This window comes from Thalassospiraceae bacterium LMO-SO8 (genome assembly GCA_031655335.1).
Lineage (GTDB): Bacteria > Pseudomonadota > Alphaproteobacteria > Rhodospirillales > Casp-alpha2 > UBA1479.
Genome location: CP134226.1, coordinates 3,025,344 through 3,481,519 on the forward strand (window position 1 = coordinate 3,025,344; position 456,176 = coordinate 3,481,519).

451 protein-coding genes, 7 tRNA genes and 1 pseudogene (2 of these 459 cut by a window edge) are annotated in these 456,176 nt (G+C 64.7%); 268 read left to right on the plus strand and 191 right to left on the minus strand.

Annotated features, from left to right (window positions below; all coding sequences use genetic code 11):
• Positions 1-1,650, minus strand: the 5' portion of a protein-coding gene (locus RJ527_14485) for a thiamine pyrophosphate-binding protein (GenBank protein ID WND75232.1). Its footprint begins 27 nt before the window's first position; 1,650 of the gene's 1,677 nt are visible here — the first part of the coding sequence; the start codon lies at positions 1,648-1,650; its stop codon lies off the left edge, out of view.
• 136 nt (positions 1,651-1,786) lie between these two features.
• Between RJ527_14485 and RJ527_14490 the strand changes: the two genes are divergently transcribed.
• Both RJ527_14490 and RJ527_14495 read left to right on the plus strand, forming a co-directional pair.
• Positions 1,787-2,395, plus strand: coding sequence for a UbiX family flavin prenyltransferase (locus RJ527_14490; GenBank protein WND75233.1), 609 nt, complete (start codon positions 1,787-1,789; stop codon positions 2,393-2,395).
• Positions 2,392-3,189: a hypothetical protein gene (locus RJ527_14495; protein WND75234.1), complete on the plus strand. Its 798-nt coding sequence runs from the start codon at positions 2,392-2,394 to the stop codon at positions 3,187-3,189. The genes RJ527_14490 and RJ527_14495 overlap by 4 nt, the downstream gene beginning before the upstream one ends.
• 10 nt (positions 3,190-3,199) lie before the next feature.
• Here RJ527_14495 and RJ527_14500 read toward each other — a convergent pair whose 3' ends face one another.
• Positions 3,200-4,099, minus strand: coding sequence for a histone deacetylase (locus tag RJ527_14500; GenBank protein WND75235.1), 900 nt, complete (start codon positions 4,097-4,099; stop codon positions 3,200-3,202).
• 130 nt (positions 4,100-4,229) lie between these two features.
• On the opposite strand from RJ527_14500, the gene RJ527_14505 reads away from it, so the two are divergent.
• The 6 genes from RJ527_14505 (at position 4,230) to RJ527_14530 (ending at position 9,443) form a co-directional block, all read left to right on the plus strand.
• Entirely contained in the window at positions 4,230-5,504 is a 1,275-nt protein-coding gene (locus RJ527_14505) for an MFS transporter (GenBank protein WND75236.1), read from the plus strand.
• A gap of 58 nt (positions 5,505-5,562) precedes the next feature.
• Positions 5,563-7,254, plus strand: coding sequence for a Na/Pi symporter (locus tag RJ527_14510; GenBank protein WND75237.1), 1,692 nt, complete (start codon positions 5,563-5,565; stop codon positions 7,252-7,254).
• Positions 7,251-7,910, plus strand: a complete 660-nt coding sequence (locus RJ527_14515) for a Crp/Fnr family transcriptional regulator (GenBank protein ID WND75238.1) — start codon at positions 7,251-7,253, stop codon at positions 7,908-7,910. The genes RJ527_14510 and RJ527_14515 overlap by 4 nt, the downstream gene beginning before the upstream one ends.
• 137 nt (positions 7,911-8,047) lie before the next feature.
• A complete protein-coding gene (locus RJ527_14520; GenBank protein ID WND75239.1) occupies positions 8,048-8,257 on the plus strand; it encodes a DUF2892 domain-containing protein in 210 nt (69 codons plus the stop codon).
• Positions 8,258-8,294: 37 nt separating this feature from the next.
• Entirely contained in the window at positions 8,295-8,855 is a 561-nt protein-coding gene (locus tag RJ527_14525) for a YeeE/YedE thiosulfate transporter family protein (protein WND75240.1), read from the plus strand.
• Between the two features lie 3 nt (positions 8,856-8,858).
• Entirely contained in the window at positions 8,859-9,443 is a 585-nt protein-coding gene (locus RJ527_14530) for a YeeE/YedE thiosulfate transporter family protein (protein WND75241.1), read from the plus strand.
• 31 nt (positions 9,444-9,474) lie between these two features.
• Here the strand turns inward: RJ527_14530 and RJ527_14535 are convergent, their stop codons facing one another.
• The 3 genes from RJ527_14535 to RJ527_14545 form a co-directional block, all read right to left on the minus strand.
• The gene (locus tag RJ527_14535; protein WND75242.1) at positions 9,475-9,903 is read right to left on the minus strand and encodes a peptidylprolyl isomerase; all 429 of its coding nucleotides are present in this window, start codon (positions 9,901-9,903) and stop codon (positions 9,475-9,477) included.
• 208 nt (positions 9,904-10,111) lie between these two features.
• Positions 10,112-10,816 carry a formyltransferase family protein gene (locus RJ527_14540; protein WND75243.1) on the minus strand — a complete coding sequence of 235 codons (705 nt, stop codon included), beginning with the start codon at positions 10,814-10,816 and terminating at the stop codon, positions 10,112-10,114.
• A gap of 20 nt (positions 10,817-10,836) precedes the next feature.
• Complete coding sequence (locus tag RJ527_14545) at positions 10,837-11,493, minus strand: MBL fold metallo-hydrolase (protein ID WND75244.1); 657 nt, start codon at positions 11,491-11,493, stop codon at positions 10,837-10,839.
• Positions 11,494-11,651: 158 nt separating this feature from the next.
• Here RJ527_14545 and RJ527_14550 point away from each other — a divergent pair, with 158 nt between their 5' ends.
• Positions 11,652-12,059: a hypothetical protein gene (locus tag RJ527_14550; protein ID WND75245.1), complete on the plus strand. Its 408-nt coding sequence runs from the start codon at positions 11,652-11,654 to the stop codon at positions 12,057-12,059.
• A gap of 156 nt (positions 12,060-12,215) precedes the next feature.
• The gene (locus RJ527_14555; protein ID WND75246.1) at positions 12,216-12,587 is read left to right on the plus strand and encodes a hypothetical protein; all 372 of its coding nucleotides are present in this window, start codon (positions 12,216-12,218) and stop codon (positions 12,585-12,587) included.
• A gap of 12 nt (positions 12,588-12,599) precedes the next feature.
• Here RJ527_14555 and rimO read toward each other — a convergent pair whose 3' ends face one another.
• Positions 12,600-13,925, minus strand: coding sequence for a 30S ribosomal protein S12 methylthiotransferase RimO (gene rimO, locus RJ527_14560; GenBank protein WND78069.1), 1,326 nt, complete (start codon positions 13,923-13,925; stop codon positions 12,600-12,602).
• Between the two features lie 119 nt (positions 13,926-14,044).
• Positions 14,045-15,427, minus strand: a complete 1,383-nt coding sequence (locus RJ527_14565) for a hypothetical protein (protein ID WND75247.1) — start codon at positions 15,425-15,427, stop codon at positions 14,045-14,047.
• A gap of 310 nt (positions 15,428-15,737) precedes the next feature.
• On the opposite strand from RJ527_14565, the gene hemA reads away from it, so the two are divergent.
• From hemA to RJ527_14620, 11 genes are all read left to right on the plus strand, one after another.
• Positions 15,738-16,952 carry a 5-aminolevulinate synthase gene (hemA, locus tag RJ527_14570; protein ID WND75248.1) on the plus strand — a complete coding sequence of 405 codons (1,215 nt, stop codon included), beginning with the start codon at positions 15,738-15,740 and terminating at the stop codon, positions 16,950-16,952.
• Positions 16,953-16,966: 14 nt separating this feature from the next.
• On the plus strand, positions 16,967-17,740 hold the full coding sequence (locus RJ527_14575; protein WND75249.1) for a creatininase family protein: 774 nt from the start codon (positions 16,967-16,969) through the stop codon (positions 17,738-17,740).
• An 18-nt stretch (positions 17,741-17,758) separates the two neighbouring features.
• The gene (locus RJ527_14580) at positions 17,759-18,532 is read left to right on the plus strand and encodes a metallophosphoesterase (GenBank protein WND75250.1); all 774 of its coding nucleotides are present in this window, start codon (positions 17,759-17,761) and stop codon (positions 18,530-18,532) included.
• Positions 18,533-18,562: 30 nt separating this feature from the next.
• On the plus strand, positions 18,563-19,051 hold the full coding sequence (locus RJ527_14585) for a DM13 domain-containing protein (GenBank protein WND75251.1): 489 nt from the start codon (positions 18,563-18,565) through the stop codon (positions 19,049-19,051).
• Between the two features lie 103 nt (positions 19,052-19,154).
• On the plus strand, positions 19,155-19,583 hold the full coding sequence (locus RJ527_14590) for a hypothetical protein (protein WND75252.1): 429 nt from the start codon (positions 19,155-19,157) through the stop codon (positions 19,581-19,583).
• Between the two features lie 186 nt (positions 19,584-19,769).
• Positions 19,770-20,927 (plus strand): acyl-CoA dehydrogenase, encoded by a 1,158-nt coding sequence (locus tag RJ527_14595; GenBank protein WND75253.1) that lies wholly within the window; start codon positions 19,770-19,772, stop codon positions 20,925-20,927.
• Position 20,928: 1 nt separating this feature from the next.
• Positions 20,929-23,004, plus strand: a complete 2,076-nt coding sequence (locus RJ527_14600; GenBank protein WND75254.1) for an acetate--CoA ligase family protein — start codon at positions 20,929-20,931, stop codon at positions 23,002-23,004.
• Positions 23,005-23,165: 161 nt separating this feature from the next.
• Positions 23,166-23,486 (plus strand): RidA family protein, encoded by a 321-nt coding sequence (locus RJ527_14605; protein ID WND78070.1) that lies wholly within the window; start codon positions 23,166-23,168, stop codon positions 23,484-23,486.
• A gap of 33 nt (positions 23,487-23,519) precedes the next feature.
• Positions 23,520-24,785, plus strand: a complete 1,266-nt coding sequence (locus RJ527_14610) for an alkaline phosphatase family protein (protein ID WND75255.1) — start codon at positions 23,520-23,522, stop codon at positions 24,783-24,785.
• 24 nt (positions 24,786-24,809) lie between these two features.
• Positions 24,810-25,697 (plus strand): ABC transporter substrate-binding protein, encoded by an 888-nt coding sequence (locus tag RJ527_14615; GenBank protein ID WND75256.1) that lies wholly within the window; start codon positions 24,810-24,812, stop codon positions 25,695-25,697.
• 22 nt (positions 25,698-25,719) lie between these two features.
• Positions 25,720-26,961, plus strand: coding sequence for an MFS transporter (locus tag RJ527_14620; GenBank protein WND75257.1), 1,242 nt, complete (start codon positions 25,720-25,722; stop codon positions 26,959-26,961).
• Between the two features lie 7 nt (positions 26,962-26,968).
• On the opposite strand, the gene RJ527_14625 is transcribed toward RJ527_14620, so the two are convergent.
• Together RJ527_14625 and RJ527_14630 are read right to left on the minus strand one after the other, a co-directional pair.
• Positions 26,969-27,415: a host attachment protein gene (locus tag RJ527_14625; protein WND75258.1), complete on the minus strand. Its 447-nt coding sequence runs from the start codon at positions 27,413-27,415 to the stop codon at positions 26,969-26,971.
• Between the two features lie 127 nt (positions 27,416-27,542).
• On the minus strand, positions 27,543-27,839 hold the full coding sequence (locus tag RJ527_14630) for a putative quinol monooxygenase (GenBank protein ID WND75259.1): 297 nt from the start codon (positions 27,837-27,839) through the stop codon (positions 27,543-27,545).
• Positions 27,840-27,983: 144 nt separating this feature from the next.
• Between RJ527_14630 and rraA the strand changes: the two genes are divergently transcribed.
• Positions 27,984-28,472 carry a ribonuclease E activity regulator RraA gene (gene rraA, locus RJ527_14635; GenBank protein ID WND75260.1) on the plus strand — a complete coding sequence of 163 codons (489 nt, stop codon included), beginning with the start codon at positions 27,984-27,986 and terminating at the stop codon, positions 28,470-28,472.
• A complete protein-coding gene (locus RJ527_14640; GenBank protein ID WND75261.1) occupies positions 28,465-29,571 on the plus strand; it encodes an alpha-hydroxy acid oxidase in 1,107 nt (368 codons plus the stop codon). The genes rraA and RJ527_14640 overlap by 8 nt, the downstream gene beginning before the upstream one ends.
• An 87-nt stretch (positions 29,572-29,658) precedes the next feature.
• On the opposite strand, the gene RJ527_14645 is transcribed toward RJ527_14640, so the two are convergent.
• Together RJ527_14645 and RJ527_14650 are read right to left on the minus strand one after the other, a co-directional pair.
• On the minus strand, positions 29,659-30,543 hold the full coding sequence (locus tag RJ527_14645; protein WND75262.1) for an NAD(P)-dependent oxidoreductase: 885 nt from the start codon (positions 30,541-30,543) through the stop codon (positions 29,659-29,661).
• 3 nt (positions 30,544-30,546) lie between these two features.
• A complete protein-coding gene (locus RJ527_14650) occupies positions 30,547-30,969 on the minus strand; it encodes a carboxymuconolactone decarboxylase family protein (GenBank protein WND75263.1) in 423 nt (140 codons plus the stop codon).
• A gap of 336 nt (positions 30,970-31,305) precedes the next feature.
• Here RJ527_14650 and RJ527_14655 point away from each other — a divergent pair, with 336 nt between their 5' ends.
• From RJ527_14655 to RJ527_14690, 8 genes are all read left to right on the plus strand, one after another.
• A complete protein-coding gene (locus RJ527_14655) occupies positions 31,306-32,220 on the plus strand; it encodes an ABC transporter ATP-binding protein (GenBank protein WND75264.1) in 915 nt (304 codons plus the stop codon).
• Positions 32,217-33,254, plus strand: coding sequence for an ATP-binding cassette domain-containing protein (locus RJ527_14660; GenBank protein WND75265.1), 1,038 nt, complete (start codon positions 32,217-32,219; stop codon positions 33,252-33,254). Before RJ527_14655 ends, RJ527_14660 begins: the two co-directional genes overlap by 4 nt.
• 82 nt (positions 33,255-33,336) lie before the next feature.
• Positions 33,337-34,953: an ABC transporter substrate-binding protein gene (locus RJ527_14665; protein ID WND75266.1), complete on the plus strand. Its 1,617-nt coding sequence runs from the start codon at positions 33,337-33,339 to the stop codon at positions 34,951-34,953.
• A gap of 86 nt (positions 34,954-35,039) precedes the next feature.
• Complete coding sequence (locus tag RJ527_14670) at positions 35,040-36,011, plus strand: ABC transporter permease (protein ID WND75267.1); 972 nt, start codon at positions 35,040-35,042, stop codon at positions 36,009-36,011.
• A 12-nt stretch (positions 36,012-36,023) separates the two neighbouring features.
• Positions 36,024-36,923: an ABC transporter permease gene (locus tag RJ527_14675; GenBank protein ID WND75268.1), complete on the plus strand. Its 900-nt coding sequence runs from the start codon at positions 36,024-36,026 to the stop codon at positions 36,921-36,923.
• Positions 36,924-37,006: 83 nt separating this feature from the next.
• Complete coding sequence (locus RJ527_14680) at positions 37,007-38,542, plus strand: M81 family metallopeptidase (protein WND75269.1); 1,536 nt, start codon at positions 37,007-37,009, stop codon at positions 38,540-38,542.
• 52 nt (positions 38,543-38,594) lie between these two features.
• The gene (locus RJ527_14685) at positions 38,595-38,774 is read left to right on the plus strand and encodes a hypothetical protein (protein WND75270.1); all 180 of its coding nucleotides are present in this window, start codon (positions 38,595-38,597) and stop codon (positions 38,772-38,774) included.
• Between the two features lie 94 nt (positions 38,775-38,868).
• Positions 38,869-39,738, plus strand: a complete 870-nt coding sequence (locus tag RJ527_14690) for a CoA ester lyase (protein ID WND75271.1) — start codon at positions 38,869-38,871, stop codon at positions 39,736-39,738.
• Positions 39,739-39,762: 24 nt separating this feature from the next.
• On the opposite strand, the gene RJ527_14695 is transcribed toward RJ527_14690, so the two are convergent.
• The 5 genes from RJ527_14695 to RJ527_14715 form a co-directional block, all read right to left on the minus strand.
• Positions 39,763-40,518, minus strand: a complete 756-nt coding sequence (locus tag RJ527_14695; protein WND75272.1) for an SDR family oxidoreductase — start codon at positions 40,516-40,518, stop codon at positions 39,763-39,765.
• A 134-nt stretch (positions 40,519-40,652) separates the two neighbouring features.
• Positions 40,653-41,330 carry an RraA family protein gene (locus RJ527_14700; protein WND75273.1) on the minus strand — a complete coding sequence of 226 codons (678 nt, stop codon included), beginning with the start codon at positions 41,328-41,330 and terminating at the stop codon, positions 40,653-40,655.
• 38 nt (positions 41,331-41,368) lie between these two features.
• The gene (locus RJ527_14705) at positions 41,369-42,382 is read right to left on the minus strand and encodes an amidohydrolase family protein (protein ID WND75274.1); all 1,014 of its coding nucleotides are present in this window, start codon (positions 42,380-42,382) and stop codon (positions 41,369-41,371) included.
• A gap of 52 nt (positions 42,383-42,434) precedes the next feature.
• Entirely contained in the window at positions 42,435-43,250 is an 816-nt protein-coding gene (locus RJ527_14710; GenBank protein WND75275.1) for an enoyl-CoA hydratase-related protein, read from the minus strand.
• 27 nt (positions 43,251-43,277) lie between these two features.
• Entirely contained in the window at positions 43,278-43,739 is a 462-nt protein-coding gene (locus RJ527_14715; GenBank protein WND75276.1) for a GNAT family N-acetyltransferase, read from the minus strand.
• Between the two features lie 96 nt (positions 43,740-43,835).
• Here RJ527_14715 and RJ527_14720 point away from each other — a divergent pair, with 96 nt between their 5' ends.
• Together RJ527_14720 and RJ527_14725 are read left to right on the plus strand one after the other, a co-directional pair.
• Positions 43,836-44,552, plus strand: a complete 717-nt coding sequence (locus RJ527_14720) for a haloacid dehalogenase type II (GenBank protein WND75277.1) — start codon at positions 43,836-43,838, stop codon at positions 44,550-44,552.
• A 98-nt stretch (positions 44,553-44,650) separates the two neighbouring features.
• Positions 44,651-44,782: pseudogene (locus RJ527_14725) on the plus strand (DUF1328 family protein).
• A 113-nt stretch (positions 44,783-44,895) separates the two neighbouring features.
• Here RJ527_14725 and prpB read toward each other — a convergent pair.
• Positions 44,896-45,807 carry a methylisocitrate lyase gene (prpB, locus tag RJ527_14730; protein ID WND75278.1) on the minus strand — a complete coding sequence of 304 codons (912 nt, stop codon included), beginning with the start codon at positions 45,805-45,807 and terminating at the stop codon, positions 44,896-44,898.
• Between the two features lie 201 nt (positions 45,808-46,008).
• Here prpB and RJ527_14735 point away from each other — a divergent pair, with 201 nt between their 5' ends.
• Entirely contained in the window at positions 46,009-47,040 is a 1,032-nt protein-coding gene (locus RJ527_14735; GenBank protein WND75279.1) for a TauD/TfdA family dioxygenase, read from the plus strand.
• Between the two features lie 38 nt (positions 47,041-47,078).
• Here RJ527_14735 and RJ527_14740 read toward each other — a convergent pair whose 3' ends face one another.
• Positions 47,079-48,023, minus strand: a complete 945-nt coding sequence (locus RJ527_14740) for a diguanylate cyclase (GenBank protein WND75280.1) — start codon at positions 48,021-48,023, stop codon at positions 47,079-47,081.
• 223 nt (positions 48,024-48,246) lie between these two features.
• On the opposite strand from RJ527_14740, the gene RJ527_14745 reads away from it, so the two are divergent.
• From RJ527_14745 to RJ527_14775, 7 genes are all read left to right on the plus strand, one after another.
• Positions 48,247-49,209 carry a D-2-hydroxyacid dehydrogenase family protein gene (locus tag RJ527_14745; GenBank protein ID WND75281.1) on the plus strand — a complete coding sequence of 321 codons (963 nt, stop codon included), beginning with the start codon at positions 48,247-48,249 and terminating at the stop codon, positions 49,207-49,209.
• 24 nt (positions 49,210-49,233) lie between these two features.
• Positions 49,234-50,013 (plus strand): enoyl-CoA hydratase-related protein, encoded by a 780-nt coding sequence (locus RJ527_14750; GenBank protein ID WND75282.1) that lies wholly within the window; start codon positions 49,234-49,236, stop codon positions 50,011-50,013.
• A gap of 249 nt (positions 50,014-50,262) precedes the next feature.
• Positions 50,263-51,585, plus strand: a complete 1,323-nt coding sequence (locus RJ527_14755) for an ammonium transporter (GenBank protein ID WND75283.1) — start codon at positions 50,263-50,265, stop codon at positions 51,583-51,585.
• Between the two features lie 81 nt (positions 51,586-51,666).
• Positions 51,667-52,005, plus strand: coding sequence for a P-II family nitrogen regulator (locus tag RJ527_14760; GenBank protein ID WND75284.1), 339 nt, complete (start codon positions 51,667-51,669; stop codon positions 52,003-52,005).
• A gap of 47 nt (positions 52,006-52,052) precedes the next feature.
• Entirely contained in the window at positions 52,053-52,856 is an 804-nt protein-coding gene (locus RJ527_14765; GenBank protein WND75285.1) for a TIM barrel protein, read from the plus strand.
• 209 nt (positions 52,857-53,065) lie between these two features.
• Positions 53,066-54,577 (plus strand): hypothetical protein, encoded by a 1,512-nt coding sequence (locus tag RJ527_14770; protein ID WND75286.1) that lies wholly within the window; start codon positions 53,066-53,068, stop codon positions 54,575-54,577.
• A gap of 17 nt (positions 54,578-54,594) precedes the next feature.
• Positions 54,595-55,092, plus strand: coding sequence for a hypothetical protein (locus tag RJ527_14775; protein WND75287.1), 498 nt, complete (start codon positions 54,595-54,597; stop codon positions 55,090-55,092).
• A 10-nt stretch (positions 55,093-55,102) separates the two neighbouring features.
• On the opposite strand, the gene RJ527_14780 is transcribed toward RJ527_14775, so the two are convergent.
• Positions 55,103-55,999: a LysR family transcriptional regulator gene (locus RJ527_14780; GenBank protein ID WND75288.1), complete on the minus strand. Its 897-nt coding sequence runs from the start codon at positions 55,997-55,999 to the stop codon at positions 55,103-55,105.
• Between the two features lie 138 nt (positions 56,000-56,137).
• Here RJ527_14780 and RJ527_14785 point away from each other — a divergent pair, with 138 nt between their 5' ends.
• Genes RJ527_14785 through RJ527_14830 form a run of 10 tightly spaced genes read left to right on the plus strand, consistent with a single transcriptional unit; the run spans position 56,138 to position 67,093 of the window.
• Entirely contained in the window at positions 56,138-57,523 is a 1,386-nt protein-coding gene (locus RJ527_14785; protein ID WND75289.1) for an MmgE/PrpD family protein, read from the plus strand.
• Between the two features lie 3 nt (positions 57,524-57,526).
• A complete protein-coding gene (locus RJ527_14790) occupies positions 57,527-58,045 on the plus strand; it encodes a MaoC family dehydratase (protein WND75290.1) in 519 nt (172 codons plus the stop codon).
• 15 nt (positions 58,046-58,060) lie between these two features.
• Complete coding sequence (locus RJ527_14795; GenBank protein ID WND75291.1) at positions 58,061-59,230, plus strand: acyl-CoA dehydrogenase family protein; 1,170 nt, start codon at positions 58,061-58,063, stop codon at positions 59,228-59,230.
• Positions 59,227-60,414, plus strand: a complete 1,188-nt coding sequence (locus RJ527_14800; protein WND75292.1) for a CoA transferase — start codon at positions 59,227-59,229, stop codon at positions 60,412-60,414. Before RJ527_14795 ends, RJ527_14800 begins: the two co-directional genes overlap by 4 nt.
• A 53-nt stretch (positions 60,415-60,467) precedes the next feature.
• A complete protein-coding gene (locus RJ527_14805; protein ID WND75293.1) occupies positions 60,468-61,730 on the plus strand; it encodes an aconitase/3-isopropylmalate dehydratase large subunit family protein in 1,263 nt (420 codons plus the stop codon).
• Positions 61,731-61,747: 17 nt separating this feature from the next.
• Entirely contained in the window at positions 61,748-62,245 is a 498-nt protein-coding gene (locus RJ527_14810) for a 3-isopropylmalate dehydratase (protein ID WND75294.1), read from the plus strand.
• A 6-nt stretch (positions 62,246-62,251) separates the two neighbouring features.
• Positions 62,252-63,862 (plus strand): rhodanese-like domain-containing protein, encoded by a 1,611-nt coding sequence (locus tag RJ527_14815; protein ID WND75295.1) that lies wholly within the window; start codon positions 62,252-62,254, stop codon positions 63,860-63,862.
• Positions 63,863-63,900: 38 nt separating this feature from the next.
• Positions 63,901-64,965, plus strand: a complete 1,065-nt coding sequence (locus RJ527_14820) for an isocitrate/isopropylmalate dehydrogenase family protein (GenBank protein ID WND75296.1) — start codon at positions 63,901-63,903, stop codon at positions 64,963-64,965.
• Positions 64,966-64,974: 9 nt separating this feature from the next.
• Positions 64,975-66,033, plus strand: coding sequence for a 2-dehydropantoate 2-reductase (locus RJ527_14825; GenBank protein WND75297.1), 1,059 nt, complete (start codon positions 64,975-64,977; stop codon positions 66,031-66,033).
• A 4-nt stretch (positions 66,034-66,037) separates the two neighbouring features.
• A complete protein-coding gene (locus tag RJ527_14830) occupies positions 66,038-67,093 on the plus strand; it encodes an Ldh family oxidoreductase (protein WND75298.1) in 1,056 nt (351 codons plus the stop codon).
• Here RJ527_14830 and RJ527_14835 read toward each other — a convergent pair.
• Genes RJ527_14835 through RJ527_14855 form a run of 5 tightly spaced genes read right to left on the minus strand, consistent with a single transcriptional unit; the run spans position 67,090 to position 71,405 of the window.
• The gene (locus RJ527_14835; GenBank protein ID WND75299.1) at positions 67,090-67,341 is read right to left on the minus strand and encodes a hypothetical protein; all 252 of its coding nucleotides are present in this window, start codon (positions 67,339-67,341) and stop codon (positions 67,090-67,092) included. The two genes, RJ527_14830 and RJ527_14835, sit on opposite strands and share 4 nt — an antisense overlap.
• Positions 67,342-67,347: 6 nt before the next feature.
• Positions 67,348-68,229, minus strand: coding sequence for a DUF1932 domain-containing protein (locus RJ527_14840; GenBank protein ID WND75300.1), 882 nt, complete (start codon positions 68,227-68,229; stop codon positions 67,348-67,350).
• Between the two features lies 1 nt (position 68,230).
• The gene (locus tag RJ527_14845) at positions 68,231-69,625 is read right to left on the minus strand and encodes an MmgE/PrpD family protein (protein ID WND75301.1); all 1,395 of its coding nucleotides are present in this window, start codon (positions 69,623-69,625) and stop codon (positions 68,231-68,233) included.
• 33 nt (positions 69,626-69,658) lie between these two features.
• Positions 69,659-70,576 carry a 2-dehydropantoate 2-reductase gene (locus RJ527_14850; protein WND75302.1) on the minus strand — a complete coding sequence of 306 codons (918 nt, stop codon included), beginning with the start codon at positions 70,574-70,576 and terminating at the stop codon, positions 69,659-69,661.
• 19 nt (positions 70,577-70,595) lie between these two features.
• The gene (locus RJ527_14855) at positions 70,596-71,405 is read right to left on the minus strand and encodes an enoyl-CoA hydratase (GenBank protein ID WND75303.1); all 810 of its coding nucleotides are present in this window, start codon (positions 71,403-71,405) and stop codon (positions 70,596-70,598) included.
• A 178-nt stretch (positions 71,406-71,583) separates the two neighbouring features.
• Between RJ527_14855 and RJ527_14860 the strand changes: the two genes are divergently transcribed.
• Positions 71,584-72,813 carry an MFS transporter gene (locus tag RJ527_14860; GenBank protein ID WND75304.1) on the plus strand — a complete coding sequence of 410 codons (1,230 nt, stop codon included), beginning with the start codon at positions 71,584-71,586 and terminating at the stop codon, positions 72,811-72,813.
• Positions 72,814-72,946: 133 nt separating this feature from the next.
• Here the strand turns inward: RJ527_14860 and RJ527_14865 are convergent, their stop codons facing one another.
• Positions 72,947-73,510 (minus strand): helix-turn-helix domain-containing protein, encoded by a 564-nt coding sequence (locus RJ527_14865; protein WND75305.1) that lies wholly within the window; start codon positions 73,508-73,510, stop codon positions 72,947-72,949.
• A 246-nt stretch (positions 73,511-73,756) separates the two neighbouring features.
• Here RJ527_14865 and RJ527_14870 point away from each other — a divergent pair, with 246 nt between their 5' ends.
• From RJ527_14870 to RJ527_14880, 3 genes are read left to right on the plus strand one after another with little or no spacing between them, the layout of a single operon-like run.
• Positions 73,757-74,767, plus strand: coding sequence for an alpha/beta hydrolase (locus RJ527_14870; protein ID WND75306.1), 1,011 nt, complete (start codon positions 73,757-73,759; stop codon positions 74,765-74,767).
• A 59-nt stretch (positions 74,768-74,826) separates the two neighbouring features.
• The gene (locus RJ527_14875; protein WND75307.1) at positions 74,827-75,450 is read left to right on the plus strand and encodes a pyridoxamine 5'-phosphate oxidase family protein; all 624 of its coding nucleotides are present in this window, start codon (positions 74,827-74,829) and stop codon (positions 75,448-75,450) included.
• Between the two features lie 29 nt (positions 75,451-75,479).
• The gene (locus tag RJ527_14880; protein WND75308.1) at positions 75,480-75,953 is read left to right on the plus strand and encodes a nuclear transport factor 2 family protein; all 474 of its coding nucleotides are present in this window, start codon (positions 75,480-75,482) and stop codon (positions 75,951-75,953) included.
• Here RJ527_14880 and RJ527_14885 read toward each other — a convergent pair.
• Genes RJ527_14885 through RJ527_14895 form a run of 3 tightly spaced genes read right to left on the minus strand, consistent with a single transcriptional unit; the run spans position 75,933 to position 78,118 of the window.
• On the minus strand, positions 75,933-76,589 hold the full coding sequence (locus tag RJ527_14885; protein WND75309.1) for a DsbA family protein: 657 nt from the start codon (positions 76,587-76,589) through the stop codon (positions 75,933-75,935). The two genes, RJ527_14880 and RJ527_14885, sit on opposite strands and share 21 nt — an antisense overlap.
• Positions 76,586-77,476, minus strand: coding sequence for an alpha/beta hydrolase (locus RJ527_14890; protein WND75310.1), 891 nt, complete (start codon positions 77,474-77,476; stop codon positions 76,586-76,588). The genes RJ527_14885 and RJ527_14890 overlap by 4 nt, the downstream gene beginning before the upstream one ends.
• Positions 77,477-77,497: 21 nt before the next feature.
• Positions 77,498-78,118, minus strand: a complete 621-nt coding sequence (locus tag RJ527_14895; GenBank protein ID WND75311.1) for a glutathione S-transferase family protein — start codon at positions 78,116-78,118, stop codon at positions 77,498-77,500.
• Between the two features lie 42 nt (positions 78,119-78,160).
• Between RJ527_14895 and RJ527_14900 the strand changes: the two genes are divergently transcribed.
• Together RJ527_14900 and RJ527_14905 are read left to right on the plus strand one after the other, a co-directional pair.
• A complete protein-coding gene (locus tag RJ527_14900; GenBank protein ID WND75312.1) occupies positions 78,161-79,393 on the plus strand; it encodes an MFS transporter in 1,233 nt (410 codons plus the stop codon).
• Positions 79,394-79,503: 110 nt separating this feature from the next.
• Positions 79,504-80,964, plus strand: a complete 1,461-nt coding sequence (locus RJ527_14905) for a sigma-54 dependent transcriptional regulator (GenBank protein ID WND75313.1) — start codon at positions 79,504-79,506, stop codon at positions 80,962-80,964.
• Between the two features lie 32 nt (positions 80,965-80,996).
• Here RJ527_14905 and RJ527_14910 read toward each other — a convergent pair whose 3' ends face one another.
• From RJ527_14910 to RJ527_14920, 3 genes are all read right to left on the minus strand, one after another.
• On the minus strand, positions 80,997-81,359 hold the full coding sequence (locus RJ527_14910; GenBank protein ID WND75314.1) for an Hpt domain-containing protein: 363 nt from the start codon (positions 81,357-81,359) through the stop codon (positions 80,997-80,999).
• Positions 81,356-81,895 carry a response regulator gene (locus tag RJ527_14915; protein WND75315.1) on the minus strand — a complete coding sequence of 180 codons (540 nt, stop codon included), beginning with the start codon at positions 81,893-81,895 and terminating at the stop codon, positions 81,356-81,358. Before RJ527_14915 ends, RJ527_14910 begins: the two co-directional genes overlap by 4 nt.
• Before the next feature lie 118 nt (positions 81,896-82,013).
• Positions 82,014-83,834, minus strand: a complete 1,821-nt coding sequence (locus RJ527_14920; GenBank protein WND75316.1) for a gamma-glutamyltransferase family protein — start codon at positions 83,832-83,834, stop codon at positions 82,014-82,016.
• Positions 83,835-84,093: 259 nt separating this feature from the next.
• Between RJ527_14920 and RJ527_14925 the strand changes: the two genes are divergently transcribed.
• The 9 genes from RJ527_14925 (at position 84,094) to RJ527_14965 (ending at position 92,539) form a co-directional block, all read left to right on the plus strand.
• Entirely contained in the window at positions 84,094-85,071 is a 978-nt protein-coding gene (locus RJ527_14925) for a tripartite tricarboxylate transporter substrate binding protein (protein ID WND75317.1), read from the plus strand.
• An 89-nt stretch (positions 85,072-85,160) separates the two neighbouring features.
• A complete protein-coding gene (locus tag RJ527_14930) occupies positions 85,161-85,655 on the plus strand; it encodes a tripartite tricarboxylate transporter TctB family protein (protein WND75318.1) in 495 nt (164 codons plus the stop codon).
• A gap of 12 nt (positions 85,656-85,667) precedes the next feature.
• Positions 85,668-87,347 (plus strand): tripartite tricarboxylate transporter permease, encoded by a 1,680-nt coding sequence (locus RJ527_14935; protein WND75319.1) that lies wholly within the window; start codon positions 85,668-85,670, stop codon positions 87,345-87,347.
• A gap of 107 nt (positions 87,348-87,454) precedes the next feature.
• The gene (locus RJ527_14940) at positions 87,455-87,976 is read left to right on the plus strand and encodes a thiamine pyrophosphate-binding protein (GenBank protein WND75320.1); all 522 of its coding nucleotides are present in this window, start codon (positions 87,455-87,457) and stop codon (positions 87,974-87,976) included.
• A gap of 15 nt (positions 87,977-87,991) precedes the next feature.
• Positions 87,992-88,600: a thiamine pyrophosphate-dependent enzyme gene (locus RJ527_14945; protein WND75321.1), complete on the plus strand. Its 609-nt coding sequence runs from the start codon at positions 87,992-87,994 to the stop codon at positions 88,598-88,600.
• Between the two features lie 40 nt (positions 88,601-88,640).
• On the plus strand, positions 88,641-89,057 hold the full coding sequence (locus tag RJ527_14950) for a nuclear transport factor 2 family protein (GenBank protein WND75322.1): 417 nt from the start codon (positions 88,641-88,643) through the stop codon (positions 89,055-89,057).
• A 142-nt stretch (positions 89,058-89,199) separates the two neighbouring features.
• Complete coding sequence (locus RJ527_14955) at positions 89,200-90,228, plus strand: HAMP domain-containing sensor histidine kinase (GenBank protein WND75323.1); 1,029 nt, start codon at positions 89,200-89,202, stop codon at positions 90,226-90,228.
• An 84-nt stretch (positions 90,229-90,312) separates the two neighbouring features.
• Complete coding sequence (locus RJ527_14960; protein ID WND75324.1) at positions 90,313-91,794, plus strand: aldehyde dehydrogenase; 1,482 nt, start codon at positions 90,313-90,315, stop codon at positions 91,792-91,794.
• Between the two features lie 10 nt (positions 91,795-91,804).
• The gene (locus tag RJ527_14965) at positions 91,805-92,539 is read left to right on the plus strand and encodes an SDR family oxidoreductase (protein ID WND75325.1); all 735 of its coding nucleotides are present in this window, start codon (positions 91,805-91,807) and stop codon (positions 92,537-92,539) included.
• Between the two features lie 10 nt (positions 92,540-92,549).
• Here RJ527_14965 and RJ527_14970 read toward each other — a convergent pair whose 3' ends face one another.
• Positions 92,550-93,131, minus strand: a complete 582-nt coding sequence (locus RJ527_14970) for a hemerythrin domain-containing protein (GenBank protein WND75326.1) — start codon at positions 93,129-93,131, stop codon at positions 92,550-92,552.
• Between the two features lie 804 nt (positions 93,132-93,935).
• On the opposite strand from RJ527_14970, the gene RJ527_14975 reads away from it, so the two are divergent.
• Both RJ527_14975 and RJ527_14980 read left to right on the plus strand, forming a co-directional pair.
• Positions 93,936-94,499: a hypothetical protein gene (locus RJ527_14975; GenBank protein ID WND75327.1), complete on the plus strand. Its 564-nt coding sequence runs from the start codon at positions 93,936-93,938 to the stop codon at positions 94,497-94,499.
• A gap of 45 nt (positions 94,500-94,544) precedes the next feature.
• Complete coding sequence (locus RJ527_14980; GenBank protein WND75328.1) at positions 94,545-96,185, plus strand: glycosyl hydrolase family 17 protein; 1,641 nt, start codon at positions 94,545-94,547, stop codon at positions 96,183-96,185.
• Here RJ527_14980 and RJ527_14985 read toward each other — a convergent pair.
• Together RJ527_14985 and RJ527_14990 are read right to left on the minus strand one after the other, a co-directional pair.
• Positions 96,138-96,548, minus strand: a complete 411-nt coding sequence (locus tag RJ527_14985) for a hypothetical protein (protein WND75329.1) — start codon at positions 96,546-96,548, stop codon at positions 96,138-96,140. The genes RJ527_14980 and RJ527_14985 overlap by 48 nt on opposite strands.
• A gap of 52 nt (positions 96,549-96,600) precedes the next feature.
• A complete protein-coding gene (locus tag RJ527_14990; protein WND75330.1) occupies positions 96,601-97,344 on the minus strand; it encodes a GntR family transcriptional regulator in 744 nt (247 codons plus the stop codon).
• Positions 97,345-97,614: 270 nt separating this feature from the next.
• Here RJ527_14990 and comD point away from each other — a divergent pair, with 270 nt between their 5' ends.
• The 4 genes from comD (at position 97,615) to RJ527_15010 (ending at position 100,816) form a co-directional block, all read left to right on the plus strand.
• Entirely contained in the window at positions 97,615-98,112 is a 498-nt protein-coding gene (comD, locus tag RJ527_14995) for a sulfopyruvate decarboxylase subunit alpha (protein WND75331.1), read from the plus strand.
• On the plus strand, positions 98,109-98,678 hold the full coding sequence (comE, locus tag RJ527_15000; protein ID WND75332.1) for a sulfopyruvate decarboxylase subunit beta: 570 nt from the start codon (positions 98,109-98,111) through the stop codon (positions 98,676-98,678). Before comD ends, comE begins: the two co-directional genes overlap by 4 nt.
• A gap of 157 nt (positions 98,679-98,835) precedes the next feature.
• Positions 98,836-99,768, plus strand: coding sequence for a hydroxyacid dehydrogenase (locus RJ527_15005; protein ID WND75333.1), 933 nt, complete (start codon positions 98,836-98,838; stop codon positions 99,766-99,768).
• 4 nt (positions 99,769-99,772) lie between these two features.
• Positions 99,773-100,816 (plus strand): Ldh family oxidoreductase, encoded by a 1,044-nt coding sequence (locus RJ527_15010; GenBank protein WND75334.1) that lies wholly within the window; start codon positions 99,773-99,775, stop codon positions 100,814-100,816.
• A 79-nt stretch (positions 100,817-100,895) separates the two neighbouring features.
• On the opposite strand, the gene RJ527_15015 is transcribed toward RJ527_15010, so the two are convergent.
• Together RJ527_15015 and RJ527_15020 are read right to left on the minus strand one after the other, a co-directional pair.
• Positions 100,896-101,495 carry a hypothetical protein gene (locus RJ527_15015; GenBank protein WND75335.1) on the minus strand — a complete coding sequence of 200 codons (600 nt, stop codon included), beginning with the start codon at positions 101,493-101,495 and terminating at the stop codon, positions 100,896-100,898.
• A gap of 49 nt (positions 101,496-101,544) precedes the next feature.
• Positions 101,545-102,972 carry an FAD-binding oxidoreductase gene (locus RJ527_15020; protein ID WND75336.1) on the minus strand — a complete coding sequence of 476 codons (1,428 nt, stop codon included), beginning with the start codon at positions 102,970-102,972 and terminating at the stop codon, positions 101,545-101,547.
• 90 nt (positions 102,973-103,062) lie between these two features.
• Between RJ527_15020 and RJ527_15025 the strand changes: the two genes are divergently transcribed.
• Complete coding sequence (locus tag RJ527_15025) at positions 103,063-104,367, plus strand: FAD-binding oxidoreductase (GenBank protein WND75337.1); 1,305 nt, start codon at positions 103,063-103,065, stop codon at positions 104,365-104,367.
• A 19-nt stretch (positions 104,368-104,386) separates the two neighbouring features.
• Here RJ527_15025 and RJ527_15030 read toward each other — a convergent pair whose 3' ends face one another.
• Positions 104,387-104,935 (minus strand): HD domain-containing protein, encoded by a 549-nt coding sequence (locus RJ527_15030; protein WND75338.1) that lies wholly within the window; start codon positions 104,933-104,935, stop codon positions 104,387-104,389.
• Between the two features lie 182 nt (positions 104,936-105,117).
• Here RJ527_15030 and RJ527_15035 point away from each other — a divergent pair, with 182 nt between their 5' ends.
• From RJ527_15035 to RJ527_15065, 7 genes are all read left to right on the plus strand, one after another.
• Complete coding sequence (locus RJ527_15035; protein ID WND75339.1) at positions 105,118-105,744, plus strand: ABC transporter substrate-binding protein; 627 nt, start codon at positions 105,118-105,120, stop codon at positions 105,742-105,744.
• A 40-nt stretch (positions 105,745-105,784) separates the two neighbouring features.
• Positions 105,785-106,672 carry a squalene synthase HpnC gene (hpnC, locus tag RJ527_15040; GenBank protein ID WND75340.1) on the plus strand — a complete coding sequence of 296 codons (888 nt, stop codon included), beginning with the start codon at positions 105,785-105,787 and terminating at the stop codon, positions 106,670-106,672.
• 10 nt (positions 106,673-106,682) lie between these two features.
• Complete coding sequence (locus RJ527_15045; protein WND75341.1) at positions 106,683-107,867, plus strand: glycosyltransferase; 1,185 nt, start codon at positions 106,683-106,685, stop codon at positions 107,865-107,867.
• Positions 107,868-107,939: 72 nt separating this feature from the next.
• Positions 107,940-108,797, plus strand: coding sequence for a presqualene diphosphate synthase HpnD (hpnD, locus tag RJ527_15050; GenBank protein ID WND75342.1), 858 nt, complete (start codon positions 107,940-107,942; stop codon positions 108,795-108,797).
• An 8-nt stretch (positions 108,798-108,805) separates the two neighbouring features.
• The gene (gene hpnE / locus RJ527_15055; GenBank protein ID WND75343.1) at positions 108,806-110,086 is read left to right on the plus strand and encodes a hydroxysqualene dehydroxylase HpnE; all 1,281 of its coding nucleotides are present in this window, start codon (positions 108,806-108,808) and stop codon (positions 110,084-110,086) included.
• A gap of 32 nt (positions 110,087-110,118) precedes the next feature.
• A complete protein-coding gene (shc, locus tag RJ527_15060; GenBank protein WND75344.1) occupies positions 110,119-112,185 on the plus strand; it encodes a squalene--hopene cyclase in 2,067 nt (688 codons plus the stop codon).
• Positions 112,186-112,198: 13 nt separating this feature from the next.
• The gene (locus RJ527_15065; protein WND78071.1) at positions 112,199-112,885 is read left to right on the plus strand and encodes a hypothetical protein; all 687 of its coding nucleotides are present in this window, start codon (positions 112,199-112,201) and stop codon (positions 112,883-112,885) included.
• Positions 112,886-112,900: 15 nt separating this feature from the next.
• Here the strand turns inward: RJ527_15065 and hpnH are convergent, their stop codons facing one another.
• Complete coding sequence (hpnH, locus tag RJ527_15070) at positions 112,901-114,043, minus strand: adenosyl-hopene transferase HpnH (GenBank protein ID WND75345.1); 1,143 nt, start codon at positions 114,041-114,043, stop codon at positions 112,901-112,903.
• A gap of 16 nt (positions 114,044-114,059) precedes the next feature.
• Positions 114,060-115,019, minus strand: a complete 960-nt coding sequence (gene ispH, locus RJ527_15075; protein WND75346.1) for a 4-hydroxy-3-methylbut-2-enyl diphosphate reductase — start codon at positions 115,017-115,019, stop codon at positions 114,060-114,062.
• 170 nt (positions 115,020-115,189) lie between these two features.
• Here ispH and RJ527_15080 point away from each other — a divergent pair, with 170 nt between their 5' ends.
• Both RJ527_15080 and RJ527_15085 read left to right on the plus strand, forming a co-directional pair.
• Positions 115,190-116,191 carry an NAD-dependent epimerase/dehydratase family protein gene (locus tag RJ527_15080; GenBank protein ID WND75347.1) on the plus strand — a complete coding sequence of 334 codons (1,002 nt, stop codon included), beginning with the start codon at positions 115,190-115,192 and terminating at the stop codon, positions 116,189-116,191.
• Positions 116,192-116,319: 128 nt separating this feature from the next.
• The gene (locus RJ527_15085) at positions 116,320-117,102 is read left to right on the plus strand and encodes a phosphocholine cytidylyltransferase family protein (GenBank protein ID WND75348.1); all 783 of its coding nucleotides are present in this window, start codon (positions 116,320-116,322) and stop codon (positions 117,100-117,102) included.
• A gap of 6 nt (positions 117,103-117,108) precedes the next feature.
• Here RJ527_15085 and RJ527_15090 read toward each other — a convergent pair whose 3' ends face one another.
• Complete coding sequence (locus tag RJ527_15090) at positions 117,109-117,867, minus strand: phytanoyl-CoA dioxygenase family protein (GenBank protein ID WND75349.1); 759 nt, start codon at positions 117,865-117,867, stop codon at positions 117,109-117,111.
• A 153-nt stretch (positions 117,868-118,020) separates the two neighbouring features.
• Here RJ527_15090 and RJ527_15095 point away from each other — a divergent pair, with 153 nt between their 5' ends.
• The 3 genes from RJ527_15095 to RJ527_15105 are packed head-to-tail and all read left to right on the plus strand — an operon-like array spanning position 118,021 to position 122,311.
• Entirely contained in the window at positions 118,021-118,632 is a 612-nt protein-coding gene (locus RJ527_15095; GenBank protein ID WND75350.1) for a CDP-alcohol phosphatidyltransferase family protein, read from the plus strand.
• Positions 118,629-121,247 carry an MMPL family transporter gene (locus RJ527_15100; GenBank protein WND75351.1) on the plus strand — a complete coding sequence of 873 codons (2,619 nt, stop codon included), beginning with the start codon at positions 118,629-118,631 and terminating at the stop codon, positions 121,245-121,247. The genes RJ527_15095 and RJ527_15100 overlap by 4 nt, the downstream gene beginning before the upstream one ends.
• A complete protein-coding gene (locus tag RJ527_15105) occupies positions 121,244-122,311 on the plus strand; it encodes a flippase-like domain-containing protein (protein WND75352.1) in 1,068 nt (355 codons plus the stop codon). The genes RJ527_15100 and RJ527_15105 overlap by 4 nt, the downstream gene beginning before the upstream one ends.
• Before the next feature lie 2 nt (positions 122,312-122,313).
• Here RJ527_15105 and RJ527_15110 read toward each other — a convergent pair whose 3' ends face one another.
• Together RJ527_15110 and RJ527_15115 are read right to left on the minus strand one after the other, a co-directional pair.
• Positions 122,314-122,955 carry an ABC transporter substrate-binding protein gene (locus tag RJ527_15110; GenBank protein ID WND75353.1) on the minus strand — a complete coding sequence of 214 codons (642 nt, stop codon included), beginning with the start codon at positions 122,953-122,955 and terminating at the stop codon, positions 122,314-122,316.
• Between the two features lie 61 nt (positions 122,956-123,016).
• Complete coding sequence (locus RJ527_15115) at positions 123,017-123,661, minus strand: ABC transporter substrate-binding protein (protein WND75354.1); 645 nt, start codon at positions 123,659-123,661, stop codon at positions 123,017-123,019.
• A gap of 318 nt (positions 123,662-123,979) precedes the next feature.
• Between RJ527_15115 and RJ527_15120 the strand changes: the two genes are divergently transcribed.
• From RJ527_15120 to RJ527_15135, 4 genes are all read left to right on the plus strand, one after another.
• Positions 123,980-124,804, plus strand: a complete 825-nt coding sequence (locus tag RJ527_15120) for a VacJ family lipoprotein (protein ID WND75355.1) — start codon at positions 123,980-123,982, stop codon at positions 124,802-124,804.
• 419 nt (positions 124,805-125,223) lie between these two features.
• Positions 125,224-126,108, plus strand: coding sequence for an RNA polymerase sigma factor RpoH (gene rpoH / locus RJ527_15125; GenBank protein ID WND75356.1), 885 nt, complete (start codon positions 125,224-125,226; stop codon positions 126,106-126,108).
• Positions 126,109-126,253: 145 nt separating this feature from the next.
• Positions 126,254-127,018 carry an SAM-dependent chlorinase/fluorinase gene (locus tag RJ527_15130; GenBank protein WND75357.1) on the plus strand — a complete coding sequence of 255 codons (765 nt, stop codon included), beginning with the start codon at positions 126,254-126,256 and terminating at the stop codon, positions 127,016-127,018.
• 135 nt (positions 127,019-127,153) lie between these two features.
• A complete protein-coding gene (locus RJ527_15135) occupies positions 127,154-127,984 on the plus strand; it encodes an MBL fold metallo-hydrolase (protein WND75358.1) in 831 nt (276 codons plus the stop codon).
• A gap of 95 nt (positions 127,985-128,079) precedes the next feature.
• On the opposite strand, the gene RJ527_15140 is transcribed toward RJ527_15135, so the two are convergent.
• From RJ527_15140 to RJ527_15155, 4 genes are all read right to left on the minus strand, one after another.
• Complete coding sequence (locus tag RJ527_15140; protein ID WND75359.1) at positions 128,080-128,955, minus strand: OmpA family protein; 876 nt, start codon at positions 128,953-128,955, stop codon at positions 128,080-128,082.
• A 51-nt stretch (positions 128,956-129,006) separates the two neighbouring features.
• A complete protein-coding gene (locus tag RJ527_15145; GenBank protein WND75360.1) occupies positions 129,007-129,801 on the minus strand; it encodes a MotA/TolQ/ExbB proton channel family protein in 795 nt (264 codons plus the stop codon).
• A gap of 186 nt (positions 129,802-129,987) precedes the next feature.
• Complete coding sequence (locus RJ527_15150) at positions 129,988-131,304, minus strand: HlyD family type I secretion periplasmic adaptor subunit (GenBank protein WND75361.1); 1,317 nt, start codon at positions 131,302-131,304, stop codon at positions 129,988-129,990.
• Positions 131,305-131,350: 46 nt separating this feature from the next.
• Entirely contained in the window at positions 131,351-133,726 is a 2,376-nt protein-coding gene (locus RJ527_15155) for an ATP-binding cassette domain-containing protein (protein ID WND75362.1), read from the minus strand.
• 312 nt (positions 133,727-134,038) lie between these two features.
• Between RJ527_15155 and RJ527_15160 the strand changes: the two genes are divergently transcribed.
• Positions 134,039-136,408 (plus strand): adenylate/guanylate cyclase domain-containing protein, encoded by a 2,370-nt coding sequence (locus tag RJ527_15160; protein WND75363.1) that lies wholly within the window; start codon positions 134,039-134,041, stop codon positions 136,406-136,408.
• Here RJ527_15160 and RJ527_15165 read toward each other — a convergent pair whose 3' ends face one another.
• The 3 genes from RJ527_15165 to RJ527_15175 all read right to left on the minus strand — a co-directional run bounded on the left by RJ527_15165 (position 136,409) and on the right by RJ527_15175 (position 142,133).
• Positions 136,409-139,090, minus strand: coding sequence for a bifunctional acetate--CoA ligase family protein/GNAT family N-acetyltransferase (locus RJ527_15165; protein ID WND75364.1), 2,682 nt, complete (start codon positions 139,088-139,090; stop codon positions 136,409-136,411).
• A 101-nt stretch (positions 139,091-139,191) separates the two neighbouring features.
• Complete coding sequence (locus tag RJ527_15170; protein ID WND75365.1) at positions 139,192-141,561, minus strand: GAF domain-containing protein; 2,370 nt, start codon at positions 141,559-141,561, stop codon at positions 139,192-139,194.
• A complete protein-coding gene (locus RJ527_15175; GenBank protein WND75366.1) occupies positions 141,558-142,133 on the minus strand; it encodes a HAMP domain-containing protein in 576 nt (191 codons plus the stop codon). The genes RJ527_15170 and RJ527_15175 overlap by 4 nt, the downstream gene beginning before the upstream one ends.
• A gap of 165 nt (positions 142,134-142,298) precedes the next feature.
• Between RJ527_15175 and RJ527_15180 the strand changes: the two genes are divergently transcribed.
• Positions 142,299-143,570, plus strand: coding sequence for a DNA polymerase IV (locus RJ527_15180; GenBank protein ID WND75367.1), 1,272 nt, complete (start codon positions 142,299-142,301; stop codon positions 143,568-143,570).
• 13 nt (positions 143,571-143,583) lie between these two features.
• Here RJ527_15180 and RJ527_15185 read toward each other — a convergent pair whose 3' ends face one another.
• Positions 143,584-144,243: a hypothetical protein gene (locus tag RJ527_15185; GenBank protein ID WND75368.1), complete on the minus strand. Its 660-nt coding sequence runs from the start codon at positions 144,241-144,243 to the stop codon at positions 143,584-143,586.
• A gap of 182 nt (positions 144,244-144,425) precedes the next feature.
• Here RJ527_15185 and RJ527_15190 point away from each other — a divergent pair, with 182 nt between their 5' ends.
• Positions 144,426-145,334, plus strand: a complete 909-nt coding sequence (locus tag RJ527_15190) for a 3-keto-5-aminohexanoate cleavage protein (GenBank protein ID WND75369.1) — start codon at positions 144,426-144,428, stop codon at positions 145,332-145,334.
• 52 nt (positions 145,335-145,386) lie between these two features.
• Here RJ527_15190 and RJ527_15195 read toward each other — a convergent pair.
• Positions 145,387-145,462, minus strand: a tRNA-Asn gene (locus RJ527_15195).
• A 7-nt stretch (positions 145,463-145,469) separates the two neighbouring features.
• Positions 145,470-145,543 (minus strand) — tRNA-Cys (locus RJ527_15200).
• Between the two features lie 290 nt (positions 145,544-145,833).
• Here RJ527_15200 and RJ527_15205 point away from each other — a divergent pair.
• The 7 genes from RJ527_15205 to RJ527_15235 all read left to right on the plus strand — a co-directional run bounded on the left by RJ527_15205 (position 145,834) and on the right by RJ527_15235 (position 154,682).
• Positions 145,834-146,490 carry a protein-L-isoaspartate O-methyltransferase gene (locus RJ527_15205; protein WND75370.1) on the plus strand — a complete coding sequence of 219 codons (657 nt, stop codon included), beginning with the start codon at positions 145,834-145,836 and terminating at the stop codon, positions 146,488-146,490.
• Positions 146,491-146,649: 159 nt separating this feature from the next.
• Positions 146,650-148,065, plus strand: a complete 1,416-nt coding sequence (locus tag RJ527_15210; protein ID WND75371.1) for a TolC family outer membrane protein — start codon at positions 146,650-146,652, stop codon at positions 148,063-148,065.
• Between the two features lie 198 nt (positions 148,066-148,263).
• A complete protein-coding gene (locus tag RJ527_15215) occupies positions 148,264-148,908 on the plus strand; it encodes a DUF2497 domain-containing protein (protein WND75372.1) in 645 nt (214 codons plus the stop codon).
• A 130-nt stretch (positions 148,909-149,038) separates the two neighbouring features.
• Positions 149,039-151,708 (plus strand): valine--tRNA ligase, encoded by a 2,670-nt coding sequence (locus RJ527_15220; protein WND75373.1) that lies wholly within the window; start codon positions 149,039-149,041, stop codon positions 151,706-151,708.
• A gap of 386 nt (positions 151,709-152,094) precedes the next feature.
• The gene (locus RJ527_15225; GenBank protein ID WND75374.1) at positions 152,095-152,961 is read left to right on the plus strand and encodes a mechanosensitive ion channel; all 867 of its coding nucleotides are present in this window, start codon (positions 152,095-152,097) and stop codon (positions 152,959-152,961) included.
• A 77-nt stretch (positions 152,962-153,038) separates the two neighbouring features.
• On the plus strand, positions 153,039-153,614 hold the full coding sequence (locus RJ527_15230; protein ID WND75375.1) for a hypothetical protein: 576 nt from the start codon (positions 153,039-153,041) through the stop codon (positions 153,612-153,614).
• A 165-nt stretch (positions 153,615-153,779) separates the two neighbouring features.
• Entirely contained in the window at positions 153,780-154,682 is a 903-nt protein-coding gene (locus RJ527_15235) for a hypothetical protein (GenBank protein WND75376.1), read from the plus strand.
• A gap of 68 nt (positions 154,683-154,750) precedes the next feature.
• Here the strand turns inward: RJ527_15235 and RJ527_15240 are convergent, their stop codons facing one another.
• The 4 genes from RJ527_15240 to RJ527_15255 form a co-directional block, all read right to left on the minus strand.
• Positions 154,751-155,995 carry an aminotransferase class V-fold PLP-dependent enzyme gene (locus tag RJ527_15240; GenBank protein ID WND75377.1) on the minus strand — a complete coding sequence of 415 codons (1,245 nt, stop codon included), beginning with the start codon at positions 155,993-155,995 and terminating at the stop codon, positions 154,751-154,753.
• Positions 155,996-156,008: 13 nt separating this feature from the next.
• A complete protein-coding gene (locus RJ527_15245) occupies positions 156,009-156,314 on the minus strand; it encodes a PilZ domain-containing protein (protein WND75378.1) in 306 nt (101 codons plus the stop codon).
• 60 nt (positions 156,315-156,374) lie between these two features.
• Positions 156,375-158,096 (minus strand): dihydroxy-acid dehydratase, encoded by a 1,722-nt coding sequence (ilvD, locus tag RJ527_15250; protein ID WND75379.1) that lies wholly within the window; start codon positions 158,094-158,096, stop codon positions 156,375-156,377.
• A 119-nt stretch (positions 158,097-158,215) separates the two neighbouring features.
• Positions 158,216-159,241 (minus strand): methionine synthase, encoded by a 1,026-nt coding sequence (locus tag RJ527_15255; protein WND75380.1) that lies wholly within the window; start codon positions 159,239-159,241, stop codon positions 158,216-158,218.
• Positions 159,242-159,413: 172 nt separating this feature from the next.
• Between RJ527_15255 and RJ527_15260 the strand changes: the two genes are divergently transcribed.
• Complete coding sequence (locus tag RJ527_15260; protein ID WND75381.1) at positions 159,414-160,538, plus strand: zinc-dependent alcohol dehydrogenase family protein; 1,125 nt, start codon at positions 159,414-159,416, stop codon at positions 160,536-160,538.
• A gap of 14 nt (positions 160,539-160,552) precedes the next feature.
• Positions 160,553-161,974 carry a homoserine dehydrogenase gene (locus tag RJ527_15265; GenBank protein ID WND75382.1) on the plus strand — a complete coding sequence of 474 codons (1,422 nt, stop codon included), beginning with the start codon at positions 160,553-160,555 and terminating at the stop codon, positions 161,972-161,974.
• On the opposite strand, the gene RJ527_15270 is transcribed toward RJ527_15265, so the two are convergent.
• Entirely contained in the window at positions 161,923-162,477 is a 555-nt protein-coding gene (locus RJ527_15270; GenBank protein WND75383.1) for a PAS domain-containing protein, read from the minus strand. The genes RJ527_15265 and RJ527_15270 overlap by 52 nt on opposite strands.
• Positions 162,478-162,671: 194 nt before the next feature.
• Here RJ527_15270 and RJ527_15275 point away from each other — a divergent pair, with 194 nt between their 5' ends.
• Positions 162,672-163,166, plus strand: a complete 495-nt coding sequence (locus RJ527_15275; GenBank protein ID WND75384.1) for a hypothetical protein — start codon at positions 162,672-162,674, stop codon at positions 163,164-163,166.
• On the opposite strand, the gene RJ527_15280 is transcribed toward RJ527_15275, so the two are convergent.
• Entirely contained in the window at positions 163,163-163,681 is a 519-nt protein-coding gene (locus RJ527_15280) for a PAS domain-containing protein (protein ID WND75385.1), read from the minus strand. The genes RJ527_15275 and RJ527_15280 overlap by 4 nt on opposite strands.
• A gap of 176 nt (positions 163,682-163,857) precedes the next feature.
• Between RJ527_15280 and RJ527_15285 the strand changes: the two genes are divergently transcribed.
• The 3 genes from RJ527_15285 (at position 163,858) to htpX (ending at position 166,123) form a co-directional block, all read left to right on the plus strand.
• Positions 163,858-164,709 (plus strand): TauD/TfdA family dioxygenase, encoded by an 852-nt coding sequence (locus RJ527_15285; GenBank protein WND75386.1) that lies wholly within the window; start codon positions 163,858-163,860, stop codon positions 164,707-164,709.
• A complete protein-coding gene (locus tag RJ527_15290; protein WND75387.1) occupies positions 164,706-165,086 on the plus strand; it encodes a gamma-glutamylcyclotransferase in 381 nt (126 codons plus the stop codon). Before RJ527_15285 ends, RJ527_15290 begins: the two co-directional genes overlap by 4 nt.
• Positions 165,087-165,205: 119 nt before the next feature.
• Positions 165,206-166,123, plus strand: a complete 918-nt coding sequence (htpX, locus tag RJ527_15295) for a protease HtpX (protein ID WND75388.1) — start codon at positions 165,206-165,208, stop codon at positions 166,121-166,123.
• A 17-nt stretch (positions 166,124-166,140) separates the two neighbouring features.
• Here htpX and RJ527_15300 read toward each other — a convergent pair whose 3' ends face one another.
• On the minus strand, positions 166,141-166,428 hold the full coding sequence (locus RJ527_15300; protein WND75389.1) for a YciI family protein: 288 nt from the start codon (positions 166,426-166,428) through the stop codon (positions 166,141-166,143).
• Between the two features lie 83 nt (positions 166,429-166,511).
• Here RJ527_15300 and RJ527_15305 point away from each other — a divergent pair, with 83 nt between their 5' ends.
• Complete coding sequence (locus tag RJ527_15305; protein WND75390.1) at positions 166,512-167,234, plus strand: WYL domain-containing protein; 723 nt, start codon at positions 166,512-166,514, stop codon at positions 167,232-167,234.
• Between the two features lie 57 nt (positions 167,235-167,291).
• Here the strand turns inward: RJ527_15305 and RJ527_15310 are convergent, their stop codons facing one another.
• Entirely contained in the window at positions 167,292-168,128 is an 837-nt protein-coding gene (locus RJ527_15310) for a metal-dependent hydrolase (protein ID WND75391.1), read from the minus strand.
• Positions 168,129-168,275: 147 nt separating this feature from the next.
• Here RJ527_15310 and RJ527_15315 point away from each other — a divergent pair, with 147 nt between their 5' ends.
• The gene (locus RJ527_15315; protein ID WND75392.1) at positions 168,276-168,875 is read left to right on the plus strand and encodes a DNA-3-methyladenine glycosylase I; all 600 of its coding nucleotides are present in this window, start codon (positions 168,276-168,278) and stop codon (positions 168,873-168,875) included.
• A gap of 4 nt (positions 168,876-168,879) precedes the next feature.
• Here the strand turns inward: RJ527_15315 and RJ527_15320 are convergent, their stop codons facing one another.
• The 5 genes from RJ527_15320 to RJ527_15340 all read right to left on the minus strand — a co-directional run bounded on the left by RJ527_15320 (position 168,880) and on the right by RJ527_15340 (position 172,545).
• Positions 168,880-169,287 carry a GFA family protein gene (locus RJ527_15320; protein ID WND75393.1) on the minus strand — a complete coding sequence of 136 codons (408 nt, stop codon included), beginning with the start codon at positions 169,285-169,287 and terminating at the stop codon, positions 168,880-168,882.
• Positions 169,288-169,423: 136 nt separating this feature from the next.
• Complete coding sequence (locus tag RJ527_15325; protein ID WND75394.1) at positions 169,424-170,713, minus strand: NCS2 family permease; 1,290 nt, start codon at positions 170,711-170,713, stop codon at positions 169,424-169,426.
• 27 nt (positions 170,714-170,740) lie between these two features.
• Positions 170,741-171,541, minus strand: a complete 801-nt coding sequence (gene xth, locus RJ527_15330; GenBank protein WND75395.1) for an exodeoxyribonuclease III — start codon at positions 171,539-171,541, stop codon at positions 170,741-170,743.
• 94 nt (positions 171,542-171,635) lie between these two features.
• Positions 171,636-171,992 (minus strand): iron-sulfur cluster insertion protein ErpA, encoded by a 357-nt coding sequence (erpA, locus tag RJ527_15335; protein ID WND75396.1) that lies wholly within the window; start codon positions 171,990-171,992, stop codon positions 171,636-171,638.
• A 94-nt stretch (positions 171,993-172,086) separates the two neighbouring features.
• On the minus strand, positions 172,087-172,545 hold the full coding sequence (locus tag RJ527_15340) for a heme-binding protein (protein WND75397.1): 459 nt from the start codon (positions 172,543-172,545) through the stop codon (positions 172,087-172,089).
• Positions 172,546-172,587: 42 nt separating this feature from the next.
• Between RJ527_15340 and RJ527_15345 the strand changes: the two genes are divergently transcribed.
• The 13 genes from RJ527_15345 to RJ527_15405 all read left to right on the plus strand — a co-directional run bounded on the left by RJ527_15345 (position 172,588) and on the right by RJ527_15405 (position 183,993).
• Positions 172,588-173,826 carry a deoxyguanosinetriphosphate triphosphohydrolase gene (locus RJ527_15345; GenBank protein WND75398.1) on the plus strand — a complete coding sequence of 413 codons (1,239 nt, stop codon included), beginning with the start codon at positions 172,588-172,590 and terminating at the stop codon, positions 173,824-173,826.
• A 44-nt stretch (positions 173,827-173,870) separates the two neighbouring features.
• Entirely contained in the window at positions 173,871-174,893 is a 1,023-nt protein-coding gene (locus tag RJ527_15350; GenBank protein ID WND75399.1) for an SPOR domain-containing protein, read from the plus strand.
• The gene (gene nagZ / locus RJ527_15355) at positions 174,890-175,885 is read left to right on the plus strand and encodes a beta-N-acetylhexosaminidase (GenBank protein ID WND75400.1); all 996 of its coding nucleotides are present in this window, start codon (positions 174,890-174,892) and stop codon (positions 175,883-175,885) included. The genes RJ527_15350 and nagZ overlap by 4 nt, the downstream gene beginning before the upstream one ends.
• Entirely contained in the window at positions 175,882-176,583 is a 702-nt protein-coding gene (locus RJ527_15360) for a site-2 protease family protein (protein WND75401.1), read from the plus strand. Before nagZ ends, RJ527_15360 begins: the two co-directional genes overlap by 4 nt.
• Before the next feature lie 50 nt (positions 176,584-176,633).
• Entirely contained in the window at positions 176,634-177,485 is an 852-nt protein-coding gene (locus RJ527_15365; GenBank protein WND75402.1) for a ScpA family protein, read from the plus strand.
• 3 nt (positions 177,486-177,488) lie between these two features.
• Positions 177,489-178,187 carry an SMC-Scp complex subunit ScpB gene (scpB, locus tag RJ527_15370; GenBank protein WND75403.1) on the plus strand — a complete coding sequence of 233 codons (699 nt, stop codon included), beginning with the start codon at positions 177,489-177,491 and terminating at the stop codon, positions 178,185-178,187.
• Between the two features lie 197 nt (positions 178,188-178,384).
• Positions 178,385-178,630 (plus strand): twin-arginine translocase TatA/TatE family subunit, encoded by a 246-nt coding sequence (locus RJ527_15375; GenBank protein WND75404.1) that lies wholly within the window; start codon positions 178,385-178,387, stop codon positions 178,628-178,630.
• Between the two features lie 77 nt (positions 178,631-178,707).
• On the plus strand, positions 178,708-179,157 hold the full coding sequence (gene tatB / locus RJ527_15380) for a Sec-independent protein translocase protein TatB (protein WND75405.1): 450 nt from the start codon (positions 178,708-178,710) through the stop codon (positions 179,155-179,157).
• An 8-nt stretch (positions 179,158-179,165) separates the two neighbouring features.
• Entirely contained in the window at positions 179,166-180,056 is an 891-nt protein-coding gene (gene tatC, locus RJ527_15385; protein ID WND75406.1) for a twin-arginine translocase subunit TatC, read from the plus strand.
• Positions 180,057-180,201: 145 nt separating this feature from the next.
• On the plus strand, positions 180,202-181,476 hold the full coding sequence (gene serS, locus RJ527_15390; GenBank protein ID WND75407.1) for a serine--tRNA ligase: 1,275 nt from the start codon (positions 180,202-180,204) through the stop codon (positions 181,474-181,476).
• On the plus strand, positions 181,473-182,255 hold the full coding sequence (gene surE, locus RJ527_15395) for a 5'/3'-nucleotidase SurE (GenBank protein ID WND75408.1): 783 nt from the start codon (positions 181,473-181,475) through the stop codon (positions 182,253-182,255). The genes serS and surE overlap by 4 nt, the downstream gene beginning before the upstream one ends.
• Positions 182,252-182,926, plus strand: coding sequence for a protein-L-isoaspartate(D-aspartate) O-methyltransferase (locus tag RJ527_15400; GenBank protein ID WND75409.1), 675 nt, complete (start codon positions 182,252-182,254; stop codon positions 182,924-182,926). Before surE ends, RJ527_15400 begins: the two co-directional genes overlap by 4 nt.
• A 20-nt stretch (positions 182,927-182,946) precedes the next feature.
• The gene (locus RJ527_15405) at positions 182,947-183,993 is read left to right on the plus strand and encodes a LysM peptidoglycan-binding domain-containing M23 family metallopeptidase (GenBank protein WND75410.1); all 1,047 of its coding nucleotides are present in this window, start codon (positions 182,947-182,949) and stop codon (positions 183,991-183,993) included.
• A gap of 2 nt (positions 183,994-183,995) precedes the next feature.
• Here the strand turns inward: RJ527_15405 and RJ527_15410 are convergent, their stop codons facing one another.
• Positions 183,996-184,187, minus strand: a complete 192-nt coding sequence (locus RJ527_15410; GenBank protein WND75411.1) for a hypothetical protein — start codon at positions 184,185-184,187, stop codon at positions 183,996-183,998.
• A gap of 125 nt (positions 184,188-184,312) precedes the next feature.
• Positions 184,313-185,170: an ATP-binding protein gene (locus tag RJ527_15415; GenBank protein ID WND75412.1), complete on the minus strand. Its 858-nt coding sequence runs from the start codon at positions 185,168-185,170 to the stop codon at positions 184,313-184,315.
• A gap of 210 nt (positions 185,171-185,380) precedes the next feature.
• Here RJ527_15415 and yajC point away from each other — a divergent pair, with 210 nt between their 5' ends.
• The 5 genes from yajC (at position 185,381) to RJ527_15440 (ending at position 189,650) form a co-directional block, all read left to right on the plus strand.
• Positions 185,381-185,812: a preprotein translocase subunit YajC gene (yajC, locus tag RJ527_15420; protein ID WND75413.1), complete on the plus strand. Its 432-nt coding sequence runs from the start codon at positions 185,381-185,383 to the stop codon at positions 185,810-185,812.
• Between the two features lie 57 nt (positions 185,813-185,869).
• On the plus strand, positions 185,870-187,453 hold the full coding sequence (secD, locus tag RJ527_15425) for a protein translocase subunit SecD (GenBank protein WND75414.1): 1,584 nt from the start codon (positions 185,870-185,872) through the stop codon (positions 187,451-187,453).
• A 21-nt stretch (positions 187,454-187,474) separates the two neighbouring features.
• Positions 187,475-188,410, plus strand: coding sequence for a protein translocase subunit SecF (gene secF, locus RJ527_15430; protein ID WND75415.1), 936 nt, complete (start codon positions 187,475-187,477; stop codon positions 188,408-188,410).
• 15 nt (positions 188,411-188,425) lie between these two features.
• Complete coding sequence (locus tag RJ527_15435; protein ID WND75416.1) at positions 188,426-188,824, plus strand: Mth938-like domain-containing protein; 399 nt, start codon at positions 188,426-188,428, stop codon at positions 188,822-188,824.
• A gap of 217 nt (positions 188,825-189,041) precedes the next feature.
• On the plus strand, positions 189,042-189,650 hold the full coding sequence (locus tag RJ527_15440; GenBank protein ID WND75417.1) for a hypothetical protein: 609 nt from the start codon (positions 189,042-189,044) through the stop codon (positions 189,648-189,650).
• Between the two features lie 145 nt (positions 189,651-189,795).
• Here RJ527_15440 and RJ527_15445 read toward each other — a convergent pair whose 3' ends face one another.
• Entirely contained in the window at positions 189,796-190,182 is a 387-nt protein-coding gene (locus RJ527_15445) for a hypothetical protein (protein WND75418.1), read from the minus strand.
• 135 nt (positions 190,183-190,317) lie between these two features.
• Positions 190,318-190,923, minus strand: coding sequence for a urate hydroxylase PuuD (locus tag RJ527_15450; protein WND75419.1), 606 nt, complete (start codon positions 190,921-190,923; stop codon positions 190,318-190,320).
• A 226-nt stretch (positions 190,924-191,149) separates the two neighbouring features.
• On the opposite strand from RJ527_15450, the gene RJ527_15455 reads away from it, so the two are divergent.
• Both RJ527_15455 and RJ527_15460 read left to right on the plus strand, forming a co-directional pair.
• Positions 191,150-192,031 carry a phytoene/squalene synthase family protein gene (locus RJ527_15455; GenBank protein WND75420.1) on the plus strand — a complete coding sequence of 294 codons (882 nt, stop codon included), beginning with the start codon at positions 191,150-191,152 and terminating at the stop codon, positions 192,029-192,031.
• A gap of 28 nt (positions 192,032-192,059) precedes the next feature.
• Positions 192,060-193,583 carry a tetratricopeptide repeat protein gene (locus tag RJ527_15460; GenBank protein ID WND75421.1) on the plus strand — a complete coding sequence of 508 codons (1,524 nt, stop codon included), beginning with the start codon at positions 192,060-192,062 and terminating at the stop codon, positions 193,581-193,583.
• Here RJ527_15460 and trmFO read toward each other — a convergent pair.
• Positions 193,555-194,934: a methylenetetrahydrofolate--tRNA-(uracil(54)-C(5))-methyltransferase (FADH(2)-oxidizing) TrmFO gene (gene trmFO, locus RJ527_15465; protein ID WND75422.1), complete on the minus strand. Its 1,380-nt coding sequence runs from the start codon at positions 194,932-194,934 to the stop codon at positions 193,555-193,557. The genes RJ527_15460 and trmFO overlap by 29 nt on opposite strands.
• Positions 194,935-195,094: 160 nt before the next feature.
• On the opposite strand from trmFO, the gene RJ527_15470 reads away from it, so the two are divergent.
• The 7 genes from RJ527_15470 (at position 195,095) to RJ527_15500 (ending at position 201,826) form a co-directional block, all read left to right on the plus strand.
• Positions 195,095-196,480: a pentapeptide repeat-containing protein gene (locus tag RJ527_15470; protein ID WND75423.1), complete on the plus strand. Its 1,386-nt coding sequence runs from the start codon at positions 195,095-195,097 to the stop codon at positions 196,478-196,480.
• Between the two features lie 33 nt (positions 196,481-196,513).
• A complete protein-coding gene (locus tag RJ527_15475) occupies positions 196,514-196,957 on the plus strand; it encodes a rhodanese-like domain-containing protein (protein WND75424.1) in 444 nt (147 codons plus the stop codon).
• Between the two features lie 88 nt (positions 196,958-197,045).
• On the plus strand, positions 197,046-197,870 hold the full coding sequence (locus RJ527_15480; protein WND75425.1) for a CoA-transferase: 825 nt from the start codon (positions 197,046-197,048) through the stop codon (positions 197,868-197,870).
• Positions 197,867-198,616, plus strand: a complete 750-nt coding sequence (locus RJ527_15485) for a CoA-transferase (GenBank protein ID WND75426.1) — start codon at positions 197,867-197,869, stop codon at positions 198,614-198,616. Before RJ527_15480 ends, RJ527_15485 begins: the two co-directional genes overlap by 4 nt.
• Before the next feature lie 234 nt (positions 198,617-198,850).
• Entirely contained in the window at positions 198,851-199,153 is a 303-nt protein-coding gene (locus tag RJ527_15490) for a hypothetical protein (GenBank protein ID WND75427.1), read from the plus strand.
• Between the two features lie 308 nt (positions 199,154-199,461).
• Complete coding sequence (locus RJ527_15495; GenBank protein ID WND75428.1) at positions 199,462-200,622, plus strand: acyl-CoA dehydrogenase family protein; 1,161 nt, start codon at positions 199,462-199,464, stop codon at positions 200,620-200,622.
• 13 nt (positions 200,623-200,635) lie between these two features.
• The gene (locus tag RJ527_15500) at positions 200,636-201,826 is read left to right on the plus strand and encodes a CoA transferase (protein WND75429.1); all 1,191 of its coding nucleotides are present in this window, start codon (positions 200,636-200,638) and stop codon (positions 201,824-201,826) included.
• 4 nt (positions 201,827-201,830) lie between these two features.
• Here RJ527_15500 and RJ527_15505 read toward each other — a convergent pair whose 3' ends face one another.
• Both RJ527_15505 and RJ527_15510 read right to left on the minus strand, forming a co-directional pair.
• The gene (locus RJ527_15505) at positions 201,831-202,376 is read right to left on the minus strand and encodes a hypothetical protein (GenBank protein ID WND75430.1); all 546 of its coding nucleotides are present in this window, start codon (positions 202,374-202,376) and stop codon (positions 201,831-201,833) included.
• Positions 202,377-202,409: 33 nt separating this feature from the next.
• A complete protein-coding gene (locus tag RJ527_15510) occupies positions 202,410-203,168 on the minus strand; it encodes a DUF1223 domain-containing protein (protein ID WND75431.1) in 759 nt (252 codons plus the stop codon).
• Positions 203,169-203,285: 117 nt separating this feature from the next.
• Between RJ527_15510 and RJ527_15515 the strand changes: the two genes are divergently transcribed.
• A complete protein-coding gene (locus RJ527_15515) occupies positions 203,286-203,627 on the plus strand; it encodes a hypothetical protein (GenBank protein ID WND75432.1) in 342 nt (113 codons plus the stop codon).
• A 126-nt stretch (positions 203,628-203,753) separates the two neighbouring features.
• A complete protein-coding gene (locus tag RJ527_15520; protein ID WND75433.1) occupies positions 203,754-204,446 on the plus strand; it encodes a CDP-alcohol phosphatidyltransferase family protein in 693 nt (230 codons plus the stop codon).
• Positions 204,447-204,458: 12 nt separating this feature from the next.
• Here RJ527_15520 and RJ527_15525 read toward each other — a convergent pair whose 3' ends face one another.
• Entirely contained in the window at positions 204,459-205,256 is a 798-nt protein-coding gene (locus tag RJ527_15525; GenBank protein WND75434.1) for a GntR family transcriptional regulator, read from the minus strand.
• Positions 205,257-205,451: 195 nt separating this feature from the next.
• Here RJ527_15525 and dctP point away from each other — a divergent pair, with 195 nt between their 5' ends.
• The 5 genes from dctP to RJ527_15550 all read left to right on the plus strand — a co-directional run bounded on the left by dctP (position 205,452) and on the right by RJ527_15550 (position 209,977).
• Entirely contained in the window at positions 205,452-206,450 is a 999-nt protein-coding gene (gene dctP / locus RJ527_15530) for a TRAP transporter substrate-binding protein DctP (GenBank protein ID WND75435.1), read from the plus strand.
• Between the two features lie 88 nt (positions 206,451-206,538).
• Entirely contained in the window at positions 206,539-207,030 is a 492-nt protein-coding gene (locus tag RJ527_15535; protein ID WND75436.1) for a TRAP transporter small permease, read from the plus strand.
• Positions 207,031-207,033: 3 nt separating this feature from the next.
• Positions 207,034-208,329, plus strand: a complete 1,296-nt coding sequence (locus RJ527_15540) for a TRAP transporter large permease (GenBank protein ID WND75437.1) — start codon at positions 207,034-207,036, stop codon at positions 208,327-208,329.
• A gap of 11 nt (positions 208,330-208,340) precedes the next feature.
• The gene (locus RJ527_15545; protein WND75438.1) at positions 208,341-209,567 is read left to right on the plus strand and encodes an aconitase X catalytic domain-containing protein; all 1,227 of its coding nucleotides are present in this window, start codon (positions 208,341-208,343) and stop codon (positions 209,565-209,567) included.
• A complete protein-coding gene (locus RJ527_15550; protein ID WND75439.1) occupies positions 209,564-209,977 on the plus strand; it encodes a DUF126 domain-containing protein in 414 nt (137 codons plus the stop codon). Before RJ527_15545 ends, RJ527_15550 begins: the two co-directional genes overlap by 4 nt.
• A 58-nt stretch (positions 209,978-210,035) precedes the next feature.
• Here RJ527_15550 and uvrA read toward each other — a convergent pair whose 3' ends face one another.
• Positions 210,036-212,948, minus strand: a complete 2,913-nt coding sequence (gene uvrA, locus RJ527_15555) for an excinuclease ABC subunit UvrA (GenBank protein WND75440.1) — start codon at positions 212,946-212,948, stop codon at positions 210,036-210,038.
• Positions 212,949-213,500: 552 nt separating this feature from the next.
• On the opposite strand from uvrA, the gene RJ527_15560 reads away from it, so the two are divergent.
• From RJ527_15560 to RJ527_15585, 6 genes are all read left to right on the plus strand, one after another.
• A complete protein-coding gene (locus tag RJ527_15560; protein WND75441.1) occupies positions 213,501-213,746 on the plus strand; it encodes a hypothetical protein in 246 nt (81 codons plus the stop codon).
• A gap of 88 nt (positions 213,747-213,834) precedes the next feature.
• Complete coding sequence (gene ssb, locus RJ527_15565) at positions 213,835-214,335, plus strand: single-stranded DNA-binding protein (protein ID WND75442.1); 501 nt, start codon at positions 213,835-213,837, stop codon at positions 214,333-214,335.
• Between the two features lie 73 nt (positions 214,336-214,408).
• Entirely contained in the window at positions 214,409-216,376 is a 1,968-nt protein-coding gene (locus tag RJ527_15570) for an ATP-binding protein (GenBank protein WND75443.1), read from the plus strand.
• A 239-nt stretch (positions 216,377-216,615) separates the two neighbouring features.
• On the plus strand, positions 216,616-219,396 hold the full coding sequence (gene gyrA, locus RJ527_15575; GenBank protein ID WND78072.1) for a DNA gyrase subunit A: 2,781 nt from the start codon (positions 216,616-216,618) through the stop codon (positions 219,394-219,396).
• Entirely contained in the window at positions 219,396-219,914 is a 519-nt protein-coding gene (coaD, locus tag RJ527_15580) for a pantetheine-phosphate adenylyltransferase (GenBank protein ID WND75444.1), read from the plus strand. The genes gyrA and coaD overlap by 1 nt, the downstream gene beginning before the upstream one ends.
• A gap of 133 nt (positions 219,915-220,047) precedes the next feature.
• Positions 220,048-220,123 (plus strand) — tRNA-Lys (locus tag RJ527_15585).
• Between the two features lie 247 nt (positions 220,124-220,370).
• On the opposite strand, the gene nirK is transcribed toward RJ527_15585, so the two are convergent.
• From nirK to RJ527_15600, 3 genes are all read right to left on the minus strand, one after another.
• Positions 220,371-221,387 (minus strand): copper-containing nitrite reductase, encoded by a 1,017-nt coding sequence (nirK, locus tag RJ527_15590; GenBank protein WND75445.1) that lies wholly within the window; start codon positions 221,385-221,387, stop codon positions 220,371-220,373.
• 230 nt (positions 221,388-221,617) lie between these two features.
• Positions 221,618-223,912: a nitric-oxide reductase large subunit gene (locus RJ527_15595; GenBank protein WND75446.1), complete on the minus strand. Its 2,295-nt coding sequence runs from the start codon at positions 223,910-223,912 to the stop codon at positions 221,618-221,620.
• Between the two features lie 113 nt (positions 223,913-224,025).
• The gene (locus RJ527_15600; protein ID WND75447.1) at positions 224,026-224,658 is read right to left on the minus strand and encodes an NnrU family protein; all 633 of its coding nucleotides are present in this window, start codon (positions 224,656-224,658) and stop codon (positions 224,026-224,028) included.
• 181 nt (positions 224,659-224,839) lie between these two features.
• Between RJ527_15600 and RJ527_15605 the strand changes: the two genes are divergently transcribed.
• The 10 genes from RJ527_15605 (at position 224,840) to RJ527_15650 (ending at position 234,123) form a co-directional block, all read left to right on the plus strand.
• Positions 224,840-225,487, plus strand: a complete 648-nt coding sequence (locus tag RJ527_15605) for a Crp/Fnr family transcriptional regulator (GenBank protein WND75448.1) — start codon at positions 224,840-224,842, stop codon at positions 225,485-225,487.
• A 120-nt stretch (positions 225,488-225,607) separates the two neighbouring features.
• A complete protein-coding gene (locus RJ527_15610) occupies positions 225,608-225,847 on the plus strand; it encodes a DUF1858 domain-containing protein (protein ID WND75449.1) in 240 nt (79 codons plus the stop codon).
• Positions 225,844-227,040, plus strand: a complete 1,197-nt coding sequence (locus RJ527_15615; protein ID WND75450.1) for an NnrS family protein — start codon at positions 225,844-225,846, stop codon at positions 227,038-227,040. The genes RJ527_15610 and RJ527_15615 overlap by 4 nt, the downstream gene beginning before the upstream one ends.
• A gap of 245 nt (positions 227,041-227,285) precedes the next feature.
• On the plus strand, positions 227,286-228,143 hold the full coding sequence (locus RJ527_15620; protein ID WND75451.1) for a branched-chain amino acid ABC transporter permease: 858 nt from the start codon (positions 227,286-227,288) through the stop codon (positions 228,141-228,143).
• On the plus strand, positions 228,140-229,153 hold the full coding sequence (locus RJ527_15625) for a branched-chain amino acid ABC transporter permease (protein WND75452.1): 1,014 nt from the start codon (positions 228,140-228,142) through the stop codon (positions 229,151-229,153). Before RJ527_15620 ends, RJ527_15625 begins: the two co-directional genes overlap by 4 nt.
• A complete protein-coding gene (locus RJ527_15630) occupies positions 229,150-229,902 on the plus strand; it encodes an ABC transporter ATP-binding protein (GenBank protein ID WND75453.1) in 753 nt (250 codons plus the stop codon). The genes RJ527_15625 and RJ527_15630 overlap by 4 nt, the downstream gene beginning before the upstream one ends.
• The gene (locus RJ527_15635; GenBank protein WND75454.1) at positions 229,895-230,593 is read left to right on the plus strand and encodes an ABC transporter ATP-binding protein; all 699 of its coding nucleotides are present in this window, start codon (positions 229,895-229,897) and stop codon (positions 230,591-230,593) included. Before RJ527_15630 ends, RJ527_15635 begins: the two co-directional genes overlap by 8 nt.
• A 61-nt stretch (positions 230,594-230,654) precedes the next feature.
• Entirely contained in the window at positions 230,655-231,968 is a 1,314-nt protein-coding gene (locus RJ527_15640) for an ABC transporter substrate-binding protein (protein ID WND75455.1), read from the plus strand.
• Positions 231,969-232,082: 114 nt separating this feature from the next.
• Positions 232,083-233,129: a carbon-nitrogen hydrolase family protein gene (locus RJ527_15645; protein ID WND75456.1), complete on the plus strand. Its 1,047-nt coding sequence runs from the start codon at positions 232,083-232,085 to the stop codon at positions 233,127-233,129.
• A gap of 31 nt (positions 233,130-233,160) precedes the next feature.
• The gene (locus tag RJ527_15650) at positions 233,161-234,123 is read left to right on the plus strand and encodes a LysR family transcriptional regulator (GenBank protein ID WND75457.1); all 963 of its coding nucleotides are present in this window, start codon (positions 233,161-233,163) and stop codon (positions 234,121-234,123) included.
• Here RJ527_15650 and RJ527_15655 read toward each other — a convergent pair.
• From RJ527_15655 to RJ527_15680, 6 genes are all read right to left on the minus strand, one after another.
• Positions 234,120-234,548, minus strand: a complete 429-nt coding sequence (locus tag RJ527_15655) for a WbuC family cupin fold metalloprotein (GenBank protein ID WND75458.1) — start codon at positions 234,546-234,548, stop codon at positions 234,120-234,122. The genes RJ527_15650 and RJ527_15655 overlap by 4 nt on opposite strands.
• A gap of 73 nt (positions 234,549-234,621) precedes the next feature.
• Complete coding sequence (locus tag RJ527_15660; GenBank protein WND75459.1) at positions 234,622-234,996, minus strand: hypothetical protein; 375 nt, start codon at positions 234,994-234,996, stop codon at positions 234,622-234,624.
• Complete coding sequence (locus RJ527_15665; GenBank protein WND75460.1) at positions 234,993-236,369, minus strand: acyclic terpene utilization AtuA family protein; 1,377 nt, start codon at positions 236,367-236,369, stop codon at positions 234,993-234,995. The genes RJ527_15660 and RJ527_15665 overlap by 4 nt, the downstream gene beginning before the upstream one ends.
• A 25-nt stretch (positions 236,370-236,394) precedes the next feature.
• A complete protein-coding gene (locus tag RJ527_15670) occupies positions 236,395-237,375 on the minus strand; it encodes a hydroxyacid dehydrogenase (protein WND75461.1) in 981 nt (326 codons plus the stop codon).
• Between the two features lie 45 nt (positions 237,376-237,420).
• Positions 237,421-238,320: a phytanoyl-CoA dioxygenase family protein gene (locus RJ527_15675; GenBank protein ID WND75462.1), complete on the minus strand. Its 900-nt coding sequence runs from the start codon at positions 238,318-238,320 to the stop codon at positions 237,421-237,423.
• Positions 238,321-238,365: 45 nt separating this feature from the next.
• Positions 238,366-238,986 (minus strand): GntR family transcriptional regulator, encoded by a 621-nt coding sequence (locus tag RJ527_15680; protein WND75463.1) that lies wholly within the window; start codon positions 238,984-238,986, stop codon positions 238,366-238,368.
• Between the two features lie 247 nt (positions 238,987-239,233).
• Between RJ527_15680 and RJ527_15685 the strand changes: the two genes are divergently transcribed.
• The 7 genes from RJ527_15685 to RJ527_15715 all read left to right on the plus strand — a co-directional run bounded on the left by RJ527_15685 (position 239,234) and on the right by RJ527_15715 (position 246,113).
• Positions 239,234-240,265 (plus strand): TRAP transporter substrate-binding protein, encoded by a 1,032-nt coding sequence (locus RJ527_15685; protein WND75464.1) that lies wholly within the window; start codon positions 239,234-239,236, stop codon positions 240,263-240,265.
• Between the two features lie 88 nt (positions 240,266-240,353).
• On the plus strand, positions 240,354-242,387 hold the full coding sequence (locus RJ527_15690) for a TRAP transporter large permease subunit (GenBank protein ID WND75465.1): 2,034 nt from the start codon (positions 240,354-240,356) through the stop codon (positions 242,385-242,387).
• 13 nt (positions 242,388-242,400) lie between these two features.
• Positions 242,401-242,562 carry a hypothetical protein gene (locus tag RJ527_15695; GenBank protein ID WND75466.1) on the plus strand — a complete coding sequence of 54 codons (162 nt, stop codon included), beginning with the start codon at positions 242,401-242,403 and terminating at the stop codon, positions 242,560-242,562.
• Positions 242,563-242,580: 18 nt separating this feature from the next.
• A complete protein-coding gene (araD, locus tag RJ527_15700; GenBank protein ID WND75467.1) occupies positions 242,581-244,317 on the plus strand; it encodes an L-arabinonate dehydratase in 1,737 nt (578 codons plus the stop codon).
• A gap of 12 nt (positions 244,318-244,329) precedes the next feature.
• Positions 244,330-245,052 carry a ribonuclease activity regulator RraA gene (locus RJ527_15705; protein ID WND75468.1) on the plus strand — a complete coding sequence of 241 codons (723 nt, stop codon included), beginning with the start codon at positions 244,330-244,332 and terminating at the stop codon, positions 245,050-245,052.
• 85 nt (positions 245,053-245,137) lie between these two features.
• On the plus strand, positions 245,138-245,395 hold the full coding sequence (locus RJ527_15710) for a hypothetical protein (protein WND75469.1): 258 nt from the start codon (positions 245,138-245,140) through the stop codon (positions 245,393-245,395).
• A gap of 25 nt (positions 245,396-245,420) precedes the next feature.
• Positions 245,421-246,113, plus strand: coding sequence for a TIGR02281 family clan AA aspartic protease (locus RJ527_15715; GenBank protein ID WND75470.1), 693 nt, complete (start codon positions 245,421-245,423; stop codon positions 246,111-246,113).
• On the opposite strand, the gene RJ527_15720 is transcribed toward RJ527_15715, so the two are convergent.
• From RJ527_15720 to RJ527_15730, 3 genes are all read right to left on the minus strand, one after another.
• A complete protein-coding gene (locus RJ527_15720; protein ID WND75471.1) occupies positions 246,103-246,609 on the minus strand; it encodes an isoprenylcysteine carboxylmethyltransferase family protein in 507 nt (168 codons plus the stop codon). The genes RJ527_15715 and RJ527_15720 overlap by 11 nt on opposite strands.
• Positions 246,610-246,615: 6 nt before the next feature.
• On the minus strand, positions 246,616-247,689 hold the full coding sequence (locus RJ527_15725; protein WND75472.1) for a 3-oxoacyl-[acyl-carrier-protein] synthase III C-terminal domain-containing protein: 1,074 nt from the start codon (positions 247,687-247,689) through the stop codon (positions 246,616-246,618).
• Between the two features lie 71 nt (positions 247,690-247,760).
• Positions 247,761-248,327, minus strand: coding sequence for a hypothetical protein (locus RJ527_15730; GenBank protein WND75473.1), 567 nt, complete (start codon positions 248,325-248,327; stop codon positions 247,761-247,763).
• A gap of 142 nt (positions 248,328-248,469) precedes the next feature.
• Between RJ527_15730 and RJ527_15735 the strand changes: the two genes are divergently transcribed.
• Positions 248,470-248,922 carry a hypothetical protein gene (locus RJ527_15735; protein WND75474.1) on the plus strand — a complete coding sequence of 151 codons (453 nt, stop codon included), beginning with the start codon at positions 248,470-248,472 and terminating at the stop codon, positions 248,920-248,922.
• Positions 248,923-248,935: 13 nt separating this feature from the next.
• On the opposite strand, the gene RJ527_15740 is transcribed toward RJ527_15735, so the two are convergent.
• The 4 genes from RJ527_15740 to RJ527_15755 all read right to left on the minus strand — a co-directional run bounded on the left by RJ527_15740 (position 248,936) and on the right by RJ527_15755 (position 250,853).
• A complete protein-coding gene (locus RJ527_15740; GenBank protein ID WND75475.1) occupies positions 248,936-249,139 on the minus strand; it encodes a hypothetical protein in 204 nt (67 codons plus the stop codon).
• 57 nt (positions 249,140-249,196) lie between these two features.
• Positions 249,197-249,487, minus strand: coding sequence for a flagellar motor switch protein FliN (fliN, locus tag RJ527_15745; GenBank protein ID WND75476.1), 291 nt, complete (start codon positions 249,485-249,487; stop codon positions 249,197-249,199).
• Between the two features lie 183 nt (positions 249,488-249,670).
• Positions 249,671-250,243, minus strand: a complete 573-nt coding sequence (locus tag RJ527_15750) for a gamma-glutamylcyclotransferase (GenBank protein WND75477.1) — start codon at positions 250,241-250,243, stop codon at positions 249,671-249,673.
• Positions 250,236-250,853 (minus strand): 2-hydroxychromene-2-carboxylate isomerase, encoded by a 618-nt coding sequence (locus RJ527_15755; GenBank protein ID WND75478.1) that lies wholly within the window; start codon positions 250,851-250,853, stop codon positions 250,236-250,238. The genes RJ527_15750 and RJ527_15755 overlap by 8 nt, the downstream gene beginning before the upstream one ends.
• Positions 250,854-251,139: 286 nt before the next feature.
• Here RJ527_15755 and RJ527_15760 point away from each other — a divergent pair, with 286 nt between their 5' ends.
• Positions 251,140-251,373 carry a hypothetical protein gene (locus RJ527_15760; GenBank protein ID WND75479.1) on the plus strand — a complete coding sequence of 78 codons (234 nt, stop codon included), beginning with the start codon at positions 251,140-251,142 and terminating at the stop codon, positions 251,371-251,373.
• 55 nt (positions 251,374-251,428) lie between these two features.
• Here the strand turns inward: RJ527_15760 and RJ527_15765 are convergent, their stop codons facing one another.
• Positions 251,429-253,072: an acyl-CoA synthetase gene (locus RJ527_15765; protein WND75480.1), complete on the minus strand. Its 1,644-nt coding sequence runs from the start codon at positions 253,070-253,072 to the stop codon at positions 251,429-251,431.
• Positions 253,073-253,136: 64 nt separating this feature from the next.
• A complete protein-coding gene (locus RJ527_15770) occupies positions 253,137-254,228 on the minus strand; it encodes a hypothetical protein (protein WND75481.1) in 1,092 nt (363 codons plus the stop codon).
• A gap of 182 nt (positions 254,229-254,410) precedes the next feature.
• Here RJ527_15770 and RJ527_15775 point away from each other — a divergent pair, with 182 nt between their 5' ends.
• From RJ527_15775 to RJ527_15805, 7 genes are all read left to right on the plus strand, one after another.
• Positions 254,411-256,465, plus strand: a complete 2,055-nt coding sequence (locus tag RJ527_15775) for a molybdopterin oxidoreductase family protein (protein ID WND75482.1) — start codon at positions 254,411-254,413, stop codon at positions 256,463-256,465.
• Positions 256,462-257,265, plus strand: coding sequence for a division plane positioning ATPase MipZ (locus RJ527_15780; GenBank protein ID WND75483.1), 804 nt, complete (start codon positions 256,462-256,464; stop codon positions 257,263-257,265). Before RJ527_15775 ends, RJ527_15780 begins: the two co-directional genes overlap by 4 nt.
• Before the next feature lie 71 nt (positions 257,266-257,336).
• Positions 257,337-258,065 (plus strand): VWA domain-containing protein, encoded by a 729-nt coding sequence (locus RJ527_15785; GenBank protein WND75484.1) that lies wholly within the window; start codon positions 257,337-257,339, stop codon positions 258,063-258,065.
• 5 nt (positions 258,066-258,070) lie between these two features.
• Positions 258,071-258,802, plus strand: coding sequence for a hypothetical protein (locus RJ527_15790; GenBank protein ID WND75485.1), 732 nt, complete (start codon positions 258,071-258,073; stop codon positions 258,800-258,802).
• A gap of 212 nt (positions 258,803-259,014) precedes the next feature.
• Positions 259,015-259,884, plus strand: a complete 870-nt coding sequence (gene galU / locus RJ527_15795) for a UTP--glucose-1-phosphate uridylyltransferase GalU (protein WND75486.1) — start codon at positions 259,015-259,017, stop codon at positions 259,882-259,884.
• A gap of 13 nt (positions 259,885-259,897) precedes the next feature.
• Positions 259,898-261,220 carry a UDP-glucose/GDP-mannose dehydrogenase family protein gene (locus tag RJ527_15800; GenBank protein WND75487.1) on the plus strand — a complete coding sequence of 441 codons (1,323 nt, stop codon included), beginning with the start codon at positions 259,898-259,900 and terminating at the stop codon, positions 261,218-261,220.
• A gap of 40 nt (positions 261,221-261,260) precedes the next feature.
• Complete coding sequence (locus RJ527_15805) at positions 261,261-262,646, plus strand: phosphomannomutase/phosphoglucomutase (protein ID WND75488.1); 1,386 nt, start codon at positions 261,261-261,263, stop codon at positions 262,644-262,646.
• 306 nt (positions 262,647-262,952) lie between these two features.
• Here the strand turns inward: RJ527_15805 and RJ527_15810 are convergent, their stop codons facing one another.
• Positions 262,953-264,194 (minus strand): D-alanyl-D-alanine carboxypeptidase, encoded by a 1,242-nt coding sequence (locus RJ527_15810; protein WND75489.1) that lies wholly within the window; start codon positions 264,192-264,194, stop codon positions 262,953-262,955.
• A gap of 455 nt (positions 264,195-264,649) precedes the next feature.
• Between RJ527_15810 and RJ527_15815 the strand changes: the two genes are divergently transcribed.
• The 4 genes from RJ527_15815 to RJ527_15830 all read left to right on the plus strand — a co-directional run bounded on the left by RJ527_15815 (position 264,650) and on the right by RJ527_15830 (position 269,471).
• Positions 264,650-265,249 carry a phasin family protein gene (locus RJ527_15815; GenBank protein WND75490.1) on the plus strand — a complete coding sequence of 200 codons (600 nt, stop codon included), beginning with the start codon at positions 264,650-264,652 and terminating at the stop codon, positions 265,247-265,249.
• A gap of 373 nt (positions 265,250-265,622) precedes the next feature.
• Positions 265,623-265,991, plus strand: a complete 369-nt coding sequence (gene clpS, locus RJ527_15820) for an ATP-dependent Clp protease adapter ClpS (protein WND75491.1) — start codon at positions 265,623-265,625, stop codon at positions 265,989-265,991.
• On the plus strand, positions 265,992-268,304 hold the full coding sequence (gene clpA, locus RJ527_15825; GenBank protein ID WND75492.1) for an ATP-dependent Clp protease ATP-binding subunit ClpA: 2,313 nt from the start codon (positions 265,992-265,994) through the stop codon (positions 268,302-268,304).
• 27 nt (positions 268,305-268,331) lie between these two features.
• On the plus strand, positions 268,332-269,471 hold the full coding sequence (locus tag RJ527_15830; protein WND75493.1) for a CoA transferase: 1,140 nt from the start codon (positions 268,332-268,334) through the stop codon (positions 269,469-269,471).
• On the opposite strand, the gene RJ527_15835 is transcribed toward RJ527_15830, so the two are convergent.
• The gene (locus RJ527_15835; protein WND75494.1) at positions 269,468-270,103 is read right to left on the minus strand and encodes a hypothetical protein; all 636 of its coding nucleotides are present in this window, start codon (positions 270,101-270,103) and stop codon (positions 269,468-269,470) included. The genes RJ527_15830 and RJ527_15835 overlap by 4 nt on opposite strands.
• Before the next feature lie 92 nt (positions 270,104-270,195).
• Entirely contained in the window at positions 270,196-271,365 is a 1,170-nt protein-coding gene (locus RJ527_15840; protein ID WND75495.1) for a GNAT family N-acetyltransferase, read from the minus strand.
• Between the two features lie 303 nt (positions 271,366-271,668).
• Here RJ527_15840 and RJ527_15845 point away from each other — a divergent pair, with 303 nt between their 5' ends.
• Both RJ527_15845 and RJ527_15850 read left to right on the plus strand, forming a co-directional pair.
• The gene (locus RJ527_15845; protein ID WND75496.1) at positions 271,669-272,739 is read left to right on the plus strand and encodes a hypothetical protein; all 1,071 of its coding nucleotides are present in this window, start codon (positions 271,669-271,671) and stop codon (positions 272,737-272,739) included.
• Between the two features lie 70 nt (positions 272,740-272,809).
• Positions 272,810-273,448, plus strand: a complete 639-nt coding sequence (locus RJ527_15850) for a YiiX/YebB-like N1pC/P60 family cysteine hydrolase (protein WND75497.1) — start codon at positions 272,810-272,812, stop codon at positions 273,446-273,448.
• Here RJ527_15850 and RJ527_15855 read toward each other — a convergent pair.
• The gene (locus RJ527_15855; GenBank protein ID WND75498.1) at positions 273,435-274,346 is read right to left on the minus strand and encodes a cobalamin-binding protein; all 912 of its coding nucleotides are present in this window, start codon (positions 274,344-274,346) and stop codon (positions 273,435-273,437) included. The two genes, RJ527_15850 and RJ527_15855, sit on opposite strands and share 14 nt — an antisense overlap.
• A 153-nt stretch (positions 274,347-274,499) precedes the next feature.
• Between RJ527_15855 and RJ527_15860 the strand changes: the two genes are divergently transcribed.
• Complete coding sequence (locus RJ527_15860; protein WND75499.1) at positions 274,500-275,246, plus strand: hypothetical protein; 747 nt, start codon at positions 274,500-274,502, stop codon at positions 275,244-275,246.
• 14 nt (positions 275,247-275,260) lie between these two features.
• Here RJ527_15860 and RJ527_15865 read toward each other — a convergent pair whose 3' ends face one another.
• From RJ527_15865 to RJ527_15875, 3 genes are all read right to left on the minus strand, one after another.
• Positions 275,261-275,728 carry a RidA family protein gene (locus tag RJ527_15865; protein WND75500.1) on the minus strand — a complete coding sequence of 156 codons (468 nt, stop codon included), beginning with the start codon at positions 275,726-275,728 and terminating at the stop codon, positions 275,261-275,263.
• 80 nt (positions 275,729-275,808) lie between these two features.
• Complete coding sequence (locus RJ527_15870; GenBank protein WND75501.1) at positions 275,809-277,047, minus strand: response regulator; 1,239 nt, start codon at positions 277,045-277,047, stop codon at positions 275,809-275,811.
• A 364-nt stretch (positions 277,048-277,411) separates the two neighbouring features.
• Positions 277,412-281,131 (minus strand): vitamin B12-dependent ribonucleotide reductase, encoded by a 3,720-nt coding sequence (locus RJ527_15875; GenBank protein ID WND75502.1) that lies wholly within the window; start codon positions 281,129-281,131, stop codon positions 277,412-277,414.
• Positions 281,132-281,530: 399 nt separating this feature from the next.
• Between RJ527_15875 and RJ527_15880 the strand changes: the two genes are divergently transcribed.
• The 5 genes from RJ527_15880 to RJ527_15900 all read left to right on the plus strand — a co-directional run bounded on the left by RJ527_15880 (position 281,531) and on the right by RJ527_15900 (position 283,608).
• Entirely contained in the window at positions 281,531-281,887 is a 357-nt protein-coding gene (locus tag RJ527_15880; GenBank protein ID WND75503.1) for an NADH:ubiquinone oxidoreductase subunit NDUFA12, read from the plus strand.
• Between the two features lie 45 nt (positions 281,888-281,932).
• A complete protein-coding gene (locus tag RJ527_15885; GenBank protein WND75504.1) occupies positions 281,933-282,430 on the plus strand; it encodes an MlaD family protein in 498 nt (165 codons plus the stop codon).
• 18 nt (positions 282,431-282,448) lie between these two features.
• A complete protein-coding gene (locus RJ527_15890) occupies positions 282,449-282,898 on the plus strand; it encodes an outer membrane lipid asymmetry maintenance protein MlaD (GenBank protein WND75505.1) in 450 nt (149 codons plus the stop codon).
• Positions 282,899-282,904: 6 nt separating this feature from the next.
• Positions 282,905-283,285: a DUF2155 domain-containing protein gene (locus RJ527_15895; protein ID WND75506.1), complete on the plus strand. Its 381-nt coding sequence runs from the start codon at positions 282,905-282,907 to the stop codon at positions 283,283-283,285.
• 170 nt (positions 283,286-283,455) lie between these two features.
• Positions 283,456-283,608, plus strand: a complete 153-nt coding sequence (locus RJ527_15900; GenBank protein ID WND75507.1) for a hypothetical protein — start codon at positions 283,456-283,458, stop codon at positions 283,606-283,608.
• Between the two features lie 31 nt (positions 283,609-283,639).
• Here RJ527_15900 and RJ527_15905 read toward each other — a convergent pair whose 3' ends face one another.
• From RJ527_15905 to aroQ, 6 genes are all read right to left on the minus strand, one after another.
• Positions 283,640-284,062, minus strand: a complete 423-nt coding sequence (locus tag RJ527_15905; GenBank protein WND75508.1) for a BLUF domain-containing protein — start codon at positions 284,060-284,062, stop codon at positions 283,640-283,642.
• Positions 284,063-284,162: 100 nt separating this feature from the next.
• The gene (locus tag RJ527_15910) at positions 284,163-285,371 is read right to left on the minus strand and encodes a cation:proton antiporter (GenBank protein WND75509.1); all 1,209 of its coding nucleotides are present in this window, start codon (positions 285,369-285,371) and stop codon (positions 284,163-284,165) included.
• Positions 285,372-285,408: 37 nt separating this feature from the next.
• Entirely contained in the window at positions 285,409-286,080 is a 672-nt protein-coding gene (aat, locus tag RJ527_15915) for a leucyl/phenylalanyl-tRNA--protein transferase (protein WND75510.1), read from the minus strand.
• 21 nt (positions 286,081-286,101) lie between these two features.
• Positions 286,102-287,454, minus strand: a complete 1,353-nt coding sequence (gene accC / locus RJ527_15920; protein WND75511.1) for an acetyl-CoA carboxylase biotin carboxylase subunit — start codon at positions 287,452-287,454, stop codon at positions 286,102-286,104.
• A 10-nt stretch (positions 287,455-287,464) separates the two neighbouring features.
• Entirely contained in the window at positions 287,465-287,905 is a 441-nt protein-coding gene (locus RJ527_15925) for an acetyl-CoA carboxylase biotin carboxyl carrier protein subunit (protein ID WND75512.1), read from the minus strand.
• Between the two features lie 6 nt (positions 287,906-287,911).
• Complete coding sequence (gene aroQ / locus RJ527_15930) at positions 287,912-288,358, minus strand: type II 3-dehydroquinate dehydratase (protein WND75513.1); 447 nt, start codon at positions 288,356-288,358, stop codon at positions 287,912-287,914.
• A 216-nt stretch (positions 288,359-288,574) separates the two neighbouring features.
• Between aroQ and thiS the strand changes: the two genes are divergently transcribed.
• A complete protein-coding gene (thiS, locus tag RJ527_15935; protein WND75514.1) occupies positions 288,575-289,570 on the plus strand; it encodes a sulfur carrier protein ThiS in 996 nt (331 codons plus the stop codon).
• Between the two features lie 107 nt (positions 289,571-289,677).
• Here thiS and RJ527_15940 read toward each other — a convergent pair whose 3' ends face one another.
• The 3 genes from RJ527_15940 to RJ527_15950 all read right to left on the minus strand — a co-directional run bounded on the left by RJ527_15940 (position 289,678) and on the right by RJ527_15950 (position 292,340).
• A complete protein-coding gene (locus RJ527_15940; protein ID WND75515.1) occupies positions 289,678-289,863 on the minus strand; it encodes a hypothetical protein in 186 nt (61 codons plus the stop codon).
• Positions 289,864-289,979: 116 nt separating this feature from the next.
• Complete coding sequence (locus tag RJ527_15945; GenBank protein ID WND75516.1) at positions 289,980-290,645, minus strand: transglutaminase-like cysteine peptidase; 666 nt, start codon at positions 290,643-290,645, stop codon at positions 289,980-289,982.
• 195 nt (positions 290,646-290,840) lie between these two features.
• Complete coding sequence (locus RJ527_15950; GenBank protein WND75517.1) at positions 290,841-292,340, minus strand: DEAD/DEAH box helicase; 1,500 nt, start codon at positions 292,338-292,340, stop codon at positions 290,841-290,843.
• A 199-nt stretch (positions 292,341-292,539) separates the two neighbouring features.
• Between RJ527_15950 and RJ527_15955 the strand changes: the two genes are divergently transcribed.
• Genes RJ527_15955 through meaB form a run of 4 tightly spaced genes read left to right on the plus strand, consistent with a single transcriptional unit; the run spans position 292,540 to position 295,445 of the window.
• Complete coding sequence (locus RJ527_15955) at positions 292,540-293,241, plus strand: alpha/beta fold hydrolase (GenBank protein WND75518.1); 702 nt, start codon at positions 292,540-292,542, stop codon at positions 293,239-293,241.
• Positions 293,242-293,251: 10 nt separating this feature from the next.
• Positions 293,252-293,800: a hydrolase gene (locus RJ527_15960; GenBank protein WND75519.1), complete on the plus strand. Its 549-nt coding sequence runs from the start codon at positions 293,252-293,254 to the stop codon at positions 293,798-293,800.
• A gap of 40 nt (positions 293,801-293,840) precedes the next feature.
• The gene (locus RJ527_15965; GenBank protein WND75520.1) at positions 293,841-294,428 is read left to right on the plus strand and encodes a gamma carbonic anhydrase family protein; all 588 of its coding nucleotides are present in this window, start codon (positions 293,841-293,843) and stop codon (positions 294,426-294,428) included.
• Between the two features lie 9 nt (positions 294,429-294,437).
• Entirely contained in the window at positions 294,438-295,445 is a 1,008-nt protein-coding gene (gene meaB, locus RJ527_15970; protein WND75521.1) for a methylmalonyl Co-A mutase-associated GTPase MeaB, read from the plus strand.
• 11 nt (positions 295,446-295,456) lie between these two features.
• Here meaB and RJ527_15975 read toward each other — a convergent pair whose 3' ends face one another.
• Positions 295,457-296,179 (minus strand): sulfite exporter TauE/SafE family protein, encoded by a 723-nt coding sequence (locus RJ527_15975; protein WND75522.1) that lies wholly within the window; start codon positions 296,177-296,179, stop codon positions 295,457-295,459.
• Between the two features lie 18 nt (positions 296,180-296,197).
• Entirely contained in the window at positions 296,198-296,875 is a 678-nt protein-coding gene (locus tag RJ527_15980) for a pyridoxamine 5'-phosphate oxidase family protein (GenBank protein ID WND75523.1), read from the minus strand.
• Between the two features lie 116 nt (positions 296,876-296,991).
• On the opposite strand from RJ527_15980, the gene RJ527_15985 reads away from it, so the two are divergent.
• Positions 296,992-298,533 carry a PLP-dependent aminotransferase family protein gene (locus tag RJ527_15985; GenBank protein ID WND75524.1) on the plus strand — a complete coding sequence of 514 codons (1,542 nt, stop codon included), beginning with the start codon at positions 296,992-296,994 and terminating at the stop codon, positions 298,531-298,533.
• On the opposite strand, the gene phaC is transcribed toward RJ527_15985, so the two are convergent.
• Positions 298,509-300,320: a class I poly(R)-hydroxyalkanoic acid synthase gene (gene phaC, locus RJ527_15990; protein ID WND75525.1), complete on the minus strand. Its 1,812-nt coding sequence runs from the start codon at positions 300,318-300,320 to the stop codon at positions 298,509-298,511. The two genes, RJ527_15985 and phaC, sit on opposite strands and share 25 nt — an antisense overlap.
• A 263-nt stretch (positions 300,321-300,583) precedes the next feature.
• On the opposite strand from phaC, the gene RJ527_15995 reads away from it, so the two are divergent.
• The 8 genes from RJ527_15995 (at position 300,584) to RJ527_16030 (ending at position 309,193) form a co-directional block, all read left to right on the plus strand.
• Positions 300,584-301,768: an OmpA family protein gene (locus RJ527_15995; protein ID WND75526.1), complete on the plus strand. Its 1,185-nt coding sequence runs from the start codon at positions 300,584-300,586 to the stop codon at positions 301,766-301,768.
• A 117-nt stretch (positions 301,769-301,885) separates the two neighbouring features.
• Positions 301,886-303,115, plus strand: a complete 1,230-nt coding sequence (locus RJ527_16000) for an LL-diaminopimelate aminotransferase (protein WND75527.1) — start codon at positions 301,886-301,888, stop codon at positions 303,113-303,115.
• A complete protein-coding gene (locus tag RJ527_16005; GenBank protein WND75528.1) occupies positions 303,112-304,404 on the plus strand; it encodes a homoserine dehydrogenase in 1,293 nt (430 codons plus the stop codon). Before RJ527_16000 ends, RJ527_16005 begins: the two co-directional genes overlap by 4 nt.
• A 30-nt stretch (positions 304,405-304,434) precedes the next feature.
• Positions 304,435-305,412: a class II fructose-bisphosphatase gene (gene glpX / locus RJ527_16010; protein WND75529.1), complete on the plus strand. Its 978-nt coding sequence runs from the start codon at positions 304,435-304,437 to the stop codon at positions 305,410-305,412.
• Complete coding sequence (recJ, locus tag RJ527_16015; protein WND75530.1) at positions 305,384-307,243, plus strand: single-stranded-DNA-specific exonuclease RecJ; 1,860 nt, start codon at positions 305,384-305,386, stop codon at positions 307,241-307,243. Before glpX ends, recJ begins: the two co-directional genes overlap by 29 nt.
• Positions 307,244-307,319: 76 nt before the next feature.
• Positions 307,320-307,397: transfer RNA gene (locus RJ527_16020), tRNA-Glu, on the plus strand.
• Between the two features lie 112 nt (positions 307,398-307,509).
• Positions 307,510-308,031, plus strand: a complete 522-nt coding sequence (locus tag RJ527_16025) for a hypothetical protein (protein ID WND75531.1) — start codon at positions 307,510-307,512, stop codon at positions 308,029-308,031.
• A gap of 106 nt (positions 308,032-308,137) precedes the next feature.
• Entirely contained in the window at positions 308,138-309,193 is a 1,056-nt protein-coding gene (locus RJ527_16030; protein WND75532.1) for a class 1 fructose-bisphosphatase, read from the plus strand.
• Between the two features lie 167 nt (positions 309,194-309,360).
• Here RJ527_16030 and RJ527_16035 read toward each other — a convergent pair whose 3' ends face one another.
• Entirely contained in the window at positions 309,361-309,747 is a 387-nt protein-coding gene (locus tag RJ527_16035) for a hypothetical protein (protein ID WND75533.1), read from the minus strand.
• A 181-nt stretch (positions 309,748-309,928) separates the two neighbouring features.
• Here RJ527_16035 and RJ527_16040 point away from each other — a divergent pair, with 181 nt between their 5' ends.
• Positions 309,929-310,861 carry an exopolyphosphatase gene (locus tag RJ527_16040; GenBank protein WND75534.1) on the plus strand — a complete coding sequence of 311 codons (933 nt, stop codon included), beginning with the start codon at positions 309,929-309,931 and terminating at the stop codon, positions 310,859-310,861.
• Between the two features lie 44 nt (positions 310,862-310,905).
• Positions 310,906-311,310 carry a VOC family protein gene (locus RJ527_16045; protein WND75535.1) on the plus strand — a complete coding sequence of 135 codons (405 nt, stop codon included), beginning with the start codon at positions 310,906-310,908 and terminating at the stop codon, positions 311,308-311,310.
• A 6-nt stretch (positions 311,311-311,316) separates the two neighbouring features.
• Here RJ527_16045 and RJ527_16050 read toward each other — a convergent pair whose 3' ends face one another.
• From RJ527_16050 to RJ527_16060, 3 genes are read right to left on the minus strand one after another with little or no spacing between them, the layout of a single operon-like run.
• Positions 311,317-312,627: an O-acetylhomoserine aminocarboxypropyltransferase gene (locus RJ527_16050; protein WND75536.1), complete on the minus strand. Its 1,311-nt coding sequence runs from the start codon at positions 312,625-312,627 to the stop codon at positions 311,317-311,319.
• A gap of 4 nt (positions 312,628-312,631) precedes the next feature.
• Positions 312,632-313,147: a CoA-binding protein gene (locus RJ527_16055; protein ID WND75537.1), complete on the minus strand. Its 516-nt coding sequence runs from the start codon at positions 313,145-313,147 to the stop codon at positions 312,632-312,634.
• The gene (locus RJ527_16060; protein ID WND75538.1) at positions 313,144-313,977 is read right to left on the minus strand and encodes an enoyl-CoA hydratase; all 834 of its coding nucleotides are present in this window, start codon (positions 313,975-313,977) and stop codon (positions 313,144-313,146) included. Before RJ527_16060 ends, RJ527_16055 begins: the two co-directional genes overlap by 4 nt.
• 143 nt (positions 313,978-314,120) lie before the next feature.
• Here RJ527_16060 and RJ527_16065 point away from each other — a divergent pair, with 143 nt between their 5' ends.
• The 3 genes from RJ527_16065 to rpsI all read left to right on the plus strand — a co-directional run bounded on the left by RJ527_16065 (position 314,121) and on the right by rpsI (position 315,658).
• On the plus strand, positions 314,121-314,540 hold the full coding sequence (locus RJ527_16065) for a PaaI family thioesterase (protein ID WND75539.1): 420 nt from the start codon (positions 314,121-314,123) through the stop codon (positions 314,538-314,540).
• Between the two features lie 167 nt (positions 314,541-314,707).
• Entirely contained in the window at positions 314,708-315,172 is a 465-nt protein-coding gene (rplM, locus tag RJ527_16070; GenBank protein WND75540.1) for a 50S ribosomal protein L13, read from the plus strand.
• A gap of 3 nt (positions 315,173-315,175) precedes the next feature.
• Positions 315,176-315,658, plus strand: coding sequence for a 30S ribosomal protein S9 (gene rpsI / locus RJ527_16075; GenBank protein ID WND75541.1), 483 nt, complete (start codon positions 315,176-315,178; stop codon positions 315,656-315,658).
• 153 nt (positions 315,659-315,811) lie between these two features.
• Here the strand turns inward: rpsI and RJ527_16080 are convergent, their stop codons facing one another.
• Complete coding sequence (locus tag RJ527_16080; protein WND75542.1) at positions 315,812-316,078, minus strand: DUF3764 family protein; 267 nt, start codon at positions 316,076-316,078, stop codon at positions 315,812-315,814.
• Positions 316,079-316,239: 161 nt separating this feature from the next.
• On the opposite strand from RJ527_16080, the gene RJ527_16085 reads away from it, so the two are divergent.
• Complete coding sequence (locus RJ527_16085) at positions 316,240-316,818, plus strand: thioredoxin family protein (protein ID WND75543.1); 579 nt, start codon at positions 316,240-316,242, stop codon at positions 316,816-316,818.
• Between the two features lie 6 nt (positions 316,819-316,824).
• On the opposite strand, the gene RJ527_16090 is transcribed toward RJ527_16085, so the two are convergent.
• The gene (locus tag RJ527_16090) at positions 316,825-317,850 is read right to left on the minus strand and encodes an alpha/beta fold hydrolase (protein WND75544.1); all 1,026 of its coding nucleotides are present in this window, start codon (positions 317,848-317,850) and stop codon (positions 316,825-316,827) included.
• Positions 317,851-318,020: 170 nt separating this feature from the next.
• On the opposite strand from RJ527_16090, the gene argC reads away from it, so the two are divergent.
• Both argC and RJ527_16100 read left to right on the plus strand, forming a co-directional pair.
• Positions 318,021-318,992 (plus strand): N-acetyl-gamma-glutamyl-phosphate reductase, encoded by a 972-nt coding sequence (gene argC / locus RJ527_16095; GenBank protein WND75545.1) that lies wholly within the window; start codon positions 318,021-318,023, stop codon positions 318,990-318,992.
• An 11-nt stretch (positions 318,993-319,003) separates the two neighbouring features.
• Positions 319,004-319,579, plus strand: coding sequence for a class I SAM-dependent methyltransferase (locus RJ527_16100; GenBank protein ID WND75546.1), 576 nt, complete (start codon positions 319,004-319,006; stop codon positions 319,577-319,579).
• 15 nt (positions 319,580-319,594) lie between these two features.
• On the opposite strand, the gene parE is transcribed toward RJ527_16100, so the two are convergent.
• Positions 319,595-321,664, minus strand: a complete 2,070-nt coding sequence (gene parE, locus RJ527_16105; GenBank protein ID WND75547.1) for a DNA topoisomerase IV subunit B — start codon at positions 321,662-321,664, stop codon at positions 319,595-319,597.
• A 178-nt stretch (positions 321,665-321,842) separates the two neighbouring features.
• On the opposite strand from parE, the gene RJ527_16110 reads away from it, so the two are divergent.
• Positions 321,843-322,262, plus strand: a complete 420-nt coding sequence (locus RJ527_16110) for an acyl-CoA thioesterase (protein ID WND75548.1) — start codon at positions 321,843-321,845, stop codon at positions 322,260-322,262.
• 28 nt (positions 322,263-322,290) lie between these two features.
• Here the strand turns inward: RJ527_16110 and RJ527_16115 are convergent, their stop codons facing one another.
• Positions 322,291-322,539 carry a hypothetical protein gene (locus RJ527_16115; GenBank protein ID WND75549.1) on the minus strand — a complete coding sequence of 83 codons (249 nt, stop codon included), beginning with the start codon at positions 322,537-322,539 and terminating at the stop codon, positions 322,291-322,293.
• On the opposite strand from RJ527_16115, the gene RJ527_16120 reads away from it, so the two are divergent.
• Complete coding sequence (locus tag RJ527_16120) at positions 322,538-322,924, plus strand: hypothetical protein (GenBank protein WND75550.1); 387 nt, start codon at positions 322,538-322,540, stop codon at positions 322,922-322,924. The two genes, RJ527_16115 and RJ527_16120, sit on opposite strands and share 2 nt — an antisense overlap.
• Positions 322,925-323,015: 91 nt before the next feature.
• On the opposite strand, the gene RJ527_16125 is transcribed toward RJ527_16120, so the two are convergent.
• The gene (locus tag RJ527_16125) at positions 323,016-324,368 is read right to left on the minus strand and encodes a methyl-accepting chemotaxis protein (protein ID WND75551.1); all 1,353 of its coding nucleotides are present in this window, start codon (positions 324,366-324,368) and stop codon (positions 323,016-323,018) included.
• A gap of 542 nt (positions 324,369-324,910) precedes the next feature.
• Between RJ527_16125 and RJ527_16130 the strand changes: the two genes are divergently transcribed.
• Positions 324,911-325,468, plus strand: a complete 558-nt coding sequence (locus tag RJ527_16130; protein WND75552.1) for a DUF1134 domain-containing protein — start codon at positions 324,911-324,913, stop codon at positions 325,466-325,468.
• 19 nt (positions 325,469-325,487) lie between these two features.
• Here RJ527_16130 and RJ527_16135 read toward each other — a convergent pair whose 3' ends face one another.
• Positions 325,488-327,215 (minus strand): monovalent cation:proton antiporter-2 (CPA2) family protein, encoded by a 1,728-nt coding sequence (locus tag RJ527_16135; protein WND75553.1) that lies wholly within the window; start codon positions 327,213-327,215, stop codon positions 325,488-325,490.
• Positions 327,216-327,332: 117 nt separating this feature from the next.
• Positions 327,333-329,126, minus strand: a complete 1,794-nt coding sequence (locus RJ527_16140) for a potassium/proton antiporter (protein WND75554.1) — start codon at positions 329,124-329,126, stop codon at positions 327,333-327,335.
• Positions 329,127-329,357: 231 nt separating this feature from the next.
• Here RJ527_16140 and RJ527_16145 point away from each other — a divergent pair, with 231 nt between their 5' ends.
• The gene (locus tag RJ527_16145) at positions 329,358-330,347 is read left to right on the plus strand and encodes an aldo/keto reductase (GenBank protein ID WND75555.1); all 990 of its coding nucleotides are present in this window, start codon (positions 329,358-329,360) and stop codon (positions 330,345-330,347) included.
• 37 nt (positions 330,348-330,384) lie between these two features.
• Complete coding sequence (locus RJ527_16150; protein ID WND75556.1) at positions 330,385-331,230, plus strand: ATP-binding cassette domain-containing protein; 846 nt, start codon at positions 330,385-330,387, stop codon at positions 331,228-331,230.
• Positions 331,231-331,404: 174 nt separating this feature from the next.
• Here RJ527_16150 and glnA read toward each other — a convergent pair whose 3' ends face one another.
• From glnA to RJ527_16165, 3 genes are all read right to left on the minus strand, one after another.
• A complete protein-coding gene (glnA, locus tag RJ527_16155) occupies positions 331,405-332,826 on the minus strand; it encodes a type I glutamate--ammonia ligase (protein ID WND75557.1) in 1,422 nt (473 codons plus the stop codon).
• Positions 332,827-332,930: 104 nt separating this feature from the next.
• A complete protein-coding gene (locus RJ527_16160) occupies positions 332,931-333,269 on the minus strand; it encodes a P-II family nitrogen regulator (protein ID WND75558.1) in 339 nt (112 codons plus the stop codon).
• Between the two features lie 277 nt (positions 333,270-333,546).
• Positions 333,547-334,716 (minus strand): pyridoxal phosphate-dependent aminotransferase, encoded by a 1,170-nt coding sequence (locus tag RJ527_16165; GenBank protein ID WND75559.1) that lies wholly within the window; start codon positions 334,714-334,716, stop codon positions 333,547-333,549.
• A 99-nt stretch (positions 334,717-334,815) separates the two neighbouring features.
• Here RJ527_16165 and RJ527_16170 point away from each other — a divergent pair, with 99 nt between their 5' ends.
• Together RJ527_16170 and RJ527_16175 are read left to right on the plus strand one after the other, a co-directional pair.
• Positions 334,816-335,163: a cupin domain-containing protein gene (locus tag RJ527_16170; protein ID WND75560.1), complete on the plus strand. Its 348-nt coding sequence runs from the start codon at positions 334,816-334,818 to the stop codon at positions 335,161-335,163.
• 90 nt (positions 335,164-335,253) lie between these two features.
• Positions 335,254-335,330, plus strand: a tRNA-His gene (locus tag RJ527_16175).
• A gap of 90 nt (positions 335,331-335,420) precedes the next feature.
• Here the strand turns inward: RJ527_16175 and RJ527_16180 are convergent.
• Positions 335,421-335,732: a type II toxin-antitoxin system RelE/ParE family toxin gene (locus tag RJ527_16180; GenBank protein WND75561.1), complete on the minus strand. Its 312-nt coding sequence runs from the start codon at positions 335,730-335,732 to the stop codon at positions 335,421-335,423.
• Positions 335,722-335,967 carry a type II toxin-antitoxin system ParD family antitoxin gene (locus RJ527_16185; protein ID WND75562.1) on the minus strand — a complete coding sequence of 82 codons (246 nt, stop codon included), beginning with the start codon at positions 335,965-335,967 and terminating at the stop codon, positions 335,722-335,724. Before RJ527_16185 ends, RJ527_16180 begins: the two co-directional genes overlap by 11 nt.
• 230 nt (positions 335,968-336,197) lie before the next feature.
• On the opposite strand from RJ527_16185, the gene RJ527_16190 reads away from it, so the two are divergent.
• The 4 genes from RJ527_16190 to RJ527_16205 all read left to right on the plus strand — a co-directional run bounded on the left by RJ527_16190 (position 336,198) and on the right by RJ527_16205 (position 339,213).
• Positions 336,198-337,022 (plus strand): fumarylacetoacetate hydrolase family protein, encoded by an 825-nt coding sequence (locus tag RJ527_16190; GenBank protein WND75563.1) that lies wholly within the window; start codon positions 336,198-336,200, stop codon positions 337,020-337,022.
• A 45-nt stretch (positions 337,023-337,067) separates the two neighbouring features.
• Positions 337,068-337,988, plus strand: a complete 921-nt coding sequence (locus RJ527_16195) for an NAD(P)-dependent oxidoreductase (GenBank protein WND75564.1) — start codon at positions 337,068-337,070, stop codon at positions 337,986-337,988.
• 72 nt (positions 337,989-338,060) lie between these two features.
• Positions 338,061-338,591, plus strand: a complete 531-nt coding sequence (locus RJ527_16200; protein ID WND75565.1) for a PAS domain-containing protein — start codon at positions 338,061-338,063, stop codon at positions 338,589-338,591.
• A 91-nt stretch (positions 338,592-338,682) separates the two neighbouring features.
• Entirely contained in the window at positions 338,683-339,213 is a 531-nt protein-coding gene (locus RJ527_16205) for a PAS domain-containing protein (protein WND75566.1), read from the plus strand.
• On the opposite strand, the gene RJ527_16210 is transcribed toward RJ527_16205, so the two are convergent.
• The 3 genes from RJ527_16210 to RJ527_16220 form a co-directional block, all read right to left on the minus strand.
• Complete coding sequence (locus RJ527_16210) at positions 339,210-342,380, minus strand: multidrug efflux RND transporter permease subunit (GenBank protein WND75567.1); 3,171 nt, start codon at positions 342,378-342,380, stop codon at positions 339,210-339,212. The two genes, RJ527_16205 and RJ527_16210, sit on opposite strands and share 4 nt — an antisense overlap.
• Before the next feature lie 6 nt (positions 342,381-342,386).
• The gene (locus RJ527_16215) at positions 342,387-343,562 is read right to left on the minus strand and encodes an efflux RND transporter periplasmic adaptor subunit (GenBank protein WND75568.1); all 1,176 of its coding nucleotides are present in this window, start codon (positions 343,560-343,562) and stop codon (positions 342,387-342,389) included.
• Positions 343,563-343,772: 210 nt separating this feature from the next.
• Complete coding sequence (locus RJ527_16220) at positions 343,773-344,096, minus strand: BolA/IbaG family iron-sulfur metabolism protein (GenBank protein ID WND75569.1); 324 nt, start codon at positions 344,094-344,096, stop codon at positions 343,773-343,775.
• Positions 344,097-344,383: 287 nt separating this feature from the next.
• Between RJ527_16220 and tkt the strand changes: the two genes are divergently transcribed.
• The 3 genes from tkt to rpe are packed head-to-tail and all read left to right on the plus strand — an operon-like array spanning position 344,384 to position 348,058.
• Entirely contained in the window at positions 344,384-346,336 is a 1,953-nt protein-coding gene (gene tkt / locus RJ527_16225; GenBank protein WND78073.1) for a transketolase, read from the plus strand.
• Positions 346,337-346,362: 26 nt separating this feature from the next.
• Positions 346,363-347,388 carry a class I fructose-bisphosphate aldolase gene (locus RJ527_16230; protein ID WND75570.1) on the plus strand — a complete coding sequence of 342 codons (1,026 nt, stop codon included), beginning with the start codon at positions 346,363-346,365 and terminating at the stop codon, positions 347,386-347,388.
• A 13-nt stretch (positions 347,389-347,401) separates the two neighbouring features.
• Positions 347,402-348,058 (plus strand): ribulose-phosphate 3-epimerase, encoded by a 657-nt coding sequence (gene rpe / locus RJ527_16235; protein ID WND75571.1) that lies wholly within the window; start codon positions 347,402-347,404, stop codon positions 348,056-348,058.
• On the opposite strand, the gene RJ527_16240 is transcribed toward rpe, so the two are convergent.
• Positions 348,059-348,826 (minus strand): aldolase, encoded by a 768-nt coding sequence (locus RJ527_16240; protein ID WND75572.1) that lies wholly within the window; start codon positions 348,824-348,826, stop codon positions 348,059-348,061. It abuts the gene before it with no gap.
• Between the two features lie 194 nt (positions 348,827-349,020).
• Between RJ527_16240 and RJ527_16245 the strand changes: the two genes are divergently transcribed.
• Together RJ527_16245 and maiA are read left to right on the plus strand one after the other, a co-directional pair.
• A complete protein-coding gene (locus tag RJ527_16245) occupies positions 349,021-349,761 on the plus strand; it encodes an FCD domain-containing protein (protein ID WND75573.1) in 741 nt (246 codons plus the stop codon).
• Between the two features lie 12 nt (positions 349,762-349,773).
• Positions 349,774-350,427: a maleylacetoacetate isomerase gene (gene maiA / locus RJ527_16250; GenBank protein ID WND75574.1), complete on the plus strand. Its 654-nt coding sequence runs from the start codon at positions 349,774-349,776 to the stop codon at positions 350,425-350,427.
• Here maiA and RJ527_16255 read toward each other — a convergent pair whose 3' ends face one another.
• From RJ527_16255 to RJ527_16275, 5 genes are all read right to left on the minus strand, one after another.
• A complete protein-coding gene (locus RJ527_16255; protein ID WND75575.1) occupies positions 350,428-350,658 on the minus strand; it encodes a hypothetical protein in 231 nt (76 codons plus the stop codon).
• Positions 350,659-350,778: 120 nt separating this feature from the next.
• The gene (locus RJ527_16260; protein WND75576.1) at positions 350,779-351,285 is read right to left on the minus strand and encodes a universal stress protein; all 507 of its coding nucleotides are present in this window, start codon (positions 351,283-351,285) and stop codon (positions 350,779-350,781) included.
• A gap of 4 nt (positions 351,286-351,289) precedes the next feature.
• Positions 351,290-352,036 (minus strand): TIGR02186 family protein, encoded by a 747-nt coding sequence (locus RJ527_16265; protein WND75577.1) that lies wholly within the window; start codon positions 352,034-352,036, stop codon positions 351,290-351,292.
• Positions 352,037-352,038: 2 nt separating this feature from the next.
• Positions 352,039-352,950, minus strand: a complete 912-nt coding sequence (locus tag RJ527_16270; protein ID WND75578.1) for a sulfite exporter TauE/SafE family protein — start codon at positions 352,948-352,950, stop codon at positions 352,039-352,041.
• Between the two features lie 194 nt (positions 352,951-353,144).
• A complete protein-coding gene (locus RJ527_16275; GenBank protein WND75579.1) occupies positions 353,145-354,059 on the minus strand; it encodes a sulfite exporter TauE/SafE family protein in 915 nt (304 codons plus the stop codon).
• Between the two features lie 227 nt (positions 354,060-354,286).
• Between RJ527_16275 and RJ527_16280 the strand changes: the two genes are divergently transcribed.
• Both RJ527_16280 and RJ527_16285 read left to right on the plus strand, forming a co-directional pair.
• A complete protein-coding gene (locus RJ527_16280; protein WND75580.1) occupies positions 354,287-354,508 on the plus strand; it encodes a sulfurtransferase TusA family protein in 222 nt (73 codons plus the stop codon).
• 58 nt (positions 354,509-354,566) lie between these two features.
• Positions 354,567-356,348 carry an AsmA-like C-terminal region-containing protein gene (locus tag RJ527_16285; protein WND75581.1) on the plus strand — a complete coding sequence of 594 codons (1,782 nt, stop codon included), beginning with the start codon at positions 354,567-354,569 and terminating at the stop codon, positions 356,346-356,348.
• A 22-nt stretch (positions 356,349-356,370) separates the two neighbouring features.
• Here the strand turns inward: RJ527_16285 and fliG are convergent, their stop codons facing one another.
• Positions 356,371-357,390, minus strand: a complete 1,020-nt coding sequence (gene fliG / locus RJ527_16290; GenBank protein WND75582.1) for a flagellar motor switch protein FliG — start codon at positions 357,388-357,390, stop codon at positions 356,371-356,373.
• A 186-nt stretch (positions 357,391-357,576) separates the two neighbouring features.
• Between fliG and RJ527_16295 the strand changes: the two genes are divergently transcribed.
• The 5 genes from RJ527_16295 (at position 357,577) to RJ527_16315 (ending at position 365,292) form a co-directional block, all read left to right on the plus strand.
• Complete coding sequence (locus tag RJ527_16295; GenBank protein WND75583.1) at positions 357,577-358,872, plus strand: hypothetical protein; 1,296 nt, start codon at positions 357,577-357,579, stop codon at positions 358,870-358,872.
• A gap of 54 nt (positions 358,873-358,926) precedes the next feature.
• Positions 358,927-359,748 (plus strand): DUF2927 domain-containing protein, encoded by an 822-nt coding sequence (locus RJ527_16300; protein WND75584.1) that lies wholly within the window; start codon positions 358,927-358,929, stop codon positions 359,746-359,748.
• 117 nt (positions 359,749-359,865) lie between these two features.
• Entirely contained in the window at positions 359,866-361,509 is a 1,644-nt protein-coding gene (locus RJ527_16305) for an ATP-binding cassette domain-containing protein (GenBank protein WND75585.1), read from the plus strand.
• A gap of 4 nt (positions 361,510-361,513) precedes the next feature.
• Positions 361,514-363,940, plus strand: coding sequence for an ATP-binding cassette domain-containing protein (locus tag RJ527_16310; protein WND75586.1), 2,427 nt, complete (start codon positions 361,514-361,516; stop codon positions 363,938-363,940).
• Positions 363,937-365,292 carry an HlyD family type I secretion periplasmic adaptor subunit gene (locus RJ527_16315; protein WND75587.1) on the plus strand — a complete coding sequence of 452 codons (1,356 nt, stop codon included), beginning with the start codon at positions 363,937-363,939 and terminating at the stop codon, positions 365,290-365,292. The genes RJ527_16310 and RJ527_16315 overlap by 4 nt, the downstream gene beginning before the upstream one ends.
• A 13-nt stretch (positions 365,293-365,305) precedes the next feature.
• Here RJ527_16315 and RJ527_16320 read toward each other — a convergent pair whose 3' ends face one another.
• Positions 365,306-365,752, minus strand: a complete 447-nt coding sequence (locus RJ527_16320; GenBank protein ID WND75588.1) for an NUDIX hydrolase — start codon at positions 365,750-365,752, stop codon at positions 365,306-365,308.
• 162 nt (positions 365,753-365,914) lie between these two features.
• Here RJ527_16320 and RJ527_16325 point away from each other — a divergent pair, with 162 nt between their 5' ends.
• From RJ527_16325 to RJ527_16335, 3 genes are read left to right on the plus strand one after another with little or no spacing between them, the layout of a single operon-like run.
• A complete protein-coding gene (locus RJ527_16325) occupies positions 365,915-366,259 on the plus strand; it encodes a cyclic nucleotide-binding domain-containing protein (protein WND75589.1) in 345 nt (114 codons plus the stop codon).
• A 31-nt stretch (positions 366,260-366,290) separates the two neighbouring features.
• Positions 366,291-367,181, plus strand: coding sequence for an alpha/beta hydrolase (locus tag RJ527_16330; GenBank protein ID WND75590.1), 891 nt, complete (start codon positions 366,291-366,293; stop codon positions 367,179-367,181).
• Between the two features lie 54 nt (positions 367,182-367,235).
• Entirely contained in the window at positions 367,236-368,105 is an 870-nt protein-coding gene (locus RJ527_16335; protein WND75591.1) for a DUF502 domain-containing protein, read from the plus strand.
• A 9-nt stretch (positions 368,106-368,114) separates the two neighbouring features.
• Here the strand turns inward: RJ527_16335 and recG are convergent, their stop codons facing one another.
• The gene (gene recG, locus RJ527_16340; GenBank protein WND75592.1) at positions 368,115-370,199 is read right to left on the minus strand and encodes an ATP-dependent DNA helicase RecG; all 2,085 of its coding nucleotides are present in this window, start codon (positions 370,197-370,199) and stop codon (positions 368,115-368,117) included.
• A gap of 95 nt (positions 370,200-370,294) precedes the next feature.
• Between recG and RJ527_16345 the strand changes: the two genes are divergently transcribed.
• Together RJ527_16345 and mfd are read left to right on the plus strand one after the other, a co-directional pair.
• Complete coding sequence (locus RJ527_16345; protein ID WND75593.1) at positions 370,295-370,549, plus strand: succinate dehydrogenase assembly factor 2; 255 nt, start codon at positions 370,295-370,297, stop codon at positions 370,547-370,549.
• 21 nt (positions 370,550-370,570) lie between these two features.
• Positions 370,571-374,050 (plus strand): transcription-repair coupling factor, encoded by a 3,480-nt coding sequence (gene mfd / locus RJ527_16350; protein WND75594.1) that lies wholly within the window; start codon positions 370,571-370,573, stop codon positions 374,048-374,050.
• A gap of 21 nt (positions 374,051-374,071) precedes the next feature.
• Here mfd and RJ527_16355 read toward each other — a convergent pair whose 3' ends face one another.
• From RJ527_16355 to RJ527_16370, 4 genes are all read right to left on the minus strand, one after another.
• On the minus strand, positions 374,072-374,662 hold the full coding sequence (locus RJ527_16355) for a hypothetical protein (protein WND75595.1): 591 nt from the start codon (positions 374,660-374,662) through the stop codon (positions 374,072-374,074).
• 20 nt (positions 374,663-374,682) lie between these two features.
• A complete protein-coding gene (locus RJ527_16360) occupies positions 374,683-375,315 on the minus strand; it encodes a DsbA family oxidoreductase (protein WND75596.1) in 633 nt (210 codons plus the stop codon).
• A gap of 114 nt (positions 375,316-375,429) precedes the next feature.
• Positions 375,430-375,576 carry a hypothetical protein gene (locus RJ527_16365; protein WND75597.1) on the minus strand — a complete coding sequence of 49 codons (147 nt, stop codon included), beginning with the start codon at positions 375,574-375,576 and terminating at the stop codon, positions 375,430-375,432.
• Positions 375,577-375,814: 238 nt separating this feature from the next.
• Positions 375,815-377,104, minus strand: a complete 1,290-nt coding sequence (locus tag RJ527_16370) for an MFS transporter (GenBank protein ID WND75598.1) — start codon at positions 377,102-377,104, stop codon at positions 375,815-375,817.
• 212 nt (positions 377,105-377,316) lie between these two features.
• On the opposite strand from RJ527_16370, the gene RJ527_16375 reads away from it, so the two are divergent.
• A complete protein-coding gene (locus tag RJ527_16375; GenBank protein ID WND75599.1) occupies positions 377,317-377,499 on the plus strand; it encodes a hypothetical protein in 183 nt (60 codons plus the stop codon).
• Positions 377,500-377,519: 20 nt separating this feature from the next.
• On the opposite strand, the gene RJ527_16380 is transcribed toward RJ527_16375, so the two are convergent.
• The 4 genes from RJ527_16380 to RJ527_16395 form a co-directional block, all read right to left on the minus strand.
• Entirely contained in the window at positions 377,520-380,192 is a 2,673-nt protein-coding gene (locus RJ527_16380; protein WND75600.1) for a sensor histidine kinase, read from the minus strand.
• Positions 380,192-380,434 carry a hypothetical protein gene (locus RJ527_16385; protein WND75601.1) on the minus strand — a complete coding sequence of 81 codons (243 nt, stop codon included), beginning with the start codon at positions 380,432-380,434 and terminating at the stop codon, positions 380,192-380,194. Before RJ527_16385 ends, RJ527_16380 begins: the two co-directional genes overlap by 1 nt.
• Before the next feature lie 75 nt (positions 380,435-380,509).
• A complete protein-coding gene (locus RJ527_16390) occupies positions 380,510-380,887 on the minus strand; it encodes a response regulator (GenBank protein WND75602.1) in 378 nt (125 codons plus the stop codon).
• 104 nt (positions 380,888-380,991) lie between these two features.
• The gene (locus tag RJ527_16395; GenBank protein WND75603.1) at positions 380,992-382,386 is read right to left on the minus strand and encodes a short-chain fatty acyl-CoA regulator family protein; all 1,395 of its coding nucleotides are present in this window, start codon (positions 382,384-382,386) and stop codon (positions 380,992-380,994) included.
• A gap of 243 nt (positions 382,387-382,629) precedes the next feature.
• Here RJ527_16395 and RJ527_16400 point away from each other — a divergent pair, with 243 nt between their 5' ends.
• From RJ527_16400 to RJ527_16430, 7 genes are all read left to right on the plus strand, one after another.
• Positions 382,630-383,970 (plus strand): substrate-binding protein, encoded by a 1,341-nt coding sequence (locus tag RJ527_16400; protein ID WND75604.1) that lies wholly within the window; start codon positions 382,630-382,632, stop codon positions 383,968-383,970.
• 84 nt (positions 383,971-384,054) lie between these two features.
• On the plus strand, positions 384,055-385,083 hold the full coding sequence (locus RJ527_16405; GenBank protein WND75605.1) for a branched-chain amino acid ABC transporter permease: 1,029 nt from the start codon (positions 384,055-384,057) through the stop codon (positions 385,081-385,083).
• 3 nt (positions 385,084-385,086) lie between these two features.
• Complete coding sequence (locus RJ527_16410; GenBank protein ID WND75606.1) at positions 385,087-386,238, plus strand: branched-chain amino acid ABC transporter permease; 1,152 nt, start codon at positions 385,087-385,089, stop codon at positions 386,236-386,238.
• A gap of 13 nt (positions 386,239-386,251) precedes the next feature.
• Complete coding sequence (locus tag RJ527_16415; GenBank protein WND75607.1) at positions 386,252-387,007, plus strand: ABC transporter ATP-binding protein; 756 nt, start codon at positions 386,252-386,254, stop codon at positions 387,005-387,007.
• A 26-nt stretch (positions 387,008-387,033) separates the two neighbouring features.
• Positions 387,034-387,837, plus strand: a complete 804-nt coding sequence (locus RJ527_16420) for an ABC transporter ATP-binding protein (protein ID WND75608.1) — start codon at positions 387,034-387,036, stop codon at positions 387,835-387,837.
• A gap of 176 nt (positions 387,838-388,013) precedes the next feature.
• The gene (locus tag RJ527_16425) at positions 388,014-390,497 is read left to right on the plus strand and encodes a HAMP domain-containing methyl-accepting chemotaxis protein (protein ID WND75609.1); all 2,484 of its coding nucleotides are present in this window, start codon (positions 388,014-388,016) and stop codon (positions 390,495-390,497) included.
• Between the two features lie 119 nt (positions 390,498-390,616).
• Entirely contained in the window at positions 390,617-390,883 is a 267-nt protein-coding gene (locus RJ527_16430) for a hypothetical protein (protein ID WND75610.1), read from the plus strand.
• 82 nt (positions 390,884-390,965) lie between these two features.
• Here the strand turns inward: RJ527_16430 and RJ527_16435 are convergent.
• A tRNA-Ser gene (locus tag RJ527_16435) sits at positions 390,966-391,055 on the minus strand.
• A 125-nt stretch (positions 391,056-391,180) separates the two neighbouring features.
• On the opposite strand from RJ527_16435, the gene RJ527_16440 reads away from it, so the two are divergent.
• The 12 genes from RJ527_16440 to RJ527_16495 all read left to right on the plus strand — a co-directional run bounded on the left by RJ527_16440 (position 391,181) and on the right by RJ527_16495 (position 402,787).
• Positions 391,181-391,558: a hypothetical protein gene (locus RJ527_16440; GenBank protein ID WND75611.1), complete on the plus strand. Its 378-nt coding sequence runs from the start codon at positions 391,181-391,183 to the stop codon at positions 391,556-391,558.
• Between the two features lie 37 nt (positions 391,559-391,595).
• Positions 391,596-391,910 carry a hypothetical protein gene (locus RJ527_16445; GenBank protein ID WND75612.1) on the plus strand — a complete coding sequence of 105 codons (315 nt, stop codon included), beginning with the start codon at positions 391,596-391,598 and terminating at the stop codon, positions 391,908-391,910.
• 175 nt (positions 391,911-392,085) lie between these two features.
• Entirely contained in the window at positions 392,086-392,877 is a 792-nt protein-coding gene (locus RJ527_16450; GenBank protein WND75613.1) for a YdcF family protein, read from the plus strand.
• A gap of 121 nt (positions 392,878-392,998) precedes the next feature.
• Entirely contained in the window at positions 392,999-394,237 is a 1,239-nt protein-coding gene (locus tag RJ527_16455) for a lytic murein transglycosylase (GenBank protein ID WND75614.1), read from the plus strand.
• 97 nt (positions 394,238-394,334) lie between these two features.
• Positions 394,335-395,321, plus strand: a complete 987-nt coding sequence (locus tag RJ527_16460; protein WND75615.1) for a septal ring lytic transglycosylase RlpA family protein — start codon at positions 394,335-394,337, stop codon at positions 395,319-395,321.
• 113 nt (positions 395,322-395,434) lie between these two features.
• Entirely contained in the window at positions 395,435-396,625 is a 1,191-nt protein-coding gene (locus tag RJ527_16465; GenBank protein WND75616.1) for a D-alanyl-D-alanine carboxypeptidase family protein, read from the plus strand.
• An 81-nt stretch (positions 396,626-396,706) separates the two neighbouring features.
• Positions 396,707-397,357, plus strand: coding sequence for a dTMP kinase (gene tmk / locus RJ527_16470; GenBank protein WND75617.1), 651 nt, complete (start codon positions 396,707-396,709; stop codon positions 397,355-397,357).
• The gene (locus RJ527_16475) at positions 397,354-398,505 is read left to right on the plus strand and encodes a DNA polymerase III subunit delta' (GenBank protein ID WND75618.1); all 1,152 of its coding nucleotides are present in this window, start codon (positions 397,354-397,356) and stop codon (positions 398,503-398,505) included. The genes tmk and RJ527_16475 overlap by 4 nt, the downstream gene beginning before the upstream one ends.
• Before the next feature lie 46 nt (positions 398,506-398,551).
• Complete coding sequence (gene metG, locus RJ527_16480) at positions 398,552-400,108, plus strand: methionine--tRNA ligase (protein WND75619.1); 1,557 nt, start codon at positions 398,552-398,554, stop codon at positions 400,106-400,108.
• A 4-nt stretch (positions 400,109-400,112) separates the two neighbouring features.
• Complete coding sequence (locus RJ527_16485) at positions 400,113-400,931, plus strand: TatD family hydrolase (GenBank protein WND75620.1); 819 nt, start codon at positions 400,113-400,115, stop codon at positions 400,929-400,931.
• A 9-nt stretch (positions 400,932-400,940) separates the two neighbouring features.
• Positions 400,941-401,723: an MBL fold metallo-hydrolase gene (locus tag RJ527_16490; protein ID WND75621.1), complete on the plus strand. Its 783-nt coding sequence runs from the start codon at positions 400,941-400,943 to the stop codon at positions 401,721-401,723.
• A gap of 293 nt (positions 401,724-402,016) precedes the next feature.
• A complete protein-coding gene (locus tag RJ527_16495; protein WND75622.1) occupies positions 402,017-402,787 on the plus strand; it encodes an EAL domain-containing protein in 771 nt (256 codons plus the stop codon).
• 17 nt (positions 402,788-402,804) lie between these two features.
• On the opposite strand, the gene RJ527_16500 is transcribed toward RJ527_16495, so the two are convergent.
• Positions 402,805-403,905, minus strand: a complete 1,101-nt coding sequence (locus tag RJ527_16500; protein ID WND75623.1) for a TauD/TfdA family dioxygenase — start codon at positions 403,903-403,905, stop codon at positions 402,805-402,807.
• 92 nt (positions 403,906-403,997) lie between these two features.
• Here RJ527_16500 and RJ527_16505 point away from each other — a divergent pair, with 92 nt between their 5' ends.
• The gene (locus RJ527_16505) at positions 403,998-404,963 is read left to right on the plus strand and encodes a LysR family transcriptional regulator (GenBank protein ID WND75624.1); all 966 of its coding nucleotides are present in this window, start codon (positions 403,998-404,000) and stop codon (positions 404,961-404,963) included.
• A gap of 5 nt (positions 404,964-404,968) precedes the next feature.
• Here the strand turns inward: RJ527_16505 and RJ527_16510 are convergent, their stop codons facing one another.
• Positions 404,969-405,355, minus strand: a complete 387-nt coding sequence (locus RJ527_16510; GenBank protein WND75625.1) for a VOC family protein — start codon at positions 405,353-405,355, stop codon at positions 404,969-404,971.
• A 129-nt stretch (positions 405,356-405,484) separates the two neighbouring features.
• On the opposite strand from RJ527_16510, the gene RJ527_16515 reads away from it, so the two are divergent.
• The 3 genes from RJ527_16515 (at position 405,485) to RJ527_16525 (ending at position 408,293) form a co-directional block, all read left to right on the plus strand.
• A complete protein-coding gene (locus RJ527_16515) occupies positions 405,485-406,750 on the plus strand; it encodes an aminotransferase class III-fold pyridoxal phosphate-dependent enzyme (protein WND75626.1) in 1,266 nt (421 codons plus the stop codon).
• A 70-nt stretch (positions 406,751-406,820) separates the two neighbouring features.
• Complete coding sequence (mazG, locus tag RJ527_16520) at positions 406,821-407,597, plus strand: nucleoside triphosphate pyrophosphohydrolase (protein WND78074.1); 777 nt, start codon at positions 406,821-406,823, stop codon at positions 407,595-407,597.
• Positions 407,598-407,675: 78 nt separating this feature from the next.
• Positions 407,676-408,293 carry a hypothetical protein gene (locus tag RJ527_16525; GenBank protein ID WND75627.1) on the plus strand — a complete coding sequence of 206 codons (618 nt, stop codon included), beginning with the start codon at positions 407,676-407,678 and terminating at the stop codon, positions 408,291-408,293.
• A 3-nt stretch (positions 408,294-408,296) separates the two neighbouring features.
• Here RJ527_16525 and RJ527_16530 read toward each other — a convergent pair whose 3' ends face one another.
• The 14 genes from RJ527_16530 to ccsA all read right to left on the minus strand — a co-directional run bounded on the left by RJ527_16530 (position 408,297) and on the right by ccsA (position 422,872).
• Positions 408,297-408,665 carry an MmcQ/YjbR family DNA-binding protein gene (locus RJ527_16530; protein ID WND75628.1) on the minus strand — a complete coding sequence of 123 codons (369 nt, stop codon included), beginning with the start codon at positions 408,663-408,665 and terminating at the stop codon, positions 408,297-408,299.
• Between the two features lie 27 nt (positions 408,666-408,692).
• Positions 408,693-409,562, minus strand: coding sequence for an NAD(P)-dependent oxidoreductase (locus RJ527_16535; protein WND75629.1), 870 nt, complete (start codon positions 409,560-409,562; stop codon positions 408,693-408,695).
• Positions 409,563-409,647: 85 nt separating this feature from the next.
• Positions 409,648-410,469 carry an inositol monophosphatase gene (locus RJ527_16540; GenBank protein ID WND75630.1) on the minus strand — a complete coding sequence of 274 codons (822 nt, stop codon included), beginning with the start codon at positions 410,467-410,469 and terminating at the stop codon, positions 409,648-409,650.
• A gap of 35 nt (positions 410,470-410,504) precedes the next feature.
• Positions 410,505-410,774 carry a hypothetical protein gene (locus tag RJ527_16545; GenBank protein WND75631.1) on the minus strand — a complete coding sequence of 90 codons (270 nt, stop codon included), beginning with the start codon at positions 410,772-410,774 and terminating at the stop codon, positions 410,505-410,507.
• A gap of 114 nt (positions 410,775-410,888) precedes the next feature.
• Positions 410,889-412,160: a GTPase HflX gene (hflX, locus tag RJ527_16550; GenBank protein ID WND78075.1), complete on the minus strand. Its 1,272-nt coding sequence runs from the start codon at positions 412,158-412,160 to the stop codon at positions 410,889-410,891.
• Positions 412,161-412,237: 77 nt separating this feature from the next.
• Positions 412,238-412,492 carry an RNA chaperone Hfq gene (gene hfq, locus RJ527_16555; GenBank protein ID WND75632.1) on the minus strand — a complete coding sequence of 85 codons (255 nt, stop codon included), beginning with the start codon at positions 412,490-412,492 and terminating at the stop codon, positions 412,238-412,240.
• Between the two features lie 140 nt (positions 412,493-412,632).
• Entirely contained in the window at positions 412,633-413,307 is a 675-nt protein-coding gene (locus RJ527_16560; protein ID WND75633.1) for an HAD family hydrolase, read from the minus strand.
• Between the two features lie 3 nt (positions 413,308-413,310).
• Complete coding sequence (trkA, locus tag RJ527_16565) at positions 413,311-414,687, minus strand: Trk system potassium transporter TrkA (GenBank protein WND75634.1); 1,377 nt, start codon at positions 414,685-414,687, stop codon at positions 413,311-413,313.
• 55 nt (positions 414,688-414,742) lie between these two features.
• Entirely contained in the window at positions 414,743-416,125 is a 1,383-nt protein-coding gene (locus RJ527_16570) for a sigma-54 dependent transcriptional regulator (GenBank protein WND75635.1), read from the minus strand.
• A gap of 7 nt (positions 416,126-416,132) precedes the next feature.
• Positions 416,133-418,430: a PAS domain-containing sensor histidine kinase gene (locus RJ527_16575; protein WND75636.1), complete on the minus strand. Its 2,298-nt coding sequence runs from the start codon at positions 418,428-418,430 to the stop codon at positions 416,133-416,135.
• Positions 418,427-419,860, minus strand: coding sequence for a nitrogen regulation protein NR(I) (gene ntrC, locus RJ527_16580; protein ID WND75637.1), 1,434 nt, complete (start codon positions 419,858-419,860; stop codon positions 418,427-418,429). Before ntrC ends, RJ527_16575 begins: the two co-directional genes overlap by 4 nt.
• Positions 419,857-420,987, minus strand: a complete 1,131-nt coding sequence (locus tag RJ527_16585) for an ATP-binding protein (protein ID WND78076.1) — start codon at positions 420,985-420,987, stop codon at positions 419,857-419,859. Before RJ527_16585 ends, ntrC begins: the two co-directional genes overlap by 4 nt.
• Entirely contained in the window at positions 420,987-421,973 is a 987-nt protein-coding gene (dusB, locus tag RJ527_16590) for a tRNA dihydrouridine synthase DusB (protein WND75638.1), read from the minus strand. The genes RJ527_16585 and dusB overlap by 1 nt, the downstream gene beginning before the upstream one ends.
• Before the next feature lie 83 nt (positions 421,974-422,056).
• Positions 422,057-422,872 (minus strand): cytochrome c biogenesis protein CcsA, encoded by an 816-nt coding sequence (gene ccsA, locus RJ527_16595; GenBank protein ID WND75639.1) that lies wholly within the window; start codon positions 422,870-422,872, stop codon positions 422,057-422,059.
• A gap of 181 nt (positions 422,873-423,053) precedes the next feature.
• Between ccsA and RJ527_16600 the strand changes: the two genes are divergently transcribed.
• Both RJ527_16600 and RJ527_16605 read left to right on the plus strand, forming a co-directional pair.
• Positions 423,054-424,226 (plus strand): bifunctional 2-C-methyl-D-erythritol 4-phosphate cytidylyltransferase/2-C-methyl-D-erythritol 2,4-cyclodiphosphate synthase, encoded by a 1,173-nt coding sequence (locus RJ527_16600; protein ID WND75640.1) that lies wholly within the window; start codon positions 423,054-423,056, stop codon positions 424,224-424,226.
• A 113-nt stretch (positions 424,227-424,339) separates the two neighbouring features.
• Positions 424,340-425,272: a response regulator gene (locus RJ527_16605; protein WND75641.1), complete on the plus strand. Its 933-nt coding sequence runs from the start codon at positions 424,340-424,342 to the stop codon at positions 425,270-425,272.
• Positions 425,273-425,293: 21 nt separating this feature from the next.
• On the opposite strand, the gene cutA is transcribed toward RJ527_16605, so the two are convergent.
• Positions 425,294-425,611: a divalent-cation tolerance protein CutA gene (cutA, locus tag RJ527_16610; GenBank protein WND75642.1), complete on the minus strand. Its 318-nt coding sequence runs from the start codon at positions 425,609-425,611 to the stop codon at positions 425,294-425,296.
• Between the two features lie 106 nt (positions 425,612-425,717).
• On the opposite strand from cutA, the gene RJ527_16615 reads away from it, so the two are divergent.
• Positions 425,718-426,008, plus strand: coding sequence for a hypothetical protein (locus tag RJ527_16615; GenBank protein WND75643.1), 291 nt, complete (start codon positions 425,718-425,720; stop codon positions 426,006-426,008).
• A gap of 303 nt (positions 426,009-426,311) precedes the next feature.
• Positions 426,312-426,677 carry a (2Fe-2S) ferredoxin domain-containing protein gene (locus RJ527_16620; protein WND75644.1) on the plus strand — a complete coding sequence of 122 codons (366 nt, stop codon included), beginning with the start codon at positions 426,312-426,314 and terminating at the stop codon, positions 426,675-426,677.
• Positions 426,678-426,937: 260 nt separating this feature from the next.
• Here the strand turns inward: RJ527_16620 and RJ527_16625 are convergent.
• From RJ527_16625 to RJ527_16660, 8 genes are all read right to left on the minus strand, one after another.
• A tRNA-Pro gene (locus RJ527_16625) sits at positions 426,938-427,014 on the minus strand.
• Between the two features lie 166 nt (positions 427,015-427,180).
• On the minus strand, positions 427,181-427,579 hold the full coding sequence (locus RJ527_16630) for a MerR family transcriptional regulator (protein WND75645.1): 399 nt from the start codon (positions 427,577-427,579) through the stop codon (positions 427,181-427,183).
• A gap of 13 nt (positions 427,580-427,592) precedes the next feature.
• Positions 427,593-427,898: an integration host factor subunit alpha gene (locus RJ527_16635; protein ID WND75646.1), complete on the minus strand. Its 306-nt coding sequence runs from the start codon at positions 427,896-427,898 to the stop codon at positions 427,593-427,595.
• Between the two features lie 107 nt (positions 427,899-428,005).
• Positions 428,006-429,013: a beta-ketoacyl-ACP synthase III gene (locus RJ527_16640; GenBank protein ID WND75647.1), complete on the minus strand. Its 1,008-nt coding sequence runs from the start codon at positions 429,011-429,013 to the stop codon at positions 428,006-428,008.
• Positions 429,010-430,128 carry a phosphate acyltransferase PlsX gene (gene plsX / locus RJ527_16645; GenBank protein ID WND75648.1) on the minus strand — a complete coding sequence of 373 codons (1,119 nt, stop codon included), beginning with the start codon at positions 430,126-430,128 and terminating at the stop codon, positions 429,010-429,012. The genes RJ527_16640 and plsX overlap by 4 nt, the downstream gene beginning before the upstream one ends.
• A 50-nt stretch (positions 430,129-430,178) precedes the next feature.
• Positions 430,179-430,364 carry a 50S ribosomal protein L32 gene (rpmF, locus tag RJ527_16650; protein WND75649.1) on the minus strand — a complete coding sequence of 62 codons (186 nt, stop codon included), beginning with the start codon at positions 430,362-430,364 and terminating at the stop codon, positions 430,179-430,181.
• A 105-nt stretch (positions 430,365-430,469) separates the two neighbouring features.
• The gene (locus RJ527_16655; protein ID WND75650.1) at positions 430,470-431,012 is read right to left on the minus strand and encodes a DUF177 domain-containing protein; all 543 of its coding nucleotides are present in this window, start codon (positions 431,010-431,012) and stop codon (positions 430,470-430,472) included.
• Positions 431,009-431,563, minus strand: coding sequence for a ubiquinol-cytochrome C chaperone family protein (locus RJ527_16660; protein WND75651.1), 555 nt, complete (start codon positions 431,561-431,563; stop codon positions 431,009-431,011). The genes RJ527_16655 and RJ527_16660 overlap by 4 nt, the downstream gene beginning before the upstream one ends.
• 146 nt (positions 431,564-431,709) lie before the next feature.
• On the opposite strand from RJ527_16660, the gene bamE reads away from it, so the two are divergent.
• Positions 431,710-432,231, plus strand: a complete 522-nt coding sequence (gene bamE / locus RJ527_16665) for an outer membrane protein assembly factor BamE (GenBank protein ID WND75652.1) — start codon at positions 431,710-431,712, stop codon at positions 432,229-432,231.
• A 117-nt stretch (positions 432,232-432,348) separates the two neighbouring features.
• Here bamE and RJ527_16670 read toward each other — a convergent pair whose 3' ends face one another.
• The 13 genes from RJ527_16670 to RJ527_16730 all read right to left on the minus strand — a co-directional run bounded on the left by RJ527_16670 (position 432,349) and on the right by RJ527_16730 (position 446,243).
• Positions 432,349-434,439 (minus strand): sodium-translocating pyrophosphatase, encoded by a 2,091-nt coding sequence (locus RJ527_16670; protein ID WND75653.1) that lies wholly within the window; start codon positions 434,437-434,439, stop codon positions 432,349-432,351.
• Positions 434,440-434,668: 229 nt separating this feature from the next.
• Positions 434,669-435,127 carry a hypothetical protein gene (locus RJ527_16675; GenBank protein WND75654.1) on the minus strand — a complete coding sequence of 153 codons (459 nt, stop codon included), beginning with the start codon at positions 435,125-435,127 and terminating at the stop codon, positions 434,669-434,671.
• Between the two features lie 106 nt (positions 435,128-435,233).
• Positions 435,234-436,232, minus strand: coding sequence for a thiamine-phosphate kinase (thiL, locus tag RJ527_16680; protein ID WND75655.1), 999 nt, complete (start codon positions 436,230-436,232; stop codon positions 435,234-435,236).
• A gap of 55 nt (positions 436,233-436,287) precedes the next feature.
• Positions 436,288-436,773, minus strand: a complete 486-nt coding sequence (gene nusB, locus RJ527_16685) for a transcription antitermination factor NusB (GenBank protein WND75656.1) — start codon at positions 436,771-436,773, stop codon at positions 436,288-436,290.
• An 8-nt stretch (positions 436,774-436,781) separates the two neighbouring features.
• Positions 436,782-437,231 carry a 6,7-dimethyl-8-ribityllumazine synthase gene (gene ribH, locus RJ527_16690; protein WND75657.1) on the minus strand — a complete coding sequence of 150 codons (450 nt, stop codon included), beginning with the start codon at positions 437,229-437,231 and terminating at the stop codon, positions 436,782-436,784.
• On the minus strand, positions 437,228-438,364 hold the full coding sequence (gene ribB / locus RJ527_16695; GenBank protein ID WND75658.1) for a 3,4-dihydroxy-2-butanone-4-phosphate synthase: 1,137 nt from the start codon (positions 438,362-438,364) through the stop codon (positions 437,228-437,230). The genes ribH and ribB overlap by 4 nt, the downstream gene beginning before the upstream one ends.
• Complete coding sequence (locus RJ527_16700) at positions 438,361-438,960, minus strand: riboflavin synthase (protein ID WND75659.1); 600 nt, start codon at positions 438,958-438,960, stop codon at positions 438,361-438,363. The genes ribB and RJ527_16700 overlap by 4 nt, the downstream gene beginning before the upstream one ends.
• 9 nt (positions 438,961-438,969) lie before the next feature.
• Entirely contained in the window at positions 438,970-440,130 is a 1,161-nt protein-coding gene (ribD, locus tag RJ527_16705; protein WND75660.1) for a bifunctional diaminohydroxyphosphoribosylaminopyrimidine deaminase/5-amino-6-(5-phosphoribosylamino)uracil reductase RibD, read from the minus strand.
• Entirely contained in the window at positions 440,114-440,572 is a 459-nt protein-coding gene (gene nrdR, locus RJ527_16710) for a transcriptional regulator NrdR (protein WND75661.1), read from the minus strand. The genes ribD and nrdR overlap by 17 nt, the downstream gene beginning before the upstream one ends.
• A 64-nt stretch (positions 440,573-440,636) precedes the next feature.
• Positions 440,637-441,950, minus strand: coding sequence for a serine hydroxymethyltransferase (gene glyA / locus RJ527_16715; GenBank protein ID WND75662.1), 1,314 nt, complete (start codon positions 441,948-441,950; stop codon positions 440,637-440,639).
• A gap of 88 nt (positions 441,951-442,038) precedes the next feature.
• Positions 442,039-442,482: a ribose 5-phosphate isomerase B gene (rpiB, locus tag RJ527_16720; GenBank protein ID WND75663.1), complete on the minus strand. Its 444-nt coding sequence runs from the start codon at positions 442,480-442,482 to the stop codon at positions 442,039-442,041.
• Positions 442,483-442,668: 186 nt separating this feature from the next.
• Entirely contained in the window at positions 442,669-442,914 is a 246-nt protein-coding gene (locus tag RJ527_16725; GenBank protein ID WND75664.1) for a hypothetical protein, read from the minus strand.
• A 50-nt stretch (positions 442,915-442,964) separates the two neighbouring features.
• Positions 442,965-446,243, minus strand: coding sequence for a methylmalonyl-CoA mutase family protein (locus RJ527_16730; protein ID WND75665.1), 3,279 nt, complete (start codon positions 446,241-446,243; stop codon positions 442,965-442,967).
• A 228-nt stretch (positions 446,244-446,471) separates the two neighbouring features.
• Between RJ527_16730 and hemB the strand changes: the two genes are divergently transcribed.
• Positions 446,472-447,434 (plus strand): porphobilinogen synthase, encoded by a 963-nt coding sequence (hemB, locus tag RJ527_16735; GenBank protein WND78077.1) that lies wholly within the window; start codon positions 446,472-446,474, stop codon positions 447,432-447,434.
• Between the two features lie 14 nt (positions 447,435-447,448).
• Here the strand turns inward: hemB and RJ527_16740 are convergent, their stop codons facing one another.
• The 3 genes from RJ527_16740 to RJ527_16750 all read right to left on the minus strand — a co-directional run bounded on the left by RJ527_16740 (position 447,449) and on the right by RJ527_16750 (position 450,193).
• Positions 447,449-447,964: a chemotaxis protein CheW gene (locus RJ527_16740; protein WND75666.1), complete on the minus strand. Its 516-nt coding sequence runs from the start codon at positions 447,962-447,964 to the stop codon at positions 447,449-447,451.
• Positions 447,965-448,103: 139 nt separating this feature from the next.
• A complete protein-coding gene (locus RJ527_16745; protein WND75667.1) occupies positions 448,104-448,946 on the minus strand; it encodes an alpha/beta hydrolase in 843 nt (280 codons plus the stop codon).
• A 29-nt stretch (positions 448,947-448,975) separates the two neighbouring features.
• Positions 448,976-450,193 carry a CaiB/BaiF CoA-transferase family protein gene (locus RJ527_16750; protein WND75668.1) on the minus strand — a complete coding sequence of 406 codons (1,218 nt, stop codon included), beginning with the start codon at positions 450,191-450,193 and terminating at the stop codon, positions 448,976-448,978.
• Between the two features lie 136 nt (positions 450,194-450,329).
• Here RJ527_16750 and RJ527_16755 point away from each other — a divergent pair, with 136 nt between their 5' ends.
• Positions 450,330-452,699 carry a penicillin acylase family protein gene (locus tag RJ527_16755; protein WND75669.1) on the plus strand — a complete coding sequence of 790 codons (2,370 nt, stop codon included), beginning with the start codon at positions 450,330-450,332 and terminating at the stop codon, positions 452,697-452,699.
• Positions 452,700-452,747: 48 nt separating this feature from the next.
• Complete coding sequence (locus RJ527_16760) at positions 452,748-453,965, plus strand: threonine ammonia-lyase (GenBank protein ID WND75670.1); 1,218 nt, start codon at positions 452,748-452,750, stop codon at positions 453,963-453,965.
• An 18-nt stretch (positions 453,966-453,983) separates the two neighbouring features.
• On the opposite strand, the gene RJ527_16765 is transcribed toward RJ527_16760, so the two are convergent.
• Positions 453,984-454,763 carry a class I SAM-dependent methyltransferase gene (locus RJ527_16765; protein ID WND75671.1) on the minus strand — a complete coding sequence of 260 codons (780 nt, stop codon included), beginning with the start codon at positions 454,761-454,763 and terminating at the stop codon, positions 453,984-453,986.
• Positions 454,750-455,235 carry a flavin reductase family protein gene (locus RJ527_16770; GenBank protein ID WND75672.1) on the minus strand — a complete coding sequence of 162 codons (486 nt, stop codon included), beginning with the start codon at positions 455,233-455,235 and terminating at the stop codon, positions 454,750-454,752. Before RJ527_16770 ends, RJ527_16765 begins: the two co-directional genes overlap by 14 nt.
• A gap of 275 nt (positions 455,236-455,510) precedes the next feature.
• Between RJ527_16770 and motA the strand changes: the two genes are divergently transcribed.
• A protein-coding gene (motA, locus tag RJ527_16775; protein ID WND75673.1) for a flagellar motor stator protein MotA crosses the window boundary here: on the plus strand, positions 455,511-456,176 show its 5' portion. It continues 195 nt past the right edge of the window; 666 of the gene's 861 nt are visible here — the first part of the coding sequence; its start codon is at positions 455,511-455,513; the stop codon falls past the right edge of the window.

The window sequence follows — 456,176 nt, forward strand, 5'->3', positions numbered from 1 at the left end:
CAGCAGGTTCGGGCCCGGGTTGGCGATGGCCTCGGTCAGGGCCGGGCGCACGCGGGCCGGGTCGGTGATGCGTTCCGCCGTCAGGCCCATGCCCTGCGCCACGGCGACGAAATCGATGGGCGGGTCGACGAAGTCCATGGCGATGTAGTTTTCCGATCCGTGGAAGGATTTCAGGCGCTGCTTGATGATGCGGTAGCCGCCGTTGTTGGCGATCACGTAGGTCAGCGGCAGCTTCATGGCGGCCGCCGTCCACAGGGCCTGGATCGAATACATGGCGCTGCCGTCGCCGATCACGGCGACCACGGGGCGGTCGGGCTGGGCGATCTGCACGCCGACGGCGGCGGGCAGGCCCCAGCCGATGCCGCCGGACGCCAGGCCATGATAGGCGAAGCGGTCGCGGAACGGAAACAGTTGATCCAGCAGCCGGGCCGAGGTCAGGCCCTCGTTCACGATGATGGCGTTGTCGGGCAGGACGTCGGTGATCATCTTGGCCATGTGGCGGGGGTCGATGGGCGTGGGCCCGTCGCCGTCCGACAGTTCCGTGATCAGGCGCGCGCGCCGGGCCGACCAGTTGGTCGCGGCAAGGGCGTCGATGGACGCCTTGGCGCGGGCCGCCTGGGCATCGCCGCCGACCTTGGCCAGCATGGCGGCCAGCGCGGGCAGGGTGGTCTTCAGGTCGCCCAGGGCCGCGATCTCGACCGGATAGTTCTTGGCGATGTCCCATTCGTCGAGGCCGATCTGCACGATCTTCATGCCGTCGGGCAGCGGGTCGATGGGGCTGTAGACCGACATGGTCAGGGGATCGGCGCCGAGGGCGATCATCAGGTCATAGGGCTCTAGCGCCGCGCGGGCCTGTTTCTGGACGCGCTCCAGGGCGCCCATGAAGCAGGGATGTTCATTGAGGAACTGGGCGCCGTAGGGCGCAGAGGACTGAAACACGGGAGCGCCCAGGGCCGTCGCGAACGCGCCGCCTTCTGCCAGCGCGTCGCTCTTGACCATTTCGTCGCCGACCACGACCACCGGGTTTTCCGCCGCCAGGATGCGCTTGGCGAGGGCTTCCAGAACGTCGTCCGACGGGCGCACGCGGGTATCGATGCGGGTCGCCGCGCCCAGGTCCAGGCCCGCCTCGTCGTTCAGGATGTCGCCCGGCAGGGACAGGAACACGGGCCCCATCGGCGGGGTCATGGCGACCTTGGCGGCGCGGTGGATGATGCGGGGAAGGTCTTCCAGGCGCGTCACCTCGACCGCCCATTTCACCAGCGGCCGCGCCATGGAGACCAGATCGCCGTACAGCACGGGCTCGGTGAGGCCATGGCCCTGTTCCTGCTGCCCGGCGGTCAGAATCATCGGCGTGTTGGTGAATTTCGCGTTGTAGAGGGAGCCCATGGCGTTGCCCAGGCCCGGCGCGACATGGACGTTGCAGGCGACCAGCTTGCCGGACGCGCGGGAATAGCCGTCGGCCATGGCGACGACGAGCGCCTCCTGCAAGCCCAGGACATAGGTCAGGTCCGGATGCTCGGCCAACGCATGCATGATCGGCAGTTCCGTGGTGCCCGGATTGCCGAACATGTGGCTGACGCCTTCCTGCTTCAACAGTTCGAGAAAGGCCGAGCGGCCCCAGATCTTGTTGGCGCTGGTGGTGTTGGTCATGGTGGTCTCTGCCTCGGCTGGGGGGTGAAACTGTATACAATCCGGTCTGCGCACAAAGTAACGCGCCGGGCCCGGCGGTCAATCGGGATTTGCGCAAACGATGGACAAATGCGGCGGCGAACCCCAAATTGCCCTCATGTCGAATGACCGAAAACGCATCCTTATCGCCATCACCGGCGCCTCGGGCGCCGTCTATGGCCGGCGCCTGCTGGAAATGCTGGTGGAAACGCCGGATGTCGAAAGCCATCTGGTGATCTCCAAGGCCGGGCGACTGACCATTTCCGCCGAGCTTGACCGCGACGCGGCCGAGGTCGAGGCCCTGGCCGATGTCGTGCATCTGGCGGGCAACGTGGGGGCTCCCGTGTCCTCGGGCTCGTTCCGCCTCGACGCCATGATCGTCGCCCCCTGTTCCGTGAAGACGGCGTCCAACATCGCCTACGGCAATACGGGCGACCTGATCACCCGCGCCGCCGACGTGATGCTGAAGGAACGGCGGACATTGGTGCTGGCCGTGCGCGAAACGCCGCTGCACGCCGGGCACCTGGAAACCCTGACCAAGCTGGCGACCCTGGGCGCGGTCATCTTCCCGCCCGTGCCGGCGTTCTATCAGAAACCGCAGGCGATCAGCGATCTGGTCGATCAGACCTGCATGCGCCTGTTGGATCAGGCAGGAGTGCATCTGGACACGGCCCCCCGCTGGGGCGAGGCCGGGGGCATCGCGGCGATCGGCGGCGACAAGCCGTGACGACACTTTCAGAAGGACGGACGACCTTGCGGATACTCTTGGCGTTTTTCGCGTTCACGGCCTGCCTGCATTTCGGCACGCCGCGGGCGGCGGCCTATGACCTGGGCGACTTCGACTGGTGCTTCAACACCATGCCCAAGGTCTACGACCGGGCGTTCGAGGCCTGCGTCGACGCCAACTGCACGCGCATCAGCAACAAGAAGGTGTCCCAGAAGCGGGGTTGTTACCAGACCTGCAAGGGCGAGGCCGTGGAGGCCTGCCTGACCCAGCGGGCCCAGGGACCGGCATCCAAGACGGTGACGCGCGCCCAGCCGGCGCAGGCACCCGTCAAACTGATGGGGCAGGATCCAGCACCCGCGACGCCCGCCGCCCGCTCGACAGCCGCCGCGCCCAAAAGCGCCCCGGTGCCGGCGGCCCCGGAAAAAACCGAACGGGAAGGGTTCCTGTCCCGCTTGTTTGGCGGCTTCGGCGGCGCGCCGGACCAGCCGGCCACCCCGCAGGCCGCCGCCGCTCCCGGCGCGGCGTCCGCGCCGGCGCCGGAAGCCCCGGCCAAGCGCGAGGGCTTCTTCACGCGGATCGCCAACGGCCTCAGCGAGGGTATCACGGACGGCTTCGACGGGGACTACAACTGGTGCCGCGACCATTCGGGCGGCCACTTCCAGGAGCTTCTCCAGGACTGCACGCGGGGCTGTCTCGCGGGGCCGTCCGCCAGTTCCAGCAAGCGCCAGGGCTGCATCCAGTCCTGCCGGTCGAGCTCCGTCCGCGCCTGCATCGCCAAGCGGGACGGGAAGTAGGCCGTCCCCTTTAGAACCGATAGACGTCTTTTGCCACGGCATAGGTGTTGGCGTAGGCGTGTACCGACAATTCTATGGGGTTGGCATAGCCGCCGCCGAGGCCTAGAGCAACGGGGATTCCCCGGCTTCGGCATTCCGTGAGCACCAGGCGGTCGCGTTTGGCCAATCCGTTCAGGGTCAGGGCGAGGCGGCCCAATCGGTCCTCGGCCAAGGGATCGACCCCGGCCTGATAGAGCACCAGGTCCGGGCGGAAGTCGAACACGGCGGGCAGGTGCTCAGCCAGGGCCTTGAGGTAGGCCGCGTCCTCTGTGCCGTCCGGCAGGTCGACGTCCAGGTCCGAGGCGACCCGATGGTGCGGGAAGTTCTTTTCTCCCTGCATGGAAAACACGAAGACGTCCGGATGGCCGGTCAGGATGGCGGCGTTGCCGTCGCCCTGGTGGACGTCCAGGTCGATGATGGCAACGCGCCGGGCCCAGCCTTCGGCCAGGACCTTCAGCGCGGCGATCGCGAAATCGTTGAAAATGCAGTATCCCGCGCCGAAATCCCGATGGGCGTGATGGGTGCCGCCGGCAAGCTGGCCTGACAGGCCGAATTCCAGCGCCGCTTCCGCCGCCGCCACGGCACCGCCCATGGTTGCCGTCACCCGGTCGACCAGATTGCGGCTCCACGGCAGGCCGATGCGGCGCTGGGCCTGGGCGTCCAGGCGGCCGTCGCGCACCGCCGTTATGTAATCGGCGTCATGGGCGCGGGCGATGTCGTCCGCCTCGGCCATGGGCGAGGGGAGGATGCTGTCCGTCGCCAGGATGCCCTCGCGCACCAGGTGTTCGCGCAGCAGGATGTACTTCCGCCCCGGAAAGCTGTGGCCGTCGGGAAGGGGAATGACAAAACGGTCGGAGGTGAAAAAGCGCATGGCGGTGGAGTCTAGCCGCCGGCGTCATGGCGAGAAACCGCTTTGACGCGGTGACGGAGACATTCTACCAGTTACAATTCCAACTCGGCCGGACCTCCGGCAATCCGACGCAAAGACCAAGGACCACGTGATGTCGGCGACCCGGCTTATCTTTGCCGTCTTCATGGCGCAGCTTCTGGCGCAGATCGGCGCCTATACGGTGCCGGCGCTGCTGCCCATCTTCATCGCCGAATGGAACCTGACCAATACGGAGGCCGGATGGCTGACCGGCATGTGGGCTGCGTCCTATGTCTGCGCCGTGCCGATCCTGGTCAGCCTGACCGACCGCATTGATCCCAAGCGCCTCTATCTGGTCTGCGTCACCCTGACGACCCTGACCCATCTGGGTTACGCTTTTCTGGCTGACGGGTTCTGGTCGGCGCTGTTTCTGCGCGCCCTCGCCGGCATGGCCTGGGCCGGCTGCTACATGCCTGGGCTCAAGGTGTTGTCCGACCGGCTGGAGGGCAAGGCCCAGACCCGCGGCGTGTCCTGGCATGCCGCGGGTGTCGGGTTCAGCGGGGCCCTGTCGTTTCTGTTCGCGGGCACCATCGTCAGCTTCGCCCCCTGGCCCTGGGTGTTCGGCGGGGCCGGCATCTGCACCATGGGCGCGTTTCTGATCATGGCTTTCGCCGTGCCCGGCCAGCCCGCGAAACCGGCCGCCGTCCCGGGCGCGCCGGTGCTTGACCGCCCGGCCTTGTTCGATTTCCGCCCGGTGCTGCGCAACCGTTCGGCGCTCGCCTATGCCATCGGCTACGGCGCCCATTGCTGGGAATTGTTCACCCTGCGTTCCTGGGGGGTGACCTTCCTGACCTTCACGGCGGCGGCCTGGGGCGGCGGCGAGGGGTTGCTCGCGCCGACCTCCATCGCCTTCGCCATGGGCGTGCTCGGCACCTGGTCGAGCGTCGGCGGCAACGAGATGTGCATTCGCCTCGGCCGCCAACGGGTGGTCCTGGCCGTGATGGCGGTGGCGATGATCTTCGCGCTGGGCATCGGCTGGGCGGCGGCGGTGGGCTACGGCCTCGCGGTCGCGCTCTGCCTTATGTACAACGTCGCGGTCTATGCGGACTCCTCGGCGCTCACGGCCGGCACTTCCGGCAGCGCCGAGCCGGGCCGCCGGGGGGCGACGCTCGCCGTGCATTCGACGATCGGCTACATCGGCGGCTTTCTTGGGCCGTTGGTGTTCGGCATCGTGCTCGACCTCGCGGGCGGGGCCGGTGTCACGGGCTGGGTTCTGGCGTTCGGACATCTGGCGATCATCATGCCCTTGGGCATCGCCGCCTTCCTGTACCTGCGGCCCTACGACCTGCCCGGCGACCGACCGGTGAACGGACTGAGGACGGACAAGGACACGGCGAACCCGGCTTGATGTCCGGCCGAAGGGCGCTATCCTCGAAACTCCTTCAATGTTGATCGTGTGCGGGTCCATGAATCTGGTTCTCATCGGCGGTGCCATCGGGGGTATCGGCCTTTTCCTGCTCGGCATGCGCCTGATGACCGACGGCCTGAAACTCGCCGCGGGCGGCATGTTGCGCGACGTGCTGACGCGCTGGACGCGGACCCGGGCGCGCGCCCTTTGGTCGGGCGTGCTGATCACCGGCATCGTGCAATCCTCAAGCGCCGTCACCGTGGCTTCCATCGGCTTCGTCAACGCGGGCGTGCTGACCCTGGGGCAGGCCATGTGGGTGATCTTCGGGTCCAACGTCGGCACCACCATGACCGGCTGGGTCGTCGCCCTGGTTGGGTTCGACATCAAGATCGAGGCCTTCGCCCTGCCGTTGCTCGGCATCGGCATGCTGCTGTCCCTGACCGGGGGCTCGACCCGGCGCGGCGCCTTTGGCGACGCGCTGGCCGGGTTCGGCGTGTTCTTCCTGGGCATTTCGACCCTGAAGGCGACCTTTGCCGGCCTGGGACAGGCCGTCGACCTGGGCGCCTTCGTGAGCGGCGGCATCCTCAACGACGTCATGTTCGTGGCGATCGGGATCGTCATGACGACCCTCGTCCAGTCGTCCAGCGCCGTGATCGCCATCGCTCTGACGGCGGCGGCCGGCGGGATCCTGACGGTGGAGGCGGGGGCGTCGCTGGTCATCGGCGCCAATGTCGGCACGACCACCACGGCGGCCCTGGCGGTGCTGGGGGCCACATCCAACGCCAAGCGCGTGGCCGTCAGCCATGTCGTGTTTAACGTCCTGACGGGGGCCGTGGCGCTGTTGTTGCTGCCGGTGCTGTTGTTGATCGTCGAGGCGACGGAAAAGACCCTGACGGCCGGTGCGGGCTCGACGGCGGCCTTGGCCCTGTTCCATACCGTTTTCAATGTGCTGGGTGTCGTGCTGATGTGGCCTTTGGCGTCGCGTCTGGAAGCCTGGCTGGCGGCTCGCTTCGTCACGGCCGAGGAAGACGAGGCCCGGCCCCGTCACCTGGACAACACGGGGCTTGAGCTTCCGATGTTGGCGCTGGACGCCATCGTGCTGGAACTGAGGCGCGTCGCGGCGGTTGCGTTCGTGATCGCGCGGGCGGCATTGCTTGACCCCACGGCGTCGGCAGACCGCCTGTGGCGGCGGCGCGGGATCATCGACGGCCTGAACGACGCCATCGTCACCTATGTGCAGAAGCTGAGCGCCGCCAAGAACGCCCAGGCCGTGGCCGAAGCGCTGCCGCATCCGATCCGCGCCCTGATGCATCTGTCCGGCATCGCCGACATGGGCTTGGCGGTGGCCGGCCGCCGGGCCGAGATCGCCGGCCTGCCCGAGGACGTGAAAAGCCAGATCATCGGTTATGCCACCCTCGTCGCGGCGCAGATCGATGCCGCCGAACGCCTTTTTGTCGATGGATCGGGCTCGTCTCCGTCCGAAGATGGGACACTTCCGGTCTATAATCGCCTGAAGAGCACGTTTCTCACCGCCGCATCACGCGGCGATCTGAGCGCCGGTCAAGCGGAGATCGCCTTGGACACCCTGCACGACTTCAAGGAAATGGCCCATCTGATCGACCGGGCCTGCAAGCGCATCGCCGCCATTCGGCGGGCCGCCGCGGGCGGCATTGAAAGTGAAGCCGCGCCGCCCGCCGAGCCACCCGAACCGCCCGCGCCACCCGTTTTGTCGGCGGGGCAGGGCGCATGACCGCCGCATCCCATTGGATTGACCGTGCGCCGGGGCTGGACGATCTGGATCCGGAAACGCGCCGACAGCTCGAGGCGGTCCGCCCGATCACCATCCCCAAGGGACAGGTGCTGTTCCGGCCCGGTGACGAGGTGACCTGTTTCGGGGTGCTGATCGGCGGCCGGGTCGATGTCTATCTGACCGGCGCGACGGGGCGTGAAATTCTGCTGTACAGCATCACGCCCGGTGAATCCTGCGTGCAGAGCACCCTGGGCCTGCTGGGCGAGAACGACTATTCCGCCGAAGCGGTCGCCGAGACGGATGTCGAGGCGGTGATGATCCCCAAATCCCTGTTCCTTGGTCTGCTGGGAAGGTCGGAAGCCTTTCGCACCTTCGTCTTTCAATCCTTCGCCAAACGCCTGCAATCGGTCATGCAGGTCCTGGAACGGGTTGCGTTCATCCGGATCGAGGAACGCCTGGCCGCGGCTTTGCTGGAGCGTGCCGATCACGACGGCGTGGTCCGCACGACCCATCAGGAACTGGCGACGGCAATCGGCTCCGTGCGCGAGGTGGTGTCGCGGCGTCTCGAGGCGCTGGCCAGAAAGGGGTTCGTGTCGCTGGACCGGGGCACGATCCGGGTTGCCGACCGCGCGGGGTTGGCGGCGCTGATTTCCTGACCACGACCGCATGCTCCAGCCTTTGTGACCATGTCACCGACGAATTCCCTGCGTTCTGATTGACTAGGGTCAATGCGGCGCTCCGGGTGGGGCGTAGGCTTGATTTCATGCCATTCGAACGAGAAGGAGTTCCGTTCATGTTCAAGAAAAATGTCGGCGGCATCGACCGTCTGTTGCGGGTCGTCGTGGGTGTTGCCCTTTTGGCCTTGTTCTTCCTGTTCCCGGAAGAACCCTGGCGCATGTGGACGCTGATCGGCGTCGTGCCCTTGGCGACGGGGTTGTTCTCGACCTGTCCGGCCTATTCCCTGTTCGGGATATCGACCTGTCCCGTGACGAAGGCCCAATAAGGCCAAGGCCTTTTCCCGATAAATGGAGGACGGCGGGATGATTCTATCCTGGAAAACCGGCGGCATTCTGTTGGGTGCCGTGTTCTTCGCCGCGGTCTTGCTGGTCAAGCCGGTCGGCGTATCGACCCAGTTCGTGATCTTCGACGGCATCTTGTGGGATGCCGTCGACGACAGCGCGGTGGTGACGTCCAAGGATGCCAAAAGCGGTTACGCCAGCCCCAACGCCTATTTGAACAAGTCGGGCGGCAAGTACGCCAAGAACGTGGCCAATCCCTGGAACTACAGCTTTGTGTTCGTGCTCGCCCTGATGGGTGGGGCGGCGGTGTCGGCCTTGCTGCGGGGCGGTGTGTCCCGCGAGGAACGCGCCGCACCGGCCGTGTGGCGCGCTAACTTCGGCGACGTGGCGTGGAAACGGCAGATCGCGGCCTTCGCCGCCGGGTTCATCGTGCTTTACGGCGCGCGGCTGGCCGGCGGGTGCACCTCCGGTCATATGATGAGCGGCATGATGCAGACCGCCATGTCGGCCTACATCTTCACGGCCGGTGTGTTCCTGGCCGCCGTGCCGGCGGCGATCCTGATCTACCGCAAGGAGGGTTGAGCCATGACCACCCTGATTCTCGCCATCGTCATCGGCGGCGCCTTCGGCTTCGTGCTGGACCGTATCGGCGCGACCAACCCGAATGTCATCATCGGCATGCTGCGGCTGTCCAACCTGCACCTGGCGAAGACCATCTTTCTCGCCATCGGCGCGGCCTCGGTCCTGCTTTACGCAGGGCTGATGCTGGGGATCGTCGATCCCGGACATCTCGACGTCAAGGATGCCTATTGGGGCGTGTTCATCGGCGGTCTGCTGCTGGGGCTCGGCTTCGCCCTGTCCGGGTACTGCCCGGGCACCGGTCTTGCCGCCGCCGCCACGGGGCGCTGGGACGGCGTCGTGTTCGTGCTTGGCGGGCTGGTCGGCGCGGCCGCCTACATGGCGACCTACGCCTGGGTCAAATCGACCGGCGCGCTGGACCATGTGCTGGGCGGCAAGGCGACCCTGGGGCCGCTTTCCGGCACCAGTTACCCGGCCATGCTGGACGGTATATCCGGCGAATGGGTCGGTCTTGCCCTTGGCGTCGCCTTCATCGCCGTCGCGGCCCTGCTGCCTGGGCGCCTGCGCGCCGGCCCGCCACGGGCGGACTGACGCGGGGGCTCCCGAAGGCGGCAGATCTGGATTAGGCGAATTCGACCAGGGTCAGTTCGAACGTCAGCGCCTTGCCTGCCAGAGGGTGGTTGGCGTCCAGCGTCACGTCCTCGTCGTTGAATTCGAGGACGACCAGATGCATCGGATTGCCCGTCTCGTTTGTCGCTTCCAGGACGGCGCCGACTTCCAGGGGGATTTCCGCCGGAATGGTCCCGCGCGCCACGGTTTGGACCAGGTCCGGGTTGTGGTCGCCGAAGGCGTCGTCGGGTTCCAGGGTGACTTTTTTCGTATCGCCTTCGGCCATGCCGGCCAGGGCGGCCTCGACCCCCGGGAGGATCTGGCCGCCGCCCAGGGTGACTTCCATGGGGGCGCGGTCTTTCGAGGTGTCGAAGGTCGTGCCGTCATCCAGGGTTCCCGTGTAGTGGACACGCAGGGTATCCCCGGTCGCTGCCTGCTTCATCTGTTCGCTTCCTTTCGTTGTCATCGGCTTCAACAGAACGTCACCAAGCAACGAGACTTCGAGACGACGGTGGACAAGCCACGCGTACTCAGAGCGGACCGATTGAAGAATCCCCCCAAGGGTACAAGCGGAGGCCCGGGAGGGAAACCCTTAACCCGGAAAAAGGCTCAACAATTGAATGGGATACCGGCAGGGTTGAGGGGAAAGGTCAGGATTCAACGGGCCGGCCGCCCTTGACCACGGGGCCGGTCCGGGCCGGCGGGGCCAGGGAGAATCGGCGCCCGAAGGTTTCGAAATAAAGCGCATGGTTGGGGCCTTCGCCGACCGCCCGCAGGCGGCGGCGGAACTCGGCCTCGTCGATATCGCCGGGTAGGTGGCAGAGGGCGTCGAAATCCTTCCTCGACCAGGCCGGTCCCGACCATTGGGCATCGAGATGGGGCAGAGGGCCGTCGATCATCAGAAGGTCCGGGGCCATGCGCGTGAGCAATCCGGTGACCAGGTCGCGGGCCAGGGTTTCCAGCGCCAGGCGGTCCATGGCGGGCGTGATGACGGCGTCGTCGACGGCGACGATGGGGCCGGCGTCGATCTTCATGGTCAGTTCATGCAGGGTCGCCCCGAAGCGGTCCAGCCCGTCATATAGCGCGAACACGGAAGGATAGATGCCGCGCACCCAGGGCGGACCGGGGTGGACGTTGTAGGCCGGGCCGGTCAGGCGGCCCAGAACCGTCTCGGGCACGATCACGTCCGTGCAGAAGGCGATCAGGCGCAGATCATCGGCGGGGGCCGCCGTCGCCTGCTCCAATTCGTCGCGGGTGCTGACGCCCTGAACCCGCGCATCCGGGGCCGCGTCCCAGAAAATCCGGGTCAGGCCCGGCAGTTCGTCGGCGTCGGCCAGCAGCAGGATATGTTTCATTGCCGCAGGCCCGTCCGATATCAGCCGGTGTTCCGCGCGAACAGGCGGTCGGCGACGTAAGGATTGCTTTCCCGCTCGTGCCCGAAGGTCGACAGCGGCCCGTGGCCGGGCACGAAGGTGACGTCGTCGCCAAGCGGGAACAGATTCTCGCGGATGGACTTGATCAGGGTGTCGAAATCGCCGCGCGGAAAGTCGGAACGCCCGATGGAACCCTGGAACAGCACGTCCCCGACAAAGGCGACGCGCTCGCCCGCATGAAAGAACACGACATGGCCCGGCGTGTGCCCCGGGCAATGCAGCACGTCGAAGGTCTGATCGCCGACGGTGCAGGTGTCGCCCTGGTGCAGCCAGCGGTCGGGCGTGAAGGCCCGCAAATCGCCGAACCCGTATTCCCGGCCCTGGGTCGGCAATTGGTCGATCCAGAACTTGTCTTCCGGGTGCGGGCCTTCGATGGGCAGACCGAATTCATCGGCCAGATCGGCGACGGCGCCCGCATGGTCGAGATGGCCATGGGTGACCAGAATCTTCTCCAGTGTCACGCCTGCTTCGTCCACAGCGGCCTTCAGGCGATCGATCTCGCCGCCCGGATCGACAAAGGCCGCCTTCAGGGTAGTTTCGCACCACACCAGGGAACAGTTCTGCTGCAACGGGGTGACGGGAATGACGGCGGCTCTCATGTTAACCCATTCAAATAATTAAATTAATTTAACCAAGTGAGGCCGGTCACAGCACCAAGGCCGAAAGCCGGATAAAATTCAGACCGGTGAATCATGCATATGTCGGCGAAGACCCTACAACAACCACGGGCGGCCTGCATATTGAAAGGGTGAGAAACATGAGCGGCATGACGGCCTATTTGGGCATTATCCTGGGCGCCGCCGGTATCGTATTCGGGGTCATCGCGTTGATGGTTTCCGCGGAAATGTCGCGCAGGGTGACGACGTTGATCGACGCCCGGTTCGAACAGTCCGAGCTGGAACTTCTCAAGAGTCTCGACAAGCAGGACCACGAACTGAAACGCCAGCGCCGCGTCCTGGGGGACGCCCTGAGCGAGATGGAGGAGCGGTTCAAGGCCACGTCTGCGGGTGCGGACGAGCTGCGCCAACGTCTGAACGCCTTCAGCAACGCCCTCGACGATGTGCGCAACGTGCGCCGGGTCATCCCGACGGACGAGGAGCGCGGATTTACGGCGAAAGTGAAGCCTAAAGAAAGTTTTGTTTCAGCATCGCCTTTCGCGGACTAATATGTGTAGACGCTAATCCGGTGCCTTGTCCCGGCATGGGGTTGCGTGAATGCATCCCCGGCTCCTGAAAGGCCGGGTTTGGGGCCAGAATGGCCGTAACGATCTATCCCGCCGTTACTAAATCAGGCGTGGAAGATAAATGTTCGGGGTGATGGAATGGGTGAAGCCTCGTCTTTCGCCGATTTGGCGACGATAGCTGCCGGGATCGCGGTCATTATCGGCGTCGTCGCCTTGCTGACCTCGGCCGAGGTGGCCAAGCGCCTTCAGGCCCTGGTCAATCAGAAACTCGCGGATAACGAAGTCAAACTGGCCGTGGCCTTGCAGCAGCAGGACCAGCGGATGACGACCCTGCGCCAGATCATGTCGCAGAACGCCGAAGACCAGGAAACGGCGATCCGCACCATGCGCCAGGATATCAAGGAACTTAAGGAATGCGTCGGCCTGATGCGTGAAATCCTGGATCGCATGGACACCCGCAATACCCACGATCCCAACGCCCCGCGTCACCGCCGGGCGTCGAACGGGTAGTCCGCGGCGGGGTCAGCCCCGGGACGTCACGTCGCCGGTCAGGTCATATTCGTCGGCGCCCGTGATCCGGACCCGGACCATGTCGCCCGGACGCAGGTTTTTCCCGCCGGATACACGCACGGCGCCGTCGATTTCCGGCGCATCCGCATAACAGCGCCCGACGGCCGGGCCACCCGCGTCGCCGGCCTCGTCGATCAGCACGTCCAGGTCGCGGCCGACCAGCCGCGCAAGTCGCCTGGCGCTGATGTCCTGCTGGACCTCCATCAGGCGTTCCCAGCGGTCCTGTTTTTCGTCCTCGTCCAGATGATCGCCGAGCGCCTGCGCCCGGGCCCCCGCGACGTTCTCGTATTTGAAGCAGCCGACGCGGTCGAGTTCGGCCTCCTGCAGCCAGTCGAGCAGGAAGTCGAAATCGTCCTCGGTCTCGCCGGGGAAGCCGACGATGAAGGTCGAGCGCAGAACCAGATCCGGGCAGTCGCGGCGCCAACCCTTGATCCGCTCCAGCGTGCGTTCCTGATGGGCGGGACGTCGCATGGCCTTAAGCACGTTCGGGCTGGCATGCTGAAACGGGATGTCCAGATAGGGCAGGATCTTGCCCTCGGCCATCATGGGGATGACCTCGTCGACGTGCGGATAGGGATAGACGTAGTGAAGCCGGGTCCAAAGACCCAGTTCCGACAGGCCCTTGCAGAGATCGAGAAAGCGGGTGCGGTATTCCTTTCCGCGCCATTCCTCGCGGGGAAACTTGGCGTCGATGCCGTAGGCGCTGGTGTCCTGGGAGATCACCAGGATCTCCTTGACCCCGGCCTCGGCCAAACCTTCGGCTTCCTTCAGCACGTCACCGATGGGACGGCTGGCGAGCGGGCCGCGCAGGCTGGGGATGATGCAGAAGGTGCACTTGTTGTTGCAGCCCTCGGAAATCTTCAGATAGGCGTAATGGCGCGGCGTCAGCTTGATGCCCTGGGGCGGCAGCAGGTCCACGTAAGGGTCATGGGTCGGCGGCAGCGCCTGGTGGACGGCGGTCATCACCGATTCATACTGATGCGGGCCGGTCACGGCGAGCACGCCCGGATGGATTTCGCGGATCAGGTTCTCGTGCACGCCGAGGCAGCCGGTGACCACGACCTTGCCGTTTTCCGCCATGGCCTCGCCGATGGCTTCCAGGGATTCGTCGCGGGCCGTTTCCAGGAAGGCGCAGGTATTGACGATGACCAGATCGGCGCCGTCGTAGCTGTCGACCAGGTCGTAGCCTTCGGCGCGCAGGCGCGTCATGATGCGTTCGGAATCGACCAGCGCCTTGGGACAACCGAGGCTGACCAGGCCGACCTTGGGGGCGGCCATTGCGGGCGCTTTCCGGCGCGGTTTGGCGGCGGATTTGCCCACGGCTTTCGAGGGGGAGGTGCTCATGGCGCCTCTATTATCCCAAAACGCGTGTCCTGTCTGGAAATTTTAAAGGGGGATCAGGTCGCCGCCCGCCGCCGGCCCGCGACCGCCAGCGACAGGGCGAAGGCCCCGCAGCCCCCGGCCAGGACCGCGCCGCAGATCACCAGCAGCTTGGCGTATTTGTGGCCGAGCCCGAACAGGGGCTCGATCAGCGCCACGTGGCCGCCGGCTTCCAGCATGTAAAGCGCCCCCCCGGCGATCGCCAGCGCGAAGGCGAAACCGTAGGCCCAGGCCTGGATGCGCAGGCCGCCCATGACGTTGAACAGCACCACGGGGGCCAGGAACATGGACGCCGTGCCCGACACGGCGACGGCGGCGAACAGGTCCTTGTTGCCGAGGAACAGGAATCCCAGCCCGCCCAGCAGAAACCCGGCCATGGCCAGCCGCCCGTTGCGCAGGGACGGCGCCATCACCCGCATGTCGGCGGCGACCAGCTTGGACGCGCTGGCGAAGGTTGAATCGAGGGTCGAAACCGCCGAGACCACCAGCGCCAGGTTGAACACCAGCATGGCCGGTTCGCCCAACAGCCGGGTCAGGGCGGCGACCATGGCCTCGCCCTCGCCCTTGTTGAGGCCCGCGTAGACCCCGATGACGCCGAAGATCAGGATACCGAGGATCGAAATCCAGGCCGCATGCAGGAAGCTTCTGCGCGTCGTCGCCCGGTCGGCCAGGAAACCGCGGTCCATCATCACCGGATCGTGGAGGGGATAGCTCCAGATCTGCAGCAGGGCGACCGCCAGCAGGACCCAGCCGGGCCCGCCCGCGTCGGGGCTGGAGCCGATCACCGCCGCCATGTCGAATTCGGGCCGGGTCACGGTCAGGGCCAGCAAAACCGCCAGCCCGAGGTAGAGCAGGGCCGTCTGCATCACGTCCGTGCGCAGCGCCGCGCGCAGGCCGCCCATCATGGAATAGCCCAGGGTCAGCACGGCGATGCCGACGATGGCGAGCGTGTAGCCGGTGGTCCCCGCCGCGCCGAAGATGATGCCGATGACCAAAAGGTTGGCGAACACCTCGCTCAACAGCCGCACGCCGACCACCAGGTTGTAGGTCCAGCGGCCCATGGTTCCGTAATGATCGGCGAGGAAGTCCTGCACGCTGCCCGCCCCGTGGCGGAAGCGGATGCGGTCGACGATCACGCCGCCGGTCAGAAAGCTCAGGTAATAGGCCGCATAGGCCAGGGCGCCCGCGATGCCATAGTAGAACCCCAGGATCGCCGCGTTCATCAGCGAGCGCGCGAAAATCCAGGTCGTGACCTGGGACAGGGTCAGGGTCAGCAGGCCCGGCGCGCCGCCGTCGTCATTGGCGCCGCGGAAGAAGCCCTCGGCGGTGCGCACCTTGGGCGACAGCAGGAAACTGGCGACGGCGACCGCGGCGATGGCGGCAATCAGATAGGACGTCATGGGGGAAGGGCTCCGGCGGGTCTAACAAGCCCCCACCTTTAGCCGAGGGACAAGCGCCGGAAAACGCACGTTTTCTTGATCGGCTTGTGAATGTGCGGCGGCCCGGGGCCTGCCGCTGGGGGCGAATAGGGCCCGTGTTTGAAAAAAAACCTGCGTGATCGGGAATTCCCTTTGCCGATCCTGCGTCTTACAATATTGACATCGGTCAAGGACGGTTGCCCCGCATCCGCCTAAAAATGCGCGAATTCGGGGACATTCCGGGCGGGATTGCAATCGCCCGCCGGGAAGGCGGTGCGCAGGAGAACACGCGATGAACTATGAAAAGGTATTCCAGGACGCCGTCGACAAGGTGAAGGGTGAGGGCCGCTACCGCGTGTTCGCCCATCTGGAGCGGCATTCCGGGAACTTCCCCCACGCGACCCGCCATCATCCCGACGGTTCGACCTCGGACGTCGTCGTCTGGTGTTCCAACGACTATCTCGGCCAGGCCCAGAACAAGGACGTGCTGGCCGCTCTTGCCGAAGCAGGGGCACGCATGGGCGTCGGCTCCGGCGGCACCCGCAACATCGCGGGCACGACCTACCTGCACGCCGAGCTGGAAAAGGAACTGGCCGACCTGCACGGCAAGGAGGCGGCTCTGCTGTTCACCTCCGGCTACGTGTCCAACGACGCCGCCATTTCGACCATCGCGCAGCTGATGCCCGACTGCATCATCCTGTCGGACGAACTGAACCACGCGTCGATGATCGCCGGCATCCGCCATTCGGGCTGCGCCAAGAAGATCTACCGCCACAACGACATGGCGCATCTGGAAGAAATTCTGCAAACCCTGCCCAAGGCCGCGCCCAAGCTGATCGCCTTCGAAAGCGTCTATTCCATGGACGGCGACATCGCCCCCATGAAGGAAATTTGCGACCTCGCCGACAAATACGGCGCCATGACCTATCTGGACGAGGTCCATGCCGTGGGCCTGTATGGCGAAAACGGCGGCGGCATTTCCGAACGCGAGGGCGTCGCCGACCGCATCACGGTGATCGAAGGCACCCTGGCCAAGGCCTTCGGTCTGATGGGCGGCTATATCGCCGGTTCCGAAGCTATGGTCGACGCCGTGCGCTGCGCCGCCCCCGGCTTCATCTTCACCACCACCCTGCCGCCGCCCTTGGTGGCCGGGGCCATCACCTCGATCCGCCATGTGCGGGCGACCAACGACCTGCGCGTGCGCCATCAGGAACGGGCCCAGCGCCTGAAGGACCTATTGGTCGAGGCCGGCCTGCCGGTCATGCCGTCGGTTACCCATATCGTGCCGCTGATGGTCGGCGACGCCCTGCGCTGCAAGCAGGCGACGGACATGTTGCTGGACGACTACGGCGTCTATATCCAGCCCATCAACTATCCGACCGTGCCGGTGGGGACGGAGCGCCTGCGCATCACGCCATCGCCGTTCCACGACGACAAGGTGATGGACGACCTGGTCGCGGCGCTGAAGGACGTGTGGATGCGCCTGCAACTTCAGAACGCCGCGTAAGAGCGGGCCGGATCATGCGCCTGCAACTCGCCACTTGGCCCGAGGTCGAAACCTATCTCGGCGCTTCCAAGGGTGTGATCATCCCCGTCGGCTCGACGGAACAGCACGGCCCCACGGGCTTCATCGGCACGGACGCGCTGTGCCCGGAAATCCTCGCCTTCGGCCTGTCGGAACGGCGCGCCGCCGAAGGCCGCGAGGTGATGGTGGCGCCCACGCTGTCGATCGGTATGGCGCAGCACCACCTGGGCTTCGCGGGCTCGGTCACGCTGCGGCCCTCGACCATGATCGCCATGGTCCAGGACATCGTGAACTCGCTGGCCAAGCACGGGTTCGAACGGTTCTTTTTCCTCAACGGCCACGGCGGCAACATCGCGACCCTGAACGCCGCGTTCTCGGAAATCTATGCCGAACACAGCCTGGGCCGGGCCGGCGACAACCGCCCGCCCGTGCGCTGCACCCTGGTCAACTGGTTCGACTGCGACAGCGTCATGAAGATCTCGGCCGAAACCTTCGGCGACGACGACGGCGCGCATGCGACCTGCGGCGAGGTCAGCCTGACCTATTACGGGTTCCAGAAGGACGCCGCCCGCGTGCAGGGTGCTTCGATGACCCCCGGCCGCGCCGGCGACGGCCCGATCTTCGACTGCGACGATTACCGCCGCCGCTTCCCCGACGGGCGCATCGGCTCGGACCCCAGGAAGGCGACCATCGAGGCGGGGGAAATCCTGTACAACGCGGCGATCGAGGAAATCGGCGAACGCTACGACGCCTTCGTCGCCGCGGGCTGAGGCCTCCCGGTCCGCGCCATGAAGGACCGCACGCGTATCCTCCACCTGACGGACCTGCACCTGCGCCACGCCCTGGCGGGCACGGCGAAGCGGCCGGAACGCCTGTCCCGCGAGATGCCCGCCGTGCTCGGCCGCCTCGCCGGGCGGATCGACGCCCTGGGCGCCGATGTCGTGGTGGTCTCGGGTGACCTGCTGGATATCCCGGACGAATACATCGACGGCACGAACACGGACCCGGACGGGCGGGCGGAAACGGCGGCGGCCTCGGTCGCCGATTACCGCCTGTTCCGCGACCTGCTGGAAAACCTCGGGCGGCCCTTCGTCGCCGTTCCGGGCAACCACGACGTGCCGGAATTGTTCGACACCGCCTTCGCCGACCAGACCCCGCTGCGCGACGTGGCGGGCCTGCGCTTCGTCTGCTTCCGCGATGACCTGAACGGCGACCGGGCGCCGATACGCGATGCCGGGGGCCGGGCGCTGTTCGAACGCGCCATCGCCGACGGCCCGCCGCAGATCCACGTGCAGCATTACATGATCGACCCGCCGACCTTCGCCCGGTGGCGCTACCACTACACGGACGCCGATTGGTACCGGGATCGCATCAACGCCTCGGGCTGCGTGCGCGCGGTGCTGTCCGGCCATTTCCACCCGGGCAGCCATGTCGTGTCGGACACGGGCGTGCATTATTCCGTGCCGCCGGCCTTCTGCTCGGCGCCGCATCCCTTCCGCCTGGTCGATGTCGGCCCGTCGGGAGTGCTTGGCATCGAGGACCGCAGCGTGGACAATGGCTGATCCGCACCGGCGAAGGAGAGGAGCCGCGCCATGAAAAAAGCCTTCATCATCTTCATGACCGGCGGGTTTTTGGGCCTGTTCGCCGGGACCGCCCTCGGCATCTTCGCCTATCCCTACATCTTCCTGGCCGACATCGTGGCCCAGGAAGCCGCCCCCGCCGACGCCGCCGCCAATCCCGTCGCCACCGGCAACTTCATCCACGCCAATCCGTCAGACCCCATCCACTATGGCCGGGGCGGGGTCACGGTCTACGACCGCGCCGTGCGGCTGGAACCGGATTTCGAGGTCGGCCCCGGGCCCAAGTACCACGTCTACCTGGTGCCCCTCGACGCCGTGACGCCGGACACGGAGGTCGACAAGACCATGTTCGTGGACTTAGGGAGGCTCCGCGCCTTCAAGGGCAGCCAGAACTTCAACATCCCCGACGGCCTGGACCTGAAGTCTTACGGCCATGTGGTGATCTGGTGCGAGAAGTTCGGGGTTTTGATTTCGCCGGCGAAGTTGAGTTTTAAGGGGTGATGTTTGGGCGGGATGTCCGGTTTGACCCAAGGCGCTGATTGGTTGGTCGAGGTTGGCTTCCTCACGAGAGCAGCCAGTAGTGGGAAGACCTCCGGCAATTTTAATGCAAAAACTGTCTCTCGACATATATTATGGGCGCATGTCCGAATACAAAGCTATATACCGTGACAAGGTTCATCAGTACGAAGACGCTCTCAACCGCTTCTTGAGTTTGATGAACGCGGGTGGTGCGGCAACTGTTCTAGCATTCATCGGCACGAGCAATGTAGACACGCCAGCTGTAGCGATACCGCTGGTGTTTTTCGTTGGTGGGCTGATTTTAGCGGGTTGGTCGCTATATTATGGAATGCGTTTGAACATCGAGAATATTCAGAACGATGTGCTTCCCAGCAGGGAGACCGAGCGAGAAATCGACAAATATGTCTCGTTGCATGGTGGGGCAATGGGAAAATCATTTGCATTTTTCGTCTTAGGCTCTGTCTCTGGCACATTGATGGTGGCCATCTTTTTGTTCACTAAAGCCAGTTCCTAAGTTGTTAGCGCGAATTCTGGGAACAGTCCCCTGTTTCAGGTTTGCCTCCGAGAGAGCTACGCCAATTCTGGCTATGATCGGACATTGTTTTTGACCTGAGGAATTGCGCCGCTGTCTCGGGGAATTGTGCCGTCGGTGTTAAACCTACGCTTCCAATCCTGAAACCAGAATTGTATACAATCCGCCATGAATTTCGAACTCACCGAAGAACAGCGTCTGTTCCAGGACGCGGTCGGCGCCTTTGCCCGGGATCATCTGGCCGAGGGCGCCCTTGAACGCGCGCATGCGGGGGAATACCCGCGTGACGTCGCCAAGCTCATGGCCGAAAACGGCCTGTTGGGCATCACCATCGCGGAAGAGGACGGCGGCCAGGGCGGCAGCTTGATGGACGCGGTCATCGCCATTCAGGAAGTGGCCATGCACTGCCCGCGCTCCGCCGACGTGATCCAGGCGGGCAGCTTCGGCGCGATCCGGGTGCTGGCGGCCTACGGCACGCCGGACCAGAAGGAACGCTATCTGAAGCCGCTGCTGGCGGGGGAAACCCTGATCGCCGTCGGCATGACAGAGCCCGACGCCGGGTCCGCCGTGACCGACCTGCGCACCACGGCGACGCCGGACGGCGAGGGGCTTCGCATCAACGGCCAGAAATGCTTCACCAGCCATTCGCCGGAGGCCGACGTGTTTCTGGTCTACGTGCGTTTCGGGCCGGGCGTGGGCGGCATCGGATCGGTGCTGATCCCGCGCGACGCGCCGGGCCTGGAATTCGGCAAGCCGACGCCGTTCCTGGGCGGCGACGATTGGGCGCCCCTGTTCTTCACCGACCTTTACGTGCCGCCGGAAAACATCCTGCTGCGCGAAGGCGGGTTCAAGAAACAGATCGCGGGCTTCAACGTGGAGCGCATCGGCAACACGGCGCGCTCGCTCGCCCTCGGGCGGCTCGCCTTCGAGACGGCGCGGGAGCATGCCCTGACGCGCAAGCAGTTCGACCGGCCCTTGGCCGAGTTCCAGGGCCTGCAATGGAAGTTCGCGGAAATGCAGATCAAGCTCGACGCCGGGCAATTGCTGCTCTACCGCGCGGCGGTGAACGCCGACAACGGCTTCCCCTCGGCCCAGGAAACGGCCATCGCCAAGGCCTTCTGCAACGAGGCCGGGCATTGGGTGTCGTCGGAGGCGCTTCAAGTCATGGGCGGCATGGGATACAGCCAGGACAGCATCGTCGAATACTGCTTCCGCCGCACGCGGGGCTGGATGATCGCCGGCGGCTCCATCGAGATCCTCAAGAACCGCATCGCCGAAGGGGTGTTCGACACCCGCTTCTCGCAGCGCCCGCCCCGGGCCAAATAACATGGCCGATCACGCAACCCTGGTCCGGGCATTGTTCACGCCGCGCGCCGTGGCCCTGATCGGCGCCTCGGCGGACCCGACCAAGAATTCCGGCCGCCCGCAGCGGTTCCTGAAAGCCCACGGTTTCACCGGCGACGTCTATCCCATCAATCCGGGCCGCGACGAGGTTCAGGGCGTGCCCGCGTTCAAGTCCGTGGCTGACGTCCCGGGCCCGGTCGACCATGCCTTCGTCATGGTTCCGGCCAAGCATGTCGAGGACGCCATCCGCGATTGCGGCGCCAAGGGCGTGCCGGTCGCGACGATCTATTCCGACGGCTTCGCCGAAACCGGCGACGACGGCCGCAGGATGCAGGAACGCCTGGTCGCCACGGCGCGCAAGGCGGGCGTGCGGCTGATCGGCCCCAATTCCATGGGCGTCATTCATCCGGCGTCCGCGCTGACCCTGTCGGTCAACGCCGTCTTGGAAATGGAAGGGATCAAGCCGGGCGGTCTGTCCCTCATTTCCCAGAGCGGCACCATCCTGGGCACGCTGTTGTCGCGCGGTGCCGCGCGCGGCATCGGCTTCGCCCGCATGATCGGCGTCGGCAACGAAAGCGATCTGGGCGTGGGCGAACTGGTCGACCTGCTGGTCGACGATCCGAAAACCAAGGCCATCCTTCTGTTCATTGAGGCCGTGCGTGACGGCGCGGTCCTCGCCGCCGCCGCGCGCCGCGCGTTTGCAGCCGGCAAGCCGGTGATCGCCTACAAGCTTGGCCGCTCCGACGCGGGGCGCGAACTGGCGCTCAGCCACTCGGGCGCCATCGCCGGCCCGGCCAAGGCGGCGGACGCCTATTTCAAGGCCCACGCCATCGCCCGGGTCGAAATGCTCGAAGGCCTGTTGGAGGCGCCGCCCCTGTTCCTGGGCCACCCGCCCGCCAAGGGCAAGCGCGTCGCCGTCGTGACCACCACGGGCGGCGGGGCGGCCTCGGTCGCCGACCGTCTGGGCCTGCTGGGGGCGACCCTGGTGCCGGCACCCGACAGCGTGCGCGAAGCGCTGCGCGCCCACGGCCTGGAAATCGGACGCGGGCCGCTGGTCGACCTGACCATGGCGGGCACGCGGGAAGGGGTTTACGGCGCGGCCCTCGAACAGCTTCTGGCGGCGGACGAGATCGACGCCGTGGTCGCGGTCGTCGGCTCCTCGGGCCAGTTCAAGCCGGAATTGGCCGTGGCCCCCATCGTCGAACATGCGGCGGGGGCGTCCAAACCCGTCGCCGCCTTCATCGCGCCCCAGGCGGACAAGTCGCTGGCCCTGTTGCAGGACGCCGGGATCGCCAATTTCCGCACGCCCGAAGCCTGCGCCGACGCGGTCATGGCGTTCCTCAACCGCGCGGCCCCGCGCCCGTTGCCCGAGGTCGATGCCTACGCCAAGGAAAAGGCCGACGCCCTGGCGGCGCGCGCCCCATCAGCCCTGTTGAACGAGCGCGAGGCGTCCCTGGTGTTCGAGGCCCTGGGCCTGCCCATCGCGCCCGCCCAGGTGATCAAGTCGCCGGGCGAACCCATCGCCGTGCCGTTCCCGGTCGCGGTCAAGGTCCTGGCCCGTGACATTCAGCACAAGACCGAACGCGGCCTGGTGCGCCTCGGCATCGACACGCCCGAGGGCGTGTGGGACGCGGCGGAACAGCTTTTGAAAGCCGCCCCCGAGGCCGAGGGCATTCTGGTGCAGTCCATGGCCCAGGGCGTGATGGGCGAGGTCATCGCCGGATACCGCCTGGACCAGGAAGCCGGGCCCATCGTGCTGGTCGGCCCCGGCGGCGTGATGGCCGAGGTCTATGACGATGCCGCCGTGCGCACCGCACCCGTGGACGAGGCCGAGGCCATGGCCATGATCCGAGAGGTCAAGGGCCTGGCGCCGATCCGGGGATTTCGCGGCAAGCCGGCGGGCGATTTGAAGGCCCTGGCCAAGGCCGTGGCGGCGCTGTCCAACCTGGCGGTTCTCGACACGCCGGTGTTGGAGGCCGAGATCAATCCGCTGATGATCCGGGGTGAGGGGCAGGGCGTCGTCGCCGTCGACGCGCTGCTGCGGCTCAAGCCCCGCTAAGTCTGCCTTTAGCTAAGCTTGCTTTGAACGGTAACGGGATCGGCGTATCCTTGGCGGCATAACAACGCCGAACACGGCCGATTGGGACAGCATGTGCAGGGAGGCACCACCCCATGACACTTCAACAGAATCAAATTGAACGCCGCCACGCCAGTGCGCGCATGAGCCAGATCGCGGCCACCGCCGACACGGTCTATCTGGCGGGGCAGGTCGCCACGGGGGCGGCCCGGGGGGCCAGCGTCGCCGAGCAGACCCGCGAAATCCTGGGCAACATCGATGCCTATCTGGCCGAAATGGGCACCAATAAATCGCGGATATTGCAGGCGCAGATCTGGCTCAGCGACATGGCCTGTTTCGCCGAAATGAACGAGGTATGGGACGCCTGGGTCGATCCCAAGGCGACGCCCGTGCGGGCCTGCGTGCAGGCGGCCCTGGCCTCGCCCGACTGGAAGGTCGAGATCATGGTGACGGCGGCGCGCTGACGAATACGGACCAAGCAGGAAAGACACACCCACATGACCACAACAAAACGCGCGGTTGTCGTGATCTGCGACGGCCTGCGGGCCGACATGATCACCCCCGACTGGACCCCCAACCTGTGGCGGCTGAAGGAACGGTTCCGCAGCTTCGCCAATCACCGCAGCGTCTTTCCCTCGACCACGCGGACCAACGCGGCGTCCCTCGCCACCGGCTGCTATCCGGCCCGTCACGGCCTGGAAGGCAACGCCATGGCCCTGGAAGAGGACGGCCGGTTCGAGGTCTTGAGCGTCGGCCCCCCCGGGTTCCGCGACCGTCTGGAAAAGGCGCGGGGGCGGACCCTGACCATGCCGACCCTGGCCGAACGGGTGACCGGCGCCGGCGGCCGGGCGGTGGTCTATTCCAACGTGTCGCCGGGGGCGGCCATGTTCCACGACCCGGACGGCCACGGTTACATTTATCATCGTTCGTTCTCGCAAGGCCCCGGCCGCGCGGTGCTGGATCCGTTGGGGATCGAGCATACGGCGGCCGGCGACACGGTCCTGACCGACCGTTTCCTCGACGAGGTACTGGTCCCCGGCGGGCCGGAATACGCCCTGATCTGGCAGTGCGAACCGGACCATACCCAGCACGCGGTGAAACTGGGATCGCCCGAACATCTGGCGGTCATCGCCGCCGCCGACGCCAATGCCGGACGCATCGCCGACCGCATCGAGGAGATGGATCCGACGGGGGAAAACATCCTGCTTCTGGTGGGCTCCGACCACGGTCACGAGACGACGACCGAGATCGTCGACCTGGACGAGGTGCTGGTCGCGGCGGGCCTGAAGGACGGACCGGACAGCCGCGAGGTCGCCATCGCCCCTCAGGGTACCTCCGTGACGATCTATCTGGCGCCCGAGGCCATGGACCGGGAAGGGGCCATCGTCAATTTCCTGATGGGCCATCCGGCGGTCGGCGGCGTCGTCCACGGCGCGGATCTGGCGAAGCTGGGCATGCCCGTGGGCGAGGGCGTGCCGCGCATCGCCGTGACCGGCAATACGACCGACGCGGCGAACGAATTCGGGGTCAAGGGCGGCTCCGTCGCCTTCCAGGGCACGCTGAAGATTTCCAACAACCAGGGCTGCGGCCAGCACGGCGGCCTGGGTGCCTATGAACAAAGCCCCTTCGCCATGGCGCGGGGGCCGCTCTATGCAGGCGGCACGGAAAGCGGCGATCCGACCAGCACGGTCGATCTGGCGCCGACGATCCTGCGCCATCTGGGTTTGGACCACGCCGACATGGACGGCGCGCCGCTGCCCTGATCACCCAGCAAAAGGAACGCCCAGATGACCAAGATCAACATCCAGTTCTCGCGCTTTTCGGCGTTCTACACGCCGCTGATCGCGACCATGGCCGGGGGCTTCCTGACGGACGAGGGGTTGGAATACGACTGGTCCAAGGCGGCGAACAACGACGCGGCGTTGCAGAATTTGGCCGACGGCACGGTCGACGTCGCCCAGTCGGCGGTCGGTGTCAGTCTGATCCAACTGGCCCGGGGCGACCGGCCGGCGGCCCGCCATTTCGCCCAGATCAATGAACTGGACGGCTTCTTCATCGCCGGCCGCCACGCCGATCCCGAATTCCAATGGGCGCGGCTTGAGGGCGCGGACGTGCTGGTCGATCACGGGCTGCAACCCATGGCCATGTTCAAATATGCCTGCATGAAGGCGGGCATCGATTTCGACAAGCTGAACGTCATCGACGCGGGCGGCGGGGCCGACATGGAAAAGGCCTTCCGCGCCGGCACAGGCGCCTACGTTCACTTGCAGGGACCGGCGCCGCAGAACATGGAATACGACGGCGCGGGCTATGTGGTGGCCGAGGTCGGCCGGCCCATCGGGCCTTGTGCGTTCTCGTCCCTTGCGGCCATGCCGGAATGGCTGGCGACGGACGCGGCCAAGGCCTTCACACGCGCCTACACAAAGACGCGGGCCTGGATCAACCAGGTTTCGGCCGACGAGATCGCCGGCAAGGTCGCGGAATTCTTCCCCGAAACCCATGCCTCGGTCCTGGCCGAATGCATCGCCGCCTATCAGGGGCTCGGCAACTGGGCGCCACGGGTCGAGATCACGGAGCCTTCCCTTGCCGTGGCCCAGGACGTTTTCGTCCAGGCAGGACACATCAAGGAGCCTTATCCTTACGACCTGCTTTGCACCCGTCCCCCCGCCGTCTGACCCTGGGAATTCCCGCCCGCCCATGCCCGACACCACAGACCTGACCGGCGCGCCGCCGCCGCCGCCGCCCGATACGAGCGGCAAGAACCCCTGGAAGACGCGCCTGCCCATTCTGGTCGGCGCGCATGCGGTGGGCACGTCCAACAGCGTCGCGATCCTGTCCATGGCGCCGGTGATCTCGGCCGCCTTCGGGTTGTCGGCGACTCAGTTCGGGATTTTCGTGTCCTGCTATTACGGGGGACAGGCGGTCTGGTCCGTGCCGGCGGGCGGCGTCACCGACCGCCTGGGCGTGGGCTGGGCCCTCGTCATCGGCCACGCGATCATGGCGCTGGCGGCGGTCCTCATCAGCCAGGCGGCAACCTTCGACGTCTGCATGATCGCCGCCGCCTTCATGGGGGTCGGTTATTCGATGCTGAACCCCTCGACCGCGAAGGGCGTGTTCGAATGGTTTCCAGCCCATCGCCGGGGCGCGGCCATGGGCATCAAGCAGGTCGGCGTGCCGATCGGCGGGCTGGTCGGCGCCGCCTGCGGGTTTCTCGCCGCGACGACGGACTGGCAGGTTTTGATGCTGGGCGTGGCCGGGATCATCGCCGCGAACGGCCTGGCCTGCCTGACCCTGGTGCCGGTGTCGACCCGGGGCGCCGGGGCCGGCAAGAACATCGCCGCCGTGGTCAAGGACGGGCGGGTCAACGCCTTCGCCATCGGCGGCGGCGTCATCAACATGGGGCAGACCAATTTCTTCGGCTTTCTGACCCTGTTCCTGGCGGAAGCCGCGCGCATGGGACAGCAGACGGTGTCCACGGCCATGGCCGTGGCCCAGGCGTCGAGCGCCGTCGGCCGCATGGGTTGGGGCGCCGTTTCCGACAAGGCCTTCGGCGGCCGGCGCATCGTCACCATGATGGTGATCTGCACGGCGGCCATCGGGTTCCTGGCGATGATGCCCCTGGTGACGGAATCCTGGGGCATGGTGATGGGGTTCGGTCTCGCACTCTGCCTGGGCCTGACCATCGCATCCTTCGCGCCGGTGGCGCAGGCGATCCAGGTGGAAATGGTCGATCCGCACCTGGCCGGTTCCGCCGTCGGCTACAACATGCTGTGGACGCACGGCTGCGCGACCCTGGCCCCGGCGGTGTTCGGCTATGCCGTCGACCACTTCGGGGGGTTCACCAGCGGCTGGCTGGTCACGGCGGGCTGCGTCGCCGCCGGCACCGTGGTGATCTATATTCTGGTGAAGACCGGGCCGCGGCGGCGCAAGTACGCTTGATCGCGCATCATACGGCCAGCACGTCCCCGAGACGGTCGGCCAAATCCGCCTGCGACGCTTTCGTCAGATCCTCGTTGATTTCCGCGATGACCTTGGCGCGCACGTTGTCCGGCAGGGCCGTGCGCAATTCGCCCAGCGCCCGTGGCGGCGCGACCACGATCAGGCGGCTGAACGCCTTGGCGTGCGACGCGTCCGCGATCGCGTTGGCGACATTCTGCATGAATTGCCGGCCAGCCTCACGGTGAGGGTCGCTGCGCGCGCCGACGGATCGTTGGCTGCCGCCGGTCCCCGGCTTGCGGCCGGGGCGGTCGGTCATGATGTCGTGGCTGCGGTCGAGATGGGTGTCAAAAACGAAACCGTCGGCGGCGCGAATGCCGCGCCCCGGCCCGTCGTGGGCATAGGCGCGCGCCTGTTGATGGTCGGCGACGACGATCCAGGTAACGGTCTTTTTCATAAGTGTCCGGCCTCCCGCCTCATAGCTCGCGGACGTCACCGTCCGCGCAATGCATGAGAAATCTAGCCGGACAAAAGCAAGGCGGCATTGATCCGGGTCAACCGCAGCGCCCCCGCGCAGGAGCGTTCTAGATGTGGACGGTCGTCATTTCGATGTGGCGGTCGGCGATCAGGTCGGCGCCGGCGTCGCGGAATTTCAGGTAATGGGGTTCCTGGCGGTGGGAATCCAGCGCCGCCTCGTTGGTGTAGACTTCATAGAAGAAGAAGGTGTCCGGGTCGTCCTTGGCGGTCATGACGCGGAATTCGTGGCAGTTGGGTTCGTCCCGCATGGCGGCGACGGCGTTCTCCATGATGATCGGCATGAAGTCCTTGCCCTTGCCGGGTTTGCATTTGATGGTGACGATGATGGCGAATTTCGAGGCCATGTCGGGGGATCCTCCCTTGGGATGTCGGTTGAGAATTTCGTTGGGCGCCGCCCATTAGTGGGTGACAGATTGTGTACAATTTCCCAATATGCGCGCCATAACACAAGCAACAAGAACATCATTCCACCCGGAGGACTCCCAAACATGAGCGACAAGCCGCTTTATACGGCGGACCTGTGCGACGACCACCCGGACGTCCGCGTCTGTCAGTTGACGTTCATCGATTTCGCCAAGCGCAGCCATTTTCACGGCCAAATCACGACCTTTTCCACCTTCGAGGACAACAAGGGCATCCGCGAAATTCTGGCCGAGGGCGGCAAGGGCCGGGTGCTGGTGGTCGACGGCCGGGCGTCCCGCCGCCGCGCGCTGACCGGCGGCAACATCGCCGCCGAGGCGGAGCAGTACGGCTGGGAAGGTCTCGTCTACAACGGCTGTATCCGCGACCAGCACGAGTTCGTCGACCTGGACCTGGGGGTCAAGGCCATCGCCGCGACGCCCATGCGTCCGCGCGTCGACGGCATCGGCCTGCGCGACGTGGACCTGAATTTCGGCGGCATCGTGATCCGCCCCGGAGAATATCTGTACGCCGACAAGGACGGCGTCATCGTGTCGGAGAAGAAACTGCATGACTGACCAATCGAAAGAACTGCCGGACGCCGTCATCGAAAAATTCCAGGTGATGCATGAATTCGCCAAGGCAGCGAAAAAGAACCTGAACAAGAACATCTTCGACTACGTGTTCGGCGGGGCCGAGACCGAAACCACGGTCAAGCGCAACCGCATGGCCATCGAAACCTACGCCCTGCGCCCGCGCGTGATGCGCGACGTGTCGAAAATGGACGCGGGCAAGGACGTGTTCGGCATGCGGCTCAAGCTGCCGGTGTGCCTGGCGCCCATCGGGTCGTTGCAGCAGATCGCGGCCGGCGGCGGCGCCACGGCGGCCAAGGCCGCGGGACGGTTCGGCTGCGCGCATATGCTGTCGAGCGTATGCGAGCCCGGCATGGACGAGGTCGCCAAGGCGGCGCCGGATGCCTGCCGCGTGTTTCAGCTGTATGTGCGCGGCGACCACGACTGGGTCGACGACAAGGTCCGCCAGGCCCAGGACCTGGGCTACAAGGCCTTCGCCGTGACCATCGACCTGGACGCCTATTCGCGGCGTGAGCGCGACCTGTCCAAACGCTTCGTCACCGCCGGTCGTCAAGCCGCCGTGGGCGAAACCCATCAGGCCAAGTTCGACTGGTCCGACGTCGACCGCATCAAGAAGATCTGCAAGATCCCGTTCATCCTGAAGGGCATCGCCACGGCCGAGGATTCCAGGCTGGCGGTCGAACACGGTGTCGACGTGGTCTATGTGTCCAACCACGGCGGGCGGCAACTCGATCACGGGCGCGGCTCGCTCGACGTGCTGCCGGAGTGTGTGGACGCCGTGGCCGGCAAGGCCAAGGTCTGGGTCGACGGCGGCTTCACGCGCGGCACGGACGTGGTCAAGGCAATGGCCTTGGGGGCGGACATGGTCGGCCTCGGCCGCTTGCAGGCCCTGGCGCTGGCCGCCGGCGGCGAGGACGCCCTGGTGCGCATGCTGGACATCCTGGAACGCGAGGTGCAGATCGCCCTCATGCTGTCCGGGGTCACCGGCTGGGACGAACTGGGGCCTGAGTACGTGCACAAGGAATACCCGGCCTATCCGCCGCACCAGTTCTCGGCCTTCCCGCTGCTGGACGAGGGGTACTGACGGTCCCTGCGGAAATGACCTGAAACGACAAAAGGCCGGCCCCGAAGGGCCGGCCTTTCTGCTTTTGCCGTGAAGTCGGGAAGGGCGTCAGCCGATCTTCTTCTCGCCGCCGTCGCGGATGTACTTGTAGACGACGGTGAAGTCGGAGCCCGGCATGTCCTTCTCGCAGCCGTCGAAAATTTTCGAGACCAGCGTGGCGATGGCGTTGGGCGTGCCGGCCTTGTCCGAGTTTTCCCGGAACAGACGGACGTCCTTGGCCAGCAGCTTGGTGAAGAAGCCGGCGTTGAAGTTCTCCGTCATGATCTGATTGGGGAACTTGTCGAGGCTGGCCGTGTTCATGCCCGTGGACACGTTGACCACGTCGAGAATCGCCTTCATCTCGACCCCCTGGGACAGGCCGAACAGGACCGCTTCGGTGGTCGCCGTCGTCGCCGTGGCCGACAGAAAGTTGTTGAGCATCTTCACGACCTGGCCCTGGCCGGGCTTCTCGCCGACATGGAAGGGGTTCTTGGCGAAGGCCTTGAACACATCCAAATGGGCGTCGAACACGTCCTTCGGGCCCGAGCCCATGATCGCGATGGTGCCGGCGATCGCACCCTTGCGGCCGCCCGACACGGGCGCGTCGATATAGGTGATCTCGGCGTCGGTGAAGATCTTGTCGATGTCCTGGGCGGCGGCCAAGCCGATGGTCGACAGGTCGATCACGACCGAGGTCTTGCGGTCGTTGACCTGGACGATTTCCTTGGCGACCGACGTGCAGATGGGGCCGTCGGGCAGGGACAGGAATACCGTGTCCGCGTTGGCCAGAACGCCGGCCAGGCTGTCATGGGCGACGGCCTTTTCATGGGCCCGGTCCTTGGTGCCGGCGGCGTCGTAGACGTGGACCGGCAGGCCGGCCTTGGCGATGTTGTCGGCCATGGGGCCGCCCATTTGGCCCAGGCCGATGAAACCGTAGGTGCGTTGTTCAGCCATGCGTCAATCCTCCAGGTCGGTTTTGACGTCGATCTTGGAGATGTCGATGCCCTGTTCGTTGAACACCTCGCGGGCCAGGCGGAAGGCCTCGATGCCGGCGGGAATGCCGCAATAGACGGCGACCTGGGTGCAGATTTCACGAAGATCGGCAACGCTCAGGCCGTTGGTGATGGCGCCCCGGAAATGCAGCTTGAATTCATGCGGGCGGTTCAGGGCGGCCAGCATGCCGAGGTTGAGAATCGAGCGGTCGCGCTTGGACAGGATTCCTCGGCCCCAGCTGCCGCCCCAGCAGTATTCGGTCACGAATTCCTGGAAGCCGCGATTGAAATCATCGGCGCCGCCCATGGATTTATCCACATAGGCATCGCCCAGCACCTCGCGCCGGTATTTCATGCCCATGTCATGCATTTTCGTTGAATTGGCCATTTTGGATGGTCTCCCTCGGGTGTTGAAAGTGTCACTTTGTATACATTCCTGATGAGGGGGCATATACCAGAACGGTTGCGGGGCAAGGCAAATTTTTTGGTTCGGTCAAAAAACAGCCTTGGGAAATCTTCGTGTGAAAAGCCAAAATTGAGTTGTGAACCCGTTGACAACGGCATGGGGGGCTTCTAGGTTTCCCCCCTAACCCAGGGAGAAAAATAAGAAACTCCCGCATCAAAAACAGTGGGAAGGAAACATTCTGTGGGGGCACTCCTCGAGATTGATAATCTCCAGACGCATTTCTTTACGTCTGGGGGAACCGTTAAAGCTGTTGACGGCGTGTCATACGACGTCAACGCCGGTGAAACCGTCGCCGTTGTGGGTGAGTCCGGTTCGGGCAAGTCCGTTACCGCGCTCAGCATTCTGCGTTTGATCCCGAAGCCGCCCGGCGAAATCGTCGGTGGTGAAATCCGTTTCCAAGGTAAGAACCTGGCGTTCTGCACCGAGGACGAGATTCGGGAAATCCGCGGCCGCGACATTTCCATGATCTTCCAAGAGCCGATGACGTCGCTGAACCCGGTTCTGTCGATCGGCTTGCAGTTGACCGAGCCCATGATGGCGCATTTGAAGATGTCCGAGGCGGAAGCCAAGGAACGCGCGGTCAAGCTTCTGGAACTGGTCGGCATCAACGAACCGCGCCGTCGTATCGAGCAGTATCCGCACCATCTGTCGGGCGGCATGCGTCAACGCGTCATGATCGCCATGTCGCTGGCGTGTGAGCCGAAGTTGATCATCGCCGATGAGCCGACGACGGCTCTCGACGTGACCATTCAGGCGCAGATTCTGGAACTGATGAAGAACCTGACCCGCGAAATGAACGTGGCGATGATCATCATCACCCATAACCTGGGTGTGGTTGCGCGCTATGCGGACCGGGTCAACGTCATGTATGCGGGGCGCATCGTCGAAACGGGCAATGCGTCGGACATCTATCATCGCCCGCGTCATCCCTACACCCTTGCGCTGCTCAAGTCCGTGCCGCGCATGGACCGTCCGCGCCAGGCCAAGCTTGATCCCGTCGATGGGCAGCCGCCGGATCTCACCCGCCTGGACGGCGGTTGTTCGTTCCGGCCGCGCTGCAAGTTCGCCATCGACAAGTGCAAGGAATCGTACCCGCCGCTTGAGGAAATGGGTGACAAGCACTTCAGCGCATGTTTCCGGTCTAAAGAAAGTTTGGCGGAGATCGAACTATGAATGAAGCCCAGACACAGGCCGGCGCGGATTACGGCTCTCAGTTCCGCGGTCAGGTTTCCGATGAGGTCCTGATTACGGTGAAGAACCTGAAGATGCACTTCCCGATCACGGAAGGCATCATCGTTCCGCGCAAGGTGGCCGACGTGAAGGCGGTCGACGGCGTCGACTTCTACATCCGCAAGGGCGAGACCCTGGGTCTCGTCGGTGAATCCGGCTGCGGCAAGACGACCACGGGGCGTTGCATTCTGCGTCTCGAGGATCCGACGGCCGGCGAAATCATCTACGACGGCAAGGATATCTGTCAGCTCAACAACAAAGACCTGATCGACGTCCGTAAGAAGATCCAGGTGATTTTCCAGGATCCGTACAGTTCGTTGAACCCGCGCATGAAGATCGGCGAGATCATCGGCGAGCCGCTGAAGGTTCACGGCATCATTCCCGATGAGGCCAAGCGCCGCGAGCGCATCGGCTATCTTCTGGGACGTTGCGGCCTGCATCCGGATTTCGCCGACCGTTATCCCCACGAAATGTCGGGCGGTCAGCGTCAGCGCGTGGGCATCGCCCGTGCGCTTGCGATGGAGCCGGAATTCATCATCTGCGACGAAGCCGTTTCGGCGCTCGACGTGTCGATTCAGGCGCAGGTGATCAACCTTTTGGAAGAGCTGCGCGACGAGTTCAAGCTGACCTATCTGTTCATCAGCCATGACCTCTCCGTTGTTCGTCACATCTGCCACCGGGTCGCTGTCATGTACCTGGGCCATATGGTGGAACTGGCCGACTGCGACGAACTGTTCGACCATCCCCTGCATCCCTATTCGCAGGCGCTACTGGCTGCGGTGCCGATCCCCGATCCGGACCTGGAAAAGACCCGCGCGCACACGATCATCAAGGGAGAAATCCCCAGCCCGATTAACCCTCCGTCGGGCTGCGTTTTTCACCCCCGCTGTCCTTTAGCTGTGGACTCGTGTAGCCAAAATATTCCAGACTTCAGAGAAGTGCGACCTGGCCATTGGGTGGCCTGCACGGAGGTGTGATCTCCCCCTTTTCAGGGAGGACACAAAAGAGTGGGGAGTGATCGAACATTCCTCGAACCATAAATGGGTAAGGAGACTTCACATGAGTAAATACGCACGTTTCGCGTTGGCGCTCGCGGTGGGCACTGGGCTCGCCATGGGTGCGACCGGACCGGCAAAGGCAGAGACGCCTAAGAAGGGGGGGACCCTCTCTTACATCGTCGCTGCCGAAGCACCGTCCTACGATCTGCACAAGGAATCGACCTTCGCGGCGGTTCACCCGATCCGGCCGTTCTACAGCCTGCTGATTCGGGTCAACCCGGAAAACCCGCAGTCGCCGACGGACTTCCAGTGCGACATTTGTGTCGGCGAAGTGCCGAAGCCGACCGATGGCGGCAAAACCTACACCTTCAAGATCAAGAAGGGCGTCAAGTTCCACGACGGTCAGGTCATGACCGCCCACGACGTGGTTGCCACCTACAATAAGATCGCCTTCCCGCCGGAAGGTGTCGCGTCGGTGCGCAAGGCCTTCTTCAAGATGCTCGACAGCGTTACCGCGCCGGACGATGAAACCGTCGTCTTCAAGCTGAAATTCGCGACCGGCTCGTTCTTGCCGGTTCTGGCCAACCCCATGAGCCCGATCTATTCCGCCAAGGACCTCAAGGAACACGGCTACGACTGGCATGAAAAGAACGTGAACGGCACCGGCGCCTTCAAGTTCAAGGAAGCCGTCGCGGGTTCGCACGTCGATGGCGTGCGGTTCGACGATTTCCACATGAAGGGCAAGCCCTACCTGGATGGGTTCCGGGCGCTGATCTCGCGCAAAATGGCCATCCGCGTTCAGGCCATCCGTGGCGACCGTGCGGCCATCGAATTCCGTGGTTTCCCGCCGAAACAGCGCGACGATCTGGTCGCGGCGCTGGGCAAGGACATCACGGTCCAGGAAAGCGACTGGAACTGCGTGCTTCTTTACACGCCGAACCATGGTCGTCCGATCATGCAGGACCCGCGCGTCCGTCAGGCTCTGACCCTCGCCGTTGATCGGTGGGGCGGCTCCCAGCACCTGAGCCGTATCGCCATCGTCAAGACCGTCGGCGGCATCGGCTTCCCGGGGCACCCCCTGTCGGCCACCAAGGCTGAACTGGTTCCCCTGAACGGCTACGGCACGGACCTGAAGGCCGCTCGTGAAAAGGCCAAGAAGCTGCTTGCCGAAGCCGGCAAGTCGGACCTCAAGTTCGAGCTGATGAACCGCGGCACCGACCAGCCGTACAAGATCGTCGGCACCTGGCTGATCGGCCAGTGGCGTCAGATCGGTCTGGAAGTGACCCAGCGGGTCGAGCCGACCAAGACCTTCTACAATGAACTCCGCAACACGAAGAACTTCGACGTGTCGCTGGACTTCAACTGTCAGTCGGTCGTTAACCCGCTTGTCGACGTTTCCAAGTTCATCGGGTCTGCCGGCAACAACTACGCCAACATGAAGGGCCAGGACCAGCAGCTCGAAGAAGTCTACGAGCAGATGCTGCAGGCGCCGGAAGAAGCCAAACAGCGTGAGCTGATGCGCGTCATGGAAAAGCGGGCTCTGTCCGACCAGGCGCACATGGGTGTCACCCTGTGGTGGTACAAGATCAACCCGCACCGTTCCTATGTGAAGGGCTGGAAGATCGCGCCGTCGCACTACCTGAACCAGAGCCTCGATCAGGTCTGGCTCGACAAGTAGAGTTGCGCCTGACGCAGCCTTAACAAAAACCGGGGATCGCCCGCCGCCGGATCGGCGGCGGGCGATCAACCCCGATAGAGGAAGACATGGGTAAGTATATCCTTAAGCGTCTGATCGCGATGATTCCGACCCTGCTCGGGGCCGCGGTTCTGGTTTTCTTTTTGCTGCGCTTGGCGCCCGGCGACATCTGTGAGGTGCGCCTGCTTGGCACCGGCGCCACGGTGGCCCAGGAGCAGATCGACATCTGCCGCGAAGGCCTGGGGCTGGACAAACCGCAGATCGTTCAGTTCTTCGATTTCGTCTGGGGCTATTTCATCTTTGATCTTGGCACCTCCATGTGGACGGGCCAGCCGGTTACCCATGAAATCGCCATCCGCTTCGAATTGTCCCTGCAGTTGGCTGTCATGGCGACCATCGTCGCCACGATTATCGCCATTCCGCTGGGCATCATCTCGGCCGTGAAGCAGAACACGCTCATCGATTACTTCGTGCGCGGATTTGCCATCGCCGGTATCGCCATTCCCTCATTCTGGCTCGGCCTGATGATTATTCTCGGGCTTCTTGTGTTCAGCCAGGCCTGGTTCGGCGAACCTTGGATGCCTCCAATCATGTTCAAGTCGATCTGGGAAGACCCTGCACACAATCTGTCCCAGTTGATGTGGCCCGCCGTTGCGACCGGCTACCGTTATTCCGCCGTCGCCGCCCGCATGACGCGTTCAGCCATGCTTGAGGTTCTGCGCGAGGACTACGTCCGCACCGCACGGGCCAAAGGGATGGTGGAAAAGATCGTCATCAACCGCCACGCGCTGAAAAACGCGTTGTTGCCGGTGGTTACCATTCTGGCGCTCGAGTTCGCGTTCCTGATGGGCGGGTTGGTCGTGACCGAACAGGTGTTCAACCTGAACGGTCTGGGCAACCTGATGGTCGACGGCGTCGAACACCATGACTTCACGATGACCCAGAACCTGGTGATGCTCGTCGTCATCGTGTTCGTCATCACCAACCTTATTACCGACTTGGCCTATGCGTGGCTCGACCCGCGCATTCGCTACTCGTGACGGGATATAACGATGGTTACCGTTTCTGAAATACAAACCGAAGCCCAGTTCGAGGAAGTCGCGCCGAAAAAGCCGTGGTCGCAGGTGATGCTTGAACTGTGCCGCAAGCAACCCCTCGGCGTGTTCGGTCTGGCGATTGTCTTCGTGATGATCGCTGCTGCGATCCTGGCCGAAGTCGTCGCGCCGAATGATCCCCTCCAGGAACATTTCGACGCCATGCTGGCGGCGCCGAGCGCCGAATACCTGCTCGGCACGGATGAATTCGGCCGCGACATCCTGACCCGGCTCATCTACGGGTCGCGTACGGCTCTTCTGGTCGGCTTTGTTTGCGCCATCGTGGGTGCGACGGGCGGGCTTGTCCTTGGGGTTGCCAGTGCCTATTTCGGCGGCCTGTTCGATCTGATCCTTCAGCGTATTCTGGACGTGTTCATGGCGTTCCCGCTGATCATTCTGGCCCTGGCGGTCGTCGCCACTCTCGGGCCGGGGATCGAGAACGTGATGATCGCGATCATCCTGCCATTCGTGCCGCAATGCGCGCGCGTGGTGCGGTCCAATGCCTTGGCCATCCGCGAAATTCCCTATGTGGATGCGGCCCGTGCGCTGGGCTTCAGTGATGCTCGTATCATCCTGCGGCACATGGTGCCGAACGTCATGGCGCCCTACCTGATCATGCTGACCACGTTCCTCGGTCAGGCGATCTTGCTGGAAGCCTCCCTGTCGTTCCTGGGGCTGGGCGTGCAGGATCCGACCCCGGCTTGGGGCCTGATGCTCAGCAACGCGTCCGAGTTCTTCGAGGGTGCGCCCTGGGTTGCCGTCTATCCCGGTATCGCGATTTCCCTCAGCGTGTTCGGATTCAACCTGTTCGGGGATTCCGTACGCGATGTTCTGGACCCGAAAATGCGTTCGCGCTAAGGGGTAGGAACGTACCTACGTTAACGGAAAGGGCGGCTTCGGCCGCCCTTTCCATTGGGGCCGCCGCATAAGGACCACAGACCATGACCAAACGTATCGCCATCCTCGGTTTCCTTCTTGAAAGCAACGCCTTTGCTCCGGTGACCACGCGAGCCGATTACGAACGGCGTTGCCTGATTGCCGGCGCGGATATCCTGGCCGAGTTGGCGGCCCCCAATCCGCGCCTGCCCTTGGAGGTCAATGCCTTCTGCCAACAGATGGAGAAACTGCATCCCGACGCCTGGGAAATGGTGCCGATCCTGGTCGGCGACGCTGAGCCGGGCGGCCCGGTGGAGAGGGGGTTCTTTGACTGGTTCGTTGCCGAGGTCGAGACACGTCTGAAGGCGGCAGGTCCCCTCGACGGGGTTTATATCGTCAGCCACGGTGCCATGCGGGCGGAACATGAAACCGACCCGGACGGGCTGCTGTATGGCCGCGTGCGGAACATCGTCGGGCCGGAAGTGCCGGTGATTGCGACCCTCGACCTGCACACCAACGTGTCCCAGGCCATGGCCGACCATGCGGACGTGCTGATCGCCTATCTGACCAACCCGCACGTCGACCAGCGTGAGCGCGCGGCGGAGGCCGCCCGGACCATGGATGAAATGTTCCAGGGCATGCGCCCGCAGACCGCCTTCGTGAAGGTGCCGATCGCCGCCCCCTCGGTGGTGTTGTTGACGGCGACCGGCCCCTATGCCGACATCATCAACGCCGGGCAGGAAGCCCAGGCTAAATCGAACGGCGCGATCCTCAACGTTTCCGTCGCCGCCGGGTTCATCTATTCGGACAGCCCCAAATGCGGCATGTCGGTGATCGTCACGGCGCGGAACGATATCGCGCCCGCGCGCAAACTCGCGGGCGACCTCGCGCGCCGGCTTTGGGCCGATCATGAACGTTATCAAAAATCCCTGACACCGCTGGCGGATGCCGTGGCCATGGCGGTGGCGAACGGCCGGGACGCCAAACGGCCGGCCCAAATTCTGGCCGATGTCGCCGACAACCCCGGCGGCGGCGGCACGGGCAGCACGATCTACCTGCTGAAGGGCCTGGTCGAGGCCGGGGCCGAAGGCGTGGTCATGGGGGTCGTCATCGACGGGGGGGTGGCGGCCGACGCCCACGCGGCGGGCGAGGGGGCGGAGATCACGGCCCGCTTCAACCGGGCGCCCCGGACGGATTTCGAACAGGCCTTTGAAGTCAAAGCCAAGGTCCTGAAACTGACCGACGGCGCCTTCGTCGGGCGCCGCGGTATCCTGCGCGGCCGGTCCCTTTCCGTAGGTCCGGCGGCCTTGCTGGAGATCGGCGGCATCCGTGTCGCCGTGGCCACGCACCGCAAGCAATGCGCCGACCCTGCCATGCTGGAAATGTTCGGTGTCGACATCGCCCAAGTGCGCACGGTCATCGTCAAATCACGTGGCCATTTCCGCGCCGGGTTCGACGAATTCTTTCCGCCGGAAAACGTCTACGAGGTCGATTGCCCGGGCCTGACGTCGCCCGTGTTCACCAATTTCACCTGGGGGCAACTGTGCCGTCCGGTGTTTCCGCTCGACCAGGACACCACCTGGACGCCACCGGCGTGGTGACAGAATCGCCCCGGAAGCGTATCATCCCCGGGCAATCCGCAAGGAGGGTGCCATGTCCCGTTTCGCTGCTTTGTTGTTGAGCCTGCTGCTGGTGACAGCGCCGCTGTCCGCCCTGGCCGGCGACGACGACGCTTCGGCGTCGGGCACGGCGGCGGACATTCAGGGCTACATTTCCGCCATCACCGGGGTTTCGACCAGAACCCCCACAGTTGTTACGAAGCTGACGACATAAAACAAGATCAGCCGGACTTGGCCGACAGGCCGCAATCCTGACCGGCGGCCTCTCCTCCATCCTTTTCCATCCACCACCACGGAACATCTCACTCATGGCCGTTCACCGTACCTACTTGTTTGCTCCCGGCAACCACGCACGCCGGGCCGAAAAGGCGTTCACCCTCGATTGCGACGCCGTCATTCTGGATCTGGAAGACGCCGTCGCCGTCGCCGAGAAACCGGCGACCCGTGCCCTGGTCGTCGAGACGCTGAAACAGAACCCCGGAAAGCGTGGATACGTGCGGGTCAACGCCTGGGATACGGAATTCTGCTTTAACGACATCCTGGCCGTGACCGGGCCTTGGCTGACGGGACTGATCCTGCCCAAGGTCGAGGACGCTGCCCAGGTTATCGCCGTCGATTGGATTTTGGCGAACATCGAACGGGACAAGGGCATGGAGGTCGGCGCCATCGACCTGCTGCCGATTATCGAGACCGGAAAGGGCGTCGCCAACGTGCGCGCCATCGCGGCGGCGGCGACCCGCGTGCGCCGACTCAGCTTCGGCGCGGGCGATTACACCAAGGATATGTCCATGCGCTGGACCCTGGCGGAAACGGAAATCGACCACGCCCGGGCCGAAATCGCCCTGGCCTCCCGTGCCGAGGGGTTGGAGTCGCCCGTCGATTCCGTATGGATCCATATCAAGGATACGGACGGCTTGGTCCGTTCGGCGGAAAAAGTCCGCGACATGGGCTACCAGGGCAAGCTCTGCATCCATCCGGACCAGATCGGCCCCGTGAACGGCGTATTCACGCCGACCCCGGATCAGGTCTCTTTCGCCGAGAAGGTCGTCGCCGCCTTCGAGGAAGCCGAGGCACGGGGGCTCGCTTCCATCCAGATGGACGGCTACTTCATCGATTATCCCATCGTCGATCAGGCCCGGCGCACGCTGGACCAGTGGCGGGACATCCAGAACCGCTGAACGTCCCGCCGCTGTCCTTGGGCGTCAGCTGCCGTAGAACAAGCCGCCGTTGACGTGAATGGTCTGTCCGGTGATGTAGGCCGCGTCGGGCTGGCACAGGAAGCGCACGGTCGCCGCCATTTCCTTCACATCGCCCTGACGGCCCATGGGGATGTTCATGGCATTGCGCGGATTACCGGCCCCGGCCGAGGCCGGGCGCACGGTTTCCGTCGCCCCCGGCGACACACAGTTGGCCGTGATGCCCTGGGTCGCGAATTCCGAGGCGATGCCGTGGGTGAAGCCGACGATGGCCGACTTGCCGGTCAGGTTGTGGATGCGGTTGGGCATGCCGATGTACCAGCTGACGCCGCCCAGGGTGATGACCCGGCCCCATCCGGCTTTCACCATGTGCGGGATCGCCGCCTGACAAAGGTGAAAGGCGCTGTCGATGGTGGTGTCGACGACGCGGCGGAAATCCGCGTGATCCATTTCCAGAAACGCCTTCTGGCCGCGGGTCGAGGCGTTGACGACCATGATGTCGACCCCGCCGAAGGCGTCGACGCCGGCCTGCACCAGGGCGTCGGCGCCGGCCTTGGTCGCCACGTCGGCCAGCTTGGCGACGGCCTTGCCGCCCATGGCCTCGATTTCCTTGACCACCGCGTCGGCGGCGGCCTGATCCTGGACGCCGTTGACGACGATGTTGGCGCCGTCGGCGGCAAGCGCCAGGGCCGTGGCCTTGCCGATGTTGCGTGACGATCCGGTGATGACGGCGGTCTTTCCCGCCAGTGTTCCCTTGGACATTCTTGAAGTCTCTCCCTAAAGGTCGGGTTGCGTTGCGGGAAGGCGCAGGCGCCCTCCATTGCCGGCCATCTTAATGGCGGGCGTCAGGGTTTGTCTCGCAACGAAGAACGGTTCGGGCGGGATATGGCCGGGGTTCAGTCGACGAATTCGCAGCCCTTGTCTTTGAGGGCCTTGTCGACCCAGTTGCGGTCGATGGTGCCGTCGGCGATGGCGGCCATCTGCTTGTCCTCGGCGGCCTTCTTCTGCCGCGAGGCGGCGAGAACCGTCTCGGCCTCTTCCTTGGGCACGCAGAGCACGCCGTCGCAATCGCCCAGGATCAGGTCGCCCGGATTGATCCGCATGCCGTAAAGGCTGATGGGAAAGCCGATTTCGCCGGGGCCGTCCTTGTAGGGGCCGCGGTGGGACACGCCGACCGCGAAGACCGGCAGGTTGTGGTCCAGGAAGGCGTCCCGGTCGCGCACGGCGCCGTTGAGAACCAGGCCCGCGACGCCGCGCTTGATCGCCTGCATCAGCATCATTTCGCCGAACAGGGAATTGGTCAGGTCACCGCCGCCGTCGACCACGATGACGTCGCCGGGGGCTGCGGTGTCGATCGCCTTGTGCAGCATCAGGTTGTCGCCCGGCCGGGTCAGCACCGTGAAGGCGGGGCCGGCCAGCACGCCGTCCTTGTGCATGGGGCGCAACGCATTGCCGCCCGCGAACATGCGCGACATGCAGTCGCCGACGTTGGCGACGGGCAGGGGTTTGAAGGCATCGACCAGGTCGGGCGAAATGCGCTCCCAGGTCTTCTTGATGCGGAATCCGACGGTCATGGATATCTCTCCGTATGGTTTCTTGTTCGGCGGGCGGGTCAGGCGGTCGGCAGCTTGAGCCGCGAGAACACCTTGAGCGCGTTCTTATAGAACACTTTTTCCTTTTCCTCCGCCGTGAGGTTGGCGGTCGCGTCGATGTAGCGGCGCGTGTCGTCGAACCATTCGCCGGTGTCCGGGTCCTTGCAGCGCACGGCGCCGTGCAGTTCGGATGCGAACAGGATGTTGTCCACGGGCACGACCTCGGCCATCAGGTTGATGCCCGGCTGGTGATAGACGCAGGTGTCGAAGTACAGGTTCTCGCCCATCATGTCCTTGGGCTCGGGCCGGTTCATGCCCATGGCGATGCCCCGGTACCGGCCCCAGTGATAGGGCACGGCGCCCCCGCCGTGGGGGATGATCAACTTCAGGCCCGGGAACCGTTCGAACAGGTCCGATTGCAGAAGCTGCATGAAGGCGGCCGTGTCGGCGTTGATGTAGTGGGCGCCCGTGAAGTGGAAGTTGGGGTTGCACGATTGGCTGACGTGGATCATCGCCGGAACCTGAAGTTCCTCCAGCTTGGCGTACAGCTCGAACCACCAGGGATCGGTCAGGGGCGGATCCGTCCAATGGCCGCCCGACGGGTCCGGGTTCAGGTTGACGCCGATGAAGCCCATGTCATTGACGAGGCGTTCCAGTTCCGGGATCGAATTGGACGGCGAACATCCCGGCGATTGCGGCAACTGGCCCACGGGGGCGAAGTTGTTGGGGAACATGTCGCAGATGCGCTTGATCTGATCGTTGCAGATGCGCGACCACTGCATGCTCATTTGCTCGTTGCCGATGTGGTGGCCCATGCCGCCGGCGCGGGGGGAGAAGATCGTCAGGTCCGTGCCGCGTTCCTGTTGCAGGCGCAGCTGCGTGTTGGCCACGCTATCGCGCAGCTCGTCGTCGGAAATGACGGGCTCCTTGGCGCTCATCTTCGACAGGTCGCCCTTGGCGTCGATCTGTTCCTTGCGCCAGGCTTCGTGCTGGGCGGGGGCGGTGGTGTAGTGGCCGTGGCAATCGATAATCATGTGACGTTTCCAGTTATGCGTAGTGTTGCGATGGATGGGCGCGGCCGGATGGCTACTTGCCGGTAAAGCCCGGCTTGCGCTTTTCCGTGAAGGCGGTGACACCTTCGTAGAAGTCGGTGGTCCGCGTGTTGCGGATGAAGGCGGCTTTTTCCGCGTCGAGCTGGTCGTGCAGGCTGCTGTGGAACGAGGCGTTGAGCAGCGCCTTGGCCTCCGCGTTGGCGTGACCGGCGGCGCGGGCCAGCCGGGCGGCGAGCTTGTCCGTCTCGCCTTCCAGATCGGCCGCCGGAACGATCCGGTTGACCATGCCCCAGTCGAGCGCGTCCTGGGCCGTGAACCGGTCGCCCAGCAGCGCGATCTCCATGGCCTTCTTCAAGCCCACGGTGCGCGGCAGGGCGTAGGTCGAGCCACCGTCGGGGCTGGTCCCGATGTGGCAGTAGGCCAGGGTGAAGAACGCGTCGTCGGCGACAAGCGCCAGGTCGCAGGCCAGCATCAGGCTGACCCCCGCACCCGCGGCCGCCCCCCGGACCGAGGCGATGATCGGCTGCCGCATGGCGCGCATGTTTTCGATGGTCGCATGGACGCGCGACAGGCGGGCGTCGAACTGTTCGGCCGTCTTGTCGCGGTCAGGCTCCTCGTCCAGCATGGTCTTGAAGGCCTTCACGTCGCCCCCGGCCATGAAGTGGTCGCCTTGGCCTCGCATGATCACGACGCGCACGTCCTTGCTTTCGCGCAACTGGTCGGTGATCTCTTTCAAGGCCTTCATCACGTCGATGGTGATGGCGTTCAGGGCCTGTGGCCGGTTGAAGGTGACGCGGCAGACGCCGTCCCGGACGTCGACAAGGACGGTTTCATTCGGCGAGGTGATCATGGGGCTTCTCCCGGAGTTTCTGATTGTCTAAAGCTCGTGTCGGTATACGACAAAGCCGGATTTGGTTGCGACCTTGTCATACAGCTTCATGGCGGTCGTATTGGTTTCGTGGGTCTGCCAGTAGACGCGGGGCGCCCCGGCGGCGCGGGCGCGCTCATACACGGCTTCGATCAAGGCCCGGCCGACGCCCTTGCCGCGCAGATCACTGTCCGTGAACAGGTCCTGCAAGTAGCAGGCCGGCCCGCGCATGACCGTGTTGCGATGGTAGAGGTAGTGGACCAGACCGACCAGCCTGCCGTCGTGCTCGGCGACCAGACAGTGCATGGGCTCGTAGGCGTCGAAGAAGCGGTCCCACGTCAGGCGGGTGATCTCGTCGGGCACGGCGGTCGGACCCTTGCGTTCATAAAACGCGTTGTAGCCGTCCCAAAGACGGGACCAGGCGTCGAAATCTTCCCGCGTCGGTGCGCGGACGGTGACGTCTTGGGGCATGATTGGAATCCAAAGCGGCTTGCGGTTGCGGGGCGTCTGTGGCGAGATTAACCGAACCGTTGCCCGCCACAAACCCAGGAAAACGAGGAAACCGCCATGGCCGCCCCCGACGTGAAGGTGATCTTTTTCGATGTCTTCGGCACGGTCGTCGATTGGCGCACCAGCCTGCTGCGCCTGCTGGCCGATTACGGCAAGCGCGAGGGGATCGACGCTGACTGGCCGGGCTTCCTCGCCGCCTGGAAGGCTGGATACCGTCCGGCCATGGATGCGGTGATCTCGGGGGAACGGCCCTATTTCAATCTCGATGAGATGTATCTGGAGCGCATGAACCAGGTGATCGGCGATTTCGGCCTGGACGGGCTCACGGAGGCGCAGAAACGGGACATTCTGCATCTGTGGCTGAAGATCGACCCCTGGCCCGACGCGGTCGAGGGCCTGACCCGTCTGGCCAAAAAATACACCCTGGTGACCTTGTCCAACGGGTCCTTCGCCTGGCTGACGGCCATCGCCAAGCACGGCGGCCTGCCGTTCGACGCGATTCTGACGGCGGAAAATGCCCAGGTCTATAAGCCGCACCCGCGCGCTTATCTGACGGCCATCGAACTGATGGGCATGAAGGCGACGCCGGAGAACTGCATGCTGACGGCCTGTCACAACTATGACCTTGAGGCCGCGCGCGGCCACGGCATGAAAACGGCCTTCCTGCCCAGGAAGGAATACGGCCCCGACCAGGAGGCCGATCAGACGGCGGAAAGCGACTGGGAGATCGTCGCCAAGGATCTGATCGGCGTTGCCGAGGCGATGGGCTGTTAGACGTCTTCGGCGTGGCGAACTGCGACGTGGGGGGCTTTTCGCAGGGGAATCCTGGGGCGAAACAAGGATAAAAAAGGCCGCGCGACACCGCTGGAGCGTACGGTTTCGGCGGGATCGCCGCCGCCGCGGTCGATATCGCGCGACTGCTTTTCTTCGTCTTCATCGTGCTGTTCGTGCTGGCGTTGATCGCGCACGTGATCTCGGGGCGCGGCAGGCCGCCGGTTCCCTGACGCGGATAAGGCAATGACGGGAAGGCATCGTTAAACCGCCTGCAACGCTGTCGCGTTGCGGGCGGTCAGGGATGAAAAAAACTTAAAGGACGGCGGGCCGCCCGCGCGTCCGGTTACTTGCCGTATTCGGGCACAACCGTCCGCGCGACCGAGGCGTCCAGCGCCTCGTAATCGTAATAGGCGAGGGTGTCGTACTGTTCGGCGCGGCTCATCACCTTGTCCATGAAGCCTTCGGTGCCGTCGTGATCGCGCATATGGCCGTACAGGTCCTGGAACAGCTTGGCGGCGGCGCGGATCGAGGTCGCCGGCCAGATCACGATGTCGAAGCCCATGTCCTCGAACTGCTGACCCGTGAAGAACGGCGTGCGGCCGTATTCGGTCATGTTGGCCATTTTCTTGCCCGGAACCTTCTTGGCGAATTCCACATGATCCTCGGCCGACGGCAGGCCGTCGGGGAAAGTCACGTCGGCACCGGCCTCGCGGTACAGGTTGGCGCGCTTGATGGCGGCGTCTAGGCCTTCGACCCCGGCGGCGTCGGTGCGCGCGATGATGACCAGATGCGACGACGCGGCCTTGGCGGCGGCGATCTTGGCGGCGGCTTCCTCGGGTTCGACCAGGCGCTTGTCGTTCAGGTGACCGCATTTCTTGGGCAGCAGTTGGTCCTCGATATGCACGGCGCCGGCGCCGGACAGTTCCAGTTCCTTGACCACGCGCATGGCGTTCAGCACACCGCCGTAGCCCGTGTCGCCGTCGACGATCAGCGGCAGGTCCGTGGTGCGCGACACGCTGCGCACGACGTTGCACATTTCGTCCAGGGTCATGATGCCCAGGTCGGGAAGGCCGAGGGACGCCGTGACGGCGCCGCCCGAGATATAAAGTGTTTCAAACCCCGCCTGCTTGGCGATCATGCCGGCGAAGGCGTTATGCGCGCCGGGCACGCGCAGAATTTCGTCGCGATCCAAAAGTTCGCGCAGCCGTTCGCCCGCGGGCCGTTTGTCGCGTCCGTTGCCTTCAAGCCAAGTCATGGGGATGTCCTCCGAGATATGTGGTCCGTGAGCGCAAACTGTATACAATTTCGCACTGTCATTGGAGCCCAATTAACGGTTATTTTGCCGCTGACGCAACGGTGCATGTCGGTTCGATCATCGAATTTCCATGATCCCGGCCAGCACCGATCCCGCCGCGAACTTGACCGGCCCGCCCTTAGATACGAAATAAGAACGACCATGACCGAAACGCCCCTGATCCCTGTGACCGAAAAATCCGCCTGGACCGCCGCCGAACTTGCGGCCGATGCGGGTTGGACCCGCCGCCTGAACGCCGAGGAACTCGCCGCCTTGGAGCAAGTGACGGCCGACCTTGCGGCCAAGGGCCGGGGGGCGCTTCAGTTCGGGCGCGAGGATATCGATGCTCCGGTGCTGACCGCGCTGGCCGATTGGGCGGTCGAGGAATTGGAACACGGGCGCGGTTGCGTGCTGCTCAAGGGGTTGGACGTCGCGCGCTACGACCGCCCCCGGATCGAGGCCATGTACTGGGCACTCACGGTTCTGATGGGCGTGCCCATGCACCACAACCCGGACGGCGACGTGATCGGCGAGGTCACGGACAAGGGGTTGGATTACAACGACCCCCTGATCCGCGGCTACAAGACGCGGCAGAAGCTGTACTTCCATTGCGACGGCCTGGACCTGGTCAGCCTGCTTTGCCTACAGCCCTCGATGTCCGGGGGGGAAAGCCAGATCGCGTCAAGCATGGCGGTCTACAATGAAATCCTGGCGACCCGTCCGGAATACCTGCCGGTGCTGTACGAAGGCTTTCATTTCAATCTGCGCGGCGAAGGCGAAGCCGGTGAAACCCATCCCGTGACCCGCAACAAGGTCCCGGTCTACAGCTGGTGCGACGGACGGCTGAGCTGCCGTTACTTGCGCAAGGCGATCATCGAAGGCCAGAACTTCATCGGCGAACCGATTTCCGACCTTGCCCGCGATGCACTCGACTACATTCAAGATCTCTGTGTCAGCGATCGGTTCCGCTACGACATGACGTTCGAGACGGGCGACATTCAGATCCTCAACAATTACGTGACCCTGCATTCCCGCGCCGCGTTCGAGGATTGGCCCGACGGCACGCGCAAACGAAACCTGCTGCGCATCTGGTTCAACATGCGGGATGGGCGCAAGCTCGATCCCCGGTTCGCCGAGCGTTACAACATGGGCCCCCGCATGCCCATGCGTCTGAGAGACGAGCGCGCCGCCTGACCGTTTCCTCAATCGTGAAAACCGAGGGGGAGGGCGGATCAGCCCTTCTTGGCTGCGGCCTTGCGTTTGGCCGTCGGTATCGGCGACGCCTTGGTCGCCCGGTTCCGCCCGGCATGTTTGGAATGATAGAGCGCGGCGTCGGCGCGGCCCAGCGTGCCTTCGATGGTCTGATCGGCATCTTCCGCTTCCGCGACCCCGATGGAAACGGTGACGTCGATGGGGCCGTCGATGGTGTCGAACGGCGCGTCGGCGATGACCGCGCGCAGGCGTTCGGCCACGGTCATGGCGGCCTCGGCATCGGCGCCGGGCAGCAGGATGGCGAATTCCTCGCCGCCCAGGCGGCCGAGGGTGTCGAACGGACGGCGGCCCTGCTGCCAGCGCCGGACGGCTTCCTTCAGCACGTCGTCGCCGGCCTGATGGCCGTGCGTGTCATTGACTTTCTTGAAGTGATCAAGGTCCAGGAGCGCGACCGAAAACGGCACCCGGTGGCGGCGAAGGCGATGGACTTCAAGCTCCGCCCGCTCCATGAAATGGCGGCGGTTGCTGGCGCCGGTCAGGTCGTCGGTGGTCGCAAGGGACAGCAGTTCCTGTTCGCGCAGAACGTCGGCCGTCACGTCGCGCTGGATCGCGGCGGTATGGGTGACCTCTCCGTCGCTGCCGAACAGCGGCATGATGTTGACGTCGACCCAATAAGTCGTGCCGTCCTTGGCGTATTGCAGCAGGCGGGTGCGCATGTGGCGGCCGTGCTTGATGGCGTCGGCAATCTTCGCCCGGGTTTCCGGGGCCGTGTCGGGACCATCCATGAATCCCGGCGCCTTGCCCATGGCTTCCTTTTCCGAATAGCCGGACAGGCGGCAGAAGGCTGCGTTCACGTAAACGATCTTCGGCTTTGCCGATCTGCTATTGGCGGCCTTGGCGACGATGACCGCATCGTTTGCCTTGGCGACGATGTCGGAAAAGGAAAATCCAGTGTCGTTCCGCATGGGTGTTTCTCGGACTTGACCTTAAAGGTCTGATTTTTGGTCATTTAGCGCCGCTGCCGGGCGCAATATGTGCATCAAACGTAACATAATTGCCAGAGCTTATGTGAACCTGACGTAGGACCATGTGATTTTAAAGACTTGCCGCCCGGCCCCCGCTCGGGCCATATCCTGGCCCTAACGAATCCGGCATGGCCGGACACCAAGAAACGAAGGGAAACGGAACATGACCCGCATCGCCATCCTGGATGACTACCAGAACGTGGCCCTGGAGCTTGCCGATTGGGACAGCCTGGGCCCGGACGTGGAGGTCACGTCCTTCAATGAATTCCTACAGACCGATGAAGACCGCGTGGCCAAGGCCCTGGCCGATTTCGACGTCGTGGTCGGCATGCGCGAGCGCACCCGCTTTCCGGCGTCGCAGCTGGAAAAGCTGCCGGACCTGAAGATGATGGTGACCACGGGCATGCGCAACCTGGCCTGGGACATGAAAAAGGCGCGGGCCATGGGCATCACCGTGTGCGGCACGGCGATCCTGCCCTATCCGGCGTTCGAACAGACCTGGGCCCTGATCTTCGCCGTGACCAAGGAAATCCCCAAGGAAGACCGCTGCATGAAGGCCGGCGGCTGGCAGGAGAGCTTTCCCGTCGGCCTGCGCGGCAAGACGCTGGGCGTCATCGGCCTGGGCAAGCTGGGCGCGCAGTCGGCCGCGCTCGGCAACGCACTCGGCATGAAGGTCGTCGCCTGGTCGGAAAACCTGACGGACGAACGCGCCGCCGAATGCAATGCGACGCGCGTTTCCAAGGAAGACCTGTTCAAGCAATCCGACGTGGTGACCATCCATGTCCTGTTGTCGGAACGGACCACGGGTCTGGTCGGCGCGGCGGAACTGGCGCTGATGAAGCCCTCGGCCTACATCGTCAACACCTCACGCGGGCCGATCATCGACGAGGCGGCGCTGATCGCCGCCCTCAAGGCCAATGCGATCAAGGGGGCCGGAATCGACGTTTATGATGTCGAGCCGCTGCCCGCCGACCACGAACTGCGCAAGCTCGACAACACCGTGCTGACCGGCCACACAGGCTATGTGATCCGGGAAAATTACGAAGTGATGTATCCGGAAGCCGTCGAATGCATCAAAGCCTGGATGGCCGGTTCGCCGGTCCGGGTTCTCAACGCCGAAGACTAAAAGACTAAAGAAGAAGACCACGCCATGAACGACGACATCATCCGCCTGGAACGCAAGGGCGCCATCGCGACCCTGATCATCAACAATCCGGACAAGCGAAACGCGATGAACCTGGCCGCCTGGCGGCGGTTGGGCGAGGTCACGGCGGAACTCGAAGCGGACGACGACCTGCGCTGCGTGCTGGTCACCGGCATGGGCGATCATTTCGCCGCCGGGGCGGATATCTCCGAATTCCCGGAAACGCGCATGAGCGCCGATCAGGCTGAAACCTACGGCAAGATCGTCGCCGATGCGCTGCATGCATTCTCAAACCTGAAGCACCCGACCATAGCGGTGATCCGAGGGGCCTGTACCGGCGGCGGGTTCGAGATCGCCTGTTGCTGCGACATGCGTCTGGCCGCCGAGGGGGCGCGCTTCGGCATTCCCATCAACCGTCTGGGCCATGCCTTCGCCTATCCGGAAATGGCGGCGGCGCTGGCCGTCGTGCCGGCGGCGGTTATCATGGAACTGCTGCTGGAAGGCCGGATTCTGGAGACGGACGAGGCCTATGCCAAGGGCCTGCTGACGCGGGTCGTGCCGGCGGACCAACTGGACGACGAGGCGGAAACCGTTGCCTGGCGCGTCGCCCAGGGGGCACCCTTGGCCGCACGCGGATCGAAAAAGATCCTGCGCCGCCTGCTGCGGCCCGCGCAGATCAGCCCGGAAGAGCTGAAGTCAAGCTATGTGCTGTGCGATTCCGAGGACTACAAGGAAGGCGTGCGGGCTTTCCTGGCCAAGGAGAAACCGGCTTTCAAGGCCCGCTGACCCGCGTTCCGCGGAAAGCCGCACCGCTTCTGAATTGCCTGCATGCGGGGGAGGCGCCCAAGGCCGGAATTAGGCCTTGCATCGCCAAAGACGTCGGGCATTATCGGGGCCACCAAGGTTTTAAGAACGAGAGGCCGGGGACCGGCGCGAGGAGGGATCAACCCGCCCCGTCAGGTCCGTCACACCGGCCCGGTTAGGCGCGTAAAAAATTGCATCGAAGCAAACCCTAACCCAACGATGGGGAGTGTCATGTCCAAGTTCTTGCACCGGCAGGCCGCGCCGGTATTCGCGCTCGTGGCCGTTCTTCTGACAATTTTCACGCCTGACGCGGCTTTTGCCGCCGATCAGCTCAATTCCGGCGACACGGCCTGGATCATCACGGCGACCGCCCTGGTTCTGTTCATGACCCTGCCGGGGCTGGCGTTGTTCTATGGCGGGCTGGTGCGGTCGCGCAACGTGCTGAGCGTGCTCATGCACTGCGTCGCCATCGCCTGTTTGATGAGCGTGCTGTGGCTGATCATCGGCTACAGCCTGTCGTTCACGGACGGCGCCGGGGCCAACCAGTTGGTCGGTGGGTTGTCCCGCATGTTCCTGGCCGGCGTCGGCACGGAGGCCTTGTCCGGCACCATCCCCGAGAACGTGTTCTTCGCGTTCCAGATGACCTTCGCGATCATCACCCCGGCGCTCATGGTCGGCGCCTATGTGGAACGAATCAAGTTCTCCGCCGTGTTGATCCTGTCCGCCCTGTGGCTGATCGTCGTCTATGCGCCGGTGACCCATTGGGTGTGGGGCGGCGGCTGGCTCGCCCAGATGGGCGTCATGGATTTCGCGGGCGGTCTGGTGGTGCATGCCACGGCGGGGATCTCGTCGCTGGTCATTGTCAAGGCGCTGGGTGCCAGGCACGGATTCCCGAACGAGGTGTCGCCGCCGCACAACCCGGGCATGGTCGCCATGGGTGCGTGCATGCTGTGGGTCGGCTGGTTCGGCTTCAACGGCGGTTCGGCGTTGGCGGCCAACGGGGCGGCCGGGATGGCGTTGACCGTCACCCATATCGCCGCCGCCACGGCGTCGCTGGTGTGGATGCTGATCGAATGGAAAAAGTACGGTAAGCCGTCCCTGGTCGGCCTTGTCACCGGCACCATCGCCGGGCTCGCCACCATCACCCCGGCCTCGGGCTTCGTCGGTCCCATCGGGGCGCTGATCATCGGCGTCGCGGCGGGGCTGGTCTGCTTCAAGATGGTGCAGATCGTGAAGACGGCCTGGAAACTGGACGACTCGCTCGACGTGTTCGCCGTCCACGGCGTCGGCGGCTCGCTCGGCACCATCCTGGTCGCGTTCCTCTGCGCGCCCATGTTCGGCGGCCTCGGCCTGCCCGAAGGCAAGACCATGGTCGACGCGCTCGGCGTGCAGGCGTTGGGCTTGGCCGCCACCGTGGCATGGTCGGCGGTTGCGACCTTCATTCTGGTCAAGATCACGGCCGGGCTGACCGGCGGAATCCGCGTGCGTGAGGACGATGAACTGGAAGGCCTGGACATCACCAACCACGGTGAGACCGCGTACAGGCTCGACTGACGTGCTATAAAGGGCGGAGCAGCGGTGCTCCGCCCGCAAGCCGGGAACAACGGCAAACGCTAAGACATTAGGAGAGGCAACATGAAGTTCGTCATGGCGGTGATCAAACCGCACAAGCTGGACGCCGTCCGCGAGGCGCTGGGCGCCGCCGGCGTCGAAGGGATGACCGTATCGGAAGTGAAGGGATACGGCCGCCAGCGCGGGCAGACGGAAATCTACCGTGGCGCGGAATATCAGGTCCACTTCCTGCCCAAGGTAAAGATCGAAATCGCCGTCGCCGACGACAAGGCGGCCGAGGTGGTCGAGGCCATCAAGGGGGCCGCCAACACCGGCAAGATCGGCGACGGCAAGGTCTTCGTCTACGACCTGGAAAGCGCCGTGCGCATCCGCACCGGCGAACAGGACAACGACGCGCTCTAGAATCTGAAACCGGCGCGCCCGGGCGCGTCCAGGCCGGGGAGGGCCCTATGCCCCGTTTCGCCGCCAACATCGGTTGGATGGCCCAGGAAGTACCCATGCTGGAGCGTTTCCAACTGGTCCGCGACCTGGGCTTCACCGCCGTCGAATGCCCGCTGCTCTACGGCCACGACGCGAATGCGTTATCGGATGCCTGCAAGACCGCGGGGATCGAGTTCCTGATGTTCAATTCACCCCCCGGCAAACACGACGGCGAATACGGCATTGCCGGGCTGACGGGGCGCAAGGGCGAATTCCAGGACACCATCGGCAAGGCCGTCGGCTACGCCAAGGCGCTGGGCACGACCTATCTGCATATCTTGGCGGGATGGCAATCGGGCGATTGGGACCGGCGCGCCGGCTTCGATGTGTTCATCGACAACCTGAAATGGGCCTGCCCGGTGCTGGCGGACGCCGGGCTGACGGCGCTGATCGAGCCGATCAACACGGTCGCGCGTCCGGGGTACCTGGTGCAGACGACCAAGGAAGCCCAGCACGTCGTCGACAGCGTCAAGGCGGCCGGATCGGCCAACATCGGCATCCAGTACGATTTCCACAACGCCCAGATCATGGAAGGCGACCTGGCGCGCACCTTCGAGGCGCACCTGCCGTCCATCCTGCATGTGCAGATCGCGGGAAACCCGGGCCGCACCCCGCCGGACGAAGGCGAAATCAATTATCCCTTCGTGTTCGATCTGTGCGACCGCCTGGGCTTCACAGGCTGGCTCGGCTGCGAATACGCGCCCCACGACAAGACCAAGCCGGGCGCGACCAAGGCGTCGCTCAAATGGGCCAGGGCGTTCGGCCTAGGTTAATGTGACCTGCCGACTTGGGGACGGCAAGTCGCCTCGTCTATCAGCACCGCTTCCGTATCAAGATGATGGGCTCTAGCGCCTGTCTGATAAGCGTTTCAATCAAAATTATATTTGTTTATCATAATATAAACAGGGAGTGTTTTGAGTGCCGCCGTTGAGACGCATGCCTGGAGAACAGGGTGGGCGTTCGGGGCGGGATTGGGGGATGAGTGAACGATTTCGAGGCGCCGCCCGGTGATGTGATTGCCACCGAGTTCTCTATCTTCATTTGCTTTCGCGAAGCGGATGAAAAGCTGGCTAAGGAGTTCAAGAAGCAGATCGAGCGGGCAAGCGGCCGCCGGATCAGCGTTCATATCTTCACCGACAAGGCCAATCCGGAATACATGCGGTGGATTCACGACGAGGTCCGGTCGTCTGATCTGCTGATCCTTCTACATACGGATCCGGCCCAGAACCTGACCGCCATTGGCTACGAAATCGGGTTGTTCAGGGGGTCACGTGATTATGGCGCCAGCAAGGTAATCTGGTTCCGCAGTGAAGGCGTGACCGAAAGTCCTTTCATGCTTTCCGGTATCGAACCGAAAGTAATGAACAAGAACACCGTTTCTGAATTCCTGCGCAAGCTGCTCTATCAGTCCCAATATCATCATGTGAACTATATGCCGGGTGAGGACGATCCAGCCGGTCTGTGCAACCTCATCACCGACGATATCGTGCAGTTCATACCAACGATTATTGAGCCGGAATTCTACCAATTGCGGCTTATCATCTCACCGATCGAAATCAGCAATGTCCAGAGCTATGAAGACCAGATGCAGGTAGTCCGTCCCGTGGGTGGCGGGAAGGAGGAATTGGTCCTGAATTTTGAGCCGGCCCAGGTCCATGTGTCGGAAACCTTGCTGCCCATGTTGGGTATTCAGGGGAGATACAGGCTCACATGGCGTCATTTCATCGAGCAACTTGAAACGCGCGAAAACCTGAAGACCCTGCCTCTTGATATCATGAACATCGCCCAGGATGACAAGTTGGTTGGAACGTACACCCGGGTTCTAACGCCCCTGAAACTCAACAATAAGAACTTCTGGCCTGTGATTTCGCGGATCGATAGGCGCAACGGCATCCCGGTGGGGTTCTATCTCATCTTCATCGAAGACCCGACGGCGATTTCCCGGACGGATATATTCCAATTCAACAACGCGCAGTTCGATAAGCTTTTGAACATCGTGATGATGTTGAATTATTCGCGTCGGTTCCGCTGGTCAATCGTTGAGCCGGCAATGAACCGGATTTGGAGTGCGCTGTCCCGGGTCGATCTTACCGATGCGTATGGGAAGGCAAAAAGCCTACAAAACGAACTTGATCACATGGAACTTTGCGCAAAGTTGGACAAGCTGGATGTCGCGCTCAACGCGCTGGCCAGTTTTGAGTTCGAAAGTGAGCAGGAGCGAGAAGAGATGCTCGGCATGTGGCCTGAGTACTTTAATTCGCGGCAATCTCTCAACGAGGCAATCGACGCACAGAACTACGAACGGGTTCTCGAAATTCTGGATCGCTTCATCGCAAATTCTCGAAAATTCCTGACGGTCGCAAGTCGCGAGTACGCCAAGACAGTCAATGCGACGCAGACGATGGACGAAAACGCTCCCGACTGGCGCAAGGAACTCGCGGTCATGGTTGCGCGCGCCAGCGAAAAGCAGAATGCCCAGGCAGATGACACGTAGACAGTAAGGCTGGCAAGTTGGAAAACAACGAACTCGACGATATTGAACGGAGGCTGTGGAACGACGCGGGCGCACCGCAGCCGACCGACAAATCGCAAATCGTAGAAATCTACAAGGTCTGTCACGAAGGGGCCTGGCGGATCAGCGACCGCCGCAGCGGCGCAAACACGTTTTTCTTGGCATTCCATACCGCTGTCTTGGGCGCATTGGGGGCGCTTTACAAAGAAATCGGCGACCAGTTTGTTCTGATCGCGTTCTTTTCTCTCGCAGTATCCATGTGCGCCGTTTGGTATGTCTTGCTCGGCTATTATCGGTCGCTGAACTCAGCGAAATATAAGGTGATTGGCGCCATCGAACGGCGTTTGGTTGCTTCGCCTTTCTGGCGTGCCGAGTGGGATGCTCTGGACTACGGAAAGAATCCGAAAATCTACAGGTCCCTTGCCTGGGTGGAATCCGGAGTGCCAATCGCCTTTGCCGTTGTTTACGTCGCGCTTGCCATTAAAGCGGTCTGCTGACGGTCCGGCCTTAAGGCTTCGCTTTTCCTCCGGCGATCAAGTTGACGAGTTCCCGTGCCCCCGGCGCCAGGGTCTGGCCGCGCAGGGTGATGATGCCGATGCGCCGGGTCAGCTGCGGGTGCTTGATGCGGGCGGCCCAGTAGGCGCCGTCCTTGGCGAGCGGCACGGCGGTTTCCGGCAAAATCGCGACGCCCAGGCCCTGTTCCGCCATGGAAATCAGGGTCTGGTGGTGCAGCATCTCGAAATGCGGCGTCAAGGTCATGCCGACGGACTGAAACGCGCTTTCGACCTGGATGCGGGTGCGCGACGGCAAGGGCAGGGCCAGGATCGTTTCATCCGCGAGGGCGGTCAGGGGAATGTCTTTTTTCCCCGCCAAAGGATGGTCCGCCGTGACGACGGCACAGTAGCCGTCGGCCAGGAATTGGCGGAATTCGAATTCCCGGGGCACCTTTTCCACGGGCCCGATGGCGAAGTCGGCGTCGCCCCGGCGCAGGATGTCCAGCATGTCCGTGGCGTAGGCTTCGCGCACATGGACCGTGATGTTGGGATTGCGGCCTTGGAACCTGGCGAGGATGGCGGGCAGGCGTGTCGCGGCGAAACTGGGAGCCGAGGTCAGCAGCACGCGGCCCCGGCCCATGGCGGCCTCGTCATGGAAGATGCGGACGATGTCTTCCAGCCCTTCGAGGACGCGGCCCGCACGGCGATACAGGTTTTCTCCGGCCTCCGTCATGCGCACCGTCCGCGTCGTGCGGTGGAACAGGGGCACGCCCAGATGGGATTCCAGCAGCTTGATATGGGCGGTCACGGCCGATTGGCTCAGGTTGAGGCGTTCCGACGCCCGGCGAAAGCCGTTCTGCTCCGCCACGGCGACGAAAATCTCCAATTGTTTCAGGGTCATGGGCAGCATGACGATTGATCTCTTATCCAGATTAATAATGCATATATTGCTATTAGCCCTATCACAAATCTTGTGGTGTAGTCGCCCTTCGAAATGGAATCCGCGCCGGCAACTGGCGCGGTGAAAACGCATGGAGGAAACCGGACGATGACGGGCATTACCCGCCAATTGGCTGAATTCGCAGCCGGCCTGACCTATGACAAGCTGCCGGCCGGGATCGCGGCCCGCACCAAGCTTCTGATCCTCGACGTCGCCGGCATCATGGTCCGCGCGCGCCACGATGCGGAAAGCACGGCCAGTTTGGTCAGCGCGGTCGAACGCCTGGGCCAGGTCGCGGGCAATTGTTCGGTGCTCGGCGACGGGCGCGGCTACACCCCCATGGCGGCGGCGCTGGTCAACGGCTCGCTCGCCCATTCCCTCGATTTCGACGATACCCATGCGGAAGCCTCGCTGCATTCCTCCGCACCCATCGTGCCGGCGGTGCTGGCGGCGGCGGAAATGACCGATGCGTCCGGCAAGGACGTCATCACCGCCTGCGTCGTCGGCTATGAAATTCAGATCCGCTTGGCCAAGGCCCTGGTGCCGACAGCCCATTACGACCGCGGCTATCACCCCACGGCGACCACCGGCGTCATGGCGGCGGCGGCGGCGGCGGGCAAGATTTTGGGCCTCGACGCCGACGGCATCGAAAGTGCGCTCGGCATCGCCCTCTCTCAGGCGGCGGGCTCCATGCAATTCCTCGCCGACGGCGCCTGGACCAAGCGGTCCCACGTCGGGCAGGCGGCGCAGAACGGCCTGACCTGCGCGACCATGGCGGCGGAGGGCTTCAAGGGCCCGAAGGAAGCGATCGAAGGCAAATGGGGCTTCCTGCATTCCCTGTCGCCCAAGGCCGACCTGGACAAGGCGGCGGCGGGCCTGGGCGAGTATTGGGAAACCATGGCGCTGGGCGTGAAACCCTATCCCAGCTGCCGTTATACCCATGCGGCGATGGACGCCATCCGCCAGCTGGCCGGGGAATACGGGATCACGGCGGACGACGTGGACAGCGCCACCATCGGCGTGCCGGAAACGGGCTGGAAGATCGTCGGCAATTCGGACGCGGAAAAGCAGAACCCGAAATCCATCGTCGACGGCCAGTTCTCCATGCCGTTCTGCGCCGCCGTGGTGCTGCGCACGGGCAACATGGTGTGGGACGACTACAAGACTCATCTGTCCGACGCCGACACCCTGGCCCTGGCGAAACGTATCAGTACCGTGGTCGATCCGGACGCCGAGGCGGCCTTCCCCGACAACATGGCGGGCAAGGCGACGATCCGCATGAAGTCCGGCGAGGTCCATGAGCGTTTCGTCGAAATCCCCAAGGGCGAGCCCGCCAACTTCATGAACCAGGCGGAATTCCGCGCCAAGTTCGACGGCCTTTGCGCGCCCTATCTATCGGAAGCCGGGATGGAAAAATTCGCGGGTGCGTTGCTGTCGCTCGAAGAGGCGAACAGCCTGCGCTCGGTCCTCGCCCTTAGCCACGGAGAAAACTAGTCAATGGTTGCCGAAGCAAAACAGGTCGGACCCAACCGATACCGCGAGGCCTATGGCCGCTATCTTGAGGACTTCAAGATCGGCGACGTCTACGAACACCGCCCCGGGCGCAGCATCACGGAAAGCGACAACACCTGGTTCACCCTCTTGACCATGAACCAGCACCCGCTGCACTTCGACAAGGAATACGCGGCGAAAAGCGAGTTCGGCCGGCCGCTGGTCAATTCCTGCCTGACCCTGTCGATCGTCGCGGGGATGAGCGTGTCCGACGTCAGCCAGAAAGCCATCGGCAACTTGGGCTGGACCGACATCAAGATGCCGGCTCCGGTATTCGTCGGCGACACGCTTTATGCGGAAAGCGAGGTCCTGGCGATCCGCGAAAGCAAGTCGCGCCCGACCCAGGGGATCGTCACCATCCGCACCACGGCGACCAAGCAGGACGGCAAGGTCGTCATGAGCTTCGAGCGCACCATGCTGATCCCCAAACGTGGCCATGCGGTCGACGACAAAGCGAACTACTAGTAGGAAATGAGGAATATGGCCCCCGACGCGGCGACCCCCCAGGATTTGAGCGAGGAAGAACGCCTTATCCTCGACTCCGTCGACAAGTTCATCGAACAGGACGTGCGGCCTTACGCCCACAAGCTGGAGGCGGCGGACGAATACCCCCGCGAGATCGCCGACAAGCTGGCCGAACTTGGCCTGATGGGGGCGACCATCGGCGAGGAATACGGCGGCCTGGGCCTGTCGGCTTCGACCTATTCCAAGATCGTCGAGAAGGTGGCGTCGTGCTGGATGTCCGTGTCGGGCATCTTCAATTCGCACCTGATCGCCGCGGCGGCGGTCGAACGTTTCGGCACCGAGGACCAGAAGCGTTACTGGCTACCCAAGATGGCGTCGGGCGAAATGCGGGGCGGCATCGCGCTGACCGAGCCCGACTGCGGCACGGACCTTCAGGCCGTGCGCACGACGGCGAAGAAGGACGGCAATGAATACGTCCTCAACGGCAACAAGATGTGGATCACCAACTGCGTCGAAGGGAACTTCCTGGCCGTTCTCGCCAAGACCGACCCCGAGACCGAGCCCAGGCACAAGGGCATGAGCCTGATCCTGGTCGAGAAGGACGCGGGCTATAAAACCTCCAAGCTGCACAAACTCGGCTACAAGGGCATCGACACGGGCGAGGTCGTGTTCGACAACACCCGCGTGCCGCTGACCAACCTGATCGGCCCGGACGAGGGCCGGGGCTTGCAGCAGATTTTGGGCGGGCTGGAGTTGGGCCGCATCAACGTCGCCGCGCGCGGCGTCGGCGTTGCCCGGGCGGCGTTGAACGACGCCGTCGCCTATGCCCTGGACCGCAAGACCTTCGGCAAGCCCATCGCCGAACACCAGTCGATCCAGATCAAATTGGCCGACATGGCGACCCGGGTCGAGGCCGCGCGCCTGCTGGTCGACAGCGCCGCCCGCGCCTACGACAAGGGACAGCGCTGCGACATGGAGGCCGGCATGGCCAAGCTGTTCGCGACCGAGGCGGCCCTGGAAAACGCCATCGAGGCCATGCGTATCCACGGCGCCTACGGCTATTCCAAGGAATACAACGTGGAACGTTATTTCCGCGACGCGCCCTTGCTGTGCATCGGTGAAGGCACCAACGAGCTGCAGCGCATCATCATCGCCCGGCAGCTGACGGAACGGGCCCAGGGATGAGCGGCCTGCCGCTCGATGGGGTGCGCATCCTCGCCGTCGAACAATACGGCGCCGGTCCCTTCGGTACCCAGTTCCTGGCCGACCAGGGGGCCGAGGTCATCAAGATTGAAGCCCCGGGAGAGGGCGATTACGCCCGTGCCCTGGGACCGCATTATTTCGAGAACGGCGAAAGCCAGTTCTGGCATTCCTTCAACCGCAACAAGAAAAGCCTGACTCTCGACCTGAAGCAGCCCGAGGGCATGGCCGTGTTCCTGGATCTGGTGAAGACCGCCGACGCCGTGGCCAGCAATTCGCGCGGCGACGTGGCCGAACGGCTGGGCATCACCTACGCGCACCTGAAAGACGCCAATCCCAGGATCGTCTGCGCGCACCTGTCGGCCTATGGCCGCACGGGGTCGCGCGCCGCCTGGCCTGGGTTCGATTTCCTGATGCAGGCCGAGGCGGGGCATTTCTCCGTCACCGGCGAGCCGGGCAGCCCGCCGACCCGCATGGGCCTGTCCGTGGTCGATCTGGCGACGGGCCTGGCGCTCGCCTTTGCCGTCTCGTCCGGGATTGTCAGCGCGCGCGCCACGGGCAAGGGCCAGGACCTGGATACGTCGCTGTTCCACATGGCGCATATGCTGAACGTCTATACCGCCACCTGGTATCTGAATTCGGGCCATGTCCAGGGCCGCACGGCGCGCTCGGGCCATGCGTCGCTGGTGCCTTGTCAGTTGTACCGGACGCAGGACGGCTGGATTTACATCATGTGCAACAAGGAGAAATTCTGGCCGGCCCTGTGCAAGGCCATCGGCGAGCCCGATTGGGCCAAGGACGAACGTTTCCGCAGTTTCAAGGAACGCCTCGCCAACCGGGAACTGGTGCAGGAACTTCTGGATGAGCGGCTCAGCGAGCGCACGACCGAGGAATGGCTCGAGGCGTTTTCCGGCGCCGTGCCGTCGTCGCCGGTCTATGACCTGGCGCAGGCGCTGGACAACCCCTTCGTCGCCGAACAGGGCATCATCCAGGAACTGGAACTTGAGGGGCACGGCCCGATCCGCATGATCGATACGCCCGTGCGCTCGGCAACTCCGACGCCGGCCCGACCGGCCTCACCGCTGGGGGAGGACACGGAAAAAATCCTCTCCGATCTGGGATACGATAAGAATCGTCTCGCCCAACTGCGCAAAGCGGGGGTAATCTAGAGGCAGAAGGGGGGCATTTCTTTTAATAATAATGCCATTGGGAGGATGCCACCTTGGGCCAAACGATAAGTGAAAAGATCCTCGCCCGCGCCTCGGGCAAGGAAACGGTGAAGCCTGGCGATATTGTGACCTGCAATGTCGACTTGGCCATGGTCCATGATTCGTCGGGGCCGCGCACGTCCGGGAAAAAGCTGGATGAGCTGGGCGTGCCCGTCTGGGACATGGACAAGCTGGTCGTCATTTCCGACCACTACGTCAATCTGGATACGCCTGAAAGTAAGAACGTCCAGGACATCTGCGACGCCTGGTGCGAAAGCCACAAGGTCAAGCACTTCATCCGCAACCAGGGCATCTGCCACATCGTTCTGCCGCAGGAAGGCTATGTCCGCCCGGGCATGTTCTGCGTCGGTGCCGACAGCCATTCGACCACGGCCGGCGCCTTCGGCGCCTTCATGGTCGGCGTCGGGGCGACGGAAATCACCGGCGTCATGGCCACGGGCGACATCTGGGTCCGTGTGCCGGAAAACGTGCGCATGGAGGTGACCGGCAAGCTGGCCCCCGGCGTCGCCGCCAAGGACGTGATCCTGAAAATCTGCGGCGACCACGGCATCATGGGTTTCGGTTATCAGGTGGTGGAATTCTGCGGCGACGGGGTCGCCAGCATGTCCGCCCAGGACCGCATGACCCTGACCAACATGGCGGCCGAGATCGGTGCCAAGACGGGCATCATCGCCCCCGACGCCAAGACCATGGAACTGCTCACCGCCTGGGGTGTCAGCGGCGTGAACGCGGATGACTGGCAGTCCGACGCCGACGCCGTCTATGCCAAGCGCATCACCGTCGACGGCAACGCCCTGGCGCCGCAGGTCGCGGCACCGTCCAGCCCGGAAAACGCCGACGACGTCGGCAACTACAAGAACGTGAAGCTGGATCAGGCCTATCTGGGCGCCTGCACGGGCGCCAAGCTGGAAGACCTGCGCATGGCCGCTCAGGTTCTGAAGGGCAAGAAGGTCGCGGCGGGCACGCGGTTCCTGGTCGCGCCTTCGACCATCAAGATGCGTGAACTGGCCGCCGCCGAAGGCGTCATGAAAATCCTCGAAGATGCGGGTGCGATCATCCTGCCGTCGGGCTGCGGCGGTTGCATCGGGCTGGGCGACGCGCGGCTGGCCGAGGATGCCGTGGGCATTTCCTCGACCAACCGCAACTTCGTCGGCCGGGCCGGTCCCAAGTCGTCGAAGCTCTACCTGGCGTCGCCCTATACGGTGGCGGCCTCGGCCGTCGCCGGGCAGATCGCCGATCCCCGCGACATGCTCTGACCGAAGGGACCGACAAAATGATACAGCAAGGTAAGGCCTGGAAATTCGGGGCCAATATCGACACGGATCTGCTGGCGCCGATTTCGGCCCTGACCAGCGCGAAGCCGGAAGAGGGATATGTGCAGTGCCTGCAGGACCTCGATCCGACCTTCGCGTCCAACTGCAAGGAAGGCGACATCTTCGTCGCCGACGAAAATCTGGGCATCGGATCAAGCCGCGAATGGGCGCCGCAATACATGCGGTCCTGCGGCATTCGCGTCATCCTGGCGAAATCCTTCGCCCGCATTTTCTATCGCAACTGTTTCAACCTGGCGGTGCCCGCCCTGGTCTGTGCCGAAACGCACAAGATCGCGACGGACGATCAGTTGGAGGTCGACATGGAAAAGGGCGAGGTCCGTAACCTGACCAAGGGCGAAACCTACAAATGCGACACGGTGCCCGCGCACCTGATGCAGATCGTCGCCGACGGCGGCCTGATGCCGCACCTGAAAAAGAAATTCAAGAAAGCGAGTTAAGTGAACATGACGGAAGCTACTCCCCTGGAAGCCGAAGACGTTCGCGACCGGATTTTGTCCGGCGAGGAAGTCGCCATTTTGGACCTGCGCGAATGGGGCGTGTTCGGCGACGGCCACATGCTGTTCGCCGTCAACTGTCCGCTCAGCCATCTGGAAACCCGCATCGACGATTTCGTGCCCAGGAAGGACACACCCGTCGTGCTGTGCTCCGAAGGCAAGGCCGACGCCCATCTGGTCAAGTTGGGGGCGGAACGCCTGATCGCCTGGGGCTACACGGATGTGAGCATCCTGGCCGGCGGGCTCGACGCCTGGGATCAGGCCGGGTTCGAGGTGTTTTCCGGCGTCAACGTGCCGTCCAAGGCGTTCGGCGAATTCGTCGAACATACCTATGACACGCCGCGCATCCCGCCCGAGGAAGTGAAGGCCATGATGGATCGGGGCGAGAACATGGTGGTTCTCGATTCCCGTCCCATGTCCGAATACCACAAGATGAACATCCCCATGGGCGTCGACTGTCCGGGGGCGGAGTTGGCCTATCGGGTTCACGATTTGGCGCCCGATCCCAATACCACCGTGGTGGTCAACTGCGCCGGGCGCACGCGCTCGATCATCGGTGCGCAATCGCTGATCAACGCAGGCATTCCCAACAAGGTCGTGGCCCTGGAAAACGGCACCATGGGCTGGCACCTGGCGGGTTTTCAGCTGGAATACGGCAATGACCGGAAGTTTCCCGAGCAGCTTTCCGAGGAAGCCCAGGCCAAGGCCAAGGCCGTGCGCGAGCGGGTCGCCAAGCGGTTCGGCGTGCCGACCTGCGACCATGACCAACTTGCCGCCTGGCGGGCCGAGGGCGGGCGCACGACCTATGTGCTTGATGTGCGCAATCCGGAGGAATTCACGGCCGGGCATCTGGAAGGCAGCCGCCACGCGCCGGGCGGGCAACTGGTGCAGGCCTGGGACCGCTACGTCGCCGTCCTGGGGGCCCGCATCGTGCTGGTCGATGACGACGGCGTGCGCGCGACCATGACGGCCAGCTGGCTGGTCCAGATGGGCTGGCCCGAGGTTTACGTGCTGGAAAACGCCCTGGACGGGCAGCCCTTGGTGCGCGGCGCGCATAAGCCGAAGATCTACGGCCTCGACGTTGCCGCCGCCGAAACGGTCACGGTGGAAGGGCTGGAACGCATGATCGCCGACAAGGTCTGCGTCGTCATCGATCTGGCCGACAGCCTGACCTATCGCGACGGCCATATCCCGGGGGCGTGGTTCGCCGTACGCGCACGGATGAAGGACAGCATCAAGAAGATCCCCGATGCCCGCTATACCGTCCTGACCTCGCCCGACGGCGTGCTGGCGCAACTGACCGCATCCGAACTGCGCGCCATGGGACGGCACGTCGCCGTGCTGGTCGACGGCACGGAGGCCTGGAAGGCGGCACGCAAGGAGATGCAGACCGGCTTCACCAACATGGCCGACGAAACCAACGACGTATGGTACCGCCCCTATGACATGGACGATGCCCAGGAGGGCGCCATGAAGCAGTACCTGAGCTGGGAAATCAATCTGGTCAACCAGCTGGAACGCGACGGCACGACCCGGTTTCGCAAATTTCCCCAGGCGTGAAACGTCGGGCATAAAAAAACACGAAGGAAACACCACGCATGAAATTCATCGTTCTGGAAAACGACGGCATCGGGCCGGAGATCATGGCCGCGACCCTGCCGGTGTTGCAGAAACTCGACGACCGTTTCGGCCTCAACATCGAACTGGTGCCCATGGTCTCGGGCATGCGCGCGCTCAAGGCCGAGGGCAAGACCATTCCCCAGGCCGTCTATGACGCCTGCGACGCCGCCGACGGCGTGATCCTGGGGCCGGTGTCGTCCTTCGAATACCCGTCCGAGGCCGAGGGCGGCGTCAACCCGTCCAAGTCCTTCCGCAAGGTGTTCGACCTGTTCGCCAACATCCGCCCGGCGCGCACCCGGCCGGGCGTGCCGTCCGTCATCAAGCAGATGGATCTGGTCATCGTGCGCGAGAACACCGAAGGCCTCTACGCCGACCGCAACATGTTCATGGGATCGGGCGAATTCATGCCGACCGAGGACGTGGCCCTTTCCGTGCGCAAGATCACCCGCCAGGGCTGTGAGCGCATCGCGCGCCAAGCCTTCGAAATGGCCATGGAACGGCGCAAGAAGGTGACCGCCGTGCACAAGGCCAACGTGCTGCGCATGACCGACGGCCTGTTCCTCAAGACCGTCATGGACGTGGCCAAGGACTATCCTAGCGTCGAGGTGGAGGAGCTGATCATCGACGCCGCCACGGCCCATCTGGTCAAGCGGCCGCAGGATTTCGACGTCATCGTCACCACGAATGCATTTGGGGATATCCTGTCGGACCTGTGCTCCGAACTGTCGGGCAGCCTGGGCCTCGCCGGGTCCATCAACGCCGGCAAGGGCCATGTCTTCGCCCAGGCGCAGCACGGTTCGGCCCCCGACATCGCCGGCAAGGGCATCGCCAATCCGACGGCGCTGATGCTGTCCACGGCCATGCTGCTGGAAGAACTGGGACGGCGGACCTCGCGCAACGATCTGGCGCAGGCCTCGGCCTCCATGTTCAAGGCCGTGGAACTGGCGCTCGGCGATCCCGCCAGCCATACGCCCGACCTGGGCGGCAAGAACTCCACCGAAGGCTTCGGCAAGGCCGTTCTCGCCGCCCTCGACAAGGAATAGGGGGCGGCCATGGCGGGGACGGAACGCATCGCGGTCTACGGGGCGGGTGCTGTCGGCGCCTACGTGGGAGGCTACATGACCCGGGATGGGCGGGACGTCACGCTCATCGATCCCTGGGCCGAGCATGTCGCGCTTATGCGCGACCCGGGGCTGAAGCTGTCGGGCCTGACGGAGCCTGAAAATTTCACGGTCGTCTGCAATGCCGTGCTCGACCGCGACCTGCCGCCGCCGGGAAAGATCGGCCCGTTCGACGTGATCTTCATCTGCGTGAAGTCCTTCGACACGGAAGCCGCCGCCAAACGCATGCTGCCCTATCTGGCGGACGGCGGCTTTATGGTGTCCCTGCAGAACGGCATCAACGAAGGCACCATCGCCGGTGTCGTCGGCGCGGAACGGACCGTCGGCTGCATCGCGTCCTCGATCTCCGTCTCCATGTGGGAGCCGGGGGCCGTGCGCCGCAACGTGAAGCTGGGCGGCAAGGAACACGTCGTGTTCCGCGCGGGTGAACTGGACGGCAGCGTCACGCCCAGGGTCGAGCGGATCGCCGAAATCCTGTCCAGCGTCGACAGTTCCAAGGTGACGACGACACTGATGGGCGAACGCTGGTCCAAGCTGATCGTCAACTGCATGCGCAATCCGATTTCCGCCGCCTCGGGCATGGCGTCGAACGCCTGCGATACGGACGATCATATCCGACGGCTCGGCATCCGCATCGGCGCGGAAGCGGTCGAGGTGGCGATGGCCGAGGGCCATCCGCTCGAAAAGCTCCTGGGTATGACGCCGGAACAGGTGCTGGCCGCCGGCAAAGGTGATGCGGACGCCATGGCGGCCTGCGACAAATCGCTGCTCGACGGGCGGGCCAAGCGGTCGGACCAACAACGTCCCTCCATGGCCCAGGACATGGTCAAGGGGCGGCCGACGGAGATTGATTTCCTCAACGGCTTCGTCGCGCTGAAGGCCAAGGCCCACGGCATCGCCGTGCCCGCCAACGAAGGCATCGTCGCGGCCATCAAACGCATCGAGGCGGGTGAGATCGAGCCCAGCCCCGACGCCCTGGCCGGGATTTGATGTCATGACGGCGCGTTACGCTGCCCAGGACCTGACCGCCGCCGCGCGGGCGCTGTTCGAAAAGGCGGGGGCGTCGGCTCCCGTGGCCCAGGCCATGGCCGATATCCTGGTCGAGGCCGACCTGCTGGGCTACTCCACCCACGGCCTGCAATTCGTGCCCGCCTACCTGGCGGCGATGGAGGGCGGCAAGACCACGACAGGGGGCGAGCCGGAAATCGTCATCGACAACGGATCCGCCCTGGTGCTCGACGGCAAGGGTCTGCCGGGGCAGTGGGTGATGATCCGCGCCCTCGATCTGGCGGTCGCCCGCGCCAAGGACAGCCCCATGGTCGGCATGGCGATCCGCAACACGGCGAACATTTCCTGCCTCGCGACCTATGCCCGGCGGGCGGCGCTCAAGGGCTATTTCGCCATCGTCGCGGCCTCGGCCCCGACCACCCGGGCGGTCGCTCCCTTCGGTGGGGCGTCGCCGGTGATCGGCACCAATCCCTTCGCCGTCGGCATGCCGGGCCGGGATCATCCGATCCTGATCGACACCAGCGCCGCCGCCGTGACCAACCGTGCGATCGAGCGCGCCCAGCGCCTGGGCGAAAAGCTGCCGTTCCCGGCCCTGGTCGGCGCCGACGGCAACGTTAGCGACGATCCAGCGGTCCTCAAGACCGATCCGCCGGGGGCGATCCGGCCCGCCGGCGGCGACGAGGCCGGGCACAAGGGGTTTGCCCTGGGGCTGCTGGTCGAGGCCCTGACCTCGGGCCTGGCCGGGCTTGGCCGGGCATCGGACAAGCCGCCCGCAGGCAACGCGGTCTATCTGCAACTGATCGACCCCAGGGGGTTCGCGGGGGCCGATGCTTTCACGCAAGAAACCGGCGTGCTCGCCGATCTGTGCCGTGCCGCCGTGCCGTGTGATCCGGCCAGGCCGGTACGGGTGCCCGGTGACCGGGCCGCCGCGACGTTCGCGGAACAGAGCGCCAAGGGCGTCGCCCTGCATCCCGAGATCATGGACCGCATGCGGCCCTTGCTGGAGACATACGGAATTCCCGTGCCGGCCCCGGTCGCCTAGGGCGCGGGGGAAGGCCGCCACCGGATGAACAGCGCCGCGACGGCCCCCGCGAAGGCGCTGAGGAGCAGCCAGACCGCCTGGAAGTCGGGGATCAGAAGTGACGCCAGATAGCTGACGATGATGGCGCCGGCCGAACAGGTGATGACGTTGCGCAACAGGGCGCGGGTTCCGTTCTTGGTGTATATCGCGGCAAGCCAGGCCACCACGTTGCCGATGCTGATCACGATCATCAGGCTGATGGGGTCCATGCGGGACTAGGGGCCGGTGGACCCGCGCCGCTTCTGCAACTCGGCGAAGACCTCGCGGTAATCCTCCGGCGCGTCATCGCCGTAGTCTTCCTTGAACCCGAACTCGGACAGCCATTTCAGGCGCTTGGCCCCGGCGTCGCACATGAAGGGCTCGTAGCCGATGGCGCGCAGGGTGTCGGCGACCTCTTCCAGTTCATGGCCCCGGCGAGCCCCGTGGATCGCCGTGCGGCCGATCAGGAAATGCGCCAGGTCGTCGAAATTCTTGCCGGCGTAGCTGCGGTTCATCGATGCAAAGACCTCGTCGGCCACGCCGTAGGTTTCGGCGCCCAGCACGCATTCCTGCAACAGGGCTTCCATGCCCTTGACCAGGACGGATCGGAACATCTTGGTCGCGGCCGCGCGGCCGTATTCCGTGCCGAATTCACGCATGTTGACGCCGTAGGGCGCGAAGGCTTCGATCACGTCCTGTGCGGCGGCACCGACCAGCAGCATGGGCACCTTCTCGTTCTTGCCCGGCACGCCGTCCATGACCGCGACCTCGACGAAGCGCGCTCCCGTCGGATTGACGACCTCGGCGATGGCCTGCTTGACCATGGGCGAGGTCGAATTCAGGTCCATGTAGATCTGCCCTGCTGTCAAGGTGCGGGCGGCTTCCTGGGCGACTTCCAAGGCTTCCGTCGCCGTCACGGTCGACAGGATGATGTCCGACGCGGCGACAAGGTCGGCGATGCTGGCGGCCATGGTCACGCCATCGACCGCCGGACGTTCGCGGATGTCGCGGGCAGTGATGGGCGCCGGCAGGCCGGCGGCCAGCAGACCCTTGGCGATCAGGGGGCCGGCCTCGCCGAAGCCGATGAAGCCCAGGCGCGGCGTGTTGGCCCGTGCCATGCTATTGCGCGGCCTGGGCGGGGGCGGCGACCAGGTCGCGGGCGTTGCCCATGTCGTCGATCGACCAGATGGCCGCGAGCAGGCTTTCGGCGCCGTCCGGCCCCAGCACGGCGCCGGCCAGATCGCGGTATTTGTCCTCAAGCTCCATATCGCTCAGCGGTGCGTCCGGATCGCCCTTGCGGGTCGGCGCGTAATGGCTGACGACGCGGCCGTCGGTGGTTTCGATCTCGACCTTGGCGGAGCGCAGGGCGGGGAAATTGCCCTGGCATTCCGGGTCCGTGGTCAGGGTGATGCGGGTCATCAGGTCGCGGACCGCCGTGTCTTGCAAGCGCTCCGGCGTGAAGGCCGCCATGCGCACGCTGCCCCACAAAAGCGCGGCGGCGCAGCAGTAGACCAGGGAGAATTTCGCCTCGAACGCCGTCTGCGGGTTGGTGTTGCCGCAAATTTCCTCGGCCTTCTGGTAACTGCCGACGCGGATTTCCTTCACGTCGGCGGGTTTCAGGCCGTGCTCGCGGGCCAGCAGCAGCACACTGTCGACCGCCGCATGAACATGGCCGCAGGCGGAATGGTTCTTCGTCGTGGTCTGTTTGATCAGGTAGTCCTGTCCCAGGGTCGATGCGGCCTGGGCCCAATCCGGCTGAGTCTCGTTCATGCCGTTCAGGCACATGGCGTTGCCGAAACCGCGCGGGCCTTCCAGGATGTCGGGGGCACCCGTGACGCCCTGTTCGGCGGCAAGCGCCACCGTGACGCCCCGTTCCGCCGCATGGGATCCGTGCAGGGGCTTGGCCATGGCGTCGGCGCGGAAGGCCTGTTGCAGACCCGCCGCCAGGGTCCCGGCATTGGCCAGGGCATGCAGGGTCTGTTCCGCCGAAAGGCCCAGGATGTTGGCGGCGGCGGCGGCGGCCCCGAAGGTGCCGATGGTGCCGGTGGTGTGCCAGAACTCGTAATGGGCCGGGTTGGCGGCGGCGCCCAGGCGGTTGGACACCTCGTAGCCCGCGACGATGCCGGTCAGCAGCCGGGCGCCGCTGACGCCCCGTGCCTGGGCGATGGCGAGCGCCGCCGAGATCACCGGCACGCCCGGGTGGTAGAGGGCGTTGCGGTAGATGTCGTCGAATTCAACGGTGTGGGACGCGGCACCATTGATGAAGGCCGCCGTGCGGGCGTCCGTCGTGTCGCCGGAGGGATAGAGCCTGGCCCCGCCGCGCCCGATGCAGTCCTTGAACGCCGCCGTCAGCAGGGTCGCCGGTTCGATCACCGTGCCGGGCAGGGCGGCGGCGAACCAATCCAGCAGGCAGCGCTTGGCGGCGTGCAGGGCGTCCGCCGGCAGATCGTCCGGGGACAGGCCGGCGGCGTATTTCGCGAACGGCCAGAGGGCCGAATTTTCAAGGGTGGACATGGCGGTTCTCCTCCCAGAGTTCGTTGGTCGTGTTCAGGCACCGTCGGCGTAGAAGGTCAGGGCGCCCAGCACGGCGGCATGGACCGGCGTCGGGATGCCGTGCTTGCGGCCGAGGCGGACCACTTCGCCGCTCAGCCAGGGCAACTCGAGCCGCCGCCCGGCTTCCAGGTCGTGGAACATGGAGGCCTTCATGACGGCGGGCAGGCCGTCGAGGAAGCCGATGGTCTTGGCTTCCGTGCCCTCGGGCAGGGGCACGCCCTCGGCGCGGCCGACGGCGGCGGTTTCATGGATCGCCGCCTCGAACAGGGCGCGGGAGTCCGGGTTTTCCCGGATCGGGCCCGCCGGCTGGCGGCACAGGGACGTCAGGCCGCTCAGGCAGGACAGGAAGATGAACTTCTCCCAGATCGCGCGATTGATGTCGGGCGATACGGCATGGTCGAAGCCGCCGTCCTCGAACGCGGCCTTGAGCGCCTCGATGCGCGGGGTGACCGTGCCGTCGCGCTCGCCGATGGTCAGGCGTGCCATGGTGCCGGTGTGCTTGATCAGGCCCGGCTCACCGATGACCGCGGCGATATGGGCGACGCCGCCGGCAACATGCGCCGCACCCAGGCGTTCGCTCAGAACGCCGATGCTGCGCACCCCGTTCTGGAACGGCACGACCAGGGTGTCGGGACCCAGAAGCGGCTTGCACTGGTCGGCGCTGGCCTCCGTATCCCACAATTTGACGGCGAACATCACTGTGTCGACCGGGCCGATCTCGGCCGGATCGTCTGTGACGGAAACGTCCTTCAGGTGGATATCGCCCTTGTCGCTGGTGACCCGCAGGCCGCCCTCGCGGATGGCTTTCAGATGGGCGCCGCGCGCCAGGAAGTGGACGTCGTGACCGGCGGCCGCCAAGCGGGCGCCGAAGTATCCGCCGACACCGCCGGCGGCCATGATGGCTATGCGCATAATCTTGTCTGAACCTAACTTACTTGCCGGTGAACTGGGGCTTGCGCTTTTCCATGAAGGCGGTGCGGCCTTCCTTGTAGTCGGCGGAATCGAAGCAGTCCTTGACCACCTTGGCGCAGAGGTCGAGATCGCGCAGGCCGTCGTCCTTCAGGCTTTCGGCGACGACCACCTTCACCGCCTTGATGGTCAGCGGCGCGTTCTCGACGATGCGCCGGGTGTAGTCGGCGACGTAGGCGTCCAGTTCCGCCTTGGGCACGATCCGGTTGACGAAGCCGATCTCCTTCATCTCCGCCGCCGTGAACTTGCGGGCGGTGTAGAAGATTTCCTTGGCGTAGGACGGGCCGATCAGATCGACGAAGGGCTTCAGGCCGTCCACGCGGTAGCCCAGGCCCAGCTTGGCCGCCGGCACGGCGAAGATGGCGCCTTCCTCGGCGATGCGGATGTCGCAGCAGGTGGCCAGGCCGACGCCGCCGCCGACGCAGGGGCCTTCGATCTTGGCGATGGTCGGCTTGGGGAATTCGCGCAGGCGCTCCGACGCCTTTTCCGTGGCGGCGTTGTAGATCTTCACGCCTTCCTCGGACGACCGGTTCTTGGCGAACTGGGAAATATCGGCCCCGGCGCAGAAGGCGCCGCCGCCCTCGCCGGACACCACGACCACGCGCACGTTGTCGTCGGCCAGGAAGTCATCCAGCACGGCCGGCAGGTCGCGCCACATTTCGAAGGTCATGGCGTTCTTCTTGGCCTGATTGTCGAACCGGATGTAGCCGACTCCGTCCTTTTTCTCGACGACCAACTGATCCGTGACGCCGTCCATCGTAAATCCGTCCATGGGTGGTTCCTCTGAGTCCTCTTTGTTTTCATTGGCGGGCCAGGCAGCCGATCTTTGCGGGCCATGGTCCAGCTTGTTAAAGCGCGAGGCGACAGGGTAAATTGAGCCGCCTTTGTATACAATCACTAACCGCCGCCGGCCTCCGGATTCAATGCGGTTTCATCAGGGAGGACGGGCAATGGGTGCTGCGATCGAAAGACTGACCGGAATCCCCCTGCGCCAGCAATGGCCGGCCTGGATGATCGGCCTGGGCCACGGCGGAACCCATTGGATTATCGCGGTTTATTACCTGATGGTGCCCTGGCTGCGCCAGGACCTGGGCATCAGCTATACCGAAGCCGGGCTGATCCTGACCTCGTTCCACCTGTTCAGCTTCATCGCCAATTTCGGCTCAGGCGCGGCGGTCGACCTGGTCGGCCGGCGCGTGTTCTTGCAGGTTATCGCACTCGTCATCGGCGCCATGGCGCTGGCCGCCATGAAATGGGCCGGCGGGTTCTGGTCCGTGTTCGTGTTGCTGGCCTTCATCGGGGCGACCAACAACCTGTGGCATCCGCCGGCGATCTCGTATTTGTCCTCGGCCTATCCGGACAAGAAGGGCTATGCCTTGTCCCTGCATGCGTTGGGGGCCAGCGTCGGCGACGCCATTGCCCCCTTGGCGGCCGGGTTTCTTCTGGTCTGGCTCGGCTGGCGCGACGCCTCGACCGTCGCCTCGATCCCCGTGTTCGTCATCGCCCTTTTGCTGCTGCTGACCCTCAACGCCCGCGACAAGGCGACCAACGACGCGCCGGGCAAGGAAAAGATGACCGGCAAGGATTATCTGGCCGGCGTGCGTTTGTTATTGAAAAACCGCTGGGTGGTCGCGCTCTGCGTCATGTCCGGGTTCCGCACGGTGACGCTCATGGGGCTGTTGATGTTCCTGCCGCTCTACCTCGCGGACGAAATGCATCTGGCGCCGACGGCGGTGGGGGCGACCCTCATGGCGATGCAGATCGGCGGCCTGATCGCGACGCCCTTGGCCGGTATCTGGTCCGACCGCTCGGGCCGGCGGCCCGTGGTCATGGCGGGCTTCACGGGCACGACCATCGTGTTGGCGATCATCACCCTGTTGGACAACCAGATGATGCTGATCGTCGGCGTGTCGATCCTGGGCTTCTCGCTGTATGCCGCGCGCCCGGTGATGCACAGCTGGATGATGGACATCACGCCGCCGCATCTGTCGGGCAGTTCCATGAGCTTGTTGTTCGGCACCCAGTCGGCGTTCAACTTCGCGCTGCCGCCGCTGTGCGGCCTGATCGCCGATACCTGGGGCCTGACCGCCGTGTTCTACCTGCTGGCGGGGACGATCCTGATCGCCAACCTGATGGTTCTGGCGATCCCCAATTCAGAGCCCAACGCGATCAAGGACTGAGCGGCCACCGGGCCTAGTCGGCGATGGCGGCGGGGGCGTCGAGAACCAGCGCGGTCAACTCGTCATAGGTCGAATAGACGGCCCGGAAGCCGTGCCCGCGCCGCCGGGGCATCTGTTCGTTGCCCGGGACGCGTTATAATCCTGCGTCGCGGATCAGCGCCTCGGCCGCCGCCTTGGCCTTGCGCGCCGCATCCTTGCGGCCGGCCACGTGGGCCATGACGATGGCCCCTTCGGACAAGAGGACAAGTCCGTCGGCCAGGGCCTCCGGATCGGCGGCTCCGGCCTTGGACGCCAGATTGCGGAAATAATCCACGAGCAGGTTCTTGTGTTCGCGGGCCGCGCGGTGAATGGGGTCATCCGGATCGGCGTATTCGGCGGCGGCATTGATGAACATGCAGCCGGTGAAATCGTCCGAGGCGAACCATTCGTCCAAGGCATCGAAGGTGGCGAGCATCCGGCCTTTGGCGTCGGGGGCGGCGCGTTCGGTCAGGCGCATGAACCAGTTGCGGAACCGTTCGTCGCGCCGGTGCAGGACCGCCAGGATCAACTCGTCCTTCGACTTGAAATGGTTGTAGAGGGTCATGCGCGCGACCCCCGCTTCGGCGATCACCCGGTCGATGCCCACGGCGTGATAGCCGTCGCGGGCGAACAGGCGCAGCGCCGTATCGATCAGGTGGTCGCGTTTCGCCGATGCCATGCCTATCTCGATCAAGTAGAACGAATTGTCTAATTATATGTACTGAGGTTGTGATTTTCTTGCAAGATTTCGTTGGAAAACGGCCACAGGGCATTTCCAGAATTTATAATAATCACATTATATCAATGGATTGAATGGGGTTTGGGGAAGAGATCAAGAAGGGCGATTTGGATTATTGACAATATAGACTGATCTATCTATTAATGTGGCCAACAGATAATCACCCAAGGCATGCAGGAGGTTTTCATGCCCATCACCCAGAATTCCCTGTTCTTGTTCATCGTTGCCGTGGCGGCGGGATTCGTGCTCGCCCTTGGCGTCGTCGCGGCGGCGGCTGCGGCCGACAGGCCCTTCGTCCTTCAAGGCGTCGGGCAGGAAAGCGCCCGCGGTTCGTTGCCTGAGGTCGTGCACAAGAGGGCAGATGTCGGCGGACTTGAAATCTTCTACCGGGAGGCCGGGCCCAAGTCCGCGCCGACCGTGCTGCTGCTGCACGGGTTCCCGTCGTCGTCGTCCATGTTCCGCAATCTCATTCCGGCCCTTGCCGACCGCTACCATGTGGTGGCGCCGGACTATCCCGGGTTCGGTCAGTCGGCCATGCCCGCCGCCGATGCCTTCGACTATTCCTTCGACAATCTCGCCCGCGTGGTCGAGGCGTTCACGGAAAAACTCGGCCTCACGGCCTATAGTCTCTACGTGATGGATTACGGCGCGCCCGTCGGATACCGCCTGGCGGTCAAGCACCCGAAGCGCGTCCAAGGCCTGATCATCCAGAACGGCAACGCCTATGAAGAGGGGCTGGAGGCGTTCTGGGATCCGCTGCGCGCCTATTGGCGGGACCGTAACGAAACCACCGCAGGCCCTGTCGCCGCGTTCCTGAAATTGGAGGCGACCAAGTGGCAATACACCCAGGGGACCCGCAACCCGCAAGCCATCAGTCCCGATGCCTGGACCGTCGATCAGTACTACCTCGACCGGCCGGGCAATAAGGATATTCAGATGCAGTTGTTCTATGACTATGGCTCCAACCCGCCCAAGTATCCGGAATGGCAGGCCTATTTCCGCCGCCATCAGCCGCCGGCCCTGATCGTGTGGGGCAAGAACGATCCGATCTTTCCGGCGTCCGGCGCCCATCCCTACAAGCGCGACCTGAAGAACGTGGATTTCCATCTGTTGGACACGGGTCACTTCGCCCTGGAAGAAGACGGCGATAAGATCGCCCGCCTGATCCGGCGGTTCCTCGACACCAACGTCAACTGAGAACCCGGGCCGGCGGGGCATGTGTTCCCGCCGGTCCTGCGCCCTTTTCGGAGGCCAAGATGAACAAGCCCACCAGCGACGTCGCCTTCACCGATACGGTGAAGGCCATCCAGGAACGCAAGGGATCGCGCAAGGGATACGCGCGGATGGAGGACAAGGGCGGCTGGAGCGACCGGGTCACGGATGACTTGGCGGCCTTCATCGCGGCCCGCGATTCCTTTTATCTGGCGACCGCCAATGCGGACGGTCAGCCCTATATCCAGCACCGCGGCGGCAAGCCGGGATTCCTCAAGGTGCTGGACGGCAAAACTCTCGCCTTCGCCGACTTTGCCGGCAACCGGCAGTACGTCACCCAGGGCAATCTGGAGGACAACCCCAAGGCATTTATCTTCCTGATGGATTACGCCAACCGCCGACGGGTCAAGATCTGGGGCTCCGCGCGCGTGGTCGAGGACGATGCAGCGCTGATCCAGAACCTGACCGATGCCGATTATACGGACGGCACGCCGGAACGGGCGGTGGTGTTCGAAATCGCGGCGTGGGACGTCAACTGTCCGCAGCACATCATGCCGCGCTTCACCGAAGCGGACATCGCCCGCGCCGTGCAGCCGCTGCACGACCGCATCCGGGAACTCGAATCCCAGTTGGCCGTCGCCGGCCTGCCCACGAACGCCTCGTCCTGACACAACACCTGAAAAAAGGAAGTCCGATCATGTCCGATACCCGCCCGCCCGTGCCGCCATTCACCCGCGAGACGGCCGCCCAAAAGGCCCGCATGGCCGAGGATGCCTGGAACACGCGCGATCCCATCAGGGTTTCCCTGGCCTATACGCCGGACAGCCGCTGGCGTAACCGCTCCGATTTCTTCGAGGGGCGCGAGGCGATTGTCGAATTTCTGACCCGCAAGTGGGAAAGGGAGCTGGACTATAAACTCATCAAGGAACTTTGGGCCTTCGACGGCAACCGCATTGCCGTGCGCTTTCAGTACGAGTACCACGATGCCGCCGGCAACTGGTTCCGCGCCTACGGCAATGAGAACTGGGAATTCGACGAAAACGGTCTGATGTCCTGGCGCCAGGCCTCGATCAACGATGTCGCCATCAAGGAAGCCGAGCGCAAATTCACCTGGGAGGGCGACGGCCCCCGTCCGGTGGACTTTCCCGGATTAACCGAGCTTGGCCTTTAGCCCCTTTTGCTTCATGCGCCACAACAGGATGTCCATGCGGTCCTGGCCGTAGAAGGTTTCGTTGTCGAATACCATGCAGGGCACGCCCCAATGGTCGGCGGCGTCGAAGGCGGCCTGGTTGCCGGCGATGACGGCCTCAAGCCCGTCACGGTCCTCCGTTTCCTCGCGCAGGATTTCGGCGGCGTCCAGGCCGGCCTTGGTCAGCGCGGCGGTATAATGGCCGTCGCTGTTCCAATTGTCGGTCAGGCCGTCCCACACGATCCGCATCATGGCATCGGTGAAGGCGAAGCACTTGCCGCGTTTCTGCGCGGCGGCGCCGACGCGGGTCAGCTTGCCGATGTGCGGCTGTTCGGGGGCGATGATGTAGTTCTCGTTGTCCATGACGATGGGGTCGGGCACGGGCTTGCGCACGGGCATGCCCAGATATTCGCCGACGCGGTGGTAATCCGGGGTGTGATAGGTGCGGTACTTGCGGTTCACCTTGGCGAAGAAATCCGGATTACGCACGGCCATGGGATAGACCGGGCGGATTTCCACGGTCAGATCGTAAGTTTCCTGCCAATCGCGGAAACGGTCCAGGGTCAGGTAGCAATAGGGGCTGCGGTAGGACCAGAAGACGTCGACGGAATGTGTCATGATGCGTCTCCCAGCCCCATTTGGCGGACCATGGCGCGGCACAGGTCGCTGTCCGGTCCCGCGTAATGATTCATGATCGTGAAGTGGTTGGCGCCGGGCACTTCGAGCAGCTCGACCTCCGCCGTCTTGCCCGCCCAGGCGGCGGCCAGGGCCTGCGACTGGCGCAGAAATTCCGCCGTCTCCGCGCCGCCGACGGCGATCAGGGTCGATCCGCCGCCAAGAGGCGGCAGGTGTTCCGGTGAATACCGGCGCACGTCGTCTTCGCCGAGGTGCAACGTGTCGTCGATGTAGCAATGGCGCATGGGCGTCAGGTCGAAGATGCCCGACAACGCCGCGGCACCCTTGATAGCGTTCGCCGGCAGGCCCCATTCGGTCCAGTCGGTGGCCTGTAGCATGGCCGCGATGTGCCCGCCCGCCGAATGGCCCGACACGAACAGCCGGTCACGGTCGCCGTTGAAGCTGTCCGCGTTGTTCCAGGCCCAGGCCACGGCGGCCCGGCATTGGCGCAGCAGTTCCGTCATGTCGACGGATGGGATCAGCGCGTATTCGGCCGAGATGACGACGGCGCCGGCCTCGACCTGGCCCTGCACGACGAAGCGGGAGTCTTCCTTGTCGCGGCTCATCCAGAACCCGCCGTGGAAGAACAGGCGGATGGGGTGGGGGCCGTCGCCGTGGGCGGTCCTGTCCGGCAGGAAGATGTCGAGTTTCTCGCGCGCATGGTCGCCATAGGCGACGTCGAGCTTGCAGTCGAAATCCTGGGTCACCTTGACACAGGCCGGGGCCCAGCCCGCGTAGATTTCCGCATGGTTGGGCACGCGTTCACGGTTGTTGTACTGGAAATCCAGATCGGCCCGGGTCATCCCCAGGTAAAGGGTCTTCTCAGTCATGGTATCGGAAAGGCCTTGTTCTTATTCGAAGGGAAGCATTACGTTTTTCTTGTAGGCCGGACGCACATTGAGGCGGTCCCACCAGGCTTTCAAGTTCGGCAAGTCCGGGCCTTCGGGCACCAATGTGTGCCAGCGGTAGGCGGAACAGCCACAGGGGATGTCGCCCATGTTCAGGGTGTCGCCGGTGAGAAACGGCCGGTCGGCCAGATGTTTGTCGAGCACGGACCACAACTGCCCGGCCTTTTCCTTGGCCTCGGCCAGGGCTTTTTCGTTTTTGGTTTCCGCGGTCGCCCGGATCATCTGGAAATAGATCACGGTCATCGGCGGGTGCATCACGGTCAGGTACCAGTCCATCCATTGATGGGCCTGGCCGCGCACCTTCATGTCGGCCGGCAGCCAGGGATCGCCGCCGTAGGCCTCCAGGATGTAGCGCATGATGGCCTGGCTTTCCCAGATCACGTAGTCGCCGTCCTCAAGCACGGGGATCAGGCCCATGGGGTTTTTGGCAAGGTAGGCCGGGTCCTGGTTGCCACCGTATTTTCCGCCGACATCGACGCGTTCGGCCTCCAAGCCAAGCTCGTCTATCAGCCACATGACTTTTTGTACGTTGACGGATGTGGCGCGTCCCAGCACTCTGAGCATTCTGGATCCTCCCTTGGTCTAAATCCGAAAGCACGGTAACACATGAGCGAAAATACTGTCGCGGGCGAAAGCATGCCGCCGGGCAAACGACTCGTGTGGGGGCTTGCATCGACCTGGGCGGTGCAGGTCGTGGGCACGGCGGCGGTGTTCGGCGTGCCCGTGTTGGCCCCGGTGATCGCGCCGGAAATGGGTGTCGATCCTACGTTGGTCGGGGTCTATGTCGCCATCGCCTATCTGACGGGGCAGGTCACGGGACTGATGTCCGGGGGCTTCATGGACCGTTACGGCGCGCTGCGCATGTCACAGGTCAGCTGCCTGTTCGCGGCCCTGGGAATCCTCATGCTGTATCCCGCGCAGGTCTGGCTGGCGCCCGTGGCGGCGCTTCTGATGGGGACGTGCTACGGCCCCCTGAACCCGACCAGCTCGAAAATCCTGCGTGGCCTGGGCGCGGACAACAGGCAGCCCCTGATCTTTTCAGTCAAGCAGACGGGGGTGCCCGTGGCGGGGGTCATCGTCGGCATGTCCCTGCCGGCGTTGACAGTTCTGTTCGGCTGGCGCTGGGCCTTTGCCGTGTTCGCCGTGGCCGCGATTTTGGTGGCGCTTGCGATCCAACCCGTGCGCGAGACCTTCGACCACGACCGGCGGCGCGACGGCGGCCGACCGAATATCAAGATCTGGGGGCCGCTGAAACTGGTGCTCGGCGATCCGGCCCTGCGCGCCCTGTCCCTGGTCGGCTTCGCCCTTGCGGGGTCGCAGATCAGCCTGGGATCGTTCTACGTCCTGTTTCTGATCCATAGCCTGAACTGGTCCCTGATCGACGCCGGGTTTTTCTACGCCCTGGTGCAGGCCGGCGGCATCGGCGGGCGCCTGGCCTGGGGCTACGTGGCCAAGCAGGTGTTCTCGCCGACGGCCGTTCTGGTCGGTGTCAGCATTCTGGTCTGCGGCCTGTTCGCCGTGACCGCATTCATTTCACCCGCCTGGCCGACCTGGACCATCGGCGCCCTGTCCTTGGCGTTGGGACTTTGCAGTTACGGTTGGAACGGGGTCTGGCTATCGGAGGTTGCGGACATCGCGCCCCGCGCCAACGTGGGGGACGCGACCGGCGGCGCCCAGTTCATCATGTTCGGTGGGGTGACGGTGATGCCGCCGATCTTCGGAGTCCTGATCGACGGAACCGGCAGTTATGTGGCGCCTTTCGTGGTGTCGGGCGCGTTTGTCGCCGCCGTGGCGCTCTACATGGTGTTGGCGCTGCGCGCTAAACCGGCAACCAATTAATTGTTTATTGTATAGCAATGGGTTACCGGTGGCGACCTATGGCATCGGTGCCATTATTGGTCCTATAATCGGAACGCGAACAGTCAGTCACCGATAAGGATTCCGTTCCAATGGCCAGTTCCAAGACACAACGCCTGCTTCTGGTCGAGGACGACCCGCCGCTGGCGCGGGTCTATCAGGAATACCTGAAATCGGAACCCTACGAGGTCATCCATGCCGAGACCGGCAAGGGGGCATTGAAGGCGTTGGCCGATGGTACGTTCGACGCGCTGGTCCTGGATGTCCAACTGCCCGACATGAACGGCCTGGAAATCCTTAAGAAACTTGCCCAGGAAAATGCCCGCATGGCGGTGGTGGTCATTACCGCCCATGGCTCGATCAACATGGCCGTGGATGCCATGCGCGAGGGGGCGGCGGATTTTCTCATGAAGCCGTTCAACGCCGAGCGTCTGATCTTCACCCTGCGCAATGCGCTGGAGCGTCAGGAACTGAAGGGCATCGTCCAAACCCTGAAGCAGGACTTCAACCGGGAAACCTATTGCGGGTTCGTCGGCAAGTCATTGCCGATGCAGGCGGTCTACCGCATCGTCGATGCGGCGGCGCCGTCGAAGGCCACCGTGTTCATCACCGGGGAATCAGGCACCGGCAAGGAAGTTTGCGCCGAGGCCGTGCACGGCCAAAGCCCACGCGCGAACAAACCGTTCATCGCCTTGAACTGCGGCGCCATTCCCCAGGAACTGATGGAAAGCGAGATTTTCGGTCATGTGAAGGGGGCCTTCACCGGGGCCCATGCCAACCGGGATGGGGCGGCGACCCTGGCCGACGGTGGCACGCTGTTCCTTGACGAAGTGTGCGAGATGGACCTGTCGCTACAGGTCAAGCTGCTGCGCTTCATCCAGACCGGCCGGTTCCAGAAGGTCGGTAATTCGACCGTGGAAAAGGTCGATGTCCGCTTCGTCTGCGCCACCAACAAGGATCCTTGGGAAGAGGTCGAAAAGGGCAATTTCCGCGAAGATCTGTATTTTCGCCTCCATGTCATTCCCATCCACCTGCCGCCGCTGCGTGATCGGGGCGACGATATTCTGGATATCGCGGGCAAATTCCTGACCGAGTTCGCGGCGGAGGAAGGCAAGGGGTTCCAGGTCTTCGATGACGAGACCGCGGCAGTTCTCGCCGGGTTTTCCTGGCCCGGCAACGTGCGTCAACTTCAGAACGTGATTCGCAACGTCGTCGTGCTGCACGACGGCGAGACTGTCGGGGTCGACATGTTGCCGCCGCCACTGGGGAGAGGGACAGGGCAAACCAGGCCCGTCGCACAGGCCAAATCCGCGCCGGCACCGTCGAAACCGACCGACGCCCAACCGGCAAGCAAGGGGGCTGAGCAAGGGGATATCGCTATCCGGCCCTTGTGGCAGGTTGAACAGGAATTGATAAATGCGGCGATCAGCCAATGCGACGGCAACGTGTCGCGGGCGGCGGCGCTGTTGGAGTTGAGCCCATCGACGGTATACCGGCGCCTGCGCGAGGCGGAGGAAAAAGCCGAAGGCGGAGGATTTGACGCCGCGGAATAGATAGACCCATGGGCGGGAGGCTGTCGGGGCTGTTAGCGGGAGACATCCTTCACATAGGCCGCAAGGTCCGACTTTGCCGTATCCAGGGCGCGGGACAATTGTGGCACCAGCCGCTCGGCCGCGGTGGGGTCGCCGTTCTTGCCGGCAACTTCCAATTCAGCACAGAGCCTGCGAACCTCGCCTGCGCCGAACGTCGCGGAGCTGCTTTTCAAGGCATGGGCTTCGGCGGCGATGCCGGCAAGATCGCCCGCCGCCATGTGGGCGGCGATCTGGGAAATTCGGTTGTCGGCGGACTTGACGAAAACCTGGATCAGTTCCGGGACCAGGTCGCGGCTTGTATCGGCTTCAAGCGCCGCAAGGATTTGGCGGTCGATCGGCGTTGAGGCGTTCGTCATGATTCGCAACCCCGGCTCTCGATACGGCGTGACAGGGTCCCCAGGATAACACGGAACAGATTGTCTCGGCGGACGGGCTTTTCCATGCACACATCAAATCCGGCATTGCGCATTTCGACAAGCCGTTTCGGCGATACGTCACTGGTGATCGCGACCAACGGCAGGTCGGAATTGGCGTTGGGCAGGGCGCGGATCGCCCGCGCGGTTTGCAACCCGTCCATTTCCGGCATGTTGATGTCGAGCAGGAACAGGTCCACATGTTTGTGGGTGACGACGTCGAGCGCCATGCGGCCGTTTTCCACGGCCGTCACTGTAATACCCGATTTTTCAAGGAGACTGCCCAGAACCATACGGTTGGCCGCGTCGTCGTCGGCCAGAACGACATGCCATTCCAGAATGCCGCCCCAGTCGCCGGCCAGGCGACCGTCGATCCAGCGGCGTAAATTGTCGAAATCGGCGTCATTCTGCACGCGACCGCTGAGCGGCAAGGCGTCCATATCCTTGTAAAGGGCCGTAAAATGTTGGCTTTCTGGCATGAAAATTCACTTTATTCCCGCACGTTCAGTGACGGGAAGAAGGTACGCAACATCCATGCCAGATCGTATGGAGCGCGGTTCCCCCAGGCCGCATGCGCGGCCCGGGGGGAATTCGTGGTCAGCGCCCGGCGGCGTAACCCTGCATGAAGCGCGGATTGGCGGCGGCCTTCAACAGGCCGTCTTCCTTGCAGGCGGCGGTCATGCGGCCGATGCACCAGTCGTCATCGACCTCCAGGTTGTGGCCGCGGCGCACCAGTTCCTTCTGGGTCTCGGCCGGGAAGCGGCCTTCGATGACAAGGTGGCCCGGCACCCAATGGCGCGGATAGAACGACGACGGGAAATGCTTGGTGTGGAACGCGGGCGCGTCGATGGCTTCCTGCATGTTCAGGCCGTAGTGCACCTTGCGCACGAAATAGCCGAGGGCCCATTGATCCTGGGAATCGCCGCCCGGTGTGCCGAAAGGCATCCAGGCCTTGCCGTCGCGCAGCGCGAAGCCGGGGCTGAGCGTCGTCCGCGGCCGCATCTTGGGCTGTAGGCGGTCCTGCTTCGTGTCGTCGAGCCAGTACATCTGGCCCCGGTTGGTCAGGCAGAAGCCCAGGCCCGGAATGGCCGGGTTGCTTTGCAGCCAGCCGCCGGACGGCGTCGCCGAAATCATGTTGCCGTCCTTGTCGATGATGTCGAAGTGGCAGGTGTCGCCGGCGGTGTGGCCGTCGTGGGCGACCTCCATGTCGTCGAAGCGGGCCACGGTCGGCTCGCCGATGCCCAGCGCGCTGGGCTGCGCCATCTCGTCCGCCGTGGGCATGCGCAGGATCGGGTCCGCGCCGAAGCCGGGCACGTTGCCGGGCAGCAGTTCCAGCGACGCCTTGTCGGTGATCAGTTTGCGCCGTTCGTCGTTGTAGGCGTCGGACAGCAGCACATCCATGGGAATGTCGATGAAGTCGGGATCGCCGTAGAACCGTTCGCGGTCGGCGAAGGCGAGCTTGGCGCATTCCGTGACCACGTGGACGAAATCCGGTCCGGTGAAGGGCATGGACGACAGGTCGAAGCCCTTGAGCAGCGCCAGCTGCTGCAACAGCGCCGGTCCCTGGCCCCAGGGGCCGGTCTTGCACACCGTGTAGTTCAGGTAATCGTAGGTCAGCGGATCTTCGATGGTGGCCTTCCAGCCGGCTAGATCATCGCCCGTCAACAGCCCCGCATGGCGTTCGCCCGTGGTGTCCATGACCGGCGTGCGCATGTAGGTGTCGATGGCCTCGGCGACGAAGCCCTTGTACCAGACGTCATGGGCGGCGTTGATTTCCGCCTCGCGGCCGCCGCCGGCGGACTCGGCCTCCTTCAGCACCCGGCGGTACATGTCGGCCATGACCTCGTTCTTGAACAGGGTGCCGGCCTGCGGCACCTGGCCGTTCTTCAGCCAGATGTCGCGCGAGGTGTGCCATTCGTCCTCGAACATCGGCTTGATGGTCGCGATGGTGTTGCAGATGTTGGGCACCAGGGCATAGCCGTTCGATGCGAAGTTGATCGCGGGCTCCAGCACCTCGCGCAGGCGCATGGTGCCGAAATCGCGGAGCAGGGTGGTCCAGGCGCTGAATGCCCCCGGCACCACGGCGGACAGGTGGCCCGTGCCCGGCATGATCTTGTGGCCCATGGCACGGTATTTCTCGATCGTCGCGGCGGCGGCGGAAACGCCCTGGCCGCAGATCACCTTCACCTTCTCGTCGTTGGCCGTGTAGGTGATGATCGGAACATCACCGCCCGGGCCGTTCAGGTGCGGTTCCACCACCTGTAGGGCGAACCCGGTCGCCACACCGGCGTCGAAGGCGTTGCCGCCCTTTTCCAGGATCGCCATGCCGACGGCGGTCGCCAGCCAATGGGTGGAGGTGACGACGCCGAAGGTACCGAGGATTTCGGGCCGGGTCGTGAAGGGCTGTGTCGCGGGCATGGTGGTTGGACCTTTGCGGATAGAGATGGTTTATACGGGCGGGCGGGCCAATCGTGGCCCGACGCGGGTTCCATTTCCTATCCCCATTCGGGGGGGTGCCGCAACAACAAGCCCGCGATGTGGCCTGTGTAACTTTCCGTTCACATTTTCCGTGATCCCTCAGGTTGGCGCTGGAAACCCACCAGACCATCCGCTAGGCTCCCTGCTTTGCAGCGCAGCATTGAGGGTGCGCATGTCAATCCACCAGGGAGTCGAGAACATGAAGAAGACCATGATCGGGGCCGTAGCGGCCACCGTTGCTCTTAGCTTTGGGCTGATCAACACGGGTTCGGCTCAGGCCGCGCCGAAGTTTTCCTGTGACACGGCGAAACTTATCGTGCCGTGGAAGCCGGGTGGCGGCACGGCCATCATCTTCAACATTTTTGAAAAGACCATCAACGACATGGGCGTGACTCCGCGCCTACAGGTCGTGACCGTGCCGGGACAGGGCGGCAACAAGGGTGCGAAGGAAGCGGCGAAGGCCAAACCGGACGGCTGCACCCTGTTCGCCGTGCATCAAAGCGCCATCACCAGCTTCCTCAACGGTCGTATTCCCTTCCACTTCAACGAGTTCGAGACTGTCGCGCAGCTGACCTCGACGCCGGAAATCGTCGCGGCCACCAAGGACACGCCGTGGAAGACCTTCGCCGACATGCAGAAGGACGTGCTGGCCAATCCGGAAACGGTCACCGTCGGCGCCACCTTCGGGTCGACCAGTCAGTTCATCTGGCTGCTGCTGGAAGAAAAGACCGGCATGAAGTTCAAATACGTGCCGTTCGAAGGCACCAAGGAGCGCAACACGGCGCTGTTGACCGGGGCCATCAAGCTGGGCACCAGCAACGTCGCCTCGGGTAGCAAGTACATCCAAGGCGGCGACATGAAGGCGCTGGCCATCGCCTCCGTGGCGCGCGCCAAGCAGCTGCCGGACCTGCCGACGCTGAAGGAAGTCGGCGTCGACATGGAATTCGCGTTGAAGCGCGGCGTTCTGGCGCCCAAGGGCACGCCGAAGGACATGGTCGATTTCTGGGCCGGCGTGTTCAAGAAAGCCGCCGAAAACCCCGACCTTCTGAAGCAGATGGAAGCCAAGGGCACGGACGTCGATTGGGTCGGGCCGGAAGGTTACGACAAATGGGCGAAGCAGACCTTCGAAGACTTCAAGAAGGTCGCCATCAAGATCGGCATGTACAAGGGCAAGTAAGCCCATACCGGGTTTGGGGCGGCGGCCGGATGGGCCGCCGCCCCAACCAATATCTGACTGTTAAAAACTGAAGTTTTTCGGGGGCATCCATGGATCGCCTGAACCGCGACGTCTACGTCGCCGTTGTCTTGTTGCTGTTCTGCGGCGTCATGTTCTGGGCCAGCATGGACATTCGCGAACCCGACTACGGCATGCTGCCGCCGTCGGCTTGGCCGCGGGTGATCCTGGGCGTGCTGTCCTTGCTGAGCGTCGTTTATCTGGTGCAGTCCCTGCGCCGCGGCGCGGATGGGCCGGATGCCCATGCGGGCGAGCCGGATACGATTTCCGGCTGGCTGTCCTACTGGCGCAACCCCATCGCTTGCTTTGTGTTGTTCGCCTGCTATCTGGCCGCCATTCCGTGGTTCGGCATGCTGATTTCGGGCGTCGCCTTCGTGTTCGCCTTGCTGACCGTCCTGGGCGGGGCCGAACCCCGGAAACTGGCGCTTCACGCGGGGATCTCCTTGGTGACCGTCGGCGGCATGTGGAGCCTGTTCACCTACGCCCTGCGCGTCCTGTTGCCGCGCGGCGAATGGACCGGGTTCTAGGAGCGCGCCGCCATGATCCTTGAGAACATCGCCCTGGCCTTCGCCGCCGTCTTTCACGTCAAGACCCTGGCGCTCATGCTGCTTGGCGTCGCCGGCGGCCTGATCGCCGGCGCCATCCCCGGTTTCACCATCGCCATGGCCGTGGTGTTGACCCTGCCGTTCACTTTTTCCATGCCGCCCGAACAGGGGCTGGCGACCATGGTCAGCGTCCTGGTCGGCGGGCTGTCGGGTGGGCTGATGGCCGGCATCCTGACCGGCATTCCCGGCACGCCGTCCTCGGTCGCCACCACCTTCGACGGGTTTCCCATGGCGCGCGGCGGCAAACCGGGATTGGCGCTGGGCCTCGGCGTGTGGTCGTCGTTCTTCGGCGGAATCATCTCGGCCATCCTGCTGGTCACCCTGGCGCCGCAGCTGGCCCGCGTGGGGCTGGAATTCCTGCCCTGGGACTATTTCATGCTGGTCATGTTCGCGCTGACGATCACGGCGAGCCTGGCCGGCCGCGACCTGGTCAAGGGCCTGATCGCGGGGGCGCTGGGCCTTTTGGTCCGCACCATCGGCGAGGACGAGGCGGCGGGCATTCCGCGTTTCGATTTCGGATCCGAAGTCCTGTTGCAGGGCTTCGACTTCATCGCCGTGCTGATCGGGCTGTTCGCCTTTTCGCAGCTTCTCAACGACGTGCGCGATCCGGCGTCGGCGCGCAAGTCGTTGGCCGACAAGGGGACGCTACAGGCGCGCATCGAGCATCTGGCGGCGATCAAGCTGATCGCCAAGAACTGGTTCATCATCGTCCGCTCGTCGTTGATCGGCGTGTTCACGGGCATTCTGCCGGGGGCGGGCGGATCGGTCGCCAACATCCTGGCCTATGACCAGGCGAAAAAATCCTCCAAGACGCCCGAAAAGTTCGGCAAAGGCACGCCCGAGGGCATCATGGCGCCGGAAAGTTCCAACAACGCGGTCGAAGGTGGTGCCCTCATCACCATGATGGCGCTGGGCATTCCCGGCGACGTGACGACGGCGGTGATGCTGGGCGCTCTCCTGATCCACGACGTGGTGCCGAGCCCGACCTTCATCGCGGAAAAGCCGGTTCTGGCCTATTCCATCTTCATCGCTTTTTTCCTTGCGACCTTCATGATGGTGGCCTTGCAATCGGGCATGCTCAGGGTCTTCGTGCTGGTCACCCGCGTGCGCATGTACGTTCTGGCCGGGGTGATCCTGGGGTTCTGCGGCATCGGCGTGTTCGCCATCAACAACGTCGATTTGGATCTCTGGACCCTGCTGTGGTTCGGCATCCTGGGCTTTCTGATGCGCCATTTCGGCTTCCCGCTGGCGCCGATGATCCTGGGCGTGGTGCTCGGTAACATCGCCGAATTGAACTTGGCCCGCGCCATGGCGATCGACACGGACCTGAGCCACTTCGTGACCCGGCCGTGGTCCCTGTTCTTCCTGATCATCGCCCTGTTCTCGGCGGCCTTCCCCTGGTTCCAGTCGTCGCGCGGCAAGAAGATGTGGACCCTGTTCTACATGCCGGCGGCCTGTTTCGCCGTGTCCGTGCCGCTGTTCATGATGGGCGGCCTGCCGCGCCCGTTGATCGCCTGCGCGGTCATCGCGCTGGGGGTTTGGACGCTCTACAAGCGGTGGAAGCGCGGCTGGAAAATGGCGGCCTATGACGGACCCGAGATCAAGGAAGGCTAAGTCCCGCGATAGGTTTCCTCAATACCGCGGCCAGATAAATTCAATTGGCCTGCGCCGGTATCGTTTCTAAAGTCGTCAAAACCCAACGGACGGAACAGCCAAGAACCATGACAGAAAATTACGCCTGGGCGCCGGATATCTATGACGTCCTCAAGGATCTGGACGTGCGCCAGGTCGCCTACGTCCCCGACGCGGGCCATGCCCGGCTTCTGAAAATGTGCGAGGCCGACAACGCCATGCGCTGCATCCCCCTGACGACCGAGGAAGAGGGTATATCGCTTTCCGCAGGCGCCTGGCTGGGTGGCGAGCGGGCGGTGATGCTGCTGCAGTCCTCGGGCGTGGGCAACTGCATCAACATGATTTCGCTGGCCAATACCTGCCGCTTCCCGCTGTTGATGCTGGTCACCATGCGGGCCCAGTGGCGCGAGTTCAATCCCTGGCAGAAACCCATGGGCGAGGGCACGCGCCCGGCCCTGGAGGCCATGGGCGTGAAGGTCACGCAGGTGGATGACCCCGACCAGGTCGGCGAGACCGTGCGCTCGGCGGGTGAACAGGCCTACGGCTGGCCGGACATGGCGGCGGTGCTTCTGCATCAGAAGCTCATGCCCGTGAAGACCTTCGGCAAGTAGGGCAGGGAAACGAACATGGACAAGCAACGCGCCGACAACTACGAACTGCACCGCCGCGAGGTCGCCAAGACCCTGCTGAAGGACCGTACCGACGATTTCCTGGTCGTCACCGGCCTGGGCTCCCCCAACTGGGACGCCACCAATGCCGGCGATCATCCGCTGACCTTCCCCTTGTGGGGGGCGATGGGTGGGGCCGCGACCATGGGTCTGGGCCTGGCGACCGCGCAGCCCAAGAAACGCGTCATGGTGATGACCGGCGACGGCGAAATGCTGATGGCCATGGGCAGTTTTGCCACCATCGCCGCCCAGGGGGTGGAGAACCTTGCCATCGTCGTGTTCGACAACGAACGTTACGGCGAAACGGGCATGCAGGCGACCCATACGGCCGGTCCGGTGGACCTGGTCGCCGTGGCCAAGGCCTGCGGCTTTCCCGTGTCCATTCAGGTCAAGACCGAGGCCGAGTTGCAGGCCGCCCTGCCGGCCATCAAGGAAACCAAGGGCCCGGTGTTCGTCGACATCAAGGTCAAGGCCGAACCGCTGCCCTTCATCCTGCCGACCAAGGACGGGGTGCATCTAAAGAACCGGTTCCGGGAAAAGTTGTTGGGGCCGGACAGCCTGCTCTAGGATACCGCCCAACGATCAATTGTCTTAGGGAGTGGAAGCCATGAGCGGCGACGATCTGGCGGGCGTGACGGCCTGCATCCGGGCTTATCTTGACGGGCTCTACAAGGGTGATTTGGACCTTCTGTTCAAGAAGGCGTTTCACCCCGACGCCATGATGAACGCGGCCGACGTGGGCGGCCAGCGCATGCACCTGACCATGCCCGAGTTCGCGGAGGTCGTGAAAGGCCGGGGTGCCCCCGAAGCCGCCGGCTTCCCGCGCAAGGAGCGCATCGTCTCCATCGATTTCGCCGGGCCGGACACGGCCAACGTGAAGGTCGAGGTTCTGGTCGGCACGCGCGACTTCACGGACCTGCTGGCCTGCATCCGCATCGACGGCGAATGGAAGATCATCGCCAAGACCTATTGCCTGACCCGCGAATATGCTTCCAAGGAAGACGTGGAAGCCGCCCTGTCCTAATCCCCAGGCTTAGCCATGAGTCTAGGTTCGTTTGGCATGCATCTTGCTTTTCCCGCCGGCATTGTAACGCCGTCACACTTGGTCCGCGGATTTCTTCGCGGGACAGCCGGTAGCCGTGCCAAAAAAGGGAATTGGCTTCGCCATGATGCCGCCACCGTTTCTCAGTTTCCGAAGCCTTGCACTCGGCGCCTTGTTGGTTGCCCTCGCGACCCAAGCGGTGTTTTCGCACTTTGATTTGATGGAGCGGTGGCTCCTGTTCACCGCTGCGAATGGATACATGGCGCTGAACGAACTGCCGTTCATCTTTGCGACCATGACCGTCTATATCGCCGTCGTCATGCATTTGCATGTCCGCTACAAGCGGGGGCTGAACAATCAGTTGCGCGACGAAATCAAGCAGCGTCGCCTTGCCGAGGAAGAATTGCAGAAGGCGCTGGCGGCCCGCGATGGCTTCTTCGCCGCCATGAGCCATGACCTGCGCACGCCGGTGAACAGCATCATGGGATTTTCGGACATGATGCGGTCCCAGATTTTCGGCGACCTGGGTAACAACAAGTACATGGAGTACGTCAGCGACATCCACCGCGCCGCCTCGTTGTTGGATGTCGTCATCGCCCAAATTCTCGACATTTCACAGGCGGCCTACGACGACGTGCTCGTGATCCGGGACGAACCCATTAACGTGGTGGACGAAATCAACTACAGCCATAAACTGATTTCCGGCTGGAATGGAAAACACAAGGAGATCGAACTAGCCGTTTCCACCGACCAGGACGTCATCGTGTTCGACCGGACCCTGTTTCGCCGCTACATGATCAACCTGCTGAACAACGCCGCGAAGCATGCCGGGGCCGACGCCAATATCGGCGTGCTGATCAATCGGGGCGCCGACGGTGGGATTGAAATTACCATCTATGACGACGGGCGGGGTATCGCCTCGAGCTACCTGCATGAGATCCTCAAAGCCTTCAATCGTGGCGATAAGAAACGCGACCCCTTTACGGAGGGTGCCGGGCTGGGCCTGTGGATTGTCAGAAGAATCGCCGATGCACATGATTGCCGTCTGTCCATTGCCTCCGCGGAATTCCAGGGGTTTAGCGTCACGCTCTCCGTCCCCGCCTATCGCCTGCCTGCCAATGGCAGCAGCCAATACGTCGCCATAGTGGCTTGACCGCCGGAAGCCTTTGGCTCTTTCGCCGCGCGCTGCCGCCCTGATAGGATCGCCTCCAACACGATCAATATGGAGGAGACGGCCATGGGGAACCTCAAACGTTATCAAATGACCATCAACGGGCAGAAAGCCGATCCGGCTTCCGGCGAATGGTTCGAAAGCGCCAATCCCTACACGGGCAAGGCCTGGGCGGAAATCCCGCGCGGCAACGCCGAAGACATCGACCGCGCCGTCAAGGCGGCCAAGGCGGCCGCCCCCGTGTGGCGCAAGACGACGCCGACCCAGCGCGGACATCTGATGCGCCGGCTGGCCGACCTGATGGCGGCGCGGGCCGATGACCTGGCCGCCACGGAAGTCCGGGACAACGGCAAGCTGATCGCCGAAATGGGGCTGCAAACCAAGTATGCGCCTCAGTGGTATCATTACTTCGGCGGCCTGGCCGACAAGATCGAAGGCGCCGTCATCCCCATCGACAAGCCGGACACCTTCAACTTCACGCGCAAGGAGCCGCTTGGCGTCGTCGGCATGATTACGCCGTGGAACTCGCCGCTCATGCTCACGGCCTGGAAATTGGCGCCGGCGCTGGCCGCCGGGAATACCGCCGTGATCAAGCCGTCGGAATTCACGTCGGCGTCGGCCCTGGAATTCGTCGAGCTGTTCAAGGAAGCCGGCTTCCCGGACGGCGTGGTGAACGTCGTCACCGGCTACGGCAAGGAAGCCGGCGAGGCGCTGATCACCCATCCGGACGTCGCCAAGATCGCCTTCACCGGCGGCTCGGCCACGGGCAGGCACGTCTATTCCACGGCGGCGCAGTCGTTCAAGAAGGTGTCGCTGGAGCTGGGCGGCAAATCGCCCAACATCGTGTTCGACGACTGCAACGTGGAGAACGCGGTGAAGGGCGTGATCTCGGGCATCTTCGCCGCCACGGGTCAGACCTGCATCGCGGGCTCGCGCCTGCTGGTGCAGAAATCCATCCATGACGAATTCGTCGAAAAGCTGGTGGCCCTCGCCAAGACCGCCAAGATGGGCGACCCCATGAACCCGGACACCCAGGTCGGCCCAGTCACCACCCCACCCCAGTATGAAAAGATCCTGGGTTACATGGACATCGCCAAGGGCGAGGGCGCCGAGGCCGTATTGGGCGGCGGCAAGGCGACGCGGCCCGAATGCGGCGACGGCTGGTTCGTTGAGCCGACCATCTTCACCGGCGTGAACAATCAGATGCGCATCGCCCAGGAAGAAGTGTTCGGCCCCGTGCTCTCGGTCATTCCCTTCGAGGACGAGGAAGAGGCGCTGGCCATCGGCAACGACGTTGTCTACGGGCTGGCGGCCGGGGTGTGGACGGAAAGCATCCGCCGCGCCTTCATCATGTCCCAGGAATTGCAGGCCGGAACCGTGTGGGTGAACACCTACCGCGCGGTCAGCTACATGTCGCCGTTCGGCGGCTACAAGCAGTCGGGCCTGGGCCGGGAAAGCGGGCAGGCGGCCATCGAGGAATACCTGCAAACCAAGTCCGTGTGGATTTCCATGGCGACCGAAGTGCCCAATCCGTTTGTGATGAGGTGATCCCGGTAACATGAGCAAGACCGTCCTCATCACCGGCGGCAGCCGCGGCATCGGCGAGGCCATGGTGCGGCTGTTCGCCGAACGCGGCTGGACGGTCGTCTTCACCTTCGTGTCCAACGCCCAGGCGGCCCACAAGGTCGCGACGGAAGCGGGGGCGCGGGCGATCCGCTGCGATTCCGGAAACGAGGACGACATTCTCGCCTTGTTCGAAACGCTCGACGGCGAGGGCATCGTGCTGGACGCGCTGATCAACAATGCGGGCGTGTCCGGGCCGCGCCGCCGCGCGGTCGAGGTCACGCGGGAGACCCTGGAAGAGGTCACCCGGATCAACTTCATCGGCCCCGTGCTGTTCTGCCGCGAGGCGGTCAAGCGCATGTCGACCGCCACGGGCGGGAAGGGCGGGGTGATCGTCAACCTGTCGTCGACCGCGACCAAGAAGGGCGGGGCCGGGCAGTGGGCGGATTACGCGGCGCTCAAGGGCGCCATCGACGTGTTCACCAACGGTCTGGCCCGCGAAGTGGCGGCGGAAGGCATTCGCGTCAACGCCGTCGCCCCTGGCTATGTGTTGACGGACATGGCGGTGGACGGCGGCATCGCGGCCAACTTCGAAACCGCCCTGAAATCGGACATCCCCATGGGCCGCATCGGCGAAGTGCGGGAAGTGGCCGAAGGGGCCTATTGGCTGTGCACGGACGCCGCCGGCTATGTCACCGGAACCGTCCTGAACGTCGCCGGCGGGCGCTAACGGGCGGCTATTACGGACGGGCGAAGGCGGTCACGTCCTGGGGTTTTCCCCATTTCAGGATTTCCTGGTGCAGGCGATCGTATTTCTCCTGTTCCTCGCCGTCGCCGAACAGGGGGTCGTCGGGCGTGGTAACGGCATCCCGGATATCCTGCCAGTCCGCATCCGTCAGGGCGCGCAGGGCCGACGGGAAAAACACCACTTCCTCCATCTGCATGTGACGGCGTTGGAAGCTCAAATAGTCGCCCGCGACGTCGACGAACCAGTCGCGGGGCAGTTCCGCATCCTGCATGACGTTGTACAAGGCCGCGGCAAAACGGCGCGTCAGGGCGCCCAGTTTTTCGTGTTCCTTGTCCAGTTCGCCGACGTTCGCCGCGGCGTCGGGATCGCGCAGACGCAGTTTCGCCAGCACAAGGTCTTCGACCGGATGATGGTAGAGGTCCGGGTAGTTCTGGGTGTAGTCCAGGATATTGCTGACAAGCTCGTAGTCGGGCAGGTCGCCGGCATCAAAAGTGCGCACTTCGCGGGCAATCAGGTCCATCAACCGGGCAAGCTTCTTGTGGTCGTCACGCAGCTTCCAGATCACGTCGGACATATGCATCCCTCCACTTCGCTGATCGGGCAGCTTAACGGTGGCGTGAACAGGATGCGTTGATATGGGTCAAACGCATGGGGCGCTGTGGATAACTTTGGGGATAGATGTTGATTTATCGCCCTTTTGCCGGGCACGGCATGTCGAGCCGGAACCGTGTCCCAGGGCATGGCGGAAGGCGGCGATTGCGCGGTCATCGGTGTGAAAGGGCGGGGGCGTGGGATGGGGCAGCCGATCCATTGACCGGCCTCGCGGCATCGATTGTCCCGGGGCGGCCGCGGGAAAAACGGCCGATCAGCCAAGGGGTGGTGAAATCGCGCGGAATAGAATACCCGCAAACGCCTTGCTGAGCGCGCCTTTCGCATGATGAAAAGGGAGGGTCCGCGCGCCGCCGCCGCGATCCGGCATGGTTGATTTCGCATGCCGGTGAAATTCATCGGCGCGTTCACGGGAACACAGGGGACGGGGGGCAGGGAGTTTACATTCCTTCACAGGCCGGTCCGGATTCCGGCTCGGGAAAGGGCGGAATTCGGCGAGCGGCCGGTGCGCGGATGAAAAAGGGCGAATAATGGCAATCGGCGGCAAATGTGGATATCTCGCGCCGCCGGGGCCGCGGGATTCCGGCTGGCGGACCGGGGTGCGCACGTCGTGCGCCCTTGGAATCCGGCGGGTTCGCGCCATCGGCGGGATGGAATTCGTCAATCAGGCTTGCCCCGACGGGGGCGGGATGATAGCTGAAATGTACACAATATCGGCGGAGAATCGTCCGCCAGAGGAACGTCCCTTAATCGCCCAGGAGCCCCCGCCATGTTCGACCGCGACCGTTTCACCCAGGATTGTCTCGACGCCATCCGCGAGACCGACAGCCACATCGCGGTGAAGGAACTGATCGAGCGCGCGTGCAGCGACCCGGCGGACCTGCTGCGCGGCCTGGGCGAGCCGACCAAGGCCGGGCCGGACAAGATTTACGTGTCCGACGAGTTGACGATCCTCAACCTCGTGTGGGGACCTTACATGACCCTGCTGCCGCACAATCACAACATGTGGGCGGTGATCGGCCTGTACACCGGGGCCGAGGACAACGTGTTTTGGAAGAAGGTCGAGGGTGAGCCCGGCCATAGCCGCATCGAGGCCGCCGGCGCCAAGGCCATGCGCCCCGGCGACGTGGCGCCGCTGGGTAAGGACATCGTTCATTCCGTGACCAATCCGGTCGACAAACTGACCGGCGCGTTGCACGTCTACGGCGGTAACTTCTTCGAGGAACCGCGCAGCGAGTGGGAAGCCGAAAGCCTGACCGAGCGGCCCTACGACGTGGCCCGCAACATGGGCCTGTTCGAAACCTACAATCAAAAGCTCCAGGCGGCGGAATAGCGGCCCGGTCGGTGCCCTCATGACCCGCCGGACGGCGTGACGGCCATGCGGTGGTTCCTGATATCCCTGGGCGTGTTCGCCGCCGTCGCCTCGGCGGTGACGGCGCTGTGGGCCTGGCTGGGGCGCCCGGTCGATATGGTGGATGCGCCGGGCGGGCGTTTCCAATGCCTGTCCTACGCGCCGACGACCGCCGACGGCCATCCCCTGATGGGGCCGGATTACGACCTGCCGCCGGGCCTGATCGAACGCGACCTGGAAGCCCTTTCGAAGCTGACCGGATGCGTGCGGACCTATTCCTCCTACGGGGTGCAGGCCGGGGTGCTGCCCGCCGCCGCCAAGCTGGGCATGAAGGTGCTGCTGGGCATCTGGATCGGCGCCGAGGACAAGCAGAACCAAATCGAGATCGCGGCCGCCTTGCGGGTCGCCGCGCGCCACCCCGAGGCCGTGCGCGCCATCGTCGTCGGCAACGAGGTCCTGTTGCGCCGCGAGATGACGGGCAAGCGTCTGGCCGGGATCATCCGCAGCGTGAAGGCGCGCACCATGTTGCCCGTGGCCTATGCGGACGTGTTCGATTTCTGGGAACGTCATCCGGCCGTCGCCGAGGCGGTGGACCTGATGCTGATCCATGTCCTGCCCTATTGGGACGACCCGGCGCCACGATCCGTACGCGCGGCCCAGGACGGGGTGCGGGCGACGGTCGCCCATGCGCGGGCCGTGTTCCCCCATGCCCGGATCGAGATCGGCGAAACCGGCTGGCCCAGCGCCGGACGCACGCGCGGGGCCGGGGTGCCCAGCCGCGTCAATCAGGCGCGGTTCCTGCGCGAGTTCGCGGCCCAGGCGCAGACCCTGGGCGTTCCCTACAACGTGGTCGAGGCCGTGGACCAGCCGTGGAAGCGCGCACCCGAAGGCACCGTGGGCGGCTTTTGGGGCGTGTTCGACGCCGATCGCGCGGCCAAGTTTCCCTTGGCCGGGCCGGTCCGCGAATGGCCGGACTGGCCCCTGGCCGCCGGTTTCTCGGCGGCGCTCTGTCTGCTGTTCCTGACCGGCTTGTTCGTGGCCGGGCAACGGCTTCGGCCTGCCGCCATCCTGGGCGTGGGCCTTGCGGGCGGCGCCACGGGAACTTGCCTGTGGATGCTGGCGGCCCAGGTCGAGGCCGCGGCCATCGGGACGCTGGGTTGGCTTGGCGGCATTTATCTTTTGCTGCTGGCGGCGGGGGGCGGTGTGCTGCTGGCGGCGCTGCTTGCCCGCCTGCCGGTCCTGGACGGGCTGCGGTCCGCACCCCTGGGTGAGGTGCTGGAGGGGCTGGCCGGGTGCCGCCTGTCCCAGGATCAGGCGCTTGGCCTGATCCGCTGGGCGGTGCTGTTGCCGGCGGGCGTCCTGGCCCTCGCCCTGGCGGCCGACGGCCGTCACCGGGATTTCGTGCCCTTGGCCTTCGTCCTGCCGGGACTGGCCCTGGCGCTGCTGGCCTGGCGGGCGCGAGGGATGCAAGCGGCCCGGCCCGAAGAGGCCTGGATCGCCCTGCTGCTGGCCGTCGCCGGCCCGCTCGCCGTCGATGCGCCGGGCAATCTGGAGGCTTTGGCCTGGGCGGGAACCTGCCTGCTGCTCGCCCTGCCGGGGCTGCCCGGGGTGGCGGGCGAGCTACGGTTTCTCGGCCGGGCCTTGGCGGCGCAGGGCCAGGGAAATTAGGGCCAGCACCACGGCCGCCGAGGCCGTGGTCGCGTTGTAGAGAACCAGTCCGGCACCGCCGAGGGCCAGCGCGACGTGTGCGGCCGTGGCATGACGGCGGGGGTCGGGAAGAAAACTCAGGAGGGCGCAGGCCAGCGCCGCCAAACCGATGGCGTTCCAGCCGACGGCGGACATCAGGCCCCGGCGCAGCATGCACCACCAGGGGCCGGCCTGCTCACAAGCGGCGCCCATCTGTTCCGGTTCGATGAAGCCGTAGCGGAGGCCCAGGCCGAACAGCGCCGCGGCCCCGGCCAGGGCCAGCCCGCCCAGGGGACGGGCGGCCTTGAACGGCGCCGAAAGGATTGCGGAAATGTGGCCTGTCATGGCGCGATAGGGGCGGATTTGCGGGCGGCTGTCAATGCGGCGGACCAGCCCGCTACAGCAAATCGCTGAAGTACGCCAAGTGCGTGGTGTCACATCGGCTGATGCGCAGTTCCACCGGCGTGCCGTCGAGGGTCTGCGCGATGCGCTCGATGCGCAGCAGGGGCGCGCCCCGGTCCAGGCCCAGGTGGGTCACGTCGTCGGGTCCGGCGGCCTCGGCGGTGATTTTCTCGACCGCGCGATGGACGATCACGGCGAAGCGGTCCTGGTAAAGCTGATAGAGCGTGTTGGGCACCTGCGCCTTGTTGAGGTCGCCCAAATCCGGGAACAGGTCGTCGGGCAGGATGATGACCTCCAGGATCGCGCGCCGCGCCATCAGGTCGCGCACGCGCTTGATCTCGACCACCCGCGCCTGCGGCGAGAGGCTGAGCGCCAGGGCCTCGGCCTGGGTCCCGCGCCGCCGCGTCACCGACAGCACGCGCGAGGTCGGCAGGCGGCGCTCACCATCCGCCGCGACCAGATGGAAGAAGTGGAAGCGGTCGCGTTCCGGGCCGTGGGCATGGACGAAGGTGCCGCGCCCCTGATGGCGGATCACCAGATTCTCCCGCGCCATTTCGTCGAGCGCGCGGCGCACCGTGCCCTGGGCGACGCCGAAGCGGGCGGCGAGTTTCTGTTCCGACGGCAGGGGGTCGGTCACCGGATAGCGGCCCTGGGCGATCTCGCGCAAGAGCGCTTCGCGCACCTGCCGGTACAGCGGTCCATCGCCGGAACGGGGCCGGTCCCCCCAGGTTTCAGGCATGGGCGGTCCCTTCGCCGAAAAAACGCCAAGTCTTCTATAAGAGTTATAAGACTTGCTTGACGGCGGCAAGAGCCAAGGACTATTGCGGGTACGGGCCACTGAACAAGGGAACGTCAATCCCGGCCCGCATGCGACGTTTGAGGAAACCCAGGGCGCACCCTGAACCCATATCGTTCGGCGCAAGGCCGTTCCCCCGATCCCGCAGCAGTCTCGTAGGTGCGGCGGCAGGGGCCGGAATTTTGCGCGGAACCTGGACCCGGAGGACAAGTCTTGTCGATTCATAAACAGATCGTCACGGACATGGTGAACAACAACATCGAGTTCATCACCACTGTTCCGTGCAAGCAGCTCGGCGGCGTGATCGAGGAAGCCGAAAATCACCCCAGCATCATGCACGTGCCGTGCAACAAGGAAGACGAAGGCATGGGCCTGTGTGCCGGCGCCTTCATGGGCGGCAAGCGGTCGGCCATCATCATGCAGAACACGGCGCTGGGCGTGACGCTCAATTCGCTGGCGACGCTGATCCAGTTCTATCACATCCCGCTGCCCATGCTGATCAGCTACCGCGGCGAGCTGGGCGAGCCGGTGGCCTGTCAGGTCGAAATGGCCCTGCACACCAAGGCCCTGCTGGCGCAGATGCTGATCCCGACCTACCACTTCCACAAGCGGGAAGACGCGGGCGAGCTCGACAAGATTCTCAAGTACACCTTCATGTGCAACAAGCCGGTGGCCATTCTGACCGACGCCACCTTCTGGAAAGGGGAATGACCATGATCCGCTCCGAAGTCTTGAAAAGCCTGATCCCGGTCATTTCCGATCAGTTCGTGGTCTGCAACATCGGCCTGCCCAGCCAGGAACTCCACCTGCTGGACGATCAGCCGACCAACTTCTACATGCTCGGCACCATGGGCCTGTCGTCGTCCATCGGCCTCGGTCTCGCCCTGGCGCAGAAGCAGACGATCATCGCGATCGACGGCGACGGCTCGGTCCTGACCAACCTGGGCACCCTGCCGACCATCGGCAACAACGTGGCCGACAACTTCATCCTCCTGATCATCGACAACGGCAGCTACGGCTCGACCGGCGACCAGCCGACCTATGCCGGCAAGAAGACGTCGCTGACCAAGGTCGCCCAGGCCTGCGGCTGCGACAACGTGATCGAGTGCAAGGCCGAAGACACGGCTCAGGTCATGAAGGACGCCATCGCGTCGAAGAAGCAGACGGTCATCGTCTGCAAGTGCGAGTCGGGCAACATCCCGGTTCCCAACATCACCATGGACCAGGTCGTCATCCGCGACCGCTTCATGAAGGCGCTTGCGGCGGCCAACGCCTAAAAGCACCTCGTACGATGTCCTCCCGGCCAGGGGCGGGACGCGCCGGCAACCACCGCCGCGCGCCCGCCCTTGGCGGGTCCTTCGGGGGCGGTTAAGGTCTCCCGGCTTTTTCTTGGGCGGCCGCCCGGCCGCCGCAGCCCCTGGAGTAATTTGCCAAATGGCCGACATCCTCATCACCGAATTCATGGACGAAACCCAGGTCGCGCGTCTGGCCGAAAGCTACGACGTGTCCTATCAGCCGGACCTCGTCGCCGAGCAGGACAAGATCCCGGCCCTGATGAAGGGCGTGCGCGGCCTGATCGTGCGCAACGCGACCCAGGTGCGGGGGGCGGTGCTGGACGCGGCCGACAAGCTGGAATGCGTCGGACGCCTGGGTGTCGGGCTCGACAACATCGACATGGACGCCTGCGCCGCCCGTGGCGTGAAGGTGTTTCCCGCCATCGGCGCCAATTCCGATTCCGTGGCCGAACTGGCCATGGGCGCGATCTACGTCATGTTCCGCCGCTCCTACCTGGCGACGCCCGACGTCATCGCCGGCAAGTGGCCGCGCATCGAACTGATGGGCCGCGAGGTTCAGGGCAAGACGCTCGGCATCATCGGCATGGGCTGGACCGGGCAGGCGCTGGCCTGGCGGGCGCGCGGCAACGGCATGCTGCGCGTCGCTTACGACCCCTGGGTCAAGAAGGACGATCCGCGCTGGGCCGACTGCAAGGTGGAGCGGGCGGAAACGCTCGACGAGCTGCTGCCGCAGTGCGACGCGATTTCCATCCACGTGCCGCTGACCGACGACACGCGCAACCTGTTCAACGCCCAGACCATCGCCAAGATGAAGGACCGCGCGTTGCTGCTGAACCTGTCGCGGGGCGGCATCGTCGACGAGCAGGCGATGGTCGACGCGCTCAAATCCGGCAAGCTGTGGGGCGCCTTCACCGACGTGTTCGTCGAGGAGCCGCTCAAGTCCCCCAACATCTTCGAAGGCGTGCCCAACCTGTACTGCACGCCCCATGTCGGCCCGCGCACGGAAGAGGGCGAGGGCAAGGTGTCCACCGTCACCGCCGACGCGGTGCTCAACTGTCTGAACGGGAATTAACACGATGGCGATCAAGACCCTGGACGAACTCGAACAGCTGGCCTTCAAGGTCTTCCTGAATTCGAACGTTTCGGAAAACAACGCGGCCCATGTGGTGCGCGCCCTGGTTCAGGCCGAAGCCGACGGCGTGCCGTCGCACGGCCTGTCGCGGGTACCCAGCTATGCCGACCAGGCCAAGTCGGGCAAGGTCAACGGCCATGCCATCGCCCGCCTGGAACAGACGGCGACGGCGGCGCTGCGCGTCGACGCCAACGGCGGCTATGCCTATCCGGCCATTCATCTGGGCCTCGGCCGCGCCATCACCCTGGCCCAGGAAGCGGGCATCGTCGGCCTCGCCATCGGCAATTCCCACCACGGCGGCGTCGGCGGCCACCCGGTCGAAGCCGCCGCCCGCAAGGGCCTGATCGCCATGGGCTTTCTCAACGCGCCCGCGGCCATCGCCCCCTGGAACGGCACCCGCGCCCTTTACGGCACCAACCCCATCGCCTTCGCCTGCCCGCGACGCAACGCCGACGGCACGGATTGGGGCGACCCGATCCTGGTCGACCTGGCGCTCAGCAAGGTCGCGCGCGGCAAGATCATGATGGCCGCCAACAAGGGCGAGCCGATCCCCGAGGGCTGGTCCACGGACAAGCACGGCAAGCCGACGACGGACGCCAAGGAAGCGCTGGACGGCGGCCTGATGATCCCCATGGGCGACGCCAAGGGGGCGGCCCTGGTGCTGATGGTGGAAATCCTGGCCGCGACCCTCACGGGCTCCAACCACGGCTTCGAGGCCTCCAGCTTCTTCGCCGCCGACGGCGAGCCGCCCAAGGTCGGCCAGTTCTTCATCCTGATCGACCCGTCCGCCTTCGCCCACGAGGACGAGGAAACCGCCGGCAACCGCTTCATTGAACGCATCGGCACCCTGGTCCAGGCCATCACCGAGCAAGACGGCGCCTGGCTGCCCGGCGTCGACCGCTGGGCCAACCGCGCCAAGGCCAACGCCGAGGGCGTGAACGTGCCGGATAATCTGTTGGAAGATTTGGAGAAGCGGGCGGCGGGATAACTCTAAGCGTTACGCTGAAGGGGCATCTATTTTTTTGAGATGAGATAAAATTAAGAGCGTGCCCATCTTAAACTAGACTTCACCCGAAGCTAATGTTGTCCCAACCGACGTCAAACGGTTTTAGTTTTACTGCGATCACGAGCCGTGAATCATTGTCACCGGCCTCAGCAGAGGATGGTTCTAAAAGTGTGTCAGTTTCGACTGATACATGAGAAATAAGATTGTCATCAGTCAGCAGGCAAAAGAATGGAATTTCGTCGTCACCAGGGGTTTCGAATCCACCTAACTCGCTTGAATTTCCAGGCATTCGAAGCGCATCGAAAATTGTTTTGAGACGATTGTCGATGTCGCCAGACCTTACCGCCTCTCCAGGGAAGCCGCGCCTGAGGAAAAGAATTTCCAAGCTACAGATTAACGATAAATCCGGCGTGACTAACGGAACAAAGTTGTAGTTCTCTAATTTGTATTTTTGAGAGAGATGATCGACCAGTTTTACCTCAGGCTGTACTCGTCCGAGGCGGCGGTGTGATAAGTAAGCGGTGCTGAGGTACGGATGAACTTGCCAATAGTGCCGAAGTTGTCGATGGAAAATTTTACGAATTTCGTGTTTGTGTGAGGCGCGAGTATTGCTTCGAGAAGCGCCGAGGAGATGACCTTCGTAGGTAAGGCGGAATTCCATAAATCTCTCCTCGAGGTAAGCTCGAATTACATTAAGCTTTAGCAGCCTATCAAGGCACCACCTTCCCCGGATTCATGATGCCCTTGGGGTCGAGCGCCTGTTTGATCGAGCGCAGCAGGTGTTTCTCCACGTCCGTCTTGTAGCGCTCCATCTCGTGCACTTTCAGAAGCCCGATGCCGTGTTCGGCGGAGAACGAGCCGCCGAGGCTGTCGGCGATGTCGTGGACGCCGGGGGGCACCTCGTTGCGCAGGCGTTCGGCGTCTTCCGGGGTCGTGTCCTTGGGCATCACCAGGTTGTAGTGCAGGTTGCCGTCACCCATGTGGCCGAAGGCCATGATGGTGACGCCGGGGATGACCTTTTCCGCGTGCGGGTCGGCCTTGGCGAGGAACTCGGGAATCTTGGAGACGGGCACGGAAATGTCGTGCTTGGCGGAGGGCCCGCAGTGCTTCAAGGCCTCGGGAATGCTTTCCCGGATGTTCCACAGGCGCGCCGCCTGCTCGCCCGATTCCGCCAGCACGGCGTCGATGATCTCGCCCGCCTCGAACGCCTCGCCGAGCGCCGCCTCCGCCAGGTCGCGGATCACGCCCTTCTGCCCCGACGCCATTTCGATCAGCGCGTGGTGTTCATAGCGTTCCGTGAACGGGTCCTGGCTGCCCGGGATGTGTTCGAACACGGCGTCCATGGGGGCGCGGCAGATGTATTCGAAGCTGGTCACCTGATCGCCCGTCGCGGCCTTGAGGCGCGTCAGCAGGGACGACAGATGGGCCGGCGTTTCCGCCGCGACCATGGCGGTCGTCGTCTCGGCGGGGCGGGGGAACAGCTTGAGCACGGCGGCGGTGATGATGCCGAGGGTGCCTTCGGCGCCCATGAAGATGTGCTTCAGGTCATAGCCCGTGTTGTTCTTGCGCAGGCCGCGCAGCCCGTTCCACACGCGGCCGTCGGATGTGACGACCTCCAGCCCCAGCACCAGGTCCCGGGCGTTGCCGTAGCGCAGCACCTGGATGCCGCCGGCGTTGGTCGAGAGGTTGCCGCCGATCTGGCAGGTTCCTTCGGCGGCCAGCGACAGGGGGAACAGGAGGCCCGCGTTCTCGGCCTTGTCCTGGATCTCCTTCAGGATGCAGCCGGCCTCGACCGTCATGGTCGCGTTCACGGGATCGATCTCGCGCACGGCGTTCATGCGGCCCATGTTGATGAGCACGCCGCCCTGGGCGACGGCGCCGCCGCACAGGCCCGTGTTGCCGCCCTGGGGCGTGATGGTCACGCCGTGTTCGGCGCAGATGGCGACGATCCTGGAGACCTCTTCCGTATTGGCCGGGCGCAGCACCAGCGGGCTTTCGCCGTGGTAGTAATTGCGCTCCTCCGCCAGATAGGGGGCCATGTCGGCCTCGGTCTCGTACCAGCCCTTGTCGCCCACGGCGGCTTTCAGCGCCTGGCGCGCGGTTTCGGGAAGGGGGGGCATATGGGCGCCGTCGGCCATGATTTTGTTCCTTGAAGGCGATGGTCACTGGGGATGTTTCCGGTCATATTTGCCACGATGGCCGCCCAACGACAAGCCGGAGCCCCGCCCATGACCGCGACAATTTCTCAACCCAAGCCCGAGAATTCCAAAAGCGTCCCGCAAGGCGGCACGCCGGGGGAAACCACCGTCTGCGTCATCGGCGCCGGCATCGTCGGGGTCAACTGCGCGCTGGCGGCGGTGAAGGAGGGCTTCAAGGTCACCCTGATCGACCGGATCGAGCCGGGCGAGGCGTGCTCCTTCGGCAACGCCGGCATCCTGGCCGAATGGTCCTTCGTGCCGACCTTCGGGCCGGAGGTGCTGCGCAATGTGCCGGGCTATCTGATCGACCCCAAGGGACCGCTGACCATCCGCTGGACGCGCCTGCCGCATATCCTGCCCTGGCTGTTGCGCATGCTGCGCTTCGCCAGCGTCTCGCACCAACGCCGCGCCGCCGACGCCCTGCGCCATCTGACCATCGGCTGTTCCGAATCCTATGCCGCGATGGCGGCGGAGGCGGGGGCGCCCGAACTGGTGCGCCGCGACCCGGTGTTGCAGGTCTACGACGTTGAGGCGGATTTCAAGAAGGCGGACGCCGACCTTGCCTTCCGCGCGACCTACGGCATCAAGTATCAGGCGCTGGACCGCAAGGAACTGACCGATCTGGAGCCGGCGCTCGGCCCCGATTTCAAATGGGCCCATGCGCTGCTCGGCGGCGGCACCACGACCAATCCAGGCCGCCTGACCAAGGTCCTGGCCGAGACCTTCGTGAAGCGCGGCGGCACGCTCACGCGGGGCGAGGTGCGGGGGCTTGCGCGGAAAGCCGACGGCGGGTTCCGTATCGAGACGTCGGACGGCGTGATGGAGGCGGACCGCATCGTGCTGGCCGCGGGCGCCTTTTCCCACAAGCTGGCGGCCCTGTTGGGCGAGAAAATCCCGCTCGGGACCGAACGCGGCTACCACGCCATCCTGGCCGACCCGGGGGTGCAGGTGAACCACGCCGTCGGCTGGAAGGCCCGGGCGTTCTATGCCTCGCCCATGGAGATGGGCCTGCGCCTGGCCGGCACGGTCGAGCTGGCGGGGCTGGAGCCGCCGCCCGATTACGCCCGGGTGAAGGTCATGACCGATCTGGTGCCCAAGCTGCTGCCGGGCGTGAAGACGGAGGTGTCGACCCAGTGGATGGGCTTCCGTCCGACCCTGCCGGACAGCCTGCCGGTGCTGGGGCCGTCGTCCACGGCGCCGGGGCTGTTCCATGCCTTCGGCCATCAGCACGTGGGCCTGACCTGCGGCCCGGCGACGGGGCGCGTCATCGCGCGGCTGCTGAAGGGCGAGGCGCCGAACGTCGATCTGACGCCGTTCCGGGCGGATCGGTTCTAAAAACTCAGGAAGTTCGGATTTACGCCGCCAGCGCACTTTCCAGATAGGGGCGGAAGTGGTCGATGTCCGGCGTGTCCAGGCCGGCGATCTTGGCCCGGTCGTCCCATTCACGGACCTTCACCGCGTCCTCGTAATGGGGCAGGGCTTCGAAGGCCTTGACCTCGTCGGCGGTCATGGGACCGCCCTGTAGTTCCAGGGATTTGACCGAGGCCGGCGACAGGGTCTCGAAATAGCCCGGCTGTGTGGCGCAGAGATAGCGCTTGGCCTCGACATGCAGGCCCACGGCCTGGGCCACGCGGGCGTTGAAGTGACGGTCGGCCCAGCCGCGGGCGATGTCCTCGTGCTTGTCGTCGATGCCGCGGTCGGCGGCCCCCTGGCCGTGTTTCTGCATCATATGACCGATGTCGTGCAGGAAGGCGGCGGCGACCAGATCTCCGTCACCCGATTCCCGTTCCGCCAGCCAGGCGCATTGCAGGGCGTGTTCAAGCTGCGACACCACCTCGGTGTACGGACGGCGGCCCAAATCAAGATAAATTTCAAGGGCTTCGGCGAGGGGATTTTTCGTCATGGTCGGGTTCCTGTATACTGAATCAGGTCCACCGGACGGGGCCTGGGCGATGCTGTCCTGGGAATCTATCAATTTTATCATATTGGTCTGATGACTATCAGATGAACTTTTATTGAGCCATGTGGTACTTGAACTCCCTGCGTGGCCCGGTGTATGCAACGCGCCTGAAGGAGACGGTTCCAATGCTAAGGCGTCATATATTCACTGTTTTCCTGGTCGCCGCCCTGATGGCGTTTGCGCCGCGGGCCGTGTGCGCCGAAGTGACGACGGAAGATGTCAAAACCTTCGTCAACACCATGGCTTCGTCGGCGATCAACTCCCTGACCGGGAAGGACATCGCCCGCGACGTGCGCAAGGAACGCTTCCGCGCGCTGGTGAACGATTTCTTCGCCGTGAAATCCATCGGCAAATGGGTGCTGGGCCGCCATTGGCGCCGCGCCACCCCGGAACAGCGCGAGGAATACCTGACCCTGTTCGAGAACATGCTGCTGGAACGCTATGTCGACGGGTTCAAGGACTACTCCGGCGAATCCCTGGAAATCAGCCGCGCCGAAAAGCGCCAGGAAAACGATTTCATCGTCCATACCATGCTGAAACGCCCCGGCGGCCAGCCGGTCGAGGTCAGCTGGCGCGTCGGCGTGGGCGAACGCGACGGCCAGCATATCTTCAAGATCGTCGACATCATCGTGAACGGCCTGTCCATGGCCCTGACCCAGCAGAAGGAATTCAATTCCGTGATCTCGAATAACGGAAATTCCGTCGACAGCCTGCTGGAGAAAATGCGGGAAATGGCCAAACCCGCCGGCTGATCCCGGCGTCAGCTGATCCGAGTGAAGGTATTTTCCGGTCATGGGGCAGCCCGCCGATTCTCCTGAACCGACGCCGGGCTCTGGCGTGGAAACGCCGTCGGGCAAAGACGCTGCTTACGAAAATTTTCCCGTCGGCTCGTTCCTGCTGCCGGCCCGTCTGCGCCCGCATGTGGCGCGGTTCTACCGCTTCGCCCGCGCCATCGATGACATCGCCGACAACACCGCCTTGGACGCGGACACCAAGGTCCGCCGTCTGGCCGGGTTCGAGGCGGCGCTTTTGGGCCAGCATCCGGACGATCCCGAATTCGCCACCGCCCATGCCATGCGCGACAGTTTGGCGGAAACCGACATCACGCCGCGCCATTGCCAAGACCTGATCGACGTGTTCAAGCAGGACGCGGTCAAGGGCCGCTATCAGGATTGGGACGATCTGATGCATTACTGCATCCGTTCAGCCGCCCCCGTGGGCCGCTATCTGATCGACCTGCATGGCGGGGCGTCTCTGGGGTATGGCCCGTCGGACGCGCTGTGCAACGCGTTGCAGGTCATCAACCATTTGCAGGATTGTCAGGACGACTACCGCAGTCTGGACCGGGTCTACCTGCCGGGCGACTGGCTGGCCGCGGAAGGGGCGGTGGTCGAAGACCTGGACCGCCCGGCCTGTACCCCGGCCCTGCGCCGCGTGATCGACCGCTGCCTGGACGCGACCGAGATTCTGTTGGACGAAGCCCGTCCCATATCCTCCGGCATGCACAGCCGCCGGCTCGGCATGGAGGCCGCCGCCATCTGGGAAATCGCCCGCCGGCTCACGGACTTGCTGCGCCGCAGAGATCCGTTGGCCGGGCGGGTGGCGCTGACCAAGGGCGGCTATGCCTGGTGCTGTGCCAAGGGTGCTTTGGCCGCCCTGGTCGGCCTGCACGGGCGATGAGACCGGAACGATGACGGCGGCGGCCCTGCTGGCGTTCGCCGTCTGGGCGGGGATTCTGTTCTGCCGCGGACGGTTCTGGTTCGCCGACCAGCACCTGAGCCCCGCCGCCAAGACACCACCCAAGGGCGGCTGGCCCGATATCGCCGCCGTTATTCCCGCCCGCGACGAGGCCGACAGCATCGCCCGCACCGTGGCCTCCTTGTTCGCCCAGGATTATCCCGGGCGGATCGACGTCGTGGTGGTCGACGACAATTCGACGGACGGCACGGGGACGCTGGCCTGGGACGCCGCCCATGCGGCGGGGGTGGCGGACCGTTTCCATTTGGTCACCGGCCGGCCCCTGGCGGAAGGCTGGTCCGGCAAGCTTTGGGCGGTTCATCAGGGGCTCGAGGCGGCGCGGACGGCGGCGCCCGGGGCCCGCTATGTCCTGTTGACCGACGCCGACATTTCCCATGACCCGGCCAATCTGCGCCGTCTGGTCGAAAAGGCGGAGATGGAGAACCGGGATCTGGTCTCCCTCATGGTGCGGCTTAATTGCGAGACGCCGTGGGAACGTCTGCTGATCCCGGCCTTCGTGTTCTTCTTCCAGAAACTGTTTCCCTTTCCCTGGGTCAACGACCCGGTCAAGCGCACGGCGGCGGCGGCGGGCGGCTGCATGCTGGTGCGGCGGACCGCCCTGGATACGGCTGGCGGGATCGGCGCGATCAAGGACCGGCTGATCGACGATTGCGCCTTGGCGGCGCTGTTGAAGGCCAGGGGGTCGATCTGGCTGGGCCTCAGCCGCGAGACGGTGAGCCTGCGCCGCTATGACGGGCTGGGGGAACTGTGGCGCATGGTCGCGCGCACGGCGTATGAGCAGCTCGGCCATTCGCCCCTGATGCTGCTGGGCACCGTTGCCGGGATGGTCCTGCTGTATCTGGTGCCGCCGGTGGCGGCGCTGTGGGGCCTGGTTGCCGGGGATTGGCCGATGCTGGCCGCCGGGGCGGCGGGATGGCTTGCCATGGCCGTCGCCTATTTCCCGACTCTGCGTCTGTACGGGCGCCCGCCCTGGGCGGCCCTGGGGCTGCCCGTGGCCGGGCTGCTCTACACCGTGATGACCGTCGATTCCGCCCGCCGTCACGGCCAGGGGCGGGGTGGCGGGTGGAAGGGGCGAACCTATGCCGGCGGGGTGGGTGCGCCGGATCCCCGGGGCTGACGGCCGCCCCGTCATTGGGGGCTGGCCTTGGCTGCACCCCCCAGTGTATCCATTGCACCCATGGACAATCTGGTGACCCTTTCCGAAGCCGAAGTCGGCCGCGCCCGTGAACACGTGGAACGGATCGTGCGCGCCTCGGGCACGACCTTCTATTGGGCCATGCGGCTCCTGCCCGGTGAAAAGCGGCGCGCCATGTTCGCGGTCTATGCCTTCTGCCGCATCGTCGATGACATCGCCGACGACCCCAATCCGCTCGACGTGAAAAAGCGCGAACTGGCCCGCTGGCGGGACGAAATCCGCGCCCTGTATTCGGGGCGGCCCAAGGATCCGGTCGCCGTGGCCCTGGCCGAACCGATTGCCCATTTCGGTCTGGCCGAGGCCGACTTTCAGGCCGTCATCGACGGCATGGAAACGGATGCGTCGGAAACGCTCCGCCTCGCCACCCGCGACGACCTGTTGCGGTACTGCGACCGGGTCGCCTGCGCCGTGGGGCGGCTGAGCTGCCGCATCTTCGGCCTGGGGGCTGAGATCGGAGACCGGCTGGCGGGCGCGCTCGGCCTCGCCCTGCAACTGACCAACATCCTGCGCGATCTGGAAGAGGACGCGGCGCGGGACCGACTGTATCTGCCCGATGATCTGCTGGCTGACCATGGCGTTGCCGCCCGCGATCCACAAGGCGTCCTGGCCGACGCCAATCTGACTGCCGCCGTCGCCGAGATCGGCGCCCTGGCCGAGGAAAAGTTCGCCGAGGCCCGGGCCCTGCTCGGCCAGTGCGAGGCCGACCGGGTCAAACCCGCGACCATGATGATGGAAGCATACGGGCGCATCTTCCGCCGCATGCGGGCGCGCGGCTGGCACCGGGTGCTGGAGCCGGCGGGGCTGACCAAGGCGGAAAAGCTTTGGGTCGCCTTCCGCTACGGCCTGCTGTAGCCCGGCGCATGGCGACCGGACGTATCCATGTGATCGGCGCCGGGGTGGCGGGGCTTGCCGCCGCCGTGCGCCTGGCCCAGGGCGGCCGCAAGGTCGTCCTGTATGACAGTGCCGGGCACGCCGGCGGACGCTGCCGATCCTATTTCGACGCCCATCTGGAGCGCCGCATCGACAACGGCAATCACCTGATGTTGTCCGGCAACTGGGCGATCCGTGATTACCTGCAAACAGTGGGCTCGGCGGACAGCCTGACGGGACCTGAGGACGCGTCCTTTCCCTTTCGCGATCTCAGGACCGGCGAGACCTGGACGATCACGCCCGACGCGGGCCGGGTGCCCTGGTCCATCCTGTTCGGCGCAGGCCGGGTGCCGGGGACCTGTCTGAGCGAATACCTGCGGGTCCGGCATCTGGCTTGTGCGGGGGCGGAGGACACGGTCACGGACTGTCTGGCCGGACCGGGCACGTTGTTCGAGAAATTCTGGGAGCCGCTCGCCGTCGGCGTTCTCAACACGCCCGCCGATACGGCGTCGGCGCGCCTGTTGTGGCCGGTTGTGAAGGAAACCTTCGGACGCGGCCGCGCCGCCTGCCGGCCGCTGATGGCGCGGGCGGGGCTGAGCGAAAGCTTCGTCGACCCGGCGCTCGACTATCTGGCCGGGCAGGGGGCGGAGGTTTGCTTCAACAATCGCCTGCGCGCCCTGGACCTTGACGATGGGCAGGTCCGCGCCCTCGATTTCGCCGGCGCCACGAAGGTTCTCGATCCCGGGGATCAGGTCGTCCTGGCCGTGCCCGCCTGGGCGGCGGCGGATCTGCTGCCGGGCCTGAACGGACCGCAAGCCAGCCATGCCATCGTCAACGCCCATTTCCGGCTGACACGGCCGGTACCGGCGGCCCCCCCCTTGGTCGGGCTGGTCGGCGGCACGGCGCAATGGGTGTTTCTCAGGGACGACGTCGCCTCGGTCACGGTCAGCGCCGCCGACGCCCTGGCGGCGGAGGCCAATGAAGAGATCGCAATGCGCCTTTGGCCCGAGGTGCGGGCGGCCCTGGGATTGACCGCCAAGGAACAGGTGGAAAGCCCTCTGCCGCCCTGGCGCATCGTCAAGGAAAAGCGGGCGACCATCAGCCAGACCCCGGCCGAGGACCGCCGCCGTCCCTTGCCGCGGACGGCCTGGCGCAATCTGGTCCTGGCCGGCGACTGGACGGCCACGGGCTTGCCGGCGACCATCGAAGGCTCCATCCGCTCCGGTTACCGGGCGGCGGATCTGGTTGTCACATCCATGTCATCTTCTTGATTTCAAGGACCCTTTCTGTAAGAAGGGGCCGGATGACCGCAGGCATTGAATTTTGCGCCTGCGAAGAGTACATGTGGGCGATTAATTGCCTGATAACAAAAGATTCAAGCGGTGACGTGATGGATATCTCCGTGCAGCCAGAGGACGATACGCCGAATTCCGGTTCCGGCGAGACGATCCGTGACGGCCGCGCCCATGCGGACCTGGACGCCACCATCGACGAAGCCCGCGCCTGGCTGGCCGGCCAACAGGCCAAGGACGGCAGTTGGGCGTTCGAGTTGGAAGCGGACGCGACGATCCCCGCAGAATACGTGCTTCTCAACCATTACCTGGGCGAACCCCGCGACGCCATCGAAGCCAAGATGGGAAACTATCTGCGCCGCATTCAGGGCAAACACGGTGGCTGGCCGCTGTTCCATGACGGTGACTTCGACATGAGCGCCACGGTCAAGGCGTACTATGCCCTGAAACTGATCGGCGACGACCCGGACGCACCCCACATGGCCAAGGCGCGGGCGGCGGTGTTGGCGCGTGGCGGGGCGACGCGCTCGAACGTGTTCACGCGCATCGCATTGGCTCTGTTCGAACAGGTGCCCTGGCGCGCGGCGCCGGTGATCCGCCCGGAAGCCATGCTGCTGCCGTCCTGGTCGCCGTTCCATATCGACAAGGTCGCCTATTGGTCGCGCACGGTGATGATCCCCCTGTTCGTGCTGGCGGCGACCCGGCCCAAGGCGCGCAATCCGCGCGGCGTCGGCATCCGCGAGCTGTTCCTCGAAGACCCCTTCAAGCAGACCCATTTTCTGCACAATCCCACGGGCCATGTCCTGGGCAACGTGTTCCTGGCCATCGACAAGGCGGCGCGGCTGGTTCAGCCGATGATCCCCGGGTGGCTGGAAAAGAAGGCCATCACCAAGTGCATGGACTTCGTGAAGACGCGCCTGAACGGCGAGGACGGCCTGGGCGGTATCTTTCCCGCCATGGCCAACGCGGTCATGGCCTATGACGTGCTGGGCTATCCCCGTGACCATCCCGATTACCTGACGGCCCGCGGCGCCATCGAGAAGCTGGTCGTGGAGCGCGACGACGAGGCCTATTGCCAGCCCTGCCTGTCGCCCGTGTGGGATACCGGCCTGGCGCTGCACGCCATGCAGGAAAGCGGCATGGAAAAGGGCGATATGGTGCTCGACAAGGCCGCCGAATGGCTGGTCGACCGCCAGATCACGGACGTCAAGGGCGACTGGGCCAAAAAACGCCCGAACCTGCGTCCCGGCGGCTGGGCCTTCCAGTACTGGAACGACCATTACCCCGACGTGGACGACACGGCGGTCGTCGTCATGGCCCTGCACCGCGCCGATCCGGTCCGCTACAAGGACGCCATCGACCGCGGCGTCGAATGGATCATCGGCATGCAGAGCGAGAGCGGCGGCTGGGGCGCCTTCGACGCCGAGAACGAAGCCTATCACCTGAACCACATTCCCTTCGCCGACCATGGGGCGCTGCTCGACCCGCCGACGTCCGACGTCAGCGCGCGCTGTCTGGGCACCCTGGCGCAGCTCGGCTACGGTGCGGACGATGCCGTTGTCGCCCGCGCGATCCAGTTCCTGAAGGATGAACAGGAAGAGGACGGTTCCTGGTTCGGGCGCTGGGGCACCAATTACATCTACGGCACCTGGTCGGTGCTGAGCGCCCTCAACGCCGTGGGCGAGGATATGTCCCAACCCTATGTCCGGCGCGCCGTCGATTGGCTGAAAAGTCGCCAGATGGCCGACGGCGGCTGGGGCGAGGACTGCGCGACCTATTGGGCAGAGCGCAAAGGCCTGGCCAAGGAAAGCACGCCGTCGCAGACGGCCTGGGCCCTGATGGGCCTGATGGCTGCGGGCGAACTGGAAAGCACCGAGGTCGAAAGCGGGGTCGACTATCTGTTGAACCATCCGCGCGAAGGCGGCAAATGGCAGGAAACGATGTTCAACGCCGTCGGCTTTCCCAAGGTGTTCTACATCACTTATCACGGCTACAGCGCCTATTTCCCGCTGTGGACCCTGTCCCGCTACCGCAACCTGAAGCGCAGCAACACCAAACGCCCCGCCTACGGCATCTGACCGGCCCGGCGTGATGGCCCGCATCGGCATCATCACCGGGGTTTTGCGCGAGGTGGCCTGCCTGTCCGACATTTCCGGTGACGACGACCTGGACGTGCGCGCGTCCGGCGCCGATCCCCGGCGCGCGGGCGAACTGGCGGACGAAATGTTCGCTCAGGGCGTGGTCGCCATGCTCAGCTTCGGTTTGTGCGGCGGCCTGGACCCGGCCCTCAAGGCCGGGGATTTGATCCTGCCGACCCATGTCATCGCCGCCCAAAGCAAGAGCCTGACCTGCGATCCTGATTGGACCGGCCGGCTGGAAGACGCCCTGGGCGACATGGTGGCGCGCAAGGGAACCACTCTGGCCCATTCGCCGACCATCGTCGCCGGGCCCCGGCGCAAATCCGTGCTGCGGGCGACGACCGAGGCCGACGCGGTCGATATGGAAAGCTATGCCGTGGGCCGGGCGGCGCGCAAGGCGGGGCGGCCCTTCGCCATTATCCGCGCGGTGTCCGATACGGCGGACACGCGGCTGCCGGAATGGACGGACGAAATCGTCTCGGCCACGGGCGGCACGGACGGGGTGCGCCTGTTGAAGAACCTGGCGGCCCATCCGGGTGATATCGGGAAACTGCTGGCGTTGGGGCGCGGCAGCACGCGGGCGCTGAAGGTGCTGCGCCGCGTGGCCGGGCGGCTGGGGCCCGGCCTTGCCTTTGGCTGATTAGGTGGCGGCTGATTAGGCGGCCTTTTCGCCCTCGGCCGCTTCCTTTTCCGCCATCTTCTGCGACAGCGTCTTGACCAGGCCTTCGAACACGAATTCGGCCGGGCGCTGGTTGTCCAGGTTGATTTCCGGGGCCATCTCGCCCTCCGTGTTGACGCCCTTCAGGAACACCCGAAGCGCCTTCAGCGGGTGCGACACGGTGTCGGTGACGGCGGTCGGCTCATAGCCGCAATGGACCATGCAGTCGGCGCATTTTTCGTAGTTGCCGGTGCCGTACTTGTCCCATTCGACGCTGTCCATCAACTCCTGGAACGTATCGGCGTAGCCTTCGTTCAGCAGATAGCAGGGCTTTTGCCAGCCGAAGATGTTGCGTGTCGGGTTGCCCCAGGGCGTGCACTTGTAGGACTGGTTGCCGGCCAGGAAGTCGAGGAACAGGGTCGACTGGCTGAACCGCCATTTCTTCGCCCCTTCGTGCTTGAACACGTCGCGGAACAGCTGCTTGGTCTTCTTGCGCGACAGGAAGTGTTCCTGGTCTGGCGCGCGCTCGTAGGCATAGCCCGGCGACACGGTAATGCCCTCCACACCCAGGTCATGGGTGCAGAAATCGAAGAATTCGGCGGCTTCGGTGGCCGACATCTGGTCGAACAGGGTGCAGTTGACGTTGACCCGGAAGCCCATGGCCTTGGCCTTGCGGATGGCCGAGACGGCGCGCTTGAAGGTACCCGGCTGGGCCACGGCCTTGTCGTGGTGGGCTTCCATGCCGTCCAGGTGGACCGAGAAGGTCAGGTAGGGCGTGGGCGTGAACTTGCTGAGGTTCTTTTCCAGAAGCAGGGCGTTGGTGCACAGATAGACGAACTTCTTGCGCGCGACGATGCCCTCGACGATCTGCACGATCTCCTTGTGGATCAGCGGCTCGCCGCCGGGGATCGAGACGATGGGGGCACCGCAGTCGTCGACCGCCTTCAGGCATTCCTCGACCGACAGGCGCTTGTTCAGGATGTCGTCTTCATAGTCGATCTTGCCGCAGCCGGGGCAGGCCAGGTTGCAGCGGAACAAGGGTTCCAGCATCAGGACGAGGGGGTATTTCTCCACCCCGCGCAGCTTCTTGCCCATGATATAGGCGCCGACGCGGACTTGCTGGATGACGGGGACTGCCATGTAACTCTCCGGTATCTCAGGCCCCAGCGTGGGGACCTGTGCCGTCGTTCAATTCGCGCGGCAGTTTGAAGACGATGTTTTCCTGCACGCCCTTCAGCTCTTCGACCTGGGTGTCGCCGAATTCGCCGAGGCGGCGGATCAGTTCCTGCACCAGTTCCTCGGGCGCCGAGGCGCCGGCGGTGATGCCGACCGTCGCCACGCCGTCGAGCCACTTGGGGTCGAGCATGCTGGCGTCGTCGATCAGATAGGCGGGTACGCCGATCTCGCCGCCGATTTCACGCAGGCGGTTGGAGTTCGACGAATTCTTGGCTCCGACCACGAGCAGCAGATCGACCCGGGTGCACAGGTCGCGCACCGCCTGCTGGCGGTTCTGGGTGGCGTAGCAGATGTCCTTCACGTCCGGGCCGACGATGGCCGGGAAGCGATTTTTCAGGGCGTTGATGGTGTCGCGGGTTTCATCGACGCTGAGGGTCGTCTGCGTCACGTAAGACAGCGCCTTCGGGTCCTTGACCCGGAGATGAGCAACGTCTTCGGGGGTCTGCACCAGGTGAACGCCGCCGGGAATGCGACCCTGGGTGCCTTCGACCTCGGGATGGCCGGCGTGGCCGATCAGGATGACCTCGCGGCCCTTCTGCGCGTGGTTCTGGCCTTCCTTGTGGACCTTGGAGACCAGCGGGCAGGTCGCGTCGATCACGGGCAGACCGCGGTCGTTGGCTTCGATCTCGACCTTTTCGGCGACGCCGTGGGCGGAAAAGATGGTGACGGCGCCGTCGGGTACGTCGGACACTTCCTCGACGAACACCGCACCCTTGGCGCGCAGCGATTCGACGACGTGCTTGTTGTGCACGATCTCGTGGCGGACGTAGACGGGCGGTCCGTGGATTTCCAGGGCCCGTTCGACGATTTCGATGGCGCGCTCCACTCCGGCGCAGAAACCGCGCGGGCTGGCGAGCAGGATCTTCAGGTTCTTGGTCATCGCGATCACTTAATCCTCAGGAGGGCCCTTGTAAACCTTGGGATATTGCAGTGCAAACAGGCATTTTAAGCAACATGGTGCCGCACACTCCCATTGTTAAGGGGCAGCGGGCGGAATGTCAGCCATTTACCACTGGAAATCGTGACTTTTATGAGGCCTAAATCCCCGCCATGACAAAAGGCTCCGCCAATCTGGTCACGGGCGCCAGCGGTTTCGTCGGCGCCGCCGTGGTGCGCAGGCTGCTCGACGCGGGCGAGGCCGTGCGCGTGCTCATGCGACCCGGCAGCGACCGCCGCAACATCGACGGCCTGGACGTCGAGGTGGTGGAGGGCGACCTGCTGGCGCCGGAAACCCTGGGCCCTGCGGTCAAGGGATGCCGGGCGCTTTATCACGTCGCCGCCGATTACCGCATCTGGACCCGCGACCCCGCGGCCATGTTCCGCGCCAATGTGGACGGGTCGGCGGCCATCGTGCGTGCCGCCGCCGAGGCCGGGGCGGAACGCATCGTCTATACATCGTCCGTCGCCGTGCTGGGCATTCCGCCGGGCGGTGTCGGCGACGAGGACACGCCGGTCACCTACGCCGACATGATCGGCCCTTACAAGCAGTCCAAGTTCCGGGCCGAGGAACGTATCCGCGAGTTGACGGCAAAGGAAGGCTGGCCCGTGGTCATCGTCAACCCGTCGACCCCGATCGGCCCCCGCGACGTGAAACCGACGCCGACCGGGCGCATCGTGGTCGACGCGGCGAACGGCAAGATGCCGGTTTATGTCGATACGGGCCTGAACGTCGCCCATGTCGACGACGTGGCGGCGGGTCATTTGCTGGCTTTCGCCAAGGGACGCATCGGCGAGCGTTATGTGCTGGGCGGCGAGAACATGGGCCTCGGCGACATCCTGGGCGTGATCGCCGAGCTGACCGGCGGGCGGCCGCCCCTGTTCCGGGTGCCGACGGGCCTGATCATGCCGATCGCCCATGTCTCCGAAGCCTGGTGCCGCCTGACCGGCGGAACCGAGCCGATGGTCGCCCCGGATTCGGTGCGCATGGCGAAAAAGAAGATGTTCTTCCGCTGGGACAAGGCGGCCCGGGAACTGGGCTACGCACCCCGCCCGGCGCGGGACGCCCTGGCCGACGCCGTCGCCTGGTTTCGCGCCAACGGCTATATTGCTTAACGCACGAAGCGGGGGGATTGTTGCCATGCGCCCAGCGCATGTTTCTCCGCGATTTCACGATATTGACAACAACCCGTCATATGCGCACCTATTGCGCAACGAAACGGTAACCGGGAAGTTACGAGCAAATGAAAGCAGTCATGCTTGCCGCCGGCGTGGGCCGGCGGCTTTTCGGCGACGGTAACGACGATCCCCCCAAGGCGCTTCTGCAATTCGGTGACCGGACCCTCCTGGCCCGGCATATCGAGGTTCTGACGCAGCTTGGCGTCGAGGAATTGATCGTCGTCGTCGGCCACAAGAAGGAGATGATCGAGGACGAGCTGGCCCGCGTAGCGCCCAAGGGCTTCGCGCGCACCCTGTTCAATCCCCGGTTCAAGGAAAGCCCGATCCTGTCCCTGGCGCGGGCGGGAGAAATTCTGCGCTCGGGCGAGCGCATCCTGTTCATGGACGCCGACGTCTATTACCACGACGACCTGCTGAAGGCCCTGATCGGCAGCCGCCATGAGACCTGCATCATCCTGGATCAGGACTTCGTGCCTGGCGCCGAGCCCGTGAAGACCTGCGTGCGCGACGGCGTCCTGGTCGATTTCGGCAAGAAGGTGTTCGAACCCCACGACACCGTCGGCGAATGGCCCGGCTTCCTGACCATGGCGCCGGACATCGCGCATCGGGTCGCCGACCGCGCCGACGAACTGTCCCAGGGCGACATGCCGGGCTTCGTCTACGAAGACGCGTTCTGCGACGTCATGAAGGCGTCGGAGCCGGGCACCTTCGGCTTCGAGGACGTGACGGGCATTCCGTGGATCGAGATCGATTTTCCCGAAGACCGGGAACGCGCGGCAACGGAAATCCGCGCCAAGATCGCGGCCTACAAGCCGATGGGCGAGCGCGTCGGCGACGCCGCCGAATAATCCAGGCTAGACTCGGAACACGTATTGCTTCGCCGGGTCGCGGTCGATGTCCGGCGGGTAGTTCTTGTGCTTGTCCGCGTAGTAGCGGTCCATGAAATCGCCCGCTGACGCCCGGTTGTAGGTGGCGTAGTAGATGCGGCGGATTTTGTCGCTCAGGTTGGCTTCCGACGCATGGGGCGCGAACGAATCGAAGAACACCACGTCGCCCGGATTGGTCGGCACGGGCTGAAAGTCCATATCGGCCATGTCGGCGTCGGACATCGGTTCCCACGACGCGAACATGCCCTTCTTGTGATGGCCGCGAACCATCTTCAGGCAGCCGTTTTCTTCCGTCGCCGCGTCGATGGATACCAGGGCCGAGATGAAGAAATCCGCATAAGCGTCCCAACCGGCCTGGGAATCCTGGTGCGGCTTGAAGCCGTCGCCGCCCGGCATCTTGAAATTGATCTTTTCCTTGAACAGGGCCGCGTTCTCGCCCAGCAGCTGGCCGACCGGGCCGCGCAGGGCCTCGGCCAGGGCGCCGAACCCGTCGTGGAAGGGGGAAATGCGCTCGATCCGGCTGACCAGATTTTCGGCCGCGTTCTTCTGGCTTTTCTCGTGGAACACCCAATGACGGCCGGAAACCTCGGGCAGGGCCAGGACTTCGTCGGTCCAGGCGCCGATGCGGGTCATTTCCTCGGCGGAAAAGCCGCCGCGCAGAACCAAATAACCGTCGTCGGCGAATTGTTGGATCTGGGTGTCGGTGAGAATGGGTGTATTCAGCATGATTTCTTCAACGGCGGTGCCGATGCCGGTTGCCTTTTGCCGCAATTTTCATGATGTTCCGGGCTATCCTTATCGCCCCATGTAGACCCGCCCGCAGCCGGAGGCAAGACCATTAGTCACAATACCTGGATCCACAAGGTTGCGCGCCTGGCCGTGACCAAACCCCTGATGGGAACCAAGGTCACGCCGAGCCAGGTGACCGTCGTGCGCCTGGCCACGGGCATCGCCGCCGCCGCCGCCTTTGCCCTCGGCCCGTCCCCCTGGCTGAACCTGCCGTGGTGGGAGATCGGTGCTGGGTTGTTCATCCTGTCCATGGTGCTCGACCGGGGCGACGGCGATTATGCCCGTCTGTCGGGTCAGACCAGCGCCGCCGGTCACAAGTTCGACCTGATCGCCGATACCGTATGCAACGCCGTGATCTTCGTCGGCCTGGGCATCGGGCTGCGGGGTGGCGAATGGGGGATGATGGCAATCCCCATGGGCGTCCTCGCGGGGGCGTCGGTGACCTTCATCCTGTGGATGGTCATGCGCATGGAAAGCCTGGCCGGCGCGCGCAGCGCCGAACTTGGCTCGTTCATGGGATTCGATCCCGACGACGCCATCCTGGCCGTGCCGGTCCTGGTGTTCCTGGGTTATCAGGAACCGCTGCTGGTCGCCGCGACCATCGGGGCGCCGGGCTTCGCCCTGCTGTTCGCCGTGCAATGGGGGATCAAGTACCGGGCCCGCCGCCGCGCCCTGGCCGAGGGCGGAAAGCAGGAGGGATGACGGAAGCGGCCGCGTTTCCGGGAAATCTGTTCCGGGCCTGGGTCGGCCTGGCCCGGCGCGGCGCCTGGGCGGTCGTGCTGCTGTCCATCGTCGGGGCGGGGCTGACGCTCACCTATCTTCAACACAACCTGGCGATCCATACGGACACCACGGACATGCTGTCCGCCGACCTGCCGTTCCGCAAGAACAACCGGGAGGCCGGCCGCCTGTTCCCGCAGTTGAGCGACAACATCCTGCTGGTCCTGGACGGCGCCGTGCCGGAACGGGTCGAGCGCGCGGCGCGGCAATTGACCGGCAGGCTCAAGGCGCGGCCGGAAACCTTCGGCGCCCTGTTCGACCCCGAAGGCGATCCTTTCCTGCAACAGAACGGCCTGCTGTTCCTCGACGTGAAGGAGTTGGAAGACCTGACCGGCAGGCTCGCCGAGGCGCAGCCCTTCCTCGCCAGCCTGTGGGGCGACGCCAGTCTGGCGACCCTGTTCGACCTGCTGCGTCAGGGCATCGAACAGCAGCTTGACGGCAAGGCGCCGCCCGTGGCCCTGGCCCGGGTGCTCGACCTGCTGGCCGAGGTCGGTGAAAAGCGCGCCAAGGGCGAAGACGCGATTCTGTCTTGGCAACGGCTGCTGGCCGGGGAAGAAGACACGGCCGCGCGGCGGTTCATCGTACTCAAACCGCCATTGGATTTCGCCTCGCTGCAGCCGGCAGGCAAGCCGATCGCCGCGTTGAAGGATTTGCGCCGGGAATTGCAGTTGGACGGGACGGGGCCCGTGCGCCTGCGCATCTCCGGCTCCGCCGCCTTGCAGCAGGATGAATTGAAAAGTGTCGAGCAGGGCATGGGCCTGGCCGGGATTCTGTCGTTTACCTTGGTCCTGGTGCTGCTGGTCCTCGGCCTGCGGTCCCTGCGCATGGTCATTGCCGTCCTGGCGACCCTGATCCTGGGCCTGATCTGGACCGCCGGATTCGCGATCTGGGCGCTCGGCGCCCTCAACCTGATCTCCGTCGCCTTCGCCGTGCTGTTCATCGGACTCAGCGTCGATTTCGGCATTCACTTCGCGTTGCGCTATCGGGAACACCGCGCCCGGGGGCATGACAATGGGGCGGCGTTGGAGGCCACGGCGGCGGCGGGCGGCGGCGGGCTGACGCTGTGTGCCGTCGCGGCGGCCATCGCCTTTTATTCCTTTCTGCCGACGGATTACGTGGGCCTTGCCGAACTGGGCCTGATCGCGGGATCGGGCATGTTCATCGCGCTGGCGGCCAACCTGACCGTTCTGCCTGCTCTGTTGACCTTGATGCCCACCGCGGCGGGCCGCCGTGACGGTCATGCGGGATGGTCCGACCGGGCGCGCCGCGCCCTGCAAGGTCATCCCCGCCGGGTGCTGATCGGTGCCGGAGCGGTGGCGGTTATCGGCCTGGCCGCCGCGCCGCAGGCGCGGTTCGACTTCGATCCCCTGAACTTGCAGGACCGAAATCTGGAATCGGTCGCCGTCGTCCATGAACTGGCGGCGGGGAAGGGGGCGTCGACCTATAGCGCCACGGTCCTGGCCCCTGACGTCGACGCGGCGCGAGAACTTGCTGACAACCTGACGGCCCTGCCCGAGGTCAAGGGCGTCGCGTCGGTCCTGAGCTTCGTGCCGGGAAACCAGGAGGAGAAAGCCGAGATCGTCCGCGATCTTGCCTTGTTCATGCTGCCGTCGCTGGCACCCGGTGGCGGCACGGGTGACGGAGACCCGGCGCGCCGCCGCACCGCCGCCGAAAATCTGGGGGCGGCCTTGGCAAACCTGGACGCCACCAACGCGGGGCCGGACCTTGCCCACGCGGCCGGACGGCTGGCGACGCTGTTGAAGGGGCTCGACGAGGCGGGCCTGGCGGAGCTGGAGCAGGGCCTGCTGGCCGTGTTTCCCGACGCGGTCGAACGCCTGCGGGGCAGTTTGAGCCCTGAACCGTTCACATTGGCCGATCTGCCCGCCGGCATTCGTGCCCGCTATGTCGCCCCGGACGGGCAGGCGCGGCTTGAGGTCATTCCCGCCGACGACCTGCGCGACCCCGAAGCGGTCGAACGTTTCGTCGCGGCGCTGCGCAAGGTCGCCCCGGATGCATCAGGGGCGCCCGTCACGATCTATGAGGCCGGGCGGGCGGTGCTCGCCGCTTTTGTTCAGGCGGGGACGATCGCGGTGGCGGCGATCCTGATCCTGCTCGGCCTGCTGCTGCGCCGGGCAAGCGACGTCGCCTTCGTGTTCGCCCCCCTGGGGCTGGCCGCCGTCCTGACGGTGCTGTGTTCCGTCGCCTTTCAGGTGCCCTTCAATTTCGCCAACATCATCGTTTTGCCGCTGTTGTTCGGGCTTGGCGTCGCCAGCGGCATTCATCTGGTCCTGCGTGACCGCCAGGAACGTTCTGGCGGTGATGCGGCGGCGGGCGATGCGTTCGAAACCTCGACCCCCCGGGCGGTGCTGTTCAGCGCGCTGACCACCATCGGTTCGTTCGGGTCCATCGCGCTGTCCGGTCATCCCGGCACGGCCAGCATGGGCGTGCTGTTGACCATCGCCATCACCCTGACCCTGGTCTGTACCTTGGTTCTGCTGCCGGCATTGCTCGCGGTTCGTGGCCGGGGGCGGACATGACCGCCGGTGATCGGCCCATGACGCGGGTTCTGACCTGGCTCTATATCGGACTGGGTGTGGCGTTGTTGGCCTGGGTGGTTGCCGAGGTCGATTTCAAAGCCGCCCTGGCCAGCATTCTCGGCATGGGCTGGCAGGGGTTGGCGGCGGCCTTCGCGATCTATCTCGCGGCCTTTTATATCGACAGCCTGTCCTGGCATCTGGCCATCCTGCGCCTGCCCTTGACGCTCCGCTGGTCCTATATCGTGTGGCGTATCCGCATGGTCGGCGAGGCCTTCAACACCGTGCTGCCTGCGGGCGGGTTCGGCGGCGAGCCGATCAAGGCGGTGCTTCTGAAGCGCCATCACGCGGTCAGTTACCGCGAGGGCATCGCCTCGATCATCTTGGCGCGCACGGTGAACCTGATCGGCTTGGTCGTCTTCATGCTGATCGGTCTGATCCTGCTGGCCGGGCACGAGGCCGGCGGGCGATATGGCGCCTTCGCGCTCGGCGGGTTCCTGTTCCTGACCTTCGGAATCGGGGTTCTGTTCGCGGTCCAGAAATTCCGCGCGGCGTCGTGGACGGGAACGCGCCTGGGCCGCACGCGCCTGGGTGCCCGTATCGAGGCCGCGCTCGAGCATATCAACGACGTTGAGGACCGGCTGCACCATTTCTATGCGGAGCGGCCCTGGCGCTTCGTGCCGGCTGTGCTGCTCGCGCTCATCAACTGGGTGATCGGGGCGGCGGAAACCTATGCGATTCTCTATTTTCTGGGATATCCGGTGACGCCGGGCGAAGCCCTCATCATCGAATCCGTGAACCAGATGGTGCGCGCCGCGACCTTCTTCGTGCCCGCCAACCTGGGCACCCAGGACAGTGCGTTGATCATCCTGGCCGGGGCCGTCACGGGGTCGCCCGAGGCCGGCGTGGCCTTGGCGGCGGTCAAGCGCATCCGTGAAATCGTCTTCGTGGTTTGGGGATTTGCGCTGGGGTCGATCTATTCCCTGCGCGGTCTGCTGAAATCGGCCGAACGCGGCAACGGGGACGGGGGCGGCGAAGGTGAAGGTAACGGCCTGCCGTCAGGCTGAGCCTATCCGCCGAGCAGAACCTGGGTCTTCTCCCGCAAGGCGTCGGTCAAGGCGGGCAGGCCGTTCTTCACGATGCTTTTGAATTCGGAAATATGTTTGGCGAGCTGGCTGATCGATGTCGTTCCGCGGCGCACCAGGACGTCATAGACACCCCATCGCCCGTCCTTGAAGACCATCAGGTAGGTCAGCGTGACCGGCTCCTTGCCGGTCAATTCCGTCTCCACCAGAACGGTGCCTTTCTGCGGGCCCGGTTTTTGCCCGTGATCGATGAAGGCCTGGCCGGACCAGCCGTCGAACTGATTGGCGTAGGTGCCGATGGTCCAGCGGCGAAAGACGTCGAGCAGGGCCGTCTGTTCCGCCGGCGTGGCGTTCTTCCAGGGCCGCCGTCCGGCCGATTGACGCGCGGTCAGATCAAGATGGAAGGCCTTGTCCACGGCCGGCGCCAGGGTCTCGAAGCGGCCTTTCACGCCGAGTGCGTCCGCGCGCTTCATGACGTCGAGCAGGGTGGCATGGAAAGTGGTGACGACCTCGCCGGCCTGGGTGGTCCGTGGCGCCTGAGCGACAGCGGGAATGGCGCCCGCGATCAGCAACAGGATCGCGATGATGAGGGAGGCGACGGGCATGGACGTTGAATGATTGCGCATAGGCGAACACTTAAGCCGGGTTTCGCGGCCATGCCAGGGGCGGTTCCCGGGCGATGGAATTTTACTTGCCGGCCTTGGCCGTGCGGCCCGACGCGAGAATCTCGTCCGCCTTGGCGTTCAGCAGGTTGGTCAGGCCGGTAATTCCGCTGTCTTCAAGGGTTCGGCGGTATTCGTCGCGGCGTTTGATGAGCTGCGAAATGGTGCCGTCCAGAAGGACATCGATGATTCGCCATTTTTCGCCGAACTTGCGCAGGCGATAGGTCACTTTTACGTTCGAATCCGACTGCCGTTCCAATTCCGTTTCAACCAGGACGGACCCGTCCTTGATGGACCGTGTGCCGACCGTCTTGAAGGTTTCGCCGCCGTATCCGGAAAACAGCACGGCAAGCTCGCCGGCGCTCAAGCGCCGCGCCGCGTCGTTCAATTTTCGGCGTGCGTCCTGGTCGGCCTTGGCCCAATGCGCGCCGGATACGAAGCTGACCATCAGAGGCATGTGGAAATAGCGGTCGAGATGCTCGAGGAATTTCGTGTAACGTCCTGAAACACCAAGGTTATCGCTGTCTTTCATGACGGCGAGAAGATCTCTGTGGAATGCGTCCACCACGGTCTCAGGCATGTCGGCGCGGACGGTCGAAGGTGCCACGGCAAAGGTGATGAACACCCATGCCAGAGCGAGCTTGAGAGCTTGTCGGCGAAGTGGGATCATGATTACGAGTGCCTCCCTTGTGCGCCAGGATATGCATTTTTCCACGCGGTTCAAGCGCCCTGGCATAGGGCCTGGGTGCACGCCGACATCACGATTTAGTTAGCGGTCAACGGTAAATAAATTACTTTGAATCGGTTGCGGGGGGTGGCAACTTCACTTATTACTTCACGGCAACGGATGACGCGCCTGGGCACGTCGCATTGCCAAGCAGATTCAACCGGCTGCCAAAGGGTGGTCGTGACGAGGAAATGGGGCTGGGTTTTGATCGGTAAGTTTCGGAACTTCGCGGTCGGCGCGTTTTTTGCGGCTAGCTTGTCCTTGGGGTCGGCCCAGGCGGACGATCAAGCTCGGGTTCTGTCGTTCCAGGGCGAATTGGTCGCGCAGGCGGATGTCCAACTGTCCCAGGCGGACGATACGGGCAACGATCCCCTGGAAAGCATGAACCGGGCCATCTTCTCCTTCAACGAAGGGGTGCAGGAAGGCCTTCTGCGACCGATCGCCAATACCTACAATTCGACGGTTCCGGCGACCGGCCGGCAGGCGCTCAAGAACATGTTCGACAACCTGTCGTCGCCGATCACGTTCGTCAACGATGTGCTGCAGTTCGAATTCGAACGCGCGTTGGTGACCTTCATGCGCACGTTCCTCAACACCACCGTCGGCATGGCCGGCATGGTCGATATGGCGTCCGAGATGGGCTTCCAGAAACATAGTGAGGATTTCGGTCAGACCCTGGGCGTTTGGGGCGTGGGCGAAGGCTTCTATGTCGTGCTGCCGATCCTCGGCCCGTCCAATCCGCGCGATGCGATTGGGCGCCTGTTGATCGACGGCTATTTCGATCCGCTGGGCTACTATCTGGACAATATCGACGCGGACGAGATCAGCTTGGCCCTCGATGTCGTCGACGGTCTTCTGGAATACGCCGATGTGGTCGAGGAACTGGACCAGATCAAGAAGACCTCGGTCGATTACTATGCGGCGATCCGCTCGCTCTATCGTCAGAAGCGCAATGCGGAAATCTCCAATGGTCAGAACCTGGACCTGCCGCCGATCCCCGATCTCGCGCCGGAAATCCGCAGCGAATTGCCTGCTGGTGGCGGGCTGGATACCTCGTTCGCGAAACTGAGCCAGACCGTTCAGTAACGGGCCATTGCCCGGGGATCTTCCCCAAAACCTTGAAATTTCAGACGAGTCTCGTTATAGTAACGGGGTTGGTGCCCATATGGGGCCAGCCGTGAATTGCCCGGCTTAACGGCGGGCGGAGTGGGCGTTGCGGTCGATAGGCCGTTACGTCCGAAGACGCCATATTGCTTCATAAGGAGGATAAGGCATGAACGCTTACCTGCGCTTTGACCGCACGAATTCATCCTTCCCTGTGTCTGACTTTGTATCTGGATATGCGTCCGCTTCGGCGGGACGCAGTGCTTGCCGCGCGCCGTTCGGTGTCGGGAAATGCCTTTGGCATGCCCCCGACCTGCCATAGAGCCGCCGTATTCGAAATCTAGAACTCAAATCATGTCCTTAGGCGGTTCCACGCCGCCCCAACAGGGGAAGAAGAGAAAATGACAACGATGACAGTACCTGCCGTTCCGACCGAAGGAGGCCTGAGCCAGTATTTCCGCGAGATATGGAAGTTCCCCCTTCTGGAGAAGGAAGAGGAACAAAGGCTGGCGCTGCGCTGGACCGAGCATGGCGACGTTGATGCCGCCCATATGCTGGTCACTTCGCACCTGCGTCTGGTCGCCAAGATCGCCATGGGATATCGGGGCTACGGCCTGCCGGTCGCGGACCTGATTTCCGAAGGCAACATCGGCCTGATGAAGGCCGTGAAGAAGTTTGAACCGGAGCGCGGTTTCCGCCTGTCCACCTACGCCATGTGGTGGATCAAGGCGGCGATCACCGAATACATCTTGAAGTCCTGGTCTTTGGTCAAGATGGGCACCGTCGCCTCTCAGAAGAAGTTGTTCTTCAGCCTGCGCGGTCTGAAGGGCCGACTGAAGATCATGGATTCGGGTGAATTGAACCCGGAAGACGCCCGGCGCATTTCCGAGGAAGTCGGCGTATCGACCGACGACATCGCCTACATGAACCGGCGGCTCGCGGCCCGCGACATGTCCCTGAACGCCCCGGTGACCCAGGAAGAAGGCGCCGTCGAATTCCAGGATACCCTGGTTGACGACCGCCCCAGCCCGGAAGCCATGTTCGGCGACACGGAGGAAGACAACTTCCGCCGCACCCTGGTTCAGGAAGCCATGGCGGCCTTGCCCAAGCGCGAGCGTGAGATTTTCGTCGAGCGCCGCCTGACGGACGAGCCCGCGACCCTCGAGGATTTGGGGGGGCAGTACGGCATCAGCCGGGAACGGGTGCGTCAGCTCGAAAACCGGGCCTTCGAAAAGGTCCAGAAGCACGTCGCCCGGGCCCTTGCCGATACGGTCGGCGCCGTATAGACGCATCGGCCCGTTTTGGCGCGTCCCCAACCCCGGACACCCATCGCGCACCCGGCGCCGCGGAAAGCGGCGCCGGGTGATTGCGTTTGGGGGATCTGCTAGGCTCCGAACAGCTTGTCCGAATGCGTTTGAGGGCCCCCGTGCCATGCTTGTCCTGTTCACCGATTTCGGCTTTCAAGGTCCCTATGTGGGGCAGATGAAGGCGGTTCTGCACGCGGGCGCGCCGGGGGTCCCGGTGATCGATCTGATGCACGATGCGCCGCCTTTCGATCCGCGGTCTTCCGCCTATCTGTTGGCGGCGTTGGCGGGCGAACTTGCCCCCGGCGCCGTGGTCCTGGGCATCGTCGATCCGGGGGTGGGAACGGACCGCCGCGCGCTTGCCGTGGAAGTGGACGGGCGCTGGTTCATAGGGCCTGACAACGGCCTTTTCGCATTGACGGTCCGGCGGGCGGCGGTGGCGCGGGCATGGGAAATTACCTGGCGCCCGGACAGGCTTTCAGCCAGCTTTCACGGTCGCGACCTGTTTGCGCCGGTGGCGGCGGCGATCGCCGCAGGCGGGACGTTCGTCGGTACCTTCCCGGGGCGGGAAATCGCCGTTCAGGAGGTCGACCGGAACGACTGGCCGGATGAATTAGAGCGAATTGTATATATCGACGGATTCGGCAACGCGATTTCCGGCATGCGCGCAGAAAACCTCTCGCCAAACCACCGGATTCTAGTTCACAATGTTGAAATCAAAGGCGAAAAGACCTTCGCCTCGGTTCCGCCGGACAGCTTGTTCTGGTACGCGAATTCGAGTGGTCTGGTCGAAATCGCCTGTAACCGAGGGCGGGCGGATCGGCGCTTGGGATTGTCGGTCGGAACGGGGGTTCGTGTCGTTGGAAATCAATCTGTGACAGTAGTTACTTGATGGCCTATACAGGGAACTAACTGTACTGCAAAGGTGCAGATAAAGCCGTGTGCCATTGAGGGCCTGTCCGCAAGGGAGTTTAGCCGCTGCGTTCGTTCACGCGCGTGAACAGACAGCGAAAGTCTGCATGAGATCATGGCCATCCGTCTGAAATTTTGGGGAGTTAGAGGAAGCATTGCCTGCGCCACGCCGCAGCACATGAAGTATGGCGGCAACACCAGTTGCATCGAGGTCGAGGCGGGTGACTATCGGTTCGTCATGGACGCGGGCACCGGCATCCGGTCTTACGGCAACGCTTTCCTTCAGTCCGGCGCGAAATGCTCCCACTTGCTGCTGACCCACACCCATTGGGATCATATCAACGGGTTCCCGTTCTTTGTGCCTGCCTATAATCCCGAGTACGCCATCCATATCATGGCCGGCCATCTGAAAAGCCGCGGCGACGAGGGCATTCAGGACATCCTGTCGACCCAGATGCATAACCCCATGTTTCCGGTGCCGCTTGAGGCCATGCAGGCCAAGCTGCGGTTCGAGGACTTCGATGCGGGCGACAGCTTTTCCCTGCCGTCGGACATCACGGTGAAGACGGCGCCCCTGAATCACCCCAACGGCGCCACCGGATACCGGATCGAACACGAGGGGGCGGCGATCTGCTATGTCACCGATACGGAACACACGCCGGGCAAGCTGGATGAAAACATCCTGGGCCTGATCGAGGGCGCCGATCTGGTGATCTATGACAGCACCTACACCGAGGAAGAGTTTCCCGCCAAGGTCGGCTGGGGTCATTCGACCTGGAACGAGGGCATGCGTCTGTGCCGGGCGGCCAACGTCAAGCGCATGGCGATCTTCCACCATGATCCGGAACACGACGACGCCTTCATGGATAAATTGGCGATCGAGGCCGAGGCGGCCTGGGAAGGCAACTTCGTCAGCCGCGAAGGCATGGAACTGATCATCGAGTGATCCGGCCCGCGGCCGCCGCGTAAGCGCCGCGTTCTAATTTTATGAATTGAGATTGGGGCGTTCGCGCCGGCCTGTACCGGCCCGCTGGCGAAGGCCTATTGCTGCGCGGGGGCCGGTTGGCCCTCGACGGCGGCGGGCGGGACATCCTGGGGCGTCTGGGCTTCCTGGGGCGTTTGACCTTCCTGCGGGGCCTGGCCTTCCTGCGGCGGCTGTCCTTCGCCCTGCTGTTCCTTGGCGCGCTTCTCCGCCTCGGCCTTGGCGCGAATAACGGCAAGGTGCTGGTACCAGACCTCGCGCTCCTTGAGGGACATGGCGGTCACGCGGATCGACGTGCGCCGGTTGGTCATCTGGTTTTCCGGGATCGGCACGCCTTCCTCGGTGCGGTTCGGAACCTTCGGCTTCTGGTCGGCGAAACCAGTGGCGCTCATTTTCAAAGGATCGACAAACTGCCGGTCCGCGAAGAACCGCACCACCGTCGCGGCGCGCGACGTCGACAACTCCCAGTTCGAGGGAAAGCGTTCCGTCGAAATGGGCTCGTCGTCCGTATGGCCCTCGATCTGAACGTTGTAGGTGGCGTAACGCGGCGCGCTGATCGTCTGGGCGATCTTTTCCAGGTAGGGAATGGCTTCCTCGCGCAACTCCGCCGAGCCGGGCTTGTAGAAGGCGCCGGACGACAGTTCGATGACCACACCCTTGGAGTCCTTGGACACCTGCACCGCGCGGTCTGCCTGCATCTGGAACACGACGTCCTCCAGATCGATCTTCAGCTTTTCCGTGGGCGAGGCATCGTCGTCGGACGACCCGATCTTTTCCTTGATCGCGGCGGCCGCTTCCTCGAAGGCGGGAATGTCGAATTCGGCGAAGGTCAACATCATCACGAAAAAGCACATCAGCAGCGTGATGGCGTCGGCATAGGTGACCAGCCAGTCTTCTTTCTCTTCTTGCGGGGATGGTTTGATCGGGACTCCCATGGCGTCAGCCTGCGCCGGCGGGCAATGGCACGAAAACCCGCCGTGGCATGGCTACCTCTTCATCTTGTCGATATTGAAGTGGATGGCCGGGTCAAGGAAGCTGTTCATGCGGTCCGCGATGTAGCGGGGGTTCTTCTTGTCGGCCAGAAGCGACAGTCCCTCGGCGATCAGGTAGTTGCGGAAGCGCACGATTTCCTCGCGCTGCTGGATTTTGGTCGCAGCCGGAATGAAGATCATGCGGGCGAACATGACGCCGTAGAGGGTCGTCAAAAGCGCGACCGCGAGGCCGGCGCCCAGCTGCGTCGGATCACCGCCCAGGTTGTCGAGCATGATAATCAGGCCGACCAGGGTCCCGATCATGCCGAACGCCGGGGCGGCGCCACCCATGCTGCGCAGGATGTCGACCTGCACGGTGTTGCGCCCGAAGGTCGATTCGATGGCGTTGGTCAGGATTTCGCGGACTTCCTCGCCGGTGTAACCGGAAATCACCATGTCGACGCCGAATTTCAGGAACTTGTCGCCGCGCACCGCTTTCTTGGCTTCGGCCTCAAGCGCCGGCGGACCGCTTTTCTGAACCGTGTAGGCCCAGCGGATGATTCGCCCGACTTCGGACTTCAGCACGTTGCGCCCGACCTTGGGCGAAAACAGGATGCGCCAGATCAGGCGCAGCGACAGCATGACGTAGCGCGGTTCGTAGGAAATGAATGTTGCCGACAGGGTGCCGCCGACAACCATCAGAAGGCTCGAAAGGCTGAGAAAAATCAGGAAGTTGTCGGTGCTCATCATGACTGAGCCGATGAACAGACCGAACGCGGCCAGCAACCCGACAAGTGTGGTAAACGACATGTCTTCCCCGGACCCCTACCAACGCGTGACGCACCTCACCAACAACGGGTCGGACGGCACACGGTGAACTCCCCTAGTAACCATCGTTTATAATAGATTGGCATAAAATAACAAATGGTTAGCGTTTCCCCCATTGCCCGGGGCCGGCAAACGGGGCGCGTCGCGGGGCTGGGGGCAGGACCGGCGTCAGCGCTCGCGGAAGGCCTCGTCCTTGAGCTTGAGGACGGGTTTGATGAGATAATCCATGACCGATTTGCGGCCCGTGTGGATGTCGACCGTGGCTTCCATGCCCGGCGTGATCGGCAGCAGATCCTTGGTCTTGCCCAGGTAGGTCTTGTCGGTCTGGACCACGACGCGGAAGTAAGGCGCGCCGTTTTCATCCGTGGAGGCGTCGGGGGCGACGGCGATCACCCGGCCGTCCAGGCCGCCGTAGCGCACGAAGTCATAGGTGGAAATCTTGACCACGGCGGGCTGGCCTTCGACGATGAAGCCGCGTTCCGTGGGATTTAGGCGGGCCTCGACGACCAGTTTGTCGCCCGTGGGCACGATCTCCATGATCGGCTCGCCGGGTTTGACCACGCCGCCGACCGTGTTGACCACCATCTTCTGCACGATCCCGTTGATCGGACTTTTGATCGCCGACCGGGCCCCTTGCTTCTCAGCCTCGGAAATCAGTTCCTGGATGCGGGCGATCGACTGTTCGACCTTGTTCAGTTCCTCGCGCGCTTCACGGCGGAACCCTTCCTCCGATTCCGACACGCGCTTCCTGGCCTCCTCGACCGCCGCCTGGGCGCGGGGGATGGCCGGAACCAGGCCCTTCAACTGGCCGTCCAGGTCTTCGACCTCGGCCTCCAGCTTCAGGTGTTCGATGCGCGCCGTCAGGCCTTCGGCCAGCAGCGACGCCGACATCGCCAGGCGTTCGCGGGCGAGGGAGTAGTTGCGCTCCGTCGCCTTCTTCTTGGCCTGCATTTCCTTGACGTCCAATTCGCGCTGCTTGATCTGTTCCTTCAGCACGCTGATCGACGCCTTCAGTTCGCGCTGGCGGGCGTCATGGGCCTGGCGCTGGGCTTCGACCAGGGCGGGCTGCCGGGTTTCCAAGGTGCGCGGGAATTTGAGCTTGCGGCCCTCGGCCTCGGCCTCCAGGCGCGCGCGCGCCGCCAGTTCGCTGTCGAGCCGGACCTGAAGTTCCTCGCGGTTGGTGCCGCCCGATGCCAGGTCGAGCAGCAGAAGATCCTGATCGACCGACACCGTGTCCCCTTCGGAGACGTAGATTTCCTGGACGATGCCGCCTTCCAGATGCTGGACGACCTTGGTCTTGCCCAGCGGCACGACCTTGCCCAAGGCGACGGAAACCTCGTCCAGCTTGGCGAAGTTGGCCCAGGTCAGCACCGCCGTGATCAGAATCATGATCGGCCAGGCGGCGACCCGAAGGGACGGCATCGGCCGTTTGACCAGCAGCTCGTCCAACGGAGAGGCAATGGGTGGGTTCGCTTGGTGTTGCATGTCTCGGCTCCAGCGCCGGGCGCGGTCATCCGGGAAGTTTCCCGGCCTACCGCGGGCCGCGCTCGTGCTCCATGGCTTTCAGTATATCAGCGTAGGGGTCGTTACTTGAAGCGCTAGATGCCTTTGCCGCCGGTTTGGCCGGTGCCGGGGCAGGGGCTGGCGCGGGTGCTTGAGCGTGCGGTTTGGCCATCGCCGGTTGGGCCTGCGCGGGGGCGGTTGGGCGGGACGCGGCTTGAGGGGCTGCCTGAGACGGCGCGGGTTTCGCCGTCGGTTGGGCGGGGGCGGGACGTGGGGCCGGGGCGGGTGCCGCCGGTGCCGGGCGTTGCGCCGCCTGGGGCGCCGGTGCCGGTCTTGCGGGGGCAGGCTGCGGTGCGGGCTTTGGCGCAGGCGACGGTGCCATGGCGGGGGCCGGACGCTTGGGCGGCACGGGGTCGACGCGTCCGCCGGGGGCGGGCGGTTTGCCGCCCTGGGCGGCCTGACGGGCGGCATTGGCCAGGGCGGCGGCCATGTCGGGCATGGGCGGCTTCGCGGCCGGTGCGCCCGCGGGTTTGGCGGGGGCGGGCTTGGCGGGAGCGGGCGTTGCGGCACCGGCGGGCGTCTTGGCGGCGGGGGCTGCCGGCGCCGTACTTGGCGCGGCGGGTTTGGCCGGGGCGGCGGCGGGGGCCTTGCCGGCATCGGGTTTCGGCGCGTCGCTCTTCACGGCGTCTTCGGGTGGACGTTCCATGGGCTGCTGGCCGAACAGACGCGGCAGGATTTCCGCCGACGGCCCGGCCAGCGCCACGCGGCCCTGGTCGAGGGCGACCAGATCGTCGCAGGCGGCCAGCAGGATCGGGCTGTGGGTCACCAGGATGACGGAGCGGGTCTTGGAAATCTCGCGCAAGGTATCCCGCAGGGCCTGTTCCGCCTGACGGTCCAGGCTGGCCGAGGGTTCGTCCATCATCAATACGGATGGATCGCCGAGAAGGGCCCGGGCGATGGCGATGCGCTGGCGCTGACCGCCCGACAGGCGCGAGCCGGCTTCGCCGATGTCGGTGGCGTAACCGTCGGGCATGTCGATGATGAAGTGATGGACGCCGGCGTGGGTCGCCGCCTTGATGACCTGTTCGTCCGAGGCGTCGGCATGGCGGTGGGCGATGTTGTCGCGGATGGTGCCGGCGAACAGCACGCATTCCTGCGGCACGTAGCCCATCCAGTCAGCCAGTTCATGGCGCGTGAACTGGGCGATGTCGGCGCCGTCCAGCAGCACGCGGCCGCTGGTCGGCCGGTACAGGCCTTGCAACACCTTCAACAGCGTCGTCTTGCCGGATCCGTTGCGCCCGACCAGGGCGTGAATGCCGCCCGCGGGCAGGCTGACGGTGACGTTGTTGAGGATCGGCTTGGTGCCTTCGACGTAGTTGAAGACGACGTTCTCCGTGCGCAGTTCGCCCTTGGGGGCTTCCAGTTCGATCTCGGACTCCGCGCGTTCGCTGATTGTCTCGAAAGTCTGGCCCAAGCGGTCGGCGGACTGTTTAAACGAATTGAAGGTGCGCCACTGGTTGACCAGCTGGTTGAGCGGCCCGAGCAGCCGGCCCGACAGCATGTTGGCCGCGATCAGCGAGCCCATGGTCATTTCCTGGTTGACGATGGCAAGTGCCCCCACGGTCGTCATCAGCAGCGTCGTGCACATGGTCAGCGAGCCGCCCAGGTTCGAATAGAAATCGGTCTTGGCGCCGCGCACGGCCGACTTTTCGATGTTGTCGGCGTGGCTCTGTTCCCAATGGGGGCGCATGGCCTGGTCGAGGGCAAGAGCCTTGATGGTGGTCCGCCCCTGGATCATTTCGGCGATCAACTGGTCGCGCGAGATGGAGGACTGGCGTTCTTCCTGGTTGGCGGAGGCCATGACATTGCCCGACTTCCAGGCGACGAACATGAACAGCGGCAGGATGACCAGCAGCACCGGCGCCACGGGCGGCGCGATGACGATGATCAGGACAAGGAACATGAGGACGAAGGGCAGGTCGGTGATCAGCACGGCCGAGCCGCCGGACAGCGTATTGCGCACCGTGTCGACGTCGCGGAACAGGCCTTGCCAGTGGCCGGCGGGCTTGGATTCCAGTTCCGACAGCGGCAGCGACATCAGCTTGTCGAACAACTGGCGGCCGACCAGCACGTCGACGCGCAGCGCCACGGTCTGCATGACGCGCGAGCGCGCCAGCTTCAGCACTAGGTCGAAGATGATCACGGCGATCATGCCGATGACCAGCCCCCACAGGGTCGAGATGCCCTTGTGGAACACCACGCGGTCGAATACCTGCATGGAAAACACAGGCGTCGCCAGGGCCACCAGATTGATGAAGGCCGACATCAGCACGACCTCGCGAAAGGTCGGCATGAGCGATTTGACGAAGGGCTTCAGCCACGCCGTATTGTTGGGTTCCGCCATGGAATTCCCGCTGCTCCTAATATCCCAGCGTCAGGTTAATGTATGATGGTAAACACGGGATGAACAGGGGATGCGCGTAGGACGCCGCCCGAACGGCCCGGTTTCATGGCGTTTCGGCGCTCTGAATTTCCGCATATGCGGGCTTTCGGGCTGGCGGCATGGGCGCGAACCTGTGATAATGTGGCGGTAACTCCCACATTGCAGGTGGATTGCCGGGCAAAACCGAGTACCGGCGCCGCCAGGGGACGGGAGTGGTCTGCCCCGGAATCGTCCAGGACGAAACCGGGAGGGCCAAGACAGGGGAGCTCAGAATTGCCTGACGAAGGCCGCGCGGACGTTATCCCGCCGACGGTGCCGAAAGGACCGAAGACGCCCGGCATGGCGATGCGCGCGTTGCGCGCCGTCGGACGTGGGTTCTATCGGTTCTTCCGCGGCGCCGTGCGGCTGGAACGCATCGTCGGCTACGTTCTGCTGTTCGGGTTCATTGCGCTTTACATCGCCGACCCCAAACCCGTTCAGTTCATGCGCCTCAAGGGCTTCGACTTTTTTCAGCAGATGAAGCCGCGCGAAATTCCGCCGCCCGAACGCAAACCCGTCACCATCATCGATCTCGACGAAAAAAGCCTGGGCGAGGTCGGTCAATGGCCGTGGCCGCGCAATATCCTGGCGCAACTGGTCGAAAACCTGATGAAGATGGGCGCCGTGGTGGTGGCCTTCGACATTGTCTTCGCCGAACCCGACAGAATGAATCCGTCCGCCATCGCGGATGCGCTGAAGGGCCTGGACGAGGATACCAAGAACAAGATCCGCCAGTTCAAATCCAACGACGAGATTTTCGCTGAAACCATCAAGCGGTCGCGCGTCGTGCTGGGCCAGTCGACGGTGGAAAACGAGCTTGAGGGCGTCAGGCTGCCGCCGGTGAAGAAATCCATCGCCATCCGCAAATACGGGCCCAACGTGCCCGACCCCCTGGACCTGCTGCCCAGCTTCCCCGCCCTGGTGCGCAACGTGCCGATCATCGAGCAGGCGGCCGCCGGGCGGTTCGGCGGGCACGGCATCTTCTCGATCATTCCCGAACAGGACGGCATCATCCGCCGCATTCCGTCGCTGTTCGTTCAGGGCAAGGACATGTTCCCGGCCCTCAGCGTCGAAATGCTGCGCCTCGCCACGGGGCGGCCGACGATCCTGGTCAAGGTCGATCAGGCGGGCATCAAATCGCTGGGCATCGCCAAGGGCCTGGAAATTCCCACGGACCAGAACGGCCGGATGTGGCCCTACTTCTCCAAGTCGGACAAGGCCAAGTACGTGTCGGCCGTGGATGTGCTGAACGGCACCGCCGACCCGGCGATGATCAAGGGCAAGCTGACCATCCTCGGCACCAGCGCCATCGGCCTCAAGGATATTCGATCCATCCCGACGGAAAGCAACATCCCGGGGGTCGAGGTCCATGTGCAGATCATCGAAACCGTGCTCAACAAGGCCTATCTGACCCGCCCCAACTTCGCCCGGGGCGTGGAATTGTCGGTCATCCTGTTCGGCGGATTGGCGATGATCGTCCTGGTGCCCTGGGTGGGTGCCCTCTGGACCTTCATGGTGTTCGGCGTGACCACGGCCGGCGTCGGGTTCGGAAGCTGGCATGCCTTCGCCGAATACCGGATGCTGATCGACGCGGTCTTCACCCTGGTCGCCATCTTTCTTCTGTATTCCACGCTGACCTATCTCAACTACGTCCGTGAAGAGGCATCGAAGAAACAGGTGCGCGGGGCCTTCGCCCACTATCTGTCGCCGGACATGGTCGAACGTCTGGCGGAAAACCCGGACAGCCTGAAGCTGGGCGGCGAAATGCGCGACATGACGCTGCTGTTCTGCGACGTGCGCGGCTTTACGACGATTTCCGAACAGTTCGATCCTGTCGGCCTGACGTCGCTCATCAACAAGCTTTTGACGCCGCTGACCAACGCGATCCTCAAGCGCAAGGGCACCATCGACAAGTACATGGGCGACTGCATCATGGCGTTCTGGAACGCGCCTTTGGACAACCCCAACCATGCCATGGACGGCTGTCGTTCGGCCCTGGCCATGCTGGCGGAAATGGAGCCGCTCAACACCAAGCTGGAACAGGAAGCCAAGGAAGAGGGCCGCAAGCACGTGCCGCTCAAGGTCGGTCTCGGCCTCAACTCGGGCCCCGCGGTCGTCGGCAACATGGGATCGGACATGCGGTTCGACTATTCCGTGCTGGGCGACACGGTGAACCTTGCCGCGCGCCTGGAAGGACAGTCCAAGTCCTATGGCATGAACGTGGTTCTCGGCCCCAACACCTACGAGGCGGTGAAGGACGAATTGGCCTGCATCGACCTGGATTTCATCCAGGTCAAAGGTAAACTGACAGGGGTCATGATCTACGGATTGCTGGGCGACGAGACCGTGGCCCAGAAGCCCGAGTTCCAGGAACTCCGCAAACTGATCTTCGACGCCCAGGAAGCCTACCGCGCCCAGAAATGGGACGAGGCGGAAGCCATGTTCAAGACCATCCGCGAGCGCGGCAACGACGCCAACAAGTGCTGGGATTTGGAAGCCAACCTGGACGTGCTGTGCGACGTCTACGAGGAACGCATCGCGGAATACCGGGTCAACCCGCCGCCGGCCGACTGGGACGGCGTGTTCGTGGCGACCAGCAAGTAATCAGCCCAGATCCAGCGTCGTCTCCATCACCGGCTCGTCGTCCAGCCTGTGGACCCGGAACCCCAGGTTGCGCACCATGTCCAGCATCGGGTGATTTTCCGCCATGACCTGGCCGGTCATGGTCTTCGTGCCGCGCGCCCGGCAATAGCCGATCATCTTTTCCAACAGCTTGTATCCCAGGCCCTGCCCCTTGAGGTCCGAGCGCACGATGATCGCGAATTCGCAGGTGTCGTTGTCGGGATCGGTCACCGTGCGTACGACGCCGAGGGTTTCATGGCCGGCGCCACCGGCTTTGGGGGCCGAGGCGATGAAGGCCATTTCGCGGTCGTAGTCGATCTGCGTCAGGCGGGCGATTTCCGAATGGGGAAATTCACGGACCAGGCCGAAGAAGCGGAAGCGGATGTCCTCGGGTGTCAGCCGGTCGAGGAATTCACGGTGTTCCGGTTCGTCCTCGGGTCGGATCGGGCGCAGCAGCACCTCGAGGCCGTTGTGCAACGTGAACGGTTCTTCCAGCTCGGCCGGGTAGGGGCGGATCGCCAGGCCCCGTGACCGATCGCCCGCGGGGCTGGCGACGCGGATGCGGGCGTCCAGGGCCAGCACGCCGTTCTCGTCGGCAAGCAGCGGGTTGATATCCAGTTCGAGGATTTCAGGGATATCGACGACCATCTGCGAGATCTGGACCAGAGTCAGGCAGAGGGCGTCCATGTTCACGGGCGGACGGTCGCGGTAGCCTTGCAGCAGGCGCCAGATGCGGGTTCTGCTCACCAGATCGCGGGCCAGATGCATGTTGAGCGGCGGCAGCGTCACCGCCCGGTCGGCGATCACCTCGACCGCCGTGCCGCCCTCGCCGAACAGGATGACAGGCCCGAAGATCGCATCGCAGGTGACGCCGACGATCAGTTCGTGGGCCTTCGCGCGATCGGCCATGCGCTGCACGGTGAAGCCTTCGAGGCGGGCGTCGGGAAACTTATCGCCGATGATCTTCAGCATGCGTTCCGCCGAGGCGGCGACGGCTTCGGCCGTGTCGAGGAACAGGTCGACGCCGCCGACGTCCGACTTGTGACTGATGTCCGGCGACAGGATCTTCAAGGCCACGGGAAAGCCCATGGCCTGGGCCTTGGCGGCGGCCTCCGCGGGTGTGGCGACGATATGGGTTTCCACCGTCGGAATGCCGTAGGCCGCGAGCATCGATTTGGCTTCCGGTTCGCTCATCATGGCGTCGCCACCCGCGAGGTGCCCCTCGATCATCACCCGTGCGACGGCCGTTGCGGGGTTGAACTGTGCGGGCAGGGACATCGGCGTTTCCGTCAACATCTCCTGGTTTCGCTTGTAGGTGATCAGGTGCATGAAGGCGCCGACGGCTTCGCCCGGGGTGTCATAGGTCGGCACCCCCGCATCGCGCAGCATCTTGCGCGCCGGTGCGACCGCCTGCTCGCCGACCCAATTGGCCAATATGGGCGCCTTGGTCTCGCGCGCGACATCGATGACCGCCTGTGCCGCCGCCGTGCTGGACGCCGTCGCCGTCGGCGCGTGCATGACCAGGACGGCGTCGGCTTCCTTGGCCGCAAGCACGGTCCGCATGGCGGCGGCGTAGCGTTCCGGCGGCGCGTCGCCGATGATGTCGGCGGGGTTTCCGTGCGACCAGGATGCCGGTAGCACCTTGTCCAGGGCGGTCAGGGTGGCGTCGGAAAACGTGGCCAGCCGCCCGCCCGACTGGATCAGCCGGTCGACCGCCATGACCCCGATACCGCCGCCGTTGGTCACGATGGCGAGCCGGTCGCCGGGAAATTTCGGCGCCCGGGCCAGGGTTTCGACGGCGGCGAAGATTTCCTCGATGGTGTCGACGCGCAGCATGCCGGCGCGGCGGAAGGCGGCGTCGTAGACCGCGTCGGTCCCGGCCAGCGCGCCGGTATGGGAACGGGCGGCCTGCGCGCCGGCGTCGCTGCGCCCGGCCTTGATGACCAGAATGGGCTTGTTGCGCGATGCCGCGCGGCCGGCCGACATGAAGGCCCGCCGTTCGTGGATCGATTCCACATACAGCAGGATCGCCCGCGTGCCCGGGTCGCTGCCCAGATAGTCGAGCACGTCGCCGAAATCCGTATCCAGCGCGTCACCCATGGAGATGAAATGAGAAAAGCCGATACCGCGCGCCCGCGCCCAATCCAGCACGGCGGTGCACATGGCGCCCGACTGGCTGGCGAAGGCGATATTGCCGGGCAGGGCCGGCAGGTGGGCGAAGCTGGCGTTGAGTCCGATCCCCGGCACCAGCAGGCCGAGACAGTTGGGACCCAAGAGCCGCATGCCGTACCCGCGCGCGATGGCCAGAACCTCGGCCTGGGCCGAGGCCCCGCCGTCGGACGCCGCGGCGGCAAGGCCCGCCGTCAGTACGATGGCGGCGCGGGTGCCGCGCCGGCCCAGGTCGTCGATGATTTTCGCTACCGTGGCGGGCGGCGTGCAGATAATGGCCATGTCCGGCGTTTCGGGAAGATCGGCGACATCGTCATAGGTCAGCACCCCGGCGACGGCCCGATAGTGCGGATTGACCGGCATGATGGGGCCGGAAAAGCCCCCTTCGAGGAGGTTGTGCATGACCAGATTGCCGACCGATCCCTTGCGGTCCGACGCGCCGATCACGGCGACCGAAGTGGGGCGGAACAGCTTGTTGAGGTTTCTGACGGTCATGGGGGCGCCTAACTATTCGCGGCTCAGGTTAGCCCGTTAATGTTTCAGAGCCATCACAAATTTTGCAGTGCAGCATGCACGGGGTGGCGGGTGTGGCCGGTTTATTTCGAGGTCATGACCCAGACGCCGTTCCAATCCTTGGGCGGTTCCGCCTTCAGCATTTCGCAGCGCCCGATATAGGTTTCCGCCAGCTTGTCGTTGGGGTTGAGGGCGATGGCTTCCTTGAAGGCCTTGGTGGCCTTGTCCCAATCGCCCTTGTCGTAATGGCTGCGCCCGGATTTGAAGTGGTTCACCGCTTCCATCAGGTTGGGGAAGGTTTCGTCCGTGTGGAAGTCGAGGACTTCGTAAACGCCGACCGGCTCGGTCTTGCCCTTGACGATCACCTTGTCGATGTCGCGAATGCGGTAGGTGCCCTTGAGCTTGCGGTAGGTGAATTCCGAGATCAGCAGCCGGGCCGAATACTGCTTGCAGGCACTTTCCAGACGCGCGGCCAGGTTCACGCCGTCGCCGATCATGGTGAAGTCCATGCGCTTGGGCGACCCGATGTTGCCCGACACGATGTTGCCGGTGTTCAGGCCGATGCCCATGTCGATGGGCATGTCGCCCTTCTTCACGCGGGTCACGTTCCATTCGTCCAGTTCGCGGAGCATGGAGATGGCGGCGCGCAGCGCGCGGTCCTCGCAGTCCTCGAGCGGCAGCGGCACGCCGAACCCGGCCATGATCGCGTCGCCGATGAACTTGTCGAGCATGCCGTTCTCGCGCGAGATGCAGTCCACCATGATGGTGAAGTATTCGTTCAGCATCTGCACCGTGCCCTGGGGACCCAGGCTTTCCGTCAGGGTCGTGAAGCTGCGCACGTCCGAGAACAGGATGGTGGCTTCCAGGCTCTTGCCGCCCAGGATGTCCTCGCCGCCCTTCATCAATTGGTCGGCCAGACCCGGATCCATGTAGCGCGACATGGTCGACTTCATGCGTTTTTCCGAGGAAATGTCCTCAAGCATCAACATGGAGCCGAGCTTCTTGCCTTCCTCCGTCGTCAGCGGCAGGAAGTGCACGTTGACGGACTTGGTTTCGGCACCCTGCTTGAGTTCCTGGTCCATGGTGATGTCCGGCTCCTGGGTTTCCTCCAGAAGCTCCAGGCGCTCGTTGATCCAGGGGTTCTCGATGGCGAAGAATTCCTGCGCCTCCTTGCCGATGATGTCGTCTTCGTCCTCGCAGTGCAGGATGCGCAGGCCGGCGGCGTTGCAGGTCACGACCTTGCCGTCCTCGTCGATGGTGACCACGCCGTTCGACATGCTTTCCAGCATGCTTTCGTTGTAGTTCTTCATGTTCTGGACGTCTTCGAACAGCTTGGCGTTTTCGAGCGCGATGGAAACCTGCGCCGTGAACGCCTTCAGCCGCGTTTCGTCCTCTTCCGTGAACGGCCCGCCGCGCTTGTTCAAAACCTGGGTCACGCCGATCATCTTGCCCGCCTTGTTGACCACGGGCACGCAGAGGATGGAGCGCGTGAAATACCCGGTCTTCTTGTCGAAGGCCGGGTTGAAGCGCAGGTCCGCGTAGGCGTAGGGGATGTTGATGGTGTCGCCGGAGCAAAACACGGCGCCGGCGATCCCCAGATGGTTGGGCAGGCGGATTTCGCCCAGGGAATCGCCCATCGCCACGCGTGAAAACAGTTCGTTGGTCTTTTCGTCGTTGAGGAACAGGGTCGAGCGATCTGCCGACAGCATGCGGGTCGCTTCGGACATCACGCGCGACAGCAGCGAGCCGAGTTCCAGGTTCGACGTCACGTCCGACACCATGTCCAGGAACTTCATTTCCTGTTCCCGGCTTTTCTTCATGCTCTCGACGAACTGCGTGCTCTGCAACGCGACGGCGGCCTGGGTGGTGATGGCTTCGAGCAGAGCCAGGTCGTCCTCGTTGAAGGGCTGGCCGCCCTTCTTGTTCAGGCATTGGACGACGCCGATGATTTCGTCCTTCACCGTCTTCACCGGGGCGGCGCAGATGGTATTGGTCTTGAACCCGGTCTGTTCGTCCACGGAGCGGTTGAAGCGTTTGTCCGTATAGGCGTCGTCGATGGTCTCGCCGATGCCGGACGTGAACACGGCGCCGGCGATCCCGGTGTTGTTGAGGATGCGGATTTCGCGCTGGAAATTGCCCTGGGCGACACGGGAATACAGTTCGCCCGTGGCCGGATCGTTGAGGAACAGGGTGCCGCGTTCGGCATCCAATTCATAGACGATGACCTCGACCAGGGTTTCCAGAACCTCGTCCAGGGATTCGATGCCGGCGACCCGGCGCGACACGTTCAGCAGCATCTCCGCCTGTTTCAGGCGGCGGTCGGCCTCGTGCAGCTTGCGGTGGATTTCCTCGTCCGTGACCGGCGGCTTGGCGGCGCTTGCGGTCGGGCGGGCAGGGGCGCCGCCCGCAATGTCGCGCTCGATGGTGCCGGGTGAGGGAAGGTTGCTGCTCATTGCCGCGCTTCGGACCCCCGCTGGGACTTGACCTCAAGGGTACGCCGCAGGGTGACGATGGCCTGTTGCAGTTCACCGACCTCGTCCCGGCGGGTCCGGTTCAGTTCCTGCACCGTCTCCTGATGCCGGAAGTTCAGGTCTTCCATTTCCTGCCGCAGACGGGCGGCCGTCGCCTTCAGTTGCTGGATTTCGTCGCGCCCGGCGGAAACGGCCTCGTTCAGCTCCCTCTCTTTTTCCAGCTTGAGCGTCTCCATCTCGTCGCGCAGCGCCTGAATGGTGTTTTTCAACTGAGTGATCTCGTCGTTGCCGGCGGCGCGTTCTTCTTGAACTTCCTTCTGGCGGGCGAAGTTCAATTGTTCCATTTCCTCGCGGAGCGCCGCGGCCGTGTCCTTGAGTTGCTTGATTTCGTCGATGCCCTCGGCACGCGCTTCCTGCTCGACGCGCTGCATGTCGAAGACCTTGTTTTCAAGTTCCTCGCGGAGCGCGGCGACGGTTTCTTTCAGTTGCCGAATCTCAAGCTGTGCGTCCCGCAGGTCATTCGACTCTGTGGCGGGTGAGACCGGATCACTCATCCTCGAACACCTTTCCGCCTGTGGCGGTACTTTTGAGCATCTTCCGACCGCCATCTTAGCATGCGGATGGAACATCGTCGTGACTGCTCGTAACATAGTCGCGCCCTTCAGGGGCGGGCGTCAAGATTGCTTGTCGTTCAATTGCTTATGCCGGGATGCCGCCGGATGATGACTGCCGTGTGCCGGGATTGCGCGACCCTGTGGGAGGCCCCGCCGGGGGCTTCGGCCGGACGCTGTCCGCAATGCGGCGGGCGGCGGGTTTTCTGCCATCCCGAACTGGCGTCCCTGACCTTGGCCCATATCGATTGCGACGCGTTCTACGCCAGCGTGGAGAAGCGCGACAATCCGGCCATCGCCGGACGCCCGGTGATTGTCGGCGGCGGGCGGCGGGGGGTGGTCGCGGCCTGCTGCTATATCGCGCGAATCTCGGGCGTGCGCTCGGCCATGCCCATGTTCCAGGCGCTCAAGCGCTGCCCCAAGGCCGTGGTCATCCGCCCGGACATGGAAAAGTACCGGCGCGCCGGCCATCAGATCCGCGCCATGATGGAGGATCTGACGCCATTGGTGGAGCCGATCAGCATCGACGAGGCCTTTCTCGACCTTGCCGGGACCCAGGCCTTGCACAAGGGGCCGCCGGCGGTGACCCTGGTGCGCCTGGTCAAACGGATCGAGGACGAGGTCGGCGTCACGGCCTCCGTTGGCCTCAGCTACAACAAGTTCCTGGCCAAGGTCGCGTCGGATCTGGACAAGCCGCGGGGATTCGCCGCCATCGGCCGCGCCGACGCGGCGGATTTCCTGAGGGACAGGCCCGTGGGCTTGATCTGGGGGGTGGGCGGCAGCCTGCGCGGGCGCCTGGAAAAGAACGGCGTGACGCGCATCGGCGACCTGCTGCGCTTTGACGAACGGGACTTGACGGCGCGCTACGGCGCCATGGGCAGCCGGCTTTACAATTTCGCGCGGGGCCAGGACGACCGCCGCGTGACCCCGGGCGGCGACGCCAAAAGCGTCTCGGCGGAAACCACCTTCGACGAAGACATCGGCGATCTGGAAAGTCTCAAGGCCGTGTTGTGGCGGCTTTCAGAAAAGGTCTCGTCCCGCCTGAAAGGCAAGGGAATCGAAGGTGGCACGGTTGTTCTCAAGCTGAAGACCGACAAGTTCCGGCAGCTGACGCGCTCGCGCCGGCTGGACCGCCCGACCCAGTTGGCCGAGGCCATCTACCGCGCGGCCCTGCCATTGCTGGAGAAAGAGACCGACGGAACGCGGTTCCGCCTGATCGGGACGGGGGTGCAGAACATCGCCCCCTTGGGGGCCGGTGCGCCGGAAACGGGCGATCTTCTGGCCGGGACGGGCGATCGCCCGCGCAAGGTCGAGGAAGCCATGGACCGGGTGCGCGGCAAATTCGGGGTGAATGCGATCAAGAAAGGCCGCTCTCTCTGATCTTGCCGTTCCGTCACCAGCCGTCGCAGCGGGCCTGAGTCGCGCGGTAGCTGTCGACGGTGTCCAGGCGGGCGTCGGCGGTGGCCATGTCCTGCTGCATGCGCTCGATCAGGGGCGTCAGGCGGTCGCGCAGCAGATTGACGAAATACCGGGCGCCCGTGCTCATGGAGCCGGCAACCTGCGGTGCGGCGGCGGCCGCTTCGCCGGCCAGGCGGGCGCGGATGTCGGGCAGGTAGCGGGCCAGGGTGTCCTGAAAATTGCGCACGTGCTGGTTTTCGTGTTCCAGGATCACGTCGTACTGGCAGCTGCCGGGACGGTAGCGGCGGTCGACATAGACGTCGATGCGGTCGTAACCGATGGTCAGTTCCGCATCCTTCAGCCCGACGCAGAACCCCTTGGCCAAGCGCTGGCCCTGGACCTGGACGCGGAATTCCCATTTCAAATCCCGGCCCATCAGCCCGACCGGATGCCAGTCGGCCTGGGCCGCGGCCCCACCCGCGCGGCGGCGCTTGGCCTCCAGCTGTTTACCGGAAAAACCGTTGGAAAACCGGATGCTGCCGCGCTTTTCAGTCAGCCGGGTGGTCGTCTCGACCCCGGGCAGGCGGCAGTCCGCGGCCCGTGCGGGAGTCCCCGGCACGGTTCCCAGAAGCATCAGGGTAAGGGGCAGAAGCACCAGACAGGGCCGCAAGCGGCGTATCCTCCGAACAATGCGGCGCCGACCGGCACCGCCCTGTCTGAGATAATACCGCAAGACGTGCCCGTCCAGGTTTCCGGGCCGGGTGAATTGACGCGGCCCTCGTCCCGGATTACCAACAACCCCAAGGGGGGCCTGATACCGTAGGGAACATCGAGGCCATGACGTTTCAATCCACCGTGCCGGGCTTCGGCAAGAAGGTGATCATCGAGGTTCGCGTCAACGAATACATGGCGCGCGACGTCAATCCGAACGTGCCGTTCACGCCCGATGAGATCGCCGAGGCGGCGGCCGCCTGCCGCGCGGCGGGGGCGTCGATCTGCCACTATCATGCGCGCAACGCCGACGGATCGCCCAACCACGACCCCGACGCCTATTTCGAGACGATCCGCAAAATCCGCGCGGCCAGCGACATCATGATCCATCCGACCCTGGGCCAGGTGACGCTGAAGTCCTCGGACGAGGCCCGTTTGCAGCACATCGTCAGGGCATCGCAGGATCCGGCCCTGAAGCCCGATTTCGCGCCCATCGACATCGGTTCCACCAACGTCGACGTCTATGACCGGGCGGCCAAGCGCATGAAGACGGACGAACTGGCCTATGTGAACACGCCCAAGACCTGCGCCTATTTCGCCGAGCGCATGCGCGAAATCGGGGTCAAGCCGGTCATCGTGTCCTGGACCGTGCCGTTCACCCGCATGTTCGAGGCGTTTTCGGAAATGGGCCTGGTCGATCAGCCGGCCTATCTGCTGTTCGCGTTGTCGGATTCTGGCTATCTCGGGGGCCATCCGGGCACCATCAAGGGCCTAATGGCGCATCTCGAATTCCTGCCCCAGGGTGCCCGGTTCGAATGGTCGGTCAACAACAAGGTCGGCAATCTGTTCGGCCCGGCGGCGCTGGCGCTGGAAATGGGCGGGCATGTGGCGATCGGCCTGGGCGACTATCCCTATCCGGAACTGGGCACGCCGACCAACGCCGATCTGGTCAAGCGCGTCGCGCAAATGGCCGAGGCATTCGGCCGCGAACCCGCCACCCCGGCCGAGACGCGGGCGATGCTGGGCATGGCTTGAGCGGCAGCAAATGAAAAGGGCCAGTCCTGGTCTCAGGACTGGCCCTCTTAATTGGCTCCGGCGGCAAGACTCGAACTTGCGACAAGTCGGTTAACAGCCGACTGCTCTACCAACTGAGCTACGCCGGATCAGGCGTGGAGGCGCGGACCGGAATCGAACCGGTGTACACGGCTTTGCAGGCCGCTGCGTAGCCACTCCGCCACCGCGCCCCAGATGGCACCAAAGTGCCGGGGCTTAATCCCCCAGGAAACAACCCCGTTGCGGAGGTCCCTTCCAAGGGCCAGGCTGACCGGCTTCGGCCCACAGAGGGCGGGACATTACATACTGACCCTCCGGTGGTCAAGCAACTGTTCCGGCGAATTTTCAGGCACCGGAAATGGCCTGGAAAAGGGCGCCGCAACGCGCGCCGCCATTGTGTTCGCCGACGGCTGGGACTATACAGAATTCAGCCAAATCGGGCCCCCGTCGGCCCGTTCCAACGCGAAGGAGAACCGGCGACATGGATTTCGCAGCCGCGCGCCGTAACATGATCGATTGTCAGGTCCTGCCCAACCGGGTCACGGACGAGCGTGTCATTGCCGCCATGGCGGACATGCCGCGCGAGGCCTTCGTGCCCGAAGCCAAGCGGTCCATCGCCTATGTCGATGAGGCCCTTGCCGTGGGCGGCGGGCGTTATCTGATGGAGCCCATGATCACCGCGCGTCTGTTGCAGACCGCGCGCATCGGCGCCGACGACGTGGTGTTGTGCATCGGCTGCGGCACCGGCTATTCGGCGGCCTTGCTGTCCAAGCTGGCGAACACGGTGGTGGTCGTCGAAAGCGACAAGGCGATGGCCAAGCAGGCCCAGGAAACCCTGGCGGGACTTGGCATTGACACGGTCGCGGTGATCGACGGCAAGATGGCCAACGGCTATCCCAAGCAAGCACCTTACGACGTCATCTTCTTCGACGGCGCCGTGCCCAGTGTGCCGGAAAAGATCGAAAAGCAGCTGGCCGAAGGCGGCCGCCTCGTGGCGGTCTGCTCGAAGCGCGGCTCCGCCGTCGGCAGCGCCGTTCTGGCGGCGCGGTTCGGCGGCCATATCTCTCACCGCGATCTGTTCGACGCGGGAACGCCGGACCTCCCCGGGTTCGAGCTGGAGGAAGCCTTCACCTTCTGACGCGGCCGAATCCGATGCGGATTGGCGCCATGAGGCGGTCGAGGGCTGTATATGCAAGTTTTTGAATTATCTGTATTTTTGCACGTATTTAGTTGAAATCTGGACGCGGCGAATGCAGGTAGTATGGTAACCCGAGACAACCACAGGCGAGTAACGGCCTTGATCACGCGAATTCTTTCCCCTTTTCAATACGTTCCTGGAATTTCCCGCGCCACTGTCGGTGCTGCGGCCCTTGCTGGCGCGCTTGCTTTCGCGCCGCCGCCGGCCCAGGCGCAGACCCTGGCCGAGGCGCTGATTGCCGCCTATTCCAATAACCCGACCCTGGCGGCACGCCGGGCGCGCCTGCGCGCCACGGACGAACAGGTGCCCCAGGCGCTGTCCAATTGGCGGCCGTCGGTCGCCATTACCGGCGACGCCGGGTACGAGCGCAACCGCTCCACCCTGCGCACCACGAACCGCACGCAGAACCGCAACCCTGCAACCGTCGGCCTGTCGATCACCCAGCCGCTGTACCGCGGCGGGCGCACGCTGGCGGCGACGGAAGGGGCGGAAAACGCCGTCCGCGCCGAGCGCGCGCGCCTGATCGACACGGAACAGGACATTCTGCTGGCCGCCGCGACGGCCTATCTGAACGTGTTCCGTGACGAGGCCGTGCTGGCGCTCAACATCAACAACGAAAAGGTCCTCAAGCGTCAGCTTGAGGCGACCAAGGACCGCTTCGAGGTCGGCGAAATCACGCGCACCGACGTGCACCAGGCCGAAGCCCGCCTGGCTGGCGCCACGGCCGACCGTATCCGGGCCGAGGCAAACCTGGAAAACTCGCGCGCCACCTACGAAAACGTGGTCGGCCTGCCGGCGCCGAAAAATCTTGAGCTTCCGGGCGATCCCGGGGGGCTGCCAAAGGACCGGCACGACGCCATCAAGATGGCGGCGACCACCAACCCCAACGTCATCGCGGCCGAATTCGACCGCAAGGCGGGCATGAACACGGTGCGCGAGGTCAAGGGTGAACTGCTGCCCGAGGTCGATGTCACCGCCAGCGCGGATCGTTCCTATGAAACGGCGGGCGAAACGGGACGTATCGATTCGGCCGAGGTTCGGGTCAACCTGACCATTCCGATCTATCAGCAGGGCAGCGTCTATTCGCGCCTGCGTGAGGCCAAACAGGACCTTGCCGAGCTGACCCGGAACATCGATCAGGCCCGCCGCGACGCCATCGAGGACGCGACCAGCGCCTGGGAGAACCTGCAGACGGCGCGCGCCCGCGTGGTGTCGTTCAGCGCCCAGATCGAAGCCAACGTGGTCGCCCTGGACGGGGTCGAGCGTGAGGCCGCCGTGGGGTCGCGCACGGTTCTGGACGTTTTGGACGCGGAACAGGAATTGTTGGATTCCCGCGTCGGTCATACGGAGGCCCAGCGTGACGAACGGGTCGCCGCGTTCGAACTGTCGGCCGCCATTGGCCGGATGACCGCCACGGATCTGAAATTGGCCGTCGATGTTTACGATCCGCGCATGCATTACGACGAAGTGCGCGGCAAGTGGGTCGGCGGATCGAGCAGCGAAGAAGGCAAGTAGGGCGGTTTTCGCCCCTTGCCGTCGCTGATGACGGTGGCGCCCATGACGGCGCCCGACAATTAATTCCTGTGATATACCAAATATTAACGATCAACGTGGGTTAATGGCTGGTGTATCTTGGGAAAAGTGGCGTGACTCGGGCCTGCGTGGGAGTGGGGAGCCGGGGACCGCGACAAGAATTGATGGGCATGCGGGATTATGAGCGAAGAAGCCGAAGCCGCTGAAGGCGGCGAACCTTCGATGGAAGACATCCTTTCTTCCATCCGCAAGATTTTGGCGGAGGAAGAGGATGAAGAGGGAGGCGATGCGCCGGCCGAGCAGGCTGCCGCGCCGGAGCCCGAGCCCGAACCGGCGCCTGCGCCGGCGCCCGAGCCGGAACCCGAGCCGGAACCCGACATCGAAATGACCGACATGGACGAGCCGGAGCCCGAACCGGAGCCGATGCCCGAACCGGAAGACCTGTTCGAGCCGGAACCGGAACCCGTGGCCGCCGCCGCGCCGCCGCCCCCTCCGCCGCCGCCGCCCATGCCGGAGCCGGAACCGATGGCGGACATCATGGAATTGACGCCCGACATGGTCGCCCCCGACGCCATCATGTCGCGGCCGACCTCGCTGCACGGCTCGGACGTTCTGGCCGAATTGGCCAAGGCGATCCTCGACCGCCGTGACCTGCCGGTGATGTCGTCGGGCGATGCGTCGCTGGAAGGCATCGTGCGCGAGATGCTGAAACCGATCCTGCGCGAGTGGCTGGACCGCAATCTGCCGTATCTGATCGAGCGCCTGGTGAAGAAGGAAATCGACACCATGGTCAACCGCGCCGAAGGGCTCGACAACTGGGGCTGATCCCGTAAGGGAAGGCGCCTGAAAAAGAATCGAAATGATGACCCCGGGGGCTTTGTTCCCCGGGGTTTTTCGTTGTATACCCGCCCATCCCCATCCACTGACTTAACGCCCTCCCGAGGACCCTGCTTCCATGGCCGAACTGGAAAAAACCTACCACCCCGACGCGGTGGAAACCCGCCGCTACCAGGAATGGGAACAGAGCGGCGCCTTCGCGCCCGGCCAGGGACAGGTCGAGGGTGGCAACGGCCAGCCCTATACCATCGTCATCCCGCCGCCCAACGTGACCGGCAGCCTGCACATGGGGCATGCGCTGAACAACACGTTGCAGGACATCCTGATCCGCTACCGCCGCATGAAGGGCGATGCGGCCCTGTGGCAGCCGGGCACGGATCACGCGGGCATCGCCACGCAGATGGTGGTCGAACGGATGCTCGAGGCCGAGGGTGTGAAGCGCACGGATCTGGGCCGCGACAAGTTCGTCGAGCGGGTGTGGGACTGGAAGGCGGAATCCGGCGGCACCATCACCAAGCAGCTGCGCCGGCTGGGGGCCTCCTGCGACTGGTCGCGCGAACGCTTCACCATGGACGAGGGCCTGTCCAAGGCCGTGGTCAAGGTGTTCGTGGAACTGCACAAGCAGGGCCTGATCTACCGCGACAAGAGGCTGGTCAACTGGGATCCCAAACTGCATACGGCGATCTCGGACCTTGAGGTCGAACAGCGCGAGACCAAGGGCAAGATGTGGTACTTCAAGTATCCCATCGAAGGTCAGGATGGAAAGTTCATCACCGTCGGCACGACCCGCCCGGAAACCATGCTGGGCGACACCGGTGTCGCCGTGCATCCCGACGACGAACGCTATACGGACCTGGTCGGCAAGAACGTGGTGCTGCCGATCACCGGCCGTCTGATCCCCATCGTCGCCGACCATTACGCCGATCCGGAAAAGGGATCGGGCGCGGTGAAGATCACCCCGGGCCACGATTTCAACGACTTCGAGGTCGGCAAGCGGGCCGGGCTCGACATCATCAACATCCTCGACGCCAACGCCCATCTGAACGAAAACGTGCCCGCAAAATACCAGGGCATGGAGCGGTTCAAGGCGCGCGACGCCGTGCTGGCGGAGATGGAGGGCCTGGGCCTGCTGGAGCGGGTCGAGGACAACGACATGACCGTGCCCCACGGCGACCGGTCCGGCGTGGTGGTCGAGCCCTGGCTCATGGATCAGTGGTTCGTCGACGCCAAGACGCTCGCCAAGCCGGCCATTGAGGCGGTGGAGAGCGGCAAGACCCAGTTCGTGCCCAAGACCTGGGAAAACACCTATTTCGAATGGATGCGCAACATCCAGCCCTGGTGCGTGTCGCGCCAGCTGTGGTGGGGGCATCAGATCCCGGCCTGGTTCGGCCCCGACGGCGCCGTGTTCGTGGAAATGAGCGAGGAGGCCGCCCAGGCCGCCGCCGACGCCCATTACGGCAAGGCGGTCGAGCTGACCCGCGACCCGGACGTGCTGGACACCTGGTTCTCCTCGGCCCTGTGGCCGTTCTCGACCCTGGGCTGGCCCGACGAGACGCCGGAACTGGCGCGCCATTATCCCACGGACGTGCTGGTCACCGGCTTCGACATCATCTTCTTCTGGGTCGCCCGCATGATGATGATGGGCATCCACTTCATGGGCGAGGTGCCGTTCCACACGGTCTACATCCACGCCCTGGTGCGGGATGAGAAGGGCCAGAAGATGTCCAAGTCCAAGGGCAACGTCATCGACCCCCTGGATTTGATCGAGAAGTTCGGCGCCGACGCGCTGCGCTTCACCCTGACCGCCTTCGCCGCCCAGGGCCGCGACGTGAAGATGTCGGAAAGCCGGGTCGAGGGCTACCGCAACTTCTGCACCAAGATCTGGAACGCGGCCCGGTTCTGCGACATGAACGAATGCCGCGTCGATCCTGATTTTAATCCGAATTCAGTTAACTCGACCCTGAACCGCTGGATCGTCGGCAAGGTGTCCGAGGCCGAGACGGCCATGACCATGGCGCTCGACGCCTACCGCTTCAACGACGCGGCGGGGGCCCTCTATTCCTTCACCTGGAACACCTTCTGCGATTGGTACCTGGAATTCGCCAAGCCCGTGTTCATGGGATCGGACGAAACCGCCAAGGCGGAAACCCGGGCGACCACGGCCTGGGTGCTGGATCAGATCATCACCCTGCTGCATCCCATCGTGCCGTTCATCACGGAAGAGCTGTGGCAGACCCGGGCCGAACGCGCGCAGCCGCTGATCACCACGCCCTGGCCCGTGTACGACCCGGCCCTGGTCGATGCCGCCGTCAACGCGGAAATGGACTGGGTGGTGCGCCTGATTTCGCAGATCCGCGCCGTGCGTTCGGAAATGAACGTGCCGCCCAAGGCGAAAATCCCCATGCTGCTGAAGGACGGCGACGCGGCCGCCCAGGCGGCGCTGGCCACGCACCGCGACCTGATCCTGCGTCTTGCCGGCCTGTCCGACGCGGGCGTGCTGACGGGCGAGGTTCCCAAGGGCGCGGTGCAGGACGTGCTTGACGGCGCCATGGTGATCCTGCCGATCGCCGACGCCATCGACCTGGAGGCGGAAAAGGCGCGGCTTCTGAAGGAAATTTCCAAGCAGGACGCGGAAATCGACCGTTTCGAGAAGAAGCTGGGCAACGCCAAGTTCGTCGCCAACGCCCCGGCCGAGGTGGTCGAGACCGAACGCGAGAAGCTCGGCGAGGCCCAGGCGACCCGCGGGCGCCTGGACGAGGCCCTCAAGCGTCTGGCGACGGTGGGCTGATTTCCCGTTTCGCCGGCGGCATTGATCCTATTCTCCTAATATGCGTCCGGAATAGGAACTTTCAGGGGCTGGTGTGACTGGGGCAGGGGGCGTTAGCCTTCCTTGTAGGCAGATCAAGGAGGTTACAAAGTTGGAACCACCGATGCAGTCCCCCGACATATCGACCCAAACCCCATTTACCCGGTGATCATCGGGTGGGATCGGGTGCGACGCCGATCCCGAAAACGCAAAAGGAAAGCCCCGCCCTAAAACGGCGGGGCTTTTACATGGGTGGATGTCCGGCCTGTTCGCCGTCCGACACAGCCTCTTGTGAGCACGCGCCCGCGCCGACATAATCGGGTTCGATTCCGGGGGGATGGGGCGCAACGCAAGGATAGAGGCCGACCATGGACAAAGCAGAACAACAGATCGCCAACGCCCAGAAAACCATCGAGGCGATCATCCAAACCGCGATCGACGTCGGTACGGAATACGGGATGAGCGTCATCGGCGCATTGGTGATCCTGGTCCTCGGCTGGTGGCTTGCCGGCTGGGCCAAGCGGGCGGTGACCCGGGCGCTCGCCAAGGTCAAATCGATCGACGACACGCTGACGCCGTTCCTGTCGTCCATCGTTTCCTACGTCATCAAGGCTTTCGTTCTGGTCGCGGTCCTCAACCAGTTCGGGGTTCAGACGACCTCCATCATCGCCGTCCTGGGCGCCGCCGGCCTGGCTATCGGCTTGGCCCTGCAAGGCACTTTGCAGAACGTCGCCGCCGGGGTCATGCTGCTGGTCCTGCGCCCGTTCAAGGCGGGCGACTTCATCGACGCCGGCGGCCAGGCGGGCACGGTGGTCGAGGTCAGCCTGTTCACCACGGAATTGCGGACGGTGGACGGCATCTTCAAGTCCCTGCCCAATTCCTCGATCTGGGGGGCGGCGATCACCAACTTCTCGCGCAACCCGACGCGCCGCATCGACCTTGTCGCATCCATCTCCTACGGCGACGACCTGCCCAAGGCCATGGAGGTTTTGAAGGGCATGCTCGACGCCGATCCGCGCATCCTCAAGGACCCGGCGCCCGAGGTCATGACCTGGGACATGGCGGCCAGCTCCATCGACATCAACCTGCGGGCCTGGGTCAACATCGGCGATTACTGGCCGACCCTGTTCGACCTGCGCAAGACCGTGAAACTGGGCCTCGAAGAAGCCGGCTTCACCATTCCGTTCCCGCAGCAGGACGTCTACATGCACCAGGTCGGCAAGGCGGCGGAATAGCAGGGCCCCCGGGCGGCCCTGCGGCCGCTAACGGGGCATTAACCGCTCGTGCATAGATTGATGGTCGGAGACGTGTGATGACCGACTTTCAAGCGCCCGAACTGCCCCTCAATCCGACGCCGGAACAGCGCGCGGAATACATCATGATGCGCCTGGAGCAATTCATCCGCGAAGGCCGCAGCGTGGGCGAGGGCATGTCGTTCAAGCAATGGCAGGCCATGGCCAAGACGGAAATCGCCGTCGCCGTCGCCGCCGCCCAGAACGAGGTGCAGAAGGACGACCCGGTGACCCGCCGGCTCCTGTTCATGACGGCGGCCTGCCTCACCACCATCGGCTTCTGGGGCACGGCCGTCAGCCTGCACAAGACGGCGTACCTCGTGGGGGCCTTGGTCTGCGCCGGGGCGGGCATTCTGTTGCTGATCTGCGCCGGCGAATGGCGGTTCCGCAAATGGCGGCGCAAGAAGGACGCCCAACTCCGCATCGAACGCCTCGCCAACATCGAGGCCCTCAACAAACGCATCAAGGGCCTGGAGCGCGCGCTCGAGAAAGAGGAAAAGATGCTGGAGAAGAAGCTGAAGAAGGTGCGGGGGGAGGTCGACGTGCTGCACGCCGCGCAGATGAAGTCGCCGCCGATGCCGAGCGGAGCGAACTAGCGCGCCAGGTCCCAGCCAAACGGTTTTTGGTGCCGTGCAAGCGAGGTCGGGCGGGCAGTCGTGAGGCGTGGATTCTCTTCGCTTTTAAGAATTAAAGAGCAGCACAAGAGGACATTTTACATTTTATCTAATAATTGAAATCTTATATAAAAAATATCATTATAAGTGCCGATCAATCCTAATCTTCTAAAATTAAGTATGAGCGGAGATGGCGTTATGCCGTTTGATGCTGAAATTTTCAGGATCTTGGTCGCGTCTCCCGGTGACGTAGGCGAAGAAAGAAACGTAATTCCTGAAGTAATAAACGAATGGAATGCGGTCTATGCGTATTCTAACAAGAAAGCACTTATGCCCATTAAATGGGAAACCCATTCGTCGCCTATTTTAGGAGATCGTCCACAAGGTATAATAAATGATCAGGTTGTGAAAGATTGCGATCTTCTGGTTGGTTTATTTTGGACAAGAATAGGAACGCAAACAGGTGTGTCGATTAGTGGTACTGCTGAGGAAATAGAGCAATTTATAGATTCTAATAAACCAGTTATGCTTTATTTTTCGCAAACACCTATTGATCCAGATAAAATAGAACTTGAACAATTTACTCAGTTAAAAAAATTCAAGGAAACAATGCGATTGAAAGGCCTGACAGAATCTTATTCTGGAATACCTGATTTTCGGCAAAAATTTACCCGCCAGTTGAGTATTAATTTAGGTAACTTATTTAATTATTCCTCAACAGAACGTGCATCTGTAAAGAGAAAATCAAAAAATATCCCTAAAAATAATAAACCAATCATATTTCCAGGGGCTGAACTAAGCCATATTACAAACGAAGAGGCAAAGGAGTACTTAATAAGGGCGATTAACACAACTGCAAAAGAAGATGGTAGGGCTAATCTTTCTTCGTTTGCTCATTATTTGCATACATATACGCCGATTAATTACAGGGCTTTGGGCTTTGAAAAACTCAAAGAATATTTAGATTCAACGAATTTATTTGAGTTCGAGTCAATAAGTCCCACTCATGTATTAATAAAGTTAGCGCCAAAGGCAATGGGAAAACTGTAGTATTTTTTGATTTAATTTAAATGTGAAAGCGGGTTAATTTATCAGTTAATTATGTATTTTAATCAGAGCTAAACTCCACGCAGAGCCCCCACCAACCGCTCCACCTCATCCACCGTATTGTAATGCGCCATGGACGTGCGGACGACGCCGTCCGTGGTGTCGGTGACGCCGACGGCTTCCAGCAGCCTCGGCGCGTAGAAGTCGCCGTTCCAGCAGGCGATCTGTTGCGCCGTCAGGGCCGCGACCACGTCCGCTGATGATTTCCCTTCGACCGTGAACGAGAAGGTCGGCGCGCGGAGGGGGGCGTCGGCGGTGGGGCGGCCGAGCAGGCGGAGGCCGGGGATGTTCAGGGCGGCGTCGAGGAAGTGTTCGGCGAGCGTCTGTTCGTGCGCCGCGACGAGGCCGAACACCTGTTTCACGCGGGCGTGCAGCGTGTTGGCGGGGGCGTCGAAATGATGGGCCGCGAGGGCTTCGAAGTAATCGGCGATGCCGGCCAGCGCCGCGATGGTCTCGTGATTGGGGCCGGCGGGGTTCAGCTTGTGCTGGATGTCGTCCTCGGCGAAGAACAGGTGGCCCTGGCCGCGCGCTTCCAACAATCGGTCGCGCTTGCCGTAGAGCATGCCGATGTGGGGGCCCATGATCTTGTAGAAGCTGTAGAGGTAGAAATCGACGTCCCAGGCCTTCACGTCCACGGTCCGGTGGGGGGCGTAGGCGACGGCGTCGACGCAGACCATCGCACCCGCCGCATGGACCTGCCGGGTGATCGCCGCAACGTCATTGATGTCGCCGGTGATGTTGGAAACATGGGGGAAGGCGACCAGCCGGGTGCGGTCCGTGAGCAGGCCGTCCAGTAGATCGACGCGCAGTTCGCCCGTCGCCGCGTCCACGGGCCAGTCCTTCACGACGATGCCGAATTCGGCGAGGCGCCGCCAGGGCGAGGAATTGGCTTCGTGGTTCAGGACCGCGACGATCACCTCGTCCCCCGCCTTCCACAGCGGCCGCAGCGCCTGCGCCAGGACGTAGACGTTCATCGAGGTCGAGGGGCCGATCACCACCTCGTCCGGCGCGGCCCCGATCATCTCCGCCATGCGGGCGTGGCCGTCGGCCATGCGCTGCGCCGCCAGTTGCGATTTGGGATAGGGGGCGAGGGGCTGGACCTGGCTTTCGCTCATATAGGCGGTCATGCGCGCGATCACGGCGTTGGGCACGTAGGAGCCGCCCGCGTTCTCGAAGAACGCCCAGCCGTCACGCCAGCAGGCGTCCGGGAACTGGGCGCGGGAGAACGCGACGTCGAACGCGGGGGAGGAAGTCACCGATGCGGCCCGGTCACGCCTGCATGGCGAGGGACATGACCAGTTCGGCCAGAACCTCGGGATCGGCTTCGAACTTCAATCCCAACCGCCCCTTGCGGCACCAGGCGACGGTCGCCGAGACGTCGCCGAAGGCCCCCAGGTCGAGGGTCAGGTGGCGGCCCTTGGACAGGTCCAGGGAGGCGACGATCTGCGCCCCGCCGGGGGAGATATCCTCGATCAGGCATTTGGTGGACGCGCCGCCGACGGTCACGCGGGCCTGAAAGCCCGAGGACTTTCGATCGTACTCGCGCCGGTTCAGGGCGAAGGCGTCTTCGGCCATGGCCGTTGTCCCGTCTGTGTCACACCCGGGCCGAACCCTGACCCCGTCTGAGCGCGGGGCCTAGATGTCGGCGAACACGTGGGTTTCCGCCTTGGCGCCCGGATGAGTGACGGCGCCGTCGCAGGCGGGGCCCACCAGTTGAGCATACTTCCAAAGCACCCCCGACTGATAGTCGTGTTTGCGCGGCGTCCAGGCCTTGCGGCGGGCGTCCAGTTCGGCCTCGCTCAGGTCCACGTCGAGCGTGCCCTTTTCGGCGTCGATCTTGATCACGTCGCCGTCCTTGAGCAGCCCGATGGGGCCGCCCACGGCGGCTTCGGGGCCGACATGGCCGATGCAGAAACCGCGCGTCGCGCCGGAGAACCGGCCGTCGGTGATCAGCGCCACCTTTTCGCCCAGGCCCTGGCCGTAGATCGCCGAGGTGGTCGACAGCATTTCGCGCATGCCGGGGCCGCCCTTGGGTCCTTCGTAGCGGATAACGACGACCTCGCCTTCCTTGACCTGCTGCTTGAGCACGGCCTGGAGCGCGTCTTCCTCGCAATCGAAGCAGCGGGCCGTGCCCGTGAACTGCAGGCTGTGCAGGCCGGCGACCTTGACGATGGCGCCATCGGGGGCGAGCGAGCCCTTGAGGCCCACGACCCCGCCCGTCGGCGTGATCGGGTTGGACACCGGATAGATCACGTCCTGGTCCGTCGGGAACACCACGTCCTTCAGGTTCTCGGCGATGGTCTTGCCGGTCACGGTCATGCAGTCGCCGTGCAGGTAGCCGCCGTCCAAGAGCGCCTTCATCAGCACCGGCACGCCGCCGATGTCGAACATGTCCTTGGCCACGTACTTGCCGCCCGGCTTCAGGTCGGCGATGTAGGGCGTGGTCTTGAAGATCTCGCAGACGTCTTCTAACGAGAAATCGATGCCGCATTCATGGGCCATGGCCGGCAGGTGCAGCCCGGCGTTGGTCGATCCGCCCGACGCCGCGACGATGCGGGCCGCGTTCTCGAACGACTTGCGGGTCACGATGTCGCGCGGGCGCAGGTTCTTTTCGATCAGGTCCATGACCGCCTTGCCGGATGCCACGGCGTATTCGTCGCGGGTCTCATACGGCGCGGGTGCCCCGGCGGAGCCGGGCAGGGCCAGGCCGATGGCTTCCGACACGCAGGCCATGGTGTTGGCCGTGAACTGGCCGCCGCAGGACCCGGCGGACGGACAGGCCACGCATTCCAGTTCGTGCAGGTCTTCGTCCGACATTTCGCCCGAGGCGTTGGTGCCCACGGCTTCGAACACGTCGATCACGGTCACGTCCTTGCCCTTGAACTTGCCGGGCAGGATGGAGCCGCCGTACATGAACACGCTGGGCACGTTGAGCCGCAGCATGACCATCATCATGCCGGGCAGGGACTTGTCGCAGCCGGCGAGGCAGACCATGGCGTCATAGCAATGGCCGCGCATGGTCAGCTCGACCGAGTCGGCGATCACGTCGCGCGACGCCAGGGACGACTTCATGCCCTGGTGGCCCATGGCGATGCCGTCGGTCACGGTGATGGTGGTGAACTCGCGGGGCGTGCCCGATGCTTCCTTGACGCCGGTCTTCACGGCCTGGGCCTGGCGGCTCAGCGCGATGTTGCAGGGCGCTGCCTCGTTCCAGCAGGTCGCGACGCCGACGAAGGGCTGGTTGATCTCTTCCTCGGTCATGCCCATGGCGTAGTAGTAGGACCGATGCGGCGCGCTGGCCGGGCCCTGAGTTGTATAGCGCGACGGCAGTTTGGACTTGTCGAACGTTTTGGCCATGGGGCTCTCCCTGGAACGGCTTGGATACTTGAATTCGGGACCGTTGGTTTAATGCCGTAAGGCCCCGCAAGGCAAGGGCGCTTGCGGGAAAAGGTGCTGTGCCGCCGTAATGTGACGGTTTAGACGGCGCCCAGTTCCTTGCGCACGATGGCGGCCCCGGCGGCAAGCGCCTTCAGCTTGCCCTCGGCCACGTGCCGGGGGAAGGGGGCGAGGCCGCAGTTGGTGCAGGGATAGATGCGCTCCGCATCGACATAGCGCATGGCCGAGCGGATGACCTCGGCGACCTGTTCCGGCGTCTCCACATTGTAGTTGGCGACGTCGATGGAGCCGACCATCACTTCCTTGTCCTTGAGCAGGCTCATCAGCGAATGGGGCACGTGGGATCCGGCGCATTCCAGCGACACCTGGTCGACCACGCTGCCGTTCAGGGCCGGGAAGGTTTCCTCGTACTGGCGCCATTCGCTGCCCAGGGTTTCCTTCCACTGGTTGTTGGCGTCAATGCCGTAGCCGTAGCAGATATGCACGGCCTTCTTCACGGTAATGCCCTGGAACGCCCGGTTCAGGCAGGCGATGCCCCATTCCTTCACGTCGTCCAGGAACACGTTGAAGGCGGGCTCGTCGAACTGGATGACGTCGACGCCGAGCGCCTGTAGCTCCAGCGCTTCCTCGTTGAGGATTTCCGCGAAGGCCCAGGCCATGTCGGCGCGCTTGCCGTAGACCTCGTCGGCGATGGTGTCGCAGATGGTCATGGGCCCCGGCATGGTGATCTTCAGGCCGCCCTTGGTGTGTTCGCGGCAGAAGGCGGTGGATTTGGAATGCGCGCTTTCACGGCGCTTGACCTTGGCCGTGACCGTGGGCACGTCGGCGTCATAGCGGTTGTCGCGGATGCCCATGGTGGTCATCTTGGCCCAGTCGATGCCGTCGACGTATTCGAGGAAGCCGTGCACGAAATGCTTTCGGAACTGCTCGCCGTCGGAAACGATGTCGATGCCCACGTCTTCCTGGGTCTTGATCCACACCAGGGCGGCGTCGCACTGGCCCTGCCACAATTCCTCGCCCTCCAGCTTCCAGGGCGCCCAGAGTTTTTCCGGCTCGGCCAGCCAGCTGGGTTTGGGCAAACTTCCGGCGACGGTGGTTTTCAGCATGGATCGACTCCCAAGGATGTATTTGTTTTGAATTGCCCTCGTTATACCCGGTTTGGCGGCGCGCCGCATCCGTGACTTGGCCGCCCCGTCTTGCCGTGGCGGGGCGGCGGGGATAAGGTTCCGGGCTCAAGAAACGTGACGATCAACCTGTCCCCCGGGAGCCCATCCAGCCATGAAAACCAAAGCCGCCGTCGTTTACGAATTGGGTGCCAAGCGCCCCTACGCCACCTCCCTGCCCATGAAGATCGAGGAAGTGGACCTGGACCCGCCGCAGGCGAACGAGGTTCTGGTCAAGGTCGCGGCGGCCGGCGTGTGTCATTCGGATCTGTCCGTGGTCGCGGGCGTGCGCGAACGGCCGCTGCCCATGGTGCTGGGCCACGAGGCTTCCGGCGTGGTGCAGGAACTGGGGCCGGGCGTCGAGGGCCTGGAAGTGGGCGACCATGTGGTGTTCGCCTTTCTGCCGTCCTGCGGCCAGTGCCTGCCGTGCAAGGAAGGCCGCCCGTCGATCTGCGAAAAGGGCGCGGCGTCCAACGGGGCCGGCACCCTCATGGGCGGCGGCATGCGCCTGCATAAGGACGGCCAGAAGCTGTATCACCAGGCGGGGGTGTCCTGTTTCTCGGAATACGTGGTGGCGCACCGCTCGTCCGTGGTGAAGATCGACAAGGACCTGCCGCTCGACATCGCCTGCACGTTTTCCTGCGCCGTCATCACCGGCGTCGGCGCGGTCCTGAACACGGCCAAGGTGCCGGCGGGGGCCTCGGTCGGCGTGGTCGGCCTGGGCGGCACGGGTCTGGCCGCCGTCATGGGGGCCAAGATGGCGGGGGCGCGGCACATCGTCGGCATCGACGCGCTCGACGACAAGCTGGAATGGGGCAAGAAGCTCGGCTGCGACGCGGTGTTCAACGCGCTGGATAACGACGTGGTCGAAAAGGTCCGGGACGCCACGGGCGGCGGGCTGGAATACATGTTCGAATGCGTCGGCCGGGTCGAGGCCATGGACCTGGCCTACAAGGTCACCAAGCGCGGCGGCACGACGACGTCGAGCGGCCTGTCCCATCCCGCCACCAACATGACCGTGCAGCACGTCAACCTGGTGACCGAGGAACGCACCATCAAGGGCTCATACCTGGGCAGCTGCATTCCCGAGCGCGACATCCCGCACTACATCGAAATGTACAAGCGCGGCGCCCTGCCCGTGGACAAGCTGATCTGCGAGAAGATCCCGCTGGAAGACATCAACGCGGCCTTCGACCATCTGGCCGAGGGGCATACGGTGCGTCAGGTCATCGTGTTCTGACCGCGGCCGGATAAATGGTCGACTTCAACGAGATCTACAAGGACACGGGCGCTGCCGTGCGGGTCGGGCTGGTCGGCGCCGGGGAATTCGGCGCGAGCCTGATCACCCAGTCCCTCGGTCATCCTGCCATCGACGTGCCGGCGGTGGCCGATATCGACCCGGACCGGGCGGTCAACGTGCTGCTGCGCTGCGGCGTGGCCGGGGACGGCATCGAGATCTGCCGCGACGCGGCCTCCGCGCGGGACGTCATGACGGCGGGCAGGGTCGCCGTGGTGCCGGACGGCCTTCTGCTGGTCGATACCGACATCGATGTCGTGGTCGAGGCGACGGGCGCGCCCGAAGCCGCCGCCGCCGTGTCCGAGGCGGCGATCCTTTCCGGCAAGCACCTGGTTCTGGCGTCCAAGGAAATGGCGTCCGTCTGCGGCCCCTGGCTGGCCAAGCTGGCTGCGGACAAGGGTGTCGTCTACACCTTGCCCGACGGCGATCAGCCGAGCCTGTTGATCGGCCTGATCTCGCGGGCCGAGCTGCTGGGCCTTGAGGTCGTGATGGCGGGCAAGGCGAGCGAATACGACGTCGTCTGGCACCGCGCCAAGGCGGAACTGAGCTACCACGGCAAGGTTTTCAAGGTGCCCGATTTCGCCGATAGCTGGCATCTGGACGGCGCCGACATTCCCGAGGTGTTGGCCGACCGGGCGGCGCCCCTGGGGGTGACGGCGCTCAAATCCGTGCCGGACCTGTGCGAAATGATGCTGGTGTGCAACGCCACGGGCCTGCGCCCGGATTTCGACGCCTTCCACGCGCCGCTGGCGCGCACGGTCGAACTGCCCGATGTGTTCCGCCCCGAAACCGAGGGCGGAATCCTGTTGGACCCGGAGGGTGGCGTGGTCGACATCGTCAACTGCCTGCGCCGGTTCGACGAACTGAGCCTGGCCGGCGGCGTGTTCGTGATCGTGCGTTGCACGGACCGTGAGACCTGGGGCGTCATCAAGGCCAAGGGCATCCCGGTCAGCGCCTGCGGCAACTACGGGCTGCTGCACAATCCGGTGCACCTGTTGGGGATCGAGGCGGCGGCCTCGATCATCGCCGCCGCGAAGGGCGGCATGCCGACCAGTGGGCGCGCACCCCAGCCGTCATTCGACCTGGTCGGCCGCGCGACCCGTGCGTTCAAGGCGGGCGAGGTTCTGGACATGGGCGGCCATCACCATACCATCGCCGGCTTGGAGCCCTTGGTGCGTCCCGCGCAGGCCGCCATACCCGGTGGGCCGCTGCCCTACTACATGGCGGCGAATAATCGGTTGGCGATGGACGTGCGGCCCGGGGAAATCCTGACCGTCGAGATGGTGGAGGCCCCTCAGGGCTCCGCGCTTTGGCGGCTTCGCGGGAATCAGGATGCGGCGTTCCCGACCTCACCGGGCAACGGCGCCGGATCGGGCTGAGCGCTCAGAAAATCGGAGCGGTACACGTACATCGACAACACATGCGCCCTGGCGCCGTCATCGTCCGCGAGCGGCAGGTCGATCGCCTCATAGGTCGCCGGATTGGGGCGAGCATAGGCGGTCACGCCCCAGCGTCGCACAGGCATGTCGCTTGTCAGGGCAAGGCGCTGGGAATCAAGCATGGCGTCGCGCGCGTGGTGTGGGAAGTATTCCGATATCCGCTGACCCGTGCCGTCGAAACCCAGCCAGGTTCGCAATTCGCTGCCCCAGAAACGATTGACGAAATCGCGGCCTCCGTCGATGGCGTCGCGCACGATGATCTTCGGCGCCTGACGCACGATGGCCGGCAGGCCAACGTCGATCAACCGGGGACAGTTGGAACCGTCGCACAGGCTTTGCCAATACTCCAGCAGCCAACGAAGCTCCCAGGCGTCAAAGGATTGCGTCTGTTCGAAAAAGAACGTTGCGCTTCGCGGTGCGCGGTTGTTGCGCGATATCGACATAGAAGAGCCTCCCGCCTGGGCTCTCCCCACCCCAAGAATTTGATTTTAGACCTAATGATGCACGCAGGACAACCCATTGGGTTCTGGCCCCGCCGGTCAACGCGATGGGGTCGACTTTCGGCCTAATTGCCAAAAGGTCGACTTTCAGACTTTAATCGGCCAGGGGTGGTAGATGAGTCTCAGAAGGATCAAACGTGCGCATCGACGTCACGGCCGTGCCGGCCGAAACAGTGGACCTGCCGGTCGGACTGCGGGAAGTGTTGGGGTATTGGGACCGGCTGCGGGGCGATAGCTGGGCCCCTGCCTGGGCGGATTTCCGATTGCTCGACCTGCCGTCGTCGACGATCCCTTTCGTGATCGTTCTCGATGTGGTGCCGGACCCCCTCGATTTCGTCTACCGATTCTGGGGAACCGGTAATACGACGTATATCGGTTACGACTGCACGGGGATGTCGGTCCGGCAGAACAAGCTGTTCAGCGCCAAGGTGTTCGGTGAATGCCAGCAGCTTGTCGAGAAGGGCCGGCCCATCGTGTGGTTTTCCAAGGTTGTGCGGGACGACGGTCTGTACCGTGAATATATCCGCCTGCGGGTTCCGCTTTCGGACGACGGGGAAACGGTCACCCATATCGTCTCGGCGGTCCGGATCGAGGAAAAGCTAGACGAAATCTTCACGCCCGTATCCGGCTAGACGGGCGGTTCCGGCGATTTCTCATTGATCATCCGATACAGGCTCATGGAAATAATATGGGCGCGTTCCCCCGCATCGTTTGCCAGGGGCAGGGTGATGGTTTCGAACGCGACATAACTGCGTTCCGGGTAGACGCTGACGCCCCAGCGGCGGATCGGCATGTCGCCGGTCAAGGCCAAGCGGTGGGATTCCAGAATGCGGTCCCGGCCGGCCGCGGGGAAATACTCGCTCAGCAGCTTGCCCGTCGCGTCAAGCCGCAGCCATTCCGTGACGGCCGTGCCCCAATACCGGACCCGGAAATCGCGGCCGCCGTCGACGGCGTCCTTCACGACGATGTTGGGCGCGTACTTGTACATGGACGGCAGGTCGATGTCGCGCCAGCGCGGGCAGTCCCGGTCGCCCCGTTTGTCCAGCCAATGGTCAAGCAACCATCGCAGAGCGGGCGTCGTAAAATCCCAAGTTTGTTCGGCGAACGGCCCTTCGACCGTGTCCAAATGCGGACCGTGACTCACCATCGGCATCTCTCCCCAATGCCATCCCCAAGGCATTTCCCGGGACAGGTTAGTGGATTATCTGGGACGCCGCCATGCGATCCGCACACATAGGTATGACTATTTGGTCGACTTTCCGGTCCTGGAACCGGCGGCCTTCGTGATGATATAGTTCGGGAAAACACGCCGGAGGCTCATTCATGACAATCAAGATCGACCCCCTGGACGCCCCGATGGGCGCCGTGATCCACGGTTTGGATTCACGAAAGCCTCTGACCGACGATGATTTCCGCGCGGTGGAGCAGGCCATGCTCGACCATATCGCCATCGTCATCCCGGATTTGGAGGAAAACGTGCCCTGGCTGCGCGATTTCGGCAGCCGCTTCGGCCCCCTGGTGCCGCATATCCTGAACCAGTACCACCACCCGGACGGCTTCGAGGTGTCGATCATCGCCAAGAACATGGACAGCCCGGAAAGCCGCACCACGGCCAAGCCGGCCGGGGCGTTCTGGCATTCGGACCTGTCCTACGAGGTTAATCCGTCGGACGCCATTTTCCTCTATTCCACGCATCTGCCGTCCAAAGGCGGCGACACCATGGTCGCCAACATGCGGGCCGCCTACGCGACCCTGCCGGACAGGACCAAGGCGCGGCTCGACGGCCTGACCTGCACCCACCGCTGGGGCTGGAATACCCTGGGGGCCACGCCGACGCTCACGCCGGAACAGCAGGCGGCCCATCCCGACGTGATCCATCCCGTGGTCCGCCCGCACCCCAAGACCGGGGTGCCGATCCTCTACGTCAATCCGGGCTATTCCATGCGCATCAACGAACTGGAACAGAATGAGAGCGACGACCTGCTGGCCGAACTGTTCGAGCACGCGCTGAAGCCCGAATTCCAGTACCGCCACACATGGACCCTGAACAGCCTGGTCGGCATCGACAACCGATCCTCCATGCATTGCGCGGTCGATGACTACACCGAACCCCGGCGCATGCTGCGCATGATCGTCGGCTGCACCGACGGGCGGAAGGGACGGGTCGCCGCATGACGAAGGTTCTGTTCGTCAACGGCACCCTGATGCGCGGGCTGGCCTTGAACGGCAACCTCGAGGGCGCGGCCTTCCTGGGCGAAGCCCGGACCGTGCCCGAATACCGGATTCATTCCATCGGCGACGTCCATCCCGGCATGTACAGGGTGGCGGCGGGCGGAATTTCCGTCCCCGGCGAGATTTATGAAATGAGCGACGAGATTTGGGCCAGGGTCGAAGCCGGGGAGCCGCCGGGGCTGTACTGCGGGCCGGTGGAACTGGATGACGGCCGGGTTTTGGACGGAATCCTCTATCCCCGCGAGATGGCGGAAGGCAAACACAAGGACATTTCCGAATTCGGCGGTTGGCGGGAATACGCGGCGACGCTGGCGGACTGAACCCGTTCGACGGATTTCGGCGGCAGCCTACTTGCGGTGGGCTTTCGCCGGCATAGATATTTCCCAGGATACGGGCGTTCCCAGGGGGGAACGCCTTTTCTTGGGCTAAGGACATATCGATGCTGCGGATTCTTCTGTTTCTCGGCACCAACCTGGCGATCGTCGCACTGATCAGCCTGACTTTCCGCCTGCTCGGGCTGGATGGCTTGTTGCAGGCCAATGGCGTCGACCTGAACATCAACGCCTTGATCGTCTATTCCGCCGTCATCGGCTTTTCCGGCGCGCTGATCTCTCTGTTCCTGTCCAAGACCATGGCCAAGGCGGGAATGGGCGTGAAGGTCATTCAGCACGCCGCCAACCCGACGGAACAATGGCTGGTCGATACGGTCGCCCGGCAGGCCAAACAGGCCGGCATCGGCATGCCCGAGGTCGGCATCTTCGACCATGGCTCGCCCAACGCCTTCGCCACGGGCTGGAACAAGAACGACGCCCTGGTCGCCGTGTCCACGGGTCTTCTCAACACCATGGACAGGAAAGAGGTCGAGGCTGTGCTGGGCCACGAGGTTTCCCACGTCGCCAACGGCGACATGGTGACCCTGACCTTGATCCAGGGCGTGGTGAACACCTTCGTCATCTTCCTCTCGCGTGTCGTCGGCTATCTGGTCGACCGCCTGGTGTTCAAAGTCGAACGCGGCCACGGCCCGGCGTTCTGGATCGTCTCGATGATCGCCCAGTTCGTGTTCGGCATCGCCGCCATGATGATCGTCATGTGGTTCTCGCGCTGGCGTGAATTCCGCGCCGACAAGGGCGGGGCGGAGCTTGCCGGCCGGCGCAACATGATCGATGCGCTCAAACGCTTGCAGGCGGCCCATGACGCGCCCGACATGCCCGACGAGATGAAGGCCTTCGCGATCAGCGCCGGGCGCATGCAGGCGGCGTTTTCCAGCCATCCGCCGCTCGCCGACCGCATCCGGGCGCTGGAAGCCATGGAGGGCGCCGACGCCCAGCCGCCGCGCCCCCGGCGGCCCTGGCGCTGACGCGGGCCCGCCGCCGTTCATGTCGCGAGGAACTCAAGCCGTGGGTCGGTGATGTTGGGAGTGATCTCCAGAATCTCGGCCGCCACCACTTTTTCCGCCACGAACGGGTCGTCATCGACCCGCCGACGCATCTCGTCGGGCGTGCAGCCCTGGGCCAGGATTGCGCCGCCGGCGTTGGGCTGAAGACTGCCGACCATCAGGAAGACGCCGTCGTCGACGCCTTGTCTGATCCAGGCCTTGTGGGCGTCCATGAGCTCTTGAGCGCGCGCCTTGTTCTCTGAAAATCTGAGCAGGATGATGAACATCAAGTCGCCTCCTTATCCATTGGCGGCGGCACGCTAGCCAGGATAGGTGCCAAAATTTGTCACTAAATATGCTATCCTGAGGCATGACCGTTCGCAGCCGCCAGGACGCGCTGGTCCGCCACCTTCGCCGCAGCGGCCACGCCACCGTCGATGATCTTGCCCGTGCCGTGGGCGCGTCGCGGCGAACTGTGCTGCGGGACATCGCGGCTCTGCGCGATCAGGGCTTCGTCATTCATTCCGAGGCGGGCCGGGGCGGGGGGCTGTTGCTCGATCCCTCGTCCGTGCAGCTGACGGCCCGGCTTACGGCCGACGAGGTGTTCGCGCTGCTGGTCAATGTCGCCGTCATGCGGGCGTCGGGCACGCTGCCGTTCGGCGGGCTTGCCGACGCGGGGCTCGCCAAGATCGAACGCGCCTTGCCGCCGGACCGGGTCCGGGACCTGCGCGACATTCTCGCCCGCCTTTATATCGGCCCGCCGGCCTGGCCCCGGCTTCGGGACTCGTTGGGGCCGGTCGAGCCCGGTCTGCTGCCCGAGTTCGAACGGGCGTTCATCGACCTCAACCGCCTGCGCTTCGACTACGTCGACCGCCACGGGACGTCGTCCCGGCGCGAGATCGAACCCCAGGCGCTGCTGGTCCGCCCGCCCGTGTGGTACGTGGTCGGCTTCGATCCCGCCCGCGACGGTTTCCGCAACTTTCGAATGGACCGGATCCGCAATGCGGAACGCGACGGCGGCACCCGGTTCCGCCGCCGCGCCCTGCGGCTTGAAGACAACGTCTGTCTGGTGGCCGAGGCACCGCATCCCTGAAACGACGAAGGGCGGCCCGACCGGCCGCCCCCCGCGTGTTCGGTATCCTGAACCGGCTTATTTGCCGAATTTCATTTCGTCGCCCGGCTGCATGATCACGACGTCGGTCTTGCCACCCATGTCGGCCAGCAGCTTCTTCAACTCGTCCGGCGTGCCCTTGAGGGGCGGGAAGGTGCCGTAGTGCATGGGCATCGCGGTCGCGGGCTTGAGGAATTTGGTGAGCGCATAGGCCGCGTGGCGGGGGTCCATGGTGAACCAGCCGCCGATGCAGATCAGCACCAGGTCCGGCTTGTATAGGTCCTGGATCAGCTCCATGTCCTTGAACACACCGGAATCGCCCGTGTGATAGATGGTGTAGCCGTCCTCCAGCTTGATCACGTAGCCGGCGGGCTCGCCGCCCGGATAGATCATTTCCTTGCCGTCGGCGCCCTTGTTGACGATCTCCGACGAATGTTCGGCATGGGTCATGGTCACCGTGATATCCGGGCCGATGGGATTGATCGGGCCCGACTTGTTGAAGCGGACCAGTTGCTTGCCGTCGACCATGCCGAGAATGCGCAGCGTATGGCCCATGTCGGCGTTCACGCCGACCTTGGCGCCGGTCATCTTGGCCAGTTCGGCCGTGTCGCCCAGGTGGTCGCCGTGGCCGTGGGTGACCAGGATCAGGTCGACCTTGCCGACTTTCCCCAAGTCCTTGTCGGCGGCCGGGGTCTTCGGGTTCTTGGTGATGAAGGGATCGATCACGATCACCTTGCCGCCCGGCGTCTTGATGCGGAAGGCGGCTTGTCCGTACCATTTGACCTCGGCGGCCTGGGCGTCCTTGGCCGGGGCCGCGGCCCAGGCGAACCCGGCGACCAGCGCGCCGATCACGGTCGTCGTCAGTAAGCGTCTCATGTCTGAACGTTCTCCCAAAAGGGCAGGGGATATCCCCGCGTGAGGCAGAGCCTGCCATAGAACCCGAACGCCGCAAAGGCCCGCGCATGAGGCTTGACGAATATGGAACAAAATGCGAACAAGTAACGCGAAACGGAGGAGGCATTCATGACGGTAACGGGTGAAGACGGGCGCAAGCGCTGCCGCTGGGTCGGCCAGGGCAAGGATTTCTATGAGGCCTATCACGACGCCGAATGGGGCGTGCCCGTGCACGACGACCGCCACCATTTCGAGATGCTGAACCTGGAGGGCGCGCAGGCTGGTTTGAGTTGGGAAACCATCTTAAAGAAGCGCGACAACTATAAGAAATTGTTCGCTGATTTCGATCCCGTTAAATGCGCCAAGCTGACCGACGCCAGGCTGGAAAAGATCCTCACCGACCCCGGCATCATCCGCAACCGGCTGAAGGTTTACGGCGTGCGCAAGAACGCCCTGGCGTTCCTCGAGGTGCAAAAGGAATTCGGCTCCTTCGACGCCTACGTCTGGGCCTTCGTCGGCGGCAAGCCGATCGACGGCCGGCGCAAGGCCATGGGCGACGTGCCGGGCAAGACGGAGATCTCGGACGCCCTATCGAAGGACCTGAAAAAGCGCGGCTTCACCTTCGTCGGCTCCACCATCGTCTACGCCTATATGCAGGCATCCGGGCTGGTGAACGACCATGTGGCGGACTGCTTCCGCTACAAGCCGTGCAGGGCGCTGGCGAAGTAGGCGATCAGCCGTCGTGGCGGTGGCTGCCGGGCAAGACCGGCAGGGCCGGGTCGAGCGGACTCCAGGCCAGCTTGTCGTTGCCCCAGATGTGATCATAGGGCGCGACCCGCTCCGGGCTGTCGAGGGAGGCGGCCGTGATGTCGATGTCCACATCCTCGTCCGCGTGCTGGTAACTGAGGCTGGTGCCGCAGTCGGGACAGAACCCGCGCTTGACCTTGGGCGTCGAGACGAAGAAGGCCGGCGGCTCCGTGGTCCATTGGAAGCCGCCCGTGGGCACGGTGACCCAGGTCACCAGCGTGCCGCCCGAGGCCCGGCGGCAGCTTTCGCACAGGCAGTGGGTGGCGGTCACCGGCTTGGTGATCCGGTAGCGGTGTCGGCCGCACAGGCAGCCGCCCTCAAGGGGCTCGGTCATGATGGCTCCTTTCCCGATATGCCGGGCAAAGGCTAGCGATCGCGGCAGGGCCGAAACAAACGGGAAATTCTCATCGGTCGATAAGCTGGCCTTGGCTTTGCCCGCCAACCCGTCAAACCGGCGCGTGGTCCAGGGCCTAACCGACCGCGAACTTGATCACGAAGATGCCTGCGAGCACCACCATGGCGGGACCGGCTTCCCTGGGCCGCCCGCTCAGGATCTTGATCGCCACATAAGCGATGAAGCCGAGACCGATCCCGGTGGAGATGGAGAAGGTCAGCGGCATGGCGAGGACGGTGACGACCGCCGGGATGAAATCGGTGAGGTCCGTCCAATCGATGTCGGCCAGGGCCTGGCACATGACGCAGGCGATGAAGAACACGGCCGAAGCGGTGGCGAAGGCCGGGATGCTGCCGGCCAGCGGCGCGAAGAACAGGGCCAGGAGGAAGAACACGGCGACGAAAACTGCCGTCAGTCCGGTCCGCCCGCCGGCCCGGATGCCCGCCAGGCTTTCGATGTAGGACGTGGTGGTCGAGGTGCCCAGGGCCGCGCCCACCATGGTGGCGCTCGCATCCGCCACCAGCGCCTTTCTCAGGCGCGGCATCTGTCCGTTCTCGTCAAGCAATCCCGCGCGCTGACAGACGCCGATCAGGGACCCCGTGGTGTCAAACAGGTCAAGCAGCAGGAAGGTGAACACGATGGTCACAAGCCCCAGTTCGAGCGCGCCGGGGATGTCGAGGGCGAACAGGGTCGGCCGCAGGCTGGGCGGCGGCGCGAAGACCCCCGTGGGCGCCGTCAGGCCGAGGGCCATCCCGAGCCCCGTCACCACCAGGATGCCGATGACGAGAGCGCCCGGAACCTTCCGGTAGTCCAGCGCGACGATGACGAGAAACCCGAGGCAGGCGAGCAGCGTTTCCGGCCGGGTCAGATCGCCGACCGTGACCAAAGTGGCTTTGTGCGCGACGACGACGCCGGCGCTTTCCAGGGCGACGGTGCCGAGCAGCAGGCCGATCCCCGCCGAGATCGCCATCTTCTGCGATTTGGGGATCGCCCCGATCAACCAGGCGCGCAACGGCGACAGGCTGATGATCAGGAACAGCAGGCCCGATACGAACACGGCGCCGAGGGCGACCTGCCACGTGTGGCCCAGGGTAAGGACCACAGTGAAGGCGAAGTAGGCATTGAGACCCATGCCCGGCGCGAGCGCGATCGGGTAGTTGGCATAAAGCCCCATGATCAGGGAGCCGACGGCGGCGGCCAGACAGGTCGCGACGAAGACCGCGTCGCGGTCCATGCCGGCGGCCGACAGAATCTGCGGATTGACGAAGATGATGTAGACCATGGCGAGGAAGGTGGTTGCACCCGCCAGGGCCTCCCGGCGCAAGTTGGTCTGGTGATGAGAAAGCTTGAAGATCGCGTCGAGCATGTTTTCCGTCGCTATCCGGTCCGGCGCTCAATCCGCCAGCTCGACCCACACCGGCGTGTGGTCCGACGCCTTTTCCTTGCCGCGCGGCGTCTTGTCGATGGCGCAGGCAAGCAGCCGGTCGGCGGCTTGCGGCGACAGCAATAGGTGGTCGATGCGCAGGCCGTTGTCCTTCGCCCAGGCGCCGGCCTGATAGTCCCAATAGCTGTACTGGTGGACGCCCGGATTGAGGGCCGTGAAGGCCTCGGTCAGACCCAGGTTCAACAGGGTGCGGAACCGTGCCCGGCTTTCCGGGCGGCACAGCGCGTCGTCGGCGAATTTCACCGGATCGTAGACGTCGGCGTCGGTCGGGCAGATGTTGTAGTCGCCGCCCAGCACGACCGCGTCCTCGGTCTTCAGCAGGTCCTTGGCATGGGCGATCAGGCGGTCCATCCAGCCGAGCTTGTAGGTGAATTTTTCGTGGTCGCCGCCGTTCTCGTCCCGCGTCGGGTTGCCGTTGGGCAGGTAGATGGAGGCGACGCGGACCGGGCGCTTCCCGGCCTCGATCACGGCCTCGATATAGCGCGCCTGTTCGTCACTGTCGTCGCCGGGCAGCGCCGTCAGCACCACGTCCATGGGATGCTTGGACAGGATCGCGACGCCGTTGTAGGTCTTCTGTCCCGAGATCGCGACGTTGTAGCCGAGCTCTTCGATCTCCAGCCTCGGAAAGCCGTCTTCCTGGCACTTCAGTTCCTGCAACAGGGCGACGTCCGGTTGAAACTCGGCCAGCCATTCCTGCACCCGGGGCAGGCGGGCCTTCACCGAATTGACGTTCCAAGTAGCTATTTTCATGGCCAGGTTGCGATCTTCACGGTTCAGGCTCTCCCAACAGAAAAAGGCCCGCGAATTTGCGGGCCTCTCTCGTAACACAAAACGCCTGGGGCGGTTAAACCCCGAATGACGAGCCGCAGCCGCAGGTCACGTTGGCGTTGGGGTTGGCCATCTGGAAGTAGGAGCCGATGAGGTCTTCCTTGAAATCCAGTTCCGAGCCCTTGAGCAGGTCGAGCGAGGTCTCATCGACCACCACCTTGACGCCGTTCTTCTCAAAGATCAGATCGTCGTCGTTGACCGTTTCGTCCAACTCGAAGCCGTAGGAAAAGCCGGAACAGCCGCCCGCCGAAACCGCGATGCGCAGCATCAGGTTGGGGTTGCCGTCCATGTCCTTCAACTGGCCGATGCGCTTGGCGGCGCTGTCGGAGATCAGGATGCGTTCCTCGGGTGCCAATTGCGTGCCGTCCGGCATGGCGAAAATCCTTAAATGCGTGGGTGTGTACGGGTTGCCCTGAATCTAGGCGTTCCGGCCTGAAATTTCAATGATCGGGCGCGGGGGGCCGGCGTTACTTTTTCCGGGGCCGTGCCGGGGCCTTCTTCGCCGTCCGGGCTTTCAGGAAATGGTCGATCCCGGCCTGGGCCACGTCCATGTCCTGTTCGGGAGCACCCCCGGAAATGCCGATGCCGCCGACCACGTCGCCGCCGGCCGTCACGGGCCTGCCGCCGCCGACCAGGGAGAACCGCCCGCCGAGTGCCTGTTGGATGCCGAAGGTCAATTGGCCGGGCAGGGCGGCGGCGTTGTATTCGTGGGTCGCCTTGCGCGACACGGCCGCCGTGGTCGCTTTTTCAACGGCCAGGGTGGTGCTGAGTATCTTGCCGCCGTCCATGCGCTCGAACGCGATCAGGTGGCCCGATTCGTCCACAATGGCGATCACCATGGGCACCTTGATCGCGTTGGCGCGTTTCGTGGCGCCCCGGATCAGCAGGCGTGCGTCCTCCAGGGACAATCTTTTGATTTCAAGCATGTCGGCCTCCACCTCTCCCGGTTATAATCGGGCCGTTCAGCCATGCAACGACTTTCGCCCCGGCCACGGCAGGAGGAAACCATCGACACCCACTGGCGATCCCTCGATTCCGCCTTTCCCCTGGCGGCCTATGCCTGCCGGTCGGAAGCCTCGCGCGGGCGCCTGCACCCGGAGGGCGAAAGTGCGACCCGGGGGGCCTTTCAGCGCGACCGCGACCGCATCATCCATTCCGTTGCCTTCCGCCGGCTGGCCTACAAGACCCAGGTTTTCGTCAACCACGAGGGCGATTTCTTCCGTACGCGGCTGACCCATTCGCTCGAGGTCTCGCAGATCGCGCGCTCCATCTGCCGGTTCCTGCACCTGAACGAGGATCTGGGCGAGGCCCTGGCCCTGGCCCACGACCTGGGCCATCCGCCCTTCGGCCATGCCGGGGAAGACGCCCTGAAAGAGGTCATGGCGCCCTACGGCGGGTTCGACCACAACGCCCAGTCTCTGCATGTGGTGACCAAGCTGGAGGAACGCTATCCCGGCTGGGACGGCCTGAACCTGACCTGGGAAACCCTGGAAGGCGTGGTCAAGCACAACGGCCCCCTGATCAATGCGGGTAACCGGCCGCTGCCCCGCGCCATCGCCGAATACCAGAACCTACAGGATCTGGAACTGCACACTTACGCCGGGGCCGAGGCCCAGGTCGCCGCCATCGCCGACGACATCGCCTACAACAACCACGACATCGACGACGGCCTGCGCGCCGGGCTGTTCACCATCGACGACCTGAAGGATGTGCCCCTGGTCGGGCGCATCTTCCATGATGTGCGCCGCGACATGCCCGATTTGGACGAATCGCACCTGATTCACGAAGCCGTGCGCCGCATGATCGGGGACATGGTCTCCGACGTGATCGCGGAAACCCGCCGCCGCCTGGACGACGGCAAGCCCGACAGCCCCGACGCCGTGCGCGCCCTGGGCCGTCCCGTGGCCGGGTTTTCCGACGACATGCGCGAATGGGACGCGGCGCTGAAGAAGTTCTTGTTCGACAACATGTACCGGCACTACAAGCTGAACCGCATGACCAGCAAGGCGCGCCGCGTCGTCAAGGACCTGTTCTGCCTGCTGATCCGCGAGCCCGAATGCCTGCCGACGGAATGGCGGGCCAAGGCCGAGGGTCCGGAAACCCAGGCGACGGCGCAGCATCTGTGCGATTTCATCGCCGGCATGACCGACCGCTACGCCGGCGAGGAACACCGCCGCCTGTTTGACCTGCACGCGCGGACGTCGTAGACGGGCCGTGCCGAGAAAAGACTGAGTTTCGAGGGATCGACATCATGGCCCGCCGGCCCACCAGCGATATCCGCGTCTCCGCCTCCGACGCGCTTGAGTTCGAACCGGAGCCCCGGCGTCGGCGGGGCATCCCGACCACGGTCTGGCTGTTGCTGGTGCTGATCCTGGTCACGGCGGCGGGGTTGGGCGGTTTCCTGTTCGGCGACCGCCTGGCGGGGTTGAGCGGCGAGGAAAGTGGCCAGGTGCCGGTGGTCCATGCCGCCGAGGGCGCCATCAAGGTGCGGCCGGACAACCCGGGCGGCCAGGACATTCCGTTCCGCGATTACGACATCAACAAGCGCATGCAGGGCGAGGCGCCGACGGGCCGGGTGGAAAACCTGCTGCCGCCGCCGGAACAGCCCAGGGAATTACCGCGGGCCCAGGCGTCGACGGCGTCGACGGCGCCGGCCCAGGTGCCGCCGGTGCCCGCCGCCACGGCGGGCGCGCAGCTGGCGCCGCCCACGGAACAATCGAATGCCGAGGCCCTGTTACCGTCGGCCCCGGCCCCGGCACCCAAACCGGCGGCGCCGACGTCCATGCCGGCCCGCGAGGTCGCGCCGCCGCCGCCTGCGACGGTGGCCAAGGCGCCGACGCCGCAACCGGCCCCGCCGCCGCCCGTTCCGGCGTCTCCCGCAGCGTCTTCCACGGGGGGACCCATTGCCCTAGTCCCGAAATCCGCGACGGCGGCTCCCGCCGCCGCGCAGCCGACTCCGGTCGCCAAGGTTGCGCCGCCCCCTCCGAGCGCACCGGCCGCGACGGAAACGGCGGCACTCAGCGGTTGGCAGGTACAGCTTGCCGCGTCCCGCGCCGCCACGGCGGCCAAGGCCGAGGGCGAGCGCCTGAAACAGAAGCATTCGGACGTGCTCGGCAAGCTGGCGGTCAATATCGTCCGCGCCGACCTGGGCGCCAAGGGCGTATTCTACCGTATCCGCCTGGGCCCGGCCCGGGACAAGGACGAAGCCCGCGCCGTCTGCGCCCAGCTTGCCAAGCGGGGGCAGGGGTGCCTGGTGATCGCCCCCGGCAAATGACCGGACAGATGACCGGGCGCAAGGGGCCGCCCCGGGCCGCGGTTTTCGGCTGCGAAGGCCCGGCTCTGTCGGACGCGGAGAAGCGGTTCTTCGAGGACGCCAATCCCCTCGGCTTCATCCTGTTCGCGCGCAACATCGAGACCCCGGATCAGGTCCGCGCGCTGGTGCGTGATCTGCGCGCCACCGTCGGCGACGCCGCCGCCCCGGTGCTGATCGACCAGGAAGGCGGGCGGGTGCAGCGCCTTAGGCCGCCGCACTGGCCGGACCGGCCGCCCGCGTCCCAGTTCGCGGCGGCCTACCGGGAAAACCCGGACCGGGCGTCGGCGGACCTTGCGGCGAACGCCCGGGCCATCGCCCGCGACCTGGCCGGCCTGGGCATCACCGTCGATTGCTGGCCGGTGCTTGACCTGCCGCAGCCGGGGGCCGATCCGATCATCGGCGACCGGGCGCTGGGGGCGGACACCGCCGCCATCGCGGCGCTGGGTGGGGTCATCATCGATGCCCTGCACGCGGGCGGCGTGACGCCGGTCATCAAACACATTCCCGGTCATGGCCGCGCCACGGTCGACAGCCACAAGGCCCTGCCCGTGGTCGCGACGGACCTCGCCACCCTGCGTGACACGGACTTCGCGCCGTTTCGGGCGCTGAACGCGGCCCCTTGGGCGATGACGGCCCATGTCGTCTATACGGCCGTCGATCCCGGCACCTGCGCGACGTTCTCGCCCAAGGTGGTGGATCGGGTGATCCGCGGCGACATCGGCTTCGACGGCCTGCTGATTTCCGACGACCTGTCCATGCATGCCCTCACGGGGGCCTTCGCCGAACGGACGCGGCGCGCGCTTGCGGCGGGCTGCGACGTGGTCCTGCATTGCAACGGCGTGATGGCCGAGATGGCGCCCGTGGCCGAAGCCGCCCATATCATGACCGACAAGGCCCTGGCCCGTGCGGCCCGGGCGGAAACTCAGCGCCGTGCGACGGAGACAACTGCATGATGACCGATATCGATGTCGCGGGGCTGCTCTATACGGCCTCCGTCTGGGTCCTGCCCGTGTTGCTGGCCGTGACCTTTCATGAAGCTTCGCACGGCTTCGTCGCCAATATGCTGGGCGACGCCACGGCGAAGAACCTGGGCCGCGTGACCTTCAACCCGCTGAAGCATATCGACCTCTTCGGCACCATCCTGCTGCCGGCCCTGTTGCTGCTGGGCTCCGGCGGGCGATTCATGTTCGGCTATGCCAAGCCCGTACCCGTGAATTTTTCCCGCCTCAACCGGCCGCGCCGCGACATGGTCTTCGTCGCCGCCGCCGGGCCGGGGGCCAACCTGATCCTGGCGGTATTGTCCGCCGTGGCCTTGACCAGCGTCGCCGCCCTGCCGCCGGAACTGAGCGAATGGATGGGGCGCAATCTGGTCAATTCCGTATGGATCAACCTGATTTTGGCCGTGTTCAACATGCTGCCCATACCGCCCCTGGACGGCGGACGCGTGGCTGTCGGCCTGTTGCCCGATTTCCTGGCGATTCCGCTTGCCCGGTTGGAACGGGTGGGATTCCTGATTATCCTGGGGGCCGTGTTTCTGTTGCCCCTGATCGGCGATCAGATCGGCATGGATTTGAACGTGTTCTGGTGGCTGGTGGGGGTTCCCGCGTCGGCCCTGATGAATTTCCTGTTCGCGGGCCTCGGACTCGCCTAAAACCCGGGCGACCGGGCCGGAAACGCAGGGCCGGAAATGCAAGGAATGGCATGAGCGACGATTTCGATACCCCGGAGACGCCGACGGTGCACCGCGAGGTCATCTTCGTGGTCGATCTCGACGGCTATGAAGGGCCGCTCGACGTTCTGCTGTCCCTGGCCCGCGACCATAAGCTCGACATCACCCAGATTTCGATCCTGGCCCTGGCCGATCAGTACCTGAAGTTCATCGCCGCCGCCCAGCAGACCAACCTGGAGATCGCCGCCGACTATCTGGTCATGGCGGCCTGGCTGGCCTACCTGAAATCGCGTTTGCTGCTGCCCGACCTGGGCGGCGAGGACGAACCCACGGGTGAGGAGATGGCCGCCGCTTTGGCCTTCCAGATGCAGCGCCTGGAAGCCATGCAGAACGCCGGCCTGCTGCTGACCGAGCGATCGCAACTGCGCCGCGACTTCTTCGCCCGGGGCGCGCCGGAAAAGCATCCGGTGGAGACGGAACAAATCCTCGACGTGAACCTGTACGAGCTGTTGCAGGCCTATGCCCGCCAGCGCCGGCGGGGTGCGGGCGGCGACCGGACGTTGCACATCGAACCGTTCGAGGTTTATACGGTCGAGGACGCGCTCAAGCGCCTGCGCCATCTGCTCGGCCGGACCCCCGACTGGCAGTCCCTGTGGACCTACCTGCCCGAGGAACTGCGGGGCGGGCTGTTCGGGAAGTCGGCGGTGGCGTCCACCTTCGCCGCCAGTTTGGAACTCGCCAAGGAAGGCAAAGTGAACATTCGCCAATCCGATATTTTCGGCCCGATTTACCTGCGGGCCCGCACTGACGGCGGCAACAACACCGATTCCGCCACCGGTCCCCGCGTGGTCGCGGGCAGCGATGCCGACGGCGGGGAGCAATAGACCATGAGCGACGTCAACCGCGATCACCTGCGCCTGCTGGAAGCCGTGCTGTTCGCCTCGGCCGAACCGCTGACGGAACGGGTGCTGTCCAACCGCCTGCCCGAGGACGCGGACCTGAAGGCCCTGTTGGCCGAACTACAGGACCAATACGCCGGGCGCGGCGTCAACCTGATCCGCGCTGGCGGGTCCTGGGCGTTCCGCACGGCGGAGGATCTGGCGGCGCAGATGACGAAGCACATCGAGGTCACGCGCAAGCTGTCGCGCGCAGCCATCGAAACCCTTGCCATCGTTGCCTATCACCAACCCATCACCCGGGCCGAGATCGAGGAAATCCGTGGTGTGTCCTTGAGCAAGGGCACCATGGACATCCTGCTTGAGGAAGGCTGGATCAGGCCCCGCGGTCGCAAGGACGGGCCGGGCCGGCCGCTGACCTGGGGCACCACGGACGGCTTCCTCGATCACTTCGGGCTGGAAACGCTGCGTGACCTGCCGGGCGTCAAGGAACTGAAGGCCATGGGGCTTCTGGAATCCGGGCCGGCGCTCAACGTCTACCGTTCCCATGGCGAGTTGACGGACGGCGGCGGCGTCGATACGGAAGACGATAACGAGGGCGATGCCCCGCCGCCCGGCGGCGCCGACATTACCGAAGACGACCGCATCGACACCCTCGATCCCGATGACGGTCTGACGCCCGCGGGGTAGGGGATAGGCGGCGGGCCGGGCGAAGATTTCCGCCTGCCGGACTTATTCGCGAAAGCGGGCCGAAAAGCCTTGCATGACTGGTCGATTCCCTTACATCTATCCCCGTCAGGGGGGCTGACCGGGGGCATTGCGGCACTACTTCGTATCTGCCATCATCCGGCTTCCCACATCGTAAAAACCACAAGAGAAAGCAGAAAATGGGTACATTCAGCATCTGGCATTGGCTGGTTGTCCTGGTCGTTGTCCTCGTTCTTTTCGGCGGCGGCGGCAAAATCTCGCGGCTCATGGGGGATTTCGGTAAAGGTCTGAAATCGTTCAAGAAAAGCATGAAAGAGGACGACGAGGCCACGGACGGAACGGCCGAACGCAAGGCGATCGACGGCGAACCGGCCGACAAGCCGTCGCAGACGGCCGCGACGGAGAAAGACAAGGCCGCCGGCTAACCAACGCGGGCAGCGTGTCCTTTTGAATTTGGACCCGCCCGCTCATTCATAAAGGCCAAACGGAGTACCGCGCCGCCATGTTCGATATCGGCTGGCAGGAACTGTTCATTGTCGCCATCCTGGCGATCGTCGTGATCGGTCCAAAGGATCTGCCGCGCGCCGTGCGCACGGTGATGCGCGCGATCCGCAAACTGCGGTCCATGGCCGGGGAGTTCCAGGCGGGCCTGGACGAGGTCGCGCGCGAGGCCGAACTGGACGACATCCGCCGCGAGGCCAACAAGATCGCCCATTACGACGTGACCCGCGAGATCAAGGAAAACCTTGACCCGGACGGCGAGATCGAAAAGGCTGCCGATCTTGACGGCGCCGTCCGCGACACCATGACCGAGGCCAAGACAACCTCGGCCGAGGCGACACAGCCCGCCGTGGACGCACCCGTGACGGCCACCACCCCACCGCCGCCGAGCGAGCCGGTCACCACCGCTGAGCCGGCGGCAGGACCCGCCGCCGACACGGCCAAGACCTAGGCGCCCCGATGGCCGACACAGCCCACGACAACTTCGATCCGGATGGGATCGGCGCCGACGAGAGCAAGATGCCGCTGCTTGAGCATCTGCTGGAACTGCGCACGCGCCTGATCTACTGCTTCGCGGCGCTGATCGTGCTGTTCTTCATCGCCTATGGGTTTTCCGAACATATCTACGCCTTCCTGGTTCATCCGCTCGCCGACGTCATGCACGATGCGGGCGGCCAGCGGCGGTTGATCTACACGGCCCTGCACGAAGCCTTCTTCACCTACCTGAAGGTCTCGTTCTTCGCCGCCCTGTTCGTGGGGTTTCCCTTCATCGCCATGCAGTTCTGGGGCTTTGTCGCGCCGGGCCTGTACAAGCACGAAAAGCGCACCCTGGCGCCGTTCCTGGTGGCGACGCCGATCCTGTTCTTCATGGGCGGGGCTCTGGTCTACTATTTCATCTTCCCCATGGCCTGGAAGTTCTTCCTGGGCTTCGAATCGGCGGGCATCGACGGCTCCCTGCCGATCCAACTGGAAGCCAAGGTCGATCAGTACCTGTCCCTGGTCATGCAGTTGATCTTCGCCTTCGGCATTTGTTTCGAACTGCCCGTGGTGATCACGCTTCTGGCGCGCATCGGCATCGTCAATTCCAAGGGCCTGCGGGCCAAGCGCAAGTACGCCATCGTCATCGCCTTCGTCGCGGCGGCGATCCTGACACCGCCCGACGTCATCAGTCAGATCGGTCTGGCCGTGCCGACCATCATGCTCTACGAAATCTCCATCTGGTGCGCGCGCCTGGTCGAAAAGAAACGGGGCGACGAGCCGGACGTCGAGGACGACGACCTGGACGACGCGGATGACGACGCCGAGGATCAGGACCAGACCGCCAAGACGGCCCCCGAGCCCGGTCCGTAGCCCTTCGGCTTTCCCCGCGCATAAACGCCCCGCCGCCCCTGGACGGGGCCGGTTCGCCCGCCTATAAGTGCGCGAAAGGATCCCGGCGCCGCGGCCCCGCAAGCCCGTGCCGCCGCCCCGCCAACGACACCCCGAAGAGACCGCGATGTTCGACATCAAATGGATCCGTGAAAACCCCGACGCCTTCGACGCGGGGCTCGCGCGCAGAGGCCTTCCGCCCGCCGCCGAGGGGTTGATCGCGCTCGACAAAAAGCGCCGTACCGCCGAAACCCGGGCCCAGGAAATCCAGACCGAACGCAACGCCCTGTCCAAGCAGATCGGCATCGCCAAGTCGAAGGGCGAGGACGCCACGGAGATTCTGGCCAAGGTGTCGCAGTCCAAGGACGCGCAGGCCGCCGCCGAGGCCGAGGCCAAGGAGGCGGAACAGGTGTTGGATGACGCCCTGTCCGGCATCCCCAATCTGCCGGCGGCCGACGTGCCCGACGGCGCCGACGAAACCGCCAACGTGGAAATCCGCAAGTGGGGCGTGCCCGGGACCTTCGACTTCATGCCGAGGGACCATGTCGACCTGGGCGAGGGCCTTGGGTTCATGGATTTCGAGAACGCGGCCAAACTGTCCGGCTCGCGCTTCGTCGTGTTGTCCGGCCCCCTGGCGCGGCTGGAACGCGCCATCGCCAATTTCATGCTCGACCTGCACGTCGGCGAGCACGGCCTGACCGAGGTGGCACCCCCGACCCTGGTTAACGACGCCGCCATGTACGGCACGGGCCAGTTGCCCAAGTTCGCCGAGGACCTGTTCCATACGGACAACGGCTATTGGCTGATCCCGACGGCCGAGGTGCCCCTGACCAACCTGATGGCGGGCGAGATCGTCGACGACGACCGGCTGCCCTTCCGCTATGCGGCGCTGACCGACTGCTACCGCTCCGAAGCCGGGGCCGCCGGCAAGGACACTCGCGGCATGATCCGCCAGCACCAGTTCAAGAAGGTCGAGATGGTGACCATCTCGGCCCCCGAATCCTCCGACGCCGAGCTGGAACGCATGACCGGCTGCGCCGAGGCGGTGTTGCAGAAGCTGGGCCTGCCTTACCGCGTCGTGGTGCTGTCCACGGGCGACATGGGGTTCGGGGCGCGCAAGACCTACGACATCGAAATCTGGCTGCCGGGGCAGGGGGCATACCGGGAAATCTCCAGTTGCTCCAACTGCGGCGATTTCCAGGCCCGGCGCATGAAGGCGCGCTGCCGTGTGAAGGGCGAGAAGGGGACGCGCTTCGTGCACACCCTGAACGGCTCCGGCGTCGCCGTCGGCCGCGCCCTGATCGGCGTGCTGGAAAACTATCAGCAGGCGGACGGATCAATCACCGTGCCGGATGTCCTGCGGCCCTACATGGGCGGGCTCGAGGTCATCGGAAAAGCATGACCCGCCGCCACATCGATCTGAGCCAGGCCCGGGTGCTCATATCCAACGACGACGGCGTCCATGCGCCGGGCATCAAGGTTCTGGAAACCGCCGTGCGCGCCGTGGCCCGCGAGGTCTGGGTCGTCGCCCCAGAAACGGAACAATCGGCGACCAGCCATTCCCTGACCCTGCGCCGCCCGTTGCGCATCCGCAACGTGTCCGACGGGCGCTTCGCCGTGGACGGCACGCCGACGGACAGCGTGCTTCTGGGGGTGAACAGGGTCATGAAGGACCTGCGCCCCGATATCGTCATGTCCGGGGTCAACCGGGGCGGCAACCTGGGCGAGGACGTGCATTATTCGGGCACCGTCGCGGCGGCCATGGAAGGGGCGCTCTTGGGCATACCCTCCGTCGCCTTTTCCCAGGAATACGACGACAACCGCAACGTGATCTGGGAAACCTCGGAATTCTGGATGCCGAAGATTCTGGAACGTCTCGTTGGTTACGACTTCGATCCGGCGATCCTGCTGAACGTGAACATTCCCGACTGCCCGCCCGGCGACGTCATTGGCATGGAGGTCACGCGCCAGGGCCGGCGCAAGATCGGCGGCGAAATCCAGCAGGGCCGCGACCCCCGGGGTGACGCCTATTACTGGGTCGGCGTGCAGCGCGACGAGGAAAAGTTCCAGGAGGGCACGGACCTGGACGCCTGCCGGCGCAAGGTGATTTCCATCACGCCCCTGAGCCTCGACCTGACGGCGGGGCGGGAGCTTGACCGCCTGCGCGAGGTGTTCCCGTGAACCGGCTCCGCCCCGCGCTGGAAGAGGCCTTGGCGGCGGAGCGCGAGGAACTGCTGGAAAGCCTGCGTCGCCTGGGCGTCGCCGACGAACGGGTGCTGGAAGCCATCGGCAGGGTGCCGCGCGAACAGTTCGTGACCGAGGCCTTTCAGGACCGGGCCTACCGCAACCTGGCCCTGCCCATCGGCCATCAGCAAACCATCAGCCAGCCCTGGGTGGTGGCGCGCATGACCGAGGCGTTGGAGGTCACGGACCGCACCAAGGTGCTGGAGATCGGCACCGGCTGCGGCTACCAGTCGGTGGTGCTGTCGCTGCTGTGCCGCCGGCTTTACACCATCGAGCGCCACAAGGGCCTCAAGGACGAGGCCGAACGGCGGTTCCGCCACTTCGGCCTGACCAACATCACCACGCATCTGGGCGACGGCTCGCTCGGCTGGCCCGAACAGGCGCCGTTCGAACGGATCATCGTCACCGCCGCCGCCGAGGACATTCCGCCCGTGCTGCTATCGCAACTGGCCGAGGGCGGGATCATGATCGTGCCGGTCGGCAGCCAGTCCGGCGACGGCGAACAGCGCCTGTACCGGGTCGACAAGGGCCCGCTCGGCCTGGAGATCGAGGACATGGGCGAGGTCCGCTTCGTGCCCCTGGTGGCGGGCGTCGCCGCACCGGCGTAACAGCGGGCATGAGGACACAAATGGCCGGGAATTGGCGCGGTATCGGACGGGCGGGGACGGCGGCGGTGCTGCTGTGGATGCTGGCCGCCTGCGGCGCCGCCGAATGGCCGCCGCGCGGTGAGGCGGTGGGGGCGGTCCCGCGTGCGCAAACCCAGGTTCAAGCCCCCGTGCGCGCCGTCGAAGGCGTGGAGGCCCGGCGCCGCGACGGCGGGGACCTGACCTTCGTCGGCGCTTCGGCCGTGCGGGTCGGCCCGGGCGATACGCTTTATGCCATTTCACGCCGCCATCGGGTCGGCCTGCGCCCCCTGATCGAAGCCAACGGCCTGGAGCCGCCCTTCATTCTGCACGTCAACCAGCGCCTGGTCCTGCCGCGCGGGCGTCAGCACACCGTTTCCGCCGGGGAAACGGTCTATGCCATCGCCCAGAAGTACGATGTGGAGCCCAACGAACTGGCGCGCATCAACGGCATCCGCCCACCCTACACGATCCGCGTGGGCGAGGACCTGTTGATCCCGACCGGCACTCTGCAATCGGTCAAGGCACCGCGTCGTCCGGAGCCGGATCCGGCGGCCGCTCAGGCGGCTGCCCCGTCATCCACCCAGGTGACGCCGCCGCTCCGGCCCAAGGCGTCGGCGGCCGTGGCGAACCGCGTCCTACCGGGTCCGCCCAAGCGCAGCGGCAGCGGGTTTTACTGGCCCGTCTCCGGGGGGCGGGTGATTTCGCGCTTCGGGGTCAAGCAAAGCGGCCTGCGCAATGACGGCATCAACATCAAGGCGCCCCGGGGCACGCCCGTGGTGGCCACGGAAAACGGCGTCGTCGCCTATGTCGGGAACGAACTGCGCGGGTTCGGCAATCTGGTCCTGATCAAGCACGACGGCGGCTGGATTTCGGCCTATGCCCATACGGACCAGCTGGCCGTGACCAAGGGCGACCGCGTCCGCCGGGGCCAGAAAATCGCGACCGTGGGCGACAGCGGCGGGGTCGGCGAGCCGCAACTGCATTTCGAGTTGCGCAAGAACAAGCGCGCGGTCAATCCGCAGCAGTTCCTGTCGTCGAAGCCGACCTGATTTCAGGATTCGATCTTGCGCTTGGCCTGGGCGAGAAGCTCGCGCGCCATGGCTTCCTGGCCTTTTTCGGCGGCCAGCCAGGCCTGCTCGATCATATGCTTGATGGACGGCGGCAGGTCCACCACATCGTGGGCCATCTGTTTCAGGTCCGCGATGCTGGTACGCCAGTCGCCGTCATCTGACGATGCCGCCATAACACGTATTCCCCGTTCCCTAGCAACCACTTAGCATAGCACAAACGGTGTGCTCGGCCAGTTCCCGCATTCATTGAATACGACAAGGTGGTTGCAAGAATGTCACGGAGGCGGTGACGCCGCGGCTATTCCAGGTTCTTGCCCAGGCGTCCGGCCAAATTCTGGATGTACTGCCAAGCCACGCGGCCCGAGCGCGAGCCCCGGGTGACCGACCATTCGTTGGCTTCGCGGCGCAGGTCGATGTCGGGGCCGTCCAGGCCGTAGCGCCTGGCATAACCTTCGACGATCTGGAAATAGGTCTGCTGATCCAGGTTGTGGAAGCCGAGCCATAGACCGAAGCGGTCCGACAGCGACACCTTTTCCTCGACCGCCTCGCCGGGATTGATGGCGGTGGAGCGTTCGTTTTCGATCATGTCGCGCGAGATCAGGTGGCGGCGGTTTGACGTGGCGTAGAACAGCACGTTCTCGGGCCGTCCCTCGATGCCGCCGTCGAGCACGGCCTTGAGCGATTTGTAGGACGTGTCCTCGGTATCGAAGCTGAGGTCGTCGCAGAACACCAGGCAGCGCCGCCCGCCGGCGCGCAGCACGGACAGCAGGGCAGGCAGGGAGGGGATGTCCTCGCGGTGGATTTCCACCAGCACCAGGGACCCGGGCTGCTCGGCGTTGATTTCCGCGTGCAGGGCCTTGACCAGAGAGCTTTTCCCCGTGCCGCGGGCCCCCCACAGCAGGGCGTTGTTGGCGGGCAGGCCCTTGGCGAAGCGCTGGGTGTTGTTCATCAGCTGTTCGACTTGCATGTCGATGCCGCGCAACAGGCCCATTTCGACCCGGTTGACCTTGGGCACGGGCTCCAGCCAGGAAGTGTCGGCGTGCCAGACGAAAGCGTCGGCGACGGACATGTCGTTTTCGGGGACGGGCGGCGGGGCGAGACGGTCCAGCGCATCGGCGATGCGGTCGAGGACCTTGTACATATCGATATCGGTCATGGCGGCGGAAATTAGGCCGGAGAGCGCAAGGCGTCAATCGTCTGCGTGCCATCTATGGCGCGGGGGCGGCGCCGGGCAAAAATTCGCCGGTTTGCGTTTGCATCGCGCGGTCTTGCGGTTATAGTCCCGCGCACCCAAATAAAACGATCGGTTTCCGGGTATTTAAGAACCGCCCCCGACGGTAAATGCGGGGGGAATGAGGAGATAAACATGTTGATTTCGCCCGCGTATGCCCAGGCCGCCGGTGGCGGTGGTGGTGGCGGCATTGAGGCGTTCCTGCCCCTGATCCTGATCTTCGTGATCTTTTACTTCCTGCTGATTCGTCCGCAGCAGAAGAAGATGAAGGAACATAAGCTCATGCTCGAAGCAGTCCGGCGCGGCGACAAGGTCGTCACGGGCGGCGGCATCGTGGGCACGGTGACCAAGGTCAACGAAGGCGACGAGGTGGTCGTCGAGATCGCCGAGGGCATCAAGGTCAAGGTGCGCAAGAGCACCCTGGCCTCGGTCGAAAGCAAGTCCGAGCCTCAGGCCGATTCCGGCAAGACCGCCGACAAAGGCGACGCCGCCAACGACGAAGGCGCCGCCAAGAAGAAGCCGGGCGGTCTGCGCGGCCTGCTGGGCGGCGGCAAGAAGGACGGCTGATCCCTTGCCCCTGTCCTTCGTTTCGTCCCCTTTCTGACACGTCCGGTTTAAGCACCCATGGTCTATTTCCCCAAGTGGAAGGTTGCGTTGGTCCTGGTGGTCTGCCTGCTGGGCGTGGCCTATTCCTTGCCCAACTTCCTGCCCAAATCGATGACCGAATCGCTGCCCGGCGGGTTGCCGAGCCAGCAGGTCAACCTGGGCCTGGACCTACAGGGCGGCTCGCACCTGCTGCTTGAGGTCGAGGTCGACGAGGTCGTCAAGCAGTACCTGGAAGGCATCGCCGAAAGTGCCCGCGCCGAGTTGCGCACCGCGCGCATCCGCGCCCGCGCCCTGGGCGTCGACGGCAATACGGTGGTCGTCACCATCGCCAAGGCGGATGAGGTCGAGAAGGCCCGCAACCTTCTGAAGCCGATCGAGCCGGGGGCCCAGGTCAGCGTCGACGGAGACAGAATCACCATCACGCCCCTGGAACAGACCTTGTTGGAGCGGCGCTCGTCCGCCTTGCAGCAGTCCGTGGAAATCCTGCGCCGCCGTATCGACGAGACGGGCACGCGCGAGCCGACCATTCAGCGCCAGGGCGATAACCGGGTGCTGGTCCAGGTGCCGGGCCTGAAAGACCCGGAACGCCTGAAGGCGATCATCGGCAAGACGGCCAAGCTGACGTTCCAGTTGGTCGACATGGAAAATTCCGTGGCCGAGGCTCGCGAGCGCGGCCGCGTGCCGCCGGGCAGCGTGCTGCTGGAGGCGACCGAGGAAGACCGCGCCGTCGGCCGCCAGGACGCCTATCTGGTCAAACGCCGGGTGCTGGTGTCGGGCGAGGACTTGGTCGACGCCCATCAGAGCTTCGAACAGCGTACCAACCAGCCGGTCGTCGGCTTCCGCCTCAACGCGCGCGGGGCCAAGAAGTTCGGCGACGTGACGACCAAGAACGTGGGCCGCCCCTTCGCCATCGTGTTGGACAACAAGGTCATCAGCGCGCCGGTGATCCGCGAACCGATCATCACCGGCAGCGGCCAGATTTCCGGCTCGTTCACCGTGCAGTCGGCGCAGGATCTTGCCCTTCTGTTGCGCGCGGGCGCCCTGCCGGCGCCGATTTCGATCCTTGAGGAACGCACCGTCGGCGCCAGCCTGGGCGCGGACAGCATCGCCGCCGGGGAAACCGCCTGTATCGTCGGCCTGATCGCGGTGATCGTGTTCATGGTCATCGCCTACGGCAAGTTCGGGGTGATGGCCAACGTGGCGCTGATCTTCAACCTGTTGCTGATTTTGGCGGTGCTGTCGGTGATCCAGGCGACGCTGACGCTGCCCGGGATCGCCGGGATCGTGCTGACCGTCGGCATGGCGGTCGACGCCAACGTGCTGATATTCGAACGCATCCGCGAGGAAGTCCGCGCCGGGCGCACACCGATCAGCGCCATCGACGCCGGCTACAGCCGGGCGCTGACCACCATCATCGATGCCAACGTAACCACGCTGATCGCCGCCGTGCTGCTGTATGCCTTCGGATCCGGGCCGGTGCGGGGGTTTGCCGTGACGCTCGCCGTCGGCATCGCGACCTCCATGTTCACCGCGATCATGGTCACCCGCCTGATGGTCGTCGTCTGGCTGCGCCGCACGCGGCCGCAGGAATTACCGGTCTAGGCGCCGGGTAGGATAAAGATCATGCGTCTGCTCAAACTTGTCCCCGACGACATCAACATTTCCTTCATGTCGTTCCGCAAGGTGTTCCTGACGATGTCGGCCCTGGCCGTCGTGGCGTCGCTGGCCTTGGTGTTCGTCAAGGGCATGTCGTTCGGCATCGATTTCCAGGGCGGCATCCTGATCGAGGTGCGCATGCCGCAGGCCGCCAATCTGAGCCAGATGCGCGGACAATTGGGTGCGCTCGGTCTGGGCGAGGTCAGCCTGCAGGAATTCGGCAACCCCGCCGACGTGTTGATCCGCATCGGCGCGCAGGACGGCGACGCGACGGCGCAACAGGCCGCCGTGGCCGCCGTGAAAGACGCGCTTGGGGCCGGTGTCGATTACCGCCGCGTGGAATTCGTTGGGCCCAAGGTTTCGTCGGAACTGCTGATTGACGGCGTTCTGGCCGTGGTCGCGGCGATCGTCGCCATGCTGATCTACATCTGGCTGCGCTTTGAATGGCAGTTCGGCCTGGGCGCCGTCATGGCGTTGACCCATGACGTGTTCCTGACTCTCGGCATGTTTTCCCTGCTGGGTCTTGAATTCAACCTGTCAACGGTGGCCGCCGTGCTGACCATCGCCGGGTATTCCATCAACGACACGGTGGTCGTGTTCGACCGCATCCGCGAGGACCTGCGCAAGTACAAGACCAAGCCGGTGCCGGATCTTTTGAACGACTCGATCAACGCGACCCTGTCCCGCACCTTGATGACGTCCCTGACCACCCTGGTGGCGCTGCTGGCGTTGTTCTTCCTGGGCGGGGAGGTGATCCGCGATTTCTCCTTCGCGATGATTTTCGGTATCATGGTCGGTACCTATTCGTCGATCTGTGTCGCTTCGCCGCTGCTGCTCTATACCAACGTGGCCGCCCGCGCCCGCGGCACCGGCGACGCCAAGGAGGCGGCGGAAACGCCGTAAGCGAAGACCAGCGCAATGCCCGGACTTGACGTCACGCCCCTGGTTCCCGCCGGCCGGAAGATCATCCAGGCCTACGGGGACGGGCGGTTCCGCGTCGCCGGCGAGGCCTTCGAGACCTCGATCCTGATCTGGCCCGACCGCTGCGTGGCCTGGGCCGCCAGTACCGTCGCCGACCTGGACGCCGACGCCCTGCATCTGGCCATGACCGGACCGGGGGCGTCCGAGCCCCATGCGGAAATTCTCATCATCGGCTGCGGCGCGGCGTTTGTGGCGCCGCCCAAGGGCCTGCGTCAGGATCTGCGCGCGCGCGGCATCGCCGTGGAATGGATGGATACGGGGGCGGCCTGCCGTACCTTCAACGTCCTTCTGGGCGAGGACCGCCGCGCCGCGGCGGCCATTTTGGCCGTCGACTGACACGCATCGGGACGGCTTTTCTTTATATCCCGGTTTCTGTATACTAACGGCCTTCCAGAAGGATATTCCGACTCCCAGAATGGGAAAACGATCCAGAAGGACCGCTCCTTTACGGAGCCGTGCAAAGAAAATGACAGACGTAACCAAAGTGGGGGGGGTGACCTCCCAGCTCGTAAACCGTCCTGTTCCTCCCTCGAAAAGCACCGATAAACCGGCTGTGACCGGCGGCGATACCAAAGCCGGCGAAGCCAAGGGTGCGCCCGCGACCTTCAACCTGCCCAGCGCGATTTCCGGTGGGCAGACAAAGGAGGTTTCGGCGGCGGAGGCGCTCAAGACGGTGTTCGCCAGCCTGAGCAAGGCATTCTCCGAGGCCGAGGACAATCCTCCGGCCTCCGGCGCCGCGCTCGAAGCCCTGCTGTCCGACTTCAAGGTCGCGGCTCCCTTCCTTGACCGCGTGTTGGCGGCCCGCAAGAGCGAGCTGACCGCCGCCGGTGATACGGAAGGTCTGAAGACCCTGGATGCGACCCTGGCCGAGGCAGAGGCATCGCTTGCCGATGCCCGTACCCAGCTTGAGGGCGTGGCGGACGAGGTGCCGGACGAAGAGGTGGTCGAAGATCCCGCGGTGACGGCGGCGTTGAACGCAATTCTCGGCGAGGGGCGGGATATCCCCGCGTTTTCCGCCGACGAACTGCGCGAAGGCCGCAAGGAATTCATCGCCCTGGTGTTCGACGACATCGCCGATTCCATCGGTCGTCACCGCACGGCGGGCGTGCAGACGGCGTCCTATACGCTGGGCGCCTTCGGCGGCACCAATCTGACAACCTAAACGGCGGCCTTTGCTGTTTGGCTTTCGCGGTCCGTGCCGGAGGCACGGCCCGATTTCGCGCGCCTATCGTCCGTCAGCTTCTGCATCGTGCCGGTTGGATAATGAATCGGGCCACCCTTCTCGCGCGGAAGGGCAGGAGAACGCTTCAAGGATCGCCAATCCAGGCCCAAGCCTGCTGGACCGAGCGGAACAGACGATACTCCGCGTTCGGGGCGCTTTGATAATGCTCAACGTAATACTCAAGCAGATCGAGGATCTTTTGGTTCTGCGCGACCATCGCCATCTTGCGGAATCCGTCCTGATTGCTTGGCACGTCCGCATCCCGTTCGCCGACTGAATCGGCCATTTCCCGGGTCATCGACCAGATACAGTCAGCATCCATGTCGGAAAAATCGCACAGGGCGTATTCGAATTTGTCGTGGTTGGGCAGGGCTCTGATGGTGACCCGTGATTCAAAAAAGTCGGAAGGTGGGACAAAGCCGAAATAGCGGACGAAGATACCCCTGTCGTATTCCTTGAATTCAAACGGCATGGTGCGGCTCGATCCTGCTCAATAGGCTCATGCAATATTATGCATGCATGCATTGGCAGCCACCAAGAAAATGACTTGAAACGAAAAACGGGGCGCCTTTGGGGCGCCCCGTTCTTGTCGGAAATTCGGCTTCTGTTAGAACACGTTCTGCGCCGACACCATGGCATAGAGCATGGGGATCGAGAGCAGCGTGTTGGTGCGCGAGAACAGCATGGCCGTGCGCGCGGCGGCCGCCTTGGCTTCCGGCGTCGCCTCGACGATGCCCAGAGCCTTTTTCTGGTTCGGCCAGATCACGAACCACACGTTGAACCACATGATGATGCCGAACCACATGCCGATGCCGATGGCGGTCGACTTGGCGACGCCGCTTTGCAGGCCCAGGGTCATGGCATCGACCAGATAGCCGTTCATGCCGGCCAAGATCAGGCCGGTGACGATGGTCGCCATGGCGCCCCAGCGGAACCAGAACAGGGCGGCCGGCGCGATGACCTTGCCGATGGCCGGTTTCTGTTCGTCCGGAATTTTGCCCATGTTCGGAATCTGGACGAAGTTGAAATACCACAGAAGGCCGATCCACATCACGCCGGACAGCACATGCAGCCAGCGGACCAGGAAGGCGGCCCAGGCGTGTCCGCCGGGCTGTCCTTCGCCGGTGATGCCGGCGACGGCGAGAACCATGAGAATGGTGAGAATGAAACCGGCGATCACCGTGTTTCGTAAGTTTGACAGGATTGCGGCCATTGCCCGATCCCTCCTTCGACTTGTTTGTCTATTAACCCCAAAAACCCGGCGGTCGGGCTGAAAGCCCCAATAAACCCGCCCGCATGTCTCGGAATATAAGGCCTGACAGGGCTGCATCAACGATATTCCTCGTCCTCAATTCCGATTAGAGGCATATATCAAGGCACACCGCGCCTTGCGCGGCCCATCCTACAACGCCCGGAAACGGGGGAAATTCACGTCCATCATGGCAAATAACGCCGAATCATCGACCCGGATTCCGACGCCGGAGGCCCTGGCGCCGGTCATGGCGGACCTGCGCCGCGACGACCGCGACCGCTATTTGACGGCTCTTTTGGCGCCGCCGGAAGCCCGCGAAGGCCTGATCGCGCTCTACGGTTTCAACCTGGAAATCGCCCGTGTGCGGGAAACCGTGTCGGAGGAGTTGATCGGCCGCATGCGCCTGCAATGGTGGCGCGACCGCCTGGACGACATTTACGCGGGCACACCGCCCAAACATCCCGTGGCCGAGCCGCTGGCTTGGGCCGTCGCCCGGTTCGCCGTGCCTCGGAAGGTGTTGGAGGACCTGATCGCCGCCCGTGAGGATGATCTTGCGGGCGTGCCGCCGGAAAGCCTCGCGGCCCTTGAGGACCATGCCCGGCGCACGGCCGCCCCCGTGGTCTCGCTCGCCCTGCGCGTGTTGGGGCAGGACAGCGGCCCCGCCGCCGCTGCCGCGGCGGACGTCGCCATGGCTCAGGCCCTGATCGGCATTCTGCGCGCCGTGCCCTTTCACCTGCGGGCCGGGATGGTGCGTCTGCCGGGCGACATGTGCCGCGCGGCGGGGCTGGATTTGGACCGTCTGCGTGACCGTGGGCCCACAGGGCAGGAAGCGGCGCTTGCCTCGGTCGTGGCCCGCATCGCGGCACGGGCCGGGGAGGCGCTGACGTCCGCGCGCCGTCATCGGGTGCCGCGCCGGGCCCTGCCGGCGCTGTTGCCGGCACGCCTGGCGGCCCGCGACCTGAAGCGCCTGACGCAGGCCGGGTTCGACCCGTTCGCGGGGTCGGTCATGCGGGTGGATGGATTGCGTCCCCTGGTCCTGCTGATGGCTCGTCTCGGCGGGAAATTCTAGGGCGCGGCATCAAGGCCGGGGCAGTGGCATGAACGACGACAGCCAGGCGGAAGAAGTTCGGCGGGTTCTGGAGCGCGCGCAGTTCTATCTGGAGTGCGGCCTGACGGCGGACGCGGTCCGCCATCTTGAGGACGCGCTGGCCCTGGCCCCCGGCGACGCGTCCGTTCGGGCCGCTCTCGCCCGTATCCGCCCGCAGCCGGCCAAACCGGGCCGGGTGTTCGACATCAAATCGCCCCCTCCGCCCGGTGCCGCCGCCGACGATCTGTCCGCTGCCTATGCCGCGGCCTATCGCGCCCGGAACTGGGCCGGGGCGGCCGATGCGGCGCGGACCCTGACCCAGGCCAGGCCGGACGATGCCCGGGCCTGGAACTCCCTGGCGGTGGTGGCACGCAGGCTCGGCAATTTTGAGATGGCCCTTGATGCTCACGATCGGGCCGTCGCCTTGAGCTCGGCGGCGCCTGGGGCGGCTCTGGCCCGCGCCAAGACTCTGTGGGAAGCCGGACGCTTGGCAGAGGCCGACGCCGCCTACGGGGCGCAACTGTCGAAGTTGGACGAGGGCGGGGCACAGTATGCCGACACCAGAATGTCCCAAGGCATGATCCGCATGACCCTGGACGGTCCTGCCGCCGGGATCGAGGATTACGAGTGGCGCTGGCGCAGCGGGCAGATCGCGCTGCCCGAGGTGGGGCAACCTTATTGGGACGGCACGCCCCAGCCGGACAAGCGGATCCTGTTGTATGGCGAGCAGGGGTTCGGCGATGCCATCCAGTTCGCGCGCTATGTGCCGCTGATCGCGGCGCGCTGTGCCCGCGTGGTCATGCCCTGCAAGCCGGAGATCCGACGCCTGATGGAAACCCTTCCCGGCGCGCCCGAGGTCTGCGGCGAGAAGATTTCCCGGGACTCGTTCGACCTGTACGTTCCGGCCATGTCCGCGATGCGGTTGCTGGGGGCGGACCTGGATGCCTTGCCCCGCGACGTGCCCTACCTGCGCGCGGCGGAGGACGACATCGCGCGCCTGCGCCCGCGGATCGAGGGCGGCGGAAGATTGCGCGTCGGTATTGCCTGGACCGGCAGCCCGACCAACGGCGGTGACTGGAAACGCGCCATCGATCCGGCCCTGTTCGAGGTGTTGGCCCGGGTGCCGGGCGTGACCCTCTACAGCTTGCAGAAGGCCCGGGACGATACACCGGAACCCTTCCGCCGATTGCCGGAAGGAACGGTCGATCTCGCCTCGATGCTGAACGACTTCGCCGACACGGCGGCGGCCATCGCCTGTCTCGATCTGGTGGTTTCGGCCGATACCTCCGTCGCCCATCTGGCGGGGGCGCTGGCGAAGCCGGTCTGGGTGATGCTGCCCAAGGTACCTGACTGGCGCTGGATGCTGGGCCGCGACGATAGCCCCTGGTACCCGACCATGCGGCTTTACCGTCAGGACGCCTTCGGCGATTGGCCGGGCGTCATGGCGCGGGTGGCGTCGAATTTGGCGGGATTTGAGCCGAAAGCGCGGAAAAAGACCCGAGGGCTTACTCGGCTGCTGCCCTGGCGCCGGTGATCCAGGCGTCCAGGTCGGCGAGCGCCCGTTCGGACAGCTTGATCTTGCGGTCGCGGCCGCGTGGGCGTTGCTTTTTCGGCAGATCGTCGGTGTCCAGCGGCGGGAACAGGCCGAAATTGGCGTTCATCGGCTGGAAGGTATCGGCCTCGGCGCCGACGGTGATGTGGTTCAACAGCGCGCCGATGGAGGTCGTGGCCGGAGGCAGGGCGGGGGCCGCGCCCCGGTGGTCGGCGGCGGCAAAGCGCCCGGCCAACAGGCCGATGCCGGCGCTTTCCACGTAACCCTCGCAACCCGTGATCTGCCCGGCGAAGCGCAGGCGCGGCTGCGTCTTCAGGCGGAGCGCCGGATCCAGCAGCCGGGGTGAGTTGATGAAGGTGTTGCGGTGAATGCCGCCCAAACGCGCGAACTCGGCGTTTTCCAGCCCTGGGATGGTGCGGAACACGCGGATCTGCTCGCCGTAAGTCAGCTTGGTCTGGAACCCGACCATGTTGTAAAGCGTGCCCAGTGCGTTGTCCTGGCGCAGTTGGACCACGGCGGCTAGGCGGGTGTCGGGGGCGTTCGGGTTGGTCAGGCCGACGGGTTTCATGGGCCCGAAGGACAGGGTCTTGGGCCCCCGTTCGGCCATCACCTCGATGGGCAGGCAGCCCTCGAAATAGGGCGTGTCCTTTTCCCAGTCCTTGAACTGGTGTTTGTCGGCGGCCAGCAGGGCCTCGATGAAGGCGTCGTACTGGTCGTGGGTCATTGGCAGGTTGATGTAGTCCTTGCCGTCGCCCTTATCGTAGCGGCTCTGGAACCAGGCGATGTCGAAGTCGATCGACTCCTTGTGCACGATGGGCGCGATGGCGTCGAAGAAGGCCAACTGGTCCTGGCCCGTCAGGTCGCAGATCGCCTGCGACAACCCGGGCGAGGTGAGGGGGCCGGTGGCGATGATGACGCTCGACCAGTCCTCGGGCGGCAGGCCGTCGATCTCGCCGCGCTCGATCGTGACCAGGGGTTCGGCCTCGAGGGCGGCGGTCACGGCGGCGGCGAAACCGTCGCGGTCGACGGCCAGGGCCGCCCCCGCCGGCACGCGGTGGCGGTCCGCCATCTCGATGATCAGCGAGCCCAGCCGCCGCATTTCCTCGTGCAACAGGCCGACGGCGTTGGTCTCGTGATCGTCGGAGCGGAACGAGTTGGAACAGACCAGTTCGGCCAGGTCCTGGGTCTTGTGGGCGTCCGTCGCGCGCGTGGGGCGCATTTCGTGCAGGACCACGGGTACGCCGGCGCGGGCAAGCTGCCAGGCGGCTTCCGAGCCGGCCAGACCGCCGCCGATCACATGGACCGGAGCACCATTTTCAGGGGATGTCGTCATGGCCCCTAGATAGACGTAAAAGGCGGTAGGAGCAATCTTGGCGATGTGCCAATGTTACCGGCCATGACGGGCGTTTACCCTTCGTTTATCATGGATTTTCTATAGTTCCCGCGCCGGGGAGGCACGGGCCGCCGCGCCGGACCAAGGGAGTAGGATACCTATGTCGTTGCAGAAGACGCGGGATTTCGGCGACCACACGTGGAAGAAGCTGTCGCAGCAGGAACTCGACGTGATTCTCGACAAGCACATGCTGTTCGCCAACGGCCGGACCGGCGGCGAGCGGGCGACGCTGTCCATGCACGATCTCAGCTATCTCGATCTGTCACGGCGCAACCTGGCGCGCATTGAATGCGCGGGCACCCTGTTCTGCCATTGCGACCTGTCGGATACCAATTTGGAAGGTGCGGTTCTGTTCGCCGCCGACATGCGCTTCACCAACCTGAAACGCACGGTGTTGGACAAGGCGGATATCCGGGGTGCCTGCCTCGCCGGATCGAACCTTGAGGGGGCGTCGCTGGTCGATGCCGACATGCGCGACGGCATCCTGTTGAAACCGCAGAAGGGCGGCGGCGACCTGATCCAGGTCGTCCACGAGGACGCCACCGGCGGCTTGGAAAAGGCCAACCTGCGTGGCGCCAACATGACCGGGGCCAAGGTTTCCGATTCCATGATCGTGCAGACCGACATGACGGACTGCATCCTGCGCCATGCCAAATTCATCCGCACCAACCTGTCACTGTCGAACCTGACCGGCTGCGATCTGGAGGGCGCCGATTTCACCGATGCCAACTTGTCCGGCGCGATCTTCCATGGTGCTGTGTTCAACAACACCAACCTGTCCAACGCGGATCTGTCGGGGGCCGATCTTGTCGGTGCGATTTTCGACAACATGGATCTGACCAAGGTCAATCTCGACGTCGCTTATCTGGCCAAGCGGATCGAGGACATGGACGTCAGCCTGCAGGAAGCGATCCTGATGCATGCGCGCTGGGTCGATTCCAACGGCTCTGAGGGCCAGCGGGCGGTGTTTTCCAAAACCGATCTGACGGACAAGGACTTGTCCGGGGTCAATCTGGCGGCGTCCGATTTTTCCTTCGCGATTTTGCAGCGCACCGATTTCTCGCGGTCCGAACTGTTGATGGCCGACCTGTCCTTCGCCGATCTGCGCAAGGCCAATCTGGCACGCTCGGACCTGCGCGGCGCGAAGCTGAGCCGCGCCAACCTGGCGGAGGCCAACATGGTTGGCGCGCTGTTGGGGGAAATCGTCATTTCGACCAAGGCCCAGGGCGGAAAGGTCCGCGCCAATCTGGACCACGCGATCCTGCGCGACGCCCAGATGAACGGCGTCGATCTGCGCAACGCGGATCTGGAATCGGCCGACCTGCGCGGCGCCGACCTGCGCGACGCCGATCTGCGCGGCGCCAGCCTGCTCGATGCGGATCTGACCAATGCCGACCTACGCGGCGCCAATCTGTCCGGCGCCGACAAGCGGGGGGCGGTGGGCCTGCCCAACGGCATGGCCCGCGATGACGACGTTATCGATTGATCCGTCCGCCGCAAGCCCGTAGGAATCACCCCCATGGACTTTTCAAACATCCAGGTCGACGAACGCACGATGATGAGCCTGGTGCTCATCGTCATCGCCTTTTATGTCGGCCGTCAGTTGCCGCGTTGGATGGCGGGCGTGCCCTATGTGAAACCGGATGAGGCCAAGACGCAGCTTGACCAGGACCCGGACACCCTGGTCGTCGACGTGCGCTCCCCCAGCCAGTTCACCGGCAAGGACGGGCACATCAAGGACGCCCTGAACCTGCCGCTGATCGACCTCATGGGCCGCATCAAGCAGATCAAGGCCGATCTCGCCGACTACGCCGATACGCCGGTGCTGGTGGTGTGCAAGACCGACCAGTTGTCGGCCCGCGCGGCCCGCATCCTGCGCAAGAACGGCCTGACCAAGGTGGCGGTGCTGGCCGGCGGTCTCAAGGCCTGGAAAAAGGCGGGACAGCCGGTGACGGGTATTTGACCGCAGGGCGTTTGAAATAGCGGACAATTGACCGCGCCCAAGGCCCTGTGACACCCTATACGTCCTTCATCCACGACGGACGACCGCCATGACCATCCACGACGTTGAAGCCCTTGCCGAACAGGTGCCCGACGGGGCGTTGTTGGCCCTGCCGCCCGATTACAGTTTCGTGCCCATGGCGCTGATCCGGGCGCTGATCCGACGTGGCGTCAAGGACCTGCATGTGCTTGCCGTGCCGATTTCGGGCATGGCGGCGGACCTGTTGATCGGCGCCGGCTGCGTGCGCCTGATGGAAGCGGCGGCGGTCAGCCTGGGCGAGGCGGGCCTGGCGCCCAGCTTTACCCGCGCCGTGCAGGACGGCAGCCTGAAAATGCGGGACAGCACCTGCCCGGCCATCCACACGGCCTTGCAGGCCTCGGAAAAGGGGGTGCCGTTCATGCCCTTGGGCGGGATCATCGGCTCCGACATCGTCAAGTACCGGGACGACTGGAAGGTGGTCGACGACCCCATGGGCGCGGGCAATGGCAAGATTTTGCTGCTGCCGGCGATCAAGCCCGACGTGGCGCTGGTTCATGCGCCGCTGGCCGACAAACACGGTAACGTCTGGGTCGGCAAGCGCCACGAACTGTTCACCATCGCCCATGCGGCGAAGACGACGCTGGCGACCTATGAGGAAATTCACGACGGCGACCTGACCGCCGATCCCGTGCTGGCGGCGGGCACCATCCCCGCCATGTACATCGGCGCCACGGCCCAAGCCAAGGAAGGGGCCAAGCCCCTGGGGCTTACGGGCTGCTATCCCATCGATATGGATCATATCCGCGCCTATGCCAAGGAGGCGCGCAGCCAGGAAGGCTTCGACGCCTACCTGAAGCGCGAGGTTCTGGGCGGTCAAGCGGAGGCGGCGTCGTGAGCGAAGCCTATTCCTCCGAAGAATTCCTGATTTCCGTCGTCACCCGCCTGCTGCCGGAACGCGGCAACGGCGCCATCGGGGCGGCGTCGCCCATTCCCGGTGCGGCGGCCCTGTTGCAGCGGGAGTTGACCGGCGGCGCCTTCCGCGTGTCGCTGATCCACGGCATCACCAACAACCCGTTCACGGACGGCGGGCGCGAACTGTTCGACGCGGCCGGGCAGGGGCGCATCGACGTGTTCTTCCTGGGCGGCGTGCAGATCGACGGCCAAGCCAACCTGAATCTGGTTGGCACCGGCGCTTATCCGTCGCTCGACCGCCGGTTCCCGGGCTCGTTCGGGTCGGCCTACATATATTTCACCGTGCCGCGCGTCATCCTGTTCCGTCCGGAACACACGCGCCGGGTGTTCGTCGACAAGGTCGATTTCATCAGCGCCCCCGGCGTCAGCCCGCCCGACGTGCACCGCCCCGGCGGCCCACACGCCCTGGTCACGGAACTTTGCGTCATGTCGTTCGACCGGGGGCTGGGGCGGTTCCGTCTGGAAAGCGTTCATCCGGGGCACAGTGTCGAGGAAGTGCGCGACAACACGGGCTTCGATTTCGACGTGCCCGACAACGTGCCGACCACGCCGGAACCGGAGCCCGAACGGCTGGATATCCTGCGCACCAAGATCGGCCGCGAGGTCGCCGGGACCTACCCGGATTTCGCCGAAAGAGTGTTGGGCTACCGCGCGAAGGCGTCCGCCTGAGGGCGTGCCCAAGGGCGGCGGCCGATGCTCTTTCAGTCCTGATTCCGGGCGCTTCTGGTGAAGCGGAACCTTTCCGTGTCCCTTTGTCAGCGCGGGCTTCGCCCTATTAACCCTGTACTTTCAATGGGTAATGGGGGAGGAGTGGCCGAGTTCTCTATAGTATTTATTTTTGCCTTTTTCTGTGCCATATTTTAAGCGCTGACAGAACGTCGCAATTCAGAGCGGAGAAACGCTATGATTGATCAAGCTTCAAATCTCGCGTCATTTCCTTTGACGCTTGTGAAGCAGGTTACTCAAAGTACCGAGAACCTGCTTCAACAAACTCGACAAGAGGTCGAGGAAGCTGTCGAGAGTGGTTTCCGTTCTGAGGAACGGCAATCACTCGAAGAATCGACCTCTCCTTCGGCGGCCACTCAGCCGTCTCAGGACAGCAACTCCTCTGGTGAAGACCGCGGAAAAGACCCCGCGAACACGCCTACCGACGTCGGCAGCAATGCCGGCGGCGCCAGGGGCAATGTCGTCAACGATGTTGCCTGACACTCTTGCTCCCCCACGGTTTGGGGGGGGTGGCAAATCCCCGTCCCTCGGGGCGGTCTTGTCTCAACCCTTGGAGACGTTCTGAAGGCACGGCTGAGCTCCTCCGGGATATCCCGGAGGGGCTCTTTCGTTTTCAGCCCCCCCGTATTCACCCGACGTTTCGGGGGCAGGGATGTTCGTGTCCGATGTTTCATCGAATGAAATGAAGTTTCATTTACTTCCGGCCCGGCGCTGTGCACTTTGCCGTGCCCATTCGGTCCGGCCATGTGACGCGACCCCTGGGCCAACCGGCAAAGGAGATATGGACCGTGGATTTTCGACTGACCGACGATCAGCGCCAGCTACAGGAAGCCGCCCGCGCCTTTGCCCAGGGCGAAATGCGCGAGGTCGCCCGTACCCTTGAACAGGAAGACAAGGCGCTGCCTGCCGAATGGATCAAGCGCTACGCGGAAATGGGCTTTCTCGGCGTCAACGTGTCGGAAGACCTGGGTGGTCTCGGGCTTGGCAATCTGGAAGCCCTGATCGTGCTGGAGGAATTCGCCAAGGTCTCGCCCGCGGTCGCTTTTCCCATCTTTGAAAGTTCCGTCGGTCCGGTGCGCGCGGTGGAGCACTTCGCCGACGCCGGTCTCGCCAAACGCATCGTGCCCAAGGTCTGCGCCGGCGAGATGGTCGTCGCCGTCGCCATGTCCGAACCCGAGGCCGGATCGGCCCTGACCGACCTGAAGACCCGGGCGGTCATCAAGGACGGCAAGATCGTCCTCAACGGCCAGAAGCGATGGTGCTCGGGCGGCAGTCACGCCGACGCCTATGTCGTCTATTGCAAGCTGTCCGACGACCCGGGCGCCAAGGGCATCGGGGCGGTGCTGGTCGAGGACGGCACCCCGGGCCTGAGCTTCGGCGCGCGCGAACGGCTGATGGGCTTCCGCGGCGTGCCGTCGGCCGACATCTTCTTCGACAACGTGGAAGTCCCCGCCGAAAACCTGATCGTCCCGGCGGGCGGGTTCAAGAAACTGATGGAGGCCTTCGACCTGGAACGCTGCGGCAATTCGACCATGTGCCTGGGCATCGCCCAGTCGGCGCTGGACGAAGCCCTCGCCTATGTGCAGGAGCGCAAGCAGTTCGGCAAGCCGCTGGTCGAGTTCCAGGCGGTGCAGATGAAGCTGGCGGAAATGGCCCTGCGCTGCGAGGCGTCGCGCCTGCTGATCTGGCGGGCGGCGCAGAACGCCGCTGACGGTCTGCCGTCGATCCTGGATTCTTCCCTGGCCAAATGCTTCGCCAACGAAATGGTGCGCGACGTCACGGGGGCGGCCATGCAGGTCATGGGTGCCTACGGCTATTCCAAGGAGTTCGACATGGAACGGCGCATGCGCGACGGCTGGGGCTGGGGCATCGCCGGCGGCGCCATCGACATCCAGAAGGTCAACATCGCCGCCGCCCTGGTCGGCCGCCGTTTCGACCAGCGGCGCTAGGGAGGACACGACAATGCCCGGCCCCCTCGACGGTATCCGTGTTCTCGATTTCTCGCGCGTTCTGGCGGGGCCCTGGTGCGCCATGATCCTGGGTGACCTGGGGGCCGAGGTCATCAAGGTGGAAAGCCCCGAAGGCGACGACGTGCGCCATTTCGGCCCGCCGTTCGAGGCCGGCGAAAGCGCCTATTTCCAGGTCACCAACCGCAACAAGCAGAGCATCGTCATAGATCTGAAGACGGACGAGGGCAGGGCCATCGCCCGCGACCTGGCGCTGAAAAGCGACATCGTCGTCGAGAACCTGCGGCGCGGCGCCATGGAGAAATACGGCCTGGGCTACGAGCAACTGAAAGCCGACAATCCGGGGCTGATCTATTGCTCCGTATCCGGCTACGGGCGCACGGGCCCGGCGGCGGAACGCGCCGGATACGACTTCCTGATCCAGGCGGAAAGCGGCCTGATGTCCCTGATCGGCGGTGCCGACCAGCCGCCGATGAAGGTCGGCGCGGCGGTGACCGACATGGTCGCGGGCCAGGACGCGGTCGCGGGCGTGCTCGCCGCCCTGTTCCACCGCGAACGCAGCGGCAAGGGCCAGCACGTGGACATCGCGTTGCTAGACAGCGCCGTGGCGCTGTTGGCCAACCAGGGGGCGGCCTATCTGATGACCGGCGAACGGCCCCAGCGCCTGGGCAACGATCATCCGTCGGTCTGCCCCTACCGGCCGTTCGACACGGCGGACCATCCGCTGGCCCTGGCGATCGGCGCCGACCGCCAGTTCCGCAAGCTGGCGGCGGCCCTGGGGCATCCCGACATGGCCGACGATCCGCGCTTCGCCACCAACCGGGCGCGGGCCGAAAACCGTGTCGCCTTGTACGAGATCATGGAGGCCGCGTTCCGCACCAAGGGCCGCGACGAATGGCTGGTTGATCTGCATGCTGCGGGCCTGCCCGCCGGCGCCATCCGCACGGTCGACGAGGTGCTGGAAGCGCCGGAAGTTCATGCCCGCGACATGGTGGTCGAGGTCGAGCACGCGACGATCGGCCGCGAGCGCATCATCGGCTCGCCGCTGAAACTGTCGGAAACGCCGATCAGCGTGCGCTCCGCCCCGCCGACCCTGGGTCAGCAGACGGCGGAAGTTCTCAAACAGGTTCTGGGCTGGAATGTGGCCGACGCCGACGACTATGCGGCCAAGGTGAAACTGGCCTGAGCCTTTAGCGGCTTCGCTTCAGACAGTCGTGGAACGCCCGGCGCGCGGCGCGGGCTGCCCCTTCGCGGCCGCCGTCGGACAGGCGTTGTTCTTCGCGCAGCAGGCGCAGGCAGTCGATCTGATCGGGCCGGGTGTCGGCGGGTTCGGTCTCTGCCTTTACGCCGTCGGCGCCGTCCCGCGAGCGCACGGCGCCGCCATAGGTCTCCCGCCCCGTCGCGTTGCGGTAGAACAGTTCGTCCGGATGAACCCAGAAACCATGGGGCGTGGGGCACCAGGTGTCAGTGATCGCGCCGCCGGGGCCCGTCGTGCTGACCTGGCGGCAGCCCTCCGCGTCGGCGGCGCTCACCAGGGTGGCTGCGCCCGTGGTGCCGTCGGGACTGCGCCAGGGGCGGGGCGTGCCGACGTCACCCGCCGCCAGCACGGCCTGGATCGCCGCCTGCCGGGCCTGCATGTCCTGAAAGGTCAGGCTGGCGCCCGGCGGGGCGGCGCAGGCGGTAAGCAGAATGGCGGCGAGGGCCGCCGGAGCGATACGGTGAAGATATCCGGTCATGGGCCGACATATAGGCACGTGGCGGCCGCGTTTCTAGGACGACGGCCCTTTGGGGCATAGAGCGGCGCCCAGGATCGGGCCGTGGTTAGGGGTCTGAACCAGGACCGCGCAGCCCATGCCGTCACCGCCGGCCGCATCGGCGGGCAGGTCGAGGGCGACCCGGTCCCCGCGCCAACTGCCGAGTTTGCGCATTTCGCGCACGATATGGCGGCTGACCAGCACCTTGCCGTGGTTTTCGCCCTTCTGGACCACCGTTTCGGCACGGTCCAGAAAACGGACGAGAATGATGTCGGCCATACCGGCGGCGCCTTCGGAAATCGATGCCTGCAACCGGCCGCCTCGGGCCGCGACGGCGACGGCGAGTTTGCCCACGGTCTTGGCCGCCCGGGTCATGTTGTCGGTGACCCGACCGCGGTGCGATCCCACGGCCTCAAGCCGGCCGTCGATGATCATCTGCGGAGTGTAGACGCCTGACTGGCCGCGAATGGCGACGTTGTAGAGGCGTTGGCGCTGCGTGTATTCCGGCGCCGAGAACGGATCCTTCCATTGGCCGTGCCACATGTAATTCAGGCTGTCCCAGTAATCGACGTGGAATTCCAGGGCGACCACGTCCGCGCGGTCGGCCAGTTCGCCCAGGAACGCCTCCGCCGGCGGGCAGGAATAACAGCCCTGCGAGGTGAACAACTCGACGACCACGGGCTTTTTGTCCTGGGCCTGGGCCGGGGGGGAGAAAGGGGCGGCGGTGACGAACGTCACAGCGGCGGCCAGGGCAGTGAACATAAGATGTTTCATGGATACGTTTCCAATTGTCGACTGGGCCGATTGTCTGACCGGCCCGGTTGTCTGACGGGATGATTGGGGAACGTGAATCCGGTGTCAATTTAACCCCGATCGGCGTATGCTCAAATCATGGTGAGCCAAGTTCACAATTCCGCCGCGGCGCTGCCGCGTCCGACCACGCTCGGTGAAAAGCTGATGCGTGAGGCGCGTCAGGCGTTGGAAAATCCGGGGCAGTCCCTGGGGGGACGCACGGTCGAGGATCGCATTGATTTTTCGACCACGGATATCGGTGGCGGTCACAAAGCCGTGAACCTTGCTCGCGGCGGCCAGTTGGCCGACGAATTGCGCAACGCCAAGCCGGAAGACCTGGCCGAGAAACTGGACAGCGGTCTGGCCGAAGGATTCCATGCCGGCAACCTGTTCCGTAACGTGTTCCGCAGCCTGTTCGCCGCCTTCCGCGCCCGTTTCTGATTTTCCGTTCATGTGGTTGAAAGGGGGCCTGCCATTCGGCGGGCTTGACCTTTCTCTCTGCCTTTGGCACGAGAGAGCACGCGCGGCCTGGGATTCCGGCGCCGATGCTGTGACACGGGACATACCATGATATCCACGGAACATGATCCGGCGCCGTCGCGCGCCCGCGCGATGATGACGCAACTGCCCCTGATCCGCATGCTGTCGCGGGCGACGACGCCCCGCCTGGCGGCGCTCGGCATGACGCCCAATCAGGCGACGAGCCTGGGTCTGGCCTCCGGCCTGACCGCCGCCACCTGTTTCGCGCTCGGCTCGCCCGTCGTGCAGGTTTTGGGGGCGGGAATGTTCTTCCTCTATTACCTGTTCGATTACTGCGACGGCGAACTGGCCCGGCTGCGTGGCATGGGGTCGCGGTTCGGCGCCGCCTTCGACGACTTCACCGACTGGGTTGTCCACGCCGCCTTCTTTCTGGCCGTCGGTTATCACACGATGGCGGAGGCGGGAGACGTGTTGTGGATGTGGCTGGGAGGCGCGGCCGCCCTTGGCGGCACGATCAGCGCGGCCTTGCCGTTGGTGCTCGGCGGCGTGCCCGAGGGCGAGACCCAGGTGGCCCGCCTGTCCGATCTGGGGGGCGAGGCGGGATGGCGCGATGTTGCCGTGTTCGCCTTTCGCGGATTGGCGCGCGCGGATTTCTGGCTGATCGTGGCGGGATTGGCGCTCGGCGGCTGGCTGTGGGTTCTGCTGCCCGCCGCCGCCATCGGCGCCCAGGTGTTCTGGCTGCTCTACCTCAGCAAGTCGGCACGGCGCATTCTGACCTGACGCGCCGCCCATTTATTGGGCGTAGGTGCGGTGCGGTGTGCCAAGGTCGAGGGTCAGGTCCGTCGGCGGGATGAAATAGTCCTGGTAGTACATCGCCTCGCCATCCATCGAATATCCCACGACGTTCAGCACGGATGCCCGCTCTCCTTCCGGCCAACGGCACTTCAAGGAAATGCCCGCGGGCGGGTCCTCGAACCGCATCAACTGCCGGCCCCGTTGCACGGCGAGGTGCTGTCCCCTGGCCATCATGTCCTTCAGGTTGATCCCGTTCAGATCGGCCAGGGGGGTGTCGACCAGTTCCGGAAAGCGGTCGGCCAGGGCATAGAACAGGTTGTACACGTCGAATTGGTCCGCGATCACCATCACGCGTTCGATCCGCACGATCTTTTCCGTCGTCTGCCCCAGGTCGGTGGACCAGGGGCCATGGTCGGCGGTAACGTCCCGGTGCAGCACGCGGGTGGCGACGGGCATGAAACTGCCGGGCGCCCCCTCGGGGTTCAGGAACCGCATGTGCCAGGGTTCATGGATCGGGCGGCTGAGGTCCGAGACGACGCTGCCGCTGCCCCGCCGCCGCTGGATCACCCCGGCATAGGCGAGGTTGCGCAGCGCTCGCTGCACGGTCCCCAGGCTGCAAGGTGTGGTTTGCACCAGCTCCGCTTCCGTCGGCAGCCGCGCGCCCGCCGTCCAGAAACCGTCCATGATCGATTCCGTGAACGCGCGGGACAGCTTTTCGTGTTTCGGCAGGTCCGTTTCATCCGACCAGTAGCGTTTGACGAAATCCTCGGTCTTGCGCGTTGAAAAGCCAGCCATCCGTTCCCCCTTCAGCTGTCGCAGCGAATCACATGACCATCTTCCCCAGCCTGCGCCGGCGGGACAAGGCGGCATTGACATGGTAAATTACTATGATGTAATTACTATATTCTTATTTTTCGGCACGACCCGCAGATACCTGCCGTTGCCGACGCAAAGGAGGGCCAACGAGCCCTCGAGATTGGGAGGATTACCATGTTCAAGAAAATTGCCGGTGTCGCCGCGGCGGCACTGATCGTTCTGTCTGGCACATCGACCGGCTCGGATGCCGCGGAACGCCTGTCCCTGTCGTCCTGGGGCAGCCCCAAGCACTATCAGGTGGCGCAGTTCGTGCCGAACTTCCAGAAGCTGTTGAAGGAGAAATCCGGCGGCGACATTCGCCTGAAGACCTTCGCCGGCGGCGAGATGGTGAAGCAGCAGTTCGTGGCCACCGCCGTGCCCCAGGGCACCGTCGACATTTCCCTGACGACCCTCGACAACTGGTCCGGCCGCGTGCCCGACGTGGGCATTCTCACGACGCCGCTGTGGGACAAGTCCATGGCCTGGACCCGCGACAATCTGAAGCCCGGCAATCCGATTTTCGATTATTTTGACGCGCAGCTTCGCAAGGAAGGGGCCCTGATCATCGCCATGTTCGATATCGGCCCGCCCGTCGTCAGCACCAACTTCAAGATCGAAGGCCCGGACTCGTTCAAGGACATGCCGATCCGCGCCTATTCGAAGGGCTCGGCGCAGGTTTTGCAGGCGTTGGGCGCCGCGCCGACGATCATGGGCGTGGGTGACGTCTATTCCGGTCTGCAACGCGGCACGGTCAAGGGCGCCATGGGCGGCCTGGGCGGTGCGGTCGGCCTGAAGCATTTCGAGGTCACGTCCAACATGTTCGTGCCGAACGGCGTGATGGGCACGCTCATCCATGCCTATGTCATGAACAAGGAAAAGTTCGAGAAGATGTCGCCGGCCAATCAGAAGGCGGTCATGGAAGCCGCCGGGGAAGCCCGCGACCACATGCAGCAGTTCGCCATCGACAAGCTGGCGAGCCTGCTGGACACCGTGCGCAAGAACGGCAACGAAGTGACGGCGGTGGAGCCGGGCAGCGACCTTTGGAACAAGTTCGCCAAGCGTCTGGAGCCGTTGACGGCCTCCGCGAAAGAGCAATACTCCAAGGAAGTGCAGGACCTGCTCGCCAAGAACTGATGCTTTCAGGGACGGGCCGCGCCGTGCGGCCCGTCTCTCGCATCTTCTGTCCGTTTCCCATGACCGCTCCAAAGGAGAGGCCCGCGCGATGATCGGATTGATCCGAACAATCGGTCGAGGCATGACCGCCGTCTCGATCACCCTGATGATCCTGCTGTGTGTTCCGATCACCTATGAGGCCATTGCGCGGTTTTTCAACGCGCCGACGATCTGGGTTTTCGAGACGACGCTCTATGCCTTCATTTTTCTCGGCTTTTGCGGCAATGCCCTGGCCGTGCAGTCCGGATCGCACTTCCGGGTCGTCATGCTGCGGGAAATGTTTCCGTCCAAACGCCGGATGTTCGACCTGATCGCGCAGTTGTCGACGCTGGCCTTCGGTTTCCTGATCATCGCGACGGGCAGTTACTTCGTCTGGTATTCCGCCTCCAACGCCATCGTCTCCGCGACCTTGCTGGAGGTGCCGTTGTGGATCCCGCAGCTGGCGGTGCCGCTCGGCGGGATCGGGCTCGTCCTGCAAACGTTTGTCCAGATGGTCACCGGTGAGACGCCGGTCGGCGACGCCCATGTGGTCGGGGAATAACCGATGCTGATGGATTTCATCTACGACCACGTCGGCTTCATCGCGATCTTCCTGCTGTTCTTCCTGATGGTGCTGTCGGTGCCGGTCTTCGTGTCCATGGGACTGGCGGCCTTCGCGGCGGCGCTGATGGTGGAGGAACCGTTCCTCGCCTTCAGGAACTTCATCAACATCGCCTGGCAGGGGGCGTCGATCTTCGAACTGATCGCCCTGCCGTTGTTCATCTTTACCGGCACGATCATGCAGCGGACCGACGCCGGGCGGGACCTGTTCGAGGTCACCAAGGCCTGGACGGGATCGATCCCCAACTCTCTGGGCGTGGCGACCATCGCCGCCTGCGGGATCTTCGCCGCCATTTCCGGATCGTCCGTGGCGACGGCGGCGACCGTGGGCCTGGTGGCGATTCCGCTGCTGCTCGAGGAAGGCTACGGCGAGCGCCGGGCCGGCGGCTTCGTGGCCGGCGGCGGCACCCTCGGCATCATCATTCCGCCCTCCATTCCCCTGATCCTGTATGGCGTGATCACGGAAACCTCGATCGGTCAGCTGTTCATCGGCGGCGTGGTGCCGGGCATCATCATGATGAGCCTGTTCACCTTCTACGTCATCCTGTCGCGGCCCCGGGTCATGGTCACCCATTCGATCAGCCTGGAGGAACGCCTGGCGATCACCCGGCGGTCCCTGGGCGTGGTGCTGCTGCCGGTCGTCATCATCGTCGCGATCTATACGGGCGTGTTCACCCCGACCGAGGTCGGCGCCCTGTCGGTGCTCTATGTCTGCGCGCTGGGATTCGCACAGAAGAAGCTCAGCTTCGCCGACCTGAAGGCCGCCGCCGTCGTCGCGACGGGGGCCACCACGATGCTGTTCATGCTGATCGTGTTCGGCCAGTACTTCGCGCACTTCCTGACCTTCGAACAGGTGCCGCAGGCCATCGCCGCCGCGATCATCGAAAACGCCAGCGGCATCTGGGCCGTCACGCTGATGATCCTGGCCTATATCGTTCTCGGGATGTTTCTCGAAAGCGCGGCCATGCTGCTGATCTCGATCCCGATCTTCTTCCCTGTCGCCGAACAGTTGGGGATGGATCCGATCGTGTTCGGGATTTTCGCCGCGATCTCCATGGAGATCGCGCAGATATCGCCGCCGATCGGCGTCAATCTGTTCACCATCCACGGCATTTCCAAGATCGATCTGTGGAAGCTCGCGCGCGGCGCGCTGCCGTTCCTGCTGATCCAGATCGGCATGCTCTACCTCGTATACCTGGTGCCGGAAATCGTTCTCTGGCTACCGAATTCGATGAAATAGGAGACCCAGCCTTGAAGTTGACGGATGAAGAAAAGGCCATGCTGGCCGGCGAAATGGGTGCTGCGAAGCAGTGGGCCCTTGACCATCAGGTCAAGGTCGGCGGCATGTTCGACGCGGCCGACCTGGTGCCGGTCAGTCAGGCCCACATGATGGCGGACCCGGAATCCCTGGGCGAAGCCGGCGGCGATTTCCTGGAGGACATGGTGGCCAAGGGGGCGCGGGTCGCGATCCCGATGATCACCGACCCCCGCGGCGTTGACCTCAACCACTACCGGCCCCTGGGCCAGTCCGAGGAAATGGCCACGCTGGAACGGCGCATGATCGCCGCCTGTGAAAAGATGGGCATCCTCATGACCAACACCTGCGTCAACTATCAGACGATCATGCCGCCGGTGCTGGGCGATCATGTCGCCTTCGGCGACACGGGCGTGGTGATCTATTCCAACAGCATCTGCGGCGCGCGTTCCAACTTCGAGGGCGGGCCCTCGGCCCTGGCGGCCGGGCTGACGGGGCGCACGCCGCGCTACGGCCTGCATCTGGACGGGAACCGCCAGGCGACCCGCCGCTTCGTGGTCCGCGAACAGCCCAAGGAACTGACCGATTGGGGCGTGCTTGGCGCCCTGGTCGGCAAGCTGGCGGGGTCCTACTGGGCCGTGCCGGTAATCGAGGGGCTGGAGGTCGTGCCGACCTCGGACGAGGCCAAGCACATGGGCGCCGCCATGGCGAGTTTCGGCTCGACCCCGCTGTTCCATATGGCCGGCATCACGCCGGAAGCACAGACCCTGGCCGACGTCGGCGGCGACAAGCTGCCGGCCGAAGAGATCACCAAGGCGGATCTGGATGCGCTGCGCGCCGGGTTCGGCGGCAAGGGCGACAAGATCGACGTGGTCGTGTTCGCCGCACCGCAATTGTCGATCGTCGAGATGCAGGACCTGGCGACGCTCTGCGCCGGAAAGACATTCAAGTCGGCGGTGATCGTCTGCACCTCGCCGCAGGTCTATCCTGACGCGACCCGCATGGGGCTGATCGACACTATCGAAAGCACCGGCGCCAAGGTTCTTGAAGGCACCTGTTTTTATAACCAGTACGCCCGCGAGATCGGCGAGGCCAACGGTTGGACGCGGCTGCTCAGCAACTCCGCCAAGATCGTCAACATCATCAGCGGCTACGGCTACACCCCGGCGCTGGCGAGCATGGAAAAATGCGTCGCGTCGGCCGTTGCAGGAGAAATCGTATGACCAAGGAACTGAAGTGCCACAAGGGCATCGGCGACAAGGTGCAGGGCATCGCCCTGGTGGCCGACGACAACTTCTCGGCCCGCTATGACCTGGACCGCAAGAAGGGCGTGTTTTCCCGTCCGGCGCACAAGCTGTGCGGCGAGTCCTATCACGACAAGATCCTGGTGCTGAACACGTCGAAGGGCGGCGTGGCCTCGGCCTGGATGCTGCATGAAATGAAGTCGCGGAACATCTGCCCCAAGGCGATCCTGTTCAACACGGCCAACACCATCCTGGCCCAGGGCGCGGCGCTGGCCAACCTGACCATGTGCGACCGCTTCGCCGACGGCGACGTGACCACGTTGATCAAGACCGGGGACGAGGTCGTCGTCGATCCGGAAAACGGTCTGGTGACGGTGCTGAACGGCTAGACAAGCGTTCCAGGCAATAGACCGGGCCTGATGCGCCTTCCTGAAACGGGGAAGGCCGTCAGGCCCGTTTCTTTTCCGGGCGCTTGTTCAGATAGGGGGCCAGGTACTGGCCGGTGTAGCTGCCCTTGGTGCGCGCCACGTCCTCGGGCGTGCCCTGGGCGACCAGCTTGCCGCCCTTGGTGCCGCCCTCGGGGCCCAGGTCGATGACCCAGTCGGCGGTCTTGATGACTTCCAGATTGTGTTCGATCACCACCACCGTGTTGCCCTGGTCGACCAGGGCTTGAAGGACTTCCAGCAGCTTTCGGACATCATCGAAGTGCAGGCCCGTGGTCGGCTCGTCCAGGATGTAGAAGGTCTTGCCCGTGGCGCGGCGCGCCAGTTCCTTGGCCAGTTTCACGCGCTGGGCCTCGCCGCCCGACAGCGTCGTCGCCTGCTGGCCCAGGTGGATGTAGCCGAGCCCCACGCGCTTCAGGGTTTCCATCTTGTCGCGGATCGCCGGCACGGCCTTGAAGAACTCGGCCGCTTCCTCGACGGTCATGTCCAGGACCTCGGCGATGGATTTGCCGCGGAACTTGATATCCAGGGTTTCCCGGTTGTAGCGCTGACCCTTGCAGACGTCGCAGGTCACGTAGACGTCGGGCAGGAAGTGCATTTCGATCTTGATCAGGCCGTCGCCCTGGCAGGCCTCGCAGCGCCCGCCCTTGACGTTGAAGGAAAACCGCCCGGCCTTGTAGCCGCGGGTCTTGGCGTCGGGCAGGTTGGCGAACCAGTCGCGGATCGGCGTGAAGGCGCCGGTGTAGGTCGCCGGGTTGGAGCGCGGCGTGCGGCCGATGGGCGACTGGTCGATGTCGACGACCTTGTCGATGAACTCCAGCCCCTCAAGCGCGTCATGCTCGCCCGGATGCTCGCGCGCCCCGTTCAGGCGCCGGGCCAGGGCCTTGTACAGCGTTTCGATGACCAGGGTCGATTTGCCGCCGCCGGACACGCCGGTGATACAGGTCATGGTACCGAGCGGGAAATCCACGTCCAGGTTGGCCAGGTTGTTGGCCCTTGCCCCCCGCAGCTTCAGGGCCTGGCCCTTCTTGCCGGGACGGCGCTGGGCGGGCAGGGGGATCTGCTCGATCCCGGTCAGATACTTGCCGGTCAGGCTGTCCGGCGATTTCATGATGTCCTCGGCGGTGCCCGTGGCGACCACATGGCCGCCGTGCACGCCGGCGCGGGGGCCCATGTCGATGATCCAGTCGGCGGCGCGGATGGCGTCCTCGTCGTGTTCGACGACGATCACGGTGTTGCCCAGGTCGCGCAGGCGGAACAGGGTCGCCAGCAGGCGTTCGTTGTCGCGCTGATGCAGGCCGATGGAGGGCTCGTCCAGCACGTAGAGCACGCCGGTCAGGCCGGATCCGATCTGCGACGCCAGCCGGATGCGCTGGCTCTCGCCGCCGGACAGCGTGCCCGAGGCGCGCGACAGGCTCAGGTATTCCAGCCCCACGTTCATGAGGAAGCCCAGGCGGTCGTTGATTTCGCGCAGGATGCGCCGGGCGATCTCCTTGTGCTGGCCCTTCAGCTTTTTCTCCAGCCCGGCGAACCAGGCGTGGGCATCGGCGATGGACTGGTCGGCGACCTCCGAGATGTTGAGGCCGTCGATCTTGACCGCCAGTGCCTCGGGTTTGAGGCGCAGACCGCCGCAGTCGGAACAGGTGGTCACGGTCTGGAAGCGCGACAACTCGTCGCGCACCCAGCTTGAATCGGTTTCGCGCCAGCGCCGCTCCATGTTGGGGATCACGCCTTCGAAGGGCTTGGTGATGTCGTAGGACCGTTTGCCGTCGTGATAGTGCATGGTCACGTCGGTGGTGCCGGAGCCGAACAGGATGACTTCCTTGATCTTGGCGGGCAGCTTGTCCCAGGGCGTCGACAGGTCGAAGTCGAATTGGGCGCTCAGGCTTTTCAGGGTCTGGTCGTAATACTTGGACGACGAATTGGCCCAGGGGGCGACGGCGCCGCTGGCCAGGGTGCGTTTTTCGTCGGGGATCACCAGTTCCGGGTCGAAGAACATTTCCGTGCCCAGGCCGTCGCAGGCGGGGCAGGCGCCGAACGGGTTGTTGAAGGAAAACAGCCGGGGTTCGATTTCGTCGATGGTGAAGCCCGACACGGGGCAGGCGAACCGCGCCGAGAACACCGTGCGTCCGGCCGGTACATGGTCCTGAATGCCACCCTTGCGGGCCCCCTTCGCGGTTTTCGGGGCCGCGTCCTTGGCCGCATCGGCATCGTCGGCATAGGCGATGCCGTCGGCCAGTTCCAACGCCGTTTCCAGGCTGTCGGCGAGGCGCGCCTCAAGCCCGTCGCCGACGACGACGCGGTCGACCACGACCTCGATGTCGTGCTTGAACTTCTTGTCCAGGTCCGGTGCTTCGTCGATGTCGTACAGTTCGCCGTCGATGCGGATGCGCTGGAACCCCTTCTGCGCGAAGGCCGCGATTTCCTTTTTGTATTCACCCTTGCGGCCGCGCACGACCGGGGCCAGCAGGTACAGCCGCGTGCCCGGCGTCATGGCCATGATGCGGTCGACCATTTCCGAGACGGTCTGACTTTCGATCGGCAGGCCCGTGGCCGGCGAATGGGGCACCCCGACCCGCGCGAACAACAGGCGCATGTAGTCGTAGATTTCCGTGACCGTGCCGACGGTGGAGCGGGGATTGCGCGAGGTCGTCTTCTGCTCGATGGAAATGGCAGGGCTGAGCCCGTCGATATGATCGACGTCCGGTTTCTGCATCAGCTCCAGGAACTGGCGGGCATAGGCGGACAGGCTTTCGACATAGCGGCGCTGGCCCTCGGCATAGATGGTGTCGAAGGCGAGGGAGGATTTTCCCGATCCAGACAACCCCGTAATGACGGTGAGGCTGTTGCGCGGCATTTCCACGTCGACGTTGCGGAGATTGTGCTCCCGGGCGCCGCGGACAGTGATTTTTTCCATGAGAGTTCCGAATGCCATCCGTCAGGAAGATGGTCAGAGGGGGCTGTTTTCACAAGCGCTCAGTCATATAGGGGCCCGCGTTCGACGTAAAGCAAGACTCTCGTGAGAATAATTTCACTAAAATAATTAGTGAAATTTCACAAAAAAATTCATCTTAAACATAAACTTGAACGTTTTTGAGTGAACTAATATGCGAACAGGAATAAAATGTGGCGGTCAAGCAAGGAGGCGCCTCCCTTGAAACCGGCAGCGCTGCCACGATCGAATGGAGGCACACATGACACAGGACGACAAATCGGCCCTTAAGTGGACCGTCGGGTTCGTGGCCCTGGTCCTTATCCTTGGTTACGGCGCATATGCGGCTGGCTGGCTGACCCAGTAATCGCGTAGACGCCATCTGAATCACACCAACGGAACTTGCGCCGGCCCCTTTGGGTCGGCGTTTTTTTTCCGCCGTCCAAGGGGGGCGGGCCGAAGGCCATGGGCGTTTGCAAATCCGCTCCGGTGATTTAAAAGGGCCGGATTGAAACGCCCGGCCGAGGACCCCGCCACATGCCCAGCGATAGCGACGCGCAATTCGACAAGGCGGACATGATTCTGTCCAACGCCTTGCAGGAGTTCATCAGCGCCGGCGTCAGCCAGGAAGTCTATGGCATGGCGATGCTGGAGATCGGTATCCTGGCCCTGGTCAAACTCGACGAGAGCGAGGAACGGATCGCGGCCCTGGTCGCCGACTTCATCGCCCGGGCGCGCCAGGGTGGGCCGCAGGCACCGGCGCCCCGGGCAACAGACACCTAGCCGCGGCCGGACGATTCCGGCTAAAGTCCGCTATCCTCCCAGGGGGGGGCGGAGCAACCACCACGACACAGCAAGAACGAGGATTCCGATGGCAGGAAGCGTCAACAAAGTCATTTTGGTCGGCAATCTTGGCCGCGACCCCGAAGTCCGGTTTTCCCAGTCCGGCCAGAAGATCGTCAACATGTCCATCGCCACCTCGGAAACCTGGAAAGACAAGCAATCCGGGGATCGCAAGGAAAAGACGGAATGGCATCGTGTCGTGGTCTTCGACGAGCGGCTTGCCGACGTCTGCGAGCGGTACCTGAAGAAGGGATCCAAGGTCTATCTGGAAGGCACGTTGCAGACCCGCAAATGGACGGGAAACGATGGGGTCGAGAAATACACGACCGAGGTTGTCCTGCCCCGCTTCAATGGCGTCATGACCATGCTCGACGGCCGCGGTGAAGGCGGCGGCGGTGGTGGTGGCGGCTATGGCGGGTCCGACGACAGTGGATCAAGCTGGGACGGCCCGGGCAACGACAGTTCGGGCGCGAGCAGTGGCGGCGGCGGTGGCGGCCGGTCCGACCTGGACGACGAAATTCCGTTCTGACGGCCGCCAGACAGGCCGCGAGAGATAACAGATGCCGTTGGGGGGCGGCCGAAGGAATCAGGCGAGGCGTTGAATGACGACCCAAGGGAGCACGACGGTTCCCCCGCGCCAGGGTGTACGTCTGCGTTTCGTTTTAGCGGTCGTGTTGATCGTTGTCGGCTCGGTACCGTCCGTCATCTTGGCGTCCTGGCTGCATGCCCGTGCCATCGACATCCAGGTTGCCGATGTGTCGCAGCGTTCCTTGCTGCTGGCCAAGACCCTGGCCCGTTTCATCGCAGGCGACCTGATCGAGTTTCAGCACGCTTTGGACGGCCTGACGACGCAATACCCCCTGTCCGGTCTGCCCAAGGCGCTGATCGACAGCGCCGATCATCGGGGGATATCGGCGATTTGCCTGTTGAGCGGCGCGCGCCAGCCCCAGGACGCCATCGTGATTTCCGGCACGGCCTCTTGTTTGCCGCGGGACGAAAACCGCATGTGGCGCGATATCCGGGAGCGGTTGCCGGCATCGGGCGGCGGCATCGTGTTTTCCCAGGTTCTGCTGGACAGCGACGGCCAACCCGCGGTGTTCGCCGTCAATTTCCGCGCCGGTTTGCCGCTTGCCGCGGCGCGCATGTCGCTTGATCGATTGCGCGAGTTGCGGCGTTCCATCGTGTTCGGCGAAAAGGGGCACGCGGCCATTGTCGACCACCTAGGGAACATCGTGTCTCATCCGCGCCCCGATTGGGAAGCCGCGATCAAAAACATCGCGGCCATCGACCCGGTGGCGCGCATGATAAAGGGGGAATCCGGTGTCTCCCGGTTCCATTCGCCCGCCGCCAACCTGAAGATGGTCGCCGGGTACGCCTCCGTGCCGGTCGCCGGTTGGGGGGTCATGGTGCCCCAGCCCGAACAGGAACTGTCGTTCCACGCCGAAGACATCCAGAAAAGCACCCAGATCGCCCTGATCGTCGGGGTGCTGGTGGCCGGTGGGCTTGCTTGGTGGCTGGCCGGCTGGCTGACCGCCCCCATCGCCCGGATCGAGGCGGCGTCGCGCCGTCTCGCGGCGGGCGAGCCGCCGGGTTCCGTTGACGCGAAAGGATTCCTGGTTCCGGCCGAAGTCGCCTCCTTGGCGTCCAACTTCACGGTCATGGCCGAGCGCATGCAGATTCGCGACCGGGAGCGCGAACGCATCGTTGACGACGTGCGCCGGCTGAAAGACGAACTGGAGCAGCGGGTCGCCGACCGCACGCTTGAACTGACCATGGAAATCAACGAACGCGACCGCGCGGAAAAGGAGCTTCTGCGCTCCAAGGCCGAGGTCGAATACGCCAACCGCGCCAAGACCGAGTTCCTGGCCCATATGAGCCACGAACTACGTACGCCGCTCAACGCGATCCTGGGCTTCGCCGAGGTCGTGCGCGACACCGACCCGGCCCTGGCGAAACCCGAGCAGACCCGCCAGTACGTGCAATATATCTATGATTCCGGCAGCCATCTGCTGACCCTGATCAACGACCTGTTGGACATCTCGCGGATCGAGGTCGGCGCGATGGCCCTTGAGATGCAGCCGGTCGATCTGCGCGAGGCCGTCGAAAGTTGCGTCACCATTGTTTCCGAGCGGGCGTCCAAGGCCGGGCTGAAGCTGGTTTCGGACCTGCCGGATGCCCCGGGCACCATCGAGGCCGATCCCACCCGTCTGCGCCAAATTCTGCTGAACCTCATGATCAACGCGGTCAAGTTCACGCCCAAGGGCGGCACGGTCAGCCTTCAGCTGCGCCGGATAACCGATGGGGCGGCGGAGTTCGTCGTCAGCGATACGGGCATCGGCATCGCGCCTGAGGACATGTCGCGGATCATGGAACCGTTCAGTCAGGCGCGGCACAGCCATGTGTCGAAAAGCGAAGGAACGGGCCTGGGCCTGCCGTTGGCCAAGGCCTTTGCCGAGTTGCACGGCGGCAGCTTGAGGGTCGAAAGCCGCCTCGGTAAGGGGACCACGGTGCGGGTCATTATCCCGGCTGCGCCTCCGCCTCAGGAAGCTGTTGCTAATATATTGAATTAAAAAAGAAAATTAATCAGAAAATCGGGTGATTTGAGGGCCTGATCGAGTTGTTCCGGCAAGGCCGATCTGCTAGAATTGCCGCTGCATTACCAGGAACCGGATGTGCCGGCCGTTGCGGCCTGTAATTATCTGAAAAATCAGGAAAAATCTCTTTGACAGCCCCCGACGATCTGCCGCCAGACGGCGCTGAGCCGCTGCCGCCCGATTCGGACGTAAGTCTTATCTCCATCGAAGACGAAATGCGTTCGTCCTACCTCGATTACGCCATGAGCGTGATCGTCAGCCGGGCGCTGCCGGACGTGCGCGACGGCCTGAAGCCGGTGCAGCGGCGCATCCTGTTTTCCATGAAGGAAAACGGCTACGAGGCGGGCAAGCCCTACCGCAAATCCGCGCGTATCGTCGGGGACGTCATGGGTAAGTATCACCCCCATGGCGATCAGGCGATCTACGACGCCATGGTGCGTTTGGCGCAGAACTTTTCCATGCGGCTGCCGCTGGTCGACGGGCAGGGAAACTACGGCTCCATGGACGGCGACCGTGCCGCCGCCATGCGGTATACGGAGGCGCGCCTGGCGCGCTCCGCCCATGCCTTGTTGGAGGATATCGACCGGGAAACGGTGGATTTTCAGCCCAACTACGACGAATCCTCGCGCGAGCCGGTGGTTCTGCCGGCGGGGTTCCCGAACCTTCTGGTCAACGGGGCGGCGGGCATCGCCGTCGGCATGGCGACCAACATTCCGCCCCACAATCTGGGCGAGGTGATTTCCGCCTGCTGCGCCTATATCGATAATCCCGACATCACCATCGACGAGTTGATCGCCAACCACGTGCAGGGCCCGGATTTCCCCACGGGGGCCCAGATTCTCGGCAAGCAGGGCATAATTTCGGCCTACCACACGGGGCGCGGGTCCGTGGTCGTGCGCGGCAAGACCTCGATCGAGGAAATCCGCAAGGACCGCTTCGCGATCATCGTCCATGAAGTTCCCTATCAGGTGAACAAGGCGCGCATGATCGAGATCATGGCCGACGCCGTGCGCGACAAGAAGATCGAGGGCATTTCCGACCTGCGTGACGAGTCCGACCGCGACGGCGTGCGCGTGGTCGTCGAGATCAAGCGCGACGCCGAGCCCGAGGTCGTGCTGGCCCAGTTATACCGCTTCACGCCGCTACAGACATCGTTCGGCGTCAACATGCTGGCCCTGGATCAGGGGCGGCCGAAGATGATGAACCTGAAGGACATCATCGTCGCCTTCGTCGCCTTCCGTGAAGAAGTCATCCGCCGGCGCACCATCTATGAACTGGCCAAGGCGCGGGAACGCGCCCACGTGTTGGTGGGATTGGCCGTCGCCGTGGTCAACATCGACGAAGTCATCGCCCTGATCCGCGCCGCGAAGGATCCGCAGGCGGCGCGCGAGCAGTTGATGTCCCGCGACTGGCCGGCCGACGAGATCGAACCCATGATCCGCCTGTTGGACGAGCCCGGCCGCGCCGTGGTCGACGGCGTCTACAAGCTGTCGGAGGAACAGGCCCGGGCGATCCTGGAACTGCGCCTGCACCGCCTGACCGGGCTGGAGCGGGACAAGATCGGCGGCGACCTGAAGGAACTGGGCGCGCAGATCAGCCATTACCTGGAGTTGCTCGCCTCGCGCGAAATGCTGTTCAAGCTGTTGCGCGACGAACTGGTGGAAATGAGCGAGAAGTTCGCCGATCCGCGCCGCACGTCCCTGGAAGACGACGAGTTCGAACACGACCTCGAGGATCTGATCCAGCGCGAGGATATGGTCGTCACCGTGACCAACGCGGGATATGTGAAGCGCGTGCCGCTGTCGACCTACCGCGCGCAGCGCCGCGGCGGCAAGGGGCGGTCGGGCATGGCGACCCGCGACGAGGATTTCGTCAGCCAGGTGTTCGTCGCCAATACGCATACCCCCATGCTGTTCTTCTCCTCCGCCGGCATGGTCTACAAAATGAAGGTCTACCGTCTGCCCGTCGGCACGCCGCAGGCGCGCGGCAAGGCGTTCATCAACCTGCTGCCGCTGAAAGAGGGCGAGACGATCTCCACCGTCATGCCGTTGCCAGAGGATGAAAGCACCTGGGGCGATCTGTTCGTCATGTTCGCCACGGCGTCCGGCTATGTGCGCCGGAATGCCTTGTCCGATTTCACGGATGTGCGCGCCAACGGCAAGATCGCCATGAAGTTCGAGGGCGATTACGCGGACGACAAACTGGTCCGCGTGCGCGTCTGTACGGAAGACGACGACATTCTGCTGTCGGCCGCCGGCGGCAAGTGCATTCGGTTCCCCGTTCCCGACGTGCGGGTGTTTTCCGGCCGTTCGTCCCATGGCGTGCGCGGCATGCGCCTGCCCAAGGGGGACGAGCTGATCGCGCTTTCCGTGGTCCGCCATGTGAAGGTCGAAACGGACGACCGCGACGCCTACTTGCAGGCCCGCAACGCGGCCCGGCGTCTGAAGTCGGGCGATTATTCCGAACGCCCCGAGGACAAGGCGCGCGACGAGGAACTGGCGGCCCGCCTGGAGGAACCCAAATTCCAGGAAATGCAGGAAAATGACCAGTTCATCCTGACCCTGACCGAAGACGGTTACGGCAAGCGCACGTCCGCCTATGAATACCGGATTTCCGGACGCGGCGGGCAGGGCGTCGGCAACATCAACGTGGAACGCGCGGGCAAGCCCGACGCCCGCGTGGTCGCGGCCTTCGGCGTGTTGGAGGAAGACCAGCTTGTCATGGTGTCCAACGGCGGTCAGATCATCCGCGTGCCCGTGGACGGCATTTCCATCTATTCGCGGTCATCGCGCGGCGTGCGGGTGTTCAACACGGCGGAGGGCGAACACGTCGTCTCCGTATCGCGCCTGCGCGACGTGCAGGACGACGGCGAGGACGAGGACGACATGGAAGACGGCGAGGGCGAAACCGCCGAAGCGTCAGGCGCCGCGCCGGAAGAGGCAGCAGCCGACACCCCGGATGATTCTCCCGACGCCCCGGAAGAGGAGCAGCCCTGATGCCCGGCCATCGCGGCGTTTACCCCGGCACCTTCGACCCGGTGACCAAGGGGCATATGGACATCATCACGCGGGGGGCCCGGGTGGTCGACGAACTGGTCGTCGCCGTGGCCGTCAACGCGGGCAAGGGGCCCCTGTTCACGCTCGAGGAACGGGTCGCCATGCTGGAGGCCGAGATCGCGGCCCTCGACGGCGGAATCGCCGCGCGGGTCGAGGTCAAACCCTTCGACAATCTGCTCATGGAATTCGTCGGCGAGGTCGGCGCGTCTCTTATTGTTCGCGGACTGCGCGCCGTGTCCGACTTCGAATACGAATTCCAGATGGCGGGCATGAATGCGCGCCTCAATCCCAAGGTGGAAACCGTGTTCCTCATGGCGTCCGAACGCCATCAGTTCATCTCGTCCCGTTTCGTCAAGGAAATCGGCTCCCTCGGCGGCGATGTCGGCCATTTCGTCTCGCCGGCGGTGAAGGAACAGTTGATGGTGCGCTTCGCCGAGCGCAAGAACGCCGCCGACTGACGCCCGGCCCCCCCCGGCGCCGTGCGAAAACCTGGAAAAAAGCGGTATACAGCGTTGACCTAGGGGCCTTTGGCCCGTAATTTCCCGCCTGCCTTGCCGGGCACCGTCCGGCGAAGGCCCCGAACACCGATATGCGCGCTTAGCTCAGTTGGTAGAGCAACTGACTTTTAATCAGTAGGTCGCAGGTTCGATCCCTGCAGCGCGTACCATTTCGGAACCCCTGGAAGCGCTGATTTCCAGGGGTTTTCCTTGCCCGGCGTCGCGCAGGGCCGTCTTGCCGCCAACGTGACCGGCCGCGCGCTCCTTTATGGCGGCAATCACGCCGGGACCACGCATGCTAACGCCCGGGGATGAATCCTTGTGCGCGCTGGCCGTTCCACGGTTCGCCGGACAGGGAAGCCCCGAACGGCGGTGCCGTCCGGGGCTCTGAGTTTTGGGGTAGGGTAGGCTGGGGAATCAGCGGTTCGCGGCCAGTTCGTCCTTCTTCGGCGCCTTGAACACCTCGGGGTTCTCGGGGCCGTCTACCTTGATGTGTCCGGCCAGGCCTTTTTCGAGGCGGCTCAGGGCATGGTCGACGACCACGTAGGTGCCCGGCACCTCGAACTTGATGTCGGCGATGGTGGCGCCGCCGGGGGCGACGGTCACCGTCTGCACGTCTTTGGTGGTCCGCTTGACGCCGCCCAGGTCGTAGACCGTGTCGAAGATCTCGCCGATCACGTGGAAGCTGGACGTCTTGTTGGGGCCGCCGACACCGAAGTAGATGCGCGCGGTCTCGCCGACCTTGGCGGTCAGGGGCTTGTCCTTGGTCAGACCGCCGACCTTGCCGTTGAACACATAGTGGGTCGGCAGTTCGTCGATCAGGCGGTCATAGTCCTCGGTCAACTCGCCCTTGGTTCCGATCGGCTCGGTGGTGTAGAGCTCGCCCTGCATGACGTAGAATTCCTTGTCGACCTTCGGCAGGCCGCCTTCGGGCTCGACCAAGATCATCCCGTACATCCCATTGGCGATATGCTGGGCGACCGTCGGCGTCGCGCAGTGATAGACATAAAGCCCCGGCTTCATCGCCTTGAAGGTGAAGGACTTGGACTCGCCGGGGGCGGCGATGGTCGCCTTGGCGCCGCCGCCGGGACCGGTAACCGCGTGGAAATCCACGTTGTGCCCGACCCAGCTGTCGCCGGCGTTCTTCATGGTGACCTCGACCGTGTCGCCGACGCGCACCCGGATCATCGGGCCCGGCACTTGGTTGTTGAAGGTCCAGAAGCGGTAGGTGCTGCCGTCGTTCAGTTCGGCGACGCGCTCGATGGTCTCAAGCGCGACCTTCACGGTCGTGGGCTTGCTGCGGGTGATGGGGGCGGGAACTTCCGCCGGATTGCGGACGATGCTTTCGGCGGCGGCGGCGGTTGTCACGCTGCCCAGGCCGATAACGGCGGCCAGGGCCAATGCGCTTGTCGTGGCTTTCAGGAATGGTTTCATCGCAAGCTACTCCTTCTTGCTTGACGTCTAGCCGATGGCGGCTCGCTTACCGGGGCGTCGTCGCTGACCCCTGGACAATGCCCCAACACGGGACAGGGGTTTTTGCGTTGCAACAAATTCACGGAATTTAGTTCTGAAGGCGGCCCATCGCATTGAAGGGTATAAAAAAGGAACCGGCCCCGCCCCGCCATGCGGCGGGGACAGGGCCGGCTCCCCCAGGTTGCGCCCGGTTATTCGGCCGGCTGGGCGGTGACGGCCGGTGTTTCGGCGGCGGGAGCGCGCTTGCGCCGAGACCGCAGGACAAGGCCGGCCGCGAACACCGCCAGGACGGCCGCACCGGCGCTGAACACGATGTCGCCCGGCACCCGCAGCCACACCAGGGTGTGAACCAGATCGCTCTGCATCACCTCGGCCGACCGCGCGTACCACAGGCCTTTCGAGACGCTGGCCCAGGCTTGCACGATGCCGACCGGGAACAGGCTCATGACCACCATCATGGCGAGCCCGCCGTTGAGCAGCCAGAACGCCCAGGCGAGCGGCCGGTCCGACCAGGCTTGACGGGGGAACAGACCGCGCAGGCAGAACAGCATCAGTCCGATGCCGAGCAGTCCGTAGACCCCGAACAGAGCGGCATGGCCGTGGGTTGCCGTCAGATTGAGGCCCTGCACGTAGTAGAGCGAGATCGGCGGGTTGATGAGGAAGCCGAACAGGCCGGCGCCCACCAGATTCCAGAACGCGACCGCGACGAAGAACAGGATCGGCCATTTATAGGTCTCGACCCAAGGCGCGCGCTTGGTCAGGCGGTAGGTCTCGAAGGCCTCGTGACCGACCAGGGCAAGCGGCACAACCTCCAGCGCCGAGAACACGGCCCCCACGGCGATCACACCCGTGGTCGTGCCCGAGAAGTAGAGGTGGTGTAAGGTGCCCAACACGCCGCCTGTCAAGAAGATCACGGTGGCGAACAGAACGGCATGGTTGGCCGTGCGGGCGCGGACGAGGCCCAGCTTCACCGTCAGCAATGCGACGGCCGCCGTGGCGAAGACCTCGAAGAAGCCCTCGACCCACAGGTGAACCACCCACCAGCGCCAGTACTCGATCATCGATAGGTGCGTGTGCTTGCCCCAGGTCAGGCCGGCCCCGTAGAACAGGCCGATGGCGATCGTGGACAGGAACAGGATGACGATCAGCGGTTGCTGGTCGCCGGGTTTACGCAGTGCCGGCCACAGGGCCCGGCCCATCAACGCCAGCCACAGCATCAGCCCGGCGAACAGGGCGATCTGCCACACGCGGCCCAGGTCGACGTATTCCCAGCCCTGGTGGCCGATCCAGAAGTTGGTGTCCAGGTCGAACATCTGCTGCACGCCCAGCCATTCGCCGGCCATGGAGCCGACCACGACCAGGACGAGCGCGCCGTAGAGCAGGTCGACGCCGAGCTTCTGGAACTTCGGCTCGTGCCCGCTCAGCGCCGGGGCGAGGTAGAGCCCCGTGGCCAGCCAGGCCGTGGCGATCCAGAACACGGCCAACTGCGTGTGCCAGGTACGGGTCACCGCATAGGGCAGGACGTCAGAAAGCGGAATGCCGTAGAAGTCATGACCTTCGACCGCGTAGTGGGCGGTCACGGCGCCCAGGAAAATCTGCGCGCCGAACAGGGCAATGACCGTCCAGAAGTATTTGGCGGTCGCCTTCATGGAAGGCGTCGGGGCAAGGCCGCCGAGCGGATCCTCGGCCGGCGCCCGCGGCGCTGGTTCCTCCTTGCGCGCCGAATGCCACCAACTCAGCGCGCCGATGCCGGCGATCAGGAGTACTATGCTGGCGATCGACCACACCACGTTGTCCGTCGACGGCGCGTTTCCGACCAGTTCCTCATGGGGCCAGTTGGCGGTGTAGGTGATGTCTTGGCCGGGACGTTCCGTGGTCGTCGCCCAGGCGGCCCATTGGAAGAACGCCGCCAGCTTTTCGCGCCGCCCCTGATCGGGGATGGCGTTGTTGGCGATGGCATAGTCCTCGCGCAGGCTGGCGAGTTCGGCGCCGTTGCCGAACAGGGCGACATAATGCCCGGCGACGCGGGCGATGGCTTCGGCCCGGTCATCCGACACCGTGATGGTGCCGCTCGCAGGGTCGTAGGTGTTCAAGCGCATTTCGGTCTTCAGGCGATCCTTGAGCACTGCCTGCTGGCCCGGGGTCAGGTCTTCGAAGCGCGCTGCCCGATACACGCGTTCGGCCCAGACCTGGAGCAGGGTGACGGCTTCCCGGTGCAGCCAGTCCGCCGACCAGTCGGGCGCCAGATAGGCGCCGTGACCCCAGATCGAGCCGACCTGCTGGCCGCCCATGGATTGGTAGACCTGGCGGCCGGTCTGAATGTCGTCCTTGGTGAAAAGGACGTCACCGGCGGCGGATACGACGGCCGCCGGAATCGGCGGCGCCTCGCGGTGGATCTCCCGGCCCAGGAACCCCAGGGTCCCGAAGGACGCGATGAGGATCAGGCCGAGGGCCAGCCACAGCCGTTTCAATGATGTCGTTTGCATGGTGCGCAACCTCCTTGATCTATGCCTCGGTGGATTTCCACGGGGCCGGCAAGACATAGCGTAGGCGGGAGGGGGCGAACTTGCGCTGGCACAAATTCGACGTGGGAGGGATTTCAGCGAACGATGCCGGCCAGCGGGTCCAGGCCGATGACGATGGGATGCAGGACCAACAACAAAAGCCACAGGCCGATGGCGAGAAGGGCCGGCAACGGGCGCAAGTCGCGTAAGACGACGGGCGTACGTCCCGACAGCATGCCCAGGCCGGGCAGGATGCCGACAACCCGGCGCGCCGGCGGCGCGGTCTTCCAGTTCTTGACCATGGCCGCCAGGGCAATGGCGGCGAAGGTGCCGAACAGCATAACCGCGCGGGCGTCGCCGACGTTCAGAAGGTGCAGGACCGCCCAGACGAGCAGACCGAGAGAGCCCGGCGTCGCCGTGATCCTGTAGATGCCCGTGGGAGAGGCGTTCGGCCGTTCAAGAAGCCGTGCGACAATCAGCCACAGCGCCAAGGGCATCGCGAAAACGGCGACCCAACGGCCCCAGATCGGCGGCACCCACAGCCAGGGGCCATCCGCCGCGCCATAGGCGACGACCAGCCAGGCGACGATCGCCAGGGAAACGAGGCTATGCGCCGCGCGAAAGCCGCCGAGGCCCAGGCGGCGGATCAAAAGGGGACGGACGCCGGGTGCGGAGGGAACCCAGTGGGTCAGGGCCAGCAGGGCCAGGGCTGTGGCGAGTTCGATCATTAGGGGGCCGATCTTAACAGATCGCGGGCCGGTCCATTTGCGCCGGCGCAAGTTGCATTGCCCGCCGGGAATAGCTCCCCGCGCGCCGACTTGGTAGTATGGTCCGCAGCATCGACGAAAGGATGGCGATTTGGACCTGGATGCACGGAAAACGATTCTCCAGCGCGCGGCGTTTTTCGCCATGGCCGACGACCCGGCGTTGACCGCGGCGGCGGAGGCGGCCAGGGAGTTACCGCTCAAGATCAACGAAAGCCTGTTCCTGCAAGGGGAGGAGGCGAGTTACAGCTACCTCCTTGCCTGGGGCCGCGTGCGGTTGGATCAGACGACTCCCGATGGACGCAACGTGGTTATCCGTTTTCTCGGCCCGGGCGACTTGGTCGGCACCGTCGCCGTCCTGCGCAGGAAGCCCTATCCGGCCACGCCGGTGGCGGTCGAGGACGGTATGGCCTTGTTCTGGAGCGCCACCGCCAAGGCCAAGCTGATCGCCGAACATCCTGTTCTGGCGAGCAACGCCATCGATCTGATCGGCGGACGGCTGGAAGAACTGCAGGAACGTTTGAGGGAACTGGCGACCCAGCGGGTTGAGCGCCGCATCGCCGCGACTCTGCTGCGCATGGTGCGGCAGGCGGGGCGACGGGTCGAGGATGGCGTCGAAATTCCGTTCATCCTGTCGCGCAACGAAATCGCGGAAATGAACGCAACGACCCTGCATACGGTGAGCCGCACCCTGGCCGCCTGGGAACAGGAGGGAATTCTCAGCGGCAAGCGGTCGTCGCATCTGGTCATCACCCAGCCGCACCGGCTGGTTCAGATCGCCGAGCATGAATAACCGGCGCCCGGCGCTGCCACCGGAAGAGTAATTTTGCCGCTATTTGCGCCGGCGCAATGATCGCGGAATTGCACGGCCTATTCTGAGCACGGGCATTACCGCAATGACCGGAGAACCACGATGCAATCCGCTGAACTTGGGAAAATGATCGTCAACGACTTGCTGACCCGCTGGCCGAGGGCCACGCGTGCCTTCAACCGCCTGAAGATGGCCTGCCCAGGCTGCGTCATGGCGCCGTTCGAAACCGTGAATGAGGCCTGCGCGGCCCATGGCGTTAAGGTCAGCGGTTTGACGGCTGCCATCCATGAGGAAATCAGTGCAGAGGCCGGCACCGACGCGGTACGGGAGGTTCGGTTATGACCCAACGGGTTGCGAACCTGGGCGGCACTCCCCGATACGCCGAATGGCAGGGGGCGACGTTGTTCAGCCAGGGGTTTCGGCCGTTCTTCCTGGCGGCGGGCCTGTCGGCGGTGGTTTATGTCGTGTTATGGGTCGCCGTTCTGTCCGGCGACATCGAGGTCCGCACGGTGTTTCCGGCCGTCCAGTGGCATGCCCATGAAATGATATTCGGCGTCATCGCCGCCGTCGTGACCGGGTTTCTGTTGACCGCCATCCCCAACTGGACAGGACGGATGCCGTTGCAGGGCTGGGGGCTGATCGCGCTGTTCGGGGTGTGGCTTGCCGGGCGCGCGGCGGTGGCCTACAGCGCCGTTCTCGGCGTGCTGCCCGCCGCCGTGATCGACGGCGCGTTTCTGCCTGTCCTGATGGCGGTGGCGCTCCGCGAAATCCTTGCCGGGCGCAACTGGCGTAACCTGCCGGTCGTCGGCGCGGTCGGCGTTCTGGCGGTCGCCAACGGTTTGGTCCATGCCGAAGCGGCGGGCGTGGCGCTGCCCGACGGGATCGGCGCCCGTTTGGGCGTTGCCGTGATCATCATGTTGATCTGCCTCGTCGGGGGGCGGATCATCCCCAGTTTCACGGGCAACTGGCTGGCGAAAAACCGGCCCGGCATCGCGCGCCCGGCGCCGTTCGACGGCTTCGACCGGGGCGTGTTGCTGGCGACCCTGGCCGCCCTCGCGGGTTGGGTCGCCGTGCCGGATCACGCGGCGACGGCCTATGTTCTTTTGGCCGCCGGCGGATTGCATGTCATCCGGCTGGGGCGTTGGAAGGGTATGGCCTGCCTGCGGGACCCCCTGGTCTGGAGCCTGCATGCCGGATACCTGTGGGTTCCGATCGGACTTCTATTAATGGGCGCGGCCGGGTTTACCGACAATATTCCGCAAACAGCAGGCCTGCATGCCCTGACGGCGGGCGCCATGGGCGGCATGGTGCTGGCGGTGATGACCCGGGCGACCCTGGGGCATACGGGCCGCGCACTTGCCGCCGACGGCGCCACGACGGCGATATATATCTTCGTCTTTCTGGCCGCGGCGTTCCGAGTCCTGGCGCCCTTCACGGGTGATTATCACCTGATGCTGTCCCTTTCGGGGGGGCTTTGGTGCGCGGCATTCGCCCTGTTTGTCCTTCGTTACGGGGCGATCCTGTGCGGCAGGTGACCGCCCGGTAGCGCCGATCGACGGCCTGGGCCGCGGAAAATACCCCCTTAATCCCAATGGCTTGCCCTGCGTCGCGGCTTTCCGTGACCTGCGCGCGAATACATAAGTATGATCTCTGAAAGAGATACGTGATTATTTTTGCACAGATGCGTGCAAAAATTTTGAATTGCCGTTCAAATTAATTCAAGGCACCGTTTCCGTAACACGCACCAAAAAACGGGTGCTCACAAGGGGGCCAACACGGCATGGAACTTGTCATCGCACTTGGGATGAACGGCATCGTTTGGGGGCTGATCATCGCACTGATCGCCCTGGGGCTGTCGATCATCTTCGGGCTTCTCGACATCATCAACATCGCGCACGGCGACTTCTTCATGGTCGGTACGGTGCTGGCCTGGTTCGTGTTCGACACCACGGGCAATTACTGGCTGGCATTCGCCATCGTGCCGATCCTGGGCTTCGCCATCGGCGCCGTGATCGAATACACGGTGATCCAACCGATCAAGAACGCGGCGGCGCTGTCCATCGTCGCGACCTTCGGGTTGTCGATCATCCTACAGGAAAGCGTGCGGGCGACCTTCGGCGCGACGCCGGCCCGCCTGACCGCCCCCATCGAGGAAACGGTGCCGTTGTTCGGCCTGGAATATGAAGTCTACCGCCTGTTCGCGGCCCTGTTGTCGATCGCCGCCATTGGCTGTTTCTTCCTGTTCCTGCACCGCACCAAGCTGGGCACCTGGATGCGCGCCGTGCGTTTCGACCCGGAAACGGCGACGGCCATGGGCATCCCGGCCCGCCGCGTCTATATGGTGACCTTCGCCATCGGCTTTGCCATGGCGTCTCTCGGCGGTGTCGTCGCCGGCCCGATCACCACCGTCGATTTCCAGGCCGGTGTCGATATCCTGCCGTTCTGCTTCATGGCCGTCATCATCGGCGGCCTGGGCAATCTGGAAGGCACGGTCGCGGCGGCGGTCATGCTTGCCTTCTTCGAAGGGGTGATGGCCAGCTTCACGGACCCGACCCTGGCCCGCATCGGCTCTCTCTGTCTGATGAGCGCCGTCCTGCTGGTCCGTCCGCACGGTATTTTCTCGGGGTCGACCCGATGACGGCGGCGGCAATCAATCGTCTGGGGCTTGTCGTGGTGGCCCTGCTGACCCTCGCGGCGCCGTGGTTCCTGCCGCTCCTGGTCGACGGGTTCTGGGTCGACATCTATGCCGAGATGCTGATCTGGTCGTTGCTGGCGGCCAGCGTGAACCTGCTGTTCGGCTATGTCGGCCTGCTGTCGTTCGGTCAGGCCCTGTTCTTCGGCATGGGCATGTACGGGGTCGCCATCGGCGTGGCCAAGCTGGGGCTGGGGTTCTGGCCCGCCTTCGGCCTGGGCGTCGTCATGGCGACGGCCATGGCCCTGGTCGCGGGGGCGCTTGCCGTGCGCCTGACCTGGCACTACTTCGCGATCATCACCGTCGTGTTCTCGCTGATCTTCTATTTCGCGGCCCTGTCGTGGAAGCCGCTGACCGGCGGCGACGACGGCCTGTCCTTCACCATGCCGCCGATCGTCAGCATCGGTGAATGGGAACTGTCGCTGACCGATCCGACGGTGCAGTACTACTTCATCATCGCCATCGTCGGCGTCTGCTACGCGCTGATGGGGGTGATCCTGAAAAGCCCGCTCGGCGCGGCCTTTCGCGCGGTCAAGGAAAACGACCACCGCGCCGCGCTGATCGGGCTCAACGTCTATCTGATCCGCCTGACCGCCTTCGTCATCGCCGGCTTCATCGCCGGGACCGCGGGGGCGCTGTTCGCCTTCTTCGGCCGCTACGCCTCGGCTTCCTACATGTTCTATCACGTGTCGGGCGAGGCCGTTGTCTGGGCCATCATCGGCGGGGCGGGCACGCTGCTTGGTCCCGTGGTCGGGACGTCGCTGCTGATCGTGCTGCGCGAGGAACTATCCCACGCCTGGGAACACTATCTGATCCTGGTCGGCATCATCGTCATTCTGGTCGTGATCTTCGCGCCCAAGGGCCTGGGCGGCCTGTGGCAGGCCCTGGTCCGCCGCATCGCGCGCCCGGAAACGCCCCCGCCCAGTACCGATGCGAAAGGGGAGGACCTGCCATGACCGCGACCCCGATCCTGGAAATCGACGGCATCGAGAAGCATTTTGGCGGATTGGCTGCTTTGGGCGGCGTTCATGCCACGGTCGACAGCGGCAAGCTGACGGCGGTCATCGGCCCCAACGGGGCGGGCAAGACGACGCTGTTCAACGTCGTCACCGGCATTCTGACCCCATCGGCCGGGGCCATCCGCTTCTTGGGCCAGGACATCACGGACTGCTCCGTGCATGAGATCAGCCGCCTGGGTCTGGCACGCACCCTACAGATCAAAAGCGTGTTCCACGGCATGACCGTGCGCGAGAATTTGTGGATCGCGGCGCAATCCCGCCTCGGCGTGTTCCGGCCGTTCACGGCGATGAAGGCCTGCCGGGCGGCGAACGAGCGGGCGGATGCCTTGCTTGAGGAACTGCAGCTGACCCACTTGGCCGGGCAGGAGGCCGCCAACCTGTCCTACGGCGACGTGGCGCTGCTGGAAATCGGCATCGCGCTCGCGACCGAACCGAAGCTTCTGCTGCTCGACGAGCCGATCTGCGGCATGGGCCCGGCCGAGACGGAACGCACCGTGGAGAAAATCCGCGAACTGTCCAAGCGTATCGACATCGTGATCATCGAACACGACATCGAGGTCGTGTTCGACATTTCCGACGACATCATCGTCATGGCGCTGGGCACCGTGCTGGCGCGTGGCACGCCGGCCGAGATTTCCGAAAACGCCGACGTGCGCGCGGCCTACCTGGGGGACGACGATGCTTGAGCTGAACGCCGTCCACGCCCATTACGGCAAGGTTCACGTCCTGCAAGGGACGTCCCTACAGGTGCACTCCGGCGAGGCGGTCGGGCTCCTGGGCCGCAACGGCGTGGGCAAAACGACGACACTGAAAACCATCATGGGCCTGGTCAAGGCGACCGGCGGCGAGATCGTGTTCGACGGCCACAGCCTGACCGAGATCGCGCCGCACAGCATTCCCGGCACCGGGATCGGTTATGTGCCGCAGGGGCGGGGCATTTTTCCCTCGCTGTCCGTGAAGGAGAACCTGGAGATCGGCCTGACCAAGGCGCCGCCGTCACAGGTTTTCGACTACGTGTTCGACCGCTTTCCGCGCCTCAAAGAACGCCTGAGCCAGCCCGGCGGCACCCTGTCCGGCGGCGAGCAGCAGATGCTTGCCATCGCGCGCTGTCTCGTCATGCAGCCAAGGTTGCTGATCCTGGACGAACCGACCGAGGGCATCATGCCGATCCTGGTCCAGGACATCCGCCGCGAGATCAAGGCGGTCAACGACGCCGGCATGTCGATCCTGCTGGTCGAGCAGAACATCAAGACGGCGCTGCGCCTGTGCTCGCGCATCTACATCATGGAGAAGGGGGCCGTCGTGCATCAGGCCGCCGCTCAGGACCTTAAAGACGATAAGGAGACCCTGCACCGATATCTCGGGGTCACCGTTTAACAACCGCCGATGAAGGCGGGGCTTCACGACGATCCGTCACAACCCAGCTGGAGACAGAACAATGACCAAAGACGTGAAATCGAAGCCGGCCAAGGCGCCCCGTTCGGGCCAGACCCGGCGATCCTTCCTGCAGACCGCCCTGGCGGGGGGCGCCGCCGCCACGACGGCCTATTTCGGCATTACCCATAACGCCTTCGCCAAGGCGTCCGGCCCCATCGTGATCGGCCATCAATGCGAACTGACCGGTGGGTTTTCGTCCTGGGGATATTGGCATGACAAATGCGCCCAGGCCGCGGTCAAGGTGATCAACGAGGGCGGCGGCATCGCCGGGCGCAAGGTCGAACTGGCCGTCGCCGACACGGAATCGAACCCGGCCGCCGGTGCGCGCAAGCTGCGCTCGCTGATCCAGCGGCAGAAGGCGTCGTTCGTTGTCGGCTCCGTCCACTCGGGCATCATGCTGGCCTCGATCCCCATCGCGACGGAACTGAAGACGCCCTATTTTTCGGCCGGTGAGGCGACCGAGGCGACGGGCTCCAAGGGGTCGCGCTACAGCTTCCGCACGGGCACCGACACCTATGCCCTGGCCGCCGCGGGCGTGCCCTGGGCGATGGAGAACCTGGGCAAGAACTGGACCATGATCTTCCCCGATTACGCCTGGGGCCACAGCCATCACCAGGAACACCGCAAGCTGATCGAAGCCGCCGGCGGCAAGGTCAACGACCCGATCGCCGTGCCGCTCGGCACCAAGGATCTGGTGCCCTATCTGGCGCGCATCCCGGAAGAAACGGAAGTCCTGTTCTCGGTCTTCTTCGGCGCCCTGTCGGTCGCGTTCTACACGCAGTCCAAGTCCATGCGCCTGGACGAGAAGATGAAGATGTATTCCGTGTCCGGGACGATCGAGGCGATCGACCCCCGCGACATCAACGGTGCCACCGAAGGGGTCTACTTCCTGGAGAACTTCCCGCGGCCCCTGGAATTCAAGAACGACGAATACCACGCCAAGTTCATCGAGATGATGGGCGTCGATCCGGTCTATGCGAAGGAAGAAAGCTCCGGCAAGGTCATGGCCAAAAGCCATGCCTGGCAGAGCTACGAGAACTTCTTCGCGCTCAAGGCCGCCATCGAGGCCTCCGGCTGGCAGAGCGACAAGGACACCCCCGGTGTGATCGAAGCGCTCGAAGGTCTGAAGATGGAGAACTCCCTGGCCCATCCGCAGGGCTCGAAGATCCTGCGCGCCGAAGACCACAGCGGCATGATCGACTGCTACATGAGCCGCGTCGAAGACTCCAAGTTCGTCCTCAAGAAGCACATTCCCCGCGAGGACCTGATGGCGAAATTGCCGCCGCGCTACGACTTCCGCACGCACAAGCTCTAGTCCACGCCTGCGGTACCTGAAACCCCGCAAGGGGCCGGCCGTCTCCACCCGCGTATTTCTCCCCGCGCCACAGGGAGACGGCCGGCGCACCCTTGCGACAACACGAGACCGAATATGAACCAGAAAATCACGGTCGCGGCGGCCCATTTGGCGCCGGTCTACCTCGATGCCCGCGCAACCGTCGACAAGGTTTGCGATTACATCCACAAGGCGGCGGCGGAAGGCGTGCAGTTGATCGCCTTTCCGGAATCCTTCGTGCCCGGATTTCCCGTGTGGCCGGCGCTGGCGGCGCCGATCCATAACCACGACCTGTTCAAACGGTTCGTCAGCCAGTCGATCCGCGTACCGGGACCCGAGATCCTGAAGATCTGCTCGGCGGCGCGTGACACGGGCATGATCGTGTCGATCGGTATCAGTGAGTCCACGGACCGCAGCGTCGGCTGCATCTGGAACACCAACCTGCTGATCGGGGCCGACGGCTCGATCCTCAACCATCACCGCAAGCTGGTGCCCACGTTCTATGAAAAGCTGGTGTGGTCGAACGGCGACGGCGCGGGCCTGCGCGTGGTCGATACGTCGCTTGGCCGTATCGGCGCGCTGATCTGCGGCGAAAACACGAACCCGCTGGCGCGCTTCAGCCTGATCGCCCAGGGCGAACAGATCCATATTTCCAGTTACCCGCCCGTATGGCCGACCCACGAGCCGTCGGCCAACGACCGCTATGACCTGGCGTCGGCCAACCGCATCCGCGCGGCGGCCCATTCGTTCGAGGGCAAGGTGTTCAACATCGTCTGCGCCGCGCGCCTGGACGATACCGCCTACGAGATCATTTCCCAGATCAACGGCGACGCGCTGCGCATCGTCAAGGAATCGCCTCCCGGTGTGTCCATGATCGTCGGGCCCAGCGGCCTGGCCATCGCCGAAAGCGCCAAGGATGAGGATCAGCTTCTGATCGAGCAGATCGATCTGGACGACTGCATCGTGCCCAAGCAGTTCCATGACGTGTCCGGCTACTATAACCGCTACGACGTGTTCGGGTTGACCGTGCGGCGGCGCGACCAGGCGCCGGCCCAGTTCGACGATATTGGTGGGGAGGGGCGCGCCGTGCCGTTTGCAACCCTCGAAGCCGGAGCCCTGGAGGACGAGGCCGCGGCGGGGTAAAGTCTCCCCGTCATCCCAGGAGAACCGTTCCGTGACCAAGCCGGACCCGAAACCGCGCGCCTATGCCTCAGAGCTGTCCCGCTTCGACTGGGACGACATTGCGTTGTTCCTGGCCCTGGTGCGTCACCGATCGCTCAGCCATGCGGCGCGGTCGCTGTCGCTGACTCATTCCACCGTCGGGCGGCGGATCAAGACGCTGGAGGCGGCGTTGGGCGCCAAGCTGTTCGAGCGCACCCCGGGCGGCTTCCTGCTGACCGACCGGGGCGAGGATCTGCTGCGCGAGGCCGAAGGGATCGAGGCGCATGTCGCCCAGATCGCCGCGACCTTCAGCGGCGAGACGGCCGAAGTCAGCGGCACGATCCGCGTCGCGACCATGGAGGCCCTCGGCAGCCTGTATCTGGCGCCCCGCATGCTGTCGCTTTACGAGCAGCATCCGTCGATCAACGTGGAACTGGTCACGGCCTCCCACTGGGTCAACCTGTCGAAGCGCGAGGCCGATGTCCTGATCAGCTTTCCGCGGCCGAGCGGCCATCGCATCACCAGCGAAAAGATCGGCGAGTTCGCGTTGTTTCTCTATGCGTCCAAGGATTACCTGGACCGTTACGGCCGTCCGCAGACGATCGAAGACCTGAAAAATCATCGGTTCATCGACTATATCGACGAACTGGTGGCGATCCCGGCGGTGCGGTGGATGTCGGATGTGCTGCGCGACCAGAACATCGTATTTCGTTCGACCAGCCTGGTCGCCCAGTATCACGCGGCGGCGGCGGGCATGGGCATTTCCATGCAGCCGACCTTCGTCGCCGACCAGGACCCGCGCCTGGAACGGGTGCTGGGCGACAGGCTATGCGTGAAACGGGATTTCTGGCTCAGCATCCACGACGACTTGGAACACATCCCGCGCATCCGCAACGTGCACAACTTCCTCAAGACACTGATCGAGGACAATGCGGAATTTCTCAACGGCGGCCCCGACGCCGCCGCGGGACGTTAGCCGGCTCGCGCGCCGACCTTCATGGTCCGCATGAAATCCCGGAACGGTGCTCCATCGTCAGTGTTTTCCGCGGGCGCCCAGGCGGGAAGTTCCTTGGCGGTCGACGGGTCGTAGGGGCCTTGCTTGATTTCCAGCACAGCCGTCGCGGGCTCGAGTACCACCGCCGCGTGATAGACTCCGCCCGGGTATTCAATCAGGCGCTCGCCGTCGGGGCGCAGGGCGATACGCTGTTCGAGTTGCCCGTCCTCTGAGAACAGCAGCACGTCGAGCGCACCGGACAGCAGCACGATCATTTCCCAGGGCTTGTCCGGGTGGCGATGCGGCTGCACGTAGGTGTCCGGCTCCGCCGCCATCAGCACCCGCTGCACCGGCTCGCCGGGCGCGGCATGCAGGTTGCGGTGGCTGCGCCGACGTGGGGATGCCATGGCCTCGGCAGCCAGGGCGACGATGTCGGCAGGCGAGACGGTCTTGGCGGCGCGGGAATCGGAAACCATGCGTTCAGTCTACCAGATAACGGGATCCCACGGGCAGACAGCTTCGCGGCACCGTGACCTCGATCTCGCCCAGCAACAGGAACGACAGGGTCTTGCCGTGCAGGTCCTGGGTCAGGGCCGAGTTGACGCCGCCTTCGAGCGCGTCGTCGATGACGAAATTCAGCGCGTTCAGATTGGGCAGCACATAGCGCGTGACCTTGGTCGCCCCCTTGTGGCGGAACAGGTCCAGCACCTTCTGCTCCGTCACCTGCTCGCACAGGTGGGCGAAGGCGTCGGGCAGATAGGCGATGACGGAGATGTTGGAGCGGTTGCCCTTGTCGCCGGCGCGGCCATGGGCGACGGCGTGAAGGGGCAGGGTGAGGGTGTCGACCTTGCTCATGCCGTCACCTCCTGGGCTTTGGCCTGGGCTTCGACCGGGCCGCGCGGTACCAGAACCGAAGCCGTGTTGACCTGCCCGGTGATGGAGCAACGATAGCCGCCGCCCCCCGCCGGGCCGGAGCAGAACAGGCTCAGCACCTCGTCGTTCACGTATTGCGCCGTCGCCTTGTCCGCCGTGCGCACGGCGGCGCGAAGGCGGTATTCGCCGTCCAGGGGCATGTTGGCGCCGCGCTGACGGTCCGACGCGTCGTTGTCGAAGGCCGCACCCGCACCCACGATCTCGACCCGCACGGGATCGATGACGCCGCGGCTCGCCAGGCGCTTGCGCACGATGTCGGCGGCCAGATTGGCGCGGGCCAGCGCGTTGGGCCCGGCGTAGGTCAATTCGGCCTCGCCCAGCCAGCCGCCGTCGGCGGAAACGGTCACCTTCAGCGTTTCTGGTGGCGGATGGCCCTTGGCGCCCCGGACGCGCACGCGGTCCTTGCCGTCGTCGGCCAGCGTCACGCCGGTCACGTCGAGCGCCACGTCCGGCGTCAGATAGGCCGCCGGGTCGTGCATTTCGTAAAGAATCTGTTCCGTCACCGTGGCCTTGGTGACAAGTCCGCCCGTGTTCTCCGCCTTGGTGATGACGAGGGAGCCGTCGGCGCCGATCTCGCCGATGGGGAAGCCCAGTTCGTCCATGCCGGGCACGTCCTTGAACCCGGGGTCGCAGAAATACCCGCCCGTGACCTGACCACCGCATTCCAGAAGATGGCCCGCCAAGGTCCCGGCGGCGAGGCGGTCCCAGTCGTCTTCGGTCCAGCCGAATTCATGGATCAGCGGCCCCAGCACCAGAGCCGCGTCTGTCGTGCGCCCGACCAGCACCACATCGGTGCCCAGGGTCAGGGCCTCCGCCACGGGCCTGGCACCCAGATAGGCGTTGGCGGCGACGATCTCCTTACCCTGGATGGTCACACCTTCGATGGTCGGCAAGCCCGCGACATCTTCCGCCGTCATGAAGCCCAACAGGTCGTCGCCCAGCACCACGGCGACGCGCAGGCCCTCGATGCCCAACTCCCGGGCGATCTCCAACGTTTTCTTGGCGCCGCCCAGCGGGTTGGCGTTGCCCAGGTTGGCGACGATGCGCACACCCGCGTCCTTGGCGGCCTTAAGCACGCCGCGCAGATAGGGTTCCAGATAGGGCGAATAGCCCAGTTCCGGGTTGCGCATCTTGATGCGCTGGGCGATGGCGAGCGTCCGTTCCCCCATGACCTCGAAGATCAGGTAGCGGGGGCCGTCGCGCCGGGCCAGGGTTTCGACCACGGGCAGGCCCGCGTCGATGCGGTCGCCCGCGAACCCGGCGCCGGAGCCGATGTAGACCGTGGATGCGGTCATGCGTGATTCCTCCCGTCGTCCTGCGTTAGGACGCGCGCTGCAAGCCGTCCAGATTGAAAATCATCTCGTCCTTCAGACAACCGTCGAAATGATCCAGGATGTTCTGCGCCGTCATCGCCGCCGCTGCTTCCAGGGCCAGGAACGACGCCGCGCCGTTATGGGGCGCCAGCACGGTTCGGGGATGGTTGACCAGGGGGTGGCCGTCCTGCGGCGGTTCCTGCGAGAACACGTCGACCCCCGCACCCATGACATGGCCGCTGTCGAGGGCGGCGGCGAGCGCCTGTTCATCGACCACGCCGCCGCGGGCGTTGTTGATGACGATGACGCCCGGTTTCATGGCGGCCAGTTCATCGGGTCCGATCAGGTGGCGGGTGGTGTCGTCCAGCGGCACGTGAAGCGACACGAAATCGGCGTGCGGCAATTCGGGTCGGAAATCCTCGACCGCCCGCACGCCCTGTTGGGCGGCGAGATCGCGGTCGAGCTTGATGTCGGCGACGACGACATCCATGCCGAAGGCCTTGCACAACGGGGCGAGCAGGCGCCCGATGCGCCCGTAGCCGACGATCAGAATGGTCGAACGGTACAGGTCTTTCGCCTTGAACGTGCCGCGGTCGGCCCAACGCCCCTCGCGCACGGCGGCGGTCTGGCCGGTCAGGTCGCGGGCCAGGGTCATCATCATGGTCATGGTGTGCTCGGCGACGCAGCGCGCGTTGGCGCCCGACGCGATGCAGACCGGAATTCCCCGCGCCGTCAGGTGGTCGACCGCGATGTTGTCGCAGCCGACGCCGTGGCGCGAGACGACTTGCAGGTCGTTGGCATGGGCCAGGACCGCTTCGGGAAGTTGCGCCGTGCGCACGGCGATTCCGTGCACTCCGGGCAGGGCTTTCGCCAATCCTTCGGCGCTGACGTCGTCGGCGATCACGACCTCGATGTCGTCACGGGCGTCGAAGATCGCGTGTCCGGCGGGGTGAATCCGCTCGGTCATGAGCACTTTTTTCTTGGCCATGGGGGCTCCGGTCTTGGTCTGGATGGGCGTGGTCGGTGGAAAGGGCTACTCGGCGGCGGTCTTGGCGCCGAAGAATTTCTTCTTGGCCAGGGACTGGCTTTCATAGATGGACCCGCCCTTCAAGGGCGGCGGGTAGGGCAGGCGGATGGGGGTGGGCACCACGCGGGGCTCCAACGTCGGTTCACCCGCGATGAAGGTGGCGGCGTATTCGTCCCAGGATGCTTCCTTGCCGAAGCCTCGGATGTCCCAGGCGTCGGCGGCGGCGATCTGGTAAAGCAGCAGGGTGCGCCCCTTGCCCGAGGTGTTCTGTCCCGAGCCGTGAATGGTGCGCGCGTGATGGAAGCTACAGGCCCCGGCCGGGCCGGTGATGGTCTCGGCGCTGCCCAGGTTGGCGCCGGGAACGTCCGGGTCCATGGCGCCGATGAAGCGGCCGTCCTGATGATGATCGTAGGTCGGGCCGGTGTGCGAGCCGGGCACGCAGAGCAGGGGGCCGTTTTCCTCCGTCATGTCGTCGAGCATGACCCCGACGGCCAGCACGTCGTCGTTGGTATGGGGATAGAAGGCCCAGTCCTGATGCCATTCGACGGGCGATCCGTATTCGGCCGACTTCAGGTTGATCTTCGATCCGTGCATGCGGAACGCCGGGCCGAGCAGCGCCGTCAAGGCCGCGATCAGGCGCGGATGGCGGGCCATGCGGTTGAACACGTCATGGTTCTTGAACGGCTCCTTGATGCGGCGCACGCGGGGCCGGTCGGGCGTATGGTTGGGTTCCAGGTCGATGACATTGGTGTGGTCCGTCAGGCCATGGGCGCTTGCGATCAGGCCGTCGAGGGCATCGCGCATTTCCTGGACGTCGGCGGGCGAATAGATGTCCTCGACGACGATGTAACCCTTGTTCTTGTAGGCCGCGACCTGATCGTCGGCGATCACGGGATTGGTGGTCATGGGATGTTTCCTTGTCTGCGTGGTGTTCGTGTCTCGGAAATTCGTTTAACGGAAATATTCAGGGAAGACGGCGCGCATTTCCCCGGTCGCGGAAACGGTGTCCTTCAAATGGGCGCGCACGGCGGCTTCGGCTTCGTTGGGGGTGCGCGCGTCGATGGCGTCAAGGATCGCCTCGTGGTCGCGGATGATCTTTGCCGCCTTGCCTTCGGTGGGCAGATGCAGGCGGCGCAGCCGGTCCAGATGGGCGCGCCGCGCGTGGATGATGTCCCATAATCCGCCGACGCCGGCCATCTCGTACATCATTTCGTGGAAACGGTTGTCGGCGGGCAGGAAGGCCGACAGATCGCCAGCCTCAAGCGCCGTCCTCTGGCGGCCGATGGCGGCGCGCAGGGCATCGACCTCGTCGTTGCTGATCTCGACGGCCAGGGTGCGGGCGATTTCGACCTCGACGCTGCGGCGCAGGAAATGGGCTTCGCGCGCACTCTGTATGTCGATGAAGGAGACGCAGGTGCGCGACTGGGGAAACACATCGACCAGGCCTTCTTCCTCAAGCAGGATCAGGGCCTCGCGCACGGGGGTCGGGCTGACGCCGAACGTCTCCGCGATCTGGCGCGTCTGAAGCACCGTGCCGGGCGGCAGGTCGAGGGAAACGATCTGGTCGCGCACCGTTTGATAGATTTGCTGGACGGCTGTCTGGCGACCGCCTTTCGGTGGGGCTGGGCGCTCTTTGAACAGGCCGGTCGTGTCAGGCGTCACGTGGTCGGTACCCCCGAAAAACGGCGCAAAAGCAGGGTTTTTGCTGCACCTGCGAGCCAGCTTTGCACTTGACTCTGTAACTGATATATTAGTATTTCAGTACGGGTGAAGTCAATATCACCGTCATAAGAACTACGTTTAGGGAGATCCAAGGATCATGTTTAAGAAGACACTGATGGCGCTTGCCGTCGGCGGCTTGGTCATTGCCGGGACGACCGGCGGGGCCGCCGCGAAAACGCTCAAGGTTCAGGCCAGTTCCAAGGCCGGCGACTGGGCCCACCGCTTCATGACGGACACCTGGGCGCCGAAGCTCGATGCCATGACCGCCGGCGCGGTCAAGATCGAGGTTCTGCCGACCAAGGCCGTCGTGCCGCACCGTGAAACCATCGACGCCGTCGCCAACGGTATTCTCGACGGCGACCTGAACGCGGTGTCCTATTTCTCGGGCCGCGACCCGGCGTTCGCCGTGATCGGCGACCTGATCGCCGGTTACGACACGGTCGACCAGGTGCGCACCTTCTGCCAGTACGGCGGTGGCAAGGAAATCCTGCAGAAGATGTATGACAAGTACACCAAGGGTCAGGTGCATGTCGTCGGCTGCGGTCCCTACGCCAAGGAAGCCTTCGTGTCGACCATCCCGATCAAGTCCGTCGCCGACTTCAAGGGCGTGAAGGTCCGTTCGCCGGAAGGCCTGGCCGCCGAAGTGTTCAAGCGTGCCGGTGCGGCCCCTGTGTCGCTGCCGTTCTCCGAGGTTTATACCGCCCTTGAGAAAAAGGTCATCGACGCGGCTGATGCCTCCGCCCACGTGAACAACAACGCCCAGGGCCTCTACAAGGTCGCCAAGTACCCGATCTATCCGGGCATCCACTCCATGGCCGTTCTGCAGTTCATCGTGAACAAGAAGGTCTGGGACAAGCTGGGCCCGCAGGGTCAGACGGCGCTGGAGGTCTGGTATCAGGCCGCCTACGACGCCATGCGCCGCGAAGCCGATCTTGAAGATCAGAAGATCGCCGACGAGCAGCGCAAGGGCGGCGACGTCACCGTCGTCGACTGGACGACGGAAGAGCGCGCCAAGTTCCGCAAAATCGCGGTCGGCGCCTGGGAAGATTTCGCCACGAAATCGCCCCTCGCCCGGGAAGCCCTGGACGCGCATCTGAAGTACATGCGGTCCGTCGGTCTCCTGGACTAGCAAATACGGAATTGCCGCCGCGCCCGGATTGGGCGCGGCGGTTCTTCTATTCACCATCTGATATAATTTGCCGATCCAGGAGGGGGCCATGTCTGGATTCACGGAAACCTTGGTGGGTGCGCCTGCGGGCGGAACCTTCGACCGAGCCGTCGACCATTTCAGCCGGTTTCTCGGCCTGGCGGTCGGCAACCTCTACCTGATCGCGGCGTTCTGCACGATGTGGGAGGTCGTGGCCCGCTACGTCTTCCATTCACCCACGCAATGGGTGTTCGAGGTGGTGATGGTGCTGTGCGCCAGCGCCTGGATGCTGTCGGCCGGTTTCGTGACCCTGCAAAAACGCCATATCGGCATCACCGTGTTCTATCTCATGGTGTCGGAGAGGGCCCGTTGGTGGCTTGACCTGTTCGCCATGCTGGTCGGCGTCATCGCCCTTTACATGCTGGTGTCCGACACCCTGATCCGGGCGTTGGAAAGCATCGATCTGGTGGAACGCGGCGGCTCGGCCTGGAATTCGCCCCTGCCCATGATACTCAAGACCGTCCTGGTCGCCGGCCTGTTCCTTTACCTCGTGCAATTGCTGGTCAACCTGGGCCGCCATTTCCGCACCCACGCGATGCAGGTCACGGTCTATGCCGTTCTGGCGCTGATCTGCCTGCGCCTCTTGGTGCAGATCTTCGCCCATTACGGCGAAGGCGGCGGCATGTGGATCAACCTGGAAGAATATCTGCACGAAGCATCGGGCAGCGTCATCGACCAGTTCCGGGTCGACCGCGACAGCGTCGGCATCGCCACCATCTCGCTGCTGATCGTCGCGGCGCTTCTGGTTCTGATGATGACGGGCATGCCGCTCGGCATCGTCACGCTGATCATTTCCGTGGTCTGTGCCCTGGCGTTCTACGGCTTGCAGGGCATGTACCTGGTATCGACCAACGCCATGGACCTGCTGGAAAAGTATCCGCTGATCGCGGTGCCGTTTTTCGTGCTGATGGCGTCGATCCTGGAACGCGCCGGTATCGCCCAGGACCTGTTCGATGCCATGTCGATCTTCGCCGGCGGTCTGCGCGGCGGCGTGGCGGTGCAGACGACCGTGGTCGCCGTGATCCTGGCCGCCATGTCGGGCGTCATGGGCGGCGAGATCGTCATGCTCGGCCTGGTCGCCCTGCCGCAGATGCTGCGCCTGGGCTACGACCGCAAGCTGACCATCGGCCTGATCTGTGCCGCGGGCGCCCTGGCCACCCTGATCCCGCCGTCGATCGTCATGATCGTCTATGGCCTCAGCGCCAACGTCGGCATCGGCGATCTGTTCAGCGCCGGGTTCATTCCCGGCCTGATGCTGGCGTTGTTCTATGTGTCGTTCGTTCTCGTGCGCTGCAATCTCAATCCGGCCCTGGCGCCGACGGCGGCGGAAATCGCGCTCAAGACGGGTGAGGAGACCAAGCTCGGCCGCCACCAGATCACGGCCGTCATCATGTGCGTCGGCCTGATCTTCTGCGTCATGGGGTCGATCTACGGCGGCATCACCAGCGTCACCGAGGCCGCCGCCGTGGGCGTGTTCGGCGCCATCGCCGTCGCCGCCGTGCGCTTCAAGTTCGATTACGCCCTGCTGCGCGACTGCCTCGCCAATACCATGGCGGTGGTCGGCACCATCATCTGGCTGATCCTGGGGGCGGTGGCCTTCGTCGGGCTGTACAACCTGATCGGCGGCGCCGACTTCATGCGCCAGCTGATCAAGGGCGCCGGTCTGGGGCCGCTCGGCACGGTGTTCGTGATGATGGCGATCCTGGTCGTTCTCGGCACCTTCATGGAATGGATCGCGATCATCTTCATCACCGTGCCGGTGTTCGCCCCGGTGGTGCGCGATCTGGGGCCGGAACTGGGCATGACTCCGGAATGGGCGGCGGTGTGGTTCGGCATCCTGTTCGTCATGAACATCCAGATCTACTTCCTCAGCCCGCCCTTCGGCCCGGCCTGTTTTTGGCTGAAGTCGGTGGCGCCCAAGGACGTGACCCTGCAGGAAATCTTCATCAGCGTGCTGCCGTTCATCGTCCTGCAGATCATCGGCATGCTGCTGGTCATGTTCTTCCCGCAGATCGCCCTGTGGATGCCCCAGGCGCTAAATTAGGAGTGGAGGTCCCATGAGCAATCCCCTCACCACGCCCGAAGAACTGCACGACGACCTTGAAGAAGACGGCGTGCACGATAGCGACCACTACGGCATCGCGCCCGGCATCACCGGGATCCTTATCGGTGCGGCGTTGATCGTTTTCATGTTCGCCTTGGCGGACGGTTTTTCCTGATCAGGACGTGCGACCAAGATGACGACTAAGAAAGACTACGCCGACCTGCGGTCCGCCCGCTGGTACGCCCCCGACGACCTGCGCTCCTTCGGACATCGTTCGCGCACCATGCAGATGGGTTATGACCGGGCCGACTGGGAAGGCCGGCCGATCATCGCCATCATCAACACCTGGTCCGACATCAACCCGTGCCATGCCCACTTCAAGCAGCGGGTCGAGGACGTGAAGCGCGGCGTGCAGCAGGCGGGCGGCTTCCCCATCGAACTGCCGGCCATCAGCCTGTCGGAAAACTTCGTCAAGCCGACGACCATGCTCTACCGCAACATGCTGGCCATGGAGACGGAGGAGCTGATCCGCTCCCACCCCGTGGACGGGGCGGTGCTCATGGGCGGCTGCGACAAGACCACGCCGGGTCTGGTCATGGGCGCGATCTCGGCCGGGGTGCCGATGATCTACGTGCCCGCCGGGCCGATGCTGCGCGGCAACTACAAGGGCCAGGCGCTGGGCTCCGGCTCCGACGGCTGGAAGTACTGGGACGAACGCCGCGCGGGCAATTTGACGGCCGAGGAATGGACCGAGGTCGAGGCCGGCATCGCCCGATCCTACGGCACCTGCATGACCATGGGCACGGCCTCGACCATGACCGCCATGGCCGAGACCCTGGGCCTGACCATTCCGGGAGCGTCGTCGATCCCGGCGGCCGATTCGGGCCATATCCGCATGGCGGCGCAGACGGGGCGGCGCATCGTCGACATGGTGTGGGAAGACCTGACGCCGGGAAAAATTCTCGACCGCCGCGCCTTCGACAACGCGGCCATCGTCGCCATGTCCATGGGCTGTTCGACCAACGCGGTCATTCACCTGATCGCCATGGCGCGGCGCGCCGGGGTGATGATGACGCTGGAAGACCTCGACGGCTTTTCGCGTCTGGTGCCGGTGATCGCCAACGTGCGCCCGTCGGGCGACACCTACCTGATGGAGGATTTCTATTACGCGGGCGGCCTGCGCGGCCTGATGTCGCGCCTGACCGGGCATCTGAAGCTGGACGCCGTGACGGTCAGCGGAAAGACTCTGGGCGAAACCCTGGAAGGGGCCGAAGTCTACAACGACGACGTCATCCGCCCGCTCGACAATCCGCTTTATGCAGAAGGTTCGCTGGCCCTGCTGCGCGGCAACCTCGCCCCCCAGGGCTGCGTCATCAAGCCGTCCGCCTGCGACCCCCGGTTCTACAACCACCAGGGCCCGGCCCTGGTGTTCGACAGCTATCCGGAAATGAAGAAGGCCGTCGACGACGAGAACCTGGACGTCACCGCCGACCATGTCCTGGTGCTGCGCGGCGCCGGGCCCCAGGGCGGGCCGGGCATGCCCGAATGGGGCATGCTGCCGCTGCCCAAGAAATTGTTGAAGCAGGGCATCCGCGACATGCTGCGCATGTCCGACGCCCGCATGTCGGGCACCAGCTACGGGGCCTGTATCCTGCATGTCTCGCCGGAAAGCCATGTCGGCGGTCCGCTGGCCCTGCTCAAGACCGGGGACATCGTGAAGATCGACATCCCCAACCGCACCATCGACATGCTGGTCGACGACGATGAGCTGGCCCGCCGCCGCGCGGCCTGGACGGCGCCGAAGCCGAAGTTCGAACGCGGCTACGGCTGGATGTTCGCCCAGCATATCCGCCAGGCCGACGAGGGCTGCGACTTCGACTACCTGGAAACCCAGTTCGGCGCGCCTGTCGGCGAGCCGGATATCTTCTGAGCGGAGCGATCCATGGCCAAGAAACTTTCCAAGAAAACCCGCGACCTGCTGATGCAGGTGTCCACGGCGACGCTGTGCACGGCGCTGTTCAAGGCCGGCCTGAAGAACCAGTTCATCCAGGATGTCCATCCCGTGTCGCCCAAGGGCCGCAACATGGTCGGGCAGGCCTATACCCTGCGTTACATCCCGGCGCGGGAAGACCTGAACGCCATTTCCGTGTTCCAGGACCCCAAGCATCCGCAGCGCGTCGGCGTCGAGGAATGCCCCAAGGGATATGTCATGGTCATCGACAGCCGCAAGGACCCGCGCGCGGCGTCCGCCGGCTCGATCCTGGTGACGCGCCTGATGGTGCGGGGCTGCGCCGGCGTGGTCAGTGACGGCGGCTTCCGCGACGCGCCGGAAATCGGCAACCTGGACATCCCGGCCTATCACAACCGTCCCTCGGCCCCGACCAACCTGACCCGCCATCAGGCGATCGAACTGAACGGCCCCATCGGCTGTGGCGACGTCGCCGTGTTTCCGGGTGACGTGATCGTCGGCGACGACGAGGGCGTGGTGGTCATCCCCATCCACATGGCCGACGCCATCGCCCGGGAAGCGACGGAGATGACGGCGTTCGAGGACTTCGTGACCGAGGAAGTGAAGAAGGGCCGCCCCGTGATCGGCCTCTATCCCGCGACGACGGCCAAGGCCAAGGCAGATTACGCGGCCTGGCGGAAGAAGACCGGGCGTTAAATCAGCCGTCTCAGCGGCGGCCTTAATCCTGCTGGAAAATATGCTAGTCTTGCGGCCTGTCATCGCGCCGGAACGGGAGAGGACCATGCGCAAGACCATCGCCATCGCCGCGCTTGCCCTGCTTGGCGCCTGTACGGTCGTCGAGAAGACCGGTGAGGAGATCACCATCGAGCATGCGGCGAACCAGTTCTTCGTCGCCGAGGCGAAGGCCGAGGATTACTGCCAGACCCTGGGCCGCAAGGCCCAGCACGTGATGACCGGCCCACGCCAGTCGTCCATGCTGTTCGTGCAGTCCAGCGTCAGCGTGTTCCGCTGCGTCCTGCCGGCGCCCGCAAAGAAGTGACGGCGGGGCTGGCTGCTTCCACGCCATGAGACGTTCCGTCATCCTGATGATTGTGATCGGCCTGGCCCTGGGCGGGCTGGTCCTGTTCCTGGCCCTGCAATTTCCCGAAGCGCTGACGACGCGGGGAGAGCAGATACAACTGACCCATGCCCTGCTGCTGGTTGCCGTGATCGGCGGGGCGGCCATCGCCCACGGCCGCTTTCAGGCGCGCCAGGCGCTGCGCCACGCCGCCATTTGGGTCGGGCTCGGCGCGGTGCTGCTGCTGGGCTATTCCTTCCGCGCCGAGTTCCAGGCCCTGGGTGGCCGCCTGACGGGCGAACTGCTGCCGCACCGGGCGCAGGAAGTCCCCGGCGGCGGCGTCACCATCCGCGCGGGCGCGGGCGGTCATTTCATCGCCGAGGCCACGGTCAACGGCGTGGCCGTCCGTTTCCTGGTCGACACGGGCGCGAGCGAGGTGGTGCTGAGCCCCCGCGATGCCGAACGCCTGGGCTTCGACCTGAAATCTCTCAGCTTCAACCGCCGCTATCAGACCGCCAACGGCACGGTCACGGGGGCACCCGTGCGGCTGGAAGAAATCCGCATTGGTCATATCGTGGTCCGGGACGTGCGGGCGTCGGTCAACGGGGCCGACATGAAACGCTCGCTTTTGGGGATGAGCTTTCTCGGCCGCCTGGGCGGCTACCGGGTCGACGGCGACGTGCTGACGCTCAGTCCGTAAGCGGGCTGCGCGGCGCGAGGGCCGCCTGTTCGACGCGGATGCGATGCGTCAGGACCAGGGCGTTGAGGACGGAAAATGCCAACGCGATCTTCCAGGCCCCGAAGGCCAGCGGCAGCACCGCGATCTCGGTCGCGACCACGGCGTAATTCGGATGGCGCAGCAAGCGGTAGGGACCCCGCCGCACCAGGGGGGCTCCGGGCAGGGTGATGACCCGCGTCGTCCAATAGGGGCCGAGGGACGCGATGACCCACACCCGCGCCGCCTGCAACAGGACGAACAGCGCCAGCCAGGGCCATTGGACCGGCGTGTCCGGCGGCACCAGGACGGCGAGGGCGGCCAGCCAGCCCGCGTGGAGGGCAACGATGACGGGATAATGGCCACGTCCGTGCTCGACCCCGCCTTGCGCCATCAGGCGGGCTGTGTTGCGCCGGGCATGAAGCAGTTCCGCCACCCGCAGCAGGGCGACCAGGGCGATCACGGTCCACAGGGCCGGCACGGCGCCCTAGGCCGTTTCCAGGGTCAGGAAGCCGGCGGTGAAGCCGGGGCCGAGGGCCGACAAAAGGGCCCGCTTGCCCGCCACGCGTCCGAAACCGGCGTCCAACGTGCGGCGCAGGACGAACAGCACCGTGGCCGCCGACATGTTGCCGAAATCGCGCAGCACGGAGCGGCAATGATCGAGCCCGCCCGGCGCCCGGCCGAACACGGTTTCCAGGGCCGTGACGACCTTTTCCCCGCCGGGATGGGCGACGAAGGCGTCGATATGGCCGAGGCTCAGGTTGTCCTGGGCCAGATAGCGCCGCAGCACGGGCGGCAGTTCCGTTTCCACCAAGTGGGGAATGTCGCGGGAAAACACCACGCCCAGGCCGTCTTCCTCCACTGTCCAGCCCATGACGTCGAGGGATTTCGGCCAGGTGTGTTCACCCGACCGGACGATGCGGGGGCCGGGGCCGTCGGTGGCGATCACGGCCGCCGCCGCACCGTCGCCGAACAGGGCCGTGGCGATGACGTTGCTTTTCGACAGGTCGCTGCCGCGAAAGGTCAGGCCGCAGAGCTCCACGACCAGGAACAGCACGCGCGAGCCGGGCCGCGCCCGGGCGATTTCGGCGGCGCGGGCCAGACCGTTGACGCCGCCGGCGCAGCCCAGGCCGAAGATGGGCAGGCGCGTGGTCTCGGCGCGGAAGGGCAGACGGTCGAACAGGCGGGCGTCGAGCGAGGGCGTGGCGATCCCCGTGGTCGACACGGTGACCAGGGCGTCCACGTCCCCGGCCGTCATGCCCGCCGCCGCGAGGCAGCTCTCGGCGGCCTCGGTCAGCAGGTCCAGGGCGTGCTCCAGATAGCGCGCGTTCTTTTCCGCCCAGCCGCGCGGCTCGGAAAACCAATCCAGCGGCATGCAGGAATAGCGGGTGTCGATGCCCGCGTTGTCGAAGGCCGGCAGCATGCGCGCGATGTCGCGGACACGGCCCTTGAACTGGCCGCGGGCCCAGTCGCGGATGTCGGCCTGGGCCAGCCGGTGCGGCGGCACCGCAGTGCTGAGCGCGGCCAGCCGGGGCAGGGGAGGGAACGCGTGTTCTGTCATTACGGGCCCGAGTCTGACTCTGATCGGCGCCGCGCGCCACTAACTTTGGTGTGAACGGCCTGCCGTGCAGCTTATTGCACCCGCGCCGCGACCTCCGGCGGCAGGTTGCCCTTGACGGTGTCCAGGTCGCTCGGAAAGTAAGACCGGCCGTTGCATTCCCCGTTGAACCGCCCGGACATTTCCGAATACAGGCGAACCTGACGGTTGTGCCCGTCGACCGCACCGCGCCGTTCCTCGACCCAGGCGTTGTAGTCGGTGATCTGCGCTTCGTAGGTCTTGCGCCGTTCCGGGTCGGTCAGGGCGGCCATGGCCTGATGTTGTAGACGCGGACCGGCCTCTTGGATTCGGCCGTCCAGGTCGCGGATCGTCCCTTTCGCCGTCTCGATCTCGGCGGCGACCGCGTCGATGCGGTGGGCCAGGATAAGGCAGGCTGTCAGCGTCTCGGGCGTCATCACCCCGGCGCGATAGGTCTTGGCCTTGCCTTCGTAGAGTTTCTCGGGCGCGTTGCGGGCGGATTGCAACATGGTATCGAGCAGGCCGCCATCGGCCCGCGCCGCCGCCGCCGCCAACATCAACATCGCCACCGTCAGGAAAAGGAGAATTCGGCGGGAAGGGCGCGTGCGGGGAAGATTGGGCATGGGGCAAGGGGCCTCGACTGGTTGGAAGCGTGAAACAATATCATGCCCCCCTCTCTTAAGGCATTGCGCGGAATACTTCAAAGCTGCGTGAGGATCGTTTTGAGGGCTCGCATTAACCAAGAAATGCCCCCATATTCGGGTCATGGTTGAGATTGTTTCCGGTTCCGGCATTGACCGCATCCTGTCCAGAAACGAGGTGCAGGAAGACCGCGCCACGCAGCTGAACAGGCTGCGCGCGGTCGAAGCGCGCGACGGCCGGGTTGAGATTCGCGCGGCCACGCTGGCGCGCGGTCTCGAAGCCGAGGCCTTGGCCCAGGCGCAAAATCAGGGTGCCGCCGTGGACTTGGAGTCCGATGCGGCAACCCGGCAGCCGCGTTTCGCCGATCTTGTGGGGGATTCGGAAACCGTCAACCGGGCGCTGGAAGAGATCCAGGGCGTCGATCGCGTGGCCACGGCGGGCGAACGGGTGCGTCAGGCGGCGGTGCTGGCCGACAGTTTCCTCAAGTCCTACTTTATATCCATGATCGATCCCGGGCGGGCGATGACGATGCTCAGCCCGCGCGACATCGCGCGGCCGCTCGAAGAAGACGGCTAACGGCGGACGGGCGTCAGTTCAGGGCGGCGGTGTTGGGCGAGGAGTCGGAAAGCAGTTCCTGGGTCGCCCGCGCGACGCGAAGCCAGACGGACCGCGCGGCCCGGTCGCCCCGATCCTGCATCTGATCTGCCTTCACCTGCGCGCCGATGGGCGCCATTTCGCCGAATTCCTGAATCAACAGATTGGCGGCGCGGTAAATTTCACTGTCGGTGGCCATGGCGGTTGCCTTTACTCCAGGGGCCCGGCCTTATCGGGGCGGGGCTTTCAAGCGGCCTTACTGTTTAAGAGATTGGCTGATTTTCAGCACTTCCGTCAGGGTGACGCCCAGGCGGTCCTCGACGACCACGACCTCGCCCTTGGCGACCAGCCGGTTGTTGGCGTGGATTTCGATGTTCTCGCCGACGGTACGGTTCAATTCCACGACGGCGCCTCGGCCGAGCTTCAGGATCTGGCTGATCGGCATTTCCGCCGTGCCGAGGACGGCGGTGATTTCCACCTGAACGTCATAGAGAGCGTGAACCTTTTCAGTTTCCGTTTTCTCTTCGGGGGCGGTGTCTTCAGCCATTGCCTTGCTCCGTTATCCGGCGGTGAGCGCGGCCATTCGGGCCGGCGGTCCGCCATCGGCGGGTTCTTCACCCGCCATTAACCGTGAATTTGACCAGGGAAACCTTAAACTTTCCTTATCGCCGGGCGGATTCTATCACGGCGCCGGGGATTGCGCACGGACGCACCGGGACGCGCGTGGGCGTCAAATCCCACCGCCCTGGTCGAGAAGGCCTGTCAGATGCTGCACCCGGGCCAACAGCGCATGCAGGGCGTCATCGCGAAAACCCATTAATTCCAATTGAGTAAGCGTGTTCATCAAGTAATCGCGGTTGAGCCCGCTTTGCCCGGAGGCGGCCATGATCAATTCCGCCGACCGGGCCGGGCCGAGGTCGCCCGCGTATTGCGGATGGGCCGGGTCCGTCACGAAGGTATAGGCGGCGACGGGCTGTCCAGTCTCAAGCGTTACCGTGACGATTGCCGGGCGGTAGGCATATCCGATGAGTTCCCGTTCGTTCAGGTAGGCGACGACGGCGTCGCGGGTATCGGGGGCGAAACGCAGGGCGATGCCCCGACAACTGCCGCCCTTGTCCAGGCCCAGGACCAGACCGGGCTTCGCCGGGGTGCCCCGGTAATGGTGGGAATAGATGCAGAACGCCCGGTGATACCCGGTCAGCGCGGCGGGCTGGCGGTCCGTATACGCGAACCCGGGATTCCACATGAGCGAGCCATAGGCGAAAACCCATTCGATGGTGCTCAGCGCGGCGGCATCAACCATGGTCCTGAGCGGACACCTTTTCCTCCACGAAATCAAGGCGGTCCTGGCCCCAGAACAGCTCGTCGCCGATGACATAGGTCGGCGCGCCGAATACGCCGATGCGTTTGGCTTGTTCCGTGTTCGCCCGGTCGACCGAATCGATGTCGGTGCTGTCGGCGCGGGCCAACAGATGTGCACTGTCCAGGCCCATGCCGTCGAGAACCGCGGTCAAGGTTGCCGGATCGGCGATGTCCTTTTCATCGACCCAGACCGTGCGCATGAACGCATGGACCAGGTCGCCCAGCCGTTGGGCGTCCAGCCCGTCATGCTGGGCGGCCAGGATCAGCCGCCGGGCCATTTTGTCGACGGCGGGAAAGAAGGCGGGCTCCAGCGTCAGGGGCACGCCGAGCCGGGCACGCCAGCGCTTCAGTTCCATCATGCGGTAGGCGACCCGTTGCGGCGGGCGTTTCGCCAGCGGCAGGCCGCCCGAGACGGCGAAGACCTCGCCCATGTCGACCGGCTTGTGATTGATCCGCCAGCCGTGCCGGCCGGCCATGGCGCGCAACCGGGCGTCCCCCAGATAGGACCACGGTGAGGTCACGGTGAAATAGTAGTCGATCGTTTTGGGCATCACTGTTCCTGTTCACGCGGAAGGCGCCGCGATTCGACGCCGAAGCGGGCCGCGCGGAATGTTGGGGGAAGCGGTGGGAATTGTCAAAAATGGCTGAAAACCGATGATTTATCCGGAAATATTAGTCAATTCGAAGAGCTCGTTGACATTGAAAGTAGCGGACGGCAACGATTGTCACATAATCATAACAAAAGACATTCCGCTGCTTGCGCTTTTCTTTCGGATGCGGAAGCAGGGGACCCGGAGGAAACAAATCCGGAAGGCGCGCTGAAAAAGGGGCTGGCGGATGAGGCACCCGACCAAGGACGGCGACAAGATTTTCGAGGTCGCCATCTACAACAAGGATGTCCGGTCACTCGTTAAGGACAATCAATCCCATTCTTTCTTCGACGACAACTGGGCCGACGCCCAGGTTCACGATGTCGTCGCCACCGACGAAGATACGGCCCGCGAGATGATCGCCGAGCGGTTCCCGCCCGACGACGGCTTCGTCATTCAGTGGGTGGACCAGGCGTCCTGACCTAGGCCTCGCGGACAGCCGCGAAGGCGGAGGCGGAAACCTGGAAGATTGGCGGTCAGGCATGGCCGGTCTTCGCCCGTTCGGCGTCGCGCAGATCCTTGCGCTTGATCTTGCCGGTCGCGGTCATGGGCAATTGGTCGACGAATTCGATCTGCCGTGGGTATTCGTGGGACGACAGGCGGGTCTTCACGAAATCTCGGATGTCCTGTTCCGTCGCGGCCCCGCCCTCGAACCCCGGCATCAGCACGATGAAGGCCTTGACGGCCTCGGTGCGGATCGGATCGGGCACGCCGATCACGGCGGCCAGCTGCACCGCCGGGTGGCGGCTCAGGCAATCCTCGATCTCGCCGGGGCCGATGCGGTAGCCGGCCGAGGTGATGACGTCGTCGCCGCGCCCGACGAACCACAGGTAGCCGTCGTCGTCGCGGTATCCGGTGTCGCCCATGCGCCACCAGCCGTTCCGCAGATTGGCCTGGGTGGCGGCCGGGTTGTTCCAGTATTCCAGCAGCATGACCGGATCGGGTGCCCGGCAGGCGAGGTCGCCCTCGTGTCCCGGCGGCAGGACGTTGCCGTCGCCGTCGATGACGTCGACCGCATGCCCCGGAGCAGGGCGGCCCATGGAACCGGATTTGGCGTCCATGATCTCGGCGCATGTGGCGACGACCACGTTACATTCCGTCTGGCCGTAGAATTCGTTGATGGTCAGGCCCAGGGCCTCGCGGCCCCAGTGCAACAGTTCGGACCCCACGGGTTCGCCCGCCGAGGCGACGGAACGCAGGTTGAGCGCATGGCGGCCCCTGGGCGGCGGCAGCTTGCTCATGAGGCGCAGCGCCGTCGGCGGCATGAAGGTGTTGCGCACGCTTAAGCGCGCCATCAGGGCAAGCGCCTCCTCGGGGTCGTATTTGCGTGCCCGGTGGGCGACCACGGGCACGCCGTGGTGCCAGGCGCACATGAGGGTGTTCATCAGGCCGCCGATCCAGGCCCAGTCGGCGGGGGTCCACATCAGGTCGCCGGGCTGGCCGAGGAAGTTGTGGAACATCTCCACCCCCGGCAGATGGCCAAGAAGGCAGCGATGCGCATGCAGCGCCCCTTTGGGATTGCCCGTGGTGCCCGAGGTATAGATGATCAACCCGGGATCGTCGGCGGCGGTGTCGACCGGCCGGAACGCGTCGGACGCGTGGCCCAGCGCCGCCCAGAAATCCGTGAATCCCTGGCCATCCGCCCCGGCGTCGATGACGTAGACCCGTTTGAGGTCCGGCAAGACGCCGGCCAGGGCCGCGACCTTGGGGTAATTGGCCATGTCCGTGACGACGGCGGCTGTCCCGGAATCGGCGAGCCGGAAGTTCAGCGCGTCCTCGCCGAACAGGGTGAACAGGGGGACCGAGATCAAGCCCGCCTTCCAGGCCGCGACATGGGTCAAGGCGGCCTCCACCGACTGCGGCAGCAGCACGGCGATGCGGTCGCCCCGCGTCAGCCCATGGGCCCCAAACATGTTGGCGGCCTGGTTCGAGAGGGCGCGCAGGGCCCCGAAGCTGTAGGTCACCAGGTCGCCCTCGGCCGAGGTGACGATCAAGGCCGGTGCGTCGGCATCGCGCGCCGCGTTCTTGTCACAGACATCGACACCCATGTTGAACCGCGCCGGGATATCCCAGGCGAAGGTGCCGTAGAGCCTGTCGTAGCTGTCGGTCCTGGTCAGCATGGGATGCCTATTCTCCCAAACGGCCGGGGCCATGTCCCGGATGCGGTACGGAAGGGGCCGCCGGTTACTTGAAGGCCGCCATGTCCTGACCGTCGGATTCGAAGTAGCGGTAGGCCTCGACCGTTTCGATGACCACGCCGTCATAGCCCTGGGCCAGCAGGCCGAAGGTGAAGGAGGTCGGGTCGCCGTAGAGGATCTTGTGCCATTCAGGCCGCCAATATTCGACGAAGTAGCGGTCCGGGTCCGTGGGGTAGGGGGCGGTGATCCAGCGCGGCGCGCCCGACTGCCAGCCCGCCTTCCAGTAAAAGCGGTAGGTCGCCGCCGTGCCCACGTCCATGCGCGCGAGAACCAGGCGGCGCGCCCCCAGTTTCTTGTACTTCAGGGTTTCGATCGCGCGTTTGGAGAACGGTTTGCGGCCGTGGAACACATCGACGATGACCATGTCGTAATTGGTGTCGTGGATTTTCAGCGCGAATTCGTCTTCCTGGCCGAAGGCCGTGGTGTCGCGCAGGTAAAGATAGTTTTCCGCATTCGACATGGACAGGACGTGGTTGGAGTTTTCGTGAAACGGCCTGGCCGGATAGGGCGGCAGGCTGTTCATGACGGACAGGTCCTTGTGGGCGACGAAGGGCAGGAAGCCTTGCTTGCGGCTGGCGGCCAGAATTTCGTCGATCTTTTTCGGGTCGCGGGCGAAATCCATGGTCAGGATGCTGACCCGGTCGCGCTTGGCGACGTCGATCAGATGGGCGAAGGTTTCCTTCGCCTCCTTGGAGGTCGGCTGTCCGAAGGTCTCGTACCCGTAGAACAGGCCGTCTTGCAGGATGGCGTCGATCGACATCATGTAGGCGCGTGCCGGATAGACCTTTTTCTCGTCCACCTCGTCGCGCTTTTGCAGAAGCTCCATGCCGTTGTGGGTGATGACCACGAATCCGGGATTCTTCTCGCGGGCGAATTTGGCGATGTTGGTGATCAGCCGGCGCATCTCGTCGCGGTAATTGGTCAGCTTGCCGAGCACGGGGGCGGCAGGGGCGGCGGGGCCGGCCTGCACCGGCTCACCCTGACCCGGCGCCTGCGCCGCCGCGGGCGCGAGGGCGCTGATGGCCAGAAGGGCGGCGCTCATGACGCCCGAAAGGGCGGTCGGACGGAATGCGGTCATGGTCTTCCTGTCGATGCTTTTTCCCGCCGATACCATAGTGGGTAAGGGTTAATCAGTCCTTATCCGGCGGCCGTCGACAGCATAGCACGGTGGCGGCGGCGCGGTGAATGCGCCCGCGATTTCTCCTGCCCGGACGATATCGGTTCCTTGTTCGCGGGCGGGGTGGAGAGTAGATTTCCGCCATGCAACCCGAATTCCGGCCCACGGCCTGCCCCCACGACTGTCCGTCCACCTGCGCCCTTGAGGTCGAGGTCCTTGACGACCGCACCATCGGCCGCGTGCGCGGCAATCCACGCAACGATTACACGGCGGGCGTGATCTGCGCCAAGGTCGCGGCCTACCGCGAACGGGTCCATCATCCGGAGCGGTTGACCCACCCGCTGCAACGCGTCGGCGCCAAGGGATCGGGCGACTTCCGCCGGATCACCTGGGATCAGGCGATCGACGAGGTCGCCGAAGCCATCGAGCGTGCCCGCGCGGCCCACGGCGCCGAGGCCGTCTGGCCCTATCATTTCGCGGGCACCATGGGCCTGGTGCAGCGCGACAGCATCCATCGTTTCCGCCATGCCTTCGGGTTTTCCCGCGAGCACGAAACCATCTGCGTGACCACGGCCTGCAACGGCTGGGTCGCCGGACACGGCAAGATCTGGGGGGCAGACCCGCGCGAGATCGCCGAATCGGACCTGATCGTCGTGTGGGGCGGCAATCCGGTGTCGACCCAGGTCAACGTGATGACCCATATCGCCAAGGCGCGGAAGGCGCGCGGCGCCAAGCTGATCGTCATCGATCCCTACCGCACGCCGACGGCGGAGGCGGCGGATATCCACATCCCGATCCGCCCGGGCACGGACGGCGCGCTGGCCTGCGCCGTCATGCAGGTGCTGTTCGAGGAAAACCTGGCCGACTGGGACTACATGCGGGAATTCTCCGACGGCCCGGAACGCCTGCAGCAGCATCTGACCACGCGCACGCCGGAATGGGCGGAGGCGATCACCGGCATTCCGGCCGACGACATCCGCGATCTGGCCCGGCTCTACGGCAAGACGGATCGCGCCTATCTGCGCTGTGGATACGGCTTCACGCGGTCGCGCAACGGGGCGGCCAACATGCATGCCGTGACCTGCCTGCCGGTGGTCACGGGCAAGTGGAAACATAAAGGCGGCGGGGCGTTGTTTTCCAACCGCGAACTGTTCGGCGTCGATGGCACCCTGATCAAGGGGCTCGACGTGGTCGATCCCGCGACCCGTGCCTTGGACATGTCGCAGATCGGCCGCGTGCTGACCGGCGACGCCAAGGCGCTCAAAGGCGGGCCGCCGGTCACCGTGCTGTTCACGCAGAACATCAACCCGGCCGAGGTCGCGCCGGAAACGGGCCGGGTGATCGAGGGCATGATGCGCGACGATCTGTTCACCTGCGTGCACGAACAGTTCATGACCGCCTCGGCCAAGCTGGCCGATATCGTCCTGCCCGCGACCATGTTCCTGGAGCACGAGGACATGTACCAGGGCGGTGGCCATTTTTATCTTCAGGTCCATAAGGCGCTGATCGAGCCCCTCGGCGAATGCCGCTCCAACGTCGATGTCATCAACGGGTTGGCACGGCGCCTGGGGTCCGATTATCCGGCGTTCCACATGACGGCTTGGGAGTTGATCGACGACGCATTGCGCCGCAGCGGCCGCCCCGGCGCCGACGCGGTGCTGGCCGAAGGCTGGATCGACTGCACCAAACCGTTCGAAGACGCGCATTTCCTGAACGGCTTCGGCCATACCGACGGCAAGTTTCACTTCGCCGCCGACTGGTCGAAGATCGGCGCGGACTGCGACGCCATGTCGGCCCTGCCGGATCACCTGGACGTCATCGACGAGGCGACGGAGGCCCATCCCTACCGCCTGGTCGCCGCGCCCGCGCGCCGGTTCCTCAACACCTCGTTCACGGAAACACCGTCCAGCCGCAAGAAGGAAGGCCGCCCCATGGCCCTGATCCATCCCGATACCTGCAAGGCGCTCGGCCTGGACGAAGGTGACCGCGTGCGCCTGGGCAACGACCTGGGGGATCTGGTGGTGCATGTCCGACCGTTCGACGGGCTTCAGGCCCATACCGTGGTGGTCGAGGGCATCTGGCCCAACGCGGCCTTCGAGGAAGGACGCGGGATCAACACGATCATCAGCGCCGACGCGGCCTTGCCGGGCGGCGGGGCCGCGTTTCACGATACCGCCATCTGGATGCGCCCGGCGTGAGCGGGCAGGGCATGCAGGGCCACGTCATCGTCGTCGGCAACGAAAAGGGCGGCAGCGGCAAATCGACCACCGCCATGCATCTGGCCGTGGGTCTGATGCGGGCCGGGCACCGCGTCGCCGTGCTGGATACGGACATCCGCCAGGGGTCGTTGCGCCGGTTCCTGGAAAACCGCCGTGACTATGCCCGTACGATCAAGGGTCATGTGCCCATGCCGGAATTTTTCGACGTCGCCCCCTCGGGCGGCGACGGCACGGATACCTTTCCGGAGGTTCTCGCGGCGGCCCGCGCGGCGGCGGGGATCGTCGTCATCGATACGCCGGGCAGCGCCACGCCGTTGTCGGAAGCCGTCCATTCCCATGCCGATACCCTGGTCACGCCCCTGAACGACAGTTTCATCGACCTGGACGTCCTGGCCCGGGTCGAGGTCGGCAACGAGATGACCGTGAAGGGGCCCAGTCAGTATGCGGAAATGGTCTGGAAGCAGAAGATCGCCCGCGCCCGGCGCGACGGCGGCAAGATGGACTGGGTCGTGCTGCGCAACCGCCTGAGCCCGCTTGATTCGCGCAACCGCCAGGAAATGGAAAAGGCGCTTAACCAGCTTGCCCAACGCATCGGGTTCCGCTTTCTGCCCGGGTTCGGCGAACGGGTGATCTACCGTGAACTGTTCCTGGCCGGGCTGACCATCATGGACATTAAGGAAACCGGCGATCCGGCGGCCATGTCGATGTCGCATCTGGCGGCGCGCCAGGAAGTCCGCGCCCTGATCGGCGCGCTTCACCTGCCGCCGCCGCCGGCCTAGGCCAGAGGATTTCCACTTCGCTGGCGAACGACGCCCGAACACCTTATCTTTCAAGGCGAAGGACAGGGGTCATGGGCAACGACGACAAGCTTGCGAAATCGGATACTGCCGGCGCGCCCGCCAAGCGGGCGGACGTCGACGCGTTCCTGGACAAGCTGTCGCGCGCGCCCGTGCAGGCGCGCGGGGACGGGCGCGGCCGGTTGATGTTCGGCATGGATGCGACGGCCAGCCGCCAGCCGACCTGGGACAGCGCCGCCCGCCTGCAAGGCGAGATGTTCCAGGTAACGCGCGAACTCGGCGGCCTCGACGTGCAGCTCGCGTTCTTTCGTGGTTTCGGGGAATTCAAGGTCTCGAAATGGACCGGCGACACGCATGAACTGACCCGGCTGATGACCGGCGTCGGATGCCTGGCCGGCGAAACGCAGATCGGCAAGCTTTTGAAGCATGCCGTGAACGAAACCCGCAAGCGCCGGGTCAACGCCCTGGTCTATGTCGGCGACAGTTTCGAAGAGGACGTCGACGCATTGGGCAGGACCGCGGGCGAACTGGGCCTGTTGGGTGTGCCCGTGTTCATGTTCCATGAAGGCGAGGACCCCGTCGCCCGGTTCGGGTTCCAGCAGATCGCGAAACTGTCCGGCGGCGCCTATTGTTCGTTCGACGCGGCCAGCGCCGACACGCTGAAGGAATTGCTCGCCGCCGTCGCGGTCTATGCGGCGGGCGGGCGGCGGGCGCTGGAAAACCACGCCAAGGCCAAGGGCGGCGAGACCCTGCGCATCGCCCATCAGATCAAGGGAGCCTAGGCGCCATGTCCTATCTGGTGCTGGGCGTGGCCCTGTTGGCGGCCTTCCTGATCGGCGCGCGCTGGTACGCGACCGCGAACGTCAAAACCTTGAAGAAAGTCCTGTTCTACGTGGTCGGCATTCTGGCCGTGGTGCTGGCGCTGTTCTTCGTCATCACCGGGCGGTTCGGCTGGGCCGTGTTCGCGGCCTCTGCGCTGATCCCCATGCTGCTGCGGGCGCGGATGGTGTACCGCGCGGCACGCAATTTCTCGCGCATGGCCGGGGCCGGGCAGGGGGCGCCCACGGGCCAGACGTCGGACGTGGAAACCCGCTTCCTGCGCATGGGGTTGGACCATGACACGGGCGACGTCTGGGGCGAGGTCGTCGACGGCCCCTACAAGGGACGCCGGCTGGACGACATGACGGTGTCGGAGAAACTGGACCTGTTGCGTCACTGCTGGACCGAGGACGAGGCCTCGGCCCGTGTCCTCGAAGCCTATCTGGACCGGGTCCATCCCGACTGGCGGGACCGCGCCGACGACGCCGGACCGCAACCCGGCGGCGCCGGGGCGCCCCGTTCGGGCGCCATGACGCGGGCAGAGGCATTGGCGGTTCTGGGTCTGTCCGAAGGGGCGAGCCGCCAGGACATCAAGGCCGCTTACCAGCGCATCATTTCCGGTCTGCACCCGGACCGCGGCGGATCGGACTATCTGGCGGCCCAGGTCAACGAGGCCAAGGACGTGTTGCTGGGCGATTGAGGGATTTCGTCCGGGCAAAAGCGATTCGCGTTACGGTTCCGTGATGACCGGCGGCGCCAAAGGCGAAAACGGGAGAAATCCGGGGGGCATGGCCGAGTCAATCGGGCGGTTGCGGCGCCGGGGGCGGTATGGCACAAAATGGCCCCACCCCTGCGGCCGGTATTCGGTGGTACGGTGCCGATGCATTTGAAGACACAGCAGAAAGTCGCGATATGAACGCACCCGTCCGGAAGGCCGTCCTACCCGTCGCGGGTCTGGGCACACGATTCCTGCCCGCGACCAAGGCGATGGCCAAGGAAATGCTGCCCATCGTCGACAAGCCGCTGATCCAGTACGCCATCGAAGAAGCGCGGGCCGCCGGGATCGAGGATTTCGTCCTGGTCACCGGGCGCGGCAAGACGATCATGGAAGACCACTTCGATCATGCGGTGGAACTGGAACAGGTTCTTCAGGCGCGCGGCAAGACCCGCGAGCTTGAGATCGTCCACGACGCCATGGTGCCGGCGGGCCATCTGGCCTATGCGCGGCAACAGAATCCGCTGGGCCTGGGGCACGCCATCTGGTGCGCGCGCCAGATGGTCGCGGGCGAGCCCTTCGCGGTGTTGCTGCCGGACGATCTGGTGCAGGCGGAACCGGGGTGCCTGACGCAGATGATGGAAGCCTACCGGGAAGTGGGCGGCAACATCGTCGCGGTCGAGGACGTGCCCCTTGAGGACACCAACAAATACGGCATCCTGGATGTCGCCGAGGACGACGGCCGCCTGGCCCGCGCCAGGGGACTGGTGGAAAAACCGGATCCGTCGGTCGCCCCCTCGACCCTGTCGATCATCGGCCGCTATATCCTGCAACCCCAGGTGTTCGAACATCTGGACCGTCATGAAAAAGGTGCCGGCGGTGAAATTCAGCTGACCGATGCCATGGCCAAGACCCTGGACACGGTGCCGTTCCACGGGCTGCGGTTCAAGGGCCGGCGCTTCGATTGCGGGTCCAAGGCCGGGTTCATCGAAGCCAATGTCGCCTTCGCGCTGGAACGGCCGGACATGGCCGACCGCGTCCGCGCCACTTTGAAAACCTACCTCTGAAGGAAGTCACAGCATGCATGTCGCCGTCGTCGGGACCGGATACGTGGGATTGGTGTCCGGGGCCTGTTTCTCCGAATTCGGCCACCACGTCATTTGCGTCGACAAGGACGAAAAGAAGATCGCGGGCCTGAAGCGGGGCGAAATGCCGATCTATGAGCCCGGCCTGCAGAAGCTGGTCGAAGGCAATGCCGAGTCCGGGCGTCTCAGCTTCACCACGGACCTGGCCGAGGCGGTGAAGGATGCGGACGCCGTGTTCATCGCCGTCGGCACGCCGTCGCGCCGTGGCGACGGGCATGCGGACCTGTCCTATGTCTATGCGGCGGCGGAAGAGATCGCCGCCGCCATCAGCGGCTATACGGTCGTGGTCACCAAGTCGACGGTGCCCGTCGGCACGGGGGCCGAGGTCGAGCGGATCATCCGTGCGGCCCGGCCCGACGCCCAGTTCGACGTGGTGTCGAATCCGGAATTCCTGCGCGAAGGGGCGGCGATCGAGGACTTCATGCGCCCCGACCGGGTCGTCATCGGCACGGATTCCGAGGATGCCCGCGAAGTGATGCGCGAACTTTACCGCCCGCTGTACCTGATCGAGACGCCGATCGTGTTCACCCGGCGCCAGACGTCGGAGCTTATCAAATACGCGGCTAACACCTTCCTCGCGACCAAGATCACCTTCATCAACGAGATCGCCGACCTGTGCGAGATCCTGGACGCCGACGTGCAGGACGTGGCCCGGGGCATCGGCCTGGACGGGCGCATCGGGCGCAAGTTCCTGCACGCGGGGCCGGGCTATGGCGGATCCTGCTTTCCCAAGGACACGCTCGCCCTGGTGCGCACGGCGCAGGACGCGGGATCGCCGCTGCGCATCGTGGAAACCGTGGTCGACATCAACGCCAAGCGCAAGAAGGCCATGGCGCAGAAGATCATCGACGCCTGCGGCGGCTCGGTTTCCGGCAAGACGATCGCGGTTCTGGGCCTGACCTTCAAGCCCAACACGGACGACATGCGGGATTCTCCGTCCCTGGACATCGTGCCCGCCCTGATCGCGGCCGGGGCCAAGGTCCGGGCCTATGATCCCAAGGGCATGGACGAAGCCAAGCATATGCTGGACGGCGTCGACTGGTGCAAGGGCGCCTACGACACCATGGGTGATGCTGATGCGCTGGCCATCCTGACCGAATGGAACGAATTCCGCGCCCTCGATCTCGACAAGGTCCGGAGCCTGATGAAGACGCCGGTGATGATCGACCTGCGCAACATCTATAATCCGGACGATATGGCCGAAGCCGGGTTCGATTATACTTGCATCGGCAAATCGAAAGTGTCGGCGGCAAGCTGACCGCCGGTCCGGCGCGGCGCGAACAAGGACGTAACCTTTCATGGCGGATAGCCACAGCTTCAATCCCAGCATCCTGCGCGAATACGACATCCGCGGCACCGTGGGCGACACCTTGGGGCCCCGGGACATGTTCGCCATCGGCCGGGCGTTCGGCACCCTGCTGGTGCGCGCCGGCGGCAGAAGTGCTTCCACGGGGTATGATGGGCGCCTGAGTTCACCCGAACTGGAAGCGGCCCTGGCCGACGGCCTGCGCGCCGCCGGGGTCGACGTCAAGCGGGTCGGGCTTGGGCCGACGCCCATGCTTTATTTCGCCACCTACCATCTGGGCACGGACGCGGGCCTGATGGTCACGGGCTCGCACAACCCGCCGGAATTCAACGGCGTGAAGATGGTGATGCAGGGGCGGTCGTTCTTCGGCGCCGATATCCAAAGGCTGGGCGCCCTGGCGGCCCAGGGGGATTACGCCACGGGCAGCGGCGGCGAGGCCAGGATCGACATCATGGACGCCTACGTGGCGCGCCTGTTGCAGGATTTCGACGGCGCCAAGCCGCTGACGGTCGCCTGGGACGCGGGCAACGGGGCGGCGGGCGAGGCCCTGGTCAAGCTGGTCGCCGGCCTGCCGGGCCGTCATATCCTGTTGAACGAAACCATCGACGGTACGTTCCCGGCCCATCACCCCGATCCGACGGTGGAAAAGAACCTGGCGCAGTTGAAGGCCGCGGTGGCGGCGAACGGCTGCGACCTCGGCATCGCCTTTGACGGCGACGGCGATCGGATCGGCATCGTCGACGGACAGGGCAGGGTGCTGTGGGGTGATCAGTTGCTCGCCATTCTGGCGCGCGACGTGCTGGCCGCCCATCCGGGGGCGACGATCATCGCCGACGTGAAGACGTCGACCGTGTTCTTCGAGGAAATCGCGCGCCTGGGCGGCAAGCCGCTGATGTGGAAGACCGGCCATTCCCATATCAAAAGCAAGATGGCCGAGATCGGCGCGCCGCTGGCGGGCGAGATGAGCGCCCATATCTTCTTCAAGGACCGCTATTATGGCTATGACGACGCGCTTTATGCCGCGATCCGCCTGCTCAACGTGCTGAACGGCACGGAGGCCAGCCTGGGTGACCTGCTGGACGCCATGCCGAAGACCGTCTCGACGCCGGAAATCCGCTTCGATTGCGCCGACGACCGCAAGTTCCAGGTGGTCGAGGAAGTCCGCGCCCGTCTGGCCACGGAAACGGGCATCGCCGTCCACGGCATGGACGGCGTGCGGGTACAGTCGGAGGACGGTTGGTGGCTGCTGCGTGCATCCAATACCCAGCCGGTGCTGGTCGCGCGCTGCGAGGCCGCGGACGCGGCCGCCCTGGCGCGGCTGAAATCGGCGCTGGCCGGGCAGTTGGCGCAAAGCAACGTGGCTGTGCCGGACCTTTAGGCCGCCGCTTTCTTTTCAGATATCAGGTCTTTGGCATCCCTGCGCGGGAGGCCAAAAAAACGGAGAGGAACCGTCGTAAGACGATTCCTCTCCCTCCCCCTGCCACGCATGGCACCCGATGGCCGCGCGCAGCATTTCGATCCCATGGACAATTGTGGCAAAATTTGTTGGTTGATGCCACGAAAACTTCGCTGTTGCGCGGATCTCGGGTGCAAGTAACAGGTGCAAAAGGCACGCCCATGCATCGTCTCCCGGACTAAAAGGCCGGGGGATGGATCGAGAAACGTGCGGAAGAGGGAGAGAAGCCTAGTTCTCGGCCGGAAGGGAGGCCATTTCCAAGGTCTCCGGCCCACGCAGTTCCATGCACGGAATGTGGCGCCGCTCCAGCAGCTTGCAGGCGCGGTAGGCGTCGCGCTTGCTGAGGCCGTAAACCCGCGCCCGGTGCAGGACCTTGCCGTTCCTCTTGGTCAAGGGAACGATGGAGATCACGCCGCCGTCAAGCAGGGACGGCAGGGTGTCGCGTGCCTTCATGGCCATGCTTTCGGCCTGTTCGGACTGGGCGAAGGCGCCGACCTGGATGCCCCAGCGCGACTGCTTGTCGAACGCGACGATCCGGGGCGGCCCGTCGCCGTCGCCCTGTTCCTCCTCGCGGCCGGGGGGCGTGGGCAGGGGGGCGGGGGCCGGAATGTCGGCCTTGGCCAGCACCGGCGCACTGCCCAGTTCTGCGAAGGCACGGTCCAGGTACTTGGCCATCAGATGGTTGCGCGCACTCGACGAATTGGCGCCGAACACGACGCCGATCAGGCGCCGGCCGTCGCGTTTGGCCGAGGTCACCAGATTGAAGCCGGACGCCCGGATATAGCCGGTCTTGAAGCCGTCGACGCCGTCATAGGTGAGCAGCATCTTGTTGTGGGTCTTGTGCGACACGCCGTCGAAATCGAACCGGGTGCGCGAGAAGAAATGATAGTACTGGGGAAAGTCGCGGAGAAGCGCGCGGGCCAGTTTGGCCATGTCGCGGGCGGTGCTCATCTGCGCGCTGTGGGGCAGGCCCGAGGCATTGCGGAAGGTCGTCCGGTCCATGCCCAGGCGCCGCGCCGTCTCGGTCATTTCCCGGGCGAACTTCCATTCCTTGCCGCTGTAGTTTTCGGCCACGGCGGCGGCGATGTCGTTGGCCGACTTCACGGCCAGGGCCAGGATCGCGTCGCGCACGGAAATGGTCTCGCCGGGTTTCAGGCCAAGCTTCGACGGGGGCTGGCCGGCGGCACGGGCCGACATGCGCAGGCGGGTGTTCATGGACCAGCGGCCGTTTTCGACCGCTTCGAACATCTTGTAGAGGGTCATCATCTTGGTCAGGGAGGCGGGGTAGTTCCGCGTGTCCGCATTGACCGCGTGCAGAACCTCGCCCGTTTCGGCGTCAATGACCAAGGAGGCATATTTGGCCGCCGCTTGTCCCGGTGAAAGCACCAGGGCGGTCAGCAGAACCAGAGCGGCCGCCGCCAAAAGGCGCAGCCCCCCTCTTCGTTTAATCGGACGCGTCGTCTCAGCCATGAGAGCTCTCTTCCCCGTGTTGAGCTGTATGCCTCATTGTCGTCGTCGCGTCGTCCCCCGATTCGCCGGTATCGTAGCGGAATCCGCTTGCGGCGTCTCCAGAAATTTCGCAGCCGAATCAATATCTTCTTTAAGGATTCATCGTAAACATTTGATTAACGGACTGGTCGGCGGGGGGGGGGCGGTCCCCCTGAGCAGGCCGCGGAGGGGGCATCGATGGACATTTTGAGGACAAAAAATTGACACAAAAACAAAAGGTTACAAGAAGGATAAATTTTTGTGCAATGCATCATGCGCCCTTGACGAAAGACCGGCGCAGGGCTTATATTTCAACGATTGCTGCATTGCAGCATCACTGCCCGGCAGTGAAAAGCGGGAACCGGAGGCGCCAAAGCGCCCGGACGCCGCCAAGGATGATGTTGATCACCCGACAAAGAACCCAGATGGAGAGTACAATGGCTGAAGCCAAGAAGCCCACCGCGACCGCGAAACCCGCCGCTGCGCCCGCCGCGCCCGCCAAACCCGCCGCTGCCGCGTCGGCGCCCGCCGCCGGCCAGGTCGAGGCGGTCGCGCCTGTCGTTAAGGAGACCGTTGAAACCGTCGTCAAGGCCGGCGCCGACGTCGCTGCTAAGGGCGTTGAAAAGGCCGCCACCATGGGCCAGGAGCAGATTGCCGCGGCCGTCAAGGCCGGCGGTCAGGTGTTCAAGACTTATGAAGACGCGGTTGCCTACAACAAGGAAAACGTCGACGCCTTCGTCCAGGCCAACAACATCATGGCGAAGGGCATGCAGGATCTGAACAAGGTGCTGTTCGCCATGGCCCAGAAGAACATGGAAGAAACGGTCGACCTGACCAAGAAGATGTTCGGCTGCAAGTCGGTCGACGACATGGTCAAGCTGCAGAGCAGTCTGTTGAAGACCAATTACGCCAAGGCCTTCGACGAAAGCCGCAAGATTTCCGACATGGCCGTGAAACTGGCCGAGGAAGCCGCGGCGCCGATCGCCGGCCGTGTGACCGTCGCCGTCGAAAAGGTGACCAAGCCGATTGCCGCCTGAGGATTTTCGCCTCACCCAACGTGATGCGGCCCTGAACAAGCGCCCGGCAGTCCCTGCCGGGCGTTTTCGTTTGCCGGTTTCGGAGAGGGCGGTGACGGACGATTCTCCGGTCCGGGGCGCGCGCCGGACCGTTTTGGACGACGGCTGATCCGGTTACGGGCCGGCCTGTTGGAGAATTCCTGGACGCGGGACTTGGCGCTGGCGGGTGCTCTGCCCATATATTCTGGGACAAGCGGCAACCGCACCCCGGACCCGGGGCTTCCCCGGGCAATCCTTTTTAAATAGAATTGGATTACCGTCGGAGTGGCAGGCCGCTTCGGCGGCGCCGATGGGCGGCGGTCGCCGGCCCGAACACGGCAAGGACAGGACGGAGATGACAGGACCGACAGACCCGCCAAAATCTCCCATCGACCCGGGGCGGGACGATGACTCCGGCACCGGTTTGGCGGTCAAATCCCGCACGCGGACCAAGCGTCCGTCCATGTACAAGGTCCTGATGCTCAATGACGACTACACGCCGATGGAGTTCGTCGTTCATGTCCTCGAGCGTTTCTTCGGCATGAACAGTGAGCAGGCTACCCAAGTGATGCTGCATGTCCACCAGCGCGGGGTGGGCGTCTGCGGCGTCTTCACATATGAAATCGCCGAAACGAAAGTGACACAGGTCATGGATCTGGCGCGTCAGCATCAGCATCCTCTCCAGTGCACGATCGAGAAAGACGGCGGCGGAGATGAGGATTAGATGCTTTCACGCGAGCTAGAACAGACCCTTCACCGCGCCCTGGCCCTCGCCGCCGAGCGTAATCACGAATACGCAACCCTCGAACACCTGCTTCTTTCCCTGACCGAAGACCCGGATTCCATCGCGGTGCTGAAGGCCTGCGACGTGGAGGTCGAACGCCTGATCGCCGACCTGACCGAGTTCCTCGACAACGAACTGGCCGAGATCGACAACCCGCGCGGGCTTGAGCCCAAGCCGACGGCGGGCTTCCAGCGCGTCGTCCAGCGCGCCGTGATCCATGTCCAGTCGTCGGGCCGCGAGGAAGTGACCGGCGCCAACGTGCTGGTGGCCCTGTTCTCGGAACGGGAATCCCATGCCGTCTATTATCTGCAACTGCAGGACATGACGCGTCTCGACGCCGTCAACTACATCTCCCACGGCATCGCCAAGGTGCCCGGGCGTTCGGAGCAACGCACCGTGTCCGGCGCCGACCCGGAAGCCGAGGCCGAGGCGGTTGCCCGCAAGGGCTCGGAAGCGCTCGACGCCTATTGCACCAACCTGAACAAGAAGGCGAACGAAGGCCGAATCGATCCCCTGATCGGCCGCCACGAAGAGGTCGACCGCGCCATCCAGATCCTGTGCCGGCGCAACAAGAACAACCCGCTGTTCGTCGGCGACCCGGGGGTGGGCAAAACCGCCATCGCCGAAGGTCTGGCCAAGCGCATCGAGGACGAGGACGTGCCCGAGGTGCTGCTCGGCAACACCATTTACGCTCTCGACATGGGCGCCCTTCTGGCCGGAACCCGCTATCGCGGCGATTTCGAGGAGCGCCTGAAGAACGTCATGGCCGAACTCGAAGCCATGCCCAAGGCGATCCTGTTCATCGACGAAATTCATACGGTGATCGGCGCGGGCGCCACCTCGGGCGGATCCATGGACGCGTCGAACATCCTCAAGCCCGCCTTGCAAAAGGGCGGCCTGCGCTGCATGGGCTCGACCACCTACAAGGAATACCGCAACTATTTCGAAAAGGACCGCGCCCTGGTGCGCCGGTTCCAGAAGATCGACGTGTACGAACCGTCCATGGACGACACGATCAAGATTCTCAAGGGCCTGAAGCCCTATTTCGAGGAACACCACAACGTGCGTTACACCAACGACGCCATCAAGGCGGCGGTGGAACTGTCGACCAAGTACATCCACGAACGCAAGCTGCCGGATAAGGCCTTGGACGTGATCGACGAGGTCGGGGCGTCGCGCATGCTGCTGCCGCCGGGCAAGCGGCGCAAGACGGTCACCGTGAAGGACGTGGAACAGGTGGTCGCCAAGATCGCCCGCATTCCGGAAAAATCGGTGTCGTCCGACGACCGCAAGGCGCTGAAGAACCTGGACCGCGACCTGAAGACCATGGTGTTTGGTCAGGACAACGCCATCGAGGCTTTGGCCAGCGCCATCAAGCTGTCCCGCGCCGGCCTGCGCGAACCGGAAAAGCCCATCGGCTCCTACCTGTTCTCGGGCCCCACGGGCGTCGGCAAGACCGAGGTCGCGCGTCAGCTGTCGCACATGATGGGCATCGATCTGGTGCGCTTCGACATGTCCGAATACATGGAACGCCATTCGGTCTCGCGGCTGATCGGCGCCCCGCCGGGCTACGTCGGCTTCGATCAGGGCGGCCTGTTGACCGACGCCGTCGATCAGCAGCCCCATTGCGTGCTGCTGCTGGACGAAATCGAAAAGGCCCACCCGGACCTGTTCAATATCCTTCTTCAGGTCATGGACCACGGCAAGCTGACCGACCACAACGGCAAGTCCGTCAGCTTCCGCAATGTGATCCTGATCATGACCACCAACGCGGGGGCGGCCGACCTGGCCAAGCCGGCCATCGGGTTCGAACGTGAAACCCGTGTGGGTGAGGATACGGAAGCGATCGAGCGCATGTTCACGCCCGAATTCCGCAACCGTCTGGATGCCATTATTCCCTTCGCGGCGCTGACGCCGGAAGTCGTCGCCCGTGTCGTCGACAAGTTCATCATGAACCTGGAATTGCAGCTTGAAGACCGGGGCGTGGTGATCGAGCTGACCGACGCGGCGCGTGAATGGCTGGCCAAGCGGGGCTTCGACAAATTGTTCGGCGCCCGGCCGCTCAGCCGCGTGATTCAAGAGAACATTAAGAAGCCCCTGGCCGAGGAGCTGTTGTTCGGCAAACTCGTCAAGGGCGGCATGGTTCTGGTCGGCGTCGACGACGACAAGTTGGTGTTCGATTTCCCCGAACCGGGATCGACCCGACTCCCGGCCAAGCGCAAGAAGGGCAAAGTTCCCGCCCTGGTCGAATAGTCGGTTCCCGGTCCGGGCGGACGCAGCGTGGCGTTTTCCTTCCTTTCCGGGATCCGGGTTCTCGATCTCAGCCAATACCTGCCGGGACCGCTCGCGGCCCAGGTCCTCGCCGACCTGGGGGCGGAGGTGGTGAAGGTCGAGCCGCCGGCCGGCGACCCGCAGCGCCATCTTGATCCCATGTCGGGTCTACTCGATCCCGATGTGGTCGAAGGCGGCGACGCCTCCCCCTTCTATCAGGTGCTTAACGCCGGCAAGACGGTGACCCGCCTCGACCTCAAGTCCGAGGGCGGCAGGGCGTCGTTCCGGGACCTGGTCCGGGGCGCCGATGTTCTGCTGGAAAGCTATCGGCCCGGGGTGATGGACCGGCTCGGTTTCGGATATGACGCGGCCAAGGCCCTGAACCCAGGGTTGGTCTATTGCGCGCTGACGGGATATGGGCAAACCGGGCCGTTGCGCCTGGCCGCCGGGCATGACCTGAACTACATGGCGGCCACGGGTGCGCTCAGCCAGGCCGGAACGGCGGCGGAGCCCGCCATGGCCTGGCCGCCCATGGCCGACTGCGCCGGGGCGGTGATGTCGGCCCTCGCCATTCTGGGCGCCCTGGTGCGCCGGGGCCGGGACGGGCGGGGCGCCTTCCTGGACGTCGCCATGTCCGACTGTGTCCTGTCCTGGCAGGCCATTGGCCTGACGGCGGAAAGGCTCGGCCTCGGCAAGGCGCGGGGGGCGGCGCTATTGACTGGCGGGGCCGCGTGCTACCGGGTCTATGCCTGCGCCGACGGGCGGGAATTGACGCTCGGTAATCTGGAGCCCCGGTTCTGGGAAAACTTCTGCCGCGCCGTCGGCCGCGACGATTGGACCCCACGCCAGTGGGAGGCGCTGCCGCAATCCAATCTGATCTCCGAGGTCACGGCGCATCTCGCCGGACAGCCGTTGGATCATTGGCTGTCGGTGCTGGACGGTGTCGATACCTGTGTGCAGCCGGTCGCCGATTACGCGGGCGTCGCGGACCAGCCGCAGGTGCGGGCACGGGGCCTTGTGACGGACGATCCCCTCGGCGGGGTGCAGGTGTTGCTGCCGATCCTCGTCGACGGCCTGACCACGGGCGCGCGGGCGCCGCTGGTGCCGCGCACGGCGGAACAGATTTTACAGGATTGGGAAAACGTCTAGCGGGCGAGCTGGGGACAGTCGGCTTCGCGGGTCAGGCCGACCATGGAAGCGCCCTGCGACGACAGGCGCAGGTTGCCCTTGGCGCCGATCACGTAGGACTGGCTGCCCAGCGGCTTGCCGTTGGCGGCCATGCGAATGACCTGGGCGGCGCGGCAGGCGCGGCAGTTGTTCACCAGGAACACGCCGCCGTTGCCCTTGTCCGTTTCCAGGGTGATGCATTTCTTGTCGCTGTCGTCGACGAGCGTTTCCGGTTTCACCAGATTGGCCTGATCGCAGGGATAGATGGAACCGAGGCTGGTCCGGCCCGGGCCGCGGAACGGCAGGGGCAGGGTCATGTTGGCCATGACGTTGAACTTACGCACTTCCGGGTTGGAATAGCCCTGGCGCAGGCGGGTCACCCCGACCACCATGCAGGCGTTGCATTTGTTGACCAGAACTTCGCCCGTGCCCGTGCGGCCGTGGCGGATGCAGTCCGCGCCCGGGGCCAAGGCCGCCGCCGTGCGGATCAGGGGGTTGATCCCCATGCCTTCCGCGTCGGGCACCCGAGGTGCCGCGATGGCCGCCGCCGACAGCAGCAGCACCGCGACGAGCGCGGCGGCGGTCAGCAGGTAAATTTGCACATAGCGTTCCATAACCCCTTTACTTTAGGGAATATTGGTAAAGGAAACGTGACCGGCATCACACTTGCGCGCGATTTTCGAAAAATTTGTCTAGAAAATTGATTTTATTCTGATTTTTTAAAGGGAGAGAACGCCCCATAGGCGGACATTTCCCGCTCGATTCCCCTGGATTCGTCCTTCAGAAAGCCGGAAACGGCATCTCGGAAGCCCTTGTCGGCGATCCAATGGGCGGAAAACGTGCGGCGGGGCAGGTAGCCGCGCTGCACCTTGTGAGGGCCCTGGGCGCCGGCCTCAACCCATTTCAGGCCGTTCGCGATGGCATAGTCGATGGCCTGATAATAGCAGGCTTCGAAGTGCAGGAACTTATAGTCCGCGACGCAGCCCCAGTTGCGGCCGTACAGCGTGTCGCCGCCGCGCAGGTTCAAGGCACCCGCCACGGGCCGGCCGTCCTTTTCCACCACGATCAGGACCACGGCCCGGCCCAGGCGTTCGCCCAGCAGGGAAAAGAACCGGCGCGTCAGGTAGGCCTGGCCCCATTTCTTGTCGGTCGTGTCCATGTAGAATTGGAAAAAGGCGTCCCAATGGGCCTCGGTGATGTCGGGGCCTTCGAGGGCGCGAATGTCCAGGCCGGCGTCATGGACGGCGCGGCGCTCCTTCTTGATGTTCTTGCGCTTGCGCGATGACAGTTCGTCCAGGAAATCGTCGAAGGTTTTGAATCCCTTGTTCTCCCAATGGAACTGCTGGCCGATGCGTTGCAGGTATCCGGCATCCCCGAACGCCACCCATTCGGCCTCGGTGGGAAAGGTGACGTGCAGCGACGACACACCTAGGTTCTGGGCCAGCTGCGCCATGCCGGCGATCAGGGCAAGACGCATCTCGCGGCGTTGGCCGTCGGGCAAGGCTTGGTTGACCAGCAGGCGCGGCCCGGTCACCGGCGTGAACGGCACGGCGCATTGCAACTTGGGATAATAGCGCCCGCCGGCGCGCTCGTAGGCGTCGGCCCAGCCCCAGTCGAACACGTATTCGCCGTAGGAATGGTTTTTCAGGTAAAGCGGCGCGCAGGCGGCGATGCCGCCCGCCGGGTCCTCGATCACCAGATGCTGACCGAGCCAGCCGGTTTCCCCCGTGGCCGATCCGGAGTCCTCCAGCGCCGACAGAAAGGCGTGACGGACGAAGGGGTTGTCCGTTCCGGCACAGGCGTCCCAGGCCTCGGGCGAGACCTCGGAGAGGGATTTGACAATCTTGATGGCGACCGCGTCGCGTCCGTCGGGCATACCCGGAATTTAGCCAGTTGTATTCGGAAATGCGCGCAAATTATCCACAGAAAATGATGGAAAAAACCCGGTGTACGTGACCTCTCCATTTGAATTCATCTTATTCTAATATTAGAAAAATGATAATTACGTATCGCTAGGTTCTGGCAATGCGGACAGGCCAATCGGCAAAACCCGCGTTGTGCCAGCGGTCGGGCAGCTAGTCATGGCGCGGCTCAACAGCGCCTGGGGTGGATTGACGATCTTTAAGGGGGATAAATCATGCGCCACACTCATCCAGCACGGGCATCAAGCGATGGGCGTATGGAGTTTGCGTTGCTTCTTGCCGTCGTGCTGCTGACAGGGTGCGGGACCGCACAGGATTTGTTTATCGTCGACCGGGCCCTGATCGATAACGAACAGGCGGCGAGCGACGCGAAAGGGTTACACGCGCCGCCGCCGATCAACCTTGATCTGTTCGTCTTTCTGGATGATTTCCGCAAGGAGGTCGTCTGGGACTCAGACAAGGAGAAGCTTGTTCCCAAGAATCCCGACAATGGCGAAGGATTCAAAATCGCCTACGGCAAGGCGGTCAACGATCCGGCAAACCGTAACCGGCTGCAAGACGTCATCATGAACCGTTCGGAACAGATTTGTACCCATCACAAAGGGGCGATTCTGGCCAATTCCGCTGTGTTTAATTTCTCCACGTCGTTGCTGTCGACGATCCTATCAAGCGTATCGGCCGTGGTTGGCGGAGAGGTTGCGAAGTCGGCTATTTCGACGGCGTCTGCTTCCGTGAATGCGGCGGGCACGGCCGTCAAGGCAGAGTTCTACCAGAACTTGCTGGCGGCGGCGATCGTCAACAAGATCGTGCAGACCCGTGCGACGATCAAGCAGGGGCTTATCGAGAAACGCAAGTTGAGCATCAAGGACTACAGCGTCGATCAGGCGATCGGAGACGCCTACCTTTATCACACGGCCTGTTCCTTCTACGAAGGCCTGGTCGGGCTGACGAAAGATAAAGAAGCGCCGGTCAAGACCCGCGAAGATATCGATAAGGAGATCGACGCGCTTAAGAAAGAAAGCGAAGCGCTGCGCACCAAACTTGCGATCCCCACGGGAACTGCCGGTGCCCTGAACGCCGACGACCAGCGCGCCGCCCGGGTGCAGATCGATCTTAACAACGCGCGAATTCTGGGGTTGATGCAACAACGTGCCACGGCGCCCGGCGCGGTCAGCGCCGGTGCGGCTGGTGATGGCTCGGCCGGCAGTGGCGCGGCCGGCGATGGCGCGGCCGGGGATGGCGCGGCCGGTGGCGGTGCCACGGGCGGCGGGGTGCCCGCAGGGAAAGTCACGCCCGGAGAGCCGGTCCCCCCGCCGCAACAAAGGTAAACAGCCGTCTGCCGGCGGTTCGGATGGAGAGTCACCGGCCCGGTGTGAGTGAGGGGAGAGGAAGTTCACGATGCGGCGCATCAACGCGAAGGCGTTCAAGAACGCACCGTCCGGCGATGCGGTCATTGCCGCCTATGAGGCTATCCGGCCGACACTCAAGACCTGCGATCTGCTGCTATGTTCCGGCGATTATGCGTTTTCCAAAATCATCCGCAAGGCGACCTCCAGCGATTGGAGCCACGTCGCCCTAATTGTCCAAGCACGCGCAATCGGCCGGGTTCTGGTTCTTGAAAGCGTCGAACCTGAAGGGGTGCGGGTGGTGCCGTTTCGCAAGTATCTGTTGGATTATAAGGATGGCAAGGCGTACCCGGGTGGTATCGCGGTCGCCAGCCTGAAGGCGCAGCCGAATATTTCGGATCGCCGGGTGATGTCGAAGTTCGGTCAGCAGGCTGTCGATCTGTTCGGTTATCCTTACGACCGGGACCAGGTTTTGAAACTGGCGCTGCGTGTCGCGCAAAGCACGTTGTTCGGGGCCAATGCAGGGGCCCAGGACTTTGACAACGATAAGGAGTTCATCTGTAGCGAATATGTCGCGATCTGCCTGCGTGAATTAGGACTGGGCGAGATTCCGCCGGGACCGCACGGGTTCGTGGCGCCCGTTGATTTCGTGCCGTTGCTGACTGATTTCAAATATCTCAAGCGACCGTGATGACCGATGTCCACGCATCGGTGGCGTTCGCTGTTCCGGCGAACGCCGCCCGCAGAATCGCAAGACTCTCCACCAACCTCGGCCCCGGCCGGTTGAAGTAGCTGTTGGCGTCGGTGGCGTAGACGCGGCCTGTCCTCGCGGCATTCAAGTTCCGAAAGTCAGGATGCCGGTCCATCAACAGGCGCGCCTCCGCGGCCGATCGTTCCAATCCGAACCCGCAGGGCATGAACACGATGATGTCGGGATCGGCCTGGGCCAGGTCGTCCCAGGTGATCCAGGGCGCGTGGTCGCCGGCTTTGCCGAACACGTCTTCGCCGCCGGCCATCTCGACCAGCTCCGGCACCCAGTTGCCCGCCGCCATCAGGGGGTCGGTCCATTCGATGCAGGCGACGCGGGGGCGGGGACCTGCGGGCGCGGCAGTCAGCGCCCGCGCCCGGTCGCGCAGGCCGTCCGCCACGGCACGGCCATGATCGGCCCGGCCCAGGGCGTCGGCGACCCGTTCAACATCGGCGAACACGTCGGCGAGCGTCATGGGTTTCAACGATACGATCCGCGCAGGCGTGCCGGTCCAGCCGCACAGCGCCGCCTCGACATCGGCCAGGCTGACGGCGCAGACCTCGCACTGGTCCTGGGTGAGGATGACGTCTGGCGCGCAGTCCGCGAGCGGCCCATGAAGGACCTCGTAGACGGAGGCAGCGTCGGCCACGGCGGCCTTGACCTTGGCGTCGATCTCGGCGCTGCTGCCGGAAAGGTCCAGGCGCGGCGCCGTGCAGACGGGCAGGGTCTGGACGGCGGGCGGGAAGTCGCATTCATGGGACCGTCCCACCAGCCAGTCCGCGCAGCCCAGCGCCGCGACGATCTCCGTCGCGCTCGGCAACAGCGAAACGACGCGCTTCATTTCTCTATTCACGGCCGATTCCATCAGGACTAGTCTGCGCGCGCGGTCCGTGATCGGCAACCGCGTATGGAGGGTGGTGTGATGCGCGTGCGGCCCTTTTTGCTTTCCCTAGCTCTTTGTTTCGTCTTGATGCCCGGCGCCGCCAGCGCGGGGATGGACGAGGTTCCCCCGGAATCCCTTGGCCCGGATGCCGTCGAGAGAACCTGGAAACGGGCGCATTTCTATGTGCCCGCCGATGCCAATCCTCTGGGCACGGGCGTGCTGGGCGGTCCGCGCGACCTTGGGTCCGTGGCGCGGGCGCTGGACAGCCTCGCCAAGGGAGCGCCCCGGCCCGTGGTGGTCTATCTGCACGGCTGCGGCGGGTTCGGCAATTCGGGCAGCGTCAACGCCGGTATGTTGGCCGAGGCGGGCTTCGTCGTCGTCGCGCCCGACAGCTTCGCCCGGCCGAAACGGGTCAAAACCTGCGATTCGAAAACCCATTCCCGCGCCGGGCCGAAGGGGATTTACAAAAATGTCGTCGCCTGGCGGCTCGAGGAACTGGACCGGGCCCTTCTGGGCCTGAAGGACTTTCCCTGGGTCGATTGGAACAACATCTTCCTGTTCGGCCATTCCCAGGGCTCAAACGCCGCCGCGGCCTATCCGGGCACGGCCTTCAAGGGCCGCATCATGAGCGGCACGCGCTGCTCGACAGGTTACCAAGGGCCGCCGGAGGAGCCGGCGCTCGCGGTCTATTCGGAGAACGATCCCTGGCGCAAGGGGCGTCCCATTAAATGCCTGGATTACGTCGGCCGCACGGGGATGCAGGTCCTGGGATTGACCGGAACCCTGCATGTCGTCGCCAAGGACCCCGAAGCCAAGGCCAGAATGCTGAGTTTCCTGGGGGCGCTGATAACGCGCTGAGCCGGAAGGCGGGGTCAGCGGATTTCGAAAATCCCATCGACCTCGACGGCCACGCCGCGCGGCAGGGACGGGGCGCCGACGGCGAAGCGCGCGTGCTTGCCGGCGTCACCGAACACCTCGACCATCAGGTCGGAGGCGCCGTTGATGACCTCGGGCTGATCGGTGAAGTCGGCCGCCGAATTGACGAAGCCGCCCAGTTTGGCGACCCGCACGACACGGTCCAGATCGCCGCCGCAGGCTTCGCGCACCTGGGCGATGAGGTTGAGGCCGCAGACCCGGGCCGCCTGATAGCCGTCCTCGGTCGAGACGTCCTCGCCCAGCCGGCCGCGGCAGGTGATCTCACCGTTCCACACGCAGACCTGGCCCGACACGAACACGGTCGACCCGACCACGGTATAGGGGATGTAGTTGGCCGCAGGCGTGGACGGTTTGGGCAGGTCAATGCCCAGGTCCTTCAGACGGGCGTCGACGGTTCCGGTCATGTGGGGAATCCTTTCGTTGGGGCTGGTCATTGGATTGGGTGACCGCCCCGGCGGGGCAGGGCGGATCGGATGCGGGAGGATCAGATGTAGAAGGTGTCGTGTTCCTTGGGCGCGATGCAGATGGTGTCGCTGCCCCGTTCCTGCAACAGCTTCTGGGCCGTTTTCAGCTTGCTGTCGATGGCCGCGTCGTCCTGGTCCGGGTCGTGGTGATAGAGGTAAAGAGTCTTCACCTTGCCCCGGTCCGCCAGTTCGACGACCTTGGAAATACAGGAATGGCCCCAGGTCACCTTGGTCGCGTATTCCGCGTCCGTATAGGTTGAATCGGTGATGAGCGCGTCGGCGCCGTGCACGAATTCGGCCAATTTTTCCTCGTAATGCGGATTGTAGCCGTCGGAATTCTCGAGAAACATCTCGTTGTCCGTGACGTAGCAGATGGCGCGGCCGTTGTATTCGATGCGGAAGCCCAGGCATTGCCCCGGATGGCTCAGAAGTTTCGTCTTCACACGGATGCCGTCGACCTCGAACTCTTCTTCCTCCAGGTCACGGAAATAGACCCGGGCCGCGAATTCCTTCAGCGTGATCGGAAAGTACACGCCGTCCATCTGGGCCGAGATGATTTCGCGGATGGAAATGTCGCCCTGATTGGCGCCGAGAATCTGGAACTCGTTGCCTTGGCGGTACAAGGGCGCGAAGAACGGGATGGCGTTGATGTGGTCCCAATGGGGGTGGGAGATGAAGATGCGGCCGCGGACGTTGCGCCGGCCGTTGGCCACCAGCTTGTCGCCGAAGGTCTTGATCCCGGTGCCGCCGTCGAAGATGAAAATCTGGTCGCGCGGGAATTGCAGGGTGACGCAGTTCGTGTTGCCGCCGTACTTCAAGCTGCCTTCGCCGGAAACCGGCAGGGTGCCGCGCACGCCCCAGAACGACAGTTCGATGTCGTCGCGCAGGATGCGGTTGACCTTGTCGAGAAAGGTTGCCGCGATGATGGGTTTGCGGATGAAGCCGTGGGCGCCGAATTCATAGGCGCGGTTGACGTCGAATTCGTAGCTTTTCGCCGTCAGCACGATGAAGACCGTATCGGCAAGGCCTTCATGGCCGCGCACGAACTTGCACAACTGGAAACCATCGACATCCGGCATCATCAGATCCGAGATGACGCAGTCGGGTGCCAGGGCGACCATCTTGTCCATGGCTTCCTTGGAGTCCGTGAACGCGGTGACGCGATGACCCGCCGCCTCCAGCATGGAGGCGATGGCGTTAAGGATCATCGGGTCGTCATCGACCGCGACAAAATGGATGGGGTCGGTCTTACCTGCCATTCCTGTCCCAGTATGCCGGTGTTGATCCGGTCATCCAAAAAAAACCCAACTGTTCAAGCGAGTAGAGCCTGAACAGATTAACAATCCCTCAAAACATCGATTATCGCCGTACCCGGAAACGTATCGTCTAGGCAGGGTTTTCAGGGTTGTAGCAGATCATGCGGGACAACCGCAAACCGTCTTTCCTGTCGTTGCGGGGCATGGGAAACCCGCCTGCGGGCGGAATGCCGGCGGCGGGTGCGAAAAGGCCGCGAGGCGTCGGGACGTCAGGCCAAAAAAGAGGCGTGCGGCGAGCCGAAGCCCGCCGCACGCCCCAAGTTTCCCAGGGAGGATTCCTGAATGGATGGAATGCCGGTTCGGGGCATTATGAACATCCGCTTGTGGCGCCGCAGGTGACGCACTTCATGCAGGTGCCGTTGCGCACCAGGGTGAAGTTGCCGCAGTCGCCGCAGGAGTCGCCCTCATATCCCTTCATGCGGGCTTCGCGGATCTGGTCCAGTTTGCTGTCGGTCTGGGTGATCACGCTGGTCTCGATCTCCAGGATCGTTTCGGTGCTTTCCGCCCGTTGCACGGTGGCACCCGCGCCGTTGCCGCCGCCGTTGCTGCCGGTGGTGCGCACGGCGCCTGCCGTCGAGCCGGACTGTTCACCGCCGAAGCGCCCGCCCTGCACGACCATGAACTGCTTGGAGCGCACGTACCCGCGGCTGGTCAGCTGCGCCACGGCTTCCATCATGCCGGACTTCTCGGCGTTTTCCGGAAGGTCGCCTTCGGCGGAGCCGTCACCCAGGGTGTCGGGCAGCAGGTCCGCCGGCTCCACATGGGCGAGGTCGTTGCGGTCCAGATACGACACTGCCAGTTCACGGAAGATGTAGTCGAGGATCGACGTCGCCATCTTGATGGTGTCGTTGCCGGTGACCATGCCCGAGGGCTCGAAGCGGGTGAAGGTGAAGGCCTCCACGTATTCTTCAAGCGGCACGCCGTACTGCAGGCCGATGGAGATGGCGATGGCGAAGTTGTTCATCAGCGAGCGGAAGGCGGCCCCTTCCTTGTGCATGTCGATGAAGATTTCCGCCAGCTTGCCGTCGCTGTATTCGCCGGTGTGCAGGTAGACCTTGTGATCGCCGATCGACGCCTTCTGGATATAGCCCTTGCGCCGGTTGGGCGGGCGGCGGCGTTCCTGGGCCCGTTCGACGATGCGTTCGACGATGCGTTCGGCGACGATCTCGGCCCTGGAGGCGTTGGCCGGCGCGGCGGCCACGGCCTCTTCCAGGGTTTCCTCGGCGTCGATGTCGTCCAGCAGGGCCGATTGCAGCGGCTGCGACAGCTTGGAGCCGTCACGGTACAGCGCGTTGGCCTTCAGCCCCAGTTTCCAGGACAGCATGTAGGCGTCGTTGCATTCCTTGACCGACGCCGAGTTCGGCATGTTGATGGTCTTGGAAATGGCGCCCGAGATGAAGGGCTGCGCCGCCGCCATCATGCGGATGTGGCTTTCGACGGAAAGGTAGCGCTTGCCGATCTTGCCGCAGGGGTTGGCGCAGTCGAACACGGACAGGTGCTCGGCCTTCAGGTGAGGGGCGCCCTCCAGCGTCATGGCGCCGCAGATGTAGGTGTTGGCGGCCTCGACCTCGGCCTTGGAGAAGCCGAGGTAGGCGAGCATGTCGAAGCTCATGTCGTCGAGCTTGTCGGCCGGAATGCCCAGGCCCTCGCGGCAGAAGGCGTCGCCCAGGTTCCACTTGTTGAACACGAACTTGATATCGAAGGCTTCGCCGAGAGATTCTTCAAGCTTTTTCAGAACATTGTCCGTGAAGCCTTTGATCTTCAATGCTTCTGCATTGATCCCCGGCGCCCCTTCCAAGGTGCCGTGGCCGACCGCGTAGTTGATCATGTCGGTGATCTCGTCGGCCGTGTAGCCCATGCCCGAAAGCGCCTTCGGCACCATGCGGTTGATGATCTTGAAGTAGCCGCCGCCGGCCAGCTTCTTGAACTTCACGAGCGCGAAGTCGGGCTCGATCCCCGTGGTGTCGCAATCCATGACCAGGCCGATGGTGCCCGTGGGCGCGATCACCGTGGTCTGGGCATTACGGTAGCCATGGGCCTCGCCGCCTTCCAGCGCCAGGTCCCAGGCCTTGGCCGCGGCCTTGGACAGTTCCGCATCCGGGCAGTCGCCCGCGATCAGCGGCACGGGGGCGACTTCCAGGCCCTCGTAGCCCTGTTTCACGCCCTGGGCGGCGCGGCGGTGGTTGCGGATGACCCGCAGCATGGCGTCGGCGTTCTTTTCGTAGCCGGGGAAGGTGCCCAACTCCGCGGCCATTTCGGCCGAGGTGGCGTAGCAGGTGCCGGTCATCAATGCCGTGACGGCGCCGCAGATGGCCCGGCCTTCGACGGAATCGTAGGACAGTCCGGCGTTCATCAGATAGCCGCCGATGTTGGCATAGCCCAGGCCCAGGGTCCGGAATTCGTAGGACAGCTGGGCGATTTCCTTGGACGGGAACTGGGCCATGAGCACCGAAATCTCAAGTGTCACGGTCCACAGGCGCACCGCATGTTCGAACCCGGTGACGTCGAAGGTGCCATCCTTCTGCGAAAACGTGATCAGGTTCAAGGACGCCAGATTGCAGGCCGTGTCGTCCAGGAACATGTATTCGGAGCAGGGGTTGGAGGCGTTGATGCGGCCCGAATTGGGGCAGGTGTGCCATTCGTTGATGGTGGTGTCGTACTGCAGGCCCGGATCGGCGCAGGCCCAGGCCGAATAACCGATCTTTTCCCACAGCTCGCGGGCCTGGATGCGCTTGTGCACCTTGCCGTCCGTGCGGCGGATCAATTCCCACTCGCCGTCGTTGAGGACGGCGCGGATGAATTCGTTGGTCAGGCGCACGGAGTTGTTGGAGTTCTGCCCCGACACGGTCACATAGGCTTCCGAGTCCCAATCCGTGTTGTAGGTCGGGAAATCGATTTCCGTATACCCCTGACGGGCGAAATGGATCACCCGCTGGACGTAGTTGTCGGGGATCATGACCTGGCGGCAGCCCTTGATGGCGTCCTTCAGGTCGGCGTTGATCTTGGGGTCGAAGCGGTCGTCGGCGCCGGCGTCCGGGCCCATGTCGGCCTGACAGGCGGCCATGACCTGGGTCAGGTAGCGTTTGGCCAGGCGCGAGCCGGACACCAGGGCGGCGACCTTCTGCTCTTCCTGGACCTTCCAGTTGATGTAGTTCTCGATGTCCGGATGATCGACATCGACGACGACCATCTTGGCCGCCCGGCGCGTGGTGCCGCCCGACTTGATGGCGCCGGCCGCGCGGTCGCCGATCTTGAGGAAGCTCATCAGGCCCGACGACTTGCCGCCGCCCGACAGGGCTTCGTTCTCGCCGCGCAGGGCCGAGAAGTTGGAGCCCGTGCCCGAGCCGTACTTGAACAGCCGCGCCTCGCGGACCCAAAGGTCCATGATGCCGCCTTCGTTCACCAGATCGTCGCTGACGCCCTGGATGAAGCAGGCATGGGGCTGCGGGTGCTCATAGGCGGAATTGGAGGCGACCAGCTTGCCGGTCTCGAAATCGACATAGTGGTGCCCCTGGGCCGGGCCATCGATGCCGTAGGCCCAATGCAGGCCCGTGTTGAACCACTGGGGCGAGTTCGGCGCGGCCATCTGCTTGGCCAGCATGAAGCGCATTTCATCGAAGTAGGTCCGGGCGTCGGCTTCGGAATCGAAATAGCCGCCTTTCCAGCCCCAATAGGTCCAGGTTCCGGCCAGACGGTCGAACACCTGCTTGGCGCTGGTTTCGCCGGACGACCGCTTGTCCTTGGGCAGCTTCTTGAGGGCGGCGGCATCGGGCTCGGAGCGCCACAGCCACGACGGCACCGAATTCTCCTCGACCTTCTTCAGCTTCGCCGGCACGCCCGCCTTGCGGAAGTACTTCTGCGCCAGCACGTCGGAGGCGACCTGCGACCAGGAGTCGGGGACTTCGATGTCCGCCTGCGCAAACACCACGGAGCCATCCGGGTTTCGGATTTCGCTGGATGCCCGGCGAAACTTGATTGCCGCGTAAGGTGATTGGTCCTGTTTCGTAAAATGCCGCTTGATCTGCATGGCTACCCCGTCTGCGTTCCCTTGGTGGTCCCTGTCATTTCCGGCCCTGTCGTTGGCCGGCGGGCCCAACAACAGACCCGGGTCGCTTCTTTGCCGCTGGCTCGGAAGGCTTTCGCTTCCTGAAACTACATAGTGTATTTGCCCAGGCGTGAAGGACGCTAAATGTAGCCAGCGGCTTTGGGGGCAGCAACAGGATTATTTCAACATTTAGGGGCTATGTTACGAATAAATTACTTGATTTTGTGGAACCTCCCGGAAAACCGGGGGTTATGCCTTAGGTCATAGTCGCGGCCTCCCTACATATTGCGGGCGGCGGTCGGTAAAGGCGGTCAAGCGGACTGGACCTTGCGCCCGCATGGTGCCATATTCCCGCGGTACATCAGGCGGATATGAGACCCCATGGACATCGGAACGCTGCTGCATACCTGGATTCACGGCAAGCTCGTCGGCACCGACGAGTTCGGCAACCGTTATTACAAGAACAAGGGCGGGTCGCTGTACGGCCGCGAACGCCGCTGGGTTCTGTACAAGGGCCGCAAGGAAGCCTCCAAGGTGCCGCCGGAATGGCATTCCTGGTTGCACCACACCTCTGCCGAGCCGCTGACCGAAAGCGCCACCCGGGCGCGGCCGTGGCAGAAGGAGCATGTCCCCAACCTGACGGGGACCGCCGGTGCCTATCGCCCCGCGGGCCACGATTTCAAGGGCGGCGCCCGCGCCCATGCCACGGGCGACTACGAAGCCTGGAAGCCGGAATGATTTGCGGCTCCCTGGCCGGGGCGCTGCGATGACGGTCGGATACCGATGACACTGGAAACCAAGGAACAGATGATCGGCGCTTTGGCGCTTGTCGTGCTTCTGGCGGTTCTCGGCTTCATGAACCAAAGCCGCGACGTGACCTCCGGCGCGGACGGCCGAATCCGGGTCGATGCCCTGTTCGGCCGCGTCGACGGCATCGCGCCCGGGGCCGAGGTCCGCATGGGCGGCGTTCGAATCGGCAAGGTCGCGACCCAGCGCCTGGACGACAAGTTCCGCGCCGTGTTGACCCTCAATCTGACCAGCGACGTGATGGTGCCGAACGATTCGTCGGCCTCGGTGCAGACCGACGGCCTGTTCGGCGGAAAGTACGTCGTTTTGGAACCGGGCGCGTCGGAAACGGGGCTGAAAACCGGCGATCTGATCGCCATCACCCAGGATGCCCAGGTCGTCAGCGACATTCTGAATCTCATCATTTCCCAGGGCCGGGCCGCCATGGAAGAGCGCCGGGCCGCCGCCGAAACGGCGGCTGGACAGACGAAATAAGGGGCGGAGAGATCGGATATGGGACGTAATGCAATCGAAACGGTCCTGGGCGGCGTCGTGCTGATCGTTGCCGGGGTGTTTCTGTTCTTCGCCTTCAACGTGGCCCAGGTGAAGGCCGTCTCGGGCTATGAGGTCAAGGCGCATTTCCTCAAGATCGGCGGCCTGTCCAAGGGCAGCGACGTGCGCATCAACGGCATCAAGATCGGTACCGTTCTTGATCGCGTGCTCGATCCGCAGACGTTCGAGGCCGTCGTCATCATGTCGATCCGCCCGGATGTGAAACTGCCCAAGGACACGGTGGCGACGATCGGCTCCGAAGGCATCCTGGGCGGAAAATACATCCGCCTGAAGCCGGGCCAGGCGGCGGAAACGCTGCCCGCGGGCGGACGCATCGCCAAGGTCGAGGACTTCAAGTCCCTTGAGGATCAGGTCGGCGAGATCATCTTCCTGGCCACGGGCGGGAAATAGGCCGCGATGCGGCTATGCCTCATTGTTCTGATCGGCATCCTCGCCGCCTTTCCGGCGGCGGCGTCTCCGATGAACAAGGTCATCCTGCAAGGCCTGGATAAGGTCACGGCGCGGGTTTCGACCCTGGAAGCCCGGGTCGGCGAGGTCGTGCGGTTCGGCACGCTTGAGATCATCGCCCGCAGCTGCGACAAGCGCTCGCCGGAAGAGCCGCCGGAAAGCGCGGCCTTCCTCGATATCTGGGAAATCCGCCCCGGAGAACCGGCGGTCAGCCTGTTCCGCGGCTGGATGTTCGCCTCCAGTCCGGCGCTCAATGCGCTGGAACACCCCGTCTACGACATCTGGGTGCTTGATTGCGCCGAGCCGTCGGATGCCACCGCACCAAAATAGCGCCGCCCGGTTCATGTCATCACTCAGAGAAGAATATGGGGCCTTGTCGCGGTAAAATTTTCTGGGCGTTGGTGCTCGTTTCCCTGGCCGGGGAAGCAGGGGCCGCTGACCCCGCGCTCTGCCGGAATTGCCACACGCCGCAAGGAGTTATCGCGCCGGACCTCGCCGGCATGCCGACGGATCAATTTTATGCCGCGGCGCGGAGTTTCCGCTCGGGCGAACGAACACACCCTGTGATGACGTCCTTCTCGCGGTCGCTGACCGATGCGGATGTTGCCGCCCTGGCCGCCTATTTCGCGGCACTGCACGCCAGCAACAAATAGCCGGCCGTCCATCGCGGCCGCCCGCGCGTCGTCAGGCGTTGACGAGGCAGAGATTGCGCATGACGGTCAGGATGGCGGGGCCGTTCTTGAAGGCGTTTCGATAGTCGCCGTCGATGATGTCGTGAAAACCCAGTTCGCTCTTCATCTCGTCCGGGTGCATGGCGCGAAAGGCCATTTCCCAACCGCCGAAGTCCCGGTGCTCGTCGTCATATTTCGTGATGACGCCGATGTGCTGGTGACGGGGGTCGCCGCTGATGCGCTCCATGGTCCGCCCGACCGCCTCCGCGTCCCCTTCCAGCAATTGGATGAAGGTGCCGTTCTCAAGATAGATAAGAAGACCCGTCACGTCATTTTGACGATTGTTGTCGCGCGACGCGGCCAAAATGCGCCGGCATTCTTCTTTCGAGACGGGATGCGTGGCTTGGCTGGTGTACAAAATCTTATGAATGGGCATGGGGCCACTCCTGCTGCTCCGGTTGCGAATAACACGGTCAAGTCGCACAGAGCAAATTACATGCCAGCCCCCAAGCAAGGCCTGGACGGCGTTTTATCGGTCAATATCCTCGACGGCGCAGGAGAATGTGGACGGCGATCGGCGTGGCGATCGAGGTCGCCAGCGCGACCAGGGCAATTCCCGAAAAGACCCCGGCCGGCATGGCCCAATCGCCCAGGGCGCGGGCCTGCTGGCCGATCACCATGGCCATTTCGGCGCGCGGCACCATGCTGACCCCGATCAGCAACGCGCCGGCGCCGGATGTCGTCATCAGGGCCGGCAGTCCGGCCCCCGCGATCTTGCCGCCGACGGCGACGGCGAGCAGCGCCCCGCCGAACGCCAGGGCCATGCCCAGGGACCCGGGATCGATGCGAAAGCCGATGGCGATGAAAAAGAACGGCACGAAAAAGGCCTGAATCTGCACGAATCCCGTTTCCATGCGCACGACGTCCGGATTGCGGCTGAAGATCAGGCCCGCGAAGAAGGCGCCGATGGCGATGGAAAAGCCCAACAGCGAGGCGACGGCGGCGACGCACAACCCGATGCCCAGGAGGATCATCGCCGCATGAGGATTGCCGAGGCGGGTCAGGATGGCGGCAAGGCGGTGCTGGTTGGCCCAGGCGACGGCCAGACACAGGGCGCCGAGCGCCGCCGCCTTGGCCAATAGGATCAGCGAGATTTCCGATATATGGGCCGCCATGCCGCCGCCGTTCCCCGAATGGACCAGGGGGGCGACGGCCACGGCCATGGCCATGAAGATGACCGCCGACAGGTCATCCAGTTCCGCCACGTCGATCAAGGTTTCGCCGTCGGGCGTGTCGAGGGCGCCGGCCTCGCGCCACAGTTCCGTGGTCACGGCGACGCTGGTCGCCGTCATGGCGATGGCCGTGAACATGCTGGGCACCGCCCCCAGGTCGAACACCTGATGACACAGCAGGAACGCGGGGACGCCGCTAAGCGTCACGTTGCCGAGCCAGATCGGCGCTGCCCGCGGCAGCTTCGCGACAAGGCCGTGCAGGTTACTGTCGAGCCCGATCCGGAACAGCAGGATGAACACACCCGTCTCGGAAAGGAATTCCAGCAGGTGGCGGCCCGTACCGGACACGAAGGCCATGTGCGTGTCGGCCACCCGGAGGACGAAGCCCAGCAGAATAAAGCCCGCCAGGGCCGGCAGGCCGAGCCTGTCGAACCCGATGCGCGTGAAGACGACCGCGACGATCAGCACGCCCAACATCAGTTCGAAGGCGGCGAGGAATTGATGATCGATCATCGGCGGGCCGATCGGGGCGGGGCGGGCTTGTCCGGGCTCACGGGTGTTCGGCCATTGCCTGGATCTCGTGCATCACCCGGTCCGGCGCCGGGTTGAGGGGGAACCGGGCCTGATACTCGAGGGCCGATTCCAGGCGCTTTTGATAGTCGCGGGCGGGAATTTCTTCGCAGCCGAAGGTTTTCAGGTGATCGGTCACGAACTGGGTGTCGAGCAGACGGAACCCGCCCAGGCGCAGGCGCGCGACCAGATGGGCGAGGGCGACCTTGGACGCGTTCGTCGCCCGCGAAAACATGCTTTCGCCGAAGAATGCCCCCCGGAGCGCCACCCCGTAGAGCCCGCCGGCCAGTTCGCCGTCCTTCCAGGTTTCGATGGAATGGGCGAAGCCCAGGTTGTGCAGCTCGATGACGGCGGTTCGGATCGGTTCGTTGATCCAGGTATCCTTGCGCCCCGGGCCGGGGGCGGCGCATTCGTCGAGCACCCGTTCGAACGCCGAATTGGCGCGCACGATGAACTCGCCGCGGCGCAGCACCTTTTTCAGGCTTTTCGAGACGTGGAAGGTTTCCAGCGGCAACACGCCGCGCTGCTTGGGATCGACCCAGAACACCTGCGGGTCGTCGCGGCTTTCGGCCATGGGAAAAATACCGGCGGCATAGGCGCGCAACAGAAGTTCGGCGGGCAGGCTTTCCTGGGTTTGATCGCGCCGGCTCATGAAACGCTCCCGGCGGTGACGTCAGGCGCCGTCCTTGTCCGCCGCCATGAGGGTTTCAAGCCAGTGGATGTCATAGGAGCCGTCGACGAAATCCCGTTCGCCGATGATGCGCTGTTGCAGCGGTATGCCCGTCGAAATGCCATCGATCACAAATTCCTCAAGCGCCCGCCTCAGGCGCATCAGGCATTCGTTCCGTGACGCGCCATGAACGATCAGCTTGGCGATCATGCTATCGTAGTGAGGCGGCACTGTGTAGCCGGAATAAAGGGCGGAATCGACGCGCACGCCCAGGCCGCCCGGCGCATGATAGACACCGACCTTGCCCGGCGAGGGCGCGAAGGTCACGGGGTCTTCCGCGTTGATCCGGCATTCGATGGCATGGCCGCGCAGGACGACGTCTTCCTGGGTCATCGACAGCTTGGCCCCCTGGGCGACGCGGATCATCTCACGCACAATGTCGATGCCCGTGATCGCTTCGGTGATCGGGTGTTCGACCTGTAGGCGGGTGTTCATCTCGATGAAGTAGAACTTCCCGTCCTCGTACAGGTATTCGACCGTGCCGGCGCTTTGGTAGCCCAGCTTGGAAATGGCGTTGACCGTGATCTCGCCGATCTCGGCCCGCTGCGCCGCGTTGAGGGCCGGCGAGGGCGCTTCTTCCAGGACCTTCTGGTGCCTGCGTTGCAGGGAGCAGTCGCGCTCGCCCAGATGCACCACGTTGCCATGCATGTCGGCCATGATCTGGATTTCGATGTGGCGCGGCTTGTCCAGGTACTTTTCCATGTAGACGGCGCCGTTGCCGAAGGCGGCGCTGGCTTCGCTCTGGGCTACCTTGACCAGACCTTCCAGGTCCTCTTCCCGGCGCACCACCTGCATGCCGCGCCCGCCGCCGCCGGCGGCGGCCTTGATCAGCACGGGATAGCCGATGTCCTTGGCGACCCGGGCCACGTCCTTGATGTCCTCGATGGCGCCGTCCGATCCGGGCACCACGGGGATGCCGGCGGCCTTGGCGGCGGCCTTGGCCTGAACCTTGTCGCCCATCAGCCGGATGTGATCGGCCGAAGGGCCGATGAAGGTGAAGCCGTGTTCGGCGACCATCTGGGCGAAATCGGCGTTTTCCGAAAGAAACCCGTATCCGGGGTGAATGGCGTCGGCCCCGGAAATGGCGGCGGCCGACAGCACGGCCTGGATCGACAGATAGCTGTCCTTGGCCGACGGCGGGCCGATGCACACGCTTTCGTCGGCGAAGCGCACGTGCATGGCGTCGGTGTCGGCGGTGGAATGGACGGCGACCGTGGAAATGCCCATTTCGCGGCAGGCGCGCAGGATGCGCAGCGCGATTTCCCCCCGGTTGGCGATCAGGACCTTTTCGAACAAGGCCTGCCTCCTATTCGAGAATCAGGAGGGGTTCGCCGAACTCGACGGGGGTGCCGCTGGTCACCAGGACCCGCTTCACCGTGCCGGCGCGGGGGGCGGTGATCTGGTTGAACACCTTCATGGCCTCGACCAACAACAGGGTGTCGCCTTCCTTCACCGTGTCGCCTTCCTTGACGAAATCGGCGCTTTCCGGATCGGGCGAGGTATAGACCACGCCGACCATGGGCGAGGTGACGGCGCCGGCGGGCACGCCCTGTTCGGCGACGGGGGCGTCGGCGGCGGGGGAGATGGTCATGGGCGTCGCGGCCACGGCGGTCGCCCCCTTGGACACGCGCAGCGACCAGTCGTCGTGGGTGTATTCGATTTCCGTCAGGCCCGTCTCTTCCAGGAGACTGGCCAGTTTGCGGACGGCGTCCGCGTCGATGTCGGTCGCTTTGGGGCTTCTTGCCATGGTCCCTTACCCGTTGTTTTTCAGTCGTTTTGCCAGCGCGTCGAGCGCCAGTTCGTAGCCCTGTCCGCCGAGACCGCAAATCATGCCGTCGGCGGCCTTGGAGACGAAGGAATGATGCCGGAACTCTTCACGCCTGTGAATGTTGGAAAGGTGCACCTCGATGATCGGCATGTCGATGGCTGAAAGAGCATCGAGGATCGCGACCGAGGTATGGGTATAGGCGCCGGCGTTGATGACGATCCCGGCGTGCGCCTTGGGCGCTTCCTGGATCCAGGTGACCAGTTCGCCCTCGTCGTTGGATTGGCGGAAATCCACGTCCAGGCCCAGGTTTTTGCCGTGCGTCCGGCAGGCAGCCTCGATGGTCGCCAGCGTTTCGCGCCCGTAGATGTCGGGCTCGCGCGTGCCCAGCAGATTCAGGTTCGGGCCGTTGAGGATGAGAATCGTTGCTGTCATGGTTCCGTTCCGGGCGCCTGCGGCACCCCAACTCGTTTGCCATCATGGGGTAGCGGCTTATAGCACGCGCCATGATGTGAGAAACATCCCGTTTCTCCCCATCCGGGCGTTGAAAGCGGCTGGTCGCGGCCCCATAATCCCTGTAAAGCCCCCCGGACAAAGGCCTGTACAGGCTTCAACAACGGCGCGACCAACGGCCCCGAGGATACATTCTTCATGCAAGTTCAGATCAACGGCGAAACCCATTCCCTGGATGCCCCCCTGTCGGTGGCGCAGCTTCTCACCCGAATCGGCCTGGATCCGGCCAAGGTCGCGGTCGAGCGCAATCTGGAAATCGTGCCCAAATCCGGTTACGGCCAGATCGGCGTGGAAGACGGCGACCGGCTGGAAATCGTGCATTTCATCGGCGGCGGCGCCCCGGATTCGACATCTGTATCCGAGGATGAGGATATTCTGGAGGTCGCCGGGCACAAATTCCGCTCGCGCCTGATCATCGGCACCGGCAAGTACAAGGATTATGACCTGAACCGTCAGGCCGCCGAGGCGGCGGAGGCGGAGATGATCACCGTCGCCGTCCGCCGCGTGAATCTGACGGACCCCAATCAGCCGCTGCTGGTCGACTACCTGGACCCCAAGAAATACACCTACCTGCCCAACACGGCGGGCTGCTTCACCACCGACGACGCCGTGCGCACCCTGCGTCTGGCGCGCGAAGCCGGCGGCTGGACCCTGGTGAAGCTGGAAATCCTGGGTGAACAGCGCACCCTTTATCCGATGATGCCGGAAACCATCGAGGCGACCCGCGCGTTGACGGAAGAAGGTTTCCAGGTCATGGCCTATTGTTCGGACGATCCGATCCTGTGCAAGCGGGTGGAAGAGGCGGGAGCGGTCTCCATCATGCCGCTGGGGGCGCCCATCGGGTCGGGCCTGGGTATCCAGAATCCGGTTAACATCCGCCTGATCAAGGAACAATCCGAGGTGCCGGTGATCGTCGATGCCGGCGTCGGCACGGCGTCGGACGCCGCCATTGCCATGGAACTGGGCTGCGACGGCGTGCTGATGAACACGGCCATCGCCGAGGCCAAGGACCCGGTGATGATGGCCCGCGCCATGAAGCATGCGGTCAAGGCCGGGCGCATGGCCTATCTGGCCGGACGCATGCCGCGCAAGATGTACGCCGATCCGTCATCGCCGCTGTCCGGGCTGATCTGAGCGACCCGCACACCAACCACACCGCGCAAAAAGTAAGGGGCAGACGGCCCAGGCCGTCTGCCCCTTCTTGATCGGTGCGCGCCGCAGTCGCGGGCGCGGAAACCCGATTACTTCTTCGCAGCCTTCTTGGCGTCGGCTTCGGCCTTCATGCAGGCTTTCTTCTCGGCTTTGTCGGTCATCTTGGCGCAGGGGGATTCCTTCTTGTCGGCGGCCAGGACGGCGGTCGACGCGGCGGAGAAGCCCAGGGCCAGGACGAATGCCAGGACGGCGGCGGAAAGAACGGACCGTTTCATGATTTGGATGTTCCTCGATTAAGGGTTGGTGGAATGGCCACACTATCGAAGAGGCGATGGCTCCCTAACATCGAAAAATTTGAATATGTTCCATCGACAAAGGCGATGGGACGGCGCTAATTCACGTGACGCCACCAGGTTTTTTCGTTGATCGAGAACACCGGCTGGTAATGGCGGATTGAATCGGCCTTCACCACGCTCTGAATCTGGTTGTCGAGGACCAGCGGGATGCGCTGGCCCGCCTTGTTCTGCATGTAGACGACAAGGATGGCGTGGCCGACCTTCAGGTTCAGATCCTTGACCGCGACGACGCGCAAATCCTGCTCGTCCCACCCCAGGAAGCGCAGGGACAGGTACTTCATGATCGCGTAGTCCTCGCAATCGCCGAACCGCGCCATGAATTCGTAGGGCGTTTCCCAATAGTCGCTGACGCCCCAGTTGTCGTTGTCCATGACGTATTTGGCCAGGTTCATGCGGGCGTTGATCAGGCGCACCTGATCGAGCAGGGATTTTTCCTTCACTTGCTTGAGGAACTGAATCCAATCCCCGTCGCCGCAGATCTTCATTTCGCCGGGGCCAGGGCCGCAGACCAGCGGCTGCTTGCTTTTCCGCGTGCTGGCGAACCGGGCCAGGGCATCGGTCCATTTCGTGAAGGCCTTGAGGTCGTTGGACGGCAGTTCCTTGGTGTTGAAGAAACTGGGGCTTGCCGTGGCCGCATAGGCTGCGGGGGCCATGCTCGACAACATGGCGGCGGCGCCCGCGGCAAGCGCCGAGGCACGCATCAGGCCGACGATCCTGTGTATGAATGAAATAGCGCCACCTGTCCCTGCTGCCGGCGCCATCCGGGCGCGCCGCCGGTGACACCGGCGGCGGCCATGGGCCGGCAAACGTTTCGGGAGGACGGTAGGGTCGAGTCCGTCAGGCGTCAATCCGCCGAACGGTATAGACCGCGGGGCATGCCGGGCAGGGTGGCGCTTTTAGAAGTTCTTGAGGAAGGCCGGAACCTGGTCGCTTTGCCCGAACACGACGTCCTTGTCGTCCATCGTGCCCGCGTCGTTGCGTTGGTCCGAGCGGCTTTTGCGGGCGCGGCTTGGTTTCGCGGCCGGTTTTTCCGTGGCGGGCGCTTCCGCCTTGGGGGCGTCCTGGGGCGGTTCCACGTCTGCGGCGGGCTCGGCCGCGGCATCGGGCGCCGGTTCGGCGGCCTTGGCGTCGGCGGATGCCGGCTTGCGGCCCCGGCCCCGATCACGTCCACGACCCCGGCCACGTTCGCCGCGTTCTTCCTTTTCCGGGGCGCTGGTGGCGTCATCGCTGCCGCCACCGCTGCTTGCGGTGCTGCTCATCGCGTCGCGTTCGATGGGCCGGCCCATCAGCTTTTCGATGGCGTCCACATACTTGCCGTCGGACGGCACGGCTATGGAGATCGCCACGCCCTTGTGCCCGGCGCGGCCCGTGCGGCCGATGCGGTGCACATAGTCGTCGGCATGGGTCGGCACGTCGAAGTTGAAAACATGGCTCATCAGCGGAATGTCGAGCCCGCGCGCCGCCACGTCGGAGCACACCAGCAGGGTCACGTCGCCGCTCTTGAACTTCGCCAGGGTCTCCATGCGCACCGACTGCACCATGTCGCCATGCAGGCGTGCGGCCGTGTTGTAGCCGTGGCGTTCCAGCGATTTGTAGACCACGTCGACGTCGCGTTTGCGGTTGCAGAAGATGATGGCGTTCTTGGGCTGTTCGCGCTCGATCAGCTTGCGCAGCACCTCGCGCTTGCGCTTGGCGATGGAGGCCTGATCGCGTCCGGCGCCGGTCACCATGACCAGGCCCTGGGCGATGGTTTCCGCCGCCGTCGCCGGCTTGGACACCGTGATTTCCTTGGGGTTGATCAGGAAACGGTCGGCCAGGCGCTTGATTTCCGGCGGCATGGTCGCCGAGAACAGCAGTGTCGTGCGCATCTGCGGCAGCTTGGAGACGATCTTCTCGACATCGGGGATGAAGCCCATGTCGAGCATGCGGTCGGCTTCGTCGATCACCAGGATCTTCACGTCGCGCAGCAGCAGGTGGCCGCGGTCGAACACGTCCATCAGGCGGCCCGGCGTGGCGATCAGCACGTCGACGCCCTTTTCCAGGCGCTTGATCTGCTCGCTCATGTTCTCGCCGCCGATCAGCAGCGCGTGGTTCAGCTTATGGTACTTGCCGTAGACTTCGAAGTTGTCGGCGACCTGGGCGGCCAGTTCGCGGGTCGGCTCCAGGATCAGCGAGCGCGGCATGCGCGCCTTGGCCCGGCCCGAGGCCAGGATGTCGATCATCGGCAGGGTGAAGGATGCCGTCTTGCCCGTGCCCGTCTGGGCGCAGCCCAGAATATCGCGGCCCATCAGCACCTGAGGAATGGCCTGGGCCTGAATGGGGGTGGGGTCGGTGTAGCCCGCGTCGGAAATCGCTTTGAGGAGTTCGTCGCTGAGGCCGAGGTCTGAAAAGGACATATTGCTCCACTTCGGGAGTTGCGCCGCCCGGGCTGGGTGGTCACCTTATGGGGGCTTGGATTTTGGCCCTTGGAGACTTCCCCGGGCCGTGTGAGCGGGATATTAGGTATTCCCGACCCGAAGTCAATGATAAGCGGGCGTTGGGCGGCGGATTTCTGCCAACCGCTACCGATTTGTCACGGTCCCCGAAGGAGGTTTCATGTCTAACCGAACGCCGCTTCTGTTCATGCCCGGGCTGCTGTGTGACGCGGCGCTGTGGGGCCATCAGCTGGCGACCCTGACCGATGTCGCGGAAATGACCGTCGCCGACATGACCCGGGACGACAGCATCGACGCCATGGCCCGGCGCGCGTTGGACGCGGCCCCCGGCCGCTTCGCACTCTGCGGCCTGTCCATGGGCGGCTACGCGGCCCAGGCCGTCATGCGTCTGGCGCCGGAGCGGGTGACCCGCCTGGCCCTGCTCGACACCGCCCCCGGCCCGGACACGCCGGAACGCACGGCGGGCCGCCGCGATCTGATGGCCAGGGCGGCCGCCGGCGATCTGGAGGGCGTCATCGACCACCACATGACGGGGTTCATCGCCGCAAACCGCCAGGACGACAGCGAGTTGACCGCCGCCGTCCGCGCCTCGGCCCGCAATGTCGGGGCGGAGGCTTATCAACGTCAGCAGACGGCCATCATCGAGCGCCCGGATAATCGGCCTAACCTGGGCCGGATCGCCTGTCCGACGCTGGTTCTGTGCGGGCGTCTCGACGCCATGACACCGCCCGCGGTGCATGAAGAAATGGCGTCGGCCATTCCCGGTGCTAAACTGGTGGTCGTCGAGAACTGCGGTCACCTTTCGCCTCTGGAACGGCCCGAGGCGGTCAGCGCGGTGCTGCGCTATTGGCTCGCCGAATAAGGAAGAACAGATGCTGATAAAGCCCGAATTGTCCTGTCTGGTCGTCATCGACATCCAGGACAAGCTGGCCCCCGCCATGCAATCGCCGGCCAGGGTCATCCGCAACACCGCGCTGCTGATGCGCGCCGCCGACCGCCTGGGCGTGCCCGTTCTGATGACGGAACAGTATCCCAAGGGACTGGGCCACACCGTGCCGCAGCTACAGGGCATCGCGCCCCAGGCCCAGGTGTTCGAAAAGATTCATTTTTCCTGCATGAACGAGGAAGCGTTCCAGCAGGCGTTCGAGGCCACCGGGCGCCGCCAGGTGGTCATCACGGGGATGGAGGCGCATATCTGCGTCATGCAGACCGGCGTCGATCTGATGGACAAGGGGTACGAGATCTTCGTCGTCACCGACGCCACGGCGTCGCGCAGCCTGGAAAGCGAAAAGGCCTGCCTGGACCGCCTGGGGGCGGCCGGCGCCGGCATCGTGACCACGGAAATGGTCATCTACGAATGGCTGGGCCGGGCCGGAACGGACGCCTTCAAGGAAATGCTTCCGTTCATCAAAAATTCTTAAAAAACAATATTCTGAACAACCATCCTAAGGTGATAACTGAATGACTTCCCTGCGCCAGCCCGGCGGTGTGATCCTGCCCTTCAAGGACAAGCATCCGCAGATCGACGAAACCGCCTTCATCGCCGAAAACGCCGTCATCATCGGCGATGTGACCATCGGGACCAAGTCGTCGATCTGGTATTCCTGCGTGCTGCGCGGCGACATGAACTTCATCCGTATCGGCAACGATACGAACATCCAGGACGGCACGGTCGTGCATGTCGATTCCAAGGGCTATCCGACCATCCTGGGCGACCGGGTCACGGTCGGCCATATGGCGCTGCTGCATGCCTGCACGCTGGAAGACGACGCCATGATCGGCATGCAGGCCTGCGTGATGGACGGCGCCGTGGTGGGCAAGGGGTCCTTGATCGCCGCCGGCGCCCTGGTCACGCCGGGCAAACAGATCGGCCCCGGCGAGGTCTGGGCCGGGCGGCCGGCCAAGTTCCTGCGCAAGGTCGGGCCGAACGATCAGAAGATGCTCGACTACATCTGGCCCGTGTACGACAACCTGAGCGCCGAATACCGCCTGGCGGGCCACGACCTGCGCGCCCTGAACCGCAACATCCGTACACCCCCGAGCGACTGAGGCCCATCCATGGCAGCCCCCAAGCCGGACCCGTCCTCCGACCTGCTTGGCGCCGCGCAAGGCGGCGACCGGCGCGCCATCGCCAAGCTTCTGTCCCTGGCCGAGACCACGGGCAACGCCGCCCCCAAGGCAGGTGCCGCCGACGGCGACCTCATGGCGCGGGTCTATCAGGCGGCGGGATCTGCCCATGTGGTCGGCGTGACCGGGCCGCCGGGGGCGGGCAAGTCGTCGCTGGTCAACGCCCTGGTCAAGGACCTGCGCAGGCGGGGCCTGACCGTCGGCGTCATCGCCATCGATCCGTCGAGCCCGTTTTCCGGCGGCGCCATCCTGGGCGACCGGGTGCGCATGGGCGACCATGGCGGCGACAACGGGGTGTTCATCCGATCCCTGGCGACCCAGGGGGCGATGGGCGGGCTGGCCCGCCCGGCCCTGGATTCCGTCGACGTGCTGGATGCCTGCGGGTTCCAGGTCGTGGTGATCGAAACCGTGGGCGTCGGCCAGGACGAGGTCGATGTCGCGGCGGCGGCCCATACGGTGATCGTCGCCTCGCCGCCGGGGCTGGGTGACGGGGTACAGGCCATGAAGGCGGGGATTCTCGAAATCGCCGATATCCATGTCGTGACCAAGGCCGACCGCGCCGATGCGGACCGGACCGCCGCCGATCTGACTGGCGCCCAGGATTTGGGCCTGACCGGCCGACAGGGGCAGGGCGCGTCGGGCACCGGCTGGCGCGTGCCAGTGATCGCGACCAGCGCCAACACCGGCAAGGGGGTCGCGGATCTGGCCCAGGCCGTGCTCGACCACGGTGCACATCTGGCCGCCAGCGGCGAGGACACGGCGCGGCGCCGGCGCATCGCCCTGATGCGGCTTGAGACGGCGGCGCTCGACCACATGCGCCGGGAATTCAAGCGCCTGGCGCCGGACATGGCCGATCTGGTCGACGATTTGGCCGCGCGCCGGGCCGATCCGCGCGCCGCCGCGCGTCTGCTGGTGGAAAAGGCCCTGAAGCCGTCGTAAGCCGCGACCGGCTATTTCAAGACAAGGATCAACCCGCTGACCGCCGCGATGGTCAGAATGGCGATGCGCAGGCGCTCCCGGTTGACATAGCGCCGGGTCACCGGGGCGAGGGCCAGGCCGATCGCCACGCCGGGCAACAGCACGACGGTGCGGCCGATTTCCGGGGCGCCGAACGCCCCGATCAGCACCTGGGCCGCCACCGCCGACAGATAGGCGGCGGTGAAATAGGCCCCCAGCATGGCGCGGGCGACCCGGGGTTCGGCGTTCTGAAAGGCGAGGGAGATGGCCGGACCGTGGATGCCCGCCATCGTTCCCATGATGCCTGAGACACCGGCGGCGGCCAGCAGGCCACGGCCTTTGACCACGGCCGTCTTGGCCATGATGCTGACGCCGACGGCCAGCAGGATCATCACCCCGAACAGGCGTTGCAGGTTCATCCCCTGGACAGCCTGTAAGGCAACGGCGCCGACCACCGTGCCCGCCGCCAGGCCGATCAGGCAGGTCATGAGCATACGGCGGTCGATGGCATCGCGCTCGCCGTAGGCCGTCAGGGCCGCCAGCACGACCCCCGCCAACAGCATGGGGCCGGGCACGAAGGCCGGGTCGAGCAAGGCCAGGACCGGCGCCGCCAGCAAAGCAAAGCCCAGGCCAAGCGCTGTCTGGAACGCGCAGCCGAAGGCCATGGCGCTGATCGCGATCAGAATCGTCGAAAGGGTGAGTCCGTCAAACGTCATGACGGCATCGTAGCGCCTTTATCCCCGGTGCGATGCCCCGATCGCGATGCGGCGCAGGTAATCCGGTTCGGGCACGCCGGGCTTCAGACGATGGTCGGCGACGGGCTCGCCGACCACGGTGGTGATCGGCACCACCCCGGCCCAGACGTCGAGGTCGTAATCGGGTTCGTCATCAAGGGGGCCGCCCGTGCGCATCTTGGCCGCACCTTCGTCGATGGCGAGCGCGCAGATGGTGGTGCCCTTCAGTTCCTGGTCCGTGGTCTCGCGCAGTTCCTCCCAGCGGCCCGGGGTCAGACGGTCGGTGAAATCCTTCAAGGTGGCCAATTTCTCGGCCGGATCCTCGATCTTCACCGCCTCGCCGAACAGGGTCACGCCCCGGTAATTGACGGAATGATGAAAGCCCGACCGCGCCATCACCAGGCCGTCCAGGTGCGAGACGGTAAAGCACACGGGCACGCCGCCGGTCACCGTGCGCAGCATGCGGCTGGCCGCCGAGCCGTGCCAATACACCCGGTCGCCGTGCCGCCAGTAACAGGTCGCGGTGACATAGGGGGCGCCGTCGATGACGTAGCCGACATGGCACATCAGGCCCGCGTCCAGAATCGCATCGACCGTGGCGCGGTCGTAGGCGGCGCGCTTGGGCACCCGTTTGACCTTGGAGCGGTCGGTGATCCGCAGGTCGGGGGAAGTGGGCATGGTCCGGTTCCTTCTGCTTGGTCGATACCGTCTTGCCGGTGATGGCGGTCTCCCTGTACCGTGCAACTTGGTTCTTGGAAAAGAGCCATAAGTTTTATTCTGGTGGAGCCATTGAGATGCCCCCCTCGGGCCGCGTGAAACTGGGCCGGGATTCCCAGCTGATCGACCTAAGCCTGGACCGCTCTGGCGGCCAGCCCCTGAACGAACAGCTTTACAAGGGGATCAAGGGTCTGATCCTGGCCGGCGTGCTGCGCTCTGGCGCGCGCCTGCCGGCCAGCCGCATCCTCGCCCGCGAACTGGAGATTTCCCGCAACACGGTGCTTGCGGCCTATGACCAGCTTCTGGCCGAGGGCTTCACCGAGGCCCGGCCGGGTGCGGGCACGCGGGTGTCGGCGGACCTGCCGGATCTGTCCGGCGACCTGCGCGCCGCCGGGCCGTTGCCGGTGGATGCCGCGGCACCGCCCCCTTTGCCGGCGCGGGTGCTTGACCTGATGTCGCGTCACACGCCCGGCCCGGGGACGCACCGCCCGTTCCTGCCGGGCCTCCCCGATGTCGCCGCCTTTCCCTTCGATGAATGGGGCCGCGCCGTCGGCCGCTTCTGGCGCCGACCGCCGATGGAGCTTCTGAATGACCGGGACGGCCGCGGCCATGGGCCCCTGCGCCGGGCCATCGCCGATTACCTGGTCGCCGTGCGCGGGGCGAAATGCACCGCCGATCAGGTCATCATCACCTCGGGCGCGCAGCAAGGCATCGATCTTTGCGTCCGCGTGCTGTTGGAACCGGGGGCGCCCGTGGTCATGGAAAACCCGGGCTACCGGGGGCTGATCTCGGCCTTTTCCTCGGCCGGGGCCAAGGTCGTGCAGGCGCCGGTGGATGGCGAGGGCCTGGACGTGGCCCGTGCTCGCCGGCTCGCCCCGCATCCGCGCCTGCTGGCGGTGACGCCGTCGCATCAGTTCCCCCTGGGCTCGACCATGTCCCTGGCACGCCGCCTCGACCTGTTGGCCTGGGCGCGGGACGCCGGGTTCTGGGTGCTGGAAGACGATTACGACAGCGAATACCGCTATCGGGGACGGCCGCTGGCCGCGCTTCAGGGATTGGATGGCGGCGATCGGGTGATCTACGTCGGCACTTTTTCCAAGGTCATGTTTCCGGCCCTGCGTCTGGGCTATCTGGTGGTGCCGGAACCGTTGATCGATGCCTTCGTCCGTTTGCGCGGCGCCGTCGACGACTTTCCCGCCCTGGCCATGCAGCCGGTTCTGGCCGGTTTCATGGAGTCAGGCCGTTTCGGCGCTCATGTCCGGCGCATGCGTCAGATTTACGGCGAGCGGCAGGCGGTTCTGCGGGACGAGATGACCACGCGCTTCGCGGGCCTGTTCGATGTGCCTGACGATGACGCGGGCATGCAATTGACCGTCACCCTGGCGCCCGGCGGGCCGGGCGGCACCCTGGCGGACGGGGCCATCGCCCGCGAGGCGGCGGCCTTCGACATTACCGCGCGGGCCTTGTCCGGCTATTACGCCGGGCCCGAACGCCGCCACGGACTGGTTCTGGGGTATACGGCCTATCCCGCCGATGCGCTGAAACGGGCGGCGGGCCTATTGGAACAGGCGGTCGGCCGGGCGTTGGCGGACGGTCAGGAAACGCGGACCTTGACGTAGGTGCCGGGGGCGTCGTCCAGGGCCGGCAGCTTGCCGTCGCCGGGGATGCGCGCGGGCACCGTCTTCTTCCCCGACTGTTTCTTGACCCAGGCGTCCCAATCCGGCCACCAGGATCCTTCGTGCTGCTTGGCCTTGTCGAACCAGGCGTCCGGGTCTTTCGGCGACTGGGAATTCGTCCAGTAGCAGTATTTATTGGCGGAGGGCGGATTAATCACGCCCGCGATATGACCCGAGGCCGACAACACGAAGCGGATGGGGCCTTTGTAAATCTGCGTCGCCGCATAGGTCGCCTTCCACGGCGCGATATGGTCCTCGCGGGTCGAAATCATGTAGGCCGGCACGTCGATCCGGGTCAGGTCGATGGGCGTGCCCGCCAGGGTAATGCCGCCCGGCGTGGCCAGCTTGTTTTCCAGGTACATGTTGCGCAGGTAGAAGGCATGCATGGCCGCCGGCATTCGGGTTGAATCCGAATTCCAGAACAACAGATCGAAGGGGAAGGGGTCCTTGCCCAAGAGGTAGTTGTTGACCACGAAGGACCAGATCAGGTCGTTGGCCCGCAGCATGTTGAAGGTGGTCGCCATTTCCGAGCCTTCGAGGTAGCCGCGCTCGTTCATCTTGGCTTCCATGTTGGCCAGCTGCGTTTCGTCGACGAACACGGACAGATCCCCGGCCTCGGCGAAATCGACCATGGTGGTGAAGAAGGTCGCGGATTTGACCCGGTCCTTCCATTTTTCGCCCTTCTGCGCCGCCATCCAGGCCAGCGCCGCCGCCGTCAGGGTGCCGCCCAGGCAATAACCGATGATGTTGATGGCGCGCTCGCCGGTTGCCTGTTCGATGACGTCCATGGCGGCAAGAGGGCCTTCGAGCATGTAGTCGTCATAGGTTTTCCGGGCCAGCTTGGCATCCGGATTGACCCAGGAGATGACGAACACCGTGTGACCCTGCGCCGACGCCCAGCGGATGAACGAGTTTTCCGGCCGCAGGTCGAGGATATAGAACTTGTTGATCCACGGCGGCACGATCAGCAGCGGCGTCTGCGCGACCTTGTCAGTCAGAGGATCGAATTGGATCAGTTCGATCAGGTCGTTGCGATAGATGACCTTGCCCTTGGCGGTGGCGACGTTCTTGCCGATTTCGAACGCCTCCATGTCGGTCATGCGGATCGCCAGCTTGCCGTCGCCGCGTTCCAGATCTTCCAAAAGATTGTTAAGTCCGTTGACGAGATTTTCGCCCTTGCTTTCGACCGTCGCGCGCAGGGCTTCCGGGTTGGTCATCAGAAAGTTGGTCGGCGACAGGGCGTTGACGAACTGCTTCGTGTAGAAATCGACCTTGTGCTGGGTCTTGCGGTCCAGGCCTTCGACGTCATGAACCGTCGATTCCAGCCACTTCGCGGTCAGAAGATAGGATTGCTTGATGAAGTCGAAGACCTGATTTTCCGACCAGGCCTCGTCGCGGAACCGCCGGTCGTCGCGCGTGGGTTCGGCCACGGGTTCGGCCTCGGCGCCCATCATGCGCAGCGCCGTTGATTGCCACAGCTCCATGTAGCCTTGCCAAAGGGACAGGCCCGATTCCATCATTTTCTGGGGATTGGCCATCATGTGGCGCGTCATTTCGACGAAGGCCTCGCCGATGTTCAGGGGATCGACGTCCGGCGCCTGGATTTCGTTGCCATGCCGGGTCAGCCAGTCGTTGACGAGGCGCTGACTGCGTTCCGCGATCTCGATGAAGGGATTTGCGGACTCGGGCGTATCCTCTTCCGATGTCGGGCCGCTGGGCTTCTTACTCATTGGGCACTGCGTCCTTTGCTCCGACTAGGCGATTGAGGCAAAATATGATACCGGATTGCGAAGAAGCCGGGGTGGCGCGAAACCGTTGTTGTGCAAACGACATCTCCGGCGGCGAGAGTCCTGGGTTCTGGCAGTGTCCGCCGTCTTTGTCGGTTGGCGGGGTTGTAAACCGGCATATTAGGAAATTCAAGGTGGGGAGCCCCTCGAAAGAACATATCATCAGCGTTCGGGGGCTGAATTAAGGGAAGGGAGTATTGCGGCACATGGGCGTGATTAAGGAGGACGTTGTTCAGTTTCAGGCTGGCCCGCATCGGGGCCTGTTGCGGTCCGTGCCGATGGTTGCCGTCATGGCGGTCCTCTTGACCGGCTGTTCGTCGGTGCCCGACGCCGTCAACCCGGCCGAATGGTACAAAAGCACGGTCGATCTGTTCTCCGGCGACAAGGCTGCCGGTGACCCCGAGGAAGAGGCGCGCCGTCAGCGCGAGCAGCAGGTTGCGGAAGCCGCCGGCCAGGAACAGTCATCCAAGGAATTCCCCAAGGTGTCCGATGTGACCAAGCAGCAAGAGAGCCGTAATCTAGGCCTTGCCGCCGATCCGGACCGCCCGCGCTATGCGCCCGCCATCACCCGTCAGGACCAGAGCGCCGCCGCCGATCCGGTGCGCCCGGCAACCGCCCCCACGGCGCCGCCCGCCCCGACGCCGATGGCCGAAAAGCCGGCATCCAAGACCATGGCCGAGGGGCCCAAGCTGACCCAACCCAAGGAAACCCTGACCCCGCCCGCCGGCGAGGAGCAACTGGCGACCACGGTCCCGGGCGTGCCGCAGTTCACGATCCCGACCCAGGCTGAACAGGAAGCCGAATTCTCCGGGTTCCAGAACCGCATGCAGAAACGGTTGGCCGAAATTCTCGCCGCCGCCGGGGAAGAACCCAAGTTCGTGCGCCCGACCGGCATGCCGTCCGGCGTGGGTGTCGGCGAAACGATGGTGATTTCCGGTGACGGCGTCATCGAGCCGGGAATGACCGAGCTTCCGGCCACCGTCATGGAAGGGGCCGCCGTGGCGGGCACGCCCCAGTCGCAGCCGCTGCCGCCGGGGGCGACCCGGGTCGCGACCATCGTGTTCCCCAACGGCTCGTCCAAGCTGTCGGTGCGCGACCGCCAGATTCTGGCCCAGGTCGTGGCCTTGCAGAAGGAACGGGGAGGCACCCTGCATGTGGTCGGCCACTCGTCCTCGCGGACGCGCAACCTGAGCCCGGAAAAGCACCGTCTGGTGAACTACAAGATGTCCGCCGAGCGGGCCAAGATGGTCGCCAAGGAACTGATCCGGCGTGGCGCGAATCGGCGCACGGTGGCGACCGCGGCGCTGTCCGACACGCAGCCGCTGTATCAGGAAATCATGCCGAACGGCGAAGCCGGGAACCGGCGCGCGGAAATCTTTTTGACGCGCTGAGGCTTTTCCCGCTAAAGGATTGCCGCCGGCCGGAGCCGGAACGCGCCCGCAGAGCGCGCGTTCTGGGCCCGCTTGGCTGTTGTATCCGCCCCCGCTCTGGCACATGATGAAGCCGCGATGAAACAGGAATTCCACCGTATCCGCCGTCTCCCGCCCTATGTGTTCGCGGAAGTGAACGCCATGAAGGCGCGCGCCCGCGCCAACGGCGAGGACATCATTGATTTCGGCATGGGCAACCCGGACCTGCCGACACCGCAGCACATCGTCGATAAGATGGTCGAGGCGGCGCAGGATCCGAAGACCCACCGGTATTCCAATTCGCGCGGCATTCCCGGCTTGCGCAAGGCGCTGTCGGCCTATTACGAGCGCCGATTCAATGTTTCCGTGGACCCGGAACACGAAGCCATCGTGACCCTAGGGTCCAAGGAAGGCCTCGCCAACCTGTCGGCGGCCATCACCAGCCCCGGCGACGTGATCCTGGTGCCGAACCCGAGCTACCCGATCCATCAGTTCGGCTTCATCATCAACGGCGCCGCCGTGCGCAACATTCCGGTCAAGGCCGACGAGGACTTCTTCCGCGCCCTGGAGCGCGCCGTGCAGCACAGCGTGCCCAAGCCGACGGCGATCGTCCTCAACTATCCGAACAACCCGACGGCGGAGCTCTGCACCCTGGCGTTCTACGAACAAGTGGTCGATTTCTGCCGCTTCCACGAAATCTACATCCTGTCGGATCTGGCCTATTCGGAAGTTTATTTCGACAACAATCCGCCGCCGTCAATTTTGCAGATTCAAAAGGCCTGGGACGTCGCCGTCGAATTCACGTCGATGAGCAAGACCTATTCCATGCCCGGGTGGCGTATCGGCTTCGCGGCCGGCAACCGGGAACTGATTTCCGCTTTGGCGCGGGTAAAGTCCTATCTGGATTACGGCGCCTTCACGCCGATCCAGGTGGCCGCCGCCGCCGCGCTGAACGGGCCGCAGGACTGCGTCGACGAGATGCGCGCGGTCTACAAGGAACGCCGCGACGTGCTGATTTCCGGCCTGGCGTCCGCCGGCTGGGACGTGCCGGCGCCGCCGGCGACGATGTTCGCTTGGGCACCGATCCCCGAGGACATGGCCCATCTCGGTTCTCTCGAGTTTTCCAAGCTTCTGCTGTCCGAGGCCCAGGTCGCGGTCGCGCCCGGTGTCGGCTTCGGCGAACACGGTGACGGCTTCGTGCGCATCGCCGTGGTGGAAAACGTGCATCGGACGCGGCAGGCCCTGCGCGCCATCAAGTCCTTCCTGCAACGTTACCGCGCCGGTAATCTGGATAACTTGGACGCCGGCAGGCGGGCCCTCGGCGGATGACGGCGCCGTTGCGCGTGGGCATTGCCGGGCTTGGCACTGTCGGCGCGGGCACGGTCCGGGTCCTGGCCACCCATCGGGACGAGATCGCCCGCCGGGCCGGTCGCGCCATCGACATCACCGCCGTTTCCGCCCGTGATCCCAACAAGGACCGTGGCGTCGATCTGTCCGGGGTTTCGTGGACGGATGACCCCCTGACGCTGGCCGCCGATCCCGCCGTGGACGTGGTGGTTGAGTTGATCGGCGGGTCCGACGGCGTCGCCAAGGACCTGTGCGAAGCAGCCCTGGCCAACGGCAAGCACGTCGTTACCGCCAACAAGGCGCTGATCGCCCATCACGGTCAGACGCTCGCCGCCGCCGCCGAGAAATCGGGCGTGGCGCTGACCTTCGAGGCGGCCGTGGCGGGCGGCATTCCAATCCTGAAGGGGTTGCGCGAAGGGCTGGCGGCCAACGCCATTTCCCGGGTCTACGGCATTCTCAACGGCACCTGCAATTACATCCTGACGGAAATGCGCGACACCGGGCGCGAGTTCAATGACGTGCTGGCCGAGGCCCAGGCCGAGGGCTATGCCGAGACCGACCCCAGTTTCGACATCGACGGCATCGACGCCGCCCACAAGCTGGCGATTCTGGCGGCCCTGGCGTTCGGTACCCAGGTCGATTTCAAGTCGGTCCATGTCGAGGGCATCCGCCATGTCTCGCCCGTCGATCTGGCCTTCGCCAAGGAACTGGGGTACGGCATCAAGCTTTTGGGCATCGCCACGGAAACGGCGGCGGGGGTCGAGCAGCGGGTGCACCCCTGCATGGTGCCGATGGATGCGCCGATCAATCATGTCGACGGTGTATTCAACGCCGTCGTCGCCGAAGGCGATTTCGTCGACCGTGTGCTGATGCAGGGCCGGGGTGCGGGCGCCGGGCCGACGGCTTCCGCCGTGGTCGCCGACATCATCGACATCGCGCGCGGCAACATGGTGCCGGGCTTCGCCCGCCCGGCGGCGGATCTGACCACCCCTCGGCCCGTGTCCATGGCGGCGCACCGGGGCTGCTATTACATGCGGTTCGAGGTCGTGGACAAGCCGGGCGTGTTCGCCGGCATCGCCCAGGCCTTGGGCGCGCATAACGTGTCCATGGAATCGATCATCCAGCGCGGCCGCGATCCGGGCGAGCGCGTGCCGGTGGTGATGACCACCCACGACACCCTGGAATCGGACATGACCGAGGCGGTTGCCGCCATCGCCGCCCTTGACGCCGTGGTCATGACGCCGCGTATCATTCGCATCGAAGACCTGTAGTCCGAATAAAAGAGTGATGAGGATCCGTCCGTGACCGATGCCGTGACCGACCGCAATCTGGCCCTTGAGGCCGTCCGTGTGACCGAGGCCGCCGCCGTGGCGGCCATGGCCCATCTGGGCGGCGGCGACGAGCGCGCCGCCGACGAGGCCGCCGTGAAGGCCATGATGGACAGTCTGGACACCCTGATGGTGGACGGCACCGTGCGCATGGGCGAGGGCGAGGAAGGCGAGGTCGAGGATCTGTATACGGGCCAGAAGCTTGGCACCGGCGGTGCGCCCAAGGCCGACGTCGCCGTGCTGGCGCTCGAGGGCAAGTCGATCATCGCGCGCGGCGGTTACAACGCGCTGTCGGTCATCGCCCTGGCCCAGGACGGGGGTTTTCTCTCCGTGCCTAATCTCTACATGGAAAAGATCGCCGTCGGCCCGGGCCTGCCCAAGAACATTGTCGATCTGGACGCCGACCCGGCGGACAACCTGACGGCTCTCGCCAAGGCCAAGAAGGTCAAGGTGTCGGATTTGGTGGTCTGCATGCTCGACCGGCCGCGCCATGCGCAGATCGTCGCCAAGGTGCGGGAGGCGGGGGCCCGTATTCGCCTGATTCTCGACGGTGACGTGTCCGGCGTGGTCGCTACGGCCCTGCCGGGATCGGGCGTCGATATCTTCCTGGGCAGCGGGCGGGCGACCCAGGGCGTGCTGGCCGCCGCCGCGTTGCGCGGCCTGGGCGGGCAAATGCAAAGCCGCCTGATCGTGCGCAACGACGACGAGACGGCGCGCCTGCGCAAGGCCGGGGTCGATGACCCGGCCCGCAAGTACGACATGACCGACATGGCGTCCGGTAACGTCACCTTCGCCGCCACCGGCGTGACCACGGGGCCCATGCTGTCCGGCGTTCAGTTTCCCGGTCGCGGCATGGCGACCACCCATTCGCTCGTCGTGCGCTCCAAGACGCTGACGCTGCGCTACATCGAAGGACACCATCATGTGTCCAAGCTCTCTCGCAGGTCCTGACATCGGGACAGCGGATCATCCGCGGCATGGCAGGGCCGAAACGGCCCGGGTTCTCGGCGTCGCGCGCTCACTGACCGGGCGTCAGTGGCTGGAACGGCCTGTCGACCCGCGCACCGTGCAGACCTTCGTTCAACGGTGGGAGCTTTCCGAGCTGACGGCCCGCGTGCTGGCCGGGCGCGGCGTCAATGTGGAGGACGTGCCGAGTTTCCTGGCGCCGACCTTGCGCGACCTCTTGCCCGACCCGGATCGTTTTCTCGACATGGGGCAGGGGGCCGAACGCCTGGCCGGGGCCATCATGCAGAACGAATGCATCGGCATCTTCGGCGACTACGACGTGGACGGGGCGACCTCGTCGGCGCTGCTGAGCCGCTTCGTGCGCGCCGCCGGCGGACGCACGGCGGTCCATATCCCCGACCGCATCAAGGAAGGCTACGGCCCCAATACGGCGGCCATCCTGGGGCTGAAGGACAACCACGGGGCGTCCGTGGTGGTCACGGTGGATTGCGGCACGCTGGCGTTCGAGCCCCTGGCCGCCGCCCGTGACGCCGGCATCGACGTGGTCGTGGTCGACCACCACACGGCCGAGGCCGACCTGCCCAAGGCCGAGGCGGTGATCAATCCCAACCGTCTGGACGAAGCGGCCGGATACGGCCAACTGGCCGCCGTGGGCGTGACGTTCCTTCTGATCGTGGCCATCAACCGGGTGCTGCGCGGGGCGGGCTGGTACACGTCGCGGCCCGAACCTGACCTGATGCAATGGCTCGACATGGTCGCCCTGGGCACGGTCTGCGACGTGGTGCCTTTGACGGGAATTAACCGTGCTTTGGTTACTCAAGGCATGAAGATCATGGCGGGGCGGCGGAATTTAGGGCTTCGCGCCCTGGCCGACGTGGCCGGGGTGGACGAGGCGCCGACGGCCTATCACCTGGGCTTCGTCATGGGCCCCCGGGTCAACGCCGGCGGGCGGGTCGGCGAATCGGACCTGGGATACCGGCTGATGACCACGGAACACGAGGACGAGGCCTGGCATCTGGCGCGCAAGCTGGATGCCTTCAACCGCGACCGCCAGACCATCGAGGGGGTGGTGCTGCAAGGTGCGATGGCGCAGCTTGAGGACGCCGGCGGCGGCAGCGCCAACGCCATGGGGGCCGTGGCCTTGGCCCACGGCGACGGCTGGCACCCGGGGGTCATCGGCATCGTCGCGAGCCGCCTGAAGGAACGCTACAACCGGCCGGCCTGCGTTGTTGCCTTTAACGGCGACGGCGATCTCGGTGTCGGCTCCGGCCGGTCGGTCAAGGGCGTGGATCTGGGCGCCGCCATCATCGCCGCGCGCCAGGCGGGCCTGATCGTGAAGGGCGGCGGCCATGCCATGGCGGCGGGGTTCACCGTGGCGCGCGACCGCCTGGCGGCGTTCCGCGCCTTTCTCGATGACCGGGTGGCCGCTCATGTGGCCGAAGGCGGCATTCTGCCGACGCTCTATCTTGACGGCGGTCTTCGCCCCGACGGGGCGACCGAGGCCCTGGTCGATGAAATCGCCCTGCTGGGCCCCTTCGGGGCCGGCAATCCCGAGCCGCGCTTCGTCATGCCGCACGTGCGCCTGACCTATGCCGACCGGGTCGGGGAGAATCACGTGAAGTGTTCTGTCGCGAAGGACAGCCGGGGGGCGCTTGAAGGCATCGCTTTCCGGGCCCTCGATTCCGATCTCGGGCCGGCTTTGTTGAACCATGACGGACGCCTGATGCACTTGGCGGGACGCCTGCGTTTCAACAACTGGAACGGCCGAACCACGGTGCAATTCCAGATCGAGGACGCCCAGCCGGCGGGCGGATGACGATTATTGAAAAAGTCCCCTTGATTTTGCGTCTTGGGCCGTATACCAAGTGCGCCTTCGGGCCATGGGCCACAGCGTCCCCATCGTCTAGCCCGGCCTAGGACACCTCCCTTTCACGGAGGAGACAGGGGTTCGAATCCCCTTGGGGACGCCAATTTTCTATCGATAAATCCGCACGTAATTCATTGCACCGGACCCGGTTTCCGGTTGCAATGACGTGTGGGAAGAGGCACCGCCCGTTTTGGCGGTGATTGGGAGTTGGTTTTGTGAGCGACGCGTTCAGCGCCGAGGAACGCCCCGTCGATCCGTCGACGTTTACCGGTGACTTTGCCTGGCTTCACGGCTATTGGGCGGCGCGCGCGGGGGCGAACGGCATGCCTGCCTGGGCCGATATCCGGCTCGTCGAGTTTCCCGCCACGATTTTACCCTGGTTGGTTGTCATGGACGTGGTCGCGGACCACCGCAGCTTCGTGTTCCGCTATTGGGGGACGGAGCGCACCAGCCTGCAGGGAGCCGACATGACAGGAAAGTCGGTGAAGGAATTGAAAATTCCGGGCCTTGCCGACGCCATGCTGCACCAGAACGAACGCGCCGTGGCGGCGCGGGGGGCCATTCTCTACCTCAACCGATTCACCACCCTCTCGGGCCGGACCGTGCAGTACGAAGCGCTTCGCCTGCCGGTCACGGACGGCGGGGAGTGCGTGGGAAAGGTGCTGGCCCTCAGCCGTTATGTCGAGGATCAGGAGGCCGCCTTTCTGGATGAGGACGAGGGGCCTCAGCCCGTTTGACCGGCCTGGCCCGGCGGGGCAAAATCCCTGGTATCGGCGGCGGGGGTCTGGCATACGTTCTTAGCCGGCCGGCTTCCCGATAATGAAATCAACCAAGAGGGACACAATGGGTAGCGAAAGACTGACACTCGCCCATTTCCTTTACGAAGACGTCCGTAACGAACCGCAGGCGACGGGCGAGCTTGCCTCGCTGATCAACGACATCGCGGCCGCGTGCAAGGCCGTGGCCAGTCTGGTCAATCACGGCGATCTCGCGGGTAACCTGGGCGGGGCCGTCGGTCAGAACATTCAGGACGAGACCCAGAAGGAATTGGACGTCCTGGCCAACGACACCTTCCTGGCCTGGACCCGCCGTGGCGGGCAGCTGACGGCGCTGGCGTCCGAGGAAATGGAAGACCCCTACATCATCCCCATGGACGAGCCGCGCGGCAAATACCTCCTGGTATTCGATCCGCTGGACGGATCGTCCAACATCGAAATCAACGGCCCGGTGGGCACGATCTTCTCCATCCTGCGCTCGCCCGACCCGACGCGCCTGGCGACCAAGGAAGATTTCCTACAACCCGGGCGCAACCAGATCGCCGCCGGCTACGTCCTGTATTCCGCGTCCACGACCATGCTGCTGACGCTTGAGGGCAAAGGTGTCACCAAGTTCACCCTGGATCCCAACGTCGGCGAATTCGTGCTGGTCGAACGCGACATCCAGGTGCCGGCCCAGGCCAAGGAGTTCGCCATCAACGCGTCGAACCAGCGGTTCTGGGACGCGCCGGTCGCCCGCTATGTCGGCGAATGCCTGGCGGGCAAGACCGGCCCCCGCGGCCGCGACTTCAACATGCGTTGGGTCGCCGCCATGGTCGCCGACGTGCACCGCGCGATTTCGCGCGGCGGGGTGTTCATGTATCCGGTCGACGCGAAATGCCGGGAAAAGGGCGGCCGCCTGCGCCTGCTCTACGAAGCCTCGCCCATGGCCATGATCATCGAACATGCCGGCGGACGGGCGACAACGGGCCTGTGTCCGATTCTCGACGTCCAGCCGACGGATATCCACCAGCGCGTTCCGGTGATGATGGGCTCGGCCGAGGAAGTTGAAATCCTCGAGCACTATCACGCCGAGGCGGAAGCCGACGCCGCCCCCGCCAGCCGCGCCGGCGCGGCGGAGTAGAGTCTGCCGTCCCTTCCAAAGCGTCATGGCCGGGCTCAGGCCCGGCCATCCACGTCCCGATCAAGTGGAAAACCGAGAGAAGGAAGGCGTGGATGCCCGTGTCAAGCACGGGCACGACCATATAAGGACGGTGGTTTGGGGACGTCAGGCGGCGAATGTCGCCGGGATCAGAACTCGTCCTTCACCTGATTGATCAGCTGATGCAGGCCGGCCGCCGGCTTGGGCTGTTCATGCTGCCCGCCGTGGACCTGGGCGTAGTATTCCAGCATGTGGTGGAATTCCTCGGTGATATGGCCTTCGGCAATGGCATCCGGGTCCGTGTGCTGGGCGACGAAGGCCGAGAAATTGGCCGCCGCGTGGCGCAGGCCCTCGGCGATGACCTCGGGCGGCAGGCCGCTTTCCAGGCGCGTGTTGGCGACGTTGATGATCTGGTTGGCGATCTGCACGCTCAGCGTATGGTCGTCGTCGCCGTGGTCATGACCGTGGTCGTGGCCGTAATCGGGGCCGTGGACATGCCCATGGTGGTGATGATCGTGGTCGTCGTGGTCGGCCATAGCCTTGTCCCTTCGTCTTTGTCGCCCTGCGGCATGTGCGGCCTGCTATAGCACATCACCGGGGGCGCTGGGACTCTGATCAGCACCGTCGCGCCGTCCTCGGTTCATATTGCAATGTGCCGAGATAAGGCAGTACCTTCGACGCAATGAAACGCGCATCGAAATGGGCGAGGAAACAGGCATGAGCGCGGACACCGGATCCTACCGGCTGATTACCCGGCCCGATTTCGACGGCGTCGTCTGCGGCGCCCTGTTCATGGAGCAGGACATGATCGACACGGTCATGTTCGCCCATCCCCGCGACATGCAGCATGGCCGGATCGAGGTTTCCCGCGAGGACATCACCACCAACCTGCCCTATGTGCCGGGCGTGCATCTGTGTTTCGACCACCACGTGTCCGAATCGGAACGTGTCGGCCCCATGGAAAACCACATCATCGACCCCAAGGCGCCCTCGGCGGCGCGGGTGGTCTATGACCATTACGGCGGCAAGGATACCTTTCCCCTGGTCGACCCGGCGCTGATCGACGCCGTCGACAAGGCCGACGCGGCCCAGTTCACGGAAGAGGAAATCCTCGCCCCTGACGGCTACACGCTGCTCAACTTCATCCTCGACGGGCGCACGGGGCTGTCGCGCCTGCGCGACTTCGCGATTTCCGAAGAACAGCTGATGATCGACATGATGACCTATTGCCGGCATCACCCGGTCGAGGAGATCTTGCAGATTCCCGACGTGGCGGAGCGCGTGCGCACCTACATCCTGAACGAGGAATTCGCCGAATTGCAGATCAAGCGTTGCGCCGAGATCACGGACAACGTGGTCAAGGTCGACCTGCGCGGCGAGGACATGCTCTACACGGTCAACCGCTTCCTGGTCTATGCGCTTTATCCCGACTGCGACGTCTCGGTCCATCTGACCAACCTGCCGGACCGCGGCCTGGTTGAAATCGCCGTGGGCAAGTCGATCCTCAATCGTGGCAACAAGACCAACATCGGCTCCATGCTGCTGCAATACGGCGGCGGCGGCCATGCCGCCGTGGGCACCTGCCAGGTCGAACCGGACCACGCCGACCGCGTCGCCCAGGAAATCGTCGCCACCGTGCGCGGCAAATAATCCAACCATTCACCGTCAAGAACCAAAAACGTTAGGGAGTTCCCATGACCGCGCCGTTCCAAATCGACCGCATCGATCACTTCGTCCTCACCGTGGCCGACGTGGATAAGACCTGCGCGTTCTACGCCAGGGCGCTCGGCATGAAGCGGGAAGATTTCGAGGCGCGGCCCGGCGACGTCCGCTCGGCCCTTCTGTTCGGGCGCAACAAGATCAACCTGCACCCGTTCCCGAGCCCCTATGAGCCCAAGGGCGTGAACCCGGTGACCGGGGCGGGGGACTTCTGCCTGATTACGGAAACCCCCATCGCCGACGTCATGGCGCATCTGGAAAGCGTCGGCGTCGAGATCGAGGTCAAACCGTCCAAGCGCACGGGTGCGATGGGTGAATTGAACTCCATCTACTTCCGCGATCCGGACGGCAACCTGGTGGAAGTGTCCAATTACGTCTGACGGCGCCTAAGCGCCGCCCAGCGCCTTTTCCAAATCCCGGATCAGATCATCCGCCGTCTCCAGGCCGACGGAGAGCCGCACCACGTCCGGCCCGGCGCCGGCGGCGATCTGCTGCGCTTCCGTCAGCTGCCGGTGGGTGGTCGAGGCGGGATGGATGATGAGCGAGCGCGTGTCGCCCACGTTGGCGAGATGGGAGAACAGCTCCACCGTCTCCACGCATCTGATCCCGGCCTCATAGCCGCCCTTCAAGCCGAAGGTGAACACGGAGCCGGCACCCTTCGGCAGGTACTTCTTGGCCAGGTCGTGGAACGGGCTGGATTTGAGGCCCGCATAGGACACCCAGGCGACCGCCGGATGGCCTTCGAGGAATTCCGCGACGGCCTGCGCGTTCTGAACGTGGCGGTCCATGCGCAGCGCCAGGGTCTCCGTGCCCGTGATGGTCAGGAAGGCGTTCAGGGGCGCCATGGCGGGGCCGAAGTCCCTGAGCGCGACCGCGCGGGCCTTCATGGTGAAGCCGAAGTCGCCGAAGGTCTCGTAGAACGTGAGGCCGTGATAGGCCGGGTCGGGCGTGGTCATGCCGGGGAACTTACCCGAACCCGCCCAGTCGAATTTCCCTGATTCGATCACCGCCCCGCCCATGGAGTTGGCGTGGCCTGACAGGAACTTGGTCGTCGAATGGACGACGATGTCGGCCCCCCAGTCGAAGGGCCGCAGCAGATAGGGCGTCGCCAGCGTGTTGTCGACGATGAGGGGAATGCCCGCCGCGTGGGCGATCTCGGCGACCGGCTCCAGATCGACGACGAGGCCGCCCGGGTTGGCGAGCGCTTCGAGGAAGATGCATTTGGCGTCGGGATGCTCGGCGAGGGCGCGTTGGAACGCGTCCGGCGTCGGTTCGGTGAAATGGCAGGTCCAGCCGAGCTTCTTGAACGAGTGGCCGAACTGGGTGATCGATCCGCCGTAGAGGTTCTTCGAGGCGATGAAGCTGTCGCCCGGTTCCAGCAGCGTGAACATGGTGAGGAACTGCGCCGCATGGCCCGAGGCGGCGCAAACGGCGGCGCGTCCGCCCTCCAGATTGGCGAGGCGTTCCTCCAGCACCGAGACGGTCGGGTTGGTCAGGCGCGAATAGATGAAGCCGAAGGTCTGCAGGTTGAACAGGTCGGCCGCGTGTTCGGCGCTTTCGAACACATAGGACGTGTTCTGGTGGATCGGCGTGACCCGCGCCCCCGTTTCCGCGTCGGGGCGCGCACCGGCGTGAATGGCGCGGGTCTCAAAGCCGAATTCGGGTGGGCCCGCGGATTTGTCCTTGCTGTCGGTCATGGCGTCAGCGTTTCGGCCGCTTGGCCGAGATGACGCCGGAATTGACGCCGCACCAGCCCAGTTCGCCGAACAGCCGCCCGTATTCGATCTTGGGGCAGCGGTCCATGATGACGGTAATCCCGGCGGCCTCGGCCCGCGCCGCCGCCGCGTCGTCGCGCACGCCCAACTGCATCCAGATTACCTTGATGCCCTTTGCGTCCTTCAGTTCGATGGCGCGGTCGACGATGCCGCCCGCGTCCTTGGACGCGCGGAACACGTCGACCATGTCGACGGGGCCGGGCACCTCGCCCAGTTCGGCATAGGTCATCTGATCCCAGATCTCCTTGCCCGCGTGGCCCGGATTGATGGGGATCACGGTGTAGCCCTTGCCCAACAGGTATTTCATGGCGAAGTTGGACGGCCGCACCCAGTTGGGCGAGGCGCCCACCATGGCGATGGTGCGCACGTCCTTCAACACGCCCGCGACCAGGGCGTCGTCGTAGTGCAGCGGCGGGGCAGGGGCGTCGGCGGGCTGGCTCACGTCTTGTCGTCCTCCGTGATCTTGGACAGGTCCTGCCACTGCGGCATGGGTTGCTTTTCCAGGAAGGCGGCGACGCCGCCCTGGGCGTCCGGGTGCAGCATGTTCTGAATAATGGTTTCGGTCGCCAGATCGTAGGCGGCGTCCAGGCCTTCCTCGATCTGCCTGTAGAACAGCTCCTTGCCGAACTGGATGGCGCGGGGGGATTTGTCGGCGATGGTGCGGGCGAGGTCGTCCGTGGCGCGGTCGAGCCTGTCCGCCGGCACCACCCGGTTGATCAGGCCGTATTGCCGGGCCGTCTCGGCATCGATGAAATCGCCGGTGTAGAGCATCTCCAGCGCCTGTTTGCGCGGCAGGTTGCGGGTCACGGCGACCATGGGCGTGGAACAGAACAGCCCCAGATTGATGCCCGAGGTCGCGAAGCGCACGCCCTCGGCGGCGACGGCGAGATCGCATTGCGCCACCAGCTGACAGCCCGCCGCCGTGGCGACGCCGTGGACCCGCGCGATCACCGGCTGCGGAATGCGGGTGAGGGAGGTCATCATCCGCGAGCACTGCTTGAACAGGGCTTCCAGCGGCGCCCGGTCCGCCATGGTCTTCATTTCCTGCAAGTCGTGCCCGGCGCAGAAGGCGCGGCCGTTGGCGGCGATGACCACGACCTTGACGGTGCGGTCGTCCATCAGGGCGTCCAGCTGGTCCTGCACGGCGCCCATCAATTCGGTCGACAGCGCGTTGAACTTGTCCGGCCGGTTGAGGGTCAGGGTCGCGATGCCGTCGCGGTCGTCGCGCAGAAGCACGGCCTCGTTGGCACCTTGGCTGGCAGTGTCGATCATGGGCGATGTTTCCTCCGCCTTATGTTTCTAAGGCCCGGTGGCCGGGGATGGCAAGCGGGGCAGGCATGACCGTCCCTTAATTGACGTTTACGTTAACGTAAATTACGGTCGCGTTTCATTCAATTCAGCCCGGAGCCCGCGCCTTGCCGGAAATCACCGCAGAAGATTTCAACCGCATCATGGAAGAGGAACTGCCTTTCGCCCATGAGGTCGGCATGCGCGCCGACGACATCGGGGAAGGCACGGCGGTGTTGCGCATGCCGGCCAGCGACCGCCAGCTGCGCCCCGGCGGCACCGTGTCGGGTCCGGCCATGATGGCGCTCGCCGACGCCGCCATGTACGCCGCCCTTCTGGGCCGCATCGGGCCCGTGAAACTGGCCGTCACCACCAGTTTCAACGCCAACTTCCTGCATCGGCCGGAGCCCGCCGACCTGATCGCCGAGGCCTCGGTCCTGAAGCTGGGCAAGCGTCTCGCGGTGATTGAGGTGACGGTCCGGTCCGACGGCTTCGACGCCGCCGTGGCGCATATGACCGGGACCTATTCGATCCCGCCGCAAGGCTGAGGTGTAAAATTACGGTATTATGATACCGTGCTTGTAAGCGACGGAAAATGTTGCGTTATTCCGCTTGACTTCCCGCTCTTGTGTGGCATATTCCGCCGCCTTCGGCCCTCCCTGTGCGCGTTTTGCCTGGGGATCGGGCCGCGAAAGCTTTTAAGGAACGTGAACCGATGAAAACCTATTCCGCGAAACCGACGGAAGTCGAAAAGGGTTGGTTCGTCGTCGATGCCGAAGGTCTTGTCCTCGGTCGTCTGGCGTCGGTCATCGCCTCTCGCCTGCGCGGCAAGCACAAGCCGATGTACACCCCGCATATCGATTGCGGCGACCACATCATCGTCATCAACGCCGGCAAGGTGCGCCTGACCGGCAACAAGCTGGCGGACAAGAAGTACCATTACCACACGGGCCATCCGGGCGGCATCAAGACCCGCACGGCCGGCGGCATCCTGGGCGGCGCCCATCCCGAGCGCGTCGTCATCAAGGCCGTCGAGCGGATGATCAGCCGCAACCCGCTGGGCCGTGAGCAGATGCGCAAGCTGCATGTCTATGCCGGCGCCGAGCATCCCCATGCCGGCCAGCAGCCGCAGGTTCTGGACGTTGCGTCCATGAACCCGAAGAACAAAAGGAGCGCCTAATCCATGTCCGAAGATGTGAAAACGCTTGAGGACCTCAAGGAACTGACGGGTGCTCCGGACGTCGACGACGCGGGCCCTGCCGAGCCGGTGATTGACGAGCACGGCCGCTCCTACGCCACGGGCCGCCGCAAGGACGCCGTCGCCCGCGTGTGGATCAAGCCGGGACCGGGCAAGATCACCGTCAACGGCCGGGACGTGACGCTCTATTTCGCGCGCCCCGTGTTGCAGATGATGATCAAGCAGCCGTTCGAAACGGTTGAGCGCCTGGGCCAGTACGACGTCATGTGCACGGTCAAGGGCGGTGGGCTTTCGGGCCAGGCCGGCGCCGTGCGCCACGGCATCTCCCGTGCGCTGACCTATTTCGAGCCGACCCTGCGCGGCAAGCTGAAGGCCGGCGGGTTCCTGACCCGTGACAGCCGCGCCGTCGAGCGTAAGAAGTTCGGCCGCCGCAAGGCCCGCCGCAGCTTCCAGTTCTCGAAGCGCTAGTCGCAAAACCCAAGCGTCGGCTTGCCGCCGCGAAGGTTGTTTTGCGCGAAGAAAATGCGCCGACAGGGCGATGGGCACCGCCCGTCACCCGGCAAAAAGATCAAGGCCGCTCCCCTGGGAGCGGCCTTTTTCATGTCGACTGTCTAACGCGCGTCAGTCGGAACAGACCGTGGTCTTGGTCGACTCGACATTGTGTCCGGATTTCTTGATGGTTTCGCCGTGTTCCGCGATGAAGGCCTCCATAACCTCCATGGAGGGGACCGACATCAGAACATGAATGATGTCCGGCGCATCCAGTTGGTGACCTCTGTAGATGGCCCTGATGCCCGCTGCTTCCCGGGCGGGTTTATGGTCGTCGAAGGCCTTGGCCCAGTCGGCAAAAGGCTTCTCCAGTTTCGCTGTCATGAGAATTGTCGGCATATGCTGTTCCCCTCTGATTTCCGGTCACGGGTAGCACATTAACCGGCTCCCCGCCATTTCTTGGTTGAACGGCCGGGTATCAAGACCGCCTTTTCCGTGCGCCCTGTCGGGTAGAAGGCTTTCGCGCTACACTATGGCCCCCAACGACGGGAGGACATGACATGCGACGGCTTCTGACGGCGGTGATTGTGTTGCTGGCGGTTTCGGGCGCGGCCCGCGCCGCCACGGTGGGCGAGGACGGCCTGCATAAGCAGCCCTGGTTCGCGGAAACCTTCCTGATCCTGGCCGAGGACATGGCCGAGGCGGCGGCCCAGGGCAAACGCGTGGCCGTGATCTTCGAGCAGAAGGGCTGCCCCTACTGCCGCGAGATGCACACCGTGAACTTCCAGGTGCCCGAGCTGACCGACTTCGTGAAGGCGAACTTCGTGGTCCTGCAATTGAACCTGTGGGGATCGCGCGAGGTTACGGACCTGGACGGCAAGGCCATGGAGGAACGGGACTTGGCCCGCCGTTGGCGTGTCAACTTCACGCCGACGATCGTGTTCCTGCCCACGCCCGAGGAAATGAAGGCGGGCGAGACCGAGGTCGCGCGCATGCCCGGCTATTTCAAGCCGTTCCATTTCCGATCCATGTTCGAATACGTGAAGGCCGGCGCCTATAAGGACCAGCCGTTCCAGCGCTTCCTGCAACATAAGTTCGAGGAAATGGAAAAGGCCGGCCAAAAGCCCAAGGTCTGGTGATCCGAATCAGGGTGTGCGGTCGAGGAATGCCCGCAGTTTGTCCGCCCACAGGTCGGCGTCGATCATCGGCCCGGCGTGACCGTACTTGGTCTTGATCTCACAGAACTCCGCATCCAGACCTTCGGCTTTCAGGAGGTCGACCGTCGGCTGGCCGAGCGCCACGTCGACGATGTTGTCCGTATCCGCCAGCACGTTCAGCAGGGGGGCTTTGTACTTGGACACGTACGGCGTCATGTCCGAGCCAATTCCGGCCTCGTACAGTTGGTAAAGGCAGTTGGCGTCGAATTCCTTGGCCCAGGCCTCGCCGCGTTTGCGGATTTCGACCGCGGCCGCTTCCTTGCCGCCCAGGGTGTCGGCCAGGTAGTCGCCGATGCCGTAGTTGGTCAGCCGTTCGACGCGCGCCGCCGCCAATTCCGCATAGACCGGCCCTGCGTCGGGATTGCCGACGTAATGGCCGCCGTTCCAGCCGGCACACTTGGCATAGCGGCTGCGGATTTCTTCGACCTGCGCCATGGTGGTGGCGCGCTTGATGACGCCGGCGATCGGCACCAGGGCGCGCATGCGGTCGGGATGGGTCGCCCCCCAGCGGAAGGTCAGGTGGCCGCCGTAGGAGTAACCGATGACGGCCTTCAACTGGCCGATGCCCAGATGGTCGATGAGGATGCGCTGCGCCTCGACCGTGTCGGCCACCGTAAACTTGGGAAAGTCGGGACCCCAGAGCTTGCCGGTCGCCGGGTTGACCGTCGCGGCGCTGGAGGTGCCGTAGCTGGAACCCAGGTTGTTGGAGCAGACGACGAAATACTTGTCCGTGTCGATGCCCTTGCCCGGGCCGATCAGGTTGTGGGCCCAGCCGCTTGCGTCGCCCGCGGCATGGGGGAAGTTAGTGTAGCCGTGGCACAGCAGGATGGCGTTGTCGCCAGCGGCGTTGAGCTTGCCCCAGGTTTCGTAGGCGATGGTCAGGTCCGGCAGGGTCTCCCCCGTGGACAGTTTGAAATCGCCATGGGTGAAGGTTTTGGAGGTCGGCAGCAGCATGAGTTTGGGGCTTTCGCAAAGGGAGGCGGCGGGAGGTGTGGGGGAAACTCTAGACCCGTGGCGTCCGGCGGATCAATGCGCATTCTTGCGCCGGGGCCTCGGTCCGCCTATACCCTGTCGGCGCAAAGACTCATTCGCGACAAGGCCAAGATACCACAAGGACTGAGACCATGACCGCCAAGGTATTCATCGACGGGGAAGTAGGGACCACGGGACTGCAGATCAGCCAGCGCCTGTCCCGCCGCGCCGACGTGGACCTGTTGCGCCTGGCCGACGACCGCCGCAAGGACGCCGGGGCGCGGGCAGAGATGCTGAACGCGGCGGACGTCGCGATCCTCTGCCTGCCCGATGCGGCGGCCAAGGAATCCGTGGCGCTGATCGAAAACAATTCGACCCGGGTGATCGACGCCTCGACCGCGCACCGCACGGCCGCCGGCTGGGCCTACGGCTTTCCGGAATACGACAAGGGCCATGAGGCCACGGTCGCCGGTGCCGCGCGCGTGGCCAACACGGGCTGCTATGCCGTTGCCTCGGTGTCGCTGCTGCACCCGTTGGTGTCGGCCGGATTGCTGCCCAAGGACTTTCCCGCCGCGATCAACGCCGTGTCGGGCTATTCCGGCGGCGGGCGGCAATTGATCGAGGCCTTCGAGAATCCGAACGCGGAAGGGCATATCGACACTGCCGTGCGGGTCTACGCGCTTGGTCTAGCGCACAAGCACGTGCCGGAAATCCATAAGTATTCTGGGTTGAACCACGCGCCGATCTTCGTGCCCTCCGTGGCGCGTTACCACCAGGGCATGATCGTGCAGATCCCGGTGCCCCTGTGGACGCTGCCGGGCACGCCGACGGCCAAGGACCTGCATGGGGCGCTCGCCGACCATTACGCGGGCCGCCGTTTCGTCACCGTCGAGAGTTATGACGCGGCGCTTGGAATGGGACATTTGGAGCCCGAGGGCCTGAACGGCACCAACGATCTGAAGCTCTTTGTCTTCGCCAACGAAGCCACGGGCCAGGTAGTGCTGACGGCGCTGCTCGACAACCTGGGCAAGGGGGCGTCGGGGCAGGCGGTGCAGTGCCTCAACCTCATGCTGGGAATCGACGAGGCCACGGGCCTTGAGCCTTCCGCCGACTTGTTGAACTGAGATCCAGGCGGGTGCGCGGCGATTACCTGATCCTCGCCGGCGTGCTGCTGTTCGTCATCGTCACGACCTACTACGTCGTGGTCACCGGCATTTCGCCCATGCCGTCGTCGCGCACCTCGCGGCGAAAGATCAATGAAATCCTCAATCTGGCGGGGGTCTGCGCGGTGGTGGACCTGGGCGCCGGTTGGGGCGATCTGGCGTTCTCCATCGCCAAGGCATTGCCGGAATCGGAAACGATGGCCTATGAGCTGTCGCCGTTTCCCTGGCTGGTGATGAAGGTGCGCAACGGTCTGTGCGGCCCGCGCAACGTGACGGTCCGGCGCGCCGACTTCCGCAAGGTCTCGCTCGCGGGCACGGATGCCGTGGTCTGTTACCTTTACAGTGAGCTTCTGGAAAAGCTTCGGCACAAGCTGGAGGCGGAGCTCAAACCCGGTACCCTGGTGGTGTCCAACGTGTTCGACATTCCCGGCTGGACGCCCGAGGCCGTGCACAAGCTCTATGATTCGCAGTGTCCGCAGGTCTACGTCTACCGCGTGCCCGACCGCACGGCCGCCGCCGTGGCGGCGGGGGTCGGCCTGGCGGGCTGATTCAATATCCGGTGACTAAATGTCGATGTCCTGGACGAACTTCGCGTGTTCCTGGATATAGGCGAAGCGCAGTTCCGGCTTCCGCCCCATCAGGCTTTCCACCAGTTTCGCCGTCTTTTTGGCCTCGGACTTGACCTCGGGTCCGTCCCCCGTGGGCAGGGTCACGCGCAGCAGGATGCGCTTGGACGGGTCCATGGTGGTTTCCTTCAACTGGGCCGGCGGCATTTCGCCGAGGCCCTTGAAGCGGCTGACGTCGACCTTGCCGCGGCCCTTGAACTCGGTCTCCATCAATTCGTCCTTATGCGCATCGTCGCGGGCATAGGCCGACTTGCCGCCCTGGCTGAGCCGGTACAAGGGCGGCAGGGCAAGATAGAGATGCCCCGTTTCCACCAGCTTGGGCATTTCCTGAAAGAAGAAGGTCATCAGAAGCGACGCGATATGGGCGCCGTCGACGTCGGCGTCAGTCATGATGATGACCTTCTCGTAGCGCAGGTCGTCTTCCATGAATTGATCGCCGGTGCCGCAGCCGAGGGCTTCCATCAGGTCCGACAGTTCCTGGTTGGCGCGCATCTTGTCGGCGGTGGCGCTGGCGACGTTGAGAATCTTGCCGCGCAGGGGCAGTACGGCCTGGGTCTCGCGCAGGCGCGCCTGCTTGGCGGAGCCGCCGGCGCTGTCGCCCTCGACCAGGAAGATTTCCGTGCCCTGGGACGTATTGCGCGTGCAGTCGGACAGTTTGCCCGGCAGGCGCACGCGGCGGGTCGCCGACTGACGTTTGGTTTCCTTGGCGGCGCGGCGCTTGAGGCGCATCTCCGCGCGCTCGATGGCGTGCTCCAGTAACGCGTTGGCCTGGGCCGGATGGCCGGACAGCCAGTGGTCGAAATGGTCGCGCACGGCGGTTTCGACCAGGCGGTGGGCCTCGGCCGTCGCCAGCTTGTCCTTGGTCTGGCCCTGGAACTGCGGGTCGCCGATGAACACGGACAGCATGATCGCCGCCCCGCCGGTGATGTCGTCGGCCTGAACCTTGGCGGCTTCCTTGTTCTTGACCAGATCGCCATAGGCGCGCAGCCCCCGCGACAGGGCCGATTTCAGGCCCGTTTCATGGGTCCCGCCCTGGGCCGTCGGAATGGTGTTGCAGTAGGACGAACAGAAACCTTCCTCGTCGAGCGGCCAGGCGATGGCCCATTCGGCGCGGCCGGTGCCGCCGATCAGCTTGCCCTCGCCGACGAAGGGCTGGTCGGTCAGGCATTTGCGGGCCTCCAGGGACGCCTGAAGGTAGTCGCCGAGGCCGCCCGGGAAGTGGAAGGTGGCTTCCGCCGGGGTCGGATCATCGGCCTTGAGAAGCTTGGGATCGCAGGACCAGCGGATTTCGACGCCCTTGAACAGATAGGCCTTGGACCGCGCCATGCGGTAAAGCGCCTGCGGCTTGAAGGCGCAGCGCGCGCCGAAGATGTCAGGATCGGGGGAGAACGTCACCGTGGTGCCGCGCCGGTTGTTGACCGCACCCGCGTCCTCGAGCTTGGAGGTCGGATTGCCCCGCGAATAGGTCTGGCGCCACAGTTTCTTGTCGCGGGCGACCTCGACGATCAGTTCCGACGACAGGGCGTTGACCACGGACAGCCCGACGCCGTGCAGACCGCCCGAGGTTTCGTAGTTCTTGCCCGAGAATTTGCCGCCGGAATGCAGCGTGGTCATGATGACTTCGAGCGCCGACTTGTCCTTGAACTTGGGGTGCGGGTCGATGGGGATGCCGCGCCCGTTGTCGCGCACGGTGAGCGCCCCGTCCTCGCCGAGCGCGACTTCGATGCGCCCCGCGTGGCCGGCCACGGCCTCGTCCATGGAGTTGTCGATGATTTCGGCCGCCAGATGGTGCAGGGCGCGTTCGTCCGTGCCGCCGATGTACATGCCGGGGCGGCGGCGGACGGGCTCCAGGCCCTCGAGAACCTCGATGTCCTTGGCCGTATAGTCGCCGTCGCCCGAGGGCTGGGCGGCCTTTTGCGCGGCCTTGGCGGGCTTGGTGGCGACGGCCTTCGGCGGCGCCTTATCCGGTTGCTTTTTGTCCTGGGCGTGTTGAAATAGGTCGGTCATTCGGTGTCCGGCGCCTTGTAACCCGCGGTGCGAGTTCGCGTGTTTTTCGTGTCCTTGCCGGCTGGCCCTGCGCTGGCCTCGGCTTGCCCCAAGCTATACCATAATGGGGTAGGGGGGGTGCAATGAATTACCATATATTGTGCTGAAATCCCTATTGCAGAAACAGGAATATTTCGCGATGACGCCCCAGAATTCCGCCGATTCGACCGCTTCCCACGATGATCTGCCGCGCGGCGAACTGGCGATCCGCACCCTCGCCATGCCGGCCGACACCAATCCGTCCGGCGACATCTTCGGCGGCTGGGTGATGGCGCAAATGGACGTGGCCGGCGGCATCACCGCGGCCCAGCGCGCCGGCGGCCGGGTCGCCACCGTGGCGGTCGACGGATTCATCTTCCACAAGCCCGTCAATGTCGGGGATGTGCTGTGCTGCTATGCCGAGGTGATCCGCGTCGGCAACACGTCGATCGCCATCCGCATCGAGGCCTGGGCCCTGCGTCAGCGGGCCCGCGACCGGCGGGTCAAGGTGACCGAGGGCATTTTCACCTTCGTCGCCCTGGACGAGGACGGCAACAAGCGTGCCGTGCCGCCGTCCTAGGGCACCGGGGCGAGGGGACGGAAGGCCGTCAGCCGACCACCATGCAGGCATAGCCGGCGGTGAACATGACGGCGAGGGCGAACAGTTCATGAAGGCGTGAAATGGACATGGGGCATCTCCCGGCAGGGGTGAAACATTGCGTGAACACAAAAGAACATAACATGAACATTGTCGTCAACACTTTTTCGTCATGCCCTTGGCCGCCGCCGTGCAGGCAAGTTAAAATCCTAGGCATTCCGGGGTTTTCCCTGAGAAATTGAATGGGAATCACCGTCATGCCGTGCCGAACTCGAACTTCCGCCGCCGCCGTCACGGCCCTGTCGCTGATGCTGGCCGGTGGTGCCGCCCTGGCCGATGCGCCCCGCGTCGTTCATGCGGAGGCGTCACCCAACGGCGACGGCACCTATACGGTAAGCGCCACGATCCGCCACGGCGACACGGGCTGGGATCATTACGCCGACAATTTCGAGGTTCTGGCGCCGGACGGCACGCTGCTGGATCGCCGGGTTCTGTACCACCCGCATGTGGACGAGCAACCGTTCACGCGCGCGATCGACGGGGTAAGGGTGCCGGCGGGGGTCAAAAGCGTCGTCGTGCGGGCCCACGACAAGGTGCATGGCTACGGCAAAGGCACGGTGACCGTCACGCTGCCGGACCGCTGACCGCCGGGATCGGGTTGCGGCGCCTTGAGGGAGGCGGGTGAGGGATCAGCCCCGCATGGCGGTCATGAAGGCCTCGCCCGAATGGGACACGTCATGGGCCGTGCCTTCCAAATCCGTTGCCAGGCGGCCGAGACCCCGGGACAGTTCCGACAACACCGCCATGGCCTCGTCCATCAGCGCGACGTCCGCCGTGATGCCCGCCACCGTGGCCTGGGAGCCGGCGACATGACGGCCGATGGTGCCCGTGGCCTGTTTCTGGCCGCTCAGGACCTGGGTCATGCCGTGAACGGTCCGTACCAGATCCTCCATCTTGCCGGCGACGCCCGCCATGCTGGCGGCGCTGGCGCGCACGGTGTCCTGGAAGGCCGGAAATCTGGTCGGCGATGCAGCCGGACGCGGCTTCGGACTGCTGCGCCAGATTCTTGATCTCGCTGGCGACGATGGCGAAGCCCTTGCCCATGTCGCCGGCCCGCGCCGCCTCGATGGTCGCGTTGAGGCCGAGCATGCGGACCTGTCCCGCGATTTCGCTGACGTTTCTGGTGATGTCGCCGATGTCCTGCGCGGCCTGGTTGGAGGTCTCAAGCTGGGCCACGGCGTCGCGCAGTTCCCCGGCCAATTGGTTGACCGTGCCGATCACGACCGAGGTCTTGCTTTCCGTGTTGCGTTCGGCGTCGTCAAGGGCGGCCATGGCGGATTGCAAAGATCCCGCGGCGGCGGCGATGTCGGCGATCCCGGTCCCGACCTTGGCGCAGGCGTCGGCGGCCGCGCCGCAACGCTGTCCCAACTCGTCGGCCGAGCCGCTCAATTCGCCCGAGGCGGCGCCGAGCCGTCCCACGGCGCTCTGCACGCTGGTTTCGAACTGGTCCATCAGGGCCGTTTTGCGTTTTTCGAAGGTCTGGCGTTCGAACACGCGGGCCAGCTGCGAGGACACATAGGTCATGATCTCAAGCGACGTGTCGTCGAGCAGCCCCGTCTGGCGGCCATAGAACTCGGCCACGGCCACGCAGGCGCCGTCCAGCATCACGGGAAAGCCGAAGAACCCGCGCACCTCGTTGCGCTGTGCCGCCTCTGCGCGCAGGAACTGAGGCAGGACGGTCACGTCCTCCACGGCACGGGCCTCGCCGGTTTCGGCGATGATGCCGACAAGGCCGGTGCCGCGGGTGAACACCGTGTCCTTGCTCAGGGTCATGAATTCCGCGATGGCGGCGGTGTCCATGCCCGGCTCCAACCGCCACACGTCGCGCGACACATAGCGCAGGGGATCGCCCGGATCGCGCACGTAAAGGTGGCCGATGGGCCAGCCGGTGAAGGAACAGACCTGTTCGAACACCTCTTCGAGGGCGGTCTTCTCGTCCTTGTGCGCATCGTCGGCGATCGCGGCGACCCGGTTCAGGAGACTTAGAATTTCCGAAAGCCGGTTGGCGTGGCCGGCATTGCTACCCACGGTTTTCTGTGGAAAAGCGATCAATCTGGCGATCATGGAAGGGGGTCCTTTCAATCGTCAGAAAGTCTCTGGTGACCCGATGTGCCGACGCTGACGCGGGTTGGTCGAGGCTCCCTGTTCACGTCCGAAGCATGAGGCGGCGGCGCACCGCCGTTCGATGCGGGCAGGTTCCCGGCGCTGGGGTCTGCATGGCTATGGGGAAAAGCTTAAGCCGAAAATATTGCGATGCACAATAAACAAAATTGTTCGATTTGGTGTGGTTTTGCACCGTATTCGGGATGAAGATGGGATGGGGTAATTTTATAATTATATGAAATTAAATGAAATATTTGGAATTCTGGTCAGCGGTGCGGGAAAAGCGGTTGCATGATGGCGTTGGATTAAAATATTGCATTGCAGCAAAGTCGGGAATGCGCGCGCCGAGGCATTTGTGACCATTGTCATTGGATCGCCGCATTCGCAGCCCTAGAGTAGGCATCGTATCGCGGTCCGGAGACGTCTTCGGGTGCCGTTCCGGCCGAGCCAAAGGAGCGACCTTTCCCATGCGCCTGATTCCCATGCTGTTTGCCTGCGTTCTTGCCGCCGCCGTCACGGCCGCCGTACCCGCCCATGCCGACGATACCTACACCCAGGACGAGATCATGGCCAAGGCCAAGGGCTTCTTCGGGGCCACTACCAAAGGCTTGGCCGAGGCCATTCAGAAGGTCTTCGCCGAACAGGGACAGCCCAACGCGGTGATCCTGGGCGAGGAGGCTTCCGGCGCCATCGGCGTCGGCCTGCGCTATGGTGAAGGCATGTTGGAACGCAAGGCTGGCGGAGGCCGCCAGGTCTACTGGCAGGGGCCGTCCATCGGTTTCGATTTCGGCGGTAATGCGTCCAAGGTGTTCACGTTGATCTATAACCTGGACGACACGGAGGCCCTGTTTCAGCGCTATCCGGGTGTTGACGGCAGCTTTTATGTGGTCGCCGGCGTCGGCATCAACTACCAGCAGTCGGGCAAGGTGATCCTGGCGCCGATCCGCACGGGCGTCGGCCTGCGCGCCGGGGCCAGCATCGGCTATCTGCATTATTCCAAGGAACACTCCTGGATTCCGTTCTAAGGGCACCCACCCTCAGGCGTTACAGTTCCTCGATCGAACGCTGGTGTTCCAGGCGGCGGCGCACGACCTCTTCCGTCGCGCCCAGACCCGACAGCACGCGCCCGGCCAGTTGCAGGCTGCCCTCGATCGATTCCGGCACGGCCTGGGTCGCGCCGGCATTCATCATGCGGACGGCATGCGCCTTGTCGCGCGCCCGCGCATAGACGGCGATCAGCGGCCAGGTACGGCGGATTTCACCGACGATCCGTTCCGCCGCCGCGGGGTTGTCCATGGTGACGACGACGGCGGCGCAGCGTTCGATATGGGCGCGATTCAGCAGGTCGAGGCGCGAGGCGTCGCCGTAGAACACGGGCAGCTTTTCGGCCCGCGCGCTGGCGACATGCCCGGGGTCCGTGTCGAGCGCGATGAAGGTGATGGATTCCGCCTGCAAGGTGTTGGCCAGGGTGCGCCCGAACCGCCCGAACCCGGCCAGAATGACATGGCCCTCCATATCCCCGACGGCCTCCAGGCTGCCCTGATGGGTGCGGGTCGTTTCCCGGCGTTCCATGCGGCCGGCAAGAATTTCCGCCGCTTTGGCGACCAGCGGTGTGACCAGCATGGTCAGGCTGGAGACGATCAGCATGAACTGTCCGACATTCGCCGGCAGCAGGGACAGGCTCATGGCCAGGCCGACGACGATGAAGGCGAACTCGCCGCCCTGACCCAGCAGCAGGCCGGCTTCGAGCGAGGTATGGCGGGGCAGGCCGAAGGCAAGGCAAAGGCCCGCCGTGATGATCGACTTCACAAGGAACAGGCCGAACACGGACAAGGGAATCCACATCGGTTCGTCGCCGATCACCCGCCAGTCGATGCCCATGCCGACGGACATGAAGAACAGTCCCAGCATCAGGCCCTTGAAGGGCTCCAGATCGACCTCGATCTCGTGGCTGTATTCCGTTTCGGCCAGCAACAGGCCGGCAAGAAAGGCGCCGAGCGCCATGGACAGGCCGGCATAGCCGGTGATCGCGGCGATGCCGATGACGGTCAGCAGCACCGCCGCCATGAACATCTCCGGGCTGCGGGTCTGCGCGACCAGGCGCAGGGCCGGGCGCAGGATCAGCCGCCCGCCCATGTAGATCAGCACGATGGTCAGCGCCGCCTTGCCCAGCGCCAGGGCCAGGTCCGCGCCGAACCCGCTGTCGACCTTGGTGCCGAGCACCCCGACCACGAACAGGATGGGCACGACGGCCAGATCCTGCATCAACAGGATCGCGAAACTGGACCGGCCCAAGGGCGTGCCGATCCGGCGGCCCTCCAACAGCAGCTGCATGACGATCGCCGTCGATGACAGGGCGAGACAGGCGCCGAGCACGATCGACGCCCGCACCGAGTTGCCGAATTCGAAGGCGATCAGGCCGATGATCGTGCCGGTCAGCAGGACTTGCAGGCTGCCCAGGCCGAACACCAGCCGACGCATGGCCCATAGCCGTTCGAGGGACAATTCCAGGCCGATGGTGAACAGAAGGAACACGATGCCCAGTTCGGCAAGCGCCTGAACGCCTGAAATGTCCGAAATCACGACTTGAGACAGGATCGGGAAATCGTCAGCCAGCAGGCCCAGGCCGAAGGGGCCGATGATTCCGCCGACGACCAGATAGCCGAGCACGGGGCTGACGCGGAAGCGGTGGAACAGGGGGACCATGACGCCGGCGGCAATCAGGAAGATGATCGTTTCCCGCAGATAGGGCAGGGTCGCGTGCGATCCCATGGGCGGTCCTTAAGCATTCGGTTCCGGAGAGGCCCGCCGGTCGGACGGTGACCAGCGTACCTGAATTGAGGTTAAAGGGTTTTTCGCCGGGATTGAACCGTTGTCGCGCGATTACCCTCAGCCTCGGCCGAGGCGGCTTTCCAGCCAGACCTTCGTGAGGTCGAACAGGCGCCGCCAGCGTCCCGCCACCGGGTCCAATTCGATGCCGACGGTGACGATCCGGCCGTTCTCCATGCGCCGGACGATCAGTTCGACCGAAACCAGGTGCAGGCGGCGCCCGGCGAGGGGCGCGCGCAACAGGTTGCGGCGCAGGAAATCGCCGACCGGCGTCTCGCGCCGATTGCCGGGAATCCAGAAATCATAGGCATCGGCGATGGCGCCGAGGGAGGTCTCGGCATCGAATGAGAACTCGCCGACCGTGTCTGGATCGTTCTGCCCGGGTTGCCGCGCGCCGAACAGCCGGTCGAGCGCCACGGCCTGATCGGGGGGTGCTAGCAAAATCACGTCGTCCCCCGGGGCCAGGCGTTCGACGTCGGCGGGGGTCCGAAGGATGCCGTCACGGATGATGGAGACGACGTCGATGTTTTCCGGCAGCGGCAGGCGGGCCAAGTCGCGCCGCAGCGCCAGGCTGCGCGCCTGGACGGTATAGGCGGTCATGTCCTTGCCGACATCGGACGGCAGATCGATTTCGACCCGGGGCGGCTGCGCCGGACGGGGGGCGAGCAGCACGCCCAGACGCCGCCCGACGGTGCCGACGCTCCACCCCTGCACGATCAGCGAGGCCATGACGACGATATAGACCACGCCGAAATAGGTCTCCGCGTCGTCGACACCCGCGATCACGGGAATGGTGCCGAGAAAGATGGGCACGGCGCCGCGCAACCCGACCCAGGATACGAAGGCGATTTCCCGGGCCGGATAGCGGAATGCCGCCAGGGACAATCCTACGGCGACGGGCCGGGCCACGAACATCAATGCGGCGGCGATGGCGACGGCGGGCAGGATGACCGGGATAAGGGAACTGGGCGTGATCAACAGGCCCAGGATCAGGAACATGATGATCTGGCACAGCCAAGCCAAGCCGTCGTGGAAGCGGTTGATCAACAGCGTCGCCTTGTGCCGCCGGTTGCCGACGACAAGGCCCGCGATATAGACGGCGAGGAATCCGCTGGCGCCGATTTCCTGGGCGCCGGCAAACAACAGAAGGGCGCCCGAGGCGGCCAGCACCGGATAGAGCCCCGACGCGATGGTCAGGCCGTTGAGCGCCGCCAGGAGGACATAGCCCCCGATCAATCCCGCCAGCAGCCCGCCGACGATTTGCAGGGCGAACCGCCCGGCGACGATGGTCGCGGTATCGACGCTGAGCGACGGATCGGTCGACAGGATCAGGCCGACGCAGGTGACGGTCAGCAGCACGGCCATGGGGTCGTTCAGCCCAGCCTCGGCCTCAAGGACCGCGCCCAGCCGTTCGCGCAGGCGCATGGCCCGTGCCGACAGCAACAAGAACACCGCAGCCGCGTCCGTCGACGCGACGATCGAGCCGATCAGCAGACCTTCCAGCCAGGGAACGCCGAGCAGAAACCGCGCCGCGACGCCGGTGAGCGCGGCGGTGATCAGCACCCCGGCGGTCGCCAGCACCGCCGCCGGCGCGCCGACGCCGCGGAAATCCTTCCATCGGGTGCGCAGACCGCCGTCGAACAGGATCACCGCGAGAGCGATGCTGCCGACCAGATAGGTGGCTTCATAGTCATTGAACTTGAGCCCGCCGGGGCCGTCCTCGCCGGCCAGCATGCCGAGCACCAGGAACACCAGCAGCAACGGGGCGCCGAACCGCGACGACAGGGTGCCGGCGACGATGCTGACCAGGATCAGCGCCGACCCGATCAGGATGAGGTGGTTCGAAAACTCCATATCGTCTGCTGCCCGGGAAAAGGAATGCCGCACGCGCGTAATCCATCATATTGGAATTAAAGGGGGTTTTCTGCAACCGGCATGCGGAATAAGTGGCGTGGAATATGCGCCTTCTCTTGCGTCTTTTCCCCCGGCCCGGCAATCTGCGCCCAGCAATGACGAACGCGCCCCGGGGCCGCCGGCACATCGCCGCGCCGCCGCGTCCGGGACGCCCGACGGGAGGATCAATCCATGGAATACAGAACGCTGGGCCGCACGGGCGTGCGGGTGTCGCAACTGTGCTTCGGCACCATGTCCTTCGGGGCCGAGGCCGACAAGGCCGCGTCCAAGGCCATGTACAAGAAGGTGCGCGACATCGGCGTCAACTTCTTCGACTGCGCCGACGCCTATACCAAGGGCAAGGCCGAGGAAATCCTGGGCGATCTGATGAAGGGCGAACGGGACAACCTGGTCATCACCTCGAAATGCTTCAACAACATTCGGGGCGACATCAATTCCACGGGCGGCAACCGCCGTCATGTCGTCATGGCGGTGGAGGACAGCCTCAAGCGACTCAAGACCGACCGCCTGGACGTGCTGTTCATGCACCGCTTCGAGAAGCTGGCCCCGCTGGAGGAAGTCCTGCGCGGGTTGGAGGATTTGGTGCGCTCGGGCAAGGTGCTCTACATCGGGGCGTCGAACTACGCCGCCTGGCAGGTCGCCAAGGCGCTCGGCATTTCGGAAAAGAACGGCTGGACCAAGTTCGACGTGATCCAACCCATGTACAATTTGGTCAAGCGCGCGGCCGAGGCGGAAATTTTCCCCCAGGCCCAGGCCGAGGGCATGGGCGTCATCACCTACAGCCCCGTCGGCGGCGGCATGCTGTCGGGCAAGTACCGCCCCGGCGTGCAGCCCAAGGTCGGCCGGGTCAAGGACAAGCAGGAATACGCCGTACGCTATTCCGACGACTGGATGCTGGAAACCGCCGGCCGGTTCACGGAATTCGCGGAAAAGCAGGGCATTCATCCGGTGACACTCGCCGTCGCCTGGGTCGCGGCCCATCCGGCGGTCACGGCCCCCATCGTCGGCGCCCGTAACGTCAAGCAGTTGGAACCCTCGCTCAAGTCCCTGGACGTCAAGATGACCCAGGATTTGTGGGACGCCGTCGCCGCCCTGTCGCGCACCCCGGCGCCGGCCACGGACCGGCTGGAGGAGTACGAACCCGTCAAGGTGCGGGGGTGAGGCGGCACCCGCCCCAGGCCCGCGCGGCCGCGGCCCGATGAGCGCCGTGCCGGCGGAAATCAGGATCGAGGGCCTGTACAAGGCCTTCGGTGCCCATCGGGTGCTCACCGGCATCGACCTGTCGATCGAACGGGGCGAGATCGTCGCCGTCGTCGGCGGCTCGGGCAGCGGCAAGACGGTTCTGCTCAACCACATCCTCGGCCGTCTCGACCCGGACCAGGGCCGCGTGTTCGTTGCCGACCACGACATGGACGGCGCCCCCCTGATCGACCTGTCGGCGCTCGATACGATGGAGACCGACCGCCTGCACACCCATTGGGGCGTGGTGTTCCAAAGGAATGCCCTGTTTTCCGGCACGGTGCTGGACAACATCGGCCTGTGGCTCACGGAAGTTCTGGACATGGAAGAGCCCGAGATCGCCGTCGTCGCGCGCAGGGTCCTGGCGGCGGTCGACCTTCCCGATACGGACGATTTCATGGCGACGGACGTGAACGAACTGTCCGGCGGCATGGCCAAGCGTCTGGCCGTGGCCCGCGCCCTCGCCATGGACCCGGAGGTTTTGTTCTACGACGAGCCGACCACCGGCCTGGACCCGACCACGGCGTCGACCATGCACGACCTGATCGCGCGCACGCACGTGGCGCCGACCCGGTCGGGCAAGCATCGGACGACCCTGATCGTCACCCATGACAAGGACCTGCTGCAAAGGCTGCAACCGCGCACGGTCATGCTGCACGAGGGCCAGGTGTTCTTCGACGGGCCGTTCGCGGATTTCGAGGCCTCGGCCTCGCCCATCATCCGGCCCTACTTCGACCTGATGCCGGTGCTGCACGGCCGCGCCCTCGACCCCCGCGACCTGCCGCCGCCGGGTCACGAAGAGTAGAGCCTATCAAGATGATAGGCTTTCGCCCCCAAGAAAATCGGGGGCCCGCCGCCGAAACGACAGGGCCCCCAAGTTTGGCGCGTAAAACCGGTTGAACGCCGGTCTTCCGATTGGTCGTGATGTCTCCGAAAGACAGGGCAGGGCGGGACCGCGCGGTCCCGCCCGCCGTCTGTCTTAGGAGGAATAATACATCATGAATTCAACCGGATGCGGCGTGTGTTCGAAGTTGTAGATCTCTTCCCACTTGAGATCCATGTAGCCGTCGATGGCGTCGTCGGTGAAGACGTCGCCCTTCTTGAGGAAGTCGCGGTCGGCGTCCAGCGCCTGCATGGCTTCGCGGAGTGATCCGCAGACGGTGGGCACGCCCGCCAGTTCTTCGGCCGGCAGATCGTAGAGGTCCTTGTCCATCGGGTCGCCCGGATGGATCTTGTTCTGGATGCCGTCGAGGCCGGCCATCATCATGGCCGTGAACGCCAGGTACGGGTTGGCCGTGGCGTCCGGGAAGCGGATTTCGCAACGCTTGCCCTTGGGGCTGCCCGAATACGGAATGCGGCAGGAGGCCGAGCGGTTGCGGGCCGAATAGGCCAGCAGCACCGGGGCTTCGAAGCCGGGGATCAGGCGCTTGTAGGAGTTGGTCGACGGGTTGGTGAAGGCGTTGAGGGCCTTCGCGTGCTTGATGATGCCGCCGATGTAGTACAGGCAGGTTTCCGACAGGTCGGCATAGCCCGAGCCCGCGAAGGTCGGCTTGCCGTCCTTCCAGATGGACTGGTGGGTGTGCATGCCGGTGCCGTTGTCGCCGGCCACGGGCTTCGGCATGAAGGTCGCCGACTTGCCGTAGGTATGGGCCACCATCTGGGTGCAGTACTTGTAGATCTGCACGTTGTCGGCGGCGCGCACCAGGGTCGAGAACGCCATGCCCAGTTCGTGCTGGGAGGCGGCGACTTCGTGGTGATGCTTGTCCATGGTCAGGCCCATTTCCTGCATCACGCTGACCATTTCGCCGCGCAGGTCGTGGCATGAATCAACCGGCGGGACGGGGAAGTAGCCGCCCTTGACGCCCGGGCGGTGGCCCAGGTTGCCTTCGTCGAACAGGGTGCCCGAGACATAGGGGCCTTCTTCGGAGGTGAACTCGTAGAAGCACTTGTTCATTTCGACGGAATAGCGCACGTCGTCGAACACGAAGAATTCCGGCTCGGCGCCGAAGTAGGCCGTGTCGCCGATGCCCGTGGTGCCCAGATAGGCTTCGCCGCGCTTGGCGATGGAGCGCGGGTCGCGCTCATAGCCCTGGCCGGTGACCGGGTCGAGAACGTCGCAGTACAGGATCACGCAGGGCTGGGCCGAGAACGGGTCCATGACCGCCGTGGAGGCGTCGGGGATCAGCGCCATGTCGGATTCGTTGATGGCCTTCCAGCCGGCGATCGACGAGCCGTCGAACATGATGCCGTCTTCGAATTCGGCCTCGGTGACGAAGGAAGACACCATGGTGAGGTGCTGCCATTTCCCGCGGGAGTCGGTGAAGCGAAGGTCAACGAAGGGAATTTCGTTGTCCGTCACGTATTTAACGAATTCCGCCGGTGTTTTCAGATCCAAGCTCATACTTGCTTCCTTTTCTTGACTAGGTGTCCAGACGATATTTTTGAACGCGCTTTGGTTTAGGCCTCCCTGGCGCGCCGGCGCGGTGGCCGGCGGGAACCGGACGGCTAGATCGCTTCCGACCCACGTTCGCCCGTGCGCACGCGGATCGCTTCTTCAACGGGGATGATGAAGATCTTGCCGTCGCCGATGCGGCCGGTCTGGGCCGTCTGCTGAATGGCCTCGACGGCCTTGGCGACCATGTCGTCGTTGACGACCAGTTCGATCTTCACCTTGGGCAGGAAATCGACCACGTACTCGGCCCCGCGGTAGAGCTCCGTGTGCCCCTTCTGGCGACCGAAGCCCTTGGCCTCGACCACCGTGATTCCTTGCAGGCCCACCTCGTGGAGGGCCTCTTTCACCTCATCCAGCTTGAACGGCTTGATGATGGCTTCGATTTTTTTCATCAGTTTGGTTCCCTTGGGGTTGTCCCCCCCATCAGAAGAGACGGATTTCTCGGGTCGGAAGCCGTTCTTGGCGCGGCGTCCGTCCTTCCTCGTCCGCCTCTGTATAGCAGGAGGCGTGCCAGTTCCGGGCCGTGAAGAAAATCAGCCCAATTCAAATACTTACGATGCAACTTGGCGGCCTTGAGTCAACCGTTTGCCTGCCCATAATGCCGAAAAAAAGGGCATGTGCGAATAATTTCGGCACATGCCCTTGGGATCGTTGCGGACCGGGGCCGCGCTAGCCGGACAGGCAGTCGCGGATGCGGGCCACGGCCTTCAGGATGTTTTCCTTGGAATTGGCGTAGGAAAAGCGGATGTAGCCCTCGCCATGGGCGCCGAAGCTGGTGCCGGAAATGATCGCCACGCCGGCCTCGTTCAACAGCTTGTTCTGCATTTCCATGGACGACAGTCCCGTGCCCTCGATGTTGGGGAAGGCGTAGAAGGCGCCCCCCGGTTCGGCGCAGCGAAAGCCCGGAATCTGGTTCAGTTCGCGCAGGATGACCTTGCGGCGTTCGTCAAATGCCTTGACCATGTCGTCGACCGCGTCCTGCGGCCCGTCCAGCGCCGCGATGCCCGCGAACTGGCTGGCCGCGTTGACGCAGGAATTGCAGTTGATGGCGAGGCGCGTGACCGGCTCGACCATGGATTTCGGCCACACGCCATAGCCCATGCGCCAGCCGGTCATGGCATAGGTCTTGGACCAGCCGTCGAGCAGGATCACCCGGTCGCGCAGGTGCTCGTATTCCAGCAGGCTGACGTGCTCGCGCCCGTCGTAAAGCATGCGGCAATAGATCTCGTCGGACATGATGGTGACGTGGGGATGTTCGGCCAGGCCCGCCGCCAGCTTGTCCATTTCCTCCCGCGGCACGGCGCCGCCCGTGGGGTTGGCGGGGGAATTCAGGATGATCAGCCGGGTGCGCGGCGTGATCAGGGCCAACACTTCCTCGGCCGAGAAGGCGAAGCCCTTGTCCTCGTGCAGCGCCATGGGCACGGGGGTGGCGCCCGTGAACTTGATGACGCTTTCGTAGATCGGGAATCCCGGATTGGGATAGATGATCTCGGCCCCCGGTTCGCCCAGGGCCAGCACGGCGAAGAACATGGTGACCTTGCCGCCCGGCACGATGATGACGTCGGCGGGGTCGACGGTCACTTTCCGATGCCGCGCGATGTCGCGCACCACGGCTTCCCGCAGTTCGGGGATGCCGTTGGCGGGGGTATAGCCGTGATGGCCGTCCTTCAGCGCCTTGATGGCGGCCTCGACGATATGCGGCGGGGTCTTGAAGTCGGGCTGGCCGATGCCGAGGTTGATGATGTCCTTGCCCTGGGCGGCCAGCGCATTGGCGCGGGCCAGAACCTCGAAGGCGCTTTCGGTGCCGAGCCGCGACATCGCGGCGGCCATCTGTACCATGGATGAAATCTCCGTCTGGTGGTCTTTGTATCGGGGCCTTGGCGGCCCGTTTCCGGTGGGCGGCACTCTATGGTAGACGGTCGGGCGGAGGCAACGGTCATGAGCGATTTCAACGCGGCGGACATATCGAACCTTTTCGCGAACCTGCCCGACGGCCAGGGGGCGGAAGTGTTCACCCGATTGGCCGAAGGCGGGGCCTTCCGGCTGGAGCGCATCGTCTCCACCGGCCAGGCGACGCCGCCGGGGGAGTGGTACGACCAGACCGACGACGAATGGGTGATCCTGCTCACGGGCGCGGCCGGGCTTCTGATCGAGGGCGCGGCCGCCCCCCATACCCTCACGCCCGGCGATTTCCTGCTGCTGCCGGCGCACAAGCGCCACCGCGTCGAATGGACGGCGGCGGATCGGGAAACGGTCTGGCTGGCGCTTCATTTCAAGCCCGCTTGACGTAAGCGGGGCAGGGGATTACACAGGGCGCTCTTTCGTGGGCCGCGCCCAGTAAATTGGCGGCTCCGGGGCTCGAAAAGGGTCCGAATGGTGGCTGTAGCTCAGTTGGTTAGAGCATCGGCTTGTGGTGCCGAGGGTCGTGGGTTCAAATCCCATCAGCCACCCCATTTCCTCCAAAATCCCGGCATTAAATGCCGTTCTGGTGATTTGCCCCGCGCAGCACGCCAAACGGGCAGCCATGATCCGCTCCCCAACGTCTACAAATGCCGTTCGACATCCATGCGTTTATGCAGGACACGGACGACAACAAGACCGTCGTCGGCAAGGCGGTAGAACACCATGTGCGAACCCGCTGGATATTTGAAATACCCGTCACGAACATCGACCGGACGCCCGATTTTCCGGCCCGCGGCCAAGCCTTCGAACACGTCAACGATGTCGTTGTGATAACGGTCCGCCTGCTCCGGGGACCAGGTCTTGAAGGTATAAAGCCAAATCTCTTCCAGATCGCTTTCGGCGCGCGGGGTCAGCCGGTATGGGGTGCCTTTACCCGGCTCCCTACCCGCCATGTTTGGCCCGCATCCGCTTCAAAAATGCGTCGCTGTCGAACGGCTGGGGCGGACCGGACTCTTCTCCGGCAACCAGCGCATCCCGCAAGGTTTTCACCTGCGCCTCGTGTTCCTCCAAAAGCCGCAATCCCGCCCGGACCACGTCGCTGGCCGAACCGTAGCGACCGGTCTGCACTTGCGATTGGATGAATTCCGCGAAATGATCGCCAAGGACAACGGACGTATTGCGCGCCATTTCAAGCTCCCGAAAAAAAACCATCGCGGCGAATGTACCAAATTTTGGTAATTATGAAAAGCGCCTGTTAGGCGCCGCCCCGGAAACCTTGGGCTTGAACGGCCATCCCACCAGCCCCTCAATTTCCTCAAATTCCCATGGTCTCTCTGGCGGTCCTGCGTCTAAGCTGGTGAAAACCGGCGGCCGTTCGGCCGCACTCACCAAACAAGATCATCCAGAGGACCCATCCCATGTCATCCGATTCCGCGGCCGCCCGGCCGGCTGCTGCCCTGTCTCCCGCCCTTGCTGATCTCGCAACGCAGCTCTGGGCCGCCCGCCGGGACGGCGGGACGGTCGATCTCGACGCGGTGACCCTGCCGCGGACCCTGGACGCGGGCTATGCCGTGCAGGCGGCGGTCGACGGGGCCTGTGGTGCTGCCATCGCCGCGTTCAAGATCGGATCGTCGAGCAAGGCGTCCCAGGAAAAGCTGGGCACGGACGAGCCCTGGTTCGGCGCGGTCGCGCAGACCTTCATGGCGCAAAGTGGTGCCATCGTGCCGTCCGTCGCCCACACGCTTGCCGTGGAGGGCGAGTTCGCCTTTCGCCTGAGCGCCGATCTGCCGGCGCGGGCGGGCGGCTATGAGATCGCCGACGTCCGCGCCGCCGTCGACCAAGTGGCGCCCGCCATCGAGGTTGTCGGCCGGCGGTTCGAGGGCGGGCCCGAGGGGGGCGCCATGCTGCCGCTGCTGGTCGCCGACGGCGGCGTCAACGTCGCGCTGGTCCTGGGCGCTGCGAAACCCTTCACCCCGGACATGGATTTCCGCGACCACGGCGTGATCATGCGGATCAACGATGCGGAGCGGGGCAGGGGCGTCGGGTCCATGGCGCTCGGCGATCCGCTCAACTCGCTGCTGTGGCTGGTCAACGGCCTGTCGCGGCGCGGGCGCGGGCTGACGGCGGGGCAGTGGGTGTCGACCGGCACCTGCACGGGCATCGAGCCCGCCGCCCCCGGCGACCGCGCCGTGGCCGATTTCGGTGATTTGGGCGTTGTCGAGGTGACGTTGGATCGCCGATAACGGCAAACCCACTTTTTAAGAAAATCAAACTCAGAGGATTCTTCCATGACACTTCCCTCCGTCGGTTTCATCGGCCTCGGCACCATGGGCCGGGGCATGGCGCTCAACCTCGTGAAGGCGGCCGAGGCGGTGTTCGTCTACGACCCCGTGCCGGAGGCCGTGAAATTGCTGACCGATGCCGGTGCCGTCGCCTGCGCCAGCCCGGCCGAGGTCGCGGAAAAGGTGGGCACGGTCATCATCTGCGTGCCCGACGCGCCGCAGGTGCGGGACGTGATTTTCGGGCCGGGCGGCAACGGCCCCGGCGGCATCGCCGATGCCGAGCGCAAGGACATCACGGTGCTGGACGCCACCACCATGAAGCGGCCCGACGCGCTGGCCATCGCCGAGGACGCGGCGGCCAAGGGGATCGCCTACTTCGATTGCCCCATTTCCGGCCTGCCCCGGCGGGCGGCGGACGGCACCCTGACCATCATGTTCGGCGGCACCAAGGAAGGCTATGACGCGGCCCTGCCGTTCCTCAAGGCCTGCGGCGAGGAGATCATCCATTCCGGGCCGCTCGGCGCCGGGCAGGCCATGAAGGGCCTGAACAACGTGATCTACAACATCAACATCGCGGCGTTCTGCGAGCTGCTGCCGCTCGCCCTCAAGTCGGGCATGGGGGTCGAGGCGCTGGAGAAGCTGGTGCTGACGGGATCGTCGCGGTCGTTCGCGTCCGAGCATTTCGTGCCCAAGGTTCTGAACGGCGATTTCGAGGGCGATTTCCCCATGCAGGGCGCCTACAAGGACATCCTCAACGTGCAGAGCCTGGCCAGGGACGCCGAGGCCGCGACGCCGCTGGCCGACGCCATGACGGCGATCTATGAACGGGCGCTGGAGGCCGGTTACGGCCAGGGCCCGAAAAGCTCCATGATCAAGCTGTATGAAGAGGACCTGGGCGTGACGTTCCGCCGGCCCGGCAAGAGCTGAAAACGCCGCTCTGGCTCCCGGATTCCTGACGGCCTATAAGGAGTGAATAGCGACGTAGTCAGGGGGCGCGCGATGGAGCAGCGTCAGAGTCATCTCCTCTATTCGCGGTTCACCGTGGCCGGCGACGACGGCGCGTTCAAGTCCCCGATGGCGCGGCAGTTGCTGGCCTATTGGCGGGACAAGGCAGGGGACCGGCGGCGGCCCGCCTGGACCGACCTGAACCTCATGGACGTCTACGGCATCGCGCCCAATATCATGGTCCGCGATCCGGTCGACGGCGGCCGCGATTTCCGCTGCCGGTTCTGCGGCACGGCGCTGGTTTCCGTGCTGGGCATGGATCCGACGGGCAGGCTGCTCGACGAATGCTATGCGCCCGAAGGCCGCGACATGATGCTGGCGCGCTATCATCTGGTCCTGTCGGCCGACGCCCCCGTGCGCGTCGTTGGCTACGTCCGCGTGGTGGAGAAGAACCTGCCGACCGGGTTCGAATGCGTGATGCTGCCGGTCAGCGGCGCCGACGGGGGCATCGGCCATGTCATGATGGTTCTGGATTTCGCCTACGATCCCGAAGAGGACGAAGTTCCGAAGCCCGGCCTGTCCTGATTTTGACCGGGCTCGCGGAAGCCTTTACCGCGGGTTGCATAGGTTGGTATGACTAAATGTCTTCACAACCTTCTGTTGCCGGGAATTCACCGTGTCCGAGAAAAAAGCGGCTCTGCTTGGGGAAAACGTCATCGTCACCATGACGGAGACGTTTCGGTCTCCGGTGACACGGGCGCTGTTCGACTATTGGCGGATGAAACGCGGTTCCAGGCCCTATCCGGCCTGGACCGACATCAATCTGATGGACGTCTACCGGATCGCACCGCAGATCATCGTCCGCGACGTGATCGACGGCGGCGCGGAATTCCGCTGCCGGTATTCGGGCACGGGCATCTCGGCGGTGCTGGGGCTAGACGGCACGGGCGAGTTGCTGTGCGAGACCTATAATCCGCAAGCCGCGGAAGCGATCAAGGCCCGGTATCGCCCGGTCCTGGAGGCGCGGGGGCCGGTCCGCGCGGTCGGTTACGTGCAGGCGGTCAAAAAAAATCTGCCGACGGCCTTTGAGGCCGTCTATCTGCCGCTTGCCGGCAATGACGGGGACATCGGCCACATCATCGTCGCCTACGACTTTTCCCATCTGCCCTTGCCCGACGAACTGCGGTCCTCCGACACCACCCGTTAGGCCGCCGGGGTCTGGCGGCCCATCAGGGCGCGCATCTTGTCGGCCAGCCAGCGGCAGGCGACGTAGAACGTGGGCGTGAAGATCAGGCCGAAGAACGTTACTCCGACCATGCCCGAGAACACCGTCGTCCCAAGGGCTTGGCGCATTTCCGCGCCGGCCCCCTCGGCGATCATCAGCGGCACCACGCCCAGGATGAAGGCGAAGGAGGTCATCAGGATCGGGCGCAGACGGGTCTTGGCCGCGTTGATGGCGGCGTCGACGGCGGTCATGCCTTCTTCCTCCGCCTGTTTGGCGAATTCGACGATCAGAATGGCGTTCTTGGCCGCCAAGGCGATCAGCACGACGAAGCCGACCTGGGCCAGGATGTTGGATTCCATGCCGCGCAGGTTGAGCCCGACGACCGAGGCCAGCAGGCACATGGGCACGATCAGGATGACCGCCATGGGCAGGGCCCAGCTTTCGTAAAGCGCCGCCAGCAGCAGGAACACGAACACCACCGCCAGACCGAAGGCGAACACCGCCGTGTCGCCGGCCAGTTTCTGCTGCAACGCGATTTCCGTCCATTCGTAGGAAAACCCGTCGGGCAGAACCTTGGCCGCCAGGGCGTCCATCTTGTCCAGGCTTTCGCCGGTCGAGATCGAGGGCAGCTTGGCGCCCTGGACCTCGGCGGCGGGATAGAGGTTGTAGCGCGGCACGCGGTGCGGCCCGGTGATGTCCTGGAACGTGGCGAGCGAGCCGATGGGCACCATGTCGCCCTTGGTCGACCGCGCGTAGAGCTTGGCCACGTCGCCCGGCTGGTCGCGGAATTCACCGTCGGCCTGCGCCGTCACGCGGAAGGTTCTTCCTAAGAAGTTGAAGTCGTTGACGTAGGCGGAGCCGATATAGACCTCCAGCGCCTCCAACACGTTTTCCACCGGCACGTCGAGGATTTCCGCCTTCACGCGGTCGATGTCGGCGTAGATCTTGGGCGTCGCGGAATTGAACAGCGAGAACACGCGGGTCAGGCCCGGTTCCTTGTTGGCGGCGGCGACAAGGCTTTGCGCGGCGGCCTGAAGGGCCTCGATGCCGCGACCGCGGCGGTCCTGGACGTAGAGCTTCCAACCGCCGCCCCGGCCGATGCCGCGCACGGGCGGCGGCGCGACCAGGAAGATCATCGCGTCCTCGATCTGGAACAGCTGCGCCTGCAATTCACCCAGCACCTTGTTGACGGTCGCTCCCCGCTTGTCGCGGTCGGCGATCGGCTTCATGGGCACGAAGATGGCGCCGCCGTTGGGCGCGTTGGTGAAGGTCGCGGCGTCGAACCCGGCGAAGCCGACGGCGTGTTCCACGTCGGGATGCTTCAGAATGATGTCGATGGCACGGCGCACGACCTCGTCCGTGCGCGCCAGGGACGACCCGGCCGGCAACTGCACGACGGTGATCAGGTAGCCCTGATCCTGTTCCGGGATGAAGCCCGAGGGCGTGGTCTTGAATTCATAGACCGTCAGACCGAGTAAACCGACATAGACGGTCAGCACGATGGCGGCCTTGCGCACGAACCGCTTGGTGCCTTCCGTATAGGCGATGTTCAGGCGTTCGAACCCCCAGTTGAAGGCGGCCGTGAACTTGTCGATGGGCAGCATCAGGGTCCGCATGACGCCATGGCGTTCCGTGCCGCCGTGATTGGCCTTGAGCAGCAGCGCGCAAAGAGCCGGCGACAGGGTCAGGGACACGATCATGGAGATCATCGTCGCCGTCGCCACGGTGATGGCGAACTGGCGGTAGAACTGCCCGGAAATGCCGGTGATGAAGCCCGTCGGCAGGAACACGGCGACCAGCACCAGGGACATGGCGACGATGGCGCCGCCGACCTCGTCCATGGTCTTGTGGGCGGCCTCGCGCGCACTCAGCCCCTTGGCCAGATAGCGTTCGACGTTTTCCACCACGACGATGGCGTCATCGACCACGACCCCGATGGCGAGCACCAGGCCGAACAGGGTCAGGTTGTTGATCGAATATCCCAGCATCCCCATGACCAGGAAGGTGCCTATCAGCGACACCGGAATGGCGACGATCGGCACGATGGCGGCGCGGAAATTCTGTAGGAACACCAGGATGACCAGGATCACCAGGATGATCGCCTCGCCGATGGTCGTGTAGACAGCATCGACGGAACGGGCGATGAACTCGGTCGGGTTATAGACGATGGTGTGCTTCAGGCCTTCGGGAAAGTCCTTGGCCAGGTCGTCCATGGCGTCGATGACCTGCTCGGCCGTTTCCAGGGCGTTGGAGCCCGGGCGCTGCATGATGACGATGGGCAGGGCCGTGGTGCGGTCGAGATAGGCCGTGGTCTGATAGTCCTGGGCCCCCAGTTCGACCCGCGCGATGTCGCGCACGCGGACCACGCCGGTGCCTTCGCCGCGCTTGACGACGATGTCGCCGAAGGCTTCGGGCGCGATCAGGCGGCCCTGGGTTTCCACGTTCAATTCGAACGCCGCCGGTTTGGGCACGGGCAGGCGGTTGATGATGCCCGACGCCACCTGGACGTTGTTCTGACGCAGCGCCGCGACGACCTCGCCGGCCGTCAGGTTGAAATTGGCGATGCGTTCCGGGTCCAGCCAGATGCGCATGGAATAGGCGCGTTCGGCGAACACGCGGGCTTCGCCGACGCCGGGAATGCGGGCCAGACGGTCGAGGACCTGGGTCCGCGCGTAGTTGGAGATATAGAGCTGATCGCGCGAGCCGTCCGGCGACAGCAGGTGGATGACCATCATCAGGTCGGGCGAGCTTTTCTTCACGGTCACGCCCAAACGGCGGACTTCCTCGGGCAGTCGGGCCTCGGCGATGGACACCCGGTTCTGCACCTGGACCTGGGCGTCGTCCAGGTTGGTGCCCAGCTTGAAGGTGACCTGCAGGTTCAGCACGCCGTCGCCGGTGGCTTCCGACTTGGCGTAAAGCATGCCTTCGACGCCGTTGATTTCCTGCTCGAGCGGCGTCGCCACGGTGTCGGCCACGGTTTCCGCCGACGCGCCCGGATAGGTCGCGGTGACCTGGATGGTCGGCGGCGCGATTTCAGGATACTGCGCGACGGGCAGGCTCAGATAGGCGATGAAACCCAGCAGCGTGATGAGGATCGAGATGACCGACGCGAAGATCGGGTGATCGACGAAGAAATGTGTAAAGCGCATGAGACGTCAGGACCCCGAGCGAACCATGATTGTACCATCGGGCAGCAGATCTGCGTCCTTGGCGATGACCTTGCCGCCCGGCCGCGCGCGCTGAATGCCCTTGACGACGATCCTGTCGTCGGGGCCGACGCCGCCGCGGATGACGCGCAGGCCCTCGTGCAGGGGGCCCATGTCCACGGGCGCGGCCTTCACGTTGCCTTCGGCGTCGACGATCAGCACCATTTTCTTGCTTTGATCGGAGACCACGGCGGCATCGGGGATCAGCACCGCTTCGTATTCGTCGGACCCGATCAGACGCAGCCGCCCGAACACACCGGGCACGAGAAAGCCCGATGAATTCTCGAACACGGCCTGGGCGCGGATGGTGCCCGTGTTGGGTGACAGTTCGTTGTCGACGAAGTTCATGCGGCCCTCGCGGGTGAAGCCGTCCTCGTCCATCAGGCGAACGAACACGGGATTGGCCTTTTCCCGCGACGATTCACGCCGGCCCGTGGCGTCAAGCCGGGAATACTTCAGGAATTCGGCTTCCGATGCGGAAAAGGTGAACAGGATCGGGTCGATGGAGACCAGGGTCGTCAGCAGGGTCGATTCGGCCGAGCCGCCCTCGACCAGGTTGCCGACATCGACCCGGGCGTCGGATACGCGCCCGGAAATCGGCGCCTTCACCTCGGTGAATTCCAGGTCCAGCTTGGCGATGCGGACCTGCGCCTGAGCCGACAGCACCGTGGACTTCGCGGTCGCAAGTTCGGCCTGGCGCTGATCGAAGGTCTCGCGCGAGATGTTGTTGCGCTTCAACAGGCTTTCGGCGCGCTTGAATTCGCGTTCGGCCAGGTTGACGCGGGTCTTGGCGGCTTCCAGCGACGCCTTGGCGACGTCCAGCTGAGCCTCGAAGGGGCGCGGGTCGATGACGAACAGCAGGTCGCCCTTGTTGACCAGGTCGCCGTCCTTGAAATGGATCGATTCCAGGAAACCCGACACGCGGGCGCGGATTTCCACGCGGTTCGTCGCCTCGAAGCGGCCGGTGTATTCATCCCATTCGGTGATCTTCTTGACCAGAGGCTTGGCCACGGTCACCGGCATCGGGCCCTGTTGGGCGGCGGCGGGGGCGGATACTGCCGCGAACACGAAGGCGGCGAGCGTCCAGGCGGCGGACAGGGGAAGCAGACGGGGGAAGATCACCATGAGAATTGCTCTCTGATTTTTAACGGAATGACTGTTCTGGATAGACACAAAAAAAACCGGGCAGGGGCCCGAGAAACGCTTGAGGCGTGAACATCGACCTCATCGGCGAAAATTTCAAGCGTGAATTTTGCACCGCAGCAAAGAAATTATCGATGCGACCGGCCGCACGTGCGGGACAGGGGGGCAAAACGCCCCGGTGGCGGGAGGCGCTCACCCGGCCTCGGCCTTGGCGCCGCCCATGCATTGAGGGGACGCCAGGGTACGCCCGCCGCGCGTCTGCCATTCTCCGGCCGTGTAGGTTTCCATGGACAGGGCATGAATGGGGCCGGCGAGTTCGTCGGCCAGAACGGCGTTGACCGTCTGGTGGCGTTTGATGCGGTTCAGCCCGTCGAACCGGGGCGACACGACGATCACCTTGAAATGGCTTTCCGATCCCGGGGGCACCGAATGCATGTGGCTTTCGTTGATGACCTCAAGGTGGTCCGGCGTCAGGGATTCGGTCAGTTTTCTCTCGATCGACTGTTGAACGTGCACGGCATGCATCCTTGTGTTCGCGCTGTCTTCGGACCTTAATCTAGGGACCGCCCCGCGTGACGACAAGTTTTCCCCGTTATGCCCGATTTATCCTCGTTTGGCGGCTTGCCCTGGGCACGGCGAACGGTTATTCATGCCGCAGCCGTCCGGTCCTGAAATCCGGCCAGATTCCCTGGTTCGTCGGGCGGCGGCGACGTCCGCTTCAGGAGACTCCCATGACGGCTCCAGACAACGGTTCGAGCGTGGCCGCGCAAGCGTCGGCCGCCCTTGCCGTATCCCATCAAGACATGGCGAATGCCATCCGATTCCTTTCCGCCGATGCCGTGCAAAGGGCCAATTCCGGCCATCCGGGCATGCCGATGGGCATGGCCGATGCGGCGACGGTGCTGTTCACCCGGTTTCTCAAGTTCGATGTGTCGGACCCAAAATGGCCGGACCGCGACCGTTTCGTGCTGTCGGCGGGCCATGGATCCATGCTGCTCTACAGCCTGCTGCATCTGACCGGCTATCCCGGCATGCCCATGAGCGAGCTGGAAAACTTCCGCCAGTTGGGCTCCAAGACCGCCGGCCATCCCGAATACGGCCACGCGCCGGGGATCGAGACGACGACCGGGCCGTTGGGGCAGGGCATCGCCACCGCCGTCGGCATGGCGCTGGCGGAACGGCTTCAGAACGCGCGCTTCGGCGACGCCCTGGTCGATCACCATACATATGTCATCGCCGGTGACGGCTGCCTGATGGAAGGCATCAGCCACGAAGCCATTTCCATGGCCGGGCATCTGAAGCTGGGCAAGCTGATCGTGCTGTGGGACGACAACCGCATTTCCATCGACGGCGGCACGGACCTGTCCGTGTCCGACGACCAGATGGCGCGCTTCACGGCCTCCGGCTGGGACGTGCAGGCCGTCGACGGCCACGATCCGGACGCCGTCGCCGCGGCCATTGAAAAGGCGCGGGGGACGCAGACGCCCTCCATGATCGCCTGCCGCACCATCATCGGCTACGGCGCGCCCAACAAGCAGGGCACCTCGGGCACCCACGGCGCGCCGCTCGGCGACGACGAGCTTGCCCTGGCGCGGGAAAAGATGGGCTGGCCCCATGCCCCATTCACGGTTCCCGCCGACGTGTTGAACGCCTGGCGTGCGGCCGGCAACCGGGGGGCGGAAGTTCGCGCCGGATGGCTGGGACGGCTTGACGGGTCCAAGGACAAGGCCGCGTTCGAGCGCGGCGTGGCCGGCACGCTGCCGGACGGCTGGAAACAGGCGGTTCTCGATTACAAGAAGGCCGTTGTCGAGGAAGCCCCGAAATGGGCGACCCGGCAGGCGTCGGGCAAGTTCCTCGACATGCTCTGCGCCGCCGTGCCGGAACTGATCGGCGGTTCCGCCGACCTGACCGGCTCGGTCAACACCAAGGCCAAGGGGCTGGAGCCCGTCACGCCCGACGATTTCTCGGGCCGCTACATGTATTACGGCGTGCGTGAGCACGGCATGGCCGCGGCCATGAACGGCATGGCCCTGCATGGCGGGTTCATTCCCTACGGCGGGACGTTCCTGGTGTTCGCCGATTACATGCGCGGCGCCATGCGCCTGTCGGCGCTGATGGAACAGCGCGTGGTCTATGTGCTGACCCACGATTCCATCGGTCTCGGCGAAGACGGTCCGACCCACCAGCCGGTGGAAACCCTGGCCAGCCTGCGGGCCATGCCGAACTTCGCCGTGTTCCGGCCCTGCGATCCGGTCGAGACCGCGGAATGCTGGGAACTGGCGGTGGAGCGGTTCGACGGCCCGTCCGGCCTGGTGCTGACGCGCCAGGGCGTGCCGCTGCTGCGCAAGGACGCCGGGGCCGAGAACAAGTCGGCCAAGGGCGCCTATGTCCTGGCCGAAGCCGAGGGTGCTCGCAAGGTGACGCTGATGGCGACCGGCTCCGAAGTTTCCATCGCCATGGCGGCGCGGGACGCGTTGCAGGCCGACGGCATCGCCACGGCGGTCGTTTCCATGCCGTCGTGGGAGCTGTTCGAGGAACAGGACCAGGCCTACCGCGACGCGGTTTTGGGCCCGGGCACGGCGCGGGTCGCGGTCGAAGCCGCCATCCGCATGGGCTGGGACCGCTACATCGGCGCGGACGGCGGGTTCGTCGGCATGACAGGGTTCGGCGCGTCGGCGCCGGCGGGCGAACTTTACAAGCATTTCGGCATCACGGCGGACGCCGTGGTCGCCGAAGCCAAATCACGGTTAAACTAGGGACAACGCAGGGATACAGGGGACGTATGATGAACCTCGATGTTTTGGCCGCCACGGCGCGGGAAATGGTCGACAACCACCGGGGACTGTTGGCCGCCGACGAAAGCACGGGCACCATCAAGAAGCGGTTCGATTCCATCGGGGTCGAATCCACGGAAACGGCGCGCCGCGATTACCGCGAACTGCTGTTCCGCACCAAGGGTATCGGCAAGTTCATTTCCGGCGCCATCCTGTATGACGAAACCATCCGCCAGAAGGCCGACGACGGCACCACCCTGGTGCAGCTGTTGCAGGCGGAAAACGTCATTCCGGGGATCAAGGTCGACGGCGGGGCGAAGGCATTGCCGGGTGCCTCCAAGGAAAAGATCACCGAGGGCCTGGACGGGCTTCCCGAACGGGTCGCCGAATACGTCAAGCTGGGGGCGCGCTTCGCCAAATGGCGGGCCGTCATCACCATCGGCGACGGCATTCCGTCCGATTACTGCATCCACACCAATGCCCATGCGCTGGCGCGGTATGCCCGCATCTGCCAGGAAGGCGGGCTGGTGCCGATCGTCGAGCCGGAAGTCCTGATGGACGGCAGCCACACCATCGACGTCTGCGAAGCGGTCACGACCAAGACCCTGGAAGCGGTCTATCACGAGCTTTACCTGCAAGGTGTTCAGCTCGAGGGCACGATCCTGAAGCCGAACATGATCATTTCCGCGTCGGATTGTCCGCAGCAGGCTTCGACCGACGAAATCGCCGCGCGCACCGTCAAGGTGTTGAAGCGTTGCGTGCCGACGGCGGTGCCCGGCATCATGTTCCTGTCCGGCGGCCAGTCGGAAGAGGAAGCGACCCGCAACCTCAACGCCATGAACGCCAATCACGGCCCGCTGCCCTGGGCGCTCAGCTATTCCTACGGCCGCGCCTTGCAGCAGAGTGCCTTGAAGGCCTGGAAGGGCGAGGCCGGAAACGTGCCCGCCGCCCAGGCAGCGTTGCTGAAGCGCGCCCAGTTGAACAGCGCCGCCTGCGCCGGGACCTACGCCGCCGACGCGGAGAAAGCCGCCTAAGGGCGGCGGCGCCATGGGCCGGGACATCAAGATCGCCCCCTCCATCCTGTCCGCCGACTTCGCGCGGCTGGGCGAGGAAATCCGGGCGATCGACGCCGCCGGCTGCGACTACGTGCATGTCGATGTCATGGATGGGCATTTCGTGCCCAACCTGACCATCGGCCCCATGGTGGTGAAGGCGATCCGCCCGCACACGGCCAAGCCCTTGGACGTGCATCTGATGATCGATCCGGCGCAGCCGTTCCTCAAGGAATATGCCGATGCCGGGGCCGACATCATCACGGTCCACGCGGAAGCGGACAAGCACCTCGACCGTTCGCTCCAGATGATCAAGGATCTGGGGAAGAAGGCGGGGGTGTCGCTCAATCCCGGCACCAATGAGGCCGCCATCGAATACGTGCTCGACCGCCTGGATCTGATCCTGGTGATGTCCGTCAATCCGGGGTTCGGCGGGCAAAGTTTCATGCCGTCGCAACTGCCCAAGATCAAACGCATCCGCGAGATGATCGGAAACCGTCCCATCGAGCTTGAGGTTGACGGCGGCGTCAACACGGACACCATCAAGTCCGTGGTCGACGCCGGGGCCGACGTGCTGGTCGCCGGCAGCGCCGTGTTCAAGGGCGACGACTACGCCGCCACCATAGGAGCGCTGCGGACAGCCGCCGCCTGATCAGCTTAGCGGATGGGCCGGCTGTTCCAGGACGGCCCGCGCGAAATACCGGAACGTGACGTTCATCGCTTCCGGTTTGTGGCGCCAGTCGTGGGCAAGCCTGCCCAGTTCCGGGTCGACGTCCTGAATTTCCCCCGCCGCCATCGCCGCCAGTTGGATGCGCGCCGCGTGTTCGAAGAAAATCCCCATGACGCAGGCGGACTCCACAGTGTTGCCGGCGCAAAGCTGACCGTGATGGGCCAGCAGGATCGCGGATTTATCGCCCATCGCCGTGGTGATGATCTCGCCTTCCTCGTCGCCGAAGGGCACGCCCGGCCAGTGGGGCAAATGCGCGACATCGTCGAAGAACGCCATCGTATCCATATGGGCGGCCCGCAACGGCGCGCCGATCATCGACAGGGCCGATGAATAGGGCGGATGAGTGTGGACGATGGACTGCACGTCGGGGCGTGCGCGGTAGACATGGATGTGGAAGCGGTTCGCCATGTTCGGCGTGCCTTTGCCCTCGATGACCTTCAGGTCCTTGTCCACCAGCAGGTAATCGGATGCCGTCGCCTGCTCGAAGCCCAGGCCGTAGGGCAGGGTCCACATGGTTTCCGGCGCGTCGCCGCGTGCCGTGAACTGTCCGGCCAGGCCGCTGCCGTGCCCATGCGCCGCCAAAATCCGGCACCCCACGGCCAGGCGCTGCTGCACGGACCAGTCGGGCATCTTTTCGCCCGCCAAGGCCGCGGTCATTTCCTCGATTGCCTGTTTCTGGGTTTGCGCCATCGTTGGGGCTCCTTTGCATGAAGAGGGGGGCGAATGGGATGGGACGGCCGAGACCGATGGCGAAAGGTATCTTCCGGCTTATAATTGGGCAACCCAATTATCTATGTATTCCAGTTTTTGTTTGATATGGATACCTGTAGGATGACGCAACGCGAGGGCATTCCGCCCGCCCGGCCGAATAGACGGAGAACGCCATGGTGCTCGAACCCTCAGCGAAAACGGACGCGGCCCTGTCGTTTTCCCCGGTCAAGGCGGTTCTCCGCCATCAGTCGATCATCGAGCAGATCATGGGGCTGATCGAATCCGGTGCCTTGCAGGTGGGCGACAAGTTTCCGCCCGAGCGGATGTTGGCGGAACGCTGGCAGGTCAGCCGGCCGGTTTTGCGCGAGGCCTTCCGCGTGCTGCAATCGCAAGGCATCGTCGAAAGCCGCCATGGCGACGGGCGTTATGTGCGCGCCGTCCGCGCGCTGGACGCCAATGATCTGCGCCGCCGCCACCTGATCGACCGGCGCGAATCCCTGTTGCAGATCTGGGAGGTGCGCGCGTTGCTGGAGGTGCAGGCCGCTCGCCTTGCGGCGGTCAATGCCAGCGAGGAACAAATCCGGGCGATCGAGCGCCCGATCATCCTGATGGGCGAAATGACGGCCCCCGACTCCCGGGAAACCGACCTGAACATGGAAATTCATACCGCTGTCGCCCTGGCCTCGGGTAACGACTATCTGGCGCAGATGATCCTCATGGCCCTTGAGGAGTACCGCGCCCTCGATTTCAAGGAAGCCGTGCCCATCGAGGAATGGAAAGGGTTGCAGGAAGAGCACTGGCCGATTGCCAGGGCGATCCGGTCCCGGTCCGCCGAACGTGCGGGGGCGGTGATGACCCAGCATTTCGAAGACCTGAAACGGGCCCTCGACAAATGGTCCGGCCCAGCCAACTAAAGGATCGGAAACATGACCATCAAATTGTATTCCCGGTATCGGAACTCCGCCGGGCAACGGGTTCGAACCACCCTGAACCTGAAAAATGTGCCTTACGATTACATCGCCGTCGATGACATGAGGTCCGAGGAATATCGGCGCGTGAACCCGCAGGGGCTGTTACCGGCGCTGGAGATCGATGGCCGGGTCTTCAGCCAATCGACGGCGATCATCGATTGGCTGGAGCGGACCTATCCGGACCCGTCCGTTTATCCGGAGGACCCGAAGGACCGGATGGACGCCATTTCATTTTCCCAATTCATCGCCTGTGAAATCCACCCCATTCACAACCACCGGGTCCGCGATTACCTGACCGACGAGGAAGGTTGGAGCGAAGACAAATCCATGGCTTGGTACGCCCATTGGATCACCGAAGGCCTGACAACGCTGGAGACGATGTTGCGCCAGCGGCCGCGCAAGACGGCGTTCTGTTACGGCGACAGCCCGAGCATTGCCGATATTTACCTGGTGCCCGTGCTGTTCAACGCGCGCTGGTACGGCTTCGCGCTGGACAAGTTTCCCCTGATCCTGGGGATCGACGCCGCCTGTGCCGAACTGGACGCCTTTCGTCTGGCGGGCCCGGAAATGCAGCCGGATTATCCCGGGCCCAATCCCGAACATCGCTAGCTAGTTCTCAAGGCGCAGGCCGGACTGAACCCGTTCGATGGTGCGGCGCACGTCGCGTTCGCTGAGATCGTCGGCGGCGATCAGCTGACGGATGATCGGATCGGCCATGACCTCGTCCAGGAGCGGTTCCTTGCGCGGTCGCAGGGCCGGATAACCGGCAAGACGGCGCACCCTGTCGACGATATGGACAGTGGGAAAACTCGGGTTTGCTGGGATATTTCCGTTCTTCATGGCTTCACGCTCCTCCATCGAATGCCTGTGCCGGCTGTCGCCGGCCAGGATCAGAGGGTCGCGCGGGAATGCGGCTAGAAAATGTCGGCGCGGAGCCGGCGGACGGAAGGGAACGAACGGTCAGCAGATCGCGTCGAGCTGCGCGTCGGTCAGATTGCCGGGCACGATGGTGATCGGCACGCGCAGGCGCCCGGCCTGTTTTTCGACCAGAAGTTCGATCAGCGGCCCCGGACCTTCGTTGCCGGTCGCGGCGCCCAGGACGAGAAGGGCGATGTTCTGTTCCTCGTCGATCAGCTTGATCAGTTCCTCCGCCACCTTGCCCTCGCGGATGTAGACCGGCGGAATCTTGCCCGTGATGCGCTGCACCACCGAGGCGACGGCCTGGACCATTTCCTCGGCTTCCTCACGGGCTTCCTCGCGCATGCGCTCCCCGATCGCCATCCAGTGCTGGAATTCGGCGGGTTCGGTCACGTAAAGCAGGGCCACGCGGCGGTTGGCGTTGCGCGCCCGCAGGCTGGCAAAGCGCACGGCGCGGGACATTTCCTCGGATCGGTCGACGACACAGAGGAACGTCAGCTGGTCGTCGCCCGGCTGGTCGGCGCCGGTCGGCTGTTTGGCGTCGGTCATCGGATTATCCCTTTCGGAATGCCGCGTTCGCCGCCCATCCTGCCACCACGGCGATGATCACGGCAAGCACGCCGTAGGCCAGCGAGTAGCGATGGGCGAGGTCGTAGACCTGGGCCTCGACCCCGAACTTGCGCACGGTCAGCAACGTCGTTGCCGTCGATTGCAGCTTGTTGTCACGGAACAGGTAGACCTCGATGGTGAAGGTGCCGACCGAGACGTTGGCCGGAAACCGCAGGCGTGTGCGGAAAAGTTGTTCGGACAGGAACACCACGTTGTCCGGTTTGGTCATGTAAAGGCCGATGCGTTGCAGGTTGCGGATCAGGCCTTCGCGGAAATCATAGGGCGCTTCGGGCAGCAGCTTGCCCGAGACCTTGGCGCGCAGGTCGAGGTTCGTCAGCCCGATTTGCAGACGGTCGGCGTCCTCCGGGTTCATGAATTCCTTGAGCGGGCGGTTGCTGGCGATGCGGTAATAGGATGGCACCTTGTCGAACACCAGTTCGTCGCGGTTGACCCATACGCCCAGCACCTTCTCCTTGCGGCGCACGACCTCGTCCCGGGCCGGGCCGCGCACGACGACGACCAGATCGCCAGCCTGCTTCACGGCGCCGTAAAGCAACAGGTCCGTGCCCGTGAACCCGGTCGTGATCGACACGATGGGGTCCGTCAGATCGATGGTGATGTCGCGGGCCTGGGCGCGGCCGGGCAGGGTGAGCGCCAGCAGGATTGTCAGGAAGGGAATCAGGTGTCGCATCGTCAGTGCCCCGCCAAGCCGATGGAGTAAAGATCCACGGGCGTCGCCACCAGGTCGTACGTCAGCTTGGCGCAGACCGCGAGCACGATCAGCGCCAGCATGCCGCGCAGTTGTTCACCGCGGATGCGCCCGCCGAACCGGGCGCCGAACTGGGCCCCGATGACGCCGCCGAACAGCAGGATCAAGGCCAGCACCACGTCCACGGTCTGGTTGGTCACCGATTGCAGCACGGTGACGTTGGCGGTGACGAAGATGATCTGAAACAGGGACGTGCCGACGACGACCGACGTCGGCATGCCGAGCAGGTAGATCATGGCCGGGACCATGACGAAGCCGCCGCCGACCCCCATGATGGCGGCCAGAAGCCCCACGAAAATACCGACGCTGAGCGGCAGCAGGGCGCTGATGTACAGGCGCGAGCGGCGGAACCGCATCTTGAACGGCAGGCCGTGCAGCCAGTTGTGCGTATGTTGGCGGCGCGGCACGTCGCGCTTGTGCGCCATCATCGCCCGCATGCTTTCGATCAGCATCAGAAAGCCGATGATCGACAGGAACACGACATAGCAAAGCTTGATGACCAGATCGACCTGGCCCAGTTCGCGCAGCACGGTGAACAGCCAGACCCCGACCGATGAGCCGAGCACGCCGCCGACCAGCAGTACCATGCCCATTTTCAGGTCGACGTTGCCGCGTTTCCAGTGGGCCAGCACGCCGGACACGGATGCGGCCACGATCTGGTTGGCTTCGGTCGCCACGGCGACGGCGGGCGGAATGCCGGTGAAGATGAGCAGCGGGGTCATCAGGAAGCCGCCGCCCACGCCGAAAAGTCCGGAAAGAAACCCAACGCCTGCGCCCATGCCGAAAATCGCGAATGCGTTGACCGACATCTCGGCGATGGGGAGGTAGATATCCAACTCTGTATCCCGGTGGGCTTAGCGCGAAAATGCTGCGGGTCAGGTTTGTAACCGCGTGAAATTACAAGGAAATCCTGTGCCCCCATAGAAAGTAATAATATAGCACTCTGCACTGTAAAACCCTTAATTTGCCGTGGATCGGCGATTTTCCCGAAATCGGGACAGAATTCGTCACCGTACCCGCCGAACGGGGGTCAATAGCGGGCGACTTCGGCGATGGAGAACAGGTCCGCCGGTTGCAGGACGAGCTCGTAGGTCAGCTTGGCGCAGACCCCGAGAACGATCAGCGCCAGCAGCCCGCGCAGTTGTTCGCCTTGCATCTTGGCACCCAGGCGGGCGCCGAACTGGGCGCCGAGCACGCCGCCGACCAACAGAATCAGCGCCAGCACGATGTCCACCGTCTGGTTGGTCGCCGATTGCAGGATGGTCACGTTGGCCGACACGAAGATGATCTGGAACAGGGACGTGCCGACCACCACCGCCGTCGGCATGCCCAGGACGTAGATCATCGCGGGCACCATGACGAAGCCGCCGCCCACGCCCATGATCCCGGCCAGCAGGCCGACGAACAGGCCGACGGCAAGCGGCGGCAGGGCGCTGATGTACAGCCGGGAACGGCGGAACCTGACCTTGAACGGCAGGCCGTGCAGCCAATTGTGCATGTGGTCGCGGCGGGACTGGTTCTTTTTCTTGCGCATCATGGCGCGGGCACTTTCCACCAGCATCAGGCCGCCGATGATCGCCAGGAACACGACGTAGCTGACGCGGATGACAAGGTCGATATGACCTTGTTCGCGCAGCACGGTGAACAGCCAGACCCCGATCGACGACCCCACGACGCCGCCGACCAGAAGGAATCCGCCCATGCGAAAATCGACGTTGCCGCGTTTCCAATGGGCCAGCACCCCGGAAATCGACGCGGCGACGATCAGGCTTGCCCCTGTCGCCACGGCCACGGCGGAGGGGATGCCGATGAAGAACAGCAGCGGTGTCATCAGGAACCCGCCGCCGACCCCGAACAGACCCGACAGAAGCCCCACGCCGGCGCCGACCGCCAGAATAAGGGGAACGTTCACCGACATTTCGGCGATGGGCATATAGATATCCAAATCAGCTTCCTGACGGATCTAGGGGAAATCAACAGAGCGGTGCGTGTTGCCGGGACGGGCCGGGGCGGGTCGCGGCCCGCACGTTGTAGTCCCGTCCGCCCGCCAAGAAAAGCCCCGGAAGTGGGAAATTTCCGTGTAACCATGTAATTAGGCCGCCGATTGGTCTTGCGGTGGCACGGCGCATCCCGAAAAATGCGAACTTCCTAATCGATCTTGAGGGTAACGACATGGCGGAGACTTTGGATGCGCGCGGCCTGAAATGCCCGCTTCCCGTTCTCAAGGCAAAAAAGGCCCTGAAGCCGCTGGCGGCGGGCGATACGCTGACGGTGATCGCAACGGATCCCAGCGCGCCCAAGGATTTCGAGGAATTCTGCGCCGCCACGGGCTACGGCCTGGTCGAAAGCCGCGCCGAAGGCGGGGAATTTACCATCGTCGTGCGCAAGACCTGACCATGACGGCATCTGCCACGATGGAGAGCGGGCCACGACGGGGAGCGGATAGCGCACCTTGACCGAACCTCCGTACATCACCGAACACGCCGACGCCGGGGGGGCGCGGCCCCTGGCGCGTCTGACCCTGGTGCTTGCCGTGGCGGTGGGGTTGACGCTCTGCGCCGCCGCGGTGCCCATTCTGGTCGGTGCCGAACGTCTGATCGCCGCCGTCGGCGGCTGGGTCACGGGCTACGAGGTCGAGGTCAAGGGCAGCGCCCAATTGCGCTTTTGGGGGACGCCGGGGCTTGACGCCGATGACGTCATCCTGCGTCTGCCGGGCAACCGTTTCGTTCCCGTGGACAGCCCGCCGCTGTTGCGCATCGCGCGGCTGGAGGCCGATCTTGACCTATGGGCCCTGGCGCGCGGCGCCGTGCGGGCGCGCCGCCTTGCCCTGGTGCGGCCCAGCCTGCGGCTCGACCGCGGCCCGGATGGGGTCAATAACTGGAGCATCCGGGGCAAGCCGCGTCTGGACGGCGAGGCGCCGCCGCCGGGGACGCCGGCCTTCAAGGTATCCGGTCTGCCGGGGGCCGAGATCGCGGCGCTGACGATCGAGGGCGGCGCCTTGCGGTATACCGACGCGGGGCTCGACCGCGACGTCACCCTCGACGGCATTTCCATGGAGGCCGGCATCGCGCGCGCGTCCGAGGGCCGCGTGCTGCGCCTGCGCGGCGATGCCCGGTTGCGGAGCGAGCCCGTCTATGTCGAGGCCGAACTGCACCGTCTCAACGATTTCCGCGACGGCATCCGCGTGCCGTTCAAGGTCATGCTCGACGCGGCGCCGGGCAGTCTCCTGGTGCGCGGCACCGTGGCCCATCGTCATCGTTGGGCGCTGAGTGCCGGGATCGACCTGGACCTGGATGATCCCAAGGCCCTGGCCGCCGCCTGGCCGCCGACCCCGGCCGACCTGATCGGTCAGACCTCGGCCCGCCTGCAGGCGGACGTGAAGGGCGGGCGCATCGACCTTGCGCTTCGCAGCCTGATCCTGGGCGCGACGGACATGACGGGGCGCGTCGCCGTCGACCTGGACGACAAACTGCCGCTGATTGAATTGGACCTGGAGGCCGGGGCCTTCGACATGCGTCACGCGGTCGCCGCGGCACGCCTGGCCGGATTGTTTCAGCCGGCGGCGGGGTCGGCGCCGCGCCGCTTCGCCATCGGTGGGCGGGGGCGGATCAAATGGGCGCGCCTGAAGGTGCCCGGGATCGACCTGGGCGCGGGCGGAATCGGCCTGTCGTGGCGCACGGGGGAGCCGAACCTGGCGGCCGATGTCGGCTCGCTGCCGCTGTTCGGCGGCACGGTCAGCGCGCGCTTGGAAGCCACGGCGAATGAGGGCAAGACGGCGTTGTCCCTGGCGCTTTCGGGCAGCGACCTGGATGCCGCCCTGATGACGGCCAGCCTGCTGGGCGGGCACGGCGTCGACGGCCGCCTGCACGGCAATCTGGATGTTCTGGCGGTGGGGGCCTCGGGGCCGGAGATGCTGGCGGCCACATCGGGCGGCGGGCGCGTGACGCTGTCGGAAGGGCGCATCTTCGGATCGCCCCTGCAACGCGCGGTCGACAAGGACAAGCGGTCGATCGGGCTCGGCCGCGCGTCCATGGACTTCACGATCGAGGGCGGTCTGGTCGCCAGCGAGGAACTGCTTCTGGATTTCGAGGTCGGCCATGCCCGCGCGGGTCTGACCTGGGACATGCCGTCGGGCGATGTCACGGTGACGTTTCAGCCATCGCCTGTGTTCGAGGGCAAGGATGCCCCGCCGGTGGTGTCGGGCCCGTTGTGGGAGGTGTTGCTGGCGCGGTAGAGGGCAGAATGAAGAAGCGTGTTTAGAACACCAGTTCGCCTTCTTCGTCGCCGGTGGCGATGACGATTTCGCCGCTGTCGGCCAGGTTCTTGGCGACCTGCACGATGGCCGACTGAGCCTCGTCCACGTCCTTCAGGCGCACCGCCCCCATGGCCTCCATGTCTTCCTTCATCATCTTGCCGGCGCGTTCCGACATGTTGGAGAAGAACAGATCCTTGACCTCGTCCGACGCGCCCTTGAGGGCCAGCGCCAGCTGTTCCTTCTCGACCTGACGCAGCAGGGTCTGGATGCCGCCCGGGTCGACCTTGATCAGGTCGTCGAAGGTGAACATCAGCTGCTTGATGCGCTCGGCGCTTTCGCGGTTGCGTTCCTCGAGCGCCGTCATGAAGCGGTTTTCCGTGTTGCGGTCGAGCGAGTTGAAGATGTCGGCCATCAACTCGTGGCTGTCGCGCCGGGCCGTGCGCGCCAGGTTGGTCATGAACTCGTTGCGCAGGGTGCGTTCGACGTGGTCGACGATGTCCTTCTGCACGGCCTCCATGCGCAGCAGGCGCATGATCACTTCCATGGCGAAGTTTTCCGGCAGCAAGGCCAGCACCCGCGACGCGTGGTCCGGTCGGATGCGCGACAGGATGACGGCGACGGTCTGCGGATATTCGTTCTTCAGGTAGTTGGCGAGCACCGCTTCGTTCACGTTGCCCATCTTGTCCCACATGGTGCGGCCGGCCGGGCCGCGCATTTCTTCCATGATGTTGTCGACACGCTCGCCCGACAAGGCGGCCTTCAACAGACGTTCGGCGGCGTCGATGGAGCCGACCAGACCACCCGCCGACGACAGCTTGTCGGCGAATTCGACGAATAGGCGTTCGATGACCGAGGAATGGACGTTGCCGAGGGACGACATCGCGGCGGACAGTTCGCGGATTTCCTCGTCGTCCATGCGCTCGAACAGCAGGGCCGCCTGGTCCTGGTGCAGGGACAGCAGGAAGATCGCCGCTTTTTCCGTGCCGGATAGGGCTCGATAGTCGTCCTTGATGCGGGCCATTTTCACTCCGAAAGGGATTACAAGAGCTAGACCAACAAGAGCGGCGAGAGCTTACGCCCGGACCACCGAAAAATCAGCCAGAATTGTCTGCCGTATGTCTTTCTTTACGCCCTTATTGGTTAACAGCTCATTTACCCGAATATCGTAGGGTTTAGGGAGTTGAAATACGTATTCCGGAGACATTTTATGTTCCGCATCACACCCTCGTCACGCATTCGCCCGGCCGCCGCCGCGATCTTGATCGCGCAACTGGCCGCGCCGCTCGCTGCGGGTGCCGCCCATGCCGCCGATGCCGGACGCATCACCGGGCCGGACATCAACCGGCCCGGCGTGGCCCTGCCGCTGGATCGTCAGGGCGGCGGTTCCGTGGTGCGTCAGGCGCAGCCGGGGAACAGCGACGGCACGGGCGGTAGCGGGGGTGAGCAATCCCAGGTCCAGATGACCAAGGAGCCGAGCCTGTTCATTCATCCGGCGCGCGGGTTCTCCCTGCCGCTGCCGGCCGGCGTCGCAGTGTCCCACCGGGGCAAGGAAATGCACGTCGCCGTGCGCTCGCCCAAAGGCTATGTCATGAATTTGCAGACCGGCGACAGCAATCCGCTGGTGCCGCTCACGGGCATGCAGGGGCGCCTGGAATCGCATTACCTGAACGAACAACGGGGGCCCTGGCTGCGCAAGCTGGCGGACGGCACCACCGCCGTCGCGGGCCTGCCGGCGATCGACGCCATCTATCAAGGCCACCGCACGAAAACACGGGTCATCATCGCGCGCGGCGCCCGCACGGATTTCGTGTTCACCTTCACGGCGCCGCTCGACCTTTATGACGAGCACATTCAGATCTTCAATTGGGTGCTGACCAACTTCGTGCCGGGCGAGGGCGAACGTCCGGCCCAGGCGCCGGTCGCCGACGCCACGGACGCCAAGGCACCGAAGACGCCGGTCAACGTGCCCGTGCGGGCCGGCGACCACGTCGCGTCCATGGCCGCCGGCCGCCCCGAACCGGGACCTTCGGCGGCGCCGCCGCCCGACATGAAGCGGTTCGTCGAACCGGGCTACGGCTTCCTGATGGACTATCCCAAGCAATGGACGGTGTCCAAGCCGACGGCCTTCACGGCGACCTTCAGCGGCCCGGAAGGGGCGGCGTCCCACGACGCCGTCGTTTCCGTGCAGAACGTCAATCCGGCGGGGGCGCGGACGGGCGACGAGTCGGCCGTCATGGCGACGGCGGATCTGTTGAAGGCGCTGGAGGCGGGAACCCGCGGCATGACCGTGCTGGGCGAGGGCAAGTTGGCTGAATCTCCCGGCTCTCAGTTCATCGCCCGATATGAATATTCCGGCAAGGCCTACCGCAAATGGGCCGTCGTCGTGCCCCGGCCCGAAGGCACCATCGCCCATATCTGGTCGTTCACGGCCCCCGAGGGATCGTTCGACAGCTTTCGGCCCGTCGCCGAATCCATGCTTCGGTCCTGGACCCTGACGCAGTAGACTGCGGTCTTGCGGCCGCTTCCGGCCGCCCGCAGGGTGACCGGGACGAACGGCATGCGCCAGTTCACGCAACTCATTGGAAAATGGGTATTTCCCATTCGTCGAACCGCCCTTTGCGCGGTGCTTGTTCTGGCGGCCGTCATCGGCCTTGCCGGTGCCGCCCCGACCGCCCGCGCCGACGGCGCCCTGCCGCCGGTCGATGATCTGGTGAAGGCGTTCGAGACCGTCGCCTTCGGTTCGGAAACCAAGACGTTGGCCGCGCGTTCGACCCTGCTGCGCTGGGACACGGACGAGATCGCCGTCAATATGACCCAATTCATGAGCGAGGGAACGCGCGAACTGAAGCCCGTGCCGGCCCAGGATTTCTGGGCCAAATTCGCGTGGAACCACCTGCGCACGCTGGAAAATTTGACGGGACTGTCCTTTGTCGATTCCATTGCCGCCAAGAAGCGCCCGCGCCTGACCATCGTGTTCACGCCCCGCGACCTGTTGGTCAAGGTGCCGATCCCGGGCGTCAGCGCCAAGTTGCAGCAGGAACTGTCGGCGCCGGGCGGATGTTATTTCCTGTCCTTCGCCGGGGGGCGGATGGGCGCCTTGGACCGCGCCTTCGTCGTCGTCAACACGGACCGCGACGGTTTCCTGATAGACCATTGCCTGCTCGAGGAACTGACACAGTCCCTGGGCCTGCCGAACGACACCGATTTTCTGCGTCCGTCGATCTTTTCCGACCACGACACGCTGCGCAAACTGAGCCCGACGGACGAAATCCTGGTCCGCACGCTGTACCACAAGCGCATGTTCGCCGGCATGACGCGCAAGGCGGCCGTGATCATGGCTCGCCTGCTGATCGCCCAACAGTTGGCGGCGAAGCGGTAAAAGCGTACCTTTTCAAGGGCTCAGGCCGTTTAGGGGTAGCGGATTGTTAACCCCTGACGGGTAGGTTGGGGGTACGTTCCGGCCCATCTGCGGCCTGGCCGGGCAAACTGGGGTGACATGATTCCACGGGCAGAGACCTTCGGTGCGGTCTTCGGTCCTGCGTCCGCTCGCGGCGCGGGCTGGGAGCTTGCGGCCGCGGGCGTGGTCCGCGCGGTGCTTTGGCTCACCCTTCCCATGCTCATATTGCAGGTTTTCGACCGGGCCCTTCCGGGGGCGCGGAGCGATGACCTGATCCTTCTCGCGGCGGCCGTCGCCACGGCGCTTGCCGTGCGCGCCGCGATTGATCTGGCGGTCGCGTCGTTGGCGGAAACGTCCGCCCAGGCAGAGGCGCGCGCCGGCAGTTGGGCGGCCATCGCCCGCCTGTTTTCGGGGGAGTCTTCCGCCGCGCCGCCGGTCGGCGCGATTTCGGTGCCGGCGTCCCATGTATCGATTCTGACCGGGTTGCCCATTCTTGCCATGGCGCTGGCTTACCTCGCGGGGGTAATGGCGTTGCCGGCGATCCTTCTTGCCATGGCCGCGGCGGGGGCGGGCCATGTAATCCATCGCGGAGAGAAGTCCGCGCCTCCCGCCGACGGCATCGCCGAACGCATCCTGGATGTTCTCTGGACGGTCAAGGCCATGGGGGCGGAAAACCTTATTCTGCGCCGGGCCGAGGGGGCTGCCCGCGACGCCGCCACGACGGACCGCAATCGGGTGCGGTCCCTGTTCGCGGCCGGCCGGGCGGCGGCTCTGTTCGACCGCGCCACCCTGGTCCTGGCCATCCTTACGGGAACCGTGCTCTGCCTGAACGGGTTGATCACGGTGGGGCAGTTGGCGGCGGGGGTGCTGATTTCCTCGGCCCTGGTGCGCGGCGCGTTTCGCGGCACGGCTGCCTGGGCCCTGGCGCGGACGGGTCGAGACCAGAGTGACGCGGCGGCACCGGCCGCGGATACGCCGCAGGAACCGCTGCCCCGCGTGACCGGCAATCTGATGCTCAACCGGGTCAGCCTGGACCAGCCCGCCGACGGCCTGCGCGCCGTGGCGCGGAACCTGTTCGACCGTATCCGCATCGAGGCCGAGGTGGGCGAAATGGTTCTGGTCACCGGCGGCGATGCCCAGATGCAGTCGGCGCTGTTGCGCCTGATGGCCGGGCTGGAACGCCCGCAGTCGGGAACGGTGACCGTCGACGGCTATGACCTTACCGCCTATCGCCCCGATAGTATCCGCCGCCAGATCGCTTATGTGCCGAACCTGGGCAATATCCTGCCGGGCACCCTGCTGGAAAATTTGACGGGCTTCGATTCCGGCCGTGCCGCCGATGCCTTGGGCGCGGCCCGGCTGACCGGGTTGGATGCCCGGGCCGCCAGTCTGGTCGATGGGTTCGACACGCGCTTGCAGGGCGGGGCGGCGGGTTTTCCCGCCGGGTTCCGGCAGCATGTCGCGGTGACCCGCGCACTTGCCTTCAAGCCCAAGATTCTGCTGCTCGACCGCGCCACGGAAAATCTCGACAGCCAGGATGTGCGCACGGTCTCGGAAGTGCTGGCGCGGCTCAAGGGCCGGGTCACCATCGTTTTCGCCTCGACCCAGGCAGGACTGCGCGCCATGGCCGACCGCCAGATCGACCTCGACAGCCTGAAGCCGGCACCGGAAATCGGCGCGGCCGGCGACGAAGCCGAGGAGGGCGGGGCATCCCCCTTCCCGGGGCCGGACGGGGAGGGCTGAGACGGTGGGCCGCATCCCTCATTTCGAAGCGACGGAAGCCCTGTTCACCCGCGCCTTGTCGGCGGGGTTGGACCGCGTTGTCGAAGCGGAGGCCACTCGTCCCCCGGGGCCTTGGCGCGCGTTGCGCCTCAATCGGTTGGAGGGGATCGATCCTCACGCCCAGGTGCCGCCGCCGTTGCTGGCCCTGTCGCCCGATGCCGCCGTCGGTATTGCCGAGCCGGCGCCCGAGGAGGCACCGCCCAGCCCCCAGGACCTGGAACTGGCGCTGTCCGAGGCCGTGGACCTGCCCGACGACTGGGCCATGGCGGCGTCGCTGGCGGGCGGCACCAACATCGCCCACTGCCTGCGTGAACTGCTTCAGGCCCTGGATTGGAATGGGACGCCGCGCCAGGTGGTCGAGGCTCTGCCGACCCTCAACGCGCCGCTGGATGCTTCCGGCGCGGCGGCGGCTCTGACCCGGCTCGGGTACCGCTCGCGGTCGTTCCGCGCCCGGCTGAACGAATTGGGGCCGCAGGATTTCCCGGCCCTGTTCATCACCAGATCCGGCGACACCCTGGTGCTGGAGCGGTTCGGCCAGAATTCCCTGCCCGGGTTCGACGGGGCGACACGCACCCGCCGGCCCATCGCCCGTGACCGGCGCGCCGGACGGGTGCATGTCTTCACCGCCGCCGAACCGATGGGCGATGCCGCGCCACCGGCGGAATCGGTTGCCTTCCTCCGATCGTTGCTGCGGGGCCGGCTGCGCGCCCTGGGAGCCTTGGCGTTGGTCCAGGGAATCCTGGCGTTGGCCGCGCCGGTGTTGCTGTTGGTGGCGCTCGACGATGCCGTGCCCTCGGCGGCCTTGCCCATGATTTTGTTCTTCGCCGGGGCGGCGGCGCTTGCCGTGGTGTTCGAGATTCCGTTCCGTGCCTGGCGGGATCGCATGGCCGTCCCCGTGGCGACGGCGGCGCAAGGCCTTGCCCTCGACGCCCTGACGCGCACTCTGTTCCTGCCGCCGGAAACCCTGAAGGACACGACTGCGGGCGTGCGGCGCAGCCGGTTCGATGATTTTCACGCGGGCGGCGCCGAGCCGCCGGTGCGGCTGGTGCGGGCGGCCCTCGGCCTGCCGGCCGCGATGATCGCCCTTGCCGCCGTGGCATATCTTGCGGGCGCATTGGTTGCTGTCCCCGTCGCCGGGGTCTTTGCCATCGCCGTCACAGGTTGGGTGCTGAGGGGTGGGGTGCGCAGCACGACGGCACGGGCCGTCGCCGCCGCCGGAGCCTTCGCCCAACACTGGTTTGAATCCGCCCGTGTCCGTGCCGACATGATCGCGACCGGCTGCGAGGATGCCGTTGCCCGGCGGATCGCGCGCGCCGCCGCCGAGGCCGCCCGCACCCGGCGCGATGCCGCGGACCGGACCCGCCGTGTCACCTTGATCGGGCGTTGGATCGCGGGTGCCGCCGTTGCCGCGACGGCGGTGGCCGGGGCCTATCTGAGCCTTTCCGACGGCCTGACCCAAGGCGCCCTGGCGGCATCGGTCCTGTTGACGGCGGTGGCCCTGCGTGCCGCCGCCCGCGTGACGGACGAGGCCGGCAGCGCCGCGCGCCTGTGGTGCGGCCTGACCCAGGCGGGACGCCTGTATGCGATCCGGCCCGAGCGCAGCCCGTCGCGACCGTCCTTGCCGCCGCGCACCTTGGCCGGGCATGTCGATGTCAGCGGCCTGTCCACGGCGTCCACGGGGGGGATCGAAATGCCGCTCGACGGCGTGTCGCTTTATGCCGATCCCGGTGAAGTCGTCGCCGTCGTCGGCGACTATCAATCGGGCAAGTCGGCGCTGCTGCGGGTGCTGGTCGGTTTGGAGCCCGCCGCCGCCGGGCATGCTCGCCTGGACGGCGTGGAAACGGGGCTGTTCGATCCCGTGCAGCTGCGCCAGTCCGTGGCCTACGTGCCGGAGGCGCCGGAATTCCTGCCGCTCTCCATCGAGGACAATTTACGCTTGATGAACCCGGTCGCCTCAGAGGCGGACATTCAATCCGCCTGCAATCTCGCCGGCGTGATGGAGGACATCCGCGTGTTGGAAACGGGTGTCGGCGGCAACCGGCGGTTCGGCCTGGCCGTCAACATGGGGTTGATCGACCACGACCCGCAGCCGGGATTCTTGAAGCGCGTTGGGCTGGCCCGCGGCTATCTTCGCCACAGCGGCCTGCTGCTGCTCGACGGGCCGGAACGCCATTTGGATCCGGACGGCGAACAGGCCTTGCTGCGCGCCATCGAGGAATTGCGCGGCACCACGACCGTCATCGTCGCCACGGACCGGCCGCAGATCATCCGTCTGGCCGATCGGGTGATCTGGCTGGAAGGCGGGCGGACCCGCGCCGAGGGACCGTCGTCGGCGGTCCTTGAACAGCTTTACGCGGAAGGGCGGGTCGGCCAGACTCTCGCTGAACAATGACCCAGCCCGGCACCACTCCGTCCTATACCGCCGAAACCCAGGCACCGGCCCAGGGGCAACCGGCCCTTGCCGTGCTGGAAGACGGCACGGCGTCGGCCGGGGAAGGCCGTCGCCTCCAGTGGTCGCGGGGCATGATCGCGGGGCTCGTCGTTCTTGTCGCGGCCGTGGGGGTCTGGGCATTTTTCGCCGAGGTTCAGGAAACGGTCGAGGCCGAAGGCGCCGTCGTGCCCGCCGGTCAGGTGCGTGCGGTCCAGCATCTTGAGGGCGGCGTGGTGGTCGAGGTTCTGGCCAAGGAAGGCCAGTTGGTCGATCAGGGCGCGGTGCTGCTGCGTCTCGACCCGGCACAGATCAAGGCGCGGTACGAGCAGGCGCGCATCGAGGAGGCGGCGCTTGCCCTCAAGGCCGAACGCCTGCGCGCCATCGGCGACGGCCGCGAGCCTAATTTCGGTTTCGCCGACCCGCAGTTCCAATCCCTCGTGCAGGACCAATGGGCCGTCTACAACGGCTATCAGCGAGCCCAGGAAAACCGTCGCATCATCCTGGAATCGCGCATTCAACAGCGTCAGGCCGACCTTGACCGCCTGAAGGGCGAGGACGAAACCCTGACCCGCAAGGCGCAGATCCTGGCCGAGGAACTGGCCATGCGGGAAGAACTGTTCCGCAAGGGGCTGAGCCCCAAGATCCTTCTGCTCAACGTGCGCCGTCAGGTCGCCGACGTGCGCGGCGACATGGCCACGGTCATCACCCGCCGCGAGAAACTGACCCAGGCGGTCGAGGAGGCGAAGACTGAGCTCGACGCCCTGGAAAGCCAAAGCCGCGAGGAAGCCCTGGCCGAGTTCGGCTTGGTCACCGCCAAGCTGGCCCAGGCCTCGGAAGAGGTAAAGCAACTGGCGGCGCGGGTTGCCGCCTTCGACATCCGCGCCCCCGTGAAGGGCTTCGTGAAGGGCATCGGCGGCTATGCCAAGGACCGCGTCGTGCCCGCGGGGGCGACGGTGATGGAGATCGTTCCGGTCGATGACGACCTGATCGCCGAGGTTCGTCTGGCCCCCCGCGACATCAGCCGCGTCACCGTGGGCCAGCCGGTCGCCGTGCAGATTACCGGCGCGGGATCGGGGCGCGCGGGGTTGGTCGGTGGCGAATTGCGCGACGTATCCGCCGGCACCTTCACGGACGCGTCCGGCAAGCCCTATTACCGCGCCACGGTCGTCCTGGATCAGTCGTTCATCGGTGAAGACCCCAACGCCAACAGAATCCTGCCGGGCATGGAGGTCAGCGTGCGCGTGCGCACGGGGCGGCGGACCTTGCTGGAATATCTGTTCCGGCCGGCATCGGCGCCCCGGCGTCTTCTATAGAGAAAGCGGCGCGTCAATCCGACGGCGGCAGGGCGTCGGCCATTTCCGCGGCCAGCTCGATGATGCGCCGGGTTTCCGACCACAACTCCAGGGCGGGCACATCGGCGAGCGGCATCCACAAAGCATCGGCGGCGTCACCGGCGGCCTGGGGCGCGCCCGCGACCCAGCGGCAGACCACGTCGATCAGGGTGTAATGGAACTGCAGGCGGCCATCGTCGTCCCGGGTCATGCTGTCGACCACGTCGATCAGGCCCAGGACCTCGGCTTCAATGCCCGTTTCCTCCATAACCTCGCGTAGCGCACCTTCGTGCACGGTTTCGCCCACGCGCTGCGCGCCGCCGGGCAGGGACAGACTGCCGAGGCGCGGCGGTTTGCCGCGGCGGATCAACAGCACCTGATCGTCCTTGAGGACGACGGCGCCGATGCCGACGATGGGACGTTCGGGATATTCGCGGCTCATGCGGGGTGGGCGGGCATTGGAAAATAGACTCCCCTTGGCGAGTGGAGCGGGTACACTAGCCGCAACGGCGCATGCCTGGAAACGGGAAACGAAAAACGTCGCCGGACGGGTTGTGAGCGGTCGCGCGTCGGCCGAATACGGACAGAAAACGAGGGTTCGGACATGTCGGTCACGGGCGTGCTTGAACGGAAAATGTATCAGGCGGGCGATCGCATCTTCAAAGAGGGCGACGAAGGCCTGTTCGCCTATCTGGTGCAGAGCGGGTCCGTCGAAATTTACCGCGAGGGTTCGGGGGAGGTGCTTAGCACCATCGGCGCCGGCGGTATCTTCGGCGAGATGGCGTTGATCGACGGCAAGCCGCGGGCGGCCTCGGCCCGGTCGGCCGGCGGCTGCACCGTGGTCGTCATTAACCGCGCCAATTTCCAGCACCGCATGAAAAAATCGGACCCCTTCGTTCAGGGCCTGTTGAAGATTCTGGCGGAAACCGTCCGGCGGATGAGCAAGTGATCCCATCGCACGGGAGGCAAGGGACCGCTTGATGTTCGACGGCTTTCAACAGGATCGCCGGAAGATCGGAGGCGTCGCCGTCAATTTCCGCATGGGCGGCGAAGGGCCGCCGGTTCTGCTGCTGCACGGTTACCCGCAGACCCATGCCATGTGGCACAGGCTGGCCCCGTTGATGGCGCGGCACTACACCCTGGTCATGCCCGACCTGCGCGGCTATGGCGACAGCGGCAAGCCGCCGACGGACGCGGAGCACGCGCCTTATTCCAAGCGTGCCATGGCGGGCGACCTGGCGGGCCTGATGACGGACCTGGGGTTCGAGAAATTCGCCGTGGTCGGCCACGACCGGGGCGGGCGGGTCGGCCACCGCCTGACCGCCGACAACCCGGACAGAGTGGCGCGGCTGGCCGTGCTCGATATCGCGCCGACGGAACACATGTACCGCCTGACGGACATGGAATTCGCCACGGGCTATTATCATTGGTTCTTTTTGATCCAGCCGGCCGATCTGCCGGAACGCATGATCGGCGCCGACCCGGAATTCTTCCTGCGCCGCAAGATGGGGCAGTGGAGCGGCAAGGGGACCCTGTTCGACGATGCGGCCATGGCCGAATACGTCCGCTGCTTTTCCATGCCGGAAACCATTCATGCGTCCTGCGAGGACTACCGCGCGGCGGCGACCATCGATATGGTCCACGACCGGGACGACATGGCGCGGGGCGCCAAGCTGACCTGCCCGGTGCTGGCCCTGTGGGGCGCCAAGGGATTGGTCGCGCGCAAGTTCGACGTGCTGGCCGCGTGGCGCGAACGGGCCGGGGACGTGACCGGCGGCACCCTAGATTGCGGCCATTTTCTTGCCGAAGAGTTGCCCGACGATACTTTCGCCCGGCTTCGCGACTTCCTTGGCGAGGGGCCGTGGGGGTAAGACGGGGTTGAGAATTTTCACATTTGAACCGGGAAACAGAAGGCACTTCTTCATATGAGTGACGAGACGCAACACGGCGACCAGACTCCCGCATCCGACGCCAAACCGCCGTCGACCGGGTTCTTCCCGCGCATGCGGGCCTACTTCTTCGCCGGCATTCTGGTGACGGCGCCGATCACTTTCACCTTCTATCTGGCTTGGCTGCTGATCCATTTCGTGGACAACACCATCCGGCCGCTGATCCCGGTCAAGTACAACCCGGAAACCTATCTGCCCTTCGCCCTGCCGGGCCTGGGCCTGTTCGTGCTGATCGTCGGTCTGACCCTGACCGGCGCCCTGACGGCGGGGTTCATGGGCCGGTTCTTCATCAAGCTGAGCGAACACGTCCTCAACCGCATGCCGGTGATCCGCAGCGTCTACAACGCGACCAAGCAGATTTTGGAAACGGTGCTGGCGCAGCAGTCGAATGCGTTCCGCGAGGCGGTATTGGTCGAATACCCCCGGCGCGGCATGTGGGCCATCGCCTTCATCACCGGCACGACGACGGGCGAGGTGCAGAACGTGACGCAGGAGGAATGCATCAACATCTTCATTCCGACGACGCCGAACCCAACCTCCGGATTCCTGCTGTTCGTGCCCAAGGAAGATTTGGTCAGTCTGGACATGTCCGTCGAGGAAGCGATCAAGATGGTGATTTCCGGCGGCATCGTCACGCCGCCCGACCGGCGGCCGGCGGCCTTGAAGAACCAGCCCGTGACCTCGGCCCGGGTGTACGAAGAGCTGGAGGTTCTGCGCGAAACCGAAAACACGCCCGTGGTCCTGGCCGCCAAGCGCCCCGGCGAAATTCAAAAGGAATTACAGGCATCGCTGCCGGCGGGTGAACGCGGGCGGACCAAGAAGCCGAAGAACGGCGAGAAGGCCTGACAGGCCAACCTAACCTGACCGCAGGGTCCGCGCCGCCGCGTCCCGTTCGAACAGGTAGAGCAGGACGCGCAGGGCCGCGCCCCGGTCCGACTTGAGGTCCGCGTCCCGGTTAAGGGTCAGTGCCGCGTCGTCCCGCGCCATGGCCAGCAGGTCGCCATGGTGGGCGATGTCGGCAAGGCGGAAGGTCGGCAGGCCGCTTTGCCGCGTGCCCAGCAGTTCCCCGGCACCCCGCAGTTTCAGGTCCTCCTCGGCGATGCGGAAACCATCGTCCGTTTCGCGCAGGATCTTCAGCCGCGCCCGCGCGGTCTCCGACAGCGGCGGCGAATAGAGCAGCAGGCAGGTACCTGGCTTGGCGCCGCGCCCGATGCGCCCGCGCAACTGGTGCAATTGGGCCAGGCCGAAACGTTCCGCGTGCTCGATCACCATGACCGTGGCGTCGGGCACGTCGACGCCGACCTCGATCACCGTGGTCGCGACCAGGATCTGCACGGGACCATTCGCGAAGGCGTCCATGACGGCGTCTTTTTCCGATGCCTTCAGGCGTCCGTGAACCAAGCCGACGCGGTCGCCGAACACCTGTTTCAAATGGGCGTAACGGTCTTCCGCCGCTGCGGCGTCGATCTTTTCCGATTCCTCGACCAGCGGACAGACCCAATAGGCCTTGGCTCCGGTCGCAAGGGCGCGCGTCAGACCGTCGACGACCTCGGCCAAGCGGTCGGCGGGCAGGGCGCGGGTATCGATGGGCGCGCGGCCCGGCGGTTTTTCGATCAGGCGCGAGGCCTCCATGTCGCCGTAGGCCGTGAGCATCAGGGTGCGCGGGATCGGCGTCGCCGTCATGACCAGCACGTCGCACTTGCGGCCCTTGGCGGTGATGGCGAGACGCTGATGCACGCCGAAGCGGTGCTGTTCGTCGACCACGGCGAGGGCAAGGTTCTTGAACGCGACGTCTTCGGTGAACAGTGCATGGGTGCCGACGGCAAGGTCCGTCCTGCCTTCGGCCAGGTCGGCCAGGATCGCGTCCCGGGTCTTGCCTTTCTCCCGCCCGGTCAGAAGGGCGATGGACAGACCGGCCGACTTGGCGAGCGGTTCCAGGGTCGCGAAATGCTGGCGGGCGAGAATTTCCGTGGGCGCCATGAGAACGGCCTGGGCCCCGGATTCGACCGCCCGCGCCATGGCCAGTAGCGCCACCAGGGTCTTGCCTGACCCGACGTCGCCTTGCAGCAGGCGTAACATGCGTTCGGGGGCCGCCATGTCGCCGGTGATCTCGGCCACGGCCATGACCTGGGACGGCGTCAGCTTGAAGGGCAGGGCCTTGGTGATCCGGTCCATGATGCGGCCATCGCCGGTCACGGTACGGCCCGCCACCTTGCGCATGTCGCGGCGCACCAGGGCGAGGGCAAGCTGGTTGGCCAACAGCTCGTCATAGGCGGCGCGGCGGCGGGCGGGGGCGTCGGGGGCCGTATCGGTCTGGGTTTGCGGATGGTGCAGGGCCGTCATGGCGTCGCGCCAGGCAGTCCAGCCTTCCCGCGCGGTGACGGCGGGGTCGAGCCAGTCGGGCAGGTCGGGCGTGGCCTCGAGGGCGGCCAGCACCGCACGCCCGAAGGTCTTGGGCGACAGGCCGGCGGTCATGGGATAGACGGGCTCGGCCTTGAGAATCTGGTCGCGTTCGGCCACCGGCACGATGTGATCCGGATGGGTGATTTGCAGGTTGTCGCCGTAGCGTTCGATGACGCCTGAGACGACGCGGGTTTCGCCCTCGGGCAGGATCTTGGCCAGGTAGTCGTCCCGGGCGTGAAAGAATACCAGGGTCAACATGCCCGAATCGTCCGAGACCTGGACCTTGTAGGGCTGGCGGCGGTTGTGGGGCTTGGCGTGGGGGCCGACGGTCACGGTCAGGGTGGCGACGCGCCCGGCCTCGGCCTCGGCGATCTTGGGCGCGTAGCGGCGGTCGACGATCCCGGTCGGCAGATGGAACAACAGGTCGAGCAACCGTCCGCCACCGCACAGCTTTTCGATCACCGCACCCACGCGCGGGCCGACGCCGGGCAGCGTCGTCACGGGCTTGAAAAGTGGGAACAGGATTTCCGGGCGCATTTGGGGCGGAGCCTTTTCGACGGCTGACAAGGCGGGTTGAAGCGACTATATCCTACGTCCCCCGACGCGATCTTTCGATAGGAACCGGCCCCCAAATGGACGCCCGCCGCAAACGCATCCTTTTCCGCGCCCAGCACTGCGGCATGAAGGAGAACGACATTATCCTGGGCGGCTTCGCCGAGGCGCGGATCGAGGCCCTGTCCGAGGCCGACCTGGACGCCTTCGAGGTGCTGTTGAAACAGCCGGACAACGACGTCTACACCTGGGTCTCGGGGCGCGAAGCGCCGCCCGCCGAATTCGCGACGAACCTGATGCGCCAGATTCTCAGCTTCAATGACAATGACCACTAACCGCAAGACCCCGTGACCGGCATGGAAAAACATTGGTATTCGCCCGGCGTGCGCCGCGTGTTCGGCGTGCCCGGCGGGGCCGAGGCCCTGGTGCTGGCCGACGCGGCGCGGGCGGGAAAAACCGTTCTGTTCATCGCCCGCGACGACGTGCACATGGACCAGGCGGCGGAGGCCCTTGCCTTCATGGCGCCGGACCTTTCCGTGCTGACCTTTCCCGCCTGGGACTGTCTGCCTTATGACCGGGTGTCACCCAAGACCGACATCGTCGCCCGCCGCGTCGGCACCCTGACCGAGCTGCGTCACGGCGTGAGCGGGAAGGGCGCGCCGCCGGTCGTGCTGACGACCGTGTCTGCGGCCCTGCAACGGGTGCCGCCACGCGCCTATTTCGACGACGCCGGGCTGACCCTTCGTGTCGGCGACCGTACGGGACCGGAAAAGGTTCTGGAAAGCCTGGCCCATGCGTCCTACCAGCGGGTCGAAACGGTGTACGAGCCCGGCGAATACGCTGTGCGCGGCGGCATCATCGACATTTATCCGGCGGGGGCGGCGAACCCCGTTCGCCTGGATTTCTTCGGCGACGAACTGGAACAGGTCCGCAGCTTCGACCCCACGACCCAGCGTTCCGACGCCAAGCTCGACGGTTTCGCGATCCGCCGGGCATTGGAGGCCCCTCTGGACGCGGAGGCGGTGTCGCGCTTTCGCTCCGGCTACCGTGTCGCCTTCGGCACGGGCGGCGACGACGATCCCTTGTATGAAAGCATCTCCGCCGGGCGCGCCCACCCGGGCATGGAACATTGGCTGCCCCTGTTCCACGACGGCATGGACACCCTGTTCGATTTCCTGCCCGACGACGTGATCGTGGCGTTGGAGCCCCAGGCGGGCGAGGCGACGGAAGGCCGGCTTGCCATGATCGCCGATTATCATCAGGCGCGGGTGGAAATGGCGAACACGCCCCAGGGCGCCATGGCGGGCGTGCCTTACCGGCCCTTGCCGCCCGAGCAACTGTATTTGGCGCCCGACGAATGGCGGCAGATCGAGGGCGGGATGAACGTGCGCGAACTGTCGGCCTTCGATGCCGCCGGTGACTGGCCCGACGCCATCGACCTGGGCGGTCGGCCGGGCCGCGAATTCGGCGACGTGCGGGCCCGGCCCGACGCCGACGTGTTCCAGGAAACGGCGGCGCATCTGAAGGCATTGTTGGCCGAAGGCCACACCGTCGTGGTCGATACCTATTCCGAAGGTGCCCGCACGCGGCTGATCACCGTGCTGGCGGAGCGCGGCGTGACGCTGACGCCCGCCGCCGACTGGCAGGCGGCGCTCAAGGGGCCGGGGGCGTCGGCGATCGTCCTGGGCCTGCCGCGGGGGTTCGTGCTGCCGGGCCGGGTCACGGTGGTGTCGGAGCAGGACATCCTGGGCGAGCGCGTGGTGCGCCGCCACCGGGTCAAGGTGCGCCCGGAAAACCTGATCGCCAGCGTATCGGACATCAACGAGGGCGACCTGGTCGTCCATGCGGAGCACGGCATCGGGCGCTACGACGGATTGCAGACCATCGACGTCGGCGGCGCGGCCCACGACTGCCTGATGCTGGTCTATGCCGGCGACGACAAGCTGTTCATTCCGGTCGAGAACATCGAGGTCGTCACGCGCTATGGCTCCGAAGGCGGGCCGGGACAGTTGGACCGCCTGGGCGGGGCCGCCTGGCAGGCGCGCAAGGCCAGGATGAAGGCGCGCATCCGCGACATGGCGGAGAAGCTCATGCAGGTCGCGGCGGCGCGGCTGCTGAAGGACGCGCCGCGCCTGGAAGGGCATCCGGGGGCTTACGACGAATTCTGCGCGCGCTTTCCCTATGACGAAACGGAAGACCAGCTGCGCGCCATCTCCGACACCCTGGAAGACCTGGCCAAGGGCCTGCCGACGGACCGGCTGGTGTGCGGCGATGTCGGCTTCGGCAAGACCGAGGTCGCGCTGCGCGCCGCCTTCACCGCCGCCCTGACCGGCAAGCAGGTCGCCGTCGTGGTGCCGACGACGCTGCTGGCCCGCCAGCACTTCAAGACGTTCCAGGAACGTTTCGCCGGGTTCCCCGTGAAGATCGGGCAGTTGTCGCGCCTGGTCACGGCCAAGGACGCGGCCAAGGTGAAGGAAGGCATGGCCAAGGGCGACATCGACATCGTCGTCGGCACTCATGCGCTTCTGGCCAAGGACGTGCGGTTCCGCGACCTGGGCCTGCTGATCATCGACGAGGAACAACACTTCGGCGTCGCCCATAAGGAACAGCTGAAGCAGCTGAAGACCAACGTCCACGTCCTGGTGCTGACCGCGACGCCGATCCCGCGCACCTTGCAGATGGCGCTGTCGGGCCTGCGGGAAATGAGCCTGATCGCCACGCCGCCCGTGGACCGGCTGGCCGTGCGCACCTTCGTGTTGCCGTTCGATCCGGTGATCATCCGCGAGGCCATGGTGCGTGAACTGCACCGGGGCGGGCAGGTCTATTACGTCTGCCCGCGCGTGTCGGATCTGGACGGCGTCGCCAATCAGATCACGGAAATGATGCCCGACGCCCGCATCGCCCTGGCCCACGGGCAGATGAAGCCGCGCGATCTGGAAGACGTGTTCCAGGCCTTCGCCGACGGCGCCTATGACGTGCTGGTATCCACCAACATCATCGAATCGGGTCTGGATCTGCCGCGCGTCAACACCATCATCATGCACCGCGCCGACCGCTTCGGGCTGGGCCAGCTTTATCAGCTGCGCGGCCGGGTTGGGCGGTCGAAGATCAGGGCCTATGCCTACTTGACGGTGCCGGCGCGGGGCAAGTTGACGCCGACGGCGGAAAAACGGCTGGAGGTCATGCAGACCCTCGACACCCTGGGTGCTGGCTTCACCCTGGCCAGCCACGACATGGACATCCGGGGGGCCGGCAACCTGCTGGGCGAAGAGCAGTCGGGCCACATCAAGGAGGTCGGGGTCGAGCTGTATCAGCGCATGCTGGAAGAGGCCGTGGCCGAGGCCAAGAGCGGCGGCGGCGAGAGCGCTGTGGACGAGGATTGGAGCCCGCAGATTTCCCTCGGGACCGAGGTGTTGATCCCCGACCATTACGTCGCCGACCTGAGCCTGCGCCTGGATCTGTACCGCCGGATTTCCAGATTGTCCGGCGACGACGAGATGGAGGACCTGGCGGTCGAACTGATCGACCGCTTCGGGCCGATGCCGGAAAGCGTGCAGAACCTGCTGGACCTGGTGCGGCTCAAGGGATCGTGCCGCCGCGCCGGGGTCGCCAAGGTCGATGCCGGGCCGCGCGGCGCCACCGTGCAGTTCCGCGGCGACGACTTCGCCGACCCGGCGGGGCTGGTGCAGTGGATCACCCAGCAGAAGGGCAAGGCCAAGCTGCGCCCGGATCACAAGCTGATCTACGTCAGCGACTGGCCGGACAAGGCGACGCGGACCAAGGGCGTGCGCTTCCTGGTGTCGCAATTGGCGGCCATCGCGGGCAAGGCGGCGTAAGGGGTTTCTACTAGTAGGAAATCAGTGAATGATCTTCGTGCCCGCCTGGGGGGCGACGACGGGTTCGCCCACGGTCAGCGCCAATCCCCATTCCGCCTTCTGCACCGTGGTCGCGACCATGTGGCAGAACCCGTGCAGCAGTTTCTTGTCCAGGGTCACCGTGACGTTCATGTCGTTGGAGGTCTGAAACCCCAGCACCAGTTTCTTGCCGTCCCAGGGTTTGACCTTGGCGCCGACCACGATCATCGGACCCGTGTTGGCGGTCAGGTCGACCGTGTCCTCGTCATGCTTGCGGGAAAAATCGGAGTCCTGCACGGCGGCCTGATGTTCCATGCCCAGAACCGCGTCGCGTACCTTGGCCGGTACGTCGGCGACCGGGGGAGGGGATTCGGAGGCCCCGGCGGGGGCGTCCCCGCCTTTGACTTGCGGTCGCAGGCCGCTGAGGTCCGCCGTCTGCGCCAACTGGCCGCCCAGCGCCGGCCACATCGCCGCGACAAAGCGGCGGGTCAGCCACAGGCGGTACTCGGTCTTTTCGTTGGTCGCGATGCGCAGCATCATGCGGTCCTCGGTGGGCACGTAGGTCACCGTCATCTGATGCAGGCGTTTTGTCACGGCCGGGTCGCGTTCCCGGCTCAGGCGGCCGAGGCGGCGGCGTCGAGCATGCGCGCCAGGATCTGCGGTTCCTGGGCGCCGGAAATCACCATGGGGCCGGCGAACACGAAGGACGGCACGCCGTTGACGCCGAGGCGGTGGGCGCGGGCATTGTCCTGGGTCACGGCGTCCAGGTCCGTGTCCCCGGCCAGATAGGCCCGCAGGTCGGCGCGGTCGAGGCCGTGCCGGTCGCCGATGTCGAGCAGCACCTGTTCCTCGCCGATGTCGAGGCCGTGGACGAAATAGGCGACGAACAGGGCTTCGACCACCGCGTCGGCGGCGCCGCCCTGGCGGGCGACGTATTTGACCAGGCGGTGGGAATCGATGGAATTGGGGGTCTTCTGGATGCGGTCGAAGGCGAAATCGATCTCGACCGACTGGCCCGCCTCGCCGATCGCGCCGTAGATGCGCCGCACCCGCGTTTCCGATCCGAACTTCTTGACCAGATAGGCCGTGCGGTCGACGCCGTCGGGCGGCAGTTCGGGATTCAACAGGAACGGCCGCCAATGGGTGGTGACGTTCAGGTTGGGGCGCAGGGCCAACGCCTGATCCAACCGGCGCTTGCCGATGTAGCACCAGGGGCAGACGGTGTCGTAGATGATTTCGATGTCCACGCGGCGGGCCCTTAATCCCTAATCAGGACAAAGTATAAGGGGGCGGCACGGACGTGCACACCCCCTTGATACCCGGTCTGCCGACGGGGAGGGGAGGACCGGCTGGCCGGTGTCTCAGTGGCCGAAGCGGGGCCGCGGCTGATAGAGCGCCCGATTGAAGGCCGCCCATTCCGGCGGGGAATAGGGGTAGGCCGTGGCGGCCGGGGTCTTCTTGGGCCGGTTGAAGATGAAGCCGCGAAACAGAATGATGTGCGAGAGCATGCCGTGGTCTCCTTTCATGGTGGAGAATCGCTGGACATGAATATACGCACATTGTGCGTGAAAATCCATAAAAATGCGCACAATGTGCGTTTATGTGTGGCGGGATATCTAAAGGTCTATATGTTTTCGCGCAATGTTTCGGGCCTGTGCAGACACTTAGCCGCGCCGCGCCGTTCGGGAAAAACTTTGGTCTATAGGGCCTGAACCGAAGATCGGAATGGGGCTGCTGTGACGAAAATCAGCGCCGCGCGTCCGGCACCCGCAGGATCAGGATGAACCCCACGACAAAGAAGGCGATGATTGTCGCCATGCCGTGGCGCTGGCTTTCGGCCATGCTGGTGGCCCAGGCGACGGCGGCGGGGCCGACGAAGGCCGTCGCCTTGCCGGCAAGCGCCATGAAGCCGAACATTTCCGTGCGCAGATGGTCGGGGGCGAGATGCGCCATCAGGGACCGTCCGGCCGCCTGGCCCGGGCCGACGAACAGGCCGATGCCGAGCGCGAAGGTCCAGAACAGCGCCTTGTCGGTGACGGAGACGATGGCGAACCCGAACACGATGAGGCCCAGCAAGGAGATCAGGATCGTGCGCTTGGGCCCGATCCAGTCATCGACCCAGGCCATGGCGAAGGCGCCGAGGCCGGCGGTGACGCTCATGCCGATGCCGAGCTGAATGACCTCGGCCTGTTCCATGCCGAAGGTGCCGGCGGCGTAGATGCCGCCGAAGGTGAACATGGTGCCGAGGCCGTCCATGTAGATCATGTAGCCGATCAGGAAGACGATGATGCCGTCGTAGTCCCGCGCGCGCTTCAGCGTGCCGCGAAGCGTGGCGATGCCGTCGCGCACCGCCGTCAGGGCGGGCAGGCCGCGGGACGGCGTGTCCGGCGTGAACAGGAACAGGGGCAGGGAGAACAGAGCCAGCCAGATCGCGACGAAGGGTCCGGAAATGCGTACGTGCTCGGCCGTTTCCTTGTCGAGGCCCAGCCACGGCACTTCGGGCTGCACGAAGCCGACCAGCAGCACGACCAGGCAGACGATCCCGCCCGCATAGCCGAACCCCCAGGCCCAGCCCGACAGACGCCCGATGCGGTCGCGTCCGGCGACGTCGGGCAGCATGGCGTTGTAGAACACGGTCGCCGTCTCGAAGGTGAAGTTGGCGGCGGCGGCCAGGACGAGCGCCAGCACGACCGATGACGGGGAGGGCTCCACATACCACATCAGCGCGGTCGCGATCACCAGTCCCAGGGTGAACACGAAGATCCAGGGCTTGCGCCGCCCGCCCCGGTCGGCGATGGCGCCCAGGACCGGCGCCGTGACCGCGACGCAGAACGACGAGGCGGAAATGGCGTAGCCCCACATTTCCGTGCCGGCGATGGGATCGGCGGCGACGGCCTTGGTGAAATAGGCGCTGAACACGAAGGTCGAGATAACGGCCGCATAGGCCGAATTGGCCCAGTCGTACATGGCCCAGGCGAGCGCACCCAGGAACGACGCGGGTTTCGTCGGTGCCGCATGCTGCGGTTGGTCAGTCATCGGCGAGGGGACATGTTGGGGGGTATCCAGCGGCGGTTCGTTGATGGGAGGACCGTAGGCTGGATCGCCGATGGCAGGCAAGGAAGTTGCGGTGCGATTATCGAACGGTGTTGCAATGATGGCGCAGACTCGCCATACGGCGGCCATGATTGCCGGGCAAAACCTGTTGGATCGACGATCATCTTCAACAACACGGTTCGCGAAAGTCACGCATGCAGAACGATCCCAATGAAATCGCAAAAAACTTGATCCAGGAACATGGATTGGACGACGCCCTTTCGGTCGCCATCGAAGGCGCGATCGATGCGCAACGCGCGGGCGACAACTATACCCTGAGCGTCTGGCGGGAAATTAAGGCCGTCATCCGCAAGCACATCACCGAGCAAGCGGCGTAAGGCATCAGAAAGGCAGGGTTTTAAACGGGCGGGGCGGAATTAAGCAGGCGCAGGCGAAAATAGCTGGTGCCGCCTTCGCTGAATTCCGCGGTCAGGTCGCCGCCCATGGCCCGCATGATCGACCGGCTGATCGGCAACCCCAATCCGGCGCCTTTGCCGCGCGCGGATTTGCTGCCCCGGGAAAATTTTTCGAAGATTGTCGCCGCGTCTTCCTGGGACACCCCGCCGCCGTTGTCCATGATGTCGATCAGCACGTGTTCGCCGTTCCTATAGGCGTTGATGCGCACCTCCGGCTGGTCGGAATCATTGTATTTCACGGCGTTCGACAGGATGTTCAGCAGAACCTGATGCAGCCGGTCCTCGTTCGCTTTGACCCATAGCGTATCCTGTTCATATTCGATGTTGACGTGAACATTGGCGTTCCTTGTCACGCCAGACATGGCGTCCAGGGCCGCCGTGATCGCAGCCTTTATTTCAATGCGCCTGATTTGCAGGTTCACGGTGCCGGACTCGAACCGGCTGATATCCAGCAGTTCATCCAACAGGCGCGTCAGCCGGCGGCTTTCGTCATGGATGATGGAGACGAAGCGCCTTTGATCGGCGAGCGATATCGGGTCTTCGGTGGTCAAGGTTTCCGAAAAGGATTGGATCGATGTCATCGGCGTGCGGAGTTCGTGGCTGATCTGACTCAGGAATTCGTCCTTCTGAGCATCCAGGACTCGAAGGCGTTCGTTCACTTCGCGAAGCTGTTGGGCGGTGCGTTCCAGCTGCGCGGATTTCTCGGACAATTGCCGGGACGTTTCCACGAGCTGCAACGCTTCGTCGGCAATGTCGATCAGCTCGGTCATGCCGACGGTCTCATGGCCTGCGATGCGTGACACCATCGCGTGGGCCGAGGCCGCGCCGATGGAGCCGGCCAGTTCCCGTTCAAGTCTGGCGACGACCGCGTCGCTGGCCAGGGGAAGCCCGGTGGTTCCCTGTTCATGCGCCATTTCATCGAAAAGCCGGCGGGCCGCGTCGGTGCCAAGGATACGTTGGGCCAGGATGAACAAATCTTCCGAGTCGGCGGTGCTGGTGGCGACGGTCGACGGGGCCCCTCCCGACGAACGGAAGACGTCCACGAACATCGCCGCTTGAAACCGTTCAAGCGTGCCCGCATTGGTCAGGTTCGACACGATGAGGAACGTCAGGGCGTTGGTCCCGACGCTCCAGATGACGGCATGAACCAGGGAATCCATCCCCTTGAATCCGAACAGCGCCTGGGGCCGCAGCATGTCGATGCCCCATGGGCCGCCCGCCAGCGTTGCTGCACTGAGCACGAAGTCGCCTCCGAAGCTGGGAAGGAACAGCGTGTAGGCCCAAAAGATGAACCCCACGACCAGACCGGCAAAGGCGCCCGTCCCGGTTGCGCCGCGCCAGAAAATCCCGCCGAGCAGGCTGGGCAGGAACTGAGCGACGCCGACGAAGGCGATCAAGCCGATTGCCGCCAAGGCATCGGATCCGCCGCTGGCCTGGAAATACAGAAAGCCAAGGCCGAGGATAAAGGCGATGCTGATCCGCCTGGACACCAGAAGAAGATTCCGGACATCGCCGCTGACCGCGCGCGTTCCCTGCAACAGGCGCAGCGCGACCGGCATCACGATATGGTTGGACACCATGGTCGATACCGCAATCGCGGCAACGATCACCATGGAGGTCGCCGACGAAAACCCGCCCAGGAACGCAAACAACGCCAGTTCGTGCCTGTCATGGGCGAGCGGTATGGTCAGGACATAAAGATCCGGGTTCGACGTCGTTGGCATGACCTGAAGGCCGACCAGCGCGATGGGCATGATGAAGATGGTCATGCCGAATAGGTAAAGCGGGAACAGCCAGGACGCCGTCGTCAAATGGCTTTCTTCCACGTTTTCGACCACCGTCACCTGAAACTGCCGTGGCAGACAGATGATTGCGGTTGCGGACAGGAACGTCAGGGTAATCCACCTTGGGCCGAAGATATCGCTGGAGCCGCGGATGACGTCGGGATGCACGTTTTCGAAGATATCGGTGAAGCCGTCGGAAATGCCGTAGGTGACAAAGAACCCGACGGCGAGCAACGCGAGTAATTTGATGATGGCCTCAAGGGCGATGGCGGCGACGACCCCGTGATGGCGCTCGTTGGCATCAAGGTTTCGCGTTCCGAACATGATCGTGAAAAGCGCCATGCCGGCGGCCACCCAGAACGCGGTGGTGATGGCATCCGCGTCACTGGAAATGATCTGATAGCTTCGGACCACGGATTGAAGTTGAAGCGCGATGTAAGGCGTGGTTGCGATCACCGCGATCAAGGTGACGAGCACGGCAAGGCTTGAGCTTTTGCCGTAGCGCGATGAAATCAAGTCGGCGATGGACGTGATCCGGTGGGCGCGCCCGATCCGGACCAGCTTGCGCAGAATCCACCACCACCCGACAAAAACCAATGTGGGACCGAGATAGATGGTGACGAATTCAAGCCCGTTTCGGGCGGCCGAACCCACGGCGCCATAAAACGTCCAGGACGTGCAATAAACGGAGATCGAAAGGGTGTAGACGACGGGCGAGTGCAGCCAGCTTGTGCGGCTCCGCTGCGCCCGCCGGTCGACCACGAAGGCAATGGCGAACAGCAGGACCACATAGCCAAGACAGACCGTCAACAGGACATTGACGGAAATCATCAGTTCGCGGGATCGGTATCTGTTGGGGGGATGGGCTCGCCGCCGCCTTGGCGCGGTGGCGTCGCCAGTCTACCGGCATTGCTGAGCGGGCGGGCCATGACCGCGGCGCCCAATATCAACGCGGCCCAAACCGTAAAGATGTACAGCAGCGGAATGGGCAGGCCGAAAAGATTGGCGTCGACCAGAACGACCTGTGCGAATGGCGGCATGACCATGGCAATGCCGACCAGCAGGATCGCCATCGACCGATCACGCGCCCGGCGCCCCGACAGTTGTGTTATTTTTTGATCAGGCAAGACGCGGTCCCCAGCGAGTCCCTAGTCGGGCCGGCCGACCGCGAGTTTTTCGACAGCGGCGATCAGTTCGGAGTTGACGAACGGTTTGGTGATGAACATGTCGGCACCGCATTTCATCGCGGTTTCCCGGTCTTCGCGCTGGCCCTTCGCCGTGACCATCAGCACGGGAAGGGTTTTGGTCCGGGCGTCCGCCCGCAACCGCCGCAGAACTTCGTAACCGTCCAGTTCCGGCAGCATGACGTCCAGAATTAGAATATCCGGCGTGTCGGATTGCGCGACTTCAAGGGCTTGGCGCCCATTGGTTGTCGTCGCCACGTCGAACCCGGACCGTTCCAAGATGAAAGTCAGCGATTCGACGATGTTCGGCTCGTCCTCGGCAAGCAACACACGTTTCGCCATGTTTCGACGAAACCTCCCAAATTTCTGTTGTTGTTTTTTCTCCCGACCGGGCGATTAGACCCCAGATAACACGGGTCTGCAATGCCCATGCGGAAATTCACATGTTACTGAGTCAAGGGGTCTTCCACCCGGTGCGGACAGGATTGCCGCGAACACAATCGGCAGCCCGGGCCGACTTCCTCGACAACGGATGCGGTGTCCGGTGCATAGATCGTCATCCCGGCATCGACTTCGGTCGTGACCAGCATATCGGTCACATAGTGCCGCGGCTTGCCGAACCCGGTCATTCCGGTGTTTCGCGCCCGGGCGATAAAAACAAAACGGTCGCCGGAAGGGAAAAGCGCGCGCTGTCTGATCACCGCCTCCGGAGACTGCTGGGCCCGGAATAAAACCCACAACGGGCAGGCGGCGGCATACCGGGGAATGATGAGTTTCTCAAACCCGAGCTTTTCGATGATCATGCCCGACGCGTTGGCCTGCAGGTATCCGAAGCGGGGAAGGCCGTCGCCCCTGGGAATCGAGATCAAGCGGTGACAAACGGTGTCGACCTCAGTCGAGTAGGCGTCCGCCAGTGCTTCGATGTCATAGCGGAGATTCTTGGCCTCCTCGGTAAACGCCGCCATCGGCATCAGAATCGCGCCGACCGCGTAATTTGCAAGCATTTGGCGGGCGCGGTCCGCCGCCGCGGTTGTTTCAATTTGGTTGCTGTCCGCGACGATCCGTTGAATCGGACCCGCCAGATGCTCCTCAACCAATGCTTGTGCCTTCACCCGCCGGGGCAGCGGCCGCAAGTCGGCCAGCATGTGCGACATCTCGCCGGCGATGGTTTCGATGTCCTCGAAACAGCCGCCATACGCGTCAAACAGCGCCTCAACCTCGTCGGCCGGGGTGAGAAATTTTTCCGCGTGCACTGATTTGTCCAGGTATGTGGCCAGCGTTTCGCCGTTGTCCGAAAGCACGCGAATTTCTTCATGGATGATTTCTATGAACCGATCGCGGCGATCGGGGGGCAGGTCGGAATAATCGACGAGAATGTCCGCGACCGAGCGAATGGCGGTCATGCGGTTCAGCATCTTGTGGATCTCCGCGCCGAGATAGGGGTCGTTCGACAGCCGATCGGACAGGACCTGAGCGCGAACCATCGCCTCGCGTTCGGACTGGGCCAGGGCCGCGACGGCACGGGCCCAACCGGGAAACCGTCCGATGAATTCACTGGTGCGTTCTCTCTCGACATTCGCGTCCTTTAGGCCGGGCAGATGGGCGATCTCTGAAAGAGCGGCATTCAACCGTTCTTCCGCCGCGCTTCCCAGGTCGTCCAGGGACAGGTTAAGGGCGCTGGCGATTTTGCGGAGCAGGGCGCCGGCGATGGGCCGCTTGTTCCATTCGATCAGGTTCAGGTAGCTGGGGGAAATACCGACTTCGCGGGCGAGCGCGGCCTGTGTCATTCCGACCTCCCGCCGATATTGCTGAATTCGCGTGCCCAGGATTGCGTTGACCATTTGAGCGCCTCGTATGTATCGCGCGCCGGAGGGCGCATGTGTCAATAATTTACAAATTAATTATCATAAAATGCAATTTTTTACTAAATTATCTATGTAAATCAATTAAATATTGATTCGTTTACAAGACTCCCGTCATGTTCGCCCGGGATGGATCAATTCATCGTGGGTTAAGGCTTCGCAAACAGCCGCAGATATCGATCTGGCCCGCCTACAACAATTCAAATTGGGAGACTTCCAAACATGAGTGAGTTCAAAATTACGCGCCGTGGGCTGCTGCAAAGCACCGCCGCGGCCGGTGCCGTTCTGGCGGCCCCGACCATTTTCTCTTCCAAGGCGTTCGCCGCCGGGTATCTGAACGAGCCCAAGGGCAAGACCGTTACCTTCGGCTTCAACGTGCCGCAGACGGGTGCCTATGCCGATGAGGGCGCCGACGAGCTGCGCGCCTATCAGCTGGCCGTCGAACACATCAACGGCGAAGGCGACGGCGGCATGCTGAACACCTTCTCCTCGAAGGCGTTGAAGGGTAACGGCATCAACGGCAAAAAGGTCGTGTACGTCACCGGCGACACGCAGACCAAGTCCGATGCCGCGCGCGCCAGCGCCAAGCGCATGATCGAAAAGGACGGCGCCATCATGATCACCGGCGGTTCGTCCTCCGGCGTCGCCATCGCCGTTCAGGGCCTGTGCCAGGACGCCGGCGTCATCTTCATGGCAGGCCTGACGCATTCCAACGACACCACGGGCAAGGACAAGCGCGCCAACGGCTTCCGTCACTTCTTCAACACGGAAATGACCGGCTCCGCTCTGGCTCCGGTGCTGAAAAAGAACTTCGGCGCCGACCGTACCGCCTATCACCTGACCGCCGACTACACCTGGGGCTGGTCGCAGGAAGGTTCGATCAAGAAGTACACGGAACAGTTGGGCTGGAAGACGGCGGCCGCCGTCCGCACCCCGCTCGGCGCCGGCGACTTCTCGCAGTACATCACGCCGGTTCTCAACTCGGGCGCCGACGTTCTGGTGCTAAACCACTACGGCCGCGACATGGTCAACTCGCTGACCCAGGCCGTTCAGTTCGGTCTGCGCGACAAGCAGGTCAACGGCAAGGAGTTCGCCATCGTGGTGCCGCTCTACAGCCGACTGATGGCCCAGGGTGCCGGTGAAAACGTCAAGGGCATCTTCGGTTCGACCAACTGGCATTGGTCCTTGCAGGACGAAGGCTCCAAGGCCTTCGTCAAGTCGTTCGGCCAGAAGTACGGGTTCCCGCCGTCGCAGGCGGCGCACACCACCTACTGCCAGGCCATCCTGTATGCGGATGCCTGCCAGCGCGCCGGCACCTTCCGTCCGTCCGGCGTCGGCAAGGCCCTCGAGGGCTTTAAGTTCGACGGCCTGGGCAACGGCCCGACGGAATACCGCGCCGAGGATCATCAGTGCTTCAAGGATGTCCTGGTCGTGAAGGGGAAGGAAAACCCGACCTCCAAGTTCGACGTTCTCGAAGTCGTCGAAGTCACGCCCCGGGCGCAGGTCGAATATCCGGCCAGCCTTTTGGGCGGTGAACTCGGTCCGTACAACGACGGCAAATAATCGGTCCTCCCTGACTGGCCTTACGGTCGCTCCCGGGTCTTACCCCCCGGGAGCGGCCAACTATTTCCGTAGGGGTGACAATCCATGGATGCAATTCTTCTCCAGGTTCTAAATGGCCTTGATAAGGGCGGTGCCTACGCTCTGATCGCGCTCGGCCTGACCATTATCTTCGGCACGCTCGGCGTGGTGAATTTCGCGCACGGCGCCTTGTTCATGCTGGGGGCCTTCTGCGCGGTGGCGGTCAAGGCGGTTCTGAATATTCAGAAGGTCACGATCGACCCGACGCAAACGACACCATGGGGCGCCCCCATGGAGATCAAACAGCCCTATGTGGAGGTTTGGTTCGGGGATTACGGCACCACGATCCTTGATTTCTCGGTGCCGGTTTCCATTCTTATCGCGATCCCCATCATGCTGATGATCGGGATCGCCATGGAGCGGGGCCTGATCCGGTATTTCTACAAGCGGCCGCACGCGGAACAGATTTTGGTGACCTTCGGTCTCGCGATCGTGCTGCAAGAGATCGTCAAAAGCTATTTCGGCGCCAATCCGATCCCGCAGCCGGCCCCGGACATCGCCAACGGCATGATCGATTTCGGCATCCTGGTCGGCTTTGACGCGGGCAACGTGGTCTACCCGGCCTGGCGCTTCATCTATTTCCTGTTTTCCACCGCCATCATCGCGGCCGTGTTCGCGTTCTTGCAGTTCACGACCTTCGGCATGGTGGTGCGGGCAGGCATGGCGGACCGGGAAACCGTGGGGCTTCTGGGCATCGACATCGACCGCAGGTTCACCATCGTGTTCGGCATGGCGGCGGTCGTCGCCGGCCTGGCGGGCACCATGTACACGCCGATCCTGAGCCCCGATTACCACATGGGCATGGATTTCCTGGTTCTCAGCTTCGTGGTCGTGGTCGTCGGCGGCATGGGGTCGCTGGGCGGGGCCGTGTCCGCTGGGTTCCTGCTCGGCATTCTGCAAAGTTTCGCCTCCATGAACGAGGTCAAGGCGATCCTGCCGGGCATTGACCAGATCATCATCTATCTGATCGCGGTCGTCGTCCTTCTGGTCCGCCCACGCGGCCTGATGGGCCGGCGCGGCGTGATGGAGCAATAAAAAATGTTCGCCAATTCAATCAGCAAAAAAGACCTGCTTCTGCTCGCCGTGTTCACGGCGGCGGTGCTGGCGGGGCCCATCATTCTGAAACCGATCGGCGCGGGTTATCCGGACCTTCTGCAAAAATTCGCGATCTACGGAATCTTCGCGCTTGGTTTCAATATTCTGTTCGGGCTGACCGGCTACCTGTCGTTCGGTCACGCGGCCTTCCTCGGCGTGGGCTCCTACACCGCGGTGTGGACCTTCAAGCTGCTGAGCATGAATCCGGTGCCGGCGATTATCTTCGCGACGGCGATGGGGGGCCTGTTCTCGGCACTGATCGGGTTTATCTCGCTGCGCCGCTCGGGCATCTACTTTTCCATCCTCACGCTGGCCTTCGCGCAGATGTCCTACAACCTCGCCTATTCGGTGCTGACCCCGATCACCAACGGTGAAACGGGTCTCCAACTGGCCCAGTCCGACCCCCGGGCCCTCGACGTCGCCTTCGGGCGGGATTACGGCGCCGTGTTGCCGTCGTCGGACCTGTTCGGCATCCAAATGACCGGCTATCCCGGCTTCTATTTCTGCGCCGTCATGCTGATCATCTGCTTTTTCATCTCCATGCGCATCTACCGCTCGCCTTTCGGGATGATGCTGCGCGCGGTGAAATCGAACCAGAACCGCCTGAACTTCACCGGCGTCCACACGCGGCCCTATGCGCTTACGGCTTTCGTCATTTCGGGCATGTATGCCGGGTTGGCGGGTGGCTTGCTGGCGGTCACCGACCCGTTGGCCGGGGCGGAACGGATGCAGTGGACCGCCTCGGGCGAAGTCGTGCTGATGACCATCCTGGGCGGCGCCGGCACGCTTCTTGGGCCGGTGATCGGCGCCGGCGCCATCAAGTATTTCGAAAACATCTTCTCGGCCTTCAACGAAGGCATCCTGATGAAGATCTTCAGCTTCCTGCCCGAGGTTCTGCAACACATCGCCGTGTCCGTCAGTTCCATGTTCGTGGGCGAAGGCTGGCACTTGACGTTGGGCGCTCTGTTCATGGTCATCGTCATCTTCCTGCCGGGCGGCCTGATGGAAGGCGTCAGCCGCATCGGCAATCTGATCCGGCGACAACCGCCGGGCGGCGGATCCGGCGGCGTGCCGCAACCGGCGCCGGCGGAATAGGGAGGATCAGGACATGAGCGCTCTATCCGTCAAGAACGTCAACAAACGGTTCGGCGGCCTGAAGGCCCTGGACAACGTCAATCTGGAGATCGAGGCCAGCACGGTCCACGCCATCATCGGCCCCAACGGCGCGGGTAAATCGACCCTGTTGAACTGCTTCATCGGCCGGCTTGAACCCGATTCCGGGACCGTCACCTTCGACGGCCGGTCGTTGCTCGGCATGGCGCCGCACGAGATCAACCAGGCGGGCGTCAGCCGGGTTTTTCAGACGCCGGAAATCTTCGGCGACCTGAGCCTGATCGACAACGTCATGATCCCGAGCTTCGCGCGCCGCGACGGGGCCTTCAAGATCAACGCCTGGACCCCGGTCCGGCGCAATGGGCCGATGGCCGAGAAGGCGATGTCCATGCTTGAGGACGTCGGCTTGGCGGCCAAGGCCGACGAGACGGCGGCCCACCTGTCGCGTGGCGACAAGCGGCGATTGGAACTCGCCATGTGTCTGGTGCAGGACCCGAAGCTGCTTCTGCTCGACGAGCCGACGGCCGGCATGGCGCGGGCGGACACCAACAACACGATCGATTTGATGAAACGGATTGCCCAGCGCGGGGTGACCATGGTGGTCATCGAGCACGACATGCATGTGGTGTTCTCCCTGGCCGAAAGAATTTCCGTATTGGCCCAGGGAACGGTCATCGCCGAGGATACGCCCGAGAACATCAAGGGGAATCCGAAAGTTCAGGAAGCCTACCTTGGTGGAGCGCATCTATGAACCAGATAGACGAACGGGAGTCTCGTATGGACAAGAGCGCCGAGGAACAGACGCTGCTCGAAAACGGCGGGTTTAAAGACGGCACGGCGCCGGGCGTGAAGCCGGTGACGGGGAAGGGCGGACAGCCCGCCTATTTTTCGTGCTGGGACATCCACGCCTATTACGGCGAAAGCTATATCGTTCAGGGCGTCTCGTTCGATATCCGTGAAGGGGAGATCGTCGCCCTTCTGGGGCGCAATGGCGCGGGCAAGACATCGACGCTTCGGGCCATCGCGCGGCTCGACGATCCGGCGCTCAAGCACGGGGAGATCTGGCTCGATCATAAGCCGCTTCACAGCATGCGGGCCCACGAAGCATCGCGGAACGGGATTGGGCTGGTGCCCGAGGACCGGCGCATCATCCAGGGCCTGACGGTCGAAGAGAACCTGACCCTGGCCCAGATCGCGCCGCCGATCGGCTGGTCCATCGAACGCATCTACGAGCTGTTTCCCCGCCTGGGCGAGCGCCGCAATCAGGAAGGCACCACGCTGTCCGGCGGCGAGCAGCAGATGCTTGCGATCAGCCGGGCGCTCGCGCGCGACGTGAAGCTGCTTTTGCTGGACGAGCCCTATGAAGGCCTGGCGCCGGTGATCGTGCAGGAGATCGAGCGGACCTTGGAAGAGATCAAGTCGCACGGCATGACGACGATCATCGTCGAGCAGAACGCCATCGCCGCCCTGCATCTGGCGGACCGGGCCATCATTCTCGACATGGGGAAGGTGGTGTTCGACGGCCTTGCCCAGGAAGTTCTTGAGAATGCCGACATGCGTCAACAGTACCTGGCGATCTGACGGTCGCCTTCCGTAACCGCGGCCCGAAAACCCGAGGCCGCGAATGAGACGTCAAAAAGACTGGAGGTTTTATTTCTGAACCGTGAGTGAAGCCCGCGCATCAAGACGGGCCTGGGGGCTGTCCCGATATAGGGAAAGAAAAACTTCCGCTCACACGCAACGTGTAAGGGGAGACGATGATCGTTCAACGAAGAGCGTTTCAGGGGGTTAAGGGCAGGCTATTCATCTCGTTCGGGACCGTGACCTTATTGACCATCGCCGCGGGGGGAACGGCGCTATTCGCATTCAACAGCACGGAACGACATTTTCACGCGGTTCTCGACCGCGCGGTTCCGACCATGGAAACCGCGCTCGAATTGGCCCGCAGCAGCGCATCGCTGTCCGCCAGCGCGCCGGCCCTGGCAAGAGCTCAGAACACGGAACAGAGCGCCGATATTCTTGAGACCCTCCAGGAGCGGTTATCGCAAATCGGCGACCTGATCGGCAGGCTGGAGGCGTCCGGGCCGCAGGAGGCGACGGCGCGGATCAAGCCCCTGGTGGCGCAATTCGAGCAGAACATCGAGAACCTGAATCTCGAAGTGGCGAGTGGTCTTGCCGCCAGGGACGAGCTTCAGGTCGTCGCCCAGCAGGTCATCGATACCCACGAGGCCATTCTCAGGAAACTGGCTCCGATACTCGGCGCGGCCGAAGGCGAGGTCGGGAAGGGGTCGGCAGCGTTGAGCATCGGAGGGGTTCAGGCGGTCAACGCGCTCATGAACAAGGATCTGCCAAAGCTGCTTCAGCTTCATCAACTGGAAGCATTGGCCCATAAGGCGGCCTTGCTGGTGATGCTGCCGCGAAAGGCCGCCGCCGGCATGTCGGCGGGGGACGGCCCCACGAAGGTTATGACCGAAGTATCTGAGCGGCTGGCGAACAAGCACGGCCTGGCGAAGGTCCAGCCGGCGGTGGCGGCGTATCTGGCCGCCGTCGGCGCCAAGAATCCAGGCGGGGTTCCATCGGCGCACAACAAGTTTCTGGCTGTGTTGGGTGAACAGGCGAAGACCGCGCGCAGTGATCTGGCCGCCGCCATGCAGAAATTCATGATCGATAATTCCGTACGTGGATCGACCCTGGTCAACAAGACCATGAAGACCGTCAGCACGTTGTTGCGCATCGAGGCCAAGGTCAACCGTACCGCCGGCCTGATGGCGACCGCGGCGCAGGCCAACGACATTGACCTGATCCAGCGCCTGCACGAGGGGATTCTGCTGGCCGTCCGCCAGACCAACTTCGAAATCGGCGAACTTCGGGACAAGGAGATGGCAAGCGCCCTGAAGGAGCCGGCCGCATGGTTTACGGCGGCATCGGAAGGCGAGGGCAGCATCAGCGAATTACGGAAAAAGGTCATCGGCGCGAACCAGCGCGCGCTGACGATCTTGGAGGATACGCAGAAGCTATCGGAGAACCTGTCGGCGGAGGTCAGCGCGATTGTCGACACGTCCCGCGCGGAAGTCCGAAGCGGATCCGAAGACATCGTCTCGGACTTCGCCAAGGGAAAACGTCTGCTCGGTGTGATCGTCGGTCTTGCGGTCGCGATCGCGCTGTTGATCCTGTGGCTTTACGTCGTCCGAAACCTGGGCCGGCGATTGACGACCTTGACGCAGGCGACCCGGGCGGTCGCGGATGGCCACCTCGACGCGGACATCAACATCGCAGGAACGGATGAAATCGCCGACATGGCGTCGGCGCTTCAGGTCTTCAAGGACGGTCTGGCAAAGGCGCGGGCCGGCGACCAGCGGGCGGAAGAAGAGCGTGACCGGGCGTCCGCGGCGCGCAAGGCCGAGATGGCCGAGCTTGCGGATGGCTTCGACACGAACGTCGGCGGGGTCGCCCGTGCGGTCGCGAGCGCGGCGAACGACTTGAAGGCGGCGTCCGAATTGATGGCGAGGCTGGCGGAAAAGACCAATTCACAGTCCGCCGTCGTTGCGCGGGCCTCCGAAGAGGCCTCGTCGAACGTGCAGACCGTCAGTGCGTCGGCGGAACAACTGGCGGTATCCATTCAGGAAATCGCCCGACAGGTGACGCAGTCCTCTGAAATCGCCGCGAAAGGCGTGCGCGATGCCGAATTGACGAACAGCAAGGTCCAAGGCCTCGCGCAGGCCGCCGAAAAGGTGGGCGAGGTCATCGACCTGATTACCGATATCGCCGAGCAGACCAACCTTCTGGCGTTGAATGCGACGATCGAGGCGGCCCGTGCCGGAGACGCCGGCAAAGGCTTCGCCGTGGTCGCGAGCGAGGTTAAGAACCTAGCGTCGCAGACGGCCAAGGCGACGGAGGAAATTGGGCGGCATATCGACGGCATTCAATCCGCGACCCAGGAGTCCGTCGAGGCCATCCGAGGTATCAGCCGAATCATCGACGATATCAACGAGATCGGGTCCGTGATCGCCGCCGCGGTCGAGGAGCAAGGCGCGGCCACCCGGGAGATCGCCCGGAGCGTCGAGGATGCCGCCTCGGGGACGTCACAGGTCAGCGACAACATCGAATCCGTCACATCGGCCGCCGGCGAAACCGGGCAAGCCGCCGCGCGGATTCAGGAATCGGCCCTGAGCTTGACCAGTCAGGCGGATATTCTGAGGGGAGAGGTCGACAATTTCCTGACCCAGGTGCGGGCCGGCTGAACCTTGCCGAGGGGCGGATGCGGGTACAGGGGCGGGGGGCGGATGGGGCAGGTTGACCTGCATCAAGGCGATGGTGCTCCGATCCCTGTACAACCCGCGGACAACCACATGAGGGCACCATGAACCATCACCACCGCAAGGTCTTGCATTCGCTTTTTTCTCACCCGATCAACGGCAATATCGCCATCAAGGATGTTGAAAGTGTGTTTCGGGAATTAGGCGCGGAAATCAGCACGGCGCAGTCTGGCAAGATGCACGTTGCGCTGAAGGGGCACAGTGCCAACTTTTCCCACGCTCAGCACAGCCTGCCGCGTGAGGAGGTCGTCCAGGTTCGGAAATTCATCGAATCTTGCGGAATTAACCCGGAATCCGATTATCCGCTCTAAGCCGTCGGGGGCAGGGCGGAACAAGTAAGATCCGATTGAAGCGCCCGGCCCGGACCCCTCACGGAACGCGGTCTCCAAAGAATGGCGGATGGGGTGGGATTCGAACCCACGGTACGCTTTCACGCACGCTGGTTTTCAAGACCAGTGCCTTCAACCGCTCGGCCACCCATCCAAACCTGAACAGACGGAGTCCAGACTTATGGAAGGATGTCTCCCGTGTTCGCGGGCGGCTGTCAAGAATAAGCGAATATCGGCCGTATCGACCTAGAAAAGCCGGAGAAGGCTTAACTGAATGAGGTGAATGACGCCGATGGCGGCGAGGGTGCCCCCGGTTACGACGCCCAGTGTGCTGCCGATGAGTCTGGTGGAGCGGTTCGTCATTGTGAAACCTCCTGTCCCGGCATGTCCGTCCGTTTGACGTTCTTGCTGCATGCATTCTTTCTAATGCGCCCCATCGGTGCAGTGACCGGAGTCACAAATCCCCATAAAAAAGACCAAAAAAATGACGTCAGGTTGTTGTCAGGAACCGATTTTGCGGCGTTTTTGACGCGTTTCGATGCGTCAAAACGGCGGAAATCTGCGCTGGTCCATAAAATGAAAAAATTGTCAATAGAGGGTTGTTATATATGCCCGGCCTTGGTAATATACGAATGCAATCCGTGTGACATGATTTGATCACGCGACGTGTAGGTTCAGAAGGGACCGCCTGACAATGATCGGTTCGGCACAGAAAGCGCCGGGAGTAAGCGCAGCCCTCACCGTCCTTAATTTGGCGGTGGTGCGGCAAGTTGTGTTTGAGCGCGCTGCCGAGCAAATTTCCGAACGACGTGAAAATGCGACCGCGGCCGTTGTCCAGACGGCCGAGGAAAACCGCAGCCGCAGTGCCGCCGTTGAGGCCGTCCTCGAAGATAAGAACTCCCACCACTCCACCGCCGACGACAAGACGTCCAGCGGCGGTGCCGACAGCGAGTTCAAATCCCCCGATTTCTCCGCCAGTAGCGGCAAGACGGTCGATATTCAGGTCTGAGGGCAGGTCCGAGATTCGAACGCTTTTCGTGTCGTGACGTTGCCTGGCCCTCATGGGCCATTTTTAATGTCCGACCCATTGCTTGAGGGCGCCGGCTCATGAGTGGAAAGCAGCCGCCGCCCACCGCGCGCGGATTTGCGTGCGCTTGATCCGGCCTTGGGGTACAAGCCCCGCCATGTATTTCATCCTGTCCAAAGTCATGTGGTTTGCGTTGAAGCCGTCGATGGTCATGTTCCTCGGCATGACGGTCGGTTTTGTGCTCGTCCTGACCCGGTTCCGCCGGGCCGGTCTGATGCTGTTCGGCGTCAGCATTCTGGCCCTTTGGGCGGTCACCGTAATTCCGGTCGGAGAGATGATGATCCGTGATCTGGAGGAGCGCTTTCCCAAACAGACGGAACTGCCGGAAAAGATCGGCGGGATCATCGTGCTCGGGGGCTCCATCAATCCCGTGCTCTCCCGCGAGCGGGGCCAGATCGCCGTCGACAGCAGCATGGAACGGCTTCTGTTCTTTGCCATGTTGGGCGACACCCGGCCGGGTGTGCCGTTGGTGTTCACGGGCGGGGCGGGCAGCCTGTTCGCCCAGGATGCCAAGGAAGGGCATTACTTCAAGGATCTGGCGGGGCTGCTCAACCTTGATATGTCGCGGGTGATTGTCGAGGCGGAATCGCGCAACACCATGGAAAACGTGGTGTTCAGCAAGAAATTGGTGACGGTCGAGGCCGACCGGCCCTGGGTGATGATTACCTCCGCCCGCCATATGCCGCGTGCCGTCGGCCTGTTCCGCAAGCAAGGCTGGCCGGTCATTCCCTATCCCGTCGATTATATCACGCTGCCGGCCAGAGGCTGGACGCTGAGCCTGGAGAACCTGGGCGGGCAATCCATGCTGGACGCCGCCGTGCATGAATTCCTGGGCATGGCCGTCGCCTATGTTCTCGGCCGCAGCGACAGCCTGTACCCCGCCCCCTGAGCGAGGCCCCCGAGGCGCTCCGGCGGTGTGCCGGGCCTTGCGGCGGTGAAATCCCTATGGCACAAGGCCTCAGTGGCTCTGGCGAGGCAACCGCCGTCGGCCGGGCAGGGTATCGAGGATCATGCAGAGACGTTCAATATGGCTTGTGGCGCCGGTGTTGTGCGCCCTTTGGTTCGGGGAAGCCGGCATCCGGTCGGCTTCGGCCTCGGTTGATCCCGTAACCCCGCCGAGCGCCGCCGAATTCCAGGCCTGGCTCGATTCCTTCAAGGCAACCGCCGCCGCGCGGGGCATTTCCGCCGCGACCCTGGACCGGGCCCTGGCGGGGGCATCCTACATCACCCGGGTCATCGAGCTGGACCGCCGCCAGCCCGAATTCACCATGACCTTCTGGCAGTATTACGAAAAGACGATTTCCGACAAACGGATCGCCCGCGGCCGCGAGCTGCTGAAGACCCATGCCGCGCTGCTGAACAAGGTCGAGGCGAAATACGGCGTGCCGCCCCGGTTCCTGGTCGCCTTCTGGGGCCTGGAAAGTAATTTCGGCGACTATACGGGCACCTTTCCGCTGATCGGCTCCCTGGCGACCCTGGCGTTCGATCCCAGGCGCTCCAAGTTCTTTTCCGAACAGCTTCTGGCGGCGTTGGAGATCATCGACCGCGGCGACATCCCGGCTGACGTGAAGGCCTCCTGGGCTGGGGCCATGGGCAACACCCAGTTCATTCCGTCGACCTATCGCGCCTATGCGATCGACTTCGACGGCGACGGGCGGCGTGATTTGTGGCGCTCCCTGCCGGACGTGTTCGCCTCGTCGGCGCATTTTCTGTCCAAGTCCGGTTGGCGCAAGGACGAGACCTGGGGGCGCGAAGTGCGTTTGCCCAAAGGATTCGATTTTGCTTTAAGTGGGCTTGATAAGAAATTGAAATTAAAGGAATGGCAGGCGAAAGGCGTGCGCCGTGCCGATGGCCGCGACCTGCCGGTGGCGGACATTGACGCGGCCCTGGTGCTGCCCGCGGGGGCGGATGGTCCGGCCTTTCTGGTCTACGGCAATTTTGAGACCATTCTCGTGTGGAACCGCTCCATTCTCTATGCCCTGGCCGTCGGACATCTCGCCGACCGTCTGGTCGAAAAGGGCCCCCTTGTTGCCAAAAAGCCAAGTAATGACAAAGCCTTGTCAAGATCCGACATGCGTGAAATTCAGCGTCTGCTGGCGGAAAAGGGGTTCGACGCCGGGGGGCAGGACGGTATCGCCGGGGCCAAGACCCGGCGTGCCATCAAGGCCTATCAGGGGCGGGAAGGGCTGGCGCCGGACGGGTATCCGGATTCCCGTCTGCTCGATCATTTACGCGGCAACGGCGGATAACGCCCACGGTTGCCGGGCGGACCAGACTCGACTACACTAGATAAAGGCTGGTTTCTTTATATTTTCTACTACATTTCCGTATTCAGGGGGCGGCGCCATGGCTGGGCGTATTAAGGTTAACTGGCTGATCTTGTTGGTGTTGGCCTTATTGGTCAGCGGGTGCGCTGAAACTCAGTTCCTGATTTCCGGCACCAAGCGCCTTCAGGGGGCGGCGGGAACCACGGGGACCTACAAGATCGGCACCCCCTACCAGATTTCCGGCACGTGGTATTATCCGGCAGAGGAATGGGACTATGACGAGACCGGGATCGCCTCCTGGTACGGCAGCGATTTCCACGGCAAGGACACGGCCAACGGCGAGACCTATGACATGAACGACCTGACGGCGGCGCACCGCACGCTGCCGCTGCCGTCCTTCGTGCGGGTCGTCAACCTGGAAAACGGGCGTTCCATCGTGCTTCGGGTCAACGACCGGGGGCCTTTCGCCAAGGGACGCATCATCGACGTCTCCCGCCGCGGCGCGCAATTGCTGGGGTTCAAGGAGCAAGGCACGGCGCGGGTCCGGGTGCAGATTTTGGCGGAACGCTCGCAAGCTCTGAAGGCACAGATTCTCGGCCAGGATTCCATCGCCGAACACGGCAGCCCCATTCAGGTCGACAAGTTGCCGAAGGCTTCGGTCAGCGCCGAATCGCTGCCGCCGCCGCCGGGCGCCCAGGCCGCGCCACAGCCGTCCAGCCCGCCGCCCGCGCCGGTCCCGGCCAGTCAGGTCGCCGCCGCGGATGAAATCCGTCCCGGCACGCTGCCGGAACCGGAAGTCACCACCGTTGCCGTGGGGCCGACCAACATCTTCGTTCAGGCCGGGGCCTTCACCAACTATCAGAACGCCATGCGGACCCAGATCATGGTCAGCCGGGTGTCGTCGGCGACGATTTCCCATGTCCTGATCGACAACAAGGATTTCTACCGCGTGCGGGTCGGCCCTCTGGCCACGGTCGAGGATGCCGACCGGGCCCTTGAGCAACTCCAGGCCATCGGTTATCCAGGGGCGCGGATCATCGTCGACGGCAAGGGGGCGGGGTCCTGACCCCATTTCCGCCCCATTTCCATGGCGTGGTCGGCCCTACGATTGGCCCCGACGCCCGGTCCCGGGTGTTGCAAGGAACCAGAAGGACGCGCCTTGAGCTGCGGGCGCGAAGCATGATGACGACATTGAATTCCGTATCCCGTTCCATCCCGCATCTGCGCCGCCTCGCGGCGGGGGCGGTACTGATCGCCACCGCGTTGGCCGGCGCGCCGCCGGCCGCGGCCATGGACACCGTCGCCCGCGAGGCCATCCTGATCGACGGTCAGACCGGCGCCGTGCTGTTCGAAAAGGATGCGGACGCGCTGATGCCGCCGGCATCCATGAGCAAGCTGATGACCGTCTACATGGTGTTCGAGCGCCTGAAGGAGGGCAGTCTGTCCCTCGACGAGGAATTCGTGGTCAGCGAGAACGCCTGGCGCAAGGGCAACTGGGCCTCGGGCGGGTCGACCATGTTCCTGGAACCGGGGCAGCGGGTCCGTGTCGAGGATCTGCTGCAAGGCATCATCGTGCAGTCGGGCAACGACGCCTGCGTCGTCGTCGCCGAGGCGCTGGCCGGCAGCGAGGACGCCTTCGCCGAGATGATGACCGAAAAGGCCCGCGACATCGGGCTCAAGAACAGCACCTTCCGCAATGCGTCGGGCTGGCCCCACCCGGAACACCGCATGACGGCGCGCGATCTGGCGACCCTGGCCAAGCGGACGATCAAGGATTTTCCCGAGTTCTACCACTATTACTCGGAACGCAAGTTCACCTACAACAACCACACCCAGCACAACCGCAACGAACTGCTGGGCAAGGGCATCGGCGTGGATGGTCTGAAGACGGGGCATACGGAAAACGCCGGATACGGGCTGACCGCCTCGGCGGAGCGCCTCGACCGGCGGCTGATCCTGGTCGTCAACGGCCTGCCCGACAAGCGCGCCCGGCGCGAGGAGCCGCAGCGCCTTCTCGAATGGGGATTCCGCGAGTTCAAGAACTACGCCCTGTTCAAGGCCGGCGAGGAAGTCGCCAAGGTCGATATCTGGCTCGGCAATAAGGCGCAGGTGCCGCTGGTCGTCACTAACGAGATGCTGCTGACCCTTCCGCGCAAGGAACGGGCGGGCATGAAGGTGACCGTCGATTACCAGACGCCGGTGCCGGCCCCCGTGAAAGCGGGCGACAAGCTCGGCACCCTGATGCTGACCTTTCCCGAGCGTGAGGCCATCCAAATCCCGCTGGTGGCCGGCGACGGCGCCGAACGCCTGGGCCTTTTCGGTAGGGTGATGAGCGCTCTCCGGTCTATCATCCTGGGTGTTTCCGGTTAGCGCCGTCCGATCAGGGACGCGGCGGCTGACGGCGGACATGCACGGAACGCGCGACAACCAGGGTATTCGGGGTGCCGGCCGGTGACGACGGGCAAGTTCATTACATTCGAAGGCGGCGAGGGCGGCGGCAAGTCGACCCAGCTTGGCCTGTTGGCCAAGGTGCTTGAGGACGCGGGCATCGAGGTTCTGACCACGCGCGAGCCCGGCGGCACGCCGGGGGCGGAGGACATCCGTAATCTGCTGGTCCGCGGCACGATCGACCGCTGGCCGCCCGTCGCCGAGGTGCTGCTGCATTTCGCGGCCCGCGTCGATCATGTCGAAAAATCGATCCTGCCGGCGCTGGAAAGCGGCGCCTGGGTGTTGTGCGACCGTTTCACCGATTCCACGCTGGCCTATCAGGGCGGCGGGCACGGCCTGGGGTTGCAGCGCATTCAGGCCCTCAAGGAAGACATCCTGGGCGATTTTCAGCCTGACTTGACCCTGATTCTGGATATTCCGGTGGAGGAGGGCCTGGCCCGCGCTTTCGGTCGCGCCGGGGCCGAGGATCGATACGAGCGCATGGACCTGGGCTTTCACACCCGCATCCGCGACACCTTCCTGGCCATCGCCGAGGCCGAGCCCGGGCGTTGCGCCGTGGTTGACGCCACGGGGTCCGTCGACGACGTGCAGCGGGAAATCTGCGCCGCCGTGTCGCACCGCCTGGGCGCCGATCTGAAGGTGGCGGGCCGATGAGCGACGACGATGCCCCGGACCTGGACCCGCGCGCCAATCCGGACCTGATCGGCCACCTGGAGGCCGAGGAAAGCCTGCGTGCCGCGCTTGAGGCTGGGCGTCTGGCCCATGCTTGGCTGATCACCGGCCCCAAGGGCATCGGCAAGGCGACCCTGGCGCACCGTTTCGCGCGCTATGTCCTGACCCACGGCGCGATCCTGGCCAAGGCGCCCCCCACGAACGACGGCCCGGGCCTGTTCGGCGACGCCCCGCCGGAACCGGCCCCCATGCCCGCCGGGGCCGGGGAAGAGGGGCAGGGGCTTTACCTGGACCCCGCCCATCCCGTGTTCCACCGCACGCTGGCCGGCAGTCACGCCGACCTGATGGTGGTCGAATGCGCGGTCGACGAGAAAACCGGCCGCCGCAAGGGCCAGATTCCGGTCGACGCCATCCGCGCCGTGAAAAGCTTTCTCAGCCTGACGGCGGGTGAGGGAGCGTGGCGCGTGGTCGTCATCGACAGCGCCGACGACATGAACCGCAACGCCGCCAACGCACTTCTGAAAGTACTTGAAGAACCGCCGCCCCAGGCCCTGGTTTTGCTGGTGTCGCACAATCCGGGCAGTCTGCTGCCGACCATCCGCTCGCGCTGCCGGCGCCTGACCTTGCGGCCCCCTTCGATCGACGCCGTGGCGGCCCTGATCGCCCAGCGCTGCCCCGATCTGGGCGCGGCCGAGGCGGCGCGCCTGGCCGAGGTCGCCGAGGGCAGCATCGGGTATGCCCTCGACCTGGCGGCGCAGGGGGGATTGGCCATGCTGGATGAAGTCTCGGGCCTGTTGGCGCGCCTGCCGGACGGCATTCCGGCCAAGGATCTGCATGATTTCGCCGGGCGTCTGGGCGGGGCCGGCAAGGAAGCCGAATTCGCGGCTTTCGCCAAGACGCTGCGTTGGTGGCTGGAACGCCTGATCATCGCCGGCGGTGGCGGACCGCTGCCGGGCATCATCGACGCCCAGGTCGTGGCCAGACTCAACGCCATGGCCGGCCTTGATCGTTGGCTGGAGGTATGGGAAAAGGTGTCGCGCCTGCTTGCCGCGACGACCGCCGCCAATCTGGACCGCAAGCAGGTGGTTCTCAACGCGTTCATCACCGCCGAAGCGGCGGTCCGGCGATAACGCGGACGAAGCGCAATTCTCTGACCCTGTGCCATTGGATCCACACATGCCGGCCACGCCCTACTACCTGACCACGCCCATCTATTACGTGAACGACGCCCCGCACATCGGCCATGCGTACACGACGCTGGCCTGCGACGTGCTGGCGCGCTTCAAGCGCCTGGACGGCTATGACGTGAAGTTCCTGACGGGCACGGACGAACACGGCCAGAAGGTGGAAAAATCGGCCCAGGCCAAGGGCATCGACCCGCAGACCTTCGCCGACCAGGTGTCGCAGAATTTCCGCACCCTGGCCGATTTCATGAACTTCAGCCACGACGACTTCATCCGCACCACGGAACCCCGCCACATCAAGGCCTGTCAGGCGATCTGGCAGCGCATGATCGACGCCGGGGAAATCTATCTCGGCAGCTATTCCGGCTGGTACGCCGTGCGCGACGAGGCGTTCTACGGCGAGGGCGAGTTGACCAAGCGGCCCGACGGCACGCGCGTCGCCCCTTCCGGCGCCGAGGTCGAATGGGTGGAGGAGCCCAGCTATTTCTTCCGCCTGTCGGCCTGGGAAGACCGCCTGCTGGCGTTCTACGACGCCAATCCGGACTTCATCGCCCCGCCGAGCCGGCGCAACGAGGTCACCAGCTTCGTCAAGGGCGGGCTGCAGGACCTGTCCGTGTCGCGCACCACCTTCAATTGGGGCGTGCCGGTGCCCGGCGACGAGGCGCACATCTTCTATGTCTGGCTCGACGCCCTGACCAACTACATCTCGGCCCTGGGCTATCCGGACGAGCAGGGAGAATTCGCGACCTATTGGCCCTGCGACCTGCACATGGTCGGCAAGGACATCCTGCGCTTTCACGCGGTCTACTGGCCGGCCTTCCTGATGGCCGCCGGGCTGGAGCCGCCGAAACGCGTGTTCGCCCACGGCTGGTGGACCAACGAGGGCCAGAAGATTTCCAAGTCTGTCGGAAACGTCATCGACCCCATTGATCTGGTTGGAAAATACGGCCTCGACCAGGTGCGCTATTTCCTGCTGCGCGAAGTTCCGTTCGGCAACGACGGCGATTTCTCCCATTCCGCCATGGTCAACCGCATGAACGGCGAGCTGGCCAACGACTACGGCAACCTGGCGCAGCGTGTGTTGTCCATGGTCGCCAAGAACTGCGGCGGCGCGGTACCGACGCCGGGCGCGTTCACGGCCGACGACGATGCGTTGCTCGGCCCGGCGGGCGCATTGGCCGACGTCGTGCGCGGGGCCCTGGACCGTCAGGCCTTCCACGAGGCGCTGGAAGCCATCTGGACCGTGATCCGGGCCGCCAACGCCTATGTCGATCATCAAGCACCCTGGAAGCTGCGCAAGGAAGACCCGGCGCGCATGGCGACGGTGCTCTACGTGCTGGCGGAAACCATCCGGCGGCTCGCCATCCTGACCCAGCCGTTCATGCCCGACACCTCGGCCAAGCTGCTGGACCAACTGTCCGTTCCGGCGGATGCCCGCGCGCTGGACCAGTTGGCGCCCGGCGTGGCGCTTGCCCCCGGCACGGTCCTGCCCAAGCCGGAAGGGGTGTTTCCCCGTTTTCAGGACGATGAGACCCAGGGGGCGGCCTGAGGCCATGGACGGCGCCACACAACCCTATCTGGTGGACAGCCACTGCCACCTGGATTTCCCGGATTTCGGGGACGAACTGGACGCCGTGGTGGCGCGGGCGGTGGCGGCCGGGGTCGCCTACATGGTGACGATCTCGACCCATTTGTCCAAGTTTGCCCAGGTCAAGGCCGTGGCCGAACGCTACGACAACATCTTCTGCACCGTCGGCATTCACCCGCACCAGGCGGCGACGGAAAAGGTGACCAGCGCCGAGGAACTGGCCGAGCTGGCCGGCCACCCGAAGGTCGTCGGCATCGGCGAGACGGGCCTGGATTTCTATTACGAGCACAGCCCCCGGGATATCCAGGAAACACAGTTCCGCGCCCATATCCGGGCCGCGCGCGCAACCGGCCTGCCGCTCATCGTCCATACCCGCGACGCCGACGACGACACCCTTCGCGTGATGGATGAGGAATACCGCGACGGCGGGCCGTTTCCCGGGCTGATCCATTGCTTTTCGGCGGGGCCCGAGGTGGCGGAAAAGGCCGTGGACATGGGCCTCTATATCTCCGTTTCCGGCATCGTCACCTTCAAGACCGCCGATGATCTGCGGGCCACCGTGGCTGATGTGCCGCTCGACCGTCTGCTGGTCGAAACGGACTCGCCCTTCCTGGCCCCGGTGCCGAAGCGCGGCAAGCGCAATGAACCCGCATTCACGGCCCTGACCGCCGCCAAGGTGGCGGAGCTGAAGGGGCTTTCCACGGAAGATTTGGCGCGCCAGACCACGGACAACTTCTTCACCCTGTTCACCAAGGCCGCGGCCGCGGTGCGGGGCGAGGGGTAGGGGGCCGACATGAAGGTCACGATCCTGGGCTCGGGCGCCTCCAGCGGGGTGCCCTCGATCGAGGCCGGCTGGGGCGACTGCGACCCGAAAAACCCCAAGAACCGCCGCACGCGGCCGTCGATCCTGATCGAGCAGGCCGGGAAGCGCCTGTTGATCGACACGGCGCCAGATTTCCGCGAACAGATGCTGCGCACGGGCGTGCGGCACCTGGACGGTCTGGTGCTGACTCATGGCCATGCGGACCATCTGCACGGCATCGACGACATCCGCAGCATCAACCGCGCCATGGGCGCCGCCATTCCCATGTGGACGGACGCGGAGACCCTGGCGGCGGTCCGGGAACGCTTCTCCTACGTCCTGGCGCCGCTGCGCGAGGGTTCGGACGTTTATTACAAGCCGACGTTGACGACCAACGTCTACGCGGCCGGCACGCCGTTCACCGCCGCCGGCATCGACGGCTTGGCGTTCGAACAGGATCACGGGTTTTCGACCACCCATGGCCTGCGCTTCGGGCAACTGGCCTATACGACGGACCTGGTGCGCATGACCGACGCGGGCGTGGCGGCGGTACAGGGGGTGCATACCTGGATCGTCGGCGTGTTCGCCTGGCATCCGCATCCCACACATCTCCATGTCGACGCCGCGCTCGAACTGCGCGAGCGCATCCAGCCCCAGCGCATGGTCATCACCCACATGAGCCCCAAGATCGACTACGACAAACTCTCGGCCTATGTGCCGGACGGGGTAGAGGTGGCCTATGACGGCATGGAATTGGACGTGCCGGAGGCCTGATCGGCGGCGGTGCTCAGACTCAGAGATGGATTCAATGGCGAATCTAACTGACTGAATAAAAATACATATCTAATATTTTCCATAATATACATTATGCGATAATAGATGCATGACGCAGCGTGTGAGCCCCGCAAAGCCCACCCCCGGTTTTTTCGTTATGCCGGGACATGGCGATCCGCGTTGATGGCGGCGCGATCGAAAGGCTTGATGAGAAATCGACACAGGTTGTTGCCGTTGAGTGGTAAAACGATTGATGCGCGCCGGCGTCGATAAGCCTCGATACATGGATGTAGATGACAAAAGAAACTGAACCCGAATTCAGGCAGCTGGGCTGCAAGCAGTGCCTGGAAAGCAACCCCCTCGATTTTGAAATCACGATGGCGTTCCAGCCGATCGTCGATTTGACCCTCGGCGTCCCTTTCGCCTATGAAGCGCTCGTCCGCGGGAAAGGCGGTGAAGGCGCCGGTCAGGTGCTTTCGAAGGTGACTGAAGCCAATCGTTACGCGTTTGACCAGACCTGCCGGGTAAAGGCGGTGCAATTGGCGTCGCAGTTGAATTTGGACTGCAAGCTGAGCATCAATTTCATGCCGAACGCGGTGTACCGCCCGGAAACATGCATCCGCGCCACGATGGAAGCCGCCGACGAATTCAATTTTCCCATCGACCAGATCATTTTCGAGGTCACGGAAGCGGAACCGATCAAGGACCCGGCGCACCTGCTCGGCATTTTCAATGCCTATCAGGAGCGCGGCTTCATAACCGCCATCGACGATTTCGGGGCCGGATATGCGGGTTTGAACCTGTTGACGAAATTCAAACCGCAGGTGTTGAAGCTGGATATGGAGCTCTGCCAGGGAATCGCGGACGACGTGGTCAAGCGAACGATCACGGAAGGTGCGATCAGAACCGCCAAAGCCCTGGACATCCTGGTGATCGCGGAGGGTGTGGAAACCACCGAGGATCTGCGTGTGCTGCGGGATCTTGGCGCGGATTACTTTCAGGGATACCTGTTGGCCAGGCCGCAAATCGAGGCCCTGCCCCTGCCCGACCTGTCAAAAATTTAAGGCCGCGCCGCCCCGTATCAGGTCGGAGACAGGGAAAACGTCAGCTTCGTGCTTTCGGTGAAAATCCCTCCCCGGTCGCCCGGCGTCAGGGGGCCGTAGCGCGGCTCGAACACCGGCGGCAACGGCCGGCCGTTGTCGGGCGCCAGCCAAAGACGCAGGAGATGCCGCCGGTTTTCGATCTCCGGCCAATCCTCGTAGTCGGTCCGCGAATGCAGAATCTGGTGGTTGTGCAGCAGCTGGATGTCGCCCGGCAGGAATTCCATGGACAGATAGAATTCCGGGTCGTTGCAGAGGGTATCCAGGTAATCCATGGCCTCGATTTCAAGGTCCGTCAGGCGGCGTGCTTCCGGGAACAGCTCCTGGGCCGAGCGGATGTACTGCCCCACGTACATCGTCGTCAGATAGCCGTCGTGCCAGTTGAACACGGGCACGTCGAACCAGGGCTTCATCCCCGGCGGGATTTCACCGCGGCGGTCGGTGGGAAAGGCATTGAACAATGCCTGCCACAGGTCGGGCCGCCGTTCGCGGATCACGTCGTGCAGGGTCACGGAGCTGACGATGCGGCTGGCGCCGCCGGATTTCGCCGTTTTCAGGCAGAGCAACCCGACGATATCGACGCTGTCCGTATGGAATTCGAGGCCGCGGTTGGTCTGATAGTACCGCGTGGTCGGGTCCTTGATGTTCAGGCCGATGTCGCGCACGTGGCCCAACAGATGCCCCTTGGCGTTGCTGGGCCGGAAACCGCCGACGTAGGACCCCAGCCCCAGATAACCGACGGCCGATTCCGTGACGCTGTAACGATCAACCGGAAACCCGCGAAGCAACACGAAACCCCGCCCGTTGACGACCTCGTCGCGCAGCTTCTTCAGGCGCGGGCCCAGGGTCGGAAGCCGGAAGGTCTCGGGCCGGATATCCGCCATGCCGAGGTCGTTGGCCTGATGGGCGCGGATCGCCGCGTCGATTTCGGCGATCTCGGCCGCGTTCAGATGTTCGATCCAGGCCCCGGATGCCGCCATGTCCGGGCCGCGCCAGGCGCCGGGGCCGCCGATCGGCCCGGGGGTCAATTCAGGCGCCGTATCGGCCGCATCGAATGCGTCTTTGAGGGCATGGTTTGGCATGGTCGCTCCCGCAGGTTGTTGGCGAAAACACCATCAGGCCCGATCAGTTATTTGTCTATTTTGTTTTTTTAATTGATTGATATATTTAACATATGAATAGCAACATCACCCTCCGCCAACTGCGCGCCTTTCTCGCCGTCATGGAACAGGCCAGCTTCACCAAGGCGGCGGCCGTGCTCAACATGACGCAGTCGGCGCTGACGAATTCCGTCAAGAACCTGGAACTGGAACTGGGGATTCGGTTGTTCGACCGCACGACCCGGCATGTCGAGCCGACCGCCCACGGCAAGCAGTTCGCCACCGTCGCCCGCCGCTTCACCGAGGACCTGGAGCGCGGCATGGACGACCTGCGGGCCCATGTGGACCGCCAGCAGGGGTTGGTCGTCGTCGGTGCGACGGCGACCATGATCACTTCCGTGCTGATCCCGGCGCTCAAGGGCATGGCCGCCCGATATCCAGGAATCCGCGTGCGGATCATCGAGGTTCTGACGGCGGAGGCTGTCGAGCGCGTCCGGGCCGGCGACATGGACATGGCGTTCACGACCATCGCCCTGCCCGATGCGGATTTCGACGCCACGCCGGTGATGCGCGACGCCTTCCATCTCGTCTGTCCGCCGTCGCATCCGCTGGCGCGGCACGAAGGCCCCCTCGCCTGGGATGTGTTCAATGACCATGCGGCCGTGGGCATGTCCGGCGAAAGCGGCATCCGGGGCATTCTCAAGGAGCACGCGGCGGGGCAACGCGCGGTCAGCGGGCTGTCCTACGAGGTGTCGTCGGTCTGGGGGCTGATCCGCATGGTGCGCGACGGGCTGGGGATCGCGGCGGTGCCGGGCCTGGTGGCCCAGGCCATGGCGTCGGAAGGCATCCCCGGTTTTCGTCTGATGCCGCCCATCCATCGCACGGTGTCCCTGATCACGCGCGCCGGACGCTCGCCGACGCCGGCCGCGGGCACGCTGGTCTCGGCCGCGTTGGCGCAACTCAGAAACGTGGAAAGCGACGGAATCGAGATTCCGGTGACCGAGGAACAATTGGCCGAGCGGGGCTTCGCGGCCGGATAGCCGCCTCACCCGGCCTCGGCCGGAAGAAACGTCGCCGCTTCGATCTTGTTGCCGTCGGGGTCGCGGATGAAGGCCGCGAAGTACGGCCCCATGGAGGCCTGCCGCATGCCGGGCGCGCCGTCGTCGGTGCCGCCGTGGGCCAGGGCCGCCGCGTGGAATGCGGTAACCGCGTCCTGGGTGCGCGCCCGCAGACAGACGTGCATGCCCGTGTCGGCGCCCGCCGCCGCCATGCCCGGCCGCGCGTTGAGCCAGAATTCCGGATAGCGTTTGCCGAAGCCGACCGTATGCGGCAGCTCGACCAGCCGCGTCAGGCCGAGCGGCGCCAGAACGGCTTCGTAGAACGCCGCGCCGGCGGCAAGATCGGAGACGGCGATGGAGATATGGTCGATCATGGTGGCCTCTGCGTTTGCGGTGGCCAGTATACTGCGGCCGGATGGCCCTTGTGTGAAGCCGTCGGGGTTCCCTACCATTCATCGTCATTCCCATATTCCCCCTCCTCCAGAAAAACGAGACCGCCGACCATGACCCAGCAAGACCTCGTAGAACGCGCCCGCGCCGTGCTTCCCGGCGCCGGTTTCGGTAATTTCGACGCCAATTTCGTGATCCGTGAGGGCAAGGGAGCGCGTATCTGGGACGAGGACGGCAACGAATACATCGATTTCCTGATCGGCTCCGGCCCCATGATCCTGGGCCATTGTCATCCCGAGGTCGTCGAGGCCGTGCAGGAACAGGTGGCCAAGGGGTCGACCTTTTTCGCCAGCAACGCCCACGGTATCGAACTGGCCGAGGAAATCTGCCGCGCCGTGGCCTGCGCCGAACAGGTCCGCTTCACCAGCACGGGCAGCGAGGCCGACATGTTCGCCATGCGTCTGGCCCGGGCGCATACCGGGCGGGACAAGATTCTCAAGTTCGAGGGCGGCTATCACGGCATGTCGGCGGAAGGCCAGATGAGCCTAGCGCCCGACCGGATGATGAACTATCCCGTCGCCGTGCCGGACTCGGCGGGCATTCCCGACGCCGTGCGCGACGACATGCTGGTGGCGCCGTACAACGACATCGAATTCTTCCGCTCGCTGATCGCCGAGCGCGGCCACGAGATCGCCGCCGTCATCGTCGAGCCGTTGCAGCGGATCATCCCGCCCCTGCCCGGTTTCCTTGAGATCCTGCGCGACGAATGCACCCGGAACGGCATGGTCCTGATCTTCGACGAGGTCGTGACCGGGTTCCGTCTGGCCTATGGCGGCGCGCAAGAGGTCTATGGTGTCACGCCCGACGTCTGCACCCTGGGCAAGATCATCGGCGGCGGTTTCCCCCTGGCGGCGATCGCCGGCAAGGCCCACATCATGGCCCATTTCGACGCCGGCATGGTCGGCAAGGACAAGGCGTTGATGCAGATCGGCACCCTCAGCGGCAACCCCGTCGCCGCCGTGGCGGGCCTGAAGACCTTGGAAATCCTGCGCCGTCCGGGCCAGTACGACCATTTGTACGCCGTCGGCGAAACCCTCATCAAGGCGATCAACGAACACCTGGAGGCCGCGGGCCAGACGCATCATGTCGCCGGCTGTCCGGTGCTGTTCGACATCGTCTTCGCCGGGGGCCCGATGCACAATTACCGCGACGTGATCCGCAACGACGCGGCAAAGGCGGCGCGGTTCAACGCGGTCCTGCGGGAACAGGGCATTTTCAAGGGGCCCAGCAAGTTCTACCCCTGCCTTGCGCTGACCGACGACGACGTGGCGCAGACGGTCGCGGCCATCGCCCAGGCCGCGGCATCGCTGACCGATTGAACCGGGGAAAGCCATCGACGTGTCCGACGACCTGAGCAATCCGAACCCGACCGACCGCCTGCGCGCCGTGATGGCCAAACTGCGCGATCCCGACGGCGGCTGCCCCTGGGACGTCGAGCAGACGTTTCAGACCATCGCGCCCTACACCATCGAAGAGGCCTACGAGGTCGCCGACGCCATCCAGCGCGGCGACATGGCGGGATTGCGGGACGAGTTGGGTGATCTGCTGCTGCAGGTTTTCTTCCACGCCCGCATGGCCGAGGAAGCGGGCCATTTCGATTACGACGACGTGGCCCGCGCCATCGCCGACAAGATGGTGCGCCGTCACCCGCACGTGTTCGGCAACGCCGACATCGCCACGGCCGAGGCCCAGACCGTCCATTGGGAGGACCTGAAGGCCCGGGAGCGGGCGGAAAAGGGCGAGACACCGGCGGAAGACGCCAGCGCGCTGGACGGCGTGGCGATCCCCCTTCCCGCCCTGACCCGCGCGGAAAAGCTTCAGAAACGCGCCGCCCGCATCGGTTTCGATTGGCCCGAGGCCGCCCCCGTGATCGCCAAGATCGAGGAGGAACTGGCGGAGCTTCGCGCCGAAATGGATGGCGGAACGTCTAGGGCGCGCCTGGAAGAGGAAATGGGCGACCTGCTGTTCGCCGTCACCAATCTGGCCCGGCATCTTAAGATCGATCCCGAAACGGCGCTGCGCCGGGGCAATCACAAGTTCGAGGACCGCTTCCGCCGCATGGAAAAACGCCTGCGCGGCCAGGGCCGGGACCCGGCGGACGCCAGCCTGGACGAGATGGAAGCCGCCTGGCAGGCCGAGAAGCGGCACGACAAGGCCGCCGAATAGTCGAAAACCGCTGACCCGCAGGCCCGAACAGGTTAGAAGGTTGAAGGACTTAAACCGATTGAGAGCCCGAATTTCCGCATGCGCCGCCTCCTCCGTCCCCTGCTGATCCTCATCGTCGCCGCGGTCGCGCTTTCGGGCTGCTACCTGCCGGCGCGTTTCGATGCCGAGATCGAGTTGGACCGGCGCGGCTATTACAAGCTCACGTTCTCCGGCTACATGGTCGATACGCGGCTGTACGGCGCGCTCAAGGACGGCAAGGTCCAGGGGGCCCAGGAAGTCGACGAGGTCAAGAAGCTGAAGGCGGATATCGAGCGCGACCCCGACGCGTCCGATTTCGGCTACATCAAGCAGGGCTATTTCAAGATGCACTGGCATCGCGAGGGCGACCTGCTGAAGGCCAAGTCGGTCACCTTCCTGCGCCGCAACGAGCATATTTTCGGCATCGCCTACAACAAGGAAACCCGCATCGTGAACATGCTGGGCCGGTCCCTGTCGAAAAGCCAGAAGGACCAGATCGTCCAGGCCGGGATGAACACGACCGGCGAACTGCGGGTCATCACCGACACCAAGGTGATCAGCCACAACGCCGACGAGGTGAAGGACTTCCCCGCCCGCGGCCCGCGCACCAAGGTCTATATCTACCGCATCCCCAACATCTACCGCGCCACGCCGCAGATGCAGATCAGCCTGCGCTGACGGTCAGGCGTTCTGATTCAATCCCAATTCCCGCTGCAACTTCTTGGTCAGGCCCAAGGAGACGAGGCGATGGGACTCCGCGAGGTGGTCCTTCAGGTCGGCGTCGCTCAATCCAGGTTCTTCGTACTGCTGGATCCATTTCATGCCGCGTGACGCCAGATAGGGCGCCGGGCGCAGCCCGGGCATGTCGCGCAGCACGTCATAGGCGAATTCCGAGACCTTGAAGGTGATGCCCGCGAGGTGACCGGCGTTCCAGCCGCCGATGGCGAACACCTTGCCGCCGACCTTCCACACGTCCGCCCCGCCCCATTGCACGACATGGGTCGTGGCCGGCAGCGTTCGGCAGAAGGCGTTGAACTCGTCATAAGTCATGGCCGCCCCCTTCCCCGAACGCTGTGCCTATTTGCGGCGCAGGCGGCGGATCAGCGACGAGGTGTCCCAGCGCGCCCCGCCCATGTCCTGGACGTCCTTGTAATAGCCGTCGACGATGCGGGTGACGGCCAGTTCGGCGCCGTTGGCCTTGGCCTCGGCGAAACAAATCCCAAGGTCCTTGCGCATCCAGTCGACGGCGAAACCGAAGTCGAACTGGTCGTCGGCCATGGTCTTGCCGCGGTTTTCCATCTGCCAGCTTTGCGCGGCCCCCTTGGAGATCACGTCGAGCACCTGCTTGACGTCGAGCCCGGCGCGCATGCCGAAGTCCAAGCCTTCGGAAAGTCCCTGGAGCAGCCCGGCGATGCAGATCTGGTTGACCATCTTGCACAACTGGCCCGAGCCCACGGGGCCCAGCAGGGTGACGGCCCGGGCATAGGCCTGGATCACCGGCTCGGCGCGGGCGAAATCCCCGTCCCCGCCGCCGCACATGACGGTCAGCACGCCGTTCTCCGCCCCCGCCTGGCCGCCCGACACGGGACCGTCGATGAAGCCGATGCCCATTTCAGTGGCCTTGGCCGCGATCTCGCGGGCGACGGCGGCGGATGCCGTGGTGTGATCGACCAGCACCGTGCCCGCGTCCATGCCCGCCAACATGCCGTCGTCGCCGAACGTGACGGCGCGCAGGTCGTCGTCGTTGCCGACGCAGGAAAACACGAACTCGGCGCCCTTGGCGGCCTCTGCGGGTGTCTTGCCGAACGCGCCGCCGTGATCGGCGGCCCATTTCTCGGCCTTGGCCGTGGTCCGGTTGTAGACGGTGACCTGATGGCCGTTTTTCGCCAGATGCCCGGCCATGGGATAGCCCATGACGCCCAGGCCGATGAATGCGCAGCGTGCCATGCCGCCTCCTTCGAAGTCGTTTCAGATGTAAATGCCGTCCCGTTTGGTAGCGCCCCCGGGGCGTCGGGGCAAGGCGGGATATGTCTCAGGACATTAGGTGGTCGAGGGCTGCCCAGGCCGGCATGTCAGGGGCCAGCAGCAGGGCGTCGCCGGGCCGCGCCATGCCGGGGGCATAGGCCCGCCCGTCGCCGGTCATGGCCGCCTGGCCGCCGGCCTCGCCATGCAGCAGGACCCCCGCCGCATGGTCCCAGGGCATCAGTTTTCCGGCGTAGCGCGCGAAATCGAGAACGCCCCGCGCCAGGTCCATGTATTCCAGGCCGACGCAGCGGTAGCGCAGGAAGGCCTTGGGGATCGCGGGGGCCCCTGGCGTTCCGGCACGGGCGCGCAGGCGGTCGGCGAACTTGTTGCCGAGGGAGCCGGTCATGGCGGCGACCGGACCGGCGGCGCCCAGGCGCAGGGGCGTACCGTCGATGGCGGCGCCGGCCCCCGCCTCCGCAAAGGCCAGGTGATCGCCCACGGGATCGAAAATCCAGCCCTTGGCCGTCTCGCCGCGCCGGGTGAGCGCCAGGATCATGGCGAAGCGCGGCGTGCCGTGGGCGAAATTATGGGTGCCGTCCAGGGGGTCGATGATCCAGGCCCAGGGGGCGTCGTTGATCTCGCCGAGGGCTTCCGGGCGGTTCTCATGGGCTTCCTCGCCGACGATCAGGGCACCCGGGATCAGGCCCGCGAGGCGGCGGGTCAGCATGGCTTCCGACGCCCGGTCGGCGACGGTCACCAGATCGCCCGGGTTCTTTTCCGAAATCTCGTGGCTGGCCAGGGTGCGGAAGCGCGGCAGAATCTCGGTTTCCGCCGCCTCGCGCAGGATGGCGGCGACACGGTCGGGATCGATGTCGAGGGCATTGGACACGGGGTGCTGATCCGGACGCCGCCTTTAAGGGCAGGTCAGTTGGAGTGGATGTCGCGGTCGCGGTGGAAGGCTTCGGCGAGGTCTTCCAGCATTTGCGCCACGTCGTCGCTGTAATCGGCGCGCTGCATCAGGGCCCGGGTGACGAAGGTGGCGAAGGACACGGCCTCGCCCTTGCCGCGCAGGCGGAAATCGTCGGCCAAGCGTTGCAGATGGTCGTGCACATGGCTTTTCGCCATGACATTCAACTGGCGCTTGACCAACTTGTTCTTGGAACGCCATTTGTTCTGGCTGCGGTTTGTCGCCATGGGTGCCCGTCCGTCCGTACCGGATGTCTGCTGTCGCCGAAATGCGATGTCCCCGGTTTAATGGGAAATGGTTACCAACCGATGTAGGGATTCCGCCCCTGGACCCCTTGCGGTCTAGTGTAGACGGCTCTGGCGGGCGCTGTCGATACGGGTGAGAAGCTGCGACTGGCTGCGCGGGTCCATGCGGACGCGCAGATGGATGCCGGTTTCGCTGTCGGCCCGGTCCAGGACCTCGCCGTGTTCATAAATCCAGGCCAGGGTCGCGCCTTCGTCGAAGCCCAGGTCCAATTCCAATTCTCCGAGCTTGTCACCGAGCACGTCCTGGATGCGCTGGATCAGGGTGTCCAACCCCTGCCCGGTCACGGCGGAAATGGCGACCGGCGGGTTGTTGTCCTGGCGGGCGATGCGTTCCTCCAGGGCGCTGAGGGCTTCCGGCGTCAGCAGGTCGATCTTGTTGAGGGCCTCGGTGATCGGTGTCGCCGAGTCGTCGCCCAATCCCAGGCCGGACAGCACCTCCAGCACGTCGCGTCGCTGAATCTCCGTATCCGGGTCGGCGATGTCGCGCACGTGCAGGATCATGTCGGCCTCCACGACCTCTTCCAGGGTCGCGTGGAAGGCGTTGACCAATTGGTGCGGCAGGTCGGAAATGAACCCCACGGTGTCGGACAGGATGACCGGCCCACCTTCCGGCAGGTCGAGTTTGCGCATGGTCGGGTCGAGGGTCGCGAACAACTGGTCGCGGGCGACCACGTCGGCGCCGGTCAGGCGGTTGAACAGGGTCGACTTGCCGGCGTTGGTGTAGCCGACCAATGCGACCACCGGATAGGGAACGCGTTGGCGCGCGCGGCGTTGCAGGGAGCGCGTGCGCTTAACCTCGGCCAATTCGCGCTTCAGCCGCGCGATGCGCTGGCGGATCATGCGCCGGTCGAGTTCGATCTGCCGCTCGCCGGGGCCGCCCATGAACCCCGCCCCGCCGCGCTGGCGTTCCAGGTGGGTCCAACTGCGGACCAGACGGCCCAACTGATAGCTGAGGGCGGCCAGATCGACCTGCAAGCGGCCTTCCTTGGTCCGCGCCCGGGCGCCGAAAATTTCCAGGATCAGGCCCGTGCGGTCGATGACCTTCGCTTCCCAGGCGGTTTCCAGGTTGCGCTGCTGAACCGGCGTCAGGTTGGCGTTGACGACGACCAGTTCGCAATCCGGCAAGGCATGCAGGGTCTCGCCGATGCGCTCCACCGTGCCCTTGCCCAGAAGGGTCGAGGGCCGGGGCCGGGGCAGTTCGAACGTTTCGGCATGGACGACGTCCAGGTCGATGGCGCCGGCGAGCGCCACGGCCTCGTCCAGGCTGGCGCGCGCGCTACGGGTGTCGGCCCCGCCGGCCGCGGACATGTTCGGATGGATGACGGCGCAGGAGCCCGCGCCCGCCGCCTTGGCGGCGGACGTGACATCACCTGGCGTTTGTTCGGTCAACCCTCGACGGACTCGGCCGCATCCGGTTCGAACAATTGAACGGGAACGGACGGCATGACCGTCGAGATGGCGTGTTTATACACCAACTGCGTATGCCCGTCCCGGCGCAGGAGAACGGAAAAATTGTCAAACCAGGTGACGATTCCCTGTAGCTTGACTCCGTTGACCAGAAACACCGTGACCGCAGTTTTGTTCTTCCTGATGTGGTTAAGAAAAACGTCCTGCACGTTTTGTGATTTTTCTGACGACATCTCTCCCCACCCCAAAGTCTTTTTGCGACCACACCTCGCTTCTGCGCGCTGGCCGTAACGCCGCGTCCGACTTTGTTCCGGGCTCCCTGTTGTTGTTTTCTCTTTTGTTTCTACACGGCTAACCAGCCTTGTACAAAAGCTTACAGTGTCTGAGTGAACTTGCAAAGACTATCGCAATCGGGGAAATGCAGGGCCGGAGGAAAATCAGTGAATTCGTCTAGTCCGGGTGCTTGGGGGCGGATCAGCACCGGATAACAGCCGGCCCCGTGGGCGCATTCCATGTCGACATCGGCGTCGCCGACGAACCACACGCCCTCCCCGGCCGCCACGCCGCCGGGTTGCAGCGCCATGTCGATGGGATCGCGGGCCGGCTTGTCGCGCGGCGCGTCCATGGCCCCGACCAGGGCGCCGAAATGGCCGACCCAGCCCAGGGCCTGTGCCTCCTTGCGCAGGAACGATCCTTTCTTGTTCGACACCACGCAAAGGTACACGCCGGCATCCACCAAATTCTGGAGGAGCCCCGCCGCCCCCGCCGCCGGTTGCAGCTTTTCCGCATGGATCGCGCCATAGCGTTCGTAGAACACGTCGCCGGCTTTTTCCCAGTCGTCGCCGAACAGGCCGGGAAAGCTGTCGCGGAGCGACTTGCGGACCTTGGCGTGGGTCTCGGCGAGCGTCCATTCGCGCAGGCCCCAGGCCCGGAAGGTATGGTTCAGGGCGTCATGGATGATCGGCCAGGTATCGACCAGGGTGTTGTCCCAGTCGAAGACGACGGCCTTGGGCCGGGGCAACGGCGGCAAGAGGTGCGAATCGGTCACTGCTTAGAAATATTCCAGTTGCACGGCGAACATGTTTTCGACCTTGCGGATGGATTCCGGCGCCGAGAACAGGATCACCCGGTCGCCGGCCTCGACCGTGGTCGTGCCGCGCGGGAACAGCATCTTGCCGTCGCGCACGATGGCGCCGACGACGACCCCCGCCGGCAGTTGGATTTCCTTCAGCGTCTTGCCGGCAAGGTCCGAGGTTTCCAGAGCCTCGGCCTCGATCAGTTCGCCCAGGCCCTCGCGCACCGCATGGACCGAATGGATGCGCCCGCGGCGCACGTGCTGCAAGATCGTCGAGACGGTGATGTTGCGCGGGCTGACCACCACGTCGATGCCGAGGGAGCCGATGAGCTGCTCGTAGATCGAGGTGTTGACCAAGGTCACCGTGCGTTCGCAGCCGAACTTCTTGGCCAGCAGCGAGGCCAGGATGTTGCTTTCGTCATCGTTGGTGACGGCGACCACCGTGTCGGTGCCGCGGATGTTGGCTTCTTCCAGGATTTCGATGTCGCGCGCGTCGCCGTTCAGCACCACCGTGCTGTCGAGCTGGCCGGAGATGTATTCGGCGCGCTCCTTGTTGTGTTCGATGATCTTGGCCTTGACCCAGGGGTATTCGCGCTCGATCTCCTGCGCCAGGACCAGGCCGATGTTGCCGCCGCCGATGATCAGCAGGCGCCGGGCCTCGCCCGCGTCATAGCCGAAGGCGGTCATGGCGCGGCTGATCTGCGCCGTGTCGACCACGAAATAGACCTCGTCGCCGGGCGCCATCTGGTCGTTGGCCTTGGGCACGATCGCGTTGCCGTCGCGGACCAGGCCGACGACCACGATGTTGAGATCCGGGAACAACTGGGTCAGCTGTTTCAGCGGCGTGTTCAGCAGCGGGCATTCCTCGGTGCAGCGTACGCCCAGCAGCGTCACCGCCCCATTGGCCAGGGGAATCATGTCCATGGCGCCGGGGATGCGCAGGCGCCGGGCGACGGCCTTGGCGACCTCCATCTCCGGCGAGATGATGACGTCGATGGGAAGGTTGTCGCGCGAGAACAGATTGGCCCACATGGGGTCGAGATAACTTTTCTGGCGGATGCGCGCGATCTTGGTCGGCACGTCGAACAGGGAATGGGCGACCTGACAGGCGACCATGTTGATCTCGTCCGTCAGGGTGACGGCGATCAGCATGTCGGCGTCGGCGATGCCGGCGCGCTCCAACACGTCCGGATGCGACGCATGGCCGACCACCGCCTGGGCGTCCAGGGTGTCGGACACCCGGCGCACCAGATCCGGCGCCTGATCGACGATGGTCACGTCATGGTTTTCCAACGCCAACTGGCGGGCGATGTTGACGCCGACCTGGCCGGCGCCGCAAACGATGATCTTCATGCCGGGCGCCCTTCTTTGGATGCGGCTTTGGATACGGCGGTTGTGCGGGAAACGGTCATGACGCCCCGCGATCCTCGTCCGTCAGGCCGAGGGACTTGAGCTTGCGATGCAGGGCCGACCGTTCCATGCCCACGAACTGCGCGGTGCGCGAGATGTTGCCGTTGAACCGCGACATCTGGGCATTCAGGTATTCGCGCTCGAAATCCTCGCGCGCGTCCCGCAGCGACTTGGCCAGATAGCCCTCGTCGCCGCCGATGGGGCTGCGTTTCATTCCGTCGAGAAATTCCGTCGGCAGCATGCTGGCACCCAGAACCGTGTCGTTGTCGCCGGGGGCCAGGATCAGCACCCGTTCGATCACGTTACGAAGTTCGCGGACGTTACCCGGCCATGCGTAACTCTGCAATGCCGCCAAGGCGTCCTCGCCCAGGCGGCGGGGCTGCTGGCCGGTGGCGTCGGCGGCCTGACGCATGAAATGGTCGGTCAGGGCGCGGATGTCCTCGCGCCGGTCGGCCAGGGCCGGCACCGTCAGGGGCACCACGTTGAGACGGTAGAACAGGTCCTCGCGGAACCGTCCGGCGGCGACCTCGGCCTGCAGGTCGCGGGTCGTCGACGAGATCACCCGCACGTTGACCTGCACCCGGGTGGAGCCGCCGACCCGTTCGAAATTCTGTTCCTGTAGGACGCGCACGATCTTGCCCTGGGTTTCCAACGGCATGTCCGAGACCTCGTCGAGCACGAGGGTGCCGCCGTGGGCGCGCTCGAACGTGCCGATACGCCGCGAACCGTCGCCGCCCTCGGTGCCGAACAGTTCCATTTCAACCCGGTCCGGCGCCATGGTCGCGCAGTTGACGATGACGAAGGGGCCGTCGGCGCGGTTGGACCGCGCGTGGATGTTGCGCGCCACGATTTCCTTGCCGCTGCCGCTCGGCCCGAAGATCAAAATCCGGCTGTTGGACGGCGCCGCGCGCTCGATGACCTGCTGAATTTCGCGTATCGCCGCCGACGCGCCGATCAGGTCGAGGGACGAGCCGGCGCGCAGTTTCAATTCCTCGTTTTCCGAGCGCAGGCGCGCCGCCTCCACCGCGCGCCGCACGTTGAGCAACAGGCGGTCGGCCTTGAACGGCTTTTCGATGAAGTCGTAGGCGCCGTCCTTGATGGCCGTGACGGCGGTTTCCACGGTGCCGTGGCCGCTCATCATCAGAACCGGGATTTCCGGGTGGTTCTGCTTGATCCGCTTGAGAATTTGCAGACCGTCCAGTTCGCTGCCCTGTAACCAGATGTCGAGCAGCACCAGGCTCGGCTGCCGCGCCGACAGCGCCTCAAGCGCCCCTTGGCTGTCGGCCGCCTCGCGGGTGTCGTAGCCCTCGTCCTGGAGAATCCCCGCCGTGAGGGTTCGAATGTCGGCTTCGTCGTCGACGATGAGAATGTCTTGTGCCATGACAGCCCTACCCCAATCCCAGGCCGGTCGCGACCTTCATGGGATCTTTGTCGCCGTCGTTGGCGGTTTCATCCAAGTCCCGAAACACCAGACTGATCCGCGCCCCGCCGCCGGGGCGGTCCTCGAGGCGCAGGTCACCCTGATGATCTTCCATGATCTTGCGGACAATGGCCAGCCCCAGGCCGGTGCCCTTGCTGCGTGTCGTCACGTAGGGTTCGGTCAACCGTTCGCGCCCGGCTTCGGGCAGGCCGATGCCGTTGTCCTCGACGATGACCGCGACGCTTTCGTCACCGCCGCCCTGACCGCGGCCGTCGGTCACCGTGACGGAAATCCGGCCAGGCTCGCCCTCGCCGCCTTCGGTCTTGTCCTGGAGAATCCGGCTTTCAACGCTTTCCGCCGCGTTCTTCAGGATGTTGGTGAGGGCGCGCGACACCTGACGACGGTCGCAGCGCAGCATCATGTCGCCGTCCGGCAGGGCGAGATCGATCGTGATGTCTTCCGCGCGCGACCGCTCGAGAATGACGACCTCGCGAATCAGGTGCGACAGGTTCTCGCGCCCGATGGAGGGTTGCGGCATGCGCGCGAAGGACGAGAATTCATCGACCATGCGGCCGATGTCCTCGACCTGACGGATGATCGTGTCCGTGCAGGTGGTGAAGGTTTCCGGGTCCGAGGTGACTTCGTCCTGGTACTTGCGCTTCAGGCGTTCGGCCGACAATTGGATGGGCGTCAGCGGGTTCTTGATCTCATGGGCGATGCGCCGCGCCACGTCGGCCCAGGCGGCGGCGCGCTGTGCCGACAAAAGTTCGGTCACGTCATCGAAGGTGACGACGAAGCCCAGCAACTGACCCGCCAGACGCTCGGCGGCGATGCGCACCAACAACGTGCGCTCGCTGCCGTCGCGGGCAAGCTTGACCTCGGACCGCTGCTGGCGGTCGGGCCGGCGCTTGGCCTCGGACCACAGGGGGGCGAATTCCGGTACCAGATCGACCAGCAGCCGCCCCTTGGCCCGCATCAGGTCCTCGCCGACCAGGGTCGAGGCCGACCGATTGGGCAAATTGATGCGCCCGTCCTTGTCCAGGCCGACCACGCCCGCCGACACGCCGGCCAGCACCGTTTCCGTGAACCGGCGCCGTTCGTCCAATTCCCGGTTGGCCGAAATCAGACCTTCCTGCTGGCCGCGGATCTGCGCCGTCATGCGGTTGAAGGCGCGCGACAGGGAGGCCAGTTCGTCATCGGCGTCGGGAATGTCCACGGTCGTCGTCAGGTCGCCGTCGCGGATGCGCCCGGCGGCATAAATCAGGCTTGAGACCGGCTCGGCCAACTGCGTTGCGACGGTCAGGCCCGTCCATACGGCGGCCAGCAGCAACAGCACGGAAACCACGGTGAAGATCAGGATGAAGCTGACTTGCAGGCCGCCCCGCTCGCGCTGGAGTTTCTGGTATTCGCGCACCGCGTTCTGGATGGTGTCGATGTGGTTGAGGACGTCCGGGTTCACGAACCTCTCCAGCACCAGATAGGCGTCGACGAAGCGGTTCAGCTTGTAGATGGCGCGGATGCGGTCCTGTTCGTCGAGCGGGATCAGGGTGATCTTGCCGGTCTGCGCCTGCTGGAAAAGTTCCGGGGTGATTTGCTCGGTCTCGCGCGGGCGGGAAAATTCGGATTGCGCGATGACCTTGCCCGTGCCGTCGACCATGACCGCCTCGGTGAACCCGCGCGAGCGGGTGTGGAAGGTCAGAAGCGGGCTCAGGCGCCAGGGTTCGCGGGTGAGAATGCCGGAATTGATGTTCAGGTCGTTGGCCACGGCCAGGATGTCCGTGCCGAAGTTTTCCCGGTGTTCCTTCAAATAGGCGCTGGCCACGCCCATGGACTGGTCGAGCGCCGTCGAGACCCGTTCATTGAACCAGGCCTGCACGCCGTAATGCAGGAAGGTCGCCGACATCACGGCGACCAGAATGGCCGGTGCCGTGGCGACCAGGGCGAACAGGGTCACCATGCGCACATGCAGGCCCGAGCCCGCCTGCCCGCGCCGCCGGTCGAGCCAGATCGAGAACAGGCGCTGGCCGACGACCATGCCGAGAAGCAGCAGGATCCCGCCGTCCAGGTAGATCATGGCGACGATGGTTTCGATGTTCTGGGTCTGGGCCGGGCGGAACACCAGCATGAAGGCGGTGGCCACGCAGGACACGACCGCCGCCGCCGCAAGCCCGTAGGCGAGAAGCCGCTTGGTGCTCGCCCCGCGCAGGCCGATCAGCGCCCAAAGGCTGCCGAGGGGGCCTTGTCCGGGCGTGGCCGGAGGGTTCATTTCTGGCCCCGCACCACCGAAATGTCGAGGTCGCGGATCTTCTTGCGCAGGGTGTTGCGGTTGAGACCCAAAACCTCGGCCGCCTTGACCTGATTGCCGCGCGTGGCCCGCAGGGTCAACAGGATCAGCGGCCGTTCGATTTCGCGCAGCACGCGGTCGTACAGGCCCGCCGCCGGCAACGCCCCTGCATGGGCGCCGAAGTAGGCTTCCAGGCGTTCCTCGACGACCTGCGACAGGCCCCGATTGGCGCCTGGGTCGCCGCTGCGGCTGCGGTCGGCGAGTTCCGCCGAGATGGCCTGTTCGGAAATGGTTTCCTCGGAATAGAGGGCGGCCAGGCGGTGGATCAGGTTTTCCAGTTCGCGCACGTTGCCCGGCCAGTTGTAGGCCATCAGACGTTCCGTGGCCTTGCCCTCGATGATCTTCCACGGCAGGCCCTCGCCCGCCGCCTTGGCGAGGAAGGTCTTGACCAGTTCGGGGATGTCCTCAAGCCGTTCGCGCAGCGGCGGCAGGCGCAGCGGCACGACGTTCAGGCGGTAGAACAGATCCTCGCGGAAGCGGCCCTGGCGGGTCAGCTGGGTCAGGTCCTGATGGGTCGCGGCGACGATGCGCACGTCGGTCTTGCGCGTCACCCGGCCGCCGACGGAGGTGTATTCCCCTTCCTGCAACACGCGCAGCAGGCGGGTCTGGGCCTCCAGCGGCATGTCGCCGATTTCGTCGAGGAACAGGGTGCCGCCCTCGGCCTGCTCGAAGCGGCCGGAGGACCGCATGGTGGCCCCCGTGAAGGCGCCCTTTTCGTGACCGAACAGTTCGCTTTCGATCAACTCACGCGGGATCGCGGCCATGTTGACGGCGACGAACGGCCCGCGCTTGCGCTTGCCGTAATCGTGCAGCACCCGCGCCGCCAGTTCCTTGCCGGTGCCCGACTCGCCGGTGATCAGCACGGTCAGGTCGGTCGAGATCAGGCGCGCCAGGGTGCGGTAGATTTCCTGCATGGCCGGCGAGCGGCCGACCAGGGGCAGCTTTTCCACCCCGGCGTGCTCGGCGCTCAGGCCCGGCTGCTCGGGCGGGGCTTCCAGGCCGCGGCGCACGATGGAGATCAACTCGTTGATGTCGAACGGCTTGGGCAGGTATTCGAAAGCCCCGCTTTCCGCCGCCTTGACCGCCGTCAGAATGGTGTTCTGGGCGCTCATCACGACGATCCGCAGTTCCGGGCGGATCTCCTTGATGCGCGGGATCAGGTCGAGGCCGTTTTCATCGGGCATGATCACGTCGGTAATGATGATGTCGCCCTCGCCCGCCGATACCCAATCCCACAGGGTCGAGGCCTGGCCCGTCGTCTTGACGTCCAGTCCGGCGCGGCCCAGCGCCTGCGCGACCACGGTACGGATCGCCGCGTCGTCGTCGGCGACAAGAACGGTGCGGCCGCTCATTTCAACTCTCCCGGTTCAGTGTCTTCGTAGAACGGCAGCATGACCCGGAACTCGGTCCGTCCCGGGCGGCTTTCGCATTCGACCACGCCGCCGTGATCGCCGACCAGCTTGGCGACCAGGGCGAGGCCCAGGCCGGTGCCGTTCGGCTTCGACGTCACGAAGGGGTCGAACAGGTTGGACGTCAGGTCCTCGGGGATGCCGGGGCCGTTGTCGATGATGGAAACCTTCAAGGGCAGCGCCACCTTGTCCTTGCGGCCCGACAGGGCGAACCGCACGCCATGCTGGTAGGCGGTGCGCAGGTTGATTTCGCCGCCGACCTCGGGACAGGCGTCACAGGCGTTCTTGACCAGGTTGAGGAAGATCTGCACCAACTGGTCGTGGTCGCCCGGCACCGGCGGCAGCGACGGGTCGAAATCGGCGCGGAACCGGATATTGGCGCCGAACCCGGTTTCCGCCAGGCGCTGCACCCGGTCCAGGACCTTGTGGATGTTCACGGGCTTGCGTTCGAACGGGCCGTAATCGGTGAAGATTTCCATGCGCCCGATCAGGGTCGAGATGCGGTCGGCTTCCTGGCGGATCAGTTCGGCGAGCGGCCGGTCCTCGTCGGAGGCGTTCTGTTCCAGAAGCTGCGCGGCCCCCCGGATGCCGGACAAGGGATTGCGCACCTCGTGGGCTAGCACGGCGGCCATGGAGGTGATGGAACGCGCCGCCCCCCGGTGGGTCATCTGGCGATCGATCATTTCCGTGATGCCGCGGTCGAACATCATCAGCACGATGAAGCCGGGCGAATCCGGCAGCGGCGTCGCCTGCACGCTGAGGAAATGGCGGCCGACACGCGGGCTTTCGATGGCCAGTTCGTGTTCCGAGACCTGGGCGTTGGCCCGGCGTACCTGGGCGATCAGCCCGTGCAGCGGTGAATCGGGCGGCACGAAATTGGACAGCGGCCGGTCGATCAGATGAGAGGCGCTGGCGCTGAAGAAATTCTCCGCCGCCGCGTTGACCATGGTGATGCGGTCCTCGGCGTCGAGCGTCATCACGGGGGCCGGCAGCAGGTCCAGGATGGTCGCGGAATCCGCCGGCGAATGGGCGCGTCCGCCGGCGCGGACCCGGGTGACGGTGGTTTCCATCACGCCGCGGCCCTTTCCATCTGCGGTTCGTAGAACGCGGCCAGCTTGTGGCGCACGACCTCCGGGTCTTCCTGGCCCATGATGTCGGCGCGGAATTCGGCCGATCCGGGCAGGCCCTTGGAATACCAGCCGATATGCTTGCGCGCGATCTTGACGCCCGCGTGGACGCCGTAATGGCTGAGGATGTCCTCGTAATGCCGGCGCAGCATCTCGTATTGGGCGTCGATCGAGGGATCGGGCAGGCGTTCGCCCGTTTTCAGGAAATGAATGACCTGGGCCGGGAACCAGGGCCGGCCATAGGTGCCGCGCCCGATCAGCACGCCGTCCGCGCCCGATTCTTCCATGCAGCGTTGCGCATCGTCGAGCGTCAGGATATCTCCGTTCGCAAACACAGGTACTTGCACTGCTTCCTTCACGTTACGGATGAATTTCCAATCGGCCGTTCCCTTGTAGAACTGGCAGCGCGTGCGGCCATGCACGGCAAGCGCCTGCACGCCGCAGTCCTGGGCCGCGCGGGCGAGAACCGGCGCGTTCAGGCTATCGTGGTCCCAGCCCATGCGCATCTTCAGGGTCACGGGGATGGAGACGGCCTTGACCACGGCGTCGAGGATCTTCGCGGCGTGCTTGACGTCGCGCATCAGGGCGGAGCCCGCATCGCCGTTCACGACCTTTTTCACGGGGCAACCCATGTTGATGTCGATCAGCGCGGCACCACGGGCTTCGTTCAGGCGCGCGGCCTCGGCCACGACCTCGGGCTCGCAGCCGGCCAGCTGCACCGACATGGGGTGTTCCTCGGCGCAATGGGTCGCCATCTTCATGGTTTTCTTGGCGGCATGGATCATCGCCCGGCTGGCGATCATTTCCGACACGACAAGGCCGACGCCGCAGTTCTTGACCAGGCGGCGGAACGGCATGTCGGTGACGCCGGACATGGGCGCCAAAACAACCGGGTCGGAAATCTCGACCCCACCTATCTTCAGTGACATGTTGGGTATCCCATTTTGCGTGCCCATTTATTGGGCAGAAACGGCAAGAATTCAACAAAATGCGGGGGAAAGGCGCATAAATTTTATGCCAGGAGCACGCTGGTCACGAATTTGACCCCCGGATAGGCCAGGGTCACGAACAAATAGGCCAGCAAAACCAGCCGGGCGACCTGACGGCCGCGGGCGCCGGTTTTCTGATGCGCGTACAAAAGCGCGCAGATCACCGCGAAGGCGGCCAGGGCGAATACGGTTTTGTGGTCGAGATGCAGGATGGACACGCCATGGGTCAGGTTGATGGCCGTCCCGGTGGCCATGCCGAGCGCAAGGACCGCCGCCGACAGCCACAGAAAGCGCAGCACCACGCCCTCACAATCCAGCACCGACGGCAGGCCCTGGGGCCGCTTCAGGGGCGCCTTGCGCTTCAGGGCGCGTTCCTGCAGCAAAGCCGCGAGAGAGGCCGCGGCGGCCACGGTCAGCAACGCATAGGTCGCGATGGACACGCCGATATGGAACCACAACCAGCCGCCGTCGCCCGGGGCCATGGTCATGGGGGCGGCATGGGTGGCGCCGTGGCTGAGCATGGCGAGAGCGGCCAGGATCGTCATCAGCGCGAGAAACAAGGGAGACAGGCGCGCCACGTCGCGGTCGAACACGGCCGCGGCGGCGAACACCGCCATGCTGGCGCTGACCGAAACCCAAAGCGCGAACGACAGGTCCGTGCGCCAATCGGCGATCGCCGTGGCGGCGGCCACGGTCCAGGCCACGGGCCCCACAACGGCCACGGCGAGCAGCATCCAGAACCGCGCCTGAGGCTGTTCGGCCTCGCCCTTCCAGGCGGCGAGCAGCGCCGGCAGCAGGGCGACCAGGGCGGCGATGTTGAGAACGGTGTCGGCGGCCATTTGTTCAGTCTCTCGTTACAACAGGCGGCTAGAACATCGCCCTACGCGCCCGGTTTGACAAGGGCCGCTTGCGCATGGCCGTCCGGTGACATGGCCTATTGGCAAAATCCCCGTTTGTTCAGTATGTTCCGCGCCTGACCTCCCTTCCCTCCCTGCGTTGGACAAGGCGACACCGGAACCTATGGCGAATTGCACGGCCATCATTGTCGGCGCGGGCCGCGGCCACCGTTTCGGCGGCCCCCTGCCCAAACAGTACCGGACCCTTGGCGGGGAGCCCGTGCTGCGCCACGCCTTGCGTGCCTTTGCGGCGCATCCCGCCGTGACCCAGGTGGTCGGCGTCATCCACCCCGACGACCGCGAGATGTTCGAGGCCGCCGCCCAGGGGTTGGGCATCGCCGGCCATACGGCGGGCGGCGCCGAGCGGCAGGATTCCGTGCGCAACGGCCTGGAATTCGCGGCCGGTCTGACCCCCGGCGGCGCGCCGGACCTGGTGCTGATCCACGACGCGGCCCGGCCCTTCGTGTCGGCCCGCCTGATTTCCGACGTCATCGCCGCGCTGGAAACGGCGCCCGGCGCCGTGCCGGCCCTGGCCGTGGCCGATACCCTGAAACGCGGCGCGGACGACCGGGTGACGGAGACCGTGGACCGCACCGGGCTGTACCGGGTGCAGACGCCCCAGGGGTTCCGGTTCGCCGACATCCTGGCGGCCCACGGCAAGGCCAAGGGACAGACCCTGACCGACGATGCCGCCGTGGCCGAGGCGGCGGGGCTGGCGGTCGCCCTGGTTGCGGGCGATGCGGATAATTTCAAGATCACGACGGAGGGCGACCTGATGCGCGCCGAAGAGATGATGAACGGCGGTGAAACGCGAACCGGATTCGGCTTCGACGTCCACCAGTTCGAGCCCGGCGACGCCGTGCGGCTATGCGGCGTCGATGTTCCCTTCGACCGCAAGCTCAAGGGCCATTCCGATGCCGATGTCGGGCTGCATGCCCTGACCGACGCCATTCTGGGCGCCATCGGCCAAGGCGACATCGGCCAGCATTTTCCGCCGACGGACCCGACGTGGCGGGGCGCCGAATCCCATATCTTCCTGGCCCATGCCGCGGCCCTGGTCCGCGACCGGGGCGCGGTGATCGTCAACGTCGACGTGACGATCATCTGCGAAGCCCCCAAGGTCGGTCCTCACCGCGCCGCCATGGCCGCGCGGGTCGCGGACATCCTCGGCATCGACGGGGGCCGGGTCAACGTCAAGGCGACGACGACGGAGCGTCTCGGCTTCACCGGCCGGGGCGAAGGCATCGCCGCCCAGGCCGTGGCGACGGTGCGTTACCGCGGCGCGGGTCCGGCGTGAGTTGCACATCTTCGTGTGAACGCCGGTTCACAGAAGCCAGACGAACGTTCTATATTTTCAGCCAGCCAGCGTGGGGACGCGCTGAATCAAAAGACCGGGGAACCGCCTGAACCATGGCGAAATTGAACTTTGGCAATGTCGGGGTGTTTCTGGTCGACGGCGACGCCAGCGCCCGCCAGGGCATCCGCCACATCCTGTTCAACGAAGGCTGCCGCGACATTCGCCTGGGCGACGACTGCAAGGAAGTGGTCGCCGTGCTTGGCCAGAACGATCCCGACCTGATTATCGCCGAACTGCGCCTGCCGGACGGCAATTTCGCCGCCGTGACGCAGAAGATCCGCCAAGGAAAAATCGGCCATAACCCCTTCGTGCCCATCATCCTGGTCGTCGTCGAGGACGAGGACCCCAAGGCGGTCAAGACGGCCCTGGACATGGGCGTCGACGATGTCGTGTCGAAACCCGTTTCCGCCGTCGGCCTGATGGCGCGCATCAACCGCCTGGTGGAAAAGCGCCGTCCCTTCGTGGTGACCGAGGGCTACATGGGCCCCAAGCGGGCTCAGGACGAGGGGGCCAAGTCCATCGACGCGCCGAATCACCTGAGCCGCAAGTTGAAGGGCGAAAAGATCGGGTTCCTCGACAAGGAAATGGATGTCGCCGCCGCCGAGGAGGACGTGAAGGGCTGCCGGCTGCAGTTCATCGGCGACGAGATCAAATCACTGATCAACGGCATCGCGCCGCGTCTGGAAAAGGGCGAGTTCGACCGGGACCTGCGCAACGCCCTGGCCCGCGTGGTGGCGGAAGCCATGCGCGCCCAGGATCAGCTTGAGAACACGCGCTACGAACATGTCGCCCGCCTGTGCAGCAGCCTGAGCGGCGTCGCCGGACAGTTGCGCGATACGGGCGAGGACAGCGTCGATCAGCGCCGCGCCATGCTGCTGCGCCCCTTGTCCCAGGCCATTCAGGTGGGATTCGCGGGCGGCATCGCGTCCGAAGAGGCCGCCAAGACCATCGTCGAGAAGATCGGCGCCGGCATCCTCAAGACTTAAGGGGGCATCGGGGCGAACGCCCTACCCGCCCGTTTCCGCCGATATCCAGTTCAGGAACGGGGCGTGGCCGCCGGCCAGGTCCAGGACCACCAGACAGGGACAATCGTAGCTGTGCAGTTCGGCCGCGCGGGCGATCGCCGCTTCGGCCAGCGCGTCCCGTGTTTTCAGGATCACGGCCACTTCGCCGCCGCGCGTGACCTTGCCGTCCCAGCGATAGACCGATTCCATGGCGCCCAGGATGTTGGCGCAGGCGATCAGCCGTTCATCGACCAGGGTTTCCGCGATGCGCCGCGCCTCATCCAGGTCGGCTGCGGTCATGTAGATGAATTTTGCGGTCATGTTCAGTGCCTGCGGCCCTAATCGGTTGGCGGGGCTCGGGAACTCAATTACCATCGCCGGGGACGCGCCCCGGGGGACGGGGCATGATGGCAGGTGAGCGGGAGGCATGATGTCGCAAGGCCAGACGGAGATCAATGGACGCAGCCGGCGGGATGCCGGCGCGGGGACGCAGCCGACGGCCCAGCAGCGCAAATGGCTGCGGCGTGGCTTGAATCAGGCGGGCGGAAAGCTGCCGTTGTTTGATGAACTCGGCCAGAAAGTCAGCGACCGCACGGTCAACGCCTGTATCGAACACGGTTGGGCCGAACCCTGGTTCAACAATCCTCTCAAGCCCGACTGGCAGGTCTGCAAACTGACCGACGCGGGCCGGCGCCTGCTGACGGGCGATGACGCCTGAGCCATGATCATGATGTGGTCGTCGCATTTCGCCATGGTTTCTCAAATCGACACGCGTTCTGCGAAGAATAATTTTTCCCGGCACACGCCCTGGATGCGGCCGGGGGCTGGCCGTGCTATGGCGCGCACGGTCAATGTGTTGAATTATCAATGAATTTTTTGGGAGGGGGCGGCAACCCAGTGAACCAGTGCTTGGGGGGAGGAGGAGAAAAGTTCCGGCCCACCGGGTTACCACTGAGGCAAAGTGCAGGTTCCATGCCAGTCCCAATCACCCCGTCTCATGCCGTGTTCGCCCGGTCTCCCCATGCCGCAGGATAATGTTTCCTCCACGCCGCCCGTACCGCCGCCCGCCGCCGGCTGGACCATCATGGTCTGCATCAACCGCCGCCTGCGCTCTGACCTGGCGTCCTGCGCCGCGCGAAACAGCGAGGACCTGGCCAAGGCCATCGAGGCGGAAGTGCGGGCCCGTGGCCTCGATATCCGGGTCGAGCGGACGGTGTGCATGGGGCGTTGCGACTTCGGGCCGACGGTGCGCGTGGCCCCCGGCGGCGCCTTTCATCTGGGGCTTGCGCCGGATGACGTCGGCGGGTTCCTGGATGACCTGGAATTGAAACTGGGCTTGAAAAAAGAAACAAATAAAATCAACGAGTTGCCGCCACCCGGTACGTGACGAGGCAATTTTTCCCAAGATTGTGATGACTATCACAGCAAGGTCACAGGCCACCTGCCATAGTCAGGGTGTTGGATGGATTTGTAATGAATCCTCCCTTCCCTCAAGAGCACAGACTGCGGGCCGGAACTTCGTGTTCCGGCCCTTTTTCTTTGCATCCCCGGCGGGACGGCCGAACATTGAGTGCAGGGAAGCCTATCCCGCGCCGCCGCCTTTGCGGGCGACAGGGACATGAGTTCTGACTGTGCGGGAAAAAGTAATGGTCGGAGCGGCGGGATTCGAACCCACGACCCCCACACCCCCAGTGTGGTGCGCTACCAGGCTGCGCTACGCTCCGACTACTTTGTTGGCGCCGCGATCGTTTGCCTTGGGAGGGCTCGCGGCCACCGGCAGGTACACCGAGGCAAAACCCCGGTGACGTGCGGGCCGGACTATACTTGCTGCGTTGGGTGGGGGCAACAACCCTGGGCGGGTCCGGGCGATTTTTCTGAGAGGCCGAGGGTTTAGGTGAGAAGGGCCCGGATATCCTTCAATTCGGCCAGCACGGCGGCCAGTTGCGCCGCCTGCCCGTCGCTTTCCGGGGCGGATTTCGGGGCCGGCGCCGCAGGCATGTCCTGGCCCTCGCCGTCGTCGTCGGTGACGCCGTCCTTCAGCAGCTTCTGCACGCCCTTGATGGTGTAGCCGTCTTCGTACAGCCAGCGCCGGATGCGGTCGAGAAGCACGATGTCCTCAGGCCGGTAGTAACGACGGCCGCCGCCGCGCTTCATGGGTTTGATCTGGGGGAATTTGGTTTCCCAGAATCGCAGCACGTGTTGCGGCAGGTCGAGCTCGTCGGCGACTTCGCTGATCGTGCGGAACGCGCCCGCCGATTTCTTCACGGACCTGGCGTCATCGGCAGGCATCTCTACGCCGCGCCTAGCTGTTGCTTATGGAGCGATTGATCCGGCTCTTCAGAACCTGCGAGGGCCGAAACACCAGAACCTTCCGGGGAAGGATCGGCACTTCCTGTCCGGTCTTCGGGTTGCGTCCGATGCGCTGTCCCTTCTGGCGGACGGAAAAACTGCCGAACGACGAAATCTTCACGGTTTCGCCACGCGCCAGGGCATCCGTCATATAACCCAGGACATTCTCCAAGAGGGCCGCGGATTCGTTCCGCGACAGCCCGACTTCCTGATACACCGCCTCACCCAACTGCGCGCGGGTGATTGTTTTACCAGCCATAGTTTCCGGTCCCCCTTAGGTCCGCGACCGAGGCAAAGGGTATCCTCGCCGGAGAAAGCCGTCAACGTCAAAGGGTTGCGTGTAACAACCTAAAATCAGGCGGGAATTTACCAACGTACGAGGGCGGAGCCCCAGGTCAGCCCACCGCCCATGGCTTCGAGCAGGAGCAGGTCGCCGCGCTTTATCCGGCCGTCCTTGACGGCGACGTCCAACGCCAGCGGAATGGACGCGGCGGAGGTGTTGGCATGTCGGTCCACGGTCGTAACGACCCGGTCCGGCGACACGCCCAGCTTGCGCGCGGTCGAGTCGAGAATGCGCTTGTTGGCCTGATGCGGGACGATCCAGGAGATGTCGTCGCGTTCCAGGCCGTTGGCGTCCAGCGCCTCGTCGACCACGGCGGCCAGATTGGTCACCGCATGGCGGAAAACCTCGCGTCCGACCATGCGGACATGACCCACGGTCTGGGTCGAGGAAGGCCCGCCGTCGACATACAGAAGGTCGTTGAGCTTGCCGTCCGAATGCAGATGCGTGGACAGGATGCCGCGTTCCCGGTTGTGGCCGGTGCCGGCGCCGTCGTCGTCCGCGGCGGCGCCGTTGGCGGACGCCTGCAGGACCACGGCCCCTGCCCCGTCGCCGAACAGCACGCAGGTCGAACGGTCTTCCCAATCGAGAATGCGGGAAAACGTTTCGGCACCGATCAGCAGCACGGTCTTGGCCTGACCCGAGCGGATGAAGGCGTCCGCGGTGGAAATTCCATACAAAAAGCCGGAGCACACGGCCTGAATGTCGAAGGCGGCGCCGTTCGACATGCCGAGTCGCGCCTGCACTTTCGTCGCCGTCGAGGGAAAAGTCTGGTCCGGCGTCGTCGTCGCCAGGATCACCAGATCGATGTCGTCGACGTCAATGCCGGCATGGTCGATGGCCCGTTCCGCGGCGGCGAAGGCAAGGTCGGAGGTAAACTGCCCGTCCTCGGCGATATGACGCTGGCGGATGCCCGTGCGTTCGACGATCCATTCGTCGGTGGTATCGACGCGCTGCGCCAGTTCGTCGTTCGTGACGACGCGCTCCGGCAGATAGGAGCCGCAGCCCAGGATGATTGAACGAGGCATGGTCATCCGTTGGCCACCACTCCGGTCCCGCCGTTGCCGTCGGGGGTGTCCTGACCGTTGGTGGGGACGTCGTCGTCGGTTTCCGTCAGGATGCTGGGGTCGAAGGAGGCACGGAACTGTTCGTAGTCCTCCTTGATGCTTTCGTTGAAATTGTTGGAAATCAGCTCGTAGGCGACGTGGATGGCGTTGGCGAAGCCGACCGCGTCGGTGCCGCCGTGGCTTTTCACGCAAATCCCGTTCAGGCCGACGAACATGGCACCGTTGTAGCGCCGGGGATCGACCCGCATCTTGAAGGTCATGAGCGCCGATTTCGCCAGCATGGCGCCCAGCTTGGCCGGCAGGGAACTGGTCAGGGCTTCCTTCAGGAACTGGCCGAACAGCTTGGCCGTGCCTTCGGCGGTCTTCAGCGCGATATTGCCGGTGAAGCCGTCCGTGACGATCACGTCGACGGTGCCGGCACCGATGTCGTCACCTTCGACGAAGCCATGGAAATGCAGCGGCAGCTTTGAATTCATCAACCCCTTGGACGCGAGCTTGACCGCCTGATTGCCCTTCAGGTCCTCCTGGCCGACGTTGAGAATGCCGACGGTGGGCTTTTCCAGGCCCAGCACGTTGCGCGCGAAGACCTCGCCCATCACCGCGAACTGGATCAGGTTCTCGGCGTCGCATTCCACGTTGGCGCCCAGGTCGAGCATGACGCTTTCCCCGCGCCGTGTCGGGAAATAGGTCGCGATGGCCGGCCGGTCGATGCCCGGCAGGGTCTTGAGCACGAACTTGGCCATGGCCATGAGCGCGCCCGTGTTGCCGGCCGACACGATGCCCGCGGCCGTGCCGTCGCCGACGGCGTTGATGGCCAGGCGCATGCTGGAATTGCGGCCCTGGCGAAGCGCCTGGGCCGGCTTGGCGTCGTTGGTCACGATATCGGCCGTGTGACGCACCTGACACACCGCGCGGGCCCGGGGAAACCGATCCAGCAGCGGGTTCAGGAGAGCTTCGTCACCGAACAGGAGAAAGCTGACGTCCGTCAGCCGCTCAAGAGCCGTGTCCACGCCTTCCACCACCATGTCCGGGGCATTGTCCCCGCCCATGGCGTCGATGGAGAGCGTCAGGTTATCCGACAAGGAAATGTCCTTTCCCGACTGCCTCGTTGTGTTAGCGCCTGGAAAGCAGGCTACGCGGCGTCGTCGGCTTCGATCACTTCGCGGTCATCATAATGACCACACGCCTGACACACATGGTGGGGGCGCTTCAGTTCACCGCACTTGGGGCATTCGTTGTACGAAGACGGCGACAAGCGGTGATGGGCTCGCCTCATGTCCCTTTTCGACTTCGAGATCTTCTTCTTTGGAACAGCCATGTTGACTACACCTTCATTCAAAAAACGCCCGGGCGGCGGACCGCCTGCGGCGCAAAGCCGGTTACTTAAACAATCTCGCTTTTACCTGCAAGCGCTAACCCATCATTATTTTTCAAGATCGCGCAGTTTCGCAAGGACCGCGAAGGGGTTGTTTTTGGGCGCCTCGTCCTCCCCGTCCCCATTCCGGGCCGGATTTTCGACCGCCGGCGCGTCTTTGGCGCGGGGATAAGGCTCCATTTCCAAGGCAGTGTACTCGCAAACCGCCGCCCCGGCATCAATCATGCCGCCCTCGATCAGGTCGGGGGCATCATCGTCGAAGGGATCGAGGTCGGCGTCCTCCTTGTCGGGGGGCGTATCGAGGTAAACGCGGCGAATCGGCCCCTCGACACGGGTCTCGACCGGCTCCAGGGTGGCCACGCAGGACTGCACGAGATCGGCGGCAACGGTTCCGTCCAGGACGAATCGGCGCCCCGGCTCGGCCCGCAGCTTGACGCGCGCAACCAAGGATTTGACCTCTGGAATGCCCAGGAAGTCGGCCAGCGCCCGGCGCTCCCCATTGTCGGCCTCGATGGTCAGGGACACGACATCGCCGCGCAGCAGGTCGCTCACCGGAACAGGCTGGCTCAGGGGGAAGGCGCCGACGGTCATTGCCCGTCTCCTTCCGGCATCCATTCAGGCGCGGTGAACCCGGCGCGCCCGGCAAGCAGGTCCACATCCTCCAGGGCCGTCAGGACCGCCGTCTGGGCCCGCACGTAGGCGGCCAGGCGCGCCACGGCGGCATCCTCGGGCGTGGCGTTTCGGTACAGGTTGCGGCGCAGGGCGCCCTCCAGGGCCTCCTCGCCGCCCGTAAGGCCCTCGCGGTAGGCGCTCATGCGGCCGTAGAAGCCTTCGACCATCTTCTGGATGCGACGGCGCACGCCCTCGTCGCCGAATCCCATCTCGCGCAGATTGAGGTCCAGGTCCTCGAACAGCACGTCGAACAGGTCCTGCTTCAGCTTGCCAGGGGCCGGGGTCATGCGGTTCAGGCGTTCGAGAACCAGGAACATGTGCAGCAGGATCAGATCGTAGCGGCCGTCTTCCGTGTCGGCGACGCCGCCGGCCCCGTAGAACGCGGGCTGGCGTGCCTGGCGTACGACGTCGCCATACAGGCTGCGCGCGGTCTGGACGCCGGAAGAACGCTTGAAAAGGGATAGGATCATCGCCGTTTGAACCGGATTTGGGGAAAAACCGCCATATGGGCCCTGGACATGCGCACTCGCGTGACTAATTATCAAGTCCGATTTACCGGGTCCGTTTAGCAAGTCGTGCCGGGCCTTGCACGCAAGAAGATTGCCGCCGGCTGAACATGACACGAAACCCCACGACCTATCGCGATCTCATCACCGCCCGCCCCTGGCTTGGCCTGACCGCCGCCGTGCTGGTGTCCGTGGCCGTTGCCGGTTGCGCCACGCGGGTCGCGGTGCGCGGCAACCTGCCCGATTCCGAACGCCTGGCCGAGGTTGTGCCCGGCGACATGAGCCGCGAAGAGGTGGCGGAAATCCTGGGCTCTCCGTCCAGCGTCACGCCCTTCGATTCGCATCTGTGGCTCTACATCAGTGAAAAGACGGAAACCTTCGCCTTCATGGCGCCCAAGGTTCTGGAACGCAACGTGATCATGGTCCGCTTCAACGACAAGGGCCTGGTCAAGGAGGTCAAGAAGCTCGACCTGTCCTCGGCCCAGGACATCAAGCATGTGGAGCGGGTCACGCCGACATCCGGTAACGAGATTACCTTTTGGGACCAGTTGTTCAACAACATGGGCCGTTTCAACAAGGGCGACGGCGACGTTACGCCGGGGGGGCCGACCGGCGGCGGCGGCGTTCCTTAAGTCTGCTGGCCTTAAGCCCGCTGGCCCCCGCCCTTTTCCTAAATCGACCAGGCAAGAAAAAGCCCCGGAGCAACCTGCCCCGGGGCTTTGTCGTCGTTGGTTTGCGGCGTTTCCGGCCTAGGCGAGAATCGCCAGCAGCAGGATCGCCACGATGTTGATGATCTTGATCATCGGGTTGACGGCGGGACCGGCGGTGTCCTTGTAGGGATCGCCGACCGTGTCGCCGGTCACCGCGGCATGATGGGCGTCGGAGCCCTTGCCGCCATGATGGCCGTCTTCGATGTACTTCTTGGCGTTATCCCACGCACCGCCGCCGGAGGTCATGGACAGCGCCACGAACAGGCCGGTCACGATGGTGCCCATCAGCATGGCGCCGAGGGCGGAGAACGCCGCCGACTGCCCGGCGATGGCGTTGACCACGAAGTACATGACCGCGGGTGCGAACACCGGCAGCATGGACGGCAGGATCATTTCCTTGATCGCGGCCTTGGTCAGAATGTCCACGCACTTGCCGTATTCCGGCTTGCCGGTGCCTTCCATGATGCCCGGGATCTCGCGGAACTGGCGGCGCACTTCGACGACCACCGCGCCACCGGCCCGGCCCACGGCCATCATGCCCATGGAGCCGAACAGATAGGGCAGCATGCCGCCGATGAACAACCCGATGACCACATAGGGGTCCTGCAGGGAGAAGGTCACGGAGACGTCCGGGAAGTAGTGCTTGAGGTCTTCCGTATAGGCGGCGAACAGCACCAGGGCGGCCAGACCGGCGGAACCGATGGCATAGCCCTTGGTCACGGCCTTGGTGGTGTTGCCGACGGCGTCGAGCGCGTCCGTGGTCTTGCGCACGTCTTCCGGCAGGTTGGCCATTTCGGCGATGCCGCCGGCGTTGTCGGTGACCGGGCCGAAGGCGTCGAGCGCCACCACCATGCCGGCCAGCGCCAGCATGGTCGTCGCGGCGATGGCGATGCCGAACAGGCCCGCGTTCAGGTAGGAGATGATGATGCCGGCGCAGATCACGATGACCGGCATGGCCGTCGCTTCCATGGACACGGCGAGACCCTGGATCACGTTGGTGCCGTGGCCGGTTTCCGAGGCCGCAGCGACGGACTTCACCGGGCGGTAGTCGGTGCCGGTGTAGTACTCGGTGATCCACACGATCAGGCCGGTGACGCCCAGGCCGGTCAGGGCCGTGATGAACAGCTGCGTGCCGGTCACGGTCTTGGCGCCCATCGGGATGGCGGTTTCCCAGCCGATGAACATGGACACGATGCCGCCGATCAGCACGGCGGAGATCACGGCCGAGGCGATGAAGCCCTTGTAGAGGGCGCCCATGATGTTCTGCGAGGCGCCCAGCTTCACGAACCAGGTGGCGACGACCGAGGCGATGATGCACACGCCGCCGATGACCAGCGGGAACAGCATCATCTGTTCCTGGGCCGCACCCGTGAAGAAGATGGCGGCCAGCAACATGGTGGCGACCATGGTCACGGCGTAGGTTTCGAACAGGTCGGCGGCCATGCCGGCGCAGTCGCCCACGTTGTCGCCCACGTTGTCGGCGATGACGCCGGCGTTGCGGGGATCGTCTTCCGGAATGCCGGCTTCGATCTTGCCGACCAGGTCGGAGCCGACGTCCGCACCCTTGGTGAAGATGCCGCCGCCGAGACGCGCGAAGATGGAAATCAGCGACGCGCCGAAGCCCAAGGCCACCAGGGCCTCAAGGATATGACGCATGCCGGCGGCGCTGTTCGGGTCGATCATGTTGCGCAGCACGACGTAGTAGCCGGCGACGCCAAGCAGCGCCAGACCGACCACCAGCATGCCGGTGACGGCGCCGGACTTGAAGGCGACGTCCAGACCGCCGGCCAGGCCCTGGGACTGGGCGGCTTCGGCGGTGCGCACGTTGGCGCGGACCGAGACGTTCATGCCGATGTAGCCGGCGACGCCGGACAGCACGGCGCCGATGAAGTAGCCGATGGCCACGGTCATGCCGAGCTTCAGGCCAAGCAGGATGCCGATCACGGCGCCGACGACGGCGACGGTCGTGTACTGGCGGTTCAGGTAGGCGGCCGCGCCTTCTTGGATGGCGGCGGCGATTTCCTGCATACGTGCGTTGCCGGCGGGCGCCGACAGGACGGAGCGGATGGCATAGGCGCCGTACAGTAGCGCCAGGACACCGCAGGCGATGACCAAGGTGTAAAGCGACATTCTCGTTTATCCTTCATGCATGTGAATAGTGCCGCCGGGATAAACACTCCCCTACCCCAACAGTCGGCGGCCCTTGTGATTATTATTCAGTCGGCGTCACAGCGTGCGATTCCGACCGGAAAGCCGCCGGGAACATACGCAAAGAGTTTTCATAAAGCAACCGCCATGGGGATGGGCGGGGCCCCCGCCCGCCTCTGTCCCGGGGGGTAAAAACCGACCGGCGATGAGGTTATTTCTGGGGGGTGTCGACGACCGACTGGATCAGCACGCTCTGCACCACGCCCTTGCCCAGGACGATGTCGGCGCGCAGCTGCAAACGCTGTTGCAGGATGGCCAGATTCAACTGGTCCTGTTCCTTCAGCATGCGCGGGATGAAGGTGTGCAGATCCTTGAAGAAGGCGTCCTTCAAGACCGGCGTCATCTTGCGGACTTCGGCAAAATTGTCGTCGTTCCAGACTTCCAATTTCAGCTCGAACTGGAAGTTTCCAAGCACCTTGCCGTTGCCGAAAACGTTGACCAGCAAGGGAGTCATCTCGACGAACTTGGCTTCGCCCTTGTTGGGGCGCTTGGGTTTTTCCACTTCCGCATTGGGGTTGGCGAAGGGGCCGAGCTCCATCCATTTCATGACGCCGACGGCGCCGCCTAGGATGCAGATCAGAACGATGAACCCGATAAAGATCTTTTTCATTGGCGTTGGCCGTCAGCCGTTCCGTCTGTGGTCAGGGAGATCGCGTGGCGCCATTATGCAGGTGGCGGCCGGGCGTGCAATGCGGACGATCACCCCGCCCCGGCCGTCAAAAATGCCGGTAACCGCCGGGGCCCAGGTCCAGCACCGCCCCGCCGGGGCCGAGCAGACGGACGTCCGGTTCCGCCGTCATGGTTCCGATACGGGTCACGGGGACGCCCGATTCGCGGGCGGCCGTGGCGACGGTGGCCGCCGATGACGGGGCGGCCGTGAACGCAAGCTCGTAATCGTCGCCGCCGGTCACCAGCGTTTCCAGCAGGCTGGGGTCGGCCGCGAGCGCCGTCCGCGCCGCATCGGACAGCGGCAGATCCTGAACCCCGATCTCGGCCCCCAGGCCCGACGTCTTGGCAATATGGCCGACGTCGGCGGCAAGGCCGTCGGAAACGTCGATGCAGCTCGTGGCGATTTGCACCAGGCGCGGTCCGAGCGCCGTGCGCGGCCGCGGCCGGTCGTAACGGTCGCGCAGAAACGCGTCGCCGGCGGCGCCGGCGAGCGTCCGCCCGTCGCGGGCCACCAGAAGGCCGAGGGCGGCGTCGCCGATCGTTCCGGACAGGTACAGATCGTCGCCGGCCCGCGCCCCCGACCGGCGGAGGGCCTGGCCCGCGGTCACCCAGCCGAGCGCCGTGATCGAGAGGGTGAGCGGTCCGCTCGTGGTCACCGTGTCCCCGCCCAAAAGAAAGATGCCGTGCGCGGCCTGCATGTCCCCAAGACCGGATGCGAAGGTCTGCAGCCAGCCGGGAACGACCGGCTTGGGGGCGGCCAGGGCCAAGGTATAGGCGGCGGGCGTGGCGCCCATGGCGGCCAGATCGGACAGATTGACGCCCAAGGCCTTGACCGCCAGGCATTCAGGGTCGGCGTCGGCCAGGAAATGCTGGCCCGCGACCAGGGCGTCGGTGGTGACGACGAGCTGGCAGCCCTTGGGCGGCGTCAGCAACCCGGCGTCGTCCTTGAGATCAAGGGCTTCCGGCCGGCCCTCGGTCAGGGGCCGGAAATAGGCGGCGATCAGATCGAATTCGCCCAATCGGTCCAGTTTGTCGTTGTCGTTCATGCGGTTAGGTGCATCCGTCGTGTCCCCCGCATATTGGGGGCCAATTGTGGCGACCTTAAGTGAACTCCGCCGGGCGGAGCTGGCGGCCCAGATGATCGAGAAAGCCGTTGACCAGGGCCGGTTCGCGCCCGTCGAAAAAGGCGTCGGCGACGTCCACGTATTCCTTGATGACGACCACGGCCGGAACCTGCGGGCGTTTGGCCATTTCGAAGGCCGCCGCGCGCAACACCGCGCGCAAAAGCGCTTCCAGGGAGTCCACCGTATGCGGATGGTTGAGCGCCATCTTCAGATAGCGGTCGACGCCTTCGAGATCGTTGCTGACACCCGCGACCAGTTCCTTCAACAGGTCCAGGTCGGGCGGCGTGAAGCCGTTCTCGCCGTCGTCGGCGCCGTCGGCGTCGAGGGCCGAGGACGACCAGCGTTCGGCCATGATGGCTTCCAGCACCGGATCGGCGCCGGCGCCGGCCAGGTCCATTTCATACAGCGCCTGCACGGCGGCCAGACGAGCCGAACTCAGGGGGGCGGATCGGGTCGCGCTCATGATGGTTTTCAACCTCCGCCGAAACGCTGTTTGACGCCGATCATGGCAAGGCAGGCGCGGGCCGCCTCGGCGCCCTTGTTCTTGCCCTTGGGATCGGCGCGCACGCGGGCCTGGTCGCCGTTCTCGCAGGTCAGCACCCCGAAACCGAGGGCCAGTCCGTCCCGCGTCGTCAGGTCCATGATCGCCCGGCTGGCTTCGGTGCAGATATGGTCGTAGTGGCTGGTTTCGCCGCGGATCACGCAGCCGAAGGCCAGGAACCCGGCATAGCTGCCGCCGAACGCCGCATGGCGGATGGCGGCGGGAATTTCGAATACGCCCGGGACTTCCAGGCGTTCGTGATGCAGGCCGGCCTCGGCCAACAGCGGCAAGGCGCCGGCGATCAGGCCGTCGGCGATGTCCGGGTAGTAGCGGGATTCGACGATCAGGACTGCGCCCTTGTGGGCCTGGGCGGCGCTCACTCGGCACCTCGGTCGATGGGCTGGCGGCCGACGATGGTCAACCCATGGCCGTCCAGGCCGACCACGGTCTTGGTCGAATTGGTCAAAAGGGTCATCTCCGTAATGCCGAGGTCGGTCAGGATCTGTGCGCCCACGCCGTAATCGCGAAGCTGGCCGGACGGCTTTTCGCCCTCGCCCAGCTTGGCCTTGACCCGGTCGGACAGGCTGGTCGGCATGGGTTCGCGGATCAGCACGATGACGCCCCGGCCCATCTCGCCGATGATTTCCATGGACCGCTGCAACAGGCCGTCGGCCCCCCGCGAATTGTCGCCCAGCACGTCTTCCAGCACGTTCAGCGCGTGCATGCGCACGGGCACCGGCCCGCCTTTGGCGATGTCGCCCTTCACCAGGGCGATGTGTTCCGCATAGGCCACGGTGTTCTGATAGATCGCCATGGTGAAGCTGCCGCCGTGGCGGCTTTCGAACGGCGTTTCCAAAATGCGTTTGACCAGCCGGTCGTTCTTGCGCCGGTAGGCGATCAGGTCGGCGATGGTCGCGATCTTCAGCCCGTGATGCTGGGCGAAGTCGACCAGATCGGGCATCCGCGCCATGGTGCCGTCGTCGTTCATGATCTCGCAGATCACGCCGGCCGGGCTGAGGCCCGCCAGGCGCGCCACATCGACGGCCGCCTCCGTATGGCCGGCGCGCACCAGGGTGCCGCCGTCGCGGGCTTCCAGCGGGAATATGTGTCCCGGCGTGGCGATGTCGGCCGCCCCCCGCGCCGGGTCGATGGCGACGGAGACCGTGCGCGCCCGGTCCGAGGCGGAAATACCCGTGGTGACGCCCTCGCGGGCCTCGATCGACACGGTGAAGGCCGTCTGATGGCGCGACGAATTGGTGCGGCTCATATGCGGCAGGTCCAGCTTTTCGACCCGCTCGCGGGTCAGCGCCAGGCAGATCAGCCCGCGCCCGAAGCGCGCCATGAAGTTGATGGCGTCCGGGGTCGCCATCTGGGCCGGAATGACCAGATCGCCCTCGTTCTCGCGTTCTTCGTCGTCGACCAGGATGAACATGCGCCCGTTGCGCGCGTCCTCAATGATGTCCTCGATCGGCGACAGGATGCTGTCGTAGGCGTTAACGTCTTGTAATTTCAAGGGGCTTCACCATTCATCTGCATGAGCCGCGCAACATAGCGCGCCAGCATATCGATTTCCAGGTTCACGGCGCCGCCGACAGTCAGGCCGCCGAGGGTCGTCTGTTCCTGGGTATGGGGGATGATATTGACCGTGAAATCCCGGGCCGCAACCGTGTTCACGGTCAGCGACACGCCGTCCAGGGTGACCGAGCCCTTGGCGGCGATGAAGGGTGCCAGGGCATCGGGCGCGCGGAAGGTCAGTTTCAGGGACTCCCCTTCCACCTCCCGCGTCACCAATTCGGCCATGCCGTCGACATGCCCCGAAACGATATGCCCGCCCAGTTCGTCCCCGGCCTTGAGCGCGCGTTCCAGATTGACGGCGGTGCCTTCGCGCCAGGCACCGAGCGTCGTCAGCCGCCGGGTTTCGCCCGAGGCCTCGAAGGCGAGCCAGCCCGACCCTTTTTCCACGACGGTCAGACAGCAGCCGGAACAAGCGACCGACGCGCCGATGGCGATATCGCCGGTATCGAAGGCGGTTTCGATTTCCAGGCGGCCGTCATCCGCATGCTCGATGGCGCGGACCCGGCCGACGTCGGTGATGATGCCTGTAAACATGAGTGCTTCTTACGCCGGACGGGGCCGAACCGCCAGTATTTCCAGGATGTCGTCGCCGACCAGTTCCATGGACAGGCGCTCGAAGCGCAGCGCGTCGCTCATGGTCGCGACCGACAGCGGGGCGACCGCCGGCACGCCGTCGCTGCCGACCACCACGGGGGCATGGAACCAGGCCAGGCGATCGACCAGCCCGGCCTTCAGGAACGTGGCCGCGACGGTGCCGCCGCCCTCGATCAGCAGCCGCGTGATTCCGGCCCGGGCGAGAGCGGACAGAACCGCCACCGGGTCCGGCCTGCCGTCGTCGCCGGCGGCGACGCGGACTACCTGGGCTCCCGTTTTCTCCAGCTCTTTCGCGGCTTCGGGCGAATAATCCGGAACCGTAACGATCCACAGAGGCACATCCTTGGCCGAGGCCGCCAGCTTGCCATTTGGCGGGGTCTTCAGGTGCGTGTCGAGCACCACCCGCGCGGGCGAGCTGGCTTCCATTCCCGGCAGGCGGCAGGTCAGTTCCGGATCGTCGGCCAACACCGTGCCGATGCCGACCAGGATGGCGTCGGATTGCGCGCGCATCAGATGGCCGCGCGCTCGGGCGGCGTCGGAGGTCACCCATTTGCTGTCCCCGCCGACGGCGGCGATGCGGCCGTCCAGGCTGGACGCGGCCTTCAGCAGGACCAGCGGGCGGCCCGATTGGGCGCGCGTGAAATAGCCGGCGTTGACTTCCCGGGCGCGGGTTTCGTCCAGGCCCTGGGCGACCGCTATGCCGGCCGCCTCCAGGGCGGCGATGCCCTGCCCCGCCACGCGGGGGTCCGGGTCGCCCACGGCGACGACCACGCGGCCGACGCCGGCCTTGATGAGGGCCTCCGTGCAGGGCCCGGTCTTGCCGGTGTGGCAGCAGGGCTCCAGCGTTACATAGGCCGTGGCGCCCCGGGCAAGGTCTCCTGCCCGCGCCAGGGCTTCCGTTTCGGCATGGGGCCGTCCGCCGGGCTGGGTCCAGCCGCGCCCGACCACGCGCCCGCCGCCGTCCCGGCCACCCTCAAGGTCTGGGCGGACCAGGACGCAGCCGACGGCCGGATTGGGCCAGGCATTACCCAGCCCGCGCCGGGCGAGCCCGAGCGCCATGGCCATGAACCGGCGGTCGTGATTGGTGAATGTGTTAGTCGTCTTCGCCACTTAAGTTCTCGACGAAGGCCTCGAAATCCTTGGCCTCGCGGAAGTTTCGATAGACGGAGGCGAAGCGCACGTAGGCGACCTGATCCAGGTTGGCCAGGTTTTCCATGACCATTTCACCGACCACCTTGGAGGGGATTTCGTTCTCCCCCAGGGTTTCCAGGCGGCGCTGGATGGAATTGACGATGCGCTCTATCCGGTCCTCGTCGACCGGGCGTTTGCGCAGCGCGATGTGCAGGGAGCGCGACAGCTTGTCGCGGTCGAAGGGAGTCTTCTCCCCGTCCTTCTTGACGACCACCAGTTCGCGCAGTTGGACCCGCTCGAAGGTCGTCCAGCGCGCGCCGCAGGCCGGGCAGAAACGTCGGCGGCGGACCGCCGAGCCGTCGTCCGTCGGCCGGGAATCCTTTACCTGAGAATCGTCATGTCCGCAGAATGGGCACCGCATCGGTCAGTTCTCCCCAATATTTTGTATGTTGTACCCGTTCGGTTCTAAACAAGCCGTTACCGGCCTAGATGTTCGAATAGATCGGAAAATCCCGGCACAGCCGGCCCACGGCTTCGGCCGCCTTGGCTTCCGCCGCCGAGTTGTCGTCCGGATTGGCGGCGACGCCGTCCAGCACGTCGGCGATCAGGTTGCCGATTTCGCGGAATTCAGCCTCGCCGAAGCCGCGCGTGGTGCCCGCCGGTGTGCCGAGCCGGATGCCCGAGGTCACCGTCGGCTTTTCCGGATCGAACGGCACGCCGTTCTTGTTACAGGTCATGCGGGCATTTTCCAGGGCGGCCTCGGCCACGACCCCGGTCAGTCCCTTGGCGCGCATGTCGACCAACATCAGATGCGTGTCCGTGCCGCCGGCCACGATGTCGAAGCCGCGCGAAACCAGCGTTTCCGCCAGTACCCGCGCATTGGCGACGACGCGCGCCGAATAGTCCTTGAATTCGGGGCGCAGGGCCTCGCCGAAGGCAACCGCCTTGGCGGCGATGACATGCATCAGCGGCCCGCCCTGAAGGCCCGGGAACACGGCTGAATTGATCTTCTTGGCGATCGCCTCGTCGTTGGTCAGGATCATGCCGCCGCGCGGCCCGCGCAGCGTCTTGTGGGTCGTCGTGGTGGCGATGTCCGCATGGGGAAACGGGCTCGGATGCACGCCGGCGGCGACCAGGCCCGCGAAATGGGCCATGTCGACCATCAAAAGGGCGCCGACCTTGTCGCAGATCTCGCGGAACTTGGGGAAATCCAGGGTGCGGGGATAGGCCGAGCCGCCCGCGATGATGACCTTGGGCTTGTGTTCCATGGCCAGTTCCTCGACCTCGTCGAAGTCGACGCGGGCGTCCTGCTTGCGCACGCCGTACTGCACGGCGTCGAACCACTTGCCCGACATGGCGGGCGGCGCGCCGTGGGTCAGGTGCCCGCCGGCGGCCAGCGACATGCCCATGATGGTCTCGCCCGGCTTGACCAGGGCCAGCATGACGGCGCCGTTGGCCTGCGCGCCGGAATGGGGCTGCACGTTGGCGAAGCCGCAGCCGAACAACTTCTTGGCCCGCTCGATGGCGAGCGTTTCCGCGACGTCGACGAATTCGCAGCCGCCGTAGTAACGCCGCCCGGGATAGCCCTCGGCGTACTTGTTGGTCATGACGCCGCCCTGGGCTTCCATGACCGCGCGGGACACGATGTTTTCCGAGGCGATCAGCTCGATCTTGTCCTGCTGGCGCTTCAGTTCGGCGCGTTCGGCGGCGTAAAGCTCGGGGTCGGTCTCGGACAACGGCGCTTCGAAGAAGCGGTTGAGGGACGGATCGGCGTATTTCGGGGTATCGGCGTCGGGCATGGCGGGTTCTCGGTCCTTAGAATTTCGGTTGCGGCGCCCGGACGTCTTGGCGGCGGGCGCGGATGTTCAGGCGGTATGGCGGGCGGCCTCAGGCCGGCGTGGACAGCTTGTCCACGCGGCGGCCGTGGCGGCCGCCTTCGAAGTCGGTTTCCAGGAATATCTTGAGGCAATCCTTGGCCGTTTCGGCGCCGATCATGCGGCCGCCGAAACAGATCACGTTGGCGTCGTTGTGCTGGCGGCACATGCGGGCACCCAGCGCGTCGTGAATCAGCGCGGCGCGGACTTCCGGATAGCGGTTGGCGGCCATGGAGATGCCGATGCCGGAGCCGCAGACCAGAACGCCTAAGTCGGCCTTGCCGTCGCGGATGGCCCGGGCCATGGCGAAGCCGAAATCGGGATAATCGACCGAGTCCTCGGAATTGGTGCCGAGGTCCAGGACCTCGTGGCCCATGTCGGCGAGCTGCTTCAGCAGGTCGGTTTTCAGGGCGAAGCCGGCGTGATCGCAGGCGATGGCGATGGGTTTGGTGCTCACGGGTGTCCACCTAGGGCTTTTGGAAGGCTGCGTTCGTCCGGCGGCAGTGATACCACATCTCGATTCTTGCCGCTACACGAACACAAGGGCTCTGCGCCGCTCCAGATGTAGAAATCTTGGGCCAGCGCGCAACATGTGGAAAAATCGGCCGTGAAAATCAAGCGCCGAATTGTTCCCCGGCAATGTTCAGGCCAGCAGGTCCGTGCGCCCGGTCCGGCCCGTGCCCATGACCTGGGCGCGGCGTTTGCGCAGCACGTATTTGAGCTTGCGGACGGCCAGGCGCTGAACCATCGCTTGGGAATACTTGGCGTCGCAGATGGAGATGACTTCGACTCCGGTGCGCGGATCGATGGCGGTGACCCGCACATAGCGTCCCTTGGGCTGGAATTCGAACAGCACTTCCGGCAGGTAAACGTCGTCTTGCGTGGCCAAGCCAGAGCCCTTTTTCCACCGGCCGGAGGCGACCGTTCAGGCCGGTCCGGCTACATGTTTCGGCGGTACTGTCCGCCCGCGTCGAACAACGCGTCCGTTATCTGGCCCAGGGAACACGATTTCACGGCTTCCATCAAGGCGGCAAACAGGTTGCCGTCCGACGCGGCGGCGGCCTTCAGGTCGGCGAGCGCCGCCTGGGCGTCCTCGCGCCGTGCATCGTGAAACGCCCGCAGCCTTTTGATTTGATTCTGTTTTTCTTCTTCCGAGGATCGCTGCAACGGCGGTTCGGCCAAGCCCGCGTCCGGATTAGGGTTGAGGAAGGTGTTGACGCCGACGATGGGCAGACTGCCGTCGTGCTTCAGGGTTTCGTAGTGTAGGGATTCCTCTTGGATCTTGCCGCGCTGGTAACCCGTTTCCATGGCGCCGAGCACCCCGCCGCGCTCGGAAATGCGCTCGAACTCCCGCAGCACCGCCTCTTCCACCAGGTCGGTCAGCTCGTCGATGACGAAGGCGCCCTGGTTGGGATTCTCGTTCTTCGCCAGGCCCCATTCCTTGTTGATCACCATCTGGATGGCGATGGCCCGGCGCAGACTGTCCTCGGTCGGGGTGGTGAAGGCCTCGTCGAAGGCGTTGGTGTGCAGTGAATTGCAGTTGTCGTAGACGGCGATCAGCGCCTGCAAGGTGGTGCGGATGTCGTTGAAATCCATTTCCTGGGCGTGCAGCGAGCGCCCCGAGGTCTGGATATGGTATTTGAGCTTCTGCGAGCGGTCGTTGGCGCCATAGCGTTCCCGCATCGCGACCGCCCAGATGCGCCGCGCGACCCGGCCCATGACCGTGTATTCCGGGTCCATGCCGTTGGAGAAAAAGAACGACAGGTTGGGCGCGAAATCGTCGATCTTCATGCCGCGCGCGAGGTAGGCCTCGACGAAGGTGAAGCCATTGGCGAGCGTGAAGGCCAGCTGCGAGATCGGGTTCGCCCCCGCCTCGGCGATGTGATAGCCGGAAATCGACACGGAATAGAAGTTCCGCACCTTGTGTTCGACGAAATAGGCCTGGATATCGGCCATCATGCGCAGCGCGAATTCGGTCGAGAAGATGCAGGTGTTCTGGCCCTGGTCTTCCTTGAGGATGTCCGCCTGCACCGTGCCGCGCACGTTGGCGAGCGTCCAGGCGCGAATCTCCGCCGCCTCGGTTTCGTCGGGAACCCGGCCCTTGTCGGCTTCGAACTTGGCCAGTTGCTGGTTGATCGCCGTGTTGAGGAACATGGCCAGGATGGTCGGCGCCGGGCCGTTGATGGTCATGGAAACGGAGGTCGTGGGCGCGCAGAGGTCGAAGCCGTCGTAAAGTTCGGCCATGTCGTGCAGCGTCGCGATGGAAACGCCGGAATTGCCCACCTTGCCGTAGATGTCCGGGCGTTCGTCCGGATCGAACCCGTAGAGCGTCACGGAATCGAAGGCCGTCGACAGGCGCTTGGCCTCGGATTCCTTGGACAGGTACTTGAACCGGGCGTTGGTGCGCTTGGGGTCGCCCTCGCCCGCGAACATGCGGGTCGGATCTTCCTCGGTCCGCTTGAAGGGGAACACGCCGGCCGTGTAGGGAAAATAACCCGGCAAATTCTCCCGCATCAGCCATCTAAGCAGTTCGCCGTGATCTTCATATTTCGGCAGGCTGACGCGGCGGATCGTGTTGCCGGAGAGCGTCGTGCGGGTCAGCGCGTTGCGGATTTCCCGGTCGCGCACGGTGACCGCCATCTCGTCGCCGGAATAGGCGGCGCGGGTTTCCGGCCAGGCGTCCAAAAGGGCATGGGCCTCGGCGCTCAGTTCCTTGGATTTTGAGTCAGCCAGCTCGCGTATATCACTGATATTTTTGCCGTTTTCCTCCAGCATGCGGGCCGTTTCCCGGGCCTGCTGGCGGGCCCGGGCGATGCGCGCCTGATCCTCGGCATGGGACAGGTAGCCGCGAACTTCCTGGGCGATTTCGGCCAGATAGCGTTGGCGGTCCGGCGGCACGATGGCTTGGCCCGGCTCCGACGCCTTGCTGTCCACCGCCGGCAGCAGGTGCGGCAACTCCGGAAAGCCCTTGGCCGCGAATTGGCTCAACAGTTCCTGATAGACCGCCGTTACGCCGGTGTCGTTGAATCTGGAGGCAATCGCGCCGAACACGGGCATGTCGTCGGGCTTTGCGGCGAAGGCCTCGCGGTTGCGCTGAACCTGCTTGCGCACGTCGCGCAGCGCGTCCATGGCCCCCTTGCGGTCCATTTTGTTGATCACGATGACGTCGGCGAAATCCAGCATGTCGATCTTCTCAAGCTGGCTGGCGGCGCCGAACTCGGGCGTCATGACGTAGAGCGAGACGTCGCAGAACGGCACGATGCCCGCGTCCCCCTGCCCGATCCCCGGCGTTTCGATGATGACGATGTCGGCGCCGGACGCCTTCACGGCGGCGATGATGTCGGCGAGCGCCGGCGGGACCTCGGTCTTGGCGTCGCGCGTGGCCAGGGAGCGGAAGAACACGTTGGGCGCGTTGTTGGCGTTCATGCGGATGCGGTCGCCCAGCAGCGCCCCGCCGGTCTTGCGCCGGGTCGGGTCGATGGCGACGACGGCGATGCGCGGTTCGCCCGAGCCAAAGCGGAAACGCCGCACGATTTCGTCCGTCAGCGACGATTTGCCCGCCCCACCCGTGCCCGTGATGCCCAGTACCGGAACGGTATCGCGGGCCTCGGCGGCGGCGTGAATGTCGTTCAGCAGGCCCTTGGGCAGGCGGCCGTCCTCGATCGCCGTGACGACGCGCGCCAGATCGGCCGCGTCGCCGGCCTTGAGGCCGCTCAGGTCCTTGGGCAGGTCGGCGGACAGGTCGCGCCGCGCCGTCTGGATCATGTCGGCGATCATGCCCTGCAAGCCCAGACGCCGGCCGTCCTCGGGCGAATACACGCGGGTCACGCCATAGGCTTCCAGATCGCGGACCTCATCGGCGACGATGACGCCGCCGCCGCCGCCGAACACGGCGATGTCGGGGCGGCCGCGCTGGCGCAGCAGGTCGATCATGTACTTGAAGTATTCCACATGACCGCCCTGATAGCTTGAGACGGCAATGCCGTGGGCGTCTTCCTGGATGGCGGCGGTCACCACTTCGTCGACGGCGCGGTTGTGGCCCAGGTGAATGACCTCGGCCCCCTGCGCTTGCAGGATGCGGCGCATGATGTTGATGGCGGCGTCATGGCCGTCGAACAGGGCGGCGGCGGTGACGAACCGCACCGGGTGCAGCGGCCCCTTGCTGGCGGCGCCCGGGGTCTGTTTCGACCCGGCGGCGGGAAGTCTGTCGTCCGGCACGATGGTGTTTCCGTTCCCAAGTATCGTTATAGTTTCCGTTTACGTAAACGTAAGGCAAATCCCGGATCGGGTAAAGGGACCAATCCCCCGAAGCCGGGGCCAAGGGGTGCCAAGAAACGTTGACTTTACCCCGGGCCCAAGGGATTTTGTCGGCTCCGTCCAGGCCTGTTGGCTGACCTGACCCCTCATTGGAAGCAACCGCCCGTGTCCATATTTCCCCGCAAGCGCATGCGCCGCAACCGGCGTGAACCCTGGATCCGGCGGCTGGTCGCCGAACATAAGCTGTCCACGGACGATCTGATCTGGCCGGTGTTCGTGGTCGAGGGCGCGAACAAGCGCGAACCCATCCCGTCGATGCCGGGCGTCGAGCGCCTGTCCGTCGATCTTTTGGCGGGCGCGGTGACGGAAGCCCGCGAGCTGGGCATTCCCGCTGTGGCGTTGTTTCCCTACACGGACGACAGCCTGAAAACCCCGGACGCCAAGGAAGCCTACAACCCGGACAACCTGGTGTGCCGCGCCGTGCGCGCCGCCAAGGCCGCCGCGCCGGATGTCGGGGTGATCTGCGACGTGGCGCTCGATCCCTTCAATTCCGACGGCCACGACGGCCTGGTGCAGGACGGGATCATCCTCAACGACGAAACGGTCGAGATCCTGGTCAAGCAGTCCCTGGTTCAGGCCGAGGCGGGCTGCGACATCATCGCCCCCTCGGACATGATGGACGGGCGCGTCGCCGCGATCCGCGACGCCCTGGACGACGCGGGCCGCCAGGACGTCTCCGTGCTGGCCTATGCGGCCAAGTACGCGTCCGGCTTTTACGGGCCGTTCCGCGACGCCGTCGGCTCCAAGGGGGCCTTGAAGGGCGACAAGGCGACCTATCAGATGAACCCGGCCAACGTCGACGAAGCGATGTGGGAGGTCACCCTCGACGTCGAGGAAGGGGCCGACATGGTCATGGTCAAGCCGGGCCTGCCCTATCTGGACGTGGTGCGCATGGTGAAGGAAGAGTTCCGCATGCCGACCTTCGTCTACAACGTATCGGGCGAATACGCGATGTTGCGTGGGGCGGGCGACGCCGGCTGGCTCGATTACGACAAGGTGCTGCTGGAGACCATGATGGCGTTCAAGCGCGCGGGCGCCGACGCGATCCTGACCTATGCGGCCCTGGACGTCGCACGCCTGCTGCGCGGGTAACGGAAGACCGTTTTCTAAAGCCGGACGTTGATATTCAGCAGGCGGTGCACATCGAGCACCACCATCAACTCGCCCTTCAGGCGATAGATCCCGTTGGCGAATTCGCGCCACAGGGAATCAAGGGTCGCCGGATTGCGCTCGTACAGGTCGTTGGACAGGCTAACCACGTCGCCGATGCTGTCGACCAGCAGGGTGTAGAGTTCGTGGTCATGCTCCACCGTTACCGCCATGGCGTTTTCCGAGGCTTCCGTGCTGGTCGGCAGGCCGAGGCGCACGCGCACGTCGATGACGGTGACGATGCGGCCACGCAGGTTGATGGAGCCGCGCACTTCCGGCGGCGCCAGGGGGATCGAGGCGATGCGGTCCGGCGACAGAATGTCCTGAACCATCAGCACGGGAATGCCGAACAGTTGTTTCTTGACCCGGAAGGTCACGAAATCTTCCAGATCCTCGCCCGGATGCGTTGCCAGTTCGCGGGTTTCCGCTTCGCGCAGCGCGCGGGACGAGTTTACAGCCTGAACTTCAGCCATTATCGGCACTCCCAGATTTCCGGCGGTCTTGCGCGAAAATGCGTCTGACCGATCCCTGATGTGGCTGCATAGTATTCGCCGGCCCGACGACTTTCAATACAGACAAAGGTATGTGTCCGCTGAATAAATTCGGGCCGGCTCAGGCCGAGAGCCAGTCCGCGACCAGATCCAGTTGGGCATCGTCCATCAAGGCCGGGGCATGGCCGACGCCGGGAATTTCGTGGACCGTGGTTTTGGGGCCCCGCCCCTGCATTTCCGCCAGGGTATCGGCGCGCAACAGGTCCGACTGGGCCCCCCGGATCACGGTGACCGGGCAGCGGATCGCGTCCCACACGGGCCACAGCACCAGATCGTTGTCGACCGCGCCCTGAAACGGTTTGGCCAAGCCGGGGTCGTATTTCAGCACCAGCCGCCCACCGGGCGCCTGCCGCACGCTATGGCGGGCGAGATGTGCCCATTGTGCGTCGGTCAGGGGGCCGAACGGCGCGTGGACCTGGCGGATGTAGGCCTCGGCCTCGGCCAAATCGGCGAAATCCGGCGCCGTGCCCAGGTAGGCGGCGATGCGTTGCAGGGAGTCCTTGGTCACCACCGGCCCGGCGTCGTTCATCAGCAGACGTTCCACGGGCGTTCCCGCCCCCGCCGCCATGATCATGCCCAGCAACGCCCCCATGGAGGTGCCGAGCCAGGCAACCCGGTCCACGTCGAGGCGCGCGATCAGGGCCGTCAGGTCGGCAAGATACTGGGGATAGCCGTATTGCAGGGGGTCGGCCAGACGGCCGCTGTCGCCGCGCCCGACGATGTCGGGGCAGACGACGCGCCAGCGGTCCGAGAACCGTTCGGCCACCGCGTCGAAATCCCGGCCGTTGCGGGTCAGGCCGTGAACGCAGAGCAGCACGGGGCCGTCGGCCGGGCCCCATTGCCAATAGACGACCTCGTGAAAGGCGCCGAGGGCCGTGCGGCCGAGGAAGGATTTGCGTTCCATGCGACCGCCCTTCCCCGCCCGCCGATGCGTCAGATCACGCCGCGGTCGCGCAGGCCGGCGACCTCGTCGGCGCTGAGGCCCAGGACCTCGCCCAGAACCTCTTCCGAATGCTGGCCCAGAACCGGCGGCGCCATGCGGTAGTCGACCTGCGACTTGGAGAACTTCAGCGGGCTCGCGACCATGCTGACCGGCTTGCTGCCGGTCTTCGGGTGCGGCATGTCGAGCCGCATGCCGCGGGCGAGGAACTGCGGATCGGAAAACACCTGGTCCAGGCGGTTGATGGGCCCGCAGCTGACGTTGTTCTTTTCCAGTTCGGTCAGCCAGAACGCCGACGGCTTGGACGCGACGATCGGCTTCAGAAGGGCGACGATCTCGTCCCGGTTGGACACGCGCCCCGCGTTGGTCGCGAATTTCGCATCTTCCGCCAGATGCTCACAGCCCGCGACCTTGCAGAACCGCTGGAACTGGCCGTCATTGCCGACGGCCAGGATGATGTCGCCGTCGGCGGTCGGGAACGACTGGTAAGGCACGATGTTGGGGTGCGCGTTGCCCAGGCGCGGCGGGTTCTGGCCGGTGGCCAGGAAGTTCGCCCCCTGGATCGACAGGATGGCGGCGGTGGTGTCCAGCATGCCGATGTCGATGTGCTGGCCCTCGCCGGTGACTTCGCGGTGGCGCAGGGCGGCGTTGATGCCGACCGCCGCGTACATGCCGGCGATCAGGTCGGAAATGGGGATGCCGGCCTTCTGCGGATCGCCGTCGGGCTCCCCGGTCACGCTCATGAAGCCGCCCATGCCCTGAATCAGCACGTCGTATCCGGGGCGGTTGGCGTAGGGGCCGGTATGGCCGAAGCCGGTCACCGAGCAATAGACCAGACCCGGGTTGTCGTCCTTCAGCTGATCATATCCCAGACCGTATTTGGCGAGGCCGCCGGTCTTGAAGTTCTCCACCAGCACGTCGGACTTGGCGATCATCTTCTTGGCCAGCTCGATGCCTTCGGGCTTGGTCAGGTCCAAGGTGATGGAGCGCTTGTTGCGGTTGGCGCAGGTGAAATAGGCGCTCTGGTCCGTGTCGTTGCCGTCGCCGTCCTTCAGGTAGGGCGGGACGAAGCCGCGCGTGTCGTCGCCCTTGCCGGGGATTTCCACCTTGATCACGTCGGCGCCCAGGTCACCGAGAATCTGCGTGCAGGAGGGGCCCGCCAGGATGCGGGTCAGATCGAAAACCCGAAGGCCGCTCAAGGGTCCGGACATGTCTGTTTCCTTTTGTTGGTCGCGCCTTATTGTGGGCGTCTCAGCGATGGAAGGGAACGTCCGGCGCGCCCGGAAACCGGGGGCCGGCGCAAGTTTGGTGTCGCGCGATGTATAACGCCAAGATTTACCCCCCGCAATGCGGGCGGGCGAAAATTTCCGGCCCGAAAGGCCCGCCGTGCGGCTGCGCGGGCTGAAAGTCTGGGGCCTGGCGCTGGCCGTGGCGCTGGTCGGCGGCGGCGCGGCCCTGCTCGCCCCGACCTTCGCCAAGACGTCGGGAACCCTGAAACTCGCGGGCCTTCCGGCGCCCGTGACGGTCACCCGCGACAGCCACGGCGTGCCGCGCATCCGCGCCGGTGACGGGGACAGCGCCTTTTTCGCCCTGGGCTTCGTCCATGCCCAGGATCGGTTTTTCCAGATGGAATTGATGCGCCGCGCGGGGGCCGGGCGGCTGGCGGAGATGCTGGGCGCGCCGGCGCTCGACATGGACCGTTACATGCGCCGTCTGGGAATCCACCGGCTGGCCGAGGCGCAGGCGAAGGCGGCCTCGCCCGCCCTGAAAAAGCGGCTCGACGCCTATGCCGCCGGGGTCAACGCCTGGATCAAGGAAACATCCTGGCCGCGCACGGTCGAATTCCTCGCGCTCCGCCACACGCCCGAACCCTGGCGGCCCGCCGACAGCCTGGTCTGGGGCAAGCTGATGGCCCTGCGTCTGGCCGGCAATTGGCGGACGGAACGCCTGCGCCTCGACATGCTGGCCAGACTTTCGCCGGAACAGGTGAATTTCCTCTGGCCGCCCTACCCCGGCGACGCGCCGACCGCCTTTCCGGGCATGTCCGGCGGCGGCAGCGGCCTAGCCGCCTTTCCCGCCATGGACTGGGACCCGCAGAGCGTGGGCGCGCCGGGCACGGCCTCCAACGCCTGGGCGCTTTCGGGGATGCGCACGTCAACCGGCAAGCCGTTCCTGGCCAACGACCCGCATCTGGAATTCCAGGCGCCGATCCTGTGGTATCTGGCGCGCCTGGAAACCCCGGACGGCGTGCTGGCCGGGGCGACCGTGCCCGGCGTGCCGTTCCTGGTGATCGGCCACAACGGCCATGTCGCCTGGGGGTTCACGACCACGGGGGCGGATACGGAAGACCTGATCGTCGAGACCCCGGCCGAGAAGCCCGGCGCCTACCGCACGGATGCGGACGGCGGCACCGCCGAATTCCGCGTTCGCAACGAAGTCATCACGGTGCGGGACCGCGCGCCGGAAACCCTGACGGTTCTGGAAACCCCCGACGGCCCCGTCATCACCGACGCCGGCGGCCGTCCGGTGACCCTGTCCGCCCCCTATCTGGAAGCGGGCGACCAGACGCCGGAAGCGCTCCTGGCCCTCAACGCGGCCAAGACCAAGGCCGACGTCGCGGCGGCCCTGCGCCGGTTTCACGCCCCGGTGCAGAACGTCCTGTACGCGACCCGGGCGGGCGAGATCGGCATGATCACGGCGGGGCGCCTCCCGAAACGCAAACGCGGCGGCGGCGCGGTGCCGCTGGTCCGCATGCAGGGGCCCGTGGGGCACGACGGTTATCTCGACCCCGCGGTGATGCCGCGCTATGCCGATCCGCCGGGCGGCGTGCTGTTGAACGCCAACAACAAGGTCACGCCCCCGGGTTTTCCCTTCGCCATCGCCGCCGACTGGCCGCCGCCCTTCCGCGCCCGGCGGCTGGCCGATCTGCTGGCCGGCGACCGGCCCGACCCGATCGCCCCCCAGATGGACATCCATTCCGCCGGGGCCGAGGAACTGTTGGCCTTCGCCCTGGCGCAATTGGACGACGTTGCCGCCCGCCGGTCCCTGGTCCGCGCGCTGGAACGCTGGGACGGCGCCATGGACCGACGGCAGCGCGCGCCCCTCGCTTTCATGTTCTTCGCCCTCAATCTCAAGCAGGCAATCTTCGCCGACGACCTGGGCGACCTGATCGACCGCTGGCACGGTCTGCGCATTCAGGCCGTGGTCCGCGCCCTGACGGCCGGGCAGTCATGGTGCGACGACCGGGCGACGGCGGACAGGATCGAAACCTGCGCCGACGCGGTCGTCCGCGCCCTGGATCAGACAGCCCGCGATCTCATGGGCCTGGACCGGGAGTTGGGCCGCACGGCGCTTTGGGGCGATGTGCATGTCGCCCGGTTTGAACATCCCGTGTTCCGGCACATGCCCCTGCTGCGCGATTGGACGGCGGTCGAGGTCGCGACGGACGGCGGCAACGACACCCTCAACCGGGGCGCCATGTGGCTGGGGCGCTCGGATGCGCCCTTCGCCCATCGCCATGGCGCGGGGCTGCGCGCCCTGATGGATTTGAGCGACCTGGACGGCTCCCGCTTCGTCATCGCGACGGGTCAGTCGGGAAATCCGCTCAGCCCGCGTTACCGCGATTTGGCCGCGGCTTGGCGGGACGGTCAAACCCTGACCCTTGAAGCCATCCCGTCCGAGGCAGGCGACGTTCTGAAAATCCTGCCAAAAGATTGAACAAGCGTGTAGAACGGCGGCTTCACTTTCCGTAACGGAACCCGTGCCATGACCGTGACCATAGATGCCATCCGCGACGCCGCCCGCCAATTGCAGGGCGAGATCATTCGCACCCCGGCCCTGCCGGTGCGCCGGCTGTCGCGGGCGACCGGCGCCGAGGTCTATCTGAAGCTGGAGAACCTGCAGGTCACGGGCTCGTTCAAGGTGCGCGGCGCCGGGATCAAGCTGGGCAGCCTGTCGGATGACGAGCGCGCGCGCGGCGTCGTCGCCGCCTCGGCCGGAAACCACGCTCAGGGTGTGGCCTATCACGCCGGGCGGCTCGGCATCGCGGCGACCATCTACATGCCCGAAGGCACCCCCTTCACCAAGGTGGGGCGGACCGAGGACCTGGGCGCCAAGGTCGTCCTCGAAGGCATTGATTTCAACGCCGCCCGGGATGCCGCCCTGGCCCATGCCGAGGAAACCGGCAAATTGTTCATCGCCCCCTTCGACGACCCGCACGTGATCGCCGGTCAGGGTACGGTGGCGCTGGAGTTTCTCGAAGATGTGCCCGACCTGGACACCCTGATCGTGCCGATCGGCGGCGGCGGCCTGATGGCCGGCTGCGCCATCGCGGCCCATGCCATCAACCCGGGGATCGAGATGGTCGGCGCGCAGACGGCGCTCTACCCTTCGATGGCGCAGGCCCTGAACGGCGAGGCCTCGACCGGCGCCGGCACCACCATCGCCGAGGGCATCGCCGTGAAGACGCCGGGTGAGATCACCCGGCCGATCATCGCCGACCACGTCAAGGACATCGCCGTTCTGGGCGAGGACGAGATCGAAGCCGCCGTCCTGGCCCTGGCCGAGGGCCAGCGCATCGTCGCCGAGGGCGCCGGGGCGGCCGGGGTCGCGGCCCTTTTGGCCGGCGACGGCAAATACAAGGGCAAGAAGGTCGGTATCGTGATTTCCGGCGGCAACATCGATTCCCGCCTGCTGTCGAACGTGCTGTTGCGCGGCCTGGTGCGCGGCGGGCGCATGGTCAGTCTGCGCATCGGCATGAGCGACCGTCCGGGCATGCTGTCCGAGGTGGCCGGTCTGATCGGCGGTCTGGGCGGCAATATCCTGGAGGTCTATCACCAGCGCCTGTTCACCGACGGCCCGATCCGCGACACGGAATTGGACGTGGTGATCGAAACCATCGACGCGGAACATGCGCGCGCGATCGTCGAGGCCCTGTGCAATGCCGGGTTCCAGACCCGGGTTCTGTCGAACCGCAAGGACTAAGTCCGGTTGCCTTTCCGCCTACATCCTGAACACCAATAGCCGGGTGCGTCGGCTGTCGTCGACCTCGACGATCTCGTCCGGCTCCACGTCCGGCACGGCGAAGCTGTTGGAGATGAACAGACTGCCGGGCTTCATTTCCTGCCGGGCCTTGGCGTACAGGCGGGCCATGGGCACGGGTGACAGGAAACAATAGACGACATCGAAATCCCTTAAATCCGCCCGCCAAAGGGACAGAAAGCGGATTCGCAGGTTCATCCGCGGCTGCGTGAATTGACGCAGACGGGTCGCGAGATAAACCAAGGGGGCTGTCTCGAAGCCTTCGAAGGCGGCGTCGGGCCGCGCATCGGCGAGATGCCAGAGTGTTCCGCCGAGCCCACTGCCCAGATCGGCCATGCGGATGCCGGGCCGCTTCGGCAGCAGTTTTTCAACGGCGCGCCAGGTCTTGGCGTTGGACAGGTAGAGGGGAACCCCTTCACCCACGGCGTTCCAATAGACGGCGAGCAGTACGGCGAACACGGCGGGAAACACCCACCCCGGCGGCTGCAGGCCGAGCACGATCCAGAGCAGAACCGGGGCAACGGCCTGAACCGGCAGCCACCAGCGGGCCAGCCCCATGGGCAGGGTCGCCACCGCCGCCGCCGCTCCCCAGATGATGCAAAGCGTCGCCGGCGGTGCCGGCCAGCCGAGGTTGCGCAGAACCGCCATGGCGGCCACGGTCGCGATTCCGCCGACAAGCTGCGCCGCCACCGCGCGAACGATGGGAAAATTGTATAAAAACTGGTACTTAGATTCGCTCACTTAACCCACGGTATGAGCTTTGAAAATAGATCAAGGGGGCCTTGTCGCGGGCCACCTGCACGTCCGCCACGCGGCCAACCACGATACGATGGTCGCCGCCGTCATGAATTGCATGGGTGTGGCAGGCCAGCGCCGCCGCCACACCGTCCAGGACCGGCGCGCCGGTTGCACCCGCCTTGAATCCATGCCCGTGCAGGTCGAAGGTTTGCGGTCCGGCGAAAGCGTCAGACAGGGCGTGTTGGTCGGCGGCCAGGACATTGACCGTGAAGCCGGCGCCGGATTCCAGAAATTGGGCGATGCAGCCGGTGCGATTGTCCAAACAGACCAGGATCAAGGGCGGGTCGAGAGACAGCGAGCAGAAGGCGCTGACGGTCACGCCGACGGGCCCCTGCCCGTCACCGGGCGCGGTGACAACCGTGACGCCCGAGGCAAAACAGGCCAAGGCGTTTCTGAATGCAATTTGATCAACCATGTCGGCGGCCGAATCGTTCCCCCAAGGATGCTGGCATGTGTATGCGGATGACGTCTTGAATACGTCGCCTGGGGAAGGGCTGGCAAGCCTTTACCAATTACCAATCAATTTGACGTTCAATGAGGGCGTGGCTCTTTGAATTAATCCTTTTGGCTTATGGCGCTTCGGTACGAGAAATGCTTGTATTTTGGGACGATAGGACGATAGCTTTTCCCCCGTGCGTTAGAGACCGCGAAGCGGCGTCGGCGCGGACCCGTGCTCTTGGAGACTGCTGAATGCTGTTTATCGTAGGCTCATTGGTTGTGCTGGTGTCCGTGTTCGGTGCCTATGGCGTCCACGGCAGCTTCGCCGTGCTTTGGCAGCCGCTTGAATTCATCATCATCTTCGGCGGCGCCATCGGGGCCTTCGTCACGGGCAACCCGAAACCGGTCATCAAGGGCGTGATGGGGTCCTTCAAGACCATTATGAAAGGCCCCACCTACAGCCGCGAACATTATGAAGAACTTCTCGGTTGCCTCTATTCGGTGTTCCGTCTGGCCAAGACCAAGGGCGACCTGGCGCTTGAAGCGCATGTGGAAAAGCCGGACGAGAGCACGCTGTTCGCCAATTTCCCGCTGTTTCATGCCGATCACCATGCGATCGAGTTTCTGTGCGACTACCTGCGCCTGCTGACGCTCGGGGCCTCCAACCCGCATGAAATCGAATCGGTCATGGATGCCGAACTGGAAAAGCATCACGAGGAACTGCACGCCATCTCCGGCGCCTGGCAGAGCATGGCCGACGCGACCCCGGCGCTCGGCATCGTCGCCGCCGTGCTGGGCGTCATCGTGACCATGGGCTCGATCACCGAACCGCCGGAAGTTCTCGGCAACCTGATCGCCGCGGCTCTGGTCGGGACGTTCAGCGGGATTTTCTTCGCCTATGGGTTCATGGCGCCGATC

Coding starts and splice junctions, on each gene's coding strand:
- RJ527_14490 (WND75233.1), top strand. CDS start 1,787: ATGTCGAATGACCGAAAACGCATCCTTATCGCCATCACCGGCGCCTCG.
- RJ527_14500 (WND75235.1), bottom strand. CDS start 4,099: ATGCGCTTTTTCACCTCCGACCGTTTTGTCATTCCCCTTCCCGACGGC.
- RJ527_14505 (WND75236.1), top strand. CDS start 4,230: ATGTCGGCGACCCGGCTTATCTTTGCCGTCTTCATGGCGCAGCTTCTG.
- RJ527_14510 (WND75237.1), top strand. CDS start 5,563: ATGAATCTGGTTCTCATCGGCGGTGCCATCGGGGGTATCGGCCTTTTC.
- RJ527_14515 (WND75238.1), top strand. CDS start 7,251: ATGACCGCCGCATCCCATTGGATTGACCGTGCGCCGGGGCTGGACGAT.
- RJ527_14520 (WND75239.1), top strand. CDS start 8,048: ATGTTCAAGAAAAATGTCGGCGGCATCGACCGTCTGTTGCGGGTCGTC.
- RJ527_14525 (WND75240.1), top strand. CDS start 8,295: ATGATTCTATCCTGGAAAACCGGCGGCATTCTGTTGGGTGCCGTGTTC.
- RJ527_14530 (WND75241.1), top strand. CDS start 8,859: ATGACCACCCTGATTCTCGCCATCGTCATCGGCGGCGCCTTCGGCTTC.
- RJ527_14535 (WND75242.1), bottom strand. CDS start 9,903: ATGAAGCAGGCAGCGACCGGGGATACCCTGCGTGTCCACTACACGGGA.
- RJ527_14540 (WND75243.1), bottom strand. CDS start 10,816: ATGAAACATATCCTGCTGCTGGCCGACGCCGACGAACTGCCGGGCCTG.
- RJ527_14545 (WND75244.1), bottom strand. CDS start 11,493: ATGAGAGCCGCCGTCATTCCCGTCACCCCGTTGCAGCAGAACTGTTCC.
- RJ527_14550 (WND75245.1), top strand. CDS start 11,652: ATGAGCGGCATGACGGCCTATTTGGGCATTATCCTGGGCGCCGCCGGT.
- RJ527_14555 (WND75246.1), top strand. CDS start 12,216: ATGGGTGAAGCCTCGTCTTTCGCCGATTTGGCGACGATAGCTGCCGGG.
- rimO (WND78069.1), bottom strand. CDS start 13,925: ATGGCCGCCCCCAAGGTCGGCCTGGTCAGCCTCGGTTGTCCCAAGGCG.
- RJ527_14565 (WND75247.1), bottom strand. CDS start 15,427: ATGACGTCCTATCTGATTGCCGCCATCGCCGCGGTCGCCGTCGCCAGT.
- hemA (WND75248.1), top strand. CDS start 15,738: ATGAACTATGAAAAGGTATTCCAGGACGCCGTCGACAAGGTGAAGGGT.
- RJ527_14575 (WND75249.1), top strand. CDS start 16,967: ATGCGCCTGCAACTCGCCACTTGGCCCGAGGTCGAAACCTATCTCGGC.
- RJ527_14580 (WND75250.1), top strand. CDS start 17,759: ATGAAGGACCGCACGCGTATCCTCCACCTGACGGACCTGCACCTGCGC.
- RJ527_14585 (WND75251.1), top strand. CDS start 18,563: ATGAAAAAAGCCTTCATCATCTTCATGACCGGCGGGTTTTTGGGCCTG.
- RJ527_14590 (WND75252.1), top strand. CDS start 19,155: ATGCAAAAACTGTCTCTCGACATATATTATGGGCGCATGTCCGAATAC.
- RJ527_14595 (WND75253.1), top strand. CDS start 19,770: ATGAATTTCGAACTCACCGAAGAACAGCGTCTGTTCCAGGACGCGGTC.
- RJ527_14600 (WND75254.1), top strand. CDS start 20,929: ATGGCCGATCACGCAACCCTGGTCCGGGCATTGTTCACGCCGCGCGCC.
- RJ527_14605 (WND78070.1), top strand. CDS start 23,166: ATGAGCCAGATCGCGGCCACCGCCGACACGGTCTATCTGGCGGGGCAG.
- RJ527_14610 (WND75255.1), top strand. CDS start 23,520: ATGACCACAACAAAACGCGCGGTTGTCGTGATCTGCGACGGCCTGCGG.
- RJ527_14615 (WND75256.1), top strand. CDS start 24,810: ATGACCAAGATCAACATCCAGTTCTCGCGCTTTTCGGCGTTCTACACG.
- RJ527_14620 (WND75257.1), top strand. CDS start 25,720: ATGCCCGACACCACAGACCTGACCGGCGCGCCGCCGCCGCCGCCGCCC.
- RJ527_14625 (WND75258.1), bottom strand. CDS start 27,415: ATGAAAAAGACCGTTACCTGGATCGTCGTCGCCGACCATCAACAGGCG.
- RJ527_14630 (WND75259.1), bottom strand. CDS start 27,839: ATGGCCTCGAAATTCGCCATCATCGTCACCATCAAATGCAAACCCGGC.
- rraA (WND75260.1), top strand. CDS start 27,984: ATGAGCGACAAGCCGCTTTATACGGCGGACCTGTGCGACGACCACCCG.
- RJ527_14640 (WND75261.1), top strand. CDS start 28,465: ATGACTGACCAATCGAAAGAACTGCCGGACGCCGTCATCGAAAAATTC.
- RJ527_14645 (WND75262.1), bottom strand. CDS start 30,543: ATGGCTGAACAACGCACCTACGGTTTCATCGGCCTGGGCCAAATGGGC.
- RJ527_14650 (WND75263.1), bottom strand. CDS start 30,969: ATGGCCAATTCAACGAAAATGCATGACATGGGCATGAAATACCGGCGC.
- RJ527_14660 (WND75265.1), top strand. CDS start 32,217: ATGAATGAAGCCCAGACACAGGCCGGCGCGGATTACGGCTCTCAGTTC.
- RJ527_14665 (WND75266.1), top strand. CDS start 33,337: ATGAGTAAATACGCACGTTTCGCGTTGGCGCTCGCGGTGGGCACTGGG.
- RJ527_14670 (WND75267.1), top strand. CDS start 35,040: ATGGGTAAGTATATCCTTAAGCGTCTGATCGCGATGATTCCGACCCTG.
- RJ527_14675 (WND75268.1), top strand. CDS start 36,024: ATGGTTACCGTTTCTGAAATACAAACCGAAGCCCAGTTCGAGGAAGTC.
- RJ527_14680 (WND75269.1), top strand. CDS start 37,007: ATGACCAAACGTATCGCCATCCTCGGTTTCCTTCTTGAAAGCAACGCC.
- RJ527_14685 (WND75270.1), top strand. CDS start 38,595: ATGTCCCGTTTCGCTGCTTTGTTGTTGAGCCTGCTGCTGGTGACAGCG.
- RJ527_14690 (WND75271.1), top strand. CDS start 38,869: ATGGCCGTTCACCGTACCTACTTGTTTGCTCCCGGCAACCACGCACGC.
- RJ527_14695 (WND75272.1), bottom strand. CDS start 40,518: ATGTCCAAGGGAACACTGGCGGGAAAGACCGCCGTCATCACCGGATCG.
- RJ527_14700 (WND75273.1), bottom strand. CDS start 41,330: ATGACCGTCGGATTCCGCATCAAGAAGACCTGGGAGCGCATTTCGCCC.
- RJ527_14705 (WND75274.1), bottom strand. CDS start 42,382: ATGATTATCGATTGCCACGGCCACTACACCACCGCCCCCGCCCAGCAC.
- RJ527_14710 (WND75275.1), bottom strand. CDS start 43,250: ATGATCACCTCGCCGAATGAAACCGTCCTTGTCGACGTCCGGGACGGC.
- RJ527_14715 (WND75276.1), bottom strand. CDS start 43,739: ATGCCCCAAGACGTCACCGTCCGCGCACCGACGCGGGAAGATTTCGAC.
- RJ527_14720 (WND75277.1), top strand. CDS start 43,836: ATGGCCGCCCCCGACGTGAAGGTGATCTTTTTCGATGTCTTCGGCACG.
- prpB (WND75278.1), bottom strand. CDS start 45,807: ATGACTTGGCTTGAAGGCAACGGACGCGACAAACGGCCCGCGGGCGAA.
- RJ527_14735 (WND75279.1), top strand. CDS start 46,009: ATGACCGAAACGCCCCTGATCCCTGTGACCGAAAAATCCGCCTGGACC.
- RJ527_14740 (WND75280.1), bottom strand. CDS start 48,023: ATGCGGAACGACACTGGATTTTCCTTTTCCGACATCGTCGCCAAGGCA.
- RJ527_14745 (WND75281.1), top strand. CDS start 48,247: ATGACCCGCATCGCCATCCTGGATGACTACCAGAACGTGGCCCTGGAG.
- RJ527_14750 (WND75282.1), top strand. CDS start 49,234: ATGAACGACGACATCATCCGCCTGGAACGCAAGGGCGCCATCGCGACC.
- RJ527_14755 (WND75283.1), top strand. CDS start 50,263: ATGTCCAAGTTCTTGCACCGGCAGGCCGCGCCGGTATTCGCGCTCGTG.
- RJ527_14760 (WND75284.1), top strand. CDS start 51,667: ATGAAGTTCGTCATGGCGGTGATCAAACCGCACAAGCTGGACGCCGTC.
- RJ527_14765 (WND75285.1), top strand. CDS start 52,053: ATGCCCCGTTTCGCCGCCAACATCGGTTGGATGGCCCAGGAAGTACCC.
- RJ527_14780 (WND75288.1), bottom strand. CDS start 55,999: ATGCTGCCCATGACCCTGAAACAATTGGAGATTTTCGTCGCCGTGGCG.
- RJ527_14785 (WND75289.1), top strand. CDS start 56,138: ATGACGGGCATTACCCGCCAATTGGCTGAATTCGCAGCCGGCCTGACC.
- RJ527_14790 (WND75290.1), top strand. CDS start 57,527: ATGGTTGCCGAAGCAAAACAGGTCGGACCCAACCGATACCGCGAGGCC.
- RJ527_14795 (WND75291.1), top strand. CDS start 58,061: ATGGCCCCCGACGCGGCGACCCCCCAGGATTTGAGCGAGGAAGAACGC.
- RJ527_14800 (WND75292.1), top strand. CDS start 59,227: ATGAGCGGCCTGCCGCTCGATGGGGTGCGCATCCTCGCCGTCGAACAA.
- RJ527_14810 (WND75294.1), top strand. CDS start 61,748: ATGATACAGCAAGGTAAGGCCTGGAAATTCGGGGCCAATATCGACACG.
- RJ527_14815 (WND75295.1), top strand. CDS start 62,252: ATGACGGAAGCTACTCCCCTGGAAGCCGAAGACGTTCGCGACCGGATT.
- RJ527_14820 (WND75296.1), top strand. CDS start 63,901: ATGAAATTCATCGTTCTGGAAAACGACGGCATCGGGCCGGAGATCATG.
- RJ527_14825 (WND75297.1), top strand. CDS start 64,975: ATGGCGGGGACGGAACGCATCGCGGTCTACGGGGCGGGTGCTGTCGGC.
- RJ527_14830 (WND75298.1), top strand. CDS start 66,038: ATGACGGCGCGTTACGCTGCCCAGGACCTGACCGCCGCCGCGCGGGCG.
- RJ527_14835 (WND75299.1), bottom strand. CDS start 67,341: ATGGACCCCATCAGCCTGATGATCGTGATCAGCATCGGCAACGTGGTG.
- RJ527_14840 (WND75300.1), bottom strand. CDS start 68,229: ATGGCACGGGCCAACACGCCGCGCCTGGGCTTCATCGGCTTCGGCGAG.
- RJ527_14845 (WND75301.1), bottom strand. CDS start 69,625: ATGTCCACCCTTGAAAATTCGGCCCTCTGGCCGTTCGCGAAATACGCC.
- RJ527_14850 (WND75302.1), bottom strand. CDS start 70,576: ATGCGCATAGCCATCATGGCCGCCGGCGGTGTCGGCGGATACTTCGGC.
- RJ527_14855 (WND75303.1), bottom strand. CDS start 71,405: ATGGACGGATTTACGATGGACGGCGTCACGGATCAGTTGGTCGTCGAG.
- RJ527_14860 (WND75304.1), top strand. CDS start 71,584: ATGGGTGCTGCGATCGAAAGACTGACCGGAATCCCCCTGCGCCAGCAA.
- RJ527_14865 (WND75305.1), bottom strand. CDS start 73,510: ATGGCATCGGCGAAACGCGACCACCTGATCGATACGGCGCTGCGCCTG.
- RJ527_14870 (WND75306.1), top strand. CDS start 73,757: ATGCCCATCACCCAGAATTCCCTGTTCTTGTTCATCGTTGCCGTGGCG.
- RJ527_14875 (WND75307.1), top strand. CDS start 74,827: ATGAACAAGCCCACCAGCGACGTCGCCTTCACCGATACGGTGAAGGCC.
- RJ527_14880 (WND75308.1), top strand. CDS start 75,480: ATGTCCGATACCCGCCCGCCCGTGCCGCCATTCACCCGCGAGACGGCC.
- RJ527_14885 (WND75309.1), bottom strand. CDS start 76,589: ATGACACATTCCGTCGACGTCTTCTGGTCCTACCGCAGCCCCTATTGC.
- RJ527_14890 (WND75310.1), bottom strand. CDS start 77,476: ATGACTGAGAAGACCCTTTACCTGGGGATGACCCGGGCCGATCTGGAT.
- RJ527_14895 (WND75311.1), bottom strand. CDS start 78,118: ATGCTCAGAGTGCTGGGACGCGCCACATCCGTCAACGTACAAAAAGTC.
- RJ527_14900 (WND75312.1), top strand. CDS start 78,161: ATGAGCGAAAATACTGTCGCGGGCGAAAGCATGCCGCCGGGCAAACGA.
- RJ527_14905 (WND75313.1), top strand. CDS start 79,504: ATGGCCAGTTCCAAGACACAACGCCTGCTTCTGGTCGAGGACGACCCG.
- RJ527_14910 (WND75314.1), bottom strand. CDS start 81,359: ATGACGAACGCCTCAACGCCGATCGACCGCCAAATCCTTGCGGCGCTT.
- RJ527_14915 (WND75315.1), bottom strand. CDS start 81,895: ATGCCAGAAAGCCAACATTTTACGGCCCTTTACAAGGATATGGACGCC.
- RJ527_14920 (WND75316.1), bottom strand. CDS start 83,834: ATGCCCGCGACACAGCCCTTCACGACCCGGCCCGAAATCCTCGGTACC.
- RJ527_14925 (WND75317.1), top strand. CDS start 84,094: ATGAAGAAGACCATGATCGGGGCCGTAGCGGCCACCGTTGCTCTTAGC.
- RJ527_14930 (WND75318.1), top strand. CDS start 85,161: ATGGATCGCCTGAACCGCGACGTCTACGTCGCCGTTGTCTTGTTGCTG.
- RJ527_14935 (WND75319.1), top strand. CDS start 85,668: ATGATCCTTGAGAACATCGCCCTGGCCTTCGCCGCCGTCTTTCACGTC.
- RJ527_14940 (WND75320.1), top strand. CDS start 87,455: ATGACAGAAAATTACGCCTGGGCGCCGGATATCTATGACGTCCTCAAG.
- RJ527_14945 (WND75321.1), top strand. CDS start 87,992: ATGGACAAGCAACGCGCCGACAACTACGAACTGCACCGCCGCGAGGTC.
- RJ527_14950 (WND75322.1), top strand. CDS start 88,641: ATGAGCGGCGACGATCTGGCGGGCGTGACGGCCTGCATCCGGGCTTAT.
- RJ527_14955 (WND75323.1), top strand. CDS start 89,200: ATGATGCCGCCACCGTTTCTCAGTTTCCGAAGCCTTGCACTCGGCGCC.
- RJ527_14960 (WND75324.1), top strand. CDS start 90,313: ATGGGGAACCTCAAACGTTATCAAATGACCATCAACGGGCAGAAAGCC.
- RJ527_14965 (WND75325.1), top strand. CDS start 91,805: ATGAGCAAGACCGTCCTCATCACCGGCGGCAGCCGCGGCATCGGCGAG.
- RJ527_14970 (WND75326.1), bottom strand. CDS start 93,131: ATGTCCGACGTGATCTGGAAGCTGCGTGACGACCACAAGAAGCTTGCC.
- RJ527_14975 (WND75327.1), top strand. CDS start 93,936: ATGTTCGACCGCGACCGTTTCACCCAGGATTGTCTCGACGCCATCCGC.
- RJ527_14980 (WND75328.1), top strand. CDS start 94,545: ATGCGGTGGTTCCTGATATCCCTGGGCGTGTTCGCCGCCGTCGCCTCG.
- RJ527_14985 (WND75329.1), bottom strand. CDS start 96,548: ATGACAGGCCACATTTCCGCAATCCTTTCGGCGCCGTTCAAGGCCGCC.
- RJ527_14990 (WND75330.1), bottom strand. CDS start 97,344: ATGCCTGAAACCTGGGGGGACCGGCCCCGTTCCGGCGATGGACCGCTG.
- comE (WND75332.1), top strand. CDS start 98,109: ATGACCATGATCCGCTCCGAAGTCTTGAAAAGCCTGATCCCGGTCATT.
- RJ527_15005 (WND75333.1), top strand. CDS start 98,836: ATGGCCGACATCCTCATCACCGAATTCATGGACGAAACCCAGGTCGCG.
- RJ527_15010 (WND75334.1), top strand. CDS start 99,773: ATGGCGATCAAGACCCTGGACGAACTCGAACAGCTGGCCTTCAAGGTC.
- RJ527_15015 (WND75335.1), bottom strand. CDS start 101,495: ATGGAATTCCGCCTTACCTACGAAGGTCATCTCCTCGGCGCTTCTCGA.
- RJ527_15020 (WND75336.1), bottom strand. CDS start 102,972: ATGGCCGACGGCGCCCATATGCCCCCCCTTCCCGAAACCGCGCGCCAG.
- RJ527_15025 (WND75337.1), top strand. CDS start 103,063: ATGACCGCGACAATTTCTCAACCCAAGCCCGAGAATTCCAAAAGCGTC.
- RJ527_15030 (WND75338.1), bottom strand. CDS start 104,935: ATGACGAAAAATCCCCTCGCCGAAGCCCTTGAAATTTATCTTGATTTG.
- RJ527_15035 (WND75339.1), top strand. CDS start 105,118: ATGCTAAGGCGTCATATATTCACTGTTTTCCTGGTCGCCGCCCTGATG.
- hpnC (WND75340.1), top strand. CDS start 105,785: ATGGGGCAGCCCGCCGATTCTCCTGAACCGACGCCGGGCTCTGGCGTG.
- RJ527_15045 (WND75341.1), top strand. CDS start 106,683: ATGACGGCGGCGGCCCTGCTGGCGTTCGCCGTCTGGGCGGGGATTCTG.
- hpnE (WND75343.1), top strand. CDS start 108,806: ATGGCGACCGGACGTATCCATGTGATCGGCGCCGGGGTGGCGGGGCTT.
- shc (WND75344.1), top strand. CDS start 110,119: ATGACCGCAGGCATTGAATTTTGCGCCTGCGAAGAGTACATGTGGGCG.
- RJ527_15065 (WND78071.1), top strand. CDS start 112,199: ATGGCCCGCATCGGCATCATCACCGGGGTTTTGCGCGAGGTGGCCTGC.
- hpnH (WND75345.1), bottom strand. CDS start 114,043: ATGGCAGTCCCCGTCATCCAGCAAGTCCGCGTCGGCGCCTATATCATG.
- ispH (WND75346.1), bottom strand. CDS start 115,019: ATGACCAAGAACCTGAAGATCCTGCTCGCCAGCCCGCGCGGTTTCTGC.
- RJ527_15080 (WND75347.1), top strand. CDS start 115,190: ATGACAAAAGGCTCCGCCAATCTGGTCACGGGCGCCAGCGGTTTCGTC.
- RJ527_15085 (WND75348.1), top strand. CDS start 116,320: ATGAAAGCAGTCATGCTTGCCGCCGGCGTGGGCCGGCGGCTTTTCGGC.
- RJ527_15090 (WND75349.1), bottom strand. CDS start 117,867: ATGCTGAATACACCCATTCTCACCGACACCCAGATCCAACAATTCGCC.
- RJ527_15100 (WND75351.1), top strand. CDS start 118,629: ATGACGGAAGCGGCCGCGTTTCCGGGAAATCTGTTCCGGGCCTGGGTC.
- RJ527_15105 (WND75352.1), top strand. CDS start 121,244: ATGACCGCCGGTGATCGGCCCATGACGCGGGTTCTGACCTGGCTCTAT.
- RJ527_15110 (WND75353.1), bottom strand. CDS start 122,955: ATGCGCAATCATTCAACGTCCATGCCCGTCGCCTCCCTCATCATCGCG.
- RJ527_15115 (WND75354.1), bottom strand. CDS start 123,661: ATGATCCCACTTCGCCGACAAGCTCTCAAGCTCGCTCTGGCATGGGTG.
- rpoH (WND75356.1), top strand. CDS start 125,224: ATGACAACGATGACAGTACCTGCCGTTCCGACCGAAGGAGGCCTGAGC.
- RJ527_15130 (WND75357.1), top strand. CDS start 126,254: ATGCTTGTCCTGTTCACCGATTTCGGCTTTCAAGGTCCCTATGTGGGG.
- RJ527_15135 (WND75358.1), top strand. CDS start 127,154: ATGGCCATCCGTCTGAAATTTTGGGGAGTTAGAGGAAGCATTGCCTGC.
- RJ527_15140 (WND75359.1), bottom strand. CDS start 128,955: ATGGGAGTCCCGATCAAACCATCCCCGCAAGAAGAGAAAGAAGACTGG.
- RJ527_15145 (WND75360.1), bottom strand. CDS start 129,801: ATGTCGTTTACCACACTTGTCGGGTTGCTGGCCGCGTTCGGTCTGTTC.
- RJ527_15150 (WND75361.1), bottom strand. CDS start 131,304: ATGCAACACCAAGCGAACCCACCCATTGCCTCTCCGTTGGACGAGCTG.
- RJ527_15155 (WND75362.1), bottom strand. CDS start 133,726: ATGGCGGAACCCAACAATACGGCGTGGCTGAAGCCCTTCGTCAAATCG.
- RJ527_15165 (WND75364.1), bottom strand. CDS start 139,090: ATGACCGTCAGAAACCTCAACAAGCTGTTCCGCCCCACTTCGGTCGCC.
- RJ527_15170 (WND75365.1), bottom strand. CDS start 141,561: ATGAGCAGCAACCTTCCCTCACCCGGCACCATCGAGCGCGACATTGCG.
- RJ527_15175 (WND75366.1), bottom strand. CDS start 142,133: ATGAGTGATCCGGTCTCACCCGCCACAGAGTCGAATGACCTGCGGGAC.
- RJ527_15180 (WND75367.1), top strand. CDS start 142,299: ATGATGACTGCCGTGTGCCGGGATTGCGCGACCCTGTGGGAGGCCCCG.
- RJ527_15190 (WND75369.1), top strand. CDS start 144,426: ATGACGTTTCAATCCACCGTGCCGGGCTTCGGCAAGAAGGTGATCATC.
- RJ527_15205 (WND75370.1), top strand. CDS start 145,834: ATGGATTTCGCAGCCGCGCGCCGTAACATGATCGATTGTCAGGTCCTG.
- RJ527_15215 (WND75372.1), top strand. CDS start 148,264: ATGAGCGAAGAAGCCGAAGCCGCTGAAGGCGGCGAACCTTCGATGGAA.
- RJ527_15220 (WND75373.1), top strand. CDS start 149,039: ATGGCCGAACTGGAAAAAACCTACCACCCCGACGCGGTGGAAACCCGC.
- RJ527_15225 (WND75374.1), top strand. CDS start 152,095: ATGGACAAAGCAGAACAACAGATCGCCAACGCCCAGAAAACCATCGAG.
- RJ527_15230 (WND75375.1), top strand. CDS start 153,039: ATGACCGACTTTCAAGCGCCCGAACTGCCCCTCAATCCGACGCCGGAA.
- RJ527_15245 (WND75378.1), bottom strand. CDS start 156,314: ATGGCCGAAGACGCCTTCGCCCTGAACCGGCGCGAGTACGATCGAAAG.
- ilvD (WND75379.1), bottom strand. CDS start 158,096: ATGGCCAAAACGTTCGACAAGTCCAAACTGCCGTCGCGCTATACAACT.
- RJ527_15255 (WND75380.1), bottom strand. CDS start 159,241: ATGCTGAAAACCACCGTCGCCGGAAGTTTGCCCAAACCCAGCTGGCTG.
- RJ527_15260 (WND75381.1), top strand. CDS start 159,414: ATGAAAACCAAAGCCGCCGTCGTTTACGAATTGGGTGCCAAGCGCCCC.
- RJ527_15265 (WND75382.1), top strand. CDS start 160,553: ATGGTCGACTTCAACGAGATCTACAAGGACACGGGCGCTGCCGTGCGG.
- RJ527_15270 (WND75383.1), bottom strand. CDS start 162,477: ATGTCGATATCGCGCAACAACCGCGCACCGCGAAGCGCAACGTTCTTT.
- RJ527_15280 (WND75385.1), bottom strand. CDS start 163,681: ATGGTGAGTCACGGTCCGCATTTGGACACGGTCGAAGGGCCGTTCGCC.
- RJ527_15285 (WND75386.1), top strand. CDS start 163,858: ATGACAATCAAGATCGACCCCCTGGACGCCCCGATGGGCGCCGTGATC.
- RJ527_15290 (WND75387.1), top strand. CDS start 164,706: ATGACGAAGGTTCTGTTCGTCAACGGCACCCTGATGCGCGGGCTGGCC.
- htpX (WND75388.1), top strand. CDS start 165,206: ATGCTGCGGATTCTTCTGTTTCTCGGCACCAACCTGGCGATCGTCGCA.
- RJ527_15300 (WND75389.1), bottom strand. CDS start 166,428: ATGTTCATCATCCTGCTCAGATTTTCAGAGAACAAGGCGCGCGCTCAA.
- RJ527_15305 (WND75390.1), top strand. CDS start 166,512: ATGACCGTTCGCAGCCGCCAGGACGCGCTGGTCCGCCACCTTCGCCGC.
- RJ527_15310 (WND75391.1), bottom strand. CDS start 168,128: ATGAGACGCTTACTGACGACGACCGTGATCGGCGCGCTGGTCGCCGGG.
- RJ527_15315 (WND75392.1), top strand. CDS start 168,276: ATGACGGTAACGGGTGAAGACGGGCGCAAGCGCTGCCGCTGGGTCGGC.
- RJ527_15320 (WND75393.1), bottom strand. CDS start 169,287: ATGACCGAGCCCCTTGAGGGCGGCTGCCTGTGCGGCCGACACCGCTAC.
- RJ527_15325 (WND75394.1), bottom strand. CDS start 170,713: ATGCTCGACGCGATCTTCAAGCTTTCTCATCACCAGACCAACTTGCGC.
- xth (WND75395.1), bottom strand. CDS start 171,541: ATGAAAATAGCTACTTGGAACGTCAATTCGGTGAAGGCCCGCCTGCCC.
- erpA (WND75396.1), bottom strand. CDS start 171,992: ATGCCGGACGGCACGCAATTGGCACCCGAGGAACGCATCCTGATCTCC.
- RJ527_15340 (WND75397.1), bottom strand. CDS start 172,545: ATGCTTGAAATCAAAAGATTGTCCCTGGAGGACGCACGCCTGCTGATC.
- RJ527_15345 (WND75398.1), top strand. CDS start 172,588: ATGCAACGACTTTCGCCCCGGCCACGGCAGGAGGAAACCATCGACACC.
- RJ527_15350 (WND75399.1), top strand. CDS start 173,871: ATGGCCCGCCGGCCCACCAGCGATATCCGCGTCTCCGCCTCCGACGCG.
- nagZ (WND75400.1), top strand. CDS start 174,890: ATGACCGGACAGATGACCGGGCGCAAGGGGCCGCCCCGGGCCGCGGTT.
- RJ527_15360 (WND75401.1), top strand. CDS start 175,882: ATGATGACCGATATCGATGTCGCGGGGCTGCTCTATACGGCCTCCGTC.
- RJ527_15365 (WND75402.1), top strand. CDS start 176,634: ATGAGCGACGATTTCGATACCCCGGAGACGCCGACGGTGCACCGCGAG.
- scpB (WND75403.1), top strand. CDS start 177,489: ATGAGCGACGTCAACCGCGATCACCTGCGCCTGCTGGAAGCCGTGCTG.
- RJ527_15375 (WND75404.1), top strand. CDS start 178,385: ATGGGTACATTCAGCATCTGGCATTGGCTGGTTGTCCTGGTCGTTGTC.
- tatB (WND75405.1), top strand. CDS start 178,708: ATGTTCGATATCGGCTGGCAGGAACTGTTCATTGTCGCCATCCTGGCG.
- tatC (WND75406.1), top strand. CDS start 179,166: ATGGCCGACACAGCCCACGACAACTTCGATCCGGATGGGATCGGCGCC.
- serS (WND75407.1), top strand. CDS start 180,202: ATGTTCGACATCAAATGGATCCGTGAAAACCCCGACGCCTTCGACGCG.
- surE (WND75408.1), top strand. CDS start 181,473: ATGACCCGCCGCCACATCGATCTGAGCCAGGCCCGGGTGCTCATATCC.
- RJ527_15405 (WND75410.1), top strand. CDS start 182,947: ATGGCCGGGAATTGGCGCGGTATCGGACGGGCGGGGACGGCGGCGGTG.
- RJ527_15410 (WND75411.1), bottom strand. CDS start 184,187: ATGGCGGCATCGTCAGATGACGGCGACTGGCGTACCAGCATCGCGGAC.
- RJ527_15415 (WND75412.1), bottom strand. CDS start 185,170: ATGACCGATATCGATATGTACAAGGTCCTCGACCGCATCGCCGATGCG.
- yajC (WND75413.1), top strand. CDS start 185,381: ATGTTGATTTCGCCCGCGTATGCCCAGGCCGCCGGTGGCGGTGGTGGT.
- secD (WND75414.1), top strand. CDS start 185,870: ATGGTCTATTTCCCCAAGTGGAAGGTTGCGTTGGTCCTGGTGGTCTGC.
- secF (WND75415.1), top strand. CDS start 187,475: ATGCGTCTGCTCAAACTTGTCCCCGACGACATCAACATTTCCTTCATG.
- RJ527_15435 (WND75416.1), top strand. CDS start 188,426: ATGCCCGGACTTGACGTCACGCCCCTGGTTCCCGCCGGCCGGAAGATC.
- RJ527_15445 (WND75418.1), bottom strand. CDS start 190,182: ATGCCGTTTGAATTCAAGGAATACGACAGGGGTATCTTCGTCCGCTAT.
- RJ527_15450 (WND75419.1), bottom strand. CDS start 190,923: ATGGCCGCAATCCTGTCAAACTTACGAAACACGGTGATCGCCGGTTTC.
- RJ527_15455 (WND75420.1), top strand. CDS start 191,150: ATGGCAAATAACGCCGAATCATCGACCCGGATTCCGACGCCGGAGGCC.
- RJ527_15460 (WND75421.1), top strand. CDS start 192,060: ATGAACGACGACAGCCAGGCGGAAGAAGTTCGGCGGGTTCTGGAGCGC.
- trmFO (WND75422.1), bottom strand. CDS start 194,934: ATGACGACATCCCCTGAAAATGGTGCTCCGGTCCATGTGATCGGCGGC.
- RJ527_15470 (WND75423.1), top strand. CDS start 195,095: ATGTCGTTGCAGAAGACGCGGGATTTCGGCGACCACACGTGGAAGAAG.
- RJ527_15475 (WND75424.1), top strand. CDS start 196,514: ATGGACTTTTCAAACATCCAGGTCGACGAACGCACGATGATGAGCCTG.
- RJ527_15480 (WND75425.1), top strand. CDS start 197,046: ATGACCATCCACGACGTTGAAGCCCTTGCCGAACAGGTGCCCGACGGG.
- RJ527_15490 (WND75427.1), top strand. CDS start 198,851: ATGATTGATCAAGCTTCAAATCTCGCGTCATTTCCTTTGACGCTTGTG.
- RJ527_15500 (WND75429.1), top strand. CDS start 200,636: ATGCCCGGCCCCCTCGACGGTATCCGTGTTCTCGATTTCTCGCGCGTT.
- RJ527_15505 (WND75430.1), bottom strand. CDS start 202,376: ATGACCGGATATCTTCACCGTATCGCTCCGGCGGCCCTCGCCGCCATT.
- RJ527_15510 (WND75431.1), bottom strand. CDS start 203,168: ATGAAACATCTTATGTTCACTGCCCTGGCCGCCGCTGTGACGTTCGTC.
- RJ527_15515 (WND75432.1), top strand. CDS start 203,286: ATGGTGAGCCAAGTTCACAATTCCGCCGCGGCGCTGCCGCGTCCGACC.
- RJ527_15520 (WND75433.1), top strand. CDS start 203,754: ATGATATCCACGGAACATGATCCGGCGCCGTCGCGCGCCCGCGCGATG.
- RJ527_15525 (WND75434.1), bottom strand. CDS start 205,256: ATGGCTGGCTTTTCAACGCGCAAGACCGAGGATTTCGTCAAACGCTAC.
- dctP (WND75435.1), top strand. CDS start 205,452: ATGTTCAAGAAAATTGCCGGTGTCGCCGCGGCGGCACTGATCGTTCTG.
- RJ527_15535 (WND75436.1), top strand. CDS start 206,539: ATGATCGGATTGATCCGAACAATCGGTCGAGGCATGACCGCCGTCTCG.
- RJ527_15540 (WND75437.1), top strand. CDS start 207,034: ATGCTGATGGATTTCATCTACGACCACGTCGGCTTCATCGCGATCTTC.
- RJ527_15550 (WND75439.1), top strand. CDS start 209,564: ATGACCAAGGAACTGAAGTGCCACAAGGGCATCGGCGACAAGGTGCAG.
- uvrA (WND75440.1), bottom strand. CDS start 212,948: ATGGAAAAAATCACTGTCCGCGGCGCCCGGGAGCACAATCTCCGCAAC.
- RJ527_15560 (WND75441.1), top strand. CDS start 213,501: ATGCCCAGCGATAGCGACGCGCAATTCGACAAGGCGGACATGATTCTG.
- ssb (WND75442.1), top strand. CDS start 213,835: ATGGCAGGAAGCGTCAACAAAGTCATTTTGGTCGGCAATCTTGGCCGC.
- RJ527_15570 (WND75443.1), top strand. CDS start 214,409: ATGACGACCCAAGGGAGCACGACGGTTCCCCCGCGCCAGGGTGTACGT.
- gyrA (WND78072.1), top strand. CDS start 216,616: ATGCGTTCGTCCTACCTCGATTACGCCATGAGCGTGATCGTCAGCCGG.
- coaD (WND75444.1), top strand. CDS start 219,396: ATGCCCGGCCATCGCGGCGTTTACCCCGGCACCTTCGACCCGGTGACC.
- nirK (WND75445.1), bottom strand. CDS start 221,387: ATGAAACCATTCCTGAAAGCCACGACAAGCGCATTGGCCCTGGCCGCC.
- RJ527_15595 (WND75446.1), bottom strand. CDS start 223,912: ATGCAAACGACATCATTGAAACGGCTGTGGCTGGCCCTCGGCCTGATC.
- RJ527_15600 (WND75447.1), bottom strand. CDS start 224,658: ATGATCGAACTCGCCACAGCCCTGGCCCTGCTGGCCCTGACCCACTGG.
- RJ527_15605 (WND75448.1), top strand. CDS start 224,840: ATGGCCGACGACCCGGCGTTGACCGCGGCGGCGGAGGCGGCCAGGGAG.
- RJ527_15610 (WND75449.1), top strand. CDS start 225,608: ATGCAATCCGCTGAACTTGGGAAAATGATCGTCAACGACTTGCTGACC.
- RJ527_15615 (WND75450.1), top strand. CDS start 225,844: ATGACCCAACGGGTTGCGAACCTGGGCGGCACTCCCCGATACGCCGAA.
- RJ527_15620 (WND75451.1), top strand. CDS start 227,286: ATGGAACTTGTCATCGCACTTGGGATGAACGGCATCGTTTGGGGGCTG.
- RJ527_15625 (WND75452.1), top strand. CDS start 228,140: ATGACGGCGGCGGCAATCAATCGTCTGGGGCTTGTCGTGGTGGCCCTG.
- RJ527_15630 (WND75453.1), top strand. CDS start 229,150: ATGACCGCGACCCCGATCCTGGAAATCGACGGCATCGAGAAGCATTTT.
- RJ527_15635 (WND75454.1), top strand. CDS start 229,895: ATGCTTGAGCTGAACGCCGTCCACGCCCATTACGGCAAGGTTCACGTC.
- RJ527_15640 (WND75455.1), top strand. CDS start 230,655: ATGACCAAAGACGTGAAATCGAAGCCGGCCAAGGCGCCCCGTTCGGGC.
- RJ527_15645 (WND75456.1), top strand. CDS start 232,083: ATGAACCAGAAAATCACGGTCGCGGCGGCCCATTTGGCGCCGGTCTAC.
- RJ527_15655 (WND75458.1), bottom strand. CDS start 234,548: ATGGCATCCCCACGTCGGCGCAGCCACCGCAACCTGCATGCCGCGCCC.
- RJ527_15660 (WND75459.1), bottom strand. CDS start 234,996: ATGAGCAAGGTCGACACCCTCACCCTGCCCCTTCACGCCGTCGCCCAT.
- RJ527_15665 (WND75460.1), bottom strand. CDS start 236,369: ATGACCGCATCCACGGTCTACATCGGCTCCGGCGCCGGGTTCGCGGGC.
- RJ527_15670 (WND75461.1), bottom strand. CDS start 237,375: ATGGCCAAGAAAAAAGTGCTCATGACCGAGCGGATTCACCCCGCCGGA.
- RJ527_15675 (WND75462.1), bottom strand. CDS start 238,320: ATGACCACCAATCCCGTGATCGCCGACGATCAGGTCGCGGCCTACAAG.
- RJ527_15685 (WND75464.1), top strand. CDS start 239,234: ATGTTTAAGAAGACACTGATGGCGCTTGCCGTCGGCGGCTTGGTCATT.
- RJ527_15690 (WND75465.1), top strand. CDS start 240,354: ATGTCTGGATTCACGGAAACCTTGGTGGGTGCGCCTGCGGGCGGAACC.
- RJ527_15695 (WND75466.1), top strand. CDS start 242,401: ATGAGCAATCCCCTCACCACGCCCGAAGAACTGCACGACGACCTTGAA.
- araD (WND75467.1), top strand. CDS start 242,581: ATGACGACTAAGAAAGACTACGCCGACCTGCGGTCCGCCCGCTGGTAC.
- RJ527_15705 (WND75468.1), top strand. CDS start 244,330: ATGGCCAAGAAACTTTCCAAGAAAACCCGCGACCTGCTGATGCAGGTG.
- RJ527_15710 (WND75469.1), top strand. CDS start 245,138: ATGCGCAAGACCATCGCCATCGCCGCGCTTGCCCTGCTTGGCGCCTGT.
- RJ527_15715 (WND75470.1), top strand. CDS start 245,421: ATGAGACGTTCCGTCATCCTGATGATTGTGATCGGCCTGGCCCTGGGC.
- RJ527_15725 (WND75472.1), bottom strand. CDS start 247,689: ATGACAGAACACGCGTTCCCTCCCCTGCCCCGGCTGGCCGCGCTCAGC.
- RJ527_15730 (WND75473.1), bottom strand. CDS start 248,327: ATGCCCAATCTTCCCCGCACGCGCCCTTCCCGCCGAATTCTCCTTTTC.
- RJ527_15735 (WND75474.1), top strand. CDS start 248,470: ATGGTTGAGATTGTTTCCGGTTCCGGCATTGACCGCATCCTGTCCAGA.
- RJ527_15740 (WND75475.1), bottom strand. CDS start 249,139: ATGGCCACCGACAGTGAAATTTACCGCGCCGCCAATCTGTTGATTCAG.
- fliN (WND75476.1), bottom strand. CDS start 249,487: ATGGCTGAAGACACCGCCCCCGAAGAGAAAACGGAAACTGAAAAGGTT.
- RJ527_15750 (WND75477.1), bottom strand. CDS start 250,243: ATGGTTGATGCCGCCGCGCTGAGCACCATCGAATGGGTTTTCGCCTAT.
- RJ527_15755 (WND75478.1), bottom strand. CDS start 250,853: ATGCCCAAAACGATCGACTACTATTTCACCGTGACCTCACCGTGGTCC.
- RJ527_15760 (WND75479.1), top strand. CDS start 251,140: ATGAGGCACCCGACCAAGGACGGCGACAAGATTTTCGAGGTCGCCATC.
- RJ527_15765 (WND75480.1), bottom strand. CDS start 253,072: ATGCTGACCAGGACCGACAGCTACGACAGGCTCTACGGCACCTTCGCC.
- RJ527_15770 (WND75481.1), bottom strand. CDS start 254,228: ATGACCGCATTCCGTCCGACCGCCCTTTCGGGCGTCATGAGCGCCGCC.
- RJ527_15775 (WND75482.1), top strand. CDS start 254,411: ATGCAACCCGAATTCCGGCCCACGGCCTGCCCCCACGACTGTCCGTCC.
- RJ527_15785 (WND75484.1), top strand. CDS start 257,337: ATGGGCAACGACGACAAGCTTGCGAAATCGGATACTGCCGGCGCGCCC.
- RJ527_15790 (WND75485.1), top strand. CDS start 258,071: ATGTCCTATCTGGTGCTGGGCGTGGCCCTGTTGGCGGCCTTCCTGATC.
- galU (WND75486.1), top strand. CDS start 259,015: ATGAACGCACCCGTCCGGAAGGCCGTCCTACCCGTCGCGGGTCTGGGC.
- RJ527_15800 (WND75487.1), top strand. CDS start 259,898: ATGCATGTCGCCGTCGTCGGGACCGGATACGTGGGATTGGTGTCCGGG.
- RJ527_15805 (WND75488.1), top strand. CDS start 261,261: ATGGCGGATAGCCACAGCTTCAATCCCAGCATCCTGCGCGAATACGAC.
- RJ527_15810 (WND75489.1), bottom strand. CDS start 264,194: ATGGCTGAGACGACGCGTCCGATTAAACGAAGAGGGGGGCTGCGCCTT.
- RJ527_15815 (WND75490.1), top strand. CDS start 264,650: ATGGCTGAAGCCAAGAAGCCCACCGCGACCGCGAAACCCGCCGCTGCG.
- clpS (WND75491.1), top strand. CDS start 265,623: ATGACAGGACCGACAGACCCGCCAAAATCTCCCATCGACCCGGGGCGG.
- clpA (WND75492.1), top strand. CDS start 265,992: ATGCTTTCACGCGAGCTAGAACAGACCCTTCACCGCGCCCTGGCCCTC.
- RJ527_15835 (WND75494.1), bottom strand. CDS start 270,103: ATGGAACGCTATGTGCAAATTTACCTGCTGACCGCCGCCGCGCTCGTC.
- RJ527_15840 (WND75495.1), bottom strand. CDS start 271,365: ATGCCCGACGGACGCGACGCGGTCGCCATCAAGATTGTCAAATCCCTC.
- RJ527_15845 (WND75496.1), top strand. CDS start 271,669: ATGGAGTTTGCGTTGCTTCTTGCCGTCGTGCTGCTGACAGGGTGCGGG.
- RJ527_15850 (WND75497.1), top strand. CDS start 272,810: ATGCGGCGCATCAACGCGAAGGCGTTCAAGAACGCACCGTCCGGCGAT.
- RJ527_15855 (WND75498.1), bottom strand. CDS start 274,346: ATGAAGCGCGTCGTTTCGCTGTTGCCGAGCGCGACGGAGATCGTCGCG.
- RJ527_15860 (WND75499.1), top strand. CDS start 274,500: ATGGACGAGGTTCCCCCGGAATCCCTTGGCCCGGATGCCGTCGAGAGA.
- RJ527_15865 (WND75500.1), bottom strand. CDS start 275,728: ATGACCGGAACCGTCGACGCCCGTCTGAAGGACCTGGGCATTGACCTG.
- RJ527_15870 (WND75501.1), bottom strand. CDS start 277,047: ATGGCAGGTAAGACCGACCCCATCCATTTTGTCGCGGTCGATGACGAC.
- RJ527_15875 (WND75502.1), bottom strand. CDS start 281,131: ATGCAGATCAAGCGGCATTTTACGAAACAGGACCAATCACCTTACGCG.
- RJ527_15880 (WND75503.1), top strand. CDS start 281,531: ATGGACATCGGAACGCTGCTGCATACCTGGATTCACGGCAAGCTCGTC.
- RJ527_15885 (WND75504.1), top strand. CDS start 281,933: ATGACACTGGAAACCAAGGAACAGATGATCGGCGCTTTGGCGCTTGTC.
- RJ527_15890 (WND75505.1), top strand. CDS start 282,449: ATGGGACGTAATGCAATCGAAACGGTCCTGGGCGGCGTCGTGCTGATC.
- RJ527_15895 (WND75506.1), top strand. CDS start 282,905: ATGCGGCTATGCCTCATTGTTCTGATCGGCATCCTCGCCGCCTTTCCG.
- RJ527_15900 (WND75507.1), top strand. CDS start 283,456: ATGCCGACGGATCAATTTTATGCCGCGGCGCGGAGTTTCCGCTCGGGC.
- RJ527_15905 (WND75508.1), bottom strand. CDS start 284,062: ATGCCCATTCATAAGATTTTGTACACCAGCCAAGCCACGCATCCCGTC.
- RJ527_15910 (WND75509.1), bottom strand. CDS start 285,371: ATGATCGATCATCAATTCCTCGCCGCCTTCGAACTGATGTTGGGCGTG.
- aat (WND75510.1), bottom strand. CDS start 286,080: ATGAGCCGGCGCGATCAAACCCAGGAAAGCCTGCCCGCCGAACTTCTG.
- RJ527_15925 (WND75512.1), bottom strand. CDS start 287,905: ATGGCAAGAAGCCCCAAAGCGACCGACATCGACGCGGACGCCGTCCGC.
- aroQ (WND75513.1), bottom strand. CDS start 288,358: ATGACAGCAACGATTCTCATCCTCAACGGCCCGAACCTGAATCTGCTG.
- thiS (WND75514.1), top strand. CDS start 288,575: ATGCAAGTTCAGATCAACGGCGAAACCCATTCCCTGGATGCCCCCCTG.
- RJ527_15940 (WND75515.1), bottom strand. CDS start 289,863: ATGAAACGGTCCGTTCTTTCCGCCGCCGTCCTGGCATTCGTCCTGGCC.
- RJ527_15945 (WND75516.1), bottom strand. CDS start 290,645: ATGCGTGCCTCGGCGCTTGCCGCGGGCGCCGCCGCCATGTTGTCGAGC.
- RJ527_15950 (WND75517.1), bottom strand. CDS start 292,340: ATGTCCTTTTCAGACCTCGGCCTCAGCGACGAACTCCTCAAAGCGATT.
- RJ527_15955 (WND75518.1), top strand. CDS start 292,540: ATGTCTAACCGAACGCCGCTTCTGTTCATGCCCGGGCTGCTGTGTGAC.
- RJ527_15960 (WND75519.1), top strand. CDS start 293,252: ATGCTGATAAAGCCCGAATTGTCCTGTCTGGTCGTCATCGACATCCAG.
- RJ527_15965 (WND75520.1), top strand. CDS start 293,841: ATGACTTCCCTGCGCCAGCCCGGCGGTGTGATCCTGCCCTTCAAGGAC.
- meaB (WND75521.1), top strand. CDS start 294,438: ATGGCAGCCCCCAAGCCGGACCCGTCCTCCGACCTGCTTGGCGCCGCG.
- RJ527_15975 (WND75522.1), bottom strand. CDS start 296,179: ATGACGTTTGACGGACTCACCCTTTCGACGATTCTGATCGCGATCAGC.
- RJ527_15980 (WND75523.1), bottom strand. CDS start 296,875: ATGCCCACTTCCCCCGACCTGCGGATCACCGACCGCTCCAAGGTCAAA.
- RJ527_15985 (WND75524.1), top strand. CDS start 296,992: ATGCCCCCCTCGGGCCGCGTGAAACTGGGCCGGGATTCCCAGCTGATC.
- phaC (WND75525.1), bottom strand. CDS start 300,320: ATGAGTAAGAAGCCCAGCGGCCCGACATCGGAAGAGGATACGCCCGAG.
- RJ527_15995 (WND75526.1), top strand. CDS start 300,584: ATGGGCGTGATTAAGGAGGACGTTGTTCAGTTTCAGGCTGGCCCGCAT.
- RJ527_16000 (WND75527.1), top strand. CDS start 301,886: ATGAAACAGGAATTCCACCGTATCCGCCGTCTCCCGCCCTATGTGTTC.
- RJ527_16005 (WND75528.1), top strand. CDS start 303,112: ATGACGGCGCCGTTGCGCGTGGGCATTGCCGGGCTTGGCACTGTCGGC.
- recJ (WND75530.1), top strand. CDS start 305,384: ATGTGTCCAAGCTCTCTCGCAGGTCCTGACATCGGGACAGCGGATCAT.
- RJ527_16030 (WND75532.1), top strand. CDS start 308,138: ATGGGTAGCGAAAGACTGACACTCGCCCATTTCCTTTACGAAGACGTC.
- RJ527_16035 (WND75533.1), bottom strand. CDS start 309,747: ATGGCCGACCACGACGACCACGATCATCACCACCATGGGCATGTCCAC.
- RJ527_16040 (WND75534.1), top strand. CDS start 309,929: ATGAGCGCGGACACCGGATCCTACCGGCTGATTACCCGGCCCGATTTC.
- RJ527_16045 (WND75535.1), top strand. CDS start 310,906: ATGACCGCGCCGTTCCAAATCGACCGCATCGATCACTTCGTCCTCACC.
- RJ527_16050 (WND75536.1), bottom strand. CDS start 312,627: ATGACCGACAGCAAGGACAAATCCGCGGGCCCACCCGAATTCGGCTTT.
- RJ527_16060 (WND75538.1), bottom strand. CDS start 313,977: ATGATCGACACTGCCAGCCAAGGTGCCAACGAGGCCGTGCTTCTGCGC.
- rplM (WND75540.1), top strand. CDS start 314,708: ATGAAAACCTATTCCGCGAAACCGACGGAAGTCGAAAAGGGTTGGTTC.
- rpsI (WND75541.1), top strand. CDS start 315,176: ATGTCCGAAGATGTGAAAACGCTTGAGGACCTCAAGGAACTGACGGGT.
- RJ527_16080 (WND75542.1), bottom strand. CDS start 316,078: ATGCCGACAATTCTCATGACAGCGAAACTGGAGAAGCCTTTTGCCGAC.
- RJ527_16085 (WND75543.1), top strand. CDS start 316,240: ATGCGACGGCTTCTGACGGCGGTGATTGTGTTGCTGGCGGTTTCGGGC.
- RJ527_16090 (WND75544.1), bottom strand. CDS start 317,850: ATGCTGCTGCCGACCTCCAAAACCTTCACCCATGGCGATTTCAAACTG.
- argC (WND75545.1), top strand. CDS start 318,021: ATGACCGCCAAGGTATTCATCGACGGGGAAGTAGGGACCACGGGACTG.
- parE (WND75547.1), bottom strand. CDS start 321,664: ATGACCGACCTATTTCAACACGCCCAGGACAAAAAGCAACCGGATAAG.
- RJ527_16110 (WND75548.1), top strand. CDS start 321,843: ATGACGCCCCAGAATTCCGCCGATTCGACCGCTTCCCACGATGATCTG.
- RJ527_16120 (WND75550.1), top strand. CDS start 322,538: ATGCCGTGCCGAACTCGAACTTCCGCCGCCGCCGTCACGGCCCTGTCG.
- RJ527_16115 (WND75549.1), bottom strand. CDS start 322,539: ATGACGGTGATTCCCATTCAATTTCTCAGGGAAAACCCCGGAATGCCT.
- RJ527_16130 (WND75552.1), top strand. CDS start 324,911: ATGCGCCTGATTCCCATGCTGTTTGCCTGCGTTCTTGCCGCCGCCGTC.
- RJ527_16135 (WND75553.1), bottom strand. CDS start 327,215: ATGGGATCGCACGCGACCCTGCCCTATCTGCGGGAAACGATCATCTTC.
- RJ527_16140 (WND75554.1), bottom strand. CDS start 329,126: ATGGAGTTTTCGAACCACCTCATCCTGATCGGGTCGGCGCTGATCCTG.
- RJ527_16145 (WND75555.1), top strand. CDS start 329,358: ATGGAATACAGAACGCTGGGCCGCACGGGCGTGCGGGTGTCGCAACTG.
- RJ527_16150 (WND75556.1), top strand. CDS start 330,385: ATGAGCGCCGTGCCGGCGGAAATCAGGATCGAGGGCCTGTACAAGGCC.
- glnA (WND75557.1), bottom strand. CDS start 332,826: ATGAGCTTGGATCTGAAAACACCGGCGGAATTCGTTAAATACGTGACG.
- RJ527_16160 (WND75558.1), bottom strand. CDS start 333,269: ATGAAAAAAATCGAAGCCATCATCAAGCCGTTCAAGCTGGATGAGGTG.
- RJ527_16165 (WND75559.1), bottom strand. CDS start 334,716: ATGGTACAGATGGCCGCCGCGATGTCGCGGCTCGGCACCGAAAGCGCC.
- RJ527_16170 (WND75560.1), top strand. CDS start 334,816: ATGAGCGATTTCAACGCGGCGGACATATCGAACCTTTTCGCGAACCTG.
- RJ527_16180 (WND75561.1), bottom strand. CDS start 335,732: ATGGCGGGTAGGGAGCCGGGTAAAGGCACCCCATACCGGCTGACCCCG.
- RJ527_16185 (WND75562.1), bottom strand. CDS start 335,967: ATGGCGCGCAATACGTCCGTTGTCCTTGGCGATCATTTCGCGGAATTC.
- RJ527_16190 (WND75563.1), top strand. CDS start 336,198: ATGTCATCCGATTCCGCGGCCGCCCGGCCGGCTGCTGCCCTGTCTCCC.
- RJ527_16195 (WND75564.1), top strand. CDS start 337,068: ATGACACTTCCCTCCGTCGGTTTCATCGGCCTCGGCACCATGGGCCGG.
- RJ527_16200 (WND75565.1), top strand. CDS start 338,061: ATGGAGCAGCGTCAGAGTCATCTCCTCTATTCGCGGTTCACCGTGGCC.
- RJ527_16210 (WND75567.1), bottom strand. CDS start 342,380: ATGCGCTTTACACATTTCTTCGTCGATCACCCGATCTTCGCGTCGGTC.
- RJ527_16215 (WND75568.1), bottom strand. CDS start 343,562: ATGGTGATCTTCCCCCGTCTGCTTCCCCTGTCCGCCGCCTGGACGCTC.
- tkt (WND78073.1), top strand. CDS start 344,384: ATGGCGAATGCCATCCGATTCCTTTCCGCCGATGCCGTGCAAAGGGCC.
- RJ527_16230 (WND75570.1), top strand. CDS start 346,363: ATGATGAACCTCGATGTTTTGGCCGCCACGGCGCGGGAAATGGTCGAC.
- rpe (WND75571.1), top strand. CDS start 347,402: ATGGGCCGGGACATCAAGATCGCCCCCTCCATCCTGTCCGCCGACTTC.
- RJ527_16240 (WND75572.1), bottom strand. CDS start 348,826: ATGGCGCAAACCCAGAAACAGGCAATCGAGGAAATGACCGCGGCCTTG.
- RJ527_16245 (WND75573.1), top strand. CDS start 349,021: ATGGTGCTCGAACCCTCAGCGAAAACGGACGCGGCCCTGTCGTTTTCC.
- maiA (WND75574.1), top strand. CDS start 349,774: ATGACCATCAAATTGTATTCCCGGTATCGGAACTCCGCCGGGCAACGG.
- RJ527_16255 (WND75575.1), bottom strand. CDS start 350,658: ATGAAGAACGGAAATATCCCAGCAAACCCGAGTTTTCCCACTGTCCAT.
- RJ527_16260 (WND75576.1), bottom strand. CDS start 351,285: ATGACCGACGCCAAACAGCCGACCGGCGCCGACCAGCCGGGCGACGAC.
- RJ527_16265 (WND75577.1), bottom strand. CDS start 352,036: ATGCGACACCTGATTCCCTTCCTGACAATCCTGCTGGCGCTCACCCTG.
- RJ527_16280 (WND75580.1), top strand. CDS start 354,287: ATGGCGGAGACTTTGGATGCGCGCGGCCTGAAATGCCCGCTTCCCGTT.
- fliG (WND75582.1), bottom strand. CDS start 357,390: ATGGCCCGCATCAAGGACGACTATCGAGCCCTATCCGGCACGGAAAAA.
- RJ527_16295 (WND75583.1), top strand. CDS start 357,577: ATGTTCCGCATCACACCCTCGTCACGCATTCGCCCGGCCGCCGCCGCG.
- RJ527_16300 (WND75584.1), top strand. CDS start 358,927: ATGCGCCAGTTCACGCAACTCATTGGAAAATGGGTATTTCCCATTCGT.
- RJ527_16305 (WND75585.1), top strand. CDS start 359,866: ATGATTCCACGGGCAGAGACCTTCGGTGCGGTCTTCGGTCCTGCGTCC.
- RJ527_16315 (WND75587.1), top strand. CDS start 363,937: ATGACCCAGCCCGGCACCACTCCGTCCTATACCGCCGAAACCCAGGCA.
- RJ527_16320 (WND75588.1), bottom strand. CDS start 365,752: ATGAGCCGCGAATATCCCGAACGTCCCATCGTCGGCATCGGCGCCGTC.
- RJ527_16325 (WND75589.1), top strand. CDS start 365,915: ATGTCGGTCACGGGCGTGCTTGAACGGAAAATGTATCAGGCGGGCGAT.
- RJ527_16330 (WND75590.1), top strand. CDS start 366,291: ATGTTCGACGGCTTTCAACAGGATCGCCGGAAGATCGGAGGCGTCGCC.
- RJ527_16335 (WND75591.1), top strand. CDS start 367,236: ATGAGTGACGAGACGCAACACGGCGACCAGACTCCCGCATCCGACGCC.
- recG (WND75592.1), bottom strand. CDS start 370,199: ATGCGCCCGGAAATCCTGTTCCCACTTTTCAAGCCCGTGACGACGCTG.
- RJ527_16345 (WND75593.1), top strand. CDS start 370,295: ATGGACGCCCGCCGCAAACGCATCCTTTTCCGCGCCCAGCACTGCGGC.
- mfd (WND75594.1), top strand. CDS start 370,571: ATGGAAAAACATTGGTATTCGCCCGGCGTGCGCCGCGTGTTCGGCGTG.
- RJ527_16365 (WND75597.1), bottom strand. CDS start 375,576: ATGCTCTCGCACATCATTCTGTTTCGCGGCTTCATCTTCAACCGGCCC.
- RJ527_16370 (WND75598.1), bottom strand. CDS start 377,104: ATGACTGACCAACCGCAGCATGCGGCACCGACGAAACCCGCGTCGTTC.
- RJ527_16375 (WND75599.1), top strand. CDS start 377,317: ATGCAGAACGATCCCAATGAAATCGCAAAAAACTTGATCCAGGAACAT.
- RJ527_16380 (WND75600.1), bottom strand. CDS start 380,192: ATGATTTCCGTCAATGTCCTGTTGACGGTCTGTCTTGGCTATGTGGTC.
- RJ527_16385 (WND75601.1), bottom strand. CDS start 380,434: ATGGCGATCCTGCTGGTCGGCATTGCCATGGTCATGCCGCCATTCGCA.
- RJ527_16390 (WND75602.1), bottom strand. CDS start 380,887: ATGGCGAAACGTGTGTTGCTTGCCGAGGACGAGCCGAACATCGTCGAA.
- RJ527_16395 (WND75603.1), bottom strand. CDS start 382,386: ATGGTCAACGCAATCCTGGGCACGCGAATTCAGCAATATCGGCGGGAG.
- RJ527_16400 (WND75604.1), top strand. CDS start 382,630: ATGAGTGAGTTCAAAATTACGCGCCGTGGGCTGCTGCAAAGCACCGCC.
- RJ527_16405 (WND75605.1), top strand. CDS start 384,055: ATGGATGCAATTCTTCTCCAGGTTCTAAATGGCCTTGATAAGGGCGGT.
- RJ527_16410 (WND75606.1), top strand. CDS start 385,087: ATGTTCGCCAATTCAATCAGCAAAAAAGACCTGCTTCTGCTCGCCGTG.
- RJ527_16415 (WND75607.1), top strand. CDS start 386,252: ATGAGCGCTCTATCCGTCAAGAACGTCAACAAACGGTTCGGCGGCCTG.
- RJ527_16420 (WND75608.1), top strand. CDS start 387,034: ATGGACAAGAGCGCCGAGGAACAGACGCTGCTCGAAAACGGCGGGTTT.
- RJ527_16425 (WND75609.1), top strand. CDS start 388,014: ATGATCGTTCAACGAAGAGCGTTTCAGGGGGTTAAGGGCAGGCTATTC.
- RJ527_16430 (WND75610.1), top strand. CDS start 390,617: ATGAACCATCACCACCGCAAGGTCTTGCATTCGCTTTTTTCTCACCCG.
- RJ527_16445 (WND75612.1), top strand. CDS start 391,596: ATGATCGGTTCGGCACAGAAAGCGCCGGGAGTAAGCGCAGCCCTCACC.
- RJ527_16450 (WND75613.1), top strand. CDS start 392,086: ATGTATTTCATCCTGTCCAAAGTCATGTGGTTTGCGTTGAAGCCGTCG.
- RJ527_16455 (WND75614.1), top strand. CDS start 392,999: ATGCAGAGACGTTCAATATGGCTTGTGGCGCCGGTGTTGTGCGCCCTT.
- RJ527_16460 (WND75615.1), top strand. CDS start 394,335: ATGGCTGGGCGTATTAAGGTTAACTGGCTGATCTTGTTGGTGTTGGCC.
- RJ527_16465 (WND75616.1), top strand. CDS start 395,435: ATGATGACGACATTGAATTCCGTATCCCGTTCCATCCCGCATCTGCGC.
- RJ527_16475 (WND75618.1), top strand. CDS start 397,354: ATGAGCGACGACGATGCCCCGGACCTGGACCCGCGCGCCAATCCGGAC.
- metG (WND75619.1), top strand. CDS start 398,552: ATGCCGGCCACGCCCTACTACCTGACCACGCCCATCTATTACGTGAAC.
- RJ527_16485 (WND75620.1), top strand. CDS start 400,113: ATGGACGGCGCCACACAACCCTATCTGGTGGACAGCCACTGCCACCTG.
- RJ527_16490 (WND75621.1), top strand. CDS start 400,941: ATGAAGGTCACGATCCTGGGCTCGGGCGCCTCCAGCGGGGTGCCCTCG.
- RJ527_16495 (WND75622.1), top strand. CDS start 402,017: ATGACAAAAGAAACTGAACCCGAATTCAGGCAGCTGGGCTGCAAGCAG.
- RJ527_16500 (WND75623.1), bottom strand. CDS start 403,905: ATGCCAAACCATGCCCTCAAAGACGCATTCGATGCGGCCGATACGGCG.
- RJ527_16505 (WND75624.1), top strand. CDS start 403,998: ATGAATAGCAACATCACCCTCCGCCAACTGCGCGCCTTTCTCGCCGTC.
- RJ527_16510 (WND75625.1), bottom strand. CDS start 405,355: ATGATCGACCATATCTCCATCGCCGTCTCCGATCTTGCCGCCGGCGCG.
- RJ527_16515 (WND75626.1), top strand. CDS start 405,485: ATGACCCAGCAAGACCTCGTAGAACGCGCCCGCGCCGTGCTTCCCGGC.
- mazG (WND78074.1), top strand. CDS start 406,821: ATGGCCAAACTGCGCGATCCCGACGGCGGCTGCCCCTGGGACGTCGAG.
- RJ527_16525 (WND75627.1), top strand. CDS start 407,676: ATGCGCCGCCTCCTCCGTCCCCTGCTGATCCTCATCGTCGCCGCGGTC.
- RJ527_16530 (WND75628.1), bottom strand. CDS start 408,665: ATGACTTATGACGAGTTCAACGCCTTCTGCCGAACGCTGCCGGCCACG.
- RJ527_16535 (WND75629.1), bottom strand. CDS start 409,562: ATGGCACGCTGCGCATTCATCGGCCTGGGCGTCATGGGCTATCCCATG.
- RJ527_16545 (WND75631.1), bottom strand. CDS start 410,774: ATGGCGACAAACCGCAGCCAGAACAAATGGCGTTCCAAGAACAAGTTG.
- hflX (WND78075.1), bottom strand. CDS start 412,160: ATGTCCGCGGCCGGCGGGGCCGACACCCGTAGCGCGCGCGCCAGCCTG.
- hfq (WND75632.1), bottom strand. CDS start 412,492: ATGTCGTCAGAAAAATCACAAAACGTGCAGGACGTTTTTCTTAACCAC.
- trkA (WND75634.1), bottom strand. CDS start 414,687: ATGAAGATCATCGTTTGCGGCGCCGGCCAGGTCGGCGTCAACATCGCC.
- RJ527_16570 (WND75635.1), bottom strand. CDS start 416,125: ATGGCACAAGACATTCTCATCGTCGACGACGAAGCCGACATTCGAACC.
- RJ527_16575 (WND75636.1), bottom strand. CDS start 418,430: ATGAACCCTCCGGCCACGCCCGGACAAGGCCCCCTCGGCAGCCTTTGG.
- ntrC (WND75637.1), bottom strand. CDS start 419,860: ATGAGCGGCCGCACCGTTCTTGTCGCCGACGACGACGCGGCGATCCGT.
- RJ527_16585 (WND78076.1), bottom strand. CDS start 420,987: ATGGAAACCACCGTCACCCGGGTCCGCGCCGGCGGACGCGCCCATTCG.
- dusB (WND75638.1), bottom strand. CDS start 421,973: ATGTCACTGAAGATAGGTGGGGTCGAGATTTCCGACCCGGTTGTTTTG.
- ccsA (WND75639.1), bottom strand. CDS start 422,872: ATGGCCGCCGACACCGTTCTCAACATCGCCGCCCTGGTCGCCCTGCTG.
- RJ527_16600 (WND75640.1), top strand. CDS start 423,054: ATGGCGAATTGCACGGCCATCATTGTCGGCGCGGGCCGCGGCCACCGT.
- RJ527_16605 (WND75641.1), top strand. CDS start 424,340: ATGGCGAAATTGAACTTTGGCAATGTCGGGGTGTTTCTGGTCGACGGC.
- cutA (WND75642.1), bottom strand. CDS start 425,611: ATGACCGCAAAATTCATCTACATGACCGCAGCCGACCTGGATGAGGCG.
- RJ527_16615 (WND75643.1), top strand. CDS start 425,718: ATGATGTCGCAAGGCCAGACGGAGATCAATGGACGCAGCCGGCGGGAT.
- RJ527_16620 (WND75644.1), top strand. CDS start 426,312: ATGCCGCAGGATAATGTTTCCTCCACGCCGCCCGTACCGCCGCCCGCC.
- RJ527_16630 (WND75645.1), bottom strand. CDS start 427,579: ATGCCTGCCGATGACGCCAGGTCCGTGAAGAAATCGGCGGGCGCGTTC.
- RJ527_16635 (WND75646.1), bottom strand. CDS start 427,898: ATGGCTGGTAAAACAATCACCCGCGCGCAGTTGGGTGAGGCGGTGTAT.
- RJ527_16640 (WND75647.1), bottom strand. CDS start 429,013: ATGACCATGCCTCGTTCAATCATCCTGGGCTGCGGCTCCTATCTGCCG.
- rpmF (WND75649.1), bottom strand. CDS start 430,364: ATGGCTGTTCCAAAGAAGAAGATCTCGAAGTCGAAAAGGGACATGAGG.
- RJ527_16655 (WND75650.1), bottom strand. CDS start 431,012: ATGACCGTCGGCGCCTTCCCCCTGAGCCAGCCTGTTCCGGTGAGCGAC.
- RJ527_16660 (WND75651.1), bottom strand. CDS start 431,563: ATGATCCTATCCCTTTTCAAGCGTTCTTCCGGCGTCCAGACCGCGCGC.
- bamE (WND75652.1), top strand. CDS start 431,710: ATGACACGAAACCCCACGACCTATCGCGATCTCATCACCGCCCGCCCC.
- RJ527_16670 (WND75653.1), bottom strand. CDS start 434,439: ATGTCGCTTTACACCTTGGTCATCGCCTGCGGTGTCCTGGCGCTACTG.
- RJ527_16675 (WND75654.1), bottom strand. CDS start 435,127: ATGAAAAAGATCTTTATCGGGTTCATCGTTCTGATCTGCATCCTAGGC.
- thiL (WND75655.1), bottom strand. CDS start 436,232: ATGAACGACAACGACAAACTGGACCGATTGGGCGAATTCGATCTGATC.
- nusB (WND75656.1), bottom strand. CDS start 436,773: ATGAGCGCGACCCGATCCGCCCCCCTGAGTTCGGCTCGTCTGGCCGCC.
- RJ527_16700 (WND75659.1), bottom strand. CDS start 438,960: ATGTTTACAGGCATCATCACCGACGTCGGCCGGGTCCGCGCCATCGAG.
- nrdR (WND75661.1), bottom strand. CDS start 440,572: ATGCGGTGCCCATTCTGCGGACATGACGATTCTCAGGTAAAGGATTCC.
- glyA (WND75662.1), bottom strand. CDS start 441,950: ATGCCCGACGCCGATACCCCGAAATACGCCGATCCGTCCCTCAACCGC.
- hemB (WND78077.1), top strand. CDS start 446,472: ATGCGCCGCAACCGGCGTGAACCCTGGATCCGGCGGCTGGTCGCCGAA.
- RJ527_16740 (WND75666.1), bottom strand. CDS start 447,964: ATGGCTGAAGTTCAGGCTGTAAACTCGTCCCGCGCGCTGCGCGAAGCG.
- RJ527_16745 (WND75667.1), bottom strand. CDS start 448,946: ATGGAACGCAAATCCTTCCTCGGCCGCACGGCCCTCGGCGCCTTTCAC.
- RJ527_16750 (WND75668.1), bottom strand. CDS start 450,193: ATGTCCGGACCCTTGAGCGGCCTTCGGGTTTTCGATCTGACCCGCATC.
- RJ527_16755 (WND75669.1), top strand. CDS start 450,330: ATGCGGGCGGGCGAAAATTTCCGGCCCGAAAGGCCCGCCGTGCGGCTG.
- RJ527_16760 (WND75670.1), top strand. CDS start 452,748: ATGACCGTGACCATAGATGCCATCCGCGACGCCGCCCGCCAATTGCAG.
- RJ527_16770 (WND75672.1), bottom strand. CDS start 455,235: ATGGTTGATCAAATTGCATTCAGAAACGCCTTGGCCTGTTTTGCCTCG.